Origin of the sequence: Leptotrichia sp. oral taxon 417, from assembly GCF_013394865.1 — a bacterium.
Lineage (GTDB): Bacteria > Fusobacteriota > Fusobacteriia > Fusobacteriales > Leptotrichiaceae > Leptotrichia > Leptotrichia wadei_A.
Genome location: NZ_JABXYV010000001.1, coordinates 57,672 through 519,044, shown reverse-complemented (window position 1 = coordinate 519,044; position 461,373 = coordinate 57,672). Strand labels below are relative to the sequence as shown.

At 30.0% G+C, this 461,373-nt stretch carries 456 protein-coding genes, 14 tRNA genes, 3 rRNA genes, 1 other RNA gene, 5 pseudogenes, 1 riboswitch and 1 other annotated feature (1 of these 481 cut by a window edge); of the genes and pseudogenes, 93 read left to right on the top strand and 386 right to left on the bottom strand.

Annotated features, from left to right (window positions below; genetic code table 11):
• Positions 1 to 44: 44 nt before the first annotated feature.
• Positions 45 to 1,925 (top strand): acyltransferase family protein, encoded by a 1,881-nt coding sequence (locus tag HW276_RS02605; protein ID WP_178937309.1) that lies wholly within the window; start codon positions 45 to 47, stop codon positions 1,923 to 1,925.
• Between the two features lie 114 nt (positions 1,926 to 2,039).
• Here HW276_RS02605 and msrA read toward each other — a convergent pair whose 3' ends face one another.
• The gene (gene msrA / locus HW276_RS02600) at positions 2,040 to 2,543 is read right to left on the bottom strand and encodes a peptide-methionine (S)-S-oxide reductase MsrA (protein WP_147003019.1); all 504 of its coding nucleotides are present in this window, start codon (positions 2,541 to 2,543) and stop codon (positions 2,040 to 2,042) included.
• Positions 2,544 to 2,770: 227 nt separating this feature from the next.
• Positions 2,771 to 3,973: a MalY/PatB family protein gene (locus HW276_RS02595; protein ID WP_178937308.1), complete on the bottom strand. Its 1,203-nt coding sequence runs from the start codon at positions 3,971 to 3,973 to the stop codon at positions 2,771 to 2,773.
• A 104-nt stretch (positions 3,974 to 4,077) separates the two neighbouring features.
• Between HW276_RS02595 and HW276_RS02590 the strand changes: the two genes are divergently transcribed.
• Positions 4,078 to 4,959 carry a TetR/AcrR family transcriptional regulator gene (locus HW276_RS02590; protein WP_178937307.1) on the top strand — a complete coding sequence of 294 codons (882 nt, stop codon included), beginning with the start codon at positions 4,078 to 4,080 and terminating at the stop codon, positions 4,957 to 4,959.
• A 169-nt stretch (positions 4,960 to 5,128) separates the two neighbouring features.
• Here HW276_RS02590 and HW276_RS02585 read toward each other — a convergent pair whose 3' ends face one another.
• The 7 genes from HW276_RS02585 to HW276_RS02555 form a co-directional block, all read right to left on the bottom strand.
• Positions 5,129 to 5,431 (bottom strand): hypothetical protein, encoded by a 303-nt coding sequence (locus HW276_RS02585; protein WP_178937306.1) that lies wholly within the window; start codon positions 5,429 to 5,431, stop codon positions 5,129 to 5,131.
• On the bottom strand, positions 5,431 to 5,649 hold the full coding sequence (locus HW276_RS02580; RefSeq protein ID WP_147003015.1) for a hypothetical protein: 219 nt from the start codon (positions 5,647 to 5,649) through the stop codon (positions 5,431 to 5,433). Before HW276_RS02580 ends, HW276_RS02585 begins: the two co-directional genes overlap by 1 nt.
• A gap of 48 nt (positions 5,650 to 5,697) precedes the next feature.
• Positions 5,698 to 6,714 (bottom strand): bifunctional oligoribonuclease/PAP phosphatase NrnA, encoded by a 1,017-nt coding sequence (locus tag HW276_RS02575; RefSeq protein WP_178937305.1) that lies wholly within the window; start codon positions 6,712 to 6,714, stop codon positions 5,698 to 5,700.
• 58 nt (positions 6,715 to 6,772) lie between these two features.
• Positions 6,773 to 7,612, bottom strand: a complete 840-nt coding sequence (locus HW276_RS02570) for an SPOR domain-containing protein (protein WP_178937304.1) — start codon at positions 7,610 to 7,612, stop codon at positions 6,773 to 6,775.
• A gap of 136 nt (positions 7,613 to 7,748) precedes the next feature.
• A complete protein-coding gene (locus tag HW276_RS02565; RefSeq protein WP_178937303.1) occupies positions 7,749 to 8,426 on the bottom strand; it encodes a 5'-methylthioadenosine/adenosylhomocysteine nucleosidase in 678 nt (225 codons plus the stop codon).
• Positions 8,427 to 8,444: 18 nt separating this feature from the next.
• Positions 8,445 to 8,966: an FxLYD domain-containing protein gene (locus HW276_RS02560; RefSeq protein ID WP_178937302.1), complete on the bottom strand. Its 522-nt coding sequence runs from the start codon at positions 8,964 to 8,966 to the stop codon at positions 8,445 to 8,447.
• Positions 8,967 to 9,128: 162 nt separating this feature from the next.
• Positions 9,129 to 10,106 (bottom strand): type I phosphomannose isomerase catalytic subunit, encoded by a 978-nt coding sequence (locus HW276_RS02555; protein ID WP_178937301.1) that lies wholly within the window; start codon positions 10,104 to 10,106, stop codon positions 9,129 to 9,131.
• 313 nt (positions 10,107 to 10,419) lie between these two features.
• On the opposite strand from HW276_RS02555, the gene HW276_RS02550 reads away from it, so the two are divergent.
• Entirely contained in the window at positions 10,420 to 11,067 is a 648-nt protein-coding gene (locus HW276_RS02550; protein ID WP_255460291.1) for a hypothetical protein, read from the top strand.
• Between the two features lie 327 nt (positions 11,068 to 11,394).
• Here HW276_RS02550 and HW276_RS02545 read toward each other — a convergent pair whose 3' ends face one another.
• The 22 genes from HW276_RS02545 to HW276_RS02440 all read right to left on the bottom strand — a co-directional run bounded on the left by HW276_RS02545 (position 11,395) and on the right by HW276_RS02440 (position 37,585).
• Positions 11,395 to 12,204, bottom strand: coding sequence for an energy-coupling factor ABC transporter ATP-binding protein (locus HW276_RS02545; RefSeq protein ID WP_178937299.1), 810 nt, complete (start codon positions 12,202 to 12,204; stop codon positions 11,395 to 11,397).
• A gap of 99 nt (positions 12,205 to 12,303) precedes the next feature.
• Positions 12,304 to 13,143 carry an energy-coupling factor ABC transporter ATP-binding protein gene (locus tag HW276_RS02540; protein WP_178937298.1) on the bottom strand — a complete coding sequence of 280 codons (840 nt, stop codon included), beginning with the start codon at positions 13,141 to 13,143 and terminating at the stop codon, positions 12,304 to 12,306.
• Positions 13,125 to 13,880, bottom strand: a complete 756-nt coding sequence (locus HW276_RS02535) for an energy-coupling factor transporter transmembrane component T (RefSeq protein WP_178937297.1) — start codon at positions 13,878 to 13,880, stop codon at positions 13,125 to 13,127. Before HW276_RS02535 ends, HW276_RS02540 begins: the two co-directional genes overlap by 19 nt.
• A gap of 41 nt (positions 13,881 to 13,921) precedes the next feature.
• Complete coding sequence (locus HW276_RS02530; RefSeq protein WP_178937296.1) at positions 13,922 to 14,518, bottom strand: ECF transporter S component; 597 nt, start codon at positions 14,516 to 14,518, stop codon at positions 13,922 to 13,924.
• A gap of 117 nt (positions 14,519 to 14,635) precedes the next feature.
• The gene (locus tag HW276_RS02525) at positions 14,636 to 15,298 is read right to left on the bottom strand and encodes a DUF4240 domain-containing protein (RefSeq protein ID WP_178937295.1); all 663 of its coding nucleotides are present in this window, start codon (positions 15,296 to 15,298) and stop codon (positions 14,636 to 14,638) included.
• A 21-nt stretch (positions 15,299 to 15,319) separates the two neighbouring features.
• Positions 15,320 to 15,922, bottom strand: a complete 603-nt coding sequence (locus HW276_RS02520; protein WP_178937294.1) for a DUF2278 family protein — start codon at positions 15,920 to 15,922, stop codon at positions 15,320 to 15,322.
• 294 nt (positions 15,923 to 16,216) lie between these two features.
• Positions 16,217 to 17,596, bottom strand: coding sequence for a folylpolyglutamate synthase/dihydrofolate synthase family protein (locus HW276_RS02515; protein ID WP_178937293.1), 1,380 nt, complete (start codon positions 17,594 to 17,596; stop codon positions 16,217 to 16,219).
• 433 nt (positions 17,597 to 18,029) lie between these two features.
• The gene (locus HW276_RS02510) at positions 18,030 to 24,968 is read right to left on the bottom strand and encodes an autotransporter-associated N-terminal domain-containing protein (protein ID WP_178937292.1); all 6,939 of its coding nucleotides are present in this window, start codon (positions 24,966 to 24,968) and stop codon (positions 18,030 to 18,032) included.
• 312 nt (positions 24,969 to 25,280) lie between these two features.
• Positions 25,281 to 26,528 (bottom strand): RNA-guided endonuclease TnpB family protein, encoded by a 1,248-nt coding sequence (locus tag HW276_RS02505; RefSeq protein WP_178937291.1) that lies wholly within the window; start codon positions 26,526 to 26,528, stop codon positions 25,281 to 25,283.
• Positions 26,529 to 26,969: 441 nt separating this feature from the next.
• On the bottom strand, positions 26,970 to 27,239 hold the full coding sequence (gene rpsP, locus HW276_RS02500; RefSeq protein WP_018450552.1) for a 30S ribosomal protein S16: 270 nt from the start codon (positions 27,237 to 27,239) through the stop codon (positions 26,970 to 26,972).
• A 209-nt stretch (positions 27,240 to 27,448) separates the two neighbouring features.
• Positions 27,449 to 28,441 carry a lipoate--protein ligase gene (locus HW276_RS02495; protein WP_178937290.1) on the bottom strand — a complete coding sequence of 331 codons (993 nt, stop codon included), beginning with the start codon at positions 28,439 to 28,441 and terminating at the stop codon, positions 27,449 to 27,451.
• A 21-nt stretch (positions 28,442 to 28,462) separates the two neighbouring features.
• Entirely contained in the window at positions 28,463 to 30,220 is a 1,758-nt protein-coding gene (lpdA, locus tag HW276_RS02490; RefSeq protein ID WP_178937289.1) for a dihydrolipoyl dehydrogenase, read from the bottom strand.
• 52 nt (positions 30,221 to 30,272) lie between these two features.
• Positions 30,273 to 31,307 carry a dihydrolipoamide acetyltransferase gene (locus HW276_RS02485; RefSeq protein ID WP_036060044.1) on the bottom strand — a complete coding sequence of 345 codons (1,035 nt, stop codon included), beginning with the start codon at positions 31,305 to 31,307 and terminating at the stop codon, positions 30,273 to 30,275.
• Between the two features lie 18 nt (positions 31,308 to 31,325).
• Positions 31,326 to 32,318, bottom strand: coding sequence for an alpha-ketoacid dehydrogenase subunit beta (locus HW276_RS02480; RefSeq protein WP_147003000.1), 993 nt, complete (start codon positions 32,316 to 32,318; stop codon positions 31,326 to 31,328).
• Positions 32,319 to 32,470: 152 nt separating this feature from the next.
• Positions 32,471 to 33,439, bottom strand: coding sequence for a thiamine pyrophosphate-dependent dehydrogenase E1 component subunit alpha (locus tag HW276_RS02475; RefSeq protein ID WP_178937288.1), 969 nt, complete (start codon positions 33,437 to 33,439; stop codon positions 32,471 to 32,473).
• A gap of 330 nt (positions 33,440 to 33,769) precedes the next feature.
• The gene (locus tag HW276_RS02470) at positions 33,770 to 34,093 is read right to left on the bottom strand and encodes a hypothetical protein (RefSeq protein ID WP_178937287.1); all 324 of its coding nucleotides are present in this window, start codon (positions 34,091 to 34,093) and stop codon (positions 33,770 to 33,772) included.
• Complete coding sequence (locus HW276_RS02465) at positions 34,071 to 34,442, bottom strand: hypothetical protein (protein WP_178937286.1); 372 nt, start codon at positions 34,440 to 34,442, stop codon at positions 34,071 to 34,073. Before HW276_RS02465 ends, HW276_RS02470 begins: the two co-directional genes overlap by 23 nt.
• A 12-nt stretch (positions 34,443 to 34,454) precedes the next feature.
• On the bottom strand, positions 34,455 to 34,772 hold the full coding sequence (locus HW276_RS02460) for a hypothetical protein (RefSeq protein WP_178937285.1): 318 nt from the start codon (positions 34,770 to 34,772) through the stop codon (positions 34,455 to 34,457).
• Positions 34,773 to 34,793: 21 nt separating this feature from the next.
• Positions 34,794 to 35,219 (bottom strand): M15 family metallopeptidase, encoded by a 426-nt coding sequence (locus HW276_RS02455; RefSeq protein WP_178937284.1) that lies wholly within the window; start codon positions 35,217 to 35,219, stop codon positions 34,794 to 34,796.
• Positions 35,220 to 35,717 (bottom strand): cytoplasmic protein, encoded by a 498-nt coding sequence (locus HW276_RS02450; protein ID WP_178937283.1) that lies wholly within the window; start codon positions 35,715 to 35,717, stop codon positions 35,220 to 35,222.
• Positions 35,705 to 36,400 carry a hypothetical protein gene (locus HW276_RS02445; protein WP_178937282.1) on the bottom strand — a complete coding sequence of 232 codons (696 nt, stop codon included), beginning with the start codon at positions 36,398 to 36,400 and terminating at the stop codon, positions 35,705 to 35,707. The genes HW276_RS02450 and HW276_RS02445 overlap by 13 nt, the downstream gene beginning before the upstream one ends.
• A gap of 231 nt (positions 36,401 to 36,631) precedes the next feature.
• On the bottom strand, positions 36,632 to 37,585 hold the full coding sequence (locus HW276_RS02440; RefSeq protein WP_178937281.1) for a tyrosine-type recombinase/integrase: 954 nt from the start codon (positions 37,583 to 37,585) through the stop codon (positions 36,632 to 36,634).
• Between the two features lie 183 nt (positions 37,586 to 37,768).
• Between HW276_RS02440 and HW276_RS02435 the strand changes: the two genes are divergently transcribed.
• Positions 37,769 to 37,909, top strand: coding sequence for a hypothetical protein (locus HW276_RS02435; RefSeq protein WP_178937280.1), 141 nt, complete (start codon positions 37,769 to 37,771; stop codon positions 37,907 to 37,909).
• 26 nt (positions 37,910 to 37,935) lie between these two features.
• Positions 37,936 to 38,238, top strand: a complete 303-nt coding sequence (locus HW276_RS02430) for a hypothetical protein (RefSeq protein ID WP_178937279.1) — start codon at positions 37,936 to 37,938, stop codon at positions 38,236 to 38,238.
• A gap of 12 nt (positions 38,239 to 38,250) precedes the next feature.
• Here HW276_RS02430 and HW276_RS02420 read toward each other — a convergent pair whose 3' ends face one another.
• From HW276_RS02420 to HW276_RS02380, 10 genes are all read right to left on the bottom strand, one after another.
• Positions 38,251 to 39,201, bottom strand: coding sequence for a phage tail protein (locus HW276_RS02420; protein ID WP_255460289.1), 951 nt, complete (start codon positions 39,199 to 39,201; stop codon positions 38,251 to 38,253).
• 10 nt (positions 39,202 to 39,211) lie between these two features.
• Complete coding sequence (locus HW276_RS02415; RefSeq protein WP_178937278.1) at positions 39,212 to 39,850, bottom strand: phage tail protein I; 639 nt, start codon at positions 39,848 to 39,850, stop codon at positions 39,212 to 39,214.
• Entirely contained in the window at positions 39,847 to 40,965 is a 1,119-nt protein-coding gene (locus HW276_RS02410) for a baseplate J/gp47 family protein (protein WP_178937277.1), read from the bottom strand. Before HW276_RS02410 ends, HW276_RS02415 begins: the two co-directional genes overlap by 4 nt.
• Positions 40,958 to 41,272, bottom strand: a complete 315-nt coding sequence (locus HW276_RS02405) for a hypothetical protein (RefSeq protein WP_178937276.1) — start codon at positions 41,270 to 41,272, stop codon at positions 40,958 to 40,960. The genes HW276_RS02410 and HW276_RS02405 overlap by 8 nt, the downstream gene beginning before the upstream one ends.
• Positions 41,272 to 42,063, bottom strand: a complete 792-nt coding sequence (locus HW276_RS02400) for a phage tail protein (RefSeq protein ID WP_178937275.1) — start codon at positions 42,061 to 42,063, stop codon at positions 41,272 to 41,274. The genes HW276_RS02405 and HW276_RS02400 overlap by 1 nt, the downstream gene beginning before the upstream one ends.
• Positions 42,063 to 42,530 (bottom strand): phage baseplate protein, encoded by a 468-nt coding sequence (locus tag HW276_RS02395; RefSeq protein WP_178937274.1) that lies wholly within the window; start codon positions 42,528 to 42,530, stop codon positions 42,063 to 42,065. Before HW276_RS02395 ends, HW276_RS02400 begins: the two co-directional genes overlap by 1 nt.
• A gap of 553 nt (positions 42,531 to 43,083) precedes the next feature.
• Entirely contained in the window at positions 43,084 to 43,620 is a 537-nt protein-coding gene (locus HW276_RS11700; RefSeq protein ID WP_255460288.1) for a hypothetical protein, read from the bottom strand.
• Between the two features lie 30 nt (positions 43,621 to 43,650).
• A complete protein-coding gene (locus tag HW276_RS11695; protein ID WP_255460287.1) occupies positions 43,651 to 44,412 on the bottom strand; it encodes a phage late control D family protein in 762 nt (253 codons plus the stop codon).
• Positions 44,413 to 44,436: 24 nt separating this feature from the next.
• Positions 44,437 to 44,658, bottom strand: a complete 222-nt coding sequence (locus HW276_RS02385) for a tail protein X (protein WP_178937273.1) — start codon at positions 44,656 to 44,658, stop codon at positions 44,437 to 44,439.
• The gene (locus tag HW276_RS02380) at positions 44,658 to 47,615 is read right to left on the bottom strand and encodes a phage tail tape measure protein (RefSeq protein ID WP_178937272.1); all 2,958 of its coding nucleotides are present in this window, start codon (positions 47,613 to 47,615) and stop codon (positions 44,658 to 44,660) included. Before HW276_RS02380 ends, HW276_RS02385 begins: the two co-directional genes overlap by 1 nt.
• A 79-nt stretch (positions 47,616 to 47,694) precedes the next feature.
• Here HW276_RS02380 and HW276_RS02375 point away from each other — a divergent pair, with 79 nt between their 5' ends.
• Positions 47,695 to 48,009, top strand: coding sequence for a hypothetical protein (locus tag HW276_RS02375; protein ID WP_018499654.1), 315 nt, complete (start codon positions 47,695 to 47,697; stop codon positions 48,007 to 48,009).
• A gap of 14 nt (positions 48,010 to 48,023) precedes the next feature.
• Here the strand turns inward: HW276_RS02375 and HW276_RS02370 are convergent, their stop codons facing one another.
• The 45 genes from HW276_RS02370 to HW276_RS02160 all read right to left on the bottom strand — a co-directional run bounded on the left by HW276_RS02370 (position 48,024) and on the right by HW276_RS02160 (position 72,485).
• A complete protein-coding gene (locus tag HW276_RS02370) occupies positions 48,024 to 48,203 on the bottom strand; it encodes a hypothetical protein (protein ID WP_178937271.1) in 180 nt (59 codons plus the stop codon).
• A 14-nt stretch (positions 48,204 to 48,217) separates the two neighbouring features.
• Positions 48,218 to 48,550 (bottom strand): hypothetical protein, encoded by a 333-nt coding sequence (locus tag HW276_RS02365; RefSeq protein ID WP_178937270.1) that lies wholly within the window; start codon positions 48,548 to 48,550, stop codon positions 48,218 to 48,220.
• Positions 48,551 to 48,564: 14 nt separating this feature from the next.
• Positions 48,565 to 49,092: a phage major tail tube protein gene (locus HW276_RS02360; protein ID WP_178937269.1), complete on the bottom strand. Its 528-nt coding sequence runs from the start codon at positions 49,090 to 49,092 to the stop codon at positions 48,565 to 48,567.
• Positions 49,093 to 49,109: 17 nt separating this feature from the next.
• Positions 49,110 to 50,558 (bottom strand): phage tail sheath protein, encoded by a 1,449-nt coding sequence (locus HW276_RS02355; protein ID WP_178937268.1) that lies wholly within the window; start codon positions 50,556 to 50,558, stop codon positions 49,110 to 49,112.
• Entirely contained in the window at positions 50,548 to 50,793 is a 246-nt protein-coding gene (locus HW276_RS02350; RefSeq protein WP_178937267.1) for a hypothetical protein, read from the bottom strand. The genes HW276_RS02355 and HW276_RS02350 overlap by 11 nt, the downstream gene beginning before the upstream one ends.
• A 10-nt stretch (positions 50,794 to 50,803) precedes the next feature.
• On the bottom strand, positions 50,804 to 51,298 hold the full coding sequence (locus tag HW276_RS02345; protein ID WP_178937266.1) for a hypothetical protein: 495 nt from the start codon (positions 51,296 to 51,298) through the stop codon (positions 50,804 to 50,806).
• The gene (locus tag HW276_RS02340) at positions 51,295 to 51,843 is read right to left on the bottom strand and encodes a phage tail protein (RefSeq protein WP_178937265.1); all 549 of its coding nucleotides are present in this window, start codon (positions 51,841 to 51,843) and stop codon (positions 51,295 to 51,297) included. The genes HW276_RS02345 and HW276_RS02340 overlap by 4 nt, the downstream gene beginning before the upstream one ends.
• Positions 51,843 to 52,172 (bottom strand): hypothetical protein, encoded by a 330-nt coding sequence (locus HW276_RS02335; protein WP_178937264.1) that lies wholly within the window; start codon positions 52,170 to 52,172, stop codon positions 51,843 to 51,845. Before HW276_RS02335 ends, HW276_RS02340 begins: the two co-directional genes overlap by 1 nt.
• Positions 52,173 to 52,181: 9 nt before the next feature.
• Positions 52,182 to 52,382, bottom strand: coding sequence for a GTP-binding protein LepA (locus HW276_RS02330; protein WP_178937263.1), 201 nt, complete (start codon positions 52,380 to 52,382; stop codon positions 52,182 to 52,184).
• Between the two features lie 9 nt (positions 52,383 to 52,391).
• A complete protein-coding gene (locus HW276_RS02325) occupies positions 52,392 to 53,405 on the bottom strand; it encodes a major capsid protein (RefSeq protein ID WP_178937262.1) in 1,014 nt (337 codons plus the stop codon).
• On the bottom strand, positions 53,405 to 53,740 hold the full coding sequence (locus HW276_RS02320; RefSeq protein ID WP_178937261.1) for a hypothetical protein: 336 nt from the start codon (positions 53,738 to 53,740) through the stop codon (positions 53,405 to 53,407). Before HW276_RS02320 ends, HW276_RS02325 begins: the two co-directional genes overlap by 1 nt.
• Positions 53,740 to 54,885, bottom strand: coding sequence for a head maturation protease, ClpP-related (locus HW276_RS02315; RefSeq protein ID WP_178937260.1), 1,146 nt, complete (start codon positions 54,883 to 54,885; stop codon positions 53,740 to 53,742). The genes HW276_RS02320 and HW276_RS02315 overlap by 1 nt, the downstream gene beginning before the upstream one ends.
• Positions 54,845 to 56,398 (bottom strand): phage portal protein, encoded by a 1,554-nt coding sequence (locus tag HW276_RS02310; protein ID WP_178937259.1) that lies wholly within the window; start codon positions 56,396 to 56,398, stop codon positions 54,845 to 54,847. The genes HW276_RS02315 and HW276_RS02310 overlap by 41 nt, the downstream gene beginning before the upstream one ends.
• Positions 56,399 to 56,416: 18 nt before the next feature.
• On the bottom strand, positions 56,417 to 56,647 hold the full coding sequence (locus HW276_RS02305) for a DUF6148 family protein (protein ID WP_178937258.1): 231 nt from the start codon (positions 56,645 to 56,647) through the stop codon (positions 56,417 to 56,419).
• 3 nt (positions 56,648 to 56,650) lie between these two features.
• Positions 56,651 to 58,459 (bottom strand): phage terminase large subunit family protein, encoded by a 1,809-nt coding sequence (locus HW276_RS02300; RefSeq protein WP_178937257.1) that lies wholly within the window; start codon positions 58,457 to 58,459, stop codon positions 56,651 to 56,653.
• Positions 58,416 to 59,021: a MerR family transcriptional regulator gene (locus tag HW276_RS02295; RefSeq protein WP_178937256.1), complete on the bottom strand. Its 606-nt coding sequence runs from the start codon at positions 59,019 to 59,021 to the stop codon at positions 58,416 to 58,418. The genes HW276_RS02300 and HW276_RS02295 overlap by 44 nt, the downstream gene beginning before the upstream one ends.
• Before the next feature lie 110 nt (positions 59,022 to 59,131).
• On the bottom strand, positions 59,132 to 59,428 hold the full coding sequence (locus HW276_RS02290) for a hypothetical protein (protein WP_178937255.1): 297 nt from the start codon (positions 59,426 to 59,428) through the stop codon (positions 59,132 to 59,134).
• A 121-nt stretch (positions 59,429 to 59,549) separates the two neighbouring features.
• On the bottom strand, positions 59,550 to 59,717 hold the full coding sequence (locus tag HW276_RS02285; RefSeq protein ID WP_178937254.1) for a hypothetical protein: 168 nt from the start codon (positions 59,715 to 59,717) through the stop codon (positions 59,550 to 59,552).
• A 19-nt stretch (positions 59,718 to 59,736) separates the two neighbouring features.
• The gene (locus tag HW276_RS02280; RefSeq protein ID WP_178937253.1) at positions 59,737 to 60,102 is read right to left on the bottom strand and encodes a hypothetical protein; all 366 of its coding nucleotides are present in this window, start codon (positions 60,100 to 60,102) and stop codon (positions 59,737 to 59,739) included.
• Positions 60,103 to 60,501: 399 nt separating this feature from the next.
• On the bottom strand, positions 60,502 to 61,170 hold the full coding sequence (locus HW276_RS02275; protein ID WP_178937252.1) for a hypothetical protein: 669 nt from the start codon (positions 61,168 to 61,170) through the stop codon (positions 60,502 to 60,504).
• Positions 61,171 to 61,185: 15 nt separating this feature from the next.
• Entirely contained in the window at positions 61,186 to 61,545 is a 360-nt protein-coding gene (locus tag HW276_RS02270) for a hypothetical protein (RefSeq protein ID WP_178937251.1), read from the bottom strand.
• Between the two features lie 11 nt (positions 61,546 to 61,556).
• Positions 61,557 to 62,111 carry a hypothetical protein gene (locus HW276_RS02265; RefSeq protein ID WP_178937250.1) on the bottom strand — a complete coding sequence of 185 codons (555 nt, stop codon included), beginning with the start codon at positions 62,109 to 62,111 and terminating at the stop codon, positions 61,557 to 61,559.
• A gap of 118 nt (positions 62,112 to 62,229) precedes the next feature.
• Positions 62,230 to 62,460, bottom strand: coding sequence for a hypothetical protein (locus HW276_RS02260; RefSeq protein ID WP_178937249.1), 231 nt, complete (start codon positions 62,458 to 62,460; stop codon positions 62,230 to 62,232).
• Between the two features lie 157 nt (positions 62,461 to 62,617).
• Entirely contained in the window at positions 62,618 to 62,818 is a 201-nt protein-coding gene (locus HW276_RS02255; RefSeq protein WP_178937248.1) for a hypothetical protein, read from the bottom strand.
• Positions 62,819 to 62,935: 117 nt separating this feature from the next.
• Positions 62,936 to 63,142 carry a hypothetical protein gene (locus HW276_RS02250; protein WP_178937247.1) on the bottom strand — a complete coding sequence of 69 codons (207 nt, stop codon included), beginning with the start codon at positions 63,140 to 63,142 and terminating at the stop codon, positions 62,936 to 62,938.
• Positions 63,143 to 63,198: 56 nt separating this feature from the next.
• The gene (locus tag HW276_RS02245; protein ID WP_178937246.1) at positions 63,199 to 63,435 is read right to left on the bottom strand and encodes a hypothetical protein; all 237 of its coding nucleotides are present in this window, start codon (positions 63,433 to 63,435) and stop codon (positions 63,199 to 63,201) included.
• Between the two features lie 24 nt (positions 63,436 to 63,459).
• Entirely contained in the window at positions 63,460 to 63,705 is a 246-nt protein-coding gene (locus HW276_RS02240; protein ID WP_178937245.1) for a hypothetical protein, read from the bottom strand.
• 21 nt (positions 63,706 to 63,726) lie between these two features.
• Positions 63,727 to 64,206: a nucleoside triphosphate pyrophosphohydrolase family protein gene (locus HW276_RS02235; protein WP_178937244.1), complete on the bottom strand. Its 480-nt coding sequence runs from the start codon at positions 64,204 to 64,206 to the stop codon at positions 63,727 to 63,729.
• A 171-nt stretch (positions 64,207 to 64,377) separates the two neighbouring features.
• Complete coding sequence (locus HW276_RS02230) at positions 64,378 to 64,743, bottom strand: single-stranded DNA-binding protein (RefSeq protein WP_178937243.1); 366 nt, start codon at positions 64,741 to 64,743, stop codon at positions 64,378 to 64,380.
• Between the two features lie 3 nt (positions 64,744 to 64,746).
• A complete protein-coding gene (locus HW276_RS02225) occupies positions 64,747 to 64,953 on the bottom strand; it encodes a hypothetical protein (RefSeq protein ID WP_178937242.1) in 207 nt (68 codons plus the stop codon).
• 59 nt (positions 64,954 to 65,012) lie between these two features.
• Positions 65,013 to 66,866 (bottom strand): AAA family ATPase, encoded by a 1,854-nt coding sequence (locus HW276_RS02220; protein ID WP_178937241.1) that lies wholly within the window; start codon positions 66,864 to 66,866, stop codon positions 65,013 to 65,015.
• A gap of 145 nt (positions 66,867 to 67,011) precedes the next feature.
• Entirely contained in the window at positions 67,012 to 67,773 is a 762-nt protein-coding gene (locus tag HW276_RS02215) for a putative HNHc nuclease (RefSeq protein ID WP_178937240.1), read from the bottom strand.
• Complete coding sequence (locus tag HW276_RS02210; protein ID WP_178937239.1) at positions 67,773 to 68,291, bottom strand: hypothetical protein; 519 nt, start codon at positions 68,289 to 68,291, stop codon at positions 67,773 to 67,775. The genes HW276_RS02215 and HW276_RS02210 overlap by 1 nt, the downstream gene beginning before the upstream one ends.
• A gap of 2 nt (positions 68,292 to 68,293) precedes the next feature.
• Entirely contained in the window at positions 68,294 to 68,926 is a 633-nt protein-coding gene (locus tag HW276_RS02205) for a hypothetical protein (RefSeq protein WP_178937238.1), read from the bottom strand.
• Positions 68,923 to 70,008, bottom strand: a complete 1,086-nt coding sequence (locus HW276_RS02200; RefSeq protein ID WP_178937237.1) for a hypothetical protein — start codon at positions 70,006 to 70,008, stop codon at positions 68,923 to 68,925. The genes HW276_RS02205 and HW276_RS02200 overlap by 4 nt, the downstream gene beginning before the upstream one ends.
• A 23-nt stretch (positions 70,009 to 70,031) precedes the next feature.
• Positions 70,032 to 70,220: a hypothetical protein gene (locus HW276_RS02195; RefSeq protein WP_178937236.1), complete on the bottom strand. Its 189-nt coding sequence runs from the start codon at positions 70,218 to 70,220 to the stop codon at positions 70,032 to 70,034.
• 86 nt (positions 70,221 to 70,306) lie between these two features.
• A complete protein-coding gene (locus HW276_RS02190) occupies positions 70,307 to 70,576 on the bottom strand; it encodes a hypothetical protein (protein WP_178937235.1) in 270 nt (89 codons plus the stop codon).
• A gap of 17 nt (positions 70,577 to 70,593) precedes the next feature.
• A complete protein-coding gene (locus HW276_RS02185) occupies positions 70,594 to 70,812 on the bottom strand; it encodes a hypothetical protein (RefSeq protein WP_178937234.1) in 219 nt (72 codons plus the stop codon).
• Entirely contained in the window at positions 70,803 to 70,961 is a 159-nt protein-coding gene (locus HW276_RS02180) for a hypothetical protein (RefSeq protein ID WP_178937233.1), read from the bottom strand. Before HW276_RS02180 ends, HW276_RS02185 begins: the two co-directional genes overlap by 10 nt.
• 108 nt (positions 70,962 to 71,069) lie before the next feature.
• Complete coding sequence (locus HW276_RS11690; RefSeq protein ID WP_255460285.1) at positions 71,070 to 71,198, bottom strand: hypothetical protein; 129 nt, start codon at positions 71,196 to 71,198, stop codon at positions 71,070 to 71,072.
• Positions 71,167 to 71,310 (bottom strand): hypothetical protein, encoded by a 144-nt coding sequence (locus HW276_RS02175; RefSeq protein WP_178937232.1) that lies wholly within the window; start codon positions 71,308 to 71,310, stop codon positions 71,167 to 71,169. Before HW276_RS02175 ends, HW276_RS11690 begins: the two co-directional genes overlap by 32 nt.
• A complete protein-coding gene (locus HW276_RS11685; RefSeq protein ID WP_255460284.1) occupies positions 71,307 to 71,429 on the bottom strand; it encodes a hypothetical protein in 123 nt (40 codons plus the stop codon). The genes HW276_RS02175 and HW276_RS11685 overlap by 4 nt, the downstream gene beginning before the upstream one ends.
• A gap of 23 nt (positions 71,430 to 71,452) precedes the next feature.
• Entirely contained in the window at positions 71,453 to 71,746 is a 294-nt protein-coding gene (locus HW276_RS02170) for a hypothetical protein (protein WP_178937231.1), read from the bottom strand.
• A gap of 89 nt (positions 71,747 to 71,835) precedes the next feature.
• Positions 71,836 to 72,156, bottom strand: a complete 321-nt coding sequence (locus tag HW276_RS02165) for a hypothetical protein (protein WP_178937230.1) — start codon at positions 72,154 to 72,156, stop codon at positions 71,836 to 71,838.
• A 32-nt stretch (positions 72,157 to 72,188) separates the two neighbouring features.
• Positions 72,189 to 72,485 (bottom strand): hypothetical protein, encoded by a 297-nt coding sequence (locus tag HW276_RS02160; protein ID WP_178937229.1) that lies wholly within the window; start codon positions 72,483 to 72,485, stop codon positions 72,189 to 72,191.
• Positions 72,486 to 72,570: 85 nt separating this feature from the next.
• Here HW276_RS02160 and HW276_RS02155 point away from each other — a divergent pair, with 85 nt between their 5' ends.
• Positions 72,571 to 72,759 (top strand): hypothetical protein, encoded by a 189-nt coding sequence (locus HW276_RS02155; RefSeq protein ID WP_178937228.1) that lies wholly within the window; start codon positions 72,571 to 72,573, stop codon positions 72,757 to 72,759.
• Positions 72,760 to 72,775: 16 nt separating this feature from the next.
• Here the strand turns inward: HW276_RS02155 and HW276_RS02150 are convergent, their stop codons facing one another.
• Positions 72,776 to 72,961: a hypothetical protein gene (locus tag HW276_RS02150; RefSeq protein WP_178937227.1), complete on the bottom strand. Its 186-nt coding sequence runs from the start codon at positions 72,959 to 72,961 to the stop codon at positions 72,776 to 72,778.
• 20 nt (positions 72,962 to 72,981) lie between these two features.
• Positions 72,982 to 73,200, bottom strand: coding sequence for a helix-turn-helix transcriptional regulator (locus tag HW276_RS02145; protein ID WP_178937226.1), 219 nt, complete (start codon positions 73,198 to 73,200; stop codon positions 72,982 to 72,984).
• A gap of 151 nt (positions 73,201 to 73,351) precedes the next feature.
• Here HW276_RS02145 and HW276_RS02140 point away from each other — a divergent pair, with 151 nt between their 5' ends.
• The 10 genes from HW276_RS02140 (at position 73,352) to asnA (ending at position 81,295) form a co-directional block, all read left to right on the top strand.
• Positions 73,352 to 73,765, top strand: coding sequence for a helix-turn-helix domain-containing protein (locus HW276_RS02140; protein ID WP_178937225.1), 414 nt, complete (start codon positions 73,352 to 73,354; stop codon positions 73,763 to 73,765).
• A gap of 33 nt (positions 73,766 to 73,798) precedes the next feature.
• Complete coding sequence (gene dinD, locus HW276_RS02135; RefSeq protein WP_178937224.1) at positions 73,799 to 74,629, top strand: DNA damage-inducible protein D; 831 nt, start codon at positions 73,799 to 73,801, stop codon at positions 74,627 to 74,629.
• Between the two features lie 9 nt (positions 74,630 to 74,638).
• Positions 74,639 to 74,971: an ImmA/IrrE family metallo-endopeptidase gene (locus HW276_RS02130; protein ID WP_178937223.1), complete on the top strand. Its 333-nt coding sequence runs from the start codon at positions 74,639 to 74,641 to the stop codon at positions 74,969 to 74,971.
• Between the two features lie 104 nt (positions 74,972 to 75,075).
• Positions 75,076 to 75,789, top strand: a complete 714-nt coding sequence (locus HW276_RS02125; RefSeq protein ID WP_178937222.1) for a hypothetical protein — start codon at positions 75,076 to 75,078, stop codon at positions 75,787 to 75,789.
• A gap of 18 nt (positions 75,790 to 75,807) precedes the next feature.
• Positions 75,808 to 76,455 carry a hypothetical protein gene (locus tag HW276_RS02120; RefSeq protein WP_178937221.1) on the top strand — a complete coding sequence of 216 codons (648 nt, stop codon included), beginning with the start codon at positions 75,808 to 75,810 and terminating at the stop codon, positions 76,453 to 76,455.
• Positions 76,456 to 76,535: 80 nt separating this feature from the next.
• Positions 76,536 to 76,982: a hypothetical protein gene (locus tag HW276_RS02115; RefSeq protein ID WP_178937220.1), complete on the top strand. Its 447-nt coding sequence runs from the start codon at positions 76,536 to 76,538 to the stop codon at positions 76,980 to 76,982.
• Between the two features lie 239 nt (positions 76,983 to 77,221).
• Positions 77,222 to 77,596, top strand: coding sequence for a hypothetical protein (locus HW276_RS02110; RefSeq protein WP_178937219.1), 375 nt, complete (start codon positions 77,222 to 77,224; stop codon positions 77,594 to 77,596).
• A gap of 216 nt (positions 77,597 to 77,812) precedes the next feature.
• Positions 77,813 to 78,745 (top strand): Abi family protein, encoded by a 933-nt coding sequence (locus HW276_RS02105; protein ID WP_178937218.1) that lies wholly within the window; start codon positions 77,813 to 77,815, stop codon positions 78,743 to 78,745.
• Between the two features lie 110 nt (positions 78,746 to 78,855).
• Complete coding sequence (locus tag HW276_RS02100) at positions 78,856 to 79,881, top strand: site-specific integrase (protein ID WP_178937217.1); 1,026 nt, start codon at positions 78,856 to 78,858, stop codon at positions 79,879 to 79,881.
• 397 nt (positions 79,882 to 80,278) lie between these two features.
• Entirely contained in the window at positions 80,279 to 81,295 is a 1,017-nt protein-coding gene (asnA, locus tag HW276_RS02095) for an aspartate--ammonia ligase (RefSeq protein WP_178937216.1), read from the top strand.
• A 436-nt stretch (positions 81,296 to 81,731) separates the two neighbouring features.
• Here asnA and HW276_RS02090 read toward each other — a convergent pair whose 3' ends face one another.
• Complete coding sequence (locus HW276_RS02090; RefSeq protein WP_178937215.1) at positions 81,732 to 82,913, bottom strand: dicarboxylate/amino acid:cation symporter; 1,182 nt, start codon at positions 82,911 to 82,913, stop codon at positions 81,732 to 81,734.
• Positions 82,914 to 83,186: 273 nt separating this feature from the next.
• Positions 83,187 to 83,645 carry a DIP1984 family protein gene (locus HW276_RS02085; RefSeq protein ID WP_178937214.1) on the bottom strand — a complete coding sequence of 153 codons (459 nt, stop codon included), beginning with the start codon at positions 83,643 to 83,645 and terminating at the stop codon, positions 83,187 to 83,189.
• 250 nt (positions 83,646 to 83,895) lie between these two features.
• On the opposite strand from HW276_RS02085, the gene HW276_RS02080 reads away from it, so the two are divergent.
• Positions 83,896 to 85,056 carry a CapA family protein gene (locus HW276_RS02080; protein ID WP_178937213.1) on the top strand — a complete coding sequence of 387 codons (1,161 nt, stop codon included), beginning with the start codon at positions 83,896 to 83,898 and terminating at the stop codon, positions 85,054 to 85,056.
• A 159-nt stretch (positions 85,057 to 85,215) separates the two neighbouring features.
• Here HW276_RS02080 and HW276_RS02075 read toward each other — a convergent pair whose 3' ends face one another.
• From HW276_RS02075 to HW276_RS11925, 8 genes are all read right to left on the bottom strand, one after another.
• Positions 85,216 to 86,472, bottom strand: coding sequence for an efflux RND transporter periplasmic adaptor subunit (locus HW276_RS02075; RefSeq protein ID WP_178937212.1), 1,257 nt, complete (start codon positions 86,470 to 86,472; stop codon positions 85,216 to 85,218).
• A gap of 15 nt (positions 86,473 to 86,487) precedes the next feature.
• Positions 86,488 to 89,118 (bottom strand): molecular chaperone, encoded by a 2,631-nt coding sequence (locus tag HW276_RS02070; RefSeq protein WP_178937211.1) that lies wholly within the window; start codon positions 89,116 to 89,118, stop codon positions 86,488 to 86,490.
• A gap of 201 nt (positions 89,119 to 89,319) precedes the next feature.
• Positions 89,320 to 90,234, bottom strand: a complete 915-nt coding sequence (locus HW276_RS02065; RefSeq protein WP_178937210.1) for a serine/threonine-protein kinase — start codon at positions 90,232 to 90,234, stop codon at positions 89,320 to 89,322.
• A gap of 14 nt (positions 90,235 to 90,248) precedes the next feature.
• Positions 90,249 to 91,649 carry a hypothetical protein gene (locus tag HW276_RS02060; protein WP_178937209.1) on the bottom strand — a complete coding sequence of 467 codons (1,401 nt, stop codon included), beginning with the start codon at positions 91,647 to 91,649 and terminating at the stop codon, positions 90,249 to 90,251.
• Positions 91,650 to 91,749: 100 nt separating this feature from the next.
• Positions 91,750 to 94,152 (bottom strand): protein phosphatase 2C domain-containing protein, encoded by a 2,403-nt coding sequence (locus tag HW276_RS02055; RefSeq protein ID WP_178937208.1) that lies wholly within the window; start codon positions 94,150 to 94,152, stop codon positions 91,750 to 91,752.
• A gap of 30 nt (positions 94,153 to 94,182) precedes the next feature.
• Positions 94,183 to 94,839, bottom strand: coding sequence for an FHA domain-containing protein (locus tag HW276_RS02050; protein WP_178937207.1), 657 nt, complete (start codon positions 94,837 to 94,839; stop codon positions 94,183 to 94,185).
• Positions 94,840 to 94,988: 149 nt separating this feature from the next.
• On the bottom strand, positions 94,989 to 95,807 hold the full coding sequence (locus HW276_RS02045) for an FHA domain-containing protein (RefSeq protein ID WP_178937206.1): 819 nt from the start codon (positions 95,805 to 95,807) through the stop codon (positions 94,989 to 94,991).
• Between the two features lie 148 nt (positions 95,808 to 95,955).
• Entirely contained in the window at positions 95,956 to 96,405 is a 450-nt protein-coding gene (locus HW276_RS11925; protein ID WP_178937205.1) for a DnaJ domain-containing protein, read from the bottom strand.
• A 231-nt stretch (positions 96,406 to 96,636) separates the two neighbouring features.
• Between HW276_RS11925 and HW276_RS02035 the strand changes: the two genes are divergently transcribed.
• Positions 96,637 to 96,864 (top strand): hypothetical protein, encoded by a 228-nt coding sequence (locus HW276_RS02035; protein WP_178937204.1) that lies wholly within the window; start codon positions 96,637 to 96,639, stop codon positions 96,862 to 96,864.
• A gap of 165 nt (positions 96,865 to 97,029) precedes the next feature.
• On the opposite strand, the gene ruvA is transcribed toward HW276_RS02035, so the two are convergent.
• The 23 genes from ruvA to HW276_RS01920 form a co-directional block, all read right to left on the bottom strand.
• Positions 97,030 to 97,671, bottom strand: a complete 642-nt coding sequence (ruvA, locus tag HW276_RS02030; RefSeq protein ID WP_147002985.1) for a Holliday junction branch migration protein RuvA — start codon at positions 97,669 to 97,671, stop codon at positions 97,030 to 97,032.
• Positions 97,672 to 97,755: 84 nt separating this feature from the next.
• A complete protein-coding gene (gene murI / locus HW276_RS02025) occupies positions 97,756 to 98,541 on the bottom strand; it encodes a glutamate racemase (RefSeq protein WP_147002984.1) in 786 nt (261 codons plus the stop codon).
• Positions 98,542 to 98,612: 71 nt separating this feature from the next.
• Positions 98,613 to 99,941: a D-alanyl-D-alanine carboxypeptidase family protein gene (locus HW276_RS02020; protein WP_178937203.1), complete on the bottom strand. Its 1,329-nt coding sequence runs from the start codon at positions 99,939 to 99,941 to the stop codon at positions 98,613 to 98,615.
• Positions 99,942 to 100,244: 303 nt separating this feature from the next.
• Positions 100,245 to 101,528: an NRAMP family divalent metal transporter gene (locus HW276_RS02015; protein WP_178937202.1), complete on the bottom strand. Its 1,284-nt coding sequence runs from the start codon at positions 101,526 to 101,528 to the stop codon at positions 100,245 to 100,247.
• A 303-nt stretch (positions 101,529 to 101,831) separates the two neighbouring features.
• The gene (locus HW276_RS02010; RefSeq protein WP_178937201.1) at positions 101,832 to 102,644 is read right to left on the bottom strand and encodes a Nif3-like dinuclear metal center hexameric protein; all 813 of its coding nucleotides are present in this window, start codon (positions 102,642 to 102,644) and stop codon (positions 101,832 to 101,834) included.
• A gap of 230 nt (positions 102,645 to 102,874) precedes the next feature.
• Positions 102,875 to 103,825, bottom strand: coding sequence for an RNA polymerase subunit sigma (locus tag HW276_RS02005; protein WP_178937200.1), 951 nt, complete (start codon positions 103,823 to 103,825; stop codon positions 102,875 to 102,877).
• Positions 103,826 to 103,942: 117 nt separating this feature from the next.
• A complete protein-coding gene (gene rpoD, locus HW276_RS02000; RefSeq protein ID WP_147002979.1) occupies positions 103,943 to 105,121 on the bottom strand; it encodes an RNA polymerase sigma factor RpoD in 1,179 nt (392 codons plus the stop codon).
• Positions 105,114 to 106,952, bottom strand: coding sequence for a DNA primase (gene dnaG, locus HW276_RS01995; protein WP_178937199.1), 1,839 nt, complete (start codon positions 106,950 to 106,952; stop codon positions 105,114 to 105,116). The genes rpoD and dnaG overlap by 8 nt, the downstream gene beginning before the upstream one ends.
• A 96-nt stretch (positions 106,953 to 107,048) precedes the next feature.
• A complete protein-coding gene (locus HW276_RS01990; RefSeq protein WP_147002977.1) occupies positions 107,049 to 107,255 on the bottom strand; it encodes a DNA-directed RNA polymerase subunit omega in 207 nt (68 codons plus the stop codon).
• Between the two features lie 34 nt (positions 107,256 to 107,289).
• Complete coding sequence (gmk, locus tag HW276_RS01985) at positions 107,290 to 107,835, bottom strand: guanylate kinase (RefSeq protein WP_147002976.1); 546 nt, start codon at positions 107,833 to 107,835, stop codon at positions 107,290 to 107,292.
• A gap of 263 nt (positions 107,836 to 108,098) precedes the next feature.
• Entirely contained in the window at positions 108,099 to 112,163 is a 4,065-nt protein-coding gene (gene rpoC, locus HW276_RS01980; protein WP_178937198.1) for a DNA-directed RNA polymerase subunit beta', read from the bottom strand.
• A 125-nt stretch (positions 112,164 to 112,288) separates the two neighbouring features.
• The gene (rpoB, locus tag HW276_RS01975) at positions 112,289 to 115,735 is read right to left on the bottom strand and encodes a DNA-directed RNA polymerase subunit beta (protein ID WP_178937197.1); all 3,447 of its coding nucleotides are present in this window, start codon (positions 115,733 to 115,735) and stop codon (positions 112,289 to 112,291) included.
• A 575-nt stretch (positions 115,736 to 116,310) separates the two neighbouring features.
• The gene (rplL, locus tag HW276_RS01970; RefSeq protein WP_147002973.1) at positions 116,311 to 116,679 is read right to left on the bottom strand and encodes a 50S ribosomal protein L7/L12; all 369 of its coding nucleotides are present in this window, start codon (positions 116,677 to 116,679) and stop codon (positions 116,311 to 116,313) included.
• A gap of 75 nt (positions 116,680 to 116,754) precedes the next feature.
• Positions 116,755 to 117,261: a 50S ribosomal protein L10 gene (gene rplJ / locus HW276_RS01965; protein WP_147002972.1), complete on the bottom strand. Its 507-nt coding sequence runs from the start codon at positions 117,259 to 117,261 to the stop codon at positions 116,755 to 116,757.
• Positions 117,262 to 117,272: 11 nt separating this feature from the next.
• Positions 117,273 to 117,438: a sequence feature (ribosomal protein L10 leader region), on the bottom strand.
• Positions 117,439 to 117,593: 155 nt separating this feature from the next.
• Positions 117,594 to 118,301 carry a 50S ribosomal protein L1 gene (gene rplA / locus HW276_RS01960; protein WP_147002971.1) on the bottom strand — a complete coding sequence of 236 codons (708 nt, stop codon included), beginning with the start codon at positions 118,299 to 118,301 and terminating at the stop codon, positions 117,594 to 117,596.
• A gap of 96 nt (positions 118,302 to 118,397) precedes the next feature.
• A complete protein-coding gene (rplK, locus tag HW276_RS01955) occupies positions 118,398 to 118,823 on the bottom strand; it encodes a 50S ribosomal protein L11 (RefSeq protein WP_018498762.1) in 426 nt (141 codons plus the stop codon).
• Between the two features lie 139 nt (positions 118,824 to 118,962).
• Positions 118,963 to 119,589: a transcription termination/antitermination protein NusG gene (gene nusG, locus HW276_RS01950; protein WP_147002970.1), complete on the bottom strand. Its 627-nt coding sequence runs from the start codon at positions 119,587 to 119,589 to the stop codon at positions 118,963 to 118,965.
• Between the two features lies 1 nt (position 119,590).
• A complete protein-coding gene (gene secE, locus HW276_RS01945; RefSeq protein ID WP_010128900.1) occupies positions 119,591 to 119,806 on the bottom strand; it encodes a preprotein translocase subunit SecE in 216 nt (71 codons plus the stop codon).
• A 143-nt stretch (positions 119,807 to 119,949) separates the two neighbouring features.
• Positions 119,950 to 120,025 (bottom strand) — tRNA-Trp (locus tag HW276_RS01940).
• Positions 120,026 to 120,041: 16 nt separating this feature from the next.
• The gene (gene rpmG / locus HW276_RS01935; protein WP_006807173.1) at positions 120,042 to 120,191 is read right to left on the bottom strand and encodes a 50S ribosomal protein L33; all 150 of its coding nucleotides are present in this window, start codon (positions 120,189 to 120,191) and stop codon (positions 120,042 to 120,044) included.
• 162 nt (positions 120,192 to 120,353) lie between these two features.
• On the bottom strand, positions 120,354 to 120,848 hold the full coding sequence (locus tag HW276_RS01930) for a DUF441 domain-containing protein (RefSeq protein WP_010128732.1): 495 nt from the start codon (positions 120,846 to 120,848) through the stop codon (positions 120,354 to 120,356).
• Positions 120,849 to 120,860: 12 nt separating this feature from the next.
• Positions 120,861 to 122,570, bottom strand: a complete 1,710-nt coding sequence (locus tag HW276_RS01925; RefSeq protein ID WP_147002969.1) for a DUF262 domain-containing protein — start codon at positions 122,568 to 122,570, stop codon at positions 120,861 to 120,863.
• Positions 122,571 to 122,799: 229 nt separating this feature from the next.
• Positions 122,800 to 124,143, bottom strand: a complete 1,344-nt coding sequence (locus tag HW276_RS01920; protein ID WP_178937091.1) for an ISLre2 family transposase — start codon at positions 124,141 to 124,143, stop codon at positions 122,800 to 122,802.
• Positions 124,144 to 124,639: 496 nt separating this feature from the next.
• Between HW276_RS01920 and HW276_RS01915 the strand changes: the two genes are divergently transcribed.
• The 4 genes from HW276_RS01915 (at position 124,640) to HW276_RS01900 (ending at position 129,361) form a co-directional block, all read left to right on the top strand.
• Positions 124,640 to 125,107 (top strand): hypothetical protein, encoded by a 468-nt coding sequence (locus HW276_RS01915; protein ID WP_147002968.1) that lies wholly within the window; start codon positions 124,640 to 124,642, stop codon positions 125,105 to 125,107.
• Positions 125,108 to 125,207: 100 nt separating this feature from the next.
• Positions 125,208 to 126,314, top strand: a complete 1,107-nt coding sequence (locus HW276_RS01910) for a nitronate monooxygenase family protein (RefSeq protein ID WP_178938505.1) — start codon at positions 125,208 to 125,210, stop codon at positions 126,312 to 126,314.
• 214 nt (positions 126,315 to 126,528) lie between these two features.
• Positions 126,529 to 127,914 carry an electron transport complex subunit RsxC gene (rsxC, locus tag HW276_RS01905; RefSeq protein WP_178937196.1) on the top strand — a complete coding sequence of 462 codons (1,386 nt, stop codon included), beginning with the start codon at positions 126,529 to 126,531 and terminating at the stop codon, positions 127,912 to 127,914.
• On the top strand, positions 127,904 to 129,361 hold the full coding sequence (locus HW276_RS01900) for an RnfABCDGE type electron transport complex subunit D (RefSeq protein WP_178937195.1): 1,458 nt from the start codon (positions 127,904 to 127,906) through the stop codon (positions 129,359 to 129,361). Before rsxC ends, HW276_RS01900 begins: the two co-directional genes overlap by 11 nt.
• A gap of 175 nt (positions 129,362 to 129,536) precedes the next feature.
• On the opposite strand, the gene HW276_RS01895 is transcribed toward HW276_RS01900, so the two are convergent.
• The 6 genes from HW276_RS01895 to tuf all read right to left on the bottom strand — a co-directional run bounded on the left by HW276_RS01895 (position 129,537) and on the right by tuf (position 137,028).
• Positions 129,537 to 129,818 (bottom strand): cupin domain-containing protein, encoded by a 282-nt coding sequence (locus tag HW276_RS01895; protein ID WP_178937194.1) that lies wholly within the window; start codon positions 129,816 to 129,818, stop codon positions 129,537 to 129,539.
• 20 nt (positions 129,819 to 129,838) lie between these two features.
• The gene (gene rho, locus HW276_RS01890) at positions 129,839 to 131,086 is read right to left on the bottom strand and encodes a transcription termination factor Rho (protein ID WP_218975017.1); all 1,248 of its coding nucleotides are present in this window, start codon (positions 131,084 to 131,086) and stop codon (positions 129,839 to 129,841) included.
• Between the two features lie 207 nt (positions 131,087 to 131,293).
• Complete coding sequence (gene miaB / locus HW276_RS01885) at positions 131,294 to 132,622, bottom strand: tRNA (N6-isopentenyl adenosine(37)-C2)-methylthiotransferase MiaB (protein WP_178937193.1); 1,329 nt, start codon at positions 132,620 to 132,622, stop codon at positions 131,294 to 131,296.
• A gap of 518 nt (positions 132,623 to 133,140) precedes the next feature.
• Positions 133,141 to 133,226, bottom strand: a tRNA-Leu gene (locus HW276_RS01880).
• A 518-nt stretch (positions 133,227 to 133,744) separates the two neighbouring features.
• A complete protein-coding gene (locus HW276_RS01875; protein ID WP_178937192.1) occupies positions 133,745 to 134,845 on the bottom strand; it encodes a hypothetical protein in 1,101 nt (366 codons plus the stop codon).
• Between the two features lie 998 nt (positions 134,846 to 135,843).
• Positions 135,844 to 137,028, bottom strand: a complete 1,185-nt coding sequence (tuf, locus tag HW276_RS01870; protein ID WP_147002960.1) for an elongation factor Tu — start codon at positions 137,026 to 137,028, stop codon at positions 135,844 to 135,846.
• A gap of 246 nt (positions 137,029 to 137,274) precedes the next feature.
• On the opposite strand from tuf, the gene HW276_RS01865 reads away from it, so the two are divergent.
• From HW276_RS01865 to HW276_RS01855, 3 genes are all read left to right on the top strand, one after another.
• Positions 137,275 to 137,982, top strand: coding sequence for a type 1 glutamine amidotransferase (locus HW276_RS01865; RefSeq protein WP_178937191.1), 708 nt, complete (start codon positions 137,275 to 137,277; stop codon positions 137,980 to 137,982).
• Positions 137,983 to 138,105: 123 nt separating this feature from the next.
• Positions 138,106 to 138,759, top strand: coding sequence for a 2'-5' RNA ligase family protein (locus HW276_RS01860; protein WP_178937190.1), 654 nt, complete (start codon positions 138,106 to 138,108; stop codon positions 138,757 to 138,759).
• Positions 138,760 to 138,774: 15 nt separating this feature from the next.
• Positions 138,775 to 139,092, top strand: coding sequence for a thioredoxin family protein (locus HW276_RS01855; RefSeq protein ID WP_178937189.1), 318 nt, complete (start codon positions 138,775 to 138,777; stop codon positions 139,090 to 139,092).
• A 50-nt stretch (positions 139,093 to 139,142) separates the two neighbouring features.
• On the opposite strand, the gene pflA is transcribed toward HW276_RS01855, so the two are convergent.
• From pflA to HW276_RS01840, 3 genes are all read right to left on the bottom strand, one after another.
• On the bottom strand, positions 139,143 to 139,877 hold the full coding sequence (pflA, locus tag HW276_RS01850) for a pyruvate formate-lyase-activating protein (RefSeq protein ID WP_178937188.1): 735 nt from the start codon (positions 139,875 to 139,877) through the stop codon (positions 139,143 to 139,145).
• A 319-nt stretch (positions 139,878 to 140,196) separates the two neighbouring features.
• Entirely contained in the window at positions 140,197 to 142,428 is a 2,232-nt protein-coding gene (pflB, locus tag HW276_RS01845) for a formate C-acetyltransferase (protein ID WP_178937187.1), read from the bottom strand.
• 233 nt (positions 142,429 to 142,661) lie between these two features.
• Entirely contained in the window at positions 142,662 to 144,080 is a 1,419-nt protein-coding gene (locus HW276_RS01840) for a hypothetical protein (protein ID WP_178937186.1), read from the bottom strand.
• A 765-nt stretch (positions 144,081 to 144,845) separates the two neighbouring features.
• Here HW276_RS01840 and HW276_RS01835 point away from each other — a divergent pair.
• The 3 genes from HW276_RS01835 (at position 144,846) to HW276_RS01825 (ending at position 147,934) form a co-directional block, all read left to right on the top strand.
• The gene (locus tag HW276_RS01835; RefSeq protein ID WP_178937185.1) at positions 144,846 to 145,721 is read left to right on the top strand and encodes an alpha/beta fold hydrolase; all 876 of its coding nucleotides are present in this window, start codon (positions 144,846 to 144,848) and stop codon (positions 145,719 to 145,721) included.
• Positions 145,722 to 145,903: 182 nt separating this feature from the next.
• The gene (locus HW276_RS01830) at positions 145,904 to 146,935 is read left to right on the top strand and encodes a rod shape-determining protein (protein WP_178937184.1); all 1,032 of its coding nucleotides are present in this window, start codon (positions 145,904 to 145,906) and stop codon (positions 146,933 to 146,935) included.
• A gap of 45 nt (positions 146,936 to 146,980) precedes the next feature.
• A complete protein-coding gene (locus HW276_RS01825; protein ID WP_178937183.1) occupies positions 146,981 to 147,934 on the top strand; it encodes an ATPase in 954 nt (317 codons plus the stop codon).
• Positions 147,935 to 148,048: 114 nt separating this feature from the next.
• On the opposite strand, the gene HW276_RS01820 is transcribed toward HW276_RS01825, so the two are convergent.
• Positions 148,049 to 148,570, bottom strand: a complete 522-nt coding sequence (locus HW276_RS01820) for an NAD(P)H-dependent oxidoreductase (RefSeq protein WP_178937182.1) — start codon at positions 148,568 to 148,570, stop codon at positions 148,049 to 148,051.
• Between the two features lie 146 nt (positions 148,571 to 148,716).
• Positions 148,717 to 150,573 carry a DUF4153 domain-containing protein gene (locus tag HW276_RS01815; protein WP_178937181.1) on the bottom strand — a complete coding sequence of 619 codons (1,857 nt, stop codon included), beginning with the start codon at positions 150,571 to 150,573 and terminating at the stop codon, positions 148,717 to 148,719.
• Between the two features lie 310 nt (positions 150,574 to 150,883).
• Between HW276_RS01815 and HW276_RS01810 the strand changes: the two genes are divergently transcribed.
• The 16 genes from HW276_RS01810 (at position 150,884) to HW276_RS01735 (ending at position 169,929) form a co-directional block, all read left to right on the top strand.
• A complete protein-coding gene (locus HW276_RS01810) occupies positions 150,884 to 151,465 on the top strand; it encodes a helix-hairpin-helix domain-containing protein (protein WP_178937180.1) in 582 nt (193 codons plus the stop codon).
• A 345-nt stretch (positions 151,466 to 151,810) separates the two neighbouring features.
• Positions 151,811 to 152,686 (top strand): alpha/beta hydrolase fold domain-containing protein, encoded by an 876-nt coding sequence (locus HW276_RS01805; RefSeq protein ID WP_178937179.1) that lies wholly within the window; start codon positions 151,811 to 151,813, stop codon positions 152,684 to 152,686.
• A 344-nt stretch (positions 152,687 to 153,030) separates the two neighbouring features.
• Complete coding sequence (locus HW276_RS01800) at positions 153,031 to 154,128, top strand: RNA-guided endonuclease TnpB family protein (protein WP_178937178.1); 1,098 nt, start codon at positions 153,031 to 153,033, stop codon at positions 154,126 to 154,128.
• A 205-nt stretch (positions 154,129 to 154,333) separates the two neighbouring features.
• A complete protein-coding gene (locus tag HW276_RS01795) occupies positions 154,334 to 155,032 on the top strand; it encodes an N-glycosylase/DNA lyase (protein ID WP_178937177.1) in 699 nt (232 codons plus the stop codon).
• Positions 155,033 to 155,180: 148 nt separating this feature from the next.
• Positions 155,181 to 158,117, top strand: coding sequence for an autotransporter domain-containing protein (locus HW276_RS01790; protein ID WP_178937176.1), 2,937 nt, complete (start codon positions 155,181 to 155,183; stop codon positions 158,115 to 158,117).
• 78 nt (positions 158,118 to 158,195) lie between these two features.
• The gene (locus HW276_RS01785; RefSeq protein ID WP_147002940.1) at positions 158,196 to 158,774 is read left to right on the top strand and encodes a biotin transporter BioY; all 579 of its coding nucleotides are present in this window, start codon (positions 158,196 to 158,198) and stop codon (positions 158,772 to 158,774) included.
• A gap of 694 nt (positions 158,775 to 159,468) precedes the next feature.
• A complete protein-coding gene (locus HW276_RS01780; protein ID WP_146961721.1) occupies positions 159,469 to 160,143 on the top strand; it encodes a metal-dependent transcriptional regulator in 675 nt (224 codons plus the stop codon).
• Complete coding sequence (locus tag HW276_RS01775; RefSeq protein ID WP_018450443.1) at positions 160,136 to 161,071, top strand: metal ABC transporter solute-binding protein, Zn/Mn family; 936 nt, start codon at positions 160,136 to 160,138, stop codon at positions 161,069 to 161,071. Before HW276_RS01780 ends, HW276_RS01775 begins: the two co-directional genes overlap by 8 nt.
• A gap of 260 nt (positions 161,072 to 161,331) precedes the next feature.
• Positions 161,332 to 162,108 carry a metal ABC transporter ATP-binding protein gene (locus tag HW276_RS01770; RefSeq protein ID WP_060917827.1) on the top strand — a complete coding sequence of 259 codons (777 nt, stop codon included), beginning with the start codon at positions 161,332 to 161,334 and terminating at the stop codon, positions 162,106 to 162,108.
• A 1-nt stretch (position 162,109) separates the two neighbouring features.
• Complete coding sequence (locus HW276_RS01765; RefSeq protein WP_018450445.1) at positions 162,110 to 163,066, top strand: metal ABC transporter permease; 957 nt, start codon at positions 162,110 to 162,112, stop codon at positions 163,064 to 163,066.
• Between the two features lie 3 nt (positions 163,067 to 163,069).
• Positions 163,070 to 164,164, top strand: a complete 1,095-nt coding sequence (locus HW276_RS01760; protein WP_018450446.1) for a metal ABC transporter permease — start codon at positions 163,070 to 163,072, stop codon at positions 164,162 to 164,164.
• Positions 164,165 to 164,659: 495 nt separating this feature from the next.
• Entirely contained in the window at positions 164,660 to 164,806 is a 147-nt protein-coding gene (locus tag HW276_RS01755) for a hypothetical protein (RefSeq protein WP_178937175.1), read from the top strand.
• Positions 164,778 to 167,024 (top strand): anaerobic ribonucleoside triphosphate reductase, encoded by a 2,247-nt coding sequence (locus HW276_RS01750; RefSeq protein ID WP_147002939.1) that lies wholly within the window; start codon positions 164,778 to 164,780, stop codon positions 167,022 to 167,024. The genes HW276_RS01755 and HW276_RS01750 overlap by 29 nt, the downstream gene beginning before the upstream one ends.
• A gap of 30 nt (positions 167,025 to 167,054) precedes the next feature.
• Positions 167,055 to 167,603 carry an anaerobic ribonucleoside-triphosphate reductase activating protein gene (gene nrdG / locus HW276_RS01745; RefSeq protein WP_370464624.1) on the top strand — a complete coding sequence of 183 codons (549 nt, stop codon included), beginning with the start codon at positions 167,055 to 167,057 and terminating at the stop codon, positions 167,601 to 167,603.
• A gap of 211 nt (positions 167,604 to 167,814) precedes the next feature.
• The gene (guaA, locus tag HW276_RS01740) at positions 167,815 to 169,359 is read left to right on the top strand and encodes a glutamine-hydrolyzing GMP synthase (protein WP_178937174.1); all 1,545 of its coding nucleotides are present in this window, start codon (positions 167,815 to 167,817) and stop codon (positions 169,357 to 169,359) included.
• A 105-nt stretch (positions 169,360 to 169,464) separates the two neighbouring features.
• Positions 169,465 to 169,929, top strand: coding sequence for a DUF333 domain-containing protein (locus tag HW276_RS01735; protein ID WP_178937173.1), 465 nt, complete (start codon positions 169,465 to 169,467; stop codon positions 169,927 to 169,929).
• 115 nt (positions 169,930 to 170,044) lie between these two features.
• Here the strand turns inward: HW276_RS01735 and HW276_RS01730 are convergent, their stop codons facing one another.
• From HW276_RS01730 to HW276_RS01565, 34 genes are all read right to left on the bottom strand, one after another.
• Positions 170,045 to 171,658 carry a CTP synthase gene (locus HW276_RS01730; protein ID WP_178937172.1) on the bottom strand — a complete coding sequence of 538 codons (1,614 nt, stop codon included), beginning with the start codon at positions 171,656 to 171,658 and terminating at the stop codon, positions 170,045 to 170,047.
• 301 nt (positions 171,659 to 171,959) lie between these two features.
• Positions 171,960 to 172,943: a class II fructose-bisphosphate aldolase gene (locus tag HW276_RS01725; protein ID WP_010128740.1), complete on the bottom strand. Its 984-nt coding sequence runs from the start codon at positions 172,941 to 172,943 to the stop codon at positions 171,960 to 171,962.
• Between the two features lie 104 nt (positions 172,944 to 173,047).
• Positions 173,048 to 173,767, bottom strand: a complete 720-nt coding sequence (locus HW276_RS01720) for a GH25 family lysozyme (protein WP_178937171.1) — start codon at positions 173,765 to 173,767, stop codon at positions 173,048 to 173,050.
• A 252-nt stretch (positions 173,768 to 174,019) separates the two neighbouring features.
• Positions 174,020 to 175,291, bottom strand: coding sequence for a serine--tRNA ligase (gene serS / locus HW276_RS01715; RefSeq protein ID WP_178937170.1), 1,272 nt, complete (start codon positions 175,289 to 175,291; stop codon positions 174,020 to 174,022).
• Positions 175,292 to 175,311: 20 nt separating this feature from the next.
• Positions 175,312 to 176,103, bottom strand: a complete 792-nt coding sequence (locus HW276_RS01710; RefSeq protein WP_178937169.1) for a hypothetical protein — start codon at positions 176,101 to 176,103, stop codon at positions 175,312 to 175,314.
• A gap of 173 nt (positions 176,104 to 176,276) precedes the next feature.
• The gene (gene lpxK, locus HW276_RS01705) at positions 176,277 to 177,290 is read right to left on the bottom strand and encodes a tetraacyldisaccharide 4'-kinase (RefSeq protein WP_178937168.1); all 1,014 of its coding nucleotides are present in this window, start codon (positions 177,288 to 177,290) and stop codon (positions 176,277 to 176,279) included.
• A gap of 28 nt (positions 177,291 to 177,318) precedes the next feature.
• Positions 177,319 to 178,221 carry a DNA-binding protein WhiA gene (whiA, locus tag HW276_RS01700; RefSeq protein ID WP_178937167.1) on the bottom strand — a complete coding sequence of 301 codons (903 nt, stop codon included), beginning with the start codon at positions 178,219 to 178,221 and terminating at the stop codon, positions 177,319 to 177,321.
• 201 nt (positions 178,222 to 178,422) lie between these two features.
• Positions 178,423 to 179,238 (bottom strand): toxin-antitoxin system YwqK family antitoxin, encoded by an 816-nt coding sequence (locus HW276_RS01695; RefSeq protein WP_178937166.1) that lies wholly within the window; start codon positions 179,236 to 179,238, stop codon positions 178,423 to 178,425.
• A gap of 118 nt (positions 179,239 to 179,356) precedes the next feature.
• Complete coding sequence (locus HW276_RS01690; RefSeq protein ID WP_178937165.1) at positions 179,357 to 180,652, bottom strand: glutaredoxin; 1,296 nt, start codon at positions 180,650 to 180,652, stop codon at positions 179,357 to 179,359.
• A gap of 55 nt (positions 180,653 to 180,707) precedes the next feature.
• Positions 180,708 to 181,076, bottom strand: a complete 369-nt coding sequence (acpS, locus tag HW276_RS01685; RefSeq protein WP_178937164.1) for a holo-ACP synthase — start codon at positions 181,074 to 181,076, stop codon at positions 180,708 to 180,710.
• 167 nt (positions 181,077 to 181,243) lie between these two features.
• On the bottom strand, positions 181,244 to 182,467 hold the full coding sequence (gene tyrS, locus HW276_RS01680) for a tyrosine--tRNA ligase (RefSeq protein WP_178937163.1): 1,224 nt from the start codon (positions 182,465 to 182,467) through the stop codon (positions 181,244 to 181,246).
• Positions 182,468 to 182,515: 48 nt separating this feature from the next.
• On the bottom strand, positions 182,516 to 183,442 hold the full coding sequence (locus HW276_RS01675) for a phosphatidate cytidylyltransferase (RefSeq protein ID WP_178937162.1): 927 nt from the start codon (positions 183,440 to 183,442) through the stop codon (positions 182,516 to 182,518).
• On the bottom strand, positions 183,432 to 184,148 hold the full coding sequence (locus HW276_RS01670; protein ID WP_178937161.1) for an isoprenyl transferase: 717 nt from the start codon (positions 184,146 to 184,148) through the stop codon (positions 183,432 to 183,434). Before HW276_RS01670 ends, HW276_RS01675 begins: the two co-directional genes overlap by 11 nt.
• 313 nt (positions 184,149 to 184,461) lie before the next feature.
• Complete coding sequence (locus HW276_RS01665; RefSeq protein WP_218974989.1) at positions 184,462 to 185,505, bottom strand: glycosyltransferase family 4 protein; 1,044 nt, start codon at positions 185,503 to 185,505, stop codon at positions 184,462 to 184,464.
• Entirely contained in the window at positions 185,399 to 186,655 is a 1,257-nt protein-coding gene (locus HW276_RS01660; RefSeq protein ID WP_178937159.1) for a glycosyltransferase family 4 protein, read from the bottom strand. Before HW276_RS01660 ends, HW276_RS01665 begins: the two co-directional genes overlap by 107 nt.
• 14 nt (positions 186,656 to 186,669) lie before the next feature.
• The gene (ylqF, locus tag HW276_RS01655) at positions 186,670 to 187,545 is read right to left on the bottom strand and encodes a ribosome biogenesis GTPase YlqF (protein ID WP_178937158.1); all 876 of its coding nucleotides are present in this window, start codon (positions 187,543 to 187,545) and stop codon (positions 186,670 to 186,672) included.
• 348 nt (positions 187,546 to 187,893) lie between these two features.
• A complete protein-coding gene (gene rsmI / locus HW276_RS01650) occupies positions 187,894 to 188,592 on the bottom strand; it encodes a 16S rRNA (cytidine(1402)-2'-O)-methyltransferase (protein WP_178937157.1) in 699 nt (232 codons plus the stop codon).
• A gap of 38 nt (positions 188,593 to 188,630) precedes the next feature.
• Positions 188,631 to 189,947 carry a S41 family peptidase gene (locus HW276_RS01645; RefSeq protein WP_178937156.1) on the bottom strand — a complete coding sequence of 439 codons (1,317 nt, stop codon included), beginning with the start codon at positions 189,945 to 189,947 and terminating at the stop codon, positions 188,631 to 188,633.
• A gap of 108 nt (positions 189,948 to 190,055) precedes the next feature.
• Positions 190,056 to 190,793, bottom strand: a complete 738-nt coding sequence (locus tag HW276_RS01640) for a TlyA family RNA methyltransferase (RefSeq protein ID WP_178937155.1) — start codon at positions 190,791 to 190,793, stop codon at positions 190,056 to 190,058.
• A gap of 540 nt (positions 190,794 to 191,333) precedes the next feature.
• Positions 191,334 to 193,646 (bottom strand): primosomal protein N', encoded by a 2,313-nt coding sequence (priA, locus tag HW276_RS01635; RefSeq protein ID WP_178937154.1) that lies wholly within the window; start codon positions 193,644 to 193,646, stop codon positions 191,334 to 191,336.
• A gap of 28 nt (positions 193,647 to 193,674) precedes the next feature.
• Positions 193,675 to 195,801 carry a penicillin-binding transpeptidase domain-containing protein gene (locus HW276_RS01630; RefSeq protein WP_178937153.1) on the bottom strand — a complete coding sequence of 709 codons (2,127 nt, stop codon included), beginning with the start codon at positions 195,799 to 195,801 and terminating at the stop codon, positions 193,675 to 193,677.
• 23 nt (positions 195,802 to 195,824) lie between these two features.
• Complete coding sequence (gatB, locus tag HW276_RS01625) at positions 195,825 to 197,261, bottom strand: Asp-tRNA(Asn)/Glu-tRNA(Gln) amidotransferase subunit GatB (RefSeq protein WP_178937152.1); 1,437 nt, start codon at positions 197,259 to 197,261, stop codon at positions 195,825 to 195,827.
• Positions 197,262 to 197,315: 54 nt separating this feature from the next.
• A complete protein-coding gene (locus tag HW276_RS01620) occupies positions 197,316 to 198,245 on the bottom strand; it encodes a site-specific DNA-methyltransferase (RefSeq protein ID WP_018498959.1) in 930 nt (309 codons plus the stop codon).
• Complete coding sequence (locus HW276_RS01615) at positions 198,230 to 198,994, bottom strand: restriction endonuclease (RefSeq protein ID WP_178937151.1); 765 nt, start codon at positions 198,992 to 198,994, stop codon at positions 198,230 to 198,232. The genes HW276_RS01620 and HW276_RS01615 overlap by 16 nt, the downstream gene beginning before the upstream one ends.
• A 22-nt stretch (positions 198,995 to 199,016) precedes the next feature.
• A complete protein-coding gene (gene gatA / locus HW276_RS01610) occupies positions 199,017 to 200,480 on the bottom strand; it encodes an Asp-tRNA(Asn)/Glu-tRNA(Gln) amidotransferase subunit GatA (protein WP_178937150.1) in 1,464 nt (487 codons plus the stop codon).
• A 129-nt stretch (positions 200,481 to 200,609) separates the two neighbouring features.
• On the bottom strand, positions 200,610 to 200,909 hold the full coding sequence (gatC, locus tag HW276_RS01605) for an Asp-tRNA(Asn)/Glu-tRNA(Gln) amidotransferase subunit GatC (RefSeq protein WP_178937149.1): 300 nt from the start codon (positions 200,907 to 200,909) through the stop codon (positions 200,610 to 200,612).
• Between the two features lie 16 nt (positions 200,910 to 200,925).
• The gene (locus HW276_RS01600) at positions 200,926 to 201,489 is read right to left on the bottom strand and encodes a zeta toxin family protein (RefSeq protein WP_178937148.1); all 564 of its coding nucleotides are present in this window, start codon (positions 201,487 to 201,489) and stop codon (positions 200,926 to 200,928) included.
• A 2-nt stretch (positions 201,490 to 201,491) separates the two neighbouring features.
• Positions 201,492 to 201,692 (bottom strand): hypothetical protein, encoded by a 201-nt coding sequence (locus tag HW276_RS01595; protein ID WP_178937147.1) that lies wholly within the window; start codon positions 201,690 to 201,692, stop codon positions 201,492 to 201,494.
• Complete coding sequence (locus HW276_RS01590) at positions 201,689 to 202,309, bottom strand: ACP phosphodiesterase (RefSeq protein WP_178937146.1); 621 nt, start codon at positions 202,307 to 202,309, stop codon at positions 201,689 to 201,691. Before HW276_RS01590 ends, HW276_RS01595 begins: the two co-directional genes overlap by 4 nt.
• A complete protein-coding gene (locus HW276_RS01585; protein WP_178937145.1) occupies positions 202,306 to 202,953 on the bottom strand; it encodes an MtnX-like HAD-IB family phosphatase in 648 nt (215 codons plus the stop codon). Before HW276_RS01585 ends, HW276_RS01590 begins: the two co-directional genes overlap by 4 nt.
• A 57-nt stretch (positions 202,954 to 203,010) precedes the next feature.
• Positions 203,011 to 203,697 carry a pseudouridine synthase gene (locus HW276_RS01580; RefSeq protein ID WP_178937144.1) on the bottom strand — a complete coding sequence of 229 codons (687 nt, stop codon included), beginning with the start codon at positions 203,695 to 203,697 and terminating at the stop codon, positions 203,011 to 203,013.
• 25 nt (positions 203,698 to 203,722) lie between these two features.
• Positions 203,723 to 204,373: an SMC-Scp complex subunit ScpB gene (gene scpB, locus HW276_RS01575; RefSeq protein ID WP_147002846.1), complete on the bottom strand. Its 651-nt coding sequence runs from the start codon at positions 204,371 to 204,373 to the stop codon at positions 203,723 to 203,725.
• A gap of 147 nt (positions 204,374 to 204,520) precedes the next feature.
• The gene (locus HW276_RS01570; protein ID WP_178937143.1) at positions 204,521 to 205,567 is read right to left on the bottom strand and encodes a rod shape-determining protein; all 1,047 of its coding nucleotides are present in this window, start codon (positions 205,565 to 205,567) and stop codon (positions 204,521 to 204,523) included.
• A 154-nt stretch (positions 205,568 to 205,721) separates the two neighbouring features.
• Complete coding sequence (locus HW276_RS01565) at positions 205,722 to 208,355, bottom strand: DNA translocase FtsK (protein ID WP_178937142.1); 2,634 nt, start codon at positions 208,353 to 208,355, stop codon at positions 205,722 to 205,724.
• Positions 208,356 to 208,824: 469 nt separating this feature from the next.
• Here HW276_RS01565 and HW276_RS01560 point away from each other — a divergent pair, with 469 nt between their 5' ends.
• From HW276_RS01560 to HW276_RS01505, 12 genes are all read left to right on the top strand, one after another.
• Positions 208,825 to 210,543 (top strand): phospho-sugar mutase, encoded by a 1,719-nt coding sequence (locus tag HW276_RS01560; RefSeq protein ID WP_178937141.1) that lies wholly within the window; start codon positions 208,825 to 208,827, stop codon positions 210,541 to 210,543.
• 321 nt (positions 210,544 to 210,864) lie between these two features.
• Positions 210,865 to 212,451 carry a PAS domain-containing protein gene (locus tag HW276_RS01555; RefSeq protein WP_178937140.1) on the top strand — a complete coding sequence of 529 codons (1,587 nt, stop codon included), beginning with the start codon at positions 210,865 to 210,867 and terminating at the stop codon, positions 212,449 to 212,451.
• A gap of 276 nt (positions 212,452 to 212,727) precedes the next feature.
• The gene (locus HW276_RS01550) at positions 212,728 to 213,354 is read left to right on the top strand and encodes a MotA/TolQ/ExbB proton channel family protein (protein WP_178937139.1); all 627 of its coding nucleotides are present in this window, start codon (positions 212,728 to 212,730) and stop codon (positions 213,352 to 213,354) included.
• Between the two features lie 28 nt (positions 213,355 to 213,382).
• A complete protein-coding gene (locus tag HW276_RS01545) occupies positions 213,383 to 213,802 on the top strand; it encodes a biopolymer transporter ExbD (RefSeq protein ID WP_178937138.1) in 420 nt (139 codons plus the stop codon).
• 59 nt (positions 213,803 to 213,861) lie between these two features.
• Positions 213,862 to 215,937 carry a TonB-dependent receptor gene (locus tag HW276_RS01540; RefSeq protein WP_218974987.1) on the top strand — a complete coding sequence of 692 codons (2,076 nt, stop codon included), beginning with the start codon at positions 213,862 to 213,864 and terminating at the stop codon, positions 215,935 to 215,937.
• Between the two features lie 52 nt (positions 215,938 to 215,989).
• Positions 215,990 to 217,057 (top strand): TonB family protein, encoded by a 1,068-nt coding sequence (locus HW276_RS01535; protein WP_178937137.1) that lies wholly within the window; start codon positions 215,990 to 215,992, stop codon positions 217,055 to 217,057.
• 151 nt (positions 217,058 to 217,208) lie between these two features.
• Positions 217,209 to 218,504 carry a radical SAM family heme chaperone HemW gene (gene hemW, locus HW276_RS01530; protein ID WP_178937136.1) on the top strand — a complete coding sequence of 432 codons (1,296 nt, stop codon included), beginning with the start codon at positions 217,209 to 217,211 and terminating at the stop codon, positions 218,502 to 218,504.
• A gap of 134 nt (positions 218,505 to 218,638) precedes the next feature.
• A complete protein-coding gene (locus HW276_RS01525) occupies positions 218,639 to 219,322 on the top strand; it encodes a YggS family pyridoxal phosphate-dependent enzyme (RefSeq protein ID WP_178937135.1) in 684 nt (227 codons plus the stop codon).
• Positions 219,323 to 219,333: 11 nt separating this feature from the next.
• Positions 219,334 to 219,876, top strand: a complete 543-nt coding sequence (locus HW276_RS01520) for a cell division protein SepF (protein WP_232053982.1) — start codon at positions 219,334 to 219,336, stop codon at positions 219,874 to 219,876.
• A gap of 114 nt (positions 219,877 to 219,990) precedes the next feature.
• Positions 219,991 to 221,178 (top strand): RIP metalloprotease, encoded by a 1,188-nt coding sequence (locus HW276_RS01515; protein WP_178937134.1) that lies wholly within the window; start codon positions 219,991 to 219,993, stop codon positions 221,176 to 221,178.
• A 95-nt stretch (positions 221,179 to 221,273) separates the two neighbouring features.
• A complete protein-coding gene (locus tag HW276_RS01510) occupies positions 221,274 to 222,905 on the top strand; it encodes an AarF/ABC1/UbiB kinase family protein (protein WP_255460276.1) in 1,632 nt (543 codons plus the stop codon).
• Between the two features lie 72 nt (positions 222,906 to 222,977).
• On the top strand, positions 222,978 to 223,649 hold the full coding sequence (locus tag HW276_RS01505; protein ID WP_255460275.1) for a DUF1269 domain-containing protein: 672 nt from the start codon (positions 222,978 to 222,980) through the stop codon (positions 223,647 to 223,649).
• 107 nt (positions 223,650 to 223,756) lie between these two features.
• Here HW276_RS01505 and HW276_RS01500 read toward each other — a convergent pair whose 3' ends face one another.
• From HW276_RS01500 to HW276_RS01420, 17 genes and pseudogenes are all read right to left on the bottom strand, one after another.
• A complete protein-coding gene (locus HW276_RS01500) occupies positions 223,757 to 224,383 on the bottom strand; it encodes an MFS transporter (RefSeq protein WP_232053978.1) in 627 nt (208 codons plus the stop codon).
• 107 nt (positions 224,384 to 224,490) lie between these two features.
• Entirely contained in the window at positions 224,491 to 225,735 is a 1,245-nt protein-coding gene (locus HW276_RS01495) for an RNA-guided endonuclease TnpB family protein (RefSeq protein ID WP_178937131.1), read from the bottom strand.
• Between the two features lie 451 nt (positions 225,736 to 226,186).
• Entirely contained in the window at positions 226,187 to 226,303 is a 117-nt protein-coding gene (locus tag HW276_RS01490) for a MarR family transcriptional regulator (RefSeq protein WP_147002831.1), read from the bottom strand.
• Between the two features lie 35 nt (positions 226,304 to 226,338).
• The gene (locus HW276_RS01485) at positions 226,339 to 226,875 is read right to left on the bottom strand and encodes an MFS transporter (protein WP_255460274.1); all 537 of its coding nucleotides are present in this window, start codon (positions 226,873 to 226,875) and stop codon (positions 226,339 to 226,341) included.
• A 221-nt stretch (positions 226,876 to 227,096) separates the two neighbouring features.
• Complete coding sequence (locus HW276_RS01480; protein ID WP_147002830.1) at positions 227,097 to 227,456, bottom strand: YbaB/EbfC family nucleoid-associated protein; 360 nt, start codon at positions 227,454 to 227,456, stop codon at positions 227,097 to 227,099.
• Between the two features lie 68 nt (positions 227,457 to 227,524).
• Positions 227,525 to 227,609: transfer RNA gene (locus tag HW276_RS01475), tRNA-Tyr, on the bottom strand.
• A gap of 22 nt (positions 227,610 to 227,631) precedes the next feature.
• Positions 227,632 to 227,707, bottom strand: a tRNA-Thr gene (locus tag HW276_RS01470).
• 6 nt (positions 227,708 to 227,713) lie between these two features.
• Positions 227,714 to 227,790, bottom strand: a tRNA-Asp gene (locus tag HW276_RS01465).
• 4 nt (positions 227,791 to 227,794) lie between these two features.
• Positions 227,795 to 227,869, bottom strand: a tRNA-Val gene (locus tag HW276_RS01460).
• 42 nt (positions 227,870 to 227,911) lie between these two features.
• Positions 227,912 to 227,986: transfer RNA gene (locus tag HW276_RS01455), tRNA-Glu, on the bottom strand.
• A 577-nt stretch (positions 227,987 to 228,563) separates the two neighbouring features.
• Positions 228,564 to 229,154: a YigZ family protein gene (locus tag HW276_RS01450; protein ID WP_178938501.1), complete on the bottom strand. Its 591-nt coding sequence runs from the start codon at positions 229,152 to 229,154 to the stop codon at positions 228,564 to 228,566.
• Between the two features lie 137 nt (positions 229,155 to 229,291).
• The gene (locus tag HW276_RS01445; protein WP_178937130.1) at positions 229,292 to 230,539 is read right to left on the bottom strand and encodes an RNA-guided endonuclease TnpB family protein; all 1,248 of its coding nucleotides are present in this window, start codon (positions 230,537 to 230,539) and stop codon (positions 229,292 to 229,294) included.
• A 247-nt stretch (positions 230,540 to 230,786) separates the two neighbouring features.
• Positions 230,787 to 230,972 (bottom strand): hypothetical protein, encoded by a 186-nt coding sequence (locus tag HW276_RS01440; RefSeq protein WP_178937129.1) that lies wholly within the window; start codon positions 230,970 to 230,972, stop codon positions 230,787 to 230,789.
• A gap of 7 nt (positions 230,973 to 230,979) precedes the next feature.
• Complete coding sequence (locus tag HW276_RS11675; protein ID WP_255460273.1) at positions 230,980 to 231,225, bottom strand: hypothetical protein; 246 nt, start codon at positions 231,223 to 231,225, stop codon at positions 230,980 to 230,982.
• Positions 231,225 to 231,275: pseudogene (locus tag HW276_RS11945) on the bottom strand (hypothetical protein); the annotation flags it as partial. The gene HW276_RS11675 and the pseudogene HW276_RS11945, both read right to left, overlap by 1 nt.
• Positions 231,276 to 231,820: 545 nt before the next feature.
• Positions 231,821 to 232,234 carry a precorrin-6A/cobalt-precorrin-6A reductase gene (locus HW276_RS01425; RefSeq protein ID WP_178938499.1) on the bottom strand — a complete coding sequence of 138 codons (414 nt, stop codon included), beginning with the start codon at positions 232,232 to 232,234 and terminating at the stop codon, positions 231,821 to 231,823.
• A gap of 549 nt (positions 232,235 to 232,783) precedes the next feature.
• Positions 232,784 to 232,996 carry a precorrin-6A/cobalt-precorrin-6A reductase gene (locus HW276_RS01420; protein WP_178937128.1) on the bottom strand — a complete coding sequence of 71 codons (213 nt, stop codon included), beginning with the start codon at positions 232,994 to 232,996 and terminating at the stop codon, positions 232,784 to 232,786.
• A 452-nt stretch (positions 232,997 to 233,448) separates the two neighbouring features.
• On the opposite strand from HW276_RS01420, the gene HW276_RS01415 reads away from it, so the two are divergent.
• Positions 233,449 to 234,075: a histidine phosphatase family protein gene (locus tag HW276_RS01415; RefSeq protein ID WP_178937127.1), complete on the top strand. Its 627-nt coding sequence runs from the start codon at positions 233,449 to 233,451 to the stop codon at positions 234,073 to 234,075.
• Between the two features lie 31 nt (positions 234,076 to 234,106).
• Here HW276_RS01415 and HW276_RS11670 read toward each other — a convergent pair whose 3' ends face one another.
• The 41 genes from HW276_RS11670 to HW276_RS01215 form a co-directional block, all read right to left on the bottom strand.
• Positions 234,107 to 234,238 (bottom strand): hypothetical protein, encoded by a 132-nt coding sequence (locus HW276_RS11670; RefSeq protein ID WP_255460272.1) that lies wholly within the window; start codon positions 234,236 to 234,238, stop codon positions 234,107 to 234,109.
• A gap of 89 nt (positions 234,239 to 234,327) precedes the next feature.
• Complete coding sequence (locus HW276_RS01410; RefSeq protein ID WP_178937126.1) at positions 234,328 to 234,477, bottom strand: hypothetical protein; 150 nt, start codon at positions 234,475 to 234,477, stop codon at positions 234,328 to 234,330.
• 80 nt (positions 234,478 to 234,557) lie between these two features.
• Positions 234,558 to 234,634 (bottom strand) — tRNA-Asn (locus HW276_RS01405).
• Positions 234,635 to 234,650: 16 nt separating this feature from the next.
• Positions 234,651 to 234,763: ribosomal RNA gene (gene rrf / locus HW276_RS01400) — 5S ribosomal RNA — on the bottom strand.
• A gap of 59 nt (positions 234,764 to 234,822) precedes the next feature.
• Positions 234,823 to 237,725 (bottom strand): 23S ribosomal RNA (locus HW276_RS01395).
• A 79-nt stretch (positions 237,726 to 237,804) separates the two neighbouring features.
• Positions 237,805 to 237,880 (bottom strand) — tRNA-Ala (locus HW276_RS01390).
• A gap of 11 nt (positions 237,881 to 237,891) precedes the next feature.
• Positions 237,892 to 237,968 (bottom strand) — tRNA-Ile (locus tag HW276_RS01385).
• Between the two features lie 38 nt (positions 237,969 to 238,006).
• Positions 238,007 to 239,518 (bottom strand): 16S ribosomal RNA (locus tag HW276_RS01380).
• The 16S, 23S and 5S rRNA genes sit together here with 3 tRNA genes alongside, the layout of an rRNA operon.
• 335 nt (positions 239,519 to 239,853) lie before the next feature.
• Positions 239,854 to 240,384: an adenine phosphoribosyltransferase gene (locus tag HW276_RS01375; RefSeq protein WP_147002825.1), complete on the bottom strand. Its 531-nt coding sequence runs from the start codon at positions 240,382 to 240,384 to the stop codon at positions 239,854 to 239,856.
• Positions 240,385 to 240,432: 48 nt separating this feature from the next.
• Positions 240,433 to 240,885, bottom strand: a complete 453-nt coding sequence (locus tag HW276_RS01370; protein WP_147002824.1) for an NUDIX domain-containing protein — start codon at positions 240,883 to 240,885, stop codon at positions 240,433 to 240,435.
• Complete coding sequence (locus HW276_RS01365) at positions 240,872 to 242,185, bottom strand: hemolysin family protein (RefSeq protein ID WP_178937125.1); 1,314 nt, start codon at positions 242,183 to 242,185, stop codon at positions 240,872 to 240,874. The genes HW276_RS01370 and HW276_RS01365 overlap by 14 nt, the downstream gene beginning before the upstream one ends.
• 39 nt (positions 242,186 to 242,224) lie before the next feature.
• Entirely contained in the window at positions 242,225 to 242,704 is a 480-nt protein-coding gene (gene accB, locus HW276_RS01360) for an acetyl-CoA carboxylase biotin carboxyl carrier protein (protein ID WP_178937124.1), read from the bottom strand.
• Positions 242,705 to 242,725: 21 nt separating this feature from the next.
• Positions 242,726 to 243,583, bottom strand: a complete 858-nt coding sequence (gene folD / locus HW276_RS01355; RefSeq protein WP_147002821.1) for a bifunctional methylenetetrahydrofolate dehydrogenase/methenyltetrahydrofolate cyclohydrolase FolD — start codon at positions 243,581 to 243,583, stop codon at positions 242,726 to 242,728.
• Positions 243,584 to 243,680: 97 nt separating this feature from the next.
• On the bottom strand, positions 243,681 to 244,334 hold the full coding sequence (locus HW276_RS01350) for a redox-sensing transcriptional repressor Rex (protein ID WP_147002820.1): 654 nt from the start codon (positions 244,332 to 244,334) through the stop codon (positions 243,681 to 243,683).
• A 115-nt stretch (positions 244,335 to 244,449) separates the two neighbouring features.
• Positions 244,450 to 245,400 (bottom strand): methionyl-tRNA formyltransferase, encoded by a 951-nt coding sequence (gene fmt, locus HW276_RS01345; RefSeq protein WP_178937123.1) that lies wholly within the window; start codon positions 245,398 to 245,400, stop codon positions 244,450 to 244,452.
• 64 nt (positions 245,401 to 245,464) lie between these two features.
• Positions 245,465 to 245,980: a peptide deformylase gene (def, locus tag HW276_RS01340; RefSeq protein ID WP_146959583.1), complete on the bottom strand. Its 516-nt coding sequence runs from the start codon at positions 245,978 to 245,980 to the stop codon at positions 245,465 to 245,467.
• A gap of 100 nt (positions 245,981 to 246,080) precedes the next feature.
• A complete protein-coding gene (locus HW276_RS01335) occupies positions 246,081 to 246,965 on the bottom strand; it encodes a DMT family transporter (protein ID WP_178937122.1) in 885 nt (294 codons plus the stop codon).
• A gap of 26 nt (positions 246,966 to 246,991) precedes the next feature.
• Positions 246,992 to 249,061, bottom strand: coding sequence for an ATP-dependent DNA helicase RecG (recG, locus tag HW276_RS01330; RefSeq protein WP_178937121.1), 2,070 nt, complete (start codon positions 249,059 to 249,061; stop codon positions 246,992 to 246,994).
• Positions 249,062 to 249,608: 547 nt separating this feature from the next.
• Positions 249,609 to 250,457 (bottom strand): cysteine ABC transporter substrate-binding protein, encoded by an 849-nt coding sequence (locus HW276_RS01325; RefSeq protein ID WP_018451000.1) that lies wholly within the window; start codon positions 250,455 to 250,457, stop codon positions 249,609 to 249,611.
• Between the two features lie 37 nt (positions 250,458 to 250,494).
• Positions 250,495 to 251,442 carry a RimK family alpha-L-glutamate ligase gene (locus HW276_RS01320; RefSeq protein WP_178937120.1) on the bottom strand — a complete coding sequence of 316 codons (948 nt, stop codon included), beginning with the start codon at positions 251,440 to 251,442 and terminating at the stop codon, positions 250,495 to 250,497.
• Positions 251,443 to 251,474: 32 nt separating this feature from the next.
• Positions 251,475 to 252,740, bottom strand: coding sequence for a dicarboxylate/amino acid:cation symporter (locus HW276_RS01315; protein WP_178937119.1), 1,266 nt, complete (start codon positions 252,738 to 252,740; stop codon positions 251,475 to 251,477).
• A 58-nt stretch (positions 252,741 to 252,798) separates the two neighbouring features.
• Positions 252,799 to 253,581 carry an amino acid ABC transporter ATP-binding protein gene (locus HW276_RS01310; RefSeq protein ID WP_255460269.1) on the bottom strand — a complete coding sequence of 261 codons (783 nt, stop codon included), beginning with the start codon at positions 253,579 to 253,581 and terminating at the stop codon, positions 252,799 to 252,801.
• Between the two features lie 27 nt (positions 253,582 to 253,608).
• The gene (locus HW276_RS01305) at positions 253,609 to 254,286 is read right to left on the bottom strand and encodes an amino acid ABC transporter permease (RefSeq protein ID WP_178937118.1); all 678 of its coding nucleotides are present in this window, start codon (positions 254,284 to 254,286) and stop codon (positions 253,609 to 253,611) included.
• Complete coding sequence (locus tag HW276_RS01300) at positions 254,267 to 254,926, bottom strand: amino acid ABC transporter permease (RefSeq protein WP_178937117.1); 660 nt, start codon at positions 254,924 to 254,926, stop codon at positions 254,267 to 254,269. The genes HW276_RS01305 and HW276_RS01300 overlap by 20 nt, the downstream gene beginning before the upstream one ends.
• Positions 254,927 to 255,140: 214 nt before the next feature.
• Positions 255,141 to 255,602: a divergent PAP2 family protein gene (locus HW276_RS01295; RefSeq protein WP_178937116.1), complete on the bottom strand. Its 462-nt coding sequence runs from the start codon at positions 255,600 to 255,602 to the stop codon at positions 255,141 to 255,143.
• Between the two features lie 23 nt (positions 255,603 to 255,625).
• Complete coding sequence (gene yhbY, locus HW276_RS01290; protein ID WP_178937115.1) at positions 255,626 to 255,961, bottom strand: ribosome assembly RNA-binding protein YhbY; 336 nt, start codon at positions 255,959 to 255,961, stop codon at positions 255,626 to 255,628.
• Position 255,962: 1 nt separating this feature from the next.
• Positions 255,963 to 257,834, bottom strand: coding sequence for a ribonuclease J (locus tag HW276_RS01285; protein ID WP_178937114.1), 1,872 nt, complete (start codon positions 257,832 to 257,834; stop codon positions 255,963 to 255,965).
• Positions 257,835 to 257,855: 21 nt separating this feature from the next.
• The gene (gene mrdA, locus HW276_RS01280) at positions 257,856 to 259,832 is read right to left on the bottom strand and encodes a penicillin-binding protein 2 (protein ID WP_178937113.1); all 1,977 of its coding nucleotides are present in this window, start codon (positions 259,830 to 259,832) and stop codon (positions 257,856 to 257,858) included.
• A gap of 24 nt (positions 259,833 to 259,856) precedes the next feature.
• Positions 259,857 to 260,207, bottom strand: coding sequence for a ribosome silencing factor (rsfS, locus tag HW276_RS01275; RefSeq protein WP_178937112.1), 351 nt, complete (start codon positions 260,205 to 260,207; stop codon positions 259,857 to 259,859).
• Between the two features lie 306 nt (positions 260,208 to 260,513).
• Entirely contained in the window at positions 260,514 to 261,227 is a 714-nt protein-coding gene (locus tag HW276_RS01270; RefSeq protein WP_178937111.1) for a 16S rRNA (uracil(1498)-N(3))-methyltransferase, read from the bottom strand.
• 253 nt (positions 261,228 to 261,480) lie between these two features.
• Positions 261,481 to 262,491 (bottom strand): Holliday junction branch migration DNA helicase RuvB, encoded by a 1,011-nt coding sequence (gene ruvB, locus HW276_RS01265; RefSeq protein WP_178937110.1) that lies wholly within the window; start codon positions 262,489 to 262,491, stop codon positions 261,481 to 261,483.
• A 61-nt stretch (positions 262,492 to 262,552) separates the two neighbouring features.
• Entirely contained in the window at positions 262,553 to 263,179 is a 627-nt protein-coding gene (locus tag HW276_RS01260) for a DUF445 domain-containing protein (protein ID WP_147002806.1), read from the bottom strand.
• Between the two features lie 66 nt (positions 263,180 to 263,245).
• Positions 263,246 to 263,668 (bottom strand): flavodoxin, encoded by a 423-nt coding sequence (locus tag HW276_RS01255; protein WP_147002805.1) that lies wholly within the window; start codon positions 263,666 to 263,668, stop codon positions 263,246 to 263,248.
• A 200-nt stretch (positions 263,669 to 263,868) separates the two neighbouring features.
• Complete coding sequence (locus HW276_RS01250; protein ID WP_178937109.1) at positions 263,869 to 265,065, bottom strand: acetate/propionate family kinase; 1,197 nt, start codon at positions 265,063 to 265,065, stop codon at positions 263,869 to 263,871.
• A 146-nt stretch (positions 265,066 to 265,211) separates the two neighbouring features.
• A complete protein-coding gene (pta, locus tag HW276_RS01245; protein WP_178938497.1) occupies positions 265,212 to 266,216 on the bottom strand; it encodes a phosphate acetyltransferase in 1,005 nt (334 codons plus the stop codon).
• A 28-nt stretch (positions 266,217 to 266,244) separates the two neighbouring features.
• The gene (ftsY, locus tag HW276_RS01240) at positions 266,245 to 267,504 is read right to left on the bottom strand and encodes a signal recognition particle-docking protein FtsY (protein ID WP_178937108.1); all 1,260 of its coding nucleotides are present in this window, start codon (positions 267,502 to 267,504) and stop codon (positions 266,245 to 266,247) included.
• Positions 267,498 to 268,262, bottom strand: coding sequence for a tRNA (adenosine(37)-N6)-threonylcarbamoyltransferase complex dimerization subunit type 1 TsaB (gene tsaB / locus HW276_RS01235; RefSeq protein WP_178937107.1), 765 nt, complete (start codon positions 268,260 to 268,262; stop codon positions 267,498 to 267,500). Before tsaB ends, ftsY begins: the two co-directional genes overlap by 7 nt.
• Positions 268,263 to 268,383: 121 nt before the next feature.
• Entirely contained in the window at positions 268,384 to 268,836 is a 453-nt protein-coding gene (tsaE, locus tag HW276_RS01230; RefSeq protein WP_178937106.1) for a tRNA (adenosine(37)-N6)-threonylcarbamoyltransferase complex ATPase subunit type 1 TsaE, read from the bottom strand.
• A gap of 366 nt (positions 268,837 to 269,202) precedes the next feature.
• Positions 269,203 to 269,652 (bottom strand): D-glycero-beta-D-manno-heptose 1-phosphate adenylyltransferase, encoded by a 450-nt coding sequence (gene rfaE2 / locus HW276_RS01225; protein WP_370464641.1) that lies wholly within the window; start codon positions 269,650 to 269,652, stop codon positions 269,203 to 269,205.
• 556 nt (positions 269,653 to 270,208) lie between these two features.
• Positions 270,209 to 271,063, bottom strand: a complete 855-nt coding sequence (locus HW276_RS01220) for a cell division protein FtsZ (protein ID WP_178937105.1) — start codon at positions 271,061 to 271,063, stop codon at positions 270,209 to 270,211.
• 230 nt (positions 271,064 to 271,293) lie between these two features.
• Positions 271,294 to 272,229, bottom strand: a complete 936-nt coding sequence (locus tag HW276_RS01215; RefSeq protein WP_178937104.1) for a cell division protein FtsZ — start codon at positions 272,227 to 272,229, stop codon at positions 271,294 to 271,296.
• A 350-nt stretch (positions 272,230 to 272,579) separates the two neighbouring features.
• Here HW276_RS01215 and msrB point away from each other — a divergent pair, with 350 nt between their 5' ends.
• The 6 genes from msrB (at position 272,580) to HW276_RS01185 (ending at position 277,661) form a co-directional block, all read left to right on the top strand.
• Positions 272,580 to 273,653 carry a peptide-methionine (R)-S-oxide reductase MsrB gene (gene msrB, locus HW276_RS01210; protein ID WP_178937103.1) on the top strand — a complete coding sequence of 358 codons (1,074 nt, stop codon included), beginning with the start codon at positions 272,580 to 272,582 and terminating at the stop codon, positions 273,651 to 273,653.
• Positions 273,654 to 273,677: 24 nt separating this feature from the next.
• The gene (locus tag HW276_RS01205; protein WP_018451030.1) at positions 273,678 to 274,316 is read left to right on the top strand and encodes a cytochrome c biogenesis protein CcdA; all 639 of its coding nucleotides are present in this window, start codon (positions 273,678 to 273,680) and stop codon (positions 274,314 to 274,316) included.
• A gap of 108 nt (positions 274,317 to 274,424) precedes the next feature.
• Positions 274,425 to 274,895, top strand: a complete 471-nt coding sequence (locus HW276_RS01200) for a redoxin family protein (RefSeq protein ID WP_178937102.1) — start codon at positions 274,425 to 274,427, stop codon at positions 274,893 to 274,895.
• On the top strand, positions 274,896 to 275,678 hold the full coding sequence (locus tag HW276_RS01195; RefSeq protein ID WP_178937101.1) for a response regulator: 783 nt from the start codon (positions 274,896 to 274,898) through the stop codon (positions 275,676 to 275,678). It abuts the gene before it with no gap.
• On the top strand, positions 275,675 to 277,345 hold the full coding sequence (locus HW276_RS01190; protein WP_178937100.1) for a sensor histidine kinase: 1,671 nt from the start codon (positions 275,675 to 275,677) through the stop codon (positions 277,343 to 277,345). Before HW276_RS01195 ends, HW276_RS01190 begins: the two co-directional genes overlap by 4 nt.
• Positions 277,346 to 277,490: 145 nt before the next feature.
• Entirely contained in the window at positions 277,491 to 277,661 is a 171-nt protein-coding gene (locus tag HW276_RS01185; protein WP_178937099.1) for a hypothetical protein, read from the top strand.
• Between the two features lie 418 nt (positions 277,662 to 278,079).
• On the opposite strand, the gene upp is transcribed toward HW276_RS01185, so the two are convergent.
• The 6 genes from upp to HW276_RS01155 form a co-directional block, all read right to left on the bottom strand.
• Positions 278,080 to 278,703 carry a uracil phosphoribosyltransferase gene (gene upp / locus HW276_RS01180; RefSeq protein ID WP_178937098.1) on the bottom strand — a complete coding sequence of 208 codons (624 nt, stop codon included), beginning with the start codon at positions 278,701 to 278,703 and terminating at the stop codon, positions 278,080 to 278,082.
• A gap of 177 nt (positions 278,704 to 278,880) precedes the next feature.
• The gene (locus HW276_RS01175) at positions 278,881 to 279,177 is read right to left on the bottom strand and encodes a PG0541 family transporter-associated protein (protein ID WP_178937097.1); all 297 of its coding nucleotides are present in this window, start codon (positions 279,175 to 279,177) and stop codon (positions 278,881 to 278,883) included.
• A 102-nt stretch (positions 279,178 to 279,279) separates the two neighbouring features.
• Positions 279,280 to 282,354, bottom strand: coding sequence for an efflux RND transporter permease subunit (locus tag HW276_RS01170; RefSeq protein WP_178937096.1), 3,075 nt, complete (start codon positions 282,352 to 282,354; stop codon positions 279,280 to 279,282).
• 50 nt (positions 282,355 to 282,404) lie between these two features.
• The gene (locus tag HW276_RS01165) at positions 282,405 to 283,604 is read right to left on the bottom strand and encodes an efflux RND transporter periplasmic adaptor subunit (protein WP_178937095.1); all 1,200 of its coding nucleotides are present in this window, start codon (positions 283,602 to 283,604) and stop codon (positions 282,405 to 282,407) included.
• A 225-nt stretch (positions 283,605 to 283,829) separates the two neighbouring features.
• Positions 283,830 to 285,101 carry a TolC family protein gene (locus HW276_RS01160; RefSeq protein ID WP_147002788.1) on the bottom strand — a complete coding sequence of 424 codons (1,272 nt, stop codon included), beginning with the start codon at positions 285,099 to 285,101 and terminating at the stop codon, positions 283,830 to 283,832.
• 18 nt (positions 285,102 to 285,119) lie between these two features.
• Positions 285,120 to 285,692 (bottom strand): TetR/AcrR family transcriptional regulator, encoded by a 573-nt coding sequence (locus HW276_RS01155; RefSeq protein ID WP_255460267.1) that lies wholly within the window; start codon positions 285,690 to 285,692, stop codon positions 285,120 to 285,122.
• A 476-nt stretch (positions 285,693 to 286,168) separates the two neighbouring features.
• Here HW276_RS01155 and HW276_RS01150 point away from each other — a divergent pair, with 476 nt between their 5' ends.
• Entirely contained in the window at positions 286,169 to 287,266 is a 1,098-nt protein-coding gene (locus HW276_RS01150; protein ID WP_178937093.1) for an RNA-guided endonuclease TnpB family protein, read from the top strand.
• 228 nt (positions 287,267 to 287,494) lie between these two features.
• On the opposite strand, the gene HW276_RS01145 is transcribed toward HW276_RS01150, so the two are convergent.
• From HW276_RS01145 to HW276_RS01120, 6 genes are all read right to left on the bottom strand, one after another.
• Positions 287,495 to 287,570 (bottom strand) — tRNA-Phe (locus HW276_RS01145).
• A gap of 3 nt (positions 287,571 to 287,573) precedes the next feature.
• Positions 287,574 to 287,650, bottom strand: a tRNA-Asp gene (locus HW276_RS01140).
• Positions 287,651 to 287,657: 7 nt separating this feature from the next.
• A tRNA-Val gene (locus HW276_RS01135) sits at positions 287,658 to 287,733 on the bottom strand.
• 316 nt (positions 287,734 to 288,049) lie between these two features.
• Positions 288,050 to 288,556, bottom strand: a complete 507-nt coding sequence (gene ricT, locus HW276_RS01130) for a PSP1 domain-containing protein (RefSeq protein ID WP_178937092.1) — start codon at positions 288,554 to 288,556, stop codon at positions 288,050 to 288,052.
• Positions 288,553 to 289,287, bottom strand: a complete 735-nt coding sequence (locus HW276_RS01125; RefSeq protein WP_147002785.1) for a RadC family protein — start codon at positions 289,285 to 289,287, stop codon at positions 288,553 to 288,555. The genes ricT and HW276_RS01125 overlap by 4 nt, the downstream gene beginning before the upstream one ends.
• 174 nt (positions 289,288 to 289,461) lie before the next feature.
• A complete protein-coding gene (locus tag HW276_RS01120; RefSeq protein WP_178937091.1) occupies positions 289,462 to 290,805 on the bottom strand; it encodes an ISLre2 family transposase in 1,344 nt (447 codons plus the stop codon).
• 259 nt (positions 290,806 to 291,064) lie between these two features.
• On the opposite strand from HW276_RS01120, the gene HW276_RS01115 reads away from it, so the two are divergent.
• Both HW276_RS01115 and HW276_RS01110 read left to right on the top strand, forming a co-directional pair.
• Complete coding sequence (locus tag HW276_RS01115; protein ID WP_178937090.1) at positions 291,065 to 292,366, top strand: alpha/beta hydrolase-fold protein; 1,302 nt, start codon at positions 291,065 to 291,067, stop codon at positions 292,364 to 292,366.
• 50 nt (positions 292,367 to 292,416) lie between these two features.
• Positions 292,417 to 293,085, top strand: coding sequence for a TIGR02206 family membrane protein (locus HW276_RS01110; RefSeq protein WP_178937089.1), 669 nt, complete (start codon positions 292,417 to 292,419; stop codon positions 293,083 to 293,085).
• A gap of 122 nt (positions 293,086 to 293,207) precedes the next feature.
• On the opposite strand, the gene spoVG is transcribed toward HW276_RS01110, so the two are convergent.
• From spoVG to pckA, 12 genes are all read right to left on the bottom strand, one after another.
• On the bottom strand, positions 293,208 to 293,489 hold the full coding sequence (gene spoVG, locus HW276_RS01105) for a septation regulator SpoVG (protein ID WP_010128751.1): 282 nt from the start codon (positions 293,487 to 293,489) through the stop codon (positions 293,208 to 293,210).
• A gap of 129 nt (positions 293,490 to 293,618) precedes the next feature.
• Positions 293,619 to 293,864: an RNA-binding S4 domain-containing protein gene (locus HW276_RS01100; RefSeq protein ID WP_178937088.1), complete on the bottom strand. Its 246-nt coding sequence runs from the start codon at positions 293,862 to 293,864 to the stop codon at positions 293,619 to 293,621.
• A gap of 97 nt (positions 293,865 to 293,961) precedes the next feature.
• The gene (locus HW276_RS01095; RefSeq protein ID WP_178937087.1) at positions 293,962 to 294,954 is read right to left on the bottom strand and encodes a phosphate/phosphite/phosphonate ABC transporter substrate-binding protein; all 993 of its coding nucleotides are present in this window, start codon (positions 294,952 to 294,954) and stop codon (positions 293,962 to 293,964) included.
• A 354-nt stretch (positions 294,955 to 295,308) separates the two neighbouring features.
• The gene (locus HW276_RS01090) at positions 295,309 to 296,658 is read right to left on the bottom strand and encodes a hypothetical protein (protein WP_178937086.1); all 1,350 of its coding nucleotides are present in this window, start codon (positions 296,656 to 296,658) and stop codon (positions 295,309 to 295,311) included.
• A gap of 11 nt (positions 296,659 to 296,669) precedes the next feature.
• Complete coding sequence (locus HW276_RS01085; protein WP_178937085.1) at positions 296,670 to 297,500, bottom strand: IS607 family transposase; 831 nt, start codon at positions 297,498 to 297,500, stop codon at positions 296,670 to 296,672.
• A 254-nt stretch (positions 297,501 to 297,754) separates the two neighbouring features.
• A complete protein-coding gene (locus HW276_RS01080; protein WP_178937084.1) occupies positions 297,755 to 298,498 on the bottom strand; it encodes a biotin--[acetyl-CoA-carboxylase] ligase in 744 nt (247 codons plus the stop codon).
• An 81-nt stretch (positions 298,499 to 298,579) separates the two neighbouring features.
• Positions 298,580 to 299,698 (bottom strand): sodium ion-translocating decarboxylase subunit beta, encoded by a 1,119-nt coding sequence (locus tag HW276_RS01075; RefSeq protein WP_178937083.1) that lies wholly within the window; start codon positions 299,696 to 299,698, stop codon positions 298,580 to 298,582.
• Between the two features lie 51 nt (positions 299,699 to 299,749).
• Positions 299,750 to 300,124 (bottom strand): acetyl-CoA carboxylase biotin carboxyl carrier protein subunit, encoded by a 375-nt coding sequence (locus tag HW276_RS01070; protein WP_147002779.1) that lies wholly within the window; start codon positions 300,122 to 300,124, stop codon positions 299,750 to 299,752.
• A 30-nt stretch (positions 300,125 to 300,154) separates the two neighbouring features.
• Complete coding sequence (locus HW276_RS01065) at positions 300,155 to 300,517, bottom strand: OadG family protein (protein ID WP_147002778.1); 363 nt, start codon at positions 300,515 to 300,517, stop codon at positions 300,155 to 300,157.
• A gap of 194 nt (positions 300,518 to 300,711) precedes the next feature.
• Positions 300,712 to 300,978 (bottom strand): hypothetical protein, encoded by a 267-nt coding sequence (locus tag HW276_RS01060; RefSeq protein ID WP_147002777.1) that lies wholly within the window; start codon positions 300,976 to 300,978, stop codon positions 300,712 to 300,714.
• A 142-nt stretch (positions 300,979 to 301,120) separates the two neighbouring features.
• Positions 301,121 to 302,539 (bottom strand): oxaloacetate decarboxylase subunit alpha, encoded by a 1,419-nt coding sequence (locus tag HW276_RS01055; protein ID WP_178937082.1) that lies wholly within the window; start codon positions 302,537 to 302,539, stop codon positions 301,121 to 301,123.
• A 44-nt stretch (positions 302,540 to 302,583) separates the two neighbouring features.
• Positions 302,584 to 304,179, bottom strand: coding sequence for a phosphoenolpyruvate carboxykinase (ATP) (gene pckA / locus HW276_RS01050; RefSeq protein ID WP_147002775.1), 1,596 nt, complete (start codon positions 304,177 to 304,179; stop codon positions 302,584 to 302,586).
• Positions 304,180 to 304,926: 747 nt separating this feature from the next.
• Between pckA and HW276_RS01045 the strand changes: the two genes are divergently transcribed.
• From HW276_RS01045 to HW276_RS01035, 3 genes are all read left to right on the top strand, one after another.
• The gene (locus tag HW276_RS01045) at positions 304,927 to 305,421 is read left to right on the top strand and encodes an HAD family hydrolase (protein ID WP_178937081.1); all 495 of its coding nucleotides are present in this window, start codon (positions 304,927 to 304,929) and stop codon (positions 305,419 to 305,421) included.
• 697 nt (positions 305,422 to 306,118) lie between these two features.
• Positions 306,119 to 308,623, top strand: coding sequence for a DegV family protein (locus tag HW276_RS01040; RefSeq protein WP_147002773.1), 2,505 nt, complete (start codon positions 306,119 to 306,121; stop codon positions 308,621 to 308,623).
• A gap of 51 nt (positions 308,624 to 308,674) precedes the next feature.
• Positions 308,675 to 309,379, top strand: coding sequence for a biotin--[acetyl-CoA-carboxylase] ligase (locus HW276_RS01035; RefSeq protein WP_147002772.1), 705 nt, complete (start codon positions 308,675 to 308,677; stop codon positions 309,377 to 309,379).
• Positions 309,380 to 309,465: 86 nt separating this feature from the next.
• Here the strand turns inward: HW276_RS01035 and HW276_RS01030 are convergent, their stop codons facing one another.
• The 28 genes from HW276_RS01030 to HW276_RS00895 form a co-directional block, all read right to left on the bottom strand.
• A complete protein-coding gene (locus HW276_RS01030) occupies positions 309,466 to 310,311 on the bottom strand; it encodes an NAD(P)-dependent oxidoreductase (RefSeq protein ID WP_178937080.1) in 846 nt (281 codons plus the stop codon).
• Positions 310,312 to 310,339: 28 nt separating this feature from the next.
• The gene (locus tag HW276_RS01025; RefSeq protein WP_178937079.1) at positions 310,340 to 311,179 is read right to left on the bottom strand and encodes a glycosyltransferase family 2 protein; all 840 of its coding nucleotides are present in this window, start codon (positions 311,177 to 311,179) and stop codon (positions 310,340 to 310,342) included.
• Between the two features lie 82 nt (positions 311,180 to 311,261).
• Positions 311,262 to 311,882 (bottom strand): DapH/DapD/GlmU-related protein, encoded by a 621-nt coding sequence (locus HW276_RS11920; RefSeq protein WP_178937078.1) that lies wholly within the window; start codon positions 311,880 to 311,882, stop codon positions 311,262 to 311,264.
• 32 nt (positions 311,883 to 311,914) lie between these two features.
• Positions 311,915 to 313,036 carry a glycosyltransferase family 1 protein gene (locus tag HW276_RS01015; protein ID WP_178937077.1) on the bottom strand — a complete coding sequence of 374 codons (1,122 nt, stop codon included), beginning with the start codon at positions 313,034 to 313,036 and terminating at the stop codon, positions 311,915 to 311,917.
• 42 nt (positions 313,037 to 313,078) lie between these two features.
• Positions 313,079 to 314,128, bottom strand: a complete 1,050-nt coding sequence (locus HW276_RS01010; RefSeq protein ID WP_178937076.1) for a glycosyltransferase family 4 protein — start codon at positions 314,126 to 314,128, stop codon at positions 313,079 to 313,081.
• Between the two features lie 60 nt (positions 314,129 to 314,188).
• Positions 314,189 to 315,307: a glycosyltransferase gene (locus HW276_RS01005; RefSeq protein WP_178937075.1), complete on the bottom strand. Its 1,119-nt coding sequence runs from the start codon at positions 315,305 to 315,307 to the stop codon at positions 314,189 to 314,191.
• Between the two features lie 37 nt (positions 315,308 to 315,344).
• Entirely contained in the window at positions 315,345 to 315,806 is a 462-nt protein-coding gene (locus HW276_RS01000; RefSeq protein WP_178937074.1) for a hypothetical protein, read from the bottom strand.
• A gap of 51 nt (positions 315,807 to 315,857) precedes the next feature.
• The gene (locus HW276_RS00995) at positions 315,858 to 317,234 is read right to left on the bottom strand and encodes a hypothetical protein (RefSeq protein ID WP_178937073.1); all 1,377 of its coding nucleotides are present in this window, start codon (positions 317,232 to 317,234) and stop codon (positions 315,858 to 315,860) included.
• Positions 317,235 to 317,345: 111 nt separating this feature from the next.
• Complete coding sequence (locus HW276_RS00990) at positions 317,346 to 317,771, bottom strand: GtrA family protein (protein ID WP_178937072.1); 426 nt, start codon at positions 317,769 to 317,771, stop codon at positions 317,346 to 317,348.
• Entirely contained in the window at positions 317,768 to 318,715 is a 948-nt protein-coding gene (locus HW276_RS00985) for a glycosyltransferase family 2 protein (RefSeq protein WP_178937071.1), read from the bottom strand. The genes HW276_RS00990 and HW276_RS00985 overlap by 4 nt, the downstream gene beginning before the upstream one ends.
• 13 nt (positions 318,716 to 318,728) lie before the next feature.
• A complete protein-coding gene (locus tag HW276_RS00980) occupies positions 318,729 to 319,664 on the bottom strand; it encodes a transketolase family protein (protein ID WP_178937070.1) in 936 nt (311 codons plus the stop codon).
• Entirely contained in the window at positions 319,661 to 320,467 is an 807-nt protein-coding gene (locus HW276_RS00975) for a transketolase (protein WP_178937069.1), read from the bottom strand. The genes HW276_RS00980 and HW276_RS00975 overlap by 4 nt, the downstream gene beginning before the upstream one ends.
• Before the next feature lies 1 nt (position 320,468).
• Positions 320,469 to 321,419 (bottom strand): NAD(P)-dependent oxidoreductase, encoded by a 951-nt coding sequence (locus HW276_RS00970; RefSeq protein ID WP_178937068.1) that lies wholly within the window; start codon positions 321,417 to 321,419, stop codon positions 320,469 to 320,471.
• A 1-nt stretch (position 321,420) separates the two neighbouring features.
• Positions 321,421 to 322,491 (bottom strand): CDP-glucose 4,6-dehydratase, encoded by a 1,071-nt coding sequence (gene rfbG, locus HW276_RS00965; protein WP_178937067.1) that lies wholly within the window; start codon positions 322,489 to 322,491, stop codon positions 321,421 to 321,423.
• Positions 322,492 to 322,506: 15 nt separating this feature from the next.
• Positions 322,507 to 323,283: a glucose-1-phosphate cytidylyltransferase gene (gene rfbF / locus HW276_RS00960; RefSeq protein ID WP_178937066.1), complete on the bottom strand. Its 777-nt coding sequence runs from the start codon at positions 323,281 to 323,283 to the stop codon at positions 322,507 to 322,509.
• A 19-nt stretch (positions 323,284 to 323,302) separates the two neighbouring features.
• Positions 323,303 to 325,459, bottom strand: a complete 2,157-nt coding sequence (locus tag HW276_RS00955) for a hypothetical protein (protein WP_178937065.1) — start codon at positions 325,457 to 325,459, stop codon at positions 323,303 to 323,305.
• A 17-nt stretch (positions 325,460 to 325,476) separates the two neighbouring features.
• Positions 325,477 to 326,655 carry a glycosyltransferase family 4 protein gene (locus tag HW276_RS00950; protein WP_178937064.1) on the bottom strand — a complete coding sequence of 393 codons (1,179 nt, stop codon included), beginning with the start codon at positions 326,653 to 326,655 and terminating at the stop codon, positions 325,477 to 325,479.
• 1 nt (position 326,656) lies between these two features.
• Positions 326,657 to 327,730, bottom strand: coding sequence for a glycosyltransferase (locus HW276_RS00945; protein WP_218974985.1), 1,074 nt, complete (start codon positions 327,728 to 327,730; stop codon positions 326,657 to 326,659).
• Positions 327,717 to 328,913, bottom strand: coding sequence for a glycosyltransferase family 4 protein (locus HW276_RS00940; protein WP_178937063.1), 1,197 nt, complete (start codon positions 328,911 to 328,913; stop codon positions 327,717 to 327,719). The genes HW276_RS00945 and HW276_RS00940 overlap by 14 nt, the downstream gene beginning before the upstream one ends.
• A 5-nt stretch (positions 328,914 to 328,918) precedes the next feature.
• Positions 328,919 to 330,028, bottom strand: a complete 1,110-nt coding sequence (locus tag HW276_RS00935) for a class I SAM-dependent methyltransferase (RefSeq protein WP_178937062.1) — start codon at positions 330,026 to 330,028, stop codon at positions 328,919 to 328,921.
• 18 nt (positions 330,029 to 330,046) lie between these two features.
• Entirely contained in the window at positions 330,047 to 331,327 is a 1,281-nt protein-coding gene (locus HW276_RS00930) for an ABC transporter ATP-binding protein (RefSeq protein WP_178937061.1), read from the bottom strand.
• Complete coding sequence (locus HW276_RS00925; protein WP_178937060.1) at positions 331,327 to 332,100, bottom strand: ABC transporter permease; 774 nt, start codon at positions 332,098 to 332,100, stop codon at positions 331,327 to 331,329. Before HW276_RS00925 ends, HW276_RS00930 begins: the two co-directional genes overlap by 1 nt.
• Positions 332,101 to 332,103: 3 nt before the next feature.
• Positions 332,104 to 333,033: a GDP-mannose 4,6-dehydratase gene (locus HW276_RS00920; protein ID WP_178937059.1), complete on the bottom strand. Its 930-nt coding sequence runs from the start codon at positions 333,031 to 333,033 to the stop codon at positions 332,104 to 332,106.
• Between the two features lie 15 nt (positions 333,034 to 333,048).
• Entirely contained in the window at positions 333,049 to 334,080 is a 1,032-nt protein-coding gene (gene gmd / locus HW276_RS00915; RefSeq protein WP_178937058.1) for a GDP-mannose 4,6-dehydratase, read from the bottom strand.
• A 21-nt stretch (positions 334,081 to 334,101) separates the two neighbouring features.
• Positions 334,102 to 335,178 carry a mannose-1-phosphate guanylyltransferase gene (locus HW276_RS00910; RefSeq protein ID WP_218974984.1) on the bottom strand — a complete coding sequence of 359 codons (1,077 nt, stop codon included), beginning with the start codon at positions 335,176 to 335,178 and terminating at the stop codon, positions 334,102 to 334,104.
• A gap of 56 nt (positions 335,179 to 335,234) precedes the next feature.
• Positions 335,235 to 336,137 carry a glucose-1-phosphate thymidylyltransferase RfbA gene (gene rfbA, locus HW276_RS00905; RefSeq protein WP_178937057.1) on the bottom strand — a complete coding sequence of 301 codons (903 nt, stop codon included), beginning with the start codon at positions 336,135 to 336,137 and terminating at the stop codon, positions 335,235 to 335,237.
• A gap of 21 nt (positions 336,138 to 336,158) precedes the next feature.
• On the bottom strand, positions 336,159 to 337,454 hold the full coding sequence (locus HW276_RS00900) for a sugar transferase (RefSeq protein WP_178937056.1): 1,296 nt from the start codon (positions 337,452 to 337,454) through the stop codon (positions 336,159 to 336,161).
• Positions 337,455 to 337,814: 360 nt separating this feature from the next.
• On the bottom strand, positions 337,815 to 338,774 hold the full coding sequence (locus tag HW276_RS00895; RefSeq protein WP_178937055.1) for a site-specific integrase: 960 nt from the start codon (positions 338,772 to 338,774) through the stop codon (positions 337,815 to 337,817).
• A 222-nt stretch (positions 338,775 to 338,996) separates the two neighbouring features.
• Here HW276_RS00895 and HW276_RS00890 point away from each other — a divergent pair, with 222 nt between their 5' ends.
• From HW276_RS00890 to HW276_RS00875, 4 genes are all read left to right on the top strand, one after another.
• On the top strand, positions 338,997 to 340,691 hold the full coding sequence (locus HW276_RS00890; RefSeq protein ID WP_178937054.1) for a M3 family oligoendopeptidase: 1,695 nt from the start codon (positions 338,997 to 338,999) through the stop codon (positions 340,689 to 340,691).
• 239 nt (positions 340,692 to 340,930) lie between these two features.
• Positions 340,931 to 341,848 (top strand): cysteine synthase A, encoded by a 918-nt coding sequence (cysK, locus tag HW276_RS00885; protein WP_147002746.1) that lies wholly within the window; start codon positions 340,931 to 340,933, stop codon positions 341,846 to 341,848.
• A gap of 245 nt (positions 341,849 to 342,093) precedes the next feature.
• On the top strand, positions 342,094 to 342,642 hold the full coding sequence (gene epsC, locus HW276_RS00880; protein WP_147002745.1) for a serine O-acetyltransferase EpsC: 549 nt from the start codon (positions 342,094 to 342,096) through the stop codon (positions 342,640 to 342,642).
• 216 nt (positions 342,643 to 342,858) lie between these two features.
• Entirely contained in the window at positions 342,859 to 343,353 is a 495-nt protein-coding gene (locus HW276_RS00875) for a flavodoxin (protein ID WP_010125145.1), read from the top strand.
• 805 nt (positions 343,354 to 344,158) lie between these two features.
• Here HW276_RS00875 and HW276_RS00870 read toward each other — a convergent pair.
• The 21 genes from HW276_RS00870 to HW276_RS00775 form a co-directional block, all read right to left on the bottom strand.
• Complete coding sequence (locus HW276_RS00870; RefSeq protein ID WP_218974983.1) at positions 344,159 to 344,491, bottom strand: PepSY domain-containing protein; 333 nt, start codon at positions 344,489 to 344,491, stop codon at positions 344,159 to 344,161.
• A 207-nt stretch (positions 344,492 to 344,698) separates the two neighbouring features.
• On the bottom strand, positions 344,699 to 346,183 hold the full coding sequence (lysS, locus tag HW276_RS00865; RefSeq protein WP_178937053.1) for a lysine--tRNA ligase: 1,485 nt from the start codon (positions 346,181 to 346,183) through the stop codon (positions 344,699 to 344,701).
• 39 nt (positions 346,184 to 346,222) lie between these two features.
• The gene (locus tag HW276_RS00860) at positions 346,223 to 346,603 is read right to left on the bottom strand and encodes a DUF1934 family protein (protein WP_178937052.1); all 381 of its coding nucleotides are present in this window, start codon (positions 346,601 to 346,603) and stop codon (positions 346,223 to 346,225) included.
• Between the two features lie 59 nt (positions 346,604 to 346,662).
• Positions 346,663 to 347,088 (bottom strand): hypothetical protein, encoded by a 426-nt coding sequence (locus HW276_RS00855; protein ID WP_178937051.1) that lies wholly within the window; start codon positions 347,086 to 347,088, stop codon positions 346,663 to 346,665.
• Positions 347,089 to 347,100: 12 nt separating this feature from the next.
• Positions 347,101 to 347,571 carry a 23S rRNA (pseudouridine(1915)-N(3))-methyltransferase RlmH gene (locus tag HW276_RS00850; RefSeq protein WP_178937050.1) on the bottom strand — a complete coding sequence of 157 codons (471 nt, stop codon included), beginning with the start codon at positions 347,569 to 347,571 and terminating at the stop codon, positions 347,101 to 347,103.
• A gap of 51 nt (positions 347,572 to 347,622) precedes the next feature.
• On the bottom strand, positions 347,623 to 349,707 hold the full coding sequence (gene mutL / locus HW276_RS00845) for a DNA mismatch repair endonuclease MutL (RefSeq protein ID WP_178937049.1): 2,085 nt from the start codon (positions 349,705 to 349,707) through the stop codon (positions 347,623 to 347,625).
• A gap of 19 nt (positions 349,708 to 349,726) precedes the next feature.
• A complete protein-coding gene (locus HW276_RS00840; RefSeq protein ID WP_178936914.1) occupies positions 349,727 to 349,912 on the bottom strand; it encodes a hypothetical protein in 186 nt (61 codons plus the stop codon).
• The gene (gene mvaD, locus HW276_RS00835) at positions 349,909 to 350,892 is read right to left on the bottom strand and encodes a diphosphomevalonate decarboxylase (RefSeq protein ID WP_178937048.1); all 984 of its coding nucleotides are present in this window, start codon (positions 350,890 to 350,892) and stop codon (positions 349,909 to 349,911) included. The genes HW276_RS00840 and mvaD overlap by 4 nt, the downstream gene beginning before the upstream one ends.
• A 36-nt stretch (positions 350,893 to 350,928) precedes the next feature.
• Complete coding sequence (gene mvk, locus HW276_RS00830) at positions 350,929 to 351,828, bottom strand: mevalonate kinase (protein WP_178937047.1); 900 nt, start codon at positions 351,826 to 351,828, stop codon at positions 350,929 to 350,931.
• Between the two features lie 95 nt (positions 351,829 to 351,923).
• Positions 351,924 to 352,261: a transfer-messenger RNA gene (ssrA, locus tag HW276_RS00825) on the bottom strand.
• A gap of 70 nt (positions 352,262 to 352,331) precedes the next feature.
• A complete protein-coding gene (locus HW276_RS00820; RefSeq protein WP_178937046.1) occupies positions 352,332 to 352,847 on the bottom strand; it encodes a small multi-drug export protein in 516 nt (171 codons plus the stop codon).
• A 262-nt stretch (positions 352,848 to 353,109) separates the two neighbouring features.
• Positions 353,110 to 353,835 carry a bifunctional 2-polyprenyl-6-hydroxyphenol methylase/3-demethylubiquinol 3-O-methyltransferase UbiG gene (locus tag HW276_RS00815; protein WP_218974982.1) on the bottom strand — a complete coding sequence of 242 codons (726 nt, stop codon included), beginning with the start codon at positions 353,833 to 353,835 and terminating at the stop codon, positions 353,110 to 353,112.
• 175 nt (positions 353,836 to 354,010) lie between these two features.
• A complete protein-coding gene (gap, locus tag HW276_RS00810; protein WP_178937045.1) occupies positions 354,011 to 355,024 on the bottom strand; it encodes a type I glyceraldehyde-3-phosphate dehydrogenase in 1,014 nt (337 codons plus the stop codon).
• A 237-nt stretch (positions 355,025 to 355,261) separates the two neighbouring features.
• Positions 355,262 to 355,336, bottom strand: a tRNA-Gln gene (locus HW276_RS00805).
• Between the two features lie 235 nt (positions 355,337 to 355,571).
• Positions 355,572 to 356,237, bottom strand: coding sequence for a hypothetical protein (locus HW276_RS00800; protein ID WP_178937044.1), 666 nt, complete (start codon positions 356,235 to 356,237; stop codon positions 355,572 to 355,574).
• An 83-nt stretch (positions 356,238 to 356,320) separates the two neighbouring features.
• Positions 356,321 to 357,007 (bottom strand): hypothetical protein, encoded by a 687-nt coding sequence (locus HW276_RS00795; protein WP_178937043.1) that lies wholly within the window; start codon positions 357,005 to 357,007, stop codon positions 356,321 to 356,323.
• 85 nt (positions 357,008 to 357,092) lie between these two features.
• The gene (locus tag HW276_RS11660) at positions 357,093 to 357,218 is read right to left on the bottom strand and encodes a hypothetical protein (RefSeq protein ID WP_255460263.1); all 126 of its coding nucleotides are present in this window, start codon (positions 357,216 to 357,218) and stop codon (positions 357,093 to 357,095) included.
• Positions 357,219 to 357,305: 87 nt separating this feature from the next.
• Positions 357,306 to 358,319: a cobalt-precorrin 5A hydrolase gene (gene cbiG, locus HW276_RS00790; protein WP_178937042.1), complete on the bottom strand. Its 1,014-nt coding sequence runs from the start codon at positions 358,317 to 358,319 to the stop codon at positions 357,306 to 357,308.
• Positions 358,320 to 358,363: 44 nt separating this feature from the next.
• Positions 358,364 to 359,344 (bottom strand): hypothetical protein, encoded by a 981-nt coding sequence (locus HW276_RS00785; RefSeq protein ID WP_178937041.1) that lies wholly within the window; start codon positions 359,342 to 359,344, stop codon positions 358,364 to 358,366.
• Between the two features lie 17 nt (positions 359,345 to 359,361).
• Positions 359,362 to 360,972, bottom strand: a complete 1,611-nt coding sequence (locus HW276_RS00780) for a DKNYY domain-containing protein (RefSeq protein WP_178937040.1) — start codon at positions 360,970 to 360,972, stop codon at positions 359,362 to 359,364.
• A 26-nt stretch (positions 360,973 to 360,998) separates the two neighbouring features.
• The gene (locus HW276_RS00775; protein WP_178937039.1) at positions 360,999 to 361,766 is read right to left on the bottom strand and encodes an NUDIX domain-containing protein; all 768 of its coding nucleotides are present in this window, start codon (positions 361,764 to 361,766) and stop codon (positions 360,999 to 361,001) included.
• A gap of 253 nt (positions 361,767 to 362,019) precedes the next feature.
• On the opposite strand from HW276_RS00775, the gene HW276_RS00770 reads away from it, so the two are divergent.
• On the top strand, positions 362,020 to 363,117 hold the full coding sequence (locus tag HW276_RS00770) for an RNA-guided endonuclease TnpB family protein (RefSeq protein WP_178937038.1): 1,098 nt from the start codon (positions 362,020 to 362,022) through the stop codon (positions 363,115 to 363,117).
• Between the two features lie 136 nt (positions 363,118 to 363,253).
• Positions 363,254 to 363,430, top strand: a complete 177-nt coding sequence (locus HW276_RS00765) for a hypothetical protein (RefSeq protein ID WP_197735178.1) — start codon at positions 363,254 to 363,256, stop codon at positions 363,428 to 363,430.
• Between the two features lie 87 nt (positions 363,431 to 363,517).
• Here HW276_RS00765 and HW276_RS00760 read toward each other — a convergent pair whose 3' ends face one another.
• From HW276_RS00760 to HW276_RS00710, 10 genes and pseudogenes are all read right to left on the bottom strand, one after another.
• Positions 363,518 to 364,525 (bottom strand): hypothetical protein, encoded by a 1,008-nt coding sequence (locus HW276_RS00760; protein ID WP_178937037.1) that lies wholly within the window; start codon positions 364,523 to 364,525, stop codon positions 363,518 to 363,520.
• A 105-nt stretch (positions 364,526 to 364,630) separates the two neighbouring features.
• The gene (gene cobM / locus HW276_RS00755; RefSeq protein WP_178937036.1) at positions 364,631 to 365,389 is read right to left on the bottom strand and encodes a precorrin-4 C(11)-methyltransferase; all 759 of its coding nucleotides are present in this window, start codon (positions 365,387 to 365,389) and stop codon (positions 364,631 to 364,633) included.
• 35 nt (positions 365,390 to 365,424) lie between these two features.
• Complete coding sequence (locus HW276_RS00750) at positions 365,425 to 366,093, bottom strand: hypothetical protein (RefSeq protein ID WP_178937035.1); 669 nt, start codon at positions 366,091 to 366,093, stop codon at positions 365,425 to 365,427.
• Between the two features lie 33 nt (positions 366,094 to 366,126).
• A pseudogene (locus HW276_RS00740) lies at positions 366,127 to 366,488 on the bottom strand (DUF1016 N-terminal domain-containing protein); the annotation flags it as partial.
• A gap of 83 nt (positions 366,489 to 366,571) precedes the next feature.
• A complete protein-coding gene (locus tag HW276_RS00735) occupies positions 366,572 to 367,255 on the bottom strand; it encodes a hypothetical protein (RefSeq protein ID WP_178937033.1) in 684 nt (227 codons plus the stop codon).
• Positions 367,256 to 367,301: 46 nt separating this feature from the next.
• Positions 367,302 to 368,165, bottom strand: a complete 864-nt coding sequence (locus tag HW276_RS00730; RefSeq protein ID WP_178937032.1) for a hypothetical protein — start codon at positions 368,163 to 368,165, stop codon at positions 367,302 to 367,304.
• Positions 368,138 to 368,863, bottom strand: coding sequence for a precorrin-2 C(20)-methyltransferase (cobI, locus tag HW276_RS00725; protein WP_178937031.1), 726 nt, complete (start codon positions 368,861 to 368,863; stop codon positions 368,138 to 368,140). Before cobI ends, HW276_RS00730 begins: the two co-directional genes overlap by 28 nt.
• A 125-nt stretch (positions 368,864 to 368,988) precedes the next feature.
• A complete protein-coding gene (locus tag HW276_RS00720) occupies positions 368,989 to 369,360 on the bottom strand; it encodes a DUF488 domain-containing protein (RefSeq protein ID WP_178937030.1) in 372 nt (123 codons plus the stop codon).
• 131 nt (positions 369,361 to 369,491) lie between these two features.
• Positions 369,492 to 370,070, bottom strand: coding sequence for a hypothetical protein (locus tag HW276_RS00715; protein WP_178937029.1), 579 nt, complete (start codon positions 370,068 to 370,070; stop codon positions 369,492 to 369,494).
• A gap of 138 nt (positions 370,071 to 370,208) precedes the next feature.
• On the bottom strand, positions 370,209 to 371,219 hold the full coding sequence (locus tag HW276_RS00710) for an endo alpha-1,4 polygalactosaminidase (RefSeq protein ID WP_255460262.1): 1,011 nt from the start codon (positions 371,217 to 371,219) through the stop codon (positions 370,209 to 370,211).
• Between the two features lie 219 nt (positions 371,220 to 371,438).
• Between HW276_RS00710 and HW276_RS00705 the strand changes: the two genes are divergently transcribed.
• From HW276_RS00705 to HW276_RS11940, 3 genes and pseudogenes are all read left to right on the top strand, one after another.
• On the top strand, positions 371,439 to 371,942 hold the full coding sequence (locus HW276_RS00705; protein ID WP_178937027.1) for a TlpA disulfide reductase family protein: 504 nt from the start codon (positions 371,439 to 371,441) through the stop codon (positions 371,940 to 371,942).
• A gap of 94 nt (positions 371,943 to 372,036) precedes the next feature.
• Complete coding sequence (locus tag HW276_RS00700) at positions 372,037 to 372,249, top strand: glycerol transporter (protein WP_232053972.1); 213 nt, start codon at positions 372,037 to 372,039, stop codon at positions 372,247 to 372,249.
• A 156-nt stretch (positions 372,250 to 372,405) separates the two neighbouring features.
• Positions 372,406 to 372,699: pseudogene (locus HW276_RS11940) on the top strand (cysteine peptidase family C39 domain-containing protein); the annotation flags it as partial.
• 93 nt (positions 372,700 to 372,792) lie between these two features.
• Here HW276_RS11940 and HW276_RS00690 read toward each other — a convergent pair.
• The 13 genes and pseudogenes from HW276_RS00690 to HW276_RS00630 all read right to left on the bottom strand — a co-directional run.
• Positions 372,793 to 373,266, bottom strand: coding sequence for a pantothenate kinase (locus HW276_RS00690; protein WP_178937026.1), 474 nt, complete (start codon positions 373,264 to 373,266; stop codon positions 372,793 to 372,795).
• 139 nt (positions 373,267 to 373,405) lie between these two features.
• Positions 373,406 to 374,188 (bottom strand): META domain-containing protein, encoded by a 783-nt coding sequence (locus HW276_RS00685; RefSeq protein ID WP_178937025.1) that lies wholly within the window; start codon positions 374,186 to 374,188, stop codon positions 373,406 to 373,408.
• A 486-nt stretch (positions 374,189 to 374,674) separates the two neighbouring features.
• On the bottom strand, positions 374,675 to 375,241 hold the full coding sequence (cbiT, locus tag HW276_RS00680) for a precorrin-6Y C5,15-methyltransferase (decarboxylating) subunit CbiT (protein ID WP_178937024.1): 567 nt from the start codon (positions 375,239 to 375,241) through the stop codon (positions 374,675 to 374,677).
• Between the two features lie 77 nt (positions 375,242 to 375,318).
• Entirely contained in the window at positions 375,319 to 375,945 is a 627-nt protein-coding gene (gene cbiE, locus HW276_RS00675) for a precorrin-6y C5,15-methyltransferase (decarboxylating) subunit CbiE (protein WP_178937023.1), read from the bottom strand.
• 52 nt (positions 375,946 to 375,997) lie between these two features.
• Positions 375,998 to 377,104: a cobalt-precorrin-5B (C(1))-methyltransferase CbiD gene (cbiD, locus tag HW276_RS00670; protein ID WP_178937022.1), complete on the bottom strand. Its 1,107-nt coding sequence runs from the start codon at positions 377,102 to 377,104 to the stop codon at positions 375,998 to 376,000.
• A gap of 154 nt (positions 377,105 to 377,258) precedes the next feature.
• Complete coding sequence (locus tag HW276_RS00665; RefSeq protein WP_021747146.1) at positions 377,259 to 377,915, bottom strand: precorrin-8X methylmutase; 657 nt, start codon at positions 377,913 to 377,915, stop codon at positions 377,259 to 377,261.
• Between the two features lie 124 nt (positions 377,916 to 378,039).
• Positions 378,040 to 379,395 carry a cobyrinate a,c-diamide synthase gene (locus tag HW276_RS00660; RefSeq protein ID WP_178937021.1) on the bottom strand — a complete coding sequence of 452 codons (1,356 nt, stop codon included), beginning with the start codon at positions 379,393 to 379,395 and terminating at the stop codon, positions 378,040 to 378,042.
• On the bottom strand, positions 379,392 to 380,198 hold the full coding sequence (locus HW276_RS00655; protein ID WP_147002710.1) for an energy-coupling factor ABC transporter ATP-binding protein: 807 nt from the start codon (positions 380,196 to 380,198) through the stop codon (positions 379,392 to 379,394). Before HW276_RS00655 ends, HW276_RS00660 begins: the two co-directional genes overlap by 4 nt.
• A 1-nt stretch (position 380,199) precedes the next feature.
• On the bottom strand, positions 380,200 to 380,883 hold the full coding sequence (locus HW276_RS00650) for a CbiQ family ECF transporter T component (RefSeq protein ID WP_178937020.1): 684 nt from the start codon (positions 380,881 to 380,883) through the stop codon (positions 380,200 to 380,202).
• The gene (locus tag HW276_RS00645; RefSeq protein ID WP_178937019.1) at positions 380,870 to 381,172 is read right to left on the bottom strand and encodes an energy-coupling factor ABC transporter substrate-binding protein; all 303 of its coding nucleotides are present in this window, start codon (positions 381,170 to 381,172) and stop codon (positions 380,870 to 380,872) included. The genes HW276_RS00650 and HW276_RS00645 overlap by 14 nt, the downstream gene beginning before the upstream one ends.
• Positions 381,172 to 381,879 carry an energy-coupling factor ABC transporter permease gene (locus HW276_RS00640; RefSeq protein WP_178937018.1) on the bottom strand — a complete coding sequence of 236 codons (708 nt, stop codon included), beginning with the start codon at positions 381,877 to 381,879 and terminating at the stop codon, positions 381,172 to 381,174. The genes HW276_RS00645 and HW276_RS00640 overlap by 1 nt, the downstream gene beginning before the upstream one ends.
• Positions 381,880 to 382,073: 194 nt before the next feature.
• A riboswitch (cobalamin riboswitch) is annotated at positions 382,074 to 382,254 on the bottom strand.
• Positions 382,255 to 382,383: 129 nt separating this feature from the next.
• Positions 382,384 to 383,304: a DDE-type integrase/transposase/recombinase gene (locus HW276_RS00635; RefSeq protein WP_178937017.1), complete on the bottom strand. Its 921-nt coding sequence runs from the start codon at positions 383,302 to 383,304 to the stop codon at positions 382,384 to 382,386.
• 103 nt (positions 383,305 to 383,407) lie between these two features.
• Positions 383,408 to 383,829, bottom strand: a pseudogene (locus HW276_RS00630) (IS5 family transposase); the annotation flags it as partial.
• A gap of 539 nt (positions 383,830 to 384,368) precedes the next feature.
• Between HW276_RS00630 and HW276_RS00625 the strand changes: the two are divergent.
• From HW276_RS00625 to HW276_RS00610, 4 genes are all read left to right on the top strand, one after another.
• The gene (locus HW276_RS00625; RefSeq protein ID WP_147002705.1) at positions 384,369 to 384,947 is read left to right on the top strand and encodes a hypothetical protein; all 579 of its coding nucleotides are present in this window, start codon (positions 384,369 to 384,371) and stop codon (positions 384,945 to 384,947) included.
• Between the two features lie 366 nt (positions 384,948 to 385,313).
• On the top strand, positions 385,314 to 385,937 hold the full coding sequence (locus tag HW276_RS00620) for a CAP domain-containing protein (protein ID WP_178937016.1): 624 nt from the start codon (positions 385,314 to 385,316) through the stop codon (positions 385,935 to 385,937).
• A 246-nt stretch (positions 385,938 to 386,183) separates the two neighbouring features.
• Positions 386,184 to 386,492 (top strand): DUF2752 domain-containing protein, encoded by a 309-nt coding sequence (locus HW276_RS11935; RefSeq protein ID WP_147002703.1) that lies wholly within the window; start codon positions 386,184 to 386,186, stop codon positions 386,490 to 386,492.
• A 238-nt stretch (positions 386,493 to 386,730) separates the two neighbouring features.
• Complete coding sequence (locus HW276_RS00610; protein WP_147002702.1) at positions 386,731 to 387,660, top strand: DUF4431 domain-containing protein; 930 nt, start codon at positions 386,731 to 386,733, stop codon at positions 387,658 to 387,660.
• 433 nt (positions 387,661 to 388,093) lie between these two features.
• On the opposite strand, the gene HW276_RS11610 is transcribed toward HW276_RS00610, so the two are convergent.
• From HW276_RS11610 to ffh, 5 genes are all read right to left on the bottom strand, one after another.
• Entirely contained in the window at positions 388,094 to 388,309 is a 216-nt protein-coding gene (locus HW276_RS11610; RefSeq protein ID WP_197735157.1) for an integrase core domain-containing protein, read from the bottom strand.
• 5 nt (positions 388,310 to 388,314) lie between these two features.
• Complete coding sequence (locus HW276_RS00605; protein ID WP_218974981.1) at positions 388,315 to 389,013, bottom strand: DDE-type integrase/transposase/recombinase; 699 nt, start codon at positions 389,011 to 389,013, stop codon at positions 388,315 to 388,317.
• A 74-nt stretch (positions 389,014 to 389,087) separates the two neighbouring features.
• On the bottom strand, positions 389,088 to 389,852 hold the full coding sequence (locus HW276_RS00600) for a sirohydrochlorin cobaltochelatase (RefSeq protein WP_178937015.1): 765 nt from the start codon (positions 389,850 to 389,852) through the stop codon (positions 389,088 to 389,090).
• Between the two features lie 280 nt (positions 389,853 to 390,132).
• A complete protein-coding gene (locus HW276_RS00595) occupies positions 390,133 to 390,624 on the bottom strand; it encodes a hypothetical protein (RefSeq protein ID WP_147002700.1) in 492 nt (163 codons plus the stop codon).
• A gap of 38 nt (positions 390,625 to 390,662) precedes the next feature.
• A complete protein-coding gene (ffh, locus tag HW276_RS00590; RefSeq protein WP_178937014.1) occupies positions 390,663 to 392,000 on the bottom strand; it encodes a signal recognition particle protein in 1,338 nt (445 codons plus the stop codon).
• Positions 392,001 to 392,425: 425 nt separating this feature from the next.
• Here ffh and HW276_RS00585 point away from each other — a divergent pair, with 425 nt between their 5' ends.
• Positions 392,426 to 393,655: a S1C family serine protease gene (locus tag HW276_RS00585; protein WP_178937013.1), complete on the top strand. Its 1,230-nt coding sequence runs from the start codon at positions 392,426 to 392,428 to the stop codon at positions 393,653 to 393,655.
• Between the two features lie 446 nt (positions 393,656 to 394,101).
• Here HW276_RS00585 and cobA read toward each other — a convergent pair whose 3' ends face one another.
• From cobA to cobD, 10 genes and pseudogenes are all read right to left on the bottom strand, one after another.
• Complete coding sequence (gene cobA, locus HW276_RS00580) at positions 394,102 to 395,592, bottom strand: uroporphyrinogen-III C-methyltransferase (protein WP_147002698.1); 1,491 nt, start codon at positions 395,590 to 395,592, stop codon at positions 394,102 to 394,104.
• Entirely contained in the window at positions 395,579 to 396,544 is a 966-nt protein-coding gene (gene hemC, locus HW276_RS00575) for a hydroxymethylbilane synthase (protein ID WP_178937012.1), read from the bottom strand. Before hemC ends, cobA begins: the two co-directional genes overlap by 14 nt.
• Positions 396,541 to 397,581 carry a glutamyl-tRNA reductase gene (hemA, locus tag HW276_RS00570; protein ID WP_178937011.1) on the bottom strand — a complete coding sequence of 347 codons (1,041 nt, stop codon included), beginning with the start codon at positions 397,579 to 397,581 and terminating at the stop codon, positions 396,541 to 396,543. Before hemA ends, hemC begins: the two co-directional genes overlap by 4 nt.
• A gap of 28 nt (positions 397,582 to 397,609) precedes the next feature.
• The gene (locus tag HW276_RS00565) at positions 397,610 to 398,212 is read right to left on the bottom strand and encodes a retron system putative HNH endonuclease (RefSeq protein ID WP_178937010.1); all 603 of its coding nucleotides are present in this window, start codon (positions 398,210 to 398,212) and stop codon (positions 397,610 to 397,612) included.
• Positions 398,196 to 399,392: an AAA family ATPase gene (locus HW276_RS00560; protein ID WP_178937009.1), complete on the bottom strand. Its 1,197-nt coding sequence runs from the start codon at positions 399,390 to 399,392 to the stop codon at positions 398,196 to 398,198. The genes HW276_RS00565 and HW276_RS00560 overlap by 17 nt, the downstream gene beginning before the upstream one ends.
• Positions 399,393 to 399,558: 166 nt before the next feature.
• On the bottom strand, positions 399,559 to 400,986 hold the full coding sequence (locus tag HW276_RS00555; protein ID WP_178937008.1) for an AAA family ATPase: 1,428 nt from the start codon (positions 400,984 to 400,986) through the stop codon (positions 399,559 to 399,561).
• On the bottom strand, positions 400,910 to 401,848 hold the full coding sequence (locus HW276_RS00550; protein ID WP_178937007.1) for a hypothetical protein: 939 nt from the start codon (positions 401,846 to 401,848) through the stop codon (positions 400,910 to 400,912). Before HW276_RS00550 ends, HW276_RS00555 begins: the two co-directional genes overlap by 77 nt.
• Before the next feature lie 2 nt (positions 401,849 to 401,850).
• On the bottom strand, positions 401,851 to 404,985 hold the full coding sequence (locus tag HW276_RS00545; RefSeq protein ID WP_178937006.1) for a DNA methyltransferase: 3,135 nt from the start codon (positions 404,983 to 404,985) through the stop codon (positions 401,851 to 401,853).
• Between the two features lie 152 nt (positions 404,986 to 405,137).
• Positions 405,138 to 405,847 (bottom strand): annotated as a pseudogene (locus HW276_RS00540) (hypothetical protein).
• Positions 405,848 to 406,011: 164 nt separating this feature from the next.
• Positions 406,012 to 407,118, bottom strand: a complete 1,107-nt coding sequence (gene cobD / locus HW276_RS00535) for a threonine-phosphate decarboxylase CobD (protein ID WP_178937005.1) — start codon at positions 407,116 to 407,118, stop codon at positions 406,012 to 406,014.
• 274 nt (positions 407,119 to 407,392) lie between these two features.
• Here cobD and HW276_RS00530 point away from each other — a divergent pair, with 274 nt between their 5' ends.
• The 3 genes from HW276_RS00530 to HW276_RS00520 are packed head-to-tail and all read left to right on the top strand — an operon-like array spanning position 407,393 to position 408,200.
• On the top strand, positions 407,393 to 407,686 hold the full coding sequence (locus tag HW276_RS00530) for a hypothetical protein (protein ID WP_178937004.1): 294 nt from the start codon (positions 407,393 to 407,395) through the stop codon (positions 407,684 to 407,686).
• Positions 407,687 to 407,721: 35 nt separating this feature from the next.
• On the top strand, positions 407,722 to 408,021 hold the full coding sequence (locus HW276_RS00525) for a hypothetical protein (RefSeq protein WP_178937003.1): 300 nt from the start codon (positions 407,722 to 407,724) through the stop codon (positions 408,019 to 408,021).
• A 35-nt stretch (positions 408,022 to 408,056) separates the two neighbouring features.
• Positions 408,057 to 408,200: a hypothetical protein gene (locus HW276_RS00520; RefSeq protein ID WP_178937002.1), complete on the top strand. Its 144-nt coding sequence runs from the start codon at positions 408,057 to 408,059 to the stop codon at positions 408,198 to 408,200.
• 242 nt (positions 408,201 to 408,442) lie between these two features.
• Here the strand turns inward: HW276_RS00520 and HW276_RS00515 are convergent, their stop codons facing one another.
• The 4 genes from HW276_RS00515 to HW276_RS00500 all read right to left on the bottom strand — a co-directional run bounded on the left by HW276_RS00515 (position 408,443) and on the right by HW276_RS00500 (position 411,868).
• Positions 408,443 to 409,960: a cobyric acid synthase gene (locus HW276_RS00515; protein ID WP_178937001.1), complete on the bottom strand. Its 1,518-nt coding sequence runs from the start codon at positions 409,958 to 409,960 to the stop codon at positions 408,443 to 408,445.
• A gap of 124 nt (positions 409,961 to 410,084) precedes the next feature.
• A complete protein-coding gene (locus HW276_RS00510; protein WP_178937000.1) occupies positions 410,085 to 410,579 on the bottom strand; it encodes a sodium:proton symporter in 495 nt (164 codons plus the stop codon).
• 48 nt (positions 410,580 to 410,627) lie between these two features.
• Positions 410,628 to 411,113: a MerT protein gene (locus HW276_RS00505; protein WP_255460258.1), complete on the bottom strand. Its 486-nt coding sequence runs from the start codon at positions 411,111 to 411,113 to the stop codon at positions 410,628 to 410,630.
• A gap of 389 nt (positions 411,114 to 411,502) precedes the next feature.
• Positions 411,503 to 411,868 carry a MerR family transcriptional regulator gene (locus tag HW276_RS00500; RefSeq protein ID WP_178936999.1) on the bottom strand — a complete coding sequence of 122 codons (366 nt, stop codon included), beginning with the start codon at positions 411,866 to 411,868 and terminating at the stop codon, positions 411,503 to 411,505.
• 247 nt (positions 411,869 to 412,115) lie between these two features.
• Between HW276_RS00500 and HW276_RS00495 the strand changes: the two genes are divergently transcribed.
• Both HW276_RS00495 and HW276_RS00490 read left to right on the top strand, forming a co-directional pair.
• On the top strand, positions 412,116 to 412,895 hold the full coding sequence (locus tag HW276_RS00495; RefSeq protein WP_178936998.1) for an SDR family oxidoreductase: 780 nt from the start codon (positions 412,116 to 412,118) through the stop codon (positions 412,893 to 412,895).
• A 78-nt stretch (positions 412,896 to 412,973) separates the two neighbouring features.
• Positions 412,974 to 413,387, top strand: coding sequence for a hypothetical protein (locus tag HW276_RS00490; RefSeq protein WP_178936997.1), 414 nt, complete (start codon positions 412,974 to 412,976; stop codon positions 413,385 to 413,387).
• Between the two features lie 32 nt (positions 413,388 to 413,419).
• Here the strand turns inward: HW276_RS00490 and HW276_RS00485 are convergent, their stop codons facing one another.
• The 5 genes from HW276_RS00485 to HW276_RS00465 all read right to left on the bottom strand — a co-directional run bounded on the left by HW276_RS00485 (position 413,420) and on the right by HW276_RS00465 (position 419,150).
• The gene (locus tag HW276_RS00485) at positions 413,420 to 414,793 is read right to left on the bottom strand and encodes an MATE family efflux transporter (RefSeq protein ID WP_178936996.1); all 1,374 of its coding nucleotides are present in this window, start codon (positions 414,791 to 414,793) and stop codon (positions 413,420 to 413,422) included.
• Between the two features lie 206 nt (positions 414,794 to 414,999).
• Entirely contained in the window at positions 415,000 to 416,238 is a 1,239-nt protein-coding gene (locus HW276_RS00480) for an RluA family pseudouridine synthase (protein ID WP_178936995.1), read from the bottom strand.
• Between the two features lie 44 nt (positions 416,239 to 416,282).
• Positions 416,283 to 416,960: a thiamine diphosphokinase gene (locus tag HW276_RS00475; RefSeq protein ID WP_178936994.1), complete on the bottom strand. Its 678-nt coding sequence runs from the start codon at positions 416,958 to 416,960 to the stop codon at positions 416,283 to 416,285.
• Positions 416,961 to 417,055: 95 nt separating this feature from the next.
• A complete protein-coding gene (locus tag HW276_RS00470) occupies positions 417,056 to 418,444 on the bottom strand; it encodes a sensor histidine kinase KdpD (protein WP_178936993.1) in 1,389 nt (462 codons plus the stop codon).
• Position 418,445: 1 nt separating this feature from the next.
• Positions 418,446 to 419,150 carry a response regulator transcription factor gene (locus tag HW276_RS00465; protein WP_178936992.1) on the bottom strand — a complete coding sequence of 235 codons (705 nt, stop codon included), beginning with the start codon at positions 419,148 to 419,150 and terminating at the stop codon, positions 418,446 to 418,448.
• A gap of 191 nt (positions 419,151 to 419,341) precedes the next feature.
• Here HW276_RS00465 and HW276_RS00460 point away from each other — a divergent pair, with 191 nt between their 5' ends.
• Entirely contained in the window at positions 419,342 to 419,680 is a 339-nt protein-coding gene (locus tag HW276_RS00460; protein WP_178936991.1) for a hypothetical protein, read from the top strand.
• Positions 419,681 to 419,838: 158 nt separating this feature from the next.
• Here the strand turns inward: HW276_RS00460 and HW276_RS00455 are convergent, their stop codons facing one another.
• From HW276_RS00455 to HW276_RS00395, 13 genes are all read right to left on the bottom strand, one after another.
• Complete coding sequence (locus tag HW276_RS00455; RefSeq protein WP_178936990.1) at positions 419,839 to 420,333, bottom strand: HRDC domain-containing protein; 495 nt, start codon at positions 420,331 to 420,333, stop codon at positions 419,839 to 419,841.
• Positions 420,334 to 420,403: 70 nt separating this feature from the next.
• Positions 420,404 to 422,803, bottom strand: coding sequence for a phenylalanine--tRNA ligase subunit beta (gene pheT, locus HW276_RS00450; RefSeq protein ID WP_178938490.1), 2,400 nt, complete (start codon positions 422,801 to 422,803; stop codon positions 420,404 to 420,406).
• A gap of 118 nt (positions 422,804 to 422,921) precedes the next feature.
• The gene (locus HW276_RS00445; RefSeq protein WP_178936989.1) at positions 422,922 to 423,785 is read right to left on the bottom strand and encodes a YwqG family protein; all 864 of its coding nucleotides are present in this window, start codon (positions 423,783 to 423,785) and stop codon (positions 422,922 to 422,924) included.
• Between the two features lie 30 nt (positions 423,786 to 423,815).
• Complete coding sequence (locus HW276_RS00440; protein ID WP_255460256.1) at positions 423,816 to 423,971, bottom strand: GNAT family N-acetyltransferase; 156 nt, start codon at positions 423,969 to 423,971, stop codon at positions 423,816 to 423,818.
• A gap of 43 nt (positions 423,972 to 424,014) precedes the next feature.
• Positions 424,015 to 424,284 (bottom strand): type II toxin-antitoxin system RelE/ParE family toxin, encoded by a 270-nt coding sequence (locus HW276_RS00435; RefSeq protein ID WP_178936988.1) that lies wholly within the window; start codon positions 424,282 to 424,284, stop codon positions 424,015 to 424,017.
• Complete coding sequence (locus HW276_RS00430; protein ID WP_178936987.1) at positions 424,271 to 424,498, bottom strand: UDP-glucose 4-epimerase; 228 nt, start codon at positions 424,496 to 424,498, stop codon at positions 424,271 to 424,273. Before HW276_RS00430 ends, HW276_RS00435 begins: the two co-directional genes overlap by 14 nt.
• A 51-nt stretch (positions 424,499 to 424,549) precedes the next feature.
• Positions 424,550 to 425,569 (bottom strand): phenylalanine--tRNA ligase subunit alpha, encoded by a 1,020-nt coding sequence (gene pheS / locus HW276_RS00425; RefSeq protein WP_147002679.1) that lies wholly within the window; start codon positions 425,567 to 425,569, stop codon positions 424,550 to 424,552.
• Between the two features lie 269 nt (positions 425,570 to 425,838).
• Entirely contained in the window at positions 425,839 to 426,936 is a 1,098-nt protein-coding gene (locus HW276_RS00420; RefSeq protein WP_178938489.1) for an RNA-guided endonuclease TnpB family protein, read from the bottom strand.
• A 218-nt stretch (positions 426,937 to 427,154) separates the two neighbouring features.
• On the bottom strand, positions 427,155 to 427,544 hold the full coding sequence (locus HW276_RS00415) for a hypothetical protein (RefSeq protein WP_060917711.1): 390 nt from the start codon (positions 427,542 to 427,544) through the stop codon (positions 427,155 to 427,157).
• 1 nt (position 427,545) lies between these two features.
• A complete protein-coding gene (gene manZ / locus HW276_RS00410; RefSeq protein ID WP_094079515.1) occupies positions 427,546 to 428,385 on the bottom strand; it encodes a PTS mannose transporter subunit IID in 840 nt (279 codons plus the stop codon).
• Positions 428,386 to 428,397: 12 nt separating this feature from the next.
• A complete protein-coding gene (locus tag HW276_RS00405; RefSeq protein ID WP_147002677.1) occupies positions 428,398 to 429,216 on the bottom strand; it encodes a PTS mannose/fructose/sorbose transporter subunit IIC in 819 nt (272 codons plus the stop codon).
• Positions 429,217 to 429,313: 97 nt separating this feature from the next.
• Positions 429,314 to 429,805, bottom strand: a complete 492-nt coding sequence (locus tag HW276_RS00400) for a mannose/fructose/sorbose PTS transporter subunit IIB (protein WP_094079516.1) — start codon at positions 429,803 to 429,805, stop codon at positions 429,314 to 429,316.
• 184 nt (positions 429,806 to 429,989) lie between these two features.
• The gene (locus tag HW276_RS00395) at positions 429,990 to 430,433 is read right to left on the bottom strand and encodes a PTS sugar transporter subunit IIA (protein WP_178936986.1); all 444 of its coding nucleotides are present in this window, start codon (positions 430,431 to 430,433) and stop codon (positions 429,990 to 429,992) included.
• A gap of 499 nt (positions 430,434 to 430,932) precedes the next feature.
• Here HW276_RS00395 and HW276_RS00390 point away from each other — a divergent pair, with 499 nt between their 5' ends.
• Positions 430,933 to 431,604: a hypothetical protein gene (locus HW276_RS00390; RefSeq protein ID WP_147002674.1), complete on the top strand. Its 672-nt coding sequence runs from the start codon at positions 430,933 to 430,935 to the stop codon at positions 431,602 to 431,604.
• Between the two features lie 182 nt (positions 431,605 to 431,786).
• Here HW276_RS00390 and HW276_RS00385 read toward each other — a convergent pair whose 3' ends face one another.
• From HW276_RS00385 to HW276_RS00330, 12 genes are all read right to left on the bottom strand, one after another.
• Positions 431,787 to 432,350, bottom strand: coding sequence for a D-glycero-beta-D-manno-heptose 1,7-bisphosphate 7-phosphatase (locus tag HW276_RS00385; RefSeq protein ID WP_147002673.1), 564 nt, complete (start codon positions 432,348 to 432,350; stop codon positions 431,787 to 431,789).
• A 174-nt stretch (positions 432,351 to 432,524) separates the two neighbouring features.
• A complete protein-coding gene (locus HW276_RS00380; RefSeq protein WP_178936985.1) occupies positions 432,525 to 434,108 on the bottom strand; it encodes a peptide ABC transporter substrate-binding protein in 1,584 nt (527 codons plus the stop codon).
• A gap of 139 nt (positions 434,109 to 434,247) precedes the next feature.
• The gene (locus HW276_RS00375; protein WP_370464640.1) at positions 434,248 to 434,913 is read right to left on the bottom strand and encodes an RNA-guided endonuclease InsQ/TnpB family protein; all 666 of its coding nucleotides are present in this window, start codon (positions 434,911 to 434,913) and stop codon (positions 434,248 to 434,250) included.
• 64 nt (positions 434,914 to 434,977) lie between these two features.
• Positions 434,978 to 436,567 (bottom strand): peptide ABC transporter substrate-binding protein, encoded by a 1,590-nt coding sequence (locus HW276_RS00370; RefSeq protein WP_178936984.1) that lies wholly within the window; start codon positions 436,565 to 436,567, stop codon positions 434,978 to 434,980.
• A gap of 151 nt (positions 436,568 to 436,718) precedes the next feature.
• Positions 436,719 to 438,308 carry an ABC transporter substrate-binding protein gene (locus HW276_RS00365; RefSeq protein ID WP_178936983.1) on the bottom strand — a complete coding sequence of 530 codons (1,590 nt, stop codon included), beginning with the start codon at positions 438,306 to 438,308 and terminating at the stop codon, positions 436,719 to 436,721.
• A gap of 49 nt (positions 438,309 to 438,357) precedes the next feature.
• Positions 438,358 to 439,959, bottom strand: a complete 1,602-nt coding sequence (locus HW276_RS00360; RefSeq protein ID WP_178936982.1) for a peptide ABC transporter substrate-binding protein — start codon at positions 439,957 to 439,959, stop codon at positions 438,358 to 438,360.
• A 65-nt stretch (positions 439,960 to 440,024) separates the two neighbouring features.
• Complete coding sequence (locus tag HW276_RS00355; RefSeq protein ID WP_178936981.1) at positions 440,025 to 440,975, bottom strand: ABC transporter ATP-binding protein; 951 nt, start codon at positions 440,973 to 440,975, stop codon at positions 440,025 to 440,027.
• Positions 440,975 to 442,012, bottom strand: coding sequence for an ABC transporter ATP-binding protein (locus tag HW276_RS00350; RefSeq protein WP_147002667.1), 1,038 nt, complete (start codon positions 442,010 to 442,012; stop codon positions 440,975 to 440,977). Before HW276_RS00350 ends, HW276_RS00355 begins: the two co-directional genes overlap by 1 nt.
• A 364-nt stretch (positions 442,013 to 442,376) precedes the next feature.
• Positions 442,377 to 443,342: an ABC transporter permease gene (locus tag HW276_RS11930; RefSeq protein ID WP_178936980.1), complete on the bottom strand. Its 966-nt coding sequence runs from the start codon at positions 443,340 to 443,342 to the stop codon at positions 442,377 to 442,379.
• The gene (locus tag HW276_RS00340; RefSeq protein WP_147002665.1) at positions 443,342 to 444,322 is read right to left on the bottom strand and encodes an ABC transporter permease; all 981 of its coding nucleotides are present in this window, start codon (positions 444,320 to 444,322) and stop codon (positions 443,342 to 443,344) included. The genes HW276_RS11930 and HW276_RS00340 overlap by 1 nt, the downstream gene beginning before the upstream one ends.
• 306 nt (positions 444,323 to 444,628) lie before the next feature.
• Positions 444,629 to 445,516, bottom strand: coding sequence for a hypothetical protein (locus tag HW276_RS00335; protein ID WP_178936979.1), 888 nt, complete (start codon positions 445,514 to 445,516; stop codon positions 444,629 to 444,631).
• 16 nt (positions 445,517 to 445,532) lie between these two features.
• Positions 445,533 to 447,170: a S16 family serine protease gene (locus HW276_RS00330; RefSeq protein WP_178936978.1), complete on the bottom strand. Its 1,638-nt coding sequence runs from the start codon at positions 447,168 to 447,170 to the stop codon at positions 445,533 to 445,535.
• A gap of 205 nt (positions 447,171 to 447,375) precedes the next feature.
• Here HW276_RS00330 and HW276_RS00325 point away from each other — a divergent pair, with 205 nt between their 5' ends.
• Both HW276_RS00325 and tpx read left to right on the top strand, forming a co-directional pair.
• A complete protein-coding gene (locus HW276_RS00325; protein ID WP_197735155.1) occupies positions 447,376 to 447,750 on the top strand; it encodes a metalloregulator ArsR/SmtB family transcription factor in 375 nt (124 codons plus the stop codon).
• Between the two features lie 196 nt (positions 447,751 to 447,946).
• The gene (gene tpx, locus HW276_RS00320; RefSeq protein ID WP_178936977.1) at positions 447,947 to 448,465 is read left to right on the top strand and encodes a thiol peroxidase; all 519 of its coding nucleotides are present in this window, start codon (positions 447,947 to 447,949) and stop codon (positions 448,463 to 448,465) included.
• 279 nt (positions 448,466 to 448,744) lie between these two features.
• On the opposite strand, the gene HW276_RS00315 is transcribed toward tpx, so the two are convergent.
• The 17 genes from HW276_RS00315 to HW276_RS00240 form a co-directional block, all read right to left on the bottom strand.
• A complete protein-coding gene (locus tag HW276_RS00315) occupies positions 448,745 to 449,512 on the bottom strand; it encodes a hypothetical protein (protein ID WP_178936976.1) in 768 nt (255 codons plus the stop codon).
• 302 nt (positions 449,513 to 449,814) lie between these two features.
• Entirely contained in the window at positions 449,815 to 450,714 is a 900-nt protein-coding gene (locus HW276_RS00310; protein WP_021745704.1) for a hypothetical protein, read from the bottom strand.
• Positions 450,715 to 450,729: 15 nt separating this feature from the next.
• Positions 450,730 to 451,005 (bottom strand): hypothetical protein, encoded by a 276-nt coding sequence (locus HW276_RS00305; protein ID WP_178936975.1) that lies wholly within the window; start codon positions 451,003 to 451,005, stop codon positions 450,730 to 450,732.
• 363 nt (positions 451,006 to 451,368) lie between these two features.
• Positions 451,369 to 452,070: a hypothetical protein gene (locus tag HW276_RS00300; protein ID WP_178936974.1), complete on the bottom strand. Its 702-nt coding sequence runs from the start codon at positions 452,068 to 452,070 to the stop codon at positions 451,369 to 451,371.
• 1 nt (position 452,071) lies between these two features.
• Positions 452,072 to 452,452, bottom strand: a complete 381-nt coding sequence (locus HW276_RS00295; RefSeq protein WP_178936973.1) for a hypothetical protein — start codon at positions 452,450 to 452,452, stop codon at positions 452,072 to 452,074.
• 129 nt (positions 452,453 to 452,581) lie between these two features.
• Entirely contained in the window at positions 452,582 to 452,917 is a 336-nt protein-coding gene (locus HW276_RS00290; RefSeq protein ID WP_178936972.1) for a hypothetical protein, read from the bottom strand.
• Positions 452,918 to 452,941: 24 nt separating this feature from the next.
• Entirely contained in the window at positions 452,942 to 453,901 is a 960-nt protein-coding gene (locus tag HW276_RS00285; protein WP_178936971.1) for a hypothetical protein, read from the bottom strand.
• A 9-nt stretch (positions 453,902 to 453,910) separates the two neighbouring features.
• Positions 453,911 to 454,087, bottom strand: a complete 177-nt coding sequence (locus tag HW276_RS00280; RefSeq protein ID WP_178936970.1) for a hypothetical protein — start codon at positions 454,085 to 454,087, stop codon at positions 453,911 to 453,913.
• Positions 454,088 to 454,323: 236 nt separating this feature from the next.
• Complete coding sequence (locus HW276_RS00275) at positions 454,324 to 455,397, bottom strand: SMI1/KNR4 family protein (protein ID WP_178936969.1); 1,074 nt, start codon at positions 455,395 to 455,397, stop codon at positions 454,324 to 454,326.
• Positions 455,398 to 455,433: 36 nt separating this feature from the next.
• Complete coding sequence (locus HW276_RS00270) at positions 455,434 to 455,724, bottom strand: hypothetical protein (RefSeq protein WP_178936968.1); 291 nt, start codon at positions 455,722 to 455,724, stop codon at positions 455,434 to 455,436.
• Positions 455,725 to 455,986: 262 nt separating this feature from the next.
• Positions 455,987 to 456,379: a hypothetical protein gene (locus HW276_RS00265; RefSeq protein WP_178936966.1), complete on the bottom strand. Its 393-nt coding sequence runs from the start codon at positions 456,377 to 456,379 to the stop codon at positions 455,987 to 455,989.
• A 407-nt stretch (positions 456,380 to 456,786) separates the two neighbouring features.
• Entirely contained in the window at positions 456,787 to 457,308 is a 522-nt protein-coding gene (locus tag HW276_RS00260) for a hypothetical protein (protein ID WP_178936964.1), read from the bottom strand.
• A complete protein-coding gene (locus HW276_RS00255) occupies positions 457,308 to 457,610 on the bottom strand; it encodes a hypothetical protein (RefSeq protein ID WP_178936962.1) in 303 nt (100 codons plus the stop codon). The genes HW276_RS00260 and HW276_RS00255 overlap by 1 nt, the downstream gene beginning before the upstream one ends.
• A 303-nt stretch (positions 457,611 to 457,913) precedes the next feature.
• Positions 457,914 to 458,297 carry a hypothetical protein gene (locus tag HW276_RS00250; RefSeq protein WP_255460251.1) on the bottom strand — a complete coding sequence of 128 codons (384 nt, stop codon included), beginning with the start codon at positions 458,295 to 458,297 and terminating at the stop codon, positions 457,914 to 457,916.
• Positions 458,298 to 458,335: 38 nt separating this feature from the next.
• Positions 458,336 to 458,470 (bottom strand): hypothetical protein, encoded by a 135-nt coding sequence (locus tag HW276_RS11645; RefSeq protein WP_255460250.1) that lies wholly within the window; start codon positions 458,468 to 458,470, stop codon positions 458,336 to 458,338.
• A gap of 466 nt (positions 458,471 to 458,936) precedes the next feature.
• Positions 458,937 to 459,500, bottom strand: coding sequence for a hypothetical protein (locus HW276_RS00245; protein WP_178936960.1), 564 nt, complete (start codon positions 459,498 to 459,500; stop codon positions 458,937 to 458,939).
• Between the two features lie 872 nt (positions 459,501 to 460,372).
• Positions 460,373 to 461,373, bottom strand: partial view of an AAA family ATPase gene (locus tag HW276_RS00240; RefSeq protein ID WP_178936958.1) — the 3' portion only. It continues 667 nt past the right edge of the window; the window shows 1,001 of its 1,668 coding nt (coding positions 668-1,668); its start codon lies beyond the right edge, outside the window — the gene reads right to left on this strand; it ends in the stop codon at positions 460,373 to 460,375.

The window sequence follows — 461,373 nt, the reverse complement described above, 5'->3', positions numbered from 1 at the left end:
ATAAATTATATTAAAAGATAAAAAAGAAAGGAATTTTTTTATTTATGAAAAAACAAAGAATACAAAGTCTTGACATATTAAGGGCAGTTGCACTTGTTCTTATTTGTGTCTATCACTGGTTTTCCTACAAGGGAACTTATATTGGAGTTGTTATATTTTTTGCATTAAGCGGATATTTGGTAACTGGCGGTCTGCTTTCAAGAGATTTTTCAATATTTTCTGTAATTAATCGAAGATTAAAAAAGATTTACCCAAGCCTTTTAATTGTTATCTTAATTTCAACTATAGCATTATATTTCGTAAATAATGGACTTGAAGATAAGTATAAATACAGTGCATTATTTTCAATATTAGGACTAAATAATATTTATCAAATTTTTTCAAAAATGTCCTATTTTGATAACTTTGGAATTATTTTACCGCTTACTCATGTTTGGGCATTATCCTTCTTGACTCAAATGTATGTATTTTTTCCAATTTTAATTCAAGGATTGAAAAAACTTAAATTAAAAAATAACATAATCGGTATTGTTCTTTTGGTAATTGGGACAGCTTCAGGTTTAATGATGGCTTACGTATTTTATGTAACTTCAAATTCTCCAGAAGGAGCAGATTTTTCAAGAATATATTATGGAACCGACACTCGTGCATTTGCATTTTTCATTCCTGCTGGAATAGCTTGTTTTTATGCAAATAGGGAAATCACAAATAAGATCGAGAAGAAAATTATATTTATTTTAGGAATACTTGGTTTAGCATCTCTTATTTTCTTTTCTTTTGGAATAGATTACAGAAATGCCTATAACTATTACGGATTAATGTTTTTAGCCAGTATTTTAATTGGATTTACAATCTTGCTATTTTCAAAGCCAGAATTACAGAAATTCAGTCTTTCAAAACATCCAAAAATTTTTAATCCAATTATAAGATTAGGACAGCATCAGTATCAGTACTATTTATGGCAATACCCTATTATGATATTTACACGTGAATATTTTAAATGGGCAAAACTTTCAAATATGCAGAAATTTTTCATTCAAGTTGTTATTCTAATTGTAATTTCAGAACTATGCTATATTCTGCTTGAAAAAAATAGCAAGAAATATGAGAAAGCTATAAATTATGCTAACTATCCAGTTTTAGCCGCTATTCTTGCAATTTTAGTATATTCTCCAGTTTATGAAAATAAAGATCTGGAAGAAATGAAGGAAGTTCAAAAAGCTTTGGAGACTCCAGCCGCTGAAGAAAATAAAAAGGAAACTCCAGCAAATACTGCTTCTGCAGCAGTACAAAATTCCCAAAATGAAGAACTGACAATAGATAAATTGCTGGCGGCTTTAAATACACCTTCAAAAAGTATTGAAGCGGAATCTAAAATTCAAGATGAAATTTTGAAAAAATATCCAAACGATGAAAGGGAAATATTGTTTATTGGAGATTCGGTACTTCATATGACAAAATTTGATTTGAAGAAAAAATATCCAAATGCCATTATAGAAACAAAAGTCGGTCGCCAATTTTATGAATTGCCAAACATGTTAAAGAATTTTGCTCAAAATGGAAAATTGAAAAAAATAGTCGTTATTGCTCTTGGTACAAATGGTACAATTTTTGAAAAGGATATGAAATCTGTTTTACAAACGTTGCAAGGTCATGATGTTTACTTTATAAATACAGTTATGCCTGATCCTTGGCAAGATAGCGTTAATGCAGAAATTAAAAAAGTAAGTTCTGCAAATCCAAATATAAAAGTAATCGACTGGTATTCATATTCAAAAGGAAAACAGCAATATTTTTACAAGGATGGAACACATCCAAAACCTCACGCAGCCAAGAGATATGTAAATCTTTTATATTCTGTTTTAAGTAAAGATATTATAAATTCTAATAAATCAAATTCAGGTAATTCAAGTAATAGCAATTAATACTTAAATTTGAAAAATAAAATTCATAACAAATCCATTATTCTAATGGAAAATAGATAAAATCAAAAAAAGCAAAAGTCGGGATTTCCCGACTTATTATTTTATACTCTTATTTTATTCCTTTGAAAAAATTTTTATAGCATTTTCAAGATCCAGATGACAGTATCCATTAGGATTCTTATCTAAATAATTTTGATGGTATTCTTCAGCTAGGATATAATGTTTTAACGGCCTAACTTCTACTTGAATTTCTCTTGAATATCTGTTCTGCTCATTTTCTACCCTTGTCCTTATTGTATTTAATTCATCTTTATCCACATAATAAATTCCAGTTCTATATTGTCGACCTTCATCAAGTCCCTGTCTATTAATACTTGTCGGGTCAATTATTGAGAAATAATAGTTGAGAAGCTGATTTAGAGATACTTGATCTGCATCGTACGTTATATGCACAGTTTCAACGTGATCAGTCATTTTTAGAATATCATAATTAGTATCTAGAGTTTGTCCATTTGCATAGCCAACTGATGTTTTAATAACACCTGGAGCCATTTTAAAAAACTTTTCCACACCCCAGAAACAACCTCCAGCCAAATAAATTTCCTTAATGTTTGCCATAAATTACGTACACCTCCTTTACTTTATAAGTGGCAACAACTATAAAATTGTCCATATATTTACTTTTTCGTTTCTATTCCATCATAACAATCGGTTTTTTTATAATTTTCATGTATTGTCATAATTGTATGTTGTAATTATACAGGCTAATAAATAGAAATTACTTAATTATTCCTTTGTAGTTACTTATTAAGGTGTAGGTGTATGTAATTATTAATAAAATTATTTTATTTTAATTTTTTATTTTCATTTGAAATTGCATCTTTTAACTGATTTAACGCTTTTTCTAAAACTGCTCTAGGGCAAGCTGTATTTAATCTCATAAAGCCTTCTAATCCCCTTTGATATACTCGCCCTTCATTTAATCCCAATTTTGCCTTTGTCAGCATAAATTTTTCAAGCTGTTCCTGATTAAATCCAAACTTTTCACATAATTTTCTGCAGTCTAGCCATACTAAATATGTTGCTTGCGGAATATTTGGCGTAATTTCTGGAATATATTCCTTAAAGAAATTATTTAAAAATAAAATATTATTTTCCAAATATTTCTTTAATTGCTTTAAATATTCCTCTCCACCATCAGAATAGGCCGCAATTGTAGCAACCAAATTAAACGGATTATTTCTATGAACTTCCAAATCCTTCCAAAATCTGTCAAATTTGGCTTTTACTTCCAAATTATTGAAAATTATTGTGGCACTTTGAAGACCAGCAAGGTTAAAGGCTTTTCCTGTCGAAGTACAAGTTATCGTATTTTGTCTAATTTCTTCAGAGACACTTGCCATTGGAATATGCTTGTTATCCCACAATGTCAAGTCAGCATGAATTTCATCTGAAATTACAGGAACTTTATATTTTATGCACAAATTCCCAATTGCTTCTAATTCTTCATGTGTCCACACATGTCCTAAAGGATTATGAGGATTACAGAAAATAAACAATTTTGGATTTTCTTTTAATTTATTTTCCAAATCTTCCAAATCAAGTGAGTATTCTCCATTTTTTTCAATAAATTTATTTTCGATAATAAGTCTTGCATTATCTTCACTAATATCATAAAATTCTGAATAAACAGGCGTCTGTATTAAAATTTTGTCATCCTTTTCAGAAAAAAGCTGTATTAACGATCCTAATGTCGGAACAACTCCAATACTAAAACTAAGCAGTTCCTTTCTTGGTTCCCATCCAAATCTTCTCTTTTGCCAATTTATAAATGACTCAAAATATTCGTCAGGACGGTAAACATATCCAAAAATTCCATGCTGAGCTTTTTTTTCAAGAGCATCAATTATGGGCTGCGCTGTCTTAAAGTCCATATCTGCAATCCAAAGCGGAATTACATCATCTACTCCAAATTTTCTTATAAGTTCATTGTATTTTACAGAATGATTGCTCTTTCTGTCAATAATTTCATCAAAATTGTATTTCATAAAATCACATCCTTTTATTTATTTATAGTTTTTAATTATTTTTATTGACAATCCTCAAATTAAATTATAAAATATATACAAAATACTGTAAAGAGGTAAATTTAATGACTAAAAAATATAGCAAAAATTTTATAATACAGCAAAGTGCAAAGCTTTTTTATTACAAAGGCTACAAAAACACGGAATTAACCGATATTTTTAAGGCTTGTGAAATGCCTAATGATATTTTCTATAAATTTTTTTCCAGCAAGGAAGAACTTCTTATTGCTGTTATAAAATATCATACTGAAAATCTTATAAATTTTTTCAACAATAATGTAGATGACTTGTCAATTCAAAAATTTCACTATTTTTTTGAAAAATATTTTGAAAACATTGAAAATAACAAATTTCACGGAGGAAGTCCGCTTGGAAATCTAGCTCTTGAACTATCTGATATTAACAAAAATATCCGTGAGGAGCTTGTAAAATCATACAAAAAAATCGAACTTAGATTTTCATTTTTTATAACAACATTAAAATATGCTTTTCCTGAAAAATATGATAAGATTGTCCCTGAAACAATAGCAAGGATTTTAATTGCTTTATTAGAAGGTACTATTCTTATGTTAAAAACAGAAAAGGAAAGTTCTGCAATTAATGACTTTTTTGTAATTTTTGACTCGATTTTCATAATTAATGATGCTGATGAAAATAAAGAAGCCAAAAAGGAGAAAAAAGAGAAATCTCAAAATCAAAGCCCTTATGTTCAAAATAACGAAGAAAGTACCGATAATATTTCTCAAAATATTCTAGAAAATATATCACAAAAATCTAATAATGCTGATCAGGAAATTGGAAAAATAGAAAATTCTAACATAGAAGAAAATAATTATTTTAATGATGACATCTACTATGATGTTGATTCAGACAGCTTAATTAATGTCTTCAACAATTTAGAATCTTCAAAAAAAATTGAAGATAATAATGAAAATAATAACAAATAAAAATTTAAAGAAAATATAAATTTCTTTTTTAATAAGATTTAGCAAAAAGTTTTAACTTCATATAAATAAAAAAATGGAACTCATTAATAAATAAGACCTGTTCAATAACTTAATTTTTTGTTTCCACAGGGGGTCTTGCCCCCTTTCTTTAGAATACTTGCTAAAAATATTATTTATATTCAAATCTTTCACTAGAGACAATTTTACCGTCTTCTGTTACAAATACCTGATAATATGCCTGTTTACCATATAAAATTACCTTCCAGTTTCTAAATCCCTTTTTATAAAGCCCAACATTTTCTGATTTTACATCTTCACTAAATTTTTTCTTTATTTCAGCAATACTATTATCTACAACTACATCTCTTGAAACGACTGCTGAATCTGGAACTGTTCTTTTACCAACCGATGAACAGCTTACCATTACTCCCAAACATAAAGTTACTGCTATTCTTTTTATTTTATTTTTCACTATTTATCCACAACCTCTATTTTAATTTCAAACTGTAATTGCTTTTTTTCCTTATCTAAATATTTATATTCTATTTTTTTCAAAACAGCATCTGGATTATTTTCCAAAATTTCATTAATATTTTGATTAGCCTTCTCAATTTCTTGAAAATTCGCTGCAAGCTGATTATTTGAGAAACCCTTTATTTTTAAATAATTAAACATATTAAAATCAACCATTGAACTCTCCTTTCCTCAAATCCTCAAATTAAAATTTTTTATTTAAATTTATTTTTCTAATTCCTTATATGTTTTTTCTAAAATTTCCTCAAAAGATAAATCTGTCTTAAATCCAGCGGCTTTTATATGTCCTCCGCCACCAAAAATTGAAGCTATTTTATTTACATCATATTTATCATTTGCACGAAAACTTCCCTTTAGAGAACCATCAATATTTTCTCTTACAAACAGAGAAATTTCCATTCCTTCAATTCTCAAAAGCATTTCCGCCGTACCATCTGTATCATCCTTTTCAATTCCCAGTTCCTTCATTTTTTCCTGGGTCAAATAATAACTGGCAAACTTATATTTTTCATTAATTTTTTTATTTTTATAAACTTCACCAATTAATTCAACCTTTTTTTCACTAACTTCAAAAATAATATTGGCAATTTTGTGATTATTCACGCCTGCTCCAATTAATTTTGAACAAACAAGAAAAGTATATTCTGTAACATTGTCATGCCTAAAGTTTCCAGTATCGTTAATTATTCCAAGATACATATACTCAGCAATTTTTTTTGTCAATCCAATATCAAAAATTTCTAAAAATTGATACAAAAGCTCACTTGTGCTGCAAATATCCTCCACATAGTTAAAATCAGCATGTTCAGTATTGCTTACATGATGATCAATATTGATTGACTTTTTACTTAATTTCTTTATTTCTACAGACTTTCCATATCTTTCCTCATTTGCACAATCTAAACTTATAAACAAATCAAATTTTTTACTATTTTGAGCATCTTTATTAAATTCATCACAAAATTTTTCATAATTCCAAATTAACTTTGTATCTTCAAAATGTCGCATATATTTAGGAAGTTTGTCATCAATAATAATTTTTACATCCTTTTCAATATTATTTTTTTGGCAATATTCATTTATCATAAAATAAAATGCCAAAATTGAACCGAGCGCATCTCCGTCAGGATTAACATGTGCCGTCAAAATGATACTTTTAGCAATCTTTACTTCTTCTACAATCTCTTTTGGTATAATGTTTCCTTTATAATTTTTATTCATAAATTTACTTTATTCCATTCTTTAAGTTTATTTTTATTTTCAAAAACTTTTATTCTTCCTATTTTCCAACTGAACGGATCATATAACCGCCACCTGCTCTTTTTGCTTGATTTTCCATAGCTTTTAATGTATTAGGATTGTCTGTCATATTTGACATTACTACATAAGCTGTTTTACCGTTTACAGTCGTTTTTTTATAATAAAAGTTTCCACCAAGCCTTTTTGCTATTCCTCTTGCTGAAGCTTCTGTTGTTACTGAAGCCACTTGAATGTACTTTTTAGGCCCTTGATGTTTTTTTGCATTTTCTCTAGCTCTTTTTGCCGCTTCCTCTTTGGCTTTTTTAGCTGCCTCTTCTTTTGCACGTTGTCTTGCCGCTTCTGCTCTTGCCTGTGCCGCCGCCTGTTCCTTTCTTACCGCTTCTATTTGCTGCTGTTTTTTTATTTCGGCTTGTCTGGCTGCAAGTTTTGCCTCTTCCTGACGTTTTTGCTCAGCCGCTTTTTGTTGAGCCACTTTTTGCATTTCCGATTTTTGCGCTTCTAATTTTGCCTGCTCTTCCTTTTTTTTAGCTTCATCTGCTGCTTTTGCATCAGTCTTCTGTTTATTAGAATTTGCAGAATTCTTTTGTAAATCTACAGTTTCTGCCGGTTTAGCCTGCTCCATCTCCTTTGCAACTGTTTCATTGTTATTTTCCACAACTTGCTTTGGCAAAGTCAGGTTATTTTTATAATCCTTTGAATTATAAAAATTCTTATTTCTTACTTTCATATCCTTTGTAATGCTCTCAGTCGTATTTACCTTTGACTTTTTATATCCCGTAACAAGCACTGCTCCATAAACTACAATTGCAACAATTCCCACAGCTCTCATAACTTTAAACGGATTTAATCGAAAACTCATATTTTTCTCCCTTCATTTCCTTATTTTTATTTACTTTTTACAAAAAATCTTAACTTTTATTATACAAACAAATTTTTTGCAAGTATTAAATAACTTTTTTTACAACTTCCTATTTTAAAACATTCTATTTTTTATATTATAAAGTAATCTCTTTTAATATTCTGGTAGAATTTTTGGCCGCCAATTTTACAAAAGTCTCATATTCCATATCAGACTCATCTGTGATTGAATCAGAAATTGAACGAATTATTAAAAATTTCACGCCTAATCTTGTGCAGACTTGAGCCACGGCACCACTTTCCATATCCACGCAAAGTGCTTCAAAATCCTTCCCAAGCCGAATCTTCACATCCTTTTTACTTACAAACTGATCTCCTGTCAAAATTCTTCCAAAAAATATGCGATGATCAAAATCATTTATATTTCCAGCCTTTTCAACCAATTCCTTATCCGATTCAAAAGCCCATTCCTTCATTTGCGGAATCTGTCCCATTTTATATCCAAATGCTGTAGCATCAACATCGTGCTGAACAATGTCATGCCCTATAACAACATCCCCAACTTTCAATCTTTCATCCAATGACCCAGCCACTCCAGAAAAGATCACTTCACTCACTTTAAATTTTTCAATTAATAAAGTCGCTGTAATCGCAGCATTTACCTTCCCGATTCCAGATTGTACAAAAACAACATCCTTATCATTAAATTTCCCAGTAAAAAAAGATATTCCACTTATCACAGTTTCCTTAATTTCCTTAATTTCCTTTTTTATCGCTTCAGCCTCTTCAACCACTGCCCCAATAATTCCTATCATTAACTATTCCCTCCTATTTTATTTTTCTTCAACATTATTAATATTGTCATTATCTTCATCATTGCCTTCGATAATCATATTTGTATTTCCCTCATAAATATACGTATCCTTCAATTTACAAGTTTTGGTTTCATTCGTATTAAGAGTCGCCTGAAATTCCCATTTTTCATTTTTTGCAAGTGAACTGATATTATCTACAGCATCTCCTACTTTCGCTCCATTTTTATCAAAACATGGAATTTCAATGGTCAAATTTTTTTTAGTCACTCCATTATGTGTCAAAATTCCTGTAACAATGGTCTTTCCACCAGTTATTTCCACTTCTGCATCTGAAAATTTATATTTTGTATTTTTAGCTTTAATTTCTCCATTACTTCCGCCAATAATACCTCCAATTAATTTCCCAGTTGTTCCAATAACTGCTCCTGTAACTCCACCAGCAGCCTTTATAGTTCCTCCTACTACACTTCCAACTCCACTAATAATTCCACAAGATGAAGTTCCCAACATTATTCCAAACAATAAAATCCTTCTTTTCACTTTTTTTTTCCTTTTTATAAAATTCAATACTTGACTTCTTGTTATTTTTTTGTTAAAAAATGTCATTCGTATAATATTAGAATAACATATTCCCACTAAAAAAACAAGGCAAATCATCTAATTTTTGCCTAAAAGAATACTAGAATCCTTGCCCATATTTATTTAAATTATTGTTCTTAAAATCTCAAACTTCCCAACAGTTTTTGTCTTAATTCCAGCAGGAATTAAAATTGTTTCACCCTTTTTAGCCGAAAGTTCTTCATTTTCTCCCCACACAATTTTCCCTTCTCCTTCAAGGAACGAGTAAATTGTCATACTTTCATTATTTACATCTTCAAAAGAACCATTAAATCTTATTTTATCAATCGAATAATATTCTTTTTCTATAATATTCTTTCTCAAAATATCTTTCTCATTTTCAGATTCATCAAAATCAGTATTCTTAATTTCCACTTCCTTTCCAAAATCAATTACATCAGCCGAATCCTGCAAATGCAGCTCCCTTTTCTTTCCATTTTTATCAATTCTGTCAAAATCATAAATTCTATAAGTAACATCTGAATTTTGCTGAATTTCTGCAAAAATTACGCTCCCTTTTAGTGAAGCATGAACTGTTCCTGGCGTAATATCAATAAAATCACCCTTTTTTACAGATTTTTCTTCAAATAATCCATCAAAATCATTTTTTTTCACTTTTTCCAAAAATTTTTCCTTCGCAACTCCAGGCTTCATTCCTAAAATTAAAGTAGCGTCATCACTTGCCTCTATTATATACCAAGATTCACTTTTCCCAAATTCATTATGTTTTTTTAAGGCAACTTCATCACTTGGATGCACTTGAATTGAAAGTCTGTCATTTACATCAAGATATTTTATAAGTAACGGAAATTTATTTGGATATTTTTCATAAACCTTTTTTCCTGTAAGTTCCCCCTTATACTCCTTGTAAATATCATCCAGCCTTTGCCCAGCTAAAGCACCATTTTCCACAATACCCATTCCATGCGGATGTGCCGACACTTCCCAAGATTCACCAATTTTCTTACCTTCAGGCAGCTTCATTCCCAATTTTGTTTCAAATTCACGTCCACCCCACACTTTTTCCACAAAAAATTTTTTAAATTTCATTGGATACAACATAAAAATATTCTCCTTTTTCATAATTTTTGTATCTTTTTATTTTATAATAACATTTTAAAATAAATTTTACAATGATGTCATTAAAAATTTTACGAAAAAACTTCAAATAATATCTGCAGGAGGAAAAAGGTTTTTTATTTACATATGTCCATTTTTTCCCACAAAAAAATTTATTAATTAGTTTGAAAAATTTTGGTTAATATTGTAAAATATTTGAAAGAATATTTCTAATATTAAGAGGTTAAAGAATATGTATATCTATGATGAACACAAACTAAAAAAAGAAAATAGAAAAAGACGGTTGTTTATTTTAATGGATAGTTTATTGTATGTAATTCTTCCAATTACAATAGGATTTTTAAAAATTAGTAAAAATATTATATCTATTTGGTTAATAATTATTTTTGGAATTTTAAAGTTTTATTTGAAAACAAAAAAGGATTTTGTAAATGATTATAAGAAAGAAAATAAAGAAGCTGAAGATTTTGAGAAAATTTTACGAAAAGAAAAGTTAAAAAAGGAAATTTTTTATTTAAAGATAGGCTGTGTATCCACTTGTTTAATTGTAATAATCACAATTAGTATAAATATATTTCAGTTGCCAAGTTATTTTAGGGATTTAAAAGAAATTAGGAAAATTATTTCAAATAGCAAAGAACTTTATGTAAATGGGAAAAAACTTAAAAATACAGAAGATGTGAAGAAATGGATTTTAGATTCTACAAATTATTTTGAAATTTTGTGGGATTATAAAAGAACATATAACTTGAAAAATTCAAAAATAAAAGTAACTTTATCTAATGAAAAAGGACAGCATTTTATAATTGAAAAAGAAGATTATAGATGGAGAGTTATAAAAATAAAAGAAAATCTTTATTATAAGTTAGGTGTTATTTATAGAAACGATACAAATAGAACAATTGAAATGGAAAAATCTTTAGGACTTATTCCTCAAAATTAAATATTTTAAATAAAAGAAAAAAATAAATTTAATGAAAAAATTGATGATAGACTGCTTTTTGAAATTTCAGATATTGATGGAAAAATAAAAATTTTAGGAACAACTCAAATTTCTCATAGGTTAATATAAGAAATTTGAGATTATTTATTTACTTTATCTATTTTTTAAAATTAAAATTTTGATTATTTTATACTCAAACATATTCAAAATTGAACTATTAAAAATCATATAAATTTAGGATTTAAGTAAAATATCCCTAACTTTTGAGTTTTGTTTTAAATCAGTTTTACTATAGTTCATATCATTTTTTATTTCATCTCAAAATAATTAACACATGTCTTCATAGTTTTCCACAAATTCCTCTACAGATAAAACCTTTCCTTCCAATTCCATTTCCCTAGCCAAATCACTAATATACGGCTGTTTCACCATACTTTTTTCCAAAGTGTCAAATTGCCAGAAAATATCACGTTTATCTCCATCAGCGATAACTTCTCCATTTGTCATTACGATTACCCTGTCAAAATTTTTTACTACAAATTCCATATCGTGAGTTATTGTAATAATTGTTTTTCCCTGTTTCTGAAGTTCATCAATTAAGTTATGCAAAACTTTCATTCCTTTAAAATCCTGTCCTGCTGTCGGCTCATCCATTACAATGACATCTGATCCCATTGCAATTACTGCGGCTATTGTAACAAATTTTCTCAGTGAATATGGCAAGTTATATGGATTTTCCCTTTGATATTTTTCAAGTTCTGTTAATTTTATGGCATTTTCTACCATTTTTTTTATTTCATCAGGAGAATATTTTAATTTTTTTGCTCCAAAGGCTATTTCATCATAGACATTATTGTGAAATATTTGATCCATTGGATTTTGAAAAACATATCCGACTTTTCGGCTCATTTTAGCAACTGTGTAATCTTTTGTGTTCCAGTCATCTGCAATCACATCTCCGCTTACTGGCTTTAAAAGTCCATTTAACATTTTTACCAATGTCGTTTTCCCAGCTCCATTTTGCCCAATAATTGCAACTTTTTCTCCTTTTTTAACTTCAAGTGAAACATTATTAAGTACATTTTCAGTTCCATTTGGATATTTAAAACTTAAATTTTTTACAGTGATAAAACTCATAATTAGCTCCTTCTTCAAGTTTGTCAAATTTAACAAGGGGTCGAAACCCCTTGCTTTAGAATATTTTTTCGTAAATTTTCAAAATATTTATCAATTTTTTTACTTTTTTAACAACTCTATTACTTTTTCTTTAGTTATTGGAATTTCTTCAAATTTAGCTTTTCCCACCTTTTCAAGTTCATAGGCAAGCATCGAATACTGTGTCATCCCAATTTCTTTTTCCAGCAAAATTTTATTATTTAAAACTTCATTCGCTTTTCCGCTCAAAATTATTTCTCCTTCATCAAGAACAAGAATATTTTCGGCATATTCTGCAATAAGTTCAAGTTTATGCTCAACCAGAATTATTGTCTTTCCTTCATTTGCCATTAAATTTATAATTTTGAAAATATCTTCCGTTCCTTTTGGGTCAAGCTGTGAAGTTGGCTCATCAATAACGAGAATATCGGGGTTCATTGCGATGATTGAGGCAAGGGCGACTCTTTGCTTTTGACCGCCAGATAAATTGTATGGATTTTTATCACGAAGTTTTTCGATTTCAAGAAGCTTTAATATTTTTTCCACTTCTGAAATTATTGTTTCACGTTCTATTCCTAGATTTTCCAATCCGTAAGCTATTTCTTCAAAAACTGTATTTTTAACACCGCTAATTTGGGTAAATGGGTTTTGAAAAACGAATCCGATCTTTTGGACAATTTCCTTTTGGCTATAATCTTTTAGTTCCTTGCCTTCTAAAGTTATTTTCCCTGTTAGTTCGCCTTTGTAAAAATCAGGCACAAATCTTCTTAAAATATTGCAAAGTGTTGTTTTTCCACTTCCATTTTTTCCAATTACAGCCCAAAATTCACCTTTTTTTATTTCGATATTTATATTCTGCAAAGTATTTTTTTCTTCCAATGGATACTTATAGTTTACATTTTCTAATTTAAGATAGCCCATAAAACCCTCCAAACAATACTCAAAACTATAAAAATAGCCAGTATAACTTTCATTATTTTATCATTTTTTGTTTCTTTAATATCGTATAATATTGTTCTCTTTTCTCCAACAGAAAATCCACGTGCTTCTAATGTAATTGCCCGCTCTTCTGTATTTGCAATGGAAGAAAGTACAAGTGGAATAAATATGGGAATTAGCGCTTTTGCCCTGACAAAGACATTTCCTTCAGTTTCAATTCCCCTTGCCTTTTGTGAATCCATAATAACATCTGCCTGCTTTTTCATTTCTGGTATTGTTTGCAAAGTAAGCATTAAAATAAATGCAGCTTTTGGATTTAATCCCTTTTTTTCAAGTGCAAGAGTAAAGTCCTTTACTGGAGTTATTAAAGTCAGCATTGTTAAAGCACTTACAATCGCCGTTAGTTTAGATGTTAAACCTATAGCCTTCATTACTCCTTCCTTGTAAACCGAAATAAATCCAAACTTTAACCAAACTTCACCTGCTGGTATAAAAAGGCTTTGAATAATAAATATCGCTGTAAAAAGCCAGAATAAACTTAAAAATATTCTTTTACTGTAAATTTTTAATTTATTTTCGAAAGAAACTATAATTCCACAAATTATTATCATTGAGTAATCATAGATGTGACTTGGAATAATAAATGCTGATATTATCAATGCCAAAGCCAAATATAGCTTTGTCAGCGGGTAAAGTTTTTTAAAAAAATCTTTTTTCATAACTTATTTGTTTTCCTTATTTTTTTTATTATTTTTATATTCTATCCTTTTTGATTATTTATATAATTTTCTCCATATTTGAATTTTATCAAATATCTAGGCGACATTGCCTTAATTATTGCCATTGCAACTATTGCTGTTATAATTTTATCGGTTGTTTCTGTAATAAAATTCGTACTAAAAACGGCTGTCCAAATATTTTGACCTGTTGCCAGGAAAAACGCAGTTACTCCAAATGTAGAATTTCCAGTATTTCCACCATAAACCATTACTATTATTGGTGCAGATACAACTATCGCAATAAATACAAGACAAAATGCACAAACTAATGTTTTTATTACAATATTTTTCATTCTAAATCTCGCTAAAAATCCCATAGTAAGCGCCATAATTACCGCCACTGGTATAAATGCAAAATATTCAGGAGAAAAACTTCCCGTAATTAAACTTGTAATAACAGCTGTTACAACTACAACCCAAGGCCCTGCTATAAGGCTGATAAACACTGTTCCAATTGAATCAAGAAATATTGGCACTTGCAGTAATTTAACAAGCCCAAATCCTGTAAAATTAATAGCTACCGCTACTGGTATCAACAAACTTGACATTAAAGAAAAATCATTTTTTAAACTTTTCATTTTTTTGCCTCCTTAAAAATTTATTTACATATATTTTAAAACATATTTGTTAATATTTCAACCTTTAAGAAGAATTTTTGTTACTTTTTTAACAATCATTTTAATTTTTTATTAAATTTAAAAATACATTTTTTTAAACAAAGCTGGACAAACTTCCTTCATGCTGCTTGGAAATTGTGTACACCAGTGAAATGTTATTTTTGGATATTTTTTATTTATATAGCCTATTTTTCTTTTGTATTCATTTAATTTTTTATTATAATTATCAATAAAATCATCCCTAAAAATAGTTTTATCATTAATTTTATAACTTTCTTTATTTAAAATTTCATGTGAATCGTTTTTTCTGGCAAAGGCATAAGCTGAAATAAAAGCAAAATTTTCATTTTCAAAATAGTTTGTCATTAATTTTGTTTCAAATGATACATTTATATATTCTGACAAATTATCCTGATTCTTCATAATTGAATAAAATATCTTTTCCCCTTGTGAAATAAGCCAAAGTCTGAAAAAATCAAAGCTCCAGCTCGCAGTATCACCATTTACAAGATACGAAGCGCACCATAACTTTTCGTTATAGCTCTCCTGCATCAACTCAACAGTAATTATTTCAAAATCAAAAATTTCTTCATCTGTTTTTTTAGATAGAATATCTATCAAATAATCTGTAAATTCATTATTATTTTTAGCCCTTTCATGTGAAATAAAAATATATTTCCAGAAGTCCTCCCTTTTCATTTTAAGTTTCGTTTCATCAGTTTTTTTTATTTTTATAGGCATTTTTTATCACACTCCCCTTTTTTAAATGCTTTTATCTGGATTTTGAGTAACAAATGCAATAAATATGGCTATAATTCTATTACTTTGTCTATTTCTAAAAAATAATCCTCCATCTGAATACTTGGCATCATTTTTTTTAAATTTACCTGTACTCTCCTGATTTAAGTGAATATCATGCAGCCCTTTCCCATTAGCATAAAGCCTTCCAAATGCAAATACCTCATAATTATCATTATTTTTAGCCTTTTCAACATATTTTTCAATAATCTCCGTCAAATACACATGTTTCTCATCAAATCCCTTCATCTGAATCATTTCATTATGCGGAAACAATTTCATTCTTACATAATCCAAACACAAATCTTTATCACATTCTGTAATTCCAGATTCCTGTAACAGCATCTTAGAAATCACACTTTCTTCACAAAAATAATTTTTCCTGTAGTATACCCTCAAATTTGAAGAAATAATCTCATTTTTCTTCTCATAAATACTCCCAATATTAACTGCCAAATCATACTTTTTCCCATTTTTATCCACAGCCACAATATGATAATGAGCCCTCTTGTCAAAATCATACCACTTATCCACAACTTTTCCTCTGAACATAGCATATTTTTCCATATTTTCCTCTTTTTTAACTTATAATCTGTTCTTTCTAGCTACTAAAATTTATGACCACTAAGCAAGATTTAATATTAAACTTTTATTATCAAAGTACATTTTCCCTATTATAAGTATAACATATTTTTTTAAAAATAAAAGAGAGATAATATTTTTATTAATTTTTTTTAATTTATTTAAAAATAAGGGGCATTAACCCCCTATTAAACAATATTATTTAAAATTTTCTATTCCACAAATTTGTTAAAAAATCTGCCTAATAATTTATTTTTTTACTATTTTACGAAAAAAATATTACAAAAACAATTTTTTAAACTTCGCAATCTCATAAAAAGATCCACAAACTACAATCGCCTTATACGAATTATCCTTTTTCAAAACCATTTCCTTTGCCTGATTATAAGCCTGTAAAATATCATCTTCAAAAATAATATTTTTTGTAGAAATATTTGAATTTTCCAGATTTTTCTTTATTTCTTCGGCAGATAGCCCATAAGTAACTTCTTTCAGGGAAGTTATGAAAATTTTATAATTTTTTTCCAAGATTCTTTTAAAAATATTTGCAATATCCTTTGTTCCGAGTACCGAAAGAACAAAAATCACTTCATCATCTTTAAAAAGTTCGTTCAAATTTTCTGTCAAGACCTTTACAGAATCATCATTATGAGCGACATCTAAAATTGTTGCAGGATTTTTTGAAAAAATCTCAAACCGTCCAGCCAATGAAATTTCATCAAGCCCCTTTTGAATAACTTTGTCACTAATTCCATAAATTCTTGCAATCTCATAGGCAATTAAAAAATTATTTGCTTGAAATTTTCCAAAAAGTGGCAGAACAAATGTTTTTTCTAAATTATTTTTATTATTATTAATTTTTTCAATGTTTTCAGACTTTTCAATATTTCCAGATTCTTTAGAACTTTCATTTTCAACAATTTTCACAATTGTCTTATAATTTTGATTATCCAATTCAACTTGAAAACCTTTATATTTTTCCAAAATATTTACCGAATTATCTGTTTCCCTTTTCACAGCCTCTTCCAGTTCAGCCAAATTCTGAGCATAAATACAAAGCTGCCCATTTTTTATAATCCCGGCTTTTCTATCTGCAATTTTTTCAAGTGAATTTCCCAAAAGAGCGACATGGTCAAAACTCACATTTGTTATAGCTGCTATTGTTGACTTTACAATATTTGTGGCATCGTATCTTCCGCCTAGCCCAGTTTCCAGAAATATGAAATCAGGATTTTTTTCTTTAAAATAAAGCAAGGCTACGAAAGTTGCTATTTCAAAAAAATTTATCTGCAATCCATTTTCTTCCAGAACATTCATAACAGCTTCACAATATTTCACAACATCCTCATCTGAAATCATCTCTTTATTTACCAAAATTCTTTCATTAAATCGTAAAATATGCGGTGAAGTAAATTTAGCAACCGAATATCCGGCTGCAAAAAAAATATTTTCTAAAAATGTTGCTGTTGAACCTTTTCCATTTGTCCCTGCAATATGAACAATTTTCTTATTTTCACAAGGCTTTCCTAGTAATTCATAAATTTTTTTCAGTTTTTCGTTATTCTGATTTAAAGATTCCTTTGTTATTCTCTTATTAATTGTTCTCATATTAAAAATTTTTTCTAAAATTTCATTTATTTTTGTTTTATCGTTTTTCATTTTTTTATTTATTTTTTGCCAAGAAGTAAGATTCTTTGTGTTATCAACCTTTCTTTAATTTTTTTTATTATACTTCAAATTTGGCAGTTTGTAAAGTATGCTTGAACCTATTCAAAATTAATGCTAAACCCCCTTTTAAAAATAGGAACAAATTTTTATAATATTTATTTCATAATCATTCTAAACTAATTACTATGTTTTTTTATTTTTGTAGGATTTCTTATTTCCGCAAATTCTACAACCTATGGCTAGTCTACGACATTTTTCTATAAATAAAAAATAGCACAATTTATTCTACGCTTTTAATCACGAGTTTTTGTACTATTTTCATAAAAATTTATAATAAAATCTCTATCAGTCTTAACAGGCAAGGAGAAACTTTCCCCCTTGCCATAAAATCCTAATATTGTTCTGTTTTTAAAGTAATCCAGAATTAGTAAATAGCCCTGAATCCGATTCCTCCTCTAACATTGTTTCCTTTAGTGTCATATCCGGCATTTACCGTAACACCAAATCTTGTGTTGTCTACACCTATGTTAAGATCGAATTTACCGTTTCCTCTTCTGTCTTCCTTCTCACTTCTCAAGTTATACCAGTCAGCCGTTGTATATCTTACTCTTGCCTGGTTCAATTTATTCAGCTTGCCAATTTCATTTTCATAGGCCGCTGTCAATCCTACTGATAACTGAGTTCTTACTGCCAATGGCTGAATATATTTGAATTCCAGTCCTGCTTCAGGTTTTACTGAGAAGTAGTCGTTCCCTTTAACTTCTAGACGCATTTGTCCAGAGTTTTCCTTTATGTCGTTAAATCTTCCGTATTCCATCTTTAATGCCCCGTAAGGACGCAAATGTGTTCTTTCGCTCATTCTTATGTCGTATCCCAATTCATTTTTCAAGGCCGCTCCATAAGAGCTGTATGTAGACTTCGCCTCAAATGTGTCATCTACAACCCAGTATTTACGGTGCATATTGTTAATTCCTCCAAAGATGTCTCCTGCGACTGTCCATTGCAGTGCTCCGTTGTAGTCTTTTCTTGGCGACATTGTCTTAAAGATTCCAAGTTTTACCATTGTCTGGTCTTCTCTTGATTTTCCTAGATCCTTGAACTTGAATCTGTTTGTAACTGCTCCTGCATACCATCCGCTTGATTTACCCATCTGAACTTTTTCATCTTCGTGAACATAGGCAACTCCCCAGGCATTGCTGTCATAGTCAATTACTCCGGCTGTGTTTGTCTTGTACTCATCCTTCATTCCAAACACTTTTATCTTGTTGTTTTGCTTAGATGGATTTCTCCAGTCCTTCCATAGATATTTAAATTCCTTGTCCAGCGCATTTCCAGTTGCATTTATTCTTTGCTGAGTGTTCGAGTATTCGTAACCTTTCATTTCATTTACAGCCTGTGCAAATATGTGCGGTTCACCTTTTCCTAGGTCATTCAGCTTATTGAAAATTTGTTTTTCTCTTGAATGGATATCTTCAACTCCGTATCTTTGTTCAAGACCATCAAGGAAATGTTCTGTGTCAACATCGTTTTTGCTTGCAAAATCCGTATACGGTATTTTTACCATATATACTGTTTTTATCGGAGCAGCTATGTTTCCAGATTCCACCGGCTGCGCTATCCAAGTCAGGCTTGCTGAATTTACATTCAATGTAACCCCTGTCGATACAACGCTTGCCAATGCATCGTTATATGGCTTCAAAATATTATCTCCAATTTGAATCGCTTTTGCATTCAGGTATTTAGTAACTTCCGTACCCATTATCAGGTCAACATCTGTCAGTCCAGATAAATTATTCAATCCTTGAATAGGATTTGTGTAATTTATTCCTGATGTGTCAACATACATTCCGATAGTTGATATTTCCCCATTTGAATGTGTGTGATTATGATCCATCTTTTCTGTTTCCAGATTCAGTCTTGTTACTCCTGACAAGTCAGTTATCAACACTTCTGGAGCTTCTGGCGAAGGTATGTTTGTATCAACTTTTACTGGCGCCACATCTACACCGTCTATTGAAATTGAAACTGGGCTAGGCAGTGATGCAGGCGGAACTTTTACAATCGCTTTCCCTGTCACTTTCTGGTCAGTCGCTGTTCCTTCCACATAAGGTCTTGTTGAAGTGTTTCCAGTTCCATGCGCTTCATAAGGCACATAATTCGGATCTGTCACATCTCCTCTGAATGCATACACACCAATATTTTTGTTTCCAACAATATTTATTGTTCCGTAGTTTTTAATTACTCCTCCATTCGCTACAACTACTCCCTTTATTCCTGCTCCATTTGCAGTAGGCATTGTCTGAATAGTTCCATAATTTTCCCCAGTCGCAAATCTGTCAATATACATTCCAGTCGTATTATTTCCGCTCAGGTTAATAGTCCCTCTATTAATTGCCTTTGAGCCAGATCCCGCAGCATACATTCCAACACTGTTATCATCTGAAACATTAATTGTTCCATGATTTTCTATTGTTCCTTCATTTGTTGCGACTTTTGTAGTTTCATTGTAATATCCAGTCGCCATTCCGATTCCATATTGCTTGCTAGTCACATTACTTGGACCTACTGTAATTACTCCGAAGTTCTTGCTGTTTCCTTGCGTAGAGTAAATCCCAATATTTCCAACACCTGCTCTCAAGTCAATATTTCCATAGTTTTCAGCATCCTGTGAAGAATAAATTCCATATCCATTATTCTTATCCATTACAATATCTGATTTATTCACAATCTTTCCGCCCAGGCTTTGTGGCGCTCCAGAGTAAACATACACTGATTTTTCCCCAACGTGAACAGGATTTGCTGTTGGATTTATTGTCAAGTCTGTCTTAGCCTTTGAAGCCGTTATCAAATATCCAAACGAATCTGTATCTCCAACCTTCATGTCAACAGATGATGTAACTGTTGTCGCTTGCGGATTCTTGCTGTCATCTGCAATATATACCCCAACAGAGTTATTATTTGCCACATCAATCTTTCCACCTGAAAGGTTTACACTTGGACCTGTCGAATAAACTCCAACCCCGTCATCAGCCACATTAATCTCACCAGCAGTCATATTGACATCTTTTCCGTAAATTCCATAAGAAGATTTTCCAACATTAATCTTTCCAGTATTTGCAATAGTTGAAACCTGATCATCAATATACATTCCAATAGATTCATTTCCAGCAGAAGTCGCCGCAACATTAATTTCCCCAGCATTTACCAGTTCAGAATCATTCGTTCCATACATTCCTGCCGACTTAGTACCGTTAACATTAATCTTACCGCTGCTAGCATTAGTAATTATACCGTTATTCGCTCCCATTCCAACTGAACTGTCATTTCCATTAATCGTGATTTCACCTTTATTTACACCAACCGTATCAGTTTTAGATTTTCTATCAGAAGCATTTGTTACAACATAATTTCCAGAACTTTTATCATTACTATTATTTTTAACAAATATTCCAACTGCTCCATCATTATCCATCGTAATCTTACCAGTCGCACCATTTTCAACATCTACAACTCCAAATGAATGTCCAGAATGTGTAGTCACATTGTCGTAATACGTTTCAGTTTTTGGATCTATTGCAAGCCCTGTTTTTGAGTCAATTCTATAAGAAAGCCCTAAAATACCAATTGATTTTTTACCTCCGGCATTTACCTTTCCATCATTAACTATCTTCGTGCTATTTGTTCCAAATATTCCAATAGCCTTGTCATTTGGATTATTTACTGTCCCTTTTTCAACATTTACAGTTCCTGCAGCATTATTATTAATATATCCGTAATCTACATACAGACCAATTCCACCTCTATCAGATCCAACCGTTCTATCAGCCGATACCGTACCACTATTATTAATTCCTGTCGTATCATTATCCTTTGTCTGTGCACTTGCCGTTACTGCAAGACCAACAGGAGTTTTAAGATTAACATCTATCGCCTTCATTTGCGTATCATCCAGTTCAGCCTTAACAGAACCTGCTGCCGTTACATCAATCTTAGAGTTTTGATACAAAAATCTTTTAGAAAACACTTCACTATCTGAATCCGTTATACTACTTGCTTTATCAACAGCTGATTTTATGTTAATTTGAGCATTATCCACAACTGCATATTTATATCTTGTAGCACCTGTAGCAGAAGTTACTGGATTTAAACCTGTTCCTAAAAGTTGATCTCTTAATCTATTTGAAGGATTATTTTCAACATCTACAGTAACTGTCCCACCAGTATTTCTTAAATCAGATACTATAACATCATCTGAATTTATTTCAAGGTCTGTATTACTAAAAGTTAATGTATGTGGACTATTTAAATCTCTAACATATCCAACTGCTTTTCCAGACAATATTAACTTACCACTAGTCATATCAATAGCACCAGAAGTTTTACTTGTAGAATCGGTATAAAGTGCATATCCTTCACCTTTATATTCAACAGTCGCACCTTTCAAGTCAATCTCTGCTTTATTTAATGATGCCACATTAGTTGAACCATCTTCTACTTTTATCCAGTTATATTGGGCATTAATTTTTGAATTATTTCCATCAGCAAAAAGCCCAAACCCTACTTTTTTCTTACTTTGCTGATCTGTTCCACCTTTTATGGAAATATTAGCAATACTTGTTGGTTTTGTACTTGAAGTACGGTTAATATTTATTATTCCGCCTCCACTAGCATAAGCAGCCCCAACATTGTCTTTAGATGTAAGATCTGAATTAACACGAGTTGTATCATGATGGAACTCTGATCCTGTTATCTCAACTCCTGCTTTTGTTGGTGCTCCTGAAACACCAGTATTAATTATCGTAGGAGTTGTACCAGTAACACTATCATTTACAGTAATTTTTGCTCCTTTATCTGCAACAAGTGTTATTGAGTTAGTAGCATCTGTTGAAACAACTGCATTTACAGTAACTTCATTATTAGCAGAATTTCCCGCAAAAATTGCTCTATTTCCTCTATCATTTCTACTATCACCATCAATAGTGATAACATCTCCTGTAACTTTTCCATCTGTACTTGTAGCTCCAGCTACCGCAGTATCAGTTCCACCAACAATAATACCAGTATTGTCGAATCCGCCATTTAAGGCAATTTTCCCTTTTCCAAGTTTAATTGTAGTGTCATCTCCTGTTAATACTCCAATACTATTTTTTACATTTTTAAAAAGTCGTATCTGATGTCCATTTTCTATATTTTTACTTGTGATTGTCGGCGTTTCAAAGTCAACAGCAGTAGAAGCAAAGATACCGTAAGAATTATCAATAAATTTATCATTATTTATTGTGAATTTATTTAGAGTACCAGCAGTAGTTTCAGCATCAATATTTGAAAAACTGGCAGCAGTTTTTGACTCATAAATTTCTTTTGAACTTCCACTAATCTCTCCTATATCAACAGCAAAATTTCCTATAACAGGACCTGAAGCTTTATTTGGATTTAAATGAACAATTTCTACTGAAGTCTTATCAATTGGGACATAAAGCCCTATGCTTTTATCTCCATACATAGTCATCGGTGCCCAATCTCCATTTGAAGATTTTGTCTTAAAATCAAGATTTGCAGAACTTACATATTTTCCTGTTTTTATATATATTCCTACATTTTCTTCACCGTATGAATTTATTTTATTTCTATTAACTATCGTTATTTCTCTAGGATTTTTTTCATCATCATCATAAATATGGCCAGCAGGAACAGGATAACCGCCACTCCAATATAATTTAGCATCAAAAGGTCCTCCATAAGCATTATTATTTCTATGATTACGAGTAAAATCTCCATTTGGATTTAAGAAAAAAACTGCTGATTTTTTATTATACAGATTTACTGTTCCAGCATTATACAAAATTTGTGGATTCCCATTTCCTACAACTGAAGGAGAAACTATAAATACTGCTGAATTAGAATCGTATGTCCCTTCACTACCAGTATACGGATGTACTGTTATATTTCCTTTACTTGTATTTATAACAGAAGCAGCAACTGTACTTGCATCTCCTTCAGCATGATCATAACTATTAGAAAAAGCAACATTTCCACCTTCAATTACAAATGTTCCTGAATTTATAAAAGTCTGTCCTTGTGTGCTATTTGATATTTTATTAGCAATTGCTGTTACATCATCAAAGGCTAGATATTCTGGTGAAGTTGTTCCTAATTCGCCACTTAGTCTGCTTTTTTGATCTGTAAAGTCAGCTCCTCCGTGCATATCCAGATGAACAAATTCATTTACGTATCCTTTAGGGTCATTAAAAGCCTTAGTATACAAAAATTTTCCACCATTGTTTACTAGGGTCCCTCCTTGTTCATGTCCAGAACCACCCCATCCATTATCCGTTACCATACGTAAAAAACCTGTCTTTGCCTTAGTCTTTGTTAAATTTCTGTTTAAAGTAATTTCATCTCCACGATAAAGAGGTTGTACTGATGGATCTGGATTATCAGAAGTCATTGGTAATGGTACAGCAGGGGATGGTGTCCAGTGTGCATTAAGATTAAAAACATTTTTTACATTATAATTATTATAACTATAATCGTAGAAACCTCTAGTACCATCAGTGTCATTCTGAGTTCTCTTCGCTAAAAAACTTCCACTTTTTATGATAACTCCACCATCAATTACACCACCTCCTGTTGCATTTGCATTATCATAATAATCCTCTCCATAATTTCCAGCTGACATTGCCAGCAAAGAAAAACTAGGAGCATTAATTTCTCCTACTGGTGAAATAGTCGGAGCTGTTGGAGGTGTAACCGTTCTTGGAGTAAATGAAGGCAACTCACTTATGTCCACAGCCATTGATACATTAGCATGCTTTACTTTTGGTATCAACGGATTAAGTGTTGCTGATACTGGGATTGAGGCATTTGGCTCTTGCTTTAATCCTAGTTCTGTTGTGTTTCCGTAAAGAGTGTGAGGATATGCTTCGTATTTGGTTTTGCTCATTGTTTTGTCACGTTCGTATTTGTAGTCGGCAGTTTTGTCTCCACGACCTTTGTATGAACCTTGCCAGCTGTTGTAGAAACCGTTTATTCCGTATTGCCAGCTGCTCCATGGGCTTTTTACAACGTGATCTCCTTGTTCCATTAACTTAACTAATTCCAAGTTTGTCTTTCTAAGCAACTTATCATTTTCATGCCGTGCAAACCTGAAATCACTCTTCAAGTTCGTTATCGACGTGTTGATTGCCTTTGTTTGCGCCTGGATTTCATTTTCAGCCGAAAAAAGATTAAACGAAGCTCCTGTCAGTTCGATTAATCCAGTTAATAAAAAAGTTATAAGGGCTGATTCTGTATATTTAAAGTCCTTCACTCTTTTTGCAAAAGACTTCAAATCCTTCTTTAAAACTGTTAAATTATTCGTCATAATTCTAACTCCTTTTATTCTAAACTTTGCCTAATGTTAAGCACAAAAAAATAATTTCTATACCAAGTGAAACTTAGCATATCCATTATTTAAATGAAAATAGTATTTCATTTGAAATCTGTTCTTAAACATAGAATAACATTAGACATTTAATAATATACCAAAAAACAAAAAAGTTCAAGTGTTTTTTTTAATTTTTATATAAATTCTATTTCATAATTAAGGTTTATCCACTGAACCTCCCACGACTAAAGTCGCAGGGTTCTAAAATCTTTAAAAATATTCAAAAATTTTCTAAGAAGTTTGATAGCTTTACACTACCCTTATTCTTTTAGGCGTGTTCAGCTCACCTCTATTGTATAGGATACTTAAATCCACAACTTTACTTTTCCTTAATATGTTTAATGCTCCGTTACAATCTGCATTTAATTGATAGCCTTTACTTGTTCGATATAGTCCTCTTTTTATTCTTTTTCCACTGAATATATATTTTTGTGAATTTTCTTTATCATATATTGGAATTTCATCTTCATCAAAGAAACTTGCTTTTGATGTATAACTCTCTTCTTGCAGTTTAAATTCTATTCTATATAGTTTACATAGATATATTAATTTATCTCTTAATTTTCCATATGGTATATTTACAAAATTTTGATTATTTATACTCCCTATATTTGATTTTCTTTGAAAATCTTCATTATATCCTAGAACTATTCTTCCTATATCATTATTAAGACAATAATTTACAATTATTCTTGCTGCTTTTGAAAGATAATCTTCTATACGATTATTTCTCTTTCTAGCTATTCTCTTTTGTCTTAATGTTGTCCGCTTAATCTTTTGCTTATCTTTAATGCTTTGCAATTTTGCATTTATCTTATTATAGTATTGATTTATTGATTTTAATTTTCTACCATCTATTATGAATGAAACTCCAGCATTTGTAACACAAGTACAAAGATTATCTATACCTAAATCAATTCCTAGTGCATTGTTTTCATTTAATTCCCTTTGAACTTCTTCTACTTCATAAGTATATTGAATTTCAAAGTACCTGGAATGTTGTTTAGGTATTATCCTAATCTCTTTTATCTTCTTGTCTTTTAATACTGGTGGTAGTTTTACTGCGATTTCCTTATGTGTCTTTCTAAATGAATTTGAATAAGGAACTATCAGAATATCATCTTTTAATCTAACAAAACCTATAACAAGAGTTGTAAATCCATCTTTAGCAAGATATTTAGGTAATTTTATATCTTTAAAATTATATTGACCATTTTTAGCAAGTTTTAAAAGTCCAAAAAATGATTTAAAACTTCCGTCTACTTCTTTTAGAATTTGTTGAGCCATATTAGAATTTAACTTCTTATAGTTCTCACTATTTTTAAGCATTTTATAGTTTTCATTATAACTTAAATACTTTTTATTTTCAAAATAGTATTGTCTAACATTGTATATAGCCTGATTCTTTAAATTCTTAGCTATATGGCACAAATATTTTAAATTTCTAAACTCCTTTTTACTAAGATGTTTTACCTGTTGTTTTAAAGTTAAATACATAGATATCACCTCCTTTTCATCAGAGATATTATACCGTATATTCTACATTTTATCTATTAAAAAGTAATATTTTTTAAATATTTTTAAAGTTTTTAAAACCCCACAACAGCGGGAAGCGTCGTTCACATAAGTACGCTACTACTTACGCAGTTCTCTTATGAACTTCTTGTTATCTCTAACAAGCTTAGAGATTTTATAATTAATGATTTCTCTTCGATATTTTATACAAAAAAAGCAATTCATCTCCCACTTATAGAAAGCCTACGACTTCTTGCTATCTTTTTGTTAAAAAAATTTGCCCTAAATTAGGACAAATATTTTGAAATGCAATATTCAAACCTCAAATGAAAATTACATCTCAATTGTACTAACAAAAGACCAAAATCCCTTGTTAGTACAACAAAAAATGGAAAATAAATTATGAATCAAGAATTTTTAGAACTATTTTTTCTTAGTTTCTTGAAATTTAGCCCAAACTCCTGCTTTTGTTAAGATACTTTTAACAGTTTCAGTTGGTTGAGCACCGTTTGATAAGTATTTCAAGATTTCTTCCTCTTTTAATACTACTTGTTTGTCATCTTCAACAAGCGGGTTAAAAGTTCCAAGGTAAGCAACAGCTTTCCCATCTCTTCTAGATAAAGCCTCCATAGCTACTATTCTATAAAAAGGAACTTTTTTTCTTCCTAATCTTGTCAATCTTAATTTTAACATTAAATGTTACCTCCATACTATTCAATAATTTTAAAACTCATTATTTTAAATGCAATATGATTATACAAAAATTTTGATAAATTGTCAAGTTTTTTTTCTTTACACTTTTTCCAAAAAAACTATTGATAATTTCTGAAAATATGATATAATAAAAAAATTTTAAAACAAGGGGATTTACCCCTTGCTAAAAAATATTTCATAATCAATCCCTATTCTACAATAACTTCCACAACTTCATCCACCGTAAATTTAGAAAAATATTCCCCAATATCAACCGTTTCTAATTTTTCCTTAACATCTTCCCTCGTATATTTCACATCTTTCAAAAGATTTTCGATTTCACTCAAATCTTCATTTTTTCCAAAGAAATCCCCATAAAATTTAATATTTTTAATTCTAGAATTTTCAACTATGGCAAAGATCTGGATTTTTCCATTTTTAAATCTTTTCCCTCTAGTTATATTAAATTCTGGCGACTCTCCGTAGTTCCATTCCCAACTTCTCTTGACTTCAGCCCTTTTAGCAATATAGTCCAGCTCTTCCTTGCTAAAAACATATTCCTTCATATCTGGATACTGCTTTTTCATATATTCCATAATTTTATCGCCAAATTCTTCAACTGTAATCGGAGTTTTCAAATGAGGCAATATATTCGTAACTCTACTTCTAACAGATTTTACACCTTTTGACTCAATTTTGTCTTTAGAAACTTTCAAAGCATCTCCCAAAGCACTAAAATCAACGTTAAATAAAAGACAACCGTGATGCATAACTCTATCTTTTATATAAGCCTGTGCATTTCCACAAAATTTTTGTCCGTCAATCTCTAAATCATTTCTTCCAGTAAACTCAGCTTTTACGCCTAATTCTGCCAATGTTTCAATTATTGGTTTTGAAAATTCTTTAAAATTGAATCCTTCCTGATTTTTATCTCTATTAGAAATAATCGTATAATTCAAATTATTCAAATCGTGATAAACTGCTCCTCCACCAGAAATTCTACGAATTACATGAATCCCTTTTTCTCTAGTATATTCTGTATTAATCTCTTCAATTGTATTCTGATATTTTCCAACAATTATCGAAGGCTCATTTATCCACAACAAAAATATTTCATCTTCATCTCTTAAATTTTTGAAGCAATATTCTTCCAAAGCAATATTAAATGCGGTATCATGAGTTTTACTAATGTAATAAATCATAGTAACTATTCCTCTTTCATTCTATTTTTTCTTTTTAGGTAAATGAACAGCTTCTCCTAAAACATCTGCACATGCTTCAAACAATGCTTCTGAATAAGTAGGATGTCCGTGTATCGTTTTGATTACTTCATCAACTGTAATTTCCATTTTCATTAATGTCGCAGCTTCGTTAATGATTTCAGCAGCTGAAGGCCCTACAATATGAACTCCTAAAATTTCTCCATATTTTTTATCAGCAATAACTTTTACAAATCCAGCAGATTCTCCTGATGCCAACGCTCTTCCATTTCCTACAAACGCAAATTTTCCTACACTTATATCATATTTTTCTTTAGCTTGTTCTTCTGTCAATCCAACCATTGCTACTTCTGGTACAGTATAAATTGCTGATGGTATAGTATAAATTGAAGCTGAAGAATTTGTTTCTAATCTTGTTGCTCTGTGGTTTCCTTGAATTGCATTTTCTGCTGCAATTTCTCCCATTCTAAATGCCGCATGAGCCAACATTCTAGTTCCATTAATATCTCCAGGCGCATAAATACCTTTAACGCTAGTTTCCATATATTTATCCACTTTAACTTTACCATTTTCCAATTCCAAGTCAATTTCTCCAATTCCTTCTAAATCAGGCACTCTTCCAATTGACAACAATGCTTTTTCAGCCACAATATCATTTTTTCCATCAACTTTAATTGTTAATGTATCTCCATTATCAACAATTTCCTTAATTGCAGTTGAAGTCAAGATTTTCATTCCTTTTTTCTCTAATTCTTTTCTCAATGTTTCAGAAGATTCTCTATCCACACCAGGAATAATTCTATCCATCATTTCCACAACAGTTACTTCTGAACCAAATGAATTAAACACTTGTCCCAACTCAATTCCAACTACTCCTCCACCAATTACAGCTAATGATTTAGGAATTTGTTGAATATCTAAAATATCATCACTTGTCAATACTTTTGGACTGTCAATTCCTGGAATATTGATTCTTCCTACTTTTGAACCACCTGCTAAAATGATTTTATCAGTTCTCAATACTGTTTCACCTTTATCATTTGTAACAACAACATCTTTATCAACATTTATTTTTCCAATACCGTTATAAATCTTAACATCATTACTCTTCAATAATCCTTGAACTCCATTTGTCAATGTTTTTACGATATCATTTTTCAATTTAACAACTTTTGGCATATCAATTGTGAATTTATCGTTTTCCAAGATAATTCCTCTTTTTCCAGCCATTTCAATTCCTTCGATAATTTCAGCATTTTTCAAGAATGTTTTCGTAGGAATACATCCTTTATTCAAACAAGTTCCTCCAAAGTGAACTTTTTCTACAATTGCTACTTTTCCACCTAATTGTGCTGCTTTAATTGCCGCTACATATCCTGCAGGTCCTCCACCGATTACAACTACATCAAATTCATCGTCACCTTTTGGTGCTTTTGGTTCATTTGAAGTTGAAGCTGCTGGTTGAGCTGCTGCCACTGGTTCTGGTGCCGCTTGAGGTGCTGCTCCTGTTGGTGCTTTTTCTCCTTCAGCTCCAATGTACCCAATAACTTCTGTAACTGGCACAGTTTCTCCATCTTGTTTTAACACTTTAATTAAGTATCCTGAAGCCTCTGCCTCCAATTCCATACTTGTTTTATCAGTCATTATTTCAAGTAAGATTTCTCCCTCTTCTACTTTTTCCCCTTCTTTTTTGTTCCATTTCACGATTTGCCCTTCTGTCATATCTATTCCAGCTTTAGGCATAATTACTTCTACTGCCATTTATTTCACTTCCTTTATTTTATTTAATGGTATTTATAGTATTTCAAATTTTCTAAATTAACATTGCCAATGGATTTTCCAATAATTTCTTCAAATCTTGCATAAATTTAGCTCCAGCAAGTCCATCCACAACTCTATGGTCAATTGTTAAACACATTGTCATTATTGGTCTAATTACAATCTCTCCATCTACAACTACTGGTTTTTCAACTGTCGCAGCAACTCCTAAAATTGCTGAATTTGGTTGATTTATAATAGGATTAAAACTTTGCGTTCCAAACATTCCCAAATTACTAATTGTAAACGTACTTCCACTTTGTTCAGAAGGACTCAATTTCATTGCCAATGCCTTTTTAATAATATCTTTAGACGCAACTACCAATTCACTCAATGACATTTTATCAGCACCTTTAATTACAGGCACCAAAAGTCCATCGTCCATTCCAACAGCAATTGATAAATTTACATAATTATGTAATGTAATTTGTGTTCCATCTGCAGACAATTCAGAATTTACATATTTGTGTTTCATTAATGTTTTAACTACAGCAAACGAAATTAAATCTGTTACAGTTATCTTTTTACCTGTATTTTCCATAATTGTATCCATAACTTTTTTTCTCAATGAAATCAATTCTGTCATATCAACTTCATAATTTAATGTAAATGTAGGTGCCGTAAAGTAACTGTCTGACATTCTTTTCGCTATTACTTTTCTCATTGGTGACATTGGAATAACTTCAATATCAGCTTCTTCCACTTGTTCTTTTTCAGCCAATATTGCTTTTTCATGTCTTGCCAATTCTTCAGTTTCTTTCGGTTTAGCAATGATATTCAAAATATCTTCTTTCATTATCTTTCCGTTATGTCCACTACCTTCTACTGTACTCAAATCAATATTGTATTCTTGTGCTATTTTACTAGCCAACGGAGTAATTCTCACTTTTTTCTCAAAATTAAATTCTTCCACATCTTCTTTATGAATTCTACCTTTAGCTCCACTGCCTCTAACATTTAACAAATCTATTCCCATCATTTTAGCTAAATCTCTCGCAGCAGGTGTAGCTCTCAATTTGCTATTTTCCATCTTATATTTCACCTTCTACTATTGTTTATTTTTTACTTTTCTAATTGCCTCAACAATTTTTTCAACACTCGGAACCATCGCTGTTTCTAAAGTATGATTATATGGCATAGGCACGTCTTCTCCAGCCAATCTCACAATTGGATGATCCAAATAATCAAATGCATCACTTTCTGAAATAATTGCTGAAATTTCCCCAATAAATCCACTTGTTTTATGAGCATCATTCACTAAAATAACTCTTCCTGTTTTCTTAACTGAATCCAAAATTATCTCTTTATCTAATGGTATCAATGTTCTAGGATCCACTACTTCCACGCTAATTCCTTCTCCAGCCACTATTTCTGCTGCCTTCAATACTCTTTCAAGCATTCTTCCGTAACTTACTATTGTAATATCCGTACCTTCTCTTTTTATTTCTCCCTTTCCTAAAGGAATAACAAATTCAGGATCTGTTGGAACTTCACCTTTCATATTATATTGCGCTTTATATTCCAAGAAAATTACTGGATTATTATCTCTAATAGCTGCTTTCAACAACCCTTTCACATCTGCAGGTGTTCCAGGTGCAACTACTTTCACTCCAGGAATATGCGTAAACCAAGCCTCCAATGATTGCGAATGTTGTGCTGCTGAACCTACTCCACTTCCTGCCGCACATCTAAATGTCACTGGTACTCTTCCTTTTCCACCAAACATATATCTAGTTTTAGCCGCCTGATTTACAATATTATCCATCATATACACGATAAAATCCATAAATGTTACGTCTACAATTGGTCTTAAACCAGTCATTGCCGCTCCAATAGCTGCTCCTGAAATTGCTGATTCTGAAATAGGCATATCCTTAATTCTCTCTTCTCCAAATTCTTCCAACATTCCTACCGAAGTTCCAAAATCTCCTCCGAATATTCCAACATCTTCTCCCATAAGAAATACATTTTCATCTCTTCTCATTTCTTCTGACATTGCTGTAATTATTGCCTCTTTTACAGACATTAATTTTGTCTCCATATTTATTTTTTCCTCCCAGTTTTTATCTCTTCTTTTTTTCAAACACTATTTTCCTAATTTAACTCTCTTAGAATTTTTTCGAAATTTATATTTTTTAAATCAATATCTTTTTACTAAATTCCCAAAAATTCTTTTAGTAACAAACACTTTAATTAATCTGCAAAAATATCCTCAAATGCTGATTCAAGAGTTGGTTCTGGACTGTTTTTCGCAAAATCAACTGCTTCTTCAATTTTTTGTTTTGAATTTTCTTCCAATTTAGTTAATTCTTCTTCAGTAGCAATCCCTTCTTCAATCAATCTATTTCTAAATTTAATGTTTGGATCTTTTGCCTTCCAAGAATCCACTTCTTCTTTCGTTCTATATTTTCCAGGATCTGAACTCGAGTGCCCAAACCATCTATATGTCACACTTTCAATTAAAACAGGACCTTTTCCTGCTCTTACATCATCCACTGCTTTTCTAAATGTTTCATAAACTGCCAAAACATCATTTCCATCTTCAATGAAATATCCAGGCATTCCATAAGCTACCGCTCTTTGATAAATATGCTCTACATTTGTAACTTTTTTAATATCTGTACTTATTCCATATCCATTATTAATTGAATAAAAAATAATTGGTACATTCCAAACTGATGCCAAGTTCATTGCTTCATGAAAACTTCCTTCATTTGTAGCTCCATCTCCAAAACAACACAGTACGATTTTTCCAGTATTCTTAACTTTTTGAGTATAAGCTGCTCCTACTGCCATTCCGTGTCCTCCACCAACAATTCCGTTGGCTCCTAAATTTCCACTTTCTAAATCGGCAATATGCATTGAACCACCTTTACCTTTACAAGTTCCTGTAGCTTTCCCCATAATTTCAGCCATCATTCCATTCAAGTCAATCCCTTTTGCAATAACTTGCCCATGTCCTCTATGGTTAGATGTTATAAAATCATCAGGATTTAACGCCGCAATCGCTCCAACATTTGCCGCTTCTTCTCCAACTGACAAATGTGTCATTCCTGGAACCATCCCTCTTTTTACAAGTTGATTCACCTTCAAATCAAAGTTTCTAATATCTAACATTGATTCATACATACTTAATAATTTATCTTTAGATATATTTTCCATTTTTTCCTCCATTCTTGATATTCTAACTTTTAAGTTTTTCTATAATTCTAAATATATACATATTTAGTATAAAGCTATTAATATTTTGTTATTCAAAATTCTTTATTTAATTTTATCATAATTTTATAATCATTACAATATATATTTACAAGTTAAAAAAAATATCTTTTAAAGTTCTTCGATGTTTAGGGAATCCGCATATTTATTCATAAATTTAATATTTGTAAAAATGTATACTACTTGTATATTACCATAAAATAGTTATAAAAATTTATACGTTCTTTATAGAAATAAAAAAAGGGGATAGCCATTTCTGACTATCCCAACAACTTACAAAAACAATTCCACAAGTTTTTTCTTGTTTTTCTTTACAGTTTCATCACTTTCTTCAAATACTCCGAATCTATCAAATCCAACAGTTATCATTAAAGCGATAAAGTTTGTACTTATCAGAAGTATTAAATCTTCTGTCTTCGACTTTTCTTCTATGGAATCAAATATTTCTTTTTTGCTTTCACTCTTCAGCTCGCTCCGCAACAAATTCAGATTCTGCCTTCTTTGATAGCCTCTTAATTTCAGCGTGATTGCTGAATTTAAAAATATCAGTGCAAACATTACAATTGCAAACTTCCTACTTCTGTGATATATTTTCATCTTTATCATCCCTCTTCTTGACAAACCCGAACTTTTCCAGCATTAGCTCCAAAAATCCTTTGCTGATTCCGTATCTTTTCTGATTGATCGTTTCCATTACAGCTTCCCCAAAAAATCCCAGCACAGGACTCCAAGGATACAGAAAACCAGCATTGAAATGCCCCACCACTTTGTTAAGAGATAGAGCAATAGCCATTGTCATTCCAGCAACGGCTATACGCTTGATGTACGGTTTTACTGGTTGGTTGTCTATCATTTTCTGTGCAACTACACCAAACAGCACTCCTGAAAAGAAAAGTATGAGAAAAAGTCCGTGATTGTCTATTATTACCTTCAAATCCTCTATCATTGATTATGCTCCTTATATTCCTATCGCTGTTTTTTCTTCTCCAAGTATTTTATGTATTATTTCATCTACATTTACAGTTTTTTCAAGTGTTTCAGCACCTTTTAGTAATAAATCCTCAGTAAATCTCTCAATGTCATCAGGAATATATGGGTTGTTTATCTCTTGTGCTTTTTTTATAAAATCCTTAAACTTCCCAAAAAAGTTATTCTTAACAGCTTCCAGTTTTTCTATTCCTTTTTTAGCTCCAAAAATTATTTCCTTTTCTAGTATTTCTTTTCTGGTAAAATCTACCAGCATTCCTATTAAAATTACTTGTAACTGTTTATCCATTATTATCATCTCCTATTTTTATTATTTTAATTCAATGTGTGGATAGTCCTTGAATTTTCTCCAATCTCCACCCCAATCAATATTTATTTTCATTTCTTCTGCAATCTTTTTTAAATGCTCCGCAACTTCTTTATATTTTTTATTGTTATCCCAATCAATGTTCCCCGGAATCGATGGATCATAAATTGCAAAGTCGACAGCGTGTCCATATCCATCACTTTTAGCCTGATGATTTGACTTATGATTATACCCGTCACAATTTGTTACAATTTTTCCAGGTTTTGTCCGTCCTTGGCTATATAACTCTTTTTGATATTCTGCTGTCCTTAATCCTTGTACTACCATAAAATCATGTGGGCTATCCACTATCGCTCTTTTGAAGAGTTCTGAAAGTTTGGGATGTACTCCTTCCAATCTGCTTAAACTTAGTTTACTTAATACATACATTTAAATCACTTCCTTTTCTTTTATTAATTCCATATTTTTTAAATACCTAAATAATTTCGACGGATTGAACTGATAGCCAACCCTGTCTTTTAAAGATTTACATTTATAAGTCAATGTAAATTGCAGGGCATAATCTACCGCATTTAAACAAAACTCACTGCAAAAATATCTATCGTCATCTTGTACCTTATTAGCATAAAAAAACTGTCCTAAAATTCCTAGATAGTCGTATCCTTTGCCTTGTGCTGTTTTAAAAAATTCAATAATATCTTTCGCATCAATATTGCTATCTAACTCATAAATATCCATATTCTTTTGAAACTCAAATTTCCTTGTTCTAACTCCACCAGGATTAGACAAAAAAACTTTCCCATTGTAAATAAATTCGGCGTGTGAATATCTTCCAAATGTCCACAATGCTATTAAATGTCCTACAAGATGTTTAGGTTTGTGGAAACATATATATAGCTTGTCTTTTTCTAATTCTACTTCTCCCATTCCTTTTCAAACTCCTTTTCAGAATCAAAATTTTTCAATTCCTCATCGCTTAATGTCTCGATTTTTACCTTTAAAGCTGTTTCCGTCATCATTGCTTTTGTTGTTTGTTCTTGCATCATTTTAGCGATTAAAAGCATATCCTGTATTGTCAAATCTACATAAATATCCTTGTCATCTAAGTTCTTAAATTTCCAGTTTTTAAAATCAGTCTGCTTTGTTGCAAGTAACATCGTTGTTATATTCCCTAAATTGTTTTTGTCCAGTTCTCTATTTTTTTGTTTATACTTTTCTTTAAAAATAAATTCTTTTTCAGAATGTTGAACTTTAAGAGCATTTAATTTCTCTTTTATATTCTCTATTTTTTTATCCCGATTTATCTTTATTTTGTTATTATCTATGTACTCAAATTCAGACAACTCAACTGTTTTAATTTTTCCATTTTCAATAATTTCATTTGAGCTTAAACTATATTTCCCAGCCTTATACAGCTCTTCTTTTGTAGATTCTCTTAATTTCCCGTTTTCCAAAATCGGATTTTGATATTCTGTTTCATTCCAAGTGTGCTTTTCTGCATCCCAATCTGGATAAAACAAGGATGGACTCCCTTTAAACTCTTCCAAATTTGTGATTGTTGGTTTTGCTATTATTTCAAGACTTTTTTTGTTATAAATTACAACATACATTAATTTTTCCTCCTTAATTTTATTCTGTGCTAACTTATGAATTTGCACGAATTGATATTTCGTTTTTAAAAATTTAGTGCCGATTTTTAGGAGCTTTGAAGCAATTTTATTTTGGGCCAACTTTCAAATTTTATTGAACTGCTGAAGTCGGCAAAACGTTCAAAGTCAATAAAATCAATAAATATTTTTTAAAATTCTGTACAAATTCATAAATTTCTCTACTTTTTATTGTTAAAATCCCGCTTTTTTACGAATTTCTAACAGTTTGTTTTTTCTGTCTCTTGCACTTGTCTTTTTGACATAATGCTTTTTAGTTACATCTGTCCCGCTATGATTTGCAAATTCGCTTGCTAAATCGATTCCAGCTGTTTTTGCAATAAGATTAATGCTTGTTTTTCTAAGCGAGTGTGGATATAAATTTTCTATCCCAACTAACTTCCCAATTTTCTTCACTCTATCTCTTATCGTACTTTTACTCATTTGCTTAAATACACCACCATATTTAGTCGTTAGTAAGTATTCAACGTTGTCATTTCTACATCTCAACCACTCCCTTATTAAATTTACTGTTTCCTCAAATATAGCAAACTCCACAATCTTTTGTTCTTTTTCCACTATTCCAAATATTATTCCACTCTCTAAATCAATATTCCCTAATTTTATCGACTGCAATGCACTAATTCTGCAAGCTGTATCAATTATCAAGTTAAATATGATCCTATCTTGCAAATCAAATCTTTTATCCATTTCCATTTTGATATTAATTTCAATAATTTCTTTATTACTAAGATAATAGCTATTTCTCCGTTTTTCCACATCAGTAACCTTTAGTCTATCCAATTTATCACGAAACGGATGTGTTGCTATTAAATCACGCTTAACCGCCCAAATATAAAAGCTACTTATCGCCGTTATCTTGTTATTAATAGTCCTAGCGTTGTTTCCTTTCACTTCCCTGCAATATCTGATATATCGTTCCAAAACACTCACAATGATTTTCAGAGTATCTTTACTAAGTAAATAACGATTATTTTCATATGCTTTTAAATACTCTACAAACTGTTTCATATTGTTCAAATATGTCTTGTAAGTCGTGTTTTTAGTTGCCGCATTCTTTGCTATGTTACTGTTCAAATACTCCAAATAAATCTCTGCGTTTCTTCCTTTCAACTCTTGTAATTCCATTTTCATCATCTCCTCTATAATATTCGATATTAATATTATAGACTGGAAAATTTGTTTAAATTTGGAAAGGATTGGGTATCATTTCCAAACGGTTTAAAAATACAATGGGGATTCAGCATTGCTCAAAATGGTGACGACATTGTCAGATTAATTTCTCCTTTTAAATCTTCTGATTATCAAGTCGTGGCTTGCGATAGTGGAGGTGGAACATATATTACTGGAATGACTCCACTTACAAACGAAACATTTAAAGCGTGCGGTAGAGACCCGTACACCTTGGCGTATAAAAGTTTCGGATTCAGATGGGTAGCAATCGGATATTAAAATCTAAATTGGAAAATTTACACACAATGGGAAATAATTATGTTGAATTGCCTTCTGGACTAATAATCCAGTGGGGCGAAAACTATTTCGAAGGGCTTTCAGATGTCCCTGGATCAACTCTCATTAAAAATATTAATTTTCCAAAAATTTTTAAACAAAGATGTATAAATGTTCAAATTTCCGGGAATTACAACTATTCAGATGAAAGTTTAGAAGTTATTTTAAATTCATCTTCTTTAACTAAAAATAGTTTCACTTTGCAAGTTATGAGACAACGTGGTGGTGGTGGAGACAAAGGCGGATTTTTTTGGCAAGCAATTGGTTTTTAAACAACACAGCATTTAAATATACGCAACATTTATAACGGCTAGTCTTGGATTATTTTTGGGGATAATGTGCCCAATATGAGCTGTGTCTGATCCGTAATCATATGTGCAGTACTCACAGTATCCAGCACTTTGTGCAGCACTTACGGATACTATAGTAGAGTTTAACGGAATTCCAATTTTATTTTTAAAATTATCTATTCTTTTTTCCGCAATAACCAATGTTCCAGAATTTATATCCATATGATCTAAAGTTGTTACAGTGTAGCTTTTAATTTTGATTAAATTTTCCACTTTGTCTGAAAGTGGTTTATTAGAAATAGCCCTAAATTTCCCTGAATCGTTGTATGTCAGACTGTTGTCTTCTATGCACTCGTAGTAAAATTTTGTTACACTGTCATAATAAAATTTACCTTTCGTTTTATTGCCGATGTCCTGTATGTTTCCGCCAAATTCTAATCCTAATATTTCAGCTAATCTCGAACTAACTAAATAATTTTCGTCCGCATATTTTTTAGTAATATACGTGATGCTCGGATCAATAACAGCCGTCACGTTTGCCACTTGATCCACAATAATCGTATCTACATATTCAATTTCTACGACATTATTAGCCGAGAAAGGTGGCACAAAATCTGGACTAGTTGAAATATTGTAAGCATAAAGTATTTCAACGTTATCATTTCCGTGTGCAAATATTCCTAACTCTTTGATATAAAACCCTGTTGTTACTGATTTATTAGTCAATAAAGCGTTAATTTCACAAGTTCCATTTCTTTTTACATTTATATTCAAGATTGGCAATGTTGTAATTTGATTGACTAATGTTGTCCTTTCTCTTTCAGAAGTTAACGATGTTCCATCTCCTATCGCCATTTTAGTAAATGTTATTATTTCTCCTGCTAATCCTTTTGCTAATAATTCTCTTCCTTTTTCTGTTAAAATAAATCCGTTAAATTTTGCCATAATTTACCTCCTATCTTATTTCTCTTAATACTCTTGTTCTGTGAACTGTTCCAAAATTTGCCGTTATAATCTCGTTTGGAATATTAATGTCAGTCGAACCTAAATAATATTTCTTTTTATTTTTTTCAATGAAGCCGTAATAATTTTTTCTTTCTTCTTTTCTCAAAAGCCTTATTCCCTCAAGCCACGAACGAATATTTTTATACTGTTCTACAACTTCGATTATTTTCTTGTAGCCTTCATAATCTGATAAATTCCCATCTGTATTTACTTTAAAATATCCAGGATTTCCTCCATACTTGAACCATTCTATTATTTTAACATTTCCGCTAAATAATATTTCACAGATTTCTTTAATCCCACCAACAGTACCTTTATTAAAATGCGAAAAAACAGACCTTTTTATCAGTTTTATTTTTGTCTCTCTTGTTATATTTGAATCGATGTAATCAACATGATATTCCCACATTAAAAAGTCTAGTTCCACATCATTCAGTTCTGATAATTCCAAAAAAAATTTTCTTTTAATCGCATCATGCTTTTTTTTGATAGCAAAATTTATAGATTCATAAATCCAAAGTGTCGTTTCATCATTCAAAGTTGACTTAGCCGCTATATCCGTTAAATTCAAATTATCAATAGTTATCATATATTTTCAACTCCTAGGTAATTAGTTGTAACACTTGTGTTCTCTGCTATCTCATTAAAATCTAAAACTTTAAAAGCGGGACTTCTTAACACAACTCTTTTCACTCCAGCTAGTTTTAGCAATTTTATAAGCTCATCTGGATTAATATCTCTCCCCATTTTATTTTGCTGCCAAGTCTTGTATTCTTTTACAGCTTTCTCAACATTATTTTTAATAACATTCACAAGCGTCTCGTTAGATTTATCAATGTAGTAGTCAAAATCAATTGTGTATGATGTTTTTATTGCCTGTTTTACTGTTACATTATCCGTTAGAGGTCTTATATTATCAGTATTCAGCATTTCTTCAATTCTCTTTTTTAGCTCATTTGTTAGCGTTAAAGAATCAGTTAAAACATAAATATCCACATTTGTTGCGCTCGGACTATACGCTACAACATCAACAATATTTGTACTTGTTGACTTAGCCCAAAATTCATAAGCTCCTTTACTTCCAGCCGTTGTGAAACTTTCAGGGATTTCTCTAATTCTGGCTCTATAATTGTCGTCTTGCTCTATTTCAGCTCCATTATTTGATGCTGTAATATTCTCAACCTTGTCATAATGCGGGAAAATGTCGACCATTGTATTAATTTGTCCGACTGGAATATTATTTCCAACAGTTCCTGATGTGTTGCAAGTTGCAATTCCGTCTACATACAAATCTCCTTTTTCTATTTTATATTGTTCGTCTGTTGAAAAATATAACTCATTGTATTGAATCCTTGACCCTTTTGGAATTATTATGTCTGTCGCTTGAATATCAGTAATATAAAATCTAAATGTCGCCACGGCTGGTTGTTCTATGAGTCTTTTACCTCTATTTCCGTAAAACTCTCCTTTCAAATCTAGCCGCTCATTTCTTGCAAATCTTAAATAATTCTGTTTCATTTCATCGTTGTATTTTTCTTCCCTTAATCCAAAGAGATACGCTACTGTTTCAAAGATAAGCGTTTCTGGACTTGATTCAGTTAATTGCCTTCCGCTAAGCTCCTGGAACTTGTCAATCATATCTCTTTTAAGTTCCCACGAATCCGCATCTATAATTTCATATTCTTCATTTGATATTTCACTCAATGTTTACCACCTCAATTCCTAATTCAATGTCAAAATCATTATTATATGTATCTTTCATAATGATTCTAGCTTGTTTCAATGATGCTCTAGGTTCATACTTTCTAAACACTTTAAGCAAATGTGAAGTCAATCTATTTTCTACGATATTAATATTTTTATCTATTAAATCGCTGTCAAAACTGAAATCACGATTAAGTGGCTGCTCTTCCTTACACACTCTTAAAATCATTCCAACATTTGTTTTTACTTCCTCCAATGTATTTTGAGGATTGTAATTAATTTCTTGGTTGGATGAAATATATATCATTATTTACCTCCAGTCTGATTTCTCAAAAAGTTCAACAAAATTTCTTTGTCAGTCTTAGAAAAATTTTTAGCATAGTCTATCATTTCATTAGCTTTATCTGCTGTAATCATTCCTGCTCTTACTAAATCCATTAGCTCATCAATTTTTGCATCTTTTTTAATTTTTTCAAGCTGATCCAATATTTCTTTTTTCTTATTTTCAGCAATTTCAATAGCCTTGTCCACTTTCTCTGCTATATCATTAACCTTGTTCCCTACTTTTTCTGCAAATTCCTGTAATTTTGATTTCTGTTCAGTTTCTACATTTGCAACTTCCACTTCTGTAAGTTTTTCTTGCTCCTTTTTTTGAATTTTTAACTGTTCTATTATTTGATTGTATTTTTGCGGATTGTCTATATACTCTTTTAATGTCAATTCCAAATTTATAAAATCAAAGTTAGAAGTTTCTTTATTAAAGTAAGAACTTTTTTCACTTATATCTATTATCAAAAACGGAAAAGCTCCAAATGTCTGTCCTCCTAATGTTAAATAGTCATACTCTCCAAATTCCCACATAGTTTTTATTTTATCAAGCTGTTCTGATGGAGTTGTGTCAGGTATTAACGAAGCAACCAAAGAAATACCAAAACTCAATTCTGTTAATTCCCTTCCCTGATGCCTTATCATACCTGGTCCAAATATTGCTGTATGTTCGGATATTTTAGATTTGTATGCTCTATTTATTTCGTTGTTAATTGAAAATACTTTTTTATCAGATATTTCAAATACAACATCTCCAAAACTTCCTACCATTATTCAGGACCTCCTGTCTTATCTCCGCCAGCGGTAACACCATCGTGCTTATGGGTATTGAGATTAATACTTCCACCTGTGATAGTAGTTCCACTAACAGTCAAATTCCCATTAACAGTAGTATTTGCATTAATTACAATTTCCGATACAGGATTAAGTGTTAAAGTTCCGTTTGAATAGCTATAAAACCCTCCATCTGAAAAAGTTCTTTTTACTTCACCTTCCTTGATTTCACTAGCTCTCATTGGACAGCCAAGGATATAACCAACTTCAGGCATATCTGGAAGTGATAAAACCAATACACTTTGACCTACAGCTAGATTATAAGAATCACTGTGACTGTCGGAAAAAGGAACTAATATATTAAGCCAGTCACTTACTTTGTTATCTCTATCAAGGAAAATAACTCTTGCTTTTCCATTTTTTACATCAATACTGTTTATTTCTCCCTGTTTTATTAAATCCATTTATTTTCACTGCCTTTCAAAATTTTGCAACAAAAAAATCACAGCTAAATTAATAACTGTGATTTCTATTTTTATATTGACTTTTTCCCAAAATATGCTATAATATAATCAAATAAAATTCGATTATGTTCAGGCCCTCGTTGTTGGGCTTATTTTTTTTTGCTTTTTTTCCATTTTATAAATTTTATAGTCCAGAAAGTGCAGAATAAAATTATTATCATTATTGATAATACCAGTTGTATTTTTTCATACATAATAGCTACCTCTTTCTATTTTTTTAATTAAAGTGTAGAGAAAAGGCTAGAGGGTTTGGCAACCATAGCCTCGTTGTTGGTTATTTCTTCTTGTCGTTTCTGTCTTTATACTCTTTGTATATCATATATACAAATTGTAAAATTGTACAGATACTGGCAAGTAGATGAATTTTTTCGATTATGTTCATTACCTTATATCCTCCTTTCCGTTCTCTACGGGACTATTATATTGCACCTTTTGAAATTTGTCAACATCTTATCACAGTTATTATATTTAGTTGTCATTGTCCTATATCAATCTATTTCTTTTTACTAGATTTTTTAGTGCTCTTACTATTTTTCCTATCTCTCACTTTTTTGCCTGTTTTCTTTGTACTTTTCTTGCTTTTTGACTTTTTAGAACCTTTCTTTTTAGCTTTTTCAGCTTCCTTTTTCTTCTGCTCTTCCTTAGTCTGCTGTTTAGCTTTTTCGGTAGCCTTTTCTCTAGCACCTATTTTCATCATTTCCATTTCACAAGTGTAATCTCCATTTACAGTGTGAGTAACTTTATCAATGATATATTTTCCTTCAAACTCGCCCCAACTTTCATCGAGTTCAATAATTCCACCTGCGACATAATCAGTTGAACCGTCTACGGTCAACGTTACTTGGCACTCCTGTTTTAAGTTGTCTTTTAAAGTCTTTTTAGCTACTCTTTTGGCAGTACTCTTACCTTTAGTCGTTATCTTTTTTGTCTTTTCTTTTTTGGTTGTTTTAGGTTTAGATTCTGCCTTTTGTTTCAATTTCTCTTTACTACTTTTAATAGTAGTTTTACTGTTTTTTTTGTTTGTTGCCATTCACATCACTTCTTTTTTGCTATTTAATTTTTATGAATCAGTTTCTACATTATTTCGTTTTTCTAATTCTTCTTTTGTAATTATCTCCCTGATTATCTTTTTCTTATCCGCATCATAATAACTAACTTCGACTTTGTCATATATTTCCTTATTTTTCTTCTTTAAAGAAAAACTTCTTATCCTGTAATCGTGTATATTCCACTTTTCTATTGTTTCATTTTCTTCCATCTTTTCATCATCAAAAATAATTATTTTATCGTCAGATAATTTCATATTAAGTCCTGTTTCCTTTACAACCCGATTAATAAATTCCAAGTCTGTTTCTTTGTCTTGATCCAATCTTTTATAAAATTCATCTTCACAGTGTGTTTCAGCACTCATTTCATGTTTACTCGCTATTTGAGTGACTAATTCTTTAAGTGTTACATTTTCCCAAGCTCTGCTATTTTTCTGGTCTCTTATATTTTGATTCAAAGGCAAGGCAATACATTTTAATGTTACTCTATCATTGTCAAAAGTTGGTTCATCTACATAAAATGTCCCCAATTCCAAAAATTTTCCATCAGATTCGCCCAAATCTTCAAATATTCCAACTACAAGCTGTGCATTTTCATCAGGATACCATTCTTTTAACCATCTATAATCCAAATTCTCTAATTCTATTTCTAAATCGTCAATAGCATTTTTTGAATTGTCAGTATAAGTGACAGAAGAAATGGAATGTGCTATTTCTTCTGAAATATCTTTTTTGTTGAAAAACACTAAGACCTTTATATTTCTCGCATATCCCATACTTTATCACCTCTTTTATCTTTTTTATCTTTTCCACGGTGGCAACTTATCTGTATCTTCATTAACTCCAGTATCTACAAAATCTGGAATAATAATAGGTATGTTAGAATCGAATATAGCAATATCTATAAGATTCAGATTAGCCCTTATTAAATCGTGGAAATAACCTTCTGTGCCATATACTTTGTACGAAATTAAATCCCAAGTGTCACCATTTTTAGTTCTGTATACTCTCGTTTTTGCCATTATCCAAATGCCACCCTTCTTTTACGGTTTTCTCTGTCTCTTAAAACTCTTTCGACGGCTTGTGCTATTGCATTAGGATTAGAACCATTACCAACCGTTATCGCTATATTAATAGTATCTCCACCAAAATTATTTCCTCCATTATTTTTAGATTTACTAACTCTTTCTTTAACCTTTCCTATTCTATCGCTAAGAGTGTTTCTCGTTTGGGAATTATTCAAAATTTGAGTTCCTTTTGGTAAATTTAACATCATTTCATGTTCAGCTAGGAATGCGGGTTGTCCTGGAACCTTAATAAGTTCCGCTCCACGCTCTGCTACAGTAGTATATCCACCTTCAAAATAGTTAGTCCCTGTCCAATGCTTTCCAAAACCTAAAACTCCTCCTATATTTGAAGCTAAGTTTTTTAAATTGTTCCACTGGTCTTTAAACCAATTAAATAATCCGCTCAATATAGTTTTGGCACCGCCTACAAATGAACTTATACCACCTTTAACTGCATTCCACACTCCACTTACAATTCCAGGAATTTCATTCCATTTTCCAGTAAAAAAAGCAACAAATAATTGAAAAATTCCTTTCCATATTCCCACCGCAGCTCTAAACGCTCCTGAAACCATTTGCATTACACCTCTAACTACTGCGATAATAAGTTTAAAAGTATTTCCTAGTGACTTCACAGCTGCTATTGCTACTCTAATTGCAACAATCAATACCACTTTAATAACAGTTCCTATTGCTGAAATAACTGGTTTTAAACTATTCCATACCGCTCTCATTGCAGGTGCTGAAGAAACCATTAAACTCTTTACCCGTTGTATTGCCTGACCCAAGGTTTGCTTTAAAACTCTACCTAATTCTTTCACATGAGGTGCAATTTGTTTCATTGCATTATTCACACCGTTTCTAAACCAAGTCGACTTTTTATATAAAATTACAAAAATGGCAACTAATCCAACTAATGCACCAACTATCACTCCTACAGGATTTGCTAAAAATGCTCCTTTCAAAGCTATTCCAACCATTTTTATTACACTTATTAATTTTTTAAAAGTAGCTAAAGGATGAGCAAACATTGAAAAAATTTTTAATGAACCTGAAAATCCTTTACCAAGTCCATTAACCGCTAATTTTATAGCATTAAACGGATTTAATGATTTTAATGCAATTTTACCTAACCCACCAAAAGATTTTGCAGCAATAGAACCTACACCTTTAAATACACTTCCTAATTTTGCAACTGTTGGAAATGCTTTAGCTATTCCCGCTGTAAATCCCAATCCCTTAACAGCTGATAGCTTCTGAAAAATTGAAACAGTTGAACTCAAAGTTCTGGCAAGAGGTGCTCCAACTTTAATAGCTCCACCTACTCCTAAATTAAACAATGCAAAAGCTCCAACTGCTTTCATAATACCTGCTGCAAGTTGTGGATTTTTTTGTACGAAATCTGCAATACTTTTTACAACTGGCTTTAAACTATTTGTTAAACTCAATAATGATGGTGCCAGAGCAGATCCTAAGTCAATCCCTATATTAACTAAATTGTTTTTTAGCGTATCTAATGCTGTTTTTAAAGTCTTTAATCTATCGGCATACTCCTTGTCCACACTTCCTGCTGTTTTTGCTTTATTATGAACATTTTCAAAAGCTCCTCCTAAATCATCTAAATGATTCATCAACTCTGTTACTGACTGTATACTCTCTTTACCAAATAAATTTTTCAAAGTTGCAGCTCTTAAATGTTCAGGAAGCTGTTTTACTTTTGACAATACATTAATTATTGTTTTGTCTGCATTAACTTGCATATCTTTTGCGACTTGTTCAGCACTTAATCCCAAACTTTCAAATGCTTTTTTTTGTGCTTTTGTTGCACTTGTTCCAGCAACTAATCCCAAAGAAAAATTCTTTAACCCTGTTGCTGCCACTTCTGAGTTCACTCCGCTTGCAATCAAGGTTGCTCCCATTGCCATAACACTTTCTTTAGAAATACCAGCAATTCCACCAAGTCCTGCTACCCTTTGTGATATATCAACTAACTCAGGGGCTGTTACTGCCACACTATTTGCCAAATAATTTATAACATCTGCATATTCCATAACTTCTTTTTGTCCTATGCCAAACTGAGCTCTTGTTTTAGCCAAGAAATTTCCTGCCGCTTGTGTGTCCATATCAAAGGCAACTTTTATTTTTGAAGCATCTTTTGTATATTGTGCTAATTCTCGTGTATTTATCCCAGCTTGTGCTCCTGCTCCTGCTATTTCAAACAATTCTTTTTGAGATAGTGGGGAATTGTCACTCAAATTCCTCATTGCCTGATAAAATTCTTTTTCTAATTGTTTAGAGCCAAATTCAGCAACTTTTCTCAAATCTGCCTGTGCTTCTTCCAATTCTATTTTTAATTTCAAAGGGAGAACTGTTGCAGCTCCAGCAGCTAAACCTCTAACAGTTGCTCTATCTCCAAAACTTTCAACTTTATCTATAGCTTCAAGTCTATTTTGGTGTTGATTTTGAATACTTTTTAACTGTTTATTTACTTCTAATTCTTTGTTCACTTTATGCAGAGTATCTCTGTAATCTTTTAAGCTATGCCCTTCGCTTTCTATAGCCTGTTTTGCATTTGAAAAAGCGTTTGTTAATTTTGATTTTTCATTAGCCAATTTATTTACATGCTTTTCAGCATCTTTGACAGTTTTAGCAAATTCTGCGTTTCCTTGACCTGTACTATTATATTCTTGTTTCAACTTTTTAAGAGCTTCAGATGAAGTTTTATACTCAGTATTAACTTTAGTTAGTTTTTCTCTAACTTTATCAAAATTTTCTAATTTTTTAGATGTTTTTGACAAATTTTCTGTATTATCTTTCAAAGTCTTAAAACTTTTCGATAATTCTGAAAGCCCTTTAACAGCTCCAGCTACTGAAGCTGCTGCGACTATATTAAGTGTTAAATCTTTTGCCATTTTACCTCCTTTCATCCATTGTATTTTTGATGTTTTCGTTGTATAATTTAATATATAAATATAAAAAGAGGTGTTTGTTATGAAAAAACTATACGATAAATACAAAATTTATATTATAAACTTTTTTAAATATTTAACAAAAGATGAAGTTAAACCATACGAAGATAAAATAAAAAATTATTTTAAGAATATTACTGAAAAATCAGCAAAAAAGAATTTTTCTAAAAAAGAAACTAATACAGGACTAAAAATTTTTATAGCTCTTGCTTCATTCCTTATAGCTCTTATATCTTTTCCATTAATTTTTATTTTCGGACCTTTTTGGGTTGCTATCTACCTTTCGCTAAGTACTTCCATTATGTACGCTTTCTTTTCAAAGGATTTAGAGGACTGATGAGTCCTCTTTTTTTATTCACTATCAGAGCTTCTCTTTTCTGAGTCTTCTAACAACTTTTCAGCTCTCAAATTCCAATATTCTAATTCATACAATCTACAATTAATTAAAGTTTCATAGCTTACATTTATACTCGTTTTATTTTCATCTGAATAATTTAAAACTTCTACTAAAGTTGTAATACAATCTTGCAAATCTAGTATCTCTTCTACTCTATTGACCCTAAGGTTTCTACTACTTCTGCTTCCTCTATTTCTTCCAAGTCCGTACTTTGTAAAAAACCCCTAACAGCATTTACAATTTTCACGCAATCTCTAGCATTTAATTTCAAGAAATCTCCATATTTAATTCCGCTTGATTCTGAAGCAACTGTTAGATACCATCCGTATTCCAACTCTTTTATCATTGAATTTTTATTTCTTGTATAATACTCCCTTTCAGCTTCAATTAATGTTAAACCTGTCATCCCTTCCAAATCTAAATTAATTTCTTTATATTTTTTACTCCCTAAACTATATTCTTTTGATAATTTTACAATCATTCTATCCTCCTATTTTATATTAATCCCAGCAATCTTCTGATTTTGCTGTTAGTTTGCCCGTTTACATTACTTATTCTATTAAATACATCAATATTAGCTATTTCTTTTCCGTCTATTTCCATTTTGTAATAACTTACTGTTAAATCAAAAGAAGCTTCAAGTTTAGATCCTGGTTTTAATTTTGGACCATCGAATTTCTTGATCATTCCCTTAAAAGTAGCGTCTATTCCTACAAAAGTAGGAGCATGTGTGAGTTTATTCATTTTTTGAATAACTCCTTTACACTCAATTAAAAGTTCATTGTTGTTATTAAAATTTAAAAGTGTTTCATCCACACAGTCCATTTTTATTTTCGCTTCAAGTTTTTTATAATGCCCAGTAAGTGCTGCTTCGTATTCTGATACCATCCCAATTTGTTCGATATTAACAGACGAAGTTTCAAGATTAGGCAATTCTACCTCTCCAACCCCTGCGAGTTTACTTGAGCCGTTTATATATATTTCAACATCATTTAACGCCGTTGGTATTTGGTGTTTTCCCATTATTTTACCTCCTTAAATTATTGTTTTAGTGCTTGAGCAAATGTTTCCAATGCTTTTACATCATATTTCTTCTTAAATGTCATAGATTTCATTGCTGGTATTACCCCAAGATTGATTGTCCATGTTATATCCCCATTTATTACATTTTCTAAAGTATTATCTTCTTCAGATAAAACAGCTTCAGCCGATAAAAAGTGATTAGCCGACACCAAACCTTTAAGCCGAATATTTACAGATTTTGTAACCGTTTCAGCTAATTTTAAAGAGAATTTTTGGTCAACCGAATTAAAATAAGTAATAACCAGTTCATTACCCACATATTTAAACATTCTACGCGTGTATGTAAACTTATCTTTTGGATCTGTTGCTAACGGATTTTTAGCCGTTTCAGACCCCCAGCATCTCCATCCTTTGAAATTAATCGCAGTAATTGCTCCGTTTTTATTCAAAAAATTAGCCTGCTGTTCTTTATCTAATCTAATTTCTTCAAATACTCCATCTGCATTTTTATAAGCTAACGCATCCATTTTGTATGAATAGTTAGAAGGAGTTTGAGAAGGTATTCCATCAAATTCAGAATCGGTTTTCAAAGAAAGTGCTGCGTAATGTAATGATGGAAAATAAACATTGTCAGCAAGTTTAATATTTCCATAAAGCACGATTTGATCCTTTGATGTTATATTTTTTTCATCTTTCCAACTTGGGATTTCATCATATCTTTTATTGTCAGGTGCATTTATTAAAGCTATTGCTTCAAACATTCCTGTATTTATATTTCCTGCTTTTGTTTCCATAACCGCCGCAACTTCACTTTCGCGAGAAAAATCTGGAATATCTATAAAAGCAGGTAATTCTGAGAATTTTGAATATACTTCATCTACAAGCTCCAAGCCAGTTCTTCTCATTGTATTTGTGTCATATCCACCTATTGCCTCATTCTTCTTAACTTTTGATAAATCTATCTCATTAAATTCAATATCTATTTTGTTTCCTGATGACGGTGTTGCATAAATTTCTAATCCTTCAGCAGTCCAAATTGTTATAGCATCCGATATTGGCAAACTTGTTGCATTATCTTTTATTACTAAAGTATCTGTGATTATCTTATGATTATTAATTACTGTTTTTCCTGATTTAAGTTCTATAGCCATCATAGTTTTCTTATTATCTGTTTTATGTTTTTCAACATCTAGGATATTCACAATATATAAAGGTGCTACAGCATAAAGTTCAAAAAATATTTTGATAGCTTGTGAAATTGAAAAATCTAAATCATAAGTGTCACCAAAATATTGAATAGCCTCTTTATAAGTTCCGACTCTTACAACTTCGTTTGTTTTTCTATTTTCTTTCTTCAATTTATGAATTGGTGCCATTCCAACAATAAAATGACCGTAATCAAGTGTAACAGGCAAGATTAAATCACTCGCAGTTTCAGATTGGTATGTACCATGTTTATAAGCCATTTCTATCCTCCTCTTTTATTTGTTCTTTTAATTGATTTGTAATAACAGTAAAGATATTTTCATTTCTTTCTATTTTTCCAATTACTTCAATATCAATTAGTATTTTTTTTATCAAAGGAAATTTTTCCATTATTTCTTTTATCTTGTCGTTTTCAAAATAAACTACTCCTTTTGAAAAACTAAAATTTTTAAATTCTATATTGTTACCTAAATATATGTATTGCTTTTTTTCCATATTTACCTCCTTATAATTTATTAGTATAAACTGATGAAATTGCTTCTCCATAAACTGAAAACGATATTCTTGAGAAAAAATATGGTCTGTATTGGTCGGAATGAAATGAAACTTTAAATTCCTTGGTTTGATCTATTACAAACCCCGAACCTTGATTATCAATGTTTAATAATTTATCTTTTACTGGTTTAGTAGTTTCTTCCAATAATTTTTCCATTATTTCATTTGCTAAAGATAAATTTTCTAAATAATCATTTTCACCATTTTCTTTTGTGGCTACCCATATTTCAAACTCAACAGGAGAATCATAGTAATCTATTCCAGCTCTTTCTTGCTTAAATTCAACTATTCTTAATGTAACATAAGGAAAATTCTCTTTATAATTTCCATTTTCCCTGTCCTCAAAACTCTTTTGTGGTAAAAATCCCCTATATACTTTGATTCCTTTATTTGAAAGTTCTTTATCAAGAAATTCAAATATTTTTTCCTCTGTATGTTTTATCATCCCATTAACCTTTCAATTTCATGTTCAAGACGCATGTTTAACTTTTCTTCCATAAATCCTTGCAAATATTCCAATATGCTATCCTCACCTAACATTTGTGGAGCAGAAGGTCCCATTAATCTTTCTATCGGTAATCTCTTCTCGCTTTTTCTTTTAAAAGCTCCCAATCTACCATCAGAATAAGCAATAAAAGCATTTGGTATACTTCCGCCTTCTCCTTTTTTTACTGTTGAATTAACAGTCTTTTTATATTTTCCTCTAGTTTTAGGTGTTAATTTAAAATGATCCAACCCTATAACGCTACCAGTTGAAACTATTCTAGCTGTTAAATTTCCACCAGATGACCTTATAAATTTAATCGACTCACTCAATTCTCCTTTTTTTATTGTATATTTCGATGTAGCTTGTCTTAATGCTTCTGTTTTTACCATTTCCATACTCCTATTTATAGCATTAGCAAGAGCATTTGGCATTTTACCTTTTAAGTTATCAAAATTTGATTCAATATATCTCAATTGACTTTCATCTATTTTTATCTCAAACACTATATTTCCTCATTTCTAAACAAATCTATCTCGAACATACCCATATCTGACTTACTTGCTGCAACTTCATACTTTATGCCATCTATTGTTATATTTTCACCAGTATGTGGCCGAAGTTTCAGATACGGATAACCTATAAATAAAGTGAATCCGTTCTGAAAAACTCCTTCCTCTGTTGAAATAAGTCCATTTTTCTGTTTGTTCTGAAATTTTTCTTCATCAATCACACATATAACTTTTCTTCCATTCAATGTATGCTCCGTTCCAAATTCGTTGTTATTCAGAAACACATTTGCTATATCCGATTTGATTACATCTTTAAATTCCATGAATATCACCTATTTTTTACTTTTATTATCAGTTTCTTCTGAAATTTCAATTTTCTTTTCAACTTTATTAGATTTGTTTTCTGTAATTTTCTCTATAATACCTCTTTCAATACAATCCTTAGCAACTGTATTTTCGATAATATCAACTTCCTGTTTAGCATTATATACTGTTCCAGCATACACCAAAGGACTCAATACCTTGTACTTCATGTCAACCTCCTATTTTACTTTCAATATTTTTATAGCTTCAATGTCATACACTACTGGTAAAGGTCTTGATTCTGTCCTGATTTCTACAGTGTTAGATTTTGAATCTTCATCTGTAAATACTGAACGCTCTGCTACAATAATTCCTTGTTTTACATCTGCTGCTGGTCCATAGATAATTGTATTATTGCTTGGTGCTAACAACACTTTACCTTCAGGAACAATATTTTTTGTTGAATAAGTTTTTCCATCAGCATTTAACACAGAATGTTGTGACTGATAAGAATAAATAGGAAGTCCAAATGGTGCAAGAGTTCCAATATAGATTGCTCCACTTGCAATTTCTCTAGGATCAATTTCTCCCATGTGATAATTTCTTACATCTAATAATTTTTGAACTTTTTCATTTTCTACAAATAATTTTGCAGTTACTGGGTCCATTAAAATCATTTCAGGTCTTAAACCTGTGTTTTCTCCTATTTTTGTTATTGCCGCTTGTAAATCTCCAATTATATCGGCATTAGGTTGAGTCCATAAAACAGCTGGTGTAATTTCTTCAACTGTTCCAAATTTAATTTCCCCTTCTATTCCTTCACCTTTTACAACTACTTTCCCATCAAACAACGCTTCAGCACACATTTTTTCTTCTCTTCTTGTAATTTGTTCTTCAAATTCAGCAAAAGATTCTGCAAGTAAGTCTGCTTTTCTTTCCTCGGGACTTTTCCCGCCATAAATTGTTTCCCCTGCTGTTTTGTTAAAAAACAACTCAAAAGCCGAAAAAGTTCTTTTTGGTGCTACTTTTGGAGCTTGAAAAAATTTACTTTCATAAGTGTTCTTTACCATTTCTGTTCCTGGAATAAATTCAGATACAAAAGGTGCTACAAGTTGTCTTCCTTTTCTAAATTCTATTTCCATTTTTTGATTTTCTGATGTTTTTCTATTTTTAAAATAACTGTCTTTTATAAATGATTTCGGTCTAATCACATTCTGGTCATACAACCCAATAAATTCTATTACTGCTGGCATTATTCCTTACCTCCTAATCCTTTTATTACAATACCTTTATCTCTAGCTGCCTTTGTAAAGCCTGCTTTCTGTGTTCCTGCTTTCACTTTCAGCCCTTCAAATATAAATTCTCCTGAAATAGCTACAGTTGTTTTAGTTTTTACAGTTGTTCCATCTGCATCCTCCATAACTATTCCAAACAAATCCGTCCCATCTGAAAGTTCAGCACCTGCATTTACAGCGTCTCCTCTTTTTACATTCTTACCTTGTGGCACTTCAAATTCCATATATTTATGCCCTGTACCGCTTAAAAACTGTTCGCTGGCATATTCATTGCCTTTTGTTACAAAATCCATTATTTGCCCTCCTCTGTTTTTTTATTCATTAAAGAAAAAATGTTTGAAATATTTACTCCCATAAATTTTTTCTCTTCATTATTTTCCGCTGTACCATTATTTGGAACTGGCGGTGTAAAGTTATTTTGACTATCATTCTTAATATTTTGTAATTTCTTAATTCTTTCTTCCTTCTGTTTATTCAAAATATTTACTGCTAACACACTAGCCTCTACCGGATCATTATATTTAGCATTTTCAACAAGTTCAGAATAATTTGATACATCCAAGTTATCAATTTCTCTCATTCTTTCCCTTTCTTTAGTTATTCCAGCTTCCTTACCTTCATTAAAGATTTGATTGCAAAGTTCTGGAAATTTGTTTTTTAACTCTTCTAATGTCATATTTCCTCCTTTATTTTTCTGATTTTCTGTCGAATTTAATATATTTCTAAATTTATCAGCTATTTCTTCAGGACTTCCTGTACTATTTACAGAAATATTTATCACTCTTGGCTCCTGAATTTTCTTTTCTTTAAAATTTTTAAATTTTGAAATGTCAAAAGCCGTATTGTTTATAATCAATTTATTCTCAATAACTTCTTTTTCCACATTTTCATCTAATATTTCATCAATAAATCCATATTCCTTAGCTTCTTCTGCATTCATCCAAGTTTCATTATCCATCAATTCAGATAAAGTTTCCTTATCAGTTTTTGTTTTATTTAAATATGTTTCAATAATACTATTTTTAACCTTATCAAGCATTTGAACAGTTTTTTGCATTTCTTGATTATTCCCATAAGCAAAAGTAATTGGATTGTGAATCATAAATAAAGCATTTTTAGGCATTCTTACAGTATCACAAGCACTTGTTATAATAGTTGCGGCACTCGCTGCTAATCCATCAATATTTGCTGTCACTTTAGCTTTGTGATTTTTAAGAATATTTGCTATCGCTACAGCACTAAATACACTCCCTCCTGGACTATTTATGTGTAAAGTTATATTTTCCACATCGCCAAGATTTTCAATATCCTGTTTAAACGCCTTATCAGATATATCATCCCAATATTCATCACTTCCAATACTTCCATAAAGTATCAGTTCCGCTGATTTTTCTTCCTCATTCTTCATCACGTTCCAAAATTTGAATTGTTTCGGCATTCAATACCACTCCTTTCTCTGTTAATAATTTACTTTCCTTTGCCAAAATTCTTATATTCTGCTCAAAATCTCCTCCATTAAGTTCGGCTGTTTCTCTCGTCCTAGTCGATAATCCATTATTGATTCTTATAACTGCTGCATTAGCCTCTTTTAACGGATCTATTTGCCCTTGAGATGGTCCATTCCATTGCGAACCACACCACGCTTTGTCTATAAGAAAGTCAGTTCCATAATTTTTAAGTTCAACTCTACCTAGCAAATATGCTTCATTAAGCCACTCCTCATAAACAGGCTGGGTAAAATTCTCTACAAACCATTCACGCCTTTTCCTAAACATTTTCCACGCTTCCAGAAGTGCTGCACGGCTTGCTGAATAACTTGCTGTAAAATGCTTTATCAAAAGTTCATATGGAACTTCCAAAGCGCTTCCTATCTGTCTTAAAATGCTTGTAACAAAAGGATCAAATTGAGCATTAGGTCTTCCTGGATTGGTAGCTTTTGCTTTTTCTCCTGGATTAAGCCCCATAATCATTCCTGGTGCAAGTTCTATAGTAGTTTCATCTTCCGAATCTACCAGCGAATCATTTTCGACTGCTTCGAGTTCGCCTACATCAGCACCGCTCGAATTTTCGGCTTCGCTTTCAATAAAAATTGCATACATTCCGCTTATAACTGCTGCCATTAGTTCAGCTTCAGTATAATTTCCAAGCTGTTTTAAATTCTCAATAACTGGAGATAATATTGGAATTCCTCTTACTTGTTCAGGTCTTTCTGTGAAAAGAAGATGTATTATATTTTTTTGATTTTCGCTTCCATAAACTTTTATAAGTTTCTCGTTTACTCCCCCAGTTGCGTCTAATGGATGTTCAGATGAAACATAATAACCTTCAATTCTTCCGTTTTTATCTATTTTCACACCTTCAACCACACTTTTATCTGAAATCATATTGTTTGGAGTATATATTCTGTCAGGTTCTAAAATTTCCAATTTCAAACTGTATGGATTTTTTGGAGTTTCAAAATAATTTAATTTTATAAAACATTCTCCATTCATCAGCACTGTCAAAAACACAAGTTCCTGAATCTGATAAAAATTCATAGTCCCTAAATTATCAATTTTATCTTTCGACCAAAGTTCAAATTCTTTTTCAATCAAACTTTCTATTGCTTCAGCTTCCTCATCGCTAATCCCTATTGTCTCATTATCAATAGCAGCCTTTAATTTTAATCCGCTTCCAACGACATTCGTGTTAATAGTTTTTAGTGCTCCAGTAGCAACAGAAGTTCCCATATACAAATCTCTTGAACGCTCAATCAATTTTTTACGGTTTTTATAAATATCCTTTTTCACTCCACCGCCAGCACTTTGCCAGCCTAGCATTGATTTTTTAGTAGTTGAAGCACCGTGATTTGAATATCCAGTATTAAGAATTTCTAATTTTCTTCTTGCCTGAAATCTTTTAAGTCCTTTTTCCGGGTTAAACACTGTTATTAATTTATCAATAAAATTCATAAAACACCTCCTTTTCTACTAAAGATTTCTAGGTATACCTCTTCTAACTCTTCTGTTTCCTGTACTGTTCAATTTTTGTAATTCATTTTCCCAGTAAGCTCTTCCTTTTCTTATTGCATCTATTCCCATTCGAGTAAGTTCCCTAGTTCCAATTTTATAACTAGTTCCAGCCAAAGCTGCTCGTTCAGCTTTGCCGTATTCAACTATCATTTCTAAAATATATTCTCTTGAATAATTTGATTTTCCCATTTTCTAAATTCCTTTCGACAATATTTTTCTTTTTGTTTGCACTTTTGGTCTTTCTGTAACATCAATCAAATATTTTTTACTCAAATCAGGATTAGCTATTTTTAACGCAGCATAAGCATAATTTCTAATATCCAACGGTTCATTCCTTTTAGTTCCTGTAACAACCCACTTAGTTTTTCTTACTCCTTTTTCAAAAGTTGTAATCTTAACTTCTGCAGTCAATCCTTTAAAGTATGTTTCATCATACCCTCTTTCTACATTATCCGGAAAATGCATATATCTTGGTCCAGGTAAATCAATTCTCAATCTGGCCATAATAGTTTCTTTCCCAGTATCAGTATTTAATACAAATAGCGAAATTTGTCCTTTATTTGTTTTAGTTGGCCTTGTAATAAACGGCTTACCTTCCACACTTCCACCTTTTACTCCAAATATTCTTTTAATTTCACGAGGTTTCACAAATCCGTAAGTTGACATCGTGTGATTTCCTCCTGTGTCAATACAGGTACATATTATTTTTATTTTCTGTCCGTTAGAATAGGTAAATTCAGTATCCAAGAATCTCTCAAGCTGACTCCACACATGAGTTTCTGCAGGATTTCCTATAAACACTTTATAACAAATCCCCCAACTTTCTTCATCAGCTCCCCAACCTACAACTTCACATTCCAATCTATCATCTTGAACATCAACTCCCGCAGTCAAAACGTTTACGTTTTCAGGAATTTCGCAGCCATAATGTTCTTTTCTGTGAGATATTTTTTCAAAATCCATTTTATCTCTTTTTTCCTCAAAAGTTTCACCTAATGCAGTATTAGTGAAAACCTTCATAAGTTGAACATCGCCTTTAGATTCCTTGAATTTTTTTATTATACTTTTCCAAGTCGAAAAAGGACTATACAATTCATTAATATGAAATCCTCTTACTGCTTTCGGATCAATTTCAACATTTCCTGCAATCCATTCTCCCTCTTTCATATTCTTTTTCCACTCATATTCACTTGAAACTTCAAGGCAATCTTGACATTTGTGTCCAATATTTTCAAAAACAATATTTTTCCATTCCAATCTTTGCATTGTTCCACATTTTGGACAAGGGATATAATATTCTTCCTGTGTACTATTTTCATACTCCTGTTCTATTCTTGATTCCCCTCTTACTGTTGGTGTACTTGTTAAAACAATTTTTTTGTTCCAAAATGTTTTTGTTCTCTCAATTGCTAAATTTAACGGATCACCTTCACCCTTTACATCATTTGGAAATCTATCAATCTCATCTGCCAATAATATCCGTATTGGTCTACTCGCAAGTTCAGCTGCTGAATTACTTCCAGTTAAAATAATATATCCACCTGGAAAATCTTTTTGAGTTTTAGTATCTCTTGACGTTTCATTTTCAATTATTTTACTTTTTAATTGTGGTGTGCTAAGTATCATGTCATTTAATCTTGTTGTCGCAAAATCTTCTGCCATTTTTTGAGTCGGCATTAAAAACATTATAGGAGCAGGGTCATAATCAGCATGATGTCCAAAAGTATTCAACAAAAGTTCTGTTTTGGATAATTGAGCTCCATACATCATTATTACTTTTTCTGTTTGTTTATCAGATATTGCTTTCATCACTTCTCTTTGAAACGGTACTCTATCAGTATTCCACCTACCTGGTTCCGCAGAAGTTTTGGAACTTAATATTCTATAATTGTCTGCCCATTCATCAATCGTTAATTTTGGCGGTGGCTTTAATACCGAAATAATTTTTTTAAACAAATTATTTGCTTTTTTTAGGTCTGCCTCTCTTTTTCGGGTTGTCATTTTTCTCTTCCTTTAAATTTTTTTTAATTGATTTAGTGCTTAAATTCTCTTCATCCTCATCTTCATCAATATAATTTTTACTTTTAAACATTTCAGGACTATATTCACTTAATTCTGTCAAAGTATCAGATATTCCTGTTAAAATGATGTCCTGTATTTCTCCCAAGTTATCACAAGCAATTACAGTAGGTGCTAATTTATTAGGCAATGAAAGCAATTTTCCCTTTATATTGACAAGCATACTCGTCATTACTTCTTCAATTACTCCCGCCGGATGTAATTGATTCTTTAACTCCGATATTTTCAAGGCTTTCAATTCTGTATCTTTTTTTATTTTCTTTATTTCTTCCCTAATTTTTTCATCTTTCAAATCTACATCTGCATCATTTTTTAACTCCAGATACTCAATATATGAATGAACACTTTCCAAAAATAAATATTTATTTTGTCCGTTTTTTTTGATAACATTTTCCTCTGCCAAACGCCTTAGATGCCTTTCGCTCAAATTCAATATTTTAGCCAGCACGACACCTTTTATAATCTCGTCATATTTTGCTTCCATTTTCACCTCCTATCGGACAGGACATGAACTTAAAAAAAATTCATATCCGGATGTTTTCCGGGACTCGCCAGACCCACGACCAAAAAAAATCTCCCAAAAGTACCTTTTTTTTATTTCATTTTTTCCTTTACTTTTTGTGTCAATTCCCTGTACTCTCTTTCCATTTTCCTTTTCTTTCTCAAACTCTCTTTACATCTATCAAGATACATATCATATATCTTAATCTTCACATTATTTATCTTTGTATCCAGTTCATCATTTATATCCTCAAGTTTTTCCAAAAGAGTAAGGCCCTCGTCAATCCTTTTCTCAATATATTTTCTTAGCCATCTTCCCAAATAATTTATAGAAATTATTAATATTAATGTTATTACTAAGTAATAAAATATAATTGCTATGACTATCATAATTTCAATTCCTTTTTTAGTTTTTTAGACAAAAAAAAGAGCCATTAAACAAATAGACTTATTTTAAAATCTATTCATCTAATGGCTCATATATCTATAGTCTTGCCTATTCAATTGTAGTTTAATGATGTAAACTTCTTACAATATATCTTTTTTTAGTAAGTTTCCCTTTATTGAAAACAATTCTTATTTCACATTCCTTCTTCGTTTTCTTTAAAGTTAGAATGTCGTCAAGTAAATATTTTATGTCTAAATCCTCTTCAATTAAGATTTCATATTTTTTATTCACATTACCTCCTAATTATACCTTATTTCCCTGTTTTTTTCAATCCCATTTCTTCAAAATATTTCTCTTTCAACTCATCGAAGTTCATTTCATTTATTTCATCGAATTTCAAAACTTTTTCTTTAAATTTTTCAAATTCGTCTTCCAATTTTTTTATTAATTCATTCGTATCGGTTTCTTTATAATCCCATCCGCTGTCACCAGAAAATGATTTTTGTGCTGATAGTTTAAATATTTTATTTTTATATTCAACATAAATTACAAAATTTTTTAGTATTATTTCATCTTCAATTCCATAACTAATTTCAAATTTTCTATTTCCCATAAAATTTTTGATTAATTCCTTAAACTCTTTATAAATCAAATAATCTAAATTAATTTTTCCCACGGTTTTTCCCTTCTTGTTCTTATTTATATCTATTGTATCATTTTTACACTCTAATCACAAAAAAGCTTATAATACGAATCAAACAATAAATTACAAATAAATTTATAGACATACCAATTAAAAATCCTCTTATGCTTATTATTCTAAATTTAAATACTACTATATTCTTTTTAAATCTTATTACTAGGTTATAAACAAACCATACTAATATTAAAACAAATGTTACAGTAAGAATGGCATTTATAACTCTCATTATTATATTTAACATATCTAATCCTCTTCATCAAACTTCATTAAATCATCATCATTGTATACAAGCAAGGCTATGAGCACAAATATTCTTGCTATACATTTTAAAATATATCTAATTCCTGAATATAACATTTATCCCCCAAAATTTTAAATTCTTTTTCTTATTTCCTCTACACATTTTTTCATACCTTTTAAACAATCTCTAATTATATTGTCAGCACAATCATAATTTTTACGTCCACAAGTTAATAACCGTAAACTATATGCACCCATTTCATCTGCCGTCAATCTAGCTAACACTTCTAAATTATCTAAAAAGTTTTCTATATTTTTATTTTCCTGATATGCTTCACACATTTTTCTTATTTGCTTTTCCATTTGTTTCAAATAAAATTCAACTGTTTCATAAGCTGTAGTAAATTTCTTTATTCTTACTTTTTCAAAATAAACACGATAAATTTCATGCATTTTTTTTGCAACCCTAATATGAGATTTTATTTCATTTGAATAACCGTTTATTTTTCTTTCTTTTATAGTTTCACCAAGTAAATATCCCTTTAAATAACTATACTTTTCTTCAAATTCTCTTACAATTTCTTCTTCCGATAAAAACTCTATCCCATTTGCTCCAACAAAATTAGATAACCGTATATAGAGAGTGAAGGTGTCACTATCATCAATTTTAAATGAAATTTTTAATTGATCTATCCCATACATATCACTTTCCTCTTTTATTTCCAAATCACTTATTGTTTCGTCTTTCAAAATTTCAGACAACTCTTTTATTTTTCTTCCAAATAATTCTATGTATTTCATATTAACTCCTTATCCCTAATTAATTATTTCAAGTTCATTTTTTATATCTTGTGGTATATTATTTTTCCATAGATAACTATTTTTCAAAATAAACTGATTATATTGAATCGCTGTATTATTTGCTCTTATCTTTGCTTGTAAGGCTATCTCCTTATTCTCATCTTTCATAGACAAATAAATTTGCTTATCACTTTCATAACTGCTTACCATTGCTCTTGCAGTATCTTCCACTTTTTTTAATCTGTCATATCTTTGTCTATCATTCTGTTTTTCCAATTCATAGTCTATTTTATTAAACCAACTATTTATCCCTAAAAAAGGATTGCAGGCTGTCATAGATAGCCCACAAATAATTAATATAAATATTTTTTTCATTTCATTCCCCTTTATTTTTCAAATTTAACAACTGTATTTTCCACTTTCATTGGAATATCTGTATACACGTATATTCCTGTCCACTCAATATATTTCCCATCTGGAGTAAAGAAAAATATCCCGTTATCATTTTCTCCATAACTTCCATCTACATCAGGAATCCAATTATTTTTACAACTATAACTACTTGAAGGATTACATTCATATAATTCACTATCTGGAGTTAAAAAACTATTTAAACTTGACACTTTTCCATCTACTACAAAACTTCCAACTATTCCACCGTTTTCTGTAAACAATGTTATATATCCTAACGGACGTTTCACAGCACTTGGTAAATTCAATGCTTTTTCACGCTGTCCATTTACCCAGTAGGCCCTTTTTATTAAATTATATCTTTCTAAACTATAATCAATATCACTAGGTGTTGCTTGATTGCCTGCTAACTTATCACCTATTTTTAAAGTATTCTCTTTATCATTTTTTGTATCATTCCCAAAATTTTCTTCATCACAGCTTGTAACTAATGCTCCTAAAATCATCACAATTAATAGTAATTTTTTCATTCCTATTCCTCCGCTTTCCATATTTTATAAATTTCATTACCTATTCCCGCTCCTAACGTAACAGATAATATTGTTTTTGCTAATTTTAATAAACAAAATATTGTTCCCATTATTTTTCTTACAATTTATCCTCCTCAATTTTAAACAATCCAAAAATAAAAGTTAAAATTTGAACCCCTACTCCCCAAAAAATATATAATATAAAATCTATTAACATTAATTTCGCAAATTCTAATAATGTTTTTACACTTGAAATATCACTTATTGTTTTATACACTAATAATCCTAAACTTCCCAAAATAATTGCTAAATATAATATTGTTATTATTGCTGATACTATTTTTCTCATACTAATTCCCTTCCTATTTCTTTTTATACTTGTCTTTATTTAATATTCTTTCAAAACTCGCTTTATTTTCATCTTCCTTATTCCATAAACTCCAATTCAATTTTCTCTAGTTTTTTAAATTAAATTGCATTCTATCCTTGTTTTTCATACTTTCCTCCTAATTTTCTTTTACAACTCCAAAATTTTGGTCTATATTCTCATCCCTCCATTCCTCGAACAGCTTACGCTGTTCACTTTCATTTTTTATTATTTCTTCCGCCTTTTTCTCTGTATAACCTAAATCATCTACTAAATCAACTTCATCGCTTTCTTTACCCAATCCGCTGCCTATACTGAACCATAATTTATATTTGCTCATTTTATCCTCCTAATCTTTTTTTCTAATAAAAACGACTTTTCACGACTGACGTTTTTCTTTATAAACACTATATTTAAACCTACTTTTCCAGCCAAAACGACTTTCTGCGACTGAACTTTAAAATATAAGTTCAGGAACTTTTCCTGTTTTGTTTATTTCCTCCAGTACATCCATGCATTCTCGCCTTAACCATTCCACCTCTTCTTTTACTACTGTTTTCTTTACTATTTCAAATTGTTTCTTGTAATATTCTTGAGCTTCTTCAGCTGTCATCCCATAATGCTCCTTAAAAAGTTTTAAAATACCTTCTTTTAATTCTGCCATTTTTTGATTCTCCTTTAAAACTTATCTCTCAGTATTTTCATACTTTTCTCCCAATCCTAATATAATTTTACAAAAAGTTTATCCCTTCTTTTTGAATTACTAATCTCAAATAAATTTATAACTTCATCATTTGTCAAATTGTTACTATCAAAATTCACTTTATACACATTCATTTGTCTATTTGGATTCAACCTTTGTCTAATATCAGTCTGTGTAATAAGTCTTTGTACTTCTTCTACATTTTTTGTGATTACTGATTTGTATTCATCTTCACAATATAATATTTTAAACATCTTTTTCTCCTGATTATTCAAATATTAAACTTTTACTTTTATTCTATTTTCCAAACTTTCTATTCTGTTATTTAATGTTTCAACAATATCAATTAATTCATTAATCGTTTTTTGACTATCTTTACTTGTGTCATTTATTGCACCAGCTCCAGCACACAATTCTCCCATCATTCTATAATACCTCCTGATATCATCATCACTATATCCTTTTTTTACTAAAGAATTTATAATTTCTATCATTTCTTCTGTGACTTTTAATTCTTTACTCATTTTTATATTTCCTTTCAAATTTTATTTTGTAATAAACTGTTTCAAATTTGGCCTAAAATAATCAGGCCCTTTTATTATCTTACCATCTTCACGAAATATTGGTTTCCCATTTTTACCAAGTTTACTCATATTGCTTTTATGAACTTCTTCAAATGCTTCAGGTAAAATTACATCAAATCCATTTTTTACTTCTAATTTAAAAAGATACTCCGTTTCTTTATCTCCCAAAAAAAATATTTTATTTGCAATCTTTTCTATATCACCCTTATTTTTCTCAAGTAGTGTCCCGATGTGAATATAATACATATCACAAACAGCATCTAACATTTCTACTCTATCCTTATTTTTTTCTGCCACTTCATATTCTTTAAATTCTTCATCAAACAACTTTTTTCTTAATTCCATTCTTTCATTAGTCATTTCTTTTTCCAAAAATTCCTGTTGTCCAAATGTTATATAAAACTCTTTTACAAGCTTAACTAATTTTTCCCATTGTTCCATTTATCCTCCTATATATTTTCTATAGTTTCTATTATTTCATCAATCCATTTTTCATTTTTAAGTTTTCCCAAAACCAATTCTGTTTTCAGTTTTAATAACAACATTTTTTTTGAAAACCAGTCTGTATTTTCTTCTAAAAATTTTATATTATGTATTAAATTTTTCTTATACTTAAAAGGGAAAATCCTCATCATCTTCTGTTTCATCATAATCATTTTTGTTACTTTGATTATTTACAGTGTTTTTACTTTCAACAAATTCAAAACTATTTACTAATACTCTTGTAAATCTCCGTTTTTCACCATTTTTCTCATAATCACTTACACTCAAACGTCCTTGTATAAGAATTTTACTACCTTTTTTAAAATATTCAGCAATTGTTTCAGCAGTCTTTTCCCAAGCTATACAGTCAATAAATTCTGCCTCATTCTTATTTTTCTGTACAGCTAATGTGAAGCTGGCATATGCTTTTCCACTTGATGTATATTTTAATTCTGGATTCCTTACCATTCTTCCCATTAGTATCACTATATTCATAATCTATATTCCTTTCTTTTTCAACTCATACAATTTCTCAACAGAATACTCTAAGGTTCTTTCCAATTTATTTTTTGGAATTTCCCAACTAAAACATAAAATTTCTTTTATATCTTTCCTGTTTCTCCTTACAAATTTTCCCAGTTCCTTGTATTCTGTTGTTTTTATTTCATTATCATTTATTTTTAGACAATGTAGTTTAATTTTCACTCTTAATGTTCCCTCATAATTTTTTGTATTTTTTCTTGTACTAAAAAATCACAGCTAAATTAATAACTGTGATTAAGTTTTGACTTTATTTGATTAATTAATACTCTAATGTCTTGTTTGCTATTATATAATTTTTTTATTTCTTCCAAAAATTCTTTTTTATTCTCCTCATTTTCAGAATAATAAAGCTCTATCAATCCTGTTTTTATTCCATTTGGATATTTTAATAAAATTTCTTTCATTTTATCACTATAATAATCTTCTAGTACTATATTTTCTTTTTTATCTCTTGATTTATGTAATATCCATTTTTTACTTTCAATTTCTCCATACTCAATTTTATATTTTTCAAAAAATTCCCTTCCAGCTTTATCGTTATCAAAAATTACAGTATAATTTTCTGTTATACCGATAAATAATCCTATCAAAGTACTAAGATTTGAAACGCCTGTTCCAGGAATGACTTTTATATTTTTATCTAACAAATCAATTTCTTTTAACATTTCTAAAAATATCTTATCTGTCATCCCTTCAGTTATTATAACTTTTTCATTGAAATGTAATAACGGGAAATTATTAATTTTTAGAGCATTTATTATTGGAGTAATTTCCCCTAAATTTTTATTATCTTCAATTTTAGTAATTCTTTCCAATAGTACTTTTTCATTTTTTCTTTTAGCTATATGTATTTGGTTTATTTTTATTACTTTTGGATTAACCATATTTTCCAAATGTGTCGTGTAAAATATCTTATTAACTTTTGATAATTCTTTTAGTATTTTTATCAATTCCGTTTGAAAAGTTGTATGTAAATATACACCAGGTTCATCCAATAAAATAATACTTCCATATTCTTCATTGTTTATATGCTTCCAATTATATTTCATTTTTATAAAAAAATTAAAAAACCACTGAAATCCTTTTGATCTCATACTTACCGGAAAAACTACTGTTCTTGGTTTCCCATTTTCTCTTTTTTCTCTTAAATCATTTATTAAAAATTGAAATTCTTCATTCTCGTATTTCAAATCGATTTCAACTGTTTTAAATTCTTCTTTGATTCTGTTTTCATGCATCTTATCCCACAAATCTGCTAAATTTTCATTAAGTTCATATTTTATATCTTCCAGCATTGTTCCTTTATCTGACAAAGCACTATTTATAAAACTGTTTACGTCCATATTATTTTTTAAAAATATTTCTTTAATGTATAAATACCAATCATGTTTTTTCCCAATTTTATTTGGAATATTATCTCTAAAATCATCAATATATATTATGTGAGGTAAATACTTTAAAATTGTCTCTCCAATAAATTGCTCTATTTCTTCTTTTGAAATATAAAATTTCTTATTTTCTTCATACATTCCATTTACTAAAATTGTTTCATCAAATTCTTCTATTTTCAAATTAAAAATTTTATATTTGTTATCCCTAACGCCATTCATATTAATCGAAAATTCTCTTCTAATCAATATATTGTCCTCTTTAATATCACAAAGTATATTTTCTATTTTTGGAAGCAATACCTCTTTAATAGAACTTAAATATCTTGATTTATTAAAACTAGTTTCATTTTTATATATACTTTCTGAAATAAATTGTTCTTTTTTTTCTTCTATTATATAGTCTACAGCATTTTCTGTCAATTCATTTTTATTTATATTTTCTATCTCTGCTTCAATAATAGGATTTTGTCCGTTTTCAAATTTATTTTTTATATATTCAAAATTTATAAAATCACCATTATACTGTTTATCATTATAACAATCAAATGCAAATATTGCTTGTAAAATGGAACTTTTTCCTGTTTCATTCAAGCCTATAATTGGAATCAAATTTTGATTACCCAGTTCTATTGTTAAATCTTTAATTGCTTTATAATTTCTTATTCTAAATTTCTTGTATTTCATTAATTACCTCCTGTTTCTAATAATATTTATTATACCTAAAAATATAAAAATTTCAAAATTATTTATCACAGTTATTATATTCAGTTGTCATTGTCCTTCTTGCTTCAAAGATTAAATAATCTTTTATTTATAAAAATTTTTTAATTCACTCACTTCTCTCCAAATTTCCATATTTTCCCTCCTTGTATTCTTTTCTAAATAATTTAAAATGATTTGGGTAAATCTCTAATAAATCATATACATTCTGTGGATTTAACCATATACCTTGTATTTGATATTTCTCTTCAAATTCACTTATCGGCGTTGAATGAAAAAGATTATGATGTTCTCTACATAAACTCATAAATCTTGTTTTTAGCCCATTACATTGTGAATATCCACCTATTGAATTTACATTATCATAGTGATGTAAATCAGCTTCACTTTTATTACATATCGCACATATTCTCTTCTTCAAACAAATATAAACATACTTTTCCGTATCTGGATATATCTGTGCTGCAAATCTTTTTCTCCCATTTTTTTCCTTAATCACAATTGGCACATTGTAATCAAGGCCCAACTCAATCAGATATTCAATAAATCTATTTGCAGTATCAATATCTAACGTATCAATTGAATCAGGACTTAACGAAAAATTGGGAATTTCATATTTTTCTGCAAAAAATATTTTCAATATGTCTTTCATATATCCATATTCGCTGCCACCACCTGCAAGATATTCAGAAAATTGATTTATCAAGGCATATATCATTCTCATCTGCTGTAATGTCATCGCTTTAATTGGAACAATTTCTACTGAATAATTATTTAATATTTTTTCCAGATCTTCCTTTACTCCTGGAACAATCTTTTTCATTGGATAAAATATTTTTATTTTCTTATTCTCAATTTGTGTTCTTAACATTACGATTCTTCCTTAATTTCTATTTTTGACAGTATTCTTAATAACTTTTCCATTTCCGGATTTCTGAAAGCATAATTTAAATAGTCAACTGGATTTCTATAATGATGTCTGTTGCACTCTATATGCTCTCTACAGGCTTTTTCTGTCAAAAAAGAATTATTAAAAACATATTCAAAATTACCATTATAACAACAAAAATCAATATTCTCATTATCCAAATTTTCCAAACAAATCTCATTAATTTCCTTTAAAGTTTCCTCATCATCATAAGCACTTTCTCTTAATATTGACTTAACTTCTTCCACATCTTCCAGAGTATATTCAAAAATTCCTAATGATTCTCCTTCATACACTGCTTCAAAATAATTTCCTTCACTATTCACATCTGGCCGAAATTTTTCGTGCCTAACTTGATACATTCTAGGATTAGCAGTCATTCTACTGCTTTGTGTATTCAATTCGTGTTTTAATTCTTTTAAAAATTTAATATCTTCTGTAGTTAAATTATTTATTATCATTTTTACACTCCTATCAACATTTTATTTTTCAATTCAGACAGATCAACTTGATTTTCAATCTGTGCAGTATTTTTATATTCCAACGGTATAAATTCTAAATTTTGAGTATTCTTTACTCCTATGCTCTCATAAGTAATTCTTTTAGGATTTTTCTGTCCGATAATTTTATAATTACCAGTGTAATAATCATTTGTTTCATAAGGATTTTTTATAAATTCCTTGTATATTCCATCAAATTCCCATTTCAAAAAGTTATCAAATTCTTCAGATGTCATAGTGCAAATCCTTCTCCAACCGACATAATCCACTATTGCATGAACTCCCTTGTCTTCAAAATTTATCATTCCACTATTTCCATATTTCAAAACAGCAGCTCTTAGCATTTTCTTAGCTAAAATAACTTGATTTTCTACATTCCTATTTTTTGCATATTCAAGTATTTCAGCAACTTGTGGCATAAATTTTTCCTTGCTTGTTTTTATGATTTTAAGTACAGCATTCATAAATTCCTTAGCGGTTAATTCATTTCCTAATGCTAAAAAATAGAGGCTTCCTAACTGGTTTGGATTTTTTGTATTTGGATAATTTGTACATAACAAATTAAAGACATTGTTAAATTCATCTCTTGTCATCATTGCATAATTCCTCCTATCAAATCCTCGATACTTTCATCTGTAACTCCCGTAAATTGATTATTAGATTTTTGATAATATTCTTTTGTATTTTTAGGACTAGAATCGGTATTAACTTTATCATCATAATTTCCTTCCAACACTTTTAATAGATTTGCTTTATTAATAAACCAGTCAAATGTTATTTGCCAGTTATTTTTATTATCTCCCTGTAAAAATTTAGAAACATAAATTTTGTCCATTGCCTGAAAAATTTCCTCAATAGTATATTCTTTAAGCAATGTTTTTATTGATTTTTTACGTTTCTCATTTATTTTTAGTCGTGTTCCAGATAGTCCAAATGTATTTGCAATTTCTATCCATTTATTTTTTATTTCTTCACACACAAAAGAAAAATTATTTTTTTCTTTTTTGACACTTGTATTATTATAATAACTATTATTAATATAATTATTATTATATTTATTCTTATTATTATTATTTATTGCCCCCTTATCGTTATACATTTCGTGCAACGTATCGTCAAAAGTAGTATTTTTAGGACTTCCAATAGCTTTTTCTGTATTTTCATCTACTATTTCTGCTTCAATTATTTTTTCATCATCTAAATTATCAGAAATATTTTTATTTTCTAACTTCAAATTTTTCTCACCCAATTTTGGATTATCAATATATTTTTCTATTATTTTCTTAATTTCCTCTTTTTCACACTGATGATAAATAATTTCTATAAATTCTTTTTGTTTAACTTCTTTCAGTTCACTTAAAATTAGATCCTCAAAAGGTTTCCCGCCTTTATTAAGATTTGTTTTTGCCCATTCAAGCAATATTATTTCCCGTGTTTCAGAATCATATTTAATCAATTTATGTTGCTCCATAAATCTTTTCAATAAATTTCCCACTGATTCAATTGAATATCCCATATCAAATGCTATTTGCTTTTTCGTTATTTTATATATACCTATCTGCGTCGATTTTTCATTTGTCATTAAGTATAAATAAAAAAACTTATCTTCGGGAGTCATTTCTTCCTGAACATAGGGATTGCTCCAAAAATCAGTCTGTATCTGTCTAAACTTAGCCATATTTCTCTCCTTCGATAAACAAGTTACCTTATTTTATTTTTCCTATTTCTCCAAGCAATAAAATTCTTATATTTCACAAACTTTACGCCTACCAAACTAACATTTTCTCCGTCAATAACAATATACGGATACTGAATTTGAAAATTTCTTATACCCGTATATGTTACTGATCCCACTCCATATTCTAAAATTAAATTTTTTTCTCTTTTCATTTTCTCTCACTTGTGATATAATAATTTTGAAAATACGAAAGTGTTTTTTAGATCTTTTATGTCAGTGTTTTTCCACTGGCATTTTTTTATTCAATTTCTTCCTCTTCTTCAAATTTGCTTAATATTTCCATTTCATCATTCAAGGCCCGTATATCGTTTTTAAGCTCCTGAAAACTTTTAGCCTTACTCATTATCAGCTTTTCATCAATCCAAGCTCTCAGCCCAGCTCTAAGACTCACAAAGTACCACTTCGCTACAAACTGTACCTCACCTTTTTTATTTTTCTGTTTACACCCAATTACAAAACATCTAGGTTGACTTTTAATATAATAATTTCCACTCAAATTTATATACATTTTTTATCCTCCAACAATTAATTTCCTTCCAATGCCACGTTTCTTATTTCCACTATCATTGGAAATTCCCTTTCTATTCTATTTTTTATCATTTTAGAAAAAGCCACTCTCAATTGTTCAATACTTAAATCTCTTAATCCCAAATAATAGATACCTAGCTTTTCAGATGTCATTCCTTTTATTCCATAATAAACAACAAAACCACTAAAAACTTTATTAAATTCTTTTAATTCCACTTTTTACTCCCTCCTAATACCCATTTTAATATCTTTACTTTTTCATTCATCTTTTCCGCTTCAGAATCCCATCCTGAAATTCTTACGCGCTTATAAAGTTTCACATTTAACTTTGTAATTTCAAGTCCAATTTCTTCCTTTGTTTTCATATTTTTTATCCTCTATTCCTAATTTTTATTCATATCATTTTTTCCTCCAGCTCCATTTTTCTCTTTTTGCCCTTTCAAGCATTTTATATTCCATTATCTCGCTCCTTCCTATTTCCATTTTTTAAAATAAGATAGCCACCAAAGCAATATCGCCAATAATACTGGAAATGCTAAGTTTCCACCAGCAACCCAACGTCCTTTTTCCCTAATCACTTCTAACTGAACCAGTACTGTCATTGTTACCAGGAATATTATTTTTATAAGATTCCTCGCTTTCAACATTTTCTTCCTCCCATCTCTTAACCTCTTCCTTGTCCATTTCCTTCTCAAGTTTTTCTCTGATCGTCATTTTGATAGTCCAACCTTTCTTACAAATTTCTTGATTCTATTCTTAATTTTTCTTTCTTCCATTTTTCTTCTTGTTTCCCTGTTTTGATTGTTTACCATTACTAAAGCATCATATTTCATTTTAAATTCACATCCCTTTCCTATTATGCTACTACCACATATTTCAGTTCCAAAAATTTTCTATAGCTTATTCCAACATATCTTTCAACATGTACTCTTTGAATATCGTAGTCCCAATTACGTTTCCCAGCTCTCCTTCTTGCTTCTTTTTCATTTTCATCTTTAAATTTGGGTACTGCCGTTCCAAATTTAAGTCTTCCTGTCTGCAATCCTACTCTTACATATTGCTGACCTTTTCCGACAAATTCAGCGGCTTCCTTTATTGTCAATTGCAATTTTGTAGCCTGTTTCCTTATCCAGGATTCTGAAACTTCCATAGTTTTTTCCTTTCCGGGATTGCCGTCCCTTAATTTTTTTTGGTGTTTGTTTTTTCATTACCTAGTCCCTTAACGACATTTTTTGTTTCCTAATTAACTCCCGATTCTTTAGAATTTCCCTTTTTTAATTTTTCTAATACTAAATCTAATATTCCAAGATTTTTATTTATCAACTGTTCCTTTTGAACTTTTTCATACCACTTATTCCAAATTTTTTCACAGTCATTTTCTGCTTTTTCCTTTAATTTTTCATCTTGTATCTGATTTATAATGCTATTTATTCTAACTGCCCATCCAATCATCACTAAATCATTTTTTAGGTTGTATTTTTCTTTTATCATTTCTTCCGCAACTTTTTTTGATTCATTTACTGTTGCCAAATAAAATGTATCCACATTGTGAATTTCCATTCTTAAAATTCTCCTTCAAATAATTTATGTAATTAATAGAATCTTGTACGATTTTTCTTTTTTTCTTCATCCATATCTTTTAATACTGTGACTATTATTTCATCGATATTATCTTTCTTTTTCGTTTTTGTTCTTACCCTTGTACTATAATTTCTATATTTACTGCTTTTTTTCCTTCGTTTCTTTTTAAAAAACAAAGGATAACCATATAATAATTTTTTAGGTTGCAAAATTTCTTTTTCTTTCTCTTTTTTCCTATCCAATATAGCCTTAATTCCTACCAAAGTTACAATTATAACCGATGTTATCATCAAAATTATTTTTTTCATCTCTCACTCCCTTACTTCAAAATTTATTCATTTTTAAATATTCTATGGTATAATCTAACTACCCTAATTGGAAGGAGGTTAAACTGTGGAAAAACATTTTGATTTTATTGAAAATGGTGTCTTTTATGATATTCAAACTTCTCAAAGATTATTTAAAGATGTTATTATTATTAATGATGAATCTTATAACCATAATTTTATAAGAATTATTGAAGGTAATTTTGTTTATTTCCTGAATATTAATCAAATAATCTATATCACACAAACACAATAATAACTTTCAAAGAGTGCTAACGACAATAGTACTCTTTTTCATTTACTTCAACTATTTCAATTTTATCCATATCAAGTACAATTTTCCGTTTTTCTCTCTCAAAAAAACCATCTATTTTTCTTTTTAACTCTTCCCATTCAAGATATGTTATATTACATTCATTCAATTTTATCAGTATTTCTCTAAAACGATTTCCATTCATCCCATCCTCTCACTCCCTTCTTATTTAAGTGAATTATATTCACTATTTTTTTCAAAAAAAATTGAACTTATCTCTTCATTTGTCAATCCTAACTCTTCTTTTAGTAAAGCTATTTCAGTAGTCTTAAATTCAACTTCTCCACGAATTTTCTTTTTTAATGATGTATAACTTAGATGTAATTTTTCTGCTAAATATCCTGTTTTTAATCCTTTCTCTTTTATTATTTTTTTTAAATTCACAAATCCACCTCACTTTCGCTGAATTATATTCACAATCAAGTTATACCACATTAGTGAATAATTGTCAACATTAATTTAAAAATTTTAAAAGAAAAGTTGCTTTTTTTTCACTTTAAGGGTATAATAACAATATATTAAAGGGAGAAAAAAAATGAAAAAAAATAATTTATTATCAAATATGGGAGAAAAAATAAAAAATAGAAGAATTGAATTAAAAATAACTCAAGAAGAATTATCAAAATTAACTGGATATTCAGATCGTTCCTCTATTACTAAAATTGAAAAAGGGAAAGTTGATTTAACACTTTCTAAATTAAAAGAATTTGCAAAAGTTTTAAAAGTATCTCCCGAATATTTAATGGGATACAAAGAAAATGAAAAAAATTCAAATCCATATTTTGTAGACACATCAGTCTTAACTCCAGAAGAACTTGCAGAATTTGAAAAAGTTACTGGAGTAAATAAGCAACTATTTTTCAATGATGTTGATGATGAACACGATATGGCTGTATTTAAACGTGCTGTTATAGACATATTAATAAAGCAGAGAGAGAATAAGAAATAATTATTTAATTGATAGGGGGATTAGTATTTAAGTATGAATGTAAAAATATATACTGAAAAAATGTTTGAAGAAATAAAACATATTGATGAAAATGGTGTTGAATTTTGGTATGCAAGAGAATTGATGACAATATTGGAATATACAAATTGGAGAAATTTTGAAAAATTAATTAATAAATCTATAACTTCATTAGAAAATAGTAATATTAAGGTTTCCGACCATTTTGATGTTGACATCAAAATCGTAGAAGCGGGAATTTCAAAAAAAACTATAGAAGATTATAAACTGACAAGATATGCTTGCTATATACTTGTACAAAATGGTAATCCAAGAAAAAAAGCCATTGCATTAGGACAACAATACTTTGCCATTCAAACAAGAAAGCAAGAAATTGCTGAAACTGATTTTAAAGAACTTTCAGAAGATGACAGAAGATTAAAACTAAGAGAAGATGTAAGGGACTTTAATAAAAAATTGGCATTTGAAGCTCAAAATGTCGGCGTTCAGAATTTTGCAAAATTCCAGAATTCTGGTTATCAAGGATTGTACAATGGAGAAACAGCCGGAGATATAAAAAAAAGAAAAAATTTAAAAGAAAAAGAACATATCCTTGATCATATGGGTTCAACAGAATTGGCAGCTAATTATTTTAGAATAACTCAGACAGAAGAAAGATTGAAAAAAGGAGATATTCAAGGAGAAGAAATAGCAAATAATACTCATTTCAATATAGGAAAAAAAGTAAGAGAAGTTATGATTGAAATTAGCGGGACAAAACCTGAAGAACTTCCAACACCTAAAAAAAGTATAAAAGAAATCCAAAAAGAAAAGAAACTTTTGAAAAAACCAAACAAGAAGAGATAAAGTGAATTTATGCATAAAACAAATTTTAAAAAGTTGGCAAAAACTCTAATTAAAAAATATGGAACTGATAATCCTTTTAAAATTGCAGAACATCAAGGAATAAAAATTATCTATTCCGATTTTTCATCTTGGCTAGGTTTATACACTTGTATTGGAAATGAAAAAACAATTTTCATCAACATCAAACTTCCCTACTTATCCAAACGAATAGTATGTAGCCACGAACTAGGACACGGACAGCAATCATTCAATGAAGCTGTATCTATATTTATGAAAATGAAAAACTTCTTTCCAGAACAAGCCAAATTGAACATGAAGCAAACGAATTTGCTGCAACTTTAATATTTAACAACAAGGATATTTACAATTACGATTTAACGGAGTTAGATAGAAAATTATTGAAAAAATTAGAAAAATATTTATAGATAGAATGGAGAATAATTTTTATGGAAGAAAACAAAGAAATAGTTTTAGTATTTTATGTAAAAGGCTCTGGAAAAAAACCTTATAGAGTCGCTTTTTGGAAAGAAGAAAACTCTAGGGATATACACAGTGGTTGTGGTTGTCCTGCAGGTAGAAGAATGCAATATTGCAAACATAGATTTCAGTTAATCGAAGGTGATTTAACTAATTTAGATGATTCAACTGAAAATGCAAAAGAAAAATTAGAAGTCTTGTATAACTGGCTTGAAGATAGTGATATTGGAGATTTTTTTGAAGATTTTATCAAAGCTAAAATAGGAGAAAAAGTAAGTAAAATAATAAATGGTATGAAATTTTATTACTCCGAAAATTTAGGAACTAGAGAAAATCAATGGGGATTTGATGAACCATACTACGAATATCGAGATTTTACAGATGATGAATTAACCGAAAAATTTGGAATTCTACATAATGAATTATCTGAAGAAGAATTTCTAAATATCATCGAATCCAATGTAATTGTAGTTGGAAACAATAATAATAACTATATTTTTGATGAAAATAGAAAATATTATGGCACATTTAACGGAAACCGACGAAAATTTAAAGGATACGGATTAATAAAATTAAAAGATAACAGATATACAAAATCTCAATATTTAATTGAAAGCCTTAAATATTATAAAACTGTTAATATGAAAAATATGAATGAAAAAATGAAAGAAATTATGAAATAATAAAGGAAAAATATTTTTATGAAAAAATTATTATTGTTTTTATGTTTAGGAGTTTTAATTGTATCATGTGGAGATGAAGAAAGCAAAGAAACATCACCAGAACGTAAAGTTGATAAACAAGTCGAAAAAACAAATGAAGAAGCACCAAAAAAACAAGGTTTTGAACCTAGAATTATAAAAAATCAGGAAACTGGAGAATACATTATACAAGTTTATGTCCCAGAAACAGCCACTCACGATGAAATTTATAAAACTATAATGGATATTCAACTAAAAAAAAGAAAAAATTTTTTAAATGATAATATTATTATAGTTGCCTACAGCGATGAAGATTTTATAAATAAACGTCTTATAGGAACTCACGCTCAATGGAAAATGGAAAAAGGTGCAACCAAATATATGAAAATCTTACAAAGAACTGAACAATTAACTCCTGAAAATAAAAAAGATTTTCTAGAATATTTACAAATTATTGAAGCACTACAAGATTCTGGAGACGACTTAAAAAAAGCTAAAAAAGAAGCTGAACCTCTTATGAAAGCAAAACATCCTGAAAATTATAAAGATATAATACAAAAAGCAGAAAAATATCTTTACGGAATAGAAAATGAAAAAACTGAGGAAGAAAAATTAATGGAGAGTGCAGAAAATCCTAAATCTCAATAGTAATTCTTAATTATACAGAGATGATATAGCTTTGAAAATTGAAAAAAAGAAATAGTAATAGTAAAGGAATGATATATAAAATGGAAAAAATAAAAATATATTATTTTGAAAATAAAGATAATCTAAATAGTGCTGATGGATTAGATTTTAATCAAAATATAGATGATTGTATAAACTATATACTAACCATTTTAAAAAAAGATTTTAATTTTACAGTTTTTACAAAACAAATGATTTATATAACTAGAATTAAAGAACTTATTGGATCAAAAAATGTAAATAGTTTTATTAAAGATAAAGAATTTACTTTTCCAAATAATGTAACAATGTATCGTATCTTAAAAAATGATACTTTAAACCATTCTGTTGATGTCGTATTTTTATACATAACAGCTCCAGATGATATACATAAAATTATCAATAAAGCAAGAAAAAATTTTATTTATATCTATGCACCTTACACTTATAAAGAATTAAATGAAATGAAAAATAATACAAAATACGAACTTATAAAATTAAAAATATAAAAATGAAATAAAAAACTTTTTCATAAATTAAGTTTGAAAAACTATTTTGAAATTTAATTCACAGAAAGGGGAAATAACTTTTGAAAAAAATCTTACTTTTTATACTTTTATCTTGTTTGAGCTTTTCAAATACTTGCAACTGGGTAAGTGAACCCAATCAAACTTTAAAGAAGTACATCGGCATAATTAAAAAGCATAACCTTACCAGTAAAGTCTACTGTGATAACAACGACACTCTAATGGCTTACTGGCGAAGTAACGATGAAAATGATATTGACATAGGATTAATGCTTAATGACATTAATGCTAAATCACTGAGTTTAGATGAAGCAGTCAATGCATTTAACACATTTGTAAAGAAAATTGGAATGTTCGATGAAGTGAAATTAAGCCAAAGAAAAGGGGATTTAATTCCAGAAAATGTAAATATAAGACTTTATATGTATAATCCTGATTATGGGGATACTTACATGCTTTACAAAATTGTCTACAACTTTACCAATGATACAACCTCATATTATTACAATGAGAAGTACTTCAGTCATTACACAGGATTTATTGAAGAAGTCAGAAAAATGGAAAATCTTTATCCTACTAATGATACGATTTATTAAGATTAAAAATACAAAACTATAAAAAGTTGTGTAAAAAAATGAAAAAAATTACAAAACTATTATATAGGAGAGTGTAAAAAAAATGAAAATTTAAAATAATACTTGACAATTTATAAATTATAAAGTACAATAAAGTATATCAATACCTTTGCAGTACTTTAAATAGTACAGGGTTCCGGCCTACGCAAAGGTTTTTTTTTTTAAGGAGAAAAAAGAATGAGCAATACCTATAATGGAAAACATCTAACTTTTAAAGAGCAGGTAGAACTGTTTGAAAAACGAGGAATGAAATTTAGAGAAGGAAAAGAAAAGGCTGAATACAAACTTAAGTTTATAAATTATTATAAAATCAAAGAGTTTTCCCTTCCATTTATGGATGAAAATGAAAATTACAAAGATGATGTGTATTTTGAGGACATCATTCACCGTTTTTATTGGGATAAAAATTTAAGATTATATTTCCTAAGAATTACTGAGAAAATTGAAATATCTTTAAAAACGAATATATCCTACATCTTAGGGCGTGATTTTGGAGCTTTCGGATATTTGGATTTTAAAAAATGGACTGACAAAAACAGATACTGCCAGTATTATATTTCTCACAAAGAAAAAGAATTTAAAAGGAAATTTGCCCTTTTAGGATATGAAACAAAAAGTAAAATTATAACAAAATATAAAAAGAATTATCCCAACGAACTTCCTATATGGCTAGTCATTGATTTACTTACTTTAGGTGATGTTGTTGATTTGTATACATTATTAAATCAAAAATACAGAAGAGAAATAGCAACTATACATGGAGTAGACTTAGATCAGTTTGAAAGCTGGATAAAAAATATACGTCTCACTAGAAATTTATCTGCTCATAATTCTAATATCATAGATGTTGAATTTACTACAAAGCCAAAAATTAAAATTCCTGAAATGTTAAGCAAATTACATATATATGATTTAAAAAATAAAACAACGACTAACAAAATTGCATTAACTGTTGTTGTAATGGAATATTTAGTTTTTAAAATTAATGCAGATTTTCCTGGTGGTGGAATAAAAAAAGGATTAAAACAGTTATGTCCAAATAAAACAGATGAAGAAGCACAAAAACTAGGATTTAAAGATTTTGTAACTATTGAAAAACTTAAGATATAAAAATAACCCCTACGGCAATAGGGGCTAAGTAATGTGATATACTCACAAACACCAATAGAAGTATATCACACAACCTTTTAAAATTCAATACTAAGGAGTGTGATTTTTTTATGAAAAATCCAAATGGATATGGATCCGTTATAAAACTAGGTGGAAAAAGAAGAAAGCCTTTTGGTGCCAGAATTACAATTGGCTATAACGATAAAGGAAAACAAATTTTTAAATATATAGGATATTTTGAAAACAGGAAAGCGGCTATGCAGGCCCTTGCTGAATACAACATCAACCCATACGATGTCCATTTAGCCGACATAACGTTGAAAGAGGTAATGGATATGTGCATGAAGAAAAAAGAAAACCGAATAGAAGCAGGAACTATGAAGACATACAGAACATACTATAACTATTTGGAACCTTTACACAATAAGAAGATAAGCAGTATTAAAGCGGTGGAGCTTCAAAACTTTATTGACAGCCTTTCCTTAGCAACCGGAACTCTTAAACGTGTAAGATCCTATATAAACATGATTTTTGAGCAGGCTATGGAAATGGATATAATAAGCAAGGACTACAGCAAATTTATTAAACTTCCTAAGCATAAGGCTAAAATAGTTAGGAAGATATTTACTGAAGAAGAAATATCGCTGCTCTGGGATAACATTAAGGAACTAAGATATACGGATGTCATACTTATATTAATTTACACCGGCATGAGGGTAAATGAACTTCTGAAACTTCCAAAGTCAAATGTGGATTTGACAAAAAACATAATTACTGGAGGAAGCAAGACCGAAGCAGGAAAAAACCGTATAATTCCGATACACCCAAAAATACTTCCACTTGTAATTAAACGGATGGAAAACAAAACAGAATATCTCATTCCTAACAAAACGGGAAAAAATTATTATGTATACAACAATTTCCGGAAAAATGAATTTGAAATGATAATGTCCAAATTAGGAATGGAGCACACTATACACGATACCAGACACACCTTTGCTACAATGATAACCGATGTGTCAAATAATGAGAGTGCCATAACTGGAATGATTGGGCACACCAACATAAGCATGACTAAGAGATATACACATACTAATATTGAAAAGATGAGAAAAGAATTGGAAAAAATAAATTAAATTAAATTGCTGGGAATTATCCCGGCTTTTTTTTAACTTTTCTTGTATATTACCTGTATACTACTGTTAAAAAATTATACATTTTTGTACATAATTTTATAAAATGACAAATATACATATCTACGGGATTCCCATATTTTAAAGAGCTTCTAGGTCTCGGAAAAAACTTTAATAAAATACACATCTCTTATAATCATTACAATATATATTTATAACTAATTCAAATATTAATACTAAAAAACAATATTTTATACTAAATCCCATTTAAAAAAATAGAAAAAAGGATTATTTCTTTAAAAAATAACTTAAACAGGCTCAATTTAAAAAAATTTGACAATAGATAATAATTTTGATAACATCTATAGGTAGAATAAAAATTGAGAAAGAAGGAGAGTATATGTCAAAAACTATAATTCCAAAAAATTATGATCCAAAATATGGAATCATGGAAACAGAAATTGCAATAAAAGCTGCAAAAGACTGTTTTGAGAGAGAACTTGCAAAAGCATTAGACTTAACAAGAATTTCAGCACCTATGTTTGTTAGAAAGTCTGTTGGGATTAATGATAATTTGAATGGCGTTGAACGTCCTGTGGCTTTTGAAATGAAGGAAATGCCAGATGTAACATTGGAAATTGTACATTCACTTGCAAAATGGAAAAGAATCGCATTGAAGCAATATGGCGTTGAAGAAGGAAAAGGTATTTATACAGATATGAATGCCATCAGAAGAGATGAAGATTTAGATAATATGCATTCAATTTACGTTGACCAATGGGACTGGGAAAAAGTTATTTCAAAAGAAGATAGAAATATTGACTTTTTAAAAGCAACTGTAAAAAAAATATATCAAGCCTTTTTAAATACAGAAAAAGAATTGACTGAAAAATTTGAAAAATTTGAAAAATTCTTGCCAAAAGAAGTTACTTTTATTACTTCTCAAGAATTAGAAGATTTATATCCTGAATTAACTCCAAATGAAAGAGAAGACAAATTTGCAAAAGAACACAAGGCAATCTTCATTATGCAAATCGGAAAAGTGTTAAATTCTGGAAAAAGACACGATGGACGTGCCCCAGATTACGATGACTGGGAACTAAACGGAGATCTAATTATGTGGAATCCAGTTTTAGATAGATCATTAGAATTATCTTCAATGGGAATCCGTGTTGACAAAGCCGCATTAGAACATCAATTAAAAGAATTAAACCTGGAAGAAAGAAAAAATCTTAATTTCCACAAAATGCTTCTAAACGATGAATTACCATTAACAATCGGTGGAGGAATCGGACAATCAAGAATCTGCATGTTTTTATTGCAAAAAGCCCACATTGGAGAAGTTCAAGCTTCTGTATGGACACCGGAAATAGTAAAAACATGTAAGGAAAATGGAATTAACCTTTTATGGTACTAATATAAAAAACAAAAAAATAACATAATAAAAAGTGAAAAACTAAAATTAATTAGTAATTCACTTTTTTTATTATTTCCTGCTATTCCTCATTAAAATTTATTATATTTATAATTTTTATGGAAAAACCTGCAGGTTATAATTTCCTGCAGATCTTGGAGGCAAAAAATGGCAATTTGTCATCTATTTGTTAAAGATTATATACAAAATTATAACCATAACAACGAAAGTAACAACATCACCATTCATCATTACTATTCACCTCCCTCCATTTCAAGGTTGGGTAGCGAACCCAGAAATATTATAACATAAAAAAATACCCCCTTCAACTAAGAAGAAGATATTTTTTCCGCTATTTTTTACCTTAAAATGGAGTATATCCATTACCTTTATAGGTTAATTATAGCATAAATTTTCTACTTTTTCAATCATACTAATTTTATTTTTTTATAAATTTATGATAAATCCAATCAACTATAATGGCAATCGCATTATCTCCAGAAACATTAGCCGCTGTTCCAAAACTATCCTGTGTTATGTAAAGTGCGATTAAGAGTGAAGCCATTGGGCTGCTTGAGGCAATTCCAACCATTCCTAAAAATGGAAGTGCAGACATTATTGCTCCTCCAGGCGCTCCAGGCGCAGCTACCATTGCTACTCCAAGTACCATTATAAACGGAAAAATTGTTGAAATTCCGTAGGACATGCTGTGCATCATAAGTACAGTAACAACACAGCTTGTAATTGTAATAATACTTCCAGCCAAATGAATTGTGGCACATAAAGGAACTACAAATTCACGGATTTCAGGCGATGTTCCATTTCTTTTGGCACATTCAATATTTATTGGGATTGTAGCGGCTGAAGATTGTGTCCCAAGAGCTGTAAAATATCCAGGAATCTGATTTTTCATACAGACAAATGGATTTTTTCCTGAAAGCCCGCCAGCAAATATGAATAAACCTGCAGTATATAAAATATGCAAAATTATTACACAAATAAATACCTTTAAAAATATTGAAAGCGTTGCAAAAATTTGTCCACTGTAAGTCATATTCATAAATGTTCCAAAAATATAGACAGGAAGCAACGGAATAATTGATGTGCTTAACAATTTTGAAATTATCTTTGAAAATTCTCGAAAAAGGTTATATGTAGTTTGCCCTTCTCCATTATTTCTAAGCCAGCTAATCGAAAGTCCCATTATGAATGCAAAAATAATCGCTGAAGTTACATCAAACATTGGTGCAACTGGAATGTCAAAATAAGTTGTCAAAAGATTCTTTTCAGGATGTTCCACCGTTGTAAACGAAGCAAAGTTAAGAATTTTTGGAAAAATACTAATTGCCATAAGATACGAAAGCGTACCTGCAACAATTGTAGAAAGATAAGCCAGTAAAGTCGTAATTCCAAGTAATTTTCCCGCTCCATGACGTAAATCTGAAATTCCAGTTACAACAAATCCAATAATCATAAATGGAATAATAAACGACAAATATTTACTAAACAACGATGAAAACGTGACAAAAATCCTTATAATCGGACTTGGCAAAACTAATCCAAGTAAAATACCAAGCACAATCGAAATAATCAAACGTGGCACAAGCCCTATTTTTTTCATAAAATTTTTTCTCTCCTTATAAATTTCTACATAGCAAAACCATTCCCGCAACCCAGCCTCAATATTATTAATTAACATATGGTAGTAACAATTACAATAATTCGTACAGATGTAACAATACTGGGATTAATCATAACTTTTGTAACTTCCCCGCATTACTCATTCTTGTAGGATATTTTTCCCCTAATATCCAAAGGTTTATGTTCACCTTAAAAATATCTACACCAAAAATCTTTTTATTTTTATAAATTACAATATTAAATACACTATTTTTTATTCTTCAACTAAGTCAATAGTCCAGTTTGCCTGTTGCAATTTTGTATCAGTTTCACGAATTTCTTTAGACAATTTATCCAGCTTTTTCTGCTGTTCAGGCACATTAACCGTACTGAAAACCTTTATTTCCGCTGTAGAATACAAATCCACCTTTTGGCTTGCAATTTCAATAAATTCACGCAAAATTCCTGCTTTTTGTGAAAGCGTATCTTTTTTTGCAATTAACTCCACCAATGAAATTCCATCAATTTTTGAAAGTGTATTTGTTCTATTTATTTTTACTATTAAATCATTTAACTGCGAAATCAAATTTTCTAATTCAGTTAATAAAAGTTCAGGATTTTCAGCAGGTTCTTCATTTTCCTGAACTTTGGCATTATTATTAAGTCTTGTTTTCAGCTGTGCAATTCTCTTTTGAATATCAGCACGTAAAATAAGAGCTTCAGCAATTTTCATTTATTTATCCTCCAATTTTTTGTTTTTACATATTTAAAGTATAATAGAAAAAACAGAAAATGTAAAGAATATTTTTCTCTTCTAAAATTATTTTTTTATGAATCATATTGCTTTTTACAGTAAATATATGTAAAATATATTAATATTGCAATTTTATTTATCAGGTAACAAAAAACTTGATCCTTTGCCAAGGAATTGCTAAATTGCTTATTTGTAATGACTACTAATAAACTATGAAAGGATTTAATAAATGAAAAAAAATATACTGTTAATTTTATTTGCTATTTTGGCTTTTGCACTTGCATTAATTATTACAAGCCCTTTTTTCAAAAACTTTAGAAACAGATTTATTAATGCCGAAAAAATATTAGGAATCAAAAAAAATATTTCTAAAAATAATGGAAATGATAAAACAAATGAAAAATCAGAATTTACAATAATTGGAGTTGGAGATATAATGCTTGGCTCAAATTATCCATCTGATTTACTTCCAAAAAATGATGAAAATATTTTGAAAAATACTCAAGATGTGCTTCAAAATGCAGATATTACTGTGGGAAATCTGGAAGGAACGTTATTTGATAATGGCGGTACTCCGAAAAGCTGTGATAATCCAAATGTATGTTATGCTTTTCGCATGCCATCAAAATATGGAAAATATTTAAAGCAAGCTGGATTTGATTATTTGAGTGTTGCTAATAATCATAGCAATGATTTTGGAGAAACTGGAATTAGGGAAACTATTAAAAATCTTGATAATTTAAATATAAAATATTCTGGAATTAAAGATATTGCTGAAAGTTCAATTTTAGAAAAAGATGGTAAAAAATTTGGATTTATTTCCTTTGCTCCAAATTCAGCCACTGTAAAATTGAATGACTACAATTATGCAAGAAAACTTATTTCTGAATTAAAATCGAAAGTTGATATTGTAATTGTCATGTTTCACGGCGGTGCTGAAGGTGCTGGAGCAGAACATATTACTCGAAATCACGAAATTTTTCATGGGGAAGATCGGGGAAATGTCTATGAATTTGCCCATTTTGTGATAGATAATGGAGCAGATATTGTTTTTGGACAAGGACCGCACGTTACAAGAGCAGTTGAACTTTACAAAAATAAATTTATTTCCTACAGTGGAGGAAATTTTGCAACTTTTGGAAAGATAAATATTTCAGGCTCTATGGGCCTTGCTCCAATTTTTAAAATTAAAATAGACAGCAACGGGAATTTTATCTCTGGAGAGATTATCCCTGTAAGACAAACTTACGGAAGTTTAGGCCCTTTCATAGACTCAGAAAAATTAGTCATCAAAAAAATAATTTCCTTAAATAAATCTGATTTTCCAAACGGAAATGGACTTTCTATAACTGATGATGGAAAAATGACCAAAATTGACAATTCAAATTAAAAAACTTTATTTTATTTATTTACTGACAAGGGGTTTTTACCCCTTGTGAAAAATCTTTTATTTTTACTAAATACCATTTGAATAATGAATACGTTATAAATCTTTTTAGTAGATTAAACCTAATATTTACTTTCAAATAATTTAAAAAATTTCAATCTATTATTTTTTCTTCAATCTAATAATCTCCCTCTCATTTTCATCCATTTTATTTCCTATTTTTTCATTTTCATTCTCTAATTTTTCTATTCTTTTTTTCTTTTCAATTTCTTCATCTTGAATATTTCTTCTTTCCACAATTACATTATTTGTAATTTTATCATCAGGATTTTCCACAATTTCCATCCCTTCCTCAATATTCATCCCAAAAATCTCAATCTTTTCTCCATTATCCATCCCAACAAAAACTTCCCTTTCCCTAACCAAATTATTTTTATCAATCAAATAAATATAACTTTTCTGATTTTTAAAAATAATCGCTTTTTTAGAAACAGTTAAAACATTCTCTTTCTTTCTATAAATAACACGAATATCCACCTGCTCATTTAAAAATAAATCCTTAAAGGAAATCGGCAAAAACTCAAGCACATTCATATTTACAACTTTATTAATCTTAAATAATTCCGCTTCAATAACTTTTCTTTCAGAAAATAAATCTAAATTCCCTTTATTATCTCTATTTTGAAAACCTTCTTTGCCTTTATCATTTTTAATTTCAACTAATTCCTCAAGCGTTTTCTCTTCCCCAGCTTTTTTATTTTTTCTCCTAAAAAGGCTTACTTCAGCCATATTTCCAATACTCAAATTTTTAATTTTTTCATCTGTCATACTTTCACTTATTATTTTCAGATCATTCTTTTTCGCCAAAACAACTACAGGCTCATTTTTATTTACAATTCCACCTTTTACAGCATTAATTTTTACAATATATCCATCAAACGGACTTCTCACAGTTCTCTGAACTAACACAGCATTTTTCATTTCATCTTTTACTTCCAGCTCCAACCCATTTATTTCTCCTTTTACTTCTTGAATTTTCTGATTCACATCTGCTCCTAATTTCTGCTGTTTTTCAAGATTTCTCAACTGTACATTTTTTACAGCCAGCAATGCTCTTTTTTCACTAATATCACTTTTCTGATAGTCACTAAATTTTACTATTATATCGCCCTTTTTCACAAAATCTCCAGCTTTAAAATAAACATTGTCAACTGATAAATTTACATCTAATCCAATTTTAGCAACATTATTTGCAACAACAGTTCCTTTCATATCTACAAAAAGTTCAAGGTTTTCACGTTTTACTTTACTGACAATATATTTTTTATTAATTTTAGGTGTACAAAATTTTATCATAAAAAGAATAATAAAAATAAAAATCGTTGGCATTAACCAAATTAGTTCATCTTTTTTTTTCAATATTTTTCCCCTTTTTTAGTGATTTCCATCAAAATAAGAATTTTCACTTAAATTATCTTCATAAGGAAAATACTGTTTACGTCCAAGATAAAGCTGATCTGACTTTCTTTGGATTGGCACGACAAAAAATCCCCAGTTATTTAAATCAGTGTAAACGAAAAATCTAACTGTATCATTTTGAATTGTATCAGTATCATTTTGAGAAATAATATTTACAAATTCTGGCAAGATTTCCTGTGCATCCATTTCCTCATAGTCATCCTCATTTTTGTAGATCATCTCTTTTTTAAGTTCCCCTTCAGCATTATAAACATAAATTTTCAACTCTTCCGCTGAACTTTTCTTGTCAATTTGCCCAATCAGAATATCAGCCTTCCGTGAAGTCTGAATCATTTCAATCTTTTCCCCATCATATTTTTCCACCCACACAGAATACGGCACAAGTGGCACTTCATTCACAATTTCCACATCTATATGCCCAAACCGCTTATAATCCAAATATTTTATAGCACCATCCAGACAGTTCAACTTCAGCTCATAATCATCACGATGGCTAAGTTCCTTATATTCTATCATTTTTCCAGGCACAAATTCCTTCAGAACTTCCTGAAATGTACTAATTTTAGTCGATTGTCCGCTCAATTTTATAAGCGAATACTCAAAAAGCAGCCCTTCCTTGTAATAAGTGTTCAAAAATTTTCTAAGCATTCCGTAAATATCGGCTTTTACAATTTTTTCTATTTCCTTTATTGTAAAAATATGTCTTGGATAATCTGTTACTGTGTTAAATATTTCATTTTCATAAGTGTGAATTTTCCAGCTTTTTAACTGCGTTATATGAATGTCATTCCTTTTTTCATAATTTCTAGGTGCATCAAAACGTGTCCGCAGTCTTCCATCAGATGTAAAAAATTCTTTTTTTAAATTTTCAGCAGCTTCCCAAAGCATATAAAAATTATTTCGTATTTTTTGATATTCTTCGCTCATTTTATTTTCAAATTGTGAATATTTTGTCGGTATTATTTTCTCATATTTTTCATATTCCAAATTCATATTTTCAAAAATTTTATCAACACCGCTGTCATCAATCACTTTATAAATCATATCATTATCATATTTTATCAAATCATTAACAGAAACAGTCCTATTCTCAGAATACTTTGCTCCCAGCACAATCTTCAAAAACTGCATAATCCTATAAGTCAAGTCATTTCCCCCAAAATTTTCATCTCCATTTTCAAAACTTGTCCTTATATCCAGATAATATGAAATCCTGTCCTTATTAATCACATATTTACAAGCTGCCAAATCAGTAGTTCCACCACCACAATCAATAATTAAAGCACTATATTCTTCATTTTCCTTATATCTCCCCTTCCTTATCTGTATCTCAATAGTATTATAAAGCACAGCAATAGCTTCATCCATAGCATTTTCACGAATAATTTCATATTCATAATTTTTTTCATAAGAACTTTTATTAAAGTTATTTTCAACCATAAAAATTTCCTGAAACATTGTCAAAAACTGCTCTTTCAATTTTACAGGGCTGGAAGCATGAATTTTTTTAAATTTACATTTAAACATATATTCTGCACGATTTACAACATATTTCAAATAAGCCTTTATTATTTCCTTTCTTTTTACATACAAAATATTCCCAAACTCATCATTAATTTTTTCCATCTTATTATGCTCATGCACCCACCTTTTCAAACTATAAAAAATCGATCCATTAACAATATAATCATTTTTTTCCAATTTTCTTACCACATCATATCCAAACGAATACTTAATATTATTACTATCGCTACAATCTTCAACATAAACCAATGTTGGAAAAATCTCACGGTAATGCCTTTCCCCATCATCAAATTTCACATAGTTTATCGCATCAATGACAACATTCCCATTCAAAATATCATTAGTCGGCAAATCCTTCACATAATTTCTATCCAGATATGCTCCCAGAGCTGTATTTACAGTCCCAAAATCAATACAAAGCGGAGTATTCGTAGTTTCCAGATTTTTTACAACAAAATTTTCAATTTCAACTTTATAATAATCCATCTGATACGGATAAAGCGGATATGGCTCATCTTCCTTCCAATTATAAAATTCATGAATAAATTTTAAGTCATTTTCTTTAAAAAATAAAAACGAAAACTTATTATTTCTCAATGTCTCAACTCTAAAAAATTCTTTTTTACTAATCAAAAAATATTTATTCCTGCTCTTCAAATCCTTTTCCAGCTGAAAAATTCCACAAAGATAATTATTTGCATTTATAAGAAAGAGATTTGCACTGCTCACATTTTCAGGAATCTCAATCTTATAATTGTCCTCCCTCATCAAATCAAGCTCCTTATACAAAATAATTTTGTGCGGTACTCGTATTTTATTCTCATGATGAATCCTCTCCCCAAGTTTACTGTCAAAAAGCAGTTGAACATTTACAAGCCCATTTTTTTTATACTTGTCAATACAATAATTAGCCTTCACTCCCCGATATTTCATCAAAAGTGTAATAAGCTCCTCTCTCGCAGGCGTTTCCAAATGCACATCCACCAGCTTTTCCTCAATCGCAATCTGATACATCTCATAATAGGATTTTCTCCGCAATTCTTCCTCATAAAACAATTTCATCTCTATATTTTCCCCTTTATTTATTGAATTTGTAAAAATCTAAACTTTTTATATAATTCTAACAAAAAATCTCTATGCCGATAAATTCATACATTTACATAAAATTATATACTTTTTTATACGAACTATATTCTCATACTAAATCTAATTTAAAAAACAGAAGATATATTTTATTTATTGTAAGGGTGATAATCCCCTTCGCTAAATAAAATTTAATAATTCTAACTTTTCAATCATTTCCCTGACACTTCCAAATCTTTTTTTCCTTTCAAATTCCAATCCTTTTTTTATTATTTTTTCCACTTCCTTAAACTTCCCAATTTTCTCAAACCCTAAAATCACTTCTCTTGCAAATTCCAATTCTGGCTTATAAAACCTCTTAACTGCCCCACCAATTTTCTTCCCACAAAGCATAAAATACAAAAGTGCCGAAAGCGAATAAACATCAGCTCTTTCATCAATCTGAACCTTTTCTGAATAAACTTCAATCGGCGAATACCCTTCTGAAACCTCAATAAAATCAACCTTTTCCCCTTTTCTCAAACTTGATCCAAAGTCAATAATTCTAATATTCCCCCTAATATCAACCAAAATATTTGATGGCTTTAAATCACAATGAATAATCCCCTTTTTATGGATTTTACAAACAGCCCTTGCAACTTTAAGAAATATTTTCAAAATATAATTTATATTTATTTTTTCATCTTGAACTTTATTTTCCAAAATATACTCTTTCAAAGTAATCCCAAAATATTCCATAACAATATAATTTGTTCCATTTTCACTAAAAAAATCCAGAATTTTAATAACACCATTTTTAATAAGATTATTTTGAAATTTTCCCCTATTTCCCTTAGACTTCTTTCTAAATTTCTCCAAAATACATTTTTCCTTCCAAAAACATCTCTTTAATCTCTCAAAATCTTTCCTATATTTTTCCGTAAAAACTTCCTTCCCATCTCTCATAACAATTTTTCCAGGATAACACTCCTTAATAACAACTTTTTCCCCTAAATTATTTTCAGCCAAATAAATATTAGAAAAATCACTCTTAGCCATATAACTCACAATCTTATATTTCCCATTCAACATCGTTCCCTTTAATAAAAAATCCATCTCACTTTTCCCTTTTATATTTTCTTCAAATTATTTCCATTCCTATCACGCCCCAAAATTTTCCAGTTCCTCTCAATTTCCTTATCAAGTTGTGAAAGTTTGTTATTTTTTAAATTTTGATCTTTTTTAAAACTTTTATTATTTACGTTAAAATTTTTTTTATTTTGATTTTTTTCATTTCCAGCAACTTTTTCCCATCTTTTCTGACTTTTTTCCTTCTCACCCATTTTCACTTTGCTTACTTTATTTTTTTTAATTTTTCTTTTTCCATCATTTTCTTCAATATTTTGAACTACTTCTAAATTTCCCGCATTTTTATTTTTCCGCTCCACACTTTTAATTCCATCTCCTGCTTTTTTCTCTCCTTCATCTCCATCTTTTTCCTCAGCACTCTCAACATTTTCCAGCCCAATTTTATCTTTTCTCATTATTTTATTTTTTTCAATTTCCATCTTTTCAATCAAATTATTTTCCATCAATTTCGCCTTTTCCCCAATTTTTCCAGCTACCACACTTTCCAAATTTTTTTCCTTCCTAATTTTCAGATTCCCCCTTTGAATATTTTTCCCCACAGAAATAAACAAAAATAAAAATATTATCATTAAAAACGTATACTTTACAGCTATTTCCCTTTTCTTATTTTCTCTGTCAACTTCCCTTTCCAATTCTTCATCACTATCTTCCATTTCAATATTTTCCACAAAAATCGACAAAAATGGTATGACTTTTTTTAATTTCACTTCAGCAGCCTTTATTTTCCTGCTTAAATTTTTCTCAATATTCTCCTTACTTTTCAAATCAACAAAAACTTCCTCAATCTCATTCTCATCAACATTTTTCCAAAATTCAGGACTTCCAGCCAGCAAATAATCATTTTTCTGTAACTTTACTCTCTTAATTTCCTCTCCACATATTTTTTCCACAATCCTATTTTCCCGATACAAAGCAAGCTCTGTTTTCCCCATATTTCCCGCAATCATGTCATCTTTGTCAATAATAACAACAATTTGCGAATAAAAATTTTTAGAATCAAAATCTTTTTCATTATTTTTTTCAACTTTAAAAAACTTACTTTTCTCAAAAATTACTTTATCTTTAGAAGATTGAATAATTTTTTTCATATTTTCCGTTGAAAAACCGCCATTTTCCAAATATTTTTCAATAACTTTATGAACTCCAGCCTTTGCCAAATTCTTCCTTTTTACATTCTTTTTATTTTTTTTACTCTCAATACCGCTACTTCCTATTTTTCCCTCAATTTCCACATTTTCTCGTCTCTGAATTTTTTCCTCAAAATTAGCAATGCACCAGATTCCCCTGTTCCCATTCGGAATATATGCCGAATACGTATTTTTTTCAGCAATTTGTGCATATTCCTTAAAAAAGAAAGTTTTTAATTTTATGCTTTTTACCATTTTCCCCTCCTATCCTGTATCATTTTCCATTTAAATAGTGAACTGTCATAATTTTTTTAACTAATACTATTGTTATTCAACTTTTAATCTTAGCTTTCTCCTAAAAAATCTTCCAGAACTGCCACCATTTCTTATTTGCTTTTTTCACAGCCCTTTTCAGTTCTTTCCCTATTTTTTCCAATTCATCTTGCTTTATTCCAACTTTTTCCAGCTTTTCCTTTGCCTGCGTAAGCTTTTCCATAGCATCCTGCCATTTTTTATTTTTAAGATCCTCTTCTCCCTTTTTCTTCAGCAAATATCCTTCACTTTTTTCGATTTTTTTATTTAAACCTTCAATCTTAGCCGCTTGATTCCCAAAATTTCCATCAGCATTTACTTCTTCCAAAATTTTCTTCGTTTCCTCATATTTTGAAATACTTTCCTCAAATTTTTCATCTAATACCAGCTGATCCGCCTGCATTTCCAGATTTGAGGCATTTTCCATTTTTCTTGATATTTCTTCCCGCTTTTGCCTCTCTATCTCCATTTGTTCCTGCTGTGTTTTTATTTCTGCTTCTCTTGCCTGTAATTGCTGCTGCAGCTGAATTTCCTGATGTCTTAGCCTTTCTGAATATTCTATTTCCTGTGATTTTAATTTTTCTGAATATTCCAGTTCCTTTTCCTTCAGTTTTTCAGCATTCTGGCTTTCAAATTTAATAAATTCCTGTGCCTGGCTTATATATTTCCCAACAGCATTTACATTATTTGTATCTTTCATTTTTTGATAAATATTTTTAGCCTGTGTCAAAATTCCTATTGCCTGTGCTGGATTATTAGCCGTAATTTGCGAAAGCCCCTCTTGAACAAGATTATTAGCAGTTTGTAAATCAGCATTCTGCTGAGAATTAAGTTCCTGTATCTTATTGTCAATCTCTCCTACTTTCACAGTATCTCCAAGTATCTGGTACATCTGCCGTGCCTGATAATATGCCTCCCTAGAAGAATTAATGTTGCTCTGTGCCAATGAATCCCCTTTATTTTCCGCAAGCATTGCCCCATTATATGCCATTTTTTCCTTATCCGCTATTTCCTCTATCTTTTTCTCAATTTGTGAAACATAATCCGCCTTTCCATTTGCCAAATACATATCTGCAGCATTTTTATAACTGACTTTCGCCAAATTGTAACTTCCTTCATTAACCGCATTATCCCCAGCCATTTCCAAAGCCTTCGCCTCCTTCAGCTTCACACCCGAATTAATCCGTGAATCCAATGTTGCCAAAATTTCTTCCGTATTCAGCTCATCACGTTTATAAGTATTGTCATTCAGATTATATTTAGCCTGCTGATACTTCTCATTTGCCTCATCATAATTTCCATTGTTAAACAGATCATTTCCTTCATTAATATCTGAAAATGCCTCCTTAATCTTTTCAGTTTCTCCAATTTTTTTATTTATTTCATCAATCTTTTTATTCGCATCATTCCTTTTTTTCTCTGCATTTGTAAAAAATCCAATCACGCCTCTGCTTTTTGGCTTTAATTTCTCATATTCCCCAATTTCCAATTTTAAATTATCAATTGAATTATTAAAATTCTTTTTCAAAATTTCCTCATCCGCCAGCTTTTCATACTGTGTCGCCGCCTGTAAAATCCCATTTCGCCTTTTCACATTCCAAATTACAATAAATAAAATAATCACAACAACAATCATTATTATCAAAATTATTTTTTTTATCAATTTGCTTCTATCCTTTTCCATCGGCTCTGGACTTGCCACCGCCTGCACTTCCACCTGTGCAATCGTATAATTTTCAATATTGTCCCTAAGCGAAGCGAGTATTCTCTTTTCCAATGAATTCAGCCATTGCTTTTTATCCTCAAATCTAGACAAATCATTTTCCATATCATGTTCATCAATATTTTCCCAAAATCCCACGGTTGTCAAGCAAAAAATATCTTTTTCCATAAGCTCTACAGGGCTTTTTATAATATTCGGCTTAATTTTTCCAAAATCCCCAATTGCCTGCAGTAAATCATTTCTCTGCCTATGAAATTTCATATCCGATACATTTAACGCTTCTTCATCCACCAAAAGCTGCGCTATCGTATCATCTTTACTTTGAGAAACAATATATCCGCCTCTAATATGATAAAATCTAGTATTTCCAATATTTCCATATAAAATTGAATTATAATTGCTTATAACGATTAAAAGAGAAGTGTGCATAAGAGAATATTTTTTAGCTTCTTCCTGTTTTTCCTTAACCTTCAAATTGGCATAATCCATCATTTCCTTAATAACGTCATAATTAAATCGTGGACGTAGCATAAAATATTCAATTACAGATTCTACAGCAATCCTTGCCGCAACTTTTGCCCCATCTTCCTCATCAAATCCATCAGCTACAGCCCAAATCGCATAATTATCCAGCAAAATATATCCAAAATAATCACTATTTTCAGCCTTCGTTCCAGCCTCGCTCAAAAATTCCGTAATAAATTTTGCCTCATCCTTCCTCATTTTTCCACTTCTCCCCTTAATTTCATTAACTTATAAATTTTCTTCATAATCTTCAATTTTTACTTCCAAATCCCCATTTTTACTATTTTTATTCACAAAATTCATATTTCCAGCTGTTTTTTCATCAGCCAAATTCTCATATCTTTTTCTCAAATTTTCATCCCTGGCTTTTTCCTTCTCCCAATCAAAATAATCTCCACACAAATTTACAAATACAAATTTGCTCTCCCCCATTTCCACAACCGAATAAGCCCTCAATTCCACCGTATTATAAACAGCTTCTCCATTTAAATAAATCAATCCATTGGAATCTCCAGGAGTTAGCATAAATTTCCGCTGCTTCGGATTATAACTTATCGAACAATGATTTTTCCTTGAAATCATAGTATCCCCTGAAATCTGGATGTCCATATTTTCCCCACGTCCAATAAAGTTCCGTTCACTCACAATTCTATAATCCTTCCCCTTGTCATGCCCTTCAATACACGTAAGCCATCCCACAACAGGATCCACCGTGCTGTCCTTTGACCAGTAGGCAGTAGTTCTATCCTCATCTTCCATTTGTTCAACTAAATTAATTTTATCATCTTGAACTTCTGTTTCCAATCCTTCCGATTTACAGTAGGGACACGAACTATATCTGGAAACATCGTATATATGCCCATTTTTACATCTATCTAATTTCATTTTAAAATAATCCTCCATTTTTTATCTTATCTATTTATGAAAACCTGCAATGCTAAACTTCATGAAAAAACATAAATTTTATTCTTACTCTCTAATAAAAATTTTAATCCCTGGCTTTTTGAAATTTCCACTTTTATTATTGCCTTTTTTTATTTTAATAATATTTTTGTAGTTGCCAAGTAAATTATATCGCCTGACTCCACTTTTACAGGTATATTTTTTTTTAATTTTATTTTCCGCTTATCCAGATTTCTTTCAATTCCGCTCCCATTTTGCGAACCCAAATCCTCATAATACCAAATCCCATTGACTCGATTTAAAATTCCATGAGCCCTGCTAACTAAATTAGAATAAATTCCATCACTTACATCAATATCAACCCTATTTCTAGGTGTCTGTTTCCCAATCAAAAGAGAAGTCGCTCTTCCAACTTTCCAAATTTTCATATCATAATCTTCAGAATCCTTCAAAAATATATGCTCAATCTGACTTTTCTCCAAATCCTCTATTTCCTTCACTTTTTCCAAAAAAACATTATGTTCCCTTTCCCTGTCATTTTTTATATTTCTAATTTCCTCTTGAACTTCCACCTTTTCAAAAAATCTTTCCACAATAAGCAAATAAAGTGTAACTCCAATATAAATAAAAATCGAAAAATAAAGACTTTTTGCAGAATATCCTGAAAAATGTACAAAAATAAATGTAAATATCAAAACCACCATTATCAAAATATTTTTCACATTAAAAAATTTATAACTTTTCTGATTTCTAGCATTTAACTTTCGTTTTTCATATTTTTTAATCCCTCTGTCAACTCCCAAACTGCTTCTTTCACTTCTACTTTTTCCACTTTCCCTCATTCGTGCAATACTTCTAAGCCTTTCCAGCCGATAAATACTGCCTCGTCCAAACGGCCGTCTAAAAATACTTCTAAAATTTGACAAAAATCTTCTAATTCCCCATAACATTTCCTTTTTTCCTTCCCTCAATTTATCTTTTTTATAGTAAAACTGCCTTAAAACTGAACTCAAAAACTATGACTATTTTACTTAAAACATAAATTTATATAATTTTTAATAATATTAAACTCAAAATTTCTTATAAAAATTTATAAAGTTACCCCAAATTATCATTATTTTTTTTCTTTACATCAAAAAACTGATCAAATCTACTTTTAATATTCTCTTTTTCCGACCTTGCCCTTTTCTCTCCCTTTTTATCCATCCTAAAACTATTTTCAAACATCCCTCTCATTTCCTTAGCACTTTTAAAAAAATCCCTTCCAAAAGTAAAGTCATTTTGAGAAAATTCATCCTTGACATTTTCCTTTCTATTCTTATTTCTTCTTTGACTCTGAACATTTTTTCTTTTACAGTCATACTCTTCCCTTTTCTTTTCATCCCCAAGAACCTCATAAGCCTCAGTTACCTCCCGAAATTTTTTAGTAGCATTTTCATCCTCCGAATTCCTGTCTGGATGATATTTCATCGCCAATTTCCTATATTTTTTCTTTATTTCTGAAATATCAGCATTTTCAGATACACCTAGCACTTCATAATAATTCATTTTTCTTCCTTTTTTATTAATTAATATTTAATATTAATTAAATAATACTATATTTTTATATTTTTGTCAATATATTTTTAATTTAATTTTAAAATAAATAATTTGAAATTTCACAAAAAAGTCATAAATTTTACATATTTTTGTCAAAATTAAATGATATTATATATTTGTTCAAGAAGAGATATGAACAAAACAAAAAAATAAAGATAAATCTGAATGGAGATGATTAATATGAATATGAAAAATACTTTTAAAAAAATGGTTGCAATTTTGGGAATTACAGGAATATCAATTGTATCTTTCGCCATGCCGCCCAAGCCCAAAAATCCAAAGCAAAAAGCGATGATCGTTCAACCAAAAAGAAAAATAACTAATAAAAAACCAGAAAAGAAACGAACTGCAAATTTTCAAGAAAAAAGAAATAATAAAAAGACTATGGTAAAAAAACATGGTAAATAATTAATAATAAATCTATTCCTTGATTTTAAGTGATAAGATTAGAAAGATTTTTTTAACAAAAAAATATGTACCTAAAAACTTAATTTTAAAGTAAAAAGTTTAAAGGTACATTTTTTATATATCATATTTATTTGTAAAACCAAAAGGACTAACATTTTTGCAAAACTATTTTTTATTTTGAATCTTTTGCAAAACTATTTTTATAGCCTCGCTAATATCCTTTAATTGAGCCAATTCACTATCTTTTATCCATTTGGAAATATCAGTATTTGTATATCCTAAAGATTCCAAGGCTAATTTTAGATCTTCCTTCATTAGTGAAATTTTAGGATCAAAGGATTCTGAAGTTATCAGTTTTCCGTTCGATAGATTGCTAGTTTCTTCAAGCATTTCCGATATATCTATTTTTTTCACTTTATCCTTCAGATCCAGTATTATTTTTTGAGCCTTTTTTATTCCAAGCCCTGGAACTCTTGTAAAAATTTTAGACTCATCTTCCGTAACAATTTCAATAATTTCCCTCATATTAAAAGTTGATAATATCGCAATCGCAAGTTTTGGCCCTACTCCGCTTATACTTATCAAAGCCTTAAAAAGTTCCCTTTCATTTTGTGTTTTAAACCCATAAAGCGAAATATCATCTTCCTTCACATTCGTAAAAATATATAATTTTTCATCATTCCCAATATTTCCTATTTTTTCAAATGTTTTCAACGATATATGAATTTTATATGCCAATCCATTTATTTCTAATGCAACATAATCTATTTTTTTTATTGCTAATTTTCCTGAAATATATTCAAACATTTACACCTTTTCTCCATTTTTTATATTCTCTATTTAATAAAAATAAGACTCGTTTATTTATTCTGACTTCTCGATAAATAACATCTATAATTTTACCAATTCAACTTTTGGAATATCTTCCTCCAAAAACATAATTCCAATTTCCTTAAATTTTTCCTGCCCATCTGTCACATAATATTTTACTTCTTCATCTTTTTTCGCATCATTTTTTAAAAATTCATTCTGCTCCAAAATTTCCTTCAAATCCAAAGCTGTTTCTTTCGCTGGATCTACAATTTTTATATCTGGATAAATTTTACTTATAGCATCTTTTAACAAAGGATAATGAGTACATCCTAATATCAAAGTATCTACTTTCCCCTTAAAATCATCAAGATACGTTTTTATTATTTGATTTACCAGCTTACCGCTTAAAATCCCCTCTTCCACCGCCGGAACAAAAAGCGGGCAAGCCTTTTGAAGCACCTCCACTTTTTTATTAAAAAGTTTTATTTCCTCTTCATATTTTCCAGACTGTATAGTCGCCTTCGTTCCAATTACACCGATTTTACCATTTTTTGTTGCTTCTATTGCCGTTCTCGCCCCAGCTTCAATTACTCCAATAATCGGAATTTTAAAAGTTTCCTTCAATTCCTTTAATGCAAGTGCAGTGGCTGTATTACAAGCTACTACAATAGCGCTCACATTTTTTTCCAGCAAAAATTCAACGATTTCCTTTGAATATCTTATAATCAGTTCTTTTGTCTTTTCACCATACGGAACTCTTGCCGTATCTCCAAGATAATATATTTTTTCATCTGGCAAAACTTTTCTAATTTCCTTTAATACAGTAAGCCCTCCAATTCCTGAATCAAATACTCCAATAGACATTTTTTTTCCTTTCCGTTATCCATTTATTTTAATAAAATAAAATTGAGCCGTTATAAAAACAGCTCTTTTTATTATTTCATAATTAACTCTCCACTATAAGTCAACGTTCCATCAGTTGCAATATAAGTTCCTACAATTTTACCCCTGCTATTTTTATTCACTCCTGAATTTAAGTTTACTGTATAAGTCAAATTTGGTCGTTGAGTTGCAGTTATTTCCACATCTTTTGTAGGATATAAATTATATTTATTTTCACCTATTTTTGCTACTGCTACTATATCATTTCTACTTATAATTTTCATTTTCCTTGCTGGATTATTATTATTTTTACCAAAAATTGAATTAAAGAACTGCTCTATTTTATTGCCCTTCTGATCAGCGTTATTTTCAGCATTACTGTTATTGTTGGACTCGTTATCATTATTGAAGCTGTCGCTATTGCTATTTTGGCTATTGTTATGATCACGTCTATTCTTACTGCTGCTATTGCTGTTATTATTGCTTCCATTATTATTGCCTGTATAAGCATAACTGTTTCCGCTATTTTTCTTTGCATATCCATCTATATAATAATCATTTATTTCTCTTGCCCCAATTGCATTTCTATCCTTCGCATGATTTGAACCTAAAATGACAGCTATCATTCTATCATCGCTCCTATTTGCCGTCAATACAATATTTGAACCTGCAGCATCGTGATAACCTGTCTTTAATCCGTCTACTCCTTGCACATTTCCCAAAAGAGTATTTGTAGAAGTCACTTTTGTATTCCCGTTGTCAATGTAATCTACTTTATTTTTTGAAAAATTTAAATAATCGCTATAATCTTTTAACGTTATTTGAGCTAATTTATACAAATCACGTGCATTTCCCTGATCCATGCAAGAACCTGTATAACTAGGCGGCAATCCGTTCGGAGAACAATATCTAAGCGAATCTAACCCATAACTTCTTGCCTTTTCATTCATTGAACGCACAAAACTCGGCACATCTCCTCCCACATATTCAGCAAGTGCATAAGCAGCGTTATTTGATGACTTTATAATTGTAGCCTTTAACAAATCCCTTACTGTATACTGTTTTCCAGCAGTCAATTTTACTCCGTAAGGAACTGAAGCCGCTTTTGATGAAACTGTTACCTTATCATCATAGGAAATTTGCCCTGATTTTATTTTATCTAATGTCAATATTGATGTCATAATTTTTGTAACTGATGCCAAAGGTCGAACTGCCAAACTGTTGTCTTCCTTTATAATATTTCCATTCACATCTCCAATTAACAATGCCTTGTAATCATGATAATTCTCGCCATCAGCAAATGAAAACGCCGACATAGCAAAAAATGCCATAGACAACACTATTTTTTTACTTTTAATGCCAATTTTTACTTTTTTTCTCATTTCCTTTTCTTTCCTCTTTTCATATCTGATAATTTTTCTAAAGAACATTATATCATAATTTTTTTATAACATCAAACTTATTTTTCAATTTATTTTGCCATTAAAACATGCTCAGTAAAACTAATAACAGCTAAGTAAAATTAGGATTTATACTAAACTCATAAAAAAATAGAAGTTCTATTTTATATGTTCTTTATTCTTTTCAAGGAAATTCATAACCAGTTCGCCATTTAAATAAAAAATAGTATAAAAAAAGAAAAAAATCGGGAAAAAAATCCCGACTTAAAAATACATTATTTTTATTTATTTTAAAATTCCTGATAAATAAACAAGGAAAAATATTGTGAATCCTGCTAAATATACAATTCCCGCAACTGACAAAAACCATAACCAGACAGGCAGTTTACTGTTATCCTTAACAAGTGAGAAATTAAGGTAAGAATAAACAGGAGCTGAAACAAATGAAAATATCATTGCAAAATTCATCATTGCAGCCACATTTCCAGCAAAGAAAAATACTATAATCATTGCTAAAATTACAGTTACGATCATCCAAGTATTGAAATGTGCAGTTGTTATTTCCTTTTGCTTACGAATCAAACGTAAAGTTTCAGCATTTGCACGTGAATAACCATCCACAACTGTAATTGTCGTACCAAAAATACACATAAATGCGATAAATGCAATAAGAAGTCCAGACCAGTTTCCGATTACACTTGAGTACATTTTTATAAATTGAGTAATATAAGCTGCACTTGCTCCTTTAATCGCAGTTCCTGTACCATACTGAATCAATGCTCCAAGCGCTAAAAATACAAAGGCTAATATTGTCGTAACAAAATAACCTACATTAAAGTCAAGCATTGCAATTTTACGTGGCACTTTCATTTCATGCTGCTTTTCAACAGTCCACATCGAATTAATTGCTGAAATCTCAATTGGTGCAGGCATCCATCCCATCAATGATATGATAAATGGCAATGCCTTTAACTTCCATGGAGATGGAGCTACAAAATTTGGCGCCATAGGGTGATGCTTAAATAATGCTATAACAACAGCAACAACTGTCGCTATTGTCAATGAAACAACAATAAATTTCGATGAACTGTCTAAAAGCTTATAACCTCCAAATATCATCATTGCAAGCGATCCCACAAGAACAATTGTAGTAAGCATATTAATCATTGAAGCCATCGCTGCAGGTGTAAGACTAGGCAAGACTGTCAATTTCAAGATATTTGCCAAAATTGCCGCTGTCAAAATACCTACTGCCGCAATATTAATAATTGCTGAAAATATATTCATAATGAAAAATACCCATAAATAAATCTTTCCTTTTTCCTCATAACCTTCAATTAACGATTTCTTTCTTTCTAAAGTATATTGAGTTCCAAAACGGAAAAACGGATATTTAAAAACATTTACTAAAATTACAATAATTGCCAGTTGCCATCCGTATAATGCACCCGCTTGCGTAGATGCCACAATATGAGATCCCCCAATAGCCGCCGAAGCCATAAGAATACCAGGCCCAAAGGCTTTAAACTTGCTATACCATCCTGCTTTCGTCTTTGCTATATTTGTCATAAAATATACCTTCCTTTTCTATTATTTGTTTCAAAAACTACAGTAAATTCCTCCAAAATCATAATCCTCAAACTTTAAATTTACATAATTCTTATTAATTCAGCTAATCTCACTTACAGAAGCCATAGACTTTCATGTTAAATTATGTAAAAATTTTCTAAATTTTCCCAAGTTTAAGTATATTTTGATTACCAAATTTTTGAAATTATATAGGTATTATAGCACTTTGTCTTAAATATTCAAAATTTTTTTGGCTAATTTTAGTATATTTTTAGACTTCTTTCTATTTTTTTTAAAGTAATTTTATCCTAACTTAAATACTTCATCTTCAAAGTGACGTATCATTTCCCCTTTAAAAAATTTTCCCATTTCCTGCTCCATCATATCCACAAACAGATATTCACTTTCAAAATGCCCAATATCAACCAAAATACGCCCTTCCTCCAAAGCATCCAAAGCCTCGTGGTATCTCAAATCCCCAGTTAAAAATACATCTATCTTATTTGCCACTTCGTACATAAACGAACTTCCACCACCTGTAACAAGCCCAATTTTTCTCACATAAGAATTTTTATTCCCAACATATCTCACATAGCTTATCCCAAGCGAATCCTTTATTCTTTCTATTAAATCCCCAAGTTTCATTTTTTCATTTAATATTTTAATTCTGGCAAGTCCGCCACGAACATGTTCCATTTGATTCTTTATCGGATTATAATCTTCAAATTCATGTTCATTAAAAATTACTTTTTCACCATCCAAATTCAATTTATCCATTATAAAATCATTTAGTCCATTTATTGCAAAATCTGAATTTGTATGAATTGAATAAACTGCTATTTTATTTTCTATCAGTTTTAAAATTTTTCTCCCATGCACAGTTTCATTTGTAATTTTCTTCAATCCTGAAAAAATAACTGGATGATGTGAAATTATTAAATCCACATTATTATCCACAGCCTTCTGCACAGCCTTCTCTGTCACATCCAAGCAAAATAATACTTTATTTATTTCTCTAGTGTTATCCCCCACAAGAAGCCCGACATTATCCCATTCTTCCGCTATTTTTGGACTGAAAATTGTCTGCAGTTCTCCCATTATTTGCCATAATTTCATAATTTTTATTTCCTTTCACAGTTTTTCTATTTTATAATTTTTCTATCTTCTCAACCTTTTTACATCAAGTATTTTCATTTTATACTCGAATCCATTCGAAATTAAACTATTAAAAATCATATAAACTTAAAACAATCATAGTTTTTGAGTTCGATTTCAAATAAGTTTCGCTATATTTTCACAAGCAAACAAATCTCCTTGTTTCAGAATCCCAATTTCTAAAAATTCTATTAATTTACCGTATAATTTGCCTCTTCGCTATTTTCCACAAAATCATTTCTCATCATATCAATGGAAAGTTTATTAAGTGCCTTTTCCTTTAAAATTTTCACATTATGTTTTGCAATATTCAATGATCTCGCAATTTCCTTTTCTGTATAAACTTTATCATCAAGCCCGTAAGTCATGACTAAAATTTGCTCATCCAAATAATTTAATTTTTTCGGAATATTTTCTAAAATATACATTTGTGTAATTTTATCAGCTTTTTCAAATACTTGCGTATTTTCCATCAATTCTTCAGGCTCAACTTCATCAAACAGCATTTCCAGCTGCTCAATATATTCTGTTGAGACATTCATCTGCCTGCTTATTTCCTCCATTGAAAGTCCCATGCTTTTATCCACTTTTACTTTCAAATACAAAATATATGATAATTCTGAAGATTTAATATCTTTTAATAAATTCTTCTGAAATTCCAAAATATATTTTACAGCAAAATTTTTTATAAAAAATTCAGGCTCCTTTGTAATTTCCATAATTTGATTATAGTAATTCAGCCCTGACATAATTCCTAGCGTAGCCTCCTGAACCGTATCTAAAAATGAAAATCCATATTTTGAATAAAGCAGACTTTCCTTTACAGCGATTTTCAAATACTTGTCAATTAATTCCTCATTTTCCCTTTCACTCTCGCTCTTCTTCTCAAATTCCTCATATTTTTCCTTTATATTTTCCAAATATGACTTTATAATGTCTTTTTCCGCAACAAAAACATTTTCATCCTCCAGCACAATAAAATCACTTCCGTCAGTCGAATTTCTAACTTCAGGAACATTTTCCAGATGAATAAATTTTAGAAACTCAAAAAACTCATCATCACTCATTGTGTAATTTTCAATGATTTTCTCGAAACTAAAACTTCCCTTCTTTCTAATATCTTCAAAAATTTTTTTTAACATTCATTTCTCCCCTTATTTGTTATTTTATTTATGACATACAGCTCCAGAAATTACATTTATTTAACCCATTTAAATATTTTTATGCTAAATATATCTAAAAGGAGCTAAATAATAACTTTAGCTCCTATAATCTTCCAATTTTTTTCTTCTGCTCGGATGTCTTAATTTTCTTAATGCCTTTACCTCAATCTGTCTGATACGTTCTCTCGTTACATTAAAGATTTTTCCAACTTCCTCCAAAGTCTTTTGAGAACCATCATCCAGCCCATATCTATATCTAAGTACCATCTCTTCACGATCATTCAATGTTTTCAATACCTCATCAAGCTGTTCCTTTAAAAGGACTCTAGTTGTCGCATCATAAGGATTGGCAAATTTGTCATCTTCCACAAAATCCCCAAGTTCACTATCCTCTTCACTTCCAACTGGAGTTTCCAGCGAGATTGGATCTTGATTCATTTCAAGAATACTTTTTACCTTTTCTACAGGCAGCTCAAGTTTTTTAGCCAGTTCTTCTGCGGTTGGTTCCTTTCCAGTTTCCTGAAGAATTATTCTGCTTTCCTTTTTAATTTTATTAATCGTTTCAATCATATGAACAGGTATTCTTATTGTTCTTCCCTGATCTGCAATCGCACGTGTTATAGCCTGTCTAATCCACCAAGTTGCATAAGTTGAAAATTTGAACCCTTTTTCATATTCAAATTTTTCCACAGCCTTCATAAGCCCCATATTCCCTTCCTGAATTAAATCCAACATTTTCAGTCCACGATTAGTATGTTTTTTTGCAATGCTGACAACAAGTCTTAAATTTGATTCAATTAATTTTTGCTTGGCTTCCTCTTCTCCATTTAAAACTCTTTGAGCATAATCAATTTCCTCTTCATAACTAAGTAACGGAATTTGCCCAATTTCCCTTAAATACATTTTTATTGGCTCATCCACATCCATACTTTCAGCCATTTTCAATAGATCTGTCTGCAATAATTTATCCACTTCCGAATCGTCGATTTCACTCTCTACAAATTCATCATGCGAATCCTCAAAATCTGATAATTCCATTTTCTCAATATCTTCCAGAGATTCAGGAACTTTTAATAAATCTTCCTTTTCCTTTATAGTATCTACGATTTGAACACCATCATCAGTCAGCTTTTTTATTAACTGATCAATTTTTTCAGTTGAAAATCCAATAGACAAAACAGAATTTATTTCTTCGTAACTTACAACTTTTTGCTCTCGTGCCTGTTTTATAAAATTTGCGAGACTATTTTTTAAATTTTGTTTTTTATCAGACATAACCCAGTCTCCTTATCAATATAAATTCATCATATAATTTCTTTATTTCCTCAATTTTATTAACATTTCTCATTTTTAACAACAATTTTTTTAATTCAATTTTTTTTATTTTATTATTTTCTTCTTCTGATTTTTTACTTTCCTCTCTTATTTCCCGCTCAAACCATCCAGAATAGACTTCCATAAAATATCTATCTTTAAAGTAACTGTCCTTATACTTAATATCTTTATCTGCCCGTAATTTTAACTGTGTTACAGCTTCCCTGCTTTCTTCGCTAATATCATTTTTATCAAGCTGTACTATATCAAAGTTTACAAGTTTCAACTTTTTGATCAGCTCATTAAACAAAGAATGGCTAAATTCCTTATTTAACAATTCTTCGCATCTTTTCCTTTCAGAATCGTAAAATTCCAGAATGTACATAAGCGTCTGTTCTTCCAATGCAATATTCAAGTCTTCCTTTAACTTTTTATACTGGACTTTCTGGTTTCCGCGATCTTTTCTTTTTTTTCTTTTTGAAGTTTCAACTGATATATTTTTTAGCGATTCTTCCAATACAAAGTCATTAATTCCAAAATTAACTGACAATCGCTGTAAATATAGATTTTTACTAAGATTATTTGTGATATTTGAAAAAAATGGCTTTAACCTTTCAATAAACTTTTTCTCGCCATTTATATTATTCAGATCCAAATCCTTTGAAGCTTCTCTTGTCAAAAAGTCAAAAATTTCTTCTGATTTTTTTACAACTTCTATAAAAGCCTTTTTCCCATTTTTTCTCAAAAACTCATCAGGATCCTTCTCACTTCCATCCATAACCAGACATTTTACATCAAAATCATATTTTTTCAAAATATATCCAGCTTTTACAATCGCATTTTTCCCCGCTTCATCATTATCATACGAAATCAGCACCTTATCTGTATATTTCTTCAAAAGTTCCGCCTGCTCTTCGGTAAATGCCGTTCCAAGACTTGCTACTGCATTTTCAAACCCATGTTTCTGGGCTGTCAGCACGTCAAGATAACCTTCCATCAGCATTGCAAAACCTTTTTTTCTAATATTTTCCCCTCGGTACTTTATTCCAAAAAGTTCATTTCCTTTTTTAAAAATAGGCGAATCTGGAGAATTTAGATATTTAGGCAAGTTAGTATTTTTCTCAATTATACGACCTCCGAATCCAACAATTTGGGCATCCGCATTGTAAATCGGAAAAATTACCCTATTTCTGAAACTGTCATAGATTTCTCCATTTTCATTTCTTTTGGCAAGTCCCAGTTCCATTATTTTCCCTTCTGGAAAATCTTTTTCTAGTAAATATTGAAATAAATCATCTCGTGAACTCGAAGCAAATCCAATTCCAAACTTTTTTATTTCCTCCAGCGAAAAATCTCTCTCCTTCATATATTCCAATGCTTCATCATACTTCTCAATATTTTCCCTGAAAAATATCTGAGCTTCCTTCATTATTTCAAAATATTCCCTGTTCACAGCCTTTTTCTTCTCAGTTTCCCGATTAACTGCCTCATATCCCCTATTTTTTCTAAGCGGAATATTATACTTTTGTGACAATTCCTCCACCGCTTGAATAAATCCAATGTCATTAATTTTCATATAAAACGAAATTACATTTCCACCAATTTGAGTACTAAAATCTTTAAAAATATTTTTTACTGGACTGACTGTGAAGGAAGGAGTCTTTTCCTCCTTAAACGGAGATAACCCTTTATAATCTGAACCTGCCTTTTTCAAATTAACATATTCACCAATCACTTGAACGATGTCCAGATTGTCAATTAACTTTTGTATTTCTTTTTTACTGTAAAACATTATATTCTATTCCTCCGCAAAACAGTCACTAAAAAATACCTACACTATTAGTATAGTGTATTTTTTTAAATAGTCAATACTTTCCAAATAAATTTTTTAATTTTCTTCGTTTTCTTCATTCTTTTCTCTAATAACAACTACTTCATCTTCCATAATGTCCTTAAAAACTTCATCCATTATTTCTGATTTTGGTTTTCCTTTAGCAAATTCTTTTTTTGCAATTTTTCCTGAAATAATTGCAAGTTCGTATTTATTAGGTACTTTAGTCAATAATTCATCTATTGTTATTTTTTCCTTTTTCATAATTTCTCCTATTATTTTAGAATTTATATTAACTTTACAAATTAATAATATTTATTAATTCCCTGCAAGATTCTTCAATATCATTATTTATTATTGTATAATCGTATTTTTTTTCATACTCCAGCTCTTTCAATGCATTTTTCAAACGTGTCTGAATAACTTCCTCTGTGTCAGTATTTCTATTGCGAAGCCTTTTTTCAAGTGTTTCCATATCCTTTGTACGAAAAAACACCAAAACAGCATCTTTTTTCTTTTCCTTCGCAATTAATGCACCTTGAACATCAATTTCCAAAATTACATTTAATCCTTTATTCAAGTTGCTTTCCACAACTTCCTTTAATGTTCCATAATAATTGCCGTGAACATTTGCATATTCATAAAATTCATCATTTTTTATTTTTTGTTCAAAAGTTTCCTTAGTTAAGAAGAAGTAATCTTTTCCATCGATTTCTCCATTTCTTGGCTTGCGAGTTGTAGCTGATATTGATAATGGGATATTTAATCTATCTTTTACTAATTTTGTGACTGTTGATTTTCCTGAGCCTGAAGGCCCTGAAACGATAAATAGTTTTCCTTTCATTAAGAAACCACCTTTATTTTTAAGTGAATAAGGGGAAATTCATATTTATAAATTCCCCTATTCATCCAATTTATTTTCCTATTTTCTAAATCTTAAACTATTTTCCATTTAATAGCAGATTTTTTTAACAATAGTCAATAAACTCTTACTAACCTCTACTTTATAATGAAATTTAGTATTAAGCATTTTTCATTTTCAAATAAGCAACTGACAAATTATTTTAATTTACAAAAGATTTTGCCAGTCACCTAATTTAATTCTTATTAAACTTCTGTTTCTTCTGAATTTTCCACAGTTTCTACTGATTCATCCGATAAATCTGAAACTGTTTCAATTTCTTCATTTATTCCATCCGCATCAGTTTCTGCCTCTGTTTCAATTTCTTCGGCAATGTCACTTTTCAAAGTTGCATCCAGATATTTGTAATCTTTGAAACCAGTACCTCCTGGTATTTTCTTACCAATAATTACATTTTCCTTAAGCCCTTCAAGTCTGTCTGTTTTTCCTTCAACTGCAGCATTTGCAAGAACTTTTGTTGTTTCTTGGAATGATGACGCAGAAATGAAACTTTCTGTGTTTACTGCCGCTTTTGTAATACCTTGTATTACAGGTTCGTAAGTTGCAGGACGTTTTCCATTTGCAATAAGTTTTTCATTTTCACGTTCCACAATTTTCTTATCAATTAATTCATCTTCAAGGAATAGTGAATCTCCAGCTTCCTTAATCTTAATTTTTTGGAACATTTGTTTTACGATTATTTCAATATGCTTGTCATTAACCGCAACTCCTTGTTCACGATAAACTTGCTGTACTGATTCCAAGATAAATTGCTGTGCTTCCACAAGCCCTTTAATTTTCAAAATATCGTGAGGCGAAACTGGTCCATCTGTAATTTTAGCACCTTTTTCAATCAGCATTTCATTAGTTACAACCAGATGTTCCCCCACAGGAACTGTATATTCTTGAATTAATTCCCCAGTTTCAGGATCTTCAATCAATATTAATCTCATACCCTTTTTCTTCTTATCCGAGAATACAACACGCCCTGCAAATTCTGACAAGATAGCTTTTCCTTTAGGATTTCTTGCTTCAAACAACTCTTGTACACGAGGAAGACCTCCAGTAATATCCTTATTTCCTTCTCCTGTTTTCAAGATTTTTGTAATAGTTTGACCTTTTTTAACATGATCTCCTTCATTTACCATTAAATATGCTCCATAAGGAACTGCATATTCTACTCTTCTGTCATCTTTTGTGTAAATTATGATTCTAGGGTTTACATCGCTGCTTTCCACAGGTTTTATAGCTACTTTTTCAGTAACTCCATATTTTACGTCAATGTTCTCTCTTACATAAATATCTCTAAATTCTACTTTACCTTCTTCAGATGTAATAATTGGCGTTTGATAAGGATCAAATTCAACTAGGATTTGTCCTTTTTTAACTTCATCTCCATCTTTTACATGTAAAATTGAACCAGATTGAATTTCATATCTATGTTTTCCTATTATTAAACGTCCATTTTGAGAAACAACGATTTCTTTTCCTTCTTTATCTAAAAGTGTAGAAATACCTCTAAACTTAACTTTTCCAGCAATATCCGACTTATAATCAGATTGAACTGAAGCTGCTGTGGCAACTCCTCCAGTATGGAAAGTACGCATTGTAAGCTGTGTACCAGGTTCTCCAATTGATTGAGCCGCAATAACTCCAACTGCTTCCCCTTTCAAGATTTCCTTATGGTTAGAAAGATCCAATCCATAACATTTCTTACAAACTCCCTTTTCCAATTTACAAGTCAAAGGCGTTCTAATTTCCACTTCACGAATATCTAATTCTTCAATCTTTTTAATCAATTCATCATCAATCAAAGTATTTCTAGTCGCAATAACTTCTCCATTATGAACTAAATCTGTCGCCAAATTTCTTCCATAAATTCTTTCACTTAATTTTTCGATAACTTCCCCAGCATCCATCAAGTCCGTTACGACAATTCCATGTTCACATCCGCAGTCATCATGATTTACAATAACTTCGTGCGAAATATCAACAAGCCTTCTTGTCAAATATCCTGAATCCGCCGTTCTTAGTGCTGTATCGGCAAGCCCTTTTCTCGCTCCATGTGATGACATAAAGAATTCCAAGATGTTAAGACCTTCCCTAAAGTTGGCTTTAATTGGCATTTCAATGATTCTACCTTGCGTATCCGCCATAAGTCCACGCATTCCACCAAGCTGACGCATTTGCGCAATTGACCCTCTGGCTCCTGAATTTGCCATCATGTAAACTGGATTAAATTCATCAAGGTTATCCATCATATCTTTTGTTACTTTTTCAGTAGCTTCTGACCAAATACCCACTGTTTTTCTGTATCTTTCTTCATTGATAATTTCTCCAGCTTTATATTGCTTCTCAACTTCTGCCACACTTTTTTCAGCATTTTCAAGTATTTCCTTCTTAGTTTCAGGAATCTTCAAATCTTCAATTCCAACTGTAATTCCAGCAAGTGTACCGTAATGGTATCCAAACTCTTTAATATCATCCAGTAATTTTGAAGTTTTTTCAAATCCATATCTCTTATAAAGTTCACCGATCAGATTTTTCAATTCTTTTTTACCAAACGTAATTCCATAATTTCTAACTTCTTTTGGCAAGATCAAGTTAAACATCAATCTTCCTGGCGTTGTTTCAATCAAATTACCATCTACTCTAACTTTCACTATAGCATGAACAGACACTTTTCCATTTTGATAAGCAGTAATTAATTGATTTCTGCTAGAAAACAGTTTTCCTTCTCCCATTGAACCTTTTTTCTCTTTTGTCATATAATAGCATCCCATTACCATATCTTGTGACGGAACTGCTATTGGTCCACCATTTGATGTAGCTATAATGTTATTTGTTGCAAGCATAAGTAATTTTGCTTCCATCTGCGCTTCCTGTGACAATACCAGGTGAACCGCCATTTGGTCACCATCAAAATCCGCATTAAATGCAGAACATACAAGCGGATGAAGTCTAATAGCCTTTCCTTCTATCAAAATTGGCTCAAATGCTTGAATTGAAAGTCTATGTAATGTCGGAGCACGATTTAAAAGTACTGGGTGATTTTTAATAATTTCTTCAATCAATTCCCATACATTTTCATCTTCTTCTTCAACCATTTTCTTAGCAACTTTAATATTTGAAGCCAATTCCCTTTTTACAAGCTCTCTCATCAAAAATGGCTTATACAGTTCAAGCGCCATCTTTTTAGGCAATCCACACTGATTCATTTTCAAGCTTGGTCCAACGACAATAACTGATCTTCCTGAATAATCCACACGTTTTCCCAATAGATTTTGTCTAAAACGTCCTTGTTTCCCCTTTAACATATCAGAAAGTGATTTCAATTCCCTGTTGCTTTGATTAACAACTGGTTTTCCACGTCTACCATTATCAATTAACGCATCCACAGCTTCCTGCAACATTCTCTTTTCATTTTTTATTACAATTTCAGGAGCTTTAATTGACATCAATTTTTTAAGCCTGATATTTCTATTAATTACTCTTCTATACAAATCATTCAAGTCAGAAGTAGCAAATCTTCCACCATCTAACTGAACCATCGGTCTTAAATCAGCTGGAATAACTGGCAACACAGTTAAAATCATCCATTCAGGTCTATTTCCAGCTTCTATCAAATCTCTTACTACTTTTAATCTTTTTATAACTTTTCTTCTTTTTTGTGTAGAATGTTCCACATCCATCTCATTTTGAAGTTTACTTTCCAATTCATGCAAATCAATTTCCTCAAGTAAAGTTAAAACTCCTTCAGCACCCATTTTCGCTGTAAACTCACCTTTAAATTGACTTTCATGCAATTTATATTCTCTTTCTGTCAAAATTTGACCTTTTTCAAGCCCAGTTTCTCCAGGATCAGTTACAATATATCTTGAAAAATATAAAACTGACTCCAATTCCTTCGTACTAATCCCCAACAAAAGACTCATTTTGTTAGGCGTACCTTTAGAATACCAGATATGTGCAATCGGTGTAGCAAGTTTAATATGTCCCATTCTTTCACGTCTAACCTTTGAAGTTGTCACTTCAACACCACATTTTTCACACACCATGCCTTTATAACGCATTCTCTTATACTTTCCACAGGCACACTCATAATCTTTAGACGGTCCAAATATTCTCTCACAGAATAATCCGTCCATTTCAGGCTTTAATGTTCTATAATTTATTGTTTCGGCTTTCGTAATTTCACCATAAGACCATTCCAATATTTTCTCTGGTGACGCCAATTTTATTTGAATACTGTCAAAATCTCTTATACTCATTTAATAAGACTCCTCAATTCTTTATTCCACTTTTTTTGAAAAGTAAAGTGGGAAAACTTTTTCTATATTTGTTTTTTTAAACTAAAATTTATATGCAAAATTTCAGTTCCCAAAAATATTTTTCACTAAGCATCTACATTTTTATCTAATTCAATTTGTTCCCCATCTTTATCATAAAGAGCCACATCTAGTCCAAGTGACTGGAATTCTTTAATTAATACTCTAAATGATTCTGGAGCATCTGCTTCTGGCATTTCTTGTCCTTTTACGATGGCTTCATAAGTTTTTGTTCTTCCACTGATGTCATCTGATTTAACTGTAAGCATTTCTTGTAAAATATTTGATGCACCGTAGGCTTCCAATGCCCAGACTTCCATTTCTCCAAGTCTTTGTCCACCAAATTGGGCTTTTCCTCCAAGTGGCTGTTGAGTAACAAGTGAATATGGTCCGATTGCTCTGGCGTGCATTTTGTCTTCTACCAAGTGGTGAAGTTTTAACATATACATACGTCCAACTGTTACTGGGTTGTCAAATGGCTGTCCAGTTCTTCCGTCTATTAGTTTTACTTTACCAGTTCTGCTGTATCCAGCTTCTTCCAAGTAATTTTTTACATCGTCTTCACTTGCACCATCAAATACTGGCGTTGCGATATATTTATCAATATCTCCAATTGCAAGTCCCAAGTGAACTTCCAGTACCTGTCCAATATTCATACGAGATGGCACTCCAAGTGGGTTAAGACAAACATCAATTGGTGTACCGTCTTCCAAATGCGGCATATCTTCAATTGGAAGTACTCTTGAGATTACCCCTTTGTTTCCATGACGTCCAGACATTTTATCCCCAACCATTATTTTTCTTTTTTCAGCAATGTAAATTCTAATTAATTTATTTACTCCAGCCTTCAAGTCATCTCCGTTTTCTTTAGACAGTTCAAGTACATCTACAACAGTCCCTTTTACTCCATGAGGAAGTCTTAATGAAGTATCTCTTACATCTTTTGCCTTTTCCCCAAAGATTGCACGTAATAACTTTTCTTCTGCTGGCGGTTCAGTTTCTCCTTTTGGAGTTACTTTTCCAACTAAAATATCATCAGGTGTTACGTGAGCTCCGATTCTTATAATTCCATTTTCATCAAGGTTTCTCAAGGCTTCTTCAGAAACATTAGGAATTTCCCTTGTAATTTCCTCATCACCTAATTTTGTAGTTCTCGCTTCAATGTCAAATTCTTCAATATGAATTGAAGTAAATACATCATCTTTTCTAAGTCTTTCTGAAATAAGGATTCCATCTTCAAAATTATATCCTTCCCAAGGCATAAATGCTAGCAGGATATTTTTACCTAATGCTAAATCCCCGCCTGCAGTAGATGGTCCATCTGCAATAATATCTCCCTTTTGAACTTTATCTCCCAAGTCAATAATCGGTTTTTGATGTAAACACATTGACTGGTTAGATTTTTCAAAGTTTAGTAATCTATGAGAATATTCTTTTCCATCTTCATCAGTTACAACAATCTTTCTTGCATCTACAAAAGTTACAGTTCCAGCTGCCTTTGAAGTAATAACTGCCCCTGAATCCACAGCAACTTTTCTTTCAAGTCCAGTTCCAACATAAGGTGCTTCTGTTTTTAATAAAGGTACTGCTTGACGTTGCATATTTGATCCCATTAACGCACGATTGGCATCATCGTGTTCCAAAAATGGTATTAATCCCGCTGAAACAGACACTAATTGTTTTGGCGACACATCTAGAATATCAACTTTTGACTTGTCAATATGCACAATTTCATCCCCATAACGGCAAACAACTTCATCAGTCAAGAAATTTCCATCCTTGTCAATTGGCGTATCTGCTTGAGCGATAAATAATCCTTCTTCTTCATCAGCTGCTAAATATCTAATATCATTAAAATCGGCTTTTCCATCGTTTATTTTTACAAACGGAGTTTCAATAAATCCATATTTATTAACTTTTCCATAAGTTGAAAGTGAAGCGATAAGTCCGATATTCGGTCCTTCTGGAGTTTCTATTGGACAGATTCTTCCATAATGCGAATTATGAACGTCCCGAACTTCAAATCCCGCTCTATCTCTCGAAAGTCCTCCAGGTCCTAACGCTGAAATTCTTCTCTTATGAGTCAATTCAGATAACGGATTTGACTGATCCATAAATTGTGACAATTGTCCACTTCCAAAAAACTCAAGAATTAGTGCATTTAGAGGTTTTGTATTTAACAAACTTTGTGGAGTCAATGTTGTAATATCTTGAATTGTCATTTTTTCTCTGACCATTTTAGACATTTTCAGCATTCCACCTTTTATTTGGATAGAAAGTAATTCTCCAACACCTCTTACACGTCTATTTGACAAATTATCAATGTCATCTGTAAATCCTTCTCCGCTTACAAGATTTTTCACATATTCAATAGTTTGCAAAACATCTTCCTTTGTCAACACAATTACATCTGCTGGAACATCTAGTTTTAATCTTTTATTAACTTTATATCTTCCAACATCTGCCAAATCATATCTTTGCGGATTAAAGAACATCTGTTTAACAAGCGATCTGGCACTGTCAACAGTTACTAAATCCCCTGGACGTAGTTTTCTAAATACTTCGATAACTGCCTCATCACTATTTTTAGTGCTATCATGTACCAAAGCATTTGCAATTATTCTATCTTCAGGTTTTACTTCCCAAATACTTAATTTTTCTACCTTCGCATCTATTATTTTTTGAATAACAGGTATGTCGATGATTTCTTCTGCTTCAGCGACAAATTCCCCAGTTTCTTCATCCAAAATATCTTCTCTTACAAAACTTCCTTCCAGTCTTGATCGCAAAATTTCTTCCAGTTCAGTATCTTTATATTTTGAATAAAATTCTGACAATTCCACTTCCTTTAACTCAAAAAATTCATTCATAATTTCTTCGTTAGTATGGAAAAAATCAACTGCTTTAAGGAAAACAGGCAATAAAACTTTCTTTCTTCTATCAATTTTTACATTTAAAATATCATTCTTGTCAGTTTCAAATTCAAGCCATGTTCCTTTATAAGGGATAATTTTCCCGATAAACACATCTTTTCCTGTTTGAATATTCAATTCCTTGTTAAAAGTGATTCCTGGTGATCTGTGTAATTGGGAAATAACAACTCTTTCTGCACCATTTACGATAAACGTTGCTTTATCAGTCATAAGCGGTATATCTCCAAAATGAACTAATGTTTCCTGAATTTCTCCTGTTCTCTTGTTAGTTAATTTCAATCTAACTTTTAATTGACCAGAATACGTTTTACCTCTTTTTTTACATTCCAATTCATCATTTAAAGGCTCATCATTATCATGAATTTCATACCATAAGTATTCTAATTTCAATAACCCATTGCTGGATTCAATTGGAAAAATTTCATTAAAGATCGCTTCAAAACCTTTATTTTCTCTCTTTTGAGGTGGCACTTTCGTCTGCAAAAAATCTTCATAAGAATTTAACTGAAATTCTAAAAAGTGCGGCATTTCCCCTCTATCTACTATTTTTCCGAAACTATATCTTTCAATAAGTTTGTTCATTTAAAAAATTCCTCCCTATAAAGAACACATTCTTCATCAATTCAAATCAAAAATTAAACTTTTATAAACTTCTAAATTTAAACCTCATCTAAAAATGTTCTCATAATTTCGATTTGTTATTTTATATCACGTGAGTTGTTCCCATAAAAATGGCAACTTTCTGGAAACTGCAAAATTCTGCATTCCAAATAAATCTAATACAATATAACTTTTTTACCTATAAAATTACATCAATTATATTATAAAAAACTAAAAAATAGACTAAAAATACTTCTGTTTTAAACATTTGAACCTCTATATTTAGTCTTAAAGTTATTATACCAAAACTACTTTTTCCAATTTAACTATTTAAAAATAATCAAATTTACCTAAAAAACAATCTATTTTTTTCAATGTCCATATTCTTTTACAAGCAGCTTTGCCATATTACATATATGAATTTGTTTTGACCTATTTTTATCTCTAAAAATTAATACAAAAAAGAATAAATTGTCTATTCAACCTTAAAGTTTTATAGTGGAAAAAGACACTCTCTGTAATGTCTAAGAGTGTCTTAACTATTAATTTGATTTTGACTATTTAACTTCTACAGTTGCTCCTGCAGCTTCTAATTTACCTTTAATTTCTTCAGCTTCTTCTTTAGAAACTCCTTCTTTAACTGCTTTTCCGCCAGCTTCAACTAATTCTTTAGCTTCTTTAAGTCCTAATCCAGTAATTCCTCTTACTTCTTTAATTACTGCTAATTTAGTTCCTCCTGCAGATACTAATACTACATCAAATTCAGTTTTTTCTTCAGCTGCTGCTCCTGCTGCTGCTCCTCCTGCAACTGCTACTGGTTGAGCTGATACTCCAAATGTTTCTTCAATAGCTTCAACTACTTCTTTTAATTCTAATACAGACATAGCTTTTAAATCTTCTATAAATTGTTCTTTATTAAATGCCATTATTTTATTTCCTCCTAATTTTCTTCTTAATTTGTTTATTTTTTATTATTTTAGTTTATTAATATTTTCATTCAATTATTCAGCTGCTGCTCCAGTTTCCTTTTGTTCTGCAACATTTGTCAATGCCACAGCCAACATTCTAACTGGCGACAACAATCCGTAAGCAATTTGACCAAGTAATTCATCTCTAGATGGTAATTTAGCCAATGCTTCAACAGTAGATACTTCAACTCTTCCAGTTTCTAGTAATCCACCTTTAATTGTTAATTTATCTTTTAATTTTTTTCCAAAATCAAAAACTAATTTAGATGGTGCAACTCCATCTTCATATCCTACTGCGAATGATGTAGTTCCTTCCAATAAATCATCAACATCTGTGTCAAATCCCGCTTCTTTCAATGCTATTTTAAATAATCTGTTTTTAGCAACAAAATATTCTACTCCTGCTTCTCTAGCATTTTTACGAAGTTCAGTATCTTCATTAACACTAATCCCTTTATAATCAACAAATACTACCGCTTTAGCATCTTTTAATTTTTCAACTAGACTTTTTACAACTTCTAATTTTTCTTGTGCTGGCAATTCATTTCACCTCCTTATAATAAAAACCTCTGAAACAAAAACAATAAGCCCAGAGGTATCATATTATAAAAATATCTATTATTTAATTTTAATATCTATTTGTAATAATATTTACCTCGGTAGGGTTTAAAGAATCAAAATTCTACCTACTGTCTTTGGTTATATTTACTTTGTATGATTTATATGATTATAAACCAATATATATTATTATACAATAACTTTTAAAAAATTGCAAGTATATTTTAAAAATTTATTATTAATCTTTTATATTTTTTAAATTACCGAACAGAAAAAATCCATCCGGTAATTTATATATTATATAAGATTATTTACTATTTAGCAACAAATGCTCCAGCCAATAATGGATCAACTTTAATTCCAGGTCCCATAGTTAATGAGATTGCAACTGTTCTTAAATATTGTCCTTTTGAAGTAGCTGGTTTTAATTTGATAATTTGATCTAATGCTACTTTGAAGTTTTCTACGATAGCTTCCTTTGTAAAATCAACTTTACCGATTGGTAAGTGAATTGATCCTAATTTATCAACTTTAAATGCAACTTTTCCTTTTTTAAATTCTTGAACTGTTTGTTCAATATTTGTTGTAACTGTTCCTGATTTAGGGTTAGGCATAAGTCCTTTAGTTCCTAAGATTCTTCCTAATCTTCCTAATTTAGGCATCATGTCAGGTGTAGCAATTACTAAGTCAAAATCAAGCCATCCACCTTGGATTTTGTTAATATATTCATCATCTCCAGCAAAATCTGCTCCTGCTGCCAATGCCTTATCAATATTTTCTCCACTTGTGATAGCCAAGATTCTTACTGTCTTACCTGTTCCGTTTGGTAATGAAACTGTACCTCTTACTTGCTGATCAGCGTGTCTTGGATCTACTCCCAATCTAATTGCTAATTCTACTGTTTCCACAAATTTTGCACTTTTAGTTTCAAAAACTAAATCCAATGCTTCTTCTGGTGTGTAAACTTTCATTTTATCTACTTTTTGAGAAATGTTATCGTATCTTTTTCCTCTTTTTGCCATTTATTATTTCCTCCTCTGTGGTCATTGGTTTTATAACCTTCCACTTGTTCTAATAATCGTTTAATTCTTTATTTCTTATCTCTATTTTAATATTAATTATTCAGAAATTTTAATTCCCATACTTCTTGCAGTTCCTGCAATAATGTTCATAGCCGCTTCAACACTTCCAGCATTTAAATCTGGCATTTTAGTTTCTGCAATTTCTTGTAATTGAGCTTTAGTTATAGTTCCAGCAACTTCTTTTAATGAATTTCCAGCACCTTTTTTAACTTTAGCCGCTTTTTTCAATAAGTCTGATGCAGGCGGTGTTTTTAATACAAATGTAAAACTTCTATCTGCATATACAGTAATTTCTACTGGAATTACAAATCCCATTTTATCTTGTGTTTGAGCGTTGAATGATTTACAGAATTCTGCAATATTTACCCCGTGTTGTCCTAATGCAGGCCCTACTGGTGGTGCAGGATTTGCTTTCCCCGCTTCTAATTGTAATTTAATCTTTCCGATTACTTCTTTAGCCATTTTTCCTCCTCTGTGGTAATTGAATTTTTAAAATCTCCCACTTTTTCTTTCAAATTAAAATTTCGCTAATTGTTATTCTTTAATAATACTTCTCTTTAAAATAATATTTTTTCTGTTTTTAAATTTTAAATTTTAAATTTTAATAATCTATTTTTTCTATTTCAGTATGCTCTACTTCCACAGGAGTCAAACGCCCCAGCACTTCAAGCATTACTTTTATTTTACCATGTTCATGGTCAATTTCTGAAATTTCTCCCTGTTGTCCATCAAATGAACCACCTTTAACAGTAACAACTTCACCAACTTTAAAATTAATATCAAGTCTTGGAGCTTTTTCCTCCCCGTCAATATCAATTCCAATTTTAGAAAGTAAATCTGCGGCTTCTTCATCAGACAACGGTATTGGATCACTTCCAACTCCGACAAATCCAGTAACTCCATTAGTATTTCTTATTACATACCAGGCATCACTGTCAACACGATATCCCAGTCCTAATTCATTTTCTTCCCTAACAGAAAGCATTTCTATCATTACGTAACTTGGAAAAAGTTTTCTTGGAACTTTTACCATTTTTCCACGTTTTTCCTCCAGCACCTCTTCTTCAGGTACTAAAATTCTAAAAACCCTATCTGTCAAGTCAAGCGACTCTATTCTTTTTTCCAAGTCAGCAGCCACTTTTTTTTCGTAACCAGAATAAGTGTGAATTATATACCATTTTTTTTCGTATGCAACTTCATCTTCAACTTTTTCATTTGCTTCAGTCACTTTACGCGCCTCCTAAAATATTTCTTAGAATATCACTTATTTTTGCCAGCACAAAATTAAACGCTGTATCAAAAAGAAGTGTATATATAGCTATAAAAGCTGTCATCAAGATCACGATTACAGTAACGTGATAAATTTCAATTTTATCCGGCCAATATATTTTTTTATATTCTTCACGTAAATTCCCAATAGCATCCTTTAAATTAAATTTACTCATAATTATCTCCTAGAATCATCCAAGAATTTTAAAAAAACTAAATTCTCCTGCTTTAATAAAGAAATTTAACCTAAAAAATAAATAGTCCTTAAAACCATATACAACTAAGTTTCTTTATTAAAAAAAATTCTCATAAAATAAAATGGCAGGCCAGGCAGGAATCGAACCCGCAACTTTCGGTTTTGGAGACCGACGCTCTACCAATTGAACTACTGACCTATCTATTTTTATGAGATTATTTAACTTCTCTGTAAAGAGAATGTCTTTTAAGCACTGGATTGTATTTTCTCATTTCTAATCTTTCAGGATGAGTTTTTTTGTTTTTAGTTGTAACATAATGTCTCAACTTAGTTTCAGTGCACTCTAAAATAACTTGTACTCTCATTGTTTCTATCCCTCCCAATAAAATATTGGTATTACCAGAATAAACTAGCTTATTTATAATACCATACTCTATAGTTTTTGTCAACACCATTTTCTTTGTTTTTTTTAAATTTTTTCCATTTTTTTGTAAATCTGCTAAACAACTGTGTAATTTCAAGTGAAATTAATGTTTTAAAAATAACTCCAGCACCTTTAAAATACAAAATGTAATTCCACTGGCAATAACTGGTCCAGCCGCAATTCCCTTAAAAAATACAACTCCCATTATTGTCCCAATTACAAGGGCAACTGTAATTTCAGGCTGCCCGGAAAGAAGTCCGACTCCTTTGGAAGAAAGGATTGAAACTGTAATTCCGCTTATAATTGCAACCCATCCAACTGGGGATTTAAAGGCGGAAAGCAGATGGGAAAAGCCAATTTCTCCAGTTGCAATAGGGATTAAAATTGCAATTGTAATTATTAGCACTCCCCAGTTTATCCCTTCCTTTCTAAATTGAGTCATTATTCCTTCAATATTGACTCCTTTTATTTTAAAATATTCAGTAATATTAAACAGACATTTCAGAATCAGCACAAAAATTGTCGCAAAAACAATAGATTTATTATTAGTTATCGCTCCTACCAGTAAAATAATTCCTAAAAAAATAAAACTTTCCAAAATTTCTCTCCTTTAAAATTCATATTCTCCATTCCAAGTAATAAATAATTTCACAAGTTCTTCTGCAACTTTTTTATTTCTTTTTTCAATATCTTCAAAAGTCCAGTCATTTTTATCATCTGGAATTAACTCCCTAACATATTTAATTTTAGATTTTTTATAGCTTGTCTTTTTCTTTTCAAAAAAGTTTTCTGTAGCTTTAATTGTCAATCTTCTTTCAAAAGGAATTTTATTTCCTATATAATTTATATGCGTTTTAACTTCTTTATTCTCCACGCTTTCTGTAAACCGGTCACTCCATTTTTGTGGTAATATATACTCAACTTCCCATTTTTCAGGCAACAGTTCATCTTGATTATTATAGACAACCATTTTTAAAATCATACGCACAAGATTTTTATTGGGCGTTTTAACTCTTTCCTGTAATATCGTGATTGGAATATTTTTAAACGCAACTTTTGGAGAAATATTATCAACTATATCAACATTTAATTTGAGAATATCCGCTTTTACTGCTGAAACACTTGGTGTTACAAGATAATTGGCAGTCAATTCTAAAAACAGCTTTCTTAAAAATTTTAAAAAATATACTTCAAAATTTTCCTTCTCACCGTGTGACAAATAATACACAACTACTGGATATTTCCAAGATTCATTTGGATATGCCGACAAAGTATCCAAGATTTTAATAATATTTACATTTTCAGTCCAAGGCTTGTCGTCAATAGATTCATGCCTGTTCATTACAACCCACAAATCCAGAATTTGATCCAGATGTTTTAGTAAATTTGACTTATACAGCCTTGTAAATCCATTTTTAGAATAAAAACGTCTAAGTCCAAGTGTCGTTGTTGCAATATCCTTTTCCAATGCTCTCAAATAGAACATATAGTAATAGAACAGCTGTTTTACATTTTCTCTGGCATAAGTTGCCCGTTCACTTAAGTTTTTCCATTGCTTAATGAACATTTTCTTATATTCCTTTTTTATTCTGTTATACATTTTTGCCTTAAATATATCCGCTTCAGACAAAGGCAGACCTCTGTCATTCAAAGTGGAAAACACGCTTAAGGCATCATCCTGAGAATCTGTTTTTATTGGAAAAACTACTACTTTATTTAAAGTGTAATAAATAAATTCCAGCATTAGAGTCGGACTTAATTCACTAAGTTTGTCAAATAATCTCTGGAATAAAATATAATTTTTAGAATAATTGTCTTTTCTCTTGTGATCGGCAATTCCTGTTTCTAAAATATCCTGTAAAATTTTATTCCCTTCATTATCTATAACTCTTGATGTAATCAGCACGCTTTTATAATCAACTTCTCCAGTCAGCTTTTCCTGTTTCCAAAGTGCAGGCTGAATCTGTCTTATAAAATTTTCCTGTTCAATGGTTTTTTCTTCATAAGAAATCAATTTTGTATAAATGGCACGAAGAAGTAAAAATAAGGAAGTTATTCTCTGCTGTCCATCAATAATTTCCTGTTCCCCCTCTTCATTTTCATAAGAAACAATGCTTCCTAAAAAATATGTCCCTTCTACTTCACTATTTTTTTTCGACTCACTTTCTGTAAACTCCAAAAGATCATAAAATAACGTCTTAGTTTCATTTTCAGTCCAGGAATATGGTCTTTGATATTCAGGTATTAAAAACATCTGTTCTTTTCCGCTTTCCAGCAGCCGCTTTATACTTTGCTTATTAACTTGTATTGTTGCAACCATAAAACCTCCTATAATTTCTCTTTATTTTAATTTTATGTAAAAGTTTATACAATTTACTTTTACAATTTTTCGTTTCTTTATCTCACATTTTTTATCTATAGTAACCCTAATATTCCAAAATATATTATACTCTAAAATTTTCAAGATTGCAATTTTTTGACGGCATTTGACAGAGTAAAAAATATAGGGGCAGCCAAAATAACATAATAAAAATTTTGGGCTGTCTTTTTTAAATCATTCTGCTTTGTGATATTTCCTTCAGAGCTTCCCTTATCAAACTTTCTCCTCCTCTTAAATATGGAATGTTTGTCCCTTTTCCTGCTTCGCTAATGATATCTGGCAAACAACTTGTTTCTATTACTTTTTCCATTGAACCCACTCTTGTCCCATTAAAATACAGTTTGTGAGCCTTGTCCCTGTCCTTGCCATAGTTTGCAAAGAAAGTTTGGTACATTGCTCTTCTCTTTATCCTTTTTCTTGAAAAGGCTTTTGGTCTGCTTGAAAGGAATCTTGAGCATTCATGGGATACAAGAGCTTCTGTCCTTGACCCTATGTAATCTTTTTCTGTATAGATTCTTCTTATCTTCTCATACTGGTTAAGCAGCATCTTCATTTGATCTTTTCTTCTCTGGCTTATATTTTCTTTTTCCTTAAAAGTTTCATAAAAGTTTTCAAGTTCTGTAAAATTATCTTTCTCAAGCCATTTGTAAAGGTTTTTTGATATTTCCTTATCCCTTTTGGAAATCTCGCCTATGGCTTTTACCAGATGAAACTTGTCATAAATATGTACCGGCTTGTAAATTCTAAGCTCTCCTACGAAGCTGTCTATCCATTTTCCGCCATCAGAGTTCACAATCAGTTTTTTCTTATCCATACTGTATCTTTTTTCAAGATAGTTAAGCACATACTCCGACACTTCCTCAAGCGATACAGATGTAGGGAACATTACTGTATGCTTGTCAATGAGCTTGTTCCTGTCCTTGCAGACTTTCTCAATTCCACGATGTATAGCAACCATCCTCATATATGTATTTCTGCTTCTTCTGCATTTCATATGGTCTTCATCAATTTCCATATATACTGGCGAATCATCATCCTTTTCAAACCTTCCAATATCAAGTTTTGGCATTTCAAAAGAATTGACAAGATTATACACGGTAGCTTTTGAAACAGCATAAGTCTTTGCAACAAATGAAGCTGCAGTATGCTGATATTCAAAAAGTATGGTAAAAATCAGCTCCTCAGAAAGCCGTCTGTACCGTTTAAGTCCAATTTTTTCATCAATGTAGTAGTAAACGCCTGTTTTCTTATCTACATATTTTCGACGTTCAAAAGTTACATATCCAAAAGCAGTAGTGACAGTTCTTTTGACAAACCCTTTACTTTTAAATCTATTCTTTCTTTCATTGGAATAAAAAAAGTTGTCATCAACTTTTTTAACATAAACTCTAAACAGTATTTCAAAAGCCTTTATGATAAATAGTTTAAATTGTTGCTCAAACGAAAGTTTGAAGGAAAAAATATTTTTAAAAAAAGTCTTTACAATTGAATAAAAATCTGATATTCTAATCATAGAGGAAACCACCTTTCAATAGGATTGAGGGATTATATTGTAACTGGTTTCCTCTTTTTTGTTAATTAAAAATTTGATTAAATTTATTTGCCCCTATATTTTTTACTCTGTCGACGGCATTTCAAAAATTATTTATTTTCTATAAAATTATTAATATTTTTTTATTCTTTTATTTATTTTTACTGTTATTCTATCTATTTTTAAAATACTTTGATTAACAAAATAAAAATATTTAATTGTAAAAATTACAAAAACATTATATAATTAAAATAACATGTGTTGTATAACTAAATTTTCTTGTATCAAAATAACCAAATATAGGCGATTGCAGAAATAAAAGCGGTAACGATTGAATAACAGCAGTATTTATATCACAAGGAGGCGAGATTCCTTATCAATGAATGGAGAATAACAAGAAAATCAAGCATAAAAATACTATGTTTATCAGATTTTTAAACTTTTACAAATGACTAAAATAAATAATAAAGGAGGTTTTATGTTTGAAAAATTTCGGCTAAAAAAACTCTCAAAGGTTGTACAGTCGGTTATATCAAATCTTTTTGAGCAAATAGCAAAAAAAGATTACTTTGGTACTTTTTCTAAAATAAATTTTTTAAATATTGAAAACGTTGCTTTATTATATAAAAAAAATAAAAATATTGTTATTAGCAAAAGCGATGTATTTCTAAAGGCTTTGGATAAATACATTTCCAATTCAGGCATTGACTTATCCTTTTTGGAAAATGTCGATTTAAAAAAGCTCGTTGAAAAATTTGAGAGGCTTTGTGCCAATGGATATAAAAATTTTATTGAAAATGATATTAGAGATAAAATAATTGAAAGAATAAAAAAAATATTAGAGATTTTACAAAAACTATATTTATTTTTCTATATTCTTTTAAATTATACTTCAATAAGTTCAAACACAAAAATTTGCAGAGCTCCTCCATACGATTTTTATTAAAAACAGCTACTAATAAAAATAAAAAAAACTGGAGGGAATCAAAGTGAATAAAATATCAGAAATAAAAAAAGAAAATTCTGTAAATTTAAATGAAGAAAAAATAAATGAAAATAAAAAAATCGAATTAAAGGGAATTAAAATAGGAAAATATTTTATTGAAAAACCAATTGTTCAAGGTGGAATGGGAGTTGGAATCAGCTGGGACAGACTTGCTGGAAATGTAGCAAAAAATGGATGTCTTGGAACAATAAGCGCCATCTGCACTGGATATTACCAAAATATGAAATTTGTGAAAAAGGCTGTAAAAGGACGTCCTCTTGGAACAGAAAATGCCTACAATCGTGAAGCGCTTTTTGAAATATTTAAAAATGCAAGAAAAATTTGCGGAGACAGACCGCTTGCCTGCAACATTCTTCATGCGATAAATGATTATGCAAGAGTTGTAAATGATGCGCTTGAGGCTGGAGCAAATATTATTGTTACAGGAGCTGGACTTCCGCTGGAACTTCCAAAGCTTGTAAAAGATTATCCAGACGTGGAGATTGTTCCGATAGTTTCATCAGCCAGAGCATTAAAAATAATTTGTAAAAAATGGAAGGCTGCTGGAAAAATGCCAGGGGCAGTAATTGTAGAAGGTCCAAAAAGTGGAGGACACCAAGGTGCAAAATATGAAGAGCTATTCGCTCCTGAACATCAGCTGGAAGCAATCGTGCCTCCAATAAAGGAAGAACGTGATAAATGGGGAGATTTTCCTATTATTGCAGCAGGTGGAATATGGGACAATAATGATATAAAAAATATTATGGCTCTTGGAGCAGATGCCGTTCAAATGGGAACAAGATTTATCGGTACTTACGAATGTGATGCAAGCGATGTTTTAAAACAGGTATTGCTTGAGGCAAAGGAAGAAGACATTGTAATCGTAAGTTCTCCAGTTGGTTATCCTGGACGTGCAGTAAAAACAAATTTAATCAAAACATTAGAACCTGGTGAGAAAAAAATTCAATGTATAAGCAACTGCGTATTTCCTTGTGAACGTGGAAAAGGAGCAAACAGAGTGGGATACTGTATTGCCGACAGTTTAGGAGATGCTTATCTAGGTAGACTTCAAAGCGGATTATTTTTCTCAGGAGCTAATGGATGGAGATTAAAAGAGCTTGTGCATGTAAAAGATCTGATAGATGAACTTATGACAGGAAATAATTAAAATTTCAATAATCAGTTCAAGAACGAGGGGCAAAAACCCCTTGTTTTCTGATTATAGGCTAATCTAATTTTTTTACTGCCTTCAGAAAAGATTTTTGCCCGACTAAAATAAGACTGAACTAAAAAATTATAACTATTCTGCTTAAACTCAGTCAGATCCCAAGGTCTTGAGTATAAAAAAAAATTAAAATTAACAAATAAAAATGGAGATAGAAATGCTTAGAAGAATAAGTTTTAAACGAATAGCAAATATACTTTTCAGCAAAGATATTGATGAAAATGAAAAAGAAGCAAAAAAAAATATGAAAAAAGAACGCCAGCCAATGAAACCTCTCACAAAAAATACTGAAATAAAGGAAATTAAGGATTCAAGCCTTTTTTATATACCTCTTTCACAGCATATAGGAAGCCCGTCAATTCCAATAGTAGAAATTGGAGACTATGTAAAAAAATATGAAAAAATCGGAGATGCTTCAGGAAGTATTTCAGCCAATATTCATTCACCAATTTCTGGAGATGTTGTTGACGTTGTCGATCATTTCATCGCAAATGGAAAAAAGATAAAAACAATTATTATTGCAAATGATTTTCAGAACAAGGAAGCGGATTTGACAAAAAGAGAGCTTCGTGACTTGAAATCAATAAAAAAAGATGAAATTTTTAAAATAATCAAGGAAGCAGGAATAGTTGGACTTGGAGGAGCGCAGTTCCCTACACATGTAAAATATGATATAAAATTCAGAAAAGTAGAAACTTTTATAATAAATGGCGCTGAATGCGAACCTTATTTAACTTCTGACTATTCTGTCATGAAAAACTTTACAAAAGAGATTTTACGTGGCTTAAAGGTTATACAGAAATTATTAAATCCAAAGGAGATTGTTATTGGAATTGAAGAAGAGAATAAAGAATTAATTGAAATATTTGAAAAAGTACAGGATGAAGAAGAATTTAAAATAAAAATAGAACTACTTCCTGTAATTTATCCTCAAGGAAGTGAACTGCAATTAATAAACACAATTACTGGAAAAAAAGTTAAAAAAGGGGAACTTCCGCTTGAAAAGGGAGTAATTGTAAGCAATGTAAGTACAGTCAAGGCTATTTATGATGCTTTTTTTGAAGGAAAGCCGTTAACTGAAAGAATTGTGACAATTTCTGGAGAAAAAGCTAAAAATATTGGAAACTACAGATTAAAATTTGGAACTCCAGTTTACCATATTGTGCGGGAATTAAAAATTACTAACGAAGACAAGGTAATTTTTGGCGGACCAATGATGGGAACAGAAATTTTTGATTCTAGAGTGCCGACAGTAAAGGGAACTTCTGGAATATTATTTTTAGACACGGAAGAAATTGAGCGTAAAAGCTGCATTTCTTGCGGATATTGTGTGGAAGCCTGCCCAATGAACCTAATGCCTTTTGAATTTGCAGATTACTATAAAAATGGAAAATATGAAAAAATGGCAACAGCTAATATTCAAAACTGTATTGAATGTGGGGCTTGTGAATTTGTATGCCCTTCAAGAGTTCCTTTGATGGAAAGCATAAAAACTGGAAAATTAATCTTGTCGGAATTGGAGGTAAAAAATAATGAAAAATAACGAAAAATCGTTAATGGAAGAAATATTAGGCAGAAAAAAAGATAACAGTAAAAATGAACTTTTAGACAATGATGACATGCTTTTAAATTCTACAGTTCACAGCCTTCCAAAAACTGAAAAATTACAAAATAATTACTCTCAAAATTCTGAAACAAATAAAAATAATAATAAAGTAAAAAATTTGAATAATACTGGAAAACTTGAAAAAGTAAAAAAAATAAAAGAAAAAGAAATAAAAAAAGATAAGATTGATATAAAAAAAATATTTTCTAAAAAAGAAGTTCCAGAAAGTGATAAAGAAATTAAAAGAAAAAAAATAATAAAAAGTTTTTTTAAAAAAAGAAAATTAAAAAAACTATCTTTTACTCCATATATAAGAACTGAAATTGAAGTAAGAGACATTATGAAAGATGTAATTATATCATTATTTCCGGCTATCATCGCCTCAGCTTTAGTTTACGGAACGAGAGCGCTTCTTTTAATAGCATTTTCCGTTTTATCCGCTGTTGTAACTGAAAAACTTTTTTCAAAATATTTCCTGAATGACAATAATTCTGTTCATGACTTATCAGCAGTTATAACAGGTATCCTTCTGGCTATGACACTTGCCCCGTTGACTCCATTGCCTATCGTTATTTTTGGAGCCTGCATGGCAGTCATTTTTGGAAAATTGATTTATGGAGGAATCGGAAAAAACATTTTTAATCCTGCTGTAATAGGTTGGGAATTTATGACTGTATTTTTTTCATCTGCAATGTCTTCTGGAACAATCTGGTTCAGTCAAGAATTATTGCAGTCATCTGGAATAAAATTTTTTACAGGATTTAATAATTCTATGTTTTCAAACTATCTAGACGGATTACTATTAACACCCTCAGGATCTGTTGGATCTTATTCGGCATTTGCCTTAATTTTAGGAGGATTATATCTGCTGCTAAAAAATCGTATTTCATGGCATATTCCAGTAAGCCTGTTTGTAACATTTTTTCTAGTTACAATATTTCTAAAAAGCAATGTTTCAACTGGCAGATTATTATTAACAGGAATCTTTATGGCAACAGATATGCCAACAAGCCCATCATCTGCACCAGGAAAAATATACTACGGAATAATGTTAGGACTTGTAATTGGGCTTTTATCAATATTTGGAATAAAAAATGAAATATTATCTTATGTTCTGTTAATATTAAATCCTTTTGCACGAATTATAAACAAAGTTTTTCGACCTGCAGTATTTGGTTACGCTGTAAAGGAAGAAATGTTAAAAAACTCTGGAAAAATGATTTTACTTACTCTTGGAATTTTTGCTTTTGCAATTATTTTTGCTGGAATCCATAAGATAGGAGCTATGCCGTATCTAGTATATCTTTATATTCTGATATCCACATTAAATTTAATTTCAAGTAAAAATAAAATAATTCATAAAAATCTAAAAAATGCAATATAAACTCCAGTATTTACTTCTAAAAATATTGCAATCCTTTTAAACGAGCAATTTAGATTAACTGATATAAATATTGAAAATTATTTAAAAATATCTTTTAACTAAAAATTTTGATAAAAATAAAAAAAATGGCTGCCTCATAAAATTAATTTATGAAATACAGCCTTTTTTAATGCTCCTATTTTTTTATCAATGTAACACTAACTTCAGAATCCTCCAAAGCAGCACCATTAATAAAATTTACTCCATCAAAATGCAAAATATCTCCTGGAACTAAAATATGTTTTTCAGTTTCATTTAAAAATATTTCCATTTTTCCCTTCAAAACTGTAAAAATAATTTCTTCATTTTCATGATTATGTTTAGCAATTTTTTCATCTTTTTTCAAAACTTTTTTTACCAATTTAAAATTTCTTTTGTTAAATAGCAATCCAGCTTCATTTTTTACATTTCCAAGCATTTTTATTCACCTTCTATTTTCTATTTATTTATTTTTTTCGTTTTATATAAATCTTCCAATAATTCATCATTGTTTTTATATTTCTTTATAAGCTCAATTAAATTTCTTGTTCCTTCAACTTCAGACATTTCACTTAATTCTCTTCGCAATTTCCATATTTTTTCCAAATTCTTCCTTGGAATTAAAAGCTCCTCACGTCTTGTTCCACTTTTTAACACATCAATCGCTGGAAATATTCTCAACTGCTCAAGTGTTCTGCTTAAAATGATTTCCATATTTCCTGTCCCTTTAAATTCCTCAAAAATCACTTCATCCATTCTGCTTCCAGTTTCAACAAGAGCCGTTGCAATAATTGTTAAACTTCCACCATTTTTTATATTTCTTGCAGCTCCTAAAAATCTCTTTGGATAATAAAGCGCATTTGGGTCAATTCCACCTGAAATTAACTTCCCGCTTGATGGAATAGTAATGTTATACGAACGTGCAAGCCTTGTCAAGCTGTCCATAAGAATTAAAATATCTTTTCCACGTTCCACTTGTCTTTTTGCCATCTGAAGCACATTTTCCGTAACTTCCGTATGAACTCTTGGATCTTCATCAAAAGTCGCCGAATAAACTTCCGCATCCTTCACATTTTCCTTAATATCCGTAACTTCCTCAGGCCGTTCATCAATTAGCAGTATCCAGACATCAATTTCTGGATTATATTTTATAACATCATTTGCAAGTGTTGAAAGAAGCACAGTTTTCCCAGCCTTTGGCGGAGCAACTATAAGCCCTCTCTGCCCTTTCCCAATAGGCGAAACAAGGTCTATAATTCTAGATGAAATTTCTCCACCTCCCAAATTTAACTTTTCATCTGGATAAGATGGCACTAAATCATCAAAATACGGACGTTCCAGCGATTTTTCAGGCAAATCCCCATTTACAAGCAAAACCTTCAAAATCCCATAATTTTTCTCTGTTCCAATCGGAATTCTTAATTCTCCAAATACAATATCTTCATTTCTTAAAAAAAATCTCTTTATTTGAGAAATCGACACATATACATCAGGTCCAATTGACGTATTTCTCAAAAATCCATAATTTCCATCACCTATTACATCCAGTTTCCCAAATCCATAGGTTTTCCCTCTTTCCTCACCTTTTTTAATTAAAATAGCATTTATAAGTTCAAGTTTTGACATTCCTGAAAAACCTTCAATTTTATATTCTTTTGCCATTCTTTTCAATTTAGTTACATTTTCAGAAAGAATATCCTTTATCATTTTTTCTTCATAATTTGAATTTTCAAAGGCAGTTTTTTTACTTGAATCTTCTTCATCATGTTTTTGCTTTTTTTCTTCAGATAATTCTGTATTTTCCAATGATTTATCTACCTCAACTTTTCTTGGCCGTCCTCTTCTAGGTTTTACCGTTTCTGCCTGCTCTTCCAGTAACTTTTCAGCCTCAATTTCCTTTTCTTTTTTTATCATCTATTCCTCCACCAGCTCTCCATATAATGTCCATGTTTTAGCATCATAAATTCTTGTATTTACAAATTTCCCCTTCAAATCCTTTCTATCGCTTTTAAATAAAACTATTTTATGCGTAGAACTTCTTCCAGTCAACATTTCAGGATTCTTTTTACTAGGTCCTTCAACTAAAACTTTTACAATTTTCCCTAAATATTTTTGACTTTCTTCCTTTGCCTTCATATTTTGCAGTCTCATAAGCTGCTGCAATCTTTCATTTTTAGTATGCTCATCAACTTGCCCTTCCATTATAGCTGCAGGAGTCCCGCTTCTCTTAGAATACATAAACATAAATGCATTTTCAAATCCAACTTCATTTACAACATCCATCGTATCTTGAAAGTCTTCATCTGTTTCTCCTGGAAATCCTACAATAATATCAGTTGTAAGTCCAATATCAGGCACTTTTTCCTTAATTTTCCTAGCAAGCGCAATAAATTCCTCCTTTGTATATCCTCTGTTCATTGCATTCAAAATTTTTGTAGATCCTGATTGTAATGGCAGATGTAACATTCTAGCTATTTTAGGATTTCTTGCAATCGTATCGATTACTTCATCGCTAAAGTCCTTTGGATGTGGTGACACATATTTTATCCAGAAATCTCCTTCCACATTTGCACTTTGCTCCAAAAGTTCAGCAAAATTATCTTGCCCGTTTGCAAAATCACTTCCGTATGAATTTACATTTTGCCCCAAAAACAATATTTCCTTATATCCTTTTTTAGTATACTGCTCAACATCCCTCACAACTTCATTAAGTGGCACAGAACGCTCCATTCCACGCACATAAGGCACAATACAGAAAGTACAGTAATTATTGCATCCATAAGTTATCGAAATGGAAGCTACAATATCATCTCCAAAGTCCGCATCTACTCTAGTCGGTAATTCATCTTCATCCTCTACCATAACAATATGCGTTTCTTCCCCAGATTCAATTCTTTCCAGAAGATCAGGAATTCTCCCAATATTCTGATTTCCAAGCACCAAGTCAACATAAGGCGTCTTTTTAATAAACTCATCTCTCACTTCTTGAGCTAAACACCCCGTAACTCCAATAATCATTTTCCCATCTTTTTCTTCCTTAATTCTCTTCAAATCTCCAAGTTTTCCATACACCTTAACAGCAGCGCCTTCTCTAACCGTACAAGTATTCAAAAACACCAAATCCGTATTTTCAATATCTTCAGTCATACTGTATCCCATTGTCTGCAACATCTGTTTCATTTTTGCACTTTCATTTACGTTCATCTGACAACCATAAGTTATTATTGTCGCTCTTTTTTCCACTTTTTCCCTCCAAATTTCAGTTCTTTTCTAGTTTTTATGATTTTTCTGAATAGCTTTTGAATTGCCGCAAATATGATATATCTTTCCACTCAAACAGCTTTCCAATAACTATCCAAGCCAAAATCTACATTTTCAAGACTATTTTCTCTTGTCATAATGGTATCATTTTTATTTTAGAATTTCAAGAAATTTTTATTATTAGTTTCCCTTAATATCCCAAATAATAAAGAAGTTTACAAATTATTTTAGTAAAAATGCTTTTAAAATTTAATTTATACTAAATCCCATTTAAAAAATAGAAATTATATTTTATTTATTTCCTGACAAGAGGTCTTGATCCCTTGCATAGTAGATATAACAAATTTATTATTTTATTGAGAAATAGCATTAGAAATAAAATTTCGACACATTTTCTATTAATTCACTATTTAATATTCTCTTTTTTTATATAATAATAAATAAAAAACACTCTAAAAGTGTAGAGTGCAATTCATTATGAAAAAATTTAATTATATTATTGGTGCCCGAGGCCGGAGTCGAACCGGCACGATATAAAATCGACGGATTTTGAGTCCGTTGCGTCTACCAATTTCACCACTCGGGCTAATTTTCAAATTACTCAATTATTATAATATATTTTTTCAATTTTGTCAACTTATTTTAAAACTTTTTTTGATATTTTTACTAAATTTGAAATCTTTTTGATTTTATTTAATGCTAAACTCACTTAAATAACGAATACTATAAATTTTTTTAATAAATTAATCCTAATTTTGTTTTAAAATGGCTAAAATATAATTTTTACTTTTTAAATGTAAATAGCATAGCAAAACTTATCTAAGATCAAATTCAAAAACTATAACTATTTTACTCAAATCCTAGATTTATATAATTTTCATCGGTTCAATTTTAGATAAGTTCAATTATACAAACTATTTTTTTTAATAGATCTGTTCGACAACTTAATTTTTTTATTTAACAAGGAATCAATACACCTTGCTTCAGAATATTTATTTTATTAAATTCTAAATAAACATAGTTTCCGAACAAGTCTAATATATAAAAAGAGACGGAATAATTTTTCCATCCCTTTTATATATGAATCTATTTAAATTAAATAAACTATTTAACTTCTAAACCAACGTTTAATCCTGCTCTTAATTCGTTGTATTCTCTTGTGTATTTATCAGTACTTGAGTAACGTCCGTCATCGTATACACCTTTAACAGTTTCTTTATTAACAACTCTGTATTTAACTTCAGGGTTTAATGTTAATGTTCCTACTGACAAATCAATTCCTGTTTTATATCCTAATCCAGTCCATACTGAGAAATTGTTTTTAAATCCGTGTCTAGCAGTTTGTTTTTCCCATTCATTTTCTGTATTAATTAATCCGTAGAATCCTGCCAATTCAGGTGTTTTATAAGTTACTCCAGTTACATAGTCTAAATATACAGTAGATTTAGCATCTTTTCCAGTTTCAACTAATTTACCTTTTGCATCTCTTAAGTGGTTATTCAATGTAACATAATAGTTTAAGTTTCCTGCTCTATTATCGAAAACTTTACCATTAGTTGCTAAGTCAAAGTTACCTCCAACACCGCTTGTTTTACCATTTATAAAGTCGCTTCCTGACCATGCATTATCTCCGTCTTTTTCTCCTGATTGATCGAAGTATACAAATTGAGCTTTTCCATCAAAGTGATGACCGAAGAAATCAATTCCAAATTCTGGTCCTACATAAATTTCATTTGATGTTCCTCTGTGTCCTGCATATCTACCATTTCCATTAGTAGATTTGTATTTCCATCCTAAATCCCATTTAGCAGTCCAAGAACCTAATTTAACATCTTTGTATAATGCAATGTCATTTTCCCAAGTTTGAGATTTGTCATAAACTCCATTTGTTACTAATTTTTTGTTTTGGTAATCAAAATCATTTTTTACTCTATCTTGATCATTTTGGAATTCAAATCTTAATCCTAAATTTCCTTCATCTACTAAATTCAAATCTCCACCAAGAACATTTCTCCATCTAGTTTTTTCTTTGTTTTGTCCTTTGAATCCTGCGATTCCTAATCCATTTCCTGTATTTGTCTTTTTGTCTGTATAACTTTGTCTAAACTCGCTAGAGAAATGAATTTCTTTTACTGTATCTTGATCAGCCATTGCTAAACTAGATACGCTTAAAACTAATGCTAATACTCCTAATAATTTTTTCATTGTTTTTTTCCTCCTAAAAATAATTTAACAAATATATCTTAACAATTCACAGTTAATTTTATCATAATAATATGAATTTGTAAAGTTTTTTTAAAAAAAATTATATATTCCAATAATCAAGGGATAAGTTTAAATGCCATATTTATTGATGTTGAAGACATAAATATCATAAAAATATGAGAAAGTTGATTGAGATTTAGCAATATCTTTTCAATCTTTTTAAGAATAATTTGCTTTAAATACAGTAAAACTTAATATTTATGATGTTTTGCAGCCATCCCTTATTAAATGGAATATATAAAAAAAGGCATTTTAATTAGTGAACTACTCACGACTAAAAGTCGAAAGCTTCATAAGATAACTGAAAAAGTAAGTTATCTTCTAACGAAGTTTGATTTTAAAATTCTTATTCTTTTTGGCTAGTCCACAATAGCCGCTACTAGATAAGACATTATGTCTACACTGCTACTTTTTATCTATATATTATATTTTAAACCCAAATATATTACACTCAAAATTATTAATATTGCAAATTTTAAAGCAACATTTTCAATGTTGGTGTTATTCCTCTCATGGCTAAAGCCACGAGTGTTCTAACACACTTAATAAATCTCATGATTAGTATAACTTAATAATACCAAAAAAAACAATAGCACTATAAACAAATCCAAAAAAATTTTTAATAATTTAATTAAGTGCTATCATTTATTATACTTTTATTATAAATATCTTATTTTATTAAAAATTTCATCAAACAATATAAAATACTTATTTCAACCTGTGAACTGCTCCCGCTTTTAGAAGTGGGAGCTTCTTGGGAAGTATCTGCTTCTGTTAGCCAAATATATTTACCAAGCTCTTCGGGCAGTCCCTGCCCTGATATGCGAGTATTATACCATATAATAATTATTATTTCAAGTTATGTTCTGCAATTCATCTCCCTCTTGTAGAAGAGAGAGACTTCTTGCTAGATATTGTTAAAAAAGTTTTACAGAAAACTATTTAGTAATAGTTGCAACTACTCCTGAAGCTACTGTTCTTCCACCTTCTCTAATCGCAAATCTTAATCCTTCTTCCATTGCAATTGGGTGAATTAATTCTACTGTCATTTCAATGTTATCTCCAGGCATTACCATTTCTACTCCTTCTGGTAAGTTTACTTCTCCTGTAATATCAGTTGTTCTGAAATAGAATTGTGGTTTGTATCCTGTAAAGAATGGAGTATGTCTTCCTCCTTCATCTTTTGTCAATACGTATACTTCTGATTTAAATCCTGTATGTGGAGTGATTGTTCCTGGTTTAGCAAGTACTTGTCCTCTTTCCACTTCTTCTTTCTTAGTTCCTCTTAGTAATGCTCCTATATTATCTCCAGCTTGTCCTGAATCCAATAATTTTCTGAACATTTCTACTCCTGTTACTGTAGTTTTTGAAGTTGGTTTAATTCCTACGATTTCTACTTCTTCTCCAACTTTTACTACTCCTCTTTCTACTCTTCCTGTTACTACTGTTCCTCTTCCTGTAATTGTGAATACATCTTCAATTGGCATCAAGAATGGTTGGTCAATTGGTCTTTCTGGTGTTGGAATATATTCATCCACTGCATCCATCAATTCTACAATTGCATCTATCCATTTTTGTTCTCCATTTAATGCTCCTAATGAAGATCCTTTGATTACTGGTACGTCATCTCCTGGGAATCCGTATTCGTTTAATAATTCTCTTACTTCCATTTCTACTAATTCTAATAATTCTTCGTCATCTACCATATCTACTTTATTCAAGTATACTACGATGTAAGGTACACCTACTTGTCTTGCCAACAAGATGTGTTCTCTTGTTTGAGGCATTGGACCATCTGCTGCTGATACTACTAAGATAGCTCCATCCATTTGAGCTGCTCCTGTAATCATATTTTTTACATAGTCAGCATGTCCTGGACAGTCTACGTGAGCGTAGTGTCTTTTTTCTGTTTCATACTCAATGTGAGCTGTGTTAATTGTAATTCCTCTTTCTCTTTCTTCAGGAGCTTGGTCAATGTTTTCAAAATCAACTTTTTCAGCTAACCCTTTTTCAGCTAATACTTTTGAAATTGCTGCTGTTGTTGTTGTTTTACCGTGGTCAACGTGACCGATTGTTCCTATGTTTACGTGTGGTTTACTTCTCTCGAATTTAGCTTTTGCCATTTTAATTTTTCCTCCATTTTATTTTATTTTTTGTTTTTTAATTAATGTATTTTTATCATTTTAATTATAGCATATTTAAAAAATAATTGCAACTATGAAAAAATAGTTCCTTTTCTTGAATTTTTTTTATAAAAATTATATAATATACCTAATCTCTTTAATATTAAACTTAACTATTAGTAAAATTCAAAAAAGTTAGTTTTAAAGTGATTTTACTAAAAATCTAGAACCTAAGGAAGTACAACAATGAAAATACACTTTATATTACACGAAACATTTGAAGTTCCAGGAGCTTATCTTGCCTGGGCAGCGCTTTCTGGACACGATGTCACAATGACAAAAGTCTATCAAGATGAAAAGTTACCTGAAAATGTGGATTCATTTGATTTTTTAATAGTAATGGGAGGTCCTCAAAGTCCAATTGGAGATAATAGCGAGTTTCCTTATTTTGACCCAAAAGCTGAAATTGATTTGATTAAGAAAGCTATAAAAGCTGATAAATACATAGTTGGAGCATGTCTTGGAGCTCAGCTTCTAGGAGAAGCCTACGGTGAAACTACAGAAAAAAGTCCTTCTTGCGAAATTGGAAATTTTCCGATTGAATTAACTGAAGATGGACTAGAAGATAAAAATATTAAGCATTTTGGAAAACAAACGATAACAGGACATTGGCACAGCGATATGCCAGGACTTCCTGACACAGCAAAAGTTTTAGCAAAAAGTAAAGGATGTCCACGACAAATTATAAAATATAGCGAAAAGCACTACGGCTTTCAATGCCATCCTGAATTTACAAAAAAAGTGGCAGAATTATTAATTGATTCAGATAAAGATCTTGAAAAGAAAAGCCAAACTTTACCATTTGTCCAATCACCTCAAACAATCCGTAATAACGATTATAATGAGATGAATAATCTTCTTTATGAATTTTTGGATAATCTTACAAATAAATAAAGTAAATGTGCGGAAAAATAGCTAAATTAAATGTGGAATACTTTTTAAACCTTGTTTTTAAAATATTTCAAGGTATAATTGTAGCAAAAGTAATCTAAAACAAAAAATTTAGGAGGTTTTATTATGAAAAAGATATTTTTTTCAATTTTTTTAATGTTTTGCCTGAACACTTTTTCCAATGTAAATTACAACGTTTTTGTAATTATGGATAATAATGCAACCAGAAATGTGGAAAATATCTCAAAGGGACTTAAAGAGGCAGGAATTGAAAGCCTTTATTCAAAAGGATATGCAGTCCATCTGACACTTTATCTTACAGAATACAAACCTGAAGCATTAAAAACAATAAAAAATACTGTCAATAAAATCGCAAATCAGACAAAGCCTTTTGATATAGAATTTTACAGATTAAGAAAAACTGGCGGAAACTGGTTTATGCTTGATGCTCAAAACAATGAAGCTATACAGCAGCTTGCGGATGAAATAACAGTCAGCTTGAATAAGTATCGTGCAAAGGATGCAAAAGTTCCAGACTGGGCAAAATCTATTCCTGAAAAAGTAAAATCATTCAATTTGTATGGTTCTCCAAATGTGTTTACAAGTTTTGATCCCCACATAACTTTACTTACTCCAGAAGATCCATCCAAAATAGACGCATTTACTTCAAAATATGATTTTAAACCTTTTAAATCTAAAGTCATTGGTGTTGGAATCGCTCAAGTCGACGAGTTGGGGCAAGCAAAAAATATAATTTATTCATTAAAATTTAAAAAATAGAAAAGGAGAAATTGTATGAAAAAACTTGAAAATTATGAACAAATACTTAATAAAATAAAAGAAGAAGAATATTTTTTATTATACGTTTCAATGAATAATTGCAGCGTTTGTCACTCTGATATGCCAAAAGTTGAGAAAATTGTTAATGAGAAAAATTTTACCGCTTATCATATCGAAGCCTCTGAAATTCCTGAAGCTGTTGGACAATTAAGTCTATTTTCAGTCCCAGTAGTTATTCTATTTTATGAAGGCAGAGAGATACACAGACAAGCTAAAATTATTGATTTTGACGAATTAAATTATAGAATTGAACAAATAAGTGAAAATAAATAAATACCAAAAGGGAACTGATTCTAATAAAACTAGAACCAATTCCCTTAATTTTATTTACCTAGCAATTTTAACCCATAAGACTTAAAAATTCCTTCAGCTTTTTCAACTAATTCTCTCGTTGGTGTCGGTGTATCTTTTAATTTATATTCTTTTCCAACCTTTTCCCATTTATACTGCCCCATTTGGTGAAATGGCAAAATGTCTACTCTTTCCACATTTTTCAACTGTGAAGTAAACTTAGCCCAGTCGTGTAAATCTTTTTCATCATCAGAATATCCTGGAACTAACACATATCTTAACCAAACAGGTTTATTGATTTCATCTAAATATTTTGCAAATTTTAACGTATTGTCAAGTTCAACCGAAGTCAATATTTTATATTTTTCAGGATTTATGTGCTTAATATCGAGAAGCACCATATCCACAAGCTCCAACACTTTTTTCGCCTTTTCATTAAAAATATATCCAGATGTGTCAAGTGCCGTATGAATCTTATTTTCACGGCAAAGTTTAAACAATTCCATCAGAAATTCAGGCTGCATCAAAGGTTCTCCACCAGACACAGTAACTCCGCCAGTTTTTATAAATCCCTTCACTTTTAAAATTTCCTTCATAACTTCCTGTGCTGTCATTACCATTTTTTTATCCTTAATTTCCCAAGTATCTACATTATGACAATATAAACATCTAAGAGGACATCCCTGTAAAAACAGCACAAATCTAATTCCTGGTCCATCTTTTGTCCCAAAAGATTCAAATGAATGTATGTATCCTTTTACTTCCATATTAATTTTCTCTCTTTCTCTCTTACTTTTTTAATATAAATTCAATATAAAATTTATACTATTATTTCCCGCTAGAGTAATGAATTTATTATAAATTCTATTTAACAAGGGGTCTTAACCTCTTGCCAGAAAATAAATAAAACATATTTTCTATTTTTTTAATAGGATATATATTCAAATAATAGAAAATAATGCCGCATAACTCATATTTTTATGAAACTATGCGACATTTTTCATATTTTAACAATTTATTGAATTTGCTTAAATTGAATTTGTTTAACAGCTAAATTTAAATTTTAAATTTTTAAACTTTCAAAAATTACATTTTATTTGAAATTGTTCTGTTAATTACATCTAATTGTTGTTCTCTAGTCAATTTAACAAAGTTTACTGCATATCCAGAAACTCTGATTGTTAATTGTGGATAATTTTCAGGATGTTCCATTGCATCTTCTAGTAAATCTCTTCCGAATACATTTACATTTAAGTGGTGTCCTGTTTGATTGAAGTATCCATCCATTAATCCAACTAAGTTAGTTTGTTTTTCATTTGCATTTTTACCTAATGTTTCTGGTGTAATTGCGAATGTATAAGAAATTCCATCATTTGCATCTTCAAATGGGATTTTAGCTACTGAAGCAAGTGAAGCAACAGCTCCTCTTGTATCTCTTCCATGCATAGGGTTTGCTCCTGGACCAAATGGTGCTCCAGCTCTTCTTCCATCAGGTGTATTTCCTGTTTTCTTACCGTATACAACGTTTGAAGTAATAGTTAATACTGATTGTGTAGGGATTGCATCTCTATACATTTTGTGAGTTCTCAATTTGTTCATAAATCTTCTTGTAATATCTACTGCAAATTGGTCAGTTGCATCGTCATTATTTCCGAATGGAACATAATCTTTTTCATTGATGTAGTCAACTGCATCTCCTTCTTCATCTCTTACAACTTTTACTTTACCATATTTAATAGCCGCAAGTGAATCTGCAATAATTGAAAGTCCAGCAATTCCAAATGCTTCTGTTCTTCTGATATTAATGTCGTGCAATGACATTTCTAATGCTTCATAAGAATATTTGTCATGCATATAGTGAATAATATTCAATGCTTTAACATAAGTTGAAGCTAACCAGTCTAACACTTTATCTAATTTTTCCCATACTTCGTCAAATTCCAAGTATTCACCTTTGATTGGTTCAAATTGTCCAACTGGTGTAACTTGAATCTTAGATTTTTCATCTTTACCACCGTTAATTGCGTATAATAATGCTTTTGGCAAGTTTACTCTCGCTCCAAAGAATTGCATTTGATGTCCAATTGTCATTGGAGATACGCAACATGCGATTCCGTAGTCATTCCCAAATTGTGGTCTCATAATGTCGTCATTTTCATATTGTACTGATGAAGTATCAATTGACACTTTGGCACAGAATTTTTTCCAAGTTTCAGGTAATTTTTCACTCCATAAAACTGTTAAGTTTGGTTCAGGCGAAGTTCCCATGTTGTACAATGTGTGTAAAATTCTAAATGAATTTTTTGTAACCATTGATCTTCCGTCTAATCCCATTCCTCCAATTGATTCAGTTACCCAAACTGGATCTCCTGAGAATAATGCATCATATTCAGGTGTTCTTAAGAATCTAATTATTCTTAATTTCATTACAAAATGATCCATTATTTCTTGAGCTTCTTTTTCAGTCAAAGTTCCTTCCTGTAAATCTCTTTCCAAGAAAATATCTAAGAATGTAGAAGTTCTTCCAATACTCATTGCAGCTCCATTTTGATCTTTTGTAGCGGCTAAGTATGCAAAATACAACCATTGTACTGCTTCTTTACCATTAGTAGCTGGTCCTGAAATATCAAATCCGTAAGCTGCTGCCATTCTCTTTAATGCTTTTAATGCTTTAACTTGTTCAAAAACTTCTTCTCTAAGTCTAATTACATCTTCAGTCATTTCAGCTGGATCTAAATTTTTGTATTGTTCTTCTCTGTCAGCTATCAATCTGTCAACTCCGTAAAGAGCAACTCTTCTGTAATCTCCGATAATTCTTCCACGACCATAAGCATCTGGAAGTCCTGTAATAATTCCTGTATGTCTTGCTTTTCTTATTTGTTCAGTATAAGCTGAGAAAACTCCATCATTGTGAGTTTTTCTGTATTTAGTAAAAATTTCTTCAGTTTCTGGATCTAATTTATAACCAAAAGCTTCCAAGCTGTTTTTTACCATTCTTAATCCACCATTTGGGAAGATTGCTCTTTTTAGTGGAGCATCAGTTTGAAGTCCTACAATTTTTTCCAAATCTTTATCAATATATCCAGCTCCATAAGCATCTATTTGAGAAGGTATTTTAGTTTCAGCGTCATAAATACCTTTTTCTCTTTCTACTTTAAATTTTTCAGAAAGCTCTTTCCACAATTTAGTAGTTGCTTCAGTCGGTCCTTCCAAAAAGCTGTCATCACCTAAATATTCTGTATAATTTAATCTGATAAATTCTGTAACATCAATGTTGTCTTTCCAATTTCCTTCTTTAAATCCTCTCCATGCGTCCATTATTTAACAACACATCCTTTCAATCTTTAATATTTGTTATATGTTTATTTGTAATCATTATAATATTGAACTTAACTCTACACCTATTATACCCCAAAAATTTCATAAAAGCAAATATATTTTTAAAATTTTTAAAAAAATTTTTTTACAAAAAAAGCCGTTCAAATGCCGTAAATAGTGAAAAAAATAACTTATAGAGTTTAAGCACACAAACGACTATTTCATAACAAAATTTACTTATGGATTATCTTTCTATCTTTTTTAAATTCCAAATACTGAAACATCATTCTACGTAAATATATCATCTGTTTCAAAATATTTATTCTGCTTTGTAAAGTTCCCTTTTCTTTTCCTAGTACAAAATTAAAAATTGGAATATCTGAAAAATTTCTTATTGTATTTAAAAATTTTGAATTGGAAATTATAAGCACCTGTTCGTAACCAGTATTATTTTTTGTGATAACTTTCTTAAAATTATTTAAATGTTCCACCTTAACTACTTCCAAAAAATTAAAAAATTTCATTACTTTATTAAATGACTTTAAAATCTGATTCTCTTCCACATCAACTAAAACTAATGTCCTTATTTTAACGGTTTCATCCAAATGAATATATTTTTTCAAAAGTTTTTTATTTAATAAATCCTTATTTTCAAAATTTACAGATGTTTCAGCAATACTGTAAACTTCTACTCCTTCTTCCTTGCCCTTTCTAGTTTCTACCTTTTTTATTCCAAATGTTTCTTGATTTTTCTCAATCATTATGGCTTTATTAATTTCACTTAATATTTTTTCAGGTTTTCTTTTTTTTCTATGCAGTTTTTTATAAAACAAAGTCATAAATTTACAATCTATTTTCAATTTTTCCCTTTTAGAAATTTTATCCATCATTATAAAAAACTCTTTATTTTCATCAGTTTTCTTCAGCCTATATTTGAATTTTATATCTGTACTTTTCATATTTAAAATAAAATATGTTAATATTGAATATTTTTCGTACATTGAAATTATATCTGTAAACTGGTCAATATACAAAAAAAGAAGTCTTTTTATATATTTAATATTTTTTATTTCCAAAATTTCCTGCAATATTTTAAAATAGAAGTTTTCTTGATATGTACTTTTTCCAATATAAATCTTTTCCATTCTTCTCATCAGTATTTCCCTCAAATAGTTCTCCCTTAACTCTTTAAGGTCATAATTCTTGTTTTTAAATAATTTTTCTATATTTGCTGTTCTTATGTATTCTAAATGCTTTATATTATAAGTTTTTAATATCTGCTTTAGATCGTTTTGAATATTTTTAGTATTTTGTTCATTTCTCCTGATTTGTTTATTGAATTTGTAAATATTCAGCTTTTCCTTCCCAAGCAGCAAGATAAGTGTGATAAGTTCCCGCCTGAATGACATTCTCATATTTATATCCCTGTCATTTATCTTAAATAGGCTTTCATAATATTTTCCAAAATAATATAAATAATTTTTACTTTTATGTATTATCCCGTTATCATTTTTACATAAAAATTCATTTATATGTTTAATCATACGATCTATTATTTTAAATCCATATTTTTCTTCTAATTTTTTTCTATTAACAATTTTAAAATTTAAAATATCTTTTAATATGTCACTTTCATTAAAATCAAGCCCCATTAATTATTTACTCCTCATAATTCTTATTAACCTTGTAATATCAATAATTACTAATATTTTCATAATAACAATTATGAGTTTATTTTTTTAGATGACATTTTTTACTTTCTTATTTTAACAAATTCTCCCTTAAATGCTGGATTTTAATCTATTTCTTAAAATTAATTTAAAATTAAAGCAAATAAAAAATAATCATAGAATTATGCTACTGAATTACTATTTTTTATAGAAAATATCATTATAAGTATTTTCAAAATTTATAATTTTTTTATCTTTTTTTCTAAAAAAATCTAAAATACCATAAAAAAACGAATTAAAAAAAATATTTATTTTATTAAGAACCCTTTATTTTCAAGGATTTTTTACTAATATATAAATTATCAAATAAAAAAAACATCAACAATTTGTTATTTTAAAATTTAATTTTTTGACAGTAAAACTTAAAATCAAACTTGAAAAGTTATAAATATTTTTGCTTTTGCTAATTTTCATAAACAAAACATATTTTCTTCACTTTCAAATTTATAATTTATAAATATATTATTTAAAAAATCTTGAATGTGAAATAAAAAATTTGTAATTGCAAAAAAAATAATATTGTATTATAATAGATGTGTATACATACAAAATAAGTTTAAAATTAAACTCTAAGATTTAAGATTATGAATATCTGATTTTAAGTTTGATTTGCCTATTTCTAGGTCAGTTTAGTTTTAAATAAATCTCATTAACAAATAAATCTAACATTTTTTAGAAAGGGAAATAATGGAAAAACAATATTTTGAAAGTTTTGATAATAAAAAGATACCTTATTTATTTTTTAAGTCAAAAAGAGAAAAATATAAAAATAATATTGTAATCTTTCATGGAATGACCGAGCCTGTTGGAAGATATTCTGAATTTGGGGAGTTTTTGGCTTCTAACGGGTATAATGTGTTTGTTATGGAAATTCGTGGGCATGGAGAACTGAAGGATGGAGAAATTGGAGATTTTGGAAAAAATGGAATAAAGGCTGTTTTTAAAGATATCGGCATCTTTTTGGATAAAATTGGATCAAATCCTGATAATACTACGATTTTTGGACATAGCATGGGGTCTTTGATTGGAATGCGATGGGGAATTGAAAATAGTTACAAATATTTTATTTTGTCGGGTTTTCCATTGAAAAAACAGATGGAAGCTGCAGGGGGAAGTTTTGCAACTATTCTGGAAAGAGTTATTTTCAGGAAATTTTCTGCATTTAATAAAATTTTCAGGAAATGGAATATGGCTTTTGAGCCGAATAAAACTAAATTTGACTGGCTGACTCGAGATGAAAATGAAAGTAAAAAATACGAAGAAAGTGAACTTTGCGGTTATCCTGTCACACCAAAGTTTTTTTCTGGAATTTTTTCCACAATGGGATTTATTAACAGAAATTATAAAAAATTAGATGAATCTGCAAAAATATTGGCTGTTTACGGAACTGATGACAAGGCGATTGACACTTATCATATAAATAAGATTTTTAATAATTTGAGAAAGAAAAAAAGAAGAATTAGTGTTCTTGAAAACAGGGATGGACGGCATGAATCCCTAAATGAAATAAACAAATACGAGATTTATGATGAAATATTGAAATGGCTGAATGTAAATTTCTGATTTATTAAATATTATTTATTTTTTTGCAAAACTAAAAAATAAAGCCAAATTAGGTAAAAAATATAGTAAAAATATAAAAAAATAAATATTTATAGTAAAAAATTCAAAAAATTTCAAAAAATAATAAATTTTTATTGAAAAATATGATATAATTAAGAAAGTTAATTTTAATAGGAGGAAAAATGGGTGTATTTGATTTTGTAAAAATATTTAGAGTAAATAAAAGTATTTCGATAGATTTAGGAACTGCAAATATATTGATTTACGATAAGCAAAGAAAAAAAATAGTATTAAACGAGCCATCTGTTGTTGCACGTGATAGAAAAACAGGAAGATTAATTGCAGTTGGAAAAGAAGCTAGAGAAATGCTTGGGAAGACTCCTGACAGTATTCAAGCTATTAAACCTTTGCAAGATGGAGTTATCGCAGATATTGACTCAACAAAGGAAATGATTACATACTTTATTCACAAAATTTATGGAAATTCGCTGTTCAAGCCTGAAGTAATGATTTGTGTGCCGATTGAAGTAACAAGTGTTGAAAGAAAAGCATTGTTTGATGCAGTAAAGGGCGCTAAAAAGACATACATTATTGAAGAAGGAAGAGCCGCTATTATTGGTTCCGGAGTGGATATTTCACAACCTGAAGGAAGCATGGTAATTGATATAGGTGGAGGTTCTACTGATATTGCAATTCTTTCGCTAGATGAAATTATTGCAAGTAAATCAATTAGAATTGCTGGAAACAGATTTGATGAAGATATTGTAAGATATGTAAAAAGAAAATATAATTTATTAATTGGAGATAGAACTGCTGAAAAAATAAAAAAAGATTTAGGTTCAGCATTAAAAGTTCAGTCGCCTGAAGTTATGGAAATAAAAGGTAGAGATTTGGAAACTGGAATTCCTAATACTGTGGAAGTCAATGCAAATGAAATTTACGAAGCAATCGAAGATTCTCTATTCCAAATTGTAAACTCTACAAAAGAAGTTCTTGAAAAATGTCCGCCTGAATTGGCAGCAGATATTTTGGATAACGGAATTGTAATGACTGGTGGAGGTTCTCTAATCAGAAACTTTATTGACATGATGGAAAAAGAAGTTGGAATCAAAGTATTCTTGTCTCCAAATCCATTGGATTCAGTAGTTTTAGGTGGAGGAGCCGCATTTGACAACAAGAAACTGTTAAGAACTCTTCAAATGAAAGAAAATTAATATTTGTTGTTAATTTTAAAAAAGAAAAAAAGAAAATGAGAAAAAATGAAATTACAGAAAATAACTGAAAAATTTAAAAATGAGGCAAATCAGGATAAAGTGAGCGCAAGTTATCTCTTTTACGGTGATAAGAGAGTTGACTTGCTTTCTTATGCACTAATGTTTTCAAAAATGATTATGACAAAAAATATCCAAAATGATGCTGAAAAAGAAAAAATAGAACGGCTTATCGACATTTCTCAGCATCCTGACATTGAAATAATAAATAAAAACAATGAAAACATAAAAATTGATGAAGTGCGGGAAATCATCTATTCTTCGATAGAATCCTCATTTAATTCACCAAAAAAAATATTTATTCTGTGCGGAATTGAAAATTTGAGAAAAGAATCTTCAAATGCGCTTTTAAAAATTTTGGAAGAACCTCCAAAAAACGTATATTTTATACTTTTATCACGAACATTAAATATAATTCCTACAATAAAATCCCGTACAATTAAATTCCATCTATCTGGAATGAATAACGAAGAACTGGGAGTTAGCAAAGAAATTTACTATTTCTTTGATGGAAATGAAAATGATATTCTGGAATTTAAAAGGCAAAATCTTTCGCTTGATGACATTAAGTTCCAAATTAACACAGTTGAAGATATTTTTCAAATTGTTACGGAAATGAAAAATTATGTGAGCGGGGAATTTGCTATTAAAAATAGTTTGGATTTGACAATAAAATATAATAAAAGCATTGAACTGATAGCGCGGCGGATACGTTTTTGGGAGCTTGAAAATGTTTATTTTTTTATAAATGAAATTGAAAATGAACTAAAGAAAGAAAGGGAATTTTTGATAGGTTTTCTTTCTAAAATTATTATAAATGCAAAAAATTCTGTGGAAACAGAAGATTTGAAAAATCTGATAAATTTAAAAAATAGCATTAGAAATAATGTAAATATAAAAAGTGTACTTTTTAATTTTTTTGATATTTTGCAAAATTCTTAAAAAAAAAAATACTAATGAAAGATAAAATGGGAAATAAACTGTATTGTCAGAATATCTCCCATTTTTTCATAATATTTAAATAGTAAAAATCAGTTAAAAGGATTTTTAGTTCTCTTATAAACTAAAAATATGATTCGCATAATTTCCAGCATTTTCTGAAAGTTCCTCATCACTTATATTATCAGTATCAAAAAGAAAATAATGAGAAATTAGGTTTGCCTTGACATATTCAACAGTTGCTTTAAAATGTATCAAAATTTCATCCATTGAAAATTTCACAGAGCCAGTTTTTGAATAGTCACTTTCAAATCCTCCAATAGAAATTGCAACTCCTATATTTTTTCCTTTTAGGTTATATTCATTTCCATAGGCCCAATTATAGGAAAGTACATCATCAAGCCATTTTTTTAATAAAGGAGTGTATGTGTACCAGTAAAGCGGAAATTGAATAATTATGTTATCATGAGATAGTAACAATTCGTGCTCTCTTTCAATATCAATATCCCAATTTGGGTAATTTTTGTAAAGTTCATTTACTGTAATTTTGTCAGGATATTTTTCCAGTTCTTCCTTCCATCTTTTGTTAATTCTCGAATTTTCCATATCTGGATGTGCTAAAATAACTAAAGTTTTCATAATTTAATCATCCTCTCTTTTTTAGAGCTCTACATTTTAATTTTTTTATTTCACAAGAAGTCAAAATTCCTTACTTCATAACATTTATTTTATTAAATTCCAGGTTTGTATGATTATCAAATAGATCTCTATCTTAAATAGCAATTTTAAAAATTATTTTTTTCTGAAAACATAAAATAAAATTCATAATTTATATCTGTCATTTTTCCATCTGTAATTTCTTCATAAATATTTTGCAATGAAATCTTATAATTTATATCTCCTGCTGTTCCAACATATTCAAAGTCTTTTGGCAAAACCTTATATTCTTCATCAGAACCTCCTGAATTTTCAAGTTTGAGAGTCTTTAATTTTACCAACACCTGTTTTATTAGATCTTCACAATTAAGTTTAGCTAACTCTTTCCCGTTCTTGTCACTTACTGTAATCATTTTGTTTACAATGGCAACTTTATATTCGCCAGATTTATATGTCAGGTCTGTAGATTCTCCCCATTTTTTTTGATAATGGATAACATTGTCATAACCTTTTGCATCTAAAATATCTGAAGTATTTTCTTCTGTCTTTAAGTCATAGTTTACCGCTTTTCTAATATCATAACTTTCACCATCTTCCCCATCTTCTTCACCATAATAATTTCTCCAGGAATCCTTAATTCCCAAATCTCTTTCCAAATCATATGAAATTTCATAAACTTTTCCGCTGGAATTTTTCAACCCAAGACTTTTAACCGATGATTTTCCCCTAGAATAAATATAGTCAATTACTGTATAAATCTGATTTCCTTGTCTATTAGTCAAATTTTGGGTAATTTTTGAAATTTTCCCATTTTTTAAAGCTCCATATTTTACAAGCATTCTTTTTAATCTCTGGCTTTGACTGTAAACACTCACTCTTTCAGCGTTAAATGGAGAATAAACAGCAATTACAAGGCATAAAATCAGGCTTATTAGAATCTTTGCAACTTTTGAGTTTCTTATGAATGAAATCATGCAGAAAAATAACCAGAATATTAAAAGCAGCACATAATATCGGTTTTCTGTAATTCCATACTGATAAATTCTTTGAAAAATTGCAAGTAATGAAGCAAATATCAAAGGTATTGAAAAATATGGAAAATATTTTTTAAAATTACCTAAAAATTTATCACTTTTAATAAGTGGAATTATTAAAATGATGATAAACAGGCTAAATGCCGTATACCAAAGCACAAGGTGAGAAATTAAGCCTTTTGGCAATTTCATAGATATAATTACATTTATAAAATAAATATACAAAATTCCTGTATAAATAGTAATTAGCGGAACAATTACAAATTTTACAAGCATTTTTAAAATATAGGGAAAATCATAACTTTCCAAATCATCGCCTGGCTTTTTTAGCAATGACAAAAATAAGGAAATCCCCAAAACATCAAATACAAATACCCACGAATACAAATAAAATCTTAAAATAAACCATCCAAACATATCAAATCCAAATAATGCGGCAACTGTAGTCAAAATTATCGCAATTCCAATCCAAAGCACTGTTGCAAAAATACACGATACAACAAAATTCACAAACGCAGATTGCAGATACTTTTCCTTATTTCCCTTTTTTAAAATTGGAATCAATAAAAAGAGTAATATTGAAATTGGGAACAGCATCCAAAATCCAATTTCATAACTATACACAATAAAACAAATATAATAAAATATTGCAATAATAACAACAGTCAAAACTGTATAAATGCTTCTAAAAGACCATTTTTTCTTCTCCCCAAAATACTCTTCCCCGACAACTTCAAACATCGCAGTCATAAAAATCCCAAGTATACAGCAGTTCCTTACTTCTTCCAAAACAGCAACAAAAAATCGTTTAAAGTCTAAATCTCCAATTTCTGTAATCAAAACTACCATAATAAAACTTATTAAAGCAAAAATGATTGTCACCCGAAACCTTTCAAATCCTCCCTTGAAATATTCAAATAACTTTTTAGTTTTTTCCATAAATTTTCCCATAGATAATCACCTCTTATCATATTTTGATTTTAATTCTCTTAATTTTATGATACCACATATTATTTAAAAACAAATGAGAAACTTGATTTATTTTTTAGTTTTCGCCTTAAAGGAACTTATTAATAAAAAAATTTATAAAAGTGACTTAATCAAACGGTTTAATAATTTGAGAATAATAAAACAAATTTTTATTTTCATCTATCAAATAGTAAATCAATGTGATATAATTTATCATAAAATACAAGTTTCATTATTTAAGTGGCAGATTTTGAAAAAATCATTAAATAATATAATCAAAAGGGGGATTATTATGAAAATAAAATATGTCATTATTTTTGTAATGCTGTTAATTGCGGGGAATTTTTTAAGACTTTTAATTGAGGATAAAAATACTCCTGAAATTGAAATTAATAGGGAAAAAAATTATAAAAAGGATAAGGCTAAGAAAGATACTGATTTGACAAAAAGCAATGTGAAATTTGATATTAACAGTATTGAGTATAAAGATTTGCTAAAGCTGGGGATTAATAAGAACAAGGCTGAAAAATTTGTGAAATATCGGGATGAAGTTGGGGTTATTAAAGATGTTAATGAAGTAAAGAATATTTCTGGATTTGGAAAGTCAGGGCTGGAAATTGCTCAGAAATTTTTGTTTGTAGATGATGAAAAGATACAAAATTCTAAACAGAATTATGGACGTGAAATAACGAAATATAATATTAATAAATTAAATGAAAAGGAATTAAAAAAAATAGGATTTACAAATAAGGAAATAAAAAAATTGTTTCCTGAAATTGAGAAAAATAATATAAGGTCGAATGTAGAATTGGAAAAGATTATCGGGAAAGAACGTTATGCAGAAATTGAAGATAAAATAAAATTTATAGAATAAAAAATAATATCATTTTATTTATTAGACTTGTTTTGAAATCATGCGCAATTTGGAATTTAATAAAATAAATATTCTGAAAAAAAATTAAGTTATTGAACAGATCTATTTGATAATATAGCTTAATTCCTTGTTAAATCAAAACTTTTGTCTATTAAAAATTTTTTATAAAATCTGCCACTTAGAAAATTTTACTTGTATTATTCTATAAAATAATTAGAAATTTTAAATTGCATGTTTCTAAAAATTAAATGATAACAGTTTATGATAATCAAGGGAATGAGAACCTTTGTAAAAAAGCAGTAAAAAGAAAGGAGTTTGATTATTTTTTTAAAATAAAATAAAAAAATGAGTTTATTATCAGATATTGCAGTGCCAATTGCAAAATTGGTAAATATGAAAAAATATAAGGAAAAGGATTTTTTAAATCCGAGAAGAGATACAGATTTTTTGAATAAAAACAATTTTGACAAGTCGCTTACCACTGATGAGCAGTTTATCGATGAATATCAAATTTTAACAGTTTCTAGTCAAGAAAGTTGTAACAGACATGTTATTTTTTTACATGGCGGGGCTTATGTCATGCGTGCTGTCCGAGGGCATAAAAATATTATTGAAAAATTAGTGAAAAAGTATCATTTGAAAGTTACATTTATTGACTATCCGCTTGCTCCTGAAAATACTGTGGAAAAGGCACATAAAGTTGTAATGGAGGCTTATAGAAAAATAACAAAAAAATATAAAAATGATGAGTTTTATTTATTTGGAGATTCTTCTGGCGGGGGACTGGCACTTGCATTTTTGCAAAGGCTAAAGGAAGAAAAACAGCTGCCTTTTCCAAAAAAAACGGTATTAATGTCGCCTTGGGCTGATGTTTCAATGACAAATGAGGAAATAGAGGAATTTGCAGAAAAAGATCCGCTTTTGCCTTTAAATGGGCTGATTATAACTGGAAAGCAGTTTGCTGGGGAACTGGATGTGAAAGATCCGCTGATTTCGCCAATTTATGGAAATATGGATAATCTTGGGGAAATATTTCTCATTTTTGGAACAAATGAAATTTTGTATCCAGATTGCTTAAAATTAAGTGATATGCTGGAAATTGCGGTTGGAACAAGCGTAGAAATAAAAATTGGGGAAAATTTGTGTCATGACTGGATTTTAGCCCCTCTTAAAGAATCGGAGGAAACTATTGATGAAATTGGGAAATTTTTTCTAAAATAATCAAGGCTGTTTATACAAATTTTCTATATTTATAGGATTTTATGATAAAATTAGAAAATATTTTACTTAATTAAACATCCTGCCAAATTAAGTTTCGCTGATTTAAACAGAAAGTAACAGGATTGTTTGGAAACTGTATGTATTTTAGAATTTAACAAAAAGATAGCAAGAAGTCTCCGACTTCTACAAGTGGGAGATGAATTGCTTTTTTTGTAAAAAAATTGAAAAAAGGATACTCTTATGATACAATTTTTGTATAAAATATCGAAGAGAAATCGTTAATGATAAAATCTCTAAAGAAATAGTTAAAAATAATATTCAAAATCAAAAGGAGGTGTAATTTTATGAAATATAATTTAGCATTCAGATACAGAATTTATCCAAATAAAGAGCAGGAATTATTGATAAATAAGACTTTTGGATGTGTTCGTTTTGTTTACAATACGATTTTGTACACTGCTAATAAAATTTATGAAGAAACTGGAAAAAATAAAATAGTTACACCTGCCAGTTTGAAAAGTGAAAATCAATTTCTAAAAGAAGTAGACAGTTTGGCACTTTCAAATGCTCAATTAAATGTAAGACAATCGTTTACGAACTTTTTTCAGAAGAGAGCAAAGTTTCCAAGGTTTAAATCTAAAAAGAATAGTGTTAAAAGTTATACGACAAATTGTGTGAATAATTCGATACGAATTGAGGAAGATAAATATTTGGTTTTGCCAAAATTAAAAAGAATAAAATTAAAATATCATAGAGAAATACCGAAGGATTACAAGATAAAGTCAGTAACATTGACAAACAGTAATGGAAATTACTATGTTTCTATTTTGACAGAACTTGAAAAAGAAATTCAAAAAGTAGCTAGTAATGATAAAGTAATAGGACTTGATTTTTCAATGTCTGAGTTATTTGTCAGTTCTGAAAACCAAAGAACTGATTATCCAAAATATTTTAGGATGTTGGAAGAAGAATTGAAAAAATTACAGAAATCATTATCAAGAAAAGTGAAATTTTCTAAGAATTGGTATAGACAAAAAGAGAAAATATCAAGATTGCATGAGTATATCAAAAATTGCCGAAGAGATTTTTTGCATAAATTATCGAAAAAATTGTCTGAAACGTATAATGTTGTGGTTGTTGAGGATTTGAATATGAAAGGGATGAGTCAGGCATTAAATTTTGGAAAAAGTGTAGGAGATAATGGATGGGGAATGTTTTTGAGAATGCTTGAATATAAGTTGATGTTTTTAGGGAAACAATTTTTGAAGATAGATAAGTGGTTTCCGTCATCGAAAACTTGCAGTAAATGTGGAAATGTTAAAGATGAACTGAAATTATCAGAAAGAAGTTATAAATGTGAGTGCTGCGGAATTGAAATTGATAGAGATTACAATGCGGCATTGAATATAAAAAACATTGGAAAATTGATGTTGAAATATTAGGAAAATAAAAAAAGACAGGGTAGGAACTGCCCGAAGAGCTTGGTAAATATATTTGGCTAACAAAAGCAGATACTTCCCAAGAAGCTCCCACTTCTAAAAGCGGGAGTAGTTCACTAAAGAAGCACCTTGTAAAATAAAAAATTAAGTTATTGAACAGATCCGATATTAAAATTATCAAAGAAGAAAAAAAGAAGGAATTTTAACTATGTCTGAAAAAATTAAAAAAAAGAATGATAAAAATAAAATTAACGAAAGAATTGACTGGAAAAAGCATGAGGAAATTCTTGAGATTTATAAAAAAATAAAAGCAGGGATTGAAAAGGCTATAAAAGGTTATAAAAAGGCTTGGAAAGGCACAGAGAAGGAAGTTTTTGCAGAAATGGCGTTTTGTATTTTGACACCTCAGTCGAAGGCTAAGAATGCTTGGCTAGCTATTACAAATTTAGTGGAAAACGGGCTGCTGTATAATGGAAAGGCAGAAGAAATGGTTGAATTTTTAAATATTGTCAGATTTAAAAATAATAAGTCCAGATATTTGGTGGAATTGCGAGAATTAATGACAAGGAATGGAGAATTACAGCCAAAGAAGATTTTGTCCGAAATTGGAGATACTTTTGAAAAAAGAAAATGGATTTTGAAAAATGTTAAGGGAATGGGATTAAAGGAGGCAAATCACGTACTGCGAAATCTTGGATTTGGAGAAAATATTGCAATTTTGGATAGGCATATTCTGAGAAATCTAAAGGCTCTTAATGTAATTGAAGAAATTCCCAAGTCGATAACTGAAAAAAAATATTATGAAATAGAAGAAAAAATGAGAGAATATTCAGACTTTTCAAAAATAAAAATGGATGAACTAGACTTGGTTTTATGGCATAAGGAAGCTGGAGAGATTTTTAAATAATTCCCAAAGTTACGTAGTGTTTTTTTCAAAAAAATATGGTAAAATATTGTAGAGAGTTCATTATAAATATTGAATATATAACTAAAAATCCAATTCTTTATTTTAAAATCAGATCAATATTAAAAACAGCGAAAGGAGAGCGATTACTATGACCTCTAACTTAAAACAATTAAAAGAAGATATTAAAAAGCATAACTTTGCTAAAAGTTCAATTATCCTCGGATTAACAGCATTGCTAGTAAGCTGTGGCGGAGGTGGCGGAGGAGGTGGCGGAGCCGGAAATTCAGGCGGAACTTCAGCTGCAACTCCAACACCTGTTAATCCAGCGCCAGTAACAACAAAGCCTACTGTAACAACAGCAACTTCCGAAATAGGATGGAATTCTTCCACTGTTTCCTATGACAAAAACAACCCGCATAACAATTCAAATACAACACTTACAGGCAATGATGTAAAAATTGGAATCATTGATGTTGGATTTGAAAACTCATCATTTAATTCTGATCTTACAGAAAAATTTGGAAGCCGTTTAACAAAACTTGCAGTCCCAGGATTTACATCAGAAGCTACTGCAAGTGATGATCATGGAATTGTTGTTGCTGATCTTGCGGCAGGATCTTCAAATGGAATTGCAAAAGGTGCCAGTGTCTATGTAATTGATGCAGCAAAAAGAAATACCGACAAGAATGCCACTTATCCAAGCGTGAAACTGGAAATGTATCAAAAATTAAGAGATAACGGCGTAACTATTTATAACCAGTCATTCGGAATTGACGGAGAAGTGACTGACTTTAATGCTGACAATACTTCAAGCCATTATTACGGATTTCAAATTGGAAGCTCTATGCTTGATTTTTATAGAAATGAAGTAAATAACGGCTCATTATTTGTATGGTCTGCCGGAAATGATTCTTCTGACAAGCAGCCTACACTTGAAGGAGGATTGCCACATTTTGAAAGCGGACTTCAAAAAGGATGGATAAATGTAGTTGCATTGACTTCAAAAGATGAATCTAAACTGGGAGATACAAGCTGGAGCAATTTAACTCCTCTATCACCTGCAGGAGTTGCTAAAAACTGGACTGTAACTGCTGTTGGAGACCAGATATTTACAATAAAAGGACAAAATTATATTGGTGGAGGTTCTTCCTTTGCAGCGCCAATTGTAACTGGAACAGCAGCTTTAATTAAGCAAAAGTATCCTTGGATGGATGCTGATTTAATTAGACAGACAATTTTATCAACTGCAACAGATATAGGAACTCCTGGTGTTGATGATGTTTATGGATGGGGACTTTTAAATATCGACAAGGCATTAAAAGGGCCTGCCTTATTTAGCAAGCAGCTTGCGCTTGCAGATAATGTAACCATTAATATTCCAAGCGGAAGTTATATTTTCTCAAATGACATTTCAGGAGATGCAGGGGTAATTAAAAACGGTTCTGGAGATTTAATCTTATCTGGAAATTCTACATTTACAGGGCCTACAACGGTAAATGGCGGAAGATTGCAAGTAAACGGCGTTTATTCTTCTTCAATTAACGTAAAAAAACAAGCCATTCTTTCTACAAATAATGCTGTAATTAAAAATGATGTTATAAATAACGGTACTGTAGAAAATACTGGTTCTACTGAAGTTACTGGAAATTATTCATCATTGGAAAACTCTAGAGTTGTGACAGATTTAAATTCTAACATACATGTAAAAGGGAAAGTTAGCCTGAACAACTCAAAACTTGAAGTAAAACCTGAAGAAAATGGAGAAAGAAAATATATAACATCTAATGGAACTGCACAAGATGTCATTACATCAGATGACAAGATTGAAGGAAACTTTAATAGCGTAAATACTGATGAAATGTTAAATGCTAAATTAAATCAGACTGAAAATTCTGTTTCTGCAAAAGTAAGCAGAAAAAACGTACTGGATTATGTGGAAAAAATTTCAGAATCTGATGAAATGCAAAAAAATACTGCGCAAAATCTGGAAACTGCCTTTCAAAAATTAGATCAGGATATTGAAAATGGAACAGCTGGAAATGTTGCACAGTTTGAAAGAAAAGCCGCTAAATTGCAAGCCCTTACTTCTTCAAACAGAGCAGCTGTTTTGGACAGTTTGTCTGGACAAATTTATGCTTCGGCACAAGCATTGACATTCCAGCATTCGCAAACTGTAAACAAGGATTTGTCTAACAGATTGGTTATGCTGGGAACTCTTGACAATGTTGGAGACAAATTTGGATTGTGGATTACTGGATTAGGTGCCAATGGTAAATTAAAACAAGATGGATATGGAAAAGGAGATACTAAAGTATACGGTGGACAAGTCGGAATTGATAAGCAATTTGGAGAAAACTTGATTTTAGGTACTGCTTTATCTTATTCAAAAGCTGATGTTAAATTTGACAGATATGGCGGAAAATCTGATGCTAACAATTTTGGAATTTCATTGTACGGAAGATTAGGAAATAAAGATGTTCCAGTCTACTTACAAGGACGTTTTGGAATTGGATTCGTTGACAGTGATGTGGAAAGGGATATTATTTTAAGCAGCAACGACTATACTAGAGCTAAAATTAATCATAATGACAAGGTTTATTCTGGATATTTAGAAACAGGATATGACGTTAAAAATGCTAATGGAGATTTTGTAGTAACACCATTTGTAGGATTAACTCACGATACGGTTGTAAGAGGGTCATTCTCTGAAGAAAAAAGCCAATTTGGATTGACTGCTGATAAGAAGAATTATAATCAGACAGCCGCATTAGTTGGGCTTAGAGCTGGAAAAGCTGTAAACTGGAAAGGTGGAAGCAAAACTACATTCCAAGGTTATGTAACACATCAAAGAGCCTTTAATAAGCAGGATTTAAGTTTTGATGCAAGATATACTGGACTTCCAGGAGCAACATTCAAGGTAAAAGGTATTGGACTTGCTAAGAACAAGACTTGGGCTGGAGTTGGAGCATTAACAGAAGTAAATAAAGACTTTGGATGGTATGTAAATTATGATGGTTCTGTTGACGGCGGAAAAGGTAAAGGAAACAATAATGTGTTTACAACAGGAGTCAGATTTAATTTTTAATCTAAATTTTAGATTTGTTGACTTTTTAAATAACAAGTGTTATAATACTATAAAATAATAAAACTGGAGGTTTTTTTTATGAAACAGAATACATTAATTAGCAACATTGTAAAAATTGAAGCAAAAGAAAAGGAAACTTTTAAAAACATTCTTTTAGTGCTGGGCGGAGTGGCATTTTTATCAATAATGTCTCAAGTTTTAATTCCGCTTCCTTACACTCCTGTACCAATTTCACTTGGAACATTTGGAGTAACACTAATGGCACTATTATACGGAAGAAAATTGGGAACTGCAACTATACTTTCCTATGTTGCGGCAGGTAGCTTAGGCGCTCCAATTTTTGCTGGAGGTAAAGCTGGTTCATTATTCTCACCAACTGGCGGATATATTTTAGGATATATTGCAGCTACAATAATTTTAGGATATTTAGCAGATAGAGGTGTTACAAAGTCTTATGTTAAAACAATTCTTTCACTAATACTTTCAAGTGCCATTATTTTAACATTAGGTTCATTAGTATTGTCATTATTTGTACCTGGAAAAAACGCGTTTATGATTGGTGTATTGCCTTTCCTTCCTGGAGATGCATTAAAATCAACTACTGTAACACTTTTACTTCCGACATTGTGGAAATTTATTCCAAAAAATGACAAATAAATATCTAATAGAAAGAATTAATTTATTATACATCTATCTAAAAAGAAATTGCCTGAAAAAGTAAAACAAATTGTATATAAAATACTGAATATGAACTTTACTGTGATTCTCACTCAATTTGTAATTGTTTCAGCTATACAGCCATTAGCTTATGTATTACTGGACTTTGGATTTACTGGATTATTTCATATATTATAGGAACAGTAAAATTTTTGAAAAATGAAGATTATTCATATAAATTTTCAGCAAATATTTTGAAACCATAAAAATTGATATATTAATTATCGTATAAATTCCCGTTTTAAAAAAAATTTTTTAAACGGGAGTTTTTTTGTAACATAAGTTACAGTATTATTTGAAAAAATATTATAGAATATAAGTGGAGAGAAATCAACAGTTTTATACTATTTCCTATTCTTATTTTAGGATTTTAGTATAAAATTGATTTATTATTTGCTTTTTTGGAAAATATCATTATAACTTTTGATTTAAAATGCATTTTATAATAGTCAGATAAAAGATCTGATGTTATTAGATGCATTTTTTATTTTATCTCAATTTTATTATTTTAATGTTAAAAATATTCATATTAAAAAAATATCTTGACAACCAAAGTATATAATGTTAATATATTATTGTTATTAGGTCTTCCTAATTTTAAAATTAGGTTTAGCTAAACCTGAAAGGAGTTGAGATGAGCAGAAGTATAGAAGACTATTTAAAGGGAATATATACTTTGAAAAAAAAGAAGGAATATTCCAATAAAAAACTTGCAGAATATTTAAATATCTCTCCAGCTTCAGTTAGTGAAATGATAAAAAAGTTGGCAAACGATGATTATTTAACTATCGACAAAAAAACAGTAAAACTTACTGAAAAAGGGAACAGCTTTGCACTTGACATTATACGTAAACATAGGGTTTGGGAAGTTTTTTTGTTTGAAAAGCTGGGATATGAAAAGAAAGAAGTGCATAAAGAAGCAGAAATTTTGGAACATGTAACTAGCAATAAACTTCTTCAAAAGCTGGAAAAATTCCTGTTTTATCCTAAGGAATGTCCGCACGGAAGCCCGATTTTCTATGATTTGGAAAACTTAGATGAGGAAAATATTATAAAATTATCTGAAGCTGAGGAAGATGATGAAATTGTTATATTAAGTGTGGAAGATAATATAGAATTATATGATTATCTAAGGGATTTAGATATAAATTTAAAGGAAAAATATATTGTAGAAAGAAAAGATCCGTTTAATGGACCGATATATTTGAAAAGTGAGCAAAATAATGGAAAAATAGTGGCTTTTAATGCAGCAGATATGATTGAGGTTTATAAAAAAAATAAAGATTTGGAGGAGACAGATAATGAGTAAAAACAACGTATTAACAAAATTAAACTTAGTAATCGCAGTATGTGTAGCAATGATGCTACTAATATCTTGTGGAAAAGGTGGAGCTTCATCAGGAAAAAAAATAAAAGTTACGACAACAACGACAATGCTTACTGACCTTGTAAAAACAATTGGTGGAGATAAAGTCGAAGTTACAGGACTTATGGGAGAAGGAGTAGATCCGCATTTGTATAGTGCTAGTGCAGGAGATATTGAAAAACTTGGAAATGCAGACATTATAGTGTATGGTGGATTACATCTGGAAGGTAAAATGACAGAAATTTTTGAAAAATTAACTTCTCAAAACAAAAATATACTAAATGTTGGGGACAAACTAGATAAAAGTAAAATTCATTTAGTTGACCAAAATACTCCTGATCCGCATGTATGGTTCAATACAGAATTATGGGAAAAAGAAGCTGAGGCAGTCGAAGCTGAATTAAGTAAATTTGATCCTAAAAATAGTGACTACTACAAAGAAAACTTGAAAAAATATAAAGCTGAACTAAATGAACTTACAACTTATGTAAAAACAAGAATAAGTGAAATTCCTGAAAAAAGCAGAGTTCTTGTAACAGCTCACGATGCATTTAACTACTTTGGAGAACAATTTGGACTAGAAGTAAAAGCAATACAAGGTGTTTCTACAGATTCTGAAACTGGTACAAAAAATATAAGCGACTTAGCCAATTTCATTGTTCAAAGAAATATAAAAGCAATATTTGTAGAATCTTCTGTTCCGAAAAAAAGTATAGAAGCATTGCAGGAAGCTGTAAAAGCTAGAGGAAAAGAAGTTAAAATAGGTGGAGAATTGTATTCAGATTCGCTAGGAGATAAAGCACATAACTCTGAAACTTATATTAAAACAGTTAAAGCAAACGCCGATACCATTGTAAATGCTTTAAAATAAAAATTAAACTCGCTTTTCTCAGACCATAATTTTTATTTTCAAAAAATGCTTAGACAAGCGGGGATGCAAGGGTATGGCGATTGATACCCTTGCAATAATTAAAAAAATAACATAAAAAATTAAAGGAAAATATTTATTAATAACAATTTATTTTATAAAAATACAAAATGATTATTAAAAATTAAGACAAAATGAGACATTAAATAAAAAATAAATTTGCAGAAATAGAACAGTTTTACAATTTAGGAGAAGGAGGAAAGATGAATCAAAATGTTTCTGATGATATTATTATAAGGGTTGAGGATTTAACGGTAGCTTATGAAGATAAGCCTGTTTTGTGGGATGTTGAGCTTGACATTAAAAAGGGAGTCCTTATGGCTATAGTGGGACCAAATGGGGCTGGGAAATCTACTTTAATTAAAGCAATGCTTGATTTACTAAAGCCTGTTACTGGAGAAGTAAGATTTTATAATGAAAAATATAGCAAAGTGCGGGATAAGATAGCTTATGTACCACAAAGAGGAAGTGTTGACTGGGATTTTCCCACTACTGTATTTGATGTTGTGGAAATGGGGCGTTATGGAAAAGTCGGGTGGTTAAAGAAAGTTAGAAAAATTGATAAAGAAAAAACGAAAGAAGCGATTCACAAAGTTGAAATGGATGAATTTTCAGATAGGCAAATAAGCCAGTTGTCTGGTGGTCAGCAGCAAAGAGTGTTTTTGGCACGGGCATTAGTGCAGGATGCTGAAATATATTTTATGGATGAGCCGTTTCAAGGTGTCGACAGTAAAACGGAAAAATCTATTGTAAATATTTTAAAAAAATTGCGAGATGAGAAAAAAACTGTAATTGTTGTTCATCATGATTTGCAGACAGTAAAGGATTATTTTGATTATGTGACATTTATAAATGTGTCTGTTATAGCTTCTGGACCTGTGGAAGAAATTTTTACTCCTGAAAATATTGAAAAAACATATAAGAGTAAAAAAGCAACTCAAAATAATGAAAATCTGTCTGAAATTGAAAAGGAGCGATAAAATGAATATATTAAATCTTCTTATAACAGATCATACATTCAGAACAGTTGCACTTGGTTGTCTATTGCTTGGAATGGTTTCAGGAATACTTGGATGTTTTGCCGTTTTACGAAAGCAAAGTTTATTGGGAGATGCAGTTTCTCATGCTTCACTTCCCGGAGTTTGCTTAGCTTTTTTATTTACAAACGTGAAAAATACAGAAGTTTTGCTGCTTGGTGCCTTAATAACAGGAATTGTATGTATTGGTTTAATCCAATTAATTCAAAATTATACAAAAATAAAATTTGATAGTGCTTTAGCATTGATTTTATCAGTATTTTTTGGGTTAGGGTTAGTTTTACTTTCTTATTTGAATAAATTGCCGGGTGCAAATAAATCGGGATTAAATAAATTTATTTTTGGGCAAGCATCGACATTTATTAAAAGAGATGTAAATATTATCTTCATTACAGGGATTATTCTTTTAATTATAATTATTCTTTTCTGGAAGGAATTTAAAATTGTTTCGTTTGACTCTGATTTTGCTAAAACATTGGGATTTCCAAGCAAGAAAATCGAAATATTAATTTCCATATTGATTGTAACAACCGTAATAATTGGTATTCAAGCGGCAGGAGTAATTTTAATAAGTGCGATGCTTATTTCTCCAGCAGTTGCAGCACGGCAATGGACAGACAAACTTTCGATTATGGTAATTTTGGCGGCATTTTTTGGAGGAATATCAGGTCTGCTTGGAACTTTGATTAGTATAAGTGAAAGTAATTTGCCTACCGGGCCTGTTATTGTCATAATTATAAGTATAATTGTAATTATTAGTATTCTTTTTTCAAATAAAAGAGGGATTGTATTTAAAATTATAAGAAATCAGAAAAGAAAAAAAGAATTTAAGAAAAAACTTGAAAATAAAAAATCTGAATTAAATAGTTTAAAAATGAATAATTTGGAAAGGGGGAAATAAATTATGAATTTTTCATTGGAAATACAATTAATTGCGATAATGGTGGCAAGTGCCTGCTCGATTTTAGGAACATTTCTGGTTTTAAAAAGTATGGCAATGGTTTCGGATGCGATTACGCACACTATCTTACTTGGAATTGTAGTTGCATTTTTTGCAGTTCATGACTTAAATTCTCCCTTGTTAATCGTTGGTGCGGGAATAGTTGGAGTTTTAACCGTTTACCTTGTGGAACTTCTTAATTCAACAAGACTTGTCAAGGAAGATTCTGCAATTGGAGTGGTTTTTCCGCTGTTATTCAGTATTGCGGTAATTTTAATTTCAAGATATGCTGGAAATGTACATTTGGATGTTGATTCAGTATTACTGGGAGAACTGGCATTTGCACCATTTAATCGGATACAGATATTTGGATTTAGCATTGCTAAAGGATTAGTTGCAACTTTTATCGTATTTTTAATAAATTTATCTTTTGTTGTTATTTTTTTCAAGGAATTAAAAATTTCGGTATTTGACAAGGCTCTTGCAATAACGCTTGGAATGAAGCCGATATTAATTCACTATATGCTGATGTCGCTTGTATCAATGACAGCAGTATCCTCATTTGAGGCAGTAGGTTCAATACTGGTGGTTGCATTTATGATTGGGCCTCCAATTACAGCGTATTTATTAACAGATAAGCTAAAAGTAATGATAGGATTAAGCCTCGTTCTGGGAGCTGTAGCAAGTATCATTGGATTTCATTTTGCAAGATTTTTTGATATTTCAATAGCGGGAAGTATCGCAGTAATAATAGGAGTAATTTTTCTTTTAACATTAATTTTTTCTCCTAAAAAAGGTCTAATTTTTACAATTAATCGTAAAAGAAGCCAAAAAATGATTTTTTCAGTTAGAATTCTTTTAATCCATTTGTCTAACCATGCTAATACTAAACATGAAAAAGATGAATGTGGAACTGAAACGATTGATAACCATCTTCGTTGGAATAAAAGCTTTTTAGATAAAGTTATTGAAAAGGCAAAAAAGGAAAAATATATTTATGTGGATAATGATGTTTTCAAGGTTTCTGAAAAAGGAGAAAAATATTTACTAAATATCTAATATTATATCCATTCAAACAGAAAATTTATTATAAATTCTTATTTAACAAAGGGACAAAATCTCTTATTACTAAATTTCTATTTTTTTAATTAATAAATCTAAAATAAATCAACTATTATGGATTGTTTTTTATAAATTATATGAAACAATCCTTTTTATATTACTTTTCTCCAATACAAGGCTCCATTCGTTTAAAATTTTTCTAATTTACTTTGTCTACCTCTAAAATATATCGAATACTAACTTAGTTAGAAGAACAAAAAACTGTATTTTATTTATTTTATAATAAGAAATCTAAATTTTTTATTTAAAAAATTCATACAAAATCTAACATTTAAATAAGAAATATTATAAATAGTAAGCTCATAACAAATTCAAAAATTTATGATATATATAATTAAAATAAGATAAATAAATTTTTTTTATCCTAATTAATAGTATAAAAAATCTAAAAATTCGAAAAAATAGGGAACTATGAAATTATATATTTTTTTTATGAAACTTGAAAAACACAAAATATTGTGTTATCATTATGTTATGAAAACAATATATAGTGTTTCAGGTAAAAAAGGCCTGAATGAATTAGATATGTTTAGAGGGATAAGGGAAGTTGATGGTTTGCAGAAAAGTGGAAAAGTATGAAAGTAAAAATAAGGGAGGAATAAAAATGCAACCACAATTAACAGAAAATTTAAAAAATATAATAGCAGGAATAGTGAATGTCGAAAGCAACGATACGTGCAATGAAAATGCCAATATGTCTTCAATGACACCAGCAGGGCAAATGATGAAGTTTGCAAGTGAAGTATCAAAAATTTATGCTTTGGAAAATTTAGTTTCACCAAGATTTAAGGAAGCTCACGAAAAAGGGCTTATTCATATTCACGATTTGGATTTTTATTCCAGCAAAACTACAACTTGTCTGCAATATGACTTGGCAGACATGTTTGAGAATGGTTTTTATACTAAGCACGGATATATTCGGGAAGCACAGAGTATTTCCACTTATGCGACACTTGCTACCATTATTTTTCAGACAAACCAGAATGAACAGCATGGCGGACAGGCAATACCAGCATTTGACTTCTATATGGCAAAAGGTGTGTTAAAATCGTTTAGACGTCATTTGAAAAGAAGAATTTTGAGCTTTGTAGAAATAAAAAATGGAGTGGAAATTATACAAGAATATGAAAAAAATGCAAAAGAATTTTTGAAAAAAAATGTTTCTTCAATTAAATGCAATGAAAATGAAATCAAATTACTGGAAGAATACTTTAAAATAAATAGAGATGATTTAATTAAATTGCTAGTTGAGGCTTATGATGATACTCAAAATGAAACTTATCAGGCAATGGAAGGATTTTTACATAATTTGAACACAATGCACTCTCGTGGTGGAAATCAAGTTGTCTTTTCTTCAATAAATTATGGAACTGACACTTCAGAAGAAGGTAGAATGGTTATCCGTGAATTATTAAAGGCGACATCAAGCGGACTCGGTAAAAATGAAACTCCAATTTTTCCAATACAAATTTTTAAGGTAAAGGAAGGGCTTAATTATTCTGAAAATGACTACGATTTAGCTAGAAGCGACTTTGATGGAATTTTAGAAACTGTAAAAAAACAAAAAATTTCTTATGATGATAATTTACAAAATAAAAAATCACTTTTTGAAACACCAAATTTCGATTTGCTATTATTATCTTGTGAAACTTCAAGCAGAAGATTATTTCCAAACTTTGTATTTTTAGATTCAGAATTTAACAAACACGAAAAATGGAGAATGGATGATCCTGAAAGATATAAATATGAAATTGCAACAATGGGCTGCCGAACACGTGTATTTGAAAATGTAAATGGTGAAAAAACTAGCCTTGGACGTGGGAACTTGTCTTTTACAAGTATTAATTTCCCCAGAATTGCGATTTTGACTAGAAAAAATGTAGAAAAAGAGATTGCAGAAATGGAAAAAGATGGAAAATTTGCGAATGAAGAAGAAAAAAATAATAAAAAAATTGAACTTTTGACAGGAAAATTTCAAAGAAGAGTGCTGGAAGCAACATATTTAGTTGGAGATCAGCTTTATGAGCGTTATAATTTTCAAAAAACAGCTTTGGCAAAACAATTCCCATTTATGAGAAGCAATAATTTATGGAAAGGGCTTGGGGGAAAAGATGGAAATGATGAAGTTGGAGATACAATAAATACAGGTTCTCTTTCAATTGGTTTTGTTGGAGGGGCAAATGCGATGTATGCTTTATTTGATGCAGAACACGGAACAAGTGAAGTTGCTTATAAGGTGCTTTATGATACGATTGAAAAAATGGGTGCAGTTGCAGATGAATTTAGAGATAAGTATCATTTGAATTATTCAATTTTGGCAACTCCGGCAGAAAGTTTGGCAGGAAGATTTTTACGTATTGACAGGGATGAATTTGGTGTAATCAAGAATGTGACAGATAGAGATTATTATGTAAATTCATTTCACATTGATGTAAAAAAGGAAATTAGCCTTTTTGATAAAATTAGAAAGGAAGCTCCATTTCATAAATTGACAAGAGGTGGACATATTACCTATGTGGAATTAGATGGGGAAGCACGAAAAAATATAGGTGTCATGTTAAAAATCGTAAAGGTTATGAAGGATTCTGGAATTGGTTACGGTTCAATAAACCATCCAGTTGACAGATGCAGAGATTGTGGAACAGAAGCAATAATTTATGATAAATGCCCAATTTGCGGAAGTCATAATATTTCTAGAATTAGAAGAATAACAGGCTATCTGACAGGAGATTTAGACAGCTGGAACAGCGCTAAGCAAGCTGAAGAACATGACAGGGTAAAACATGGTATAAAATAAATATATTATATAATAGCGAGGTAATTTAAAGTGAATAAACTAAAGACAGAAAAAGAAAAAATTTTAGAAAAAAAATTTTCAAAAACTCCAAAAAATGATTTTACATTGAAAATCTTAACAACTTACAAGGAAACAATCGTTGACGGTGTTGGTCTTCGTTATTCACTTTACTTTTCTGGCTGTTCTCATGCCTGCCCAGGATGCCATAACGAGTATTCATGGAATCCAAATCATGGAAATACTTTAACTTATGAAATTTTAGAAAAAATTGCCAAGGAAATAAATGAAAATACTCTTCTTGATGGAATTACAATAAGTGGTGGTGATCCCCTCTTTAATCCAGCAGATATGTTAAAAGTGCTGAAATTTCTGAAAGAAAAGACAGGAAAGAATATATGGCTTTATACAGGTTATACGATTGAACAGATTCGCTGTGATGAATTGCGGAAAAAATGCCTTGAATATGTGGATGTGCTAGTTGATGGACGGTTTGTAAAGGAACTTTATGACCCAAAAATAAAATTTAGGGGAAGCAGTAATCAGAGAATTATAAAAAAGGAAGATTTTTTTATTAAATAGATTTATTTATTAATTTTATAAATATAAATTTTGAATTGATGAATAAATCTATTTTTTTAATATAAAATTTCATAAAAAAACAATGCACTTAACATTTACATATCAAAAGAAAAATTAATGTAAAAATATATAGAAAAAACTTAAAAATAATGATAAAATATTTATGTAGAATTATGTTTTATAAAAAAAATTTAATATATAGAGGTGAAAAGTGAAGGAAAAAATTATTATTATCGATTTTGGTTCACAATATAGCCAGCTAATTGCTAGAAGAATTAGAGAAATGGAAGTTTATTGTGAAATTGTGCCTTTAATTGATATTGAGAAAATAAAAAGCGGGAAAGAAAAGGTAAAAGGGATTATATTTTCTGGAGGGCCTGCTTCAGTTTACGAAAAAGATGCTCCAACTGTAAATCCTGAAGTATTTAACCTAAATCTTCCTATTTTGGGAATCTGTTACGGAATGCAACTAATTACGCATTTAAATGGTGGAAAAGTTGAAAAGGCTGATTCGAGGGAATTTGGAAAAGCTGTCTTGGAAGTAGGAAATAATGATAATCCATTATTTACAGGAGTTAAAAAATCTTCTAACATCTGGATGAGCCACAATGACCACATCACAGAATTGCCAAAAAGTTTTGAAGTAATTGCAAAAACAGATTCTTCAATTGCAGCAATTACAAATAACAATGGAATTTACGCATTGCAATTCCATCCAGAAGTAGTTCATTCTGAATGTGGAACTCAAATTTTGGAAAATTTTGTATTTAACATTTGTAAATGTGAAAAAAATTGGAAAATTTCAAGTTTTATTGCTGAAAAGACAAAATTTATAAAGGAAACTGTTGGAGATGAACACGTGCTTCTTGCACTTTCTGGAGGTGTAGATTCATCAGTTGCCGCAGTTCTTATTAACAATGCAATTGGACATCAGCTTACTTGCATGTTTGTAGATACTGGACTTTTGAGAAAAGATGAAGGTAAAAAAGTATTGGAATACTACAAGGAACATTTTGACTTGAATATTGTATTTGTTGATGCAAAAGACAGATTTCTAAATAAATTAAAAGGTGTAGATGAACCTGAAGCTAAAAGAAAAATTATTGGAAATGAATTTATTGAAGTATTTAACGAAGAAATTAGAAAACTTAAAGGTCAAGAAGGTGCAAAATTTTTGGCACAGGGAACAATTTATCCAGATGTTATTGAATCTCAGTCTATAAAAGGACCTTCCCACACAATAAAATCTCACCACAATGTTGGAGGATTGCCAGAAGACTTGCAATTTGAGTTATTGGAACCTTTAAAGGAATTATTTAAGGATGAAGTTAGAAAAGTAGGACACGAACTTGGACTTCCTGACACAATTATAAAAAGACATCCATTCCCAGGTCCAGGACTTGGAATCCGTGTAATTGGAGAAGTAACGCCTGACAAAGTAAAAATTCTTCAGGAAGCTGATGACATTTTCATTACTGAATTGATGGAAAAAGGGCTTTATGATAAAGTAGATCAAGCATTTGTAACATTGTTACCTGTAAAAACTGTCGGGGTAATGGGAGATCAAAGAACTTATGAATTTGTAGCCGCTATTCGTTCAGTAAATACAATCGACTTTATGACAGCCACTTGGTCAAAATTGCCTTATGAATTTTTGGAAGAAGTGTCAAACAAAATTATAAACAAAGTAAATGGAATCAATAGAATTGTGTATGATATTTCTTCTAAGCCACCTGGAACAATTGAGTGGGAATAATTTTATATGCAAATAAAATTTTAATTTAATTTTTATTTTTTGTTATATAAAAAATGAGAACATATATGATATAATGATTATAAACAATAAAAAGGAGATAGAAAAATGAAAAATTTAAAATTAACAGTAAGTGCAATGATGGTTATTATGTCTATTTCTGGAATGTCAGCAAGTTTCAGATTCTTTAAAAAGAAAAATAATGATAATAATAAGCCAGCGGCAACAGTTCCAGCACCTGCAAAGGTAACATCAGCGAATCCAGCTTCACAATTCTGCGTTGACAAAGGCGGAAAATCTATTACTGTAAAAAGCGGTAAAGGTGATTATGGAGTTTGCATGTTAAAAGACGGTACAGCTATGGAAGAATGGGAATACTACAGACAAAATCATACTGCAAGAGATGCTGAAGCAGCAGTAATTGGAATGCCTAATCCAGCTTCTAAATTCTGTGTTGATAAAGGTGGAAAATCTGTTACTGAAAAAGATAAAAATGGAAATGAAAGAGGAGTATGCAGATTTAATAACGGAACAAAAGTTGATGAATGGGATTATTACAGAGAAAATAACTAATTAATTTAAATTTTTAACAAAAAGATGGCAAGTTTTTTAATTTGCCATTTTTTTATAAAATAAACAAGGGGCTTTTAACCCCTCGCTAAAAAATATTTAATACATTATAATTTTATTATCTTTCGTTTCGTTTTTTCAATGCCGCTTTTATCCATCCTGTAAATAATGGATGAGGACGGTTTGGACGGCTCTTAAATTCTGGATGGTATTGTGAAGCTATAAAATATGGATGATCTTTTATTTCAATTACTTCTACGTAATTTCCATCTGGAGATAATCCTACAATGTCCATTCCTGCCTTTTCAAATTCTTCTCTGTAGGCATTGTTAAATTCATATCTATGTCTATGTCTTTCTGCAATTTCAGTTTTTCCATAAACTTTTGCAGTCAAGCTGTCTTCTTTTAATACACATGGATATGCCCCTAGACGCATTGTTCCTCCCATATCCTTAAGCCCTTTTTGCTCTTCCATAAGGCTGATAATTGGATAAGCTGTGTCCTTTTCAAACTCTGTTGAAGTTGCGCCTTTGTACCCAAGTACATTTCTTGCAAATTCCACACAGGCCATTTGCATTCCAAGGCAAATTCCGAAAAATGGAATATTATTTTCCCTTGCAAACTTAATTGCTTCAACTTTTCCATCAATTCCCCTGTCACCAAATCCACCTGGCACTAAAATTCCATCATAATCTGCCAATTTCTTCACATCAAATTCTCCAGCCTTAAAGTAATCAATCTCAACTTTTGTATCAAGATTAAATCCAGCATGTTCTATTGACTCATGAATACTTATATAAGCATCCTTTAATTCAACATATTTTCCGACAACTGCCACTTTTACAAGTTTTTTAGGGTTTTTGAATTTTTCAACCATACTAGTCCATTCTTTTAGCAATGGTTTTTCATTTTTTATTTTAAAATGTTTACAAATTACATCGGCAAGTCCTAATTTTTCCATAGTTAATGGTATTTCATAAAGACTTTCAGCATCAAGTGATTCAATAACTGCTTCTTCATCAATGTCACAGAAAAGCGAGATTTTTTTCTTAATATTTTCATCAACAGGATGCTCACTTCTCACTACAATTACATCAGGTGAGATTCCAAGCCCTTGAAGCATCTTCACACTATGCTGCGTAGGTTTTGTCTTTAATTCCCCTGCAGCCTTCAAATATGGCAGTAATGTAACGTGAATATAGGCAATATTTTCTCTTCCAACTTCTCTTTTCAATTGACGGATCGCTTCAATAAACGGATCACTTTCAATATCTCCAATAGTTCCACCGATTTCAGTAATTACAATATCAGAATTATTTTCTTCAGCTGCTTTTATAACATTATACTTGATTTCATCAGTCACGTGTGGTACTGTTTGCACTGTTCCTCCCAAAAACTCTCCACGACGTTCCTTTGCAATAATTTTTGACATAATTTTTCCAGTCGTCAAGTTATTATACTTTGTCAGATTTTCATTGATAAATCTTTCATAATGTCCCAAATCCAAGTCAGTTTCCGCTCCATCTTCTGTAACAAAAACCTCTCCATGCTGATAAGGGCTCATAGTTCCTGGATCCACATTTATATAAGGATCAAATTTTTGAATTGTAACTTTATATCCCCGCTCCTTTAGCAATCTTCCCAATGAAGAAGCCACAATCCCTTTTCCAAGCGATGAAACAACTCCACCTGTAACAAAAATATATTTTGTCGTATTACTTTGTTTATCCATTTTTTCCTCCTACATTTTTTCATATATCTATTAATTTTATTTACTTTTGGCAATTTACTGAAATATCATTTTATTCTATTTTTTAACAAAATTTAGCAAACAATATAAAATATAGTTTCTATTTTTAAATAGAGTTTAGCAAATCATTGATTAATAATTATTTTTTTTTCACAAAAAAAGATGAAAAAAAAAATTTTCACCTTTTTAAACAAAATTCTTTTGAATTATTTCAAAGGAAATATCTCAAATTTTAAAATAAACTTGAGATAATTCCAAATTTAATTTTTTGTTTTATATTTTACTATCTTGCAGCTCCAGCTTTGTAAGCTCCATTTGATCCGAATACGTTTCTGATTTTATCTTTGTAGTATTCTTTAATATAGTCTTTTGCAGGTCCTAAATATTTTCTAGGGTCAAATTCTCCTGGTTTTTTAGCGAATACTTCTCTGATTCCTGCTGTGAAAGCTAATCTTCCATCAGTATCTACGTTAATTTTAGCTACTGCTGATTTAGCGGCTTTTCTTAATTCTGAATCAGGGATACCAATTGCATCTGCAATATCTCCACCATATTGGTTGATCATTTCAACAAATTGATGAGGTACTGCTGAAGAACCGTGTAATACGATTGGGAATCCTGGGATTCTTTTTTCAATTTCAGCTAAGATATCTAATCTTAATTTAGGATCTTCACCTGGTTTAAATTTGTGAGCTCCGTGAGAAGTTCCGATTGCAATTGCTAATGAATCAACACCAGTTTTAGATACGAAATCTTCAACTTCTTCAGGTTGAGTGTAAATGTGTTCAGCTGCTTTAACGTCATCTTCGATTCCAGCTAAAACTCCTAATTCAGCTTCAACTGTAACATCGTGTTGGTGAGCGAAATCAGCAACTTGTTTTGCTTCTGCTACGTTTTCATCGTAAGGGTGGTGAGAACCATCATACATTACTGATGAGAATCCATATTCAACACAATCTTTTGCTTCAGCAAAATTTGGACCATGATCCAAGTGCAAAGCTACTGGAATATCTGATCCAGCTGCTTCTACATAAGCTGTTGCAGCTTTTGCAATCCATGGTAACATTTCTTTACCAATATATTTTCTTGCACCTGTTGATACTTGAAGAATTACTGGTGAACCTTCTTCAACACATGCTTCAATAATTCCTTGTAATTGTTCCATGTTGTTGAAGTTAAAAGCAGGTACTGCATACCCTTCTTTGTTTGCTTTAGCAAACATTTCTTTAGTGTTTACTAATCCTAAATCTTTGTAATGATATTTCATTATTACGCCTCCTAATATTTATTAATTAGATTAACTTCTTTAATTATATGTTACCAAATTTTTTTATAAAAATCAATAGAAAACAAAAAATAATTGTAAAATTATTAATTTATTTTATTTTGTCCTATCAAATCCTCTACAGTCATTCCCTTTCTAAGTACATTTTTATCAGTAAATCCAGGTATTCCTTCAATTCTTCCACGTCTTGAAACTTGCCAGATTACCCATCTATTATCTTCTTTTATTCTAGGAAAATATTTATAATCTGTAATCCATATTTTATTTTTAGGAAATTCACCTTTTATATAAGCATTGTAAGTATTGTAATTCACATAAAAAATTACTCTTTTTTTATAATGCTTTTCAAGTTTATCAACCATTTCCTCTAAATTTTTCATTACATCCTTTTTTTTATATTTTTTTGTAGATATTTCCAAATCAATAATCGGCGGTAATGTCTTATCAGAGTCAGAAACTTTACTTATGTAAAAATCCGCTTGTGCCGTTCCGCTGCTTGTCATTGTAAAAAAATGATATGCTCCAACTACAAAGCCATTTAATCTAGCATTATTCCAGTTATACAAAAAATCCGTATCAAGAAAATTCTGTCCTTCAGTTGCCTTTAGTATAATAAATTTGTATTTGGGATCTACACGAGTCCAGTTTACCTTTTCCTGATGATGTGAAATATCCAGTCCTTGCGTTTTATAGCCTGCCATTTGTGCCAGAATTTCATTGTGGTACAAATATCCGCTAATTTCCAAAAAACCTGCTATGCCTCCAACAATTATCATAATTACTAAAAATTTTATAAATTTCCCCATATCTTCTCCATTCAGTTATTTAATAACAAAATTTTTTTCAAAGTCGCTCAAAATTGCCCAAAGTTTTTAGAATATTTTTAAAAATCTTCAAATTAAGCAAACTTCAAATTTCAGTAATACAGCCGTAATTTTTGAGTTCAATTTTAAAATAATTTCACTCTAACTTATTTTACACTGCTAAGCTTAATTTTTGAGCGGTTTTGGCAGTTTAGGAAAAAATCAGATTAGCTTGATATTAATTTATAGCCTTTGTTATTTTATAACTGTCATTCCGCCCATATATGGCACTAATACTTCTGGAATTTTTATAGTTCCATCTTCCTGCTGATAATTTTCCATAATCGCAAGCAATGTTCTTCCTACAGCAAGCCCTGATCCATTTAAAGTATGAACAAAATGGCTCTTCTTAGTTTCTTTTTCCCTATATTTAATCATCGCACGTCTAGCCTGAAAATCTTCCGTATTTGAGCAAGATGAAATTTCTCTATATTTATTTTGGCTAGGAACCCAAACTTCCAAATCATAAGTTTTTGCCGCACTAAATCCTAAATCTCCACTGCAAAGCGCTACTACCCTATAAGGCAGCTCCAATTTCTGCAAGATTTTTTCTGCACTGTTTACCATTGATTCAAGTTCATCATAAGAAGTTTCAGGTTTTACAATTTTTACCATTTCAACTTTATTAAATTGATGTTGACGAATTAGTCCTTTTAAATCACGTCCACCTGAACCAGCTTCTTTTCTAAAACAAGCCGTATATCCGCAATAATGTTTAGGCAATTCTTCTTCATCTAAAATTTCTCCATTGTGTAAATTTGTAAGCGTTACTTCTGCTGTTGGGATTAAATACATTTCTTCCCCTTCGATTTTATAAGCATCCTCAGCAAATTTAGGTAATTGTCCAGTTCCAACCATCATTTCTTTTTTTACAAGCTGTGGTGTGAAAATTTCTTCAAAATCCTCTTCTTGAGTGTGAACATCAATCATGAAAGCAATTAATGCTCTCTCAAGTCTAGCAGCCGCATTTTTATAAACTGTAAATCTTGAACCACCTAATTTTGCACCTCTTTCAAAATCCAAAATTCCAAGATTAACTCCCAATTCATCATGAGATTTTATTTCAAAATCAAATTCTCTTGGAGTTCCCCATTTTCTTACTTCCACATTTTCATCTTCATCTTTTCCAATTGGTGTCGTATCACTTAATTTATTTGGAATTGTATAGGCAAGCTGCACTTGCTTTTCATCAATTTCAGCCACTTTTTGATCCAATTCCTTAATTTTTGCACTTACAGTTTGCATTCTGGCTAGCAATTCAGCAGGATCTTTTCCTTCTTGCTTATATTTTCCAATTAACGAACTTGATTCATTTCTTTCCTTTTTTAACATTTCAACTTCCTGAAGCAAGTTTCTTCTATCTTCATCAAGTTTTAACAATGAATCCAAATCAAAGTCACTATTTCTATTTTTTAAATATTCCTTGATTTTATCAGCATTTTCCCTTATGTATCTCATTTCTAACATAATTCTTTTATTTCCTTTCTTTAATTAAAATTTTCAATATATTTATATAATATTTTTTTACTTTCACTCAAATTTTCAAAATCATAATTTTTATCAAATTTTATTTTTTCCACATTTTTAACATTATACTTTTCCACAATTTTATCAAAGTTTTCCACATAAATTTTTTTATAAAGTTCATCAACGTGATTTTCCACAAAATAATTTAAGTTTTCCACATTTTCAAAATTTAAAAATGTTAAATCAGATTTTGTAAAATAATTTAAGATATTCTTTATTATCTCATCTATTTTATCACGAATTTCATTAAATTTCGAGTTATTTTCAATTTTAATTTTTTCTATCATTTTTTCCGCAAAAAAAGTTTTCACAAATTTATTCACATCCATCGAAATCAAAGAATAGTTATACAATATCTCAAAAAATTTACCTTTATCCCGATACAGCAATTCATTTCCCAATTTTACCGCAAAAACTGACTCTTTATTAAAAATGCTCCTTCTAAATCCATCCACCAGTTTCGACATTTCAATTTTACTTAATCGCTCTATCTTTTTTTCTTTTTTCTTAAATGTTTCCAAGAACTGCCCGCCTACAATTTTTTTTATATTTTCATTTTCCTTATTTTCAGCAAAATAAATATATGCAAGTTCCAATATAAACGACGGCTCTTTTTTAATAATTTTAAAATTTTCATCAATTTGATAATATTTTCGTTTTTCAAAATGATTTTTATATTTTAAAATAAATTGTGAAAAATTCTCTATATTTAAAAATACATTTTCACTTTCTAAATTTTGATTTTCGGCCAAAATCAGATTCCTCCCTCCTGATTATTTCTATTTTAAGTTATCAGCAAAAATTTATAAAATTCTATTGTTTATCTACATATTTTTCAATTTTTATTTTTTTGACAAGATACTTTGACTTGCCACATGAAGACATTACATAATTTTTACAATTTACTAAAATTTTTATTCACCTTTTATTTCTCAATAATTTTAAATTCCATTTTCAAAATCAATAAATTTTCTATATTTTCATCAATTTTGACAATATCCTTTTCTGTTGTCAAGACATAATCATAACTTTCAGCCTTTTCCTTTATTTCCAAAATTTCCTCATTTGTATAAACGTGATGATCTGAAAATTTTATTTCTTCAATATTATTCGGATTCAATTTTTTTATTGTTTGATAAAATACGGCTGGATTAGCAATTGAAGAAAAAATCAGCACATTTTTACTTTGAATAACTTTCAAAGGCAATTTTTCATTTCCAATTTTATTTTCGCTATTCATTTTACCAAATTTTTCATTATTTTCAAAATTTAATTTGTAAAAATAACTTTCCTCAAAAGTCGCAACAAAAATCGGCTTTCCATATTTTGCCAATCTTTCCTTAATTTTCCCAACTTCACCTTCCAAAACATAATTACTTTTCGTAATAATAATCTCATCAGCCCGCCACAAAGCCTCCAGTGACTCCCGCAACCGCCCTTTCGGCAAATAGTCATCCATTCCAAAAGGATTTGTAGCATCAATCAAAATTATATTTTTATCTTTCCTCAATTTTCTGTGCTGAAAACCGTCATCCATGATAATTGTTTCAACACCACACTTTTCCTTCAGAAAAATCGCACCTTCATAACGATTTCTACAAACTACAACAGGAATTTGAAAATTTAAGGCATGTAGATAGGCTTCATCTCCTGATTCTCTTGGAGTCGCATAAATCTTTTTTTCATCTCTTACAAGTAGTAGGTCTGCTGCCCTCTTTCCTTTGTACCCTCGGCTCAAAATACCAACCTTTTTATTTTTTTTCAAATACTTTTGCACAAAATACTGCACAGCCGGTGTTTTTCCAGTCCCGCCTGCCACAATATTTCCGATACAAATTATTTCCACTCCATCGACTTTTTTTTCCTTAAAAATTTTCAAATCATAAAGTTTATTTCGTAGAAATACGATAAATCCATATATAATCGACAATAATTTCATTAATTTTTCCTCAATCTAATTTTTCTAATTAATTTTCCACTAAACCTTTGTAAATTGTTTCCAGCCTTCTAAATCGGTTTTTTATTCCAGATTTGGAAATTTCCATTAAATCTGCCAGTTCCTGCAATGACATTTCCTGATTTTCCAGCCGTAATTTCGCCGTTTCACTCAACACATCCGTCAATTCAGAAAGCCCTAATTTCTGGTCAATTACTTTTATCATATTAATCTGCTTTTCAGAAGCCGACAATTTTTTCGTTTCATTTGCAATTTCCCAATTTATGTTTCTATTAATTTTATTCCGAATTTCCTTATTAATTGTAACTTCCTCAAATTCAAAAAATGAATTTATTCCGCCAATCAAAAAGATTATATCCAAAATATCCTCTGAATTTCTCAAATAAACAAGGCTCTTATTCTTTTTCTCCGTCTGAAAAACCTTTTTCCCCATCTGCTTAAACAAATAATACAAATAAGTGGCAGAATCTTCACTATCTACAAAAAAATCCATCGCATACGCTTTTTCTGGAGACTTTATATATCCACAGCTAAGGAAAAATCCCCTGATTATGCCAGCCAGCTTTTTTTCATTCTCCACAACTGAAAAATTTTTGTGAAAATATATTTTTTTTAAAAATGATTTGTATTCCTGCTGGTCATGCTGAGTTGGAAAAAGTATGACTTCATAGAGTTTGTGTGCTCCAAGCCGTTTGCTAATAACATATTTTAACTGGATTGGAATATCTGTTACTGCACGTAAATTTGAATAAATTCTTTTAGCAAGTGACACGTTTTCTGTGCTGAAATAAACTCCATGTTCTGTAATCACATTTTTTGCTATAAAAATCCCAAAAAGTTCTGCATAAACATTCTCCTTATCAGAATTTTCCAAATTAAAGATTTCCCTTTTTAAATTCGCTGAATACGACAATTTTCCCCCTCCTTTACATTCTTTGTCATTTGTAAAAATCTATAAAAATTAATTAATATCATTTTTACTCTTACAATTCTATAAATTATTTATATTAACTATTATTCAATAATCTAATTTTTTTATTTTTACAAGAAGTTATAATTCCTTGATTCATAATATTCATTTCATAAAACTTTGACTTTAAACAAATCTGCTAAATTAATAACTCACTTTTCTAGGATTCCCTGCCTTATCATAGTAAGTCCAAGTTCCAGTTCTTCTTCTGCCTTTGAAACTTCCGTCAAATCCAAGGCTTCCATTTGTATAATAACCCTTTACAGTCCCAGTTTCTCCATCTAGATTTGCTTCATATAAAGGTCTTCCATTTTCATAATAAACATTCATTTTCCCATTTACTTCATCATTTACATAATTAATTTCAGATTTTTTACCTCCGCTTGTATTCCATTCGGTAAACAATCCATTTTTTTGTCCATCTGAGTAATTTCCTTGTGATTTTCTTGAACCATTTTCATAATATTCAGTCCAAGTTCCTGACATTTTGCCATTTGTATAATTTCCAACTGTTTCTTGAGCGCCTGTTTTGGCATAATATGAAGTATAACGTCCATCCAGCTGATCATTTTTGTATTGATATTTTTTCCAGACTTTCCCATTTTCAGTATAAACAGTCCATTCTCCTTCTTTTTTCCCATTTACATAATTTCCCAATGTAAATCTATTTCCATTTGCGTAATATTCATCATATTTCCCATTTAATGTTCCATTATTTAAATTAACAACAAGTCTTCTTCCGCCTTCTTCTATAATTCTGTATTCTCCACTTCCTGTCAATTCATAAGTACTTGCATCAACTCTTTTTACATCTTCCGCATTTTGAGAACTAAGTTGTGACAACCTAACTTTTCCAAAATTTGTCCCATAATTTGCAAATACATCTTTTCCATAAGCAACTGCTGAAAATATCATCATTCCAGCAATAAACAATATTTTTTTGCTATTATTTTTTTTCATTTTTCAATCTCCTATTATTTTATAAAATCTGTTTTTTTATTTTATCGATTTACCTTTTTACATTATAACAAATTTTTCTCATTTTTTAAACTAAATTATTGATTTTTCTTGTTATATATTACATTATAAGTAAACTAGGCTTAATCAGCATTATAAGTCCCAGAATAATCATCAAAATTCCACCAAACAAATTTACCCATTTTGAATATTTTGTAGTTAACTGCAATTTATTAATACTCATCAGTGCAAACCAGAAAACTATTATATCATCTATCATATAGCCAATTATGTAAATAAATGTATAAAACTGTCTTGCCCAAAAGGGAACTTCATTTATTTGAAGAATTTTGGTATATGTTTGCGGTATTCCAATTGAACAGGCAAATTCTATTACATTTACAGAAAGTGCCAAACCAATTATTGCAAGCGCTGTAAGCAACGTAAATGGCTTATTGGCTATATCCTTTACCTTTCTTGAAATTTTTGCTCTTTGCTCCAAATCTGTCACTTCACATTCTAAAGTATCGCCTTTCTTCAAATAATTTTTAATAAAGAAAATTCCTCCAGCGATTCCGACAATCCCGACAATCGGAGTTACCCATTTATCCAATCCTACAAAGTCCCAAGTATAAATCCATGCATTTAAAATCAAGAAATACATAACAGCTTCAGCCAGAATAAATAGCCCAGCAACCCTAAACATCTTAACTTTATTTCCAACTGCAATCAAGGCTGTCAAAAATAAAACTAGAACCCACATAGCACAAGGATTAAATCCATCAATTGTTCCTAGAATTATTGACATTGTCAACAAGGAATAATTTGTTAGATCAATCGTTTTATTAATAATCGGAATATTCACAAGCACCTGATGTTCAGCCCCTTTCGTAAGTCCTGGAATTTCACAAACTTTATCTCCAGTACAAACTGCACCATTACTGCTTACATTCCCCTTTCCAGCTTGTCCGCTTTCCACATATTCCTTCAAACTCAAAATCTTTTCTTTAGTTTTTCCAGAATCTATCAGCCCTTCAATTTCCTTTCCAGTAGTTTCTGCCGTATTAAACCCTTGAATAATATGCCCGTCAACATAAATAATCGGAGTCCCCTTAACAAGTTTCAACTTTGTCGCAGTTTCATCAAAAAAAGCCTTTTCATCCTTACTCTCATCAATCTTATGCTCCACATACTCAAAATCATCCCTTTTAGTTGACAATTCCTTCAAAAACTTTTCCAAATTAGCACAATTTTTACAATCTTTTCTCCCAAAATACTCAATTTTCACCTTTTTTACCTGACTATTTCCAGCAGAATAATTAATTTGACTTATAAAAAATAATCCCAAAATCATAACCAGCAAAGTAAAAATCTTACTTTTACCTACTCCAGTCTTAAAATTATTTCCCCAAAACATACTTTTTTTCACACCTTTCTTTTTTACAATTTTTATCCTTTTATTTTAAATTTTTTTATTTTTTATAAATAATAACCGTACTAACCGCATATTTCCTACTATGCGAAATACTAATCTGAATTGTAAGTCCTTGCGCCTTCTCCTTTATCGCATTATAAAGTGTCACATAAGGCTTCCCAAGCTCATCATTCAAAATCTCAATATCACTTAGCGAAAATCCATGCACTCCAGTCCCAAATGCCTTAGAAACCGCCTCTTTCGCCGCAAATCTACCCGCATAACTAGAATACGGATGTTTCTTTTTCTCAATATGCTCAATTTCCTTTTCTGTATAAACTTTTCTTTTAAAAAGGCTTGTCTGCTTAATCGCCTTTTCAATTCGGGATATTTCAATAATATCTGTCCCAATTCCATAAATTTCCATTTTTATCTCCTTTTTGAAACTTACTATTGTTAGATTATACTACAATTTTGGAAAAATACAAAATTTTATATTTTATAAAATAAAAAAACTATCCCAAGTTTTTGAAATAGTTTTTTAAAAATATGAGAATAATTACAATTATAACTAGTCTGCTATTTAAATTTAATTTATTTTACTTTAACAATTTTTTTCTTCCCAGCTCTCACAATCATTCCACTTTCAAGAACAACTGTAGCTTTTACATCTTTTATTGGCTCATCGTTTATTTTGAATCCACCTTGTTGAATTAATCTTCTAGCTTCACTTGTTGTTTTCATTAATCCTGTTTCTTTTACTAATAAATCAATGATTCCAACTTCTTTATATTCCAATTCAACTTCAGGCAAGTCAACATTTAAGTTTCTCTTACTGAATACATTTTCAAACCAATCTCTCGCTTCTTTAGCCGCTTCTTCACCGTAGTAAATTTTTACAACTTCTGCTCCCAATTGTTTTTTAGCTTCCATTGGATGTAAATTTCCATCTGCAATTTGTGCTTTAATTTCTTCAATTTTCTCAAAAGGAACATCAGTTATCATTGTGTAATAGTTTTCCATCAATTCATCTGAAATTGACATAACTTTACCAAACATATCATTTGGCGTATCTTTTACACCAATGTAGTTTCCTAATGATTTCGACATTTTTTCTACTCCATCAAGTCCAACCAAAATTGGCATTATCATACAAATTTGTTGCTCTTGACCAAAGTTTTTCTGTAAATCTCTTCCTCTTAACAAATTGAATTTTTGTTCAGTCGCACCTAATTCCACATCAGCATGTAATTCTACTGAATCATACCCTTGTAAAATTGGATACATAAACTCAATCAATGAAACTGGTTTATTTTCAGATAATCTTTTTGAAAAATCTTCTCTCGAAATCATTTGTGAAACTGTAAATTGTGACAACAAATTCAACGCATCTGATAACGATAATTTTTCTAGCCAGTCAGCATTGTAAACAACATTAATTTTATCTAAATCCAAAATTAATTTTACTTGATCCAAATATGTTTTAATATTTTCCATAACTTGTTCTTCTGACAACATTTTTCTAGTTTCAGATTTTCCAGTTGGATCTCCAATTCTTCCAGTGAAAGTTCCAATCAAGAAAAAAACATCATGTCCCAAATCTTGAAACTGTTTCAATTTTCTCAAAGGTACCGCATGTCCCAAATGCAAATCAGAACCAGTCGGATCAATCCCTAATTTTACTCTTAATGGAGTATTTGTTGAAATTGATTTTTCCAACTTTTTCTTAAATTCATTTTCATTAATTATTTCATCGCACCCACGACTTAAAATATTAAATTGTCTTTCTACTTCTTGTTTAATTTCTAATTCTGTCATTTTTTTATTTTTTCTCCTTATTTCTTAATTTTCTTTAATTTTTATAAATTATAAATATGCAACATACTTCATAAAATAATAAACAATTGGCAATACAAACAATGCACTGTCAAATCTATCCAAAAATCCGCCATGTCCCAAAAGCAAATTCCCAGAATCTTTAACTTCCAATTCTCTTTTTATCTTAGATTCCACCAAATCTCCCAATTCGGCAAAAACTCCAATTGCAAGTGCCAAAATAAAGGCTTTTAGTCCACCGATGGCGACATAGTCGTAATTTACGGAACAAGTTTTTGTTAAAAATGAAATTCCGCAGACAAAATTTGCAATAAATAAATATATTTTATCAAATGATAAAATCACTAAAAATACTCCCAAAATTCCTGCTATTGCACCTTCGATTGATTTTTTCGGACTGATTTTTGGAGCAAGCCTGTGCTTGAATATTTTCCCGCCGATTGCCATTCCGACAAGGTAAGCGGAAATGTCACATGCCCAAATTAGCATAAATGTCATTACAATTAGAATATTTCCATTTGGAAATTCGTATTTTAATAATAAAATATGTGAAAATAAATACGAAACATAAATTATTCCAAATAAAGTGTAGGAAATTTCTGCCATTGCATTATGAATTTTTACTTTGAAAACTTGCCTTAAAGACAGAAGAATTATTGCAAATACGATAAATCCTCCCATATCAAAGTTAATTTGCTTAAAAAGTTCAAATTTAAAATACGAAAAAATATTTTTTGAATTTTCCTGAAAATATATCGCAACAGGTAAAAACAGCCCAAGTCCCATTCCAATCCTGCTTGCCACTTCAAAGCCCTTGTCCTTTAGCATTTTGTAAAATTCAAAAAGCGATATTCCAATTATTACAAGAGTAAACACCAAAAACATCAGATTTCCTTTTAAAAATATCCATAAAAGGAAAGGTACAAACAACAAAATAATAAATAATCTACTTAACATTCAGCCCTCCGTATCTTCTATCCCTTTTATTAAAGGATAAAATCGCTTTATCCAATTCATTTTCATCAAAATCAGGCCAGAAAACATCTGTTATATAAAACTCCGAATAGGCAATTTCCCAAAGCAAAAAATTACTTATCCTAAATTCGCCACTCGTTCTGATTACAAGTTCTGGATCTGGGATTTCTGGTCGGTACATATATTTTGAAAACTCTTCTTCTGTAATTTTTTCGATTTTTTTTGTTTCATTTTCACTCAAAATTTTATTTACCGCACTTACAATTTCCCTTCTTCCGCCATAATTAAAAGCAATATTAAAAGTTATTTTTTCACAATCTTCCAAAAATTTTTGTGTATCTTCAATTTTTTTTAGAAGTTTTGAAGAAATATTTTCTTTCTCCCCTGTCACAACTAACTTCACACCTTGCTTTTTAAGATTTTTTTTCTCTTTATCCAAATATTTTCCAAATAAATCCATAAGACCATTTACTTCCTTTTGCGGACGCTTCCAGTTCTCAGTTGAAAAAGCATAAACAGTCAAATATTTCACTCCAATTTCTCCGGCATATCTTAAAATTCTCTCAAGACTAGCTGCTCCAGCTCTATGCCCTTCTAGCCGAATTTTCCCACGTTCCTTAGCCCATCTGCCATTTCCGTCCATAATAATCGCAATATGCCTAGGAATTACCAATTTATCTCTATCCATATTATTCCTTTCAAGAATAAAAATATTATTGCTATAATTATAACAGTCAAATCATTATTTTTCAAGGTATTTGAAAAATTATTATAAAAAATATTTTTTTATTTCTGTTGATATTTGACAAGTTTAAATAATAATAAAAGCTGAAATGTCTTATCAAAAAGAAAGTGTGTAAAAATCTTTGTATAAATAGAACAGCAAAGTATTGAATTTACTGGATTTATCTATTAGTTTACATAAAATTATAAACACACTCTATTAGCTCTTATAAGTATAGTAAATTGCTTATTTTTATTGAAATTTTCAAATGTAAAAGTTATTTGTTTTCTTTATTTAATATATACTCATAATATTCTTTATATTTTTTCCCTATATTTATCAAATTACGTTCTTTTGCAATATTATAAGCCTGTTCTGTAACTTCATCCAAGTTTTCCACATTGTTTTCCACAATATTTCTTATTTTTTCACAAAATTCCTCATTATCTCTAGCCTTAAAACATGTTTTTCCATCTTCCAGCCAGTCTTCATACACAGGAATATCCCTTACCACAAGCGGCAATTTTGCTGAAAGCGCTTCTAGCACCACAATTCCCTCATTTTCCTCATAAGTCATAAATAAGAAGGCTTTTGCGGCACTGAATGCGCCTATTAAAATATCCGTGTCGACATATCCTGGGAAAATCAGATTTTCTGGTGGATTCTCAATGATTTTCTGTATTTTGTCAGGCAGCATTGATTTTACACTTGATGAGCCAAACCACAGAAACTGGTAGTCACTGCATTCTTGCGCCACTTTTACAAAGTCCTTTATCCCTTTTCTTTCAAAAGGCAGTCCAGCCGTTATAATTAGCGGTTTATTTATGTCATATACTGATTTGTATTCGTTTAGAAATTTTTGCTTTAAAACTTCATTTTTATTAAATTTATTTATATTTACACCATTTGAAATTACTCTGATTTCCTTTTCTTTTTCCAAATATTTCGATTTTATAAGATTTTTTGTATATTCTGATGGAGAAATTAAATAATCTGCTTCATTATATAATTTTTTCGTCCAGAACTTTATAATTGGTGATAGAACATAACTTCCCTTTATACTTCCACGAAAATCCTCATAAGTCGTATGTGTATGATAAATTACAGGCTTCCCTTTTTTCTTAGCCTGCTTTAATACTTCATAAGATTTTAATGCAACTGTATTTATATGTGCCAAATCATAATCATCTTCAGGATCCTGCGTAATTTCAATATTATTTGCTCCAAGGGCTTCTACCTGATGATTTAAGGCTTGTCCAACGCCGGATTTGCTGAAGGAACTTTTCCCCTCTGAATATAGTAAAACTTTCACGACTATCATACTCCTCTATTGTTTTTTTATAAACTGCTTCCACTCTTTCCCCAAATTTTTGGGCTGTATAATCTTGTGAAGCAACAAAAGCATTTTCAATAATTTTTTCTCTAAATTCCTTATTTTCCTTTAAAAGCATTATAGAATCAATAAATTCCTTTTCATTTCTATAAACAAGCCCCGCTTCATTTTTTACAAGCAAGTCTTCCAAATTCAAGTCATATCTCGCAACAACAGGCGTCTTAGCCGCCATTGCCTCAACAAATGTAAGTCCTTGCGTTTCCGATACGCTCGCATTCAAAAAAACATCTCCCATCTGATAATATGCAGCAACTTTATCATGCGGCACTTCCCCAGTGAATATAACTCTATCAGATATTCCCAGTTTTTCAGCCTGTTTTTTCAAGTCATCTAAAATTCTTCCACGACCAACAATCATAAACTTAAATTTTTCATCCTTAATTTTAGAAAACATATCAATTAATAAATCTATACTTTTCTCTTCGGCAATCCGTCCAATATACACACAAAGAAATTCACTTTCATCAATTCCAAAACTTTCCCTCATAAATCTCAAATCTTCTTCAGAATAATTTCCACGATAAAATTTATCCAGTTCCAGTCCAGTTGGAATAATATTCATTGTCTTATCTACACCATAAGAATATAAAATATCCTCGACTTTTCTTGTAGGAACAATCAAGGCATTACATTTTTCACAATAAAACTTACTAATCGCAGCCGCAATTTTTTTTCCAGCTTTAACAAATCTTGATCCAAAAATATAATGCGTATAATATTCATACAACGTATGGTAAGTATGAACAAGCGGTATTTCCAAGTTAATCGCAGCAAATCTCGCAAATGTCCCAACTCCCCATTCTGTCTGTGAATGAATAATATCCAATTCCAGTCTTTTTATTTTTTTTATTATTTTTGCCGAATAAATCATCCCTAGCCTATACTGCGGCAATGGCTTAAATTCCATACTTGGAAGCCTTAAGACATTAGGCTCCACCTGCGGCGCATCAGGATCAGTCGTAGTAATAACATACACCTTATGCCCTTGCTTTCTAAGCTCCTTTTCAAGTGTCATAATCGAGCTGACAACCCCATTTACCTGAGGTCTATATGTATCAGTAAATATTCCAATTCTCATTTTATAATTCTCCTTTAATTCTTAGGAAACTCCAAAAAGAACTTTCCAATTTTCCCCATTCTATAATCTCTCATCAATCTTCTTGAAATAATTTCATAATTATGCTCATCGTTTTTAGAAACTCCCAGTCTTTTTTCCAAAATTTCCAATATTTTATGACTTTCCATTCCTAAAATTTCTTCATCTGTAGTATATTCTTCCAAATGATAAACCTTTATAAGATTTCCAATTTTCCCCAAATCCTTTAATTTATCTAAAAATTTTATCGCAATATGCTCCAACTGCAACACATCATCCTTTATTGACCCAGTAATCGCCAAATTATAAGCCACATCGTCATCTTCAAATTTAGGCCACAAAACTCCTGGCGTATCTAGCAATTCCAGCTTCTCATCAATTTTTATCCATTGCTTCCCACGTGTAAATCCTGGAGTATTCCCCACTCTTGCCTTATTTTTATTCACAAATTTATTTATAAATTTAGACTTTCCAACATTAGGAATTCCAACAATCATTGCCCTTACTTCAGTTTTACGAAGCCCTTTCTTCTTCATCTTTTCCAATTTTTCTGCATAAATTTTATCCGTAATTTTTCTAAGTTCATTAAAATTTGTCCCTTTTTCCACACTCAAAGCTACAAAATAATCAGAAAAATTATTTTCTAAAAAATAATTCTCCCAGACTTTCAATTCCCTATTATCAATTAAATCCACCTTATTAAGCACAATAATTTTTTTCTTATTATTCGCCAATTTTGAAATATCTGGATTTTTACTAGAAATCGGAATTCTTGCATCCAAAATCTCAATCACGATATCAATTATCTTGAGATTTTCCACAATCAAATCCTTGGTTTTCTTCATATGCCCTGGATACCAGTTTATATTCATTCTTTTATTCTCTCCATTTTCTCTATTTTGAAATTTACTTTTTATTATTTAAATTCTTGTTTTTAATTCCAAAACTAACACTAAATCCCATTTAAAAAATTTATTTATTTTCTGACAAAGAGTTAAGATCCTTATTAAACAGGATTTATAATAAATCTACTGCTCTAACGGAAAATAGTGTAAATTTAATTTTGAAATTAAAGATAAAAATTCAAAAAATATTTTTATTCTAATGAAATTTTATTTATTATTTCTGTAAATATCGTGATTCTTTTAGAATGAAAACTACTGTTTAATCTTTTCCAAAATATTAAAATTATATACTCCCTTATTCTTACTAATTTTTAATTACTCTGTATTTTTATCTTTTAAATAAATGCCATCATCATTTACTGCTCTTATAAATAAGACAATTTCCCCTTTAATCGGCTTTTTTTCCAGCTTTTCAATAATTTCTGAAACATTTCCACGTATTATTTCTTCATAAATTTTAGTAAGTTCCCTTGTTATTACAACATATCGTTCTCCCAGATATTCCCTTACATCCTTTAAAGTTTTTAAAATTCTGTTGGGAGATTCTAAAATTACGATAGTTCTTTCTTCTTCCTTCAATTTATTGAAAAGTGTATGTCTTCCTTTTTTCTTTGGTAAAAAGCCTTCATAAGCCATTCTTCGCATATCTAGCCCAGAAATGCTTGCTCCTGTAACAATTGAGGAAGCTCCTGGTATTCCAATGACTTTTATTCCAGCCTTTAAAACTTCATTTACCAGCTCAAAGCCAGGATCTGAAATGCACGGCGTTCCAGCATCTGTTACAAGCGCAATTTCCTTTTGATCTTTTAAAAGATTAATAATGTTTGTGATTTGATGAAGTTTATTATGTTCATGGTATTGATACACCGTTTTTTCAATCTCATAGTGGGAAAGAAGTTTTTTTGTAACTCTTGTATCTTCTGCAAAAATATAATCAACTTCCTTCAAAGTTTTTATCGCTCTAAAAGTTATATCTTCCAAATTCCCAATTGGTGTACCAACAACATAAAACATATATTTCTCCTAATTTTTAATTTTTTTGATTTTTATTACTATTTTCTTTTTCCTGTTCCATTTATTTTTTTATTCATTTCTTCGATTGCTCTCTTTAATTGAACATCTCCTGCTGAAATAATTTTAGCGGCTTCTTCCTTACCTTTATCCTTTGTTATTATTTCTTCAATTTCTTTTTCTCTATTTTTTCTAGCTTGTTCACTATCATTTGCATAACCTTTTAATGCTAGCAAGTCTTCCATTTTAACTTCTATATCAGGTTCAATACCTTTTTCATGAATATAATTTCCTTTTGGTGTGAAATATTGAGCAATAGTAAGTTTTATTGCATCTTCAGTTCTCAAAGGTATGACTTGTTGTACAATTCCTTTTCCAAATGTTTTTTCTCCGATAATTGTTCCACGTTTGTAATCTTTAATTGCACCTGTTACAATTTCTGAAGCACTTGCGCTTCCTTTATTTGTCAATACAATTAATGGGAAATTACCAAGATTTTTTAAAGTTCTATTATAGTTTTTTTGCTGTCCATTTTTGTATTTCAAGTAAACAATTAAGTCTTCCTTTACAAAAAGCGAAGCTATATCTTGCGCTTCTTGAAGTGATCCTCCTGGATTAGAACGCAAATCCAAAATTAATCCTTTCATTCCTTTAGCCTGTAAATCTTTTATAGCATTTTCAACTTCTGCTCCAACATGATTTCCAAATTTCAAAAGACTTACATAACCAATATTATTTTCAAGCATTTTGCTTTCTACCATTTCTAATTTAATTTTGGCTCTTGTCAAAGTGAATTTCATCGGATCTTTTTTACCTTCCCTAACTACTTCCACATCAACTTTTGTACCTTCTTTACCCTTCAAAAGTTTTACAGTTTCATTTGCTGTAAGTGGCAAAATATCTTTTCCGTCGACTTTTGTAATTTTATCTTTTATTTTAATTCCAACTTTTTCAGCAGGACTTCCGATAAATGGCGAAACAACTTCAAGAGGTTCTCCTTTTTTCTTGCTAATAGTCATTCCAACCCCAACATATTCTCCATCCATATCTTCAGAAAAGTCATTAAGATCTGCCTTAGACAAATATTCTGAGTAAGGATCATTCAATTTGTTTACAACTCCTGCAACAGCACCTTCATAAAGGTCATTTTTACTTGGAGTCGCTTCCTTTCCAACAAAATTATTTTCAATAATATTAATTACATCTACAATTCTGTTCAACTCTGTTGCATCTTTTGTATATCCAGCACTTGTATCTTTGTCATTTCTCGACGTTTTTACTATAGTAGTTGCCGCAAATAAAGGCACACTTACCAATACAAGTCCTAATACTGCCTGTAATATTTTGTTTTTTTTCATTTTTCCTCCTAAAATATACTTAAATAGTCAACTCTGAACCTCCCACGACTAAAGTTGCGAGTGTTCTTGCACTATTTAATAAAATTAATATAAATTGCCATTTTGAATTTATGAAAACTTTAATAGCGTTAAAAATTCCTTATTCCCCTTTGCTCCCCGTATTGGCGAATCCTCCACGCCAATTAGTTCATATCCACATTCTTTTGAAAAAGAAATTATTTTTTTTATGGCTTCATCGTGATATTCTTCATTTTCCACAACGCCATTTCTTCCAATTTTTTCCCTTCCAACTTCAAATTGCGGTTTTACTAACATCACAATTTTCCCAGTTTTCGCAAGAAACTTTTTAAAATAAGGAATAACTTTTGTCAAAGAAATAAAAGAAACATCGATTACTATGAAATCTACCTTTTCATTATTGATGTCTTCTTCCTTGAGATCCTTTATGTGCATTTCCTCCAATGAAAGAACTCTTTCATCATTTCTCAATTTCCAGTCAAGCTGATTTTTTCCAACATCAACACTATACACACATTTTGCGCCATTTTGCAAGGCACAATCTGTAAACCCTCCAGTAGATGCTCCAATATCAAGCACTGATTTATCTTTAAAATCCAAATCCCAAGTCTTTATAGCCTTCTCCAATTTCAAGCCACCACGACTGACATATTTTAACTTATCCTTAATACGAATATTTAATTCATCATTGTCCTTAAGCATCGTTCCTGCCTTTGTTACAACCTGCTCATTCACAATGACATTACCTGCCATTATTTCCCTTTTTGCCTTTTCTCGTGTCTCAAAAAGCTCCCGTTCCACCAGAATTAAATCCAATCTTTTTTTCATTATTTTCTCTTTCTAAATCTTAAAATAAAATCTGAACAAATCTAAATTTTCCAAAAAAATCATAATTTTAAAGTTAGCCTTTAAGTAGTGATACTATATCATAAAACATATCTCTTATTTTTCTATTTATTTTTGATTACTAAAATCATATTTATCATTTTATCTCAATTTTTTTTAAATAAAAAATAATATTTGCATTATTTTTCAACTATATTTCAGATCCATTTATCTTTTATAAATTTATTCATTTTACCATATTTTAAATTATTTTTCAAATTTTCACCCTTTTTTGACAGAGTAAAAATTTTAGAGGTAATCAAAATTATATTTTAGATTATTCAAATAAAAAAAGAGATTATACTAATTTTCTAGAATAATCTCCACATTAACTATGGTAAAAAATTGTTTATCTAATAAATATAGAACAAAAAATATAGAAAAATTTTTTTAACTAAGCTCACAAATTATAACTATTCTGTTCAATTCTTTATTTTTCTTAATTTATATTCGTTCAATTTTAAAAAATAGTAAATATAAAAATTACATCATATTTACAGGATCCACATCAATTGTTACCCTAACTTTCTTTTCCGTTTCCCGAAATTTACCAACACATTTTTTTATGATTTTTTTTATTTTTAAAATTTTTCCCCTTTCAAATTTAAAAAATATCTGATATCTATACTTTCCATTTATCTTGTAAATTGGCGATTTAAAAGCATCTGATATAAAATCATTTGAAGTCAATTCCATAACTGTATTTACATTTCTAATAATTTCTTCCCGCAAAATTTGAGCTTTTTCCTTTACTAAATTTTCTTCTGCCGCTGAAATTACTAATATCACTATTCTTCCAAAAGGTGGATAATTCAGCATTTTTCTCATAATCATCTCATTTTTGTAATATCCTTCATAGTCACTTTCAATTGTTTTTTTTATTACGTCATTTTCTTCATTAAAAGTCTGAATAATCACTTCTCCATCCTTTTCTCCACGCCCTGCACGCCCAGAAGCCTGTGTCAGCAGCTGAAATGTCTTTTCTGAGGCCCTGAAATCTGGAAAATTCAAGATTATATCAGCATTAATTACTCCAACTAATGTTACATTTGAAAAGTGCAGGCCTTTTGCAATAATCTGTGTTCCAAGCATTATATCGTATTTGTGATTTTTAAAGTCATTATAGACTTTTTCATAATTTTGCTTAGTTTTTATACTCTCCGAATCCACTCTCACAATTCTAGCTGATGGAAATAATCCTGCCAGCTCTTCCTCGATTTTTTCCGTTCCAGCCCCAATTTGCCTCATCTTATGTCCGCCACATTCATCACACGTATTGTTAAACCGTTTTTCATAACCGCAATAATGGCATTTTAGCCGATTGTCATATTTATAGTAATTCAGGGAAATACTGCAATTTGGACAAGTTGGGATATTTCCGCAGTCTTTACATTTTAATAAATTTGAAAATGCTTTTCTATTTAAAATTAGTATAACCTGCTCATTTTTTTGCAAAGTCTGTGAAATTTTATCCAATAGTTTTTCAGAAAAATTTTCCGCAGTTTCATTCAAGTCGACAATTTCAAATTTTGGCAATTTTGCATTTTTATACCTTTTCGTAAGCTCGACTAATTCAATATCTCCTTGCTGTGCCTGATAATACGTTTCAAATGAAGGAGTTGCCGAACCTAAAATCACTTTTATTTTTTTATTTTTTGTAATTTCTTCCTTTTCTAAACCTGCATTTTCTCTTACTTCCCCATTTTGCCCTAATTCTCTATTTTTTTCTGGATCATCATCTTTTTTTAAGTTTTCATTTTTCAAAAATGCCCTTTTTATTGCCACATTTTTTACATGATAACGTGGATTATTCTCCTGCTTATAAGTATTTTCGTGCTCCTCATCCACAATGATATACTTCAAATTCTGAACTGGAGCAAAAATCGCCGATCTTGCCCCAATTACTATCTTCTTTTCCCCATTCCGTATAAATGTCCACTCTTCCCGCTTTTCCTTATCCGTAAGTTTACTGTGGAGAATAGCCACTTCATTGCAAAATTCCTCTTCCAGCCTCTGTATCATCTGAACTGTAAGGGAAATTTCCGGAACTAGAAAAATACTTCCAAACCCTTGCTTCAAGGCTTCCTTTATCAGGTTAATGTAAATTTCAGTTTTCCCTGAACCAGTTATTCCCTTTAGCAGAAAAATCTGATTTTCACTATTTTTTATTGTATCCACAGCCTTCTGCTGCTCATCATTTAAAATAATTTCCTTTTCTATAATTTCACTTTTTTTCTTTTCCACTTTTAAAATTTTAGAATTTAAAATTACTTTCTTTTCAACAGAAATAACCTTTTCACTTATCGCCTTTTCCACAATTTCACCAGAAAAATTCTTCTTCAAAGTCGCAACTGTAACTTCCTTCCGCTTTTTCATATATTCGTTAAATTTTTTTACTTCTTCTAGATTATTTTCTGAATTATATTCTCCAATTAAACATTCATTTTCTAAAAAATCCCTTTGATAAATAGCCTTTTTAGAATAATTTAACTTCAATGCCCCTGGATAAACTGCTTTTATAACATTGTAATAGTCACTTATATAATAACTTCTAATCCATTTTATAAGTTGCATAATATCATTTGGAATGGATAAAACAGGAGCTCCAGCCTTAATTCTTTTTATTTTAGAAACATCAAACTGAATTTTGCTTTCTTCAGTTATTGCTATCACAAGTCCCATTTTATCCCTATTTATAAAATTAACAATGCACCATTGCCCAATTTCATATTTTTCTTCAGATTTATACGTGTATATTCCCCTGTTATTTTCCACATAAATTTCATAATAATACATTTTTATCCCTCAAAAACCTCCCATATAATTATTCTAGCATTATTTGTATCTTAGACTTTTTATCCAATTTAGTCCCTTTTTCAGGAAATTGTGAAACAACTATTCCACTTCCGGTAACTTCATAATCTGAAAATTTTCCTTGTGGATAAATAGATAAAAATTCCCTTAAACTTATTCCTGACAAATCTGGCATAATATTTTTGTTAAAATCTTGCTTTATTTTTCCTAGATCCTTCTTCTTTTCCTTTTGAACAGATTCAGTATTTTTTATATCTATAGTCTTAATTTTTCCATCTGGCTGTATTCTTTTATACTCTATTAATTTTTGTAGTACATTTCTTGCAGATGGCAAGGCAACTTGCGCTCCATAATATTTTTCACCTTTAGGTTCACTGATAGTTATCAATATAGCATATTTAGGCTTATCTGCCGGGAAAAATGCAAAAAATGAACCAACATGACTATTTTTATATCCGTCCTTTCCAGCTTTCTGAGCAGTTCCTGTTTTTCCACCAACACGGTAGCCGGGTATATATGCTCCTCCTCCAGTTCCACGATTTACACTTGCTTCCATATACTTTCTATTTAATCTTGAAGCTTCATCACTAAATACTTTTTTTATCATATCGGGCTTATTCTGTTTTACTGTATTCCCATTGCTGTCTTCTATCCTGTCTACCAGATAAGGCTTCATTAACTTACCATTGTTAATGACTGTATTTAATGCCATTATCATTTGAATCTGTGTTACCGCAATCCCCTGTCCAAAAGATATATTAGCCCTTCTGACTTCATCTTTCAAAGTTTTAAACTCACGAAGTTTCTGCATTGATTCAAAATACGTATCTATGCCTGTTTTTCCGCCGAATCCAACATCTGCTAAATAATGGTAAAAAGTATTTTTATTAATCTCATTCTGTATTTTTACCATCGCTACATTTCCAGAATGTGCGACTATATCTGCTAAACCTAAAGTCCCAATTGTTGAACTGTCATGATCTCTTACTATTGTATCATATACTTTTATTGAACCTGATGAATATATTTTTGTATTTTTATTAATTGCTTTTGTTTCCAATCCTATTGCAACTGTTATAGGCTTAAATATTGAACCAGGTTCAAAATAATCTGTAATTGGTCTATTTTTTATTTCAGCCTTTTCTTCTGCCTTTGGATACGATGACATTGCGAGTATTTTTCCAGTTTCTACCTCTATTAAAATTCCCATTGTGGAAGAAGCATTATACTTCACATAAGCGGCTTCCAGTTCATTATTAAGAGCATCTTGTAAAAAACTGTCAATTGTAAGTACAAGATTATCTCCTTCTTCTTCTTTTCTGTCTTCGGATTTCTTTATATTCCCAAGTTTCATAATCCCCTGCAAAGCCTTAGGTATTTTTCTAAGTCCAGTTGTAATACCTGTTTTCCCTGAAAGTTCCTTGTCATAATATTTCTCAATTCCATAAACCCCCTTATTTTCATTGCTCACATATCCAATAATTTCCTGAAAAATATTATCTTGAATATAATTTCTTGTAAATAAAGTTTCAAATGTTACCCCTTTAAACTTCCTTTTATATCCTTCCTTTTTTTTCACCTTATCCTTTGCAGATTTAATATCAGTTTCAACTTCCGCTTCAATGGCTATTTTTGTGTTATAGGGAATTATATGTTCAATTTTCAAATATTTTTTCTGAAGTTGCTTATCTTGTAAATATTCGCTTTTATATTTTTCAACTTCCAGTTCAGGAATATATTTTTTTAACATTCCCAGCACTTCATCAATATTTTTCTCCTCAATCAAGCTAGGATCCAGATTAACAATAAACTCTTCATTGTCATAAGCCAATACTTGTCCATCACTTGTCGCTATTCTCCCTCTTTTAGCCTTTATAAAACTTAAGGAAGTATACTGCTTTTCACCTTGTTTCCGATATTTTTCTCCACCTTTAGTCTGAAGCTGGTACACTCTTCCAATTATTACTGCAAATCCTATTGTTGTAAATAATACTAAAAGTCCAAATCTTCCTCTGAATGTATTTAAATATTTTAACAATACTCCAAAAAATTTCTCAACTTTTTGTTCTTTTCTATTTTTTTCCATATTTGACTTTGCTCTGTCAATAATATTATTTTTTTTCTTGCCCTCTTTCATTTTTCTCCTAATTTAACCCAATATTAACCTTCTAATCTAGCTAAAATCATTTCATTAATCATTTGAGGATTAGCCTTACCTTTAGACAATCTCATTGCTTGTCCAACAAGATATTTCAACGCATTACTCTTACCATTTTTGTAATCTTCCACCGATTGTGCATTTTCAGCCAACACTTGATCAACAATTTTCTCAATCGCACTGTCATCAGTAATTTGAACCAATCCTTTTTCTTTCACGATAATTTCAGGATCTTTATCTTCTGTCAATAAAATTTCAAATACATCTTTCGCTATTTTCGAGCTAATTGTTTTTGCTTGAATCAATTTAATTAATTTTCCTAAATTTTTTGGCGTTACATTAAATTCTGAAATCGAAATATTTTTTTCCTTCAATACTCTCAAAACTTCTGTCAACACCCAGTTTGCCGCAAGTCTTGGCTCTTTTGTATCATTTACAATTTCTTCGTAATATTCAGCTAATTCTTGTTCTGAAGAAAGTGTTGCAGCTTCCATTTCATGCAATTTATACTCATTTACAAATCTTCTCGCTTTTTCATCAGCAAATTCTGGCATTTCACCTTTTACTTTTTCCAATCTTTCATCAGAAATTACAAGTGTAGGCAAATCTGGCTCAGGGAAATATCTATAATCCATAGCTTCCTCTTTGCTTCTCATTGGCTTGGTTACAGCGTTTTCCTCATCCCAAAGTCTAGTTTCCTGAACAACTCTTCCACCATTTTCAATCACTTCAATTTGTCTATTTGTTTCATATTCAATGGCTCTCATAACCGCTTTAAACGAGTTTAAGTTTTTAGTTTCCGTTCTAGTCCCCAATTCTCTTTCACCTTTTTTTCTAACAGAAACATTCGCATCACATCTAAGCGATCCCAATTCCATACTTACATCACTAACTTTAGTATATTTCAATCTATCCTTCAATGTATTCAAGTACGCATAAGCCTCTTCAGCATTTTTAATTTCTGGCTTAGAAATAATCTCGATTAACGGTACAGACGCTCTGTTGTAATTCAACAATGTTTCAGAAGTCGTGTGAATACTTTTCGCCGTATCTTCCTCAATCTGAATTCTCTCAATCCCAACAACTGCTTCTTTTCCAGAATTTGTCGTAATTTTCAAAGTCCCATTTTCCGCATAAGGTTTAAAATATTGCGTAATTTGATAATTTTTTGGCGAATCTGGATAAAAATAATTTTTTCTATCAAATTGACTTTCCTCATTTATTTCACATCCCAAAGCAAGTGCCGCTTTTATCGCATAATCAAGCACTTTTTCATTCAATTTTGGCAATGCTCCTGGTTGACCAGTACATACTGGACACGCCGATGTATTTGGATGTTTGTTATCATAATCGGCATCACACGAACACCATACTTTTGTATTTGTTTTTAATTGACAATGCACTTCCAGTCCGATGACTGTTTCATATTCCATACTCATTTTCTAATATTTTTCCTTTCTTCTTCAAAATTTTTATTTTTTAAAATCTTTTCGTTATTCACTAAATAATTTTAGATGATTTTTATTTTTTAAATTATTATCTTTATATTTTTCTAAATAAAGTTTTTCAAATTCCTCAATTTCTAGATTATGATTTTTTAAAAACCAATTTTTATGATTCTCTATATACTCTTTTCTAAGTTTTTCATCATTTAAATCATTTGGAATCCTTTTCATTCTCTCATCTATGCTATCAAATCCCAAAAAAGGCTCACTTAATCTCTTTTTGGACATTTCTATATATTCTCGATTAATTTCTATTCCAATTCCTTTTCTGCTTAACTGCTGACAAACTCTCATCGCTGTCCCGCTTCCTAAAAAAGGATCTAATACCGTATCATCTTCATTGGATGAAGCAAGTATCATCCTTTCAAATAATGCCTCTGGCTTCTGTGTAGGATGCTTTTTCCTGTTTTTATTACTGTAATGAACATGCGAAACTTCCCATACATTTCCTGGATTTGCACCTCTTATATTATTTACAGAACGATAATATTTTTGCGGTATTCTTATATCATCTAAATTAAATTTAAATTTTTTCTTATCTTTTGTAAACATCAAAATATCATCATGTCTAGGAGAAAAACCTCTTGTTTTACCTATTCCTTGTGTATAAAACCAAGTTATCCACGAATTAAAATACAAATTAAATTCTTTTTCTAACATAACATAAATGTAAGATATATATTTCATTCCCATAAAAATATACAATGTTCCATCATCTTTTAAAATTCTTACAGCCTCATTTATCCAAAGCCGTGAAAATTCAAGATACTCATCAAACTCCAAATTATCCTTTGTAAATCCATAATCCTTATTTAAATTATATGGAGGATCAGTTACAATTAAATCCACACTCTTATCAGAAAGCTCCTTTAATTTTTCCAAAGCATCTCCCAATATTAATGTTATTCCTTTATCCATTTATTTTTCACCGCTTCCCTATAAAAATCTTCTATAGTCCTGCGACTGCTATTTAAATACTTTTTATCTAACAATTGACACATTTCCCAAGCAGTTCTATATTCATATTCAACATAATGTATATCTTTTATTTGAATTTGCCCAGTTCCCAAACTTGGATTATAAGCAATATCTTTTTCACTGACATATTTTAAATCGTAGATATTAAATTCTGTCAATTCCATTATCCCATTAATTATAGATGTAATAGGATTTTTCTCATTATAAACTTTATGCTTTATAGATAAAATTATAAATATAAAATCAGGATTTTGGATATATGCTGTCCTTATTCGTGAAAAAGAAGTTATATTTGGCGATTTTCCGCTATTTTTTATATTATTTGAAGTAGCTTTTACATCAATATTTCCTGTTATTACATTTTTATTTTTCCTAAATTGTAATATTATATCCGACATTCCCAGTCTTTCCTGAGCTTCTACATTTATAAGTCTATATTTATTTTCAGATTCATCTCTTATTTCTAAAAATGTCTCAAAAGCCCAAGCCTCAATTAATGGAGCAGCCAATTTATTTATATTTTCCAATGGAAGTCCCATTTTCAAATTGGTTTTTATTATTATTTTATTATTTCCACTTTCTCTTTTTTCTTCAAAAATCTGCTTTACCGAAGAAATAACAAACTCTGATTCCAATTTATAATTTTTAGATTCAACCGGCTTTTTCAAATCCAAATCCGTATATTTCATTTAAACCCCCTCAAAAAAACTTTTAAAACTCTGGATATTCAATTTCCCCACGAACACCTTCAAATTTATGAGAAATATTAAACAATAAATCTTCTCTAAAATAATTTCCAATTAACTGAATTCCAACTGGCAATCCATCAACAAATCCCGCAGGTACTGAAATTGCAGGAAGTCCAGCCATGTTTACTGAAACTGTGTAAATGTCTGCTAAATACATTTGCACTGGATCTGTGTTTTTTTCTCCTTTTTTGAATGCTGTTGTTGGAGAAACTGGTGTTAATAAAACATCTACTTCTTTTAATGCTTTTGAAAAATCATCTCTAATAAGTCTTCTAACTTGCGAAGCCTTTTTGTAATAAGCGTCGTAGAATCCAGAACTTAACACATAGTTTCCAATCATAATTCTTCTTTTTACTTCGTCTCCAAAACCTTTTGTTCTTGATTCAACATACATTTTTTCCACATCTTCGTTGCTTTCTCTCACACCGTATCTTACTCCGTCGTATCTTGACAAGTTTGAAGCAGCTTCAGCCGATGAAATTATGTAATAAGTAGAAATCGCATATTTTGAATATGGAAGTGATACTTCTTTAATTTCAGCACCTAATTCCTTCAATTTTTCCACCGAATCCATTATCACTTTTTTAATATTTTCATCTAATCCTTCTGCAAAATATTCTTTTGGAATCCCAATTTTCAAGCCTTTCAAGTCATTATTCAAACTTTCCAAATAGTTAGGAACTTCCACATTTACACTTGTCGCATCTTTTTCATCATAACCTGCAATTATTTGTAAAAGTCTAGCCAAATCCTCAGTCGATTTTGCCAAAGCTCCAATTTGATCAAGCGAAGATCCAAACGCCATAAGTCCGTATCTTGAAACTCTTCCATAAGTTGGCTTAATCCCAACAGTTCCAGTCAAACAAGCAGGTTGTCTAATACTTCCACCAGTATCTGAACCAAGTGCAATCGGTGCTTGTCCCGCTGCAACCATCGCTGCCGAACCTCCACTGCTTCCACCAGGAACTCTTGTCAAATCCCAAGGATTAGAAACTGATTTTATTGATGAATTCTCATTTGAAGACCCCATCGCAAACTCATCCATATTAGCTTTCCCAATTATTGGTGTCCCAGCTTTTTTCAATTTTTCCACAACTGTCGCATCATAAACTCCCACATAATTTTTAAGAATTTTCGATGCAGCCGTAGTCAAATCTCCTTTTGATACAATATTGTCCTTCAAAGCCACAGGCACTCCAAACAACAACTCGTTATCATAATTTTTTCTAGCTTCTTCATTATTTTCAGAATCATATTTTTTTGCCTCATCTAAAGCCTTTTCAGGAAACACATTAGAAAATGCTCCTATTTTTTCTTCAGTTTTCTCAATTCTATCCAAAAAAGATTTTGTCACTTCTTCAGAAGTAATCTCTTTATTTTTTATCATTTCAGCTATTTCACTAGCCGTTTTTTTGTATAAACTCATTTTTCCACCTTTCTAAATTTTTTCTAAAATGTATCTAAAAATCTCAATTTTTCAAAAAATTTTTTCTCTTCCAATTTTCAAACTTCTATTCTCCAAAAATTCTACCAATCAGACATTTTTCAATACATCCTAATTATCCGCATTTTCTCCCACAACTTTTGGAACAATTATAAATTCCTCATCGCTATTTGGTGCATTTTTCAAGATTTCTTTCTTAATTCCACTATCCTTAACAACATCTTTTCTCAATACATCCTTCAAATCAAGCACATTAAAAAGTGGCTCAACCTCACTCGTATCCACACTATTCAACTCTTCCATATGGTCAAAAATTTTATTCAAATCCACTCTAAATTTTTCAATTTCATTTTCTGAAAATTCTAGCTTTGAAAGTGCTGCTATTTTCAGTACATCTTCTTTGCTTAACATTCGCTATTTTCCTCCTTTAAAAAACATTTTTAGCCCAATTGGGTAACTCATCAGATTGTTTTATTATTTTTTTATTTATAATTTTTAAAATCATTTTATACTCTTTTGTATTATCATAAACTGTAACATTGTCAAATTTATTTAAAACTTTCGATAAATTTTCCAAAGATTCATTATATCTTTTTTCGACAATTTTATTAGGAATATCATGTCCGCCTCTTAAAACTCTATTTTTTATTCTTTCTTTTACAATATCTACGTTATTTATTCCTATATAAAACAAATGAAGTTTATAATCTTTGCTTTTTAATTTATCAATTAATTTTAATATTGTTTTTCCAGTTAATGTAGTTTCCTCGTTAAAAGAAAATCCTTTTTCAATATATTCATTTCTCAATTTTATTGCTATTTTTGCTGATTTTATTTGATCAGATTCATTTTTCCAATTTCCAATTTTTTTAACTATTTCATCAGTATTTATTCTAAAAGTTCCTTTAATATCCTCAGTCATTATACTAAATAAAGTAGATTTTCCTGCTCCATTTACTCCTGCAAACAAATAAAAATTTCTATCTTCCATAATTAATATATCCCTTTTTCAATCGCTTCTTTCTGTTTACTCCGTATAACCAAATCCTGCAATTCAATATAAAAATCAATATCTTTCTTATCTTCTGTTCTCTCTAACAATGTATTAAAATCTTTATAACTTATCGTTTCTATCAATTTTTTCAAGTCCATATTTTCAATATCTTGATTCGGAAATAATTCTTTTAATTTCATAGTTTCTCACTTCCCTCAAAATTCTCCACAATTTTTCCCTTCACAAACAAAAATTCTTTCAACGATTTCTCCTCAAATTCCCCATACTTCTTTCTCAGTTCACAAACCGCATTTCTAAGAATTTCCCCTTTTCTCACTCTTTTCGACATTCCAAAAAAAACTCTCTCTAAAAAATCCAAATCTTTGTATCTTGCCAAAACTTTTTCTCTCTTCAACCAGTCAAAAAAACTTTTAAAATCACTTGGAAAAAATTCATCATACTCTTCAATATTTTTAATTATTTTTCTTTCAACTTTTTCCACATTCTCAAAATCAGGATTTTCACAAAAAATATTCTCAAAATTTTTACATAAAAAATGGTCAACATACATATCCGACACAATTCCTTTAAAAATCCCAAATTTTTCTCGCAAAAGTCCATTCAAAAAATTTTCTTCTCTATCAGAAATTTTATCAATCAATCTATGCAAGATTATCCCGCTTTTCAGATTTTCTTGTAATTCGATTTTCTCAACTTTTCCTTTATAAAAATCTCCGGTAAAATTGCCGTAAAGCGTATTTCCATTTATTTTTTTATCAATTTCAAGCGATATAACCGAATGAGCTAAATAATTCATTTTGACTCCTGTTTTTTCAAATAGTTCAAAATCTCATCAAAATTCTCAAATTCAAAAAAATCAATCTCATTTTCTTGACAAAACTTAATCGCTCGAGTCCCTTTTCTAACAAAAGAAAAATCTGCCACTTCAATCGCCCTGTAGTCTGAAGGTCCGTCGCCAACGAAATAAACCGTATAACCTTCATCTTTATATTTCTGAACAGCCTCTTTTTTGTCAACACCGTAATATTGCTCTTTATCTAAATACGGAAATGAAACAGTAATCTTATTCCCATTAAATTTAATATCATTTGATATAATCTCATTTTCATCCAAGTCAATTCCGTAGTTTCTAAGAACACCTGATATATTTAATTTTGTCCCAGCACTTACAATTTTAAATTCAATGCCACTTTTTACAAAATCTGTAAACGTTTCGTCAATTCCAACTAATTTCAATGTTTCTAGAAATTCCTCTTTCGTAATATTCAAGCTCTCAATCCCAGTCTGCAAGTATTCCTTCATCGTAATTTCGCCACTTCGATATTTTCTCCTAATATCCTCCTTTAATTCTGGCTGATACACCGAAAGTAGCGTATCTGTCGAATCTTTTTTACTAATTGTAATATCAAAATCTATTAAAAATATTAATTTTTTGCTCACATTTTCTCCTTTAGTTATCAAAATACTATTATTTCTCAATTTTTAATGACTTTATTTTTATAAACTTTTCAAATATTTAATTTCATCTTCATTCAAAGCACGGTATTCTCCCACTTGCAAATGTCCAAGCGTAAGTTCTCCCACTTTAATTCTTTTCAGCGAATTAACATTATATCCCAATGTTTCAAGCATTTTTCTAATCTGTCGGTTTCTTCCTTCAAAGATTGCAATTCTAAGTTCTTTTTTATCAATTTTTTTAACTTTAGCAGGGGCTGTTCTTCTTCCATCAATTACAACTCCATATTGCAATGCTTCGATGTCTTTATCATCAATTTCACGGCTAACTTTGGCAATATAGCTCTTGTATAATTTTTTTCTTGGATGCATTACGTGATTGTAGACATCGCCATCGTTACTGATTATAATCAGACCTTCTGTCATGAAGTCCAGCCTTCCATAAGTAAAAAGTCTGGCACGTGATTTTATAAAGTCAATCGCAAGTTTACGCCCAAATTTATCTTCATTTGAACAAATAACCCTTTTTGGCTTATTTAAAATATAGTATTCGTATCTTGTGTTAAGTTTTACTTTTTCCCCATCAATTCTAACAACATCTTCGGGCTTTATATCCATTCCGATAATCGCTTCTTGCTTATTTACTGTAACCCTTCCTTCGTTTATCAGTTCATCAGCCTTCCTACGAGAACAAAATCCCGTTTCGGCTATAAATTTATTTAATCTCATTTTTTACCTCTTTATTTTTAATTTTTTAAACATTTTCATTATCTGAACTTTCAGTTTTCATTTTTTCATCTTCCCTATAAAGCAGATCAATTTTTTGAAACTGCTCACTTCCTGGCAGTTCTTCCCTTCCGTGAATATTCAGGTAACTGTAGAAATCCTCCGTCACTTCATATAAATTTGGAGTTCCAATAGATTTTTTCTTCCCAGAAATATAAATTAATTTTCTTTCCAAAAGATTAGCCATTGTCTTATCAGCCCCAGCACCTCGGATCTGTTCGATTTCAGCTTTAGTTACAGGCCCTTTATATGCAATAATTGCCAATGTTTCCATCGCTGAACGTGATAATTTCTTTAATTTCATTTCTGGATTAAAAAATCTTTTTACATCAAAGCCAAAAAGCGGGTTTGACACTAAAAAAACTCCTCCATTTTCAATTTTTAAATTTATTCCAGTATTTTTTCTCTTTTCCCTTAAACTATGCAGCACTTCTTCCATCTCAAAGTTTTCCATCGCATAAAACTGTGCAAGCTCCTGGACTGTCACCATTTCCTTTGCCAAAAAAATAATCGCTTCCACTTTCTCTTCGATTTCACTAATTTCGAGTTTTCTTTGAACACCAATTATACGGCCTTGCTTCTCTTCTCTTTTATTTTCTTTTTTTTCAAATTTTTCCATATTCTACCATTTTTATTTTTTATTTTTTCTATAACAATACTTTTATCTAATACTAAAAAATTTTGTTCCTACTACTATTTTCATTAATAGGGGAATTCTCCTATTTCGTTTCCTTCAGAAAATTCCCCTAATTTCTAATTATTCAAATTAATATTCGTGTGTTGGTGAAATAATAATATTTTTGTATCTCTTGAAATCTGTCAATACTTCTGCAATTCCTGTTACTACAGCATGGATCGCATCATCTCCAACAGTTACCTTAAGCAATAATTCCCTTTCGATTCTTTCTTTTAAGATTTTTATGCCTGCTCCACCACCAGATAAGTAAATTCCTGTTTCATAAATATCTGCTGCCACTTCAGGCTCAATTTCTTCTATTGTAAGTCTTACTTCATCAATAATGGCGTCAATATGTCTTGTAATCGCTCCATTTATGGCAGAAGTCTTAACTTTCATGCTCTTTGGCAATCCAACTCCCAATTCACGTCCTCTTATTTCGTATTCCAATTCAGGATCATCTTGACTTATTGTATTTACTTTTAATTCTTCGGCTGTTCTTTCACCAATTAATAAATTGTATTCATCTTTTACAAATTCCATAATATCTTCATTTAAGTGATCCCCAGCAATTTTAACTGACTTAGATAATGCTGCTCCACCTGATACAATAAATGCAATTTCAGTAGTTCCTCCACCTATATCAACAATTAAATGTCCTTTTGGCTCAAATAAATCAATTCCAACACCAATTGCAGCCGCTATTGGTTCTTCAATTAGATAAACTTCTTTTGCTCCAGCATCTTTTACAACTTCAATTACTGCTCTTCTTTCCACTTGTGTAACTCCGCTCGGAACACAAATAATTACTCTTGAACTTTGGAATTTATCCTTCTTTATTCTATGTAAAAATTCTTCAAGCATTCTTTCAGTAACTTCATAATTTGAAATTACTCCATTTTTTAATGGACGGATAATTTCAGTATGCTTAGCTGTTCTTCCAATAATTTCCTTTGCCTTTTCTCCAATGTGTTCCAACTCTTCAGTTTTTTTATTGATAGCCACATAAGTTGGCTCATCCACTTGAATTCCTTCACCCTTTACATACATGACAGTATTTGCTGTTCCTAAATCAATAGCTATATCACGTGTAGTCTTTGGCGCTATATTTGTCTTAAACAAGTCAAAAAATTTCATCTATTCTATCTCCTTCATTTTTTTATTTTTTTAAAAAACATTTATTAAATTATTATAGCTTTAAAGTATTTTACCATTTTTTTTGAATATACTCAAGCAACTTTAAGGGGTAATTTGCTATAATATTAATTAATATTGCAAAATACATATTTTTTTAATCATTTTCATCAATATTATCAGTTATTATCTGATCATCATAACTTATAATTCCATGATCCTTTAATTGATCATAAATTCTCGAAGCTCTATTAAATCCAACTTTCAGCTTACGTTGAAGCAGCGAAATTGAAACTTTATTTTCCTGTCTTATAATATTTACTGCATTTTCAAAATAAGGATCAGTATCATCTTCAATTTCTTCTTCAGGTTCCTTCAAAATTTCATTTTTATATTTTACCTTTTTAGCAGATTTCAACGTATCGGTCAAGTTCTTAACCTCTTCATCAGAAATATATGCCCCTTGTATTCTTTCCATTTTTGAAGATCCATTGGCAAGCAGCAGCATATCCCCCTGTCCTAAAAGTTTTTCTGCCCCAGCCGAATCAAGTATTGTTCTCGAATCAATCTGTGATCTTAATGCAAAGGAAATTCTGCTTGGCAAGTTAGCCTTTATCATTCCCGTTATAACATCAGTAGATGGCCGCTGTGTCGCAACAACTAGATGTATTCCAACTGCCCTTGCCTTTTGCGCAATTCTTGCAATTGATTCTTCCACGCTTCCAGAAGCAACCATCATAAGATCCGCCAGCTCATCAATTATTATAACGATATAAGGCATTTTTTCCACAAAGCTCAACGAATTGTAGCTTTTTATATTTCTTACTCCATTTTCCATAAGTTTCTTATATCTGTTTTCCATTTCATTAACTGCCCATTTTAAAGCTATTGCAGCCTGCTCTGGATCTATAATTACTGGCACTAAAAGATGTGGAATATCGTTATATGGCATAAGTTCCACCATTTTAGGATCAACCATTATAAATTTTACTTCCTTGTCGGATTTTTTTGAAATCAATGTTGAAATTAAAGTGTTCACACAAACCGACTTCCCAGAACCTGTTTGCCCTGCAATAAGCAAATGCGGCATTTTAGCAATATCTATAAACTTATCTCGCCCAACAATATCTTTTCCTAATATTACCTTTAATTCCCCGCTGTCAAGTTCCTTATTTTTTATAATATTTGAAAAATGCACAGGCTCCTTTATTTTATTCGGAGTTTCAATTCCAATTGTATTTTTTCCAGGAATTGGAGCTTCTATACGAATACTTTCTGCCGCAAGATTCATTGCAATGTCATCTGAAAGTCCTGTTACCTTGCTTACTTTTACACCCTTTGGAATTATAATTTCATATCTCGTAATAGTTGGTCCATATTCATAATTTACAACTTTCGCATCAACTCCAAATTCCTTTAGCACGTTTTCCAGATGATTCACATTTTCTCTTATACTTTTTTCAATTTCCTGTTTTTTCTCAAGATCCATCGGTTTTGATTTAAAAATTTCCGCAATGGATTTTTTCACAATATCGTCATATCCTTGATTGCTGTCAAACATCGCATTAACTTTTCTCAATTCCTCTTCAAGCTCTTTTCCTTTTGAGTTGCTGCTTTCAAAAGCATCAAGCTTTGGAAACTGCTGAAAATTTGGATCCGCATTTACAGAATTTATTTCTTCTCTTTTTAAAGGTGTTACAATTTCCAGTTTTGTTTCCTTTTTGCTGTCTTCATCTCTTTTGCTTTCATTCTTATTATTTTCATTTACGCTTTCGATCTCAATTTCCCTCTCGCTTCCAGCTTCCTTTTCTTCTGCAACATTTTGCTTTTCAGCATTTGAAATGTTTTCACCACTATTTTCAGTTTTTTCTACAATTTCTGCTTTTCTATTTTCTAGCGGTTTTACAACTGTGTCCAGTACATCTTCTTTTTTTCTTTTTTCCTTTAATTTTTCTCTTCTTACGCTTTCATCCTTTTCAAAATTTCCCTTTTCCTTCTCTTCAAAAATTTCAATCCATTCCTTTTCCTTTTCTGCAAGCTCTTCCTTAGAATAAACTTCTGTTTTCTGCAAAAAATTTTCCTTAGGCTTTTTCGCAATTTCAAAACTTAATTTTTCATTTCTGGATTGTATTATTTTTGCCTTTAACATTTCCTTCTGATAACGTTTATAATCTGTTTTTTTCAAATTTTCAGCATATTTTTTTGCCGCCAGCTTTCTTTTTTTCTCCTTATACTCATCGCTTTTGTAATATTTTATTATTTCCCTCAAAACTTCATATCCAAGTTCAATAAGATCTCTAATTAACCATACCACAAAAAACAATGACAATATTAAAAGAATAAAAAACATCCATTGAAAATGCAGCACCTTGAAAAACGGCATTGACAGCAATGCTCCTAAAATTCCTCCGCTTTCACGGTTAAACCCTATTTCCAAAAGTTGTCTGCCCGCTTCAGTAAAGTTTCCCGACAAGGGTTTTCCATGAACAACAGAACTTCTTATCAAAATCATTCCCCAGCTTAAAAACAGTCCCGCTAATGCCGCAGCCTTTCCTTGTGTCAAATTAATCCCAATTTTTTCATAGAAAAACAGAATTATTCCATACAGCATAGACATTATTGCAATAAACCACGTCATTTTTCCAAAAAATAGCGTAATTCCACTTAATATAAGCGAAAATATATTTTCACCAATATTATCACTGAGCATTTTTGATTTATTTGCCAACAGCAATACCAATATAATTCCAGCAACAAACCAGATTATACCTTCAACTTTTCTTCTACTCATCTTAATTATCCTTTCTAAAAATTCTATCTAAATTTAATAAATTCCAAATCTAAAATTCCTAATCAATTTTACCATATAACAAACCTATTCTCAAAGCTATCTAAAAATTATATAAAATAAATAAAACTCAAAATTTAGATTGGAATAGAATAGTCATCGGTTTTAAAGTGACTTTTCTACATTATACTATATTTTTTCAATTTTGTCATTTTCTATTTCCTTAAAAAATAAACTTAGAATACAAAAACAAAATTTAGTAAAAAAAATATAATTTTTTTTCATTTAGGCACTTGTTAATTGAAATAAATGTGGTAAAATTAATATAGAGTAGAAAAATTTATTGATTTAATAAATTAAATTTTAAATCAATAACTATCCTGCTTAAATCCATTTTTGATCAAAAAAACTTTATCAAATTGGATAAAAAATAATAAATTAAATTTTTTAAATAAACTTTAGGAGGAATATCATGGGATACAAAGAAAAATACGAATATTGGTTAAATTCGCCTGCTATTGACGAAAAAGACAGAGAAGAATTGAAAAGCATTGCAGGGAATGAAAAAGAAATAGAAGATAGATTTTTCAAAGATTTGAGTTTTGGAACTGGTGGAATTAGAGGAGTTCGTGGAATTGGAACTAATAGAATGAATAAATATGTAATTAGAAAAGTAACTCAAGGACTTGCAAACTATATGTTGAGTTTTGATGAAAAAGCGGCAAAAGAAAAAGGAATCATAATTGCTCATGACTGTAGAATAGGTTCGAGAGAATATGCATTAAATACTGCAAGAGTAATGGCTGCAAACGGAATTAAAGCATATATTTATGAAAGTTTACGTTCAACTCCTGAGTTGTCATTTGGTGTAAGATATAAAGGATGTATGTCAGGAATCGTTGTTACAGCTTCTCATAATCCTGCAGAATATAACGGATATAAAGTTTATTGGGATGATGGAGCACAAGTTGTTGACCCACATGCACCAGCAATTGTTGATGAAGTAAATAAAATTTCTACATTGGAAGAAATAAAAGTTATTTCTGAAGAAGAAGGAAGAGAAAAAGGATTAATTATTCAACTTGATCATAAAATTGATGATGACTATATAGCAGCGATTAAAAAACAAACTATACATACAGATATTCCAGGAAAAGAAGATTTCAAGATTGTTTATACTCCGCTTCATGGAACTGGTGGAAGACCAATGAAGAGAATTTTATCTGATTTTGGATACAATTTTGAAGTTGTAAAAGAACAAATTGAACCAGATGGAAACTTCCCAACAGTAGTTTACGCAAACCCAGAAGAAGTGGCAGCATTTAAATTGGGAACAAAATTAGGAAATGAAATTGGAGCACAATTAATTTTGGCAAATGACCCAGATGCTGATAGAATCGGTATTGCAATAAGAGATGACAAAAATGAATGGTATTATCCAAATGGAAACCAAGTAGGATTATTGTTATTGCAATATTTATTGAATTACAAAAAAGATATTCCAGCTGATGCACAAGTTATTACAACAGTTGTTTCTACACCAATGATTGATGTTGTTGCACCTGCTAAAAATGTTGGAGTTATGAAAACATTGACTGGATTCAAATATATTGGACAAAAAATTAGACAATTTGAAAATAAAGAATTAAAAGGATCATATTTATTTGGATTTGAAGAAAGTTACGGATATTTGATTGGAACTCATGCAAGAGATAAAGATGCATTGGTAACTTCAATGGTTATTTCTGAAATGGCAACTTATTACCATTCAAAAGGAACTTCTATTTACAAAGAATTGCAAAAATTATATGAAAAATTCGGATATTATTTAGAAGGAATTAAATCAGTAACATTGAAAGGTAAAGACGGAATTGAACAAATGGCAGCATTGATGTCTAACTTGAGAGAAAATGTTAAAGATGAATTGCTTGGTAAGAAAATTAAAATTAAAAGAGATTTCTTCTCACACAAAGAACATAATTTGGAAACTGGTGAAGAAAAAGAAATTAATTTACCAAAAGAAAATGTATTACAATTTGTGCTTGAAGATAATACATTTATTACAGCAAGACCATCTGGAACTGAACCAAAAATTAAATTCTATTTCAGCGTAAATGCAGATTCTAACGAAAATGTTAAAGCTAAACTTGATAAAACAATGGAAGAATTTTCTAAATTTATTGGATTATAATTTTTTGAAGTAAATATTTTGAGAAATTTGATAGACTTAGAGAAAATAAAAATTTTATACAAAGTTTATAAAATTGAATAAGAATTGAAGTAAATAAATAGATGAAAACAGGGAAATTTCTTGTAGCGAGAATGATTTTCCTGTTTTTTTATTTGTAATGGAAAATATTTTTGAAAAATGTACCATAAGTTACACGTTTTAGAAATAAAAACATGATAGAATAAAAGAAAATTTTATAGTCAAATATTTTTTAAACAAAATTAAGTTATGATAGTTTTAAAATTGAATTTAGAAGAAACGAAATATGAGGTGATATGTTTTATGGAAAAAGCAAATATGAAGGATCATTTGAATATAAATTTTGATTTGATTGAGAAAATGACGAAAATTAAGAAAAATTATATAGAAGGAAATGTTGATGTAGAGACTACGAGAAAATTGATAAGGGAGACTTTTAAAGATAAAAAGATAACTCCTGCTGAGTTTGCCTATTCTGAGCAGAAAATAAAAGATTTAGGATTTGATGATGCGACTGTCCATGATAAGATGAATGATGTGCTTGATTTGTTTGATGAAATTATTGAAAGAGAGGACTCTTCGTTGCCTGAGGGACATCCGATAAAAACTTATTTGAAGGAAAATGAAGCGGCTAGAAAGTTGATTGCTGAAATGAAGGAAGAATTGAATAAGAAATTTATAAAAAATAGATGGCTGGAGTTTTACGATAAACTTTATACATTTAATTTGACACATTTGGCTAGAAAACAGCATCAATTATTTTCAATATTAGAAAGAAAAGGATTTGACAGACCGTCTAGAATAATGTGGACTTTTGATAATGCGGTTAGGGATAATATAAGTGAGGCTAGAAAACTGTTAATGGAAGATAAAATGGAAGAATTTTATGCGAAACAGGAAATTGCTTGGGAATTGACGTTGGATATAATGCATAAGGAAGAAGAAATCTTATTTCCAACTTCACTTAAAATGATTACTGAGGAAGAATTTAGGAATATGAGAAGTGGAGATGATGAGATAGGATATTTCTTGATTGATAAGCCTAAAGGATTTTTGCCTGAGAAAAAAGAAGAAAAAGCTGAGGAAAATGAAAATTTGAATGAAAATATGTCTCAAACAGGTAATTTTATGAATGATTTAGCTGGGCTTCTTTCAAAATATAATATGAATACAGGTGGAGGAAAGTCTGATGTGTTAGATGTTAAGCAAGGAAAACTTACTTTGGAGCAAATAAATTTGATTTTTCAACATATGCCAGTAGATTTGTCTTTTGTAGATGAGAATGAGATTGTTAAGTTTTACACTGATACAAAACATAGAATTTTTCCTAGAAGTGCAGGAGTTATAGGAAGAGATGTTAAAAACTGTCATCCGAGAGAAAGTGTCGCTTCGGTTTTGGAAATAATTGATGCATTTAGAAATAATGAGCAAGATGAAGTTGACTTTTGGCTTGAAATGAATGGGAAATTTATTTATATTTATTATGTTGCTGTGAGAGATGAAAATGGTACATTTAAAGGGGTTCTTGAGATGATGCAAGATGTTACGAGAATAAGAAGTCTTGAAGGGAAGAGAACGCTTGTAACTTGGGAAAAACCTAAAAAATCTGAAATTACTCAAGAGAATGAAAAAGATTTTGAAGAAAACAAAAATCCTTATGGACTAACAGAAAATACAGTAATAGGAGAAATAATAGATAAATATCCCTACATAAGAGAATTTATGCCAACATTATCGCCTACATACAAGAAACTGCTTGATCCAATTCAATATATGATAATGTCTAAAGTTGCGACACTTGATATGATTTCAATGCGTGGTGGGTTTCCTTTAGACGAATTGATAGAAAAAATTTCTGATGAAATTAGAAGAAATGAAGCTGAAAAATAATTATTATAGATAAATTGCTAAGTAATAGTAAAAGATTTTTGTTTTTAGAATAGAAATCAGAATATTTAGATAAATTTTTAGAATAAATTTTAAAAAAGTTGTGGAACTTGCTAAAAAAGTTGTAAGGATAACAGGAATTTTATTATTTGTACAATTTAATTTGGCAGTTCCATTTTTTATTTTTAAAATTGGTAGAATAAAAAAATATTTGACTAACATAAATTTTTGATATAAAATATTATTGTTATCAAAATAATTTATAGAAAGGGAAAACGGATGTTGTTACATTATTTTATCGCAGGTGGAATATTTATGTGGGGAATACTGCTGGCTTCTATTTGTGGAGTTGCAGTAATTTTAGAAAAATTATGGATTTTTTCTACGAAAGAGAGGGAATTTACAAAAGAGTATAGGAAACAGCTGTTTAAAGCCTTGAAAACAGAAAGTAGGGAAAAGATTATCGAAATTGTAAAACCAAAAAGAGATTCGGTTTCTAGAATTGTTACAAAAACGATGGAAAATATAGATTTGGATTTGGATAAGATTGAGGAATCAGAGAGGGAGTATCTTGAAGAAATAATAAGGGAAGCTGTTTTGGCACAAACAGGGAAATTGGAAAAGGGAATGTGGCTTTTAGGAGCAGTTGTAAATACGGCACCTCAGTTGGGACTTCTTGGAACAGTAACAGGAATGATAACATCGTTTTCGGCGTTGTCTGCGAGTGCTGAAAGTTCAAAAATAGTTGCGGCTGGAATATCTGAGGCACTGTATACTACTGCATTTGGTCTAATTGTCGCGATACCTTCTTTAATCTTTTATAATTACTTTAATAGAAGAATAGATGCAATAGCGTTAGAAATGGAGAGAGCAGCTTTGCATATTATGGGAAGAGTGAAAAAATAGAATTATAAAGTATTGAAAGGAATAAAAAATGAAATTTTCTAATAGAAGAAGTAGACAGAATGCAGAAATATCAATGCTTAATCTTATTGATGTCATATTTATGTTATTAATATTTTTTATGATTGCTACAACATTTAATAAGTATTCACAATTTCAACTTTCTGTTCCAAAATCGGATGCTAAATTTGATAAGAAGGAAGAAACGAAGGCGGAAATAATAGTAAATAGAAATAAGAAATATTTTTTAAAGGTGGGTAATGATACTAAAGAAATTCCGGAGGAGAAGATTCATAGTGAAATTTTGAAATTACCTAAAGAAATGCTTGAAAATGTGACATTGACGGCGGATGAGCATCTTGAATATGGATATATTGTAGAAGTAATGTCGAAATTGCGTAATGAAAATGTAAAAAATGTTAGTCTTAATATACAAAAAAATAATAAATAATAAAATGAAGAAAGGAGAGCGTGGCAGAAAAATGCTGATGTCATGCGAGAATAGGATTTATGTTAAAAAAAATTACAATTTTAAGTTTAATTTTAGCTAGTTTATCATTATATGCAGAGGGAAAATATGAAGGGAAACTTGAAAAAACAGTTGTGACGGCAACAGGATTTAGTGATAATGTTGATAATCAGATAAAAAATGTAACTATTATTACGTCAGAAGATATTAAAGAAAAAGGATACAATACGGTAGAAGATATATTGAAACAGGCGCCAGGAGTCAATATAACACAAACTGGATTTGGTTCAGCGGTAGATATTAGAGGGCAAGGGAGATTTGGATTGGGGACAAGTGCGAATATTTCTAAAGCAGTTTCTTCGGTGAAAATTCTTATTGATGGGGATGTTGCGATGGATACAATTGACACTTCTCATGCGTATATCCCTTTAAATACGATATCTGTTAATGATGTAGAAAGAGTGGAAATAATAAATGGTGGAGGAACAGTTCTGTATGGAAGTGGAACTCGAGGTGGAGTTGTAAATATCATTACAAAAGATAGAACAAAAGAAGGAGCTTCTGGTAAAGTATATTATCAAAATAGTTCTTATGGGACAAATAAATTAGGATTTGATGCAGGAATCAATTACGGGAATAAAGTTATTATTGATTTAGGATATGAAAATGTTAATGGAAAAGGTTATAGAAGAGGTTCAAAAGAAGCAAATGAATATTTGAATGGGAGTTTGAAATATAATATAACAGATAATCATAGTTTGAAATTTAAGGCGTCGAGATATGATTCAGAAGAAACATTGGCGTCAGATTTGACAAAAGCACAACTTTTGAGTGATAGAAGACAGCCTGGAATTTTGAGTGATATTGATGTTGATAGAAAAGAGTATAGCTTGGGATACGAAGGAAAAGTTACTGATAATTTGAAATTGTCATTGACAGGATATAAACAGGATACAAATAAAACTATGTATGGAATGCCTAAAACGAAATTTGAAGATAATAAAAAAGGAATTAATTTTAAGGGAAATTATGGACTTGAAAATGGGAATATAATTTTTGGATATAACTACATTAATCATAAGGGAAGTAGAGAACAAACTATATTTGGAACACCAATTATGAATGTTGATTTAGCGAAAGAAACGAATTCATTTTATTTGTTAGGGCGTCATAAACTTGTTGGTAATTTAGAAGGGACAGCAGGGTATAGATTTGAAAGAGCAGAATATAAAACAAATAGAGAAGTTCCATCTACAAGAATGCCGATACCTGGGGGAAGAGGTTTTGTAACTATTCCAGCAAGAGAAATGCACGGTTCGAGAAAAGATAGTAATAGTGCTTATGAAGTGGGACTTAATTACAAATATTCTGATACAGGAAATGTTTATGCGAAATATGAAAGAGGATTTAGATCACCAGCTGCAACAGAATTTGTTGATTATGCACCAGGTGCTAGAAATTATACTTTAAATAATTTAAAAACAGAAAAATTTAATACGTATGAAGTAGGATTTAAAGATATGTTATGGAATTCATTTGTAAGTGCTACAGCATTTCATACACGAACAAATAACGAAATATACTTGAATATGGATCACGGAGTGTTAGGAGGACCAAGTACAGCAAGATGGACATTCCATAATTTAAAAGCTACCGAAAGAACAGGTGTAGAGCTATTTGCTGAACAATATTTAGGTAAATTGAGAGTAAATGAGTCGTTTACATACGTGAATGCTAAAATTAAAAAAGTGGGAGATGATGTACTAACTTCAACAACTTATAATTTTAAAGATGGGCAAAAAATACCAGGAGTTCCATCTACAAAAGTTACATTAGGACTTGATTATGAAATAGCAGATGGTTTGAGAACGACTGCTAACTTAAATTATTACTCAAGTTCAGTGGATACCTACAATGAAAAAATACCTTCATATTCTACAACAGATTTAGGATTGAAATATAAACATAAAAATGGATTTGGACTTAATGCAGGAGTAAAAAACGTATTTAATAAAAAATACAATGTTGCTCAAGGGAAAGATCCTCTTACAGAAAGTACAGTGTATTCACCAGCTGATGAACGAACTTATTACATCGGAGCAAGTTATGAATTTTAGAAAAGTGAGTTTGTTTCATAAATCTGTTTAAAGCGTTAAAGAAAGGGAAAAAATGAAATTTTATATAATTTCAATTGTTTTAAATGTTATGGCTTTATTTATTCCTGTAGCCTATTATGTTTCAAATAATAATGAAAAAGAAAATAAGCAAAATGAGCCAATGACGGTAAATTTGAGTGAAAGTGTGTTTACAAATGTTTCAGATGTTCCAGAAGGAGTGGCTGGAAATAAAAATAATGGAGAGGAAAATGATAAATCTGTAAATGACAAATTTGTAAATAATGAGAGAGTGAAGGATGTTCATAATACTAAAAATATTAGAAATTCTGAGAAAATAGAAATTTCACAAAATGATGGAATTTCAAACTCAAGATTTGAATCTAACTCAAAGAAAATTAGTAACTTGAATGATCAGAAGGAAATTAAGTACACTGAAAAAGTTTTGCAAAAAAATGAGGATGTGAAAGTAGTTTCAAAAGAAAAGGCGGTAGATACAACATCAACACCTACAAATATTTCAAAAAATGTTTCAGAAAATACTGTTGGAAATAATCAAAATGATTCTCATATTAATAAGACAAGAACTAATATTTTTAGTGGAGAAATTGGGAATCATGGAGATGGTGTTAATAAAAATGTTAAAAGTGATTCTTTTGTTAAGAAATTAGGTAATGACGGTAACAGTGGAAAAGATGGTAGTAACAGAGGAAATATTAATAGGAAAGCTGAAGATAGTGGTAGTTCAAAGGTAAGAAATTTAGAAAAAATTAGCAAAAAATCTAGCAAAAATGATGATAATGAACAGAAAAGAAATAATGAAAAAGATAAAGAAAAAAACATAAATGTTTGTAATGAGGGAAAAGATTTTACAGTTTCGTATAATCCGAATTTAAGTTATCCTATTGCAGCACGAAGGCTTGGGAATAAAGGAGTTGTTACTGTTTCAGTAAAGTTTTATTTCAATAGTAGTGGTTCTGTTAGTGTGATTTCGGCTTCAGGAGGAAGTGCAATTTTTCAACAAGAAGCAAGAAAGGCTGCTAGTAAAATAAGAGTAAAAGTAAAAAATCCAGAAACTTTGAAATGTACAATATCAAAATCGTTTGAATTTGAACTTAAATAACTAAAAAGAAGGTTAGAGAGGGAGTTGTATTTCTCCCTTTTGTTTTATCTAAAATTTTGTAATTTTTATTAAGATATTAATGCAAAAAGTTTGAAATCACATCTTACATATGGTAAAATATATTAAGTAATTTAAAAAAGGTAAAAAAATAATGATTGAAGTAAAAAATATTAAAGCATCGAAGGAAAAAAATATTGATGCCATATATATCCATATTCCATTTTGTGATAAAAAGTGCGAATACTGCGACTTTTGCACATTTGTGAGAATGGAAAAGGAATATAGAAAATATACGGATTATTTGATTAAAGAAATTAGAATGTATCCAAAAATCAAATATGATACAATTTATTTTGGCGGAGGAACACCTTCTTTGCTGCCTATTGAGATGATAAGCGAAATATTGGATGAACTTGACTGGTCTGAAAATGCTGAAATTACGCTGGAGTTGAATCCGACGGATATGACTTTTGAAAAACTGAAAAAACTTAATAAAATTGGAATAAATAGGTTAAGTATCGGTATTCAGAGTTTTCAAGATCATGTTTTAAAATTTATTGGAAGGCAACATAGTTCTGATGATGCAATAAATGTTTATAAAATGGCAAGAGAGGCAGGATTTTGCAATATTACGGTGGATTTGATGTTCGGAATTCCTAATCAAAGTCTTGAGGATTTGCAAAGGGATCTTGATATTTTGCGGGAATTAAAACCTGAAAATGTGTCGATTTATTCGCTTATTTGGGAAGAAGGAACGGTTTTTTGGAGCAAGTTGCAAAAGGGGATTTTATCCGAAATTGATCAGGATTTGGAAGCAGAAATGTATGAAAAAATTATTGATTTTTTTGGGGAAAATGGATATTGTCAGTATGAGATTTCTAATTTTGCAAGAATAGATGATGAAGATAAAGATGTTGAAATTAATGAAATAAAAAAATTTGAAGATTTAAGAAAATTGCAGAAAAATGCGGGAAGACATAATTTGAAATATTGGCGAAATCAGAAATTTATTGGCGTTGGAATGAGTGCTGCTAGTTATTTTGGCGATAATAGGCACAGCAATGTACGGACTTTTAAGAAACATTATAATCTGATTGATGATGGAAAATTGCCGATTGATGAAAATACGGTTGAAATTGTGGATGAAACTGAAAGCGAGAAGCTAAAAAAAATGTTGGGGCTGCGGCTTATTCAAGAGGGAATTGAATATTTTGAAGATGAAAAGGTTGAAAAACTTATAGAAAGTGGATTACTGGAAAAATTTTCCCTGGAAAAAATAAATTTTACTGATGAAAAAAATAAAGAATTTCTCTATGTAAAACAAAAAAATACAAAAAATAATGGAGGTTTTGACAAAAAAATAGTGAAAAAAACTTGTGAGGCAAGAATTCGACTGACAAAAAAGGGAATGTTGCTAGCAAATGATGTATTTGTTGAATTTATTTAAAAAAAAGGTTATAATAGTGTAATTGTAAAAATATCATATTTGTTCTTATAAAAGATATACACAATAAATTGCTTTATATTAAAAGATTTCAAATATATCTCAAATACAACAAGTCAAAACAGTAAGGAGCAGGAATGGAACTGAACAGTGTAAAAATTCAGCAGAATTATAAAAAAATTTTGGAAGATATAAAAAAATATTCTCCCTATCCTGAAAAAGTTAAAATTCTGTTTGTAAGCAAGTATCTTAATGTAGAGGAACATAAGACTCTAATTGAAATGGGCTATGATTACTTTGGTGAAAATCGGGCTCAGCTTTATCGGGATAAGCTGAATGAATTTTCAGATGAAAAATATAAAAATATTAAATGGGACTTTATTGGAAGGTTGCAAAAAAATAAAATAAAGTATATAATTAATAGTGTAAATTTAATACATTCAATTGATTCTTATGAACTTTTAAAAGAAATAAATAAAAAAGCTATTGAAAATGACAGAATTATAAATGGATTAATTGAAATTAACGTTTCAAAGGAAGAATCAAAAACAGGAGTTTACATTGAAGATTTTAAAGAAGATAGCGAGAAATATTTTTCTATGAGTAATGTAAGAATAATAGGCTTTATGACAATGGCTCCGTTTGAGGCAAGCAAAGAAGAAATAAATGATTATTTTTCAAATATGAGAAATCTGAAGGAAGAATATCAGGAAAAATATGATTATATTACAACTCTTTCTATGGGAATGTCAAATGACTATGTAGAAGCATTAAAAAATGGTGCAACTATAATTAGAATAGGAAGTAAATTATTTGAATAGGAGGTTATGCTTTGGGACTTAAAAAAAAATTAATGGAATTTTTTGGCGATGACATTGAAGATGATGATGATGACGAATTATCTGAAGAATTGTCAGAAAATGAAAAAAAAGAAGTGGCAACAGAGCAGCCACAACAAAATCAGCAGTCTAAAGTTCAGCACAAAACAACAGCAACAGCCCGTGTAGAACCAGAAAAACAGCCTGAAGAAAAAAAGGGGATAGGAAGCCTTTTTGGGGTAGGAAAAAAGGAGGAAATTACAAAAATGCCAACATCTAAAGTAAATGTCTCGATTATTAGACCAAAAGTTTTTGAAGATTCGAGATTAATTGCAGATGCAATAAAAGAAAATAAAATTGTAACATTCAGTTTGGAATTTCTAGAATATGAAGTAGGACAAAGGGTAATAGATTTTGTAAGTGGAGCCGCTTATGCAATGAGTGCACATTTGTCAAAAGTTACCGATAAAGTTTTAACTTCTATTCCAATGGAAATTGATTACGAAGATATTGATGCTTCATTAGGAGAAGATGAAGGAGACGGTACTTACTTATAATCAAATATCAAAAGTTAAGTTTTGGAATTTAACTGCTTTTTTTGAGTTTTTCTCATTTAAAGCAGTATTTTTTAATAATTTAAAAATATAAATATAAAAAATGGAGAGTGAGTAATGGGAATAATTTTTACAATAATAATTTTAGGAATAATAGTATTTATACATGAACTAGGGCATTTTGCTACAGCCAAATATTTTGGAATGCCTGTTACAGAATTTGCAATTGGGATGGGGCCAAAAATTTTTTCAGTAAAAAAGAAGGAAACAGTTTATTCAATTAGAATTTTACCATTGGGAGGATTTGTCAATATTGAAGGAATGCAGCCTGAAAAGTTTGACTTGGAAGCATTTAAGAAGGAAAAAATGGATGAAATTATTGAAAAATTGAAAGGTGAAAAAAATAATGAGAATGAAATTAAAGATGAAGAATTTATTAGTGAAGTGGAAAAAAGATTAGATACGGCTGTAAAGCAAGAATTGAAAAGGCAGGAAAATATTCAGAAAAATGGATTTTTTACAAAATCTCCATTTAGCAGATTTATTGTGCTAATTGCAGGAGTTGTAATGAATTTTATTTCCGCTTTGATTGCCTTATACATAATGCTTTCTATTGCAGGAACTGTACCTCCTCAATATTCACAGGCAATAGTTGGAGGAATTGAGCAAAATTCAAAAGCAAATGGAAAATTGAAAGTAAATGACAAAATTTTGGCAGTTAATGGTAAAAATATAAAAAACTGGACTGAGATGACAAAAAAAATTGGTGAAATCAGTCAAAGTTATAAAAATGAAGATGTTGTTTTAAAAATATTGAGAAATAACAAGGAAATTACTGAAAATGTAAAATTGACTCATAGTGAAAAAACTAAGGGGAATATCCTTGGAATTCATTTACTAAGTCAAAAATCAACATTTGGAGAAAGAATAAAAATAAGTTTTATTATGTTCGGAGATTACTTTAAAATGACGCTTGACGGTGTTAAAATGCTCGTGACAGGGAAAGTAGCAATGAAGGAGATGACAGGTCCTGTAGGGCTTCCTAAAGTCATTGGAGAGGCTTATGGGCAAGGAGGTCTGTTTGCTATGCTTGGTGTCTTTATTTTAATTTCCATAAATATCGGAATTATGAACTTGCTGCCAATTCCTGCACTTGATGGAGGAAGATTAATTTTTATAATTCCTGAATTTTTTGGAATTAAAATTAATAAAAAAATTGAAGAAAAGGTTCATTTTATTGGAATGATATTTTTGCTTGTATTAATGCTTATTATTGTATTTTTCGATGTTACAAAATACTTTTAAAAAAGTTTAATTAATTTAAAAATCTTGTATTTTAGCCTTTTACAAAAGACTATTAAAAAAGTGAAAAAGGAGAAGCAGAATAAATGGTAGATTTTATGCAAAAAACAAGAAGACTTATGAAACTTTCCTCTGTAATTGCCAAATATGGATTTGATGAATTGTTTAAAAGGGGGGAACTGGAAAGATATATTCCTAAAAATGTAAAACGAAAATACAGTGACAAAATTAATGAAATAAATTCCTGTACTTTTTATGAGCGAATAAGAATGGCAATTGAAGAAATGGGTCCTGTGTATGTGAAATTTGGGCAAATGTTAAGCAATAGAAAGGATATTTTGCCTGAAGAAATGATCACAGAGCTTCAAAAATTGCAGGATGATGTAGAAGTTGAAAAAGTTGATGTAAAGAATAAAATGAATCTGGAACTTGGGATTGAAATAGATGCCTATTTTGAGGAAATAGAAGAAGAACCGATGGCCTCAGCTTCAATTGGACAAGTATTTAAAGGCAGATTAAAAAATGAAGAAAAGGTCGTTGTAAAAATACAGCGGGAAAATATAAAGCCTGTTGTGGAAATTGATTTGGAAATTATGAAAAATCTTGCAAAAACTTTGGAAAATTATTATGAAGATATAAAAAAAATGAATATTGGAAATATTGTGGAAAGTTTTGAGAAAATGCTGAATGAGGAACTTTCCTTAAATAACGAACTTCGTAATATGCAGCGATTTGCAAATAACTTTAAAGAGGATGACAGAATCCACGTGCCAGCTGTGTACAAGCAGCTTTCCAACGATCGTATTCTCACAATGGAAATGATAGAAGGCTTTAAAATTACCGACAAAGAAAAAATAATAAAAATAGGGCAAGATCCTAAAAAAATAGCTAGAATTGGACTTGACCTTTATTTAACGCAATTTTTGAAGTATGGATTTTTTCATGCTGATCCTCATCCTGGAAATATTTTTTTAAAGGAAAATGGGCAAATTGTATTTATTGATTTTGGGGCAATGGGAAAACTTTATCCAAATGAGCGGGAATTTTTAATTAACTTGATTATTTATTCACTAAAAAAAGATGTGAAAAAAATGGTTGAAACAATACAGGAATTAGCAATTAAATTTGAAGTGCCAGATGAAAGGAAATTTGAGAGGGAACTTTATGGGATAATCGAAATGATTGATGAAAATTCACTAGAAAATATAGATATTGTTACAATTTTTGAAAAAGCGAGAAAAATATTCAGTGATAATCAAATTTTACTTTCAGAAGATATTTATTTGCTGATAAAGGGAATTGGGCAAATTGAAGGAATTGGACGGCATTTAGATCCAAATCTTAACATTAATGAAGTTATGCAGCCATATATGGACAAAATTGCAAAGGAGAGAATAAATCCGATTAATATTTTTAAAAAGGAAACAAGAAAACTGGAAACTTTTTCTGAAAACTGGCTAACTTTGCCGACAGATTTAAAAACAATTTTGGAAAAAATTCAAAAAAATGAACTAAAACATAGGCATGAAATAATTGGATTTGAGAAATTTCAAAAAACTTTTGAGGAACTAGTTTTGGCGATTATCATCTCATCACTGTTTGTTGGATCATCAATACTGGCTTTGGCAAATATCCCGCCAAAAATTTTTGGGATTTCTGGATTAGGATTATTGGGATTTATTATTGCTGGAATTATGGGAATAAATTTATTTTTGAAAAGTAAAAAATAAGTGACAGCACAATAAAAACTATTTTAAAAGGAGTAAAATGTATAAAAACAAGATATGAAAGGATCGATAATTATGGAAAATAATGTATTACTTGCGACATTTAAGAATCAGTTAAGCGCATTTGAAGCATTGGCGGATATAAAAGAAAAATATGTTGGGGAAAATTATATAATTACACAGGCGGCTGTTGTAAAAAAAGAAAGTGATAAATTATCCTTTAAAGATGGATTTGAAGTAAATAAAAATGGGAATATTGGATTTTTAAACGGTGGTCTGCTTGGAAGCTTCATCGGAATTATTGGAGGACCATTAGGTGTTATTTTTGGAGGAACTATCGGAGCTTTAATAGGCGGAAGCCATGGTGAAAAGGCTGATAAAAAAGTAGTTGGTATCTTTGAAGATGTGTCAAAATATTTGGTAAATGACCATTATGCCTTAATTTTGCTAACATCTGAATCAAACACTTCTGAACTTGATAACTTTTTGAATAAATATGAAACAGAAACTATTTTAAGAAAAGATGCAAAAATTGTAAGAAAAGATTTGGAATTGGCGGAAGAATATGAAAGAAAATTAAGAACAGATATTGAATATAAAGAACTAAAGGAAAAATTTGAAAATAAATCTAAAGAAATAAAAGACAATTTAGATGATTTTTCAGAAAAAGTAAAGGTTAATGCAGAAGCATTTACTGAAGATTTAACAAAATTTGTATTAGATTTAAAAAATAAATTTAAAAAATAGAAAATATATTTTGGTTTATTTTATGGCAAGGGGTCAAGGCCCCTTTTTATAATAAATCCGTTACCTAATGAAAGAGATTTTATTTCCTCTTTTTTAAAACTACTTAATCAATCAGAATTTATCAAAAAAACACGACTAAAATTTTTGATTAAAATTAGTACAACAGCCATTATTCCAATATTCGCAATAAATGGCAAAAATGGATTAAATGCCAGTAAATGCCCAGATAAAAAAGAACCGACAGCATTTCCAAGCGAATCTGCTGCAGACACTACTCCTAGAATTTTACCTTGATTTTCAACATATCTTCTAGCAATAATCGTATTTCCAAGAGAACGTACTATTTCATAGGTCATTGTATAAGCAGCCATTATAAAATATGGCGTCGTTCCTGACTTTACTCTAAAAAATATAAATGACATCAATATTATACCAGTAAAAATCATAACTTTATGAATAATTTTTTCTTTAAATCTCTTTAATAACTTTTCTAGAAAAAATGCCGTCCCTAAAAATGCCAAAAGTGATGAACACATTACAAAAGTTCCGATTGTATCTGCCGAAACCTTTTCGTAAAATTTAAAAAAATAATTTAACGCGCTCGCATAAGAATAAATCCCAATTCCAGATAAAAAAATTATAAGACAGAAAAATTTTGAAAATCCATCAAGTTCCTTTATATATCTAAAAGTCGAAAACGGATTTAAACTCTTATTATCTTTAATGTTTGACATATTTACTGGTTCTTTTACAATTTCTCTCCTGAACCTCCCACGACTAAAGTCACAGGGTTCTAAAATCTTTAAAAATATTCAAAAATTTTCTAAGAAGTTTGATAGCTTTACACTACCCTTATTCTTTTAGGTGTGTTCAGCTCACCTCTATTGTATAGGACACTTAAGTCCACAACTTTACTTTTCCTTAAAATATTTAATGCTCCATTACAATCCGCATTTATGAGTTTACCTGCACTTGTTTGATATAGTCCTCTTTTTATTCTTTTTCCACTGAATATATATTCTTGCGGATTTTCTTTATCGTATACTGGAATTATATCTCCATCAAAGAAACTTGCTTTTGATGTATAACTCTCTTCTTGCAGTTTAAATTCTATTCCATATAGCTTACATAGATATATTAATTTATCTCTTAATTTTCCATATGGTATATTTACAAAGTTTTGATTATTTATGCTTCCTATATTTGATTTTCTTTGAAAATCTTCATTATATCCTAAAATTATTTTTCCTATATCATTATTAAGACAATAATTTACAATTATTCTTGCTGCTTTTGAAAGATAATCATTTATACGATTATTTCTCTTTCTAGCTATTCTCTTTTGTCTTAATGTTATATGCTCTATCTTTTGCTTATCTTTTATGCTTTGCAGCTTTGCATTTGTCTTGTTATAGTATTGATTTATTGATTTTAATTTTCTACCATCTATTATGAATGAAGTTCCAGTATTTGTAACACAAGTACAAAGATTATTTATACCTAAATCAATTCCTAGTGCATTGTTTTCATTTAATTCCCTTTGAACTTCTTCTACCTCATAAGTATATTGAATTTCAAAGTACCTAGAATGTTGTTTGGGTATTATTCTAATCTCTTTTATCTTCTTGTCTTTTAATACTGGTGGTAGTTTTATTGCGATTTCCTTATGTGTCTTTCTAAATGAATTTGAATAAGGAACTATCAGCATATCATATTTTAATCTTACAAAACCTATAACAAGAGTTGTAAAACCATCTTTATCAAGATAATTAGGTAATTTTATTTTACCATTATATTGACCATTCTTAGCAAGTTTTAAAAGTCCAAAAAATGATTTGAAACTTCCATCTACTTCTTTTAGAATTTGTTGAGCCATATTAGAATTTAACTTCTTATAGTTCTCACTATTTTTAAGCATTTTATAGTTTTCGTTATAACTTAAATACTTTTTCTTATTAAAATAGTATTGTCTAATATTATATATAGCTTCATTAGTTAAGTTCTTGGCTATATGAGATAAATATTTTAAATTTCTAAACTCTTTTTTGCTAAGATGTTTTACTTGTTGTTTTAATGTTAAATACATATATAATCACCTCCTTTTCATCAGAGATATTATACTATATATCCTACATTTTATCTATTAAAAAGTAATATTTTTTAAATATTTTTAAAGTTTTTAAAACCCCACAACAGTGGGAAGCGTCGTTCACATAAATACGCTACCATTTATGCAGTTCTCATGGCATATGTACTCCTTAATAAATTAAGGAGATTAGCCTTGAACTTCTTGTTATCTCTAACAAGCACAGACTATATCTTATCCATAGTGTATCTCAACACCTTAGGCGAAACCACTTCCAATACCAATCGCTTGTATTGTACTCCCCTCACGAGGGATAGTCGTTGAACTTTCCTTTTCAGGATTAGCTGCTGATTGTCTATTATCATAATGTTTAGGATTTAACCTTGCACCATCTAGTATATTTTTTCTGCTTTCGCTACCTTCACACTTATACCATATTTGAACGAAGGTATTATGTTGTGGTTATACTAGCTTTAAGAGTTCCCAGCAATTCAGTTTCTTCGTTGCACGGTTTTGCTCCGTGTCTACATACAAGTTTCCCTATATGCTTACTAAAATTTTCGTGCAATTTATCTCACGACTAAAGTTGCGAGTATTCTTGCACTATTTAATAAATACCAAAATAAAAAGCGATAAAATGCCCCCACAAATAAACTGCAGCCCAAAAGAATACCTAGGATCAGCAGTTGCCACAATTCCTCCGATTTTTTGCCCAATCGCCCCTCCAATTACAATTGCTGAACTGATTTTAGCTATATTTTTTGCCTTCTCCTCCTTTTCAGATAACTGACTGACATATCCAAAAGCTACTGCAAAAGTTCCTCCCGAAACAAATCCTGCAACTATTCGAGCTAAAAATATAATAGGAAGACTTGTAACAAATCCAAAAACAAGCTGGGCAATCCCATAAAAAAACGGCATAAGCACAAAAATCCTCTTCATTCCAAATCTATCTGCCAATGCTCCCAGATAAGGCGAAGAAATAAACATTGCTGTACTCATAAATGCTAAAAACTCTCCGGAAATACTCTTTTTCCAGCCTCTCATCTGAATCAGGTCAGGTGTTCCTGGATGTCCTAAATTATATACAACCATACATAAAAACATCATTATTATCATTCTATTTATATTTTTTTTCATTTGTTCCATCTCCTTTCTTTTTTACATCTCATACTATTTCCCATTTAAACACCGAACTGATTATAAACTTTTTTTAAAGATTCAGTATCTCTTGTTAGAATATAACTTCTATTTTTAAATGGGGCTTAGTATCAAATACTTTTTTAAAATTAATTATGAAAAAATAAAAAACCAGACACTACTCTGGTTTTAATAAAAATATTTATTTAAAATTTTATTTCTTAAAATAATCCTGGAATATTTACTCCACCAGTAACTACTTCCATTTCCTTTTCAGCCATTTCTTCAGCTTTATCCATGATTTCGTTCACTGCATTTATAATTAAATCTGAAACAATTGTCGAATCATTTTCTTCAATTGCATCTTTTAAAACATCCAAAGAAATTGATAAATCAACTAATTTTTTTTGACCATTAGCTTTAATAGTGATTCCACCACCAGCTACAGAACTTTCTACAAATTTATCCTTTAATCCCTCTTGGATCTTTAACATTTCCTGTTGCATTACTTGAGCTTGTTTAATTATATCCTGTTGGCTTCCACCTGATTTATTTCCAGCTCCTTTTATTTTTCTAACCATAGCTAATAATTCCTCCTACGAATTATGATTTATATATTTATAACAATTTTTATCTTTATAAAAAAAAATGGTGGAGAGAGAAGGATTCGAACCTTCGAAGGCTGAGCCGGCAGATTTACAGTCTGATCCCTTTGGCCACTCGGGAACCTCTCCACAACATTCTAAATTTAAATAGTGGTGCCGCTTGTCGGACTCGAACCAACCACCTACTGATTACAAGTCAGTTGCTCTACCAGATGAGCTAAAGCGGCACTAAATGGCGGAAGTGACGAGACTCGAACTCGCGACATCTTGCGTGACAGGCAAGCACTCTAACCAGCTGAGCTACACCTCCATAATGGTGGTCACAATTGGGCTCGAACCAATGACCCCTGCTTGTAAGGCAGGTGCTCTCCCAACTGAGCTATGCGACCATAAATAATCACCATTTAATATTTTATATTCAGTTTTAATTTTGGTACGGCCTAGGGGGATCGAACCCCTGTTGCCAGGATGAAAACCTGGAGTCCTAACCACTAGACGAAGGCCGCACAATTATTCTTTTATCTGTTTATTTTTTTACCACTCACAGACAAGAAATATAATATCATATTTAAATCTATTTGTCAACTACTTTTTTAAAATTTTTTTTGATTTTTTTTAAGGTGTATTGGATAATCAATCACAACAAAAAAATATATAAAAAAAACATAGTAAATGATATACCAAAATTTCTTAACAAATGAGAATATAAATGGTTTGATACGGAAATTTTTACAGCATGAATAAAATAAAGAAAAAAGTACCAAGGATATAGAATGCATTAAATAGAGGATATAAGAAAATATTGGACTGTTATTCATCAGAATGAATATTATTTTGACAACACAGTAATAAGAAAAAAAATAGGGCTGTTTCATAAAATAAATAAAATTCCTAAATCATAAATTTTATATATTTTACCATATTTATAAAATCAATAAAAATAATATCTATTGATTTTTAAAATATATTAATATTTATGTTAGTAAAATTATTTTTGAATTATGAGACAGCCTCTTAAAAAATATTTTTTACATTATTTTTACTTTTTTGTTATGCATGATTTGACAATACACCCAAATTTTTCTACATTTTTATTACAATAATTTTCTGCAATCTATTTAGTTCAGATTCAATTTCATCGTTTGCCAATATTTTCATTGTTATTCTATTTGAATAGTTTTTCTCTAATATTTCTACCCCAAATTTTTGGCTATTTCCACTTAAAAATGCTTCTATTTCAGAAGTATTTTCATAATCATAGTCCAAAATAAAAATAGATCTTTCTACATATTCCACAATTCCGGCTTCATTAACAGCCAATTTTGCAGTTTTAGCATAATTTCTTATAAGTCCACCAGCTCCAAGTTTTATGCCGCCAAAATATCTTGTAGCAACTAATGCAACATTATAAATATCCAAAATTTTCAGTATTTCCGCCATAGGCTTTCCAGCTGTATTGCCAGGTTCGCCATCATCATTGTATTTAAAGTACTCCTGTCCACTTTCTATAACTCTATAAAGCGGGACATTATGAGTTGCTGTCGGATGCATTTTTTTTATTGAATCGATAAATTTTTCTGCTTCAACCACTGTTGAAACTGGTTTAATGTATCCAATAAATTTAGATTTCTTTTCTTCAAATTCAATTACCGTTTCCTTTTGTACACTCTTCAAGCCTAATTCTCCTTTCATTTTATGATTTCACTACATATTCAATTAATTCTTTAATCGTCTGAACCTCCCACGACTAAAATCGCAGGGTTCTAAAATCTTTAAAAATATTCAAAAATTTTCTAAGAAGTTTGATAGCTTTACACTACCCTTATTCTTTTAGGTGTGTTCAGCTCACCTCTATTGTATAGGACATTTAAGTCCACAACTTTACTTTTTCTTAGAATATTTAATGCTCCATTACAATCTGCATTTATGAGTTTACCTGCACTTGTTTGATATAGTCCTCTTTTTATCCTTTTTCCACTGAATATATATTCTTTTTGATTTTCTTTATCATATATTGGAATTTCATCTCCATCAAAGAAACTTGCTTTTGATGTATAACTTTCTTCTTGCAGCTTAAATTCTATTCCATATAGTTTACATAGATATATTAATTTATCTCTTAATTTTCCATATGGTATATTTACAAAGTTCTGATTATTTATACTTCCTATATTTGAATTTCTTTGAAAATCTTCGTTACATCCTAGAACTAGTTTTCCTATATCATTATTAAGACAATGATTTATAATTATTCTTGCTGCTTTTGAAAGATAATTATTTATGCGATTATTTCTCTTTCTAGTTATTTTCTTTTGTCTTAATGTCGTTCGCTTAATCTTTTGCTTATCTTTTATACTTTGTAATTTTGCATTTGTCTTATTATAGTATTGATTTATTGATTTTAATTTTCTACCATCTATTATGAATGAAGCTCCAGCATTTGTAACACAAGTACATAGATTGTCTATGCCTAAATCTATTCCTAGTACATTGTTTTTATTTAATTCCCTTTGAACTTCTTCTACTTTATAAATGTATTGAATTTCAAAGTACCTAGAATGTTGTTTTGGTATTATTCTAATCTCTTTTATTTTCTTGTCTTTTAATACTGGTGGTAGCTTAATTTTAACTTCCTGATGAGTTTTCTTAAACGAATTTGAATAAGGAACTATCAGAATATCATCTTTTAATATTACAAAACCTATAACAAGAGTTGTAAAACCATCTTTAGCAAGATAATTAGGTAATTTTATTTTTTTATTATCATATTGACCATTCTTAGCAAGTTTCAAAAGTCCAAAAAATGATTTGAAACTTCCGTCTACTTCTTTTAGAATTTGTTGAGCCATATTAGAATTTAATTTCTTGTAATTTTCACTATTTTTAAGCATTTTATAGTTTTCGTTATAACTTAAATACTTTTTATTTTGAAAATAATATTGTCTAACATTATATATAGCTTGATTTTTTAAATTCTTAGCTATATGGCACAAATATTTCAAAATTTTAAATTCTTCCTTACTAAGATGTTTTACCTGTTGTTTTAATGTTAAATACATATATAATCACCTCCTTTTCATCAGAGATATTATACCATGTATTCTACTTTTATCTGTTTATTTTTAAATATTTTTAAAGTTTTTAAAACCCCACAACAGTAGGAAGCGTCGTTCACATAAGTACGCTACTACTTATGCAGTTCTCTTGGCATATGTACTCCTTAATAAATTAAGGAGACTAGCCTTGAACTTCTTGTTATCTCTAACAAGCACAGACTATATCTTATCCATATCCTATTTCAAGGACTTAGGCGAAACCACTTCCAATACCAATCGCTTGTATTGTACTCCCCTCACGAGGGATAGTCGTTGAACTTTCCTTTTCAGGCTTAGCTGCTGATTGTCTATTATCATAATGTTTAGGATTTAACCTTGCACCATCTAGTATATTTTTTCTGCTTTCGCTACCTTCACACTTATACCATTTTCTCACTTAAGTATTATGTTGTGGTTATACTAGCTTTAAGAGTTCCCAGCAATTCAGTTTCTTTGTTGCACGGTTTTGCTCCGTGTCTACATACAAGTTTCCCTATATGCTTACTAAAATTTTCGTGCAATTCATACCCTACGAGTACATGTCTCACGACTAAAGTCGCAAGTATTCTTGCACTATTTAATAAAAAATTGTTCCATAATCCAATACTGGACGTTTTATTGTTAAAATACCAACTCCACATTCCTGACATGCTTGAACTTTTTGAAGTTCTCCACCTGTTTCTCCACTTTCCTTTGTAATAAGATACTGAAATCTCTTATTTTCTTAAAGAGTTTATGTTCACACAAGTTCGCTGCTTCTTATGCAGTTCTATTAACATCTTATATTTTTTAAGATATTTTTGAACTTCTTAATATTTCTATTAAGCACAGACTATATCTTATCCCACAGCTTTACCTGTTTGAGCCTGCCCGCTTCCACCAGCTTTAGTGTACTCCCTTAAAGGGATAGTCGTTGAACCTTACCTTGCGGTCTTGGCTGCTGATTGCCCATTGTTTTTAAGATAAATTTTCTTTTAGCACTTAGGTTTTAACCATTTCTATTTTTTATGCCATCTGGTTTATTTTTTCCGCTTTCGCAACGATCACACTTATATCTTCATATTTATTTTATCCTAAACAAGACATTATGTTGTCGTTAAACCAGCTTTAGGGTTTTCCAGCAATTCAAGCAGTATTAGGCAGTTTTAAAACCGCCTATGCATACATATTTCTATATACGCTGACTATACTTTACAAACTAATTTGCAATTTTTAGTTTCAATTACATACTTTACAGTTGTAGTTTTAATCAATTTTATAATTTTTCAATATTGCAACATTCATTTCTTTAGAAAAAGGTCCTTGCATAGCAATTATATTTTTAGGCAAATATCCAAGTTTTTCTGCATTTTGTATAGAAGCCGCTGTAGGAAGTATCCTGATAAATAAATTATTCTTTTCTTCTATACTTCTTAACTCTACTAAGGAATTTGATCCCAATGTACTCAATATATTTTTGTTTTCAAATTTATTCAAAAATACAATTAGCTCCTTCAAACTTTTAAACTGAAATACATTTTCAGTTCCATAATCCAATATTTTTCTTTCAAATCTTATATATTTTATCTTTTTCTCTGCAATATTCCGCTCATTTAAATAACTTACCATTGAAATGACAGTATTGCTAATATTTTGTGCATACGGATGACTTGCATCAATAATTAACTGAACTTCTAAAACTTATTTTATTTTTAGAAGTTATCGTTCACATAGGCTCGCTACTTCCTATGCAGTTCTCTCAAATACTGTAATTATATTATTAATATCAGTTTCTTATATTAATAAATTGCAATACTTCTGAACTTCTTAATATTTCTATTAAGCACAGACTATATCTTATCCCACAGCCTCACCTGCTTGGGTCTGCCCGCTTCCACCAGCTTTGGTGTACTCCCTAAAGGGATAGTCGTTGAACTTTACTTTTCAGTCTTAGCTGCTGATTGCCCATTTTTCTATTTAATTTTAGCACTTAGGCTTTAACCACGATAAACTTTATATATTTATGCCATCCAATTTATTTTTTCCGCTTTCGCAACATTCACACTTATATCTAAATTTTGTTCAAAAAAAGATATTATGTTGTAGTCAAATTGGCTTTAGGGTTTTCCAGCAATTCAAGCAGTATTAGAACAGTTTTAAAACTGCCTATGCATACATATTTCTATATATGCTGACTATATCGCCTTTCTTAAATTTCCAGCCATAATTTTAATCAATGTTTTTTTCCAAAATTAAATTTTCAATTTGTAATACACCCAATCTTTCTGAAATTATATGTATCCGTTTATTTTCAGTCACATCCTCAAGTAATTTCCCGCCATATTCAGTAGCCGTACTCACAACAATGTCATCTTCCCTGGCTTTCATAACCTCATCTAAAATAATTCTAGAATCCTTTGTTCCTCCAATTATCCAAATCATCTAATTTCCCTTTCCTAACTATATTTTAAATTCCTCCAATTATCCCCTTTTTACTAATAACATAAAAAACTGTTCACTATTTTATGCTTTTCATATTTCAATTGTAAAAAACTGCTTAATTTTAAAAATTACAATTTATCACTTTCTAATTATACCACATTATTTATTTTTTATTGCTATTTATTTCATAAATTTTAATTTATTACTTAAAATTAATAAATTATTTTTTCATATAAAGAAAATTAAAAATCATAATTATTTTTATCTTCATCACCTAATTTTTAAATAAATTCAAAACTTATACTATCTTACTTTAGTAAAAAATTTAAAAAATAAAAGTTGAAAAAATTTTTATGATATGATATAAATATTAAGTTACTCAAATCTTTTATTAAACGAACAAATTAAATTTGAGTTCTATAATATAAAGAATTACAGAAAGGATAAAAAACATGAATAATAAATTAAAACTATACATTGTCAGACACGGACAAACAGAATGGAATGTACTGGAAAAATTTCAAGGTCAGTTAAACTCACCACTTACTCCAGAAGGAATTGAAAAAGTAAAAGAAACTGCCAAAGAACTTAAAAATATAAAATTTAAAGCAGGTTACACAAGCCAAATGGGACGAACAATTGCTACTGCAGAAATGATCTTAGAAAATAATAAATATGAACAAGAAAAAACTTCAGATCAAAAATTAAAACTTCAAAAATTACCTGAATTAAACGAAATTCACTTTGGAGAATGGCAAGGTCTGACATTTAAAGAAACTTTCGTTAAATATCCGAAAGAAGCCCATAATTACTTTTACGATGTAAAAAATTACAATGCCAAAAATATAAAAGGAGAAGAATTAAAAGATGGATTAGAACGATTTTTAAAAGGCCTAGAAAAAATTAGAGAAGAACAAAAATCAGGAAATATCCTAATTGTAACGCACGGAACTGTATTGGAATTATTTTTTAACCACATCCAAAATAGAGAAGCTGATGATTTAGATGAACGAAAATTAATCGGTAACGGTCAATACAAAATATTTACCTTTGAAAATGAAAAATACATAGCATTGTAAAAAAATAATTATTTATTATACTAAACCCCGTTTAAATAGCAGAATAAATCCATTCGCGAAGAGTTATGCTTTTTACCAGTTCATCCGTAAGTAAATTTATAGTATCGTATAGCCTGTCAACTACAGCTTTTAATGTACTAAATATCTTATTGCCAAACCCCATCTGTCTTATTTGTTTCTAAATTTGTTCAATGGGGTTCATTTCTGGTGTATATGGCGGTATATGTGTCATTATGATGTTTCCCGAAATTTCTAAATCCTTTGATTTGTGCCATACTGCTTTCCTAAGTCTCTTAATTCTACTGCATACAGTCTTATGTCTTCACTTTTGTTTTTTATTGTTTTTCTAATCATTCTTATCTCATTCGAAATTTCTTCTGTTATCTCATACGCTTTTGCCATTTTTATCACCCTATTGTATTATACCACATTATACTCTGTTAATCTAACAGGGTTTAGTATCAATTCTGCAAATAAAAAAATGGCGTCCCCGGTTGGACTCGAACCAACGACCCTCTGATTAACAGTCAGATGCTCTAACCGGCTGAGCTACGGAGACACACATATTTAAAAAAGTTTGGCAACTACCTATCTTCCCAGGACGAATCCAAGTATTTTAGGCACTAACAGACTTAACTGCCGGGTTCGAAATGTTTCCGGGTGTATCCCTGTCGTTATCATCACCAAACTAGATATATATACTGTCCATTAAGACAATGAGAAATAAATAGCAGCAGTAAAAGATTATCTTAAAAGCAGACGTAATATTAGTACTAGTCAGCTAAATGCATTGCTGCACTTGCACCCCTAGCCTATCGACCATATGTTCTCTATGGATACTACGAATATTCATCTCAAAGCCGGCTTCCCGCTTAGATGCTTTCAGCGGTTATCCGTACCAGACGTGACTACTCAGCCATGCCACTGGCGTGACAACTGATACATCAGAGGTCTGTCCAACCCGGTCCTCTCGTACTAAGGTCAGATCTTTTCAATATTCAAGCGCCTGCAGTGGATAGGGACCGAACTGTCTCACGACGTTCTGAACCCAGCTCGCGTGCCTCTTTAATGGGCGAACAGCCCAACCCTTGGGACCTTCTCCAGCCCCAGGATGAGACGAGCCGACATCGAGGTGCCAAACACTTCCGTCGATATGGACTCTTGGGAAGTATCAGCCTGTTATCCCCGGGGTAGCTTTTATCCGTTGAGCGACGGTCCTTCCATGCGGAACCGCCGGATCACTAACTCCTACTTTCGTACCTGCTCGACCCGTCAGTCTTGCAGTCAAGCTCCCTTATGCGTTTGCACTCTTAGGCTGATTTCCATCCAGCCTGAGGGAACCTTTGAACGCCTCCGTTACTCTTTGGGAGGCGACCGCCCCAGTCAAACTGCCCACCTAGCACTGTCTCCGTTGCCAGATTAGAATTCCGACAGCATATGGTTGGTATTCCAACAGCGACTCAGCAATGGCTGACGCCATCACATCACAGTCTCCCAACTATCCTATACACACATTGCCAGAACCCAATGCCAAGCTACAGTAAAGCTCCACGGGGTCTTTCCGTCCTACTGCAGGTAGCCGGTATCTTCACCGGCATTACAACTTCACCAGGTCTCCAGCCAAGACAGCTCTCAAATCATTTCACCATTCGTGCAGGTCGGAACTTACCCGACAAGGAATTTCGCTACCTTAGGACCGTTATAGTTACGGCCGCCGTTCACCGGGGCTTCAAATCGGAGCTCTCACTCCTCCTCTTAACCTTCCGGCACTGGGCAGGTGTCAGCCCATATACGTCGCCTTTCAGCTTAGCATAGACCTGTGTTTTTGGTAAACAGTTGCTTGAGACTCTTCACTGCGGCCTGTTTCCCCTGGGAGCGCTTCTCTCCTTCAGGTATGTCAGGCACCCCTTCTCCCGAAGTTACGGGGCTATTTTGCAGAGTTCCTTAGCTAGAGTTATCCTGTCGGCCTTAAGTTTCTCACTCTGTCCACCTGTGTCGGTTTACAGTACGGGCGCTGCTTCTCATCGATAGAAGTTTTTCTTGGCAGTGTAGGATCTGCGACTTATGCAAATGCACTTCCCCGTCAGGTCTCACGTTTAGGCGTGCGGATTTACCTGCACGCCCACGCTGGGCCCTTAGAAAGGCTAAACCGTCAGCCTTCTCGCATACCTTCCTGCGTCACTCCGTCTCTCAAGCGATAACAGCGGTACAGGAATATTAACCTGTTTTCCATTCGCCATCACAATTTTGCTTATGCTTAGGTCCCGACTTCCCCAGGGCGGACAAGCCTTCCCCTGGAAACCTTGGACTTCCGGCCGGCGGGATTCTCGCCCGCCTTCTCGCTACTCATTCCTGCATTCTCGCTTCTGATACCTCCAGGACGGCCTTGCGGCATCCCTTCGACGGCCTACAGAACGCTCTCCTACCAAGATACGGTGTATCTTCCGCAGCTTCGGTTTATGTCTTAGCCCCGTTACATCTTCGGCGCAGGCACTCTCGACCAGTGAGCTATTACGCACTCTTTCAAGGCATGGCTGCTTCTAAGCCAACCTCCTGGTTGTCTATGAATGTCCACCTCCTTTCCCACTTAGACATAATTAGGGACCTTAGCTGGCGGTCTGGGCTGTTCCCCTCTCGTCCGAGGACCTTGTCATCCACGGACTCACTCCTGAACATAATATATGGTATTCGCAGTTTGCTTGATTTCGGTAAGCAGTACGCCCCCTAGATCATACAGAGCTCTACCCCCACATATCTCAGTTCAAGGCTGCACCTAAATGCATTTCGGAGAGAACGAGCTATCTCCTAGTTCGATTGGCTTTTCACCCCTAGACCTATCTCATCTCCCAACTTTTCAACGGCGGTGAGTTCGGCCCTCCACTGAGTCTTACCTCAGCTTCAGCCTGGACAGGCCTAGATCACTAGGTTTCGCGTCTATGACTGGCGACTTGACGCCCTATTAAGACTTGGTTTCCCTTCGGCTCCGTCTATTAACCTTGCCACCAGCCATAACTCGCAGGATGATTAACCAAAATCCACGCAGTCACACATAATGTGCTCCTACCGTTTGTAAGCACACGGTTTCAAATTCTGTTTCACTCCCTTGCTCAGGGTTCTTTTCACCTTTCCCTCACGGTACTCTTCACTATCGGTCAACAACAGTATTTAGCCTTACGTGATTTGGTCCACGCTGATTCACGCCAGATTCCTCGTGCCTGACGCTACTCGGGTGCTTCCAGTCTCCACATATGCTTTATGTTCTACAGGACTTTCACCTTCTTCGGTCCAGCTTCCCAACTGGTTCCACTTACACATATGCAGATTAAACATTATGACAATCCGTTAATGGAAGTCCCGCAACCCCGTGCCAGCAACGCTGTCCGCTTGACACTGGCACGGTTTAGGCTTTTCCCTGTTCGCTCGCCGCTACTTGGGGAATCGTTTTTACTTTCTTTTCCTCCTGCTACTTAGATGTTTCAGTTCGCAGGCTTGCCGTTTTCACGCATGCCCTCCAGGCATGCAGGTTTACCCATTCGGAAATCCGGGGATCAATGATTATGTGCATCTTCTCCCGGCTTATCGCAGCTTATCACGTCCTTCGTCGGCTGTTGCTGCCTAGGCATCCTCCGTGTGCCCTTATTAGCTTTTATATCCAGAATAACTTTTTACTCTAGTTTAGTTATAATCTTTTACCTACTATTCATTTCCCATTGTCCTAAATAATAATATTGGTGGAGATAAGCGGGTTCGAACCGCTGACCTCTGCCTTGCAAGGGCAGCGCTCTCCCAACTGAGCTATATCCCCAAGACTTCTTATGGTGGGCATGGCTGGACTCGAACCAGCGACCCCTGCGTTATCAGCACAGTGCTCTAACCACCTGAGCTACACGCCCATAAGATATATAAAGAAGCAGTGCTTGTTTCTCCTTAGAAAGGAGGTGATCCATCCGCACCTTCCGGTACGGATACCTTGTTACGACTTCACCCCAATCACTATCCACACCTTAGATGCTTTCCTCCTTGCGGTTGGACCGGCAGCTTCAGGTGCAGACAACTCTCGTGGTGTGACGGGCGGTGTGTACAAGACCCGAGAACGTATTCACCGCAGCATTGCTGATCTGCGATTACTAGCGATTCCAGCTTCATGAAGTCGAGTTGCAGACTTCAATCCGAACTTGGACCGGCTTTAAAGATTGGCTTGGCGTTGCCGCCTTGCGGCTCTCTGTACCGGCCATTGTAGCACGTGTGTAGCCCAGATCATAAGGGGCATGATGACTTGACGTCATCCCCACCTTCCTCCTGCTCTTCGCAGGCAGTCTTGCTAGAGTTCCCAACCTAATGATGGCAACTAGCAATAGGGGTTGCGCTCGTTGCGGGACTTAACCCAACATCTCACGACACGAGCTGTCGACAGCCATGCACCACCTGTCTCTGCGTTCCCGGAGGCACAGCCTGCTCTCGCAGGCCTTCGCAGGATGTCAAGATCTGGTAAGGTTCCTCGCGTTGCGTCGAATTAAACCACATGCTCCACCGCTTGTGCGGGTCCCCGTCAATTCCTTTGAGTTTCAGCCTTGCGGCCGTACTCCCCAGGCGGATTACTTATCGCATTAGCTTCGGCACGGACACTCTTCATGCCCACACCCAGTAATCATCGTTTACAGCTAGGACTACCAGGGTATCTAATCCTGTTTGCTCCCCTAGCTTTCGCACTTCAGCGTCAGTTACCGTCCAGTGAACTATCTTCATCATCGGCATTCCTGCACATATCTACGAATTTCACCTCTACTCGTGCAGTTCCGTCCACCTCTCCAGTACTCTAGCCACATAGTTTCCAGGGCAGGCTTGCGGTTGAGCCGCAAGTTTTCACCCCAGACTTATCTGGCCGCCTAGATGCCCTTTATGCCCAATAATTCCGGATAACGCTTGCGACATACGTATTACCGCGGCTGCTGGCACGTATTTAGCCGTCGCTTCTTCTGCAGGTACCGTCATTTTTTTCTTCCCTGCTGAAAGCACTTTACAATCCGAAAACCTTCATCGTGCACACAGAATTGCTGGATCAGGGTTGCCCCCATTGTCCAATATTCCCCACTGCTGCCTCCCGTAGGAGTAAGGGCCGTATCTCAGTCCCCTTGTGGCCGTCCACCCTCTCAGGCCGGCTACCTATCATCGCCTTGGTGGGCCGTTACCCCACCAACAAGCTAATAGGACGCAAGGCTCTCCTGCAGCATCTCTTTTCATCAGGCTGGACATGAGTCCGCCTGACTTTACCAGGTCTTATCAGTCGTTTCCGTCTGTTATCCCTGACTGCAGGGCAAGTTCCTTACGCGTTACTCACCCGTCCGCCTTGGCTAGGCTGTGCAAGCACAGCTTCGCCAAAGACTTGCATGTGTTAAGCATTCTGTCAGCGTTCATCCTGAGCCAGGATCAAACTCTTCATTCAATATATTCACATATATTTAAATTTCACCTAATTAGTCTTGACGTTATCTTTTTCAAGATACTTGACTTTATTGATTATACACTTAATTGCTTCTTTACATTATTAATATCTCTATTGTCCGTTGATACATTTTCGTATCGACAAGATATATATTATCATAAAAGAAAGTGTTTGTCAACTACTTTTTTGAAATTTTTTTTGATTTTTTTCAAAATTCAATTTGAGATCCCATATTAAATACCATATTTTAAGCATTTTAGACAGTTTCTTTTAAAAAATTTTTTTGTAAAAAAAGTACCCTGATATTATTTTTAGGTACTTTGTTTTTTGATTATTTAATATTTTAACTGAGTATACACTTCGTAACCTTTCAGCAAATCTCTAGCCTTTAAATCAACTAATTCTATCATAAATGCTAACTCGTAAACTTTAGCTCCTAATTTTTCCACTAGCTTAACCATTGCTTCGGCTGTTCCTCCTGTTGCTAACAGATCATCTACTATTAATATTTTTGAATTTTTTTCAAAGGCATCCTTGTGAATCTCTATGCTATTTTTTCCATATTCTAATGAATATTCCACACTTTCCACTTCTGCTGGCAATTTTCCAGGCTTTCTTGCTGGAACAAATCCAGCACCGATATTATATGCAATTGCAGCTCCAAAAATAAAACCTCTCGCATCGGCACCTACTACATAATCAATTCCTTTATTTTTATATCTGTCTGTAAAATCCTTTATGATAATTTCCAATCCTCTTTTATCCTTTAAAGCTGTTGTAATATCTCTAAAAGTTACTCCCTTTTCTGGAAAATCCTTCACTGAACGCACTAATTTCTTTAATTCTTCTTTTTCTTCAACTGTCATTTTATTTTTTCCCTCTTTTCTGAAATTTTAATTATAATACTAGAATTTTTATTCATTCCATAAACTTCCTAAATAATTTTCTACCTTTTCGCCATTCATTAATTTTAATAAATTCTCTTTAATATTTGGATAAACTGTCATTTTTTTGAGCTCTTCTTTTGTTACAAATTTCAAATCAGTTAAAACAGCTTCATCTCCTAATTTTATGATACTGTCATTTTTTTCATTGCGATGTATTCTAAAAAATAAATTTAAAATGTGACGCTCTTTATTCGGATAAATAGTTTCTGAAAAAAATAAAAACTCATCAACTTCTATATCCATATTTGTTTCTTCCTTGTATTCACGGATTAATGCTTCCTTTGCAGTTTCGCCCCAGTCATTTCCTCCACCAGGAATAAGCCAGTATTTTTTATTATTTTTGTAATGCTGGATTAGTAGAATCTTGTCATTCTCAATAAGAATTCCTGCTACACGTATTCGAGGTCTAATCTCTTCCATTTTCTCTCCTTACTTCTTCTTTGTCTTCTTTTTGCTCAATAATAATCGCTCTTACTCTTTCAACACGTTTATTATCCACATCCGTTACTTTCAATATAAAGTTATTTTCCTTAACTTGATCGAAAACTTCAGCAACTTTTCCCAATTTATCCTGAATATATCCAGAAATTGTATCATATTCTTCAGACACCGGGATTTCTATTTCCAATTTGGCATTTATTTCCTCAATAGGTGTGTCCCCTCTAATATCAAATATTTTTTCACGAATTTGTTGAATATTTTCCTCTTCCTGATCAAATTCATCCCTTATTTCCCCAACGATTTCCTCCAGCAAATCTTCAATTGTAACTATTCCCTGAGTTCCTCCGTATTCATCAATTACAATTGCCATATGAAGCTGCTTTAACTTAAATTCTTCCAGTAATTCGACTAGCGGCTTTGTAATTGGAACAAAATAGGCTTCCTTCATAAAATCCTTTACAGGCGGATTATTTCCTGTTTGCCTGTCATAATGAAGCAAATCCTTCATATGAACTGTTCCTACAATATTGTCAATCGTTTCGTTATAGATAGGAATACGTGTGAATCCTTGATCTAAAATTTCATTCCATACATCTTCAATTCTGCTTTCAGCCTCCAATGCAAAAACATCTATTCTGGGAGTAAGTATTTCCTTGACGGTTGTTTCTGAAAATTCAAAAATACTGCTTATCATTTCTTCTTCGCCCTCTTCAAACACACCGCTTTCTGTTCCAGCCTTTAAAAAAGTCAAAATTTCATCTTCTGTTATCTCAAACATCTGATCCTTTACTTTTATTTTAAATATTCCAACAACAAATCTTGAAATATATATAAACAGCTGAATTAACGGTCTTAAAACAATTCTCACTGTATTTAGCGGTATTATTAATGTTTTAGAAACTCCATAAATATTATTTCTAGCTACTAATCTTGGAATTAATTCTGAAAATAATAAAATAAAAATAATTAATACAAAAAATGAAATCCCCAAATAAAGACCTTTTTCATAGATTTTTTTTATTAAATAAATTCCTGTAAAAACCATTGAAGAATAAGAAATTGTCTTTACAAACAAAAGTGTTGTAAGCAATTCATTTGGATTTTCCAGCCAAAGTTTTAGAAGTTCACTTTCTTTAGTTTTTTCCTTTTCCTTTGAATCGCTTTTTAAATGAATCTGTTTAAGTGATGACAATGCAGATTCTGCAGCTGATAAAAATGATGTAAAAAACAATAAAACTAACAACAGAACAATATTCAACAAAATCCTTTTCTCTTCCAAATTTTATCCCTTCTTTTTTATTTATATTTTTTATAAAAATTACTCAATGATCATCAATGTTTGACCTTTTTTTATACTTTCGTTATCCTTAACAAAAATCTTTTTAACTTTCCCTGAAACTGTTGATTTAACTTCATTCATAAGTTTCATTGCCTCAACTATGCAAAGCGTTTGCCCTTCTGTTACAGAATCTCCTTCCTTTACAAATGGACCTGCCGCTGGTGATGGCGAACCATAAAAAGTTCCAACCATTGGAGAGGTAATTTTTGTTCCCGAAATTTCTTCTGGAGCCACTTGCTGTACTGGAGCAGAATCTTCCACTTCTTGAACTTCCACTTCCTGCGTAATATTTGAAGCCACTGCAGGTTGAGCTATTGGACTTCCAAAAATAACATTTCTTTCCTTTTTTTTCTTAGTTAATGAAACTTCAAAATTATTATCTTCATATTTTACAGATTCAATTTTGTTTTCATTCATACTTTCAGCTAATTTTTCAATAAATTTAATTTTATCCTTCATCAATTTTCTCACTTTCTTTTTTTATTTTGATTTGTTTATTTTCTGTTTGTATGATTTTAATGTATTTTTTATTAGCATTGCGATTGTCATTGGACCAACTCCGCCTGGAACTGGGGTAATAAATGAGGCTTTTTTTGAAACTTCATCAAAATCCACATCTCCGCATATTTTCCCGTCTACCCTATTTATTCCAATGTCAATTACAGCAACTCCATCTTTCACATCTGAACCTTTAACTAATTTTGGAGATCCTGCTGCAGCTATTATAATATCAGCCTTTTGAAGCTTTTCAGACAAATTTTTAGTTCTTGAATTACAAGTTTGAACTGTCGCATGCTTTTGCATTAATAAAAGCGACATTGGCTTTCCTACAATATTACTTTGCCCAATTACAACAATATCTTTTCCCGGCAATTCAATGCCATATTCTTCAAACATTTGAATTACTCCAAAGGGTGTGCAAGGCAAGAATCCTGTTTCATCTCCAATCATCATTTTCCCAATATTTGTTGTATGGAATCCATCCACATCCTTTTCTGCTGAAATTGCATTTATAACCTCCAGTTCATCAATGTGCTTTGGAAGCGGCAGTTGAACCAGAATGCCGTCTATATTGTCATCATTATTTAATTTTTCAATTTCCAAAAGTAAATTTTCCTCTGAAATATTTTCATCAAGTCTGATTGTTTCAGAATGAAATCCAACTTTTTCACAAGCTCTTATTTTATTTCTCACATAGATTTTAGAAGCTGGATTTTCTCCCACTATAATTACCGCAAGCCCAGCTTTTCTGCCAGCCTTTTCCTGCAATTCACCATGTACTTCTTTGATTTCCTCCAAAGTCTTTTCTGAAAGTGCTTTTCCATCAATTATAGTCATAGCTCTCCTTTCAATATTCTTTTTTTATTATTTTTAAAAGTCTATAAAACTTGATTAATACAACATTTTTTAACTTTTATTTTTTTACATTTTTCAATTAATTATTATTTATTCTCCAAAAATTCAATTCCTGCAATTTTGCTGAAATATCCATATCCACAACTTTTACATTTTCACCTAGTTCCAATTTATAAGTCGTCATATTGAGTATCGCAGAAATTCCATTTTTTACAAGTCCTTCCGCTGCAATTTGTGCCTGTTCCTTTACAACTGCCAAAATTGCCATATCAATTTTCGTATTAGAATCATTTTTCATATTTTTTATAAATTCTCCTACATTTCTAATATCTTGAACAATCAAATCATTTGCAGCTACTTTTCCAATTTTATTACTATCTTTGTCAAATATTCCAACAATTTTAAAGCCTTCACCTAGAACATCTAAATTTGATGAAAGCATTTCTCCCATTTTACCGTGCCCTACAATTATAACATTGTTAATTTTGTCAATTCCAAGAATTTCTGTAATAATTTCTATCAATTTATCAACATCATAACCTTTTCCACGCACACCAAACTCACCAAATGTCGATAAATCCTTACGCACTTGAGCAGAAGTGGTATTCATAATTTTAGCAAGTTCAATTGAATTTATTTCATTATCCTGTTTTCTCGCTTCCTTTAGAATAGATAAATATTCTGTCAATCTTTGTACAACTCTTTCTGAAATTTCCAATTTTTTTAACTTCATATTTCCTCCTATGAAAATTAGAAAATTATCCACTTAAAAATTATAATAAAACATTCAAAAAAATAGATTAGCTATAAATATAGCCTAACTTTCTACCCGCATTTTAAGCTAGACACTATAATAACTTTTCTCCAGCTGACATTTTACGTCCATTAATAATATCGGCTCCCCTTTGAAGTTTTTTCCCTTCAAATTTTGCCTCCAAAATCAATAGCCCACCATTTGCAACTTTCACAACAGGCCCTTTTTTATTAATAATCTCAACAACTGTCCCATTTTCCATTTCGTTCCCATTTTCATCCTCATACTTTTTATCAATTTTTTCACTTTTGTAAATTTTTATATTTTCACCTTTTTCATTAAAAGTATATGCCGCTGGAAACGGATTTAACCCACGAATTTGATTGTAAATAACTTCTTTTGTGCTATTCCAGTTGATTTTTGCCTGCTCCTTCGTAATCGGCTTCACTAAAGTAGCCTTGCTGTCATCCTGCTTTTCTGCCTGAACTTCCCCATTTTCAATCAATTTCAAAGCCTTAGTAAGCCCATCTGCTCCCAATTCCTTCAATTTATCGTGCAAAGTTCCAAGAGTGTCATCTTCTGTAATTTCACAATATTCCCTCAAAATCACATCTCCAGAGTCAAGCCCTTCTTCAATATACATTATGCTCACGCCAGTTTCGGCATCTCCATTTAAAATAGCAGAATGAATAGGCGAAGCTCCCCGATATTTTGGCAAAAGTGAAGAATGAACATTTATTATCCCATATTTGGGAATATCAATAATTTCTTTTGGTAAAATTTTTCCATAAGCCACAACCACAATCAAATCAGGATTTATTTCCTTAATTTTATTAATAACTTCTTCATCCTTCATTTTTCTAGGCTGAATAATTTCCACATTATTATCAATTCCAAACTGCTTTACAGGAGAAAATATTATTTTATTTCCTCTAGCATTTCTTTTGTCCTCTTTTGTAAAAATAAGCTGTAAATCAGTATTTTTAAATACAACTTCCAAACTTGGTATTGCAAATTCAGGTGTTCCCATAAATATTGTTTTCATTTAATTTCCCCGCTTTCCTGACTTTTTCAAAATCCATTTATTTTATTTAAATAAAAATAATATTCTAATCCAAGTCCCTGTAAATTCTACCCTTAGCAAAATCCTTCTTCAAAACATCCAGCTTTTTAGCAACAAGCCTTTTATTCAAAATTGAAAGCCTGTCTGTAAACAAAATCCCTTCAATATGGTCAAATTCATGCTGAAATGCCCTAGCCCACATTTCTTCCAATTCTTCAACAACTTCTTCTCCATTTTCATTCAAATATTTCACTTTGATTTTTGCAGGACGATTAACCCTTTTATAAACCCCAGGAATACTCAAGCATCCTTCCTCCATATCTGCAATTTCCTCAGAAAATTCCAGTATTTCGGGATTAACAACTTTTTTCAAAATTCCGTCATGCTCAAGCACAAAAAATCTTTTAGCAATATCTACTTGATTTGCTGCAAGTCCCACTCCATTAGCCTTTCTCATAAGAGCAACCATTTCATCCAGAGTTTCTCTTACATTATCATCAACTTCATCAACTTTTTCCGCTTTTTCTCGTAAAGTTGGGTGTCCGTATAAAACTATTTTCATTTTTATTTTTTCTCTCCTTATTAAACTCATTATTATACATTTTATTTTATCATATTATTTGATAAATTTTAATACAAAACATCAATTAATTTTTTATTTTTCATTTTTCAATTTTCTTAAATCCCAATTTAGTCTCCGACACAAGCACCGCAAAAAGTACCAGCCCAGCCCCAACTGCCACTCTAAGCGACAATCTCTCACTTAATATAAAAAATGCAAAAAGTGGAGCAAATAGCGATTCTGTCGACATCAAAATTGAAGCCCTCGTAGAAGTCGTATATTTTTGGCAAAATGTCTGCAGCACTGTCGGTATCGCCGTTGAAAAAATTGTCAAATAAATTATTGAAACTAGCATCATTCCAGCAGGCTTTTCAACTTTACCCGCATTTGAAAAAATAAAAAAGTTTGCTACAAATAATATTCCCGCCACAAACATCTGCATAACGACCAATTTTAAAGGCTCAACTTTTTTACTAAAATATCCATTCGTTGCAATCTGACCCGCAAAAAACACCGCACTTATAATTGTCAAAATATCACCAAAATTAAGGTTTGCAAGATTCATCTTCCTGTCAAAACTAATTACAGCAACTCCTAGCACACAAATAACTGAAGCCAGAAATGCAAAAACATCGGGACGCTTTTTATGCAGCATCCAAAAAATATAAGGCACAATTATAACATTAATCGAAGTAAAAAAAGCATTTTTACTGGCAGTTGTAAGCATTGCCCCATAAGTTTGAAAGGCATATCCAAAAAACTGAAAAATTCCAACTATCAATCCAGCAAAAATATCATGTTTTGTAAATTTTCCAATTTTTCTAAAGAAAATCCCATAAAGAATAAGCCCTCCCACAAGAAATCTAATCGCCGATAAATAAAACGGATCAATTCCAGTATTTAACCCAATTTTTACAAATACAAATCCAAGCCCCCAAAATATCCCCACAAAAAGCAGCCCAAAATCTGCCAAATACTGTTTCACAAAATTTCTCCTTACTACATTTCAAATTAATCTTCTGAATTATTGAAAAACTTTTTATAAATATCCATTTTCAAAAATTCATTTTCTATTTTCCCATCATTTTTTTTCAAATATTCCACCACAAAATCATGCACAAGTTTAATTTCCTTCATATTTTTTACAATATCCGTAAAAAGCATATCAGACACTCCACTTTGCCTTGTTCCTAAAATTTCCCCAGAATTACGTAATTTCAAATCTTCTTCAGCAATTTTGAATCCATCTGTCGTTTCTTCCATAACTTTCAGCCTTTTTGCCGAAATTTCATTCGTTGTTTCAGATTCCAAAAAGCAGTAGGACTGGTATTTTCCACGTCCAACTCTTCCACGCAGCTGATGAAGCGAGGAAAGTCCAAATCTTTGAGCATCACGAATTACCATAATCGAAGCATTTGGCACATTTACTCCAACTTCGATTACTGTTGTGGAAACTAGAATGTCAAGTTCGTGATTTTTAAACTGTTCCATAACCTTCTGCTTTTCCTTGTAGCTTTGCCGTCCGTGCATAAGCCCAATTTTTCTATTTGGAAAAATTGAAATATATTCCTCATAAGTTTCCTGTGCCGATTTTACATTCAAAGTTTCACTTTCTTCAATTAACGGCGACACTATATAAACTTGCCGTCCATCCTTCATTTTCTTTTCCATAAAATTATACATTTTTTGCCTGTCAATTTCATTTTGTATCCACTTTGTCTTAATCGGACTTCTTCCAGCAGGCAGCTCGTCAATGATTGACACATCCAAATCTCCATAAATTGTAAGTGCAAGTGAACGTGGAATTGGAGTGGCACTCATAACAATTAAATTGGCAAGATTTCCCTTATCACGCAAAAGTTTTCGCTGTGTAACCCCAAACCTGTGCTGCTCATCAATTACAATTAGTCCCAAATTTTTGAAAATTACGTTATCTTCAATTAAAGAATGTGTTCCAATTACAATATCTACAAGTCCTTCCTTTATCTCATTCAGTAGTTTTTCCTTCTTCTTTCCCTTCACGCTTCCAGTCAAAAGCTCCACTCGTACATCAAGATTCATAAATTCATCTACAATTCCCAGATAATGCTGCATTGCAAGAATTTCTGTAGGCGCCATAATTACACCTTGATAATTGTTTTCAACCATATAAAGAAGCATTATAAATGAAACAATCGTCTTTCCAGAGCCAACATCGCCCTGAATCAGCCTATTTACAATCTTTCCAGCCTTTAATTCAGAATAAATCTCCTTAATCACACGTTTTTGCGCTCTTGTCAATTTATAATCCAAACTTTTTATAAATTTGCTTACAAGACTTTTATTATCTTCAAGTCTATAAATATTTTTATTTGCCTTGTCAACACTGAAACGATTTTGCAAAATTCCCATTTCCAGAAGCAAAATTTCCTCAAGCATAAATCTTTTCCGTGCCTTGCTCTGCTTTTCCTCATTTTCTGGAAAATGAATATTCAAAACCGCTTCTTTTCTTCCAAGCAATTTTTCCTTCTGTAAAAACTCCTTTGGCAAATTTTCCTGCAGCAAATATCCATAATCCATAAGTGCATTTTCCATAGCTTTTCTGATTGCCTGCTGTCTAAGTGATTCTGTAGACGGATAAATTGGCAATATCTGCTTTTGTTCCTGCATATCAAAACTAGCCTGCTTGATTTTTTTATATTCAGGATTTACAAGCTGAAATTTCATAGTTTTTCTCACTTTTCCATAAACCGTAATCTCATCCCCAATATGAATTCCATTTTTCACAAACCTGTTATTAAACCACACAAGCTCAATCATTCCGCTATCATCACTCAAAACAGCCCGAAACATAGTCCTTCCAGATTTTATATACTGATTAACCACATTTACAACTGTTCCCTGCAAAATCACAAATTCATCTGCCAAAATATCACCGATTTTCTTATGATTATTTCTATTTTCATAAGCTCTTGGAAAAAAATAAAGCAGATCATAAAGTGTAGAGACTCCCAATTTTTTAAATTTTGGAATATTTGTTTTTGTAACACCTTTTATTTTTACATTTTCCAAATTTTCATAAAGCAAGTTATATGTTTTCATAGTCATTTCCGCCTTATTTATATTACTTTTCAAATTAAATCTGTATGTATAAATCAAATTGATTTTACTATAATAATACCATAATTTGTTTAAATTTTCTATATTTTATAAAAAATAAAAATAGAATAATACTTTTTATAACTAATCTTATATTTTATTAAGTGCGTTAGAACACTCGTGGCTTTAGCCATGAGATGAATACACCAACATTGAAAATGTTGCTTTAAAATTTGCAATATTACTAATTTTAGAGTATAATATATTTAGGTTTAAAATATAATATACAAATAAAAAGTAGCAGTGTAGACATAATGTCTTATCTAGTAGCGGCTATTGTGGACTAGCCAAAAAGAATAAGGATTTTAAAATCAAACTTCTTAGAAGATAACTTACTTTTTCAGTTGTCTTATGAAGCTCTTGACTTTTAGTCGTGAGTAGTTCACATTCAAACAAATAATTATTTATAATTTAGTAAAAATAAAAACAAAACTGCCTCAATATTCTGAAGCAGTTTAATTTTTATCTTCATAAATTATGATCTATCTGTCTATTTATTTTCAATAATCACTGTTTTAGGATCAACTTTATTCCCATAAACAGGCTCAAGAGTTGCTTTATACGCTTTTTCAAAGAATCCTTCCTTAGTAAGAGCATCTATTTCAGTATTTAGCCAGTCTAACAGTCCTTTGTTCCCTTTTCTTACAGCTGGAGCAATGTAGTCCTGTTCCCCTAACTGTTTAATATCCACAACAAATCCTGGATTTTCTGTTGCCCATGCGAATACTAGAGTATTATCGTGTGCAAGTGCAGCTCCTCTTTTATCTAATAATGCGTTAAATGTTTCTGTATTTTGGTCATACTTCAACAATTCTATATCTGGATAATTTTTAGTAAAGTAAATTTCTGCTGTTGTTCCTTTGTTAACTATTAATTTTTTACCTTTCAGCTCTTTAACATCTTTTATTGGAGCACCTTCTGGTGAAACAATTCCTAGCGACACTTTCATATAAGGCTTTGCAAAATCAACTTTTTGTTTTCTTTCGTCTGTTACTGTAAAGTTTGCTAGAATAATGTCAACTTTATTTGATAATAAATATTCCACTCTGTTTGCGGCTTCTAATGTGATAAATTCTATTTTATTTTCGTCGCCTAATAAATCTTTAGCAAGTCTTTTTGCCAAATAAATATCATAACCTTGATTTTTCCCATTTTCATCAACAAATCCAAATGGCGGCTTATCTCCAAATACTCCTATTCTAATTTTTCCTGCTTTTTTTATTGCCTCAATTGATCCTGGCTCAGCACTTCCCTTTCCACCTTTTCCACAGCTTATTGCAAATACTCCTAAAACTAAGATTGCAATAATTTTTACAAACCTTTCAAAATTCTTTTTCATAATTACCTCCAAATTTATTTAATATTTTTGTTATTTCTTATCCTAATTTTTCCAATTCATCTTTTAAATATTTAGCTAGTTCCAACATAGCATATTTCCCAGCTATTTTTTCAGCATCGGCATTGTAATTGGTATTTGTATTTATGTCATAAACAAAAACTTCATTGTTTTCATTTATGATAAACTCAATTGCCGCCACATCTATGTGGTTTTCTTTTAAAAATTTCTCATATTTTTCAATTTGATTTTCTGGCAATCTTTCAATAATTCTAAATTTTGTTTTTTCTGCCGCTTCTTCTCCTACAGGACAGAATTTATCATTTATCTGGCACGAATCTGCTGGACATAGTTCAAATCCATCGCTTGAGTCAACTTTTACGGCATAAAGATATTTTCCACCTATAAATTCAGCTCTTATGATATGCCCATCCACAGGCTTCACATATTCCTGAATCAAGCTTATTCCATCGACAGAATCTTCAAAATCATTTCCATTTACGTAATTTTCAAGTTCTTCATAACTTCTTATAAGCCTTACTCCCAGTCCTTTTCCAGCTCTGTTGTGCTTTATGATAAAAGGATATGTGTCAAGTTCCTTTGCAGCATTTAAGATTTGCTCTTTTCCCACAGCTCCCAATGTTTTTGGAGTATTTATCCCTGCCTTTTGCAGTAAGATGTATTGTTTCAATTTACTCACTTCAAGATTTATTGCAGATGTTCCATTAACTACACGGACTGCTTCTTTTCCTTTGTTTTCCAGCCATGTTAAGACTTGCTCCGTTAATTCTGGTGCATATCTATGCCCTCTTGTATGTGAAGAAGCGCTCATTCTGTTATAATACACGCCTTTTTCAGGCTCTTTTCCTATATTTAACATTCCTTCTGACAAATCCAGTTCTTCATAAGGAACTGACAATTCATCCAGCCTCGCAGTCAGATGTCTTGTCCAATCCATATTTTCGTGAATTATGTATACTTTTGACATTTTTTCATCCTTTCTATTTTTATTTTTAAAGTTTATTCAGCTACAGCTGCATTTTCTTGAAGTCCAGCATACACTTCCTCTGTTTCCACAACTTCATATTCTCCAGTTTTTTCAATAATCGCAGGAATAAGTGTGTTTCCAACTACATTTACCGCTGTACGTCCAGCATTTGCCAAAAAGTCAACTGATACAATCAGGGCAATACCTTCTGCAGGTAGATTAAGCTGCGCCGCAGTCGCAAGCAGTACAACCAATGCTCCAGATGGAACTGCTGCAATTCCCTTTGTAATTATTGTCAAAAACAATATTAACGGTATTAATTGACCCCATGTAAGCGGAGTTGAGTACAAATTTGTTATAAATGTTACTGATAAACTTATATAAATGCAGGCTCCAATAAGGTTGAATGAATATCCGAGCGGTGTTGCAAAAGCTGAAACTGATTCAGATATTCCATTTTCTTCACTACGTTCAAGAAGTGTCGGCAAAACTACTGCAGAACCTCCTGTTGTAAAGGCTATTAGTACCAAATCCTTAATATTTGATAATAATTTTAAATAAGGAACTTTGAATATATATGCAATAATTGGAAATACGATTAATAGAGCTGCCAAGTATCCAACATAAAGAAGCAGTACAAACTGTCCTAACAAATACAAATCTCCAAGTCCAGTTTTTGCCACATTGCTTGCAATCAGCCCAAACACTCCTACAGGTGCAAATGCAATAGCATAATCTACAATCTTATACATAGCCTTTATCCAAGATTCAAAGAATGTTATAACAGGTTTATTGTCATCTCCAACAGCAATTAAGGCTATTCCCAGAAATACTGCAAAAAATATAACTGGTAAAAGATTTCCATCTGCAAATGCTGTAAATACATTTTTAGGTACAACTGATGTTAAAAAATCGCTCAAATTAATGTTAGAGGCAACATCTTTAATAGCTTCTGTGGAAATGCTTCCAGCTTTTATATTTGCACCAATTCCTGTTACTTTCCCTAAAATAAGGCTAAGCGTGATTACTAACGTTGTAATTGAGAAAAAGTGTAAAAATGTCTTAAATGCAAGATTTCCAAACTTTTTAGTATTTTTCATTGTAACTATTGATAAAACAACCAGCGGGAATACAAGCGGTACAATAACCATCTGAACTAAACTTGTAAACAGCACTCCCAGTATCTTTAACTCTTTAGCAAATGACGGAAACAACTGCCCAACCAAAATACCTAATAACGCACCAATCAATATCTGTGCCAATAAATTCAATTTTCTAAATCCTAATAATTTTTTCATACTTTCATTCTCCCTTCAACAATTAGCATTCACTAAATTGTTTTACTAAATTTTTTATTTATATCATCAAAGCCGATTCCACCTTATCTTTCTTTTCAAAATTAAATATATTTAAGAATTTCTTAGCCCTTTCAGTTTTTGGACTTCTAAAAAATTCCAGCGGATAATTTGTTTCAACGATTTCTCCAGAGTCCATAAATATTATTCTATCTGCAACCGCTTTAGCAAATTCCATTTCATGAGTAACGATTATCATTGTCATTCCTTCCTTTGCCAGTTCCAGCATTACATCCAGCACTTCCCTTACCATTTCAGGATCAAGTGCCGCTGTAACTTCATCAAACAGCATTATTTCCGGATTCATACATAGTGATCTTATAATTGCTATTCTTTGTTTTTGTCCTCCTGATAGTTCTCTTGGATATGAGTTCTTTTTATCCAGAAGCCCTACTCTTTCCAGCAATTTTTCTGCTTGCTCTGTAACTTCCTTTTTATCCCTTTTCTGTACTTTAAGTGGTCCTAACAGAAGATTTTGCATAACTGTCATGTGATCAAATAATTCGTAACTTTGAAACACCATTCCTATTCTCTGGCGTATTAAGTGCCATTTTGTCTTGTCCTTATTAATAACATTTCCTTGCAATTTTATTTCTCCAGACTGAATTTCTTCAAGTCCGTTTACACATCTTAAAAGTGTACTTTTCCCACATCCAGAAGGACCCAGTATTACTACAACCTCGCTTTTATTTACTGAAAGTGAAACTCCTTTTAGTGCGGGTACGCCTTTTTTATATTCTTTTTTTATATCAGAAAGCTCCAATAAAACTTCCGAATCTGCCATTTTGCTTACCTCCATTTCCTTTATTTTTTAAACAGCCCATTTTTTCTCCATTTTCTTTGATAATAATGTAATTGGATAACAAATTATGAAATATAGAAAAAATATGAACAGATACACCCAAAATGGTGCCATTGGATTTTTCCTGCTTGAAAATTCTATAATTTGCCGTCCTATTTTTAGAACTTCTGCAACTTCTATAAAAATCGCAAGTGAAGTTGTCTTAATCATTCTTGTTATAAGGTTTACCGCTGCAGGTGCAATTCTTCTTACAGCCTGTGGAAGCAGCACATATCTATAAACCTGACTTGTATCAAGCCCCAAAGCCTTTGCACTTTCTCCTTGAATTTTTGGAAGAGAAATAATAGCTCCCCTCACAATATCCATCATTTCAGCCGTTCCCCATATCACAAACACTATTATTGTCGTAGTTTCTGAGTCAATATGCAAATCAAAGCCTTTTGCAACTCCAAAATAAATTATGAACAGCCACACAAGCAAGGGAATGATTCTCATACTTTCCAGATAAAACTTCAATATTCCATAAATAATCTTATTTTTTGAAGTCATAACTATTCCTAGAATTAATCCAAGCAATATTGAAAATACTATGGAAACAAGAGCAATTTGTCCTGTTACAATAAGCCCACCCATAAGCCTTTGCAAATTGACTCCTTTAAAAATAACATCAATTCCCGACAGTTGCATATCTTATTCTCCTTTCAATTACTGTTAAAACAAACGAAACTGGTAAAATAATAATCAAATATGCTGCAACAAGCATAAACAGACTTTCATTCGTTTTATAATAAAGCCCTATCAAATCCCGTGTCAGATACATCAGTTCCATTAAAGCCAAAATCCCTATTACTGAAGTTTCTTTCAAAAGAAATATTATATTTGCCGCTATCGCTGGAAACGAAACCGTAAATGCCTGTGGCAATATTACATTAGTTATAAGCTGTGATTCTGTAAGCCCAATGCTTAACCCAGATTCCCGTTGCCCTTTTGTAACCGACTCCAATCCGCTCCGAAACGCCTCGCACATGTAACTTCCGCCTAGGAAAGACAATCCAATCACAGCACAAATATGCGAATTAAACGTAATTCCAATTTTTGGAAGCCCAAAATACAGAAAGAATAACTGTATTACAAGCGGCGTATTTCTCGAAAGCTCAATATAAATTCCCACAATCTGCCTAGCAGCTGGAACTCTATAATAAAGCACCAATGCACAAACTATCCCAATCAATATTGAAAATATAATTCCAAAAATTCCTATAATCACAGTCAATTTCATTGCTTCTAAATATTTAGGAATATTTTCTACTATAAAATTAAAGTCCATTTTTGTTTTTCCTTTCTAAAAATTTTATTGTATATTTTACTTTTTTAACTTTTATATTTGTATGTGGAAACATTATACTATAAAAAAATTTATTTGTAAAGAATTATTTTTGTATATACATATAAAATATTTTCACTCCTTTCTATTTCAGTCAATAATAAAAAAATCACAGCTAAATTAACAACTGTGATTTCCTAATTAAAAATATTTTATTTTATCCCAATATATATCCTTTAAATAAAAGTCCAACAGCAATTCCTAAAACACTTCCCCAAAATACTTCTATTGGAGTATGTCCTAAAAGTTCTTTGAATTTTTCGTTAATAATTTCTATCCCGTCATTATGCTCAATAGCATCTATCAGTCTATTTAAGGCTTTTGCATGCTTCCCTGCCTGCTGTCTTACTCCTGTCGCATCATAAAGCACAATTCCAGCAAAAACCATCGCAATCGCAAATTCAACTGACCTGAATCCCTTTAGTAAAGATACGCCTGTTACAAGGGAAACTACTGTCGAAGCATGGGAACTTGGCATTCCGCCAGTTTGGATAAGCCTTGCCCATTGAGGCCTTTGACCCTTGAATAAAGGGAAAAAAACTTTGTAAAACTGTGCCGAAAAACATGAAACTACCGCAACATCAAGTAATCTATTTCCAAACAGTATTCCTCCACTCATTTATTTTTCCTCTCTATTTTTTCCTATTTTTTAGATTTACTTTTTCTAAACTTGTCAAATTCAGGAGTAATCTTTGCATCCTTTTTATGTTTAGGCTTGAAAAAAATCAATATATTTCCTATTTTATCAACAAATATTGATTTTGTACCTCTAGCGATTTCATCTCCCATTTCCCTGTCAAATTTAACTGATGAATTTTGCAATATTTTTACTTTTATCAATTCTCTTTTTTTCACAACTTCTGCAATGGAATTTATTACATTCTCATCAATTCCATCCTTCCCAACTCTAACGATTGGATCTAGATTGTGTGCCAATTTTCTTAAAAAAGCTCTCTCCTTACTTGAAAGCTGTATCATTCTAAACCTCCATTATAATTGGTAAAATTATAGGCTCTCTATCTGTTTCCTTATTAAGGAATTCTCCAACTTTTGCTCTTATTTTTTGTTTAATTTTCCCAATTTCCTTTATTCCTTCATTTTCCATATTAGCAAGTTCTGTTCTAACAAGTTTCTTTGTTTCAGAAAGTAAACTTTCTGCATCCTTATTATACACAAATCCACGTGTTACAAGCTCTACTTGCCTATTAAATTTTCCGTTTCTATATTGAGAAATTGTAATAATTACAATTCCATCATCTGCCAGATTTTGTCTATCCTTCAGTACAGCATTTCCAACATCGCCAATTCCAAATCCATCAATAAATGTAGCCCCGCTCGGCACTCTTCCAACAGATCTGAAACTATTTTTAGACAATTCCAATTTTTCTCCATTTTCTGTCAAAATAACATTTTTTTCAGGTATTCCAACTGCCATTGCCAATTCCTTATGTTTTTTAATCATTGCATATTCCCCATGCACAGGCAGAAAATATTTAGGTTTCACAAGATTTATCATCAATTTTTGTTCTTCCTGGCAGCCATGTCCTGATACATGTATTCCGATTCCTTTTTCAAAAACAACATTTGCATCCCGTTTCATAAGCTGATTTATATTTTTGGTAGCAGCCTTTTCGTTTCCAGGAATAGGTGTTGCAGAAATTACAACTGTATCTCCTTCTCTTAATGAAATATGCTTGTGTGTCCCATTTGCAATTCTGGAAAGCGCTGCAAGCGGTTCTCCCTGTGTTCCAGTACATAATATAAGCACCTTATTCGCTGGATAGGTTTCAACTTTGTCAATATCTATCATTGTATCTCTCGGTATTTTCAAATATCCAAGATTTGAACATATTTCAAAGATTTTTACCATGCTTCTTCCATCAATTGCAATTTTTCTTCCATGTTTTGTCGCAATATTTACAATTTGCTGCAATCTGTGAACGTGCGAAGCAAAAGCTGCCAAAATTATTCTTCCCTTAGCCTTTGCAAATTCATCCTTCAAACTTTCTCCAACTGTTCTTTCAGATGGCGTAAATCCTGGTATTTGCGCATTTGTACTATCTGAAAGCAAAAGATCCACGCCTTCTTCTCCCAGCTGAGCCAATCTTCCAAAGTCAAATCCTTCCCCGTCAACAGGAGTCAAATCAACTTTAAAGTCCCCAGAATGTAAAATAGTTGCCGCAGGAGTCTTAATGCAAATTGCATAACAGTCTGCAATACTGTGAGTTACACTTACAAACTCAACTGTAAAATATTTTGAAACTTTTAAAATAGTTCTTCCGCTAATAACCTTTTCCTTTGGTAATTTTGCATCTTTTTTTTCAAATTTTGCCCTTGCAAGCGCAAGCGTCAATCTTCCACCGTACATTGGTATATTTTCTGTTCCTAACTTTTGGTAAAAATAAGGGATTGCTCCTATATGGTCTTCATGTCCGTGTGTCAATAAAAGCCCCTTTATTTTATGACGGTTTGATTCCAGATATGAAAAATCAGGAATTATAACATCTATCCCCAGATGCTCGTCTTCTGGAAAACTCAGCCCTGCATCCACCACAATAATTTCATCCTTATATTGAAAAGCTGTCATATTTTTTCCAACTTCTTCAAGACCTCCAAGTGGGATTACATACATTTTTTCTTCTTTTCCATCCACTTTTCTGTCTATATGTCTATTCCTATCATTTACTCTTGGAATATAACGTATTTCATTTTTTTCATCTAAATGTCTTCGATTCGTACTTTTCCTTCTAAATCTTTTCATTCCAGATTTTATTTTATTAATATCTTCCTTCTTGGAAAAATTTCTTTTTAAGATTTGATTACCGAACTCGCCTTTTTCCTTTTCTGACATTTAGCAAACACCTCCTTCATTTTAATTTTTTACATTGCTATTATTTTTTAAATTCTTATTTTTTTCATCTTGCTTTTTCTTTTCTTCTTCCTGTTTCTTCTTCTCAGCATCCTGCTTTTTCAAGACGTATTTATCTCTATATTTGTATATAAATTTCTGTGCCATAGATCCTGAAGCTACTCCTCCATATCCTCCACCTTCTACAACTGACACAAAAACAATCTGAGGATTATCAGATGGAAAATATCCCGCAATCCACGAGTGGTTATCTCCAAATCCTGAATTTTGTGCAGTCCCTGTCTTTGCTGAAACTGGATAATTTGGTATATATAAAACTTTAGCTGTTCCACCTGGACCACTTACCGGCAATCTCAAGGCATTTTGTAACAGTTTCAAATTCTTTGGACTTACCTTCAATTTTTTTATTACTACAGGCTTATTATTTTCAACTTTTCCTGAATATGTCACAAATCTGTCAACAACCGTAGGTCTTAATTTTACACCATTATTAGCTATAGTTTGATAAACTGAGGCAATTTGAATTGGAGTTGCCAAAACATATCCTTGTCCAATTGACATATTTATCAAATCTCCAGGCAGCCATCTCTGATCCTGTTTCTTCTTAAATCTTTTCTTCTTCCATTCAGGACTAGGCAATGTTCCTGTCAATTCTCCAGGAATGTCAATTCCCGTCTTAGATCCAATTCCAAATTCCTTTGCATATTTTACAATATTGTTAATTCCAGCTTTTTGTGAAAATACATAATAATATGTATTTACTGATTGCTCTATGGATTTTGCAAAATTGGTAATTCCGTGTCCAGATTTATGCGAATCCCTAAATATTAACTTCCCGTATCTGTACTGTCCAGTTGAATTTACAGTAGCATAAGGAGAAATTCCAGATTCCAGTATTCCCATTCCCGTTACCGCTTTAAAAGTCGATCCTGGTGGATAAAGTCCAGCAATTCCCTTATTAACAAGCGGCTTTGCCTTTGAATTTACCAGTTCAGTCCATTGATTATCGGATATTCTCGAACTTAATAAATTCAAGCTGATTTCAGGATTACTTACAAATGTAATTATTTTTCCAGTTTTAGCTTCCATTGCAATAAAAGCCCCGCTTTTACCTGAAAATGCATCTGTCATATATTTTTGCAATTCCATGTCAATTGACAAGTAGACATTTTTTCCTGCAACACTTTCTGTTGCCTCCACTTGCCTTATAACATTTCCTTTAGCATCAACTTCAACATTTTCCCTACCGTCTTGACCTTTCATTTCCTTGTCGTAAGAACGTTCAACACCTTTTTTACCAATCAGGTCACTATTTCTATATCCATCCTTTTCCAGATCCTTGAATTCCTTTTCACTAATAGGCTTTACGTATCCAATAACATGCGATGCAAGCGCATCTTCAGGATAAAATCTCTTATTATACTCCACAATGTCGATTCTGTCATTATTAATTTTTTCAATTGCCCTTAATGCCACCTGCTTGTCTAAATCTTCAATAACAAGTATCTTTTTATCAGTTCCCATTCTTTGCTGCTTATAAAATCTATCTATAAGATAGTCAACCTGATATCCTGTAAGCTGGCTTATAGTATTTATATCGCCCATTGTTTCCTTAATCCGTTTTGCCACAGCCTTACGTTCGTTAGCAAGCCTAGCATCCATCTGTTCTGGCGTCATTCCCTTAACTTCCTTTAAAAGTTTCAAGTCATTTGGATCTAACGTATATGTATGCATATGAACCAGCTGATATCCTGTTGTATTTTTAGCAAGCAATTTACCTTCCCTGTCGTAAATTTCTCCACGTGTAGCTTTTATTATATTTGTTCTAATTCTATTTTGCAATGCCTGTTCTGCATATTGTGAAGCCTCTAATATCTGCAATGTAAACAGACGTGCAATTAATATTAGAAAAACAGCTCCGACAAGAATAAGAAAGGCAATAAATCGTACATTTTTCTCTTCTTTATCTAATTCTCTCATAATTTTCCTCTTTATAACTGTTATCTATTCTGTTTCCTCGTTTCCTTCATTCACGCCATTATAAAAATCATCCAGTCTGTAGTAATCTCTAGCATCTTTACTAAACACGCTTATAACTATATCTCCGGCATCAATAAGAACCCAGTTAGCCTCCTCAAGCCCTTCCACATTTTTCACATTTTCAAGGCTTTTCTTTATATCAGTCGCTATCGCTTCAATATTTCTAGAAGAACTCCCAGTACACAATATTGAATAATCAAAAAATGGCGATTTTCCTCTCATATCATACACTTTTATATCCTGTGCCTTCTTATCCTCCATAATATCAATTATTTCCTGAACTTCCTTTTCATAATTGTTATTCAATTCACTCATTCCCTGAACTTCCTTTCTTTTTATATTTTTTTATTTATCAAATTATTTCTGCTTTAATTTTTTATTTAAAAAAATCAATACAATTTAAGTTTAACTATAATAACTGATTTGACTAAAACAAGTATTAATCAAAATTTAGTCAAAAAGAAAATGGGCATCAAATAAAAAAAATTATTAATAATTAACTTAAAATATTTAATAATTGCACAAAAATCCTTGTATAAATTATTTATTACTGCTATTGTATATTATATTATATATTCAGCTAATTTTCAATTTATTTCTTAATTTTAGTAAAATAAAAAGCTATATATAAAAATTAGCAATAATGCCACAGACAACAATTGCCGCAGTTTCTGCCCGCAAAATCCTTTTTCCCAAACTAATTTCTATTGCCTTATTATTTTTTAGAAAATCAACTTCATCCGCTGTAATTCCACCTTCAGGCCCAATTATATACAAAATATTCTTATCTTCTTTTTTTATTATTTCTGATAAAGATTTTGATTCACCACTATTTTCATAGGCAAAAATTATTTTATCATATTTTTGATAATCAATTTCCGAAAGTCTCTTTACAGATGTAATTTCAGTAAATTTCACTCCTCTGCATTGTTTCAGCGTTTCCCTTGCAACGACATCCCATTTTTCCTTTTTTTCATTAATTTTTACAACAACTCGCTCAGTTTTTAAAGGAATTATCCTATTTACACCAATTTCCGTCAATTTCTGTATTGCCAAATTCATTTTATCATTTTTCAAAATTCCCATCGCAATATCAATATTTATACTCAAAGAATAACTGTCTTCTTTTTTTTCCAATATTTTTACAGCTATTTCCTTTTTTGAAATTTCAGCAATTTTTGTAAAATATTCATATTCCCCGTCAATTACCCGCAATTCATCACCTATATTTAAACGATACACATTTTGAACATGATTACAGTCTGATCTGTCTTTTATCAAAATTTTTCCATTATTTTCATCAATATTTTCTTTTTCCGCTATTACTGTCAACAACAACTTTTCACCTCATTTTTTACTTAATATCATTTTCCACTTAAATAACAAATTTACTATAAATTCTTTGAAAAAGTTCAAAATCCAATAGATATATTCAATAACCTAAGTTTTTTTATTTTTACAAGATGTCAAGATCCCTTGCTTCAGTATATTTATTTTATTAAATTATAAATTTTTTTTGTTATCGAACAGATCTAGTATAATTTGGCTTTTTAATTGGAGTTTAGTGTCAATTGTTATCTTTAAATTTTTATTTTTTTTCACTAAATATTTTTTCAATTCCTAAATGGTTATATCCTAATTCTGTCACAACTCTTCCACGTGGAGTTCTTTTTATAAACCCAATTTTTACAAGATATGGCTCATAAACCTCTTCAATTGTCCGTCTGTCCTCCCCGAGCAAAAGCGACAAAGTTTCGATTCCAACAGGTCCTCCATTATAAACATTTATAATCGACAGCAAAATATTCCTGTCAAGCTCATCCAGGCCATTTTCATCCACTCCTAACAATTTCAGGATTCCATCCACGCTTTCCTTTTCCAGAACTCCCGAACCTTCCACAAGTGCAAAATCTCTCGCCCTTTTCAATAGCCTGTTCGCAATTCTAGGCGTCCCTCGACTTCTTTTGGCAATTTCCGTAATTCCATCCTCATCATAGGAAATATCAAGAATATTCGCCCCTCTTCGTATAATTTCCTTCAATTCTTCCAGCTTATAATATTCCATCCTATGAGTAACTCCAAATCTATCCCTAAGCGGCGTACTCAACTGCCCTGCCCTTGTAGTTGCCCCAATCAACGTAAATTGCGGCAATTCCACACGTATACTTCTAGCAGACGGCCCTTTCCCAATAAGAATATCCAGTTCTCCGTCTTCCATCGCAGGATACAAAATTTCCTCCACAGATGTATTCAATCTATGAATTTCATCAATAAATAAAATATCATTTTCCTCCAAAGACGTCAAAATAGCCGCCAAATCTCCTGCCTTTTCCAGCACAGGCCCAGTTGTCACCTTCAGATTCACTCCCATTTCCGTAGCAATAACTCCCGCAAGCGTAGTTTTCCCTAGCCCTGGAGGCCCATAAAGCAAAATATGATCCAGCGACTCATTCCTTATTTTAGCAGCTTTTATAAATATATTCATCTTCTCTTTCAAATCCTGCTGGCCAATATATTCCTTAAAAGTCCTTGGCCGTAAACTTTTCTGAATATTGTCCTCTCCCAATTCCTTAGGTTCCAATATTCTTTCTTCATTCATTTTTTCTCCTCAATAATTCTTTAAATCCTCTAGTCTAATTGTTTTTATTTAAAATATTATTTTATATCTGTTTTAATAATAGCATTATAAAAAACTGAAATAATGCGATTATTCCTCCCAATACTCCACCAATAATTTCAATATGCTTTAATTCATTCTTAGACACAGACAAAATTATTTTTTCCATTTCTTCTAACGAGAAATTTTTCATTTTTTCAAGCATGATTTCCTTAAAGTCAATTTTGTCTTCTGCAATTTTTAAAATTTCCTCCACTATTTCCTCTTTATTTTCTAAAATTGCCTTTTTAAAATACGCTTTTATTTTTTCAATTACTGAATCATTTAAAAACATTTTTAATAGCGGATTTTTTTCTAATATGCTTTTTTTCAGCTTTTCTCCTATAATTTTGTCCAATAGTTTATCCAAAACTTCATCATTTATAACATCGCTATCTTTTAACTTTTCAGTAATATATTTTACTGAAATAAGCTCCTTTTCTATCGTTTCCGCTATATTTTCTGAAATCTTATCTCTATTTTTGGGAATTAATCCCTGTATTTTGAAAAATAGGAAGTTTACTTCCTTATAGGGCCTAAATAACAATTTTATAGCCAAATAATTTGTAAACCATCCTATAAGTATTCCAACAAAAACCATTATGGCAAGCTGGATTAACAAATTTTCCAATTTTTCCTCCATTTTTTAATAGATAACTAATCTATCAGTATCAAGGGAATTTTTAACCCTTGTTATTTAACCAACTATTGTTTTTCCATATTCCTTGCATTTTTCAATTTTTTCATCATCATCAACAGCCAAATGAATAATAAGCCCGTCATTCACGACAGAAAGCCCTTCATTTATAATTTCCTCACGCCAAGTTTCCATCCAGCCACCTTGTCCCCAATCATAAGAACCAAATAGCCCAACTGTTTTACCAATGATTTTATCCTTTATTCCTTCAAAAAATTCCACCATTTCCGGTGCAATTTCCTCTGCTCCAACTGCAGGCGATCCAAATGCAATAAAGTCAGCATCTATTGCATTCTCATCAGCCTCTTCCACATTTATAAGTTTTACATTAGATCCAGCACTTTCTGCACCTTCACCAATATATTTTGCCATTTCTTCAGTATTTCCAGTGCCTGTATAATAAATTATATTTAATGTTGACATATTTCCCTCTTTTCTCTTTACTTATTCAATTTTTACAGCAGAAATGTTCGATTTTTTTCTATACAAAAAGGTAAGACTCCTTGCTTCAGTATATCTATTTCATTAAATTCTAAGTTTGTATAGCTGTCGAACAGTTCTAATCTCTTATCTCGCAATTTATTGAAAATTATAACTTTACAAAAATTTTATTAATGCAGCATTTATTTTGTTAATTCATAAGTATCTCTTGCAATTACAAGTTCTTCAGCTGTTTCAATCTTGTAAATTTTAACTTTTGAATTTTCTGTAGACAATTCTACATTTCCTGGTAATCTTTTTGCATTTTTTTCTTCATCCAGCTCGACTCCAAAAAATGAAAGCCCTTCACAAATTTGTTTTTTAGCTCCAACAGAATTTTCTCCTATTCCACCAGTAAAGGCAATAGCATCAACACCGTTCATTGCCGCAACATAAGCTCCAATATAAAACTGTATTCTGTAGCAGAACATGTCATAAGCTAAAATAGCCTTTTCATCTCCAGCCTTTTTAGCCGCATCTAAATCACGGAAATCCGAACTAGTTCCAATCATTCCTAAAATTCCAGATTTCTTATTCATTCTGTTATTCATTTCATCCAAAGATAATCCTCTTTTTCTCATAACATAAATAACAGAGGCAGGGTCTACATCCCCAGTTCTAGTTCCCATCATAACTCCTGCAAGCGGTGTCATTCCCATTGACGTGTCTACAACTTTACCATTTTGAACCGCTGAAATACTCGCTCCATTTCCAAGATGGCAAACTATAATTTTAGAATCTTTTTTACCTAGCATTTCTTGTGCCACTCCACTTACATATCTATGAGAAGTCCCGTGGAAACCATACTTTCTAACTTTTAATTCTGTATAGTCTTCATAAGGATAAGGATACATATATGCCTTTGCCGGCATTGTTTGATGGAATGCAGTATCAAATACAACTACATTTTTCTTTCCAGGAAGCAATTTTTGAATAACTTTTATTCCCATTATATGGGCTGGATTATGCAGTGGTGCAAGCGGTGCGATTTCTTCAAGATTTTTTATAACTTCATCATCGACAAGTACAGATTTTTCATAATATTCTCCACCGTGGACAATTCTATGCCCTATCGCATCAATTTCATCTGTGCTTGCTATTACTCCAATTTTCTCATCTTGAAGCGTCTTTAATATTAATTCTACCGCAACTGTATGATTTTCCATAGGAGTTTCCAATTCACTAATTTTTTCTCCAGTTATTAAATTTTTATAACTGAAAATTGGATTTGCAATTCCTATCCTCTCACAATTTCCCTTAGCTAGCGACTGTTCATTAGTCATATCAATAAGTTCAAATTTTGCAGATGAACTTCCACAATTTATTACTAAAATTTTCATTTTATCCTCCAAATTTATGTATTTATTTTTCTACTATTTTTTGACAAGGAGGATTGACCTCCTTGCTGCTATAATTACTATTATTGCTTAACTATTAACAACCTATATCATATAAATTCAATTTTAATCATTTTTTGTCAAAAAAATTACATTTCAGATTCCACAGCCGTAATTGCCACAACTTCCACAATATCTTCTACGCTGCATCCTCTCGACAAATCGTGAACTGGTCTTGCCAACCCTTGAATCAATGGTCCCAATGCCTTTGCCTTTGCCAATCTTTGTGTTAATTTATAACCAATATTTCCTGAATCCAAATCAGGGAAAATTAATACATTCGCCTGTCCTGCCACTTTTGAGTTGGGAGCTTTTGCAGCAGCCACTTCTGGCACAATTGCCGCATCCAATTGTAATTCCCCATCAAAGTCGAAATCAACGTTTCTAACTTTCAAGATTTCAATTGCTTCCCTAACTTTGCTTACAGACACTCCATCTGCACTTCCCTTTGTGGAAAATGATAAAAATGCCACTTTAGGTTCCTTTATTCCAGCAGTAAATCTAGCTTTTTCAGCTGCAGAAATTGCAATATCGGCTAGCTGCATTGCTGTAGGATCAGGGATTACTCCACCATCTGAATATACAAATGTTCCATTATCTCCAAATTCAGGCGTATTTGTTATCATAACAAAAGAACTTGATACTGTCTTTAGTCCTTGTCTTGGTCCAATTACATGAATTGCCGCTCTTAAAACGTGTGCTGTTGGAGAAGATGAACCTGCCACCATTCCATCAACTCTGCCTTGATGTACAAGCATTGCCGCAAAATATCTTGGATCTGACATAAGTATCGCTTTTGCAGTTTCAAATGTCATTCCCTTTTTTTCTCTTCTTTTTTTCAAAAGTTCCGACATAGCATCAATTGTCGCACAAGAGTCAGGATTGTAAAATATCGCACTCTCCAGCGAAACACCAATTTTAGCCGCTCTTTCCTTTATTTCCTTTTCATTTCCAACCAAAGCAATTTTTGCAATTCCTTCGTTAATAATTTTCTCAGTTGCCCGCAAAATTCTTTCATCTTCTGTTTCAGGTAAAATAATAGTTTTGTTTAATTTTTTAGCCTTTTCCTTCAATTCATCTGTCAATGTGTTCATAAATTCATTTTCCTTTCCTGTTTTTTTATTAATCAAACATAGCTTCAACAAATTCCTTTGTATCAAATTCCCGTAAATCCTCAATTCCTTCTCCAACACCTATAAATTTAATCGGCTTTTTCAGCTCTTCTGTAATTGGGAAAATAATTCCACCTTTTGCTGTTCCATCAAATTTTGTCAGAATAATTCCTGTCAAATCTACAATTTCATTGAATATTCTAGCTTGCTCCAGCCCATTTTGCCCAGTCGTGCTGTCAATTACAAGCAAAGTTTCAAAGTCTGTTTCTCCAGACTGCTCACGAATGATTTTATTTATTTTTTCAAGCTCTTTCATCAAATCACGTTTATTGTGAAGTCTTCCAGCCGTATCCAGTATCGCCACATCAAATCCACGATTTTTAGCAGTTTTTACAGTATCAAAAATTACAGCGGCAGGATCGCTTCCATGTGCCTGCTTTATAACTTCCACGCCAGTCCGTCTTCCCCATTCCTCAACTTGCTCAATCGCAGCCGCTCTAAATGTATCTCCAGCCCCGATAATAACCTTTTTCCCGCTATCCTTCAGTTTTTTCGCTATTTTCCCAATGGATGTAGTCTTTCCAACTCCATTTACACCAACAATCAAAAGAATGTTCAGCTTTCCGTCATGCAATTTCAATTTTGTATTATTTTCATCATTATAAATAAGTTTAGCCTTTAGCAATTCCTTTAATTCCTCATAAATTTGCTCTGATGTTTTCAATTTTTTTCGTGAAACTGATTTTTCCAATTCTTCCACAAGCTGCATTGTCATATTCATCCCAATATCCGATTGAATCAGCAGTTCCTCCAATTCTTCATACAAATCGTCATCTATCGTTTTTCCCAGAAGCATTTCCTTCAATTTCCCAAAAAATCCCTTCTTAGGTGTTGCCAGCCTGTCTTTTAACGGTTTTAACTTAGGCTTTTTCTTAGTCTTTTCACTTTCCTCAAAACCGCTTTCATCTAATTTACTTTCAGTCTTTTCTTTTGTTTTCTTGTCAACACTCTTTTTACTCTTATCTTCAAAGTCTTTACTTTCAGCATTTCCACTTTCAAGATTCTCGACTTCAGAATTTCCGCTAACTTTATTATCTTTTTTTAAGATTTCATCAGCTGCTTTTTTTATTTCATTTTCTGTTTCTTTTTTTATTTTTTGTATCTCTTTTTCACTTTCCTGAATTTCCTTGTCCAGCTGATTCTCCAGTTTGCTCTTTTGCTCTTCCTCGCCTTTTTTCTTTTTTCCAAATTTAAAAAAATTTTTCAGCATTGTTTTTTATCCCTTTCCGCCTGTGATTTTTCCAAATAATCTGGCTTCAAATTAAAAATATCAGTTTTTTTTATAACATTATCATCTCTTAAATTTTTATCCAAAAACATTTCCACATAAGTCATCGTATTAATCGCCAAATTCTTATCCTCAAATATTTTTACAAAATCTCCCAATTTATCCAATATTTTAGTCTTATAATTAAAAACCGCATCTCCAATCAAATAAATTTTTTTATTATTTTCTTTATCTTGCTTATTTTTAATTATTCCCTCAATTACATTATCCAGCTTTGTAACCTCGTAATTTTTCACTAACTCCAGCTTTCTTCCATCCTTTCTATTAAAAGTTTCATAAGCTGCGCAATAAATTTTTTCCTTCCGAGAATCAATCAATGAATATATTTTCACATCCTCATCATTTTCCAAATTTACCTTCAAATTGTAATATCCTTGAAACCCAAGCGCATCCAATTCATTCACTTCATAAAAATTCACATTTCTTCCAAAAAAAAGTCCCTTAACAACTGAAATTGCTATTCTAACCCCTGTAAACGAACCAGGCCCAATCGAAACAAGCACATTTTCAATTTCATCCAGCTTTTTCCCAGTCCATTTCAAAAGGCTGTCAATTTGCTCTAAAATCGTAGTAGAATGCGTCTTCGCCATTACCACGTGAATTTCCCCCAAAAGTTTATCCTTTTCATAAAGCGACAATCCAGCCAGCTTAGTCGTAGTCGTCATTGCAAATGTCAACATATTTTTTCTCCATTTTTTATTTTTTCATTTTTTTAACAAGAGTTCTTAATCCCTTGTTACATAATTTTTTTGTTTTTAAAATTCAAAATTTTCTTTAGTATAAACAATTTTGTTATAAAAATTATCCAATTCCAAAATCTACTTTTTCTCCATCCAAAATTGTATAAACTGCGACTTTTCGAGCTTCATCTGAATAGTGATTTATCTCAACAAACACCGCATCTTCAGGCATCTCCTCCAAAATCTTATCCGCCCATTCAATAATCACAACACTTCCATCTTCTCCAATATAATCCTCAAACCCAATCTCATAAATTTCCTCAGGATCATTAATTCTGTAAACATCAAAATGATATACAGGCACATCTCCAGAGCTGTACTCAATAACATAAGTAAATGTCGGACTTTTTACATTCTCTGTAACATTGTAACATTCACAAATTTTCTTAGTAAACGTAGTCTTTCCCGCTCCTAAATCTCCAATAAGTCCTAAACAGCCTCCGTTTTTTAATTTTTCTGCTAATTTTTTTGCTAATTTATCTATCTTATCAAATGTTAATACTTCACTTTTCATAATTTTTCCTATTTCTAAATTTTATTTTATGTTTAACTAAAATTTTTTGATTTTTATATTATAAATTATTTTTTTATAATTTTTATTTGTCTTTTTAACGTAAGGGCATCAAACGTCATGCCCTTACAACCCCGCTTTACGCAAAACTTTCTTATAAAGAAAAAATAAAACTCGATTTTGAATTAAGTTTATTTTAACGCAAATAACAAGATACAATCTAAAATTTATTCCAAAATCTCAAACAGTTATTTTTTCTTTAACGAAATTTTGCTTATTTTTTTTATTGAAAAAATGTTATGATTTTAAAGTTAATAGTAAATGTTTCCTTTTCCATAAAAAAGAATATCTTAAAAATAAAAATATCCTTTATTTATACACTTCAATAATTTTATTAATAATTTCAGTTGTGGAAATATTATCCACAAAGGATAAAATCTTTACTTCTCCGCCATTTTTTTCAACAACTTTTGTTTCTGGCAAGTCCTCTTTTTTGTAATCTCCACCTTTTACGTGAATATCTGGCTTTAAAATATCCAGCAGTTTTTCTGGTGTCTTTTCATCAAAAATCACCGTATAATCCACAAATTTCGTACCCAAAAGCACAAAAGCTCTATTTGTTTCACTATTTATCGGTCTTTTATCTCCCTTGTTCACTTTAACCGAAGCATTGCTATTTACACCAACAACCAAAATATCGCCTAAATTTCTAGCTTCCTCTAGATAAGTCAAATGCCCAATATGCAGGATATCAAAAACTCCGTTAGTAAAAACTACCTTTTTCCCAGCCTTCTGCAATCTCACTATTTCATCTCTCATTTTATCAGCTGTCAGCAAATTATCCTTAAAACTTTTTCCCAATTTTCTCTCCAATATATTTATCTATTTATAATTATAACGTATTTAATTCATAATTTACTCAATCCCTAAGTTTATTTAATTTTAAAAAGGTTTGAGCATACATCAAATTATACCACATTTTTTCCAAAAAAAGAAAATTTTTCTATTTTTTTTCAACTTTTATTTTTTCTAATTTCAATAATTTTGTTTTAAGAAGTTTTAAGTATATTCTGACAATTTTTCATCAAAAAAGAAAAAGAAGTATCAGCTTACTACTTTTACTTCTTCTAACATTTATAACATTTTTATCTATTTTACAAATTAGAATATATTTACTAAAATTGTAATAATCCATTTTCATCAGATTTAAAATCTGGTTCCCAAGCCACTTCCCAATAATATCCCGTCTAAATTACAAAAATACACATGATATCCACCCAAAAATACATCTTAAGGTTCTTTTACAATCGTCACTCCTGCTTTTTTACAAATTCAACAATTTTATCTACATCATCTTTATTTTATACATTGTATGTTAAAGTAATTCCTTTAAATCTGTTATCAGCATTTCCACTTCAATTTTATCTTCAAGCTCAACATCCATAATGTATCCCCATAGTATATTTATTTGGTCTGCTCCAAATTTTTTATTTATAATCATAGTTACTTCGTGTAAATCCGTTAATCCAATGTCTGGTCCTGCTGTAATGCTTAACAGTATCTTTCTCGCTTTTGGAAGATTTTTTATAAAAGGGCTATCTATTATTTGTTCTGTAGCAAGTTTTACCTTATCCTGCCCTTCACCTTTACCAAATGCTGTTATGCCTTCTCCTGAATTTCCTAGCATTATTTTTACATCATCAAAATCAAGATTCACTACCCCTTGTTTTTTTATTAGATTTGTTATAAATTCTACATTTTTTATAAAAATTTCATCTCTTTTTTCAAATAATTTATCAAAAGTTGCACTAGAATCTGCTTCCACTAATTTTTTAAGAGGCAAAACTATAACAGTATCAGAAATTTCTTCTAATTTCTTAATTTCTTCAGTTCCTCCATTTGAATTAATTGATGTAGCAACTAGAACTACTGTCAATATTCCCATTGTTTTTGCAACTTCTGAAACAACACAGGCTATCTCGTTATTCTTCTTTTCCGACATTTCTGTCAAAATAAATACTAAATCTGTATTTTTCAATTTCCCCTGCACTTTTTCACTTAAATGCTCAGAAGCCAATATTTTTGATTCTACATTCAATTTATCCAAATTCTCTTGATTTGTGTCAATTCCCACAAATTCAACTTCCGTAATCTCTTTTTTCATCATCTTATTCAAGACATTATTTCCCATCGTACCGATTCCAACAACTTTTATTTCAATACCGTCCATTTTTCTTCTCCTTTATATATAAAGTTTTCTTTTCTAGATTTTAACATATTTTTATCAAATATATTAGAACTTTTACTATTTTTTATACAATTTCGCCTTTTCTTCTAATAATAATAAAAAGCTACCATAACTGATAGCTTCATATTTAAAGTTGCTTTATTTTAAGGTAGTGCAGTATCTATTTTTTTACTTTTTCTTTTTTTTATTTATAAATTTTTAAATTATTTTTATTAATCGCCAAAATCTGTTGCAATCAAATATACTTTTACACAGCTCCCTTTTTGTTCAAAATCTTCAGGATTTTCAAATTTAGTTTCTTCAAAGACTGTTCCCCATGCGAGAAATAAGTCTGGATTTTCGGAACTTTTGGCTACTGCTGTGGCGATTTTGCTGATTTCTTCTAGGCGTATGTCGTTTCCTGAGGTTATGTTCATTAGTATTTTTCCTGCTCCTTTTATTGAACGATCTAGAAGTGGGGTATTTAGTGCCTGTTCTACTGCTTTTTTTACTCTGTCCTCTCCGTCTGCTTTTCCAAAGCCCAATACTGTTTTGCCTGAATTTTGCAATATAGACTTAATGTCTGCAAAGTCCAAATTTACAATTCCCTGTTTTTTTATTAAGTCCAGTATTCCCTTTACAATTGTTACAAAGGCTTTTTCTCCTTTTTCATAGATATTTGCCATTGGAAGATTTATGTATAAATCATTCAATCTTTGATATGGAATGACTATTATTGTATCAGCGAAATGTTTTAATCTTTCCTTCCCCTTTTTAGCAAGTTTTATTTTATTCAGGTCTTCAAAATCAAAAGGCTTTGATACTATTGCAACCGTTAGTATATTCATAGATTTCGCAATTTCTGCCACAGCTGATGAAAGTAGCGTTCCTGTTTTTTCTCCCATTTCAGCTATTATAAACACCATATCTGCATTTTGAAATTCTTTTTCTGTTTGTTTTCTTAAATCCTCCATCGCTTCAAATGAAGTTATTGACGACACAAATATTTTCTTGGGAGCTTTTGAACTGTCTAAATTCAGCTTTTCCGTATCTATCGTTATAAAATCAGCCTTTACAATGTTATTTAATATCATTTTATTTATTACATTACTTCCTGTTTTTCCCAAAGCCACTATTTTTATTTTTACACCATTTAATGTGTTTTTCATATCAGTCCCCCGACCTCTGCGTTCCTACAAGCGATGTTACCCACTATTTTTCCTCCTAGATAATCTATATTTCAAGACACTATTTATTAATATTTTTCTTTAATCTATTTTTTAATCACAGTTCTTTAATATATCACAAGACCCTTTATTTTTTATTTTAAAAATATTGATTTTATATTTTAACTTAACACTTTTTTAAAATTATATCAAATTTAATTAGTAAATAAATAAACAAATATTATAAAATTATAGAAAAATATTACTATATTTCATTTTTTTTTATCAATTTTTGGACTATACTATTCTTGTAGATACAAAAAATATTTAAATATAAATCGGGAGGCGGTTTTATGAAATCTAGAAGTCTACTATTATTTTTAATACTATCTTTAGCTTTATTTTCAGTAGTATTATCAAATAAAAATCGTAAAAACAGAAATGAAAATAAACCGAAAAAAGAAAATATGATTCAGGCAGGGAACGAAAACATCAAGGAAATCTATCTTGCTGGTGGCTGTTTCTGGGGACTTGAGGCATATATGGAAAGAATTGACGGGGTAAAGGATGCTACGGTTGGCTATGCGAATGGTAAAACTGAAAAAACGAGTTATAACATTGTCGCATCAACGGATCACGCAGAAACAGTTCACGTAAAATATGACGCAAACAAAATTTCTTTGAGCAAGCTTCTTAAATATTATTTTCAAGTTGTAGATCCTACTAGCATTAATCAGCAGGGAAATGATAGAGGCAGACAATACAGAACAGGGATTTATTATACTAATCCCAAAGATAAAGAAATTATTTTACAGGAAATTGAAGAAGAGCAGAAAAAATATACAGATAAAATTCAAGTTGAAGTTCAGCCTTTGAAAAATTATATACTCGCAGAAGAATACCATCAGGACTATTTGAAAAAAAATCCTAACGGATATTGTCACATTGATGTCAGTAAGGCAGATGAAGTTATTATTGATCCAAAAGATTATCCAAAACCAAGTGATGAAGAATTGAAAAAACGGCTTACTCCACTGCAGTACAGCGTTACACAGAAAAAAAATACTGAACATTCTTTTTCAAACGAGTACTGGGACAATCATGAAGCTGGAATTTATGTGGACATAACAACAGGAGAGCCATTATTTTCCTCAAAAGATAAATATGATTCTGGCTGTGGCTGGCCAAGTTTTACAAAACCTATTTCAAAAGATGTTATAACTTATGCAAATGATACAAGTTTTAATATGGTAAGGACAGAAGTGCTTAGTCGAAGCGGAAAAGCCCACTTGGGACATGTTTTTGATGATGGGCCTAAAGACAAAGGCGGGCTTCGTTATTGCATAAACAGTGCTTCAATTAAATTTATCCCATTAAAAGATATGGAAAAAGAGCATTATGGATATTTAATAAAATTAGTTCAGTAAAATGAACAGGATAGGAGATAATTTATGTTTAATCAGCCATTACTGGTAGGAAGCGTATTTTTAGGAGGGGTAGCAAGTTTTCTATCTCCATGTATTCTTCCCATTGTTCCTGTATATTTGGGAATTTTAAGCAAAGGAAAAAAAACTGTGCTTAATACCTTTCTATTTATTTTAGGTCTTTCACTTACTTTTGTAAGCATTGGCTTTAGTTTTAGTTTTCTTACGGGAATTTTCTTCAATGACACTATAAAAGTTTTGGCAGGAATACTTGTAATAATACTGGGATTACATCAGACAGGCATCTTAAAATTTAACTTTTTAGAAAAAAATAAATCTGTAAATTTGGATTTAATTGAGAAAAATTCTTCATTACAGGCTTTTTTGCTAGGACTAACATTTAGTCTAGGGTGGACTCCATGTGTAGGCCCTATTCTTGCCTCGGTGCTTACTCTTGCAGGGGAAAAAGGATCTGCAGTCTATGGAGGGTTAATGATGTTTATATACGTCTTAGGACTTGCCACTCCATTTGTTCTATTTTCCTTTTTCTCTCAGGAATTGCTAAAAAAAGTACGAGCTTTAAATCAATACACAAACTATTTTAAAATCTTTGGAGGATTTCTAATTATATTTATGGGAATTTTACTAATAATGAATAAGTTTTAATAATTTTATTTTTTAAATTTTATAAAACAATCAGTAATCAAAATAACTTAAAAAATAATTACAAAAAATATTTTAAATTTGCTATAATACAGAAAGGAAGTAATTTTTATGAAAAAATTAATTGTAACAATTGTAACTTTGTTGAGTTTTGGATCGATTTCATTTGGAAATACATTGCAAGGAGTTCAGTTAAAGGACATTAATAATAAACCTGTTTCCCTTAACAAGTACAAAGGTAAGAAAATATATATTAAAATGTGGGCTTCATGGTGTCCTATCTGTCTTTCGGGATTAAGCGAAATTAATTCTTTAAGTGCAGATAAAAGTAAGAATTTTACAGTTATAACAATTGCTTCTCCGGGACAAAAAGGAGAAAAACCTACAGCTAAATTTATTCAGTGGTATAAAGGGCTTAATTACAAAAATATTACTGTTTTACTGGATGAAAAGGGGGAAGTGCTAAAAAGGGCAAAAATTTTGGGGTATCCTTCAAACATTATATTGGATGGGAACTTGAATATTGTTAAAACTTTGCCAGGACATCTGACTGCTGCACAAATCAAAGGAGCTGTTAAATAAGTGTATAGTATTTTAATAATTGATGATGAACCGATTATAAGAAGAGGCATTAAAACCTTTATTGATTTTGAAAAATATAAGATAAGTGATGTTTATGAGGCAGAAGACGGCAATTCTGCCTTTAAGACTTTTTCTGAAGTCTTGCCTGACCTTGTCTTGCTGGATATAAATATTCCCTTTAAAAATGGGCTGACTCTTGCCGAGGAAATGAAATATCTGAAAAGTGATGTTAAGATAGCCATTATTTCTGGATATGACTATTTTGAATATGCTCAAAAGGCTTTAAAAATCGGAGTTGAAGACTATATTTTAAAACCTGTTTCAAAAACGGATATAAATGAAATAATTTCAAAACTTATCTATAAGCTGGAAGAAGATAAAAGATATAACGAAGCAAGAAAAATTATTAATAAAATTAGCCAAATTGAGAAATCTGATAAAAATATTTCTCATAGTAAGTATAAAGATATTTTAACAAAAAAAATTGAAGAAAAATACAGCGATATTTCCTTTAACTTAAATTCTCTGGCTGACGAAATGAATTTATCTTCTGGATATTTGAGTTCACTTTTTAAAAATTTGTTTGGTATTCCTTTTCAGGACTATTTGAATAATATGCGGATGGAAAAGGCAAAATTGCTGCTTTTGACAACAGATCTGAAAAATTATCAAATTGGAGAGCTTGTAGGAATGGAAAACTTTAATTATTTCAATTCAAAATTTAAAAAAACTTTTGGAATGACACCGAAAGAATTTAAGAAAAGTGTGCTGGAGAAACTATGAAACTAAAAAGAACTATGAAAAACTCGATGCTGCTTCAGCTGTTTTTTTATTATATTATTGGAAATCTTCTGTTTGTACTTTTTTTAAGCAGTATTTTTTACTATACTTCAAAATACATCATAATGAACAAGGAAATTGAGTATACTAATGAAAATGTTATAAATACATCCCGTTATATTACTCTTTATGCGGATAAATTGAAAAATATGATTAATCTCTTATCTGTTGATGCCGATGTTAGAAATTTTTTAATATCAGGAAATGAAGATTCAAAAAAGAGCATTGAAAAAATGATTTATTCGATTCTTGAATATAATAAAGGAATTAAAAGTATTACTGTAATTGGAAAAAATGGTAACATTGTATCCAGTGACAAAAATAATGATATGAAAATATCAGAAAATATGATGAAGGAAAAATGGTATGTAGATGCTATAAACAATTCAGATATGCCCGTTTTTAATCCCAGCAGAAAAAATTCCACCTCCTCTATGAACTCAGCTCTCTGGTTTCTTTCAATCAGTCGGGACATAAAAAATTCAAAGGGAGAAAATCTTGGTGTTATTGTTTTTGACATTAAATATGAAATTCTTGAAAGATATTTAAATTCTATCTCTTTTGGAAAACAAATCGACAATATTATAGTAGACAAAAACAACAATATTATTTACTACAAAGATGTGAAATGCTTTGCTGATAAAAAGTGTCTTGCAAAATTCTCAGAAAAAAATAAAAATAAAGATACATATCTATACGAAACACAGATTGAAAATACAAACTGGAATTTAAGAAGCCTTGCAAACACAAATGACTTAGTTACCTTAAAGAAAAATTTCTCTCACATAGTTATTATCATTTTCCTAGTTTCATTAGCTTTTTCTTCCATTATTACATTTATCGTAATAACAAAGATTCTAAGGCCTTTAATAAAACTGGAAAATCATATGCAAAACTTTGAAAATAATCTATGGGAATTTCATTTAAGTGAAAAAACAGGCTATGAAATTCAGAACCTTGTAGAACATTTTAATGTAATGGTTGAAAAGATAAAATATTTGCGGGAATATGAAATAAAGGCTCTTCACAGCCAGATTAATCCACATTTTCTGTATAACACGCTAGATACAATCATTTGGATGGCAGAATTTGAAGACAATGAAAAAGTAATCAGCATTACAAAATCACTTGCAAACTATTTTAGGCTTTCCCTTAGCAACGGACACGAAAAAATACCGTTAAAAGATGAAATTATGCACACTAAAGAATATTTATTCATACAAAAGCAGAGATATGAAGACAAACTTTCCTATTTTTTCAACATAGAAGACGAAAGCCTTCTTTCCATCAAAGTTCCAAAAATCATAATCCAGCCAATTGTAGAAAACTCTATCTATCACGGAATAAAAAACCTTTCTGGAAACGGAATTATCACAATCGACGTTTACAGAGAAAATAGCACTGTCAATATCTCAGTCAAAGACAACGGAATAGGCTTTGAAAAAGCCAAACAGTTCAAAAAAAGCAAGACAGGCGGTGTAGGATTTCAAAATGTCGATAAAAGAATAAAATTCTATTACGGCAAAAATTATGGCGTATTTATAAATAAAGACAACAAAACCGAAGGAGCAGAAGTAATTATAAAAATTCCTTTTAAATCAAGTTTGTAATGTATTCTCACTCCCTTTTAAAATCAAAAAATTGAACTCTTGTTTAAAAATAGTTTTTTATAATGTTATTCTAATTTCTAAAAAAAAAAGACAATTATCATAAAAATGTGTTATAATACAAAAAAAATATAGCGGAGATGATAATATGAAAAAGTTATTTTTGATTGTAATTCTTGCTCTGACTACAGTAAGTTGTAGTTTATTAGATTCAGAAGAATGGAATGAAGCTCGTGAAAGAAGAGAAGAAAGAGGAGTTCATTGTTATAAGCAATATGGAAATGTTTATTGTGAAGATAGGGATGGAAATAGTTATTAATAAATCATTATGTGAAGAAGTGGAATTTTTGAGATTCTGCTTCTTTTTTGCTTTTGAAGAAAAGAAAAAACATTATTATACTAAACCTCGGTTAAATAAGAAATTTATTACAAATTTTTCTAATAAAGAATAACAACTCAATATTTTTAAATAATTAAAATATAATTTTTACTCTTTAAAATCCGTCGGAGCATTTTTCTGTGCTGACAAAACTGTTTGAGCATAGCGAGTTTTTTGTCAGTGCAGAAAAATGTCGTAGACTAGCCATAGGTCGTAGGATTTGCGGCAATGAGCAATCCTACAGAAATAAAAAAAAAAAAAAAAAACATAGTAATATGGAAAAATATTTATTAATCAAAATATACAAAAAATACCCTAATTATTTTAATTAGAGTATTTTCCTAAAAAATCCATTTTATTATTTTGTTCCAAATATTCTATCTCCTGCATCTCCCAAACCTGGATAGATATATGCATGTTCATTAAGTCCTGTATCAATTGCCGCAATGTACAAATCTACATCAGGATGTTTTTCAGTAAATTTCTTTATTCCTTCAGGAGCACTAATGATACAAAGCACAGTTATGTTTTTTACGCCTTTTTCTTTCAAATAGTCAAGTGTGTAAATCATTGAACCACCTGTTGCAAGCATTGGATCTACTACGAAAACTTGACTTTCGACAACGTTTGTTGGCATTTTTGCGTAATAATAGACCGGCTCTAAAGTTTCTTCGTTTCTGTAAACTCCCAGATGCCCTACTTTTGCATTTGGAAGAAGCTGCAGTATTCCATCTATCATTCCAAGTCCTGCTCTTAGGATGGGAACTAATGTTATTGGTTTATCCAGAACTTTTGTAGTAGTTTTCTGAATAGGAGTTTCTGTTTCAATCTCCTTGAGCGGCAAATGTTTTGTTGCTTCATAAACCATAAGTCCTGCTATTTCGTTTAGGCTTTCCCTAAAAAGTTTAGTATCTGTATGTTTATTTCTCAAATTTGAAAGTTTATGTTCAATTAGCGGATGTTTCAATTCAAAAACTGCCATTAATAATCACTCCGTTCTTTTTTATATTCAAACTACTTTTTCATTTTATACCCAAATTCCATTTAAAAAACAGAAATTATATCTTATATTATTTACTGACAAGGAAGCTTGACCTCTTGCGAGAAAATTATAATTAATTTGCTATTTAAATTGGAAGATAGTATAAAATTATATTTTTTACAAAATAATATCTTCAACAGGCATAATAACCGCACCCATCGAAATTCCACGACCTAAATCTATCTTCATAATTTTAATAATCCGTATAATCTCTTGTGCGTGCCTATCTTCCAAATAAGTAACTAAAATACTGTCTGTTCCTGGCCAAACATGTGTATTAAAATGTTTAAAAGTTTTACTCCAAGAACTATGAACAGCTGGAACTATAAAATATTGATCTATTCCATACTCTCTTAATTCTTCTTTCATTTTTTCCGTATAAAATGAATCAAAATATATTTCTAATCTTTTCACAAAATTCTCCCCTCTAATTTTTATAAATATAATTTTGTCTGATAACTCATAAAAATTAACTTTTATAAGTTACCAAATACTTTAATAAATCAAAGAATCGAATTATTTAGCATATCCTCTTCTTTCTTCTTCTTTTTCCTGTCTTCTTTTTTCTTCTTTTTCTTTTTGTTTTCTCTCTTTTCTTTCTTCAACCAACGAATACAACACTGGTGTAAAGAACAATGTCAAGATTGTACAGAATGAAAGTCCAAACATTACTGCAATCGCCATTCCTTGATAGTATCCCGAACTTCCTTTACTCGAGAATACCATTGGCAACCAACCTAATACTGTTGTAAGTGTTGTCATTAAAATTGGTCGAAGTCTTGAACCACAGGCTTCTACTAAGGCATCATGAATCGACCAGCCTTTTTTCCGCAATCCCGCAACGAAATCAAGCATTACAATCGCATTATTAACCGCCATACCAAATAACATCAAGATACCAATCATAACGAACATACTAAGTTGTACTCTAGTTATTGCTAATCCTAAAATTACTCCAATCATTGATAATGGCAATGTTGTCATAATCATAAGTGGCAAGATAAATGATTCCAACTGAACCGCAAGTACTGTATAAATCAACACAATCGCAAGTAACAAGTCTTTCATAATTTGTCCACCCATTTCAGATTGGTTTTTAGCTTGTCCTGCTACCCCAATTTTGTATCCTTCAGCTGGATTTGCCTTCTTGAATGACTGTTGAATAAATGTCGCTGCATCATTAAATCCTTTTGATTTATCCAAGTTTGCACCAACTGTTACAATTCTTGTACCATTTTCTGTTGAAATAGTTGACGCACTTTCTTCATATTGCATTGTAGCAATATCTCCTAATCTAACATAAGTTCCTTTATTAGTTTTTATCTCTAAATCCATAATTTTATTCAATGAATTTTTTTGATTTTTTTCTAATTCCAGTACTACATCCAATGTTTCTGTACTTTGAGTTATATCAATCGGATTTGCAGATCCAGAAGCTGTCATAAACAACATTTGAGTAATATCTGTTACAGTTATTCCATAACTTTCCGCTTTTACTCTGTCAACTTCCAATTTAGCTTGTGGATATCCACCTTCAGTCGATGACTTAACATCCTTAAACCAAGACTGGCTCTTCATATCATTCATTATCGAATTTGCAATTCTATTTAATTCTTGTGGGTCATCACCTTCTATTTGAAACGAATAATCCTTCTGCGATAAACGACCTCCTGCTTTTTGTGGTGAAACCGCAAGTGTTACATTTGGTAAATCTTTTAATTTTTCTCTGACACGGTTCATTGCCTTCATCGTATCTTTCTTTACATCGACATTTATTGTCGCTGCACTTTTTGAGGCAATAACATTTATATCTTTAGTCGCTGGATCTGCTTTTACAACAGCTTCCATTTTATTTGCAATATCTTTTGACACATCTAAATCTAATCCTGTCGCAAGTGTCGCAACTACCGAATATTGATTATCATCAATCGTTGGGAAGAATGTAGTTTTTACTGTTTTTCCTATTCCAAATACAACTACTACAAATGCTATTACAATTCCAATTACCATTTTCCATCTATTTCCCAATACTTTTGCCACTAATTCTTTATATTTATCCCTAAATGCATTAAATCTATCGGCTTTTTCAGCATTATCTGCGATTTTTTTAACATCTAAAAATAAACTTGAAGCCATCGGAACCCATAACATCGCAACAATGATTGAAGCTGATAACGCAAACATCATTGAAAATGCAATACTTTTAAATACTTCTTTAGTAATTCCTTCAAACAATATAATAGGTAGAAATACACAAACTGAAGTCGCCGTTGACGCCATCATCGGAAGAATTACTTCATTTGTACCCCGTATCGCTGCTACATCTGCTGGTTCCTTATTAATCTGAATGTGATCAAAAATATTATCCAGCGTAACAACTCCGTTATCTACCAGTGATCCAACCGCAAGTGATAATCCCATTAACGAAATCATATTCAATGTTATCCCTTGTGTTGTAAGTAAAAAGAATGTAAACATTGCTGAAATAGGAATCAATGTTCCCACAACTAATGACGCTCGCAAGTTTTTCAAGAATACAAAAAGTACTATGATTGTAATGATAACCGCTTGTATCCCAGAACTTGCAACATTTTTTATCGATTCACTAACTTTTTCACTGTTATCAACTATTATATTATAACTAGAACCTGCTGGAAATAATGGTTTTGCTTCTTTCAAAGTTTCCTTAGCCTTTTTAGCAACCTCTACCAAGTTACCATCTTTACTCTTTTGAATCATAACGGCAACCATTTCTTTTCCATTATATGTTACATATGATGTAGGATCCTCTGTTCCGTACTCAACTTTTGCCACATCAGCCAATCTAACTGTTTGATTATTTTGATTTGAAATAACGATATCCTGAATTTGATCAAGCTCTTTTAACTCTCCATCAACTTTTAGGATAAATTCTTTCGTCCCATCAGTTATTGTACCTGCTGGTGTTACCGTATTAGCTGCTTTTATTTTACTATAAATTTCTGCCGCTGACAAATTATATTCCTTTAATCTAGCTGGATCCAGCCAAACTTTAATTTGTCTTGTCGCATTACCCATTACAGAAATATTACCGATACCTCTATTTCTCTTCAATCTAGGTTGTAATGTTTCTTCAACAAATGATGTTATTAACTCTTTATTTTTCCCAGTAATTCCAATCATTAACGCCATGTTGGAACTACCTGCCATATCTAATTTTGATACTGTAGGATCTTTAAAATTGTCATCATCTGGCAATTGTCCTTTTATTTTATCTATTTGTGTTTGAACTTGTACTTGTTTAATATCTGTATCTACACCATAGTTAAACTCTATCGTAACTACTGATGAACCATAAGATGAAGATGTTGTAATATTTTTAATTCCATCTACATTCAATGCCGCATCTTCGATTTTTTTAGATACTTGTGTTTTTACATCTTCCGCTGTCGCTCCCGTCCAAGTGGCATTAACAACAACTATCGGTGTATCGAAATCTGGTATTCTTTCCTGTTTCATACCTGTCATCGCTACCCAACCAGCAAAAATCATAAATATAAGTATCATCGTTGTCGACACTACTCTCTTCGTTGCAAATTCTGCTACTGTCATTTTATCTCATACGATTGCAATAACCGTACGCTCCTTTCTCTATTTTTCTATTACTGCACAATATTTACTTTTTCATTCGCTTGTATAACATTTTGTCCATCAACAACTAACTGATCTCCAGCTGTCAAACCATCACCAGTCACTGCCGCATAAGTTTCATTTTGATTAGAAATATTTATCGGTATCATAACCGCTTTTCCATCTCTAATAACATAAATAACTTGCTGAACTCCTCTTACTACAATCGCCTTTTTAGGAATAATCAACCCATCTTCAGCTCCTGTTGCAATATTTGCTTTTCCATACATTCCACTTTTTAATTCTCTATCTGGATTAGGGAATTTAACTTTTACAATAAATTGTCTACTAGCTGAATCAGCTGAAGCCGCTATTTCATAAACTGTTCCAACAATTTCCTTACCATTCAATTCATCAACTTTTATAATCGCTTGTGCTCCCATTTGAATTTTTTTAACAATTTCTGCTGGAACTCCAATTTCCAATTTCATTTCACTTTCATTAACCAATGTAAACAATTTTGCTCCTGCTGATACTTGTTGATGTCTTTCTAAATCCATATTCGCAATATATCCGCTAACTTTAGTTTTAATAACAGTTTTACTGTTAGTATCATTTGCTGTAGCCAAATTAGCTTGTGCCGAACTCAAACTGTTTCTTCTAGAAGATAATGCATTTACCGCTGTATTATAGTTACTTCTAGCTGAATTTAAGTTAGCTTGTGCCGAACTTAATTTTGTTTGTGCTGTCAAGAAATCAGTTTCTGTAATTAATCTTTTATCATATAACATTTTATATTTTTGATAATTAATTCTCGCTTCTTCCACTGCTGCTGCTGCTGAGGCAATATTTCCTTTAGCTGCACTAATATCTCCATGTGCCGAACTAATATTAGATTCTGCCGTTCTTACATTTGAAACAGCCTCTCTAACACCAGATCTTGCCGCTTGATTATCAATCGCCACAATTACTTGCCCTGCATTCACATAATCACCATTTTTCCCATTAATTACTACAACTTCCCCGCTTGAAGTCGCTGTATACGGTATTTCTTCTATCCCTTTTATCGATCCACTCGCCGTGTATCCCAACGACATTTGATTTTGACCAATTACTTGCACTTTTACTGGTCTTGCCATAGATAAATTTTCTTTTGGTTTTTTCTTTCCGCATGAAACAGTAAGCAACGCTAACACCATCATTGCTACAATTATTTTTTTATTTATTTTCATTTTTCCTCCCTATTCTTAGTGACTTTAATTATTTATAAAAGCCTCTAAAATCCAATTAAATTAATATTTTTCTCCTGTTTTTATATTTAATATTATTCCCTATTTAAAAAGTGAAAATTTCATTTTGATTATTTTATAATTCTCAAATTAAATGGTTCTTTTATTTTACCATTTAAATTCTATCAACTTTTCCAATTCATATCATTTCTATAAAATTTTTTATCTCTAATCCAAATATGCTCCATATTTAGAAACTAGGAAATAATAATTCAATTTAGCCTGTGCATAATTTACTCTGGCTTGTCTTAAATTAGTTTCCGATTGCAACAAATTTTCCATCGTAATTAATCTGTAAGAATATCTTTCTTTTTCCAAATTATATGATTCTTCTGCTTTTTGCACCGCTAATTGCAATGCTGCTATACTTTTTTCCAGCGATCTTAACTGATAATAAGTTTTTCTCATATTTGCTTGAACAGTTTCCAGAGTCTGATCCACTTGAACAGCTGATATTTCCTGAGTCTTTTTCGCATAATTTACATTATTTTTTCTTGCTCCCCAGTCAAATATGTCCCAGCTCCATTTTACTCCTGCTGAAGTTGTAAAGTTTTTTGTCTTGAAAATATTTCCAAACTTATCTTGACTTTGCAATACACCATAATTTATCATTCCGCTAACTGTCGGCTTAAAATCTGCTTCCTGCACTTTTATATTTTTTTTGCTCAGATCATTTTGCTTCACAGCTATCTTATATTCTGTATTTTCCAGCGGCAATTTTGCCAAATCTTCATCCAATTTAACTGTCTTTGTAAAGTTATCCTCTACTCCAAATGGAACTATCTCGATTTGCGAACTATTTTTCACTCCGATTAAAATTCCCAATGCCTCTTTTGAAACTTCTATATTCCCTTCCTGCTCTACAATTTGTGCTTCAATGGATGCCACGCTTCTTTCTGCTTCTGTAAGTTCTGGCTGAGTTGTCATTCTTAAATCATATAGTTCTTTTTGTGTTTTTAAATTTTCATCTAACGTTTCCTTTGATTTCTGCAATACTCCCAATGTGCTCATTGCATTGTAAACATCAATATATGCTTGAACTGTACTTAAAACTGTATCTTTTCTCACTTTATCCAGACTAAGCTGCGACAATGTCAATTTTTCTTTACTAATTTCGTGATTCAGTTTCAATTTTCCGCCTGTATAGATCGGTTGCGACAATGTCAAGTAATGCTGATAAGCCTCTCCAGTTCTACTAAAACTCTTATCCAAATGCTCTTGAGCGCTTCCAGAATAACCTACTGTAAAAAATCTGTTAGCCCAGGCTCTATCCACATCAATTTTCCCTTGCTCTGTTTTCAACATCTCAATCTTAATGTCCTTATTATTTTTAATTGCCATTTCTGCTGCTTCCTGTATCGTTATTTTTTCTGCAAAACCCGGAATTGCAATTAACAATAATAATGGCACCACTATCATTCGCAATTTATTTTTTTTCATCTTGTCCTCCTGTTTAATCTATTTTAATGCATTATCGATGAATTTTACAATTTCATTAATTAATTTCTGATTATCCTCTACTATCCCATCAAACTCTCCCTTTGAGGAAAAAGTATATTCTTTTTTACATACAATTTTTTTAATCAAATAATTATTAATTGCCGAAATTATAAAATCTGAAATAATTTCCATATCATATTCTCTGTTACTTTCATATCTTAAAAGTACATTTTCTTTAATAAAACTCTTGAAAAATTTTGTCATTTCTTCATGAAATTTCCCTACATTTGTATTCTGGGTAAAAGAATTCATTATTCCAATATCCACATTGTTCAAAAGTTCTAGAATACTTTTAAATCTTTCTTTAATGAAATTTTCCAAAGTTTTTTTCGGATTTTCATCAATTTCTACTTTCGAATATCTTTCCATTTCAGAGTTTTTCATGCTTTCCAACAACTCACACAAAAGTTCCTCTTTCGTCTTGAAATACGTATAAAAACTCCCTTTTGAAATTCCCAATGCCTTTGTTATATCCTCAACTTTTGTATCCATATACCCATTTTCCCTAAATAATTCAAAGGCCTTTTCCAATATTTTCCTCTTTTTCTGTTTTTTTATATTTTTCTCTTTTACAAACATCTCCCTACCTAACAATAAAAATTGACTTACAAGTCATTATATTATAATATAATTTTTTTATAATTTGTCAATCTTTTTCTATTAACCTTATAATCTTAATACGAGCAATCTTTTTCCTTGTAAAATACCTTTTTATTAGATAAAGCAGTTAAGTTAATTTTTCAAAAAAAATTCTAATATCATTTTCCATTAAATTAATGGATTCATCTCTGAACCTCCCACGACTAAAGTAGCGAGTGTTCTTGCACTATTTAATAAATTTTGTTTAACAAAAAGATAGCAAGAAGTCGTAGGCTTTCTATAAGTGGGAGATGAATTGCTTTTTTTTAAAGTTGAAAAAAGGATACACTTATGATACAATTTTTATATAAAATATTGAAGAGAAGTCATTAAAAATAATATTCAAAATCAAAAGAAGGTGTAATTTTATGAAATATAATTTAGCATTCAAATATAGAATTTATCCAAATAAGGAGCAGGAGTTGTTGATAAACAAGACTTTTGGATGTGTTCGTTTTGTTTACAATACGATTTTGTATGCTGCAAATAAATTTTATGAAGAAACTGGGAAAAATAAAATAATTACACCTGCTAGTTTGAAAAGTGAAAATCAATTTTTGAAAGAAGTAGACAGTCTGGCACTTTCAAATGCTCAATTGAATGTAAAACGATCGTTTACGAATTTCTTTCAGAAGAGGGCAAAATTTCCAAGGTTCAAATCTAAAAAGACTAGTGTTAAAAGTTACACGACAAATTGTGTGAACAATTCGATACGAATTGAGGAAAACAAGTATTTGGTTTTGCCAAAATTGAAAAGAATAAAATTAAAATATCATAGAGAAATACCAAAAAATTATAGAATAAAGTCAGTAACATTGACAAACAGTAATGGAAATTACTATGTTTCTGTTTTGACGGAATTTGAAAAAGAAATTCAAAAAATGCCAAGTAGCAATAAAATAATTGGACTTGATTTTTCAATGCCTGAATTATTTGTCAGTTCTGAAAACCAAAGAGCTGATTATCCAAAATATTTTAGGATATTGGAGAAAAAATTGAAAAAATTACAAAAGTCATTGTCAAGAAAAGTGAAATTTTCTAAAAATTGGTATAAGCAAAAAGCGAAAATATCAAAATTGCATGAGTATATCAAAAATTGCCGAAGAGATTTTTTGCATAAATTATCGAAAAAATTGTCTGAAGATTATAATGCTGTGGTTGTTGAGGATTTAAATATGAAAGGGATGAGCCAGGCATTAAATTTTGGGAAAAGTGTAGGAGATAATGGATGGGGAATGTTTTTGAGGATGCTTGAGTATAAACTGATGTTTTTAGGAAAGCAATTTTTGAAGATAGATAAGTGGTTTCCGTCGTCGAAAACTTGCAGTAAATGTGGAAATGTTAAAGAGGAACTGAAATTATCAGAAAGAAGCTATAAATGTGAGTGCTGTGGAATTGAGATTGATAGAGATTACAATGCAGCACTGAATATAAAAAACATTGGAAAATTGATGTTGGAATATTAGGAAAATAAAAAAAAACAGGGCAGGGACTGCCCGAAGAGCTTGGTAAATATATTTGGCTAGCAAAAGCAGATACTTCCCAAGAAGCTCCCGCTTCTGAAAGCGGGAGTAGTTCACATAAAATATTGATCTTTTACTAAAAAAATTTGCTATTTGAAAAAATAATAAAAAAAAATGCAAAACAGCATAATTACTGATTTGCACTATATATTCTAATTTTAGTTGTTATGATGGTGCCCAGACGCGGAATCGAACCACGGACACAGGGATTTTCAGTCCCTTGCTCTACCGACTGAGCTATCTGGGCAAATGGCGGAAGTGACGAGACTCGAACTCGCGACATCTTGCGTGACAGGCAAGCACTCTAACCAACTGAGCTACACCTCCATAAAAATGGTGGTCACAATTGGGCTCGAACCAATGACCCCCTGCTTGTAAGGCAGGTGCTCTCCCAACTGAGCTATGCGACCACATCAACTTTATTACTCAATAAGTATAACATATATTTTCAAATATTTCAACTCTTTTTTTTAAAAATTTTATAAATATCCATATTTTTTTAATTCAAGTTATCAAATCCCTGAAAAATTATACTTATTTACAATTCTAAAAGGAGTGTCCAGAATTTTGTGTAAACTAATAGATAAATCCAGTAAATTCAGTACTTTGCATAACAATATATCAAAATTTGCATGTCTTACAAAATCCTCCACTACTGGATATTTTTCTCATATTTCAAGTATTCTATTTACAAAAAAATTTCTGCACACTCTTCATTTTTATTTTTTACCAGTAAATTTCCCGTCCATACTTCCCAAAAGCTGACAAAATTCTTCCTTCATCATTTGTCTTAATTTGATAAAATTCCACTCTTTTTTTAAATGTCTTATTTACTTCCTTTACCAATTCCCTAAAATCAAGCCTGTTATTCGCTGTAAAATAAAATATCAACTTTCCTTCATCAAATGTATATTCTCCAATAACAAGATTCATTTCAGGAAGCAGTCTTTTTACAATCTTTTTACATTTAAAATATGCTTCATCAGCCTTTTTATCCAAATCTGCTAATTTTTTTACTTCTTCCTCTGTCAATTTTCTTTTTACTTCCCTAATTTTCAAATCATCTTGATCAGCATTCTGTCTATTTAATGTAACTCCAAGAACTATGCCTATCTGTTCCCCACGAATTGTATCTACAAGAACGTAATCTCCCTTTTTATAATCTTCCGAATCGCTTATCATAAATGGATAAACTTTTTTTGTTTTCCTAAATTTTATATTTATTATCTTCATAAAATCCCACCTTCCAAAAAGCTGAAATGCCCTCTTTCACTTATTATTAAATGATCCAGCAACCGTATTTCTATATTTTCCAAAACTTCCTTTACCTTTCTCGTCAGCAAAATATCAGATTCTGACGGCTTTAATGAGCCTGATGGATGATTATGCACCAGAATTACTCCCTTTGCATTATATTCTAAAATTTTTTTTACCAATTCCCGAATATAGACCGTGCTTCTGTCGATCGTTCCAAAAAAAAGTTCCTCTTCCTTTAACAGTTCATTCTGTGTATTTAAAAACAATACCTTAAATACTTCAATATCCCTGCTTAAAAGGGAAAATTTCAGATAATTCAGCAATTTCAGGTTGCTTGAAAGTACGATTCGCTCATTATATACTTTTTTATACAATTCATTTTCAATTATTTCAAATAAAAGTTTAAAAAATACGGCTGCCCTTTCAGTCATATATTTATTTTTTTGCAGTTCTTCCCCAGGCTGTTTCAAAATCGTATACAAATCCCGATATTTCCTTAAAAGTTCCCCTGCAATTCCTCTACAATTTTTCCTAGTAACTGTATAAGTAAGCAATAATTCCAAAATTTCACAATCTGTAAATCCTTTTGCCCCTGTTGACAGAAATCGCTGCCTTAGTCTTTCTCGATGCCCCTTTTCCTTTTCTTCATCCAGCATTCGTTCAAAATCTATTTTTTTATTATTTTTATTCCCATTATCCCTCTTCATTTTTCCCCCCAGAAAAATATCATAATACAAGCCAAATTTCTCTAAAAATGCCTTGCTTTTACTCAAATAGTTTACCATAAAACTAAAAAAATGACAAACTAAATTGAGAATATGACAGAGTAAAAAATATAGGGGCAGCCAAAATAACATAATAAAAATTTTGGGCTGTCTTTTTTAAATCATTCTGCTTTGTGATATTTCCTTCAGAGCTTCCCTTATCAAACTTTCTCCTCCTCTTAAATATGGAATGTTTGTCCCTTTTCCTGCTTCGCTAATGATATCTGGCAAACAACTTGTTTCTATTACTTTTTCCATTGAACCCACTCTTGTCCCATTAAAATACAGTTTGTGAGCCTTGTCCCTGTCCTTGCCATAGTTTGCAAAGAAAGTTTGGTACATTGCTCTTCTCTTTATCCTTTTTCTTGAAAAGGCTTTTGGTCTGCTTGAAAGGAATCTTGAGCATTCATGGGATACAAGAGCTTCTGTCCTTGACCCTATGTAATCTTTTTCTGTATAGATTCTTCTTATCTTCTCATACTGGTTAAGCAGCATCTTCATTTGATCTTTTCTTCTCTGGCTTATATTTTCTTTTTCCTTAAAAGTTTCATAAAAGTTTTCAAGTTCTGTAAAATTATCTTTCTCAAGCCATTTGTAAAGGTTTTTTGATATTTCCTTATCCCTTTTGGAAATCTCGCCTATGGCTTTTACCAGATGAAACTTGTCATAAATATGTACCGGCTTGTAAATTCTAAGCTCTCCTACGAAGCTGTCTATCCATTTTCCGCCATCAGAGTTCACAATCAGTTTTTTCTTATCCATACTGTATCTTTTTTCAAGATAGTTAAGCACATACTCCGACACTTCCTCAAGCGATACAGATGTAGGGAACATTACTGTATGCTTGTCAATGAGCTTGTTCCTGTCCTTGCAGACTTTCTCAATTCCACGATGTATAGCAACCATCCTCATATATGTATTTCTGCTTCTTCTGCATTTCATATGGTCTTCATCAATTTCCATATATACTGGCGAATCATCATCCTTTTCAAACCTTCCAATATCAAGTTTTGGCATTTCAAAAGAATTGACAAGATTATACACGGTAGCTTTTGAAACAGCATAAGTCTTTGCAACAAATGAAGCTGCAGTATGCTGATATTCAAAAAGTATGGTAAAAATCAGCTCCTCAGAAAGCCGTCTGTACCGTTTAAGTCCAATTTTTTCATCAATGTAGTAGTAAACGCCTGTTTTCTTATCTACATATTTTCGACGTTCAAAAGTTACATATCCAAAAGCAGTAGTGACAGTTCTTTTGACAAACCCTTTACTTTTAAATCTATTCTTTCTTTCATTGGAATAAAAAAAGTTGTCATCAACTTTTTTAACATAAACTCTAAACAGTATTTCAAAAGCCTTTATGATAAATAGTTTAAATTGTTGCTCAAACGAAAGTTTGAAGGAAAAAATATTTTTAAAAAAAGTCTTTACAATTGAATAAAAATCTGATATTCTAATCATAGAGGAAACCACCTTTCAATAGGATTGAGGGATTATATTGTAACTGGTTTCCTCTTTTTTGTTAATTAAAAATTTGATTAAATTTATTTGCCCCTATATTTTTTACTCTGTCTTGAGAATATTGAAAAAAATTAAAGGCAAATAATATTTGAAATATAAAAAAATTATGGTAAAATTTATCAAGGGCTTTTCTTTAAAAATAATGAAATTAAAAAAGCTATTGAATGTATCTGGATAAAAATAGCAAAGGAGGATATCTATGAAAAAAATATTATTATTTTTAACAATTTTCGGTATGTTAATATCAGCGGGCATTGTTTCAGCAGAAACAACTACCGCATTAAAGACCGAAAAAATAAAATATCCCAAAGGGATAAGAAGTGTAACATCTGTAACGGAAGTTTTTGGAACAGGACAGCAAATTACACATATTATTGTAGAATTTAATGAAAGGGTAGTAAATTCGCAATTGACAAAGAATACTTTTACAGTATCAGACAGAACTGTTGAAAAAATCTATTCAAATACCCGTCCAGAAAGAACTGATATTGTAAAAGACGGAAGATTTGTCATTATTGAATTAAATCCAAAGGACAGCGGGGCTTCTCTTCGCCTTGAAGGAAATGATGAAGTTGGATTTCAAATGAAAAAGGCAACTTCTAAAATAACACAAAAGGAAGATATTTTATTTACAAATGGTAAAAAATTGGAAAAAAGCATTGCAATACTTGAAAATAATAAAACTAGAAACCTGATTGTGGAAAACTTTAAGCAGTTTGTGTATAAAGATCCAAAAACTGGGACAAGTGTGAAATATAATCTTTATATTCCAAAAAATTATGACAAGAATAAAAAATATCCGCTTGTACTGTTTATGCACGATAAGGGAGTTCTGAGCGAAGACACGAAAACTGCTTTATTTCAAGGAAATGGCGCAACTTCATTTGCAGCTCCTGAAGAACAGGCAAGACATGAGGCATTTGTGCTAGCTCCTCAATATTCAAGACAAGTAGTGGATGACAACGGAGATATTACAAGTGATCTGGATGCAACCGTAAATTTGATAAGAGATTATTTAATTTCAAAATATAGCATCAATGAAAAAAAATTATATGCAACAGGACAGTCAATGGGTGGAATGATGGCTATTGTCATGAACTACAAATATCCAGAATTGTTTGCAGCTTCATATTTGGTAGCTTGCCAATGGAATCCAAAAGAAGTGTCTACTATGGCAAAAAATAATCTATGGATAACAGTTTCAACTGGCGATGCGAAAGCCTATCCAGGAATGAATGCAATTACAAGCGAACTTATAAAAAGAGGAGCCACAGTAGCAAAAGACAATTGGAGAGCCGATTACACAGATGCACAATTTCTAGAAGGCGCAAGAAAGGTTATTGCCCAAAAGTCAAACATAAAATATACAACACTTGAAAAGGGCACAAATCCATATTTGCCAAAAGATGCCAATCCAGGTTTAGAACACTCTGGAACTTGGAAAGTAGCCTATAATATACCTGGAATAAAAGACTGGATGTTTTTACAGTCAAAACAATGAAAAGCATTGAGAAATTTTAAATAAAAATAGGAAACAGGAAGGGAGAAACTTTGACTTTTAGCTATTTTAGTCCAATTCACATAGAAACCTTTGTAGTATCAACTTTAATTTGCATATTTTTATTTTATATTCCAAGAATTTTTAAGAATGTAAACATAGAAAAATATTCAACAATTTTAGGTTATTTTTTATTAATATTTAAAATAATCGACTCAATTTACAGGTTAATGTACCAAAATGAGCCTATAACCAACGTTATGCCAATACATCTTTGTAACTTTGCAGCAATTTTCGCAGGATTATATCTAATTTTCAGGACAAAATTTTTATATAATGCTGTTTACTATTTAACTTTTGGACCAGTTTTAGCATTAATTTTACCTGGAATAATCTATTATCACGATAATTATTACGTATATATTTTTATGATAATGCATGCGCTTATTGTATTTACAACTTTTTTTGGATCCGCTTATTTAGGTGGAAAACCTACAAAAAAAGGACTTATTCAATCAATAATTACATTACTTCTCATATTTTTATATGCATTTACATATAATTTTATTTTTAAAGGAATAAACGCAATGTTTTTAAGAACTCATATTATTTCACAAGTGAGTTTTATAAAACCAATCTGGCTATATGATATTGTTTTAATATTGACAATGATTTTTTTACAATTTTTGCTATATCTTCCAACTAAGAAAGAAAATAAATAAAATTTTGAATTGCAAGATTTAAGAAGTGAAAAAATTAAGAAGAAATAAAAGTACACCACTGATATTAGTATTATTATGTATATATGATTTTAGTATTTGGTGTACTTTTTTTAATGGAAATATTATTCAGCTTCAATAGCTGCTTTTTCTTGTTCAAATTTTTCTAAAATAACTTTTGTTATTTCAGCACGAAGTTCAGGTTTGATAGGATGAACTATGTCCTTAAATTCTCCATTTGGCATTCTTCTTGATGGCATTGCCACAAAAAGTCCGTTTTGTCCGTCAATTATTTTTAATCCGTGAACGACAAAACTTTCGTCAAATGTAATGTCGGCATAAGCCTTCAATCTTTCGATGTTTTCTGTCTGTCTTCCAATTCTAATACGAATATCAGTTACTTTCATAAGTCTTCTCCTTATTTTATAGTTTTATTTTCCAATACAATTATACCTTATTTATCGTAAAAAACAAGAGAGAAAATGATAAAGAATATAATATTTCCTTAATTTATTTAAAGTAACTTTAAGTACAGATTATTCAATTATCTCAATATAGTCTTCAATAAATTCTTTTTTCAGACTTTCAGGCGGTAAATCCAGCACTTTTACCTTTATATTTTTATTAAAATATTTTATTTCAAAAATATCGCCTTTTTTCACATCATAGGAAGATTTTTTAGGATCTCCATTTACAACGATGTTTCCATTATCTGCAAGTTCCTTTGCCACTGTTCTTCTTTTTATAATTCTTGTTACCTTTAAAAATTTATCTAAACGCATTTTTTATTTTACTCCTAAATTTTCATTATTTAGACATGTTCAATAGCCTGTTTTTTTATTTTATTAAATTCTAAATTTTCATGGTTATCAAACAGGTTTATTTTATATTTTTCATTCCTTCATACCATGCTGTATTTGTTTCTACAAATCCTACATTATCATTTTCCTTCAGGAACAATCCTCTCACTTTACTCTTTTTATTGCTGAAAATATGCGGATTATCAGTTGTTGACTTAGCCATTAGGGCCTTTTTGATTTTTTCCTGATCTTCCTTTGACAAAGTTCTTGTATTAAACACAATTGGTCCATTATAAACAGGAATTGATTTTATAACTGTAAAACTTTTTCCTGCAAATTCTCCAAACGGTGCAACTGCTCCTTTTTTAACTTTATATGTAGCCCCTGAATTAAAGTCTTTTCCAGCAACTAATTCATATATTGTAAATGATTTTGGAATAGCAAATGTTGCAACATCAACATCCCCTTTAAATAATAAAACTTGAGTCCCAGGATGCGAGTTTCCAAACATAACTTTTGAAAATACCTTATTTCCCAACAATTCATCTGTATTTTTTAGCCCAAATTCCTTTACAATTACCTCTCCAGGTACTTTAAATCCAGATGTAGAACTGTTTGTAACAAATCCTATTGATTTACCTTTAATCTTTTTCAGGTCAAATCCATTCCCAGAACGGTATTTATCGGCATCTTCCCCTCTTACTGCAATAAAGCTGTAATAAAGGGCATCTTTTAACGTTCCACTTTCTCCTGAATTTGTCAGCACAGCCTCAATATCCTTTGTACGCTTTCTAGCATTCAAATATGCCTCTGCTCCAATATACGCAATTTGTGATTGCCCAGAAACAATATTTTCCACCGTAATATTATAATCAGTTGTCGTAACAATCTCAACCTTTTTCCCAGTCGCCTCCTGCACAATCCGAGCAAATTCTTCCCTTGACTTCTTCAATGAATCATTAGTTTCGTTTGGCAAAAATACAATTTTAATCGTATCATTCTTTTTCCCGCAACTAATCGCAAATAAAAAAACTATTACCAGCAACAAACTTCTCAAAATATTTTTTTTCATAATACCTCCGCCATAAAATAATATAAAATTTTTTATATTATAACATTTGTTATTTTCATAGTCAATTCTAAAAATTTTTAAAATAAAAAAATCTTTTTGACAGATATACAACGCTAAATCCCGTTTAAAAATAGAAATTATATCGTGGACTTCGACCGTAATTTGCAAAGTTATACAAAGTTATTTTTATAGTATAAAAAACTAAAGGACACACGGTTATCCAAATAATTTGAAATTTCATTTATATGTAAATCTTTAGCAATTTCAAATTATTGTTACTAATTTAAACTTCCACAAAGTGATTTGCTCGAATCTCTTGGTTAGATACAAATTTATGCAGAAAATTAGTTTTTTTTATTTTACTTCGTCTTTTATTCCAATTCCTTTTCTTGCAATAACAAAAGAAGCACCTATATGGATATTTAATTTCATCCTGTTGCAGAATTTATTCTTAGCAATCCAGCTAGTCCAAGCTGGATTTATTTTTATAACATTTACTTTATTTCTGAAAGCTATATTTGTTATTAGTTTATCGTATAGAGTATATGATAAACTATGCAACATATTATTATATTGCTTACCTTTTTTAGTTTTAGCTTTTTCTGTTTTGAATCTTTTAGCTTTAAAATTCAAATTTTCAATGCAAATATCTTTTCCTGTTTCTAAAGCTCTTTTCAATATTTTAGAAATACATTTTTCTAAGTCAGATTGTGTCTTGCTTCCTTTTCCAAAACGATATTTTAGAATATCAGTTCCTATCAAATTTGAATTTCTATCTATTTCACTCAAAGCAATAAAGCCTTTATTAAAATCAAGTCCAATTGTTCCATAAGTTTTTCTTGTTAAAAAGTTACTTTTATTTTCAATTCTATATTCAAAAGTGCAATGCAAGTAATATCTGCTATTTTTACGAATTATAGAATAAGTTAATGGTGTTGAATTTTTGTTTTGCAATGCTTTTATCAATTCATTCTTATAATTATTAAAATAACATTTTCCAAACACATATTTTGTTTCTGTATCAAATCCAAAATCTTTTCTTATTTTTATGTTAAATTGATTATTTTTATTATTATAACTCAATTGTAACATTTGATTTCTACCAGTTTCATCTTGACTTCCAATATATGTTATTTGACTATCACGCTGTAACAAAAATTTTGCTTTTTTACTTTTTAATAATTTTTTAGTTCCAAAACATAATTTATAATTTCCTGTTTTTATTTCCCATTTAAGTTGTTCAAGTCTCATTTTAAATTTATTTAATCTCATTTTTTTAAATGCTCTTGATTTTTTTAAATTTCGATATGTAAGATGATTGATTGTTATTTTATTATTTAGTTTTTCTTGCAATTTTAAAATTTTATCATCAAGTTTTTCAATACTTTCTTTTAAAGTTTTAATTTTATATTCTTTTTGATAAACTTCATATTTTTTTAATTCAATAAGTGCATTAATGCGTCCTTGAACATCTCTAAGTATAGAATCAGCTGTTCTTCTACTAATATTATACTCTTTCATAAAATCTTGTCTAAATTTTTTATATTCAGTTTTAACTCCTTTTATATTTTCATTCTTGAATATATGAAATGCTTTCCTCTGTAACTTGCAGAAATATACACAAGCATTTTCAAAATATTCAATTATTTCTTTATTATTAGTTTTATGTAGTTGAGTAACAGTTGTATATTTCCGCTTTAGCATTTCCTCCTCCTTTACTTCATTATATCTTCAGTGTCAAAATCAGGTTCTAGTAAATCCTCTTTTACCTTTTCTAAATAATGTTCTACAAAAAATTGTGCTAGTTTTTCTTTCCCAATTAAATCTTCAAGTTCATCAACTGTTCTTAATTCTTTCAGATGTTCAGTCACTATTTTTTTATTTCCTTTGTTTCCATCTATTTTCCCTTTCTTTTCTGTAATTTTATTTTTTTTACTTCTTATTCCATATAATTTTCCTGAAAAAGAAGCCATAAGTGACATTATATCTTCCATAAGTTCCTGCTCTATAGACTTTTTAACATCAACATCCTTAACAACTATTATTTTGGTTTCGTGCATTTCACACATTGTTCTCAAATATTCAAATCCAAATCTTGTCAACCTGTCCTCATAAGTAATAAATATTCTTGAAACTTCATTATTTAAAACCATTCTTAATAGCTTTTGGAACTGTTTTCTTTTATCATTTAATCCACTTCCTACTTCAGATAAAATTACAGGATTTATCAAATCATTATTAGTTTTAATAAGAAACTGTATCTGTCTATCTAAATCTCCATGTTTTTTTTGGTCGTGACTTGAAACTCGACAATATATTACATCTTTTTTTTGCAGGCACTCTATTTCATCACTCCATAAATTATTTGCTTTAAGGAGTTCAATTAATTTATCTTTTGTTAAACTTCTTGTACCATAATCAGTTTTAGAAAATTTTACTTTTCCTAAATTTTCCCAACGCCTTAATGTTCCATTGGTAACACCTACAAACTTTGCCACTTCACCCAATTTGTAAACTTCTTTTTTCAAATCTTTGCTAGAGTACATTTTTTGCTCCTTTTTTACTTTTCTCAATAAATTATACATCATTTTTCAAAAAAAGTTAAGTAAAAAAGGTTATCTAAAGCTATTTTTTTTATAAACTTTAGATAACTTTTAAAAAACTATTGTTTTACCCTCATAACTATAGTAAAATTGCCTTAAAACTGAACTCAAAAGCTATGACTATTTTACTCAAATCCTGGATTTATATAATTTTTAGCAGTATAATTCGCCATTTAAATAGAAAATAGCATAAAAATTTAAAAAATAATTTTTTCAAAAACCTCTCCAATTGAAAAACTCTTAATCTCACCTTTTCCTGCTTCATCCTTTTTTACCAAAACTTCAATTTCTCCATTTTCATTAATATCTTGTGCAATTCCCAGAACTTTTTCATTTCCAAATTTCAATTCTATCTTTTTATTCTTCAAATAATTTATTTCATTTATTTCCTTTAAAATCTCTTCCCACGATCCATTTCCCAAATTTTCACACAATATTTGAAATTCAGAAACAATATTTTTTACAATTTCATCAATTTTATATTTTTTATTTGTCGCCTGTGTCAATGAAATTGCCTTATTTTTCAATTTTTCCGGCAATATATTATTTACATTTATCCCAATTCCAACAATATAGACATTATCTGTTTTTTCCATCAAAATCCCGCATAACTTCTTATTTTCCAAGTAAACATCATTTGTCCATTTAAATTTATACTCTAAATTTTCTATTCCCCCTAATCCTCTTATTGTCGCAAGCCCAGCAATTAAAGGCAATTTCAAGTAATCCTCAATTTCCCAGTTTTCCCTTTCCTCCAAAAAAAAGCTGAAGATAGCCATTCCCTCCATAGAAACCCAGTCATTCTGCCTACGTGCCCTTCCATGAGTCTGATTTTTAGCACAAATAACGTCAAATTCCTCATAATTCCTATGATTTCTTTCCAAATAATCATTCGTTGAACCCAATTCATTAAATTTATACAAATTTATATTTTTTTTCATTTTTTCTCCTTCCATCTATTTATTAATTTAAAAAAATACTCCCATTAAATATAATACTTCAAAATTAATGAGAGTAATGATTTATCTAAATATTATTAAAAGAACTCCTGCTGCTACAGCCGATCCAATTACACCAGCTATATTTGGTCCCATTGCATGCATTAGCAAAAAATTTTTAGGATTTTCAGATTGCCCAATTTTTTGAACAACTCTTGCCGCCATTGGCACTGCTGAAACCCCTGCTGCTCCAATCATCGGATTTACTTTTCCTTTTGTAAATTTATACATTATTTTCCCCAATAGCACTCCTCCCACTGTTCCGAAAGAAAATGCAATTAATCCAAGAATAATGATTTTTATTGTTACAAAATTTAAAAAATGCTCTCCGTCAGCAGTTGCTCCAACTGTCATTCCAAGTACAATTGTAATACAGTATAGCATAGCTCCTCTTGCATGTTCAACTAAATTTGAAACAACACCTGCTTCCTTTATTAGATTCCCAAGCATTAGCATTCCAATTAGCGGAGCTGATGATGGAACTAAAAGAATAACAATGATTGTTACTGCAATTGGAAAAATTATTTTTTCTCTTTGGCTCACAAATCTAAGCTGCTTCATTTCAACCATTCTTTCCTTTTTACTTGTCAATAATTTTATAATTGGCGGCTGAATTACAGGCACAAGAGCCATATAGGAATAAGCTGCAATGGCAATTGATCCCAGTAAATGCGGTGCCAGTTTTGTTGTCAAGTAAATAGCAGTCGGTCCGTCAGCTCCTCCAATAATTCCAATCGAAGCCGCTTCCTTTCCTGTCAATCCCAGCAAAATTGCCCCAAGAAATGCCACAAAAATTCCAAGCTGCGCAGCCGCTCCCAGCAAAAGGCTTTTCGGATTTGCAATAAGCGGTCCAAAATCAGTACTTGCTCCTATCGCCAAAAATATTAATGGCGGATAAATTCCCAATTTTACTCCTTGATACAAATAGTAAAGAAGTCCACCCTTTTCCATAAGTCCTTCATTTGCTACAGCAGGTAAGTTTGCAAGCAGCATTCCAAATGAAATTGGGAGCAGCAAATAAGGTTCGTATTGTTTTTTTATTGCTAAATATAGCAAAATTAGGGAAATTATTATCATGATTAGCTGCCTTCCAGTTATCATAGATATTCCTGTTGTCCCGTAAAGAATTTTTAGTAGTTCCATTTGAAAACCATCCTTTCCTTAGGTTTTTAGTAATATTGAATTTAAAGTAATTTAGGATAATACTGCCAAAACATCATCGGTATTTACTTTATCACCTTTAGTTACTTTAATTTCATTTATAACTCCATCGCAAGGTGCTACAATTGGATTTTCCATTTTCATTGCTTCTAAAATGATGATTTCATCTCCAGCTTTTACCTTTTCTCCGGTTTTTACTTTTACATCCACAATAAGTCCCTGCATTGGAGCTTTTATTACTTCATTTTTTCCAGTTTCCCCTTGTAAAGGTGGATTTTCATTTTTGTCTATTTTTTGTTTACCTTTTGAATCAGCTGAAGTTTCAATGTTTCCATCTTTTTCTGTAACTTCTTCCACTTCCACTTCATAAACTTTTTCTCCAATTCTGATTTTATACAGTTTAATCATATTTGTCATGCCCCTTTGTATTTCCAGATTTTATTTTATTTCCCTAATACTTCTTATTTTTATACGGCTATTCTTATTATCCCCGGCCGCTTCAATCAGAGCCGCCATCATTGCTGCCATCATAGTTTCATCTTTTATTTTTTCCATACTAAATTTTTCTTTTTTATCCAATTCCTTTTCACTGCTTAATTTTTCAGACTTTTCCAAAATTCTATTATCATTTGTTTTTTTATTATCTTCATTTTTCCCCTCAAAATTTGAAAAATATTTAAAAAATGATAACATAAATGAAATTAAAAATAATATGAAAAAAACAATTAACATACTTACAACTGAAATATAAATCGCATCTGCAAATGTTACAGCCGAATTTCCAAACAAAATACTTTTCATATTTTAATTATTCCTTTCATTTTCTATAAAATATCACACAAAAACAACTCTAATTACAAAAACCTAACATTTATCCAAAATTATTTAGAGTAAAATTATATAAAACCGAACTGAAAAATTACAACTGCTTATTCAAAATTTAGTTTAATTAATTTTCACAAGTTCGATTTTAATGGATTCAAATATATTTTTTATTACTTTACTTTGTAATAACTGTCAAACTTTTCCTTATGCGAAAGTTTCATTTTATTTCTAAGATGAACCATATCACTTACAATTTTTTCTTCTGTATGAGTTAATTTTTCCCAATCTATCAGGTTTTCCTTATCACGAGTCTTATTTATTTCCGTATCAAGTTCTAATATTTTTTCAAGTAATGTTTTTTTATTCCAAGCAGTATTTTCATACCAATCTGTTATTTCCTTTAACTTTCTTTTGAAATAATCTATATCTAAATTCATTTTCCACCTCTCTTTGAGTTACCAAATCCCCTCCAGAACCGGGATAATAGAACTCATCAAAAATAGCCTATTTTAAGTCCCGATCTTAAAGAAGTCTTACACCACAGTTAAAAAAGTCATCAATTTACCACATCCTGATTTTTTAAAAAATCACTTCAATATTTTGAACACTTATTTCATCTTTTGATTTTTTTTGTTTTTCTGTTTCCTTTAAATATTTCGCTTCATATTTTTCCTTCAAATAATTTTTTGCAATTTGAGGAAAACACGCATAAGTCAATACATCTTCATCAGACTTTGCCAAGCTTCCAATTTCATTTTTCATCGTATCATATTCATTTTGCAGCAAATCGGCAGGTCTTCCAGTAAATACCTTATCATTTCCAATAATAACCGACTTAATTTCACTAGAAATTTCCACAGGTGATTTCCCGTACATTCCCTTCACATAATCTTTAATTTCCTTCGGAATCATCTTATATCTTTGTCCTGTCAAAACATTAAATACCGACTGCGTTCCAACCATTTGGCTCATTGGAGTTACTAATGGCGGATAACCTAGATCTTTTCTCACCTTTGGAATTTCACGAAGCACATCTTCATATTTATCTTCCGCTCCCTGCGCCTTCAATTGCGACACAAGATTTGAAAGCATTCCTCCAGGCAGCTGATATTCCACAATGCTTGGCTCTACCGCAAGAGCCTTTGGATTTAATGTTCCATTGTCAATGTATTTTTTTCTTATTGGCTTAAAATACTCTGCAATTTCCTTTAAAAGCTCAAGATCCAATCCTGTATCGTATTTTGAGCCTTGCAAAGTTCTAACAAGCGATTCTGTAGGCGGCTGTGAAGTTCCACCTCCAAAAGGCGAAATTGCCGTATCTACAATATCCACTCCAGCCTCAATTGCCTTTAATGTGCTCATTCCAGCTAATCCCGCAGTTGCATGCGTATGTAATTCAAGTGGAACTTTCAAAATGCTTTTTAACTCGCCTACAAGTTCATAAGCCATATTTGGAAGCAGAATTCCAGACATATCCTTTATAGCGATGGAATCTGCTCCCATGCTTTGCATTTCCAAAGCCAGTTTTTTATAATATTCAATCGTGTGAACTGGGCTAATTGTATAGCAAATAGCAAGCTGGCTATGCCCTCCATATTTTTTAGTGCTTTCAGATGCCTGTCTTATATTTCTCGTATCATTCAAAGCATCAAATATTCTAATAATATCAATTCCATTTTTTATTGAAAGTTCAACAAACTTATCCACAATATCATCTGCATAATGCCGATAACCAAGTAAATTTTGTCCTCTTAAAAGCATTTGCAGCTTTGTATTTTTAGCTCTTTTCCTAATTTCCCGCAGTCTTTCCCACGGATCTTCATGTAAAAATCTAATTGCCGCATCATAAGTTGCTCCACCCCAGACTTCCATTGCATAATATCCAACTTTATCCATTGTTTCTATTATTGGAAGCATTTCAGCAGTTGTCATCCTTGTTGCCATAAGTGACTGATGCCCATCTCTTAACGATGTTTCTGTTATTTTTACTCTTCCCATAAAAACCTCCCTGTTTTAAAGCTGTCATAAAATAAACAGTTAATCTACTCAAAATACGATGGTCCAGCATTTACAATATGTTCTGGCATATTTGGATATTTTGTTTCAAAATTTTCTCTAAACATTTTAGCAAGTTTTTTAGCAGCTGCTTCATAGGCTTCCTTATTTGCCCACGTATCTACCGGATTTAACAGTTCACTTGGAACATTTGGGCAATATTGCGGAATTTCCAGGTTGAAAATATCATCGTGTCTGTATTCCACTTCATCTAAATCACCGTTTAACGCTGCTGTTACCATCGCCCTTGTATATGTTAAGTTCATACGATTTCCAACACCGTAAGGTCCGCCAGACCAACCTGTATTTATTAAAAATACTTTTGTATTGTGAAGATCTATCTTTTTACCTAGCATTTCTGCATAAACTGATGGATCAAGCGGCATAAATGGTTCTCCAAAGCAAGTTGAGAATGTAGGCTGCGGTTCTGTAATTCCACGTTCAGTTCCAGCCAGCTTAGAAGTAAATCCTGTTACAAAATGATAAATTGCCGCATCTCTCGAAAGTCTTGAAACAGGCGGTAAAACACCAAATGCATCTGCTGTCAAAAATATTACAACATTTGGAATTCCTCCAATTCCAGGAATTTGTGCATTTTTTATATGATTAATCGGATACCCAACTCTTGTATTTTCAGTTAAGCTCTTGTCATAAAAGTCAAATTCACGTGTACTTGGATTCATTACGACATTTTCCACAAGACTTCCAAATTTTATCGCATTATAAATATCAGGCTCGTGTTCTGGAGCAAGATTTATACATTTTGCATAACATCCTCCTTCAAAGTTGAAAATGCTATGATCTGACCATCCATGTTCATCATCTCCGATTAACTTACGGTTAGGATCTGTTGAAAGCGTAGTTTTTCCAGTTCCTGAAAGCCCGAAAAATATAGCAGTCTGTCCAGTGTTTGGATCCATATTGGCAGAACAGTGCATAGGCAATACATCCATTTCAGGCATTACAAAGTTCATTATTGAAAATACGCTTTTCTTTATTTCCCCTGAATATTCTGTTCCGCAAATAATTCCAACTTTTGCTTCATAATCAATAATTATTGCAGCCGATGAATTTATTCCATCAATTTTTGCATTGCATTTAAATCCTGGCGCCGCAATTACTGTAAAGTCAGCATGTCCATAATCCTTTAATTCTTCCTCTGTCGGACGGATTAAAAGCTGATGTATAAATAAATTTTGGCTAGCTCGTTCATTTATTATTCTAAATTTCTTTCTGCAGGCTGGATCTGCTCCCGCCATTCCATCAAATATAAATATTTCCCGATTTTGCAAATATGCAATCAATTTATTATAAATAGAATCAAATTTTTCCTTTTCAATAGGCTTATTCACATTCCCCCAAGCAATTTTTTCATGAACCCCTGGAGTGTCAACAATATATTTATCCTTAGGCGAACGTCCTGTATACTTCCCTGTCGTCACAACCAAAGCTCCACTGCTTGACAATGTACCTTCCCCTCTTTTTAATGCATGTTCAACAAGTTCCGCAGGTGTCAAATTTCTATAAATTTGGATTACATTTACTATTCCTAATTTTTCCAAATCTTTTGTTACTTTTTTCATAATACTCCCTCCGTATTTAAAAAATTTGTAGTCATTTGTAAAAATAAATGTATTTAATAAACCAATATCTTTTATTTCAACAAAGGTCAATATTCTTTAAATTTCCTAGTCTTTACTTTTACAATCAATCTATCATAAAATTAGCAATTAACACCAATAAAACAAAAAATCCCTACTTTTATGTAGGGAAACACAAAATATTTTTAATTTTGAATTTGTTTGGGTTATGTTAAATTTATAATAATATTTTTATAAAAAATAAATACAAAATTCTTTTGATATTAAATCTTAAAAGCAATTTAAATTTACAATTTAGATACATATCAAAAAATTACAATTTTATAGCCAGCAGTTTTTTTAATATGTATCAAAAATCCGATAATAATGATCTTTAATACAAATATTACTCTATTCTAGCCATATAATTGCCTAAAAGCATATTTAACATTATTTTTTCCCTACACTAGTATTATCCCACATTTTTCCTAAAAGTCAATATTTTTTTTAAAATTTTAATTAAAAGAATATTCTATGAAAGATTAAATTTATTATAAAGATATACTGTGATATAAATTAAAAATAATATGATTATGAAGTATCCCTAGACCCTTAACCATCGAACTTATTCAAGATTAGCCATAAATACTCTTTAAATATTCTCGTTTAGTTTTTTTGCAAAATAAATTTGAATAACAACCATATATTGTGGTATAATAATAACAAGTTGTAAACATAAATGGAGAGAAAATGATAAAATTAATTTTACTAGATGTAGATGGAACACTGACCGATGGTGGAATCTATCTTGGAAATAGTGGCGAAGAACTAAAAAAATTCAATGTAAAAGACGGCTATGCCATCGTAAATGTACCAAAGCTCGGCATTGAATTTGGAATTATTACAGGTGGAAAATCTGAATTATTAAAAAGACGTGCTGAAAAACTAAAAATAAAATACCTTTTCCAGGGAATTTCTGAAAAGACTTTAATACTGGATGAAATTATAAATCAAACAGGACTAAAGGAAGAAGAAATAGCCTACATGGGCGATGATCTAAATGACATGGCAATCATAAAAAGAATCGGTTTTTCTGGAACTCCGCTAGATGGAGCAAACGAAGTAAAATCAATCGCTGATTTTATTTCTACTAAAAATGGCGGTGAAGGGGCAGTACGTGAATTTATAGAAGTTATTTTAAAAAAAGAAAATTTATTTCAAAAATTTTTATCAATCATAAAATAAATTAAATTTTTTTCATTAAACAAGACCTTAAATATTCATATTAAAGAATTTTATTTGAAATTGACAAAAGTTATTTTTATTAATATTTGTTTTTTTGTTTTTTTTAATATTTTTCTTTTTTTCAAACGTAAAGGGGATCAGTCGCCATCCCCTTTACAATCCCCGCTTGTCTAAGCATTTTTTTGAAATGAAATTGAAACTCGCTTTTTAATAAAAGTTCTTATAAACTTTTTAAACTAATTACAATTTAAAAAGTTTGAAAAAGCTCAAACAGTCAATTTCATTCCAAAAAAATCACGACATTCTAATTCAATTACAATAGATTATCTAACTAAAACAAATATCAAGCAAAATTTCGTTAAAGAAAAAATAACTGTTTGAGATTTTGGAACATATTTTAAATTGTATTCAGTTATCTGTGTTAAAATAACTTTGATTCAAAATCGAGTTTTATTTTTTCTTTATAAGAAAGTTTTGCGTAAGCCGGGTTGTAAGGGCGTGGCGTTTGACGCCCTTACGTTAAAAAAAATTAATTAAGAAAATAAGAAAAAAACAATTATTCATAAAAATAATCTATGAAAATGTAAATTATAAAAAAATCTCAAATATGAATCTTTAGGAAATAGGTTTAGAATGAATTTATTAATTAAATAAAAAATAATCAGAAAATATAAAAAATTATTTTTAGGAGGAAATAATGGCAATAAAATATTTGGATGCCAAAAGGCTAAAATTAGTGTTTATTGGCGGTGGAAAATGGGTTACAAAACATGAGGAGCTTTTAAATGAACTGAATGTTTATCCAGTTCCTGATGGAGATACTGGGAGCAATATGTCAATGACATTAAATTCAATGATAAATGATCTGGAAGAAAAGACAGATGAAAAAATAAAAATGCCTCAGCTTATAGATGTAGTTGAAGAGGCTGTATTGATGGGAGCTCGTGGAAATTCAGGGACAATTTTGTCACAAGTAATCACAGGGTTTTTAAGAGGGATTGGTGAAAAAGTTAAGCTGTTACCAAAAGATGTGGCAGAAGCTCTTGTGAGCGCAAAGGAAACTGCTTATAATGCTGTAAGTGAACCTGTTGAAGGGACAATGCTTACGGTTATTAGAAAAATTTCTGAAAAGGCTACAGAATGTGCTGAAAAATTTGAAGATTTGGTGGCATTTTTGAAGGAGATTGTAGAGGCTGGGAAAAAGGCTGTGGATGAAACGCCTGAACTGCTTCCAAAATTGAAAGAGGCTGGAGTAGTTGATGCTGGTGGAAAAGGGCTGTTTTTCTTTTTTGAGGGATTTTATAAGGTTACAACTGAATTGAACCTGCTAGCTGAATTGCAAAAGGCTCAAGTTAAGGAAAATGAATTTGACAAGACAATAGCAAATATTAATCATGATCCTGAAAGCATACATTTTCAATACTGTACTGAATTTATCATTTTAAATGGTAACTTTGATACAGATGAATATAAAAAACGTGTGCTGGAATTGGGAGATTCTGCTGTATTTGCACAAACTTCTAAAAAGTTTAAGACTCACATTCATACAAACCATCCTGGAAAAGCGATTGAAATCGCATTGGAATATGGACCGCTGGAAAAAATGAAGGTGGAAAATATGAAGTTACAGCACGATAATTTGCAAATTTTCAGTGAAAAGGATGAAGCAAAGATTTTTGCAAATAAAAAAATTGATAAAACAAAATCAGCCTTTGTGATTTTGGCGGATTCTGAAAATTTGAAGGATGAATTTTTAAAACTTGGTGCAGATGTGGTAATCTTGGGAGGACAAAGTAAAAATCCAAGTGTTCAGGAAATATTGAATGCCATTGGAAAAACTGAAAAGGAAAATGTTTACATTCTTCCAAACAATAAAAATGTAATTACAACAGCAAAAATGGCAGCTGAAAAATCTAAAAAAACAGTTGTTGTTCTAGATACAAAAACAATGCTTGACGGATATTATTTTCTAAGAAATAAAGATACTGACATTGATGAGTTAAAAGAAGCAGCTTCCAGAAACTATTCCGTGGAAATTACAAAGGCTGTAAGAGATACAAAAATTGAAGACTTGTCAATAGAAAAAGATGACTTTATCGGGCTTGTAAACGGGAAAATAAAATATGCAAAAAAATCATTAAAAGAAGTGGCAGATGCAATATTAGATGACTTGGTAACTAAAAATACAATAACTGCAGTTGTTGTAAGCGGAAATGAAAAGGATGAAGCTTCACAAAAAAGTATTGAAGAAAAACTGGCAGGATTGAAAACTGCAAATATTAATGGAAATCAGGAAAATTACTATTATTACTTGTATATTGAAAATAAAGATCCAAATATGCCTGAAATTGCTATTTTAACAGATTCTGTATCAGATTTGACAGATGAAGACATCGAAGGGCTTCCAATAAAGGTAGTTCCTTTAAGAATTGATATAAATGGGGAACTTTATAAGGATGGTGTAGAAATTTCAAAATCAGAATTCTGGCATCAAATGTTGGATAATAATGCGAGAATTAAGACATCTCAGCCATCACCGCAAGACTTTTTAAATGCCTATAATAAGTTATTTGAAAAAGGATATAAAAAGATTATTTCAATACATCCATCATCAAAATTAAGTGGAACAATACAAGCGGCAAAAGTTGGAAGAAGTCTTACAAATAGAGAAAATGACATAGAATTAATCGACAGTTTAGGAGCTTCGTTACTGCAAGGATTCCTTGTGCTGGGAGCGGCAGGAAAATCAGTAAGGGGAGAAAGTTTTACAGAAATTATCAACTGGGTAAATAACTTTAGAACTAAAGGTAAGCTTCTTATGATTATTCCAGACTTGAAATATCTTGAAAAAGGTGGAAGAATTGGAAAGGCAAGTTCAACAATAGCTGGAGCATTGAACATGAAACCTATCTTGACTGTAAATCAAGGGGAAGTTACAGTTGAGAAAAAAGTTCTTGGTGAACGCAATGCACAAAAATACATTGAAAAATATATTGAACGTGAAAGTAAAAAACAAAGCATCGTACTTATGAGCGGATGGGGTGGAACTCCAACTGAACTTGAAAATGTTGTGAGAATTTATTCAGAAGTGGAAAATAATCCAAAAATTAACTCATTGATATTAAATAGGGAAATCGGGGCGGTAATAGGAGCTCATGCAGGCCCAGTTTATGGAGTATTCATATTCCCAAGATTAAGTTAATTAATTACAAAATTAAATTTTAAACATAAATAAGCAGAAAGAGGTACAGCTTTGAAATTTAAGTTTTTTGATGAAATAAATTCAACAAATACATATTTACGACGACAGCTAAGAATCGAAGAATTTGAAGTAATCGTAGCCAAAAAACAGACAGATGGAAAAGGAAAAAGGGACAGCACATGGATTTCAAGCGAAGGTGCCGCCCTCTTTTCCTTCGGTATCAATGACAATTATGAACTGGATGAAAAAATTACAATTTTTACAGGATATATTGTCTATAAAGTACTAAAAAATTATATAGAAAATAAAGAAAAGCTGACTTTCAAATGGCCAAACGACATTTATTATGAAAACAAAAAAATATGCGGAATTCTTTGTGAAAAAGTAAGAGATCACATAATAATCGGTATTGGAATAAACATCAACAACACCGATTTTGGAATATTCCGTGAAAAAGCAATCGCACTTGTGGAAATTACAGGAAAAAAACACTCAGTACAAAACATAATAGAAGAAATCGTTTCAACTTTTGAAAATGAATTCCATAGTTTAAACAGAGAATGGGAAAGCATATTACACATAGTAAATGAAAACAGTTATTTGAAAGGCAAAAAAATAGTAATTCAGAAAAATGGAAAATTTTCAGAAAAGGAATATAGATTTTTACGTGTAGATAGAAGAGGCAGAATTTCAATTATTGCTAGAGGAGATAGTGATGAACTGAAATTTTCTTCGTTGGAATTTAAAGTTCTATAAAATTTAATTAAAAATTTTAACTTTAAATTTTTAATAATTTTGAATTTTAAAAGACTGCTGAAAAATTCTTAGCAGTCTCTTTTTTTTTATAAAAATTCTTTTTTTATTATTTCTGATATTATATTATTATTTCCCCATATGGCAGGAGAATCATAAGCTCGATCTGGAAATACACCATACTCTAATTTTATTTTTAAGTTATTTTCTTTTAAAAATGATTCAACTTTTTCTTTTAAACTTACAGGTTTACCGGAACAGCAATTTATAATTCCAGTTATATCAGTTTGTAAAGCCGCTTTTGAAATCATCTCTGCTAATATCTCTATATTAATAAAGTCATATTTATTTTTTCCTGTAGTAAATGGAAAAGTTTTAGCACCTTCTTCTTCTTTTTGTAATATTTTAGAAAAAATAGAATTATTATTCCTATCATCACCTTGTATATAAAATACTCTAAGCCATTTTATTAATAATTCCTTATCGCTCTCTTCTAATATTTTCAAAGATTGTCTCAAACTATTTTTTGCTATACCATAAAAAGAAATAGGATTAGTACTAGTATTGTTATCAACTTCTCCTTCCCAGTATCCAATTTCATGCATAGTTCCTATAACATTTATATTTTTTATACCAAATTCATGTATTTTCTTTAAAAATTTATAATGTAATGAAATATCTTCAAGATGAGTAATAGAATTGTGTACAAATCCATTACGCCATGCTAAATGAATACAAGTCCCTACATTTTCCAAATTAGAAAAAAGATAGTCAGTATTTTCAAATATATTAGCTTCTATTTTTTTTACTTTATCATTTATTTTATCTAAAGAAATATCAGCAGCTACTACTTCAATGTTATTATTTAACAAATAATTTATAACATTTTTTCCTATATATCCATTAGCTCCTGTTACTAAAACCTTTTGTTTCATTTATTCTCCTAATCATTTACCAAATAAATTATTTTTTATATCTTTTTATACATTCCTTATTTCTTGTTTTTCTTTCCTTATCAAAAAACCATCCCCATTTATTAAAATATTTTATAGCTGAGTTTATATGTGCAATCATCATTTTTCGTGTTTTATAGGATGCTTTTCCATGTTTATGAATTATCTTTACTTCAGGATAAAATATTATTTTGTATTTTTGTCCAATTCTTCTACACAAATCATAATCTTCCATATACATGAAATATCTAGTATCAAACATTCCAACATTTTTCAAAATATCTGTTCTTATAAACATAAGACATCCAGATAGAATTGGAACTTCCATTATTGAATTATAATCACACCATCTCATCTCATAATTATAATCCATTTTATCTACAATAGATTTTATTGGAAAAAATCTTCTAAATATTAAATTTAATGGTGTAGGCAATAACCTGCAAGATTTATTTACTTCTCCACTGGATTCATATATTTTCGGTCCTATCTGCCCAATTTCAGGATTTTTTCTCATATAATCAATCATTTTTTCAATAGTATTTTCTTCAAAAATTATATCAGCATTCAATATTATATGAAATTCTGCTTTTTCTTTAAAATTATCATCCATTAATTTTTTTAACACAATATTATGACCTGATCCAAATCCATTATTTGAATTATTAAAGATATATTCTATTCTATCATCTGAAAAATTTTTTATAAAATTTCTCAAAGTATCTTTTTCAGAATTATCTGATATCCATAGTTTAAATTTTAATTTTGTTTTTTGAAAACAACCTATGATTTGAGTTAATTCCTTTTGGTCAGTATTATAAGTCACTATACAAGCTGTAAAGTCATACATACAAAATCCTCCACTCTTTTTTTAATTAGTAAGATTATAACATCTTAAGTTTAATCAAACAATTTAAATATTTTCAAAATTTTTATATTTTTTCCCATTTTTTAGTTTCAAAATTGTATTTTTTTATTACTTTTGCTGGATTTCCAACAGCAATGCAGTTTTCTGGAATATTTTTAGAAACAACAGAATTTGCTCCAATTATAGAATTTTTTCCAATTACTGTTCCTGGCAATACAGATACATTTTCTCCAAGCCATACATTTTCACAAATTTTTACTGGTTTTGTAAAAATTCTTCTTTCCTTTGCAATTTCTTCAGGATTAGAATGTTCAAAGTCTTTTGAAAATGAATAATTTCCATGATTTAAGTCAGAAATATAAACTTTGCTTGCTATCAGTACATTGTCTCCTATAATTAATGAATTTGCACATGACAAATGGACATAATCGTTAATTTGAACATTATTTCCTATTATTAATTGAGGTGTATTTTTATTTTTTATACTTTTAGCATTATGTGAATCTTGAAAATTATATGCTTCAATTCTGCAGCCAGTTCCAGTTGTAAAATTTTCTCCAAATTTTATATACTTTTTTCCTCTTATATCAAAAGGAAATCGAATTAACCTAGCTTTTGGAAAAAATATTTTTGTTTTAATAAAATTAATTCCCAATTTCCACAATTCATAAAATGATTTTTCCATATTTTACCTTTCCATATTTTATTTTAAGTCTACTATATTTCCTCATAAATCTTTTCAAGCATTTCTACAGATTTTTTCCACTCAAATTTTTTTGCCTGTTCCAATCCTTTTTGCACCATTTCTTTTTTTAGTTCATCATCTGATAAAATTTTTTTATATGCTTCAAAAATTTCATTTTCATTAAAAGGATCTACCAATATTCCAGCATTTCCTGCTACTTCAGGCATTGAAGAAATATTTGATGTGATTACCGGTGTTTTTGATGCCATAGCCTCTAATATCGGCATTCCAAAACCTTCATATAAAGATGGAAAAACAAAAATCTGTGCAAGCTTATAAATAGGAACCTTATCTTCTTCATCAATATATCCAGTAATTATAATATCCGTTCCCATTGATTCAATCAGTTTCATAATATTATCATATTTCCAGCCTTTTCTTCCCACAATCACAAGTTTTAAATCATCATTAATTTCCTTTTTATATTTTTTAAATGCTTTCACAATTCTTTCAATATTTTTTCGGGGTTCAATTGTTCCCAAATATAAAATATAATTTTTTGGCAAATTATACTTCTTTCTAATATTTTCAAGTTCAGATTTAGAATATTTGTAAGAATATTTTTGTAAATCAATTCCAGGAGTTACAATTTTTATCTTTTTTTCATCTATATTAAAATGTTTAATAATATCAGCTTTAGCACTTTCAGAAATAGTTATAATTAAATCAGATCTTTCAGCAGCATATTTATATTCGCTAATAGTTTTCATACCACCCATAGTTTCAGGTGCAGAAAAAAATACAGTATCGTAAATTGTAACAATTACTTTTCCTTTTATATTTTTAGGAATTATAAAATTAAAAAAATGATATATATCAGATTTTGTATTCATCAAAAAATTATGGCTTATTTTTAATTTTTGAGTTAAAATGCTATAAATTCTATATGAAATAAATTTATTTTGCTTTATTTTTATATCATAATTAATTTGTTCCTTGACATTATGCCTATTCATAAAATTTATAAATTCACCAGTATAATCATTCTTATTATTTTGAACCAATCCTTTTACAATATTAAAAATATACCAGCCAACTCCTGTTTTAGGTCCTACAGCCCACTGAATTTCAAGTGAAATTTTTTTTCTTTCCATATTTATATAACTCCTTTTTTATAATTCCATATTTAAATTACTTTACTTTAAAGTATGATTGTACAATTTAAAATATTTATCTCTTATCACATCATTTCCAAAATTACTATAATAGTATTCTTCAAAATTATAACTTTTATTCTTTTTTAAATAATTTAAAATTTTATTTTCTAAATTTATAACATCATTCTCTACTAAAAATTCCTTATTAATAATAACTTCAGGAATTGCCGATACATTTGAAGCAAAGACAGGCTTATCATGCAAATATCCTTCAATAATAGGAAGTCCAAAACCTTCCCCATATTTTGCCAAAACTGTAACAATATCACAGTCTTTATAATATTGTCTTATTTTTTCATCTTCTAAAAATCCCATTAATTCAATATTATCTAATTTTTTATTTTTTATTTCATCTCTATATTTTTCAATCAAAGGTCCTTTTCCAGAAACCTTTATTTCAAAATCTTTATTTCTTTGGGCAAGTTCAATAAGTAATTCTAAATTTACTCTTTCTTCAATACTTCTTACTGTAAATATTTTTACTTTTTTAGAATCCCAGTTCTCTTTTTCAAATTTTACTTTTACTTTTTCAAGTGGAGTAGTGTTATAAATAATAATAAAGTTATCTTTATTATAAAGTGATTCTTCTTTTGTAAATTTCGATATAAAATGCACTAATTTACTTTTTTTATAGACTGCTTTTTCAATAAATTTAAAAATATTTTTAAATCTATGATTGGTTTGGGATGATAAATAAAAAAGCCCATCATGAACAGTAAATATATCTGTTTTTTTCAAAAGAAAAAAACTCATCAAATAATTATGAGAATGAATAACACATTCAGCATTTCTACACAATTTATTTAAAAATGTATTTAATTTAAAAAATCTAAATAAATCATGCATTATTGATATACATTTTATATCATTCCACAAAAATTCCTCATCTTTTTCACCAAAAAATAAATAATATTTTTTTACATTTTCTGGCAATGCCATAGATTGAGATAATATAACATTTTCTACTCCACGTTTATATATAAGTGGATTATTAAATCCAAAATATATAACAATTTTATCTTTTCCCATACTCTTTTTTAAACTTCTTTCTATATTTTATAAAAAATTATTTGTGATAATTTAAATAAATTATCTATTATCCAAAAGTAAAATATCAAATAATTCCTTCCAATTTTTACAAAATGGTTTTTCAATATTTTTTTCAAAATTTCCATCAAATTCTATATTTTTCATATTTTCATCATCATTTATCAACATTTCCATCTTTTCAGCTAATTTTTCAGCATTATCAGGCCCAAAAAACATCACTTTTTCATAAGTTCCCAGTGTTTCATGCGCATATTCCAAATCTGCCAAAATTATATTTTTACCAAATGCCTTCGCTTCTGAAATAGGCAATCCCCAAGTTTCTAGTTTAGAAGGGAATATCACTGTTTCTATTTTACTATAATATTTCATCAAATTTTCTCTTGTTTGTAATCCAATAAATTCAATACATTTTAAACAGCCATATTTTTCAACAATTTCCTTTGAATAAATATTTTCACTTCCATCTATTGTCAAATATACCTTAAAATTTTCAATATTTTTATTTTCTAATATTTCAACAGCTTTACAAATGACTTCAAAATTTTTAAAAATTCTAGGAAATGAAGGATATAAAAAACTATTTTTCTTAATTTTTATATTTTGATTTATTTTTAAATCCTTTAAATTAACTTCAGGATGTGCAACAATAATATTTTTTACTTTAAAAACTTTTTTAAATCTCTCCCTTATCCAATCCTGTTGCACAATAATATAATTATTCTTTTTTATATTTATTTTATAAAGATATTTATAGAATTTTGAAAAAAGAAACAATTTAAACGATTTTTTTCTTTCTTCTTTTGTCATTTTATAAAACATCATTGGATTATGACAATACACAACTCTTTTATCAGCTATTATATTAGGTGTCATATCGTGCAATGAAAACCATAAATACGGTTTTATTTTTTTTGATAACTTTTTAAAAAAAATATATTCATAGTATAGTCTTTTTAAATAACTTTTTTTAGAATCATTAAATTCAATAAATTCTATTTTTTCTTTATATTCTAAAAATAAGCTTTTATCATGAACTAAAGCTATTATTCTGTATTCTTCAAGAAAATTTTCCTGAAGATATTTTAAGCATTCTTTGTAGATTGTTAAAGGTCCGCCTTCACTGAAATTGATAGCGGATATTATTATTATTTTTTTCATTTTTTATATTCTTTCTTTATAATAAAATGTATGTATACTACTTCTTACTTTCAATTTCTATATTTTTTATAGAAAATCCCATTATTCGTTCATCAGAATTAATTTTTTCTTCTTTAGGAGAAGTTGCATTAGGAATAAAAATTTCAATATAAATTTTCCTGTCTTCTGGAATATTGAAACTTTTTGTTTTAATATTTAAATCTCTTCCTTCTATGATATCATTATAAATATTTTCATTATTAGCATATATACTTATTTTTTGTTTATTTTTCCAAATATCATAAATACCAAGTTTAAGAATTCCTCTACGATACTTACCTTCTAATTTCATTACAATTAATACACGTTTGCCATTTGTAATTGTAACTTCATTAGATGTATCTCCTTTTCCTGTCACTACATATTTTTCAATTTCCTTAATATTTCTTTTAGAAAATTCTAAATCTCTTTTCCAATCAATATTTACACCTTTATCCAAATAAATTTTTGTATTATTCAAAGGTAATAAATTAGAATCCACTTCTCTCAAAACAAATATTCCACGATTATTTTATAATAATTTGTATTCCACTCTATAAATTTTTCCTTTTATGTTAAAATCATGAAAATACTCATCAAAAAAAGAAATCTTTATATTTTTTCTATCTGAATTTATATACTCATCTTCTGATATTACATGTATTTTCCTATGTGCAAATTTAGAATACATCGATGTTAAATAAGTATGTGTTATTTCTTTTGTTGAGTCAATAATAATATCATTATCAGTAATATCACTTAGGATGTTATTTTTTACACTTCTTTTTATTAAATCTCTTATAGCAGTATTTCTATAATATTTCTCTATTGTAACTCGAGCGTTAATACTGTTTAATGTTCCTGATATCAACATTATTGGTAAAATGACTATTAATACTATTTTTTTATTGTTACATAATTGAATTATTACAGAAAGAAGAATTGCCATTCCAAATGAACTTATTAAAAAAGTAAAGTAACCTATTCCTAAAGAAATCTCTCCTTGGTGAGCTTGTGACAATGATGTTAAAGCTGCTGGAGCGAAAGTTAAATAAGCACCAAAAATAGTTAGAAATATTAAATTTCTTTTTTGGTTCTTTTTATTATCTAATGAACTATGATAAATAATATGTCCTGTAACCAGACACCAAAAGAAAATTATTAATGATTCCCACCATGAAATCTGAAAAATAAAAAGTCCTTTTTCTTTAGTTTCAACAAAATATCTTATTATTGGAAAACTTCCAGTAAGTTGTGAAAAAAAAGTTTTCAATACAATTATAAAATTAAGATTAACTTTAGTATGTGAAATTCTCTCAACCATAAATAAACGTAAAAATATATTAACTGTAGTTATACTAATAAATACAAAATATATAGGCCAAATTGAATTACTCTTATTAAAGTAAAAATAAATTAAAACAAATAAAAATATGAATGTAAAACTAATTTCATATGTACATAACGCAAAAGCATATAAGAGAGAAGCTATAACAATTTTCCAAATTTTACCTTCTTCCATGTATGATATTGTTAAATAGAGTGCTAATAAACATTCTGCAAACATAATTTGTATTAACATATGTTGAGAATACAATGGCGGTATATAAGTTGCACTTAAAGTACAGAAAAGAGGAAAAATAATTAAACTTATAATTGCTGTTTTTTCATCTAAAATTTTTTTTATAATTTTATAAATTAACAATGCATCAATTACTGTTGTTAATAAAATTATTATTTTATAGATCAAACGTGATTGTATAAAATCAAAAAAATAATAACTATAAAAAGCAAAAGGATAAAAACGACCTAATTTCATCCATTTTTTTATAATATATATTGTAAATCCAAAAAGACTATAAAAATATTTTATTCCGCTGACATTTATATTAGCGACATCATCACTCATATACCCACTCGAACAAATATAAGGGACTAAACACAATATAAAAGTACAAACAGATATAACTAATAATTTCCTGTTTGTTATCTTATTTAAATTAAATTTCATATCTGAAAACTACCTTTCCTCATTATATGCTTTTTTTATTTTTTTAAATACCCAATACTTGTTCAATAAATAATTAATTGGAGTAGTTATAACTACATTTATAATTGGAGCAATTTTATCTGATATATTGAAAACTTCAATCCAAATATACAATAAAATAGCACTTAATAACCAGGTACTTAAATAAGATAAATAAAATTTTACAATAGATGATAAATTTTTTTTTGAATTTTTAAATACCCATACTCTATTCCAAATATAACCATTCAAACTTCCTGTTATAAATCCTCCAATGTTCGCTATCTGATAATTAATAGAAAAAAATACTAACAGATAATAAGTAACAAGAGAAATAAATAAATTTCCAAAACCAACTATTGCAAACTTTATAAATTTTTCATATTTATAGAATAATTTTTTTATTAAATTTATCATTTTATTCCCTCATCAAAATTAATTCTTTCTTCTTCAACAACTAATGGTCTTTTTAAAACTTTTGTATTTATATTCATAATATATTCCCCTAAAATACCTATGAAAAATAATTGTAAACTTCCTAAAAAGAACATTCCTATTAAAATTGGTGCTGTTCCTGCCGGATACGAATCCCAATATATTAGTTTTAAAATTAAATATATTATAGATAAAAAGAAACTAATAACACCAACAAAAAAACCTATAAATGTGGCTAATCTTAATATTATTTTTGTATAAGATGTTATTCCTAACATTCCTACATCGTATAATGAAAAGAAATTATTTTTTGTTTTTCCAAATTTTCTTTGTTGCTGTTCATAAGGTATTTCTTTTCTTGTAAACCCTAATTCAGCAACAATTCCTCTTAAATAGGGTGTTGGATCATCCAATCTTCTTAACACATCAATAAATTTTTTATCATATAGTCCAAAACCTGTAAAATGTTCTATATGTTTTATATCAGCCATTTTATCAATCATTTTGTAATACATTGTCCTAGCCAGATACATAAATTTACTTTCTTTACTTTTATTTTTTATTCCTATAACAATCTTATAACCATTTTCCCATTCTTTTACAAAATTTAAAATCATTCTAGGTGGATCTTGAAAATCAGCACACATTAAAATTACAGCATCACCAGTTATTTGAGTTATTCCGTAAAAGGGAGAATTTAATTGGCCAAAATTTTTAGCATTTAAAATTCCTTTTACATTTTTATTTAGTGCACACAATTTCCTTATTTCATCTCTTGTTCCATCAGTTGAATAATTATCGATAACTATTATTTCATAATTATAATTTGACAATTCTTTTTCTAATATTTCTGTTAATTCTGAAACTAAAAGAGCTATATTATCAATTTCATTGTATGTAGGAATTACAATACTTATTTTTTTCATAGTAAACTCCTTTTTATTTCAATATTTCTTTTATTTTATTTATTACGCTATCTTTATCTATTCCAAAATATTTTCTTATATTATTTTGATCTCCCACATGATGTGAAAATTTATCATTAATTGCAATAGGTAAAACTTTTTCTATTGAATAATCATTTATAACACCTTTTCCATATTCTTCCATAATTGCTCCATATAATCCACCTATAATATTATGTTCTTCCATTGTTACAATATATTTATAATTTTTAAATATTTTATCTAAAGTTTCTTTATCCATAGGTTTTATAGTATGAAAACTATAAAGAGAATTTTTTATTCCTAAATTATCCAATTCATTAGATACTTCCACAGCTTGATTTAACATATTGCTTGTTGCTATTATTGCAATATTTCCTGATTTTTTCATACAGATTGCTTTTCCTATTTCAAAATCTTCATCTTTTAAATTTTTATGTAAAAAAGGATCTTTATTTTTAGATAATCTTATATACGTAGGTTTTTTATTTAAATATGATTTATCAACTGCATTTTTAGCTTCATACGGATCTCCAGGAGCAATAATTTCTATATTAGGAAGTCCTCTCATTAAATTTATATCTTCCGTAGCATGATGAGTTGCTCCCAAATGTCCGTACGATACTCCTCCGCCAGAACCTATAAATTTAACATCTAATTCATGATAACAAACATCCACTCTTACTTGTTCATAGCTTCTCATTATTAAAAAAGGAATTATTGAATAAACATATGGCTTTTTCCCGCGTAGAGCAAGTCCAGCAGCCATACCTACCATATTTTGTTCTGCTATTCCAGCATTATAATATCTATCAGGAAACTTTTCTTTAAATTTTTCAAACATTGAGAAACCCATATCCCCAGTTATTAATACAATTCTTTCATCTTTTTCTGCCAATTTCATTAATTCGTTTACAAAAGTTGTTCTCATTTTATTTCTTCCTCCAATTCCTTCAATCCAGCTTTTAATTCTTCTAAATTAGGAGATTTATAATGCCATTCTAACTTGTCTTCCATAAATGAAACTCCCTTACCTTTTATAGTTTTAGCTAATACTACAATAGGTCTATCACTTTTATATTTATATGCTTTTTCAATTTCTTCAAAGTTATGACCATTTATTTCAATTACTTCAAATTCAAGAGCTTTCCACATATTTTTATTTTTTTCAAATTTAAATATATCTTCTGTTCTATCATATCCTTGTAATCCATTACAATCAATAAAAATAAAAATATTTTTTAAATTCTCCTTAGAAATAAACGTTGCTGCTTCCCAAACACTACCTTCATCAATTTCTCCATCTCCCATTATAACAACTATTCTATTATTGACTTTATCTATTTTCATTGCTAAAGCCATCCCTGTAGCAACCGACAATCCATGTCCTAATGACCCTGTACTCAAGTCTAAAGAATTTGAAACCGTCATATCAATATGTCCTGGCAATTCCCCGTCATTACAGTAATATTTTTCCAGTTTTTCTTCTTCTAAGAAACCTCTTAATGATAAAGTTGTATAAATAGCGGCACTTGCATGCCCTTTACTCAAAATTAATCTATCTCTATTATTATCATCTAAATTTTCTTTTGTAATATTCAAACCTTTAAAATAAGAATAGACTAAAATATCAAGTACAGAAAATGCTGCTCCTATATGAGAACTTTTTGAACGATATTTCATATTCATTATTTTTTTTCTGGCTTCATTTGAAATAATTTTTAAATCTTTCATTTTAATTCTCCTCCTTATACAAATTTATATTTTTTGTAAACCATTGTGAAGCTTTTTCTAATCCTTTTTCTAATAATAAAGGCTCCCAACCATAATCATTTCTAAATAAACTATTATTTCCAACCCATACTTTAGTATCAAAACTTCTACCCGCTAAAGTTGAGAAATTTAATTTTTTTTCTGAATTTAGTATTATTTTTATTTTTTCTGCCATTTCTTTGACACTTGTTTGTTTATTTGAGCATATATTATATATTTTCCCCTTTAATTTTTGAGGATTATCTAAAATTATTTTATAAGCATTAACTACATCCTTAACATAAACGAAATCTCTAACAGCTTCAGGATTTCCTAATTTAACATCTTTCTGATTTATTAAATCAGTAAATAATGTTGTCACTAGTCTTCCTTTTTCTTCATAATCTCCATAAATAGAAAAAAGTCTTAATGTTCCTATATTTTTATTTTCTGTTTTAGCTATATAATTACAATACATTGTTGAAGCTACTTTTGCTACACCATACACTGTATTTGGTTCACATATATCAGTTTCTTTCATAGGTTCTTTTTTTTCTCCATATTCTGATGAACTACCTGTATTAATAAAGCAATCATAATCCACTTCTTTTAAAGCATCTAATAAATTTATTGTTCCTGTAAAATTTGTATCTATTATTTTTTTATCATCCTTTTGAAAAGGATAACCTCCATATATTGCTAGATGGCAAATTTTCTTAGGATTTATTTCTTTCACAACTTCGAATAATTTTTCTCTATCTAAAATATCTACTTTATGATCTATAATTTTAGAGTAAATATCTTTCAATCTCCATAAGTTACTACTTTTACGTGTTAATATATGTATTTCATATTTATTCTCTTTTAAAAGACCTCTAACCAAATTTGCACCAACAAATCCTGCCGCTCCAGTTATCAAAACTTTCTCTTTCATCTTATTCTCCTATAAATTCTTTTATTTGTTTCACACACAATTTATAAACATTTTCATTACTATACTCTTTATACCACTCCACTGTTTTCTCTATAGCCTTATCAATATCCCATCTAGGTTTCCACCCTAAATTAAATCGTGCCTTTGTAATATCCAAAGCTAATAGTTTCGCTTCATGAAGTTCACCTTTTTTAGATTTATCTTCTAATCTCCCTGAACCATAATATTTTATTATTTTCTCTCCAATTTCCCAAACAGGAACAATTGAATCAAGATTTGGACCAAAATTCCAACCTTCACAATATTTAGATGGGGCTTCATACATTTTTTGCCCTAACAACAAATATCCACTCAAAGGCTCTAAAACATGTTCCCAAGGTCTTATAGCCTTTGGGTTTCTTATGCTTATTGCTTCCCCTTTTTCCAAAGCTCTTATACAATCAGGAATTATCCTATCTAATGACCAATCGCCACCACCTATAACATTACCTGCTCTTACACTAGCTATACTTTTTTTATGTTTTTCATAATCTTTAGAATTAAAAAATGAATTTCTCCAAGAACTTATTGCAATTTCTGCTGCACCTTTGGAAGAAGAATATGGATCATACCCTCCAAATGCTTCATTTTCTCTATATCCCCAAATTTGTTCTTTATTTTCATAACACTTATCAGTTGTTATCATTATTCCCACTTTAGTTTCAGGTGTTTTTCTTATACATTCCATAACATTAATTGTTCCCATTACATTTACTTCATAAGTTTCAACTGGCTGATCATAAGATAACCTAACTAAAGGCTGTGCTGCAAGGTGAAAAACAAAATCTGGCTTATATTGCTCAAAAACTTTTTCTAAATGTTCTTTATCTCTAACATCACCACGAATATCCGTTATTTTATTTTCCAATTTTGTAAGTACAAAATTATCTTTTTCAGTATAAGGATCAAGTGCATAACCAATTACATTTGCTCCCAATTCTCTTAACCAAATAGACAACCAAGAACCTTTAAAACCTGTATGCCCTGTAACTAATACTGTTTTATTTTTATAAACATTATTAAAGTATTCCATCACTCTTCTCCTTTCTTATTCCCATACTTTCCAAGGAGCTTTATTATTTTCCCACATTGAATTTAATTCTCTGTTATCTCTTAGAATATCCATAGGTTTCCAAAATCCTGTATGTTTGAATGCTCTCATTTTCCCATCTTTTGCTAAATTTTCCAATGGTTCTTTTTCAAATACAGTTTCATCTCCATGAGTAATATAGTCAAATACTTCTGGTTCACACACAAAATATCCAGCATTTATCCACATATTATCTCCAGCAGGTTTTTCTGTAAAACTGTTCACATTACTATCTTCAGATATATTTAGCGAACCGAATTTCCCTTGTGGCTGATATGCTGTAACTGTCAATTTCCCACCTTTTTTTTTATGAAATTCAACAAGTTCTTTTATATTAACATCTGCCACTCCATCACCATAAGTAAGTAAAAATGTTTCATTACCAATATACTCTTGTATTCTTTTTACTCTTCCACCTGTCAAAGTACTTGCTCCTGTATCAACCAATGTCACTTTCCAATCTTCACTATCAGATTTATGTACCTCAACTTCATTATTTTTTAAATTTACTGTAATATCACTCATACGTGAAAAATAATTTAAAAAATATTCTTTTATTACATTTCCTTTATATCCACAACAAATTACAAATTCATTAAATCCATAATGTGAATAAATTTTCATAATATGCCACAACATTGGTTTCCCACCAACTTCTACCATTGGTTTTGGAATCGCATGAGTTGCTTCACTTAATCTTGTTCCTAATCCCCCAGCCAATATAACTACCTTCATTATTTGCCTCCTATAATTATTATTCATTTATTTTCAAATTTTCAAATCTTAAATACATTTTTCTATTATCACCAGGTGCATTTATTTTTGGAGCATTTGTAGTAAATTTTATGATATTTTTTCCTATAGATAATTTATAATTTAACTTTAACTTAGTTCCTTTATCATTAATTATTATTTTTTGTTTTTTTCCATTATAATCAATCAATAGTTCAGAATCTTGAGGATACCCGGAAAACATATCTGCTTCTAAAGAAAATTCTGAATTTGGATTCTGATTTGAAATTATAAATTCAAAATCTTTTTCAGTCCATCTCCATTTTTTATCCTTTTCAATTTCTAACGAATAAATACCTTGCTCAGATATTATTAACAGATTCTTGTTTCTTTCCTTAATAAGTTGCTCGGAAGTATAATGACTCTTTATCATATTACTATAATTTCTTAAATCAAAAAATACTAATTTTTTATCATCACTTATACAAGGATTTACTCCTGTAATTTGTTTAATTTTATTTTCAATATTAATATATTCATTATTTTTATACATTGAACGATCTAAATAAATTCCATTAAAACCTACTATGGAAATTTTTTTTAATAATTGTTCTATTTGAAGATTAGCTACATCTCTATTCCACATATCTGATTTTCTACCTCTATATCCTCCAAAACTCCATTTTAAATTTTTAGAATGAAAATATCCTTTAAATAATTGATAATCTTGTGGACCAAGACCCCCTTCTGGAAATTTATGATAAGGAAATTGATACACCATTCCTTCCTTTCCGAGTGTTTTCTCTATATTCTGAACAAATTTCTTATCACTATTAAATTCTTTAATGTACGTTTTTCTTGAATCTTTATATGTTATATTATTTGGAATTTGCTCTAAAATTGTTAAACCAAATATAATTATTATAATAATTGTAAATATTTTTTTATAAAAATTATTATTTATATTTTTATAAAAGTTATTTAATAAAATACAAACTGTTAAAATTCCAAAAAAAGCAATAAAAACCGAAATTCTATTGTATGCTCTTATTTGTGGAGAAACTATTATGGCAAATAATAGTCCAAATCCTGATGAAGTTCCCAACAATATTGCTGATATATTAAGATTTTTTAATAAATTTATCTTCATATTATATTTAGTGTTTTTTTTAAACAATATTAACAATAAATATAGTATCCCCACTATTCCTATTATTCCTAAATATTCAACTCCTGTACCTTCTCCTCTTGGTAAATATTGCAAATAATCTTCTAATGATGATTTCAGTTTATGAAATCCTATCATTTGTTGATATTTAGATGAAATAAACAGTCTTGCTATTGTTAAAGAATACATATCTGCTTCTTTAGCAAATCTGATCGGAGCTTCTAAATTCTTTTCATTAGTTATCTTGTGTATAAATCCTGGAATATAAACTAAGATAATAGAAAATAATATAATCGCATAATAGTACATAATTTCATAAAAACTATTTAATTTATTTCTGTTTTTAAAATCTATTTTTGTAATAAAAGAAATAAATAAAAAAAAGCAGAAGAAAAAAGTGTAGTATATACCGCTAATTGAAATTAAAAATAAAAATAACACTATATAAATATTCTTTTTGTTTTTTGTAAATTCTTTAAATTTAAATTCTTTAGTATTTATTTGAAAATTATATAAAAATAAAAACATTAATGGTATAAAAAAATAACAAGATAAATAAAAATGCGCTGCACCTCTAAAAAATCTATACGGTAAAAATGTAAAACATAGAGAGCCTAAAAAAGATATTAATTTATTAATTTTTAATTTTCTCATAGTGTAATAACTTGTTACTGAAGTTAATGGAAAAATTCCAATATAAAATATATTTATTGCTTTTCCCCAACTTTTACAGAAACATAATATTATTTTAAATACAAATAAAAATAAACTATCAAAATAAAACGGATAATCGTATAAATCTGCTCCAAAAGGTGTTCCTACATTAGGGTTTTTAAACCACCATCCAAAATCTTGGATATTTTTAACATTATATGATAAATACCATCCATCTCCAATGTAAGCTGGAGGGATTTCAAATTTCATATAATTTATTTTGAGAATTATTCCTGTTAATATTAAAGTTAAAATAAATACAATAATTAATTCTTTTAATATTTTTTCTCTTTTCAAAATTTTATACCTCTTTTCTAAATCATAATCAGATTTTCAATATTTTTTTTTAATTTTTCAATGATAACATCCCACTTATAATTCACATCTACATATTTTCTCCCATTTTCTCCCATTCTCTCAGCAATTTTAGAATTTCTAATCAAATAGTCCAATGTTTCTATAAATTCCCATTTATTCTCATAATACAACCCACCATTACTTAAAATAGCATGTTGTTTCAAAACTTCACATTTTCCATTCAATAAAACAGGAACTTTTAAATACATTGCTTCTAAAGTAGATAATGATAAACTCTCAAATTTTGAAGGTAATATCAATAATTTGGATTTCCTGATTAAATTGACCTTTTCATCTTCAGATACGAACCCTAAAGTAACTATATCTTTATTTCCAGGTATTTCCATAGCACTTTTTCCAGCTAATACTAATTTCAAATTACTATTGTATATTTTTTTATATTCTAAAAAATATTCAAACATCTCTTTACAGCCTTTAGATTCATCAATTCTACCTATATAAACAACATAGTCATCTTTTATATCAAAAGTTTTTTCTAAATCAATATCTTGTGCATTTTCATTAATATCTACACCTAAACCAACTATATCACTTTCTATATAATCATTTTTAAATCTTTTATTTACAAAATCTCTTTCTGTTGTAGTTGAATACAATATTGCTTTTGGTAAATTGAAAGTTTCATTAAAAATACTGTAGTATATTGGTGGTTCATCATGAGCCGTAGGAATTAATATGCTTTTTTCTGGTGCAACTTTTAATCCAAAATAAGTTGTATAATACAAATATGTAAGGAAAATAATGACATCATAGTCATCTTTATGATCTTCAAGATATTTTATCAATTCTGATGAATGAGGACCTTGAGCTTCTTGCCATTCTATTCCTAAATTTATATTATCTTTTTCATTATTTAATTTTGCAGATATTTTATTAAATTTTTTTTGATTCCTTTCAAAATCAACTTTTTTTCTTATAACTTTAACACCATTTATATGTTCTATTCCTTCTTTATACTCGTTTTTCCATGTGACATAATCTATTGCACAAGTTGTTAAAACTGATACATCATATTCATCTTTAAGTCTTTCAGCTAATTGTCGGCAATGCAGTTCTGCTCCACCATTAACTTCCAAACCATATCTCTGAACAACAAATAAAATCTTTTTTTTCATACTATCCACCTATTCGCTTAATAAATCCCAATAATTGTTTTTCAACTTTTTCCAATTGAAAATCCTCAAGCCTTTTATTTTGATTCTTGATTATTTCTTTTTTAACATTTTCATCTGAAAGAATATAATTCATTAATTCTGATATTAAGAAATAATCTTTTTTATTTACAATTACTCCACTATTTCCCAAAGTATCTTTTATAGCACTACTATTATAAGCCAAAATCGGAACTTCAAAAAACATGCTTTCAACTAACGGTACACAAAATCCTTCATGCTCACTCATACACAAAAATAAATCTGCTACTTTATAAAAAGCTAAAATTTCTTCAAATTTTATATGTCCTGGAAACACAACATCATTTTCCAATCCCAATTCTTTCACTAATTTTTTTAATAAATCTGAATAATTCTCAAATCCATTATCATTTCCAACCAAAATTAATCTAGAATCTTTATTGACATATTTTTTATAATAGTAAAATGACTTTACTACATCTTCTTGTGCTTTATTAGGAGCAATTCTTCCTACAAATAATATATTTTTCTTTCTGTCTGAATATTTTTTTATAACTTTCTTATCAGGCTCTTTTTTGTAATCTTCAAATGGAACTAATATAGGTAATGTGGTTGTATTTTTATATTTTAGTTCATCAAGTTCACTTTTATTGTAATCAGAAACAGCTAAACTATAATCAAAATATCTGCTTGCATGTTCCAGTCCTTTTCTTCCATATTCTACTAAGTTATACAAATATTTATTATACTTTTCTAAATACTTTCCTGGAGTAATATTGTGGTATCTCATAACTTTTTTACATTTATATCTTTCTAATAAAAAGCTCAAATCTGTCCCAGTAGATTTATGATAAATCAAAATATCATTCTTATTTACTTTTTTTAATTTACTTATTTTAAAAACTTTACCTCTTAATTTTTTATCTATATTTTCAGCATAAATTTCCGTTTTATATCCATTCTTTCTTAAAAATTTATCAATATTTATCGCATCATTACTAACAGCATCTCCATAACTAATTGTTGGTAAAACTTGTATTATCTTAATCTTTCTCACCTACTAACTCTTTAAAGAAATCAATATATTTTTTTGTAACAATTTCTCTATCAAAATTTTTAAAGACATATTCTTTTCCATTTTGTCCCATTTTATTTGCTATATTTGGATTATTAATATAAAATTTCAAGATTTCTTCAAATTCAAAATAATTGTTAAAATATAATCCTCCATTTGACTCTATTGCAAAATTTTTAGTTACTTCACATTTATCATTTACGATAACTGGTGTTCCAACAGCCCAAGATTCCATAATTACTATTGAAAAACTTTCATTTATAGAAGGTTGTATCAGGGTTAAAGAATTTGCGTATGCTCTATATTTATCGTCTATGCTTACAAATCCTAAGTCATGAACATTTTCTTTTATATTTTTAGGTATCTGTATTTCTCCGCCTCCTATTAGTACTAAATCTAAATCAATAGAAGCATTCTTTTCTTTAAAAATACTAAAATATTTTAATAAAAGATGAACATTTTTACCTTCATCTTTTCTTCCAGCATATAGAATATATGGATTTTTTAAATTATACTTTTCTTTAACCCCCTCTAATTTGTCTGGTATATTAAAATCTAATCCTTCTCCTAAGACAGGTGTTTTAACATTTTCCATACCATAAAGTCTTTTAGCTAATTCTTGTTCAGGTTTAGCATGAAATATAGAAGCTGATGAAATATTAAAAATTTCTTTTATTGTTTCCATATAGGCATATGATTCATCATGTAGACAAGGTATTATTACAGCCTTTTTTTTTGATTTCTTTACTCCATAATATGTTGTTCCAAACATATAAGGAATGAAACAAAATAATGAATAATCATCCATGTTTTTTTCAATATAATTTTCTAAATCAACACTTCTAACCATCTCTTCAAAAAATTTTTGTTCTTCTTCTGTCGTTATTTTTTGATTATTCATTAATTTAAAATTAATTTTATCAAATTTTTTTGTATCTCTTTTTCTTACTTTAAATCGTTTTATCTTTATTCTATCTTCTACATAATCTCCAGGTTCATAATAATTTTTATTCCAATCAGACACAAACTTTTCAACACAAGTTGTCAACACTTCTAATTCAATTCTATTCTTTTGTAAATCTTTAATCAAACCCCTTAATTCCGTTTCAGCTCCACCTGGTATCTTATCCCCATACCATGGAACTACAAATGCTATTTTTTTCATCTTAATCACTTCCAAGCAATTACCGCATAATCTTGATATCCAAATAACATTTCATGCATTCTTCTAATTTTTTCATTATATTTTTCCAATTCTTTTGGATCCATATCGTTATCTTTAAGTACAGGAGCTTCTATATCAACAGGAGAACTGTAAATAAATTCTACTTTTTTAAATCCATGTTCTTTTAGTAACATCTCAATTGTAAATGGATGAACATACTGTCTATGCGTCAAATCTAATGTATATGCCATAGTTTGCGTTACCAAAGCCATTGGATTTATAGTTTCAAGAATTAACGGACTTCCTTCTTGAAGATTTTTATACGCTCCTTTTATTAATTTTACTATTTGTGATGGTTTTAAATGCTCTATGACTTGTGATGAAAATATTCCGCCTAAATTTAGATTATCGTTGTCATATAAATAACTCACTCCATCTCTCAACTCAACTGATAGTCCATCTTTTTTACATTTTTCTACCATTTGTGGGTTAATATCCATCCCAAAAACATATTGTTTACCTGCATTTAGTAAAGTTTTTATAAATTCTCCTCTTCCACAACCTATATCCAATATATTATCTTTTCCAGCATACAATCTTACAAATTTTTCTTGTAATTTTTGTATACTCTCTTCAGATCCTCTATATTTATTTTCAAAAGCAAGGTAATCCATATCAAAATCATTTTCTTTTTCTAATTTTTCTAATTTTTTTATTCTGGCTTCTTTTTCATCTAATATTTGTTTCATTTTTTCATTTTGTTTATTTAAATTATTTATAGTTCTAACAGCATATGAATTAAATGTTATCTGATCTTGCATCATTGGAACTACATACCATCTTGTTAATTTTCTAATCACTTTTTTTACAAATGAAAACAATTTATTCCTAGATAAAATTTCTCTTTCTAAATTAACATTCCAAACACGATTTAATGTATCTAAATCATATCTAAAATTATCTTCTTCATTTATTTTAGGAGTAAAATCAAAATTATTAATTTTTTCTTCCTCAACATACCCTTTATCTTTTATATTTTGTCTAATTTTAGCCATTATTTCTTCAACATTAATATTATCTATATTTATTTCAAAATCATTTTCTTTTATTTCCATAATCTAATATATTCCTTTCTATAAGTGATTAAACTTATGTTTTACCCTAAATATACCGGTATCTTTTAAAATACTATAAACACTAAAATTTTCTATTTTTCTTACATAATCATAAGGTTTTCCATATTCATCATGAAAAGCTATATCTAAATAATATTTACCTTCCAGTAATTGAATATGATTAATTATTACTTCAACAATTCCCTCATCTTGAATCTTTAATTTTCCAAAATTATCAATAAAGGTATTTGTTCCATAACAATTTAATCCATCATTTCTAAAAATTCCAAAACCAAAAACAGAATCTTTTAATTTATTGTTATTCCTTTTATATTTAACTTGTATTTTTAATTTTTCGTCTGAATTGTAGGTATCGCTTACCTCATCTTTTTCATTCAATAGTTTTATATCAATAATCTCAACATCTTTATTTCCAGTTCGATTTTTATCTTTTTTATCCTCTTTTTTTTCAATATTTTTTTCTTCAGATTCTTCTTTATTTTTTTCTTGCTCATTCGCTTTATCTTTAGGTTTTATTTTAATTTTTTCATTTTTATCTTTATTCATAATGTCATCTAAATATTCTGCAACAATATCATGAGGTATGCCTTCGTCTCTTATTTTGCCATTTTCAATCCATATAGCTCTATTACATAATCTTTCGATTGATCCCAAATCATGCGACACTATCACAATCGTAATTCCACTTTTTTTTAACTCCAACATTTTATTAAAACACTTTGCCTGAAATCTAGCATCACCAACTGCCAAAATCTCATCAATCAATAAAATATCTGCATCAACATTTATTGCAACAGAAAAAGCCAGCCTCATATACATTCCTGAAGAATATGTTCTAACAGGACTATCTATAAACTCTTCTAATTCAGAAAATTCTATGATATCATCTAATCTAGCATCTATTTCTTTTTTCGTAAGTCCAAAAATAGAAGCATTTGTATAAATGTTTTCTCTTCCAGTCATATCAGGATGAAATCCTGCTCCTAATTCCAAAAGGCTTGAGATCTTTCCATTTATTTCTATTTTCCCTTTGTCAGGATAAATTATTTTTGTCATTAATTTTAACAATGTACTTTTCCCACAGCCATTATGTCCAACTAATCCAATAACCTCTCCTTTTTCAATTTCTAATGTTACTCCTTTTAAAACTTCATGTCTCGTATAACTATTTCTCTGTTTAAAAAAAAGCAATCTTTCTTTTAAAGTATATCCTTTATCACTATATATTTTAAAGCTCTTTTCTACATCTTTTACACTTATTACAACATCTTTCGTCATTATAGTTCCTCCGCAAAGTTTTTTTGTAATTTTTCAAATACAAAATATCCAATGATAATCATGATTATTCCATAAATTAGTATACCTCCAAACGAATTAAAGCTTGGCATTCTTTTGTAATATAAAATATCTCTATAAAAATTTATTATTCCTGTCATTGGATTTAAATAAAACCAAAAACGATGTCTTTCTGGTATCATATCAATATTATAAACTATCGGAGTTAAATAAAACCACATCATCACTATTATGTTTAAAATATATTCTAAGTCTCTAAAAAATACATTTAAAGCTGAAAATATAAAAGTCATTCCCAACACAAGAATATATTGTACAACCATGACAACTGGTAGAAGTAACATATATTTACTAAAACCAATACCACTGACTAATATTGTTAACAATACAACTATCATACTATAAAACATATTCATAAACGCTGAATTACTTGTTACTATTGGTAATATTATTCTTGGAAAGTATATTTTTTTTATTAAATCTTTATTCATCATTATACTCACAGCCCCTACTTGTATACTAGAAGCAAAAAATATCCAGGGTATTAATCCAACAAATAAATAAATGTAGTATTTATCAATATCTACTCTCATAATTGTTGAAAACACTATTGTATAAACAACTAATTGCAAAAGAGGATTCAGAAATGTCCACAAAAAACCCAATATTGAACCCTTATATCTAACTTTTAAATCTTTTTTTACTAAGTTTGAAATCATTTCACGATAGTCATATAATTCTTTTATAATTCTCATAATTTATTTTCCTCTCCAATATTCCAAAACTTCCTTTAAAGTTTCGTCAATAGAAATTTCTGGACTCCATCCCGTATCTTTCTTAATTTTTGAATTGTCACATTGTACTATTGGTACGTCAACTGGTCGAAATTTTTCTTTATCTATTTCAATTTTTATTTTTTTACTTGATAAATTTATTAATTTTTTTAAAATATCTTTTATCTTTATAACATTTCCTGAACCTATATTGTATGATTCTCCTATTTTTCCACTCTCAAGTAACATTAGATACCCTCTAACAATATCTCTTACATCGGTAAAATCTCTCAAAGTATCTAAATTTCCAACTTTTAATACAGGAACTGCACTTTTTTCGATTTTTACAATTTTACTTGCAAAATCAGGAACAACAAAATTTTTACCTTGCCTAGCGCCAATGTGATTAAATGCTCTTACGAATATAATATTCATTTTATAAGCTTTTACATATAATTTACCAATTTCTTCCTGTGTTTTTTTACTAATTCCGTATGGACTTTGAGGATTCTGTAATTGTGTTTCTTTAATTGGACAATCTTCAGGTTTTATAGTTCCATACTGATCACTTGACCCAATGATTAGTATTCTAGAATTTATATTATTAATTCTCACAGCTTCTAATAGATTCAAAGTACCATTTACATTAACATCTATTGTTAAAACTGGTTTTTGCCATGAAAGTCCTACTGCACTTTGTCCAGCTAAATGAAAAATCATATTTGGACTTATATTTTTTATTACATCGCTAACATTTTCTGCATCTAGCAGATTCATCTTAAATATCTTTATTTTATCATTTTTATAAGTTTCACTTATTGTTGTCCCATAAACATCATAACCACTTTTAAAAAGATAATCAGACAAATATCCTGCAACAAAACCATCAACTCCTGTTACTAATACTTTTTTCATTAAGAATCTCCTTCATTAAAGTGATTTTAATTTAATTTCCTTCTGAATATTTTTTAGATCATTTTTAACCATTCTCTCAACTAGTTCAGCAAAAGATATTTCTCTTTTCCAACCTAATACTTTTTCAGCTTTTGCAGTATTTCCAATTAAAATATCAACTTCTGCTGGTCTAAAGAATTCAGGATTTACTCTAACAATTATTTCTCCTGTTTTAGAATCTTTACCTACTTCATTAACTTCTTTACCTTCCCAAATTATGTCTATATTTACACATTTAAAGGCTTTTTCAACAAACTCTCTAACTGTTCTTGTTTCATTCGTTGCAATTACATAATCATCTGCTTTATCCTGCTGCAACATTAACCACATTGCTCTAACGTAATCTTTTGCATGCCCCCAATCACGTTTAGCGTCTAAATTTCCTAATTCTAAAATATCTTGTACACCTAATTTTATTCTAGCAACTGCATCTGTTATTTTTCTAGTAACAAATTCTTTTCCTCTTCTTTCAGATTCATGATTAAACAATATTCCTGAACATGCATACATGTCATAACTCTCTCTGTAATTTTTAGTAATCCAATGGCCATAAAGTTTTGCTACTCCATATGGACTTCTAGGATAAAAAGGTGTATTTTCATTTTGAGGTACCGTTTGGACTAATCCAAACATTTCGCTTGTAGAGGCCTGATAAAATTTTGCTTCAGGTTTTACTATTTTTATAGCTTCAAGTATGTTCAAAACTCCAATTCCATCAATTTCTGCAGTTGTAATAGGTTGTTCCCAAGAGGTTCCCACAAACGATTGAGCTGCTAAATTGTAAACCTCATCTGCTTGAGAAATTTGCATTGCATTTATTAATGAAACTAAATCTGTCATATCAGCATATATAAATTTTATTTCATCTTTTCTATGCTCTATATTTCCAAAAGTGGTCACACTTTTCCTTCTTATGAGTCCATAAACTTTGTATCCTTTTTCTAATAATAATTCTGCCAGATATGAACCATCCTGACCATTTATCCCAGTGATTAAAGCTTTTTTCATTTATATTCTCCAATTTTCATTTTATAAATATTCATTCCTGTTACAAATTTTTAAATTGTTAATAACTTCTTTAACTTCTTGTGTATTATTTTTATGACAAATCAGTGTTACATCATCAGTATCTACAACCACTATATCTTCTAATCCAATAGTTGCGATAAGTTTATCACTTCCTTGAATTATTGTATTTTTTGTTTTTATACTTATTACATTTCCTGTTATTACATTTCCATCTTGATTTGTTTTATTAATTCTTTCAAGAGACAGCCAGCTTCCTACATCATCCCATCCAAAATTTCCTGGAATGACGTAAATATTCTTAGCTTTTTCCATTATTCCATAATCTATGGATTCTGATGGAAGATTTAAAAATTCTTTTTTTAATACTTCTTCATATTTTCCTGTATTTATTGATTTTCCAATTTTTTGTAGTCCTTCATAAATTTCAGGTAAATATTCTTTAAAGTTTTTTAAAATAGTTGATGCTTTCCACACAAACATTCCGCTATTCCATAAATATTGTCCGCTTGTTAAGTATTCTTTTGCTTTTTCTAAATTTGGTTTTTCTACAAAACGTAAAACTTCATAAATATTTGTACTGTCTTTAAAACTTTCACCTTTAGTAAAGTTAATATACCCATATCCAGTTTCAGGATAATTAGGAGTAATTCCTATTGTTGCTAGATTATCACCCTTTTCCACTACATCTAAAGCTGTTTTTAATGTATCAATAAAGATTTCGTTAAATTTAATCAGATGATCTGAAGGTAAAATTATCATTTTTGAATTTATATCTTTTTTGGCGATATGAACCGCAGCAAGTCCGATACAAGGTGCTGTATTTTTTGCAGCAGGTTCAATAATAATATTTGCTTCAGGTATATCTGGAATATGTTCTGAAACCAGATTTTTGTACATTTCATTTGTAACTACATAGATATTTTCAATATCTACAAGATTTTTTACTCTTTCAACAGTATGCTGAATCATAGATTTCCCATCATCTGTCAAGGATAAAAATTGTTTTGGTAAATTTATTCTACTTTTCGGCCAAAATCTTTCACCTTTTCCACCAGCCATTATTACTACAGAAGTCAATATTATTCCTCCTTTTTTATTTTAATTAATATAGTTTATAATTTTAAATTTGCTATTTAAATAGATAATAGCAATAAACTTTCTAAATATTTTTTATAATCGCATTTTTTCAATTTTTCTATTATTTCAGCAAATTCTCCTTTTGATATCCATCCTTTTGTATAGGAAATTTCCTCAAGACAGGCGATGTAAAATCCTTGCCTATTTTGAATAGCTTCCACAAAATTTGACGCTTCCATCAATCCTTTTGGCGTTCCTGTGTCAAACCAGCTCATTCCACGTCCAAGAGTTTTTACTTTTAGTTTATCGCAAGATAAATAAAATTCATTAATAGACGTTATTTCAAGTTCATTTCGATCTGACGGCTTTAACATTTCAGCTTTTTTAATAACTGTATTATCATAAAAATATAATCCTGGCACTGCGAAACTTGATTTAGGATCTATTGGTTTTTCTTCTAATGAAATTACTTTATTATTTTCATCAAACTCAACAACACCATAATCTTCAGGATTTTTCACTGGATATCCGAATATCATTGCACCAGCATTGTTTGATTTTTCCCCTTTAAAATTTTCAAAATAATCAACAGAATCTTCAAGAACTTTTGAAAATCCATTTCCATAAAATATATTATCTCCCAAAATTAGAGCTACATTATCATTACCAATAAACTCTTTTCCAATCAAAAAACATTCAGCAATTCCGTTTGGCTTTTCTTGAACTTTATATTCGATATTTATACCTATTTGCTTTCCATTTCCAAGAAGTCTTTCAAATAGCAAAATATCCCTTGGTGTAGAAATTATTAAGATATCTTTTATATTTGCAAGCATAAGAACAGACAGAGGATAATAAATCATAGGTTTATCATAAACAGGCAGAATTTGCTTAGAGATAGATTTTGTAAGAGGGTATAATCTAGTTCCACTGCCTCCAGCTAAAATAATTCCCTTCATAAGAATTCTCCTTAAATTAGTTTATTTCCCTTTTCCAAATAAGACAGCTTTAACTGTCTTCATAATAATAAGTACATCGAGTATAAGATCTTGATGCTTCAAATAGTACAAATCATACTCAAGCTTCCTCTTCGCATCCTCCAGGCTTTCCCCATAGGGAAACATTACCTGTGCCCAGCCTGTTATTCCTGGCTTTATAAGGTGTCTCAGGTTGTAATGGCTTATCTTTTCAGCATAGTCTTTTGCTAAAATATCCCATTCTGGACGTGGGCCTATGAAGCTCATTGTCCCTTTCAGGATGTTCCAGAGTTGAGGAAGTTCGTCAATCCTTGTCTTTCTCATGAACTTTCCAAATTTTGTAACCCTTGTGTCGTTGTCCAGCGTGTACTTTGAATATTTTTTTGGATCGTGTATTCTCATGCTTCTGAACTTATAGACTCTGAAGGGTTTCATGTTTTCGCCTATTCTGGTCTGCTTGAATATGACTGGTCCTTTAGATTCCATCTTAATAATTATTGCAGTAATTAATGCAAGTGGTGACAGAAGCACCATTAAAGTTAGTGCAAGAATTAAATCCATTCCACGTTTCATATTTTTCTGCATCTCGTTACTTAAAATATCAAATCCATTTGACTGTAAAAGCCATTCTTCATTTATCTGATTTATATCTATTTTTTTTTGAATATCTTCGTTAAATTCTTCATAATTTATTATTTTCAGTCCGTTAATCTTCAAATCAAAAATTCGCTTCAAATATTTTTTAAAATCAGGACTTTTTATATCCTTTACAATTACCAATACATCAATTTCCTTTTTAGATATAATTTCTTCCATCTGATCATAATTTCCAATTAAATATTTTGTTGCCCCGCTTTTATTGTTTGAAATGTATCCAACATAATTGTAGTCAAGAGTATTGATAATATCTTCCTGAACATTATTCCTTATATGATTTGAACCAAATATCAGCACATTTTGCTTTTTCATATAAATGGAGCATACTATTTTTCTGAAAATTACTTGGAATAAAAAAATTAACAAAAAGATATAAAAAATATTAAACTGCTTCCAGAAAGCATATAGCACAACTGAAAATATCACATCAATTCCCAATGTTATAAATACGTCCTTATATCTAAAACGTTCTGCATAGAAATCAAGCTGTCCGAATATAAATTTTATAAATATGAACAGGATAAATATAAAATTGGTCAGATACTTTGCTACATAATTATATTTATCTAGTAAAAAACTGTAAATAATATATAAAATAAGTATATAAAGTATACGTATCCGAATATCTTTATTTAATTTCATAGTTCATCCTCACTTAACAGCCGTTGATCTAAAATCACGGTAATAAACCGTAAATATTTCGGCATTATAGTAATTTTACCTTAAAACAGGAGCAATAATACCTTGTTCCTGCACAAAATTTTTAATATTTTTTTTACCTTTTTATTAAAAATAAAACTGCTATAATTTACAAATAATTACAGTATGAGTATATCACATTTTATTCCCAAATTCAAGTAAACCAACCTTCAAAAAAATTTTTTGAATTAATAAATAAATAAAAATAATTTTACCATTATTTAAAGCTGTACTGCTACAAGTCTTAGTTTTATTTTTTATTTTAATTAATTTTTTTATTTAACTATTTTCATAAATTGGATTTTAAAATTCTTTTACCAAATTATTAAAAATTTTGTTCAGACATTCTTTTTTGTGCTTTAAATCAGGATGAACGTATAAATTTAAAGTTATTCCAATAGAGGCATGTCCTAAAATTTCAGATACAGTCTTGTAATCTATGCCATTTTCAATAGCTTGTGTTGCAAAAGTGTGTCTTAGCGAATGAAATTTCAGCTTTGAAATTTTTAAAATATTTAACATCTTCTTGAAAAATTTTCTATAAGTTCTTGGCTCAATATATTTTTTCTCGCCAGAAATAACGTAAAAATCACTGTTAGATTTAAACTGCTGCAATAAAGGCATTAATTCAGAGGCAATAGGAATTTTACGTCTTGAGCTTTCTGTTTTTGGTGAAGAAATGATGACTTTGCTCTTTTTAGCTGTACTGATATATATTCTTTGAATCGTATGATTGATATTAATGACTTCCGTCTTTAAATCCACATCCTCCCACTTTAATGCACATATTTCTCCTATTCTAAGCCCAGTGCATATACAAATAAGTATTCCCAGTGTCTGATTACACAGATTATTTTTCACATACTTGCAAATTTTTCTTCTCTCTTCAAAATTAAACACTTCAACTTCTTTAGTTTTCTCTCTCTTAGGAATTTTAAATTCAAATTCCATCCTGTCTATAATTTTATGCTTTATCGCAAATGTCAGCACAGACTTTAATACAACTGTCATATCTTTTACAGTTTTTTTTGACAGCCCTCCTTTGCCATCCAATCTTCCGCAACTTAACTTGTCTAAAACGAAAGACTGAAAATCCTTATTTGAAATTGTACTAACCTTTCTTTTTTTAAAATACGTTTTCAAATGATTTTCAATAATTGTCAAATAAAGAAAGTAAGTCGATTCCTTTATATAATTATGCTCATTTTTTAGCCAAATATCCATACATTTAGATATACTCATATTTTTATTCATTGTTCTCATTTTGCCCTCCTGAACATAAAACTTAAACTATAGTAATACAACTTTAAAAATTAAGTTTAAAAAAAATTTAAACTATAACAATAAATTATCAAAAAATATATAAATTTGATGTTTGAGAATCATAGAGTAAATCTTTGAAACTGAAAATATAAAAATATACTTAATTTCCATTTTTTTATGATATAATTAAATTAGAAAAAAAATGAAGGGAGAATATAAAATATGAAATTTAATGAATACAAATATGAACATTTGGATTTGGAAAAAATAAAAAAAGAATTTTCAGAGCTTATAGAAAGTTTTGAAAAGGCTGAAAATGTGGAAGGACAAGTTAATGCATTTGATGAAATTATAAAACTGAGAAATCATATTGAAACTATGCAGACACTTGTTTCGGTTCGCCATAGCATTGACACAAATGATGAGTTTTATGATAAGGAAAATGAGTATATGGATGAAATCAGCCCTATTCTTTTTGGATTTACGAATGACTTTTATAAGGCTCTTGTAAATTCAAAATTTAAAGATGAACTTATCCAAAAATATGGAAAATTTTTATTTGATTTGGCAGAAAACACATTGAAAACATTTTCACCTGAAATTATTCCAGATGCACAGGAAGAAAATAGACTATCCAGCAAATATTCAAAATTAATTGCAAGTGCAAAAATAGATTTTGATGGAAAAGAGCTTAATTTGTCACAAATGGTTCCTTATACACAGTCAAAAGACAGAAATGTAAGAATTGAGGCGGCTAAAAAAGTTGCTCAGTTTTTTGCTGAAAATCAAGATGAATTTGATAATATTTATGATTCGCTTGTAAAAGTTAGAACTAGAATGGCTCAAAAGATGGGATATAAAAACTTTGTGGAATTCGGATATAAACAGCTGTCAAGACTTGAATATGATGCAAAAATGGTAGAAGGCTACAGAAAGCAAGTGCTTGAAAATATTGTGCCGCTACATACTGAACTTCGTGAAAGACAAGGGAAAAGACTTGGAGTGGACAAACTTAAATTTTATGATGAAGCTATAAAATTTAATTCTGGAAATGCTGATCCGCATGGGTCACCTGAATGGATTTTAAACAATGGGAAGACAATGTACAAAGAATTATCGAAGGAAACTGATGAATTTTTTACATTTATGACTGAAAATAATTTGCTTGACTTGCTTTCTAAAAAGGGGAAAATGAGCGGCGGATACTGCACTTACATTCCAGAACACAAGGCACCATTTATTTTTGCCAATTTTAATGGAACTTCACACGATATTGATGTTTTGACGCATGAAGCCGGACATGCTTTTCAAGTTTACCAAAGCCGTGGATTTGAAGTTCCTGAATACTTATGGCCATCTTATGAGGCTTGTGAAATTCATTCGATGAGTATGGAATTTTTAACTTGGCCATGGATGGACTTGTTTTTTGAAAATGATACTGACAAATATAAATTTATTCATTTATCAGAAGCTCTTTTATTTATTCCTTACGGAGTAACTGTCGATGAATTTCAGCACTGGGTGTATGAAAATCCAGAAGCTACGCCAAAAGAACGTCGTGAAAAATGGATTGAAATAGAAAAAAAATATTTACCAACAAGAGATTACGGAGAAGTCGAAGAATTAAAAAATGGAATTTTCTGGTTTAGACAAGGGCATATTTTCAGTTCGCCATTTTACTACATCGACTACACTCTAGCTCAAGTATGTGCCTTCCAATTCTGGATAAAATCAAGGGAAAACAGAGAAAAAGCATGGAAAGATTATTTGAATTTATGTAAACTTGGAGGAAGCAAACCATTCTTTGAACTTATGAAATCAGCTAATTTGAAAAATCCGTTTGAAGAAGGGACATTGGCTTTTGTAATTCCAAAAATTAAGGAATATTTGGATAATGTTGATGATATGAACTTGTAAAATTAATATTGTTTTTTACTTTAGCAGATACATTTAGCAAGGGGTAAGATCCCCTTGTTATTGTTAAATATAAATTACCAAATATATTTACTATAACTTAAAAAATTTTGAATTAAGAGAAAATTTTTTAAATATTTATATTTTTCTATTGATTTTAAAAAGAATTAGTGCTATAATAATTGTAGATACAAATTAATAAAACAAAAAATAAATATATTTAAATATGGAGGTAATTTATAATGATTTACGAAAATATCTTAGACTTAATTGGAAATACGCCTGTGGTGAAATTAAAATTCTTAAATGATGAAAATATCGCTGATATTTATGTAAAACTTGAAAAATATAATATTGGTGGAAGTGTAAAGGATAGAGCGGCTCTTGGAATGATAGAAGCAGCTGAAAAAGAAGGAAAATTGAAACCAGGTGGAACAATTGTTGAACCTACTTCTGGAAATACTGGTATCGCACTTGCATTAATCGGTAAAGCAAAAGGTTATAAAGTGGTAATTGTAATGCCTGATTCAATGAGCGTGGAAAGAAGAAGTATTTTAGCAGCCTATGGTGCTGAATTAATATTAACTGAAGGGGCAAAAGGTATGAAAGGGGCAATTGCTGAAGCTGAAAAATTAGCAGCTGAAAATGGATATTTCTTGCCTCAACAATTTGAAAACCCTGCAAACCCTGCAAAACACTATGAAACAACTGCAAAAGAAATTTTAGATGATTTCCCTCAAATCGATGCATTCGTATCAGGTGTTGGAACTGCTGGAACTTTATCAGGAGTTGGAAAAAGATTAAAGGAAGAAAGACCAGGAGTTAAAGTATTTGCCGTTGAACCTGCAACTTCTGCAGTATTATCAGGAGAACAACCTGGAAAACACTTCCAACAAGGACTTGGAGCAGGATTTGTACCTGGAAACTATGATGCCAGCCTTGTAGATGAAATTATAAAGGTAACTAATGAACAAGCGGTAGAATTTGCGACAAGAGCTTCAAAGGAAAACGGACTATTTATCGGAATTTCTTCTGGAAGTGCAATTGCAGCAGCTTATGAAGTAGCTAAAAAATTAGGAAAAGGTAAAAAAGTTGTAGCAATTTTACCAGATGGTGGAGAAAAATACTTATCAATTGAAGCATTCAGAAACAGTTTATAATTAATAAAACTTAACTAACTTGGGCAAGGATTCTCTGACTTTTACATAAAATAACGGGATGAATTGCCTGTTTTCATATTTTCATACTTTTATGAAATAGAATTATAGTAAAACTGCTTTAGAGCCGAACTCAGATATTATACACTATTTAACCTTTATAAATTTAACAAAAAAGTAAAATATGCAATAAAATGTTGTTTTTAAAACAGTTTTATTATATAATTCATATATAAATTTTAAGGAGTGTGATTATTATTTTTAAATGGTTAGTAAGTGAAATAAATAATATAGCGGAAAAAGATCCAGCTGTCAGATATAAAATAGAAGTTTTTCTCTATCCGTCTCTACATGCAGTTATTAATCACAAGATTGCCCACTTTTTTCAAAAGCATAAATTATATTTTTGTGCACGGCTGATTTCTCAAATTTCACGATTTTTTACAGGAATAGAAATTCATCCAGGAGCAAAATTAGGAAAAAAAGTATTTTTTGACCACGGAATGGGAATCGTAGTTGGAGAAACTGCTGAAATAGGCGATAACTGCGTCATCTATCATGGTGTAACTCTAGGCGGAGTAAGCTCTTCCAAAACTAAGAGACATCCCACATTAAAAAATAACGTCACAGTTGGAACAGGAGCAAAACTGCTAGGAAATATTGTGATTGGAAATAATGTGAAAATTGGAGCAAATTCAGTTGTTTTAAAGGATGTTCCAGATAATGCAGTAGCAGTAGGGATTCCAGCTAGAATCATTCCAAAAACAGAGGAAGACTACTATATGTGGCATATTTAACAGATTTTTTACAGTTTTTTTATATTATTTATTAAAATATTCAAATGCAAAAAAATTTGACAATCAAAGTAAAATATGGTATATTTTCTATATGAAAAATTTACTTCATTTCTTTGATTTGAAATAAAAATTAGGATAGGATTATCCAAAAATACAAAAGCAGATAAATGTGCAAAAGCATATTTAAAACTAAACTAATAAACATGGAGGATTAAAATGGCAAAAGTAGGAATTTTTTTCGGATCAACAACAGGAGTAACTGAAGATATTGCTCATAAAATTGCAGAAAAAATTGATGGGGCAGAAGTTTTTAATATTGATGGAAATGAGGATAAATTGGAAGATTATGATGTACTTCTTTTAGGTACTTCTACTTGGGGATTTGGAGACTTGCAAGATGACTGGGCAGCAGTTCTTGATGATTTGGCAAGCAAAGATTTAAGCGGTAAAAAAGTAGGATATTTCGGAAGTGGGGATCAAGGAACTTTCTCTGATACATTTATGGATGGAATTGCCATCATTGATGAGGAAATTCAAAAAACTGGTGCAACAATCATTGGAAAAACTTCAACAGAAGGATATGAATTCAGCGAATCAAGAGCAGCAAAAGATGGAGAATTTTTGGGACTTGCTCTAGATGAAGTTAATCAATCTGAATTGACAGATGAAAGAATTGACGCATGGGTTGAACAAATCCAAAAGGAATTTTAACAATATTTAGCAAGAAGTCTCCTTCTTCTACAAGTGGGAGATGAATTGCAGAATATAGCTTGAAATAATAGCTCTTATATAGCATAATATTCATAGTCAGGGCAGGGACTGCCCGAAGAGCTTGGTAAATATATTTGGCTAGCAAAAGCAGATACTTCCCAAGAAGCTCCCTCTTCTACAAGTGGGAGTAGTTCACATAAAACTATGTCTGTGAAAATATTTTAAAAAAATAATTATTCACAAAAGACAAATAAATATGATTTTAGCTATATTTATATATAACTAAGATAAATCAATTTTCACAAGTTGATTTTCTCTCCAAAAAATTTAAGAAGGTGTTTTCATAGCACCTTTTTATTATTTTTATTTTTCTCATAATAACTGTTATAACTAAAAAGAAGCATTTTGCAAGACATCTGACCCGCAAAATAACTTCTTTCAAAACTATATTTCTTCTCAACCTTTTTCCCAATTTCTCCTTAAAACAAAACCTCTGTACCTTAACTTCCCAACTTTTTTCTATACATAACGACCTTTTTCTTCAAAACACATCTAATTTTCTTTAGACTTTATCCTTTTTTTACCTAATCTATCTAATAAACAACTTTTTTCTTTTAGGGCAATAATGCCTTCTAAACTCCTTTTTTTATCGATATCGACTTAACTTAAAAAAACTCTTCATAGTTCGGATTCGACCAAAAATCCTATCCTTTTTACTTTTGTTACTTCATTTTTGTATACAAATTCCTGTGTAACCTTTACTCCTTTTTACCTTTGACCTTTTCTTCATAAAACTCTTAATTTTCTAATCTCTATCTACGTCCCAATCTGTAATTCTTCCAGTGTACGCATCGATTTCAAACTCATAAGTGTAACCTCTATAATGAATTTCTTCTTCATAAGAATCTTCATCAAAATCAAAATCTTTAATATTTCTCAATGTTGCACCTGGAACTTTTGCTAATGCTATTTGTTTAGCTCTTGCTGGGGTTATTTTTGATCTTTTATAAGAACTTTTTTTATGACTGAAATTTGATTTTTTATAATCTTTACTTCCAGCAAAACTCAAAGAACCTAATACCAAACAACCTAACAATGCTACTTTTAAGAATTTATTTTTTATAATCCTCCTTTGCATTTTTGTATTTGTAATTGCTGTTCCTTTGTTACATTATAATAGTATCACATAAAGATTAAAGAAAAATGAGAACTTTTAATTTTTTCTCATTTTTTTAAATTAAAAAAATAGACACTCTCTAATTCTGAGATTGCCTATTTTTCTAGATTTTCACAACTAATTTCATGATTATATTTTATTTTTTGATTAATAAATTAATTTGAAAAATTATAATTCGATGTCTTCTTTTCTTAATGTTGGGAACAAGATTACGTCTCTGATTGATGCTGAATTAGTTTGTAACATAACTAATCTATCAATTCCAATTCCTAATCCTCCTGCAGGTGGCATTCCGTATTCTAAGGCTCTAATGTAATCTAAATCCATTCCTTGTGCTTCATCGTCTCCTGCTTCTTTCAATTTAACTTGTTCTTCGAATCTTTCTTTTTGATCTCTTGGATCGTTTAATTCTGAATATGCGTTTGCAAATTCTCTTCCTGAAATGAATAATTCAAATCTGTCAACCCATTCAGTTTCACCTTTTTGATTTTTTGAAAGTGGAGAAATTTCTTTTGGATATTCTGTTATGAATGTTGGATTAATTAATGTTTCTTCCACTTTTTCTTCAAAGAATAAATTTAAAATTCCAAATTTTGTATATGTTTTATCTTTTTCTAAAGGAATTCCAAATTCTTTTGCTTTTTCAATAGCTTCTTCATCACTTGAAATTGAATCAAAATCAAATCCAGTTGCTTCTTTTACAGCTTCTTTCATTGTTACTCTTCTCCAAGGTTTAGCTAAATTAATAGTTTTATCTTCATATTCAATTTCATATTTTCCATGTAACTCGAAAGTCAAGCTAGAAATTAAGTCTTCTGTCAAGTCCATCATATCATTAAAATCAGCATACGCTTGGTACAATTCCATCATTGTAAATTCAGGATTATGTTTTACAGAAATTCCTTCATTTCTAAAACTTCTATTAATTTCAAATACTTTTTCAAATCCACCAACTAATAATCTTTTTAAGTATAATTCAGGTGCGATTCTTAAGAATAATTCCATATCTAATGCATTGTGGTGCGTAACAAATGGTCTTGCAGTTGCTCCACCTGCGATTGGGTGCATCATTGGAGTTTCAACTTCCGTAAATCCTTTTTTTTCTAAATAGCTTCTAAAAAATCTAATAACTTGGAATCTTTTTTTCATAGTTTCCATAACTTCTCTATTCATTACCAAGTCAACGTATCTTTGTCTGTATCTAGTTTCAATATTTGTTAATCCATGGAATTTTTCTGGAAGTGGACGAACATTTTTAGATAATACTTCAAAAGAATCTACTCTCAAAGTTAATTCCCCAGTCTTAGTTCTAAATAAATGTCCTTCAAGCCCAATAAAATCTCCAAGTCCCATTTTTTTATAAATTTCATATTGATCTTCTCCAACTTCTTCTTTTTTCACATAATATTGAATTTGACCAGTTGGATCTTGAATCTTACCAAATCCATTTTTACCCATTCTTCTGAAAGCGATGATTCTTCCTGCTGTTTTGAATACTTTTTCGCAAGTTTCGTCATATTGATTTATTTCAGCAATATCATTCACTTTTTCATATTTTCTTCCGTAAGGTTCTATTCCAATTTCCTTTAGTTCTGCTACTTTTTTTAATTTTTCTTTTATAATACCATTATCATTCTGGTTTTGATTACTCATTCACTTTTTCCTTTCTGCTTTTTTTATAAATATAGATATTTATTTATTTGGAACATCTATAAATTGAAATTCTAAATTTATACTGTTTATTACTTCGTTATTATGTATTATATCATATTCCAGCATCATTTTTCCATTTTCTTTTTGAATTTTTTTTGTAAAAATTTTGTATTTCCCTCGAAATTGTTTTGTAATATAAATAAATGGCGTATTTTTATCACTTTGAAAAATTTGTCTAGAATTGATTTCACCATATCGGTAAATCTCAACTGAATTGCCTTTATCAATGATTTTACAGTTTCCATACTCATCACTATAATGATATTCTTTTTTTTCTTCCTGTTCCAATACTTTTTTCAGCTCAAATAATTTTTCATAATTCTGATTAAAATTATCTAGACTTTTTATTTTTATTTTCATTTTATTCCTTATTTTTTATTTTTTTATTATTTTAGAGAATTGAAAATTATAAAATAAACCTATTCATTTTCATCATCTAAAAAATCATCTAAAAATTCTAATAAATCTTCATCATCAGCTTCTTCTTCATTCTCAAAAAATTCATTTTCATCATCATTTAATGGATCAAAATTGCTTTCATCAAATTCTCCATCTACATTCTCATTTTTATCATACTCGCCAAAATCTTCGTTCCAGTACATATAATCCTTGTCAGAACCGTAATATTCATCGTTCCATATTTCCAGAACCTGATCTTCCTCATCTTCATCTAAATCATACAGTTCCTCTTCAATACTGTCATAGTAAAAAACCTTCTTTTCCCCAGTTTCACTATCACAAACTAAATATTCCTTATCTCCTATCGTAATATTTGAAAGACACGTATATTCTTCAACATCCCCTTCGCTATTAGTTTTTTCAAATTCTTCCCCAGCAGAATACATAACTTCCCTCCATTATTTATGATATTTTATATTATTATTAATTGAAATCCATCTATATATTTGCTCTGACAAAATTAACCGCATAAGCTGATGTGGAAATGTCATTTTTGAAAAACACAATCTAAAATCTGCAATTTCCCGCAAATTATCATTAACTCCATTTGAACCGCCGATTATAAAATTAATTTCACTGTTTGTTATTGAAATTTTTTCAATTTTATCCGCCATTTCTTCTGAAGTCAGCATTTTTCCCTTTAAATCAAGCAAAATATTATATGAATAATTTTTTTTTGAAATAACATTTATTATTCTTTCAGTTTCAGAATTTATTGCATTTTCAATCCCTTTGTTATCATCCTCTTCAGCCAGTTCAATAATTTCAAGTTTTGTATATTTTGATAACCTTTTTGAAAATTCAGCTATTCCCTCTTTTATATACTTTTCCTTTATTTTTCCAATACACACTACATTAATTCTTATCATATTTTTCCCTTATTGTCAAAAGTTTTTTTCATTTTTTTACTAATTTTACTATTATTTTTTTCTTCCAAACATTTTATCCAAATCATTTTTAGACAATTTTACAATAATTGGTCTGCCGTGGGGACACGTATATTTCCCAACTTCATGAATCCTTCTCACCATATTCTGCATTTCAGATATATCCAGCTTCTGCCCAGCCTTTATCGCTCCTTTACACGACATTGAAATAATGATATTTTCCCTTAAATCTTTTATTTCCACTTCATTTTTTAAATCCAGCAAAAGCTGTAAAAACACATTTTCAATACTATCCCGAAAATCAAAAGCAGGCACAGCACGAATCACAATCTCGTTTTCTGAAAATTCATCAATATCAAATCCAAAATTTTGAAAAACATCAATATTTTCAAAAATAATATTTTTTTCAATTACCGTAACTTCCATTTTCAGCGGTAACAGCAAATGCTGTGACTCAATTTTTTTATTATAAAACTTTTCCTTCAGCTCTTCATACAAAATTCTCTCATGAATAATGTGCTGATCATAGATTTCCAGTTCCTCATCCTTCCGCACTAAAATATACGTATCAAAAATTTGTCCCAAAATATCATAATGAACCTGCTTCCCAATGTGCTTTTCAAATGTCCCAACTTTATAATATTCATTTTCAGTATTTTCATTTATACCATTAGAATTTTTTTCTCCACTAAATTTTTCATAATTTCTAAAATTACTCTTCTCATCCCAATTTTTCTTATCTTTATCGCTCTTTACCAAATTAGAATTTTCAACATTTTGCAAGTTTTCCACATTGTTTTCCACAATTTCATTTAAATTCCCATTCATTTTTTTCCAAATTTCATCAAGACTCGAATCATTCTTTTTATTGCTATTCTCTTTTTCATCATTAAAAAAATTACCTCTGCTTAGACTTTCAGAAATACCAGCAGATTCTCTATTTTCATCATTTTTCTCAAGATTACCTCCTGTAAACCCATTTTCTCCTTCCAATTTCTCACTATTTTCTTTCCCGTCAAAAGTTTCCAAACTTAAAATTTTCTGATTTTCCCCCTTTAAAATGTCATCAGAAAATAAATCATCCTTTTCCACAGCGATATTTTCATTAATATTAATATTTTTCTTTATTAAATCAATATTAGGCTGCCAGTTTTCCCTGTCATTATAATAAAAAAAGTCGTCAATTGCTGATTTTATCTCATTATAAACAATTTTATCATTTGAAAATTTTACTATTTTTTTAGATGGATGAACATTCACATCCATTTCCTTTGGATCAGCATTGTAAAAAATAATAGCAAAAGGATATTTTCCCTTCATTAACTTAGTGTAATAGCCATCTATAACAGCTCTCTCAATAGTTGCTGACTTCACATACCGATTATTTACAAAAGTAAACATAAAATCCTTTGAACTTCGTAAAATTTCCACATTTCCCAAATATCCATATTCAAATTTTTTCAAATTTTTTAAAACTGATTTTCCAAATAATTCAAGAATTGTATTCTCAATCCCTTTCCCGCTTGTCTTTATCGTACTTTTCCCGTCTAATTCAAGCGAAAATGCCACATTACTATTGGAAAGCGCCTCCTTTAGCACAATATCCCTAATTTTTCCATACTCTGTTGACATCTTTCTCAAAAATTTTCTTCTAGCAGGCGTATTGTAAAATAAATCCCTGACTTCCATTTCTGTCCCAACATTTCTTGAAACTTCCTCAAACTTTCTCACAACCCCACCATAACAGCCAATTCTATACCCCGCAGGACTGTTTTCAGAACGTGTAGTAATCGTAAGCTTAGACACCGCTGCAATAGATGACAGAGCTTCTCCACGAAAGCCATAGGTGCTTAAATTAAAGACATCCTCCTTTTCCTTAATCTTAGAAGTGGCATGCCGCTCAACTGACAAAAGTGTATCATCCTTATCCATCCCAATTCCATTATCACTTACTTTAACATCAGTTCCAGATTTGAAAACTTCAATTTTTATCATTGTAGCCTTCGCATCTAGCGAGTTCTCAATCATTTCCTTAATCATTGAAGCTGGATTTTCTACAACTTCCCCAGCGGCAATAATATTTGACACTTTTTCATCTAGTATTTTTATATATCCCACAATCTATCCTCCTCTTCTATCAGTTTTTCTTTTTTAAGCAAAATATAGCTGTCACACAAACAATTAATCCAGTAACCGCAGGCATCAACATTGAAAATGTGCTCTTGCCAGTTAAAATTATTGTCGCAATTCCAAATAATATACCTGCAACTATGTCAAATTTTCTTAATTTACCCTCATTATTCAAAAACCTTTCCAAAATCATAATTTAACAGTTTTACTTACAATAATCTTATATTTCTGCCCAAAAATTTCTGCCAATTTTTCCAAATCCTCTTCTAGACAAAGCACCTTCACATTAGGTCCAGCATCCATCGTAAAATAGCATTTCTCCCCATTATTTCTCAAATTTTTTACAAAATCCATTGCTTCGTAAGTTTTTTCATTAAAATATGAAAACGGCGGATTTGCAGTTTCAGTTGTCTTGTGCATTCTAAGGGCATTTTCTTCCGTTAAAGTTCCCACTTTTTCAAAATCATTTTCAGCAAGATATTTTTTCATATTTATAAAATCAATTTCAGACTGCTTTACCCATTCATCAAAATATGTCGAAGTTTTAGCACAAAGCTCCATTCCGTTTCGGCTTGAAATTTTCTTTTTATTTTCATTCAGTACAAGCACAATCATCGCTAATTTCAAATCTGTCTTAACTTCATAAATCTCTCCAGTATCCTTGTCCCAAGCCGCAATTGGTCCAAAAAAACTTCTCGAAGAAGAGCCAGAACCAAATTTTGAAATTTGTGCAAGTTCAGATTGTGCATAATTTTTTCCAAAAAGCTCATTACAAGCCTTTATTACAGCCGATAATCCACTTGAACTGGAAGAGAGTCCCGCAGCTGTCGGCATATTATTTGTTGTAGAAATTTTTACCTTCTGGCTTCTATTTTCCCTAAACAAATCTACAACCTTGCTAATCTTTTCCGTATGCACCTTGTCCTGTAATTCTCCGTTTAAATAAAATAAATCCGTCATATTTGAAAATTTATCTTTATAATTTCCATTTTTTATTTCCTTTTCAACAGCAGTTTTAATATCCTTATCCTTTATAAATTCCATTTCTGTTTCTGTGAACATATCATTAAGAGTAAGGGAAATACTGCTTGTAGCAGGTATCATTTTTTCTGCATCTTTTTTTCCCCAGTATTTTACAATTGCGATATTAGCATAAGATTTGACTTTTACCATTTTTTCTCCTTTATTTTTTCGTTAAATTTTTAAATATTAAATTTTTTCCACCCAAATATTTTCTGCTCCACATTTTGTAAATCCATCTTTTACTTTTTCCATAATTTCCAAATTTTCTGCAAGCGCAATTACACAGCCTCCCAAACCGCCACCAGAAATTTTTGCTCCAGCCGCTCCATTTTCAATCGCCGTTTTTACAAATAACTCTGTCTTTTCAATAGTTATATTCAATTTTCCAAGTTCTGTATTTGCTGCTGTCATAATTTCCCCAATTTTACTAATTTTTTTTATTTTTTCTTCTTTATTTTCAATATTTCCAGTTAAAATTCTAGTCATTTCATCTGTCAATCTGCCTAATTTTTTCAAGGAAAGTTCAGCTTTATCTCCTAAATTTTTCACATTTTGAATCGCTTCACCAGTATTTCCATAAATGCCTGTATCTGCAATTACAAGATATGCATCAAGATTTAAGTCAATGTATGAAAATCCCTTATTTTTTACAAATCTTATAGCCTTATCGCTAAGGCAAGTTTTTGCATCCAGCCCGCTTGGAGTTTTATGAGCCACAATTTCTGCCGTATTCACTAATTTTTCCAATAATTCATCTTCTAAATTTTCTCCAAAATAGTTAAATATTGCACGAATTGCCGCAATGCTGACTGCTGCTGAAGAGCCCATTCCACGTTTTTGAGGAATTTGAGAAGTTATTTTGTATTTTATTTTTACATTTTCTTTTTTTAAATATTTTAATGCAGTAAAAATTGCGACTGAAAGTGTATCTGTTTCATCATAAAAAAAATTGCTTTTTGCCTCTTCTATTGCACATTCAATCTCAATTTTTTTTAATGGAATAGCAATGGCAGGATAGCCATAAACGACAGAATGTTCCCCAATTAATATGATTTTACTATGTGATTTTCCAATACCTCTTTTCATTTTTACTAAAATCTCCTATTTCTAATTAAAGAAAAACGAGCCTAATGACCCGCTTCTTTTAATCTATCTAAAATTTTACTTTTTATTTTCTGTTTTGGTGGAAATGACGGGAATCGAACCCGTGTCCAAAATAGAAAGTCCTTACTATCTTCTACAAGTTTAGTCTATTTAACGCTTTAACCGTTAGATATTAAACAGACAAAAGTCTAAAGGCGAGATTATAGAATTTCCCTAAATGACATAATCATACATTTAGGTAAGCCATTAAAAATGACATCATCTAATGGAAAAATGGCATTTCCAAAAGAGATGAGCCGCTATCTTAGGCAGCTAATGCGTAATTATCGTTTCCGATTATTTTAAAATGGATTTTAAAGCTCCCGCTTACTTGCCGATAATAATCTTTTTATCCTGTCGAAACCAAAACATTCCCTTAATAATATTTAACTTTAAGTCATTTTACCACAAAAATATTTATTTTTCAACAGCCTATTTAAAATTTTTTAATGTTTTGGCGCAAAAATACTTACTACTCCATAAGATGCCATAGTCATTACTGCAGCAGCTATTATTACTCCCAATCCAATATAAAAAAACGATTTTTTTCTCTCAAATTGAAGCAAAGCCGCAATCAATGCACCTGTCCAAGCACCTGTCCCAGGAAATGGAACTGCCACAAACAGCATAAGTCCAATAAACTCCCCTGTTGCAAGCCCTTCACTACGTTTTTTAGCCCGATTTTCTATTTTTTCAATAAATTTTACCAAAATATTCCGTTTTTTCATAAATTCAAAAAATTTTACCGAAAACAAAAGAATAAATGGTACAGGAAGCATATTCCCCACAATAGAAACAATCATATTCAAATACCAAGGCAACCCAATAGCCGCCCCAACTGGTATCGCCCCACGCAATTCAATTACAGGAAACATTGAAATAAGAAATATTCCTATCATTTTATTTAAAAGTGGCGCTCCAATTAAAGCAACTTTTATAAAATTTATAAAAGATTTCATCATTTTTTGTATGATAAATATATAAATAATTATATAAAATACCATACACTCCTTTCTTTATATTTCTTTAGTCATTTGTAAAATTCTAAAAATTACAATAAACACAGCATTTTTTATACCTAATTTTCTTGCTTTTTTCCACTCCTGATAAAACTTCTTTGCCCTTTATGGCTATAAATACTGATGTTAATCAATCTTTATTTTTACAATTTCCTAAATTTATTTACATTATTTTTTTATACTAAACTTCATTTTAAAAATAATATTAGACTTTTTTTGTAATTACAAATATCAATGGCTGTGATTTTTCCAAAATAAATTCTGTTTCATTAAAACCGCCAAACACCTTCACATCATCTATATTTAATTTCTTAAAAAAGTCCATAAAATCAAAATAATTAACATTAACTAAAATTTCTTCATTTTCAAATTTTTCATCCAAAATAGTTTTAAAAATCACATTATTATTTGAATTTTTATAGTAAAAACGTTCAAATTTAACATTTTCATTCTGAATTAATGGTAAACTTCCTAAAAAATTAGATTCAAATTCTTGATTTTCAAAAAATTTATAAAAATTTATCAGCTGAATAATTAGTTTCCCACCATTTTCCAACTGCAAATAAGCCTTTTTCAAAAACAAAAAAATCTCATCCTTATTATTTAAATGTGGCAACGTATTCCCAACATTTATTATTGTATCAAATTTTCCCAATTCATCAATTTTCAGCATATCCAGATTTTTTACATCTATTCCCTTTTTTCCAGCCTGCTCAATAAGTTTTTCATTTATATCAATCGAAGTTACTTCAAATTTTTCATTCTTTAAAAATTTTGACAAATTTCCTGTTGCCGCTCCAACATCAAGAACTTTTTTTCCACTGACATATTTTTTAAAAAAATTTTTTTGAACATCTGAAAGCGAGAAAATAAAATCATACTTTTCTGAAATTGTATCGTAAAATTTTTTCATATTTTCTATATTTTTCATCTTTTCTCCAGATTTAAAAACTTTTTACTTTAAATAATTTCACTATAGTATAACACATATTTTACAAAATATAAATTGATTTTTTAAAAAGAAAATTTAAAATAATAAAAAAAGAAAACCGACTATTTCTAGCCGATTTCCTAAAGTTGATCTTTTTAGAATTTAATTAAATCAATTATTTAGCAATTTTGCTTGCGAAGTATCCTAAAGTTCTGATTAATTGAGAAGTATAAGACATTTCGTTGTCATACCAAGATACTGTTTTAACTAATTGAGTATCTCCGTTTTGAACAATTTTAGTTTGAGTTGCATCAAATAATGATCCAAAGTGAATTCCAACGATGTCAGAAGAAACTAATGGTTCTTCAGTGTATCCGAATGATTCAGTAGCTGCTTCTTTCATGGCTGCATTTACTTCGTCAACAGTTACTTTTTTGTTTAAGATAGATACTAATTCAGTTAATGAACCAGTTGGAACAGGTACTCTTTGAGCAGCTCCATCTAATTTTCCGTTTAATTCAGGTACTACTAATCCAATTGCTTTTGCAGCTCCTGTTGAGTTAGGTACGATATTTACTGCAGCAGCTCTTGCTCTTCTTAAGTCACCTTTTCTGTGTGGTGCATCTAATGTATTTTGGTCTCCTGTGTAAGCGTGGATAGTTGTCATTGTTCCAGTTACGATTCCAAATTTGTCATTTAATGCTTTAGCCATTGGTGCTAAACAGTTAGTTGTACAAGAAGCTCCTGAAATAACTGTTTCTGAACCATCTAAGATTTCGTGGTTTACGTTGTAAACTACTGTTTTAACGTCGTTTCCACCAGGTGCAGTAATAACTACTTTTTTAGCTCCTGCTTTTACGTGTTTTTCAGCTTTTTCTTTAGTTGCAAAGAAACCTGTTGCTTCTAATACTACGTCTACTCCTAGATCTCCCCAAGGTAATTTTTCAGGATCAGCTTCTGCGAAAACTTTAATTTCGTTTCCGTTTACTACGAAAGCTCCTTCTTTAACTTCAATAGTTCCATTGAATCTTCCTTGAGATGAATCGTATTTGAATAAGTGTGCTAACATTTTAGCATCTGTTAAATCATTAATTGCCACTACTTCAAATTTGTCTGTTTGTTCTGACATTAATCTTAATGCTAATCTTCCGATTCTTCCAAATCCATTAATTGCTACTTTAACTGCCATTTTAATAATACCTCCTAAAAATTTTAATATATATTAATATATATTATTTCTTACATTTTGAGTATACCACATTTTTTTTGAATTTTCAACGGCAAAAATTAATAAATTTTATAGTTTTGTTTAAAATACTTATATTCAAAAAAATTAAAAAAATAAATATTAAATTATAATTTTTAAGCAAAAAAAAAACTACTAAATCCTAGTAGTATATATAATATCATAATTTAATTTTTAAAATGGCTGGGCTGAATGGATTCGAACCATTGCATGCTGGAGTCAAAGTCCAGTGCCTTACCGCTTGGCGACAGCCCAACAACATCTTCATATTTTTATCCTTTACGGACATTAACTATTATACAAAAAAAAATTGATTTTGTCAACACTTTTTTTATAATTTTTCAATATTTTAATATCGGTGTATTGTATAATCAAGCGTAGAAAAAAAATATATAAAAAAACATAGTAAAAATGACACATCAAAATCTCTTATCAAACGATCATTCCTACTATGTAATTTTCAAAAACTGAAATATATGGAAAAACTTCTTTATTCTTTAATTCCTTTTAGTGCCTTTTCCAAATTCTCTGATTCCCATTTTCCATCTACTTTTACCATCAATGCTGGCAAATCTTGTAATATTATCTCTTCATCAGTAACTTTCTTAGCTTCTTTTTCATACATGTTTATTCTTTCTTCAATTGCAACATTATAATAATTTCGTTTAGCAGGCTCATTTCCTCTTTCCTTCATAATTGCTTCTAATTCACTTTCGGTCATCTTGGCTCTTTCTAAAATTCTTCTTTCTGTTTCATCATCTACTTCCAGCATATCTGGAACGCTTTTCAAACTTTTGGATTTTATATCATAAACTACTTCTGCCTCACCATTTGAAAGATAATCTATTTGTTTCACATCAAATTTTAACTTTGTTTCATCTGCTGTAATTCTTGAAATTTCCCTTGCATATTTTTCCACAATCTCTCTTTTCAAAGAATTACTGATAATATAATCCTTTTTAAACAATTTGCTATATGCTTCCTTTTCAAGATTTCTTTCATTATCTCTTATTCCTTCATTTACAATTGTGAAGAAAAATGAATTCAGCCTGCTTTGAAGTGCTCTTTTTATTGCCATATCCTCATTTGCCTGTGTTCCTGCTGTAAAAGCATTTCCTGCAACAATCATCATAATTAAAAATAATAATTTTTTCATGATCTTCTCCTTAATATATTTTTTATTTTTCTATTAATATTATACCATATTTTCAAAAAAATTTTTTAATAAATTAAATTTTTTTACTTTAGTTCATTTAATTCCCATTGTCCGTTTACTTCAGTCAATACTGCTTTTTCATTTGCTGAAATTACTGTTTCTAAACTTGTATTTTCCAAGGCTTTTCCTATAATATCCAAAATTTCATCTACCATAATGTCATAAATCCGTACTTTTTCTGATTCATTTCCATTTTTTACCATTAAAGCTTCTATTTCATCTTCACTTTTATAACCTGATTTCTTTAAAACATTAGTCCTAACATTTTCTTCAAAATTTTTTTCTGTTCCCTCCAATGCCTTATCGAAATCCTTCATTTTTATATCATACACTACTTCAACATTTTTATTATCAATAGATTTAATATTTTTAACAGCAAATCTTAATTTCATATTTTTCAAATAAATATCAGAACATCCTTTAGAAAATTTTTCCAATATCTTTTTTTTATTTAAATCACTAATTTTATAATCTTTGTCAAATAATAAATCTGCATTATTACTAAAAGAATATTTAATCACTTCCGCTAAAGTCTGATTTTCAACTATTTTCTTAATATTTTCCATATCTTTTTGAAAGGCATTTTCAATTTTAATTTTCTCACTTCCTGATACCATATTCATCGATGTATTCCGATTTTTTTGCACTGTCGTCCCTGCAAGTGCATTTCCCATTACTGCCAACATCAATACAAATAATAATTTTTTCATAAACTCTCCTCACCTTATCTTTTATTTTTCTTTGTCGAAATTATAGCATATTTTTTCAAAATATAGAAAATAAAATTTTTTTCTCTCAACTTTTATCGTCTTTTCTGAAAAATTTACTCGAAAAAAATATCTTCCAAAAATCTAATATAAATTTTTTCAGTCTCACATCTTCATTTTCTACTACAAATTCTTCTACAAATTTCTTATCCAATTTCACCCCTTGTTTCACACCTACTTTTAATAAATCTTGCTGAATTTTTTCTTTCGTTATTAAAGCTACTAAATTTAAATTTTTATTCTACATTTCCTCTTCAAAAATCGAAATTGTAATCCCTTCCATCTTAACTTTTTTCATTAAAAAACTACCTTTTCTGCTTGAAGCTAAGTACGCACAAGGCTCGGAAACGCCATATACTCCAATTTGATTTTTTACAAATTCTGAACGCTCTTCGACTAAATCTTCTACTTCCAAAATTTTTTCTTTTTCAAAAAATTCTATTGGAATATTTAATTCAGTCATTGCTTCTAAAAGTCCAATTTCATCAGATTTTACCCAAGCGGATGCGGCTTTTTTTACCGAGTCCATTTCTAAATTTTGAGTTTCCATTACATAATTTATTTTTTCGATGATTTTTTCTTTCGGTGTATTTCTTTTGCAGCCGATTCCGAGAATGATATTTTTGGGAATAATTTTAGAAATTTCAATATTTTTTCTGTTTGAGACAATTATTGCTCCAGCACAATTTTTGTCGTTTTCTACGATATTTTTTGGCAAATGAATGCTCACATTTTCTCCATTTACGATAAGCGAAGTCACTCTTTTGGCATCGTCCAAACTTTCCAATTTTGCTTTAATTTTTTGTGACAATGTGTCAACCGCAATTTTTCCTCCAACATCAGAAGCTGTTGTAATTACTGGGATTGCTCCAATTCCATTCGCAATTTTTTTACATTCTTCATTTGCACCGCCAAGATGTCCTGAAAGTAATGAAATCACAAAATTAGCGTGGTCATCAACTGTAATAACAGCTGGGTCTGTGTCCTTGCTTTTAAATTTCCCTTCAATAATTCTCACAACTGCTCCAGTTGCTGCAACGAAAATATGTAAATCATATTTATCAAATGTTTTTTCTAATAAAATTGGCACTCGCTCATTTATCACAAATAAATTTTCCACATTTTCACTTTCAAGATTGAGCATATTTGCCACTCTTTGTGACACATAAATATGCAAATTTTTATAAACGTTGTTTCTTATTTTTAAACATGTTTCGTATCCGTTTTTACTTACGCAATATACTGCTGTTCTCATTTTTATCTCTCCCAATCACTAAATTTTTAAATTTTTATTTGAACTTATTCTTCTAATTTTCTCATAACTTCATAAAGCTTACTTTTTTCTAATTTATTTAAAAACTCGTCGCTTTCTTTTTCATCAAACGATGCCACCATCCTCATTATTTTCAAGTACATATTTTCTAGAATAATATTATACTTTATTGAATCTTCTGTCATTTTCTCATTATTTGCAATATTTCTCAAATAATAATCAATCGCTCTTTTTATAACTTGTATTTTTTCTTCATTTGAATCTTCCGAATGATTCTCTAATATTTCATTAATTTTTGAAAAATTTAACGTTAAATCAAATCCGTAAACTAACTCGTCTACAATTTTAAATTCTCTTTTGTTTTCTTCTGACTGAAAAAAATCTTTAACAACTACTATTTTTTTCATTTGCTTATCACTGATTTCCTTTATTTCCTTCATTTTTTTCTCATTTTCCAATGCTTGATTAAGTAATTCCTGAAAATTCTTGCTCTTACCATGAATATCAATTTCCATAGTCGCAATTTCAATTAGATCATAAACAGCTGGTTTATCTTTATATTTTTGTTTAATTTTATTAAAATATACTTGAGCTTTTTCCTTTTGACCAATTTGATAATAATAGAGACCTGCCAGACTCCATTTTTCAAAGTCAGTAATTTCCTTATCTTGTAAATTTTCTTCACCTATTTTTTGTGCTTTTAAAATATTTTTATCCCCACCTTTTTTTAAATACAATGTTATTAAGTATTGTCTAACTAAAACATTATTTTTATCTTTTTTCAGCAATACTTCTGCCTTGTTAATCAATTCATCAATTTCATCTTTCTGTGGAATAATTGATAATTCACCTCTTGAATCTAATAGAAAGTCTGATGTTTCATCAATTATACTTTGTTTTACTCCTTTTTTAGAAAGCGTTTCCTGAACATATTCCCTAAGCGTATACGCATTTGCTCCTAAACTTGTTGCTAAAAAAATTGTAATTGCACAAATTAATTTTTTCATAAATTTTCTCCTTTTTTCTATTTCTTTATAAATTTAATTTCTATTTTATCTTCATCAATTACGCTGCCGTTCACCATATATTTTCCATTTTTATCTTCCATTTCTCTTGCTGATTTCCACTTGAGTGTTTTAAAATCTACATTTTCAATTTTTTTAGACTCTACAAAATTAAATCCTGAAAAATAATCATAAAAAATTACGAACAAATTATTTTCATCTCGAACATATATAATTTTTTCTGTTATTGGCTCTTTCATAACTTGAAATTTTTCAGGTTTTACATCTTTTAATTCAAGACCAAACAAATAAACTTTATTTTTATCTTTTCCAAAATCATCTTTATTCTCTATATTTTCAAAATGCAACGCTTCAAATGATTTCACATCTACATTTTGAAGTTCTTGTATATCCACATATTCTTTACTAAAATAAACTTTTTTATCGTCTTTTGTATAATAACGATTTAGCACTTTAAAATTTTTAGGATTTAATCCTTTTAACTCTTTTACCATTTCATCTTTTCCAGCCACAAAATTTATATAATATGCTTTATTTTTATCCTTTGCATACATAAAATAATCTTTTTCATAATCTTTTACTACTTGAAAAGTTTTTCCATCCACATTTAAAACTGTTCCGTCATTAGAATAAAATTGATTTTTATCTCTTACTAAATGTTCATTTACTCTTTCAAAAGTATACGGATCGGAATTTTTTATTCTTTCATTTGAATGATACAAATAATTTTTGTCTCTCGCAAATCCTGCATAAGCATCAATTACTTCAAAAGTTTTTGCGTCTGCTCCATCTATTTTTTCATTTCCTTCATAAACATTATTTTTATCTTTTGAAAAATTTGATTCCATTATTTTAAAACTTTTAAAATCAGCATTTTCCAGTTTATCTCCTTGAAAATAAATATTATTTTTGTCAAAAAAATAACTGGAATCATCATCAAAAAATTTTAATGTTTGTAAATCTATATCCTCTTTTTTTTCTCCATAAAGATACACATTTTTTCCATCTGTAAAAATATAATCTTTTAAAATTTTAACGTTTTTGGGAACTACTCCATCTATTTTTTTACCAATATAATAAACACTATTTTTATCTTTTGCATACCCTCCACCAATTAGCTGAAAAGTTTGTTTGTCAACATTTTTTAAAATTTTTGGAGACATTATCACATTATCTAAATCGACAGGAAGTCCTCCATTATATGAAAATAAAATATACACTCCATTTTTATCTTTCAAATAAATTGAAAATTCATCTGTCATTATTTCAAGAGTTTTTACATCTATATTATCTACCTTATTCTCCCAAAAATAAAGATTATTTTTATCTTTACTCAATCCGTAACTAATTTTTGTCAATAATTTAAAACTTTTAGGATCTGCTTCATTAAGAACATTTTCTTCATAATAAACATTATTCTTATCTTTTGCATACTCACCATCTTCAAAAACTTCAAAAGTCTTTGCATCAGCTCCCTCAATTTTTCTATTTATGTAATAAACTTCTCCATCTTCTATTCCATAATTTTCATTTAATTTTTTATTTTCTGAAAAAATCAGATTACTAATTAGAAATATCAAAACAAATATTTTAATAAAATTCTTCTTCATATTTTTTCAACCCTTCCTAAAATTTTCTACACTTCCATCTCAAACACATTAATCACAGGCGTTTCATAAGGATGAACTTCCTTAATAAAATAATATGCTAACTCACAAAATTCTTTTTTCACTCTAAATTTCATAATTTTTTCATTAGCAACACTGGCTTTTCCAACTTCTCCATCAAAAGGATTTCCACCTTCCAAAGTTTTCCAATGTCCAATTCCATCAATTGTAGAATAGACATCTGCATAAAAGCCTTCTGTCAAAAGATTGTATTTTTGTAAGTTTTCCACAATTTTTTCCACATAATTTTCTGGTACAAAAACTTCAAAACAACTGTATTTTTCTTTAAATTCTAATTTTGAACTCAATAAATTATCGTTTTCATAATTTAAAGTTAAATAAAAAAATGGTGTATTTTTAAATAATAATTCTAAAAATATTTTGTCGCCTTCCCACAATTTTAAATCAAAAATTTCTTTTTTGGGAATCCATTTTAAGTTGCCTTCGTCACATTCATGCTGATTTCCTGAAAAATCCGAACTTGTATAAAGATACATAAATAGTGGCTCATCGTTGTTGTAATTAAAAATCACAAGTCCACGAAATTCATAACTATTCAATTTGTAGCCAGTTTCCTCTTGAACTTCTCTTTTTAAACACTCTTCAGGTGTTTCCCCAGCTTCCAATTTCCCGCCAATTCCTAACCATTTTCCTTTATTTATATCATTTTTCTTTTTAGTTCTATGTAGCATTAGATATTTTTCATCTTTTTCTAAATAACATAATGTTGTAATCACTTTTATCTCCTTTTTTATTTTATTTATAAAACATTATACCATATAGTTATGTTGATTTAGAATAGTGTTAGAAAATTTTAACAAAAAGATAGCAAGAAGTCGTAGGCTTTCTATAAGTGGGAGATGAATTGCTTTTTTTGTAAAAAAAATTGAAAAAAGGATACTCTTATGATACAATTTTTGTATAAATAATGATAAAATCTCTAAAGAAATAATTAAAAATAATATTCAAAATCGAAAGGAGGTGTAATTTATGAAATATAATTTAGCATTCAAATACAGAATTTATCCAAATAAAGATCAAGAATTGTTGATAAACAAGACTTTTGGATGTGTTCGTTTTGTTTACAATACGATTTTATATACTGCGAATAAATTTTATGAAGAAACTGGGAAAAATAAAATAATTACACCTGCTAGTTTGAAAAGTGAAAATCAATTTCTAAAAGAAGTAGACAGTCTAGCACTTTCAAATGCTCAATTGAATGTAAAACGATCATTTACGAATTTTTTTCAAAAGAGAGCGAAGTTTCCAAAGTTTAAATCTAAAAAGAATAATGTTAAAAGTTACACGACAAATTGTGTGAATAATTCAATACGAATTGAGGAAAACAAATATTTGGTTTTACCGAAATTGAAAAGAATAAAATTAAAATATCATAGAGAAATACCGAAGGATTACAAGATAAAGTCGGCAACATTGACAAACAGTAATGGAAATTACTATGTTTCTGTTTTGACGGAATTTGAAAAAGAAATTCAAAAAATGTCAAGTAATGATAAAGTAATAGGACTTGATTTTTCGATGTCTGAATTATTTGTCAGTTCTGAAAACCAAAGGGCTGATTATCCAAGATATTTTAGGATATTGGAGAAAAAATTGAAAAAATTACAAAAGTCATTGTCAAGAAAAGTGAAATTTTCTAAAAATTGGTATAAGCAAAAAGCGAAAATATCAAAATTGCATGAGTATATCAAAAATTGCCGAAGAGATTTTTTGCATAAATTATCGAAAAAATTGTCTGAAGATTATAATGCTGTGGTTGTTGAGGATTTAAATATGAAAGGGATGAGCCAGGCATTAAATTTTGGAAAAAGTGTAGGAGATAATGGATGGGGAATGTTTTTGAGAATGCTTGAGTATAAACTGATGTTTTTAGGAAAGCAATTTTTGAAGATAGATAAATGGTTTCCATCGTCGAAAACTTGTAGTAAATGTGGAAATGTTAAAGAGAAACTGGAATTATCAGAAAGAAGTTATAAATGTGAGTGCTGTGGAATTGAAATTGATAGAGATTACAATGCTGCATTGAATATAAGAAATGTTGGAAAAGAAATAATGGAATATTAGAAAAATAAAAAAAACAGGGCAGGGACTGTCCGAAGAGCTTGGTAAATATATTTGGCTAGCAAAAGCAGGTACTTCCCAAGAAGCTCCCGCTTCTAAAAGCGGGAGTAGTTCACTGGTTACTGGAATGGTGACTTTTATGTCAGTTTTCGGTCTGTTAATGCGTCCTGAATTGCCAGAAAATATTGTAAGTGCATATTTTACAGCTTGGGGAATGAACTTTATAGCTGCTTTGCCGTTACAATTATTGCTTGTAGGTCCGATTTCACGATTGAAATTGCAAATGTGGCAAAGATATTTTGATAATAGAGCATAAAAAAAACATAATTATTAAACTTTTTGAAATTTTCATTTAGTTTTCTAATTATGTTATTTTTTATTATTTCAAATTATTTTTAAATTCTTACTTTTTCCCAAACTCATCATATTCTTCTCTTGCAACAATCTTATTATTTTTATCCAAAAAAATCCAGTTATAAAACCTTCTTCCATCTCGTATAACACCTTTTATAACTGCTTTTTCTCTTAAGTTCTTATCTTTTCCCTTGCTAAAACATTTATTGAAATATCGAAGAAATTTATTTTTAATTTCCACAAAATCTGTAACTTCTATTTTAGCATTTATTTTTTTGCCATTTAACCTATAAATTGAAACATCTTTTTCAAAATCTTTTCCTTCAATTTCAATAATATTATTTTCTACTTCCAATTTTTTCCATTTTTTAAGATTATTCCATTCTTCCAAAGTCATTTTTATCATATCAAAATCTTTAATTGGCTTAAAATCACGAAATTCTACAACTGTATATTCTTTAATAAATTTTTCTATTTCTTCCTTTTCCAAAAACTTGCCATTCTCAAAGACAATCCTGTTCACATTATTTTCTTCAATAAATTTCATTATCTTCTCAAAACCAATCTCCCGTGTTACAACATCATCAAAACTTTCCGTTTTCTCTTTCCAAATTGATTTATACAGTCCAACTTTTTTCAATTCTATCCGAAATTCCTTCTTGTTTATTCTTTCTCCCACTTTTATTTTCTCAAGAAGTTCAATTAATTTTTTTGAAAAATCAACCTTATTTTTATGAATTATTTCTTTCAAATATCTAATTGTGCTGTTCCTCAAAATATTATAATTTCCTAAAATTTCATTTTTCAATTTTTCATCATTTGTAACTTCATTTTCAAAACATTTCCACGAATAATCTTGTCCATCAAAACAATGAAATATTTTATCTCCCTTTTCTTTCTCAAAATCATAATAAGAACAGCTATATAGCGGATCATCTTCCCTTCTCAAATCAAATGTCACATAATTTTTATCTTCTTTTGCTTCTCCAATATGCAAAAAACATTCTGCTTCAAAAAAAGAATCATTTTTCTGATTTTCAACTTTTATAATTTCCATATTTTTTAATCCCTAGGTAATAAATAGTATTTTATCACTTCACTTTATATAATATTCCTTCAATTTTTTCATCTAAAATTCTACTTTTTTATTTTTATAACCTTACTATTTAATCCCTCTTCTAAACTCATGTGAAAACGTCTTATCATAAAGTTTAGATTTAGAATATTCGTCCCCCATAAAGTTTCCAACTAAAATTTGTGCAGTTTTCGTAATTTTTTCATCTTTCACTTTTTGAGCAATGTTTTCCAATGTCCCCATAATGATTTTTTGATCATTCCAAGTGGCTCTTTGGACAATTGCAATTGGAGTTGTTTTATCGTAATGTTTTAATAGTCTTTTCACAACTTCATCAATCATTTGTACAGACAAGAATATTGCCATTGAGCATTTGTGTGAAGCTAGACTTTCTAGGCTTTCTGTTTCTGGTACTGGAGTTCTTCCTTCCAGTCTTGTACAAATTATTGTTTGACTCACATCAGGCAATGTGAACTCTTTCTTTATTGCGGCAGCGGCAGCTACAAATGAACTCACTCCTGGCACGACTTCATACTCGATTCCATATTCATCCAAAATATCCATTTGTTCTCTTATTGCTCCAAAAATACTTGGATCCCCAGTATGAACTCTTGCAACCAATTTCCCATTTTTCTGAGCTTTTATCGTAACTTCCATCACTTCATCTAAGTTCATTGAAGCAGAATTATAAACTTCCGCTCCTTCTTTATGACATTCAATAACTTCTCTTGGCACAAGCGAACCCGCATAAATTATGACATCTGCTTCCTTTACAATTCTTTGTCCTTTTACTGTTATTAATTCAGGATCTCCAGGCCCCGCTCCTATAAAATATACTTTTTTCATAAAATTACCTCTTTCTTTTTTATATTTTTTTATTTTTATAATATTTCATTCATTTCAAAACTTACTGATATTTCTGTATTCAAATATATTTTTTCATTTTTCTTAAAAAACGCTTCCCAAACTTTCCCATTTTCAAGATAAACGGATATTTTATCAAGTTTTTCAACTTCTTCAACATTTATTTTTTCTATTTTTTTGTTTTTCATTCCAAAAATCTTTTCAAATTTTCCTGAAATATCATTATTAATTATCTCGTTATCCACAAAATAAATTTCATTAATCAATTTTTTCTGATAATCTTCAAAACTATTGCAAAATTCTCTAAAATGACTATTACATGCCCATTCACACAAAATATCCTTTATTGTCAATTTCTTGATTTTACTAATTTCTTCCTTATTCTCTAAAATTTCTTTTATCTCATTCTCGAAAAATTCCAACGGTGAATATCCGTATACCTTCTCATAACAAAAATTATACTTCGGAATAAAATAAATTTTATCTTCCCATTTTTTCAAATAAATTTTAAAAAATTTGTAGTACTCTATGTTTCCATAATTTAAGTAAAGTACATAATTTCCATTTTCATATTTTGGCAATTCAAAACTTTCACCATAATGAATTTCTTTTCCATCCTTTAAAACTTGAATATATTCTTCATACCAATCCTTATCATCGTAAACTTTTCTTTTTATTTCTAACATTTTTCTCTTTTCCTATTATTTGCTTTTCATCAAAGCATAAATTATTATTCTCTCATAAAATGCTCTTTCTTTATCATCGGATATACTCAGAATCTCACAATAATGGGACCAACTCAATTTTCCAGACACTATCTAGAATTTTTGATATTTCAAATAAAATTTCTCATATTAAATAAATTTGATTTTGAAAAGCCCTTTCCGTACTCTTTTGTCAATTTTTTTGACAATTCTTTTAAAAGTTTTTTCCCATATTCTGCTCTCTCTTTATTTTTCTGTTCATCTTCTACAATAATTTTCCCAATTTCCCAATAAGTCTGCACAAGAATATTATTAATCTTTACAGACACCTGTTTCTTTGCATTTTCCATCAATTCTTTGATTTGCAAATAAACCATATTACTCCCAATTCTTTTTTAAATTTTACTCATTTTACCCCCATTTATATTAATTTCAAAAATAACTTATCAAATATTTTTTACTAATAACTAATTTTTTGTTCCACATTCGGATTTTGAACCGCTTTCTTATATAATTCCTTTAATTCTTCAAAATGATTTCCATTTTTCTCTCTATATTCTTTTTCCTTTTCCGTCAATTCCCTATTATATGGATTATCTCCCAAACTGCTATGAAGAGCAATTCCAAATTGTGTTATAATATCAAATTTCATAATTTCTTGCGACAAACTTTTATCTGTATAAAATTTATAACCATCGTAATTTGAACCTCTTCCCGCATCATAGTAAATATCGTTATTATATTTTACTTTTACAATATTTTTTATTTCTTTTTTTGTTTTTCTTTCATAAATAACTGCCCTGTTGCTCTCCACTAATTCAGCAATATAATTACGAACATAATCCAATTTTTTATCCTTATCAGAAATATTATCTTTTATATTTTTTTCTTTTTTATCTCTATTTTTATTATATAATTCCAACAAATCACTTTTTCTTACTACAATATCAAAATTTTCAGTTTTGTAAGTTACCAAACCTTTTTTATCACTTGGCAGTACATCATCTAATTTAATTTCTTTCACAAAATCTTGACTCAATTCTACATATCTCTTCTTTTTTGTATCATAAGTTCCTTTTACAATCGTTTCTGCCATTCCTTGAATTGCCACTATAAATGACAAAATAAATAAAATTTTTTTCATAATAATTCCTTCTTTCTTTCAGTTTTTCAATTTTAACTACTTCTTATTAACTATCCCCATCAATCTGGTTTTCAACACAATTTCTCCTTTTATTTTTATTATTCATTTTCAAAGTTCCCAAATAAAATCCTGCATTAACAATCAGTGCATACAAAAAATATCTCGATTTCAATGTTTTTACAATTCCAACTTTTTCAATAATTCCACCCTCAGTTTCTTTGAAATACATCAAAACTTTATAAGGAAAAGTATAAATTATTGCATAATAATCTTCTTTATACCAGTTGAAACCCATAAAAATAAATATAAATGCAATTATCAAACAACTTAACATTGTCAATTTTCTTATAATTTTTATTTCTTCAACGTTAAAATATCTTTTTATAAGAAACCCAAAATAAATATTTGCAGTAATTAATGGTATTAAAACATTAATTTGATTTTCACCCCAAAAACTTCCAAAACAAATTGCAAAACTAGGAATCAAAAAATACATTGTAACAAACCATAATATAATTTTAGAAACTTTAGACAAATAACTTCTAATCTTTATTTTACTTCTAAATATTCCTAAAATGAATAATCCGTTGAAAAAACATAATTTTATAACTCCAATAATATCTATTCTAAATAATAATATTACTGATAAAATTATAAAAAATATTGGCAATTTCAAAATTTTATCATTTTCATATTCCGTTTTTTTTCCCATGAAATAAAACATTATGCCAAAAATTATTCCCGTTATTATTGAAAACATTCCTCCAAAATATAATCGAAATGGCAAATCAAAACCATAATCCCAGTCATATTTTCCTATCAAAAAATAAAATACAAAAAATAAAATTTGAAGAATTATAAACTTTGCTATTTTTATTTTCCTTAAAGTGTTTTTAGAAATCTCTTCCACTCCTTAACTCCTTTCTTCTTCAATATCATCGTCGAAAAATAAGGAACTTCCTCCACACTCTCAATATCCCAATAAATAACTTCATTATCTTTTCCGCAATCTGAAACAATTACAGCATTTTCTTTATTACCTGTTTCAATTATCGCCTTTTTAATTTTCTCAAAATTTCTGCTTATTTTCATCAAAACTAAATTATCATTATTTTCAATTTCCTTATAAATATCAGTTTTTCGATTGACAGACACCACTTTCAAATCTTCATCACCAATCATCAAAGGCACATTCAGTCTAGCTGCAATGCTATTAAACGAAGTTATTCCAGCAATCGTCTCCACTTCCACATCATCTGCAATATGCTCCAAAACATAAGTATATGTGCTATAAGTCATCGGATCTCCAATTGTCAAAAATGCCACATTTTTTCCTTTTTCAAGTTCCTCACTTATTTTGTCAGCATTATTTTTTCTAAAAACTTTTCTTGCTTCCACGTCTTTTATCATTGGAAACTCCAAAAACATTTGCTCTACACCAGGTTTCAAATACTCTTTTACAATATTAAAAGCTGTACTTCCTTCTCCACTTTTCGCCTCAGGCAATACAATTACATCCACCTCGTGCAATTTTTTCGTCGCTTTAACCGTTATATTTTCAGGATCTCCCACTCCAACTCCAATACCATAAAATTTACCTTTTTTCATATTTCACTTTCCTTTCTTTTTATTCTCCTATTTATCTTACTAAAAAATTTACTCATTTTTTTTATTTAACTTCTTTATTTTCAAACTTTTTCTATCCACCACTCAAAATACTTTTTAAATTTCAACTATTTTCCTAACTTTTCCTCAATAAATTTCTTTAATACAGGAATATGGCTCAATTCTGGAGTTCTACTCGCATAAACCATTGTCACATTTCCCTTTTTCAACTCTTCCAATATTATACCCTCAAATTCCTCAAAATTCGAATTTTCTTCCAATTCTTTTCTATATTTTTCAGAAAAATTTTCAAAATTGATAATTCCTTTATGATAATTTTGTCTCAATTCCTTCGATGGCGTAATAATTTTTGCCCAATAATCGATTTTCGCATCTTCCTTTTTTAACCCTCTAGGCCATAATTTATCGACTAATATTCTAAAACCATCCGCTTCTCCAATTTTTTCATAAGCTCTTTTCCATTTAATTTCAAACTTCATAGCTCTCTCCTTTTCTAAAATCAAAAATCTTATCAAGATCACAACTATTTGTCAATCACTTTTCATAAAATTACTTTAACTATTATACCATATTTGTTATACAAATATTTCGATAATACAACAATTTTTAATTATTTTTCCACTAAAAAAATATTTTCTGAAATTTTCTTTTTCATAATTCCACCAAATTGATTTTTGTAAAGTTCAAGATATTCTGAAAATTCGCAAGAACAATTGTATCCTAAAATTTCCATCTCAATTCCAAATAAGTCAACATTGAAAGGAAATGGCGAAAATCCATTTTTCAAATAAAATTTCTTTCGACTTTGACGCTCTTCATAATTTTCAGCATTTTCATCCTCAGCATTTTCAATCTCAAGAAAAAAACGATAATTTTTGTAATATTCCTTCAAAAAAGATAGCGTTTTAGAGCCGTATCCATAGCTTCTAGCTTCTTCAGTTATCGCCAAATAATCTAGTAAAACCAAGTCCTCATGTTTCAATGCAATTGCTAAACCTTTAAACTCATACGAATCTCTATTTTTCTCATCAGTTTTTTTCTTCTCGATTGAAAAGACCTCAAAATTCCCTCTCAATACTCCGATTAATATTAATCCAAATGGCTTTTTTTCCTCTTTTGGAAATGAATTTTGATATAATTTGTAAATATTTCTAATTTGTTTTATTGATTTTATTTTTCTTAATTCCAATTTAAACCTCTCCTTTTGCTAAAAACTAAAATTTACTTTTTCTTAATTAACAAAAAAAGAGAAGACCTGTTGCATTATATCATGCAATCCTAATCAAAAGGTGGTTTTCTCTTTGTTATAAAGTTATTAACTAAATAATTAATTTATAATTTCTCCGCTTTTTTCAGATTTAACTTCAAAATTATAGTATGTGTCAATTGTATCAAGCATATAACCGTCTACACCCATATCATCTAATCGTTTTTGATAATCTTTTACGATTTTTCTCCATTCAGGACTCCAATATTTTACAATGTAATCGTCTGCCCAATTTGGATTTTCTCCCACAATCCAACTAGGTCTTGTAGCTTTATTTTTCCATTCAGGCTTCCAGAAATCTCTGTATCCTCCAGCTTCTCCAATACTAAAATATGCTATTACTATTCTCTTAGCTCCATTTTTCTTTCTCTTCAATGATTCTATTTGTTCTTTTGTCATATATTTTCCACTGTGTGAAGGCTCGATTAACAACAAATCATAATCAGTATTTTTCAAATAATTATAAAAATCATCAACATCTCTAAATTCTTTTGGATTTAATAACACCAAGAAATTTTTTACATCATTCAAAGAATTTATATTATTCGAATTAAAATTTTGTATTGGCATATATGCTTTTTCAGCTCCAAATGATGGTAACAATTCATTTGTAATATTTGTTTGAGTCGATTTTACCAACAAATCTTCTCTCAATTTATTCCCTACTCCATAATTTATCGCAAAAATTGGTTTCCCTGCTTTTCTAATTGGATTTAAAATACTCAAAAGAAACTCATTTGACTCCTTTTTAGTCGGATGCGACAATTTTAGACCTTCTCCATAATAAAGTGATTCTTGTGTAGTTCCGTTCGTAACATTAAAAAAATCCTTGTCTATTTGATTATTACGATAATATAATAAATTCCCATTTTGTGTGATTAAATATTTATCTTTCGTTGTATTTGAACGCACTTCACGAATTAAATCTCTCATTCTGTCACGATAAATTTCACTTCCTGAAACATATTTTTTTGTATTTTCAACTTTTGAATTCTTATTGTCTTTTACATTTGTATTTGAGAAGCAATAACAAAAAATAAATAATGACAATATTAATAGTACTTTTTTCATATTCATCTCTTTTTTAATTAGATATATTTTAATATAAATATTTTTGTCTTTGTTTAGTTTATCCTATTATTTTAGTTTTTTTCTTTTAACTTGTGGATTGTTTGTAAGAAATATAGCGAAATTAGGATTTAAAAAGTTAAATATAATTGAAAATATATATTTAATATGATAAACTTTACAAAATGTTTTAAATAAAAAAATAAGAAAGAAGGGATAAAAATGAAAAAATTATTGATTATTATTTCATTATTTATGACATGTATTTTCGGATTCGCAAATGCAAAACCTCTTGATGTTGATGTAACAGAAGGTGCAAAATTACCAAATTTTGAATTAAGAGATTTTCATGGAAAATATACTAAAAGTAAAAAATTATTTGGAGATGGAAAACCAGCACTTTTAATTTTTGCGGCTGAATGGTGTCCTTATTGTCAACATGAATTAGCTGATGTACAAAAATTTTACGAAGAAAATAAAGATAATATAAATGTTGTAGTTGTATTCACAAGAAGAAAAACAAACTTATCAGCAACTAAAAAATATGTAGAAGATAGTAAATTTACTTTCCCTGTGTATTACGACGCTACAAATACTCTTATGACAGCCTTCAAAGTAAAAACTGTTCCATACAACTTGATTATCCAAAATTCAAGAATCCAAAAAGATTTGGGTGGATCAAAAACTTATGAAGAGTTGAAAGAAGCATTTTATTTGAATTATTAATTTAGAAATATTTTATATTTTAGACATCAACTATTGAAGGCTCTTTTGCAGGAGGAGTAGGATATGCTTTTGATAGAGAAGCTTTCAAATTAGGATGGTAATCGAAATTTTTAAGGAGGTAAAATTTATGAATAAGAAATATCAAAATATGATAGTTATAATGGCTTCAATATCGTCAGTCATAATTGGTGGTAGAATAATTGATGAATATGGATGGGTTATAGGTTTAATAACAGCTGCAATTACAGGTGCTGTTGTTGGATTGCTTGGAAAAATTATATTAAAGTTTCTTAAAATTAACAGATAGATTAAATAAATACGTATTTATTATAAAATTATAGTCTTTAACCTAATCTTAATAAAAATTTTATTTGAATAGAGAGTTTCTAGTTTTTAGGAACTCTTTATTTTTAAAGAGAGAGAGGGGGAAAAAGACTTTTCCGATATTTAAAAATATTACTGTGTTTTACAGAAGGATGAGAATGATTGTGGAGCTGCCTGTATATTAACAATAGCTAAGCAATATAATTCAAATTTTTCAATTGCCAAGTTACGGCAAATATTAGGAACAGATAAAAACGGAACTAATCTTGCGGGAATGATAAAAGGGCTTGATTATTTGGGATTTGATTCAAAGGCAGTGAAAGTTGAGGATAAAAAAATTGATAATAGCGTGTCTTTTCCTATAATAGCACATATTCAAACCACAAATAATTTTTTACACTATGTGGTTGTTCATGATTTATATTTATTTTGAAGGAAGAATTTAAAAACAGGATGATAAAACTACCATCCTGTACCATATATTATATTTTGAGTTTACACAAAATTTTGGACACTCTCCCTTTTTTTAATCAACTACAGTCATTATTCTATAATTGTTATGTGGATTTATTATTACTACTTTTTTAAGTTTTGTGTCGTAAGCATAAGCGTAATCCCCATCTTTGGCTACTTCTCTAAGAAATACTTTCTTTTCTAATCTTAATCTTACTTTTTCTTCTTTTATTGAATCAGAACTGTCTTGCTCTAGAGATTCATCAATATATTTTGTAACAAAATATCCTTTGCTGTCTTTTTGAATTTTAAAAGTATCAGCTGTATCTGTATAACTAAGTGTTTTATTCAAAAACTTTTCTGCATGCAACTTTCCATCTGTAGTAAATTTCTGATCTATTCCTTTTGCTAATCCGCCTGGAAATTCTTCACTTTGTGTAACAGCTTGAGTGTTATTTTGAGCAGTTGCTCTTCCATTTGCATAAGTTACTACTCCCATTGCTAATACTACCATTAGCAAACATAATTTTTTTAAATTTTTCTTCATAACAAATTCTCCTTTTTATTTGTTTTCAAAATATCAAATTTTTTATTCTGCTTCTTGATTAATGAAATTGTATCATAGAATTTACAGGAATTCAATGTTGTTTTTTTGTGATTTTTTTGAAATTCTCTATCTCTAACACCTAATAATGATAAGCTCTGTCATCAATCTTTTCAAATTTCAAAACTTTCCCATCATTAGTAGTCAAAATCAAAAGATTATTATTAAATTCTATAGTTTTAGAATCTTGTAATAATTTTAAATATTCAAATTCAATTTTCATTAAATTTTCTGGTCCTGCCATTCTTGTAGAGCCAACTGGTCCGATTTTAATGCTGTTATTTTTTATTTCAAAACTTCCAAAATAGTTGTTTACTCCTGAATTTCCGTTTACTTTGTTTTCGTCGAAAGAAATTGTTATTTCTCCATCTTTTTCTGGAAGTGTTGTTTGTCCCATTTCCAAAAGTTTCCATTTTGTGTTTTTTAATTTTTCACTTAAATCTAATTTTTGGAATGTCCAAATTTCTCCATTTTTATTTCTCAAACTTAAAGTTGTATTGCTATAAGTTATTCTTGGAGAATTTTGCAATGTTTCTAAAAATCTTTGTTCAATTTTCATTAATTCTTCTGGACCTGCCATTAATGTTGTTGCTGCATTTGCAGTTAAAATTGAGTTATTTTTGATTTTGTAACCTCCAAAATAGCTGTTTACTCCTGAATTTCCGTTAATTTTGTTATCTGCAAAATTAATTGTGATATTTGCATTTTGGGGAATTAATTGTTCTTTACCTCTTTTGGTAATTTGTAATAATTCCCATGAAGTTTCGTTTAAGTTAATAATTTTCTTTTTCGTTTTTGCACTTAAGGAAATGCAACTTAGTAAGAAAACTGTTAAAATTCCGAATAAAACAAATGTCTTTTTCATTTTTATTCCTCTTTTCTAAAATTTTTTATCTAAAATCTTAAAATTTATATTTCTAATATTTTCAAATTTCTCTAAATTTTATAATAGACTTTAATTTAAGATTTTATGATTTATTCTTTTTATCTTTTCATCATAATAATATCACATCTTCAGTGAACTACTCTCGCTTTTAGAAGCGGGAGTAGTTCACCTAATACACTTAACCAATCTAAATGTTCATTCATCATAACATTTAGAAAAGTTTAAGCCAATATTTTTTCATTTATTTTATGAATCATCATATTTTAAATTTTTGATTATTCATAATAACATAATGAGATAAAAATATTAGAACATAATAAAATATTTTTATAAACAGACAAGATTTTATATTTCTAAAAGTTTAAATTTATGATAAAACAAAATGTAATCAGCAAAAATGATTATTATGAAAGAATTTTCATAAAAAAACCACCTTTTAGTATGTTGCAAGTGGTTTTTTATATTTTATTTTCTCGCAGAAATCACATAAATTGGATTTTCTGACATCATCATGTTAAAATCCTTCACTTTTCTATTTTTTGCCACAATTATTTGAGAAATATCAATATCCTCAAACTTCGATTTTTTCAAGCATTCAAGTGCTTCAAATGTGTTTTCTAAAACGATGAAATTCAAAGCAATTATTCCGCCTTCTTTTAAATTTTCATAAGAATAATTGATAATTTCTGATAAGTTTCCACCTGAACCACCGATAAACACTTTGTCGAAAGTTATTCCTTGCGGTAAATCTTCTGGTGCTTTCCCAGAAATTACAGTCATATTTTTTATTTCAAATTTTTCCATATTTTGTCTTATTAAATCAACGGCTTCCTCTTTTTGCTCAATTGTGTAAACATGCCCATTTTTAGCAAATCTAGCCATTTCAATACTTACAGAGCCAGTTCCACCACCAATATCAATACACACATCTTCATCAGAAATTTCCATTTTCGCAATACTCACCGCTCTTATCTCTTCCTTTGTCATTGGAACTTTTCCACGAATAAAGTCCTTATCTTTTATATGATACATTTTCTCTCCATTTCTTACATTTAATTTTTTATTTTGTTAAAAACTTTCTTTTTATTACAAAAACTTTTAACCTTTTTTTATTTTTTCAAAATCACAACATTCATTCCAAATTTCTCTTCATAATTTGCCAGCTCTTTCGCCTTAAAACGATAAATTTTTTCATTCTCATAAGACAAATTTTCCCCAACAAAAATTTCCACATTCTCAAAATTATTTTCCAACAATTTTTGAGCAATTTTTTGTGGCGTATTTTCTTTAAAATCAGTCAATAATCCAATTTTCTCATACTCATTCAATTTTTCCACAAAATCAAATTCCTTCCCATGAACACTGGCAATACAAGCATCATACCAATATTCTGAAATTTTTGCAAACATATATTGAACCGATGAAATTCCTGGCACAACTTCCAGCTCTTCACTTTCAAAATGTTTTTTCATAAAAGTCAAAAGACTGTAAAATCCTGTATCTCCAGATACAATCACAGAAATCTTTTTATTTCGATTTTCGTTTATGAAATCCAGAACTTTTTGCAAATCAGCTGAAATATAGCAATATTCCTTATTCTCCGCACATTCTCCCAAACTTTCAATATGCCGCTTTCCACCGACAATTACTTCCGATTCCTTAATTTTCTTCAAAACAATTGGTAATGTGTAATCTAAATTTCCAGGCCCAAGCCCTAAAATTTGTATTTTTTCCATTTTTCCTCTTTTCAAAAACTATAATTTTTATTGTTTTTTTACAAATAAAAAACTAGAACTCTTTAAAAAAGTCCTTACTTTGTCCAATAACTTTTTTCTCAGCTGATAAAATCAACGTTTCTACTTCCAAGTCCCAGCCATTTTTTCTGCAATGTTCTTCACATTTTTGTTTTGCCTTTTCAGCTAACAAATTGAAAACTTCCTTTTTTTCAATATATCCAGAAGCTTCTTCAGTCGTATTCGAATCTAAAATTTTGTAAACATTTTCCAATTTTTCACCAACTAATAGAGCATTTGCAGCTAAAATTTCCATTTTTGCATCAGAAACTCGGCTATGTGTATGAAAAATTCCTCCTGCCACTTTTACAAATTTTCCCAATTCGCCAATAAAATAAACTTTCTTAACCTCAAATTCACACGCTTTATCAAACATATATCCGACAAAATTACTAATTACAACACCTTCTTTAGCTTTTTTTGGAAATTCCTTGCTCAAAAACATTTTTCCACGATTTCCAAAAAGAAAAATCGCTGTTTTCGTATTAAAATATGTCAAATTTTGCTTCAATTCTATTGCCAAAGAGGCTTTCCATGACTCTTCGGACATCGGTCGCACAATTCCCATTGTTCCAAGAATCGAAATTCCGCCTATAATTCCTAACTTTCCATTCATTGTTTTTTTTGCAGCTTCCTCACCCAAAGGCACACTTATTTCAACATCGACTCCTTTTCCCTCTGGAAGAAATTCTTCAACAATACTTGTCAACATTTTCATTGGTGTTGGATTAATTGCTGATTTTCCAATTTCTACAGGAAGCCCAACTTTTGTAACTTTTCCAACTCCTTTTCCTCCAAAAATATTGATTTTATTATCTTTTCTAAAACTCACTTTTGAAACAATCTCCAAACCATGTGTCGCATCAGGGTCATCTCCCCCATCTTTCACAACAGTCGCCGTCGCATAATCCTTCGTTTTTTCAAAAGATTTAATCCCAATTTTTATTCTCTCACCTGCTGGAACGTCTATTTCAACTTCTTCGATTTTTTCGACTTTCCCCAGCAAAAGTAACAATGCTGCTTTAGTCGCTGCCGTTGCTGAACTCCCAGTAGTATAACCATATCGCAATTTTCTACCGTTAAAATATACATAATTTTCCATTTTTTTATTTCTCCAAAATTGTATTAAAATATATCTGAAAGTACTTAAATCAATAATTTACGTTATCTTCCGTTATGAAAAATAAAATATAAAAATTGAAATAAGTTTTCAGATATTAATAGATTCACTAATTAATTTTCACATAAAATTGTGATTAATTATTAAAATATTTATCTCTTTCGTACATTTGATAAAGGATTCCGTGCATTACACCAACTGCAACTGTGCTTCCACCTTTTGTCCCATTTGTTCTAATAAATGGAACATTGTATTTTGAAAGTTCAGCCTTCGATTCAGGACATCCCACAAATCCAACTGGCACTCCAACTATCAATTTTGGAACATTTTCTCCTTCTTTATCCATTTTTTCAAGTAATGTGAACAATGCTGTCGGTGCATTTCCAATTAGAAAAATTTTCGTTTGAGGATCCTTTAATGCTCTTTCCAATCCAACCATTGAACGTGTAATTCCTCTTTCTTTCGCTTCTTTCGCCACATCTGGATCCGCCACCAAGCAATACGCCTCAGCACCAAATTTTTTCAACCCATTTTTATTCAGTCCATTAACAATCATATTTGTATCGCAATAGATTCTGCAATTTCCAGCTTCTAACGCTTCTTTTGCCGATTCAATCGGATTATTTTGAAATTCAACAATGTTTACATAATCAAAATCTCCCGTCGTATGAATCAATCTTTTCACAATCAATTGCTCTTCCTCACTAAAATGATCAGCCTTTCCAGCCAATCCTTCAGTTATTATTTCAAAACTTCTCACTTCTATTGATTTTGGATCTTTAATATATGACATATTTCATTGTGTGATAATAACTACCACTCTCTCCTTTCTTCTTTATCGTTTTCCACACTTCAAATTCATTATTTTTCAAATTCATTATTTTCAAAAAAATTAAAAATTTCTCTTCAAAATCTTCTTAATCTCTTTTCACATCCAACAAAAACTCAAGAAACTCCACATTCGAGTAAAAATGAATATGCGGATATCCGGCTATCGCATTATTTTTCATATATCCACATTTCCATTCTTTCCCATTATTCTTGTAAATATTATAAAAATAGCCTTCCGAGTCATTTTCATTCACTTCGTTATTTTCCAAAATTTCCGAATAATGAAATTCATGTCCTCGCAAGTTTATCCCATTTGCAGTTTCAATATTGATATACCCAAATCTTCCAATATTTAAGCGTTTTCTCATCCCAATTTCAATATCAAAAATTCCACACATATCAAAAATTTCATCATTTAATAAACGTAATTTTTTTGCCAAATACATAAATCCACCACATTCTGCAAATATTCTCACGCCATTTTTACACGCTTCAACAATACTATTTTTCATCGAAATATTTTCACTTAACTCTTTTGCAAATAATTCAGGATAACCTCCACCAAAGTAGATAAAATCTGTATTTTCAAGAAGTTTTTTATCTCGAATTGGACTAAACTCAACTATTTCCACTCCACAAAATTTCATCAAATCAATATTTGCTTCATAGTAAAACGAGAACGCTTCATCTCTAGCAATCGCTACTCTTTTTCCTTTAAATTTATCTTTTAGATGTCCTATTTTCGCATAATTGTCCATATTTCGACTTGACTCAAATTCTTGTGCAATTTCTTTTATCCGCTCCAAATTCAAGCAATTTTGTGCGATTTCCTTAAATAACTCCTGTTTTTGTGCATTATCCTCTTCAAAAGCCTGTTTCAAGCCTAAATGCCGACTCTCTGTAGCAAGTTGCTCATTTCTAGGAATGTAGCCTAAACACTCAATTCCTGTATATTTTTCAACTGCTTCCTTCAAGCTCTCATACAATTTTTGTGAAGAAACATTGTTAAGAATCACACCTTTTATATTCACTCGTTCATCAAACATCTTAAACCCAAGAACTTCTGCCGCAATACTTGTTGAAATTGCTTTAGCATTCACAACTAAAATTACGGGAATATCAAGTACTCTTGCTAAATGAGCCGTGCTAAAATTGTCCTTCTCGTTCCCAATTCCATCATAAAGTCCCATAACACCTTCAACAATAGAAATATCCCTGCCTTGCGAATACATCTCAAATATCTGTCTCACAGCATCCTCACCTGTCATAAAAATATCCAAATTGTGTGAATGATGTCCTGTAAATACCTCATGATGAGTCGGATCAATGTAATCTGGTCCCACTTTAAAAGGAGCCACATTTTCTAATGCAGACATCAAAATGCTACTTACTGTAGTTTTTCCGCTTCCGCTCATCGTTCCTGATATTAATATTTTTTTCATAGCAAATTTTTTTCCTCCAAAAATTTACAATAATCATTTTCATCAAGATTTCTATACTTAAGATAACTTTTAATTTTCAAAATATTTGGAACATTCAAATTTAATTTTTTCAAAAATTCAAAATCCTCGAAAACTTCGTCTCTACTACCTTGTCTTACAATTTTCCCTTTATCAAGAACATAAATATAGTCAGCAAATTCATATGCAAAATCTGTATCGTGTGTCGAAACTACAAGTGTTTTCCCAGCTTTAGAAAAATTATCTAAAATTTCAGAAACTCTTTTTGTATTTTTCGAATCCAACCAAGCTGTAGGTTCATCTAGAATCAACAATTCTGGCTCCATTGCTGTAATTGCCGCTATTGAAACCCGTTTTTTCTGACCATAACTCAAATGATGACAAGGTCTGTCCCTCAACTCCTCAATATTGATTTCCTTCATTGCTCTATTAACATTTTCTTCTACTTTTTCCTCAGAATATCCAAGATTTTCAGGTCCATAAGCCACTTCTTGAAAAACTAACGGAGCAAAAATTTGTATTTCAGGATCTTGAAAAATTATTCCAACTTTTCTTCTCAATTCCTCCAAATCCTTTTTTTTATGTTTAACCTTCTTCCCCTCAAAATAAATGTCTCCTTTTTGTGCCTTCAAGAGTCCATTCATTATTAAAAATAAAGTTGATTTTCCTGAGCCATTTTCCCCAAGAAATAATGTTTTCTTTCCTTTTTCAATATTCAAAGTCACATTTTTTAACGCTTCTGTTTCATTATCATACGAAAAAGTTATATTTTCAAGTTTAAGCATTTTATTTTACCACCAAATATAAATTTATTGCAACTATTATTATTACAAAAATAGTTTCAAATCCAATTTTTTTGTATTTTCTATGAGAAAAGATAAATTCCTTTCCCAGTCTTGATTCTACAGCCTTTATAGAATTAAGATTATAGTAATATGTTTTTTTTAATATAGCTACCACTAACATTGGAAATGATTTCATCCCATTCTTAAAACTACTGTATCCAAGTCTTACTTCCTGTGCATTTTTGAGTCTTTCCTTATTCTCAAACAACAAAAAAATATATCTATAAATCAACAAAAACATTTCTCTAAAAATTTTTGGAAATCTCATTTTTTCAAATATATAGTCTAAATCTACAACTGGTGTTGAGCAAATAAGAAAATAAATTACTGATATTGACGAAAATGAACGTAACAAAAATGTCCAAATATCCGCCTTTATTAGCCATAATGAAATTACAGTTGTTAAAATAAATAAAGCTGGAACAAAATTCAGCTTTAGTAAATCTTTCGCTTTCACTTTTACTACAAACAAAAGAAGTAAGTTAAATAGTATAAGATTAAAAATAAATACTACTTTACTTCCTGTGTAAAGCAAAAAAACTAATGTCACCATTGACAACGTAAATTTTATTCCAGGATTAATATTTTTTATGGGATTCGTATATGATATTTTATCTATTAGCATTTTTTCTTTCACCTTTGAAATATCCTAAAACATATCCTACAATTCCTGCACCTAGTGCTGCTTGTAACGCAAAAAGTAAACTTTCAGTTTCCTCTCCAGGCAATTCTATTAAATTTTTAGCCCAAGGCTTGTAATCAGGTTTTATCGTTTTAATCATTTCTTCTCCTTTGTCATCTGAACCACCAAATTCAGATTTTACGAGAAGTAATGGTACGACACCTATCAAAAGTATTAAAACCAATAAAATAATATTCTTTTTAAAAATACTTTTATTTTTATTCTTATCCATTATGCTTCCACCCCTTTTACTTCATATTTGTCAAGTATATTCATTACAACATTTGTAAGCAATCCTTCAATTATAGCAAGTGGAATTTGAGTTACTGCAAATACCATTCCAAATTTAATAAATGAAGCAAGTACTCCACCTTCAGGCGATGGATACGCAAGTGCCAACTGAAAAGATGTAACAACATAAGTTGCAAGATCCCCTATTGCTGCTGCCAAAAATATTGCAACTGCTCTATTCTTCTTAGCAAGTCCTTTATAAATCAAGTACGAAACAATTGGTCCAGCAATCGCCATTGAAGCAGTATTCGCCCCAAGAGTCGTAAACCCTCCATGAGCCAACAATCCAGCTTGAAATATCAATACAATTGTCCCTAAAATTGAAGTTACAAATGGTCCATATAAAATAGTTGAAAGTCCTACTCCAGTCGGATGTGACGAACTCCCTGTAACTGACGGAATTTTCAACGCCGACAACACAAAAATAAATGCTCCTGCCAATGCAAGCGTCATTTTATCCTTAACACTCCCTTTAGAAACAGTTTGAAGTTTTTTTATCCCTAAAATCCAAAACGGAATACACACAACAAACCATACAATAACCCAATTTAATGGTAAAAACCCTTCCATAATGTGCATCGAAAAACCGTTTACACCTATTAAAAGCATACTAGTTAAAACTAAAAATAATAATGTTCTCTTTTTCATTTTTTCTCCTTCCAAAACTTTTATTTAGTTTTAAGCAATCCAAAAAAAAATCAGCTAAAAGCCGAATTTAATACACGTCAAATTCCATAAAAGCAATATTTGTACTAACGTCGTACATTCACTATGTGCTAATGGAACAAATCACCATTGATTCATTTAATGATGTATATCAAATTTCCCCTTCCCAGAAAATCTATAATATATCAATATTAGGCAAGTCTCCTGACTAACTTCAACCTACTCACTTCCTTCCCGAGATCCCATCAATCTCAGTGGTTATCACGCTTTCGTCAGTTTCACAGTAGTGGGGGCTGTATCGGATTTCAACCGATTTCCTTATTAAGTTTGCAAAACACCTATTATTCTCTATAAATATTATATAACTTTTTCTACATTTGTCAAGCTAAATATAGACATCTTTCAGCTTATCCATGTATAGTTGTCAAACATTTGTTACAAAAACTTTAAAAATAAATAGAAAAGTTATCTTACTAATGTCTTAGCCTAATTGTTTGTCCTATATTCTTTCAGCATTTCATTTGGACTTTTAAAATTTAATACTTTTCTTGATATATTATTGTATCTGCTGCAATATCTTTTTACTGACCTTCTTAATTCTTCCAGACTTCTAAATCTTTTTCCTAAATAATAATTGCTGTCTAGCCTGTGGCTCCTTTCCACTTTTCCGTTCTGCCATGGCGAATACGGTCTTGTTGTCATGTATTCTATCCCTAGTTCTTCCAGCTTTAGCTCAAATAGTGTCTTTTTGCCATTTTCCGCATTCGTAAACTCCCTGCCGTTATCACTTTGTATTTTTTCTATTTTAAAGCCCAGCTCCGCTTCAAGCGTTTCTAGAAATTTTGTAGTCTGGTATGTACTTTTTTCATCCACTATTCTTAATATCCTCTTTCTTGTATACTCATCTATTGCCGTTATCTGATAGTAATTCTGGTCATTCATTCCAAAACATATGCATTCTCTTGGAACATATTTTATGTCTATCTGAACCTTTTCGCCAGGATATGTAGCCTGCTTCACTTTTTTTGTGCTTTTGTAAAGCCTTTTAAGCTTTTTGGGCTTATTATCCCTAATTTTTCTTATTATTTTGCACATAGTTCCATAAGAACGGCTGTATCCCAGTTTTCTAGCTTCGGTATATACCTGTGCCAGTCCTTCATATGAAAATCTCCTGTATTTTTTCATAATTAAATCTATTTCTTCCTGAGTATGTTGATTTGGATGACTTTTAGGTCTTCTGCTTTTTGGCATCAGTGACTGCACTGTCCCGTCATATCTGTCACGCCATCGCTTAATCTGCTGTCTTGACGTTTTATATTTTAATGCCGCCTTTGAATTATTGTTATGTTTTATTGCATACTCAACTGCCCGTTGACGAACACGGTACTCTTCTGATATACTATTCATAGAAAGGTTTCTCCTTATGTAGTTTTGGTCGGCTTACATTATATCAGAAACCTTTCTTTTTTTCTTCTTTTTTGTCACATATGTATTGTACCACGACAATATACAGAGGATTACCAAGTCCATCTACAACCGCATGTATCTTGGTTGTCCTTCCACCTGAACTTTTCCCTATATGCTGTCCTACTTCAGAACCTTTTGCCCCCTTTTTGCTCCCGCACTGCTCTGATGAGCCTTTACTGTCGTAGAATCAATGCTGAGATTTTCATAATCAGAATCCTTCTTTAAATCTTCAAATACCCTAAAAAGTGTTCCCTCATCACGCCATTTGCAGAAACGGGAATAGACTGTCTTCCATGAACCAAAACGCTCCGGAAGATCCCTCCAGGGTGCTCCACTGCATACAATCCAGAGAATAGCATTAAATATCAGGCGTGAATCCTTACCTGGACGTCCTGTCTTAGCTCTGGGAAACATTTCTTTTATTCTTTCCCACTGTTCATCTGATATTTCATATCTTCTCTGCATAATGAAAACCTCCTGTGTTTTTCTTCTATTGTAACAAAATGATGACTATCTTTCAATCTTTCAATCTCTTAGTATATACTTTCATAATTATTAAAAATATTGCCTATTTCAAGTTTTAAGACACGCCCTAGTAAGAAGGAGAAAAAAATGTTTGGTTTATTTAGCGGAAAAAAGATGATTTCCCTTTTAAACACGATTAACTGGATTTTCTTTATTATACTTATTATTCTTGATTTAGCAAATGTTTTCTTTTGTTTAAACTCTTCTGGTTTTTAATACTTTCAAAACTTTAGAATTAGATATTATAATCTGCACAGATGTATCTTTTTAATTAATTTACACCTGTTTGTTCTAATACATTTTTATTTTAAGTTTTAAAATGTGATTTATAGTTTTATTGTAATCAATAATCTCAATAATATTAATAATACCATTTTGCAATTATCAAACTATCAACCATTCAAATAATATTATAAGTGAATACAAAGTTTTTTAAAGTATAATACTAGTAATCAAATTCAAATAAAAGGAGATTAATTATGAAAAAAATTATTTTAATGCTAATATTTATCTTAGGAAGTTTTGTTTTTGCAGAAACAGCTGGAAATGAAACTGAACTTTTTTTATCGCCAAATGAAACTAAAATTTTTTTATCACCAAATGCTCAATTTTACATTTCAAATCAAAAAGAATGGTTCCTTGGAATAACTCCAGATGATTCATCTATTGAATGGGAGAAGAAGTATTATTTTATCAGTATTCTTCCAGTTGGAAAAAATTATAAAATAGCCTATATACCTTTTGATGAAACGAAATCTTACGATAAGGAAGGTTATCCTATCCTAACTCATAGAATAACAAGAAAATATACGCAAAAAACTAGAAAAGAAGAAAATATACCTGTAGCTGTTTCATACAGTTTCGATAATACATTTTTTGGAGCACATCCAGGTATAGAAATAAAAAAAGGAAAAAGATATGAAAGAAAAAGTTATCAAGTACTTTCAGAAAACGAATTAAATATCTTATTAAAATCTAGAAATGCTAAAAGACTTGATTCAACTACAGAAAAGTACTTGAAAGCATGGGCAACTTGGCTAATTTATAATGCTGGTTAATTTTTTCTCATCATAGATTGTATAATATATTACGACAAGATAAAAAACTCAAGATAGTTTTCAAAATTAATATTATTAAGAATAATATGATAAAAACTGCACCTCCAATCTTGTGTCCAAGATTTTGGGTGCAGTACATTATGGGATAAAAAAATTCGACAACCTTAAAAAGTTTATTCAGCTTAGAATCTCTTAAGGTTATCGAACTTTTTCTACTCCATACTTGACAAAGAGCCAATTTTTACAAAAAATAAAAGTTTTATTTAATGTTTGTTTATGCTATAATAGAACTAAATATACCTATTCAGAAACTGTTATTATAAAACAAAACGCTTACCTATTGTGAAAAAAGAAAGGAAGAGAACAATGCGTAAAATAAAATATCAAATTTTAATAATTGGAATTTTAAGTTTGATTTCAATTAATGCAAATGCAGGATGGGCGAAACATAGAGACAAAATTTTAAAAGGCTTTAAAAATTGGATAAATTCTAACGATCAACGGCACAGTAATAATAGATATAAAAATGATAATAGCCCAAACAAGACAAATACTAATAATTCTGTATCAAATACAAATACTTACACAAATAATAGTCTAAATTTTGAAATGGAAGTCGTAAGACTTATTAATATAGAAAGAACTAAAAGAGGAATTCATCCACTTTCTATATCTAATAAACTTTTTGCAGCAGCAGCTATTAGAGCTAGTGAACTTACACAGAAATTCAGCCATACAAGACCCAATGGGAGCAGTTATCTTACAGCAGTACAAAATGTTGGATATCCATCATCTTATGTAGGTGAAAATATTGCTGCTGGTCAAATAAGCCCTATCGCTGTAATGGAAAGCTGGATGAATAGTCCTGGTCATAGGGCTAATATCTTAAATCCAAATTACACAGAAATTGGCGTTGGAGTTAATTATGAAGATGGTTATTATGGAATATCTTGGGTACAGCTTTTTGGAAAACTATCAGATAATAACTAAATATTTTGAATTAGTTAAAAACAAATTACAAATATCAAATAAATATAAATTTAATCAAAATATTCATAATATTTTATGTTATTTTTTATTAAAATAACAAATATATTGATTTATTTTTTGTTATCGATGAAACAAAAAAAATGAATTCTCAGAAAATATTACTTGCACTCTCAAATAAAAGCGTCTATAGTAAATCTAGTTTAAAGCGTAACTAATACTCTGATTTTATTTAAAATTTTCAATATAATGAAAAAATACTTTAAATTATTATTTAATTATCATAAAAACAATCTTATTTTGTACATATCACTTGTATTTATAATTTCTATAAGATATTATTTTAAAATACCGTCACCAATTGGATTTGTTTTAAAACCATTACATATTCGTTATTGGAGTGAAGGTTTAACAACGGCATTTATACAATTGATAAAGGGTAATTTTTACCGTGCTTATAAAATAAACCCTTTGATATTTATTATTGTGATAATTATTTTTTTTCATATTTTTTTAGAGCCTATAATTTTTAAAAATTCAAAAACTAAAAAACAGTAAAAAGATTTAGATAAAATCAATCTACTGTTTTTTTATTTCTTTTTCCACCCCCATATATATTATAGAGCCTAAAAAAAATTGGTAAAATGTCATAATTATATTTCAATTTATGATAATATAAAATAAATTCAATTAACTATATCATTTTTTCATTTTATAAGCTATAATAATATTAAAATATATAATTTTTAAACTTTTACAAATAACTATATTATAAAAAATAAGGAGGATTAATAAAATGAAAAAAATTATGTTTTTCATAATATTTTTATTACTATTATCATGTGAAAAAAACGGAAATGTTGATAATTCAGAGAATTTGGCTAATTCGAAGAATATTAGTGATAATAATGAAAATATAAAAAAGACTAACAATGAAAATATAGAAAAAATTAACAAAGAAAGAAGTATTGAAGAGGAAATAAAGAATATGGTTGTTATATGGAATGCAGCTTCTAATAATGCTGACTTTGGTACTTTAGAAAAAATATTAGGAGATAAAATTGATTATTATCAGTCTTTAATTTCCAGAGATTATTACATTGCAGATCAAAAAAGGTTTTTTCAAAAAAATCCTGTTTATAGTCAAAGAATAGTTGGCAACATCATAGTTACACAACTTTCTGATAACAAAATGCTAGCAAGATTTGTTAAAGAAGTGTCTACAAGAAAGGAAACAAAAGAATACCCTTCATACTTAGCCTTTGAAAATATTAATGGCAGCTGGAAATTAGTAGTAGAAAGTGATACTGTTTCAGATGCCAATATTGCAAGAATGAAACAGAGAAAAAATAATACTCAAGAAAAAGTGCAAGAACAACAACCTGCCATTATAACTCCTAACCAGTCACAATACTATTACGGTTCTTCTGTTAAACTAGTTGGAACAATTACCAGAAGAAAATATCAAAACCCAGATAATTCAGTAGCAAATGTGTTCTTATTAAGATTAAGTACACCTATTACAGTAATTGGAAATACTGAAGATAGCCCGACTGAAAGAAATGTGCAGGAAATTCAATTAATGGGAAATGAAACAATTTCTTTATTCGATAAAGATGTTGTAGGAAAAAAAGTACAAATTACTGGCGAGTTATTTCATTTGCACACAGGACATCATTATACTCAAGTTTTAATTCTGGTTTCAAATATAAATTTTTTAAATTAATCCTTAAAGGTTAAGCGAAACTTTAGGCTACATTTAACTAAAATATTTTCAAAAGTTATGATAAACTTGAAAATATTATTGATATTTACATAATCAAAGCTAGTTAATGATTTGTAATACAATTTTTTGATAAGTAGAGGAGGCATTCGCTTCCTCTAAAAATTATTCAATATATTCATAAGTACATCTTTTTGATTATTAAAAATAAATTTACTTTACTTATAAACAACGAAAAGCTTTTCGTTCCATTTTTCGTTTCATTTTGCAACGAAAAAATATGCCAAATTTATGACGTATTTTAATATTTATTCTTTTTCTTTCCTATACTGCAATACTGTTTTCCCTGTCCAGCCTTTAAATGTGTATAGTTGTCAAACATTTGTTACAAAAACTTTAAAAATAAATAGAAAAGTTATCTTACTAATGTCTTAGCCTAATTGTTTGTCCTGTATTCTTTCAGCATTTCATTTGGACTTTTAAAATTTAATACTTTTCTTGATATATTATTGTATCTGCTGCAATATCTTTTTACTGACCTTCTTAATTCTTCTAGACCTCTAAATCTTTTTCCTAAATAATAATTGCTGTCTAGCCTGTGGCTCCTTTCCACTTTCCCATTCTGCCACGGCGAATACAGTCTTGTTCTCATGTATTCTATCCCTGTTCTTCCAGCTTTAACTCAAATAGTGTCTTTTTGCCATTTTCCGCATTCGTAAACTCCCTGCCGTTATCACTTTGTATTTTTTCTATTTTAAAGCCCAGCTCCGCTTCAAGCGTTTCTAGAAATTTTGTAGTCTGGTATGTACTTTTTTCATCCACTATTCTTAATACCCTCTTTTTTGTATACTCATCTATTGCCGTTATCTGATAGTAATTTTGGTCATTCATTCCAAAACATATGCATTCTCTTGGAACATATTTTATGTCTATCTGAACCTTTTCGCCAGGATATGTAGCCTGCTTCACTTTTTTTGTGCTTTTGTAAAGCCTTTTAGGCTTTTTGAGCTTATTATCCCTAATTTTTCTTATTATTTTGCACATAGTTCCATAAGAACGGCTGTATCCCAGTTTTCTAGCTTCGGTATATACCTGTGCCAGTCCTTCATATGAAAATCTCCTGTATTTTTTCATAATTAAATCTATTTCTTCCTGAGTATGTTGATTTGGATGACTTTTAGGTCTTCTGCTTTTTGGCATCAGTGACTGCACTGTCCCGTCATATCTGTCACGCCATCGCTTAATCTGCTGTCTTGACGTTTTATATTTTAATGCCGCCTTTGAATTATTGTTATGTTTTATTGCATACTCAACTGCCCGTTGACGAACACGGTACTCTTCTGATATACTATTCATAGAAAGGTTTCTCCTTATGTAGTTTTGGTCGGCTTACATTATATCAGAAACCTTTCTTTTTTTCTTCTTTTTTGTCACATATGTATTGTACCACGACAAATATAGACATCTTTCAGCTTATCCATAAACATTTCTCGAATAAACTTGTATTCTCCCATTCCTTTTAGAACAGATGTTACTTTATAACCTTCATTTTTTAGTATTGTCTTCCATGAATCCTTTTTATCAGAAGACATATCATTTTTTGCATGATCTCCAGCTACTATCATAAGTGGTTTTAATAATATATTTCTAAAACCTTTTCCCTTCATTTTTTCAACAATATCTTTAATAGTCACTTTCCCTTCAACAGTGGCTATGAAAATGTTATCTTTTCCAGCTTTTAAATACTCATCCTGCAATTTTTGATATATGCAATCTGCAGCATTTTCAGTTCCGTGTCCCATAAACACAATAGCATCGTTTCCCTCAAAATCATTAAATTCTTTATTGTTTACAATTTTTTTTAAATCCTTGTCATCTGCCAAAAGTGGCTTTGATATTTTTCCAAACTTGTCATCAAGTTTTGAATATTCAATTCCATCTAAAATATGCAAAGACATTGTTATTATTTTTTCAAATCCTCTATCTTTCAAGGCTTTCAGCCCTTCCTTCTGATCAAATATGTGAATCCCTTCATTTTTTTCTATTATTCGTCTTATAATTCTTGAGGTATAAGCTCTTTCCACGTTTTCACTCCCGTATTTTTCCTCCACTTCCCTTTGAATCAAATCAAGGCATTTTTCCCGTGTATCCCTATGTGATGTTCCAAAACTTGTTACTAAAATAGCTTTTTTCATTTCTTTTTCCTTCCCTTCAAATTAATATTTTTATAAAAAAAGGCATTGAAATTTTTCATGCCTTTAATGTGAACTACTCCCACTTGTAGAAGAGGGAGCTTCCTGGGAAGTATCTGCTTTTGCTAGCTAAATATATTTACCAAGCTCTTCGGGCAGTCCCTGCCCTGACTATGAATATTATACTATATAAGAGCTGTTATTTCAAGCTATATTCTGCAATTCATCTCCCACTTATAGAAGAAGGAGACTTCTTGCTAAATATTGTTAAATTTTCATAAAATTATTTTAATTTTGATTTTGCATCTTGAAACAGACCTTCTATAAATTCCCCTTTGCTCATATCATTTCCTGAAATTTTTACAGTTCCTGATATTTCACGTGCGAAAGGATAAACATTATAAGTCCAGCTATTTTTTTCAGAAATTTGACGTATATTTTTATTTTCTGAAGATGCCACTTCTGTTATCTCCATCTGACCTTTATATTTTCTTTTTTCAAATACTTTCAAAAGGCTAAGAAGTGCTGATTCATCTTTTTTTTCTATAATAAATTCAATTTTATCTGCACCTGAAAGATTTTGATACATTTGTTTTGCAAAATCCCCATCCTTTTTCATTCCAAAAATTAAATTGGCAAGTCCTCCTCTATTTAAAGTTCCTGATATTACTGGACTTTCATAATTGTCATTAATAATTCCAACTACAACTTTGTCAAAAGCTGAAAATGAAAGTGTCCCAAAAATAATAAACAATGCTAAAATTAATTTTTTCATCATTAATTCCACCTTTCTTGTTTTATAAAATATTAATTCTATTTTCTTCTGCCCTTCATAAATCCTCCGCCAAGTCCTGGAATACCGCCACTATTGAACATTTTCATCATCTGCTTCATTTGTTCAAACTGCTTTATTAATTTATTTACATCATTTACTTGAACTCCGCTTCCTTTAGCAATTCTCATTTTACGGCTTCCATTTTTTAGAAGTTTCGGATCACGTCTTTCCTGAACTGTCATTGAGAAAATAATCGCTTCAACTTTTTTCATTTCCTTTTCAGCCATTCCCATGTCAATCATGCTTGAGTCAACTCCTGGTATCATTTTCATAATTCCAGCAATTGATCCCATTTTTCTTATCATTTTAAACTGCTTTAGAAAATCTTCAAAGTCAAACTGATTTTTTCTAAATTTTTCCTCCATTTTCTTGGCTTCTTTTTCATCAATGGCTTCCTGTGCCTTTTCCACAAGTGAAACGACATCTCCCATTCCAAGAATACGTGAAGCAAGCCTGTCAGGATGAAACGGTGCGATGTCATCCAGTTTTTCCCCTTCACTTATGAACTTAATTGGCTTTCCTGCAACTTCCTTTACTGAAAGGGCTGCTCCACCACGAGTATCTCCATCCAGTTTCGTAAGCACGACTCCCGTAATATCAAGCTGCTCATTAAACTCTTTAGCCACATTAACCGCATCCTGCCCAGTCATTCCATCAACGACAAGCAAAATCTCATTTGGGTTGAAACTATCCTTTATATCCTGCAATTCATGCATAAGCTGCTCATCAATATGCAGCCTTCCTGCCGTATCAATAATTACATAAGTAGCATGCTCCGCCTTTGAAGCCTCTATTCCCTGTTTTACAATTTCCAATGCATCCGTACTCTCATCAATTGTAAATACTGGAACTTTCACTTGCTCTCCCAATACCTTTAATTGCTTTTTAGCAGCAGGTCTATAAACATCCGCTCCAATTAAAAACGGCTTTTCCCCTTTTGATTTCAGATGTTTAGCCAATTTTCCAGAAAATGTAGTTTTCCCAGCCCCTTGAAGCCCAGAAAGCATTACAATCGTAGGATTTTTCTCAGCTTTAGCAATTGAAACATTTGAACCTCCCAGCACTTCTACCAACTCATCATTTACAATTTTAATGAATTGCTGTGTTGGATTAACTCCGCTAATAACCTGCTCTCCAAGAGCTTTTTCCCTAATTTTTGCCACAAAATTCTTAGCTACGCCATAATTTACATCCGCTTCAAGTAATGCCAACCGAACTTCCCTCAAAGCATCCTTTATATTATTTTCAGTCAACTTCCCCTGGCCGCTGACTTTTTTAAATATATCTTTAAATCTGTCTCCTAAATTATTAAACATTACTAATTTTTCTCCTTATTTTTATATTTATTTGTAAAAGTCCCTGAAATTCTGTTAATTCAGTATTTTTAAATTTTTATGACTTTTTATTTTTACAGTTATTTATTTGTATACTTTTTTAATTTTTCTAAATATAGGATAACATATTATAGAAGAAAAAACAAGATAGGCAAATGGAGTTTATCAACTTGCAAAAAATATTGCTAATAAATGAAATTCAAATAAAAATCATAAGGATAAAAAACTTTTATTCACTAAAATATACCCAATCCTTTAGACAGGAACTAATACTATTTCCCATTAGAATAATGGATTTATTACAAAATTTTACTTAACAAGGAATTTTGACCCTTGCAAGAAAATAAATATATTTACTGTTTTTAAAATAGGGTTTAGTATAAAGAATAGAAACGAGGTAATTAAATATGAAAAAAATGAATTTCATAAAAAAAGAAAATAAAAAATTTGCTTTGCTTTCAATGTTATTTTTAGTTTTAAGCTGCTCTAATAAGACTGGAAATAATTCAGAAAGTACAAACAGCACAACAGAACAGCAAAAAACAGTTTCTCCAGAAGAACTGAAAAAATATACTAAAAATGCAGCGCAAACACAAGATGCCTTTGTAGGCGTGCATAACAGCGTTAAAGATTCAATCGTAAATATTAGAACAAAAAAAACTGTTACGGTAAATACTTACAATCCTTTGGAAGAATTGTTATATGGACGTTCTGGAGGACAGGAAAAACGTGAATCTGGTTCGCTTGGTTCAGGGTTTGTAGTTTCAAAAGATGGATATGTTGTTACAAATAATCACGTTATTGACGGTGCAGATGAAATTTATGTAAAATTCTCAAATGGACGTGAATATCGTACAAAACTTGTGGGAACTTCGCCTGAAGTTGACATTGCCGTATTGAAGATAGATTCAAATGAAACATTTAAACCGTTAGAATTTGCAAATTCAGATCAAGTTCAAATTGGACAATGGTCAATCGCCTTTGGAAATCCATTGGGATTAAATGATTCAATGACTGTCGGAATCGTAAGTGCAGCTGGACGTAGTTCACTTGGAATCGAAGAAATTGAAAACTTTATTCAAACTGATGCCGCTATTAACCAAGGAAATAGTGGAGGTCCGTTAATTGACATTACAGGAAAAGTTATTGGAGTAAATACTGCAATTTATTCACAAAGCGGAGGAAGTGTAGGAATCGGATTTGCAATTCCAGCAAATTTGGTAACGACTGTAAAAGATTCAATTATCGCAACTGGTAAATTTGAAAAACCATATATTGGTATATACTTAGGAAATTTAGATGCAGATAAAGTAAAAGCCCTTAACTTAAAATCTTCAAACGGAGTATTTATAGCAGGTACTGTTCCAAATGGTCCAGCAGCAGCAGCAGGAATCACAAAAAATGACATTATCACAGCAGTTGATGGAAAGGAAGTAAATTCCGCAGGGGCCTTCGTTGGAGAAATAGCCGCTAAAAAAGTCGGACAATCTGTAAAATTAACTATATCTAGAAATGGAAAAACATCAGAAGTATCAGTAACTCTTGCAAAAACTCCAAATGCCATCGAACAGCAACGTATCATGCAGCAAAAAATGCAGCAGCAACAGCAATTAGAACAAGAACAATTCGGTAGATAAAAAATATAAACTGCTCTAAAAGTCTTGAATATGAGCCAGACAAAAAGAGCAGTTTTTTTATTTTTATACAAAATTTCTAATACTTTCATTTAATTTGATAAATAGAAATTTCACTTCCATACCGTAACTTGAAAACTTAATCAAAGATATTCAAGATTGCTTTTATAATATAAAATATATTAAAGGATGTACAGTTATCCTAACATTTCGGAATTTCACTTATATGTAAGTCTTTATCAATTCCAAAATGTGTTACTTATTATAATTCCGTAAAGTGACTTGCTCCACTCTCTTGGGTGAATACAAGTTTATCCAGAATATTTTTACTTTTTTCAATAAATTATACATCATTTTTTTAAAAAGTCAAGCAAAAAGTTATACAAACTTTTTTTTATAAACTTTAGATAATTTTCAAAAAACTATTGTTTTACCCTGAATTTGACTTTCTATTCGGACATAACATATTGCAATATTTCTTGAAACAGTCCTTCTTCAGTATATTTTTTCCCTTCTATCCCAATTTTTAATCCATATTTCTCAATAGTTTTTGTAGTAACAGGCCCAATCGAAGAAATAACCTTATTTTTCATAATTTCTTTTATTTCCTCATTTTCACTTAAGTTTATGCTGTCAGCAAAGGCTTTAAAGGTTGATGAACTTAAAAACATTAAGATGTCGCTTTCTTTTATGTATTTTTCAGCTTTTTCCTTTTCCACTTCGACTTTCTGAGTTTTATAAACTACAAGTTTTTCATAATTTCGATTGTATAAATCTGAATATTTTTTTTCATTTACTGGAGAAATATCAGATACTATAAACAGTATTTTTTCTCCTTCCTTAGTAAAATTCACACTTTCGCTAGCCAGCCTTTCTACCGTATATTCTTTTGGATAAAAATCTGGAATTATTTTATATTTCTCAATTTCTTCTGCCGTTTTTTCTCCTACGACACCTATTTTAACATTTCCTAAAGCACGAATATCCTTTACTTTTCTCATAAATCCAATAACAGAATTTATGCTGTTAAATAAAAGGGTACTGTATCCCTTCAAATCAGGCATTTCAAAATCAATATACTCTATATTAATAAATGGAAGGCTCAAAGCCTGTCCGCCAAGTTCATTTATCTTATTTGAAATATTTCCCTGTTTTTCCCTATTTCTCGTAACAAGAATATTTTTCCCAAATAACGGCTTATTCTCAAACCATTTCATTTTTTCACGTAAATTCACCACTTCCCCAATCAAAATGATGGCAGGCGATTTTACATTATGCTCTTTTACTGTATTTACTATTGTTTCCAATGTTCCTATATAAGTTTTCTGTCTTGTCGTAGTTCCATCTTTTATTATCACAACAGGTGTTTTCGGATCTTTTCCATTATTTATCAAGTTTTCTGCTATTTTTTTAAGATTGCTTAATCCCATTAAAAAAACTAAAGTTCCTTCCAATTTTGCAATAACCGGGAAATCAAGCTCTGTTCCATTAAATTGCGTATGTCCAGTGAATACATGAAATGAAGTATTAATTCCTCTATGAGTTACAGGGATTCCAGCATAAGCCGGCACAGCAATTGAAGAAGTTATACCTGGAATTACCTCAAATTCAATATTTTCAGCGACTAATGCCTCTATTTCCTCTCCACCTCGCCCAAATACAAAAGGATCTCCTCCCTTTAATCTCAATACTAAAAGTCCCTCTTTCCCTTTTTCCACAAGTTTTTTATTTATTTCCGCCTGCAATTTCCCTCCAGCCGTATTTTCTTTTCCCATATAAATCCGTTCTGCATCAGACTTTGCATACTGTAAGATATTTTTATTTACAAGCCTGTCGTAAACAATGCAGTCAGCTTTTTCTATCACCTTTTTCAATTTTAAAGTTATAAGCCCTTCATCTCCACAGCCTGCTCCCGCAATATAAACTTTACCTTTTCTCATTTTTCAGCTCCTTTTTTATTTCTTCAGCCAATTTTTGTGCAATTTCCTTCGGATTTTCCTTATTTCCTTCAACTTCTTTAAGCATTCTGCTTCCATTATCATTAAACATTCCCTTTAATTTTAATGTATCCCCTTCAATAACCGATGAACAGCCTATCGGAGTATGGCAGCCTCCATCAAAAATTTTTGAAAATTCCCTTTCAGCTTCACACATCATTGTAACCTCATCATCATTTATAATTTCCAGAAGATGCCGTATTTTATTATCATTTTCCCTGCATTGAATACACAAAATTCCTTGTCCTGGTGCAGGCATAAAAAAATCTGTATCAAAATATTCAGTAATTCGGCTTTCCAGTCCAACTCTCTTTAATCCAGCCGCAGCCAGCACAATCGCATCATATTCCCCATCATCAAGTTTTTTAAGTCTTGTGTGAATATTTCCACGAATTGCCTTTATTTTTACATCATTTCGCAAATTCAAAAGCTCCTTTTCCCGTCTTACGCTTCCTGTCCCGATTACAGAATTTTTATCAAGTTCTTTTAATTTTTTTCCATTTTTTGAAACAAGCGCATCACGGTAGTCTTCCCTCATTGGAAAACATGCATTCAAAAGCCCTTCTGGAGTATTCTGCGGCATGTCCTTTAACGAATGCACCGCCAAATCTATTTTATTTTCCAGCATTTCCTTTTCGATTTCCTTCACAAACAAGTCCTTTTGTGTCGTTCCCTTTATTTTTGTAAAATCACGCAAGTCCTTGTCCCCCTTTGTAACTATGACTTTCAGTTCTATTTCCAGCGATTTCCTTTTATCAAATCCTTCAATTTCAAAAAAATCCTCATTTTCCCTTAATTCATCATATTTTTCAATCAGCATTTCCTTCACCTTTTCTGCCTGTGCAAGTGCCAAAACGCTCCCTCTCGTTCCAATAATTATTTTATTTGATTTCATCCATTTTCACCCATCTCGATATTTTTCTGATTTGTATATTTTCTTCTTTTTTCAAGTTTTTCCGCTATTTTTTTCAGCTGCTCCTCAATAATATAAAAATACTTTTCCACAATTTCATCTCGTTTTTCCACATTTTTATTATATTCATCCCAAATATCCTCCAAATGATAAAGGGAAACATTCTCAAATTCTCCAATACTAATTTCAATATCTCTAGGAACTGCCAAATCAAGAAAAAACCTTTTCTTTCCATCATTTAAAATATCCTCAATTTTAGCCTTTTCAATTATCAAATGCGGCGCAGAAGTGGCACTTATCACAATATCCATATTTTTTATAATATTATATTTTTCACTAAATTCCGCCGTTTGGACATCTGGAAACACTTTTTGCAACTCAATGGATTTTTTCAAGCTCCTATTTGTCATCGTCAAATGACAATTATTCATTTTGTGAAGAAGCGCAAGAATCGACTGGCTCAAATCTCCCACTCCAATTACAAATACCTTTTTATCTTCAAGACTTTCAAACTTTGTCTTTATAAATTTCACAGCAATCGAATCCAGTGAAATATTTTTCTCATTTATCCTGCTTTCTGCCCTAAATCTCTTCCCAGTTTCTATCGCCTGATTAAATATTATATTCAAGAATGAAGATGTAGTCTCCTTGTCAAGAGCCTCAAAATAAGCCTTTTTAAGCTGCACAAGAATTTGATCTTCCCCCTTTATTATCGAATCTAGCCCACAAATAACTCGAAGCAAATAATGCACCGCCTCAGTCCCTTCATAGTCCTTCATCTTCTCAACCCTAAAATCTCTCTTTAACCTCTCAATTTCAAATTCCCTGCTAACATCCAGATAAAGCTCTATCCTAAGGCAAGTTTCAACAGCCACATACCCCTTTATAACCCTTTTTTCCAAATACTCCCCCAAAATATGTCTATACCCTTCTTTTACAAACTTTTCCCTTTCCTCCAAACTCAAATTTTTATAACTAAAACTTAGAATATAAAAATTTTTTACTAAATTTTCATTCATTTTTTTCTCTCCAATTTTTTTGTTTTATTTATTTTTCAGTTGCAGATTTTAAATTTTTTAAAAGAAATTCTTTTAGCGTAGGAAATTTTGTTATATATTTTAAATTTTCAATATTAATTACTATTTTTCCTTCTTTTCTTGAAGAATTTTGATAAATAAAACTTTTTCTGCTTTCACATAATTTTTTTTGATTCAAATTTAAAATTTCTATTGTTTTCATTGCCATTTCATACTCTATTCCATTTTCATATTTTGGAATTATTTCGCCTGTACTAATACTATATTCAAAATAATCTCTAGGATTATATTCAACTGGATTCACAAAATTATCATCCCATTTGTTCCCTTTTGTTGAACCACAAGTTTGATTTTCAAGACAACCAGTCAAAAAATTACTATAATTATGAAACAACTTTGGAAATTTGTCTTTAGGTTTTATATGCTCAATTTGACTTTTCTCAACAGAAATCTGTCTTTCACAATAAGGACAAAAATAATTTCCATCTATTTTCTGCTCATTTTCAAGCATATACTCTTTTAGTTTGCCCTTTATTTTAAAATTAAAATCTTTCCAGTTTTTTGGATTACTTGTAAAAAACTCAGGCTCATCATTTTTATCTACTTTCAGCATTTTTTCTCCCCTTCTTCACTTGCAAATCCATATCCACCAAAAATAAATCTCTATCGTCTTCTCCTAAAATATCCTTTATTTTAGTATATTTTTCCTTAAATTCAGAATTCTCATAATTATCATTTTTAACCATTTCTTTTACCAAAGTAAGCAAATTATTCACACTAGGATTTCTATCTGTTTCTAATCCCATTATATCTTCAAGTATTCTTCCTGTAGTCTGTCCATATGAATTTCCAAACTCATCTCCCGTTTTAACTTCTACAATTCCATTTTCATTTTTTTCCAATAAAATTATATTCTCTTTTTCCACACTTCCTAAAATATGTGGCGAATGAGTTGCCAAAATAATCTGATTATTTCTACCAATTTTTCTATAAACATCAACAATTTTTTGCTGCCATTTCGGATGTAACGACAATTCAGGCTCATCAATCATAATTATGGAATTTTCAGGCTCCAGCATTTTTATCGCCAAAGTCCGTAAAAATAACTGCTTTTCCCCAGAAGAAAGTTCATTTATTCCAAATTTTTTCCCACTAGAATCAGTAAAAATCGGCATACTGTTCTCATCTTTCGATATTTCTGAAAGTTTCACATCCAACTCCAAAATTTCAAAAATCCCATTAATTTCCGCAAAAACTTTTTTTCTAACCTGTCCCATCGTCAAATTTTCCTCTTCATTCGCAACTTTTGAAATCCGTGTCGCAATATAGGATGGAATATCCTTAATTTCGTATGAATCTACGATATTAATAAAACTATATTCTTTTTTAAAATTCGTTTGTGCTTTTTGAACTTTTTGAAAATTAATTTCAGTTGGAACATAAATTATTTTAGGAAATTTTTTCAATATTTTTTTAATTTCTAAATATTTTGGACTAAGAAATGCTCCTTTTGCTCCATTTTTTAGTTCATTATAAAAAACATCAATATTTCCTGCTGTTTTTATACTTTCATTTTCTATTTCTTCATAAAATAATTCAATTTTATTTTGACTTTTGTAAAACATTTCTATTTTATAAAAAAAATCTAATACACTTTCCAATACTCTAGTTTTTCCACTCCCATTAATCCCAGCCAGAACTATCAAATCCAAAACTTTTCCTTTTGACTCAAAATTTATATCTAAATTTTCAAGTCCGTTGTATTCTTTTATGTGAAGATTTTTTATTTTCATTTTGGGTCACTCCTTTCTCTATTTTTTAAAAATTTTAGGATTTCATCTTTAATTGCTCTATTTAAATATCGGATATTTAAATATTTATCTACATCAATTTTTTTCTTTATTTCTTCTATATTTTCTTTTAATATTTCTTTGTCATATTCTTTATTATATTTTTTTACTATTTTTTTAATCTATCATTTAAATATTTTATTTTATCTTTCTGTGTCAATAATTCAAAGTAATACACTAAATCAAACCTGCTTCTTAATTCGGGAGAAAATACAGATGTAAATTTTTCTTTTTTTACATTTGATGTAAAAATAATAATATATCCATCCAAATCGTATTCTTTCCCTTGTGAATTAGTTGTTTTTCCAGTTTCTAGCACTTCTAAAAAATAATTAAATATTTTTTTATCAGCTTTTTCAATTTCATCTATTAAAATTATTCCTACATCTGTTTTATCAAGTTTACTAAATAATTCTCCATTTTCACTTCCAACAAATCCTCTTGGACTACCAATTAAACTATTCAAAGCATCTTGGCTACTGTAATTTCCTAAATTTATCTTAACTAAATTTGAATTATTATTGGTTTTTAAATTATTATAAATAATATTTGAAACTTCCGTTTTTCCTATTCCAGAATATCCCATCAAAAAAAATGATAAAATTTTAGTTTCTCCTATTTTATTAAACATTCTGTATTCTTCTATACTATTTTTAAAATCCTCTTTGAAAGCATCATGTCCATATAATTCTTGTTCAAATTTTTCAAAAAAACTTTTTAGCTCGTCATCTCTTATATCAATTATTCGTTTTACTCCTGTTTCATAATTATCTGTATTCTCATTATTTTTATACTCTGTAACTTTATCAAAACAATATTTAAATTTTTCTAATAAGATATTTCTATATTTAAAATTACATATAAATAATAAATCTTCTACCTCTGAAATAAAATTCTTATTTTTTATTTTATAAAATATATTTTCAATATTATAAAGTTGTTCTTCTTGATTTTTAATTAAAAAACATAAAGAACTTATATCTATAACTATTTTTGAATTTATTTCTATACTATCATCTAAATTAGAAAATGAAATAAATTTATAATTTTCATATTCCTTTTTTAAGTTTTTAAAATCTTTATCTAAATAAGTAATAATTTCTAAAAATCTTTCTTTAATTTCAGACTTATCTTGTATTTTCAAGTCTTCAATACAATATCTTAAGTTCTCTTTAATAATTTTTTTATAGTTTACATTACATACAAACACTAAATCTTTGTATTGAATTTTGAAACTGTCTTCATCTATTTCATCATCTGAATCTATTTTTTCTAAATTTACTTCTAATGTATTCATTAATTCTTCTGCTTGCCAGGAATCTGCTCTTCCAAAAACTATTCTCTGACACAATGAACTCATGTCCAATGCAATTTTTTCAAATTTTTTTAAATCATTGTTATCGTCATAACTATTATTTCCTTTTTCTATTTTATCTATATATTTAACAAAACTATCTAATTTAAACCCTTCTTTTTCCAAAGTATTCTTTAATTTTTGATACGAACCTTTTGAATAAAGAAATATTTTCCCCCTCATTTTTCACTTCCTTTTCTATAATTTCTTCTTTTAAAGTAATATTTTGAATAATTGCTAATAGATCAAAAAAAATAAAATCTTTTGTTTCATTTTCTCCTACTTTTCCTTTATTGTTATTATTATTTTTTTTTTGACTACTTTTTATTATATCGTTGCTTGAATATTCATTTTCCATAAAATAATCTAAAGTATTCATCAAATTTTTTTCTTCTATTCTGCCTTTATAAATTCCAATTAAAGTAACTTCTCCAATCAATAAATCTTCTATGTTGTAATCATTTTCAAATTCATTTTCAAATAAGAAAGGTATCTTTATTCTAAATTCCTCTTCATTTTCTTGATTTGGTAAGAATAAAGTCCCTTTTAATTTATACGAGTAATCTTTTAAAATAGCTTTTGAAAGTTTATTAAAATCGTATTCATCTGTTTCAGTTACTTTAATTCCTTCTAAAAAATTATTTTTTATCAATCGAGCCATTCTTAAATCATTTTCATTAATCAAACTTAATTTGATATTATTTAACTTTATTAAACTACCTATTTTGTAATCTTCTAATTTTTTATCATTAAATTCAATTGATTTTTCAACAACTTCTGCTAATAAAGTTGACTTTGTATTTTTTATTTCTAATGTTTCTATCATTTTTAAAGTTTCACTTTTTTTAATTCTATCAAATCCTTTAATTCCAGCATTTATAGAAATTTCTGGAATTTTTATTGTTGCCCCTAATTCTTGTCTTTCTTCCTGTTCGTTTTCATTAGAATTTGTATTTTCAACATTTCTACCTATTTTTAATGTGTTATTGAATAACATTCTAATTTCAAAAACTTTGCTATAATTTATATAATATATATTAAACATTTCTATTTTCCCCTTTCTATTATTTTTATTTCCTCCTCACTCAACCCATACAACTCATAAACCATCCCATCAATCTCTTTATCTGTTTTTGTAATTTCATTGTTTAATGTTTCTGCTTTTGATTTTTCTGCAATGAAATAATTCTCCCAATCAGCTTTTTGAGAAAGGTTTAATTTCACTTTTACTTTTGATAATTCTTTTATAAACTCATCAAAATTCAATAAATACCAATTTTGTAATTTAGTAGAAATTTTTTCTAAACCAAATTCTCTCATAAGCATTCGTTGGAATTTTTGTGAAATTTCTTGAAGATTTTTGTTTAAAAATAATATTTTATCAGCTTTTTCGATAAAAGGCTGTTGATTTATATTTTCTATATTAACTAATGGAATATTTTCAAAAGCTATTTTGGTTAAATTAGTATTTGATTCTCCATAATATAAATTGTAAAAATAGCTAATTAATCTAGAATTCAAAATTGTTAAATAAAATCTTACATCATCTTTTTTATTTTTCAAATTAACTAAATTTGCGTTCGGAAATATAATTTTTTGATTCAAGTCTATTGTTGCAAATATTTTATTTCGATTTTGACCAACTATTCTTTGAAGTATTATTTTAGGAGAAAAATGCCAATCTTTCGTTGTTTTATCAATATTTTTTATATAAACATATTTATTTACTTTATCGGTAAAATATCTATGAATATCTCTACCCTCCAAGTATTCAGAACAATTATTAATAATATTATTTTTTATTGCTTCTTCTTTAGTAAATATTCCTTTTTCTATTTCTATTAAACCTATTTTTATTTTTTTAGGAACACTCATCCATCCCTTATGTAATTCTAAGTAATTCCCAAATCTTAAACTATTTTTTAATAATTTATTTAAAATTGAATTCATATTAACTATTATTTTATTATTATATTTCATTAATATCTCTTCTTGGCTGAGTTGAATATTATTTTTTAAACTTTCTTTCAAATATAAATTATTTACATTTCTATTTGATACTCTTAAATTTACAAAATTCTTATCTATTTTTTTATTTAAAATAAGAATAGCTGTTTCCGTATTAACTTCTTCAAATGGATAAAATCTATATGGAAAATCAATTATTTCAATAATTTTAGTTTTTTCTAGCAAATATTTTCTTAATAATTCAAAACTTGTATTTGTAAAATATGAATCAGGTGTAATAAATCCTAGATAACCTTTATTTTTCAACAATTCGTTTATTGATTTATATATAAATATTTCATATAAATCCATTTCAGAAAATAAAATTTCTTTGTATTTATCCCAATAATAGTTTCTGTCATTTGTTGGTATTTGTTTTGTAGATACATACGGCGGATTCCCCACAACAATATCAAATCCACCATTTTCAAACACTTGTGGAAACTCTTTCTCCCAATCAAATGATAATTCTCCCGCAATTTCAATATCATTAATCAATGAATTTCCACATTTTATATTATTTTCAAGTGAAGCCAATGTTTTGTTCTTATCAGCAGTTTTTAGCCACAATGATAATTTCGTAATTTCCACACTTTCCTTATTCAAATCTACTCCAAAAATATTATTTTGTAAAATTTCTCTTGTAGTATCTGAAAATAAATCTTTTGTTCCAGTCAAGTCAAAAATTTTATCGTTTAAATAATTATTATAATTTAATAAATATTCAAAAGCCGTGATTAAAAATGCTCCACTTCCACAAGCAGGATCTACAATTTTTATATTTTTTACAGCTTCCCTGTATTTTGTCCAGAAATCTATATGTTTTTTAAAATTCTCACTATAAATTCTTTTATCACTTTTTTTACTCGCATATTTTATTTCAAAATCTTTTTCAGTAAGTTCAGGGAGTTCATCTTCTCCAAGTTCCTTTCTCTTATCATCAAGCCAGTTTTTTATAGAATTTTCCACAATATATTTTGTTATATACTTTGGTGTGTAAAAAATTCCATCTTTTTTTCTTTTGCTCTTCTTGCTATCAAATTCTTCTCCCAATACAGATTTTTTTAATTCCTCTATATCACTTACAGACTGCTCAAAAATATGCCCTAATATATTTTCATTCAGTTCAGAATCAAAATCATATTCAGAAATTTTTCGCATTTCTTCAAAAACTTCATTATCTACATAAAGTCCATCTAAAACATCATCATTTTTAAACAATCCTCCGTTAAAATGAGCAATATTTTTTCTTGCATTCCCTAAATTTATCCAGCTACAAAGCATTTTAAAAACTTCAAAAATATCTCCAAAGTTTTTACCTTTTTCCAAAGTTTTGTAAAAAATCTCATTTGGAAGCAATCCTTTATCTTCACAAAAACAAATAAACAAAAACCTATCCAATAATTTTTGAACTTTTTCAATTATGATATTTTCATTTACTGTAGGATTATTTTTTCGCATATTTTCAAATATATGTAATCTAATAGTTTTGTATTCATTATAAAACTTTTTTTCAATTTCAGTTTGATTTTTCTGATACTCTTCAGAAAGTTCTATTGTTTTTGCCTTTTTCTCTTCAGTTCCTACCAAAGCATAAAATGAAAGAATGTAAATAAATTTCTTAAATTCCAAATCATCTTTTAACTTTTCAAGAAAAAATACTTGATATTCTGTCATATCATTTGACCTGTAAAGCCGTATTTCCTTATAATTTGAAACTATAACCCACTGACAATTTTTCCCATATTTAGGAGCATAGTTAAATGCTTGTTCCACAGGAGTCCTAGTATCTCCAACTCTTTTTTGTCTTACATCCAAAGAAACTTTTGCTCCTTTCAGTTCAATTACAGCCCTTACATCTTTCTTTCCATCCACATCAAAAAATCCTAAAACTCCATCAGCCTTCTGACCATCCATTTTAGTTTTCGTTTCCCTCTCAAGATTCCACTCTTTTTGACCATCCGACTTATTCACAGCCCTTAAAATAGTTGTAAATATATCATATAAAAATTCCCCTTGAAATTCTTCTTCCTTAGAATTATCCAGAACTCCATTTTCAAGGTTATTTATCCACTTATCCAACGCTTTTCTTCTTTCAAATAAATTATGCCTGCTCAAATCTACTTCTTCTTCAGCTTTTTTAGCCAGTATTTTCTGATTAAATAAATTATTCATCTAAATTTTATACTCCTTCTGCCCCGTAAATTGTTGCCTACTTACATTCTATTAACTTTTCCATTTTTTGTCAATTCAATTTAATATTAATTATAACAAAATAAAATAATAGGGAAGATCTTATAAGTCATAAGAATTCCCCATTTAAAATACTAATAAATATATTTCATAATCTCACCGACTATATCGCTTGTCATCTCATCTAACACATATTTTTTACAGTTTTCCATTCCTCCTTAGGTTTATTTGCCTTTTCATCAAAAATATTTCCGCCAGCAATGATTTTTACTTTGTTAGTTGAAAAATTAATGCTAAGTTTCTCTTGGTCGCCAGAATTTCTCATAAATGAATTATTGTCAAATCCGATAAGTTCAAGCTTTTGGTTTTGAAATCTAAAAGTGTAGGTATTTTGTGTTACAGACCAGCTTCCTGCACTCAAAAAATAATTAAATTTAATTTTTAAAATATCATTTTTTATGCTAATGCTGTCTAAAGTATCCATAAGAGCTGGACTTTCCTTATTTCCTTCGCTTTTGATAAAACCTTTGTCATTCTTGCCTGCCAAAATATAGCTTCCATTTTTTTGCTTGAATAAAACCAAAAGTATTCTTGGATTTAAGTTTAAATATTCAGAGCCAAGATTCTCGTTTTTTACAATATTTGCCTTATCAGTTTTTTCGATAATGATGGCAATATCTTCAAGCTTATCATTATTTAAATCTCCTTTAGCCGAAAGAACAGTTTTCCAGCCTTTTGGAACGAATCCATTTATATTTTTTGCCTTTTCAGGAAAATTTTCCCCAAAAGAAAAAATTGAGAAAATTAAAAACAATGATAAAATAAACAATAATTTCCTCCTCATAAATAACATTCCTTTCTTTTTTATTCTAACTATTTGTAAAAGTCTAAAAATTCTGATAAATACAGTATTCTAAAATTTTTAATTTTTTTATTTTTTCTGCTCTCTAACAAGAGAACTTGACCCCTTATGATATTAGTTAGCTTACTTTTACAATTGCCTATCTTCTATTCTAAAATTTTTTTCAAAGCCTCAATAACTCTGTCGTTACTCCTTCTATCCTTAATTGCCAGCCTAAAAAATCTTTCATCCAAAAATTTAAAATTGGATGCATCTCTTATTAAAATTCCTTCTTCCATCATTCTTTCCCTCAACTTTTTCACATTCAGCCCTTTAGAAATCAATTCATCTTTTATTTTTACACAAATAAAGTTTACTTCTGTTTTATAAGGCTTTATTCCTGAAATTTTATCCAGCTTTTCATACATATATTTTTTTTCTTCTGTTATCCAGTTTAATGTCCTTTCGATATATTCTGTATCATCAAGCACTGTTATTCCAGCCATTTCAGCAATATTATTCACGCTCCACGGCTCTTTTTTTTCAGCGATTTTCTTTTCTAAATTTTTGTCAAAATAAATTCCATATCCCAATCGTAGTCCTGGAATAGCAAAAAATTTTGTAAATGCACGAGTTACAAACAAATTTTTCTTATTTTCCCCACTGTTTACAATACTTTCCTTTAGACCGTCCTCTAGGAATTCGATAAATGCCTCGTCAATAAATAACTTTGTATCATATTTATTACATTCTCTCAGAATTTCCTCTGTTTCAGCCATTTTTAAAAATTTTCCAGTCGGATTATTCGGATTGCAAATTATTACCAAATCATATTTTTTCTCAAGTTCCTTTTTTAATTTCCCAATATTAAGATTAAACTCGTCTTTTTCTTCTAATTCAAAATATTCAATTTCAATTTTCTGACTTTCAGAATTTTTACATGCTCTTACTGCCCTTTCATATTCCCCAAAAGTAGGCGACACAATCAGCACTTTTTCGGGCTTTATTACTTTTATGAACAAAAATATAGCTTCTGTTGCACCATTTCCCAGTACAATATTTTCCAGCTCAACTTTATTCAGATGAGCCAATTTTTCACGTAATTCCACATAATCAGGGTCAGGATACCTCTCAAGAATCCCAATATTTTCAATAATCTTCTGCTTTAGGCTCTCAGGCACTCCGTAAGGATTAATATTTGAACTGTAATCCAGTATTTCTTTTATATTTTTTTCCCTAAATATTTTATAAATATTTCCACCATGAAAATCCATTTTTCCCTCCTTTTCAAGAAAATCATTTTTATACAATCTCTCATTTCATTTTACCTTACAAATCTTTTAAAATCAAACATATATTTGAATATTTATAAATATTCATTATTTAAGCAAAAATAGTACTGTGCAATGCTAAAAATTAAATTATGCAAAAAAAAAAAAAAAATACCCAAAAAACAAACGTGATTTAAATCACAATCTTTAGAATATAAGGTATAATAGCAATAAATAAAATATATTGAATAAACTAAATTAAAGGAGTTGAAAGTCTATGAAAGTAGTATTTAAAATTTTGGCTTTAATTTTGCTGGGATTAACAATAGCAGGCTGTGAATTGCTGGATCCAAGAGAATGGCAAAGACTTAAAAGAGAAGATGATATGATGGGTAGAGAGTATGACAGTTACACTAGAAAAACCAGAAATTCAAGACCACATTGCCTTGTAGATGAAAATGGAAATATGAAAGAATGTCGGAAAACCCCTTATGAAAATAAAAGATTTACAGGTTGTAGCGGCTCAGAGAGAGATATAAGAGGAAGAATCTGTACATATAAAGATTATTAAACAATTAATCCAAATAACAGTTAGGAGAGATTTTTATGAACAAAATATTTAAAATTTTGGCTTTAATTTTACTGGGATTAACAATTACAAGTTGTGAATTATTAAGTCCAAAATTTTGGGCAGAAGTTAAAAGAGATGACGTTATGACAGGTAGGGAATATGATACCAGAACAGGAAAAACCTCAATTGATAGACCGCATTGTCTTTTAGATAGAAACGGACGTAAGAAAGAGTGCCGTAAAACACCTTATGAAAACAAAAGATTTACAGGTTGTAGCGGATCAAATACAGGTATGCTTGGAACTGGAAGAATCTGTACGTATGAAGATTATTAAACAATTAACCAAAATAATAGTTAGGAGAGATTTTTATGAACAAAATATTTAAAATATTAATTATAGGCTTACTTGGATTGACTTTAATCAGATGTTCAACGCCAGATGTAGTTGGATATGAAGAAGAATGTAATGGCGCTAAAAAGAACAGTTGTGAATACTATTACTATTCTCATTAAGAAATAGACACAAATTATTAACTTAACTGCACCCCAAAAATTATATACAACATAAAAGGTGCAGTTTTTTTTATTAAGACAGTTTTTCCTAAACTCTATTTTAACAATGAATTTATAAACTTTTTCAACAAATGAAAAATTGGGACATGTAAAAATTTTTGCATAAATAAAATAACAAAGTACTGAATTTACTGGATTCATCTATTAGTTTATACAAAATTCTGGACACTATCCCTCTTAACCTATTTTGTTTTCTGTTCCATCCCCATTATTTCATAAACCTTATCAATATCTACATTTTCTCTCAAAATTTGTGCCAATTTATCATATTCCCTGTTTTTATATTCTTTGAAACTAAAGTTTTCATCGACTTTGTCTAGCCCTTTAAGTTTTCTTGCTTTGTTCAGAAAATGATTTGTAAATTCAGAATTGTCAAATATTCCGTGAATATAAGTTCCAACAACATTGCCTTTTACAGCGCCTTTTAGCTTTTCATCGTCAAAAATGCACTTTATTTCGGTTTTTTCTTCATTTACAGGATAGCTGTAGCCTTGATGTATTTCATAGCCTTTTATTTCAATGCCTTCCATTCCGCTTAGCACTCCATCGGCATTTTTTATTTTATTTTTATACTGTGTTGTTGTTTTTGCCGTTTCCATAACAGTTTCTATATCAAGTAAATCTAAGCCTGAAATTTCTTTTAGATTAGATTCGATATTTTGAGGATCCATTATTTTTTGTCCCATTATCTGAAAACCGCCACAAATTCCAAATACTATTGTTCCTTTTTTTGCAAGCCTTATAATTTCCCTGCTTATATTTTTATCAATTAAGTCCTTCATGTCTTCCACAGTATTTTTTGAACCAGGAATAATAATAATGTCCTCATCTCCCAGTTCAGAACTTTTTGTAACATATTTCAAGGAAACATCGTTATAATGGCTAAGTGGATCAATATCAGTAAAATTCGATATATGCTTTAGTTTAATAACCGAAATCCGAATTTTCCCTTCTTTTTTCACATTATACTTGTCAATCCCCAGACTGTCCTCCTCCTCAATTCCAAGCGGAACAAACGGCACTACTCCCAGAACAGGCACATTTGTCAGTTCTTCAATCATCTCAATTCCAGGAGTCAAAAGGCTCTTATCTCCCCTAAATTTGTTTATAATTACACCTTTTATCCGTTTTCTCTCACTTTCTTCAAGCAGCATAATCGTCCCGTAAATTGCCGCAAAAACACCGCCCCTGTCAATATCGGCAACTAGAATAGCAGGCGAATCAGCCATTTCTGCCATCCCTGTGTTTACAATGTCATCTTTCTTCAAGTTAATCTCTGCAGGGCTTCCTGCCCCTTCCAGCACGCAAATATCGAAGTTATCCCTTATGTGATTATATGCCGCCATTATATCCTTTTTCAAATTATGCTTATAAGCAAAATATTCCCTCGCATCCATATTTTTGTAAACTTTCCCATTTACAATAACTTGCGATTTTCTATCTGTCGTAGGCTTTAGCAAAATCGGATTCATAAATGCCTGTGGCTCGATATTAGCGGCTTCAGCCTGCACCACCTGAGCTCTTCCCATCTCTTTTCCATCCCTTGTAATAAATGAGTTCAAAGCCATATTCTGCGACTTAAACGGTACCACGCTATACCCATCCTGATAAAATATTCTGCAAAACCCCGCATTAATTATACTTTTTCCCACATTAGAACCTGTCCCAAGCAACATTATATTTTTGTGTTTTCTTTTCATAAACTATACTCCTATTTTTAATTTATATAAAAAATTTCCAATTTATTTATAAACAAATTACCTGCTTCTACTAAGTATAGCAGATAAAAATGCCATAAACAAATTGGATTTATAAAAATAATTACTATTTTCTTTTAAATTTTATACTGCCTAAAATTTTCTTAACTTTGTCGTTATAAAATGCTCCGATTACAAATGAAATATGTGACATTATACAAAATATATATTTTTTCCCATTTGTCAAATAAGACATTATCGAACTATTTTTATTTTCAAAAATAGCTCTAAACACAAAATAAACCAATATTGCAATCATTATCCAAATTAATGCCTTTTTATTCATTTTTTTCAAAAATCCTTTGCACAAATATCCTAAAAAATACATAATTCCCAATATTATTATCAAGGAAATCACCGAAAACACAATTACAGAAATCTTCAAAATATGTTCTGGAGCTACAAAAAAAATCGCTGTAGAAAATAATGCAGAAGCAAACCAAAATAAATATGCTAATGCTGGATATATCCCCTCCTGAACTAAAAAATAAATTATTGAAAATAAAATTAATCCTAAAGGATTATCCTGTTTCGTCACAAGTTTATCTGTATTTTTTTTCATTTTTCTTCTCCTTTTTTTATTTATTTTTTCTTTTAAATTTTATTTTATCTAATATTTATTAACTTTGTCGCTATAAAATACCCCGATTGTATAAAAAATATGTGATGCTGTACAAAAAATATGTATTTCCCGTGCTGTTGGTGCAAACATTGCTGTACTCTCATCTGTTTCTGTAAAAATTTTATATACAAAATAAATCAAAATTGCTATCATTGCACCACCTAATACAGTTTTATTTATTTTTTTCAAAAATTTACTGCACAAATATCCCAAATAAAATACAAGTATAAGCACAATTATCAAAGCAATTCCTGAAATTACAATACCAATAATATTAATAACTATTTCTGGAAGATGTAAAATTTCTAGAGAATTAATAATTACGCCTGCTAACGGCATCGCAAAAATCAGCCAGAACAAAAGTGCTAATATCGGATATATTGTTTTCTGAAAGAAAAAGTAAATTGCTGTAAATAAAACTAATACTAAAAAGCCTTTAGCTTTTGACATAACTTTATTTTCATTTATTTCCATCCTTTTTTCTCCTTGTCTTTATTTTTTAACCCAAAGAATTCCAATAAATACAGCAGGTATATTCAGCAACGCAATTCTTTTTATCTTTATAAGAGCCAAGACTCTTTACTTCAGAAAAGTTATTTCTAACAAACTTAAAATTACTCATATTTTATCATATAAAATTTATTTTTTCTATATGAAATTTTTCTCAAAATATATATTTACCAATTTCATTCTTTTTATTTTTACAAGGGATCAGGAGCATTTATTAAACGGAATTATAACAACTATATTATTTTAATGGAAAGAATATAGCAAATAAAAAAATATGCTTACTGGCAAGCAATATGTTTGCTCTACTAAAATAAGCATATTTTCTCCTTAATTTCTATATATTTATGACCTTTTTATTTTTCAGAAATACTTCTTAAAAAACTCTCATAAATCTCAAGTTTATCATCAAGATTTTGTAAATATTTTTGCCACTTTTCAATTTCTATATTTACATATTTTTTATGATTTGTCAAAATTTTCATTCTTTCTTTTATCGTTCCGTTCCCTTCATATCGTAAATCTGAATATTTCTTAATTTCACTCAATTTCATTCCCATGTCTTTTAATCTTTTTAACATTTTTATCCATTCAATATCAGTTTCATCATATATTCTTCTATTCTTTTCGTCTCTTTTTACACGAAACAGGTCCTTTTTTTCATAAAATCTTATTGTGTATGGAGTTAAGCCTGTTTTTTCTGAAAATTCCTTTATTTGCATTGTTCTATTTTTTCTCCTTCTCTTTATTATAACTAAAAATAATAGTTGAAGATTAATTATAAATATTTTGGTTATTTTATATTATACTAAATATATGAAATGAAAACAACTCAAATAAAAAATTTTGGAGGTAAAATGGAAACTTTGTTAGAAAAAATTAATTTGGGAAAATTTTTTTAAAAACGCTTGACTTATACTATACTCTAACTGTTATCCTTTATTTATCAAATTTATGGAGGTAATAACTATGAAAACAAAATATACTGTTATAACGGGAGCAAGTTCGGGAATAGGAAGAGCTGTGGCTCTAAAATTTGCAGAAAGAAATAAAAATCTTATTCTAATTGCACGAAAAAAGAATTTACTAGAAGACTTAAAAAGCGAAATTTTGAAGAAAAATCCTAATTTGGACATTCTTGTAATAGATTTTGACTTAACCGATGTCGATAAAATTCCTGAACTATATTCAAAATTAAACAATTATCACATTGAAACTTTAATAAACAATGCAGGTTTTGGAATGTATGGTGATATAAAAGAGCAGTCTTTAAATAAAATTTCAGATATGCTTCATCTCAATGTAGAAGCATTAACTTTGTTATCTTCCTTATACGTCCAAGATTACCACAATGAAAAAGGATCTCAATTAATCAATATCTCCTCAGCAGGAGGCTACACAATCGTTCCGAACGGAATTGTCTACTGTGCCACAAAATTTTACGTAAACGCCTTCACAGAAGGACTTGCACTAGAATTAAAGCAAAATAACGCACAATTAAAAGCAAAAGTCCTAGCACCCGCTGCAACCAAAACTAACTTTGGAAATGTCGCAACTGGTAAAACTGATTTTGATTATGATAAATCTTATCCAAACTATCATACATCCGAAGAAATGGCAGATTTTCTCATTCAACTTTACAAAAGCGACAAAACTGTCGGTTATATCAGCCGTGAAACTTTTGAATTTAACTTATCCGATGGATTTTTTCAAAATGCGTTTAGTTCTAAAAATAATGTGAAATTTTAAATATTAGTTTTTATTGTTGATTTTCCTAAAAAAATATTATAAAATATATACAAAAATTATTATTATAGGAGTGATTTTATGAAAAAAATTATATTTGCGTTGTTTTTACTGACTTTTAGTTTAAGTTTTTCTAATTCTGATATTGATATAATATCCAAAGAACTGTGGAGATGCCCTTATTCTGTTGATAAAACTTTTAAAGGGCTTAGTTATATAAAATTCTTGAATGAAAATGGCAAACCGTCTATTTCAGTTAGCATATTGGATAATCGTGCAGCATTAAAAACAGGAAAAGTTTCGCTTGAACTTTCACAATTAGATTACGAAGTAAAAGAAAGTGAAAATTCTATCTATTTTACAAACTTAAATGATAAAACACAAGTTTTTTCAGATTACAAATTATCTTATTCGTTTGATAAAAAAAATAGACCTAAAATGGATCTATATCGTATTTCAGATACCAAGAAACTTTGCAGTCTTATAACAAATTAATTTTTCATAAATTATAAAAACAGGACATCATTTTAACAATGCCCTGTTTTTTTTTTATTCCAGTTTTTTTCCCTAATATACTCATTCCCATAAAACGCCCAAGCCAACTGCCCAGTCATCACAATCCAAATCAGTGGTTCGCAAATCATTACACCGAAATATCCTAATTTCGGCACGATAAAAATTACGAAAATTATTTTCCCGAAAAATTCAATTATACTGGAAACTAGGGGGATTACTTTTTCTCCTAGAGCTTGTAGAGCGTATCTTAAGTTGAATAAAACGCCTAATATTGTGAAAAATGGTGAGGCTATTTTTAGGTAGGTTGAACCGTTGTAAAGGACTACTTCGGAGTTTGAGCCAGACATTAGGTGAATCATATTTTTTGAAAATAGGTAAACGAAAATTGTGATTCCTATTGCAAAAAAGATGTCCATTAGGTTTGCGTAAAATACACCTTTTCGTATTCTGTCTACCCTATCGGCTCCTTTATTTTGAGAAACGAAGGTTGCTAGTGCAAGTGCCATTGTTGTTAGTGGAATGTTGCAAAATCCCATTAATTTTCTTGCCGAAGTGTGTCCAGCGATGATTAAATAGCCAAATCCGTTTATTGCGTATTGTAAAATTAGTGATCCTGTTAATACAATTGCAATCATTAATCCCATTGAGATTCCTTGTCCGAGCAATTCTCTGTATAATTTTGCGTCGAATCGGAAATGTTTTTTTCTTGGGATTAAAATTGGTTCTTTTATGTAAATGTAAATTACGCTTAAAATTACAGATATTGCTTGTGCGATAACAGTTGCGACTGCTGCACCACCAATTCCCATTTTTAGGGAAGTTATGAAATAAATATCAAGAAAAATATTCAAAATTGAGGCAATTACTAAAAATACAAGCGACATAAAACTATTTCCGATTGCTCTCAAAAGTCCTGATGACAAGTTATAGGAAAAAGTTACTCCTATGAACATTGTTATAATGTTTATGTATTCAAATGCTTCATTTATGATATTTTCAGGTGTATGTAAAATTTTTAGCAACGGCATTAAAATAAATCTTGATAAAATCATCACGGCAATTGTTACCATAAGTCCAATAACAATCGAACCTGCAACCGATTTTTTCAAAAGATTTTTATTATTCGCTCCGTAACTTCTCGCTGCAACCATACTAAGTCCATTCCCAATTCCAAGCGCAAAACCAAAAATTAGCTCAAAAATTGCTGCTGAGGCCCCAATTGCTGCAAGTGAATCGTCTCCTAAAGTATGTCCAACAATGGCAATGTCCGCCATATTGTAAAGCTGCTGAAAAATATTTGACACTAAAATTGGTATTGAAAAAATCAGCAGTGATTTCAAAATACTGTCATTTATTAAATCAACAGAAAAATTAAATTTTTTCATTTTTCTCCTTTCTTTTTGTTTTTCATACTAAAACCCCATTAAAAAAAGAAATGATTTTCTATTTACTTTCTGACAAGGGATCTTGACCCTTTGTTAAACAGAATTATAAAAACTCCATTGTTTTAATAGGGAATAGTATCAAATTGTAAATTTTTATTCTTGTTTGTAAAATAATTTCTTTGTAAATTATGGAATTTTTTCATTTTTTATTTTTCTAAAAAATCTTTCATATCAGTAAAAATAGGTATTTCCAATTCAATTTCCTCTTTACTTGCAGGATGTGTAAATTTTACCTTGTAAGCATGTAAAAATTGTCTATTTATCCCAAGCTCTTTATTTAAGCCATTTCCATAAAGCTCATCTCCAACAATTGTGTGCCCAATCGATTTCAAATGCACACGAATTTGGTGCGTTCTTCCCGTAAAAAGCTCACATTCCACAAGCGTCACATTTTTTTCAGGATAAGTTTTCAACACTTTTACAGCCGTTTTCGCATACTGACCTCTCTCATCAATAATTCTCTCCAAATTATCGCCATCTCGAAAAATCCGTCTTTCGATAATTATTTTATTTGTTCCATTTTTTTCCAAAATTTCATTGTTAAAATCATTTTTATCTTTCAAATTTAAATTATATTTTGTATTTTTGCTGTCAAAATCTATATTTTTATTTATTTTAAAATTTATATTTTCAAAATTGCTTTTACTTTCCAGATTTAAATTATTATTTTCTTTTTTACTGTTAAAATTTATATTTTCTCCAATTTTGTTATCTTTATTTTCAAAATTTGAATTATTTTCAATTTTCTCAATTTCATCATACTTTTTCATTTTTCCAAAATTAACTTTTTCAACTTCAGCTTTCAAATTTTCTTTCTCAAAATCCTGAATTTTATGATTTTTCCCATCTTTTGCCAATTCATCTTTAATTCTAAAAATTTCTTCATCATCAATAATTCCATTCACAATCGCCAAATATTTTTTCTCAAAAATCGAAAAATTTTGCAAAAACGCCTGTGCAAAACTGTTTTTAGCAATAATAATCAATCCAGATGTATTCATATCGAGTCTGTTATAAAATCGTGGCACTCTTACTTCACCATATTTTTCCAAAAAATGATTCACAATCCCATTTGCCAAAGTAAAATCAACCTTTTTCTGTGTCGGATGTGTCAACAAAAACGGCTCCTTATTCACAACCAAAATATCTTCATCTTCAAACACAATATCAAGCGGCAATTTAATCGGCTTAATATCAGTCCCTTTCTTTTTCTCCACAACCTTCAAATTTCCATGCGACGGCAATTTTTTCGTAAGCCTAACTTGCTTCCCATTCAAAAAAACTTCCACATTTCTCAAACTTCTCCCCGAATAATTCTGCACTTCCCGCAAATACTGGGAAATTTTCATTCTCTGATGTTCCTTCTCAATCCTAAATTTTTTCAATATTTATGCACTTCCTTTTTTATTACTTCCAATTTTTTTTGCTTTCAAAATCGCCAAAATTTTTTAATAAATAAATTTTTATTTTTCAAAATTACAATCAATTTCCCACTTTCAAATTCAATACTTGCCTCATTTTCACAAATCACATTACTCACAAGCCGAGAACTTTCCCTTTTTACATCAATCCCATCAGTTTCAAACTTAAATCCCTTAAGTGTCAACTTTTCCACATTTTTACTAATCGGAACAATCGAAAATTCAAAGTTCTTTTTATTTTTTAAGACAAATGATTTTTCTGCGTAAAAAATTTCTTCACCTTCCAATAAAAACACAATATTTTTATACTTTTCCATCAAAAATAAATTACTCAAAGTCATATCTAGCCTATTTCCAAGCCCTCCAACGACAAATATCTTCTCAATAAAATCTTCATTTCCCAAAATTTTATTAATTTCTTCTAAAATTAACTCAAAATCAGTAAAATCTTTATCTCGTGGAAATTTTTTTATCAAAACATTTTTACTTTTATAATATTCCAAAACTCGTTTCTCAATCGAATCCAAATCCCCAATAATCATTTTGGGAACCTTCCCGTACTGAAAAGCAAAATTTGCGCCACCATCTGCACAAAAGCAAATCGTCTCTTCCGAAACCAATCTATCCATAAATTCCTGTGAATATTTATACTCTCCATTCAAAAAAATCACAAATTTTTTCCTCATTTTTCCCTCCAAGTCAATAAATATAATTATTTTGTATTTTTATATTATACTGTTTTATCCAATTATTTACAAGATTATAAAAAGAAAAAATCCCTTCACATTTCAGGAATCTGTAAAACAACCTTAAATCCCCCATATTCACTATGTTTCATCTCAACTTGTCCATTATGGACATCCATAATTTGTTTTACAATAAGAAGTCCTAAACCGTGCTGCTGTTCTGTCGTATTTTTGTCACAAACCATATAATGTGGCGTATTATTGAGCTTTTCTAGCTCTTTATCAGAAACTCCTATTCCATTATCTTCAACACAAATTATACAATTTTTTTCATCTTCTTTTACGGAAACATAAATTGTGCAGCCATTTTCATTGTGATTAATACTATTTTGGATTAAATTCGCCAAAGCTCGTTTTATCAGATTTTTGTCAACATTAACAAAGCAAGATACAAATTCACTTTTCGTCTTCCATTCTATTGGAAATTTCTCGTCAATATCCATATTCAAAAAATCAACAATTACTTGTCGAACAAGTGCAACTGCATTTTCTTTTTTCTTCTCAAAAGGCTGCATATTATATTCTAATTTTGAAGCAAGATTCAAATCATTTATTAGATTTTTTATACGCTCACTTTGTTTCAAAATAACAGAAAGTTTTTTTGCCATTTCTTCTGATAAATTTGAAGATGTTTTTAATTGACTTGCATAGCCCATTATCATTGACAATGGAGTACGAATGTCGTGGGAAACTCCTGCAATCCAGTTTGCTCGTGCCGTGTCTTTATTTCGCAGTTGTTCTCTTTGATTTTGCAAAATTTCAGAAGTTTTATTTATACTTTTTGCAAGTTCGGATAAAACGCCTTTTTCATCTATTTTTACTGGCTTATCTTTTGGCAAATCCTGTATACCTTTTATTATTGGATTTACTGATTTTAAAAGTTTTGAATTTGAAAAAATGTAAATCAAAAATACAAAGAATATATTGGATATTAAAAATGTAAGAAAAAAATTAGGAACATTTTGAATTAAACGATAGTTCCAGGTAGCTGTGGAATATTTCCAGTAACTGTCTTTTGGATATCCTAATACAAGTAAATCATTTCTAATTTTTGCTGTAAAAACTGGATAGCCTTTTATGTAAGCATGTGAAAATAGAGCTATATCAAATACCGAATATTCTTTTGGAATCTCGCCTGGCAAATTTTCTGTTTGCCATATCACTTTTTTAGAATCATTGTCAATCACAATCGCCCAAATATTTTGCTTTTTCAAATTGGAAATTTCTTTATCTGGCAAAAAATATTTTCTGTCTTTAAATTTTATCATTTTCGCTATTTCAAAAGTTTTATCTGAAGGCGAATCATCTGTTGAATATTTGAAAAATATAAATTCAAACAAAAAAATATTTAAAAATAGAAGCAAAAATATGCTTAATATTATTGTTATTACAAAACGGCGTATAAGTTTTAATATATTTTTCATGCTATTTTCCCTCCACGATTAATTTATAACCTAATCCTTTCATTGTTATAAGAGAAACTGGATGTGACGGCTCTTTCTCAATTTTTTCCCTAATCCGTCTAATATGTGTCATCAAAGAATTTGAGTAAACATAAGCATTTTCGCCCCAAATAGCTTCACATAGCGAATCAATCGTTACAATTCGTCCAGCATTTCTGTATAAAGTTTTTAGTAGTTCATATTCCTTTGCAGTTAAGGAAATTTTTTCTCCATCCTTTACAATTTCTCCCCGTGAAAAATCAATCTGACAGCCATTTAAGTTCACAATAAAATTCTCTTCCTTGTAAGTCCGTCGCAAAATTGCCATAATCCTAAACAAAAGTTCTTTTGGCAAAAAAGGTTTTACAATATAATCGTCCGCTCCCAATCCAAATCCTTTAAATTTATCCTCATCCTCCCCTCGTGCTGTTAAAAATAAAATCGGATAATCGCTGTCCTTTCTCAACTTTTCAAGCAACTCAAAACCATTCCCATCTGGAAGCATCACATCCAATATCGCAAAATCAGGTTTCTTCTCTTCAACACATTTTAAAGCCTCTTTCACATTTCTAGCAGTCCTTGTATTTTCATAACCTCCATCTGCCAAAATCGACACAACCATATTCAAAATTTCCTGCTCATCATCCACAATTAAAATACATTTATCTCTCAAATATTTTTCAACCATTTCGAACTTCCTCCAATTATCACTAAAATTCATAAATCATTATATCACAAAAATAACTCCCAACTTCCCAAATTTCCAAAAAGTAAGGTAAATGTAAAGTAGTGAAAATGTTGCCGTAAGGTTGATGTGGTAATATATGAATATAGAAAAGGAAGAAACAAAATAAAAAAAATAATGAGAGGATGATTTCTATGAACAATGAAGTAATCAAAAAAACAACTGAAAAAAGAGTTTTTCTTTCAGACAAGGAACAACATCAAAAAATTAGTAAAATTGCATTAATTATGAGTTTAATCCCAATTTTAAGCCAATTTATTGCATTTTTTAAAGTGCATTATACAGTGTCACACCTATTTGGTATTGTAAATATTTTATGTATTTTATGCTCTTTCGTTCTATCTATTTTATGTATCAAAAATCGAGAAAATCGAAATTTGATGAATATTTTTTCAATGATATTAAGTGGACTTTTTATGGTAATTATAGCTGTAATTGCTTTTGCGGTTGTGGTTTATGCAGTAAAAGGATAGAAAATTGATATTAAATCAAAAAGAGACTTTGTTCAATTAATAAACAGAGTCTCTTTTATGCTATATTTGATAATCTTTTTATTGGGTTTCTTATTAGTCTTATACTACTTTTTTATAAAAATTCAATACAGTACAAATACATTTTTTATTTTCCACATTCAACTTTTCATATCGTAAAAATTCTCCAGAATCAGCAAAAGCTCCTCCCCATAATCTCTAACTTTCCGTTTCCCCATTCCCCTTATTTGCGAAAGTTCTTCAACAGTTTTAGGATTTGCCTTTATTATGTCAACTAAAAGCTGATTTGAAGCAACGATGTAAGGTGGATATCCCAGCATTTGTGCTTCTCCAGCTCTCCATTCCTTCAAAATCTTATATAGCTCGGCTTCTTCTTCTGAAAGATATTCTTCATGATTTTTGTTAACCTCTTTAATATATTTTCCATTTTGCAAAAAATTATTTTTCTCTAAATTTTTATCTATATTCTCCGCCTTTTCATATTCAACAAAAGCCGTCCAGTAATATTTCCCCTCAATTTTCACTAGCTCAGCCTGATACTTCACAATCTGGACATTTCCTAATATCCTTTCTAGCTTCCCTTGCTCAAATTCTTCTGTCCTCTCATTAAATGGCAAAGTTACAATTTTTAACACCTCAATTTCCCCCTTTTTGTTTCATTTTTTTAATCCGATACTTAGCAATCTTAAAATTGAATTCTATCTTCTACTTTCTCAAAACCGCTCCATAATCTTTCTCAACTTTAGCCACGATTTTATTTGAAATATCAACAATTTCCTTTTCTTCAAGTGTTTTGTTTTTATCTCTCAAGATTACACTAATTGCCACACTCTTCATTCCTGGCAACACTCCTGCACCTTGATAAATGTCAAATAATTCCACTTTTTCAACCTTTTTATCAACTTTTTGAATAGTTTTTAAAACATCTCCAACTAAAATATCTTCTCTCATAACGAACGCAAAATCTCTTGGAACAGCTGGATATTTTACAATTCCTTGATATTTAATTTTCTTACCAATATATTTTTGAATCAAGTCAATGTTAAATTCTCCAACTAAAACTGATGTTTTTCCTAAATCAAAGTTTTCCAATACGTCTGGATGAATTTCCCCAAAGCTTCCAATCAATTCACGACCAACAAATACGTCAACTGAACGACCTGGATGGTATTGACTTTGTTCAGAACGTTTTATCATATAATTATTGAATTTTAATTGTGTGAAAATTTCTTCCACAATTCCTTTTAAGTCATAAAAATCATAAGGGACTGGTTTTGGATTCCACAATGTCTTATTATTTTCTCCAGCCAAAATTATTCCCAATTTTACTTCTTCCTTCGCCAATTCTTCCGCTTTCACAAAAGTTCTGCTAACTTCAAAAAATCTAATATTTGTAGCATTTCTATTCATATTTTCTTTAGCATTTTTTAACAAGCTATAAAGCAATGTTGGACGCAATGTTACAAAATCTTCTGTAATTGGTCTCAATAAATCAATTAAATTTTCTCTTTCAACACTTGTGTATTTAATTTTTTCCATCGCATCTTTTGGTACAAAACTGTAATTAATAACTTCTTTAAGCCCAGCATTTGCCGCAATCAATTTCACTTGCGTAGAAAGTTTTGTTGTGTCAATAACTGGTTTTTCACTAATATCCAATTTTGGTAAAATATTTTCAATATTATCAAAACCGTACATTCTAATAACTTCTTCAAAGTAATCTTGCTCATTTTCCAAGTCATCACGGTAAGTAGGTGCAGTCAATGTCAATGTTTCCCCATTATCTACAACCTCAATCTCAAGTCTAGTCAAAATTCCGATAACTGTTTCACGTGGAATATTTTTCCCAACAAAACGGTTCAATCTCTCAAAGTTTAATGTAGCTGTTTTTTTCTTATATGGAACAGGATAATTGTCAACTGCTCCTTCTAAAATTTCTCCACCTGCCACTTCTTGAATGATGTTTGCAAGTCTATTTATCACATTAATTGCATTTTCCTCATCGACTCTTCTTTCAAATCTATATGAAGATTCACTAAATAATGTCAATCTTCTTGAAGTTTTTCTAACATTTTGTGAATTGAAGTTTGCCACTTCCAACAAAATATTTTTTGTATTTTCAGTAATTTCTGAATTTTGTCCACCCATTACTCCACCAAGTGCAACGGCTTTCACACCATCAGAAATTACGATATCATCGCTATTCAATTCTCTTTCTTGCTCATCAAGCGTAACCAATTTCTCATTTTCATGTCCCGCTCTCACAACAATTTTTCCACCTTCAATTTTATCCAAATCAAAAGTATGATTTGGTTGATTCAATTCCATCATTATGAAATTTGAAGCATCTACAATGTTGTTAATACTTCTAATTCCAATAGATTCCACTCTTTCTTTTAACCATTTTGGACTTTCTTTAACTGTAACATTTTTAATTATTCTAGCCACATATCTTTTCGCCAAATTACTGTCTTCAATTTCAACCGAAATGTTATCAGCCGTTTTTTCAGAACTTTCTGAATTTATTGCAAAACTTGGATATTTAACCTCTTTATTGTAATAGGCCCCTAATTCTCTTGCAATCCCAATATGCGATAAACAATCAGGACGATTTGGAGTGATTTCCAATTCAAAAACTGTATCGTTAATTCCTAAATACTCTTTCATAGGCACTCCAACAGGCGTATCTTCTGGCAAAATCATAATTCCATTCGAATCTTTCCCAATATTTAATTCCTCTTCAGAACATAACATTCCGTTCGATTCTACACCTCTAATTTTACCTTTTTTAATAACAAAATCTGGAGCTAATTTTGCTCCAACTTGTGCCAACACAACTTTGTCTCCAGCCTTATGATTAGGCGCTCCACACACGATTTGCAAAATTTCTTTCCCGTTATCAACTTTACAAATTGTCAAGTGGTCAGAATCAGGGTGCATTTCTTTTTCAATAATTTGCGCTGTTACAACATTTTCTAAATTCTCCCCTAAAACCTCGATTTTTTCTACTTCCTGACCAATCATAGTCAAGGCATTTTCCATTTCATTTATTTCTATTCCATCTAAATCTATATATTGCTTTAACCAGTTTAACGAAATTAGCATTCTATTTTTGTATGACAAACCTATAAATTCTTAATTTATAGATTATCACACTCTCCTTTCTTTAATTTATAAATTATGTCTTTTCCACAATAATGTGGATAACTTTTTCTTTTTTTATTTAATAACAATCCCAATTATAGAGAATTTCTGTAAAGTCTTTATTTTTCAACTTTTCACGGTTTATGAAAAAATTTAATACTCCAGCATCTCCAATGCAAACTTTCCATTTTTTCGTATTTTCATCATATTCACTGTCCAATTGAAATAGTACCGTATCATATTTTTTATATTTTTCTTCAAATTCTCTCGGATCACTCTGTGTAAAAAATGCAAATCCATCACATTGTGAATGAGGTTCTTCTGAATATTCCATTTCAATATTCAATATTTTACGATAAAGCCAATCTTCTTGATGCTGCTCCAAATTTTTCTCTTTACAAAGTTTATCAAACACATTATAAATCGCCTCTTCAAATCTTTCCTTCTCTGTTCGTAACTCAAATTTTATTTTATAACTTTCATTATTGTTTGTAAGAAAACTTTCCTCATAGTTATGCGGTTTATAAATATTTTCAAGCTCTTTTTCATCGTAAAATTCTTTAATCTCATCGTAATAAATCACACGAAAAGTATCTTGAGTTGTCGGATTATCAAAATCGAGTCCAAACATAGCATCATCATCATCAAATACAAAAAACTGTAAAATTCCCTTTTGTGGAAAATCTTTGAGTCCTTTCAAATCCTCACAATTAATCTGTGCAATCATCAGCATTTCCTCACCATTAGGTGCTTTTGGAAACTCTGCTCCTTTTGGAAGATATGGCAATCCCACAATTTTACTGTCTGTTATTTTCAACTTATCTTCCACTAGCTTTATTTTTGCAAAAGTTTTCGTTGGTGAATTTTTTTCATAATCCTCACGAATTTCTTCATAAAATTTTTTCACATACTCATCATCAATTTTGATTTCTTTATCATCCATTTTTAACACTCCAATTAAATTAGTAATTTATTATCTAAATTTTTCCATTCTTACAATTCCTTCATCATCTACTTTATTTATTCCATTTTTGTAACTATATCCCATTTTCTTATAAAACGGGACAGCCGTAATGGACGCAGGTATCTCGATTCTTTTGGCTCTCAAAAAATATTCATCTTTTTCCAATGTCTCAATAATTTTTCGTCCTATTTTTCTCCGCTTTTTAAATTTATTTATAAATCTCTTTCCTATGCCCAATATCAAAAATATAAATTGTTATTTTTTCATCAATAATTGTAGCTAAAATTCTGTAATTTCCGACTCTATATCGCCATTTTCCCTTATATTTGCCTTGTAGTGCCTTTCCTTGACTCCGTGGGTTTTCAAGTTTGCTTAATGTATTTTTTAAATAATCTAAAATTAGAAATTGATTTTTTTTATCCATTTTACTTAATTTTTTTTTCGCTTTTTTCTCTATTTCAATTTTATAATAATTCATTTTCAAAGCCTAGCTCCTTTATTACATCATTCAATGAATAAAATTTTCCATCGCTTTCTTCAATCGCCTTATCTAATTCCTTGGCATCTCTTAAATCTTCCAGATATTCTCTCAATAAAGCAGATAGCACCTCATTTTCATTTTCTCCATTTTCTCTTACTTCTTTTTTAAATTCATTTATTAAGTTTGAATTTACATCAACTGTATACAACATTTTAACCTCCCTTTAAATTTTTTGATATACAATAACAAGCAGACCTGTCTGTTAAAATTGATCCAAAAATCTCTCATCATTTTCAAAAAATGCTCTTAAGTCATCAATTCCATATTTTAACATCGTAATTCTTTCAAGTCCCAATCCAAATGCAAATCCTTGATATTTTTGTGGGTCAATTCCAACACCTGAAAGCACTTTTGGATTTACCATTCCACTTCCAAGAATTTCAAGCCATCCTGTTCCTTTACAAACTCTACATCCTTCACCTTTACAAACTCCACATTCTACGTCCATTTCTGCAGAAGGTTCTGTAAATGGGAAAAAGTGTGGTCTAAATCTTACCCTTCTGTCTTCTCCAAATATTTTCTTTACAATATTTTCCAAAATCGCTTTAAAATTAGCAAAAGAAACATTTTCTCCAACCATAAGTCCTTCCATTTGGTGAAACATTGGTGTATGCGATACATCGTAGTCTGGACGGTAAACTTTTCCAATCGAAATCATTCTAAATGGTGGTTTTCTGTCTTCCATGTATCTAATTTGCATTCCAGAAGTTTGCGTTCTCAATACAACTTCATTTTCTTTAATATAAAATGTATCAGTAATTTCCCTCGATGGATGTGTTTTTGGAATATTTAATGCATCAAAATTATATTTTACATACTCAACTTCAGGTCCATCAACAATGTCAAATCCCATAGAAGAAACAATATCTTTAATTTCCATAACTGTTTTAGTAAGTGGATGAAGCGATCCAACATTAGCTTTTCTTCCCGGCAAAGTCACATCTATTGTTTCATTTTTCAATCTTTCCTGTTTAGCAATTTCCTTCAAGCCAGTTGTAGTTTCATCAAATTTCGCCAACAACACATTTTTTATTTCATTCGTAGTTTTTCCAAACTCAGCTCTTTTCTCAGCAGCGATATTTCCCATTTCCTTCATTATCGCCGTAAATTCCCCTTTTTTCCCTAGGATTTTTACTCTCAATTCATTCAATTCCTCAAGATTTCCAACTTTATCAAGTTTTTCTAACACTTCTTCTCTCAAGTGTGCTAATTTTTCTAACATTTTTCCTCCTATTTATTTTACTATCTCAATATTTTTCCCATAAAAATTTATGTTTTAATTATATCATACTTTAAATATATAAAAAAGTTTAAATTTTTTATTTCATTTCTAAAAAAGAAAAAAAGAATACCCTTTAATCAGGTATTCTAAAATATGTGAACTACTCCCACTTTTATAAGCGAGAGCTTCTTGGGAAGTATCTGCTTATGCTAGCCAAATATGTTTACCAAGCTCTTCGGGTAGTTCCTACCCTGTCTTTTTTTATTTTCCTAATATTCCAACATCGCTTTTCCAATGTTTTTTATATTCAATGCCGCATTGTAATCTCTATCAATCTCAATTCCACAGCACTCACATTTATAACTTCTTTCTGATAATTCCAGTTTCTCTTTAACATTTCCACATTTACTACAAGTTTTCGACGATGGAAACCACTTATCTATCTTCAAAAATTGCTTTCCTAAAAACATCAACTTGTACTCAAGCATTCTCAAAAACATTCCCCATCCATTATCTCCTACACTTTTACCAAAATTTAATGCCTGGCTCATCCCTTTCATATTCAAATCCTCAACAACCACAGCATTATACGCTTTAGACAAATTTTTCGATAATTTATGTAAAAAATCTCTTCGACAATTTTTAATATATTCATGCAATTTTGATATTTTTGATTTTTGCTTATACCAATTTTTAGAAAATTTCACTTTTCTCGATAATGATTTCTGTAATTTTTTCAATTCTTCTTCCAACATCTTAAAATATCTTGGATAATCAGCCCTTTGGTTTTCAGAACTGACAAATAATTCAGACATCGAAAAATCAAGTCCAATCACTTTATCATTACTTGACATTTTTTGAATTTCTTTTTCAAATTCTGTCAAGATGGAAACATAGTAATTTCCATTACTGTTTGTCAATGTTACTGACTTTATCTTGTAATCCTTCGGTATTTCTCTATGATATTTTAATTTTATTCTTTTCAATTTTGGTAAAACCAAATATTTGTTTTCCTCAATTCGTATTGAATTATTCACACAATTTGTCGTATAACTTTTAACATTATTCTTTTTAGATTTAAACTTTGGAAACTTCGCTCTCTTTTGAAAAAAATTTGTAAACGATCGCCTTACATTTAATTGAGCATTTGAAAGTGCAAGACTGTCCACTTCTTTCAAAAATTGGTTTTCACTTTTCAAACTGGCAGGTGTAATTATTTTATTTTTCCCAGTTTCTTCATAAAATTTATTCGCAGTATACAAAATCGTATTGTAAACAAAACGAACACATCCAAAAGTCTTATTTATCAATAATTCTTGTTCCTTATTTGGATAAATCCTGTATTTGAATGCTAAATTATATTTTATAAAATTACACCTCCTTTTGATTTTGAATATTATTTCTAATTATTTCTTTAGAAATTTTATTATTTATAACTTCTCTTCGATATTTCATACAAAAATTGTATCATGGATATATCCTTTTTTCAATAAAAAAAAGCAATTCATCTCCCACTTATAGAAGTCGGAGACTTCTTGCTATCTTTTTGTTAAATTATAATTTATATTTTCAATAATTACAAAAATTACTTTTTATATTTTTCAACAAACTTCTGAAGTTCTGCTATTTCTTTTTTCGCCCTATCTGATAAAACTTTTACATCGTTAATCATTTGTTTAGAACGAGCTGTAATGAAATCCAAATATTCAGTATTTTTAGTTTTCAAATACATATCTTTAGCGTAATACATATCACGAAAATCATTCTTAGCCTGTTTTATAAGCAACTTTTGCCCAACCATAACAATTAGAGCCGCTGCTAAAGCTATTATTGTTCCATAACCTTTTGTAAATGGATATAAAATCATTCCAATAATCATAAGTCCTGTAACTAAAATAGAACTATTTTTAATATATCCTTCCTTTGGCGGAACCTTCACAAATTTTTCTACTTTTGAAATCATTTTCTTAAACATATTATGCCAAAATTCCTAACCAGAATCCGATTATTCCTATTGCAAAGAAGCCAAAAATTATCCAGATAGCATTTACTTTTCTCTTCAATAAGTGCATGCATCCAAATGTTAATAATAATGCTAATAATCCAGGTAATAATGAATCTAAAATACTTTGAACAGTAGTTACAACTTCTTTTCCTGTTGAATCAGTATACTTAGACAATACCAATGGAACATTTATTGAAGTCCATTTAGAAACCAAGGCTCCCATTACGAAAAGCCCTAATATAGAAGCACCTTGAGTTAATTTTTGAATAACTCCACCTTCCATGTCCCCAACGATTTCAGTACCTTTTTCATAACCATATTTTAATCCATACCATCTAGTCAAAACTCTTGCAATATTTATTCCAATGAAGAAAATCAATGGACCTAGTAAATTTCCTCCAGCAATAGCTAATGAAGCTCCAAGTGCCGCTAAAACTGGTCTTAATGTTCCCCAGAAAATTGGATCTCCAACTCCAGCAAGTGGTCCCATAAGCCCTACTTTAATACCACTTATAGTTGCGTCATCAATGTCTACTCCATTTGCTTTTTCCTGTTCCATCGCAGCCGTAACACCCATTATAGTTGAACCAATCCAAGGTTGAGTGTTAAAGAATTCCAAATGTCTTTTTAATGCAGCTGCTTGATCTTCTTTTTTAGAATAAAGTCTTTTTATTGCAGGAATCATTGTTACACAAAATCCCATTGACTGCATTCTTTCAAAGTTGAAAGAACCTAATAAAGTAGTAGATCTCCAATACATGCTTTTCAAATCTTTATCAGTTAATTTTTTTTCTACATTATTTTCTGCCATTTTTTTTACCTCCTATAGTCCTTCCAATTCATCGTCAGCTTCTTCTGTAATCCCAGCTCCACCACCATCATTTCCACCACTTGGCAAAGCAATAGAAGCGTGATATTTAGGATTTAATTGAATGTACAAGATTGCAAGACATAATCCCAAAATACCTAAACCAACTAAGTTAAATTCTGTAAATGCTGCTATTACGAATCCTAAGAAGAAAAATGGCATCAAAGCTTTTGCTTCCATCATATTTATAACCATCGCATACCCAACAACTACGATAAATCCTCCTGCAATTTGCAATCCTCTAGTAATTACTTCAGGAATTGCATGTAATGCTCCTTCTACAGCACTTGTTCCCGCAATTAGACCAACTAGAAGTGCTGGTATCGCAACTCTTAACGCTTGTAAAGCCAATCCTGCAAGGTGACACATTTCAATCCCTTTAAAATTAGCTTGTTCTGCAAAATCATCCGCTTTATGTTGAAAGAATACTGTTATTGTTCTAACGAAAATTGTAAGAACTTGCCCTGCCGCTGCAATCGGTACTGCAACTGCGATTCCTTCTCCAATTGACTGTTTACCTACTATTACTAATATCGCTGAAATTACACTTGCTAGCGCTGCATCTGGTGCCATTGCCGCTCCGACATTCATCCATCCAAGTGCTATCATTTCAAGCGAACCACCTAAGATAATTCCTGTTTTTAAATCTCCTAGTACAAGACCGACTAAAGTACACGCCACTAATGGACGGTGAGTCTGTCTTTCATCAAGTACGCTTCCCATTCCTGTTATTGCTGCTACCAATACCAGTAAAATTAACTGAACAACATTCATTTTTTAGCCCTCCTACAATTTTGAGTTTTTATACTTTACAATGATTTTTAATTTTACTAAATAAATCAGGAAATTTTATATTCCCTGATATTTTTTATTAGTCAAATGAAATAGAATCTAGTTTAGAATTAATATCTTCTTTTGCAGAAGTTACTAATTGTCTCATATCAAGTTCTACTCCCATAGATCTTAATTTGTTGAATGCTTCCAAATCATCTTTATTAATTGCAACTGCTTTTGAAATTAATTTGTCTCCTTCTTTAAAAGTCATTCCTCCAACATTAACTGTTTTAATGTCAACTCCACCTTCGATTAATCTAACTACATCAGCTGGACAAGTAACAAGCAGCATTACTTTTGTTTTAGCATATTTAGGGTTTTTGTAAACTGCGATTGCTTTTTCAACAGGTATTACAAATGATTTTACTCCTTCAGGTGCCACTTGTAATAAAAGTGATTTTCTAATTTTATCTTCTGCCACATCGTCATTTACCGCAAAAATTGCTTCAGGTTTAGTTGCTTTTACCCATGAAGTCGCAACTTGTCCGTGTATTAATCTTGAGTCTATTCTTGTTAAAACTAATTCCATAATTCTATTTCCCGCTACCGAAAACTCTGTAATTATTTTTTTTATTTTAATTTAGTTTGCAGTAACGCTCCCTTCTTTTTTATTTTTATATTTTTTTACTTAATTTTTAAAATTTTGTTTTTTCGAGTGTGTAAAAATTTTCACATTTATTTTATATTTTAATTTATAAATGTTTAGTAAACTTTTATAAATCCAATTCATCCAAATCTTCATCTTCATCATCAGAATTATCAACGAATAATTCACTGAAAATCTTAATTCCGTTAATTCCAGAATTTTTTGCAATTTGAACTAATTCTGCAACATCGTTTGTTTCTTCTCTAGCGTCTAGCACTTCCAGCAACATAGGCACATTAACCCCTGTTATTACATCAGTATTTTCTGTTTCAGCAACTACACGGCATGCTGCATTGTATGGACTTCCACCAAATAAATCCACTAAAAACAATGTCCCCTCACTGTCATATTTTGCAATAATGTCCTGATATTTTTTTATCAAATCTTCAGGTCCTTCACCAGGCACAAAAGTGACAAAATCCAGCTGTTCACTTTCTCCTAAAACCATTTTTGTAAGATTAACAGTTTCCTCCGACATTTTTCCGTGAGTTGCTACGATTAAATTAATCATTTCTGCTTTCTCCTTCCAAATTAAAATTTTTTAGCCATTTGTAAAAATCAAAAAATTTAAATAAATATAGTATCTCTGTAATTCAATTTTTCGTGTTTCCTCCGTTTTCTGACAAAAAGACTTTATTATAAATTCATTTACTTTTACAACTGCCTAAATTAAAATTTTTTATTTCATATTTTTAGTATACCTCAATAAAATGTATTGTCAATATCAATTTTTGAAAAAATTTATATTTATCTGTTTTTTTTTGGGGAGGTTAAAAAATTATAAAAAAATTAAATAATAAAACTATATTACAAACCAAAATAAAAAATATTCTACAAAAAAATACTATTCCTCGTACTAAATTCACTTGAGTGCAACAAAAATACCTAATTTCAAATTAATTATTTTGCTTTATTTATTTCTAAAAAAAATTTGATATGCTACGATTGAAATAAAAAATAAGATATGCTAGAATTAATAAAGAAAATAAAATTAAAGGAAAAATAAAAAAATGCAGGAAAGTAAAAATTTAAATACAGATAATGAAAAAAATTATTTTTATAAAACTTATGAATATAAAAATAAAAAGGCTTTGAAGATTTTTTTTGGATTTACAAGAGAAAAGGGGAAAAATTCCTTAAAGGTTTCAAAATATTTGGAAAGGGATTTTCCAGAACTGAACTTTATGAAAATAACGAAGTATAAAGTTATAAAATATATGCCACTTCATATAAAGATAGAAACTGTCTTGGAAAATATAAATAAAACATTTAATGGAAATTTTATATCCTATTATGATTATCTTGTGGGAAAGGATAATTTTGAGCTTACATATAAGACAATTGACTTATGGTATAAATTTGAAAAAAATTTTTTTGAAAAAGGATACTATCACATGGACTTTAGTTTGGGAAACTTTTTTATAGACAAAAATAGCGGGAAGATTGCATTTATTGACTTTGATGATATTGTCAGAAAGCCTCCTTTTTTTAGAAAACGGCTTTATTTAACAAAGTCCATCAGAAGTTTTGAAGGCTCTATGAAATTTTTTCTATCAGTAAAAAATTTTTCCAGAGAAGAAAATAAAAGAATTATTGATAAGTTAGAAGAAATAAAAAAAATACATCATGTTGTTTCAAGGGAAAAAGATATAAGAAAAACTGAAGAAATTTTAAATAGATAAAAAACAAGGGGCTTTGACCCCTTGCTAAAAAAATTCACGTTAAATCTGTTATTCAAACGTGAATTTATAGTAAAACTGCTTTAAAACTGAATTCAAAAATTATGACTATTTTACTCAAACCCTAGATTTATATAATTTTTAGCAGTTCTATTTTAAACGGGTTCGAGTATATATTATTTTTTTTATTTATATTTTTCGATATTGTCTGAAAAATCTAGAATATCGTCCACAACCATCGGATCTAATCCTGTTCCCCCAAGTTCTTCCAAACTCTTCAAACCATATCCAGTTTTTACCAGGACAGGCATAATCCCCAATTTTTTGGCCGGAATCAAATCAGTTATTTTATCCCCAATCATAAAAGAATTTTTAACATCAATATCAAACTCCTCTATTGCCAGTTCAAAATTCCCCGTATTTGGCTTTCGGCAATTACATTCTATTCCATATTTTCCAGTAACATTTGGATGATGCGGACAAAAGTAAGACTTTTCAATTTTTATTCCTTTTTTAAATAAATCATCTTCAATAAAACTCTGTAACTTCAAATAATCCTCTTCCGTATAATATCCTCTCGCAATTCCTGCCTGATTCGTTATAATCGCAAATTTATATCCCAAATCCCGCAATTTTAAAAGTCCTTCCACCACATTTTTTTCATATTCAAAATCTTCAATTTTATGCAAATACGATTTTTCCACATTTATAACACCATCTCTGTCCAGCAGGACAAACTTATTTTTCATAAAATTACATTTCCTTTTTTATTTTTTTAATTTAATAATATTAAACCCCATTTAAAAAACAGAAATTATATTTTGTTTATTTACTGGCAAGAGGTCTTGATTCCTTGTAAAAAAAATCTGCTATTTAAATGGGGAATATGAAATATTGTTCTTAAATTTTTGTTTTAATTGAAACTAGTTCATTACAACATCTCTAATAAAGAATTCACCACCGATTGACACAAATCCCAAATTTTTAACTTTTGGATTTACTAAGTAAAGTTTTTGTTTTTGGAATAAGATTGTAACTGGTTGTTCTTCTGAAATAAGTTTTTCCATTTCAATCATTGCTGGAACTCTTACTTTTGGATCAGCAGAACTTTTTACAGTTTTAGTCAATTTGTCATATTTTACGTTTTTGAAATCTCCACGGTTGTTTGCATTTGTACTGTCAAATAGATCTAAATATGTAATTGGATCTAGGAAATCTCCAGTCCAGTTTTGCAATGAAATTTGATAATCTCTCTTCTTAGTTCTTTCAATACGTTCCTTACCGCTTACCATATCTAATTCAACATTTGCACCCAAGTTATTTCTCAAACTTTCTTGAATATATTCTGCAATAGCTTTTCTGCTTCCTGTATCGTTAAATAAAATTTCAAATCTTGGCAGTTCTGAAAGTCCTTCTTCCTTAAGTCCTTCTGCAAGCAATTTTTTAGCTTCTGCTACGTTAAATTTAGGCTGGTCAGTTGCTACTTCCACTGGAAAATCTTTTGAAACTCCGTTTAATCCAATTCCAGATGGAGTAAATGTCTTAGTTAATTTTTCAGATCCTTCCAGCACTTTATTTACAAGTTCTTCCTTATTTATTGCCATAGTTATTGCACGTCTTACTTTTGCATTTTTAAATACATTTTCTTTTATATTAAACAATAAATAATAGATTCCACCATCATTTGCTTTTACAAGTTCTGGTTTTCCTGCAAATTCCTTAGCTTGCTCGAAAGTTACCGCTGTTACATCAACTTCCTTATTCTTAAAGGCATTAACAGCTGAATCAGTTGCAATTATTTTTAATTCAACATTATCAGTTTTTACATTGCCTGCATCCCAGTAATTAGGATTTTTCTTAAATTTTAACTCTGAGTCATGAGTCCATTTTTCCAAAGTGTAAGGACCATTTGAAATTGTATATTCAGCTTCTGTAAAGTATTTATCCTTTGCTTTGTTATAAAACTTTTGATTTAATGGCATGAATGATTTAAATGTAACTAAATCATCAAAGTACGGAATAGGCGATTCCAAAGTTACTTGTAAAGTTTTATCATCAATAACTTTTATTCCGACTTCATTTTCTGAAACTTTTTTAGCATTATATTTTTCTCCATTTTTTATTACAAATAACATGCTTGCATTGCTTCCTGCTGTATCAGGATTCAATCCACGAATCCATCCTGCCTTAAAGTCGTTTGCAGTTACAGGGTCGCCATTACTCCATTTAACTCCATCTCTTAGATGAAATGTCCACACAAGCCCATCTTTTGATTTTTCCCATTTTTGGGCAATTCCAGCTACAGATTTTCCAGTTTTGTCTTTTCTTAAAAGCCCTTCCAAAATCAATTCATCAACAGTTCCTCCAGGAATATCCGTAGTTATTTGCGGATCAATTGATGATGGCTCTGTAACTATATTTAAAGTAAATGTACTTCCGTTTCCTCCTTTTTTTCCACACGAAAGTGCAAATACCAGCAATGTCAATATTAGAAATATTTTTTTCATTAATACATTTCCTCCTCACTTTAAAGTGAACTACTCCCGCTTTTAGAAGCGGGAGCTTCTTGGGAAGTATCTGCTTTTGTTAGCCAAATATATTTACCAAGCTCTTCGGGCAGTCCCTGCCCTGTTTTCTTTTATTTTTTTAATATTCCAACATTGATTTTCCAATGTTTTTTATATTCAATGCCGCATTGTAATCTCTATCAATTTCAATTCCACAGCACTCACATTTATAACTTCTTTCTGATAATTTCAGTTCCTCTTTAATATTTCCACATTTACTGCAAGTTTTCGATGACGGAAACCACTTATCTATCTTCAAAAATTGTTTCCCTAAAAACATCAGTTTATACTCAAGCATCCTCAAAAACATTCCCCATCCATTATCTCCTACACTTTTTCCAAAATTTAATGCCTGGCTCATCCCTTTCATATTCAAATCCTCAACAACCACAGCATTATACTCTTTAGATAATTTTTTCGATAATTTATGCAAAAAATCTCTTCGGCAATTTTTGATATACTCATGCAATTTTGATATTTTCATTTTTTGTTTATACCAATTTTTAGAAAATTTCACTTTTCTTGACAATGATTTTTGTAATTTCTTCAATTTTTTCTCCAACATCCTAAAATATCTTGGATAATCAGCCCTTTGGTTTTCAGAACTGACAAATAATTCAGACATTGAAAAATCAAGTCCAATTACTTTATCATTACTTGAATTTTTTTGAATTTCTTTTTCAAATTCCGTCAAGATAGAAACATAGTAATTTCCATTACTGTTTGTCAATGTTACCGACTTTATTCTATAATTCTATAGAAAGCCTACGACTTCTTGCTATCTTTTTGTTAAAGAATTTTTCCAGCCACTATTTCAATGACAAGTTTCCGAAATAATATTCTCCACCAATTGGTGTAAATTCAAGCCCTTTTACTTTTTTATCAACAAGATATTGTTTTTCTCTGTGGAAAAGCACACCTACTGGTAAATCTTGCGCAATTATTCCTTCAATTTTTACAAGTGCAGGAATTCTTACATTTTGATCGGCTGTGCTTCTAACAGTTTTAACTAGCGCATCATATTCAGGGTTTTTATACGAACCATTATTATTTCCGCCAGTTGATTCAAATAAATCTAAATATGTAATTGCATCAGGATAATCTCCAGACCATCCAGCAAATACCATATCAAAGTCCTTTTGAGACATTCTTGAAAATCTTTCCTGAGCAGTCATTATTTCCAGATCCAGTTGAATATTCAAATTTTTTCTCAATTGTTCTTGAATATATTCGGCAATAACCTTATTATTTCCACTTTCATTAATCAGCATAGACATTTTTGGAAAACTAGCCTGTCCAGCTTCCTTTAATCCTTCAGCTAATAATTTTTTAGCTTCTTGAGGATTATATCCAAGTGTTGATGTAGGAACAAATTCTGTAAAGTCTTTTCCATCTTTTCCAGTTATTCCAATTCCTTTTGGAACAAATGTTTTTGCCGCAGTTCCATATCCGTTTAATACATTATTTATTAGTCCTTCTCTGTCAATTGCCATAAGAAGCGCTTTTCTTACTTTCAAGTTTGCCAAAGTCTTGTTGTTAAAATTAAATAGCAAATACCATACTGAACCATCATTTTTTGAAACCATTTTTGGATTGTCCTTAAATCCTTTTGCCTGTTCAGATGTAATTGAAGTTACATCTACTTCCTTGTTATTAAATGCATTTAATGCAGAATTATTATCAGGAATTATTTTATAGACAATATTTTCAACTTTTACATTATCCGCATCCCAGTAATTAGGATTTTTCTTAAACACTATTTCTGAGCCATGTGTCCATTTTTCCATTGTATACGCTCCAGAAGACATAGTTTTATTAGCTTCTGTAAAGTAGCTGTCACCTGTTTTATCAAAGAACTTCTGATTTAACGGCATATATGTCTTAAATGCAACTAAACTGTCAAAATACGGAACAGGAGCTTCCAATTCCACTTCCAAAGTTTTGTCATCAATAACCTTTATTCCGACTTTTTCAGCTGAAACTGCCTTTTTATTATATTTTTCAGCATTTTTTATCGGATAAAGCATATACGAATACTGTGAAGCAGTTTGAGGATCTAATGCACGTAACCATCCATTTTTAAAGTCTTGCGCTGTAATTGGATCTCCATTGCTCCATTTTATTCCATCTCTTAAATGAAATGTCCATTTTAGCCCATCAGCTGATTTATCCCAGCTTTTCGCAAGTCCTGCCACAAACGTACCATCTTTTCCTCTTTTAGTAAGTCCTTCGGTTATCAGGTCATCAACCGTTCCTCCTAAAACATCCGTTGAAAGCTGTGGATCAATGGATTTTGGCTCGTCCGTCAAATTCAACGTAAACGTTTTTCCGCTTCCACCATTCTTTCCACAGGAAATGGCAAAAATTAACATTGCCAATAAAATTATTATCTTTTTCATAACAACTTCCCTTCCTCTATAAAAAATTTTTTTTTTGAATAGATATGTTCGATAACCTAAGTTTTTTTATCTATACAAGGGGTCAAGACCCCTTGCTTCAAGATATTTATTTTATTAAATTCTAAGTTTGTATAGTTATCGAACAGGTCTATTATTTTATATAAGTATTATCCAGCACAAAGTCTTTTCCTATTGGGCTAAACACAATATTATGAACTCTTGGATTTAACAGCTTAGTATTTTGTCTATAGTAAAGCAATCCCACAGGCATATCTTCAGCAATTATTTTTTCCATCTCAATCATGTCTTTTACTCTTTCTTGCTGGTTTCCAGAACTTTTAACTTTTTTAACAAGCTCATCATAACGTGGATTTGAATAATCTGAATAGTTATTTCCATCCTTTGTCAAGAATCTGTCTAAATAAGTTATAGCATCGTTATAATCTCCATTATATCCAGCTAGAGCAATTTCATAATCTCTATGTTGCATTTTATCCAATCTTGATTGGAATGTCATTCCTTCAATATTAATATTTACTCCTAAGTTTATTCTCAAACTTTCCTGAATATATTCAGAAATAACTTTATTATTTCCAGAATCATTAAAAATCATTGTCAATTCAGGTAATTTTTGTAATCCTAGCTCCTTTAATCCTTCGGCTAGTAATTGTTTTGCCTTTTGCGGATTATAAGCCGGGAAAATTTTTCCTGCTTCTTCAGAAAAGTCTTTTGAAACACCGATTATTCCAACACCTTTTGTTGTATAAGTATATGCAGCTTCTCCTGTATTGTCAAGCACATCTGTAATCAATTTTTCCCTATCTACAGCAAGCGACAATGCCTGTCTAATTTTTTTGTTCGCAAGCACTTTATTTTTCATATTGTATGTCATATACCATACTGAACCATCTTTTGTAAGAATTTTACGTTTATCATTTTTAAATTCCTTCGCTTGTTCTATTGAAATATTTGTAGAATCAATTTCTTTATTTTTAAAGGCATTTACACTGGCAGATGGATCATTTATAAATAACATTTTTACATATTTTAATTTAATATTATCCTTGTTCCAGTAATTTTCATTTTTTTCAAATACAATTTCAGAATCCCTTGTCCAAGATTTTATTACATAAACACCAGATGAAATCGAAGTTTCAGGAGATGTCATATATTTATCTCCCACTTTTTCATAGAACTTTTTATTTAGTGGAGCATAAGTTTGAATTCTTACAATTGAATCAAAATATGTAAGAGGATTGTTTAATGTTACTTGCAATGTGTAATCATCAATAACTTTTATCCCCAATTGATTTTCATCTTTAATTTTTCCCGCATTAAATTGTTCAGCATTTTTTATATAAAACAATTTATCTGCATATTCTCCAGCTGTCTTAGGATCTAGTGCTCTAACCCAACCATCTCTAAAGTCCTTTGCTGTAATCGGATCCCCGTTACTCCATTTCGCATTTTTTCTCAAATGGAATGTCCAGACTGTTGAATCTGCATTATGTTCCCATTTTTCAGCCACTCCAGGAAGAGATTTTCCATCATCCGACTGTCTTGTCAATGTTTCAGTAACAAGCGAATCCACAAATTCTCCAGTAGAATCATTTGCAAGTTGCGGATCATAAGATTTCCCCTCCTCCTTCAAATTAAGTTTCAATGTTTCAGAATCGTTGCTTTTTCCACATGAAATCACAAAAGCCAGCAATATTGTAAATATCAATAATATTTTTTTCATATTTACATCCATCCTTTCTTTTGTCAAATAAATTTGACAAAATTAAAAATTATTTTGTTATAGATGCGTTATAAAAGTCGATAGAATCTCCAACTGAACGTATTACAACTCCCTTTAATTTAGGATTTATCAAATAAACTCCCACTTCATAATAAAGTGTTGAATATGTAAAGTTATCTGCTAATAATTTTTCCGCTTTTTTCATCGCATCCATTCTAGTTTTATTATCTTGATTAACTTTAGCCAAGTCAACTAATCTGTCATACTCAGGATTTGAATATTTAGCAAAGTTAATATCCTTTGCCTTTGAATGGAAAATTTCCAAATAAGTCATAGGGTCTGCATAATCAGGTCCCCAAGCATATCTTACAATTTCAAAGTCTCCAGCTTTTGCACGTGCAATTCTTTCTTTTTTAGTAAGAACTTCCACATCCACATCAATTCCCAATTTATCCTTCCATTGAGATTGGTAAAATTCAGCTTCCTTTTTACCAGTTCCATTTTCATCTACCAAAAGATGTAGTTTAACTTGTGCAAGCGTCATTTTAAGTTCCTTCAGCCCTTCATCAAACAACTGCTTTGCATTAACTTTTGCAAATCCAGCAAATAAGTCTCCAGCTTCTTCCCTAAAGTCGCCTTTTTCCCCAGCTGTTCCATTTGAAACAATTCCAGAACCTACAATTCCAGCTCCATTTAAAATACTGCTTACAAGTTCTTTTCTATCAATTGCAAGAGATAATGCCTCTCTTACCTTTTGATTTTTCAACACAGGATTTGAAGTGTTAAATCCTAAATAGTAAACTCTTCCATTAGGGAATTTGTGCAATTCAGGTTTTCCTTCATAATTTGCCATTTTTTCCACAGAAATTTTTGTCAAATCCAATTCTCTATTTTCAAAAAGGTTTGTAGCGGCTTCAAAGTCAGTTACAATTAAACCTGTAAGTGTATCAATTTTTATATTTTTAGCATTCCAGTAGTTAGGATTCTTTTTCATGACAACTTTGTTGTTGTGTACCCATTTTTCCATTATAAACGGTCCATTATAGATAGACTTGTTAGCTTCAGTTGCATATCCATCTCCGTTGGCAGCCAATGCTTTTTCATTAACTGGAAAATAAATTGGCATAATTAACGTTTTTAAGAAGAATGGTGCAGGTTGTGACAATGTAAATTCAAGTGTGTAGTCATCCTTTGCCTTTATCCCAACTTTTCCAAAATCCTTTAATTTTCCAGTATTATAATCTTCCGCATTTTCAATATAATAGGCAAGAAATGCGTATTCAGAGGCTGTTTTTGGTTCAATTCCTCTTTTTATACCGTTGTAATAGTCTTTAGCTGTAACTGGATCTCCATTTGACCATTTCATCCCTTGTCTAATTTTAAATGTCCATACTTTCCCATCGTCTGATTTAGTCCAGCTTTCAGCTCCGGCAGGAATAATTTCATTTTTTTCATTCAATCTTACAAGACTTTCATAAGTCATACTTGTTACAAAAAGTCCGCTCATATCAGTCAAAATTTGCGGATCTAACGAAGTCGGCTCAGCTTCCATATTAAATGATACTGAATTTCCCGAGCCTTTTCCCCCTTTTCCACAAGAAACAATAAACATTGATAACATTAAGCAAAGTATTAAAAAAGTTTTTTTCATATCTCAACAATTCCTTTCCATCAATAAATTTTTATAAAAATTATTTTAAAAATATTCAAATTTTACTAAATTAGCCCCTTTTCCTTTAAAAAAGAAGTTTCTACAAAATGTCCAGGTCTATATTCTGTTAATTCAGGCGTTTCAGGAATAACCTCTATTTCAGACACATCTCCCATCGGACTTCTCAAATATGATTCATCCATATCAATTTTCTTTGTCTTTTTATAATCAGGATCTGCTATTGGCACAGCTGAAATAAGTGATTTTGTGTAGCTGTGAACAGGATCGCCGTAAACAGCTTCAGGAGTTCCCAGTTCAACCACTTTTCCACGATACATAACTGCCACCCTGTCTGAAATATATTTTACCATCGACAAGTCATGGGCAATAAATAACAATGTCAAGTTTCTTTCCCTTTGCAAATCCTTTAATAAATTTACAACTTGAGCCTGAATCGACACATCCAGAGCTGAAATCGGCTCATCACACACAAGCACTTCAGGATCAACCGCAAGCGCTCTTGCAATCCCAATTCTCTGTCTTTGCCCACCTGAAAATTCATGTGGAAAACGGCTTGCATGTTCCCTGTTTAATCCAACAATTTCCAACAATTTATAGACTTTTTCCATTCTTTCCTGCTTTGAGCTTGCCAGCTTATGAAGATCAATTCCTTCGGCAATAATATCTCCAACAGTCATTCTCGGATTAAGCGAAGCCTGCGGATCTTGAAATATCATCTGAACTTTTTTTGTAAATTCTTTTCTTCCATATTCTTCCACTGGCTTTCCATTAAACAAAATATCTCCATTTGTCTTTGCATAAAGTCTGCTGACAGTTCTTCCAAGCGTTGTCTTTCCAGACCCTGACTCTCCCACAAGACTTAAAATTTCACCCTTGTAAATATCCATTGTGACATTTTCCACAGCCTTTAGAACTTGTCTTTTTTTCATTGGAAAATATTTTTTCAAGTTTTTCATTTCTATTAATTTTTCTTTTTTATTTTCATTCGATGCCATTATTTCCCCTCCGTTCCTTTGTTTTCTTCTTCCGATTCAAAAGGAGATTTTATTTTTGGAGCACCCTTTACATATAGCCACGATTTTACAAAGTGCCCATTTCCCAAATCAATTAACGGAGGTTTTCTTTCATAGTCAATTTTCATCGCATATTCAGAACGTGCCGCAAATGGATCTCCCACAGGTGGATTAAGCAAATCTGGAGGTGTCCCCGGAATTGAAGCCAATTTTTCTCCAATTTTCATATCCAGTCTTGGCAGTGATTTTAAAAGTCCCCAAGTATATGGATGTTTTGGATTTTTAAACAGTTCCCTTACAGGAGCTTCCTCCAATTTTTCTCCAGCATACATAACAACTACCCTATCGGCAGTTTCAGCAACCACACCTAAATCATGCGTTATAAGTATTACTGCAATATTCAGTTCTTTCTTCAATTCATTTATCAAATCTAGAATCTGTGCCTGAATCGTAACATCCAAAGCTGTTGTCGGCTCATCACAAATTAGCAGGTCTGGCTCACACGAAAGAGCAATCGCAATAACAGCCCTTTGCCGCATTCCTCCAGAAAATTCATGCGGATACTGATGAAATCTTTCTTCAGGTTTAGGAATTCCAACTTTTCTAAGCATTTCAACTGCTTTTTGCTTTGCCTCTTCCCTTGTTACTTTTTTATGAATCAAAATCCCTTCCATAATTTGCTTTCCAACTTTAATAGTCGGATTAAGCGATGTCATAGGATCTTGAAATATCATTCCAATTTTTCTTCCACGAAGTTCACGCATTCTCTCAAGAGGAGCTTTTACCAAATCTTCCCCATCAAAAAGAATTTCTCCATTTTTAATTTCTCCTGGAGGCATCGGTATCAATCTCATAATCGTCTGCACAGTAACTGATTTCCCTGAACCAGACTCCCCAACGATTGCAAGCGTTTCTCCACGATCCACAGAAAAGCTGATTCCCCTAAGAGCCTGCACTTCCCCAGCATACGTATTAAAAGAAACACTCAAGTCCTTCACTTCTAATAATTTTTTTCCCATTCTCTAATCCTCTCTGTATTAATATGGATTGTTTTTACATAACTCTTATAACTAAATACTTTTTCTTTATTAATTATATTTATTTTTAATTTATTTAACTTTTCTATTTAATTATTAAAGCAAAATTTCGTTAAAGGAAAAATAACTGTTTGAGATTTTGAAACATATTTTGAATTATATACGATTATTCGTATTAAAATAACTTATATTCAAAATCGAGTTTTATTTTTTCTTTATAAGAAAGTTTTGCGTAAAGCGGGGATGCAAGGGTATGGCGTTTGATACCCTTGCTTAAATAAACTAAAATAAATGAAATTAAGAAAAATAATATTAAATTTATAGAATAGTAAATTTTATAAAATTTTTAATCTCTTAGTTTTGGATTCAATGCATCATTTAAAGCATCTCCGACAATATTAAATGCCAATGTAATCAATGAAATTACAACTGACGGAATAACGAATAAATATGGATATGAAGTCATATTTACAAATCCATCAAATACCAAGTTTCCTAATGAAGCCTGCGGAATTGGTACTCCAAGCCCGATGAAACTTAAAAATGCTTCTGTAAAGATAATATTTGGTATATCTGTTGTAAGTCTTATTATTATTACACTTAACGTATTTGGAATCAAATGCTTTAAAGTTATCCACAAGAAATTTCCACCAAGCGATTTTGAAGCCAATACAAATTCATTTTCCTTGATTTTCAAAACTTCTCCACGTACAAGCAGCGAATAATTCAGCCATCTTGTAAGTGACATTGCAATAATTATTGTCTTTACACTATTTCCCATAACAACCATTAATAAAATTATATAAATCATTGATGGGATAATTAGTAAAATTTCTACAATTCTAGTCATAATTGTATCAATAATTCCGCCGAAGTATGCCGAAACAGCCCCATAAATTGTTCCAAAAATAACGCAAATAGCAGCTGTTATTATTGATAATTCCATTGAAATTCTTATCCCTTGCGAAAGTCTTGCAAACAAGTCACGTCCCAAATTATCTGTTCCCAAATAATGACCTTTTGTAATTCCCTTTGAAGGGCTTAAAAATTTTTCTGATAAATCTTGGGCTCTGTAGGAATATTTTGTCAAATGCTGCCCAAAAATTGCTAAGAACAAAAAGATAATTGTTATACCTAAAAATGTCAGAGCCAATTTATTTTTCTTAAATCTTCTCCATCCATCCTGCCAAAATGTTAAACTTGGTTTGTAGATTTCTTCACTTTGAGTGGTATCTGGACCTACGATTTTAAAATCTTCAGGTGTTGGTATATAATCATTTTCAGTTACAACTTTCTCTATATTTTCTGCCACTACACTTCATCTCCTTTTCCAAGTTTAATTTTAGGATCAACTAAAACATAAATAATATCCACAAGTATCATCATTATAATCAGGAATATTGCATAAAACACAGTAACTCCAAGCACCATTGTATAATCCCTGTCATTAATACTGTCTACAAAATATTTTCCTAATCCTGGAATTGAAAACATCTTTTCAATTACAAATGAACCTGTCAAAACTGCCGCAATTGTTGGTCCCATTATTGTAATAATCGGTAAAATCGCATTTCTTAAAGCGTGCTTAAATACAATGTTTTTAGGTTTTACACCTTTTGCAACAGCCAGCCTTATATAATCCTGTCCCATTACCTCAATCATCTTATCCCTTAACAAACGTGCAATTAATGCAACCGTATAAAGTCCAAGAGCCACAACTGGTAGTATCTTTTTCTCTGGGCTATCCCATCCAGATAAACGGATTCTAAAAAATTCCGGCAAAAATCCATTGTCAATTAAAAATCCATTATGTATATCAACGAAGTACTTCTGCATAAGTCCCGCCAGTACAAAGCTTGGCACCGATATTCCAATTATCGCCACAATCATAGCCAGCCTGTCCTGATATTTCCCCCTTTTAAGGGCTGCAATAATTCCAAGCGGAATACCCAAAACTAATGCAAATATAATAGATCTGGCTCCTAAATCAGCCGATGTAAGAAAACTCTGGTTAATTACATCGTTAACAGTTCTCCCCCGAACTTTCATGGATGATCCTAAATCCCCCTTTGCTATATTTTTTAAGTATTCAACATATTGTTCCCCAAGCGGACGGTCTAAATGGTATTTTGCCATCAAGTTTTCCTTTACTTTAGGCGGAATTGCTTTTTCACTTTGAAACGGGTCACCAGGTAACATATGTATCAGAAAGAATGTAATCGTAATAACTAGCCACAATGTTACAAGTCCCATTGCAATTCTCTTAACTAAAAATTTTAAAATATTTTTCATACTCGCTTCCTTTCACTAAAATTTTATATATCTATATTATATCTTATATTCAGTCATATTTGCAAGCAATTTTGTCCATAAAAATATTTTTTTACTATTAATTCTATTTATGAACAAACAATAATTCCCTAAATATAATATATTTACTAATATTGAAATTTCGTAAAAAACAAAAAAGCAGCCTAAACAAAATTTAAACTGCCCAATTTAATTTTTGCAAACTTATGCTATTGCCCATTAAAGCAATGGATTTATTATAAAAAAATAAATAAAATATAATTTCTATTTTTCAAATGGAATTTAGTATTAGTTTTTATAAGTATCACAACGATTTAGCCAGCCTTGCAGCCATTTTTTTTCATTACTGTCAGGACCGGCATTTTTCACACGTCTTTCAAGCACAGCTTTTGCAGAGTTGCTAAATTCTTCAAGAGCGGCTTTTCCGCTTCCTGTTCCCTTCATATTTTCCAAGACTTGAAGAAGACCCCATCCTTCTCCATTATAGGTTTCTGTTCTCGTTATTCCTTCCCCCTTGAAATTGACATAGTCAATCAGAGGATAAAGTCCGTTTGGCGACTGTGCAACACGGTAAAACTGTTTTTTTACATTTTCTGGATTATCTGAAATTGCCATCATCTTTTCCAAAGAGTTTTCCAATCTTTCAAAAATGAATGCAACTTGAATATCTTTCGTATTATACAGAAAATTAGTCAATTCAATAATATCATTATCCATAATTCTTTTCAATCTAAAAAGCTCATCACTATTTGCCCAAGGAGAATATTCATTTTCCTCAATAATTTTAGGCAATTTTATATCATGAGCCCTGTAATAAGCCACAAGCTGTGGAAAACTTTCAGCAAATTTTCCCCTTTGTCCTGCTCTATACCATATAAAATGTCCAATTCCAAGTGATGGAAAATCCTCTCCGGTATTCCAGTAAACAATATTCTCTTTTTTACCTCCAGCTTCATTTTTAAAAATCCTGTCAGCAACAGCATTTAATTCAGCCTTTGAAATTTTAAGTCCGGCTTTTTTCCCAATAGCACTAGCATTGTCATTAACTGTATCCACATCTGCAGCCTCTGGCTTTGAAGGCGATTTATCTGGACTTTTACCAGACATTCCGAAAGATGCAACTGAAATTACCATAATACTAGCCCAAATTAATAACTTACATTTATTTTTTCTCATAAAATTTTCTCCTTTTTTATAAATTTTTTTCTTCTTCACATGTTAAAAAAAGTTTTGAATAAATTTGTTCATAATTTTCCACAAATTCTATTTTTATTTTATCAATTATATCTTTTCCTATAAAATTTACACAATCTTCATTTTCTTTTGGAACAAAGAATTTTCTTATTCCAGATTTATAAGCCCCTTCGATTTTTTTTGCCACTCCTCCAACAGGCAATATCTCCCCCAAAATCGTAATTTCTCCAGTAAAAGCCATATCCTGCCTTAATTCTATCCGATTTAATGCTGAAAGGATGCACGTTGTAATAGCGATTCCAGCGGAAGGCCCATCCTTTTGAACAGCATTTTCATTAAAATGTACGTGAATATCATTTTCCTTGTAAAAGTTAGGATTTTTTAGATGATATTCTTCAGTTTTTGTTCTCAAATATGTAATTGCCACATTTATTCCCTCTTTCATAACTTCTGAAAGATTTCCAGTTATTATAATTTTTCCATCTCCTGGCATAACAGCCGTTTGAATTGGCATAATTCTTCCTCCCAGCGAAGTTACCCCCATTCCCATCACTTCTCCTATTTTTGACTTTTCAGTGTTCACTTTTAATGAAATACTGGGATTTTTGTCTGCACAAATGAGAGAATCTATGTTTTCCAAAGTTACATTTACTTTTTTCTTTTTTTCCAGCCATTCTTTAGCAATTCTTCCGTAAATTTTCATCAAAATTGTCTTTAATTTTCTAACTCCAGCTTCGTTTGTATAATTTTGTATCACATATTTTAAAATATCATCACTAAAGAATAATTTTGAACCTATTTTTTTATTTATGCTTGGAACTATATAATTTTTGGCAATTTCAACTTTTTGTTCCAAATTATAATCCTCTAAATAAATAATTTCCATTCTACTTTTTAATGGCTCTGAAACTTCGCTTAAATCATTAGCTGTTGCTAAAAACATTACATTTGATAAATCATACTCCAACTCTAAAAATTCATCCCTAAATCTTTTATTTTGATCTGGATCCAAAATTTCGAGTAAAACTCCCTCAATATCTCCCTCCGATTTTTTCTGATTAACCTTATCTATTTCATCTAATAAAATTAAAGGATCATCACATCCAAATTTTGCCAAAGTTTTTATAATTCTTCCAGGAGCAGCTGAAGTATATCCTTTTGTAAGCCCTGTTAATTCAAATGTCGTAGATACACCACTCATAGAAATTTTTTCAAATTTTTTTCCTAATGCTTCGGCTATTGCTTCAGCTATTGAAGTCTTACCTGTTCCAGCCGAACCTGCTAAGCACAGTATAATTGGGGTTTTATTATCATTTTTTTTCATAAAGTGCCGCATTGCCAAAGATTCCAAAATAGTTTCTTTTACTTTTTCCATTCCATAATGTCTTTCATTCAAAATATTCCGTATTTTAGAAATATCAATTTTTTTTTCTTTTAAAGTTCTCTTCCAGTCAAGCTGATTAATAATATCAAGACATTTTTTTATTTTTATCACATAATTGTCTATTGAATCTTCATTTTTACCATAATGTTCCATGTATTCCTTTATTTTAGACTTGTTTTCTTCACTTGTATTCAGTTCTTCCACATCTTCAATTTCTAATATTTGCTTTTTAATATCACTTTTTCCAGCCATAGCTTCGCTCCTAAAATTCAAAATTTTCAAACTTATGCATAACGTATGAATTGTACAAAACTTTGTTATATTATAACATTCTTTTAGTAGTTTTTCACTTCTTTTACCTTAGAGTATCAAAGAAAAATTATGTGAATTGTTTACTTTCACGTTATTTCAATATGTGATATAATATTAACGTATATTTTAAAACTTGGGAGAGAAAATGGCTAAAATAATGGAAGAAGAAAATGAAAATTGTGAAATAAAAGTTATACATAAAGATATTGTGGAAAAAGTGGAAAAGACAATGCCAGAAGAAGAAGTTGTACACGATTTGTCAGATTTTTTCAAAATATTGGGAGATACAACCAGAATGAAAATTTTAAGCGCTTTGTTTCAAGAGGAAATGTGCGTTTGTGATATTGCATATCTTTTAAAAATGACACAATCCGCTATTTCACATCAATTGCGAGTATTAAAGCAAGGAAGATTTGTAAAATATAGAAAAGAAGGGAAAGTAGTGTATTATTCGCTGGAAGATGAGCATATAAAACATATTGTCGAGCAAGGAATGACACATATTCTGGAAAAAAGATAATTAATTATTATTGTGTAAAAATCAGTTTTTTAAAATTAGTTTATTGTCAAGGCAAATGCAACAAAAAAGTAAAAAAAATAATTATTATTTGAAAACCAAATAATTTTTCTGTACAAATAATTTTAAATATGTTATAATTATAAAAAATAGATAATTGTAAATACAAAAGAAAGAACTAAAATAAAGGAGCAGAAAAATGACAGAAATAAAAAATAAAGTAACATTCAAGGGAAATCCTATAACTCTTACAGGAAATGAAGTAAAAGCTGGACAGGTAGCACCCGATTTTACAGTTTTATCACCAGAACTAAAGGAAGTAAAATTAAGCGACTATAAGGGAAAAGTTGTTGTAATTGCAGTATTTCCATCAGTTGATACTGGAGTATGTGCATTACAGCTGGCTAGATTTAATCAAGAAGCCGCAAGTTTTGGAGATGATGTACAGCTGCTTACAATTTCGGCTGACTTGCCATTTGCACTTGGAAGATACTGTGCAGACAAAGGAATTGCAAATGCCCTAACAGCTTCAGATCACAAAGATTTAGACTTTGGAACAAAATATGGATTTGTAATAAAAGAACTAAGATTGTTAGCCAGAGGAGTTGTCATTGTTGACAAAAATGGAATTATTCAATATGTAGAATATGTTCCAGAAATTGGAGAACAGCCAGATTATGAAAGAGCATTGAAAGTAATAAAAGAATTAACTGTATAGGGTGTGTAAAAACAGGATGATAAAACTACCATCCTGTACCATATATTATATTTTGAGTTTACACAAAATTCTGTACACTCTCTTCAAAACAAAAAATAACCGCTGTCTTTTACAACAACGATTATTTAAAAATTTTTCTAGTCTTTTACATTTTGCACTGGATTTTCAGATAATTTTTGGTTTTCAATTTTTTTATCAAGTATTTTCTGATTATCTTTTTGTACAACATCAACTACTGGCTGCGGTTGATGTATCGTAACCTAATTTTTGTAAACATTTTTAAAAGCATTTACAATTTATATAAGTCCTTAAGTATATTCCAGAATTCTCAAAATAAGAATTTTTTAAAACAATAAGTATATTTTTATCTTTTTGTTTTTTTTTCAGCAATATATCTTCTATAAGTTTGTTAGCCATTAATCCAACTTCTTGATAGTCTATTCCTTGGACAAAATTGTAGGAGTTATTAAAAATTAATACATACTCTTTTTTATTTGAAAAATTGATATTTTTATCTATTCTTTTTATAAATTCGTCTGCTAATTCATTTTGTTTTAAATCCATAATAAAAATATTTTTATTTTCTTCTAATTTAAATATTTTATCTTCATTTGACATATCGTCTCTTATAATCTTGCTATTAAAAATTTTTGTCATATTATCAAATACAAGATAAATTTCCAAATTTAATTTATTGCTCCACCATTGCATAAGTGCTATTAAGTATTGATAGCTAATCCCCCTATCTATTTCACTCATAATTAATTTTGAATTATCGTAAATTATTACAACATTTGCTTCTTTGTCTCCAAATAATTTTTTTACTATATGTTCAGATTCCATAGCAGCATCTCTAAAAGAATACCAATCATACCCGTATAAATGTTTATAATCATATATAATATCAATTTCATCCATTATTGCTATACAAAAATCATTTATATTTTTTATTTTTTCACTATCTAATTCTATAACCCATTTACCTTCTAAATTTTTATACAATTTTTTTTGTTGTTCCTGATTTATTATGGTTAAACTACTCCCCATTATTGCTACCCTTCTTTCTTTGTTACTTAGTATTTATTTGTTCAGGTTTAATTTCTTTAAAAGTCTTATAATGATCATCTGTATAATATGTATTATCTCACAACATTTGTCCAAGATTTTGGGTACACTCCAATATCCTATTGTCGCTCCGGTATTTATTCCCATACTTGAACTATTTGAGCTATAATTATTATGCAATTCTACAGTTTCTGAAGTAGCAACTTATTGAAAAATTTTAAATAAAGCTGCTACTTTACTAAATATTTTTTTACTTCATAGATGGAAATTTTGAGACTTTATTATCATTTTTTTATTACTGAAATTGTATTCAAAATCGCCGCTTTTATATCCAAATTATCCTCCCCTTTTAATTGCTCTTCCAAATCAGGCAACGCTTCAAAAAGCCCTTTTATTCCCAAAAATCTAATTAAATTTGCTTTATCATATATATTATTCGTCAATTTTATATATTTTAAAATAATAGGCACTATTATTCTATCTTTTTCCGTCATATGAATTAATTCATAAACTGTTTTTAAATTATAATTTACATTTTTCAATTCTTCCAACATTTGATCTTCAAATTCCATTTCGGTATCATAATTTCTTTTAGCAGAAATTTTTTTACCATTTATTACTACAAGATTTAATTTTTGTTCCACAATTTCTCTTCTCTCAAACATTATTTTTATAAATTTTAAAACTTCATTTTTAAAAGTTTTTTTTGGGATATAATAAACTCCCTTTTGATACTTAAAGTATTCATCATTCATCCACGAGATTTCAATTTTGTCGTCAACTAAATTAAAATAAACGTTTGCAGTCTTTCCCGGTCCTACCGGTGGTAAGCAGTGATTATAACACCAATCATTTAAAATAGAAACTTCTTCAATATCAACGTCATATCCTTTTTCCTCATATCTTTTATCAATTTTTTCTACTAATTCTACTGCTGTAAATTTTTTTTCTTTTTTTACTTTCAACTCATCATAGGGAAAAGGGATTGTTAAAATTTTTTCTAAACTTTTTCCACTTTTTAAACGATATGCTATAAAATATATATCTCCCAATTTATCATATTTATATTTTTCATTTTTTAATTCACATAAATCTTTCCCATCTACAAAAAATTTCAAAATATAACTTTCATACGAAATCTCTGGGAAGTATTCAAAATCAAAATAAAATTTTTTATTTTTCACGTTTCTTTCCTTTCATTATTTCATTCTATTTTTATTATATTGCACTTTTGTAATTTTTCCGTCTTTTAACATTTGTTTTAGAGTATCATTAGGAACATGTTTTCTTAAATTTTCTGTTATTTCATAAGCATGCCATTCATTATTAGTGCCAGTTGGTTGAAATATTATCATTTTTCCTTTATATATAGCAAACCTCTGTTTTTTGGTCGCCGAATTATAAGAATGATTTTTTAATAAATCATTACCTGTTTTAATATCAGGAATTGAATCGGGACTTGCATTTGGAGGCATTTTAGGTCCTTTATGTTTTGGGGATGGTTTATATTCTCCATTTCCACACCTTGTTTTAAACCTCTATCTATAAGCAACTTTCACTTTTTCTGTTCAGATTATTAAATATATAACTATATTTTAACAGAAAAATTTTTTTTTAGCCATAACAAAAACCTCCAAATATTATATAGTTGTTTTACCATATACTATATTTTGAATTTACACAAAATTATGGACACCCTCTAAATTAACAAATAAACCTACACTAAATTCAATACTTTACTTTTTATTTACACAAAAATTTTTACACACCAAAAAATCTACATACTCTCATGAAAATGTACATATTCATACAGTTATGGAATGTACTCTTAATTTTTCTTAGTCATTAATAGGTTCAAAATCTGGTCTTCGTATATAATGAATAACCGATGGTAGTTCATCCGAAAAAATTTCTATTATTTTTTCATAAAGTTCCTTATAGTTTCCTGAAATTCCTCTATCTGAGCCAAAATATTTTATTTTTCTTGTTATAATAGCAATAATTTCTTTAGGTACAGTTGTAAACTTTCTTTTTGATGTAGGATATTTTTCTTCATTAATTTTTTCAACAATTTCTTCAATTGCATTTATTTTATTTCTGTCCATTTCTCTAAATATTTTTATTTTGAGGTCATTAGTTTTTTCATCTATATAATACAACCTTAAAGTCAATAATTCTCTTCCGAGACTTACTTTTCCATACAAAAAATATATATCTTGTTTTTTATAAACAGCAGGTATGTAATGATCTAAAAAATAATCAACTAGACTTTCTTCACTCATAAATTGTTCATATCTTTCTATAGGATTTAATTTTCCACTTACATCTGACAATAAATCTTGTCTAGAATAATAAAACAAGTTTCCACTAAAGTATAGGGTCATTTTTGACGCCATTCCGTCATTTGGTGATTCAAATAATATTTCAAAGTCACTACCTAAAGGCATATCTTCATCATAAATAGTAGGAATCTGTTCTTTTGAATACACAACTAGACTTAAAAGCAATAAAAAAATTAAAAAAAATTTTTTTGAAAACATTCTATCTACCTCTTTCCATTTCTTCTCTTATTTTTTTCATTTTCAATTCCTGTTGTTGTTCTTCTTCTTTGGTTAAATTATTAAACATAACACTAAGATAAGTTGCTCTAAAATCTAAATTATGATCCTGTCGTATCATATTTTCTGTTATATCGTCTTTCTCTTGAAAATCTCCTGTTAATCCAAATTTTGTTTCTGTAGTAGATTTTTCTTTAAAACCTGTACCAACAGTTCTATATTCTTCTATATCTCCAAATACAGCCATTTCGTCTTCTCCATCTTCAATGTTACTTATTTTTATTCCATCTTTACTAAGCCAAGTATCTGTATAATCACGACCTTTAAATCTAATATAACTTGTTGAAACTTTATAATTATTCAAAATTGGGGCTGTTGTTGTGTTATTTCCACACCTTGCTTTAAACCTCTATTTATAAGCAACTTTCACTTTTTCTGTTCAGATTATTAAATATTTCTATAACTATATCTTAACAAATAGAAAACTAGTTTTCTATTTATTTGTCCAAGATTTTGGGTATACTCCAGTATTATCTCCAAGCACAACGTTACTTCCAATTGAATTTACATCGCCTAATATTACAGCGTTCTCTCCAAGCATTAGGTTACTTGCTGAATTTTCTTCAGCATGTGAATTTTTGTAGCTGCTTTTTGATGACATGAAACCTTTGCTTGTGCTTTTTGATTCGTTTTCGTAGCTGTTTACGACTGATTCAGCGTTCACATTTCCTGTGATTGCTAGCCCTGTCGTGTCTTGAGCAATGAATGACAAACCTTTTAAATTCATATCGCCGATTGTTCCAGAGGCTGAATTTACTGAGATTCCCATCTTTTAATTTTTTAAAAAAGTTATTTATAAAAATTTAATCTCTTGAATAAAAACCTCTGGATAATATTCCTCTTCAATCAATACTTCTAATATGATATTCGAAAAAATATATTTATGTGAATTCCAATCATCAGAACTATCAATGCCTAAATTGTCATAATCAGAATATTTGCAAAATTTTGAATTTTGAGTTTCAACAAAATAAAAATTTTCTTTATTTTGTGCTATATCAAAAAAATCTTCTGTATTTGCGTATTTTTTATGTATATATTGAAAATTGTTTATTTTATCTTTATCATATTTGATAATAAAATAATATTTTTTATCAACTTCTATTTTTATTTTTAAATTTTCAATATCTTCTATATGGCAACAAGTAATATTTCTTTTTAATTCTAAAACAGAATTTATTTTTTCTGTAATTTTCTCATTTGTTAATTCCATAGTATGTTCTTTCTTTATTTTTAAATCTTTTTTTCGCTTATACAAATCTAAAAGTACTTTTTTCAAATTATTTTCCATTTCTTTTTGAATAACATTTGTTTTTCCTATTAATGGCTTTGTATTTTTTCTCAAAACTATTTCATATTTACTGCTCGAGTCTATAAAAACTAGAATATCTGAATTTTTATAATTTTTTAAATACCAACCAATATAAATTGGATTTTTAAATTTATAAATTAAAGATATTTTTTCAATTTCTTTAATATTTATTAAATTATCTAACGACATAAATAAATCCATTTTTCTAATTCCTAAAATATCATTTTTACAAAATGAAAAAACTACTTTTTCAGTAAGATATTCTATATTTTCTTTAATATCAATAAAATTAAAAATCACATCCAAATTATCATTATTTTCTTTCAAATATATTTGAGAAACATTTCCTTTATACTCAAAAGAATAAAATGGTACTAATTCCTCGCCAGTTTCATATTCAATCCATTCAAACGCTTCTCCTTTTTTTATAAGTCGTCCCATAAATCACCTCTAAAACCTAATTTCAATATGTTTACTTTTACTTACCCAGATATCGATAGTTGGAGTTTTTAAACTGCTAGAACTACTTCTAACTGCAATTTTTATTTCTTTACCATTTATCTTTATTTTTCCTGAAAATCCTTCTGCTATGCTCGATTTAAAAAATTTTATATTAGTTGGTTTCAATCTATTGAATATTTTTTTGCAACTTCATAACCTTTAAATTTCGAATGATAATTATTTGTTCCCTTAATTAGAATCGAAATTAATTATGATTTTATATTCTTCTTTCTTAGAATAAATGGAGTGTACCCAAAACCTTACCTTTCTTTTCATTTCCTAAATTCAAACTTTTTTGTATTATTTTAATATAACAGTTCTTTAGCTTTTCACTAAACTATCACTCAGAAATGAAGAAAACTTTATCCTATGTTTATAATATCCCCAGATACTGAAACATCTTTTAACTCTTCAAGTTCCGGATTATATCTTTTAATTAAATCTACAACATATTCGCTGAAATTCATTCCTGTTTCCTTTAAAGTCCTGTTCTCTCTGCTGTAATGGTATACTTTTAAATCATTATCCCTTGTAGTTATAAAAATGTATTCAGACCTATTTTTCAATTCTATCACAAAAAACTTTCCACAAGCAACATCATAAAACTCATCTTCTATTAAATATTCCTCAAGTGTAAAGTTTGTCAATACTACTTCCCTTACACTACAATCATTATAAAATATCAATTCTTCTTCTCCTAATAATCCTCCCAAACTTTTCCCTGCTATACTTAAAAATTCCCTGAAATCTCCCTTCACTTCTATATCATATAATTCTTCTATTCCTCTTATCTCATCATCATTGTATCCTGTAAATTCCTTCCTGTTCTTTTCAAGATATCTTTCAAGAAGGATAAAAAGCTCTTTGTTTTCTTTTCTTTCTGAAGATATATATTCCCTCATTTCCTTTAATCCTGTAATTCTTTTTTCAGATGTATCACACTGTACCAGAAGTTCTCCTATTGATGGAATTTCCAATATAGGTTTTAATTCAGGATTGTATCTTTCTACTAAATCAATCATGTATTCATTAAAATCCATTCCAGTATCCTTTATCTTTTCTTCATTCTCATCAAAACAGTATACCTTTAAGTCTTCATCTACTGTCCTTATATAAAAATAATAGGTTTCCATTTCTATTGAAAATATGAACGGCTTTCTTTTCAGTTCATCATAAAATACTTTTTCTTCAAAATCTTCATCATCTATAAATCCAAAATAATTTTTTCTTAAGAAAGACTGTATACTCCAAAGTTCTCTATAAAGAATTATTGTATAATCTTCAAGTAACCCTCCCCCACATCTTCCAGCATATTTTAAGAACTCCCTGAAATCTCCTTTTGCTTCTATATCATACAGCTTTTCAATCTTAGTTATTTCTTCTTCACTGTATCCTATTGCCTTTCTTTCATTTTTTTTCAGATATTCTTTTAGCATATCCATAAATCTTTCATTCATTTTATCTCCTTTCACTTATGGATTTATTCCTGTTGTTCCTTCATAAATAGTTATTCTCATATCAGGATTATTTTTAAAAAAATCAAATATTGAAGAATTACAGTTTGGACACATACCTCTCACTTCTTTTGATGTATTTTGAACTCCGATATCTACTTTTACTTCCTTACCTGAATAATTATCCTGAATATAACTTGCCAGTTTCTTCTCTGCATGGTTTAGATTCCATACTTTATTCCCATTTCGAGAAATCCCTGTATATGTCTTTACTGATTCACTGTCCTTAATAATAACCTTGTACTTCACATTATTAATAGTAACTTCTTTTGGAGCATTTCCACACCTTGCTTTAAACCTCTATTTATAAGCAACTTTCACTTTTTCTGTTCAGATTATTAAATATTTCTATAACTATATTTTAACAGAAAAATTTCTTTTTAGCCATAATAAAAAACCTCCAAATATTATATAGTTATTTTACCATATATTATTTAGAGGTTTACACAAAAATTTTTACACACATGATAAACTATTATATTTTGAGCTTACACAAAATTATGGACACTTTTTACAAATCATTTATTTTTATTTCTAAATAACTTTCTAATTCTTTTGGCAACATTAAAAATGCTTTTTTTCCCAACAGAACTCTTTTATATTCTTCTAAAGTACAGCTCCAGTCTGGCCAATCATAAAAGTCCGATTCAAACTCTACCCTGTCTTTATATACGGAAGTGAAAAATATCTCTGTTCCTGTTTCAAAGCACTCTATTTCCCCACTCTCCACTCTTTCTATTTCATCCAGTTCATAATCTACATCTGAAACATATTCCATTTCCCATACAGATCCGACTAAATAACCTGAGTAGTTATCATCATACTTTTCAGCTTCTATAATTTCGCATACTAAAGGCCATAATTCTCCAGTTTTAGATAATTTATAAAAAAATTTTACTTTCATTATTTACCTCCTTCTTTATATTTAGGATAAGCCCTCGTTCCGTGATTATTTAAAAAACCTTCTATTTCTACTCCACTTGGAGAAGTCCCTTTCCATTCAATACCTTTTCTTGTTTGTTCTATTTTAAAATTATTTCTACACCTTATTTTAAACCCCTATTTATAAGCAACTTTCACTTTTTCTGTTCAGACTAATAAATATTTCTATAACTATATTTTAACAAATAGAAAACTAGTTTTCAATTTATTTGTCCAAGGTTTTGGGTACACTCCACACTTTTTGAAGGTTTTGTCACATTTTTAGGAACTCGGAATACTCCATCAGATCCCTCTTCAAGAACTGTCGCTCCTTTTCTTGTAGCGACGATTATGTTATTTTTTATTATGTGTTAAAAAAAATTTTAATATTTAACTTTGTAATTTAGATAAAATTTCTCTATATTTTTTTATTACTTTATCTTCTGTCAAAAACTGAATTCCCTTTAATTTATTATGTTCTTTCGATATAATTTCATTTTTACTTATATCATTATTTTGTATTATTTTTTTTAATTTCTTTTTAAAATTTTTCCATATTTTTTTATTATCATGAATCATTTCCAATATCATGTTAATTGAAAATATATCTAGATATTTTAAATCTTTTTCAAACGCACTTATTGTTTTATCTAAAAGATGATTATCTTCTAAAGTTTCAGTTAATATATATAGAATATTCCAGTATTTATCATATTTTAAGTTTATATTCTTCACTTCACTTATTGTTGATAGTATTTTCTCTACTTTTTCTTTTAACCATTTTCTTTCTTCTTTTTTTGAAATATTAAATTTCATATATTGATCAAGATACTCCTCTCTTTGCATATGAAAATAACTTCCATTATAATGTAAAAATATTTTTTTTGCTTCACTATAGTCTTTTATAATCATTATTGTTTCACCGCTTTCCAGAATTCTCCATCTTTTATAAATTTAAAACCATTATCTTTTAAAAAATTTACTTCTTTTTGAAAATATCCACTTGCTTTCATAGGATCATGCGAGAGATAAAAACTTTTTCCTTGCTGTAATTGTCGTTCTAAAAATTTCTTATTTATTTCCCACATATTCGATTCCCCAACTTTATTTAATGCTTCATTCCATCCTTTATCTCCTAAATTAAAATATGTATGTTCCTTACCAGCAGCCTCTATATAAGAAATTCCATCTTGATTGTATTTTCCTAACATCATTTCCACACCTTACTTTAAACCTCAATTTATAAGCAACTTTCACTTTTTCTGTTCAGATTATTAAATATTTCTATAACTATATTTTAACAGAAAAATTTCTTTTTAGCCATAATAAAAAACCTCCAAATATTATATAGTTATTTTACCATATATTATTTAGAAGTTTACACAAAAATTTTTACACACCCTTTGTTTTATTTGAGATAAAACTTTTAAAAATTAGTATATTGATTATTCATAGTATAGTATTCTTCTAAAAAGAAATAAATTTAACAAATCGTATTTTCTTGTAAAGGTATTTCTTTATTTCCAAAAGAAATTATCAATTTTATTTTTTATTTCTATAATATCTTTTATTTCTTTTAAAACTTCTTTATTTTCTGGCAAAATATCTTCATAAGGTAAACTTATCATTATACCATCAACAATTTTTTTATTCCTATATTTTTGAAAAAATATATCAATATTTTCATTATCAAATAAATATCTCCCTGTATATTTATCTTCAGAATATTTAAAATCTGATTTTTTTTGGTATTTTTTTAAAAATTTTTTTATTTTTGGAATTACAGTTTTTATTTCATCACCTATTTTTATGCTATCATCATTTAAGTGTACATATTTTACATCAAAATATAATGTTTGATATTCAGGCTTTTCAATATTTTCTGAAAAAAAATACAACATATAATTGACTTCTAATCCATCATAAATAAACTTTATATTTATTGATTTTTTTTATTAGAAAACTTTATATTTATTTCATTTGGAAATGAAAATACTTCTATTATTTTTTTTAATGATATTCTCGTTATTCCATTTATTCCATAAGTTTCATTTATAAAAGTTTCTGTCATCATCTTCTTTTATTCCCTCCTCCTTTACTAGGTTGTCCTTTTATTAGGAGATTTTTCCATGTCTTTTAATGCTTTATCCATTGCTCTTCTAGCTGATTTTTTGTTTATTTTATCCTCTGGAGTTTTATTTGTTTTTCTATCTAAATCATTGTATTCTTTTTGTGCTTCTTCATATCTTTCTTGTGCACTTTTAACTCTGTCTGGATTAGTTTTTCTATGATTTTTTGTTTTCTCTCTTTATAGCTATGTTCAAGACTTTACTTTTGACAGTTTCAAAAATTTTGAAAACTGGTTTAGAAAATATCATCATATAACTGAAAAATATTCTCTAAAAAGCCCACATAACATTCATGCAGTTCAAAAAATCAATTTTTGGTATAAATGCCATAAATAAAAATTTTAGATTGCAGGAGTTATATGGGAAAATTTGATATAATTAGCTCAATATACATAAAATTTCTTTCTCTAGTTATTCTTTTTTAGAATTTAAAATTTCATTTAACACAGAAATTGCTGTTTCATTATTTGAATCTAACTCTAAAATCTCTTTTGCTACTTTCTCTGTCTCTTCATCATCCATTAAATGTTCTGGAAGTCCATAAAAACTTAGTAAAGTTAATAGATTTTCAAGATTTTTTTCAATTTTTACTGCTTCTCTAGCATGAAAAATACCAACAGCATAAGCTCCTTCTACACAACAAAATGTAAATGATAGCAAACTTGCTGACAAATTCAACCAAATTACATTTTCTGTTTTTTTATACATATACTGTGAAAATCCATAAAAAGTGAAACTTTCTGTAATATCAGCCATATTCCATATTATTTCATATATTTCTTGTTTATTAATATTCACTATTTTTTTATTTGCTTCTTCATACTTTACATTTAATATATCTATCCCAACTTCTTTCAATATATTTAACATATTTTCATCATATTTTTTTAACATATCTTTAGTAAATATCTTTTTCATATTTTTTGTAAACATTTTTCTCATTTTTTTGTTATAAGTTTCTTTTATATTTTTCATTTTTTTATCCTTTTATTTTATAATGCATAGGTAAAAACACTGAATTACTCGACAATAAAATTCTATCAACATTTTTAATTTTTAATTTTAAGTCATCTTTGTCAAAAAAATAGTTATTTTTTTTTATATAAATTTCTTTATTCGCATTAAAAATTTTTATTTGGTCATTATTTAAATAATTGATTTTATAATTATACCTTTTTATTTTAACGAATAACATAATAATTAAACATATTGATATTTTTATTTTATAGAAAAAATAAAATAATAATATTAAAAATATTATTACTATTTTATTTTCGATAAAACTTTTATATTCTAAAATTTTTTCATTTTTACTTTCAAAGAAAAATAATCTTTGTTTTAATTCTTTAAATATTTCTTCATAATTAATAACATTACTTATTATTATACTATTTTTATCGCTTTTAAATAACTCTTCTTGTCTATTAAATAAACTTGTATTATTGGTTGGAAAATTTATTATTATATCTGCTGAATTCAATAAGTTTTTTCTCAGAAAAATCATTTCTATTTTATTATATCTTATTTTTTTACTTTCTGTTCCAAAAAAAATTTCTAAATAATTTTCTGAAAATATTATTTTCTTTTCTTTTAATCCTATTAATAAGTTAAGAAAAATTTGTAATATAACTATAAATATATAAAATATCATAACAAAAACAGCATTAATTAATAAAATATAATAATGTTTTATATCACTTTTTATAAAAAAAATAAATATAGGACTCATAAAGTATACACAAATATATGCAATTAGTAGTATTCTAAATTCACTATAATGATAGTCTAGTTTTTTACTTTTGATCTCAAATTCCACATTGACCTCTCTGTTATCTTACTTTAAACCTCTATTTAAAAACAACCTTCACTTCTTTCCCATAAAATGCAACCCCAATCTTCAAAATATTCTTTATCCCTCTCGCCTTCAATTTCGTATCATATTTCTTCTCATCAATCTGTTTCAAAGCTTTTTGTGCTCTCTTTTCCATTTCATTTTTTGTCTTCGATATTTTAAATTCCATAAGATATGCCTTCTCATTACTTTTTATTGGAATCATCGCAAGATCATATCTTCCATATCCACTCTCATCATTTGAAATAATCTCATATTTCCCCATCAAAAATCCAACAAGCCCTATCATAAACACCTGATAAATCTTCTCCATTTCCTTATCCAAGTCAAAATAACTCAGCATATTTATCATTATTTCTCCCAATGTCTTTTCAAATTTTTTAATATCTCCATTTTCAAGCGCTTTTATCAAAATATTTGTTTTTACTTCTGTTCCAAAAAATCTGTTTAAAAACATATTACCAAAATATTTCCTTATTTCCTTATTTGGAATTCTCAAGTTATAAACATCTGTATATTCTGAAGTTACATCTATTTCCTTCTGCTTTTCATCCTTTGTCAAATATCCACTATATAAAAGTAATTGCCATATTTCATCATCATTATTTAAAAGACTTTTTATTGTTGTTCCATCCGAAATATATTTTTCAATGCTTTCTCCATCAGTAAACCGTTTTAAATCATCATAAACACTCTCCCCAGAATGATCAAGCATATTTTCTAGAAGTGTATTTCCTGAAACATTTGCCCAATATGCCTTGATTTCTTTTTCTCTCACATAATTTACAATAGACCAAGGATTGTATACTTTACTTTCTCCAAAAATATACCCATTATACCATTCTCTAACTTCTTCAATTTTGTATTTCATGTCAAAATACTCAAGCATTTCAATTACTTCATTTTCAAGAAGTCCAAAATATTCTGAATAATCCTTGCTTAAAATCGTATTTACATAAAGATTATTTAAACCAGAGAATATCCCTTCTTTTATGA

Excerpts from the sequence above, each read along its gene's own strand:
- HW276_RS02170 (WP_178937231.1), bottom strand. The coding sequence starts at position 71,746 with ATGGAAGTTTCAGAATCCTGGATAAGGAAACAGGCTACAAAATTGCAA.
- gmd (WP_178937058.1), bottom strand. The coding sequence starts at position 334,080 with ATGAAAAAAGCTTTAATCACTGGGATAAATGGTCAGGATGGTTCATAT.
- HW276_RS00485 (WP_178936996.1), bottom strand. The coding sequence starts at position 414,793 with ATGAAAAAATTTAATTTTTCTGTTGATTTAATAAATGACAGTATTTTG.
- HW276_RS02360 (WP_178937269.1), bottom strand. The coding sequence starts at position 49,092 with ATGGGAAAACACCAAATACCAACGGCGTTAAATGATGTTGAAATATAT.
- HW276_RS02260 (WP_178937249.1), bottom strand. The coding sequence starts at position 62,460 with ATGAGAAAAATAGTATCAGCAATAATAACAATATTATATTTAGCAATT.
- HW276_RS00950 (WP_178937064.1), bottom strand. The coding sequence starts at position 326,655 with ATGAAAAAAAAGATTTTATTTGTTGTTCAGAGATATGGTTTGGAAGTT.
- rfbF (WP_178937066.1), bottom strand. The coding sequence starts at position 323,283 with ATGAAGGTAGTTATATTGGCTGGGGGATTAGGAACAAGATTAAGTGAA.
- hemA (WP_178937011.1), bottom strand. The coding sequence starts at position 397,581 with ATGAATGAAAATTTAGTAAAAAATTTTTATATTCTAAGTTTTAGTTAT.
- HW276_RS00325 (WP_197735155.1), top strand. The coding sequence starts at position 447,376 with ATGGCTAAAATAATGGAAGAAGAAAATGAAAATTGTGAAATAAAAGTT.
- HW276_RS00765 (WP_197735178.1), top strand. The coding sequence starts at position 363,254 with ATGTCAGTTTTCGGTCTGTTAATGCGTCCTGAATTGCCAGAAAATATT.
- HW276_RS01835 (WP_178937185.1), top strand. The coding sequence starts at position 144,846 with ATGGAAAAACAATATTTTGAAAGTTTTGATAATAAAAAGATACCTTAT.
- rplL (WP_147002973.1), bottom strand. The coding sequence starts at position 116,679 with ATGGCATTTAATAAAGAACAATTTATAGAAGATTTAAAAGCTATGTCT.
- HW276_RS01120 (WP_178937091.1), bottom strand. The coding sequence starts at position 290,805 with ATGATTAGAATATCAGATTTTTATTCAATTGTAAAGACTTTTTTTAAA.
- HW276_RS01100 (WP_178937088.1), bottom strand. The coding sequence starts at position 293,864 with ATGCGTTTAGATAAATTTTTAAAGGTAACAAGAATTATAAAAAGAAGA.
- HW276_RS01065 (WP_147002778.1), bottom strand. The coding sequence starts at position 300,517 with ATGAAAAGTATTTTGTTTGGAAATTCGGCTGTAACATTTGCAGATGCG.
- HW276_RS01300 (WP_178937117.1), bottom strand. The coding sequence starts at position 254,926 with ATGGACTTTAATTTTATAGTAGAAAATATTCCTAAATATTTAGAAGCA.
- dnaG (WP_178937199.1), bottom strand. The coding sequence starts at position 106,952 with ATGTTTTACAGTAAAAAAGAAATACAAAAGTTAATTGACAATCTGGAC.
- HW276_RS00465 (WP_178936992.1), bottom strand. The coding sequence starts at position 419,150 with ATGGTTGAAAAATATTTGAGAGATAAATGTATTTTAATTGTGGATGAT.
- mrdA (WP_178937113.1), bottom strand. The coding sequence starts at position 259,832 with ATGAGAGAATTAGATAAAGAAGAGAAAAATGTACGATTTATTGCCTTT.
- HW276_RS01590 (WP_178937146.1), bottom strand. The coding sequence starts at position 202,309 with ATGAATTATTTAGCTCATTCGGTTATATCGCTTGAAATTGATAAAAAA.
- HW276_RS02570 (WP_178937304.1), bottom strand. The coding sequence starts at position 7,612 with ATGAGTTTTCGATTAAATCCGTTTAAAGTTATGAGAGCTGTGGGAATT.
- HW276_RS01095 (WP_178937087.1), bottom strand. The coding sequence starts at position 294,954 with ATGAAAAAAAATATTTTGAGAAGTTTGTTGCTGGTAATAGTTTTTTTA.
- HW276_RS00300 (WP_178936974.1), bottom strand. The coding sequence starts at position 452,070 with ATGTTTTCAAAAAAATTTTTTTTAATTTTTTTATTGCTTTTAAGTCTA.
- HW276_RS00655 (WP_147002710.1), bottom strand. The coding sequence starts at position 380,198 with ATGCTTAAACTTGAAAATATAACTTTTTCGTATGATAATGAAACAGAA.
- HW276_RS00530 (WP_178937004.1), top strand. The coding sequence starts at position 407,393 with ATGAAAGTAGTATTTAAAATTTTGGCTTTAATTTTGCTGGGATTAACA.
- HW276_RS02350 (WP_178937267.1), bottom strand. The coding sequence starts at position 50,793 with ATGGAAAAAAAGCAATACATATATTTAGGTAACAATATAGAATTTAAA.
- HW276_RS00870 (WP_218974983.1), bottom strand. The coding sequence starts at position 344,491 with ATGCAAAGGAGGATTATAAAAAATAAATTCTTAAAAGTAGCATTGTTA.
- HW276_RS02140 (WP_178937225.1), top strand. The coding sequence starts at position 73,352 with ATGAAAAAAAATAATTTATTATCAAATATGGGAGAAAAAATAAAAAAT.
- HW276_RS00920 (WP_178937059.1), bottom strand. The coding sequence starts at position 333,033 with ATGAAAAAAGTATTAGTAACAGGAGTTGATGGTTTTGTTGCAGGATAT.
- HW276_RS11675 (WP_255460273.1), bottom strand. The coding sequence starts at position 231,225 with ATGTCAGGAATGTGGAGTTGGTATTTTAACAATAAAACGTCCAGTATT.
- HW276_RS02470 (WP_178937287.1), bottom strand. The coding sequence starts at position 34,093 with ATGAAAATATATCACAGAAGTAGGAAGTTTGCAATTGTAATGTTTGCA.
- rsfS (WP_178937112.1), bottom strand. The coding sequence starts at position 260,207 with ATGAGTGAATTGAATAACAATTATGAAAAGGAAGTTCAGGAAATAATT.
- HW276_RS01725 (WP_010128740.1), bottom strand. The coding sequence starts at position 172,943 with ATGAAATATCATTACAAAGATTTAGGATTAGTAAACACTAAAGAAATG.
- HW276_RS02510 (WP_178937292.1), bottom strand. The coding sequence starts at position 24,968 with ATGACGAATAATTTAACAGTTTTAAAGAAGGATTTGAAGTCTTTTGCA.
- HW276_RS00985 (WP_178937071.1), bottom strand. The coding sequence starts at position 318,715 with ATGAAAAAAATAAGTATTGTAATTCCTACATACAATGAAATTGATAAT.
- HW276_RS02200 (WP_178937237.1), bottom strand. The coding sequence starts at position 70,008 with ATGGCTAAGTTTAGACAGATACAGACTGATTTTTGGAGCAATCCCTAT.
- HW276_RS02120 (WP_178937221.1), top strand. The coding sequence starts at position 75,808 with ATGAAAAAATTATTATTGTTTTTATGTTTAGGAGTTTTAATTGTATCA.
- HW276_RS02245 (WP_178937246.1), bottom strand. The coding sequence starts at position 63,435 with ATGTTTAAAATATTATATTGTGAAGATGAATACAAATCAGTAATCACA.
- cobA (WP_147002698.1), bottom strand. The coding sequence starts at position 395,592 with ATGAGAAAAGGTAAAGTTTATATTGCGGGAGCAGGCTGTGGAGATGAA.
- HW276_RS00490 (WP_178936997.1), top strand. The coding sequence starts at position 412,974 with ATGAAAAAAATTATATTTGCGTTGTTTTTACTGACTTTTAGTTTAAGT.
- HW276_RS02195 (WP_178937236.1), bottom strand. The coding sequence starts at position 70,220 with ATGAAAAGAGAAAAAAATTTAATTTTAGAATATGGAGTGGGATCAGTA.
- gap (WP_178937045.1), bottom strand. The coding sequence starts at position 355,024 with ATGGCAGTTAAAGTAGCAATTAATGGATTTGGAAGAATCGGAAGATTA.
- HW276_RS00290 (WP_178936972.1), bottom strand. The coding sequence starts at position 452,917 with ATGGGAATCTCAGTAAATTCAGCCTCTGGAACAATCGGCGATATGAAT.
- HW276_RS02100 (WP_178937217.1), top strand. The coding sequence starts at position 78,856 with ATGAAAAATCCAAATGGATATGGATCCGTTATAAAACTAGGTGGAAAA.
- tsaB (WP_178937107.1), bottom strand. The coding sequence starts at position 268,262 with ATGTTGACATTTGCAATGACGACTACGACTAAGCTGGCTGGATTGTCG.
- HW276_RS02345 (WP_178937266.1), bottom strand. The coding sequence starts at position 51,298 with ATGATAAAACATACAGAGGAAAAAATATTTGAATTTCTTGATAAAGAA.
- HW276_RS00315 (WP_178936976.1), bottom strand. The coding sequence starts at position 449,512 with ATGGGGAGTAGTTTAACCATAATAAATCAGGAACAACAAAAAAAATTG.
- HW276_RS00520 (WP_178937002.1), top strand. The coding sequence starts at position 408,057 with ATGAACAAAATATTTAAAATATTAATTATAGGCTTACTTGGATTGACT.
- pheS (WP_147002679.1), bottom strand. The coding sequence starts at position 425,569 with ATGTTAGAAAAATTAGCACACTTGAGAGAAGAAGTGTTAGAAAAACTT.
- HW276_RS00770 (WP_178937038.1), top strand. The coding sequence starts at position 362,020 with ATGAAATATAATTTAGCATTCAAATACAGAATTTATCCAAATAAAGAT.
- HW276_RS02310 (WP_178937259.1), bottom strand. The coding sequence starts at position 56,398 with ATGAATTTTATTGATAAATTAATAACAGTGTTTAACCCGGAAAAAGGA.
- HW276_RS02555 (WP_178937301.1), bottom strand. The coding sequence starts at position 10,106 with ATGTTGTATCCAATGAAATTTAAAAAATTTTTTGTGGAAAAAGTGTGG.
- HW276_RS01560 (WP_178937141.1), top strand. The coding sequence starts at position 208,825 with ATGGGATACAAAGAAAAATACGAATATTGGTTAAATTCGCCTGCTATT.
- rfbG (WP_178937067.1), bottom strand. The coding sequence starts at position 322,491 with ATGGAATACTTTAATAATGTTTATAAAAATAAAACAGTATTAGTTACA.
- HW276_RS02480 (WP_147003000.1), bottom strand. The coding sequence starts at position 32,318 with ATGGAGACAAAATTAATGTCTGTAAAAGAGGCAATAATTACAGCAATG.
- scpB (WP_147002846.1), bottom strand. The coding sequence starts at position 204,373 with ATGGAAAAATTTGAAAAAAAAGAAAATAAAAGAGAAGAGAAGCAAGGC.
- HW276_RS02595 (WP_178937308.1), bottom strand. The coding sequence starts at position 3,973 with ATGAAATACAATTTTGATGAAATTATTGACAGAAAGAGCAATCATTCT.
- HW276_RS02540 (WP_178937298.1), bottom strand. The coding sequence starts at position 13,143 with ATGGGCTATCTTAAATTAGAAAATGTAAACTATAAGTATCCATTGGAA.
- HW276_RS11925 (WP_178937205.1), bottom strand. The coding sequence starts at position 96,405 with ATGAATTATTATGAAGTGCTAGGTGTATCTGAAAATGCTGATATTTCA.
- cbiD (WP_178937022.1), bottom strand. The coding sequence starts at position 377,104 with ATGGAAAATTATGTATATTTTAACGGTAGAAAATTGCGATATGGTTAT.
- rho (WP_218975017.1), bottom strand. The coding sequence starts at position 131,086 with ATGATAAAGGATATTCTTTCTGAAAATGTAACTAAATTGAAAAGAATG.
- HW276_RS02335 (WP_178937264.1), bottom strand. The coding sequence starts at position 52,172 with ATGGAATTTAAAGATGTAATCAAATCGGATATAGCAAATGTGTTTCTG.
- HW276_RS00930 (WP_178937061.1), bottom strand. The coding sequence starts at position 331,327 with ATGACGAAAGATGTTGTAATAAGTGTAAAAGATGTAGAAAAGAGCTTT.
- HW276_RS00620 (WP_178937016.1), top strand. The coding sequence starts at position 385,314 with ATGCGTAAAATAAAATATCAAATTTTAATAATTGGAATTTTAAGTTTG.
- ffh (WP_178937014.1), bottom strand. The coding sequence starts at position 392,000 with ATGTTTAATAATTTAGGAGACAGATTTAAAGATATATTTAAAAAAGTC.
- HW276_RS01485 (WP_255460274.1), bottom strand. The coding sequence starts at position 226,875 with ATGAAAAAAAATATAAATAGAATGATAATAATGATGTTTTTATGTATG.
- HW276_RS01040 (WP_147002773.1), top strand. The coding sequence starts at position 306,119 with ATGGCAATAAAATATTTGGATGCCAAAAGGCTAAAATTAGTGTTTATT.
- HW276_RS00640 (WP_178937018.1), bottom strand. The coding sequence starts at position 381,879 with ATGAAAAAGAGAACATTATTATTTTTAGTTTTAACTAGTATGCTTTTA.
- HW276_RS01750 (WP_147002939.1), top strand. The coding sequence starts at position 164,778 with ATGGTTTGCAGAAAAGTGGAAAAGTATGAAAGTAAAAATAAGGGAGGA.
- HW276_RS01515 (WP_178937134.1), top strand. The coding sequence starts at position 219,991 with ATGGGAATAATTTTTACAATAATAATTTTAGGAATAATAGTATTTATA.
- HW276_RS02575 (WP_178937305.1), bottom strand. The coding sequence starts at position 6,714 with ATGAATAAAAATTATAAAGGAAACATTATACCAAAAGAGATTGTAGAA.
- HW276_RS02205 (WP_178937238.1), bottom strand. The coding sequence starts at position 68,926 with ATGATGACAAGAGATGAATTTAACAATGTCTTTAATTTGTTATGTACA.
- HW276_RS02385 (WP_178937273.1), bottom strand. The coding sequence starts at position 44,658 with ATGGCAAAAACGAGAGTATACAGAACTAAAAATGGTGACACTTGGGAT.
- cobM (WP_178937036.1), bottom strand. The coding sequence starts at position 365,389 with ATGAAAAAAGTATATTTTATAGGAGCGGGGCCTGGAGATCCTGAATTA.
- HW276_RS01285 (WP_178937114.1), bottom strand. The coding sequence starts at position 257,834 with ATGTCAGAAAAGGAAAAAGGCGAGTTCGGTAATCAAATCTTAAAAAGA.
- HW276_RS02085 (WP_178937214.1), bottom strand. The coding sequence starts at position 83,645 with ATGAAAATTGCTGAAGCTCTTATTTTACGTGCTGATATTCAAAAGAGA.
- HW276_RS01615 (WP_178937151.1), bottom strand. The coding sequence starts at position 198,994 with ATGAAATATACGGATTTGGATTTGAAAAAGCCGGTTGAATCTAAAAAT.
- HW276_RS01855 (WP_178937189.1), top strand. The coding sequence starts at position 138,775 with ATGAAAAAACTTGAAAATTATGAACAAATACTTAATAAAATAAAAGAA.
- HW276_RS01990 (WP_147002977.1), bottom strand. The coding sequence starts at position 107,255 with ATGAAAAAGGAAAAAATAACAATAGATGAATTATTGACTAAAGTACCT.
- HW276_RS02275 (WP_178937252.1), bottom strand. The coding sequence starts at position 61,170 with ATGAAATACATAGAATTATTTGGAAGAAAAATAAAAGAGTTGTCTGAA.
- HW276_RS01790 (WP_178937176.1), top strand. The coding sequence starts at position 155,181 with ATGACCTCTAACTTAAAACAATTAAAAGAAGATATTAAAAAGCATAAC.
- HW276_RS01495 (WP_178937131.1), bottom strand. The coding sequence starts at position 225,735 with ATGTATTTAACATTAAAACAACAAGTAAAACATCTTAGCAAAAAAGAG.
- HW276_RS02550 (WP_255460291.1), top strand. The coding sequence starts at position 10,420 with ATGGATAGTTTATTGTATGTAATTCTTCCAATTACAATAGGATTTTTA.
- HW276_RS00445 (WP_178936989.1), bottom strand. The coding sequence starts at position 423,785 with ATGGATGATAAAGAAATCAAAATTGATGATGAGTATGTGAAAAAATTT.
- tuf (WP_147002960.1), bottom strand. The coding sequence starts at position 137,028 with ATGGCAAAAGCTAAATTCGAGAGAAGTAAACCACACGTAAACATAGGA.
- HW276_RS01840 (WP_178937186.1), bottom strand. The coding sequence starts at position 144,080 with ATGGGGCTTGATTTTAATGAAAGTGACATATTAAAAGATATTTTAAAT.
- cobI (WP_178937031.1), bottom strand. The coding sequence starts at position 368,863 with ATGAAAAAAGGTAAATTTTATGGTATTGGAGTTGGAGTGGGAGATCCT.
- HW276_RS01045 (WP_178937081.1), top strand. The coding sequence starts at position 304,927 with ATGATAAAATTAATTTTACTAGATGTAGATGGAACACTGACCGATGGT.
- HW276_RS00710 (WP_255460262.1), bottom strand. The coding sequence starts at position 371,219 with ATGAAAAAAGTACTATTAATATTGTCATTATTTATTTTTTGTTATTGC.
- HW276_RS02415 (WP_178937278.1), bottom strand. The coding sequence starts at position 39,850 with ATGATAACTATTGATAATTTGAATTTAACGGATATAGCGGCTAAGTCA.
- HW276_RS01080 (WP_178937084.1), bottom strand. The coding sequence starts at position 298,498 with ATGAAAAAAAATATAAATTTGTATAAATTTAATGAATTGGGTTCAACG.
- HW276_RS02215 (WP_178937240.1), bottom strand. The coding sequence starts at position 67,773 with ATGTTAAGAACACAAATTGAGAATAAGAAAATAAAAATATTTTATCCA.
- rplK (WP_018498762.1), bottom strand. The coding sequence starts at position 118,823 with ATGGCTAAAGAAGTAATCGGAAAGATTAAATTACAATTAGAAGCGGGG.
- HW276_RS00990 (WP_178937072.1), bottom strand. The coding sequence starts at position 317,771 with ATGATAAATTTAATAAAAAAATTATTCTATAAATATGAAAAATTTATA.
- HW276_RS01115 (WP_178937090.1), top strand. The coding sequence starts at position 291,065 with ATGAAAAAAATATTATTATTTTTAACAATTTTCGGTATGTTAATATCA.
- HW276_RS01920 (WP_178937091.1), bottom strand. The coding sequence starts at position 124,143 with ATGATTAGAATATCAGATTTTTATTCAATTGTAAAGACTTTTTTTAAA.
- HW276_RS02160 (WP_178937229.1), bottom strand. The coding sequence starts at position 72,485 with ATGAAAAAAATAATTTTGATGATAACATCGGTTATAATTGTAACTTTG.
- HW276_RS02165 (WP_178937230.1), bottom strand. The coding sequence starts at position 72,156 with ATGGAAATTCACAATGTGGATACATTTTATTTGGCAACAGTAAATGAA.
- HW276_RS00565 (WP_178937010.1), bottom strand. The coding sequence starts at position 398,212 with ATGCTGAAAGTAGATAAAAATGATGAGCCTGAGTTTTTTACAAGTAAT.
- HW276_RS00330 (WP_178936978.1), bottom strand. The coding sequence starts at position 447,170 with ATGGCTGGAAAAAGTGATATTAAAAAGCAAATATTAGAAATTGAAGAT.
- HW276_RS02180 (WP_178937233.1), bottom strand. The coding sequence starts at position 70,961 with ATGAAAACAAAGGAAGAAATTGGACTTGAAATTACAAAGTTAAATGTG.
- HW276_RS01755 (WP_178937175.1), top strand. The coding sequence starts at position 164,660 with ATGAAACTTGAAAAACACAAAATATTGTGTTATCATTATGTTATGAAA.
- tsaE (WP_178937106.1), bottom strand. The coding sequence starts at position 268,836 with ATGAAAAGTGAAGTATTAACATTTGATAAGATAGATAAATTAGCAAAA.
- fmt (WP_178937123.1), bottom strand. The coding sequence starts at position 245,400 with ATGAAAACAATATTTATGGGAACACCTGAATTTGCAATACCAAGTTTG.
- HW276_RS11920 (WP_178937078.1), bottom strand. The coding sequence starts at position 311,882 with ATGGAAAAATCATTTTATGAATTGTGGAAATTGGGAATTAATTTTATT.
- HW276_RS02380 (WP_178937272.1), bottom strand. The coding sequence starts at position 47,615 with ATGGCAAAAGATTTAACACTTAATATAGTCGCAGCAGCTTCAGTAGCT.
- HW276_RS00855 (WP_178937051.1), bottom strand. The coding sequence starts at position 347,088 with ATGTATTCTGCTGGGGAAGAATTTGAAAAAACTAATAGCGAAGGGGAT.
- HW276_RS01165 (WP_178937095.1), bottom strand. The coding sequence starts at position 283,604 with ATGAAAATAAATAAAAAAATAATTGTAGCAATGATGGTGTTAGCGTTG.
- HW276_RS00995 (WP_178937073.1), bottom strand. The coding sequence starts at position 317,234 with ATGAGTGATGATGTCGCTAATATAAATGTCAGCGGAATAAAATATTTT.
- HW276_RS02440 (WP_178937281.1), bottom strand. The coding sequence starts at position 37,585 with ATGGAATTACAAGAGTTGAAAGGAAGAAACGCAGAGATTTATTTGGAG.
- rplA (WP_147002971.1), bottom strand. The coding sequence starts at position 118,301 with ATGGCAAAAAGAGGAAAAAGATACGATAACATTTCTCAAAAAGTAGAT.
- HW276_RS02105 (WP_178937218.1), top strand. The coding sequence starts at position 77,813 with ATGAGCAATACCTATAATGGAAAACATCTAACTTTTAAAGAGCAGGTA.
- HW276_RS00265 (WP_178936966.1), bottom strand. The coding sequence starts at position 456,379 with ATGAAAGTAAAATTTTTTTATAAATTATCTAAAACTGGAGAATTATGG.
- HW276_RS02210 (WP_178937239.1), bottom strand. The coding sequence starts at position 68,291 with ATGATAATAAATAATTTAACTACAGAAGATATTAAATTTTTAAAAGAA.
- HW276_RS02465 (WP_178937286.1), bottom strand. The coding sequence starts at position 34,442 with ATGATAGAGGATTTGAAGGTAATAATAGACAATCACGGACTTTTTCTC.
- HW276_RS02265 (WP_178937250.1), bottom strand. The coding sequence starts at position 62,111 with ATGAAAAAATTACTATTAATTGTGATGATTTTAGGAGCATTAGTTACA.
- HW276_RS02035 (WP_178937204.1), top strand. The coding sequence starts at position 96,637 with ATGAATATGAAAAATACTTTTAAAAAAATGGTTGCAATTTTGGGAATT.
- HW276_RS01770 (WP_060917827.1), top strand. The coding sequence starts at position 161,332 with ATGAATCAAAATGTTTCTGATGATATTATTATAAGGGTTGAGGATTTA.
- HW276_RS00380 (WP_178936985.1), bottom strand. The coding sequence starts at position 434,108 with ATGAAAAAAATATTTCTAATATTGACATTGCTGGTATTTGCACTTTCG.
- HW276_RS00405 (WP_147002677.1), bottom strand. The coding sequence starts at position 429,216 with ATGAATGTTGTTCAGTTAATTTTACTGGTATTGGTAGCAGCAATAACA.
- pflB (WP_178937187.1), bottom strand. The coding sequence starts at position 142,428 with ATGGACGCATGGAGAGGATTTAAAGAAGGAAATTGGAAAGACAACATT.
- HW276_RS01600 (WP_178937148.1), bottom strand. The coding sequence starts at position 201,489 with ATGGAAGATAGAAATTTTTATTTGTTTGCAGGAGTAAATGGAGCAGGA.
- dinD (WP_178937224.1), top strand. The coding sequence starts at position 73,799 with ATGAATGTAAAAATATATACTGAAAAAATGTTTGAAGAAATAAAACAT.
- HW276_RS02520 (WP_178937294.1), bottom strand. The coding sequence starts at position 15,922 with ATGGAAAAATATGCTATGTTCAGAGGAAAAGTTGTGGATAAGTGGTAT.
- HW276_RS02130 (WP_178937223.1), top strand. The coding sequence starts at position 74,639 with ATGCATAAAACAAATTTTAAAAAGTTGGCAAAAACTCTAATTAAAAAA.
- HW276_RS01735 (WP_178937173.1), top strand. The coding sequence starts at position 169,465 with ATGAAAAATTTAAAATTAACAGTAAGTGCAATGATGGTTATTATGTCT.
- HW276_RS00365 (WP_178936983.1), bottom strand. The coding sequence starts at position 438,308 with ATGAAAAAAATATTATTGATATTTACAATATTGCTGGCTTTTGTGATT.
- HW276_RS01645 (WP_178937156.1), bottom strand. The coding sequence starts at position 189,947 with ATGAAAAAAAACAAAATATTACAGGCAGTATTAGGACTTGTATTGGTA.
- HW276_RS00245 (WP_178936960.1), bottom strand. The coding sequence starts at position 459,500 with ATGAAAAATATAAAAGAAACTTATAACAAAAAAATGAGAAAAATGTTT.
- pckA (WP_147002775.1), bottom strand. The coding sequence starts at position 304,179 with ATGAAAAAAGTAACAAAAGATTTGGAAAAATTAGGAATAGTAAATGTA.
- HW276_RS01550 (WP_178937139.1), top strand. The coding sequence starts at position 212,728 with ATGTTGTTACATTATTTTATCGCAGGTGGAATATTTATGTGGGGAATA.
- HW276_RS11645 (WP_255460250.1), bottom strand. The coding sequence starts at position 458,470 with ATGATGACAGAAACTTTTATAAATGAAACTTATGGAATAAATGGAATA.
- HW276_RS01660 (WP_178937159.1), bottom strand. The coding sequence starts at position 186,655 with ATGAGAATTGGAATATTTACTGATACATATAGACCTCAGGTAAATGGG.
- HW276_RS00470 (WP_178936993.1), bottom strand. The coding sequence starts at position 418,444 with ATGAAAAATATATTAAAACTTATACGCCGTTTTGTAATAACAATAATA.
- HW276_RS00925 (WP_178937060.1), bottom strand. The coding sequence starts at position 332,100 with ATGAGAATTATAAAAGAATTATATGACTATCGTGAAATGATTTCAAAC.
- HW276_RS02330 (WP_178937263.1), bottom strand. The coding sequence starts at position 52,382 with ATGAAGTACAAGGTATTGAGTCCTTTGGTGTATGCTGGAACAGTATAT.
- HW276_RS02525 (WP_178937295.1), bottom strand. The coding sequence starts at position 15,298 with ATGCCTATAAAAATAAAAAAAACTGATGAAACGAAACTTAAAATGAAA.
- HW276_RS01480 (WP_147002830.1), bottom strand. The coding sequence starts at position 227,456 with ATGGTTAGAAAAATAAAAGGAGCTGGAAATAAATCAGGTGGAAGCCAA.
- HW276_RS01200 (WP_178937102.1), top strand. The coding sequence starts at position 274,425 with ATGAAAAAATTAATTGTAACAATTGTAACTTTGTTGAGTTTTGGATCG.
- rpoC (WP_178937198.1), bottom strand. The coding sequence starts at position 112,163 with ATGAGTATAAGAGATTTTGACAGTATTCAAATAAAATTGGCGTCACCA.
- HW276_RS00285 (WP_178936971.1), bottom strand. The coding sequence starts at position 453,901 with ATGGGACGACTTATAAAAAAAGGAGAAGCGTTTGAATGGATTGAATAT.
- HW276_RS00975 (WP_178937069.1), bottom strand. The coding sequence starts at position 320,467 with ATGAAAGATTTAAAAATTATTTCAAATGAAGCCAGAAAAAAAATAATG.
- HW276_RS02485 (WP_036060044.1), bottom strand. The coding sequence starts at position 31,307 with ATGGAAAATAGCAAATTGAGAGCTACACCTGCTGCGAGAGATTTAGCT.
- rpoB (WP_178937197.1), bottom strand. The coding sequence starts at position 115,735 with ATGAACAAACTTATTGAAAGATATAGTTTCGGAAAAATAGTAGATAGA.
- ftsY (WP_178937108.1), bottom strand. The coding sequence starts at position 267,504 with ATGCTGAAAAATTTTTTTAAATTTGGAAAAAAGAAAAAAGGCGAGGAA.
- HW276_RS01730 (WP_178937172.1), bottom strand. The coding sequence starts at position 171,658 with ATGGATAAACAAAGTAATACGACAAAATATATTTTTGTTACAGGTGGA.
- cbiE (WP_178937023.1), bottom strand. The coding sequence starts at position 375,945 with ATGGAAAAAATACAAATTTTAGGGCTTGGGCCTGGAAATTTAGATTAC.
- HW276_RS01500 (WP_232053978.1), bottom strand. The coding sequence starts at position 224,383 with ATGTCAAACATTAAAGATAATAAGAGTTTAAATCCGTTTTCGACTTTT.
- HW276_RS01665 (WP_218974989.1), bottom strand. The coding sequence starts at position 185,505 with ATGATAGTCGTGAAAGTTTTACTATATTCAGAGGGGAAAAGTTCCTTC.
- tyrS (WP_178937163.1), bottom strand. The coding sequence starts at position 182,467 with ATGACAGAATTAGAAATTAAACAAGAAGTAGAAAGACAATTTAATATT.
- HW276_RS11695 (WP_255460287.1), bottom strand. The coding sequence starts at position 44,412 with ATGGGATATGCGAGAAATATAAAGGTCTTAGTGTTTTTCAACAAAAAA.
- HW276_RS02320 (WP_178937261.1), bottom strand. The coding sequence starts at position 53,740 with ATGGATTTTGTAACAAAAGGCAATGAATATGCCAGCGAACAGTTTTTA.
- HW276_RS02515 (WP_178937293.1), bottom strand. The coding sequence starts at position 17,596 with ATGAAAAACGATAAAACAAAAATAAATGAAATTTTAGAAAAAATTTTT.
- HW276_RS01295 (WP_178937116.1), bottom strand. The coding sequence starts at position 255,602 with ATGAGTGGAGGAATACTGTTTGGAAATAGATTACTTGATGTTGCGGTA.
- HW276_RS02580 (WP_147003015.1), bottom strand. The coding sequence starts at position 5,649 with ATGGTTGATTTTAATATGTTTAATTATTTAAAAATAAAGGGTTTCTCA.
- HW276_RS01325 (WP_018451000.1), bottom strand. The coding sequence starts at position 250,457 with ATGAAAAAGAATTTTGAAAGGTTTGTAAAAATTATTGCAATCTTAGTT.
- serS (WP_178937170.1), bottom strand. The coding sequence starts at position 175,291 with ATGTTAGAAATGAGATACATAAGGGAAAATGCTGATAAAATCAAGGAA.
- HW276_RS01060 (WP_147002777.1), bottom strand. The coding sequence starts at position 300,978 with ATGAATTTAGATATAGATTATTTCAAAAGAAAGTTAAAGGAAATAACA.
- HW276_RS00820 (WP_178937046.1), bottom strand. The coding sequence starts at position 352,847 with ATGATGAAATCTTTTATAAATTTTATAAAAGTTGCTTTAATTGGAGCG.
- ylqF (WP_178937158.1), bottom strand. The coding sequence starts at position 187,545 with ATGAATATAAACTGGTATCCAGGGCATATGAAGAAAACCAAGGATTTG.
- gatB (WP_178937152.1), bottom strand. The coding sequence starts at position 197,261 with ATGAGTATGGAATATGAAACAGTCATCGGACTGGAAGTGCATTGTCAA.
- HW276_RS11610 (WP_197735157.1), bottom strand. The coding sequence starts at position 388,309 with ATGAGAACAAGACTGTATTCGCCGTGGCAGAATGGGAAAGTGGAAAGG.
- HW276_RS00610 (WP_147002702.1), top strand. The coding sequence starts at position 386,731 with ATGAAAAAAATTATGTTTTTCATAATATTTTTATTACTATTATCATGT.
- mvk (WP_178937047.1), bottom strand. The coding sequence starts at position 351,828 with ATGAAAAGAGGTATTGGAAAATCACATAGTAAAATCATATTAATTGGG.
- HW276_RS01185 (WP_178937099.1), top strand. The coding sequence starts at position 277,491 with ATGAAAAAGTTATTTTTGATTGTAATTCTTGCTCTGACTACAGTAAGT.
- HW276_RS02590 (WP_178937307.1), top strand. The coding sequence starts at position 4,078 with ATGACTAAAAAATATAGCAAAAATTTTATAATACAGCAAAGTGCAAAG.
- HW276_RS00495 (WP_178936998.1), top strand. The coding sequence starts at position 412,116 with ATGAAAACAAAATATACTGTTATAACGGGAGCAAGTTCGGGAATAGGA.
- HW276_RS01005 (WP_178937075.1), bottom strand. The coding sequence starts at position 315,307 with ATGAAAAAAATAATAATAATATCCGCTATCAATTTCAGTGAAGGCGGA.
- HW276_RS01640 (WP_178937155.1), bottom strand. The coding sequence starts at position 190,793 with ATGAAAAAAAGATTGGATTTAATTCTGGTGGAACGGGAGCTTTTTGAG.
- HW276_RS00780 (WP_178937040.1), bottom strand. The coding sequence starts at position 360,972 with ATGAAGAAGAATTTTATTAAAATATTTGTTTTGATATTTCTAATTAGT.
- HW276_RS01555 (WP_178937140.1), top strand. The coding sequence starts at position 210,865 with ATGGAAAAAGCAAATATGAAGGATCATTTGAATATAAATTTTGATTTG.
- HW276_RS01190 (WP_178937100.1), top strand. The coding sequence starts at position 275,675 with ATGAAACTAAAAAGAACTATGAAAAACTCGATGCTGCTTCAGCTGTTT.
- HW276_RS00625 (WP_147002705.1), top strand. The coding sequence starts at position 384,369 with ATGAAAAAAATTATTTTAATGCTAATATTTATCTTAGGAAGTTTTGTT.
- rfaE2 (WP_370464641.1), bottom strand. The coding sequence starts at position 269,652 with ATGAGAGATGAAATAGTGAGATTGCAGAAGGCTGGGAAAAAGGTAGTT.
- tpx (WP_178936977.1), top strand. The coding sequence starts at position 447,947 with ATGACAGAAATAAAAAATAAAGTAACATTCAAGGGAAATCCTATAACT.
- HW276_RS00415 (WP_060917711.1), bottom strand. The coding sequence starts at position 427,544 with ATGTTTAAGAAAATGATTTCAAAAGTAGAAAAATTTGTGAAGGTTCCG.
- HW276_RS01415 (WP_178937127.1), top strand. The coding sequence starts at position 233,449 with ATGAATAATAAATTAAAACTATACATTGTCAGACACGGACAAACAGAA.
- HW276_RS00340 (WP_147002665.1), bottom strand. The coding sequence starts at position 444,322 with ATGAAAAATATTTTAAAATTTTTAGTTAAGAGAATTGCAATGGGACTT.
- HW276_RS02250 (WP_178937247.1), bottom strand. The coding sequence starts at position 63,142 with ATGGCAGAATTAAAAGAAGGTATTTTAAAACTTTTTAAGGAGCATTAT.
- manZ (WP_094079515.1), bottom strand. The coding sequence starts at position 428,385 with ATGGCAGAAAATAATGTAGAAAAAAAATTAACTGATAAAGATTTGAAA.
- gatC (WP_178937149.1), bottom strand. The coding sequence starts at position 200,909 with ATGTTAAGCAAAGAAGATGTACTGAAAATAGCAGCACTTTCAAAGCTA.
- rpoD (WP_147002979.1), bottom strand. The coding sequence starts at position 105,121 with ATGTCTGATAAAAAACAAAATTTAAAAAATAGTCTCGCAAATTTTATA.
- HW276_RS00900 (WP_178937056.1), bottom strand. The coding sequence starts at position 337,454 with ATGAAATTAAATAAAGATATTCGGATACGTATACTTTATATACTTATT.
- HW276_RS01775 (WP_018450443.1), top strand. The coding sequence starts at position 160,136 with ATGAGTAAAAACAACGTATTAACAAAATTAAACTTAGTAATCGCAGTA.
- HW276_RS02015 (WP_178937202.1), bottom strand. The coding sequence starts at position 101,528 with ATGACAAATATAGCAAAGACGAAAGCAGGATGGTATAGCAAGTTTAAA.
- HW276_RS01320 (WP_178937120.1), bottom strand. The coding sequence starts at position 251,442 with ATGTCAAAAGTATACATAATTCACGAAAATATGGATTGGACAAGACAT.
- pheT (WP_178938490.1), bottom strand. The coding sequence starts at position 422,803 with ATGCTAATTTCGTTAAACTGGTTAAAGCAATATATAGATTTAGATGGA.
- HW276_RS01860 (WP_178937190.1), top strand. The coding sequence starts at position 138,106 with ATGAAAAAGATATTTTTTTCAATTTTTTTAATGTTTTGCCTGAACACT.
- HW276_RS02150 (WP_178937227.1), bottom strand. The coding sequence starts at position 72,961 with ATGAATGGAAATCGTTTTAGAGAAATACTGATAAAATTGAATGAATGT.
- hemC (WP_178937012.1), bottom strand. The coding sequence starts at position 396,544 with ATGAAATCAAATAAAATAATTATTGGAACGAGAGGGAGCGTTTTGGCA.
- HW276_RS00585 (WP_178937013.1), top strand. The coding sequence starts at position 392,426 with ATGAAAAAAATGAATTTCATAAAAAAAGAAAATAAAAAATTTGCTTTG.
- recG (WP_178937121.1), bottom strand. The coding sequence starts at position 249,061 with ATGAAAACATATAACTTGCTTTATGAAAATTTGGAAAATGTAAAAATA.
- HW276_RS01505 (WP_255460275.1), top strand. The coding sequence starts at position 222,978 with ATGGAAAATAATGTATTACTTGCGACATTTAAGAATCAGTTAAGCGCA.
- HW276_RS02395 (WP_178937274.1), bottom strand. The coding sequence starts at position 42,530 with ATGGATTTAATAAAACAGGGAGAAATAAACAGTATTGATGTAAAAAAT.
- HW276_RS00750 (WP_178937035.1), bottom strand. The coding sequence starts at position 366,093 with ATGTTAGAAATAAAAAGAAAAGTTTACGATGATAAGGATTGGTATGAA.
- HW276_RS02450 (WP_178937283.1), bottom strand. The coding sequence starts at position 35,717 with ATGGGAGAAGTAGAATTAGAAAAAGACAAGCTATATATATGTTTCCAC.
- HW276_RS01810 (WP_178937180.1), top strand. The coding sequence starts at position 150,884 with ATGAAAATAAAATATGTCATTATTTTTGTAATGCTGTTAATTGCGGGG.
- pta (WP_178938497.1), bottom strand. The coding sequence starts at position 266,216 with ATGAACACATTGACAGATGAATTGAAGGAAAAGGCTAAAAAATTAAAC.
- HW276_RS00370 (WP_178936984.1), bottom strand. The coding sequence starts at position 436,567 with ATGAAAAAGATAATAATTTTATTGGCAATGTTAATTTTTGCCATTTCC.
- HW276_RS01015 (WP_178937077.1), bottom strand. The coding sequence starts at position 313,036 with ATGGAAAGAAAAAAAATTTCACTTGAAATTCAGTGGGCTGTAGGACCT.
- upp (WP_178937098.1), bottom strand. The coding sequence starts at position 278,703 with ATGGCAGTTTTTGAATTGAAACATCCGCTAATTGAACATAAACTTTCA.
- HW276_RS01205 (WP_018451030.1), top strand. The coding sequence starts at position 273,678 with ATGTTTAATCAGCCATTACTGGTAGGAAGCGTATTTTTAGGAGGGGTA.
- HW276_RS01025 (WP_178937079.1), bottom strand. The coding sequence starts at position 311,179 with ATGTATGACTTTACAGCTTGTATAGTGACTTATAATACTGACCAAAAG.
- HW276_RS11700 (WP_255460288.1), bottom strand. The coding sequence starts at position 43,620 with ATGGCAACAAACAAAAAAAACAGTAAAACTACTATTAAAAGTAGTAAA.
- HW276_RS00595 (WP_147002700.1), bottom strand. The coding sequence starts at position 390,624 with ATGAAAAAATTAATTTTAGCATTGTTTATTATTTTTGGGACACTTTCA.
- HW276_RS01540 (WP_218974987.1), top strand. The coding sequence starts at position 213,862 with ATGTTAAAAAAAATTACAATTTTAAGTTTAATTTTAGCTAGTTTATCA.
- HW276_RS00600 (WP_178937015.1), bottom strand. The coding sequence starts at position 389,852 with ATGAAAAAAGCTATTTTAGTAACAAGTTTTGGAACATCACATAGGGAT.
- HW276_RS00400 (WP_094079516.1), bottom strand. The coding sequence starts at position 429,805 with ATGGAATTAGTTTTAACAAGAATAGACTCAAGATTAATACACGGACAA.
- HW276_RS01875 (WP_178937192.1), bottom strand. The coding sequence starts at position 134,845 with ATGAAAAAATTATTAGGAGTATTAGCATTAGTTTTAAGCGTATCTAGT.
- HW276_RS01815 (WP_178937181.1), bottom strand. The coding sequence starts at position 150,573 with ATGGGAAAATTTATGGAAAAAACTAAAAAGTTATTTGAATATTTCAAG.
- HW276_RS02255 (WP_178937248.1), bottom strand. The coding sequence starts at position 62,818 with ATGAGCAAATATAAATTATGGTTCAGTATAGGCAGCGGATTGGGTAAA.
- HW276_RS01690 (WP_178937165.1), bottom strand. The coding sequence starts at position 180,652 with ATGTTTTGGGGAAATAATTTTAAGACTGGAGTAGGTAAAAGTAAGATT.
- HW276_RS02315 (WP_178937260.1), bottom strand. The coding sequence starts at position 54,885 with ATGCCGAAACAATTCAAATTTTGGAACGTGATGAAGAATGAGGAAGAA.
- HW276_RS02460 (WP_178937285.1), bottom strand. The coding sequence starts at position 34,772 with ATGGATAAACAGTTACAAGTAATTTTAATAGGAATGCTGGTAGATTTT.
- HW276_RS01125 (WP_147002785.1), bottom strand. The coding sequence starts at position 289,287 with ATGAAGAGGGATAATGGGAATAAAAATAATAAAAAAATAGATTTTGAA.
- hemW (WP_178937136.1), top strand. The coding sequence starts at position 217,209 with ATGATTGAAGTAAAAAATATTAAAGCATCGAAGGAAAAAAATATTGAT.
- msrB (WP_178937103.1), top strand. The coding sequence starts at position 272,580 with ATGAAATCTAGAAGTCTACTATTATTTTTAATACTATCTTTAGCTTTA.
- HW276_RS02090 (WP_178937215.1), bottom strand. The coding sequence starts at position 82,913 with ATGAAAAAAATAGGGCTTGTGCCACGTTTGATTATTTCGATTGTGCTT.
- HW276_RS01370 (WP_147002824.1), bottom strand. The coding sequence starts at position 240,885 with ATGGAAGAGATTAGACCTCGAATACGTGTAGCAGGAATTCTTATTGAG.
- HW276_RS00875 (WP_010125145.1), top strand. The coding sequence starts at position 342,859 with ATGGCAAAAGTAGGAATTTTTTTCGGATCAACAACAGGAGTAACTGAA.
- HW276_RS02455 (WP_178937284.1), bottom strand. The coding sequence starts at position 35,219 with ATGTATGTATTAAGTAAACTAAGTTTAAGCAGATTGGAAGGAGTACAT.
- HW276_RS00395 (WP_178936986.1), bottom strand. The coding sequence starts at position 430,433 with ATGATTAATTTAATCGTAGCAACTCACGGAAAAATGTCGGAGGAAACT.
- HW276_RS00665 (WP_021747146.1), bottom strand. The coding sequence starts at position 377,915 with ATGTCATATATTAAAGATCCAAAATCAATAGAAGTGAGAAGTTTTGAA.
- HW276_RS11670 (WP_255460272.1), bottom strand. The coding sequence starts at position 234,238 with ATGGGGTTTGGCAATAAGATATTTAGTACATTAAAAGCTGTAGTTGAC.
- HW276_RS01305 (WP_178937118.1), bottom strand. The coding sequence starts at position 254,286 with ATGCAACTGTCGGGAATTGATGTTATTTTTAAAGGAGTCAATTTGCAA.
- HW276_RS00510 (WP_178937000.1), bottom strand. The coding sequence starts at position 410,579 with ATGAAAAAAAATACAGATAAACTTGTGACGAAACAGGATAATCCTTTA.
- HW276_RS00275 (WP_178936969.1), bottom strand. The coding sequence starts at position 455,397 with ATGCTAAAAGAATATCTGAAAAAAAATGAAAGAAAGGCAATAGGATAC.
- HW276_RS02080 (WP_178937213.1), top strand. The coding sequence starts at position 83,896 with ATGAAAAAAAATATACTGTTAATTTTATTTGCTATTTTGGCTTTTGCA.
- HW276_RS01315 (WP_178937119.1), bottom strand. The coding sequence starts at position 252,740 with ATGAAAAAATTATTAGGATTTAGAAAATTGAATTTATTGGCACAGATA.
- cobD (WP_178937005.1), bottom strand. The coding sequence starts at position 407,118 with ATGGATTTTCATGGTGGAAATATTTATAAAATATTTAGGGAAAAAAAT.
- HW276_RS02305 (WP_178937258.1), bottom strand. The coding sequence starts at position 56,647 with ATGGGAAAATCAAATTATTCAAGAGAATATATTTTAGAAATGATAGTT.
- HW276_RS00705 (WP_178937027.1), top strand. The coding sequence starts at position 371,439 with ATGAAAAAATTATTGATTATTATTTCATTATTTATGACATGTATTTTC.
- spoVG (WP_010128751.1), bottom strand. The coding sequence starts at position 293,489 with ATGAAAGTAACTGATATTCGTATTAGAATTGGAAGACAGACAGAAAAC.
- HW276_RS01220 (WP_178937105.1), bottom strand. The coding sequence starts at position 271,063 with ATGGACGGTATTGAAATAAAAGTTGTTGGAATCGGTACGATGGGAAAT.
- HW276_RS01915 (WP_147002968.1), top strand. The coding sequence starts at position 124,640 with ATGTTTGAAAAATTTCGGCTAAAAAAACTCTCAAAGGTTGTACAGTCG.
- rpmG (WP_006807173.1), bottom strand. The coding sequence starts at position 120,191 with ATGAGAGTACAAGTTATTTTAGAGTGCACTGAAACTAAGTTGAGACAT.
- HW276_RS02530 (WP_178937296.1), bottom strand. The coding sequence starts at position 14,518 with ATGAAAAGTTTAAAAAATGATTTTTCTTTAATGTCAAGTTTGTTGATA.
- HW276_RS02290 (WP_178937255.1), bottom strand. The coding sequence starts at position 59,428 with ATGATAGTCATAGCAATTATATTTTATTACTTAGTAATAACATTAATA.
- HW276_RS01570 (WP_178937143.1), bottom strand. The coding sequence starts at position 205,567 with ATGAAATTTTTTGACTTGTTTAAGACAAATATAGCGCCAAAGACTACA.
- HW276_RS01630 (WP_178937153.1), bottom strand. The coding sequence starts at position 195,801 with ATGAAAGAGGGCAAGAAAAAAAATAATATTATTGACAGAGCAAAGTCA.
- lpdA (WP_178937289.1), bottom strand. The coding sequence starts at position 30,220 with ATGGCAGTAGAAGTAATTATGCCTAAAGCTGGAATAGATATGACAGAA.
- HW276_RS01445 (WP_178937130.1), bottom strand. The coding sequence starts at position 230,539 with ATGTATTTAACATTAAAACAACAGGTAAAACATCTTAGTAAGGAAGAA.
- HW276_RS00475 (WP_178936994.1), bottom strand. The coding sequence starts at position 416,960 with ATGAGGAAAAAATTTGTGATTTTTTTGAATGGAGAGTATAAATATTCA.
- HW276_RS11690 (WP_255460285.1), bottom strand. The coding sequence starts at position 71,198 with ATGACAGTACTGGTTCAGTTAGAAGTGATTAGGGAAAAAGGACGTTGG.
- HW276_RS02365 (WP_178937270.1), bottom strand. The coding sequence starts at position 48,550 with ATGATTGTAAAATTATCAAAAGAATATAGTTTAGGGAGTAAAAAATAT.
- HW276_RS00800 (WP_178937044.1), bottom strand. The coding sequence starts at position 356,237 with ATGAAAAAATTATTATTTTTAATTATGATGATTGTTGCAGGAAATGCT.
- HW276_RS01695 (WP_178937166.1), bottom strand. The coding sequence starts at position 179,238 with ATGAAAAAAAATAATAGCAAAAAAATATTGTTTATTGCTGGAATGATG.
- rsmI (WP_178937157.1), bottom strand. The coding sequence starts at position 188,592 with ATGTTTTATGTTGTTGGTACACCAATTGGGAATTTGGAAGATATAACT.
- HW276_RS01670 (WP_178937161.1), bottom strand. The coding sequence starts at position 184,148 with ATGGATAGAGATAAATTGGTAATTCCTAGGCATATTGCGATTATTATG.
- HW276_RS00390 (WP_147002674.1), top strand. The coding sequence starts at position 430,933 with ATGCAGGAAAGTAAAAATTTAAATACAGATAATGAAAAAAATTATTTT.
- HW276_RS00550 (WP_178937007.1), bottom strand. The coding sequence starts at position 401,848 with ATGTTTAATATATATTATATAAATTATAGCAAAGTTTTTGAAATTAGA.
- HW276_RS02505 (WP_178937291.1), bottom strand. The coding sequence starts at position 26,528 with ATGTATTTAACTTTAAAACAACAGGTAAAACATCTTAGTAAAAAGGAG.
- HW276_RS02430 (WP_178937279.1), top strand. The coding sequence starts at position 37,936 with ATGGGAAATAATTATGTTGAATTGCCTTCTGGACTAATAATCCAGTGG.
- HW276_RS00690 (WP_178937026.1), bottom strand. The coding sequence starts at position 373,266 with ATGAAGAAAAATTTAAAAAAATTATGTTTGCTAATGGTAGTATTAGCA.
- HW276_RS00970 (WP_178937068.1), bottom strand. The coding sequence starts at position 321,419 with ATGAAAGAGAAAGTTTTGATAACTGGAGCGGCAGGATTTGTTGGTGCA.
- HW276_RS01620 (WP_018498959.1), bottom strand. The coding sequence starts at position 198,245 with ATGGATAAAGGAATAACATTAATATTGGGAGATGCTTTGGAAAAATTA.
- ruvA (WP_147002985.1), bottom strand. The coding sequence starts at position 97,671 with ATGTTTGAATATATTTCAGGAAAATTAGCAATAAAAAAAATAGATTAT.
- HW276_RS01170 (WP_178937096.1), bottom strand. The coding sequence starts at position 282,354 with ATGACAGTAGCAGAATTTGCAACGAAGAGAGTAGTGTCGACAACGATG.
- HW276_RS00760 (WP_178937037.1), bottom strand. The coding sequence starts at position 364,525 with ATGGAAATTATAAAAGTTGAAAATCAGAAAAATGATTCTTTTTTTGAA.
- HW276_RS00515 (WP_178937001.1), bottom strand. The coding sequence starts at position 409,960 with ATGAAAAGAAAACACAAAAATATAATGTTGCTTGGGACAGGTTCTAAT.
- acpS (WP_178937164.1), bottom strand. The coding sequence starts at position 181,076 with ATGGAAATTTATGGAATTGGGACAGATATTATTGAAATATCCCGAATT.
- HW276_RS02125 (WP_178937222.1), top strand. The coding sequence starts at position 75,076 with ATGGAAGAAAACAAAGAAATAGTTTTAGTATTTTATGTAAAAGGCTCT.
- HW276_RS00720 (WP_178937030.1), bottom strand. The coding sequence starts at position 369,360 with ATGAAGTTTGAAATTAAATGGAAAAGAGCTTATGAAAAAATTGGAGAA.
- HW276_RS01900 (WP_178937195.1), top strand. The coding sequence starts at position 127,904 with ATGAAAAATAACGAAAAATCGTTAATGGAAGAAATATTAGGCAGAAAA.
- HW276_RS01085 (WP_178937085.1), bottom strand. The coding sequence starts at position 297,500 with ATGTACTCTAGCAAAGATTTGAAAAAAGAAGTTTACAAATTGGGTGAA.
- HW276_RS02045 (WP_178937206.1), bottom strand. The coding sequence starts at position 95,807 with ATGTTATGGGGAATTAGAAGATTTTTGTCAAATTTTAGAAGTATTTTT.
- HW276_RS02405 (WP_178937276.1), bottom strand. The coding sequence starts at position 41,272 with ATGATATATATTTCATCCAACCAAGAAATTAATTACAATCCTCAAAAT.
- gmk (WP_147002976.1), bottom strand. The coding sequence starts at position 107,835 with ATGAAAGGAAAACTATTTATCGTTTCAGGGCCTTCAGGCTCAGGAAAA.
- HW276_RS00850 (WP_178937050.1), bottom strand. The coding sequence starts at position 347,571 with ATGATAAGAATTAATGTAGTGTGTATTGGAAAAATAAAGGAAAAGTAT.
- HW276_RS01090 (WP_178937086.1), bottom strand. The coding sequence starts at position 296,658 with ATGCTAAAGCGGAAATATACAACTGTTACTCAACTACATAAAACTAAT.
- HW276_RS01150 (WP_178937093.1), top strand. The coding sequence starts at position 286,169 with ATGAAATATAATTTAGCATTCAAATATAGAATTTATCCAAATAAGGAG.
- HW276_RS01800 (WP_178937178.1), top strand. The coding sequence starts at position 153,031 with ATGAAATATAATTTAGCATTCAGATACAGAATTTATCCAAATAAAGAG.
- HW276_RS00560 (WP_178937009.1), bottom strand. The coding sequence starts at position 399,392 with ATGAAAATAAAAAATCTTCACATAAAAGAATACAACGGACTTGAAAAT.
- HW276_RS00860 (WP_178937052.1), bottom strand. The coding sequence starts at position 346,603 with ATGAAAATAAAAATAAAAAGTCTAGATAATTTTAATCAGAATTATGAA.
- HW276_RS00785 (WP_178937041.1), bottom strand. The coding sequence starts at position 359,344 with ATGAAAAAATTAATTTGTGCAATTACAATTTTTTTAGCAACAAGTTTA.
- HW276_RS02110 (WP_178937219.1), top strand. The coding sequence starts at position 77,222 with ATGGCTTACTGGCGAAGTAACGATGAAAATGATATTGACATAGGATTA.
- HW276_RS00525 (WP_178937003.1), top strand. The coding sequence starts at position 407,722 with ATGAACAAAATATTTAAAATTTTGGCTTTAATTTTACTGGGATTAACA.
- HW276_RS00355 (WP_178936981.1), bottom strand. The coding sequence starts at position 440,975 with ATGGCATCGAATGAAAATAAAAAAGAAAAATTAATAGAAATGAAAAAC.
- HW276_RS01545 (WP_178937138.1), top strand. The coding sequence starts at position 213,383 with ATGAAATTTTCTAATAGAAGAAGTAGACAGAATGCAGAAATATCAATG.
- msrA (WP_147003019.1), bottom strand. The coding sequence starts at position 2,543 with ATGGCAAACATTAAGGAAATTTATTTGGCTGGAGGTTGTTTCTGGGGT.
- HW276_RS01865 (WP_178937191.1), top strand. The coding sequence starts at position 137,275 with ATGAAAATACACTTTATATTACACGAAACATTTGAAGTTCCAGGAGCT.
- HW276_RS00815 (WP_218974982.1), bottom strand. The coding sequence starts at position 353,835 with ATGAAAAATATAGAAAATATGAAAAAATTTTACGATACAATTTCAGAA.
- HW276_RS01720 (WP_178937171.1), bottom strand. The coding sequence starts at position 173,767 with ATGGGGAAATTTATAAAATTTTTAGTAATTATGATAATTGTTGGAGGC.
- HW276_RS00500 (WP_178936999.1), bottom strand. The coding sequence starts at position 411,868 with ATGCAAATAAAGGAATTTTCAGAAAAAACAGGCTTAACTCCATACACA.
- rpsP (WP_018450552.1), bottom strand. The coding sequence starts at position 27,239 with ATGTTAAAATTAAGATTGACAAGATTAGGAAGAAAAAAAGTTCCTTTT.
- HW276_RS01830 (WP_178937184.1), top strand. The coding sequence starts at position 145,904 with ATGGGTGTATTTGATTTTGTAAAAATATTTAGAGTAAATAAAAGTATT.
- HW276_RS01925 (WP_147002969.1), bottom strand. The coding sequence starts at position 122,570 with ATGGTTGCAACAATACAAGTTAATAAGCAAAGTATAAAGCGGCTGCTG.
- lpxK (WP_178937168.1), bottom strand. The coding sequence starts at position 177,290 with ATGAAATTATTGTCGATTATATATGGATTTATCGTATTTCTACGAAAT.
- HW276_RS00650 (WP_178937020.1), bottom strand. The coding sequence starts at position 380,883 with ATGCTAATAGATAAAATATCATATACGAATCCCATAAAAAATATTAAT.
- HW276_RS02400 (WP_178937275.1), bottom strand. The coding sequence starts at position 42,063 with ATGGTAGGAAGTTTTGGAGATGTTGTATTTGAAATATCTGATAAAAAA.
- HW276_RS00435 (WP_178936988.1), bottom strand. The coding sequence starts at position 424,284 with ATGAATTATTATAAAATTGAAATAGAGAAAAAAGCGAAAAAAAAATTA.
- HW276_RS00980 (WP_178937070.1), bottom strand. The coding sequence starts at position 319,664 with ATGAGAACAACTTTTGTAAACGAATTAATGAAATTGGCAGAAAAAGAT.
- HW276_RS02055 (WP_178937208.1), bottom strand. The coding sequence starts at position 94,152 with ATGAGGAAGGATGAGGCAAAATTTATTACGGAATTTTTGAGCGAGGCT.
- HW276_RS00430 (WP_178936987.1), bottom strand. The coding sequence starts at position 424,498 with ATGTTGTATACAGTTGATGTAAATTCAAACTTAATAAATGAATTTAAA.
- HW276_RS00350 (WP_147002667.1), bottom strand. The coding sequence starts at position 442,012 with ATGGGAAAAAAATTATTAGAAGTGAAGGACTTGAGTGTTTCTTTTAAT.
- HW276_RS00605 (WP_218974981.1), bottom strand. The coding sequence starts at position 389,013 with ATGAATAGTATATCAGAAGAGTACCGTGTTCGTCAACGGGCAGTTGAG.
- HW276_RS02230 (WP_178937243.1), bottom strand. The coding sequence starts at position 64,743 with ATGAATATAGTGATACTAATGGGAAGAATGGTAAGGAATCCAGAATTA.
- HW276_RS00840 (WP_178936914.1), bottom strand. The coding sequence starts at position 349,912 with ATGATTTTGGAAAGGTTTTTGAATAATGAGGGTAAATTAAGAAAATTT.
- HW276_RS01410 (WP_178937126.1), bottom strand. The coding sequence starts at position 234,477 with ATGGCAAAAGCGTATGAGATAACAGAAGAAATTTCGAATGAGATAAGA.
- HW276_RS00505 (WP_255460258.1), bottom strand. The coding sequence starts at position 411,113 with ATGGAAATAAATGAAAATAAAGTTATGTCAAAAGCTAAAGGCTTTTTA.
- HW276_RS02295 (WP_178937256.1), bottom strand. The coding sequence starts at position 59,021 with ATGGAAGCAAAATATGACGAGATTATAAAAGGTGTCGTGCTGGCTAAA.
- priA (WP_178937154.1), bottom strand. The coding sequence starts at position 193,646 with ATGTATTATTATGAAATTTATGTGGAAAATAACAGGGGAATATACACG.
- HW276_RS01580 (WP_178937144.1), bottom strand. The coding sequence starts at position 203,697 with ATGAGATTAAATAAATTTATAGCCGAAACGGGATTTTGTTCTCGTAGG.
- pflA (WP_178937188.1), bottom strand. The coding sequence starts at position 139,877 with ATGGAAGTAAAAGGATACATACATTCATTTGAATCTTTTGGGACAAAA.
- HW276_RS11685 (WP_255460284.1), bottom strand. The coding sequence starts at position 71,429 with ATGAAATATGATGCTTTAGTAATGGTAAACAATCAAAACAGGGAAACA.
- HW276_RS02605 (WP_178937309.1), top strand. The coding sequence starts at position 45 with ATGAAAAAACAAAGAATACAAAGTCTTGACATATTAAGGGCAGTTGCA.
- HW276_RS00250 (WP_255460251.1), bottom strand. The coding sequence starts at position 458,297 with ATGTTGTATTTTTTTTCAGAAAATATTGAAAAGCCTGAATATCAAACA.
- HW276_RS00555 (WP_178937008.1), bottom strand. The coding sequence starts at position 400,986 with ATGAGGGGGAAAATATTTCTTTATTCAAAAGGTTCGTATCAAAAATTA.
- HW276_RS02545 (WP_178937299.1), bottom strand. The coding sequence starts at position 12,204 with ATGAGTTTTATCACTGTAAAAAATTTAAGTTTTAAATATCCAAATGGA.
- HW276_RS00935 (WP_178937062.1), bottom strand. The coding sequence starts at position 330,028 with ATGGAAATAAAAGAAAATGATTTTGAAATAAATATAGATAATATTAAT.
- HW276_RS02060 (WP_178937209.1), bottom strand. The coding sequence starts at position 91,649 with ATGGTAAAAAGCATAAAATTAAAAACTTTCTTTTTTAAGGAATATGCA.
- HW276_RS01760 (WP_018450446.1), top strand. The coding sequence starts at position 163,070 with ATGAATTTTTCATTGGAAATACAATTAATTGCGATAATGGTGGCAAGT.
- cbiT (WP_178937024.1), bottom strand. The coding sequence starts at position 375,241 with ATGTATCATATAAAAGATAAGGACTTTATTCGTGGAAAAGTTCCAATG.
- def (WP_146959583.1), bottom strand. The coding sequence starts at position 245,980 with ATGAAAATAGTTTTATACGGACACCCAACTTTACGAGAAAAAGCGGAA.
- HW276_RS01070 (WP_147002779.1), bottom strand. The coding sequence starts at position 300,124 with ATGATTAAACTGTATAAAATCAGAATTGGAGAAAAAGTTTATGAAGTG.
- HW276_RS01160 (WP_147002788.1), bottom strand. The coding sequence starts at position 285,101 with ATGAAAAAAAATAAATTGCGAATGATAGTGGTGCCATTATTATTGTTA.
- HW276_RS00255 (WP_178936962.1), bottom strand. The coding sequence starts at position 457,610 with ATGATGTTAGGAAAATACAATCAAGATGGAATTTCTTATATAGAGGCT.
- HW276_RS01215 (WP_178937104.1), bottom strand. The coding sequence starts at position 272,229 with ATGAAAAACACATTAAATGGTGTAAAAATAAAAATAGTGGCTTTGGGA.
- mvaD (WP_178937048.1), bottom strand. The coding sequence starts at position 350,892 with ATGGTAAAAGTCAAATCTTATGCTAATATCGCAATTGTAAAATACTGG.
- HW276_RS01820 (WP_178937182.1), bottom strand. The coding sequence starts at position 148,570 with ATGAAAACTTTAGTTATTTTAGCACATCCAGATATGGAAAATTCGAGA.
- HW276_RS01805 (WP_178937179.1), top strand. The coding sequence starts at position 151,811 with ATGAGTTTATTATCAGATATTGCAGTGCCAATTGCAAAATTGGTAAAT.
- HW276_RS02220 (WP_178937241.1), bottom strand. The coding sequence starts at position 66,866 with ATGAAATACAAGAAATTTAGAATAAGAAATTATAAAGCAATTAAAGAT.
- HW276_RS00335 (WP_178936979.1), bottom strand. The coding sequence starts at position 445,516 with ATGAGAAAAAATAAATGTAAGTTATTAATTTGGGCTAGTATTATGGTA.
- HW276_RS01030 (WP_178937080.1), bottom strand. The coding sequence starts at position 310,311 with ATGAAACAAAAGGTTTTAGTAACAGGAGCTAATGGATATATAGGAAAA.
- HW276_RS01795 (WP_178937177.1), top strand. The coding sequence starts at position 154,334 with ATGTCTGAAAAAATTAAAAAAAAGAATGATAAAAATAAAATTAACGAA.
- HW276_RS01785 (WP_147002940.1), top strand. The coding sequence starts at position 158,196 with ATGAAACAGAATACATTAATTAGCAACATTGTAAAAATTGAAGCAAAA.
- HW276_RS01675 (WP_178937162.1), bottom strand. The coding sequence starts at position 183,442 with ATGTTAAGTAGATTATTTATTATTTTGTTGTTTGTACCTTTCCTTTTA.
- lysS (WP_178937053.1), bottom strand. The coding sequence starts at position 346,183 with ATGAGTAATCAAAACCAGAATGATAATGGTATTATAAAAGAAAAATTA.
- HW276_RS02020 (WP_178937203.1), bottom strand. The coding sequence starts at position 99,941 with ATGAGAAAAAAAGTAAAAATTGGCATTAAAAGTAAAAAAATAGTGTTG.
- HW276_RS00700 (WP_232053972.1), top strand. The coding sequence starts at position 372,037 with ATGGTAATCGAAATTTTTAAGGAGGTAAAATTTATGAATAAGAAATAT.
- HW276_RS01595 (WP_178937147.1), bottom strand. The coding sequence starts at position 201,692 with ATGAAATTAAAAGAATTATTTCCGAATCAAGATATTGAAAATATGGAC.
- HW276_RS01825 (WP_178937183.1), top strand. The coding sequence starts at position 146,981 with ATGAAATTACAGAAAATAACTGAAAAATTTAAAAATGAGGCAAATCAG.
- HW276_RS02240 (WP_178937245.1), bottom strand. The coding sequence starts at position 63,705 with ATGAGTAAAGAATTAAAAGTCACAGAAGAAATGATAGAAATTATAAAT.
- HW276_RS02355 (WP_178937268.1), bottom strand. The coding sequence starts at position 50,558 with ATGGCTTATAAACATGGTACATACCAATCTGAAACTGCGAGTGATTTA.
- HW276_RS02190 (WP_178937235.1), bottom strand. The coding sequence starts at position 70,576 with ATGTATATAAATTTGAGTGGAAATTATTATATTAAAAGTCAACCTAGA.
- HW276_RS01375 (WP_147002825.1), bottom strand. The coding sequence starts at position 240,384 with ATGACAGTTGAAGAAAAAGAAGAATTAAAGAAATTAGTGCGTTCAGTG.
- HW276_RS00260 (WP_178936964.1), bottom strand. The coding sequence starts at position 457,308 with ATGATTATAAAAGACTATAGTGAAGCAAAAAAAATATTTTTACATTAT.
- HW276_RS00460 (WP_178936991.1), top strand. The coding sequence starts at position 419,342 with ATGAACAATGAAGTAATCAAAAAAACAACTGAAAAAAGAGTTTTTCTT.
- HW276_RS00795 (WP_178937043.1), bottom strand. The coding sequence starts at position 357,007 with ATGAAAAAATTATTATTTGTATTGATGTTGGCAGTAATGGGAAATGCA.
- HW276_RS02535 (WP_178937297.1), bottom strand. The coding sequence starts at position 13,880 with ATGAAAAAAGATTTTTTTAAAAAACTTTACCCGCTGACAAAGCTATAT.
- HW276_RS02445 (WP_178937282.1), bottom strand. The coding sequence starts at position 36,400 with ATGTATGTTGTAATTTATAACAAAAAAAGTCTTGAAATAATAGCAAAA.
- HW276_RS01310 (WP_255460269.1), bottom strand. The coding sequence starts at position 253,581 with ATGGCAGATTCGGAAGTTTTATTGGAGCTTTCTGATATAAAAAAAGAA.
- HW276_RS01565 (WP_178937142.1), bottom strand. The coding sequence starts at position 208,355 with ATGAGTAGAAGAAAAGTTGAAGGTATAATCTGGTTTGTTGCTGGAATT.
- HW276_RS00735 (WP_178937033.1), bottom strand. The coding sequence starts at position 367,255 with ATGAAAAAAATTTTATTTATTTTGTCATTTATAGTGGCAATTCAAGGA.
- HW276_RS00660 (WP_178937021.1), bottom strand. The coding sequence starts at position 379,395 with ATGAAAAAAATATTAATATCAGGAACGATGAGCGGAAGCGGAAAAACT.
- HW276_RS01525 (WP_178937135.1), top strand. The coding sequence starts at position 218,639 with ATGGAACTGAACAGTGTAAAAATTCAGCAGAATTATAAAAAAATTTTG.
- HW276_RS02300 (WP_178937257.1), bottom strand. The coding sequence starts at position 58,459 with ATGACAACCCGAAAAAGAGAGGCAGACCTAAAAAAAGCAAATAATTTG.
- HW276_RS02050 (WP_178937207.1), bottom strand. The coding sequence starts at position 94,839 with ATGAAATTAGATAGATGTAAAAATGGGCATATATACGATGTTTCCAGA.
- HW276_RS01765 (WP_018450445.1), top strand. The coding sequence starts at position 162,110 with ATGAATATATTAAATCTTCTTATAACAGATCATACATTCAGAACAGTT.
- HW276_RS02010 (WP_178937201.1), bottom strand. The coding sequence starts at position 102,644 with ATGAAATTATGGCAAATAATGGGAGAACTGCAGACAATTTTCAGTCCA.
- HW276_RS02565 (WP_178937303.1), bottom strand. The coding sequence starts at position 8,426 with ATGATAGGAATTATTGGGGCAGTGGTTGAAGAGGCTGAAGCGATAAAA.
- HW276_RS01420 (WP_178937128.1), bottom strand. The coding sequence starts at position 232,996 with ATGATTTGGATAATTGGAGGAACAAAGGATTCTAGAATTATTTTAGAT.
- HW276_RS00305 (WP_178936975.1), bottom strand. The coding sequence starts at position 451,005 with ATGCCTCCAAATGCAAGTCCCGATTCAATTCCTGATATTAAAACAGGT.
- HW276_RS00895 (WP_178937055.1), bottom strand. The coding sequence starts at position 338,774 with ATGAGAACAATGAATAAAAATATGAGTATATCTAAATGTATGGATATT.
- HW276_RS02235 (WP_178937244.1), bottom strand. The coding sequence starts at position 64,206 with ATGGAACAATGGGAAAAATTAGTTAAGCTTGTAAAAGAGTTTTATATA.
- HW276_RS01895 (WP_178937194.1), bottom strand. The coding sequence starts at position 129,818 with ATGCTTGGAAATGTAAAAAATGAAGCTGGATTGCTATTTAACAAAAGA.
- ruvB (WP_178937110.1), bottom strand. The coding sequence starts at position 262,491 with ATGAATGAAGAAAGAATATTGGAACCTAAGGAATTGGGAGAGGACAAT.
- HW276_RS01055 (WP_178937082.1), bottom strand. The coding sequence starts at position 302,539 with ATGGGAAGAGTAAAAATAACAGAAACATCGTTAAGAGATGGGCATCAG.
- rfbA (WP_178937057.1), bottom strand. The coding sequence starts at position 336,137 with ATGAAGGGAATTATTTTAGCTGGAGGCAGTGGAACTAGATTATACCCT.
- HW276_RS11935 (WP_147002703.1), top strand. The coding sequence starts at position 386,184 with ATGAAAAAATACTTTAAATTATTATTTAATTATCATAAAAACAATCTT.
- HW276_RS01075 (WP_178937083.1), bottom strand. The coding sequence starts at position 299,698 with ATGGAACTACTAAAAATTCTTTACGGGACAACAGGAATATCTATGATA.
- HW276_RS01510 (WP_255460276.1), top strand. The coding sequence starts at position 221,274 with ATGCAAAAAACAAGAAGACTTATGAAACTTTCCTCTGTAATTGCCAAA.
- secE (WP_010128900.1), bottom strand. The coding sequence starts at position 119,806 with ATGAGTAAATTTAATTTAAAGGATGCTATTGGGAATTTACGTGAAGAA.
- asnA (WP_178937216.1), top strand. The coding sequence starts at position 80,279 with ATGTCAAAAACTATAATTCCAAAAAATTATGATCCAAAATATGGAATC.
- HW276_RS02065 (WP_178937210.1), bottom strand. The coding sequence starts at position 90,234 with ATGGATTTTTTATTAAAGGGAACGATGTTGAATGGGAAATATAAGATT.
- HW276_RS00635 (WP_178937017.1), bottom strand. The coding sequence starts at position 383,304 with ATGAATAGTATATCAGAAGAGTACCGTGTTCGTCAACGGGCAGTTGAG.
- HW276_RS00645 (WP_178937019.1), bottom strand. The coding sequence starts at position 381,172 with ATGGATAAGAATAAAAATAAAAGTATTTTTAAAAAGAATATTATTTTA.
- HW276_RS01250 (WP_178937109.1), bottom strand. The coding sequence starts at position 265,065 with ATGAAAATTTTAGTAATAAATTGTGGAAGTTCATCTGCAAAATTTGAA.
- HW276_RS02115 (WP_178937220.1), top strand. The coding sequence starts at position 76,536 with ATGGAAAAAATAAAAATATATTATTTTGAAAATAAAGATAATCTAAAT.
- HW276_RS00360 (WP_178936982.1), bottom strand. The coding sequence starts at position 439,959 with ATGAAAAAAACTTTTTTAATACTTTGCTTAATGTTATCAATGTTTATT.
- HW276_RS01350 (WP_147002820.1), bottom strand. The coding sequence starts at position 244,334 with ATGAAGTTAAAAAAATTGGAAATTTCAGAAAGAGTTGTACAAAGATTG.
- HW276_RS02375 (WP_018499654.1), top strand. The coding sequence starts at position 47,695 with ATGAAAAAACTATACGATAAATACAAAATTTATATTATAAACTTTTTT.
- HW276_RS02270 (WP_178937251.1), bottom strand. The coding sequence starts at position 61,545 with ATGAAAAAAATATTTATATTAATTATTTGTGGGCTATCTATGACAGCC.
- accB (WP_178937124.1), bottom strand. The coding sequence starts at position 242,704 with ATGAAGGATAAAATTAAATTTATTGAAAAATTAGCTGAAAGTATGAAT.
- ricT (WP_178937092.1), bottom strand. The coding sequence starts at position 288,556 with ATGAAGATAATAAATATAAAATTTAGGAAAACAAAAAAAGTTTATCCA.
- cbiG (WP_178937042.1), bottom strand. The coding sequence starts at position 358,319 with ATGAGAACAGCAGTATATTGCGTAAGTAAAAACGGATACGAAACATGT.
- HW276_RS02420 (WP_255460289.1), bottom strand. The coding sequence starts at position 39,201 with ATGGCAAAATTTAACGGATTTATTTTAACAGAAAAAGGAAGAGAATTA.
- HW276_RS01010 (WP_178937076.1), bottom strand. The coding sequence starts at position 314,128 with ATGGGAAAAGATAAAATTGTTATATATTTTGGATTTAATAATCCACTT.
- HW276_RS02005 (WP_178937200.1), bottom strand. The coding sequence starts at position 103,825 with ATGTTAAAAAAAATTTTTGAAGATATTAGAAAGAAGGGAAGTTTTAGT.
- HW276_RS02475 (WP_178937288.1), bottom strand. The coding sequence starts at position 33,439 with ATGGAAAATATATCTAAAGATAAATTATTAAGTATGTATGAATCAATG.
- HW276_RS01780 (WP_146961721.1), top strand. The coding sequence starts at position 159,469 with ATGAGCAGAAGTATAGAAGACTATTTAAAGGGAATATATACTTTGAAA.
- folD (WP_147002821.1), bottom strand. The coding sequence starts at position 243,583 with ATGACTATAATTGATGGAAAAGCACTTTCAGAAAAGACTTTGGAGGAA.
- murI (WP_147002984.1), bottom strand. The coding sequence starts at position 98,541 with ATGTCTATTGGAGTATTTGATTCAGGAATTGGAGGGCTTACTGTATTA.
- HW276_RS02325 (WP_178937262.1), bottom strand. The coding sequence starts at position 53,405 with ATGCCAGCAGTAATAGAATTTATTGGGTTGTATGACCAGAATGTGATT.
- yhbY (WP_178937115.1), bottom strand. The coding sequence starts at position 255,961 with ATGATACAGCTTTCAAGTAAGGAGAGAGCTTTTTTAAGAAAATTGGCA.
- HW276_RS00385 (WP_147002673.1), bottom strand. The coding sequence starts at position 432,350 with ATGAAAAATAAGTTTGTCCTGCTGGACAGAGATGGTGTTATAAATGTG.
- HW276_RS00685 (WP_178937025.1), bottom strand. The coding sequence starts at position 374,188 with ATGAAAAAGACATTTGTTTTATTCGGAATTTTAACAGTTTTCTTACTA.
- rsxC (WP_178937196.1), top strand. The coding sequence starts at position 126,529 with ATGCTTAGAAGAATAAGTTTTAAACGAATAGCAAATATACTTTTCAGC.
- cysK (WP_147002746.1), top strand. The coding sequence starts at position 340,931 with ATGATTTACGAAAATATCTTAGACTTAATTGGAAATACGCCTGTGGTG.
- HW276_RS01535 (WP_178937137.1), top strand. The coding sequence starts at position 215,990 with ATGAAATTTTATATAATTTCAATTGTTTTAAATGTTATGGCTTTATTT.
- HW276_RS00890 (WP_178937054.1), top strand. The coding sequence starts at position 338,997 with ATGAAATTTAATGAATACAAATATGAACATTTGGATTTGGAAAAAATA.
- HW276_RS00545 (WP_178937006.1), bottom strand. The coding sequence starts at position 404,985 with ATGAATAATTTATTTAATCAGAAAATACTGGCTAAAAAAGCTGAAGAA.
- HW276_RS02495 (WP_178937290.1), bottom strand. The coding sequence starts at position 28,441 with ATGATTTATTACATTAGTAAAACTCATGATACCGCATTTAATATTGCT.
- HW276_RS01255 (WP_147002805.1), bottom strand. The coding sequence starts at position 263,668 with ATGTCAACATTAAATATAATTTATTATACAGGCACTGGAAATACTGAA.
- HW276_RS00940 (WP_178937063.1), bottom strand. The coding sequence starts at position 328,913 with ATGAAAAAAATAGCATTTGTAGTTCCATGGTATGGGGATAAGATACCA.
- HW276_RS02175 (WP_178937232.1), bottom strand. The coding sequence starts at position 71,310 with ATGACGATCAGAGAAAAACTTGAGAAGGAAATGGACAAGGAAGAGGTT.
- gatA (WP_178937150.1), bottom strand. The coding sequence starts at position 200,480 with ATGAGTTTATACAAAAAAACGGCTAGTGAAATAGCTGAAATGATAAAA.
- HW276_RS02070 (WP_178937211.1), bottom strand. The coding sequence starts at position 89,118 with ATGAAATTGTTTTATGAGGAAGAATTGCGGAGAAAATCCTATTATGAG.